The organism is Thermococcus radiotolerans (assembly GCF_002214565.1).
Lineage (GTDB): Archaea > Methanobacteriota_B > Thermococci > Thermococcales > Thermococcaceae > Thermococcus > Thermococcus radiotolerans.
In genome coordinates, this window is sequence record NZ_CP015106.1 from 1 (window position 1) to 440379 (window position 440379).

At 55.7% G+C, this 440379-nt stretch carries 481 protein-coding genes, 5 tRNA genes, 1 pseudogene, 1 CRISPR repeat array and 1 riboswitch (1 of these 489 only partly in view); of the genes and pseudogenes, 249 read left to right on the top strand and 238 right to left on the bottom strand.

The features are described from left to right. Window positions 1-86: 86 nt before the first annotated feature. Window positions 87-749, top strand: a complete 663-nt coding sequence (locus tag A3L10_RS00005; protein WP_088865825.1) for a protein-L-isoaspartate(D-aspartate) O-methyltransferase — start codon at window positions 87-89, stop codon at window positions 747-749. 39 nt (window positions 750-788) lie between these two features. Continuing rightward, window positions 789-1421: an HAD-IB family phosphatase gene (locus A3L10_RS00010; RefSeq protein ID WP_088865826.1), complete on the top strand. Its 633-nt coding sequence runs from the start codon at window positions 789-791 to the stop codon at window positions 1419-1421. A 140-nt stretch (window positions 1422-1561) separates the two neighbouring features. On the opposite strand, the gene A3L10_RS00015 is transcribed toward A3L10_RS00010, so the two are convergent. Continuing rightward, window positions 1562-2782, bottom strand: a complete 1221-nt coding sequence (locus A3L10_RS00015; RefSeq protein ID WP_088865827.1) for an A24 family peptidase C-terminal domain-containing protein — start codon at window positions 2780-2782, stop codon at window positions 1562-1564. Window positions 2783-2791: 9 nt separating this feature from the next. After that, entirely contained in the window at window positions 2792-2956 is a 165-nt protein-coding gene (locus A3L10_RS00020) for a class III signal peptide-containing protein (protein ID WP_088180842.1), read from the bottom strand. A 93-nt stretch (window positions 2957-3049) separates the two neighbouring features. On the opposite strand from A3L10_RS00020, the gene A3L10_RS00025 reads away from it, so the two are divergent. Next, window positions 3050-3388 (top strand): ASCH domain-containing protein, encoded by a 339-nt coding sequence (locus A3L10_RS00025; RefSeq protein WP_088865828.1) that lies wholly within the window; start codon window positions 3050-3052, stop codon window positions 3386-3388. Then, window positions 3385-3954 (top strand): ASCH domain-containing protein, encoded by a 570-nt coding sequence (locus A3L10_RS00030; RefSeq protein WP_088865829.1) that lies wholly within the window; start codon window positions 3385-3387, stop codon window positions 3952-3954. The genes A3L10_RS00025 and A3L10_RS00030 overlap by 4 nt, the downstream gene beginning before the upstream one ends. On the opposite strand, the gene A3L10_RS00035 is transcribed toward A3L10_RS00030, so the two are convergent. Continuing rightward, window positions 3935-4201, bottom strand: a complete 267-nt coding sequence (locus tag A3L10_RS00035) for a hypothetical protein (RefSeq protein ID WP_088180839.1) — start codon at window positions 4199-4201, stop codon at window positions 3935-3937. The two genes, A3L10_RS00030 and A3L10_RS00035, sit on opposite strands and share 20 nt — an antisense overlap. Window positions 4202-4350: 149 nt before the next feature. Here A3L10_RS00035 and A3L10_RS00040 point away from each other — a divergent pair, with 149 nt between their 5' ends. After that, entirely contained in the window at window positions 4351-5058 is a 708-nt protein-coding gene (locus A3L10_RS00040) for a TIGR02253 family HAD-type hydrolase (protein ID WP_088865830.1), read from the top strand. 74 nt (window positions 5059-5132) lie between these two features. Here the strand turns inward: A3L10_RS00040 and pgsA are convergent, their stop codons facing one another. The 3 genes from pgsA to A3L10_RS00055 are packed head-to-tail and all read right to left on the bottom strand — an operon-like array spanning window position 5133 to window position 7847. Continuing rightward, entirely contained in the window at window positions 5133-5696 is a 564-nt protein-coding gene (gene pgsA / locus A3L10_RS00045) for an archaetidylinositol phosphate synthase (protein ID WP_088865831.1), read from the bottom strand. Window positions 5697-5706: 10 nt separating this feature from the next. Further along, window positions 5707-6243, bottom strand: a complete 537-nt coding sequence (locus A3L10_RS00050) for a tRNA (cytidine(56)-2'-O)-methyltransferase (RefSeq protein WP_088865832.1) — start codon at window positions 6241-6243, stop codon at window positions 5707-5709. Next, on the bottom strand, window positions 6243-7847 hold the full coding sequence (locus A3L10_RS00055) for a transglutaminase-like domain-containing protein (RefSeq protein WP_088865833.1): 1605 nt from the start codon (window positions 7845-7847) through the stop codon (window positions 6243-6245). The genes A3L10_RS00050 and A3L10_RS00055 overlap by 1 nt, the downstream gene beginning before the upstream one ends. Window positions 7848-7897: 50 nt before the next feature. Here A3L10_RS00055 and A3L10_RS00060 point away from each other — a divergent pair, with 50 nt between their 5' ends. The 5 genes from A3L10_RS00060 to A3L10_RS00080 all read left to right on the top strand — a co-directional run bounded on the left by A3L10_RS00060 (window position 7898) and on the right by A3L10_RS00080 (window position 10971). Then, window positions 7898-8671 (top strand): SAM hydrolase/SAM-dependent halogenase family protein, encoded by a 774-nt coding sequence (locus A3L10_RS00060; RefSeq protein ID WP_088865834.1) that lies wholly within the window; start codon window positions 7898-7900, stop codon window positions 8669-8671. Between the two features lie 43 nt (window positions 8672-8714). Next, entirely contained in the window at window positions 8715-9254 is a 540-nt protein-coding gene (locus A3L10_RS00065; protein WP_232460985.1) for a nucleotidyltransferase domain-containing protein, read from the top strand. Next, window positions 9244-9675 (top strand): HEPN domain-containing protein, encoded by a 432-nt coding sequence (locus A3L10_RS00070; protein WP_232460986.1) that lies wholly within the window; start codon window positions 9244-9246, stop codon window positions 9673-9675. The genes A3L10_RS00065 and A3L10_RS00070 overlap by 11 nt, the downstream gene beginning before the upstream one ends. Next, window positions 9676-10242 carry a nicotinamide-nucleotide adenylyltransferase gene (locus tag A3L10_RS00075; RefSeq protein WP_088865836.1) on the top strand — a complete coding sequence of 189 codons (567 nt, stop codon included), beginning with the start codon at window positions 9676-9678 and terminating at the stop codon, window positions 10240-10242. Window positions 10243-10323: 81 nt separating this feature from the next. Continuing rightward, window positions 10324-10971 carry a nuclease-related domain-containing protein gene (locus A3L10_RS00080; RefSeq protein ID WP_232460987.1) on the top strand — a complete coding sequence of 216 codons (648 nt, stop codon included), beginning with the start codon at window positions 10324-10326 and terminating at the stop codon, window positions 10969-10971. A 4-nt stretch (window positions 10972-10975) separates the two neighbouring features. On the opposite strand, the gene A3L10_RS00085 is transcribed toward A3L10_RS00080, so the two are convergent. After that, window positions 10976-12148, bottom strand: coding sequence for an MFS transporter (locus A3L10_RS00085; RefSeq protein WP_088865838.1), 1173 nt, complete (start codon window positions 12146-12148; stop codon window positions 10976-10978). Window positions 12149-12310: 162 nt separating this feature from the next. Here A3L10_RS00085 and A3L10_RS00090 point away from each other — a divergent pair, with 162 nt between their 5' ends. Then, window positions 12311-13429, top strand: a complete 1119-nt coding sequence (locus A3L10_RS00090) for a beta-galactosidase (RefSeq protein ID WP_088865839.1) — start codon at window positions 12311-12313, stop codon at window positions 13427-13429. 32 nt (window positions 13430-13461) lie between these two features. Here the strand turns inward: A3L10_RS00090 and A3L10_RS00095 are convergent, their stop codons facing one another. Continuing rightward, window positions 13462-14271: a GNAT family N-acetyltransferase gene (locus A3L10_RS00095; protein WP_088865840.1), complete on the bottom strand. Its 810-nt coding sequence runs from the start codon at window positions 14269-14271 to the stop codon at window positions 13462-13464. Between the two features lie 59 nt (window positions 14272-14330). Here A3L10_RS00095 and A3L10_RS00100 point away from each other — a divergent pair, with 59 nt between their 5' ends. Beyond that, window positions 14331-14837: a hypothetical protein gene (locus tag A3L10_RS00100; protein ID WP_232461033.1), complete on the top strand. Its 507-nt coding sequence runs from the start codon at window positions 14331-14333 to the stop codon at window positions 14835-14837. Between the two features lie 53 nt (window positions 14838-14890). On the opposite strand, the gene A3L10_RS00105 is transcribed toward A3L10_RS00100, so the two are convergent. Then, on the bottom strand, window positions 14891-15751 hold the full coding sequence (locus A3L10_RS00105) for a hypothetical protein (protein WP_088865842.1): 861 nt from the start codon (window positions 15749-15751) through the stop codon (window positions 14891-14893). Window positions 15752-15808: 57 nt separating this feature from the next. After that, entirely contained in the window at window positions 15809-16978 is a 1170-nt protein-coding gene (locus tag A3L10_RS00110) for an MFS transporter (protein WP_088865843.1), read from the bottom strand. 102 nt (window positions 16979-17080) lie between these two features. On the opposite strand from A3L10_RS00110, the gene A3L10_RS00115 reads away from it, so the two are divergent. The 4 genes from A3L10_RS00115 to A3L10_RS00130 all read left to right on the top strand — a co-directional run bounded on the left by A3L10_RS00115 (window position 17081) and on the right by A3L10_RS00130 (window position 18895). Further along, on the top strand, window positions 17081-17521 hold the full coding sequence (locus A3L10_RS00115; RefSeq protein ID WP_088865844.1) for a winged helix-turn-helix domain-containing protein: 441 nt from the start codon (window positions 17081-17083) through the stop codon (window positions 17519-17521). Window positions 17522-17531: 10 nt separating this feature from the next. Continuing rightward, window positions 17532-18011 (top strand): hypothetical protein, encoded by a 480-nt coding sequence (locus A3L10_RS00120; protein ID WP_088865845.1) that lies wholly within the window; start codon window positions 17532-17534, stop codon window positions 18009-18011. A 2-nt stretch (window positions 18012-18013) separates the two neighbouring features. Next, a complete protein-coding gene (locus A3L10_RS00125) occupies window positions 18014-18226 on the top strand; it encodes a hypothetical protein (protein WP_394335102.1) in 213 nt (70 codons plus the stop codon). 195 nt (window positions 18227-18421) lie between these two features. Next, complete coding sequence (locus tag A3L10_RS00130; protein ID WP_088865847.1) at window positions 18422-18895, top strand: nucleotidyltransferase domain-containing protein; 474 nt, start codon at window positions 18422-18424, stop codon at window positions 18893-18895. A 9-nt stretch (window positions 18896-18904) separates the two neighbouring features. On the opposite strand, the gene A3L10_RS00135 is transcribed toward A3L10_RS00130, so the two are convergent. Continuing rightward, window positions 18905-19825, bottom strand: a complete 921-nt coding sequence (locus A3L10_RS00135) for a GNAT family N-acetyltransferase (RefSeq protein ID WP_088865848.1) — start codon at window positions 19823-19825, stop codon at window positions 18905-18907. Window positions 19826-19894: 69 nt separating this feature from the next. Beyond that, window positions 19895-20422, bottom strand: a complete 528-nt coding sequence (locus tag A3L10_RS00140; protein ID WP_088865849.1) for a GNAT family N-acetyltransferase — start codon at window positions 20420-20422, stop codon at window positions 19895-19897. Window positions 20423-20492: 70 nt separating this feature from the next. Here A3L10_RS00140 and A3L10_RS00145 point away from each other — a divergent pair, with 70 nt between their 5' ends. Beyond that, on the top strand, window positions 20493-21170 hold the full coding sequence (locus tag A3L10_RS00145; protein WP_088865850.1) for a CPBP family intramembrane glutamic endopeptidase: 678 nt from the start codon (window positions 20493-20495) through the stop codon (window positions 21168-21170). A 5-nt stretch (window positions 21171-21175) separates the two neighbouring features. Then, a pseudogene (locus A3L10_RS00150) lies at window positions 21176-21775 on the top strand (CPBP family intramembrane glutamic endopeptidase); the annotation flags it as partial. Between the two features lie 84 nt (window positions 21776-21859). Here the strand turns inward: A3L10_RS00150 and A3L10_RS00155 are convergent. Next, on the bottom strand, window positions 21860-22927 hold the full coding sequence (locus tag A3L10_RS00155) for a hypothetical protein (protein WP_232460988.1): 1068 nt from the start codon (window positions 22925-22927) through the stop codon (window positions 21860-21862). A 116-nt stretch (window positions 22928-23043) separates the two neighbouring features. On the opposite strand from A3L10_RS00155, the gene A3L10_RS00160 reads away from it, so the two are divergent. From A3L10_RS00160 to A3L10_RS00175, 4 genes are read left to right on the top strand one after another with little or no spacing between them, the layout of a single operon-like run. After that, window positions 23044-23760, top strand: coding sequence for a carotenoid biosynthesis protein (locus A3L10_RS00160; RefSeq protein ID WP_088865852.1), 717 nt, complete (start codon window positions 23044-23046; stop codon window positions 23758-23760). Next, window positions 23729-24394, top strand: coding sequence for a carbon-nitrogen hydrolase family protein (locus A3L10_RS00165; RefSeq protein WP_088865853.1), 666 nt, complete (start codon window positions 23729-23731; stop codon window positions 24392-24394). Before A3L10_RS00160 ends, A3L10_RS00165 begins: the two co-directional genes overlap by 32 nt. A gap of 49 nt (window positions 24395-24443) precedes the next feature. Next, on the top strand, window positions 24444-24773 hold the full coding sequence (locus tag A3L10_RS00170) for a methionine--tRNA ligase subunit beta (RefSeq protein WP_088865854.1): 330 nt from the start codon (window positions 24444-24446) through the stop codon (window positions 24771-24773). A gap of 1 nt (window position 24774) precedes the next feature. Beyond that, window positions 24775-25227, top strand: a complete 453-nt coding sequence (locus A3L10_RS00175; RefSeq protein WP_088865855.1) for a protein-tyrosine phosphatase family protein — start codon at window positions 24775-24777, stop codon at window positions 25225-25227. On the opposite strand, the gene A3L10_RS00180 is transcribed toward A3L10_RS00175, so the two are convergent. After that, window positions 25214-25777 (bottom strand): nitroreductase family protein, encoded by a 564-nt coding sequence (locus A3L10_RS00180; protein WP_088865856.1) that lies wholly within the window; start codon window positions 25775-25777, stop codon window positions 25214-25216. The genes A3L10_RS00175 and A3L10_RS00180 overlap by 14 nt on opposite strands. 41 nt (window positions 25778-25818) lie before the next feature. After that, entirely contained in the window at window positions 25819-26568 is a 750-nt protein-coding gene (locus A3L10_RS00185; RefSeq protein WP_088865857.1) for an MBL fold metallo-hydrolase, read from the bottom strand. A gap of 64 nt (window positions 26569-26632) precedes the next feature. On the opposite strand from A3L10_RS00185, the gene A3L10_RS00190 reads away from it, so the two are divergent. After that, window positions 26633-27097, top strand: coding sequence for a Mut7-C RNAse domain-containing protein (locus tag A3L10_RS00190; protein ID WP_088865858.1), 465 nt, complete (start codon window positions 26633-26635; stop codon window positions 27095-27097). Here A3L10_RS00190 and A3L10_RS00195 read toward each other — a convergent pair. Genes A3L10_RS00195 through A3L10_RS00215 form a run of 5 tightly spaced genes read right to left on the bottom strand, consistent with a single transcriptional unit; the run spans window position 27094 to window position 32537 of the window. Continuing rightward, window positions 27094-28083: an ABC transporter ATP-binding protein gene (locus A3L10_RS00195; RefSeq protein ID WP_088865859.1), complete on the bottom strand. Its 990-nt coding sequence runs from the start codon at window positions 28081-28083 to the stop codon at window positions 27094-27096. The two genes, A3L10_RS00190 and A3L10_RS00195, sit on opposite strands and share 4 nt — an antisense overlap. Beyond that, window positions 28080-29051 carry an ABC transporter ATP-binding protein gene (locus A3L10_RS00200; RefSeq protein ID WP_088865860.1) on the bottom strand — a complete coding sequence of 324 codons (972 nt, stop codon included), beginning with the start codon at window positions 29049-29051 and terminating at the stop codon, window positions 28080-28082. The genes A3L10_RS00195 and A3L10_RS00200 overlap by 4 nt, the downstream gene beginning before the upstream one ends. A gap of 5 nt (window positions 29052-29056) precedes the next feature. Further along, window positions 29057-29905 (bottom strand): ABC transporter permease, encoded by an 849-nt coding sequence (locus A3L10_RS00205; protein WP_088865861.1) that lies wholly within the window; start codon window positions 29903-29905, stop codon window positions 29057-29059. Window positions 29906-29915: 10 nt separating this feature from the next. Beyond that, window positions 29916-30935, bottom strand: a complete 1020-nt coding sequence (locus A3L10_RS00210; RefSeq protein WP_198362075.1) for an ABC transporter permease — start codon at window positions 30933-30935, stop codon at window positions 29916-29918. A gap of 48 nt (window positions 30936-30983) precedes the next feature. After that, window positions 30984-32537 carry an ABC transporter substrate-binding protein gene (locus tag A3L10_RS00215; RefSeq protein WP_088865862.1) on the bottom strand — a complete coding sequence of 518 codons (1554 nt, stop codon included), beginning with the start codon at window positions 32535-32537 and terminating at the stop codon, window positions 30984-30986. 129 nt (window positions 32538-32666) lie between these two features. Between A3L10_RS00215 and A3L10_RS00220 the strand changes: the two genes are divergently transcribed. Continuing rightward, the gene (locus A3L10_RS00220) at window positions 32667-33368 is read left to right on the top strand and encodes a 6-hydroxymethylpterin diphosphokinase MptE-like protein (protein WP_088865863.1); all 702 of its coding nucleotides are present in this window, start codon (window positions 32667-32669) and stop codon (window positions 33366-33368) included. Between the two features lie 15 nt (window positions 33369-33383). Here the strand turns inward: A3L10_RS00220 and A3L10_RS00225 are convergent, their stop codons facing one another. After that, window positions 33384-34691: an ATP-binding protein gene (locus A3L10_RS00225; RefSeq protein WP_088865864.1), complete on the bottom strand. Its 1308-nt coding sequence runs from the start codon at window positions 34689-34691 to the stop codon at window positions 33384-33386. Window positions 34692-34797: 106 nt separating this feature from the next. Continuing rightward, a complete protein-coding gene (locus A3L10_RS00230; RefSeq protein ID WP_088865865.1) occupies window positions 34798-35625 on the bottom strand; it encodes a hypothetical protein in 828 nt (275 codons plus the stop codon). A gap of 62 nt (window positions 35626-35687) precedes the next feature. Here A3L10_RS00230 and A3L10_RS00235 point away from each other — a divergent pair, with 62 nt between their 5' ends. Both A3L10_RS00235 and mobB read left to right on the top strand, forming a co-directional pair. Further along, the gene (locus A3L10_RS00235) at window positions 35688-35903 is read left to right on the top strand and encodes an LSm family protein (RefSeq protein ID WP_088180804.1); all 216 of its coding nucleotides are present in this window, start codon (window positions 35688-35690) and stop codon (window positions 35901-35903) included. Between the two features lie 9 nt (window positions 35904-35912). Further along, window positions 35913-36647, top strand: a complete 735-nt coding sequence (gene mobB / locus A3L10_RS00240) for a molybdopterin-guanine dinucleotide biosynthesis protein B (RefSeq protein WP_088865866.1) — start codon at window positions 35913-35915, stop codon at window positions 36645-36647. A gap of 2 nt (window positions 36648-36649) precedes the next feature. Here mobB and A3L10_RS00245 read toward each other — a convergent pair whose 3' ends face one another. Continuing rightward, window positions 36650-37048, bottom strand: a complete 399-nt coding sequence (locus tag A3L10_RS00245; RefSeq protein WP_088865867.1) for a M67 family metallopeptidase — start codon at window positions 37046-37048, stop codon at window positions 36650-36652. Between the two features lie 64 nt (window positions 37049-37112). Here A3L10_RS00245 and A3L10_RS10310 point away from each other — a divergent pair, with 64 nt between their 5' ends. Beyond that, a complete protein-coding gene (locus tag A3L10_RS10310) occupies window positions 37113-37262 on the top strand; it encodes a hypothetical protein (RefSeq protein WP_014013562.1) in 150 nt (49 codons plus the stop codon). Window positions 37263-37435: 173 nt separating this feature from the next. After that, the gene (locus tag A3L10_RS10260; protein ID WP_157726841.1) at window positions 37436-37606 is read left to right on the top strand and encodes a hypothetical protein; all 171 of its coding nucleotides are present in this window, start codon (window positions 37436-37438) and stop codon (window positions 37604-37606) included. A 1-nt stretch (window position 37607) separates the two neighbouring features. Here A3L10_RS10260 and A3L10_RS00250 read toward each other — a convergent pair whose 3' ends face one another. The 5 genes from A3L10_RS00250 to A3L10_RS00270 form a co-directional block, all read right to left on the bottom strand. Then, the gene (locus tag A3L10_RS00250) at window positions 37608-38105 is read right to left on the bottom strand and encodes a transposase (RefSeq protein WP_088865868.1); all 498 of its coding nucleotides are present in this window, start codon (window positions 38103-38105) and stop codon (window positions 37608-37610) included. Between the two features lie 86 nt (window positions 38106-38191). Further along, window positions 38192-40582 (bottom strand): CDC48 family AAA ATPase, encoded by a 2391-nt coding sequence (locus A3L10_RS00255; RefSeq protein WP_088865869.1) that lies wholly within the window; start codon window positions 40580-40582, stop codon window positions 38192-38194. A 102-nt stretch (window positions 40583-40684) separates the two neighbouring features. After that, the gene (locus A3L10_RS00260) at window positions 40685-41170 is read right to left on the bottom strand and encodes an Hsp20/alpha crystallin family protein (RefSeq protein WP_088865870.1); all 486 of its coding nucleotides are present in this window, start codon (window positions 41168-41170) and stop codon (window positions 40685-40687) included. Between the two features lie 111 nt (window positions 41171-41281). Further along, complete coding sequence (locus A3L10_RS10265) at window positions 41282-41437, bottom strand: hypothetical protein (protein WP_157726843.1); 156 nt, start codon at window positions 41435-41437, stop codon at window positions 41282-41284. A 378-nt stretch (window positions 41438-41815) separates the two neighbouring features. Further along, window positions 41816-42694: an MBL fold metallo-hydrolase gene (locus A3L10_RS00270; RefSeq protein ID WP_088865872.1), complete on the bottom strand. Its 879-nt coding sequence runs from the start codon at window positions 42692-42694 to the stop codon at window positions 41816-41818. Window positions 42695-42758: 64 nt separating this feature from the next. Between A3L10_RS00270 and A3L10_RS00275 the strand changes: the two genes are divergently transcribed. The 8 genes from A3L10_RS00275 to rpl18a all read left to right on the top strand — a co-directional run bounded on the left by A3L10_RS00275 (window position 42759) and on the right by rpl18a (window position 49788). Next, window positions 42759-43697: an ABC transporter ATP-binding protein gene (locus A3L10_RS00275; RefSeq protein ID WP_088865873.1), complete on the top strand. Its 939-nt coding sequence runs from the start codon at window positions 42759-42761 to the stop codon at window positions 43695-43697. Next, the gene (locus A3L10_RS00280) at window positions 43694-44509 is read left to right on the top strand and encodes an ABC transporter permease (RefSeq protein ID WP_088865874.1); all 816 of its coding nucleotides are present in this window, start codon (window positions 43694-43696) and stop codon (window positions 44507-44509) included. The genes A3L10_RS00275 and A3L10_RS00280 overlap by 4 nt, the downstream gene beginning before the upstream one ends. A gap of 87 nt (window positions 44510-44596) precedes the next feature. Beyond that, window positions 44597-46285: an acyl-CoA mutase large subunit family protein gene (locus A3L10_RS00285; protein ID WP_088865875.1), complete on the top strand. Its 1689-nt coding sequence runs from the start codon at window positions 44597-44599 to the stop codon at window positions 46283-46285. 70 nt (window positions 46286-46355) lie between these two features. Next, the gene (locus tag A3L10_RS00290; RefSeq protein ID WP_088865876.1) at window positions 46356-48296 is read left to right on the top strand and encodes a CGP-CTERM sorting domain-containing protein; all 1941 of its coding nucleotides are present in this window, start codon (window positions 46356-46358) and stop codon (window positions 48294-48296) included. Between the two features lie 94 nt (window positions 48297-48390). Further along, window positions 48391-48546, top strand: coding sequence for a 50S ribosomal protein L39e (locus A3L10_RS00295; RefSeq protein WP_088180793.1), 156 nt, complete (start codon window positions 48391-48393; stop codon window positions 48544-48546). Window positions 48547-48556: 10 nt separating this feature from the next. Beyond that, entirely contained in the window at window positions 48557-48826 is a 270-nt protein-coding gene (locus A3L10_RS00300) for a 50S ribosomal protein L31e (protein ID WP_088180792.1), read from the top strand. A gap of 27 nt (window positions 48827-48853) precedes the next feature. After that, window positions 48854-49540 carry a translation initiation factor IF-6 gene (locus A3L10_RS00305; protein ID WP_088180791.1) on the top strand — a complete coding sequence of 229 codons (687 nt, stop codon included), beginning with the start codon at window positions 48854-48856 and terminating at the stop codon, window positions 49538-49540. A gap of 17 nt (window positions 49541-49557) precedes the next feature. Further along, a complete protein-coding gene (gene rpl18a, locus A3L10_RS00310; protein ID WP_014013577.1) occupies window positions 49558-49788 on the top strand; it encodes a 50S ribosomal protein L18Ae in 231 nt (76 codons plus the stop codon). Window positions 49789-49797: 9 nt separating this feature from the next. On the opposite strand, the gene A3L10_RS00315 is transcribed toward rpl18a, so the two are convergent. After that, on the bottom strand, window positions 49798-50565 hold the full coding sequence (locus A3L10_RS00315) for a hypothetical protein (protein WP_088865877.1): 768 nt from the start codon (window positions 50563-50565) through the stop codon (window positions 49798-49800). A gap of 32 nt (window positions 50566-50597) precedes the next feature. Next, the gene (locus A3L10_RS00320) at window positions 50598-51203 is read right to left on the bottom strand and encodes a DUF7411 family protein (RefSeq protein ID WP_088865878.1); all 606 of its coding nucleotides are present in this window, start codon (window positions 51201-51203) and stop codon (window positions 50598-50600) included. 94 nt (window positions 51204-51297) lie between these two features. On the opposite strand from A3L10_RS00320, the gene A3L10_RS00325 reads away from it, so the two are divergent. From A3L10_RS00325 to A3L10_RS00345, 5 genes are all read left to right on the top strand, one after another. After that, window positions 51298-51714 carry a YhbY family RNA-binding protein gene (locus tag A3L10_RS00325; protein WP_088865879.1) on the top strand — a complete coding sequence of 139 codons (417 nt, stop codon included), beginning with the start codon at window positions 51298-51300 and terminating at the stop codon, window positions 51712-51714. A 2-nt stretch (window positions 51715-51716) separates the two neighbouring features. After that, window positions 51717-52169: a 30S ribosomal protein S19e gene (locus A3L10_RS00330; protein ID WP_088865880.1), complete on the top strand. Its 453-nt coding sequence runs from the start codon at window positions 51717-51719 to the stop codon at window positions 52167-52169. A gap of 107 nt (window positions 52170-52276) precedes the next feature. Beyond that, on the top strand, window positions 52277-52615 hold the full coding sequence (locus A3L10_RS00335) for a DNA-binding protein (protein WP_088180786.1): 339 nt from the start codon (window positions 52277-52279) through the stop codon (window positions 52613-52615). A gap of 15 nt (window positions 52616-52630) precedes the next feature. Next, window positions 52631-52909: a hypothetical protein gene (locus tag A3L10_RS00340; RefSeq protein ID WP_088180785.1), complete on the top strand. Its 279-nt coding sequence runs from the start codon at window positions 52631-52633 to the stop codon at window positions 52907-52909. A 38-nt stretch (window positions 52910-52947) separates the two neighbouring features. Further along, on the top strand, window positions 52948-53847 hold the full coding sequence (locus A3L10_RS00345; protein WP_088865881.1) for a transcription initiation factor IIB: 900 nt from the start codon (window positions 52948-52950) through the stop codon (window positions 53845-53847). A gap of 14 nt (window positions 53848-53861) precedes the next feature. On the opposite strand, the gene fen is transcribed toward A3L10_RS00345, so the two are convergent. Both fen and A3L10_RS00355 read right to left on the bottom strand, forming a co-directional pair. Continuing rightward, complete coding sequence (fen, locus tag A3L10_RS00350; RefSeq protein WP_088865882.1) at window positions 53862-54887, bottom strand: flap endonuclease-1; 1026 nt, start codon at window positions 54885-54887, stop codon at window positions 53862-53864. Window positions 54888-54946: 59 nt separating this feature from the next. Next, complete coding sequence (locus A3L10_RS00355) at window positions 54947-55414, bottom strand: phosphate-starvation-inducible PsiE family protein (RefSeq protein WP_088865883.1); 468 nt, start codon at window positions 55412-55414, stop codon at window positions 54947-54949. A 199-nt stretch (window positions 55415-55613) separates the two neighbouring features. Here A3L10_RS00355 and acs point away from each other — a divergent pair, with 199 nt between their 5' ends. From acs to A3L10_RS00370, 3 genes are all read left to right on the top strand, one after another. Beyond that, window positions 55614-57008, top strand: a complete 1395-nt coding sequence (gene acs / locus A3L10_RS00360; RefSeq protein WP_088865884.1) for an acetate--CoA ligase alpha subunit — start codon at window positions 55614-55616, stop codon at window positions 57006-57008. Window positions 57009-57076: 68 nt separating this feature from the next. After that, the gene (locus tag A3L10_RS00365) at window positions 57077-57952 is read left to right on the top strand and encodes a hypothetical protein (protein ID WP_157726845.1); all 876 of its coding nucleotides are present in this window, start codon (window positions 57077-57079) and stop codon (window positions 57950-57952) included. A gap of 41 nt (window positions 57953-57993) precedes the next feature. After that, window positions 57994-58701, top strand: a complete 708-nt coding sequence (locus A3L10_RS00370) for a metallophosphoesterase family protein (protein ID WP_088865886.1) — start codon at window positions 57994-57996, stop codon at window positions 58699-58701. Between the two features lie 9 nt (window positions 58702-58710). Here A3L10_RS00370 and A3L10_RS00375 read toward each other — a convergent pair whose 3' ends face one another. The 3 genes from A3L10_RS00375 to A3L10_RS00385 form a co-directional block, all read right to left on the bottom strand. Continuing rightward, the gene (locus A3L10_RS00375) at window positions 58711-59037 is read right to left on the bottom strand and encodes a PRC-barrel domain-containing protein (protein ID WP_088865887.1); all 327 of its coding nucleotides are present in this window, start codon (window positions 59035-59037) and stop codon (window positions 58711-58713) included. A gap of 75 nt (window positions 59038-59112) precedes the next feature. Beyond that, complete coding sequence (locus A3L10_RS00380; protein ID WP_088865888.1) at window positions 59113-61626, bottom strand: CDC48 family AAA ATPase; 2514 nt, start codon at window positions 61624-61626, stop codon at window positions 59113-59115. Next, window positions 61623-62384: a hypothetical protein gene (locus A3L10_RS00385; RefSeq protein ID WP_088865889.1), complete on the bottom strand. Its 762-nt coding sequence runs from the start codon at window positions 62382-62384 to the stop codon at window positions 61623-61625. Before A3L10_RS00385 ends, A3L10_RS00380 begins: the two co-directional genes overlap by 4 nt. A 130-nt stretch (window positions 62385-62514) precedes the next feature. Between A3L10_RS00385 and A3L10_RS10315 the strand changes: the two genes are divergently transcribed. The 4 genes from A3L10_RS10315 (at window position 62515) to A3L10_RS00400 (ending at window position 66729) form a co-directional block, all read left to right on the top strand. Further along, window positions 62515-62667: a hypothetical protein gene (locus tag A3L10_RS10315; RefSeq protein ID WP_198362076.1), complete on the top strand. Its 153-nt coding sequence runs from the start codon at window positions 62515-62517 to the stop codon at window positions 62665-62667. A gap of 64 nt (window positions 62668-62731) precedes the next feature. Further along, complete coding sequence (locus tag A3L10_RS00390) at window positions 62732-63934, top strand: molybdenum cofactor synthesis domain-containing protein (RefSeq protein ID WP_088865890.1); 1203 nt, start codon at window positions 62732-62734, stop codon at window positions 63932-63934. A gap of 73 nt (window positions 63935-64007) precedes the next feature. Continuing rightward, window positions 64008-65375 (top strand): serine--tRNA ligase, encoded by a 1368-nt coding sequence (gene serS / locus A3L10_RS00395; RefSeq protein ID WP_088865891.1) that lies wholly within the window; start codon window positions 64008-64010, stop codon window positions 65373-65375. Window positions 65376-65472: 97 nt separating this feature from the next. Next, the gene (locus A3L10_RS00400) at window positions 65473-66729 is read left to right on the top strand and encodes an ATP-binding protein (protein WP_088865892.1); all 1257 of its coding nucleotides are present in this window, start codon (window positions 65473-65475) and stop codon (window positions 66727-66729) included. On the opposite strand, the gene A3L10_RS00405 is transcribed toward A3L10_RS00400, so the two are convergent. Beyond that, entirely contained in the window at window positions 66726-67430 is a 705-nt protein-coding gene (locus A3L10_RS00405; RefSeq protein ID WP_088865893.1) for a nucleotidyltransferase domain-containing protein, read from the bottom strand. The two genes, A3L10_RS00400 and A3L10_RS00405, sit on opposite strands and share 4 nt — an antisense overlap. Before the next feature lie 81 nt (window positions 67431-67511). On the opposite strand from A3L10_RS00405, the gene A3L10_RS00410 reads away from it, so the two are divergent. Beyond that, complete coding sequence (locus A3L10_RS00410; protein WP_088180771.1) at window positions 67512-67940, top strand: hypothetical protein; 429 nt, start codon at window positions 67512-67514, stop codon at window positions 67938-67940. Between the two features lie 17 nt (window positions 67941-67957). Here A3L10_RS00410 and A3L10_RS00415 read toward each other — a convergent pair whose 3' ends face one another. The 7 genes from A3L10_RS00415 to minD (A3L10_RS00445) all read right to left on the bottom strand — a co-directional run bounded on the left by A3L10_RS00415 (window position 67958) and on the right by minD (A3L10_RS00445) (window position 75728). Next, a complete protein-coding gene (locus tag A3L10_RS00415; protein WP_394335103.1) occupies window positions 67958-69145 on the bottom strand; it encodes a hypothetical protein in 1188 nt (395 codons plus the stop codon). A 64-nt stretch (window positions 69146-69209) separates the two neighbouring features. Continuing rightward, window positions 69210-70229 (bottom strand): L-threonylcarbamoyladenylate synthase, encoded by a 1020-nt coding sequence (locus tag A3L10_RS00420; RefSeq protein WP_088865895.1) that lies wholly within the window; start codon window positions 70227-70229, stop codon window positions 69210-69212. 41 nt (window positions 70230-70270) lie between these two features. Then, window positions 70271-71299 carry a glycosyltransferase family 4 protein gene (locus A3L10_RS00425; protein ID WP_088865896.1) on the bottom strand — a complete coding sequence of 343 codons (1029 nt, stop codon included), beginning with the start codon at window positions 71297-71299 and terminating at the stop codon, window positions 70271-70273. 38 nt (window positions 71300-71337) lie between these two features. Continuing rightward, window positions 71338-72543 carry a cell wall-binding repeat-containing protein gene (locus tag A3L10_RS00430; protein ID WP_088865897.1) on the bottom strand — a complete coding sequence of 402 codons (1206 nt, stop codon included), beginning with the start codon at window positions 72541-72543 and terminating at the stop codon, window positions 71338-71340. A gap of 143 nt (window positions 72544-72686) precedes the next feature. Next, the gene (locus tag A3L10_RS00435) at window positions 72687-74129 is read right to left on the bottom strand and encodes a DUF7411 family protein (protein WP_088865898.1); all 1443 of its coding nucleotides are present in this window, start codon (window positions 74127-74129) and stop codon (window positions 72687-72689) included. Window positions 74130-74250: 121 nt separating this feature from the next. After that, window positions 74251-74994, bottom strand: a complete 744-nt coding sequence (locus tag A3L10_RS00440; RefSeq protein ID WP_088865899.1) for an ATP/GTP-binding protein — start codon at window positions 74992-74994, stop codon at window positions 74251-74253. Beyond that, window positions 74991-75728: a cell division ATPase MinD gene (minD, locus tag A3L10_RS00445; RefSeq protein WP_088180764.1), complete on the bottom strand. Its 738-nt coding sequence runs from the start codon at window positions 75726-75728 to the stop codon at window positions 74991-74993. The genes A3L10_RS00440 and minD (A3L10_RS00445) overlap by 4 nt, the downstream gene beginning before the upstream one ends. 108 nt (window positions 75729-75836) lie before the next feature. Here minD (A3L10_RS00445) and A3L10_RS00450 point away from each other — a divergent pair, with 108 nt between their 5' ends. The 7 genes from A3L10_RS00450 (at window position 75837) to A3L10_RS00480 (ending at window position 79450) form a co-directional block, all read left to right on the top strand. Next, on the top strand, window positions 75837-77645 hold the full coding sequence (locus A3L10_RS00450) for a PINc/VapC family ATPase (RefSeq protein ID WP_088865900.1): 1809 nt from the start codon (window positions 75837-75839) through the stop codon (window positions 77643-77645). 46 nt (window positions 77646-77691) lie between these two features. Beyond that, a complete protein-coding gene (locus A3L10_RS00455) occupies window positions 77692-77925 on the top strand; it encodes a hypothetical protein (protein WP_088865901.1) in 234 nt (77 codons plus the stop codon). Beyond that, window positions 77915-78148: a hypothetical protein gene (locus A3L10_RS00460; protein ID WP_088865902.1), complete on the top strand. Its 234-nt coding sequence runs from the start codon at window positions 77915-77917 to the stop codon at window positions 78146-78148. The genes A3L10_RS00455 and A3L10_RS00460 overlap by 11 nt, the downstream gene beginning before the upstream one ends. After that, window positions 78141-78365 (top strand): hypothetical protein, encoded by a 225-nt coding sequence (locus tag A3L10_RS00465; protein WP_088865903.1) that lies wholly within the window; start codon window positions 78141-78143, stop codon window positions 78363-78365. Before A3L10_RS00460 ends, A3L10_RS00465 begins: the two co-directional genes overlap by 8 nt. 1 nt (window position 78366) lies before the next feature. After that, window positions 78367-78612 (top strand): hypothetical protein, encoded by a 246-nt coding sequence (locus A3L10_RS00470; protein WP_088865904.1) that lies wholly within the window; start codon window positions 78367-78369, stop codon window positions 78610-78612. Beyond that, window positions 78584-78790: a hypothetical protein gene (locus A3L10_RS00475; RefSeq protein WP_232460989.1), complete on the top strand. Its 207-nt coding sequence runs from the start codon at window positions 78584-78586 to the stop codon at window positions 78788-78790. Before A3L10_RS00470 ends, A3L10_RS00475 begins: the two co-directional genes overlap by 29 nt. A 105-nt stretch (window positions 78791-78895) precedes the next feature. After that, complete coding sequence (locus tag A3L10_RS00480) at window positions 78896-79450, top strand: Maf-like protein (RefSeq protein WP_088865906.1); 555 nt, start codon at window positions 78896-78898, stop codon at window positions 79448-79450. Window positions 79451-79485: 35 nt separating this feature from the next. On the opposite strand, the gene A3L10_RS00485 is transcribed toward A3L10_RS00480, so the two are convergent. Next, the gene (locus tag A3L10_RS00485; protein WP_088865907.1) at window positions 79486-80142 is read right to left on the bottom strand and encodes a PHP domain-containing protein; all 657 of its coding nucleotides are present in this window, start codon (window positions 80140-80142) and stop codon (window positions 79486-79488) included. Window positions 80143-80262: 120 nt separating this feature from the next. Here A3L10_RS00485 and A3L10_RS00490 point away from each other — a divergent pair, with 120 nt between their 5' ends. The 8 genes from A3L10_RS00490 to A3L10_RS00525 all read left to right on the top strand — a co-directional run bounded on the left by A3L10_RS00490 (window position 80263) and on the right by A3L10_RS00525 (window position 87808). Beyond that, on the top strand, window positions 80263-80694 hold the full coding sequence (locus A3L10_RS00490; RefSeq protein ID WP_088865908.1) for a cobalamin B12-binding domain-containing protein: 432 nt from the start codon (window positions 80263-80265) through the stop codon (window positions 80692-80694). Between the two features lie 48 nt (window positions 80695-80742). Then, window positions 80743-81702 (top strand): methylmalonyl Co-A mutase-associated GTPase MeaB, encoded by a 960-nt coding sequence (gene meaB / locus A3L10_RS00495; RefSeq protein WP_088865909.1) that lies wholly within the window; start codon window positions 80743-80745, stop codon window positions 81700-81702. Continuing rightward, window positions 81699-82100, top strand: coding sequence for a methylmalonyl-CoA epimerase (gene mce, locus A3L10_RS00500; RefSeq protein WP_088865910.1), 402 nt, complete (start codon window positions 81699-81701; stop codon window positions 82098-82100). The genes meaB and mce overlap by 4 nt, the downstream gene beginning before the upstream one ends. Window positions 82101-82275: 175 nt before the next feature. Beyond that, window positions 82276-82701, top strand: coding sequence for a DUF835 domain-containing protein (locus A3L10_RS00505; protein WP_088865911.1), 426 nt, complete (start codon window positions 82276-82278; stop codon window positions 82699-82701). A 59-nt stretch (window positions 82702-82760) separates the two neighbouring features. After that, window positions 82761-86327: a chromosome segregation protein SMC gene (gene smc, locus A3L10_RS00510; protein WP_088865912.1), complete on the top strand. Its 3567-nt coding sequence runs from the start codon at window positions 82761-82763 to the stop codon at window positions 86325-86327. Window positions 86328-86332: 5 nt separating this feature from the next. Then, entirely contained in the window at window positions 86333-86737 is a 405-nt protein-coding gene (locus tag A3L10_RS00515) for a HEPN domain-containing protein (RefSeq protein ID WP_088865913.1), read from the top strand. Beyond that, window positions 86724-87143 (top strand): nucleotidyltransferase domain-containing protein, encoded by a 420-nt coding sequence (locus A3L10_RS00520; protein ID WP_088865914.1) that lies wholly within the window; start codon window positions 86724-86726, stop codon window positions 87141-87143. The genes A3L10_RS00515 and A3L10_RS00520 overlap by 14 nt, the downstream gene beginning before the upstream one ends. Before the next feature lie 5 nt (window positions 87144-87148). Then, on the top strand, window positions 87149-87808 hold the full coding sequence (locus A3L10_RS00525) for a segregation and condensation protein A (protein WP_088865915.1): 660 nt from the start codon (window positions 87149-87151) through the stop codon (window positions 87806-87808). On the opposite strand, the gene A3L10_RS00530 is transcribed toward A3L10_RS00525, so the two are convergent. After that, on the bottom strand, window positions 87757-88227 hold the full coding sequence (locus A3L10_RS00530; protein ID WP_088865916.1) for a hypothetical protein: 471 nt from the start codon (window positions 88225-88227) through the stop codon (window positions 87757-87759). The genes A3L10_RS00525 and A3L10_RS00530 overlap by 52 nt on opposite strands. Window positions 88228-88276: 49 nt before the next feature. Here A3L10_RS00530 and A3L10_RS00535 point away from each other — a divergent pair, with 49 nt between their 5' ends. Continuing rightward, window positions 88277-90649, top strand: a complete 2373-nt coding sequence (locus A3L10_RS00535) for a DEAD/DEAH box helicase (protein WP_088865917.1) — start codon at window positions 88277-88279, stop codon at window positions 90647-90649. Between the two features lie 101 nt (window positions 90650-90750). Here the strand turns inward: A3L10_RS00535 and A3L10_RS00540 are convergent, their stop codons facing one another. Continuing rightward, on the bottom strand, window positions 90751-91593 hold the full coding sequence (locus A3L10_RS00540) for a M55 family metallopeptidase (RefSeq protein ID WP_088865918.1): 843 nt from the start codon (window positions 91591-91593) through the stop codon (window positions 90751-90753). A gap of 151 nt (window positions 91594-91744) precedes the next feature. On the opposite strand from A3L10_RS00540, the gene A3L10_RS00545 reads away from it, so the two are divergent. After that, a complete protein-coding gene (locus tag A3L10_RS00545; protein WP_088180747.1) occupies window positions 91745-91984 on the top strand; it encodes a hypothetical protein in 240 nt (79 codons plus the stop codon). Here A3L10_RS00545 and A3L10_RS00550 read toward each other — a convergent pair. Together A3L10_RS00550 and A3L10_RS00555 are read right to left on the bottom strand one after the other, a co-directional pair. Continuing rightward, window positions 91981-92742: a geranylgeranylglyceryl/heptaprenylglyceryl phosphate synthase gene (locus tag A3L10_RS00550; protein ID WP_088865919.1), complete on the bottom strand. Its 762-nt coding sequence runs from the start codon at window positions 92740-92742 to the stop codon at window positions 91981-91983. The genes A3L10_RS00545 and A3L10_RS00550 overlap by 4 nt on opposite strands. Further along, window positions 92717-93181, bottom strand: coding sequence for a GIY-YIG nuclease family protein (locus tag A3L10_RS00555; RefSeq protein ID WP_088865920.1), 465 nt, complete (start codon window positions 93179-93181; stop codon window positions 92717-92719). The genes A3L10_RS00550 and A3L10_RS00555 overlap by 26 nt, the downstream gene beginning before the upstream one ends. 61 nt (window positions 93182-93242) lie before the next feature. Between A3L10_RS00555 and A3L10_RS00560 the strand changes: the two genes are divergently transcribed. After that, complete coding sequence (locus A3L10_RS00560) at window positions 93243-93629, top strand: DUF2095 family protein (protein ID WP_088180744.1); 387 nt, start codon at window positions 93243-93245, stop codon at window positions 93627-93629. Window position 93630: 1 nt separating this feature from the next. On the opposite strand, the gene A3L10_RS00565 is transcribed toward A3L10_RS00560, so the two are convergent. From A3L10_RS00565 to A3L10_RS00590, 6 genes are all read right to left on the bottom strand, one after another. Continuing rightward, entirely contained in the window at window positions 93631-95142 is a 1512-nt protein-coding gene (locus A3L10_RS00565; protein ID WP_088180743.1) for an AMP phosphorylase, read from the bottom strand. A 126-nt stretch (window positions 95143-95268) separates the two neighbouring features. Next, window positions 95269-95517, bottom strand: coding sequence for a hypothetical protein (locus A3L10_RS00570; RefSeq protein WP_088180742.1), 249 nt, complete (start codon window positions 95515-95517; stop codon window positions 95269-95271). Window positions 95518-95607: 90 nt separating this feature from the next. Continuing rightward, entirely contained in the window at window positions 95608-95856 is a 249-nt protein-coding gene (locus A3L10_RS00575) for a hypothetical protein (protein ID WP_088864951.1), read from the bottom strand. Then, window positions 95856-96635 (bottom strand): cell division ATPase MinD, encoded by a 780-nt coding sequence (gene minD, locus A3L10_RS00580; protein ID WP_088180740.1) that lies wholly within the window; start codon window positions 96633-96635, stop codon window positions 95856-95858. The genes A3L10_RS00575 and minD (A3L10_RS00580) overlap by 1 nt, the downstream gene beginning before the upstream one ends. Window positions 96636-96809: 174 nt before the next feature. Then, complete coding sequence (locus A3L10_RS00585) at window positions 96810-97664, bottom strand: slipin family protein (RefSeq protein ID WP_232460990.1); 855 nt, start codon at window positions 97662-97664, stop codon at window positions 96810-96812. After that, complete coding sequence (locus A3L10_RS00590; protein WP_088865921.1) at window positions 97661-98998, bottom strand: NfeD family protein; 1338 nt, start codon at window positions 98996-98998, stop codon at window positions 97661-97663. The genes A3L10_RS00585 and A3L10_RS00590 overlap by 4 nt, the downstream gene beginning before the upstream one ends. Window positions 98999-99089: 91 nt before the next feature. On the opposite strand from A3L10_RS00590, the gene A3L10_RS00595 reads away from it, so the two are divergent. From A3L10_RS00595 to A3L10_RS00610, 4 genes are read left to right on the top strand one after another with little or no spacing between them, the layout of a single operon-like run. Beyond that, complete coding sequence (locus tag A3L10_RS00595; RefSeq protein WP_088865922.1) at window positions 99090-99389, top strand: hypothetical protein; 300 nt, start codon at window positions 99090-99092, stop codon at window positions 99387-99389. Beyond that, the gene (locus tag A3L10_RS00600; RefSeq protein WP_088865923.1) at window positions 99371-100201 is read left to right on the top strand and encodes a DNA-3-methyladenine glycosylase family protein; all 831 of its coding nucleotides are present in this window, start codon (window positions 99371-99373) and stop codon (window positions 100199-100201) included. Before A3L10_RS00595 ends, A3L10_RS00600 begins: the two co-directional genes overlap by 19 nt. Next, window positions 100198-100530, top strand: coding sequence for a hypothetical protein (locus tag A3L10_RS00605; RefSeq protein ID WP_088865924.1), 333 nt, complete (start codon window positions 100198-100200; stop codon window positions 100528-100530). Before A3L10_RS00600 ends, A3L10_RS00605 begins: the two co-directional genes overlap by 4 nt. Window positions 100531-100557: 27 nt before the next feature. After that, window positions 100558-100956: a hypothetical protein gene (locus tag A3L10_RS00610; RefSeq protein ID WP_088865925.1), complete on the top strand. Its 399-nt coding sequence runs from the start codon at window positions 100558-100560 to the stop codon at window positions 100954-100956. A 119-nt stretch (window positions 100957-101075) separates the two neighbouring features. Here the strand turns inward: A3L10_RS00610 and A3L10_RS00615 are convergent, their stop codons facing one another. Then, window positions 101076-101582: a type II toxin-antitoxin system VapC family toxin gene (locus A3L10_RS00615; RefSeq protein WP_088865926.1), complete on the bottom strand. Its 507-nt coding sequence runs from the start codon at window positions 101580-101582 to the stop codon at window positions 101076-101078. Between the two features lie 59 nt (window positions 101583-101641). Here A3L10_RS00615 and A3L10_RS00620 point away from each other — a divergent pair, with 59 nt between their 5' ends. The 3 genes from A3L10_RS00620 to A3L10_RS00630 are packed head-to-tail and all read left to right on the top strand — an operon-like array spanning window position 101642 to window position 104107. Further along, entirely contained in the window at window positions 101642-102409 is a 768-nt protein-coding gene (locus A3L10_RS00620; RefSeq protein ID WP_088865927.1) for a LamB/YcsF family protein, read from the top strand. 4 nt (window positions 102410-102413) lie between these two features. Beyond that, window positions 102414-103106, top strand: a complete 693-nt coding sequence (gene pxpB, locus A3L10_RS00625; protein WP_088865928.1) for a 5-oxoprolinase subunit PxpB — start codon at window positions 102414-102416, stop codon at window positions 103104-103106. Continuing rightward, window positions 103103-104107, top strand: a complete 1005-nt coding sequence (locus A3L10_RS00630; protein WP_088865929.1) for a 5-oxoprolinase subunit C family protein — start codon at window positions 103103-103105, stop codon at window positions 104105-104107. Before pxpB ends, A3L10_RS00630 begins: the two co-directional genes overlap by 4 nt. Here the strand turns inward: A3L10_RS00630 and A3L10_RS00635 are convergent. Together A3L10_RS00635 and A3L10_RS00640 are read right to left on the bottom strand one after the other, a co-directional pair. Beyond that, a complete protein-coding gene (locus A3L10_RS00635) occupies window positions 104104-104538 on the bottom strand; it encodes a UPF0179 family protein (RefSeq protein ID WP_088865930.1) in 435 nt (144 codons plus the stop codon). The genes A3L10_RS00630 and A3L10_RS00635 overlap by 4 nt on opposite strands. A gap of 33 nt (window positions 104539-104571) precedes the next feature. Then, a complete protein-coding gene (locus tag A3L10_RS00640; protein ID WP_088865931.1) occupies window positions 104572-105612 on the bottom strand; it encodes an NAD(P)-dependent glycerol-1-phosphate dehydrogenase in 1041 nt (346 codons plus the stop codon). Between the two features lie 73 nt (window positions 105613-105685). Here A3L10_RS00640 and A3L10_RS00645 point away from each other — a divergent pair, with 73 nt between their 5' ends. The 3 genes from A3L10_RS00645 to A3L10_RS00655 are packed head-to-tail and all read left to right on the top strand — an operon-like array spanning window position 105686 to window position 107874. Continuing rightward, window positions 105686-106498, top strand: a complete 813-nt coding sequence (locus A3L10_RS00645; protein ID WP_088865932.1) for a DUF63 family protein — start codon at window positions 105686-105688, stop codon at window positions 106496-106498. A 1-nt stretch (window position 106499) separates the two neighbouring features. Beyond that, window positions 106500-107270: a bifunctional fructose-bisphosphatase/inositol-phosphate phosphatase gene (locus A3L10_RS00650; RefSeq protein WP_088865933.1), complete on the top strand. Its 771-nt coding sequence runs from the start codon at window positions 106500-106502 to the stop codon at window positions 107268-107270. Beyond that, on the top strand, window positions 107260-107874 hold the full coding sequence (locus A3L10_RS00655) for a rhomboid family intramembrane serine protease (protein WP_088865934.1): 615 nt from the start codon (window positions 107260-107262) through the stop codon (window positions 107872-107874). Before A3L10_RS00650 ends, A3L10_RS00655 begins: the two co-directional genes overlap by 11 nt. Before the next feature lie 18 nt (window positions 107875-107892). Here the strand turns inward: A3L10_RS00655 and A3L10_RS00660 are convergent, their stop codons facing one another. Continuing rightward, on the bottom strand, window positions 107893-108786 hold the full coding sequence (locus A3L10_RS00660; protein WP_088865935.1) for a hypothetical protein: 894 nt from the start codon (window positions 108784-108786) through the stop codon (window positions 107893-107895). Window positions 108787-109429: 643 nt separating this feature from the next. Between A3L10_RS00660 and A3L10_RS00670 the strand changes: the two genes are divergently transcribed. After that, complete coding sequence (locus tag A3L10_RS00670) at window positions 109430-110599, top strand: transglutaminase-like domain-containing protein (protein ID WP_232460991.1); 1170 nt, start codon at window positions 109430-109432, stop codon at window positions 110597-110599. On the opposite strand, the gene A3L10_RS00675 is transcribed toward A3L10_RS00670, so the two are convergent. Both A3L10_RS00675 and A3L10_RS00680 read right to left on the bottom strand, forming a co-directional pair. Next, the gene (locus tag A3L10_RS00675; RefSeq protein WP_088865936.1) at window positions 110574-111809 is read right to left on the bottom strand and encodes a DEAD/DEAH box helicase; all 1236 of its coding nucleotides are present in this window, start codon (window positions 111807-111809) and stop codon (window positions 110574-110576) included. The genes A3L10_RS00670 and A3L10_RS00675 overlap by 26 nt on opposite strands. A 69-nt stretch (window positions 111810-111878) precedes the next feature. Further along, window positions 111879-111956: transfer RNA gene (locus tag A3L10_RS00680), tRNA-Lys, on the bottom strand. Window positions 111957-112066: 110 nt separating this feature from the next. On the opposite strand from A3L10_RS00680, the gene A3L10_RS00685 reads away from it, so the two are divergent. Next, window positions 112067-112154, top strand: a tRNA-Leu gene (locus A3L10_RS00685). Between the two features lie 263 nt (window positions 112155-112417). Here the strand turns inward: A3L10_RS00685 and A3L10_RS00690 are convergent. Beyond that, window positions 112418-114340: a helicase C-terminal domain-containing protein gene (locus tag A3L10_RS00690; protein ID WP_088865937.1), complete on the bottom strand. Its 1923-nt coding sequence runs from the start codon at window positions 114338-114340 to the stop codon at window positions 112418-112420. A 40-nt stretch (window positions 114341-114380) separates the two neighbouring features. On the opposite strand from A3L10_RS00690, the gene A3L10_RS10320 reads away from it, so the two are divergent. After that, a complete protein-coding gene (locus A3L10_RS10320; protein ID WP_198362077.1) occupies window positions 114381-114779 on the top strand; it encodes a hypothetical protein in 399 nt (132 codons plus the stop codon). Here A3L10_RS10320 and A3L10_RS00700 read toward each other — a convergent pair. Both A3L10_RS00700 and A3L10_RS00705 read right to left on the bottom strand, forming a co-directional pair. Beyond that, entirely contained in the window at window positions 114742-115776 is a 1035-nt protein-coding gene (locus tag A3L10_RS00700) for a M42 family metallopeptidase (RefSeq protein ID WP_088865938.1), read from the bottom strand. The genes A3L10_RS10320 and A3L10_RS00700 overlap by 38 nt on opposite strands. A gap of 87 nt (window positions 115777-115863) precedes the next feature. Next, entirely contained in the window at window positions 115864-116460 is a 597-nt protein-coding gene (locus A3L10_RS00705; protein ID WP_088865939.1) for a hypothetical protein, read from the bottom strand. 67 nt (window positions 116461-116527) lie between these two features. On the opposite strand from A3L10_RS00705, the gene sfsA reads away from it, so the two are divergent. After that, window positions 116528-117235: a DNA/RNA nuclease SfsA gene (sfsA, locus tag A3L10_RS00710; RefSeq protein ID WP_088865940.1), complete on the top strand. Its 708-nt coding sequence runs from the start codon at window positions 116528-116530 to the stop codon at window positions 117233-117235. Here sfsA and A3L10_RS00715 read toward each other — a convergent pair. Then, window positions 117232-118482: a glycosyltransferase gene (locus tag A3L10_RS00715; protein WP_232460992.1), complete on the bottom strand. Its 1251-nt coding sequence runs from the start codon at window positions 118480-118482 to the stop codon at window positions 117232-117234. The genes sfsA and A3L10_RS00715 overlap by 4 nt on opposite strands. 86 nt (window positions 118483-118568) lie before the next feature. On the opposite strand from A3L10_RS00715, the gene A3L10_RS00720 reads away from it, so the two are divergent. Both A3L10_RS00720 and xerA read left to right on the top strand, forming a co-directional pair. Then, entirely contained in the window at window positions 118569-119468 is a 900-nt protein-coding gene (locus tag A3L10_RS00720) for a toprim domain-containing protein (RefSeq protein WP_088180718.1), read from the top strand. 1 nt (window position 119469) lies between these two features. Continuing rightward, entirely contained in the window at window positions 119470-120312 is an 843-nt protein-coding gene (gene xerA, locus A3L10_RS00725; protein ID WP_088865942.1) for a site-specific tyrosine recombinase/integron integrase, read from the top strand. Here the strand turns inward: xerA and A3L10_RS00730 are convergent. The 3 genes from A3L10_RS00730 to A3L10_RS00740 all read right to left on the bottom strand — a co-directional run bounded on the left by A3L10_RS00730 (window position 120263) and on the right by A3L10_RS00740 (window position 123827). Continuing rightward, window positions 120263-121579, bottom strand: a complete 1317-nt coding sequence (locus A3L10_RS00730; protein WP_232460993.1) for an ATP-binding protein — start codon at window positions 121577-121579, stop codon at window positions 120263-120265. The two genes, xerA and A3L10_RS00730, sit on opposite strands and share 50 nt — an antisense overlap. A 65-nt stretch (window positions 121580-121644) precedes the next feature. Next, window positions 121645-123024, bottom strand: coding sequence for an ADP-specific phosphofructokinase (gene pfkC / locus A3L10_RS00735; RefSeq protein ID WP_198362078.1), 1380 nt, complete (start codon window positions 123022-123024; stop codon window positions 121645-121647). A gap of 89 nt (window positions 123025-123113) precedes the next feature. Then, window positions 123114-123827 carry a maleate cis-trans isomerase family protein gene (locus tag A3L10_RS00740; RefSeq protein WP_088865943.1) on the bottom strand — a complete coding sequence of 238 codons (714 nt, stop codon included), beginning with the start codon at window positions 123825-123827 and terminating at the stop codon, window positions 123114-123116. A 95-nt stretch (window positions 123828-123922) separates the two neighbouring features. Between A3L10_RS00740 and A3L10_RS00745 the strand changes: the two genes are divergently transcribed. From A3L10_RS00745 to A3L10_RS00775, 7 genes are read left to right on the top strand one after another with little or no spacing between them, the layout of a single operon-like run. Next, window positions 123923-124531 (top strand): nitroreductase family protein, encoded by a 609-nt coding sequence (locus A3L10_RS00745; RefSeq protein WP_088865944.1) that lies wholly within the window; start codon window positions 123923-123925, stop codon window positions 124529-124531. A gap of 41 nt (window positions 124532-124572) precedes the next feature. Then, a complete protein-coding gene (locus tag A3L10_RS00750; protein WP_088180714.1) occupies window positions 124573-124899 on the top strand; it encodes a hypothetical protein in 327 nt (108 codons plus the stop codon). Window positions 124900-124903: 4 nt separating this feature from the next. Next, a complete protein-coding gene (thiI, locus tag A3L10_RS00755; RefSeq protein WP_088865945.1) occupies window positions 124904-126046 on the top strand; it encodes a tRNA uracil 4-sulfurtransferase ThiI in 1143 nt (380 codons plus the stop codon). Between the two features lie 9 nt (window positions 126047-126055). Beyond that, window positions 126056-126625: a DUF998 domain-containing protein gene (locus tag A3L10_RS00760; RefSeq protein ID WP_088865946.1), complete on the top strand. Its 570-nt coding sequence runs from the start codon at window positions 126056-126058 to the stop codon at window positions 126623-126625. A 30-nt stretch (window positions 126626-126655) separates the two neighbouring features. Then, on the top strand, window positions 126656-127000 hold the full coding sequence (locus tag A3L10_RS00765; protein WP_232460994.1) for a hypothetical protein: 345 nt from the start codon (window positions 126656-126658) through the stop codon (window positions 126998-127000). Continuing rightward, the gene (locus A3L10_RS00770) at window positions 126966-127616 is read left to right on the top strand and encodes a nucleotidyltransferase (RefSeq protein ID WP_088865948.1); all 651 of its coding nucleotides are present in this window, start codon (window positions 126966-126968) and stop codon (window positions 127614-127616) included. Before A3L10_RS00765 ends, A3L10_RS00770 begins: the two co-directional genes overlap by 35 nt. A gap of 42 nt (window positions 127617-127658) precedes the next feature. Beyond that, the gene (locus A3L10_RS00775; RefSeq protein ID WP_088865949.1) at window positions 127659-128249 is read left to right on the top strand and encodes an adenine nucleotide alpha hydrolase family protein; all 591 of its coding nucleotides are present in this window, start codon (window positions 127659-127661) and stop codon (window positions 128247-128249) included. Between the two features lie 42 nt (window positions 128250-128291). Here A3L10_RS00775 and A3L10_RS00780 read toward each other — a convergent pair whose 3' ends face one another. Continuing rightward, window positions 128292-129023, bottom strand: coding sequence for a hypothetical protein (locus A3L10_RS00780; protein ID WP_157726847.1), 732 nt, complete (start codon window positions 129021-129023; stop codon window positions 128292-128294). A gap of 200 nt (window positions 129024-129223) precedes the next feature. On the opposite strand from A3L10_RS00780, the gene A3L10_RS00785 reads away from it, so the two are divergent. From A3L10_RS00785 to A3L10_RS00805, 5 genes are all read left to right on the top strand, one after another. Next, entirely contained in the window at window positions 129224-129745 is a 522-nt protein-coding gene (locus A3L10_RS00785) for a pyridoxal-phosphate dependent enzyme (protein ID WP_088865951.1), read from the top strand. Further along, entirely contained in the window at window positions 129742-130086 is a 345-nt protein-coding gene (locus A3L10_RS00790; RefSeq protein WP_088180706.1) for a hypothetical protein, read from the top strand. Before A3L10_RS00785 ends, A3L10_RS00790 begins: the two co-directional genes overlap by 4 nt. Before the next feature lie 96 nt (window positions 130087-130182). Continuing rightward, window positions 130183-130881: a DUF257 family protein gene (locus tag A3L10_RS00795; RefSeq protein WP_232461035.1), complete on the top strand. Its 699-nt coding sequence runs from the start codon at window positions 130183-130185 to the stop codon at window positions 130879-130881. Continuing rightward, window positions 130868-131554: a DUF257 family protein gene (locus A3L10_RS00800; RefSeq protein WP_157726851.1), complete on the top strand. Its 687-nt coding sequence runs from the start codon at window positions 130868-130870 to the stop codon at window positions 131552-131554. Before A3L10_RS00795 ends, A3L10_RS00800 begins: the two co-directional genes overlap by 14 nt. Window positions 131555-131571: 17 nt before the next feature. Continuing rightward, window positions 131572-132690, top strand: a complete 1119-nt coding sequence (locus A3L10_RS00805; RefSeq protein ID WP_088865954.1) for an MFS transporter — start codon at window positions 131572-131574, stop codon at window positions 132688-132690. 11 nt (window positions 132691-132701) lie between these two features. On the opposite strand, the gene A3L10_RS00810 is transcribed toward A3L10_RS00805, so the two are convergent. The 5 genes from A3L10_RS00810 to A3L10_RS00830 form a co-directional block, all read right to left on the bottom strand. After that, window positions 132702-133463, bottom strand: coding sequence for an acetate--CoA ligase family protein (locus A3L10_RS00810; protein ID WP_088865955.1), 762 nt, complete (start codon window positions 133461-133463; stop codon window positions 132702-132704). Between the two features lie 26 nt (window positions 133464-133489). Further along, complete coding sequence (locus tag A3L10_RS00815; RefSeq protein WP_088865956.1) at window positions 133490-134908, bottom strand: acetate--CoA ligase family protein; 1419 nt, start codon at window positions 134906-134908, stop codon at window positions 133490-133492. Between the two features lie 103 nt (window positions 134909-135011). Beyond that, window positions 135012-135779 (bottom strand): sugar phosphate isomerase/epimerase family protein, encoded by a 768-nt coding sequence (locus A3L10_RS00820; protein ID WP_088865957.1) that lies wholly within the window; start codon window positions 135777-135779, stop codon window positions 135012-135014. Further along, the gene (locus tag A3L10_RS00825) at window positions 135780-136964 is read right to left on the bottom strand and encodes a magnesium transporter (RefSeq protein WP_088865958.1); all 1185 of its coding nucleotides are present in this window, start codon (window positions 136962-136964) and stop codon (window positions 135780-135782) included. A 45-nt stretch (window positions 136965-137009) separates the two neighbouring features. Then, a complete protein-coding gene (locus A3L10_RS00830) occupies window positions 137010-138203 on the bottom strand; it encodes a magnesium transporter (protein WP_088865959.1) in 1194 nt (397 codons plus the stop codon). A gap of 105 nt (window positions 138204-138308) precedes the next feature. Here A3L10_RS00830 and A3L10_RS00835 point away from each other — a divergent pair, with 105 nt between their 5' ends. From A3L10_RS00835 to A3L10_RS00845, 3 genes are read left to right on the top strand one after another with little or no spacing between them, the layout of a single operon-like run. Next, the gene (locus A3L10_RS00835) at window positions 138309-138917 is read left to right on the top strand and encodes a potassium channel family protein (RefSeq protein ID WP_088865960.1); all 609 of its coding nucleotides are present in this window, start codon (window positions 138309-138311) and stop codon (window positions 138915-138917) included. Next, entirely contained in the window at window positions 138910-139488 is a 579-nt protein-coding gene (locus tag A3L10_RS00840; protein ID WP_088865961.1) for a potassium channel family protein, read from the top strand. The genes A3L10_RS00835 and A3L10_RS00840 overlap by 8 nt, the downstream gene beginning before the upstream one ends. A gap of 48 nt (window positions 139489-139536) precedes the next feature. Further along, window positions 139537-140271 (top strand): hypothetical protein, encoded by a 735-nt coding sequence (locus A3L10_RS00845; protein ID WP_157726853.1) that lies wholly within the window; start codon window positions 139537-139539, stop codon window positions 140269-140271. On the opposite strand, the gene A3L10_RS00850 is transcribed toward A3L10_RS00845, so the two are convergent. Beyond that, window positions 140253-140993: an endonuclease III domain-containing protein gene (locus tag A3L10_RS00850; protein ID WP_088865963.1), complete on the bottom strand. Its 741-nt coding sequence runs from the start codon at window positions 140991-140993 to the stop codon at window positions 140253-140255. The two genes, A3L10_RS00845 and A3L10_RS00850, sit on opposite strands and share 19 nt — an antisense overlap. Further along, a complete protein-coding gene (locus tag A3L10_RS00855) occupies window positions 140959-141390 on the bottom strand; it encodes a DUF6849 domain-containing protein (RefSeq protein ID WP_088865964.1) in 432 nt (143 codons plus the stop codon). Before A3L10_RS00855 ends, A3L10_RS00850 begins: the two co-directional genes overlap by 35 nt. A gap of 95 nt (window positions 141391-141485) precedes the next feature. On the opposite strand from A3L10_RS00855, the gene A3L10_RS00860 reads away from it, so the two are divergent. From A3L10_RS00860 to A3L10_RS00885, 6 genes are read left to right on the top strand one after another with little or no spacing between them, the layout of a single operon-like run. Further along, complete coding sequence (locus tag A3L10_RS00860) at window positions 141486-141950, top strand: PadR family transcriptional regulator (protein ID WP_088865965.1); 465 nt, start codon at window positions 141486-141488, stop codon at window positions 141948-141950. Continuing rightward, complete coding sequence (locus A3L10_RS00865; RefSeq protein ID WP_088865966.1) at window positions 141937-142923, top strand: ATP-binding cassette domain-containing protein; 987 nt, start codon at window positions 141937-141939, stop codon at window positions 142921-142923. The genes A3L10_RS00860 and A3L10_RS00865 overlap by 14 nt, the downstream gene beginning before the upstream one ends. Window positions 142924-142927: 4 nt before the next feature. Continuing rightward, window positions 142928-143692, top strand: coding sequence for an ABC transporter permease (locus tag A3L10_RS00870; protein ID WP_088865967.1), 765 nt, complete (start codon window positions 142928-142930; stop codon window positions 143690-143692). 11 nt (window positions 143693-143703) lie between these two features. After that, window positions 143704-144012, top strand: a complete 309-nt coding sequence (locus A3L10_RS00875) for a hypothetical protein (protein WP_088865968.1) — start codon at window positions 143704-143706, stop codon at window positions 144010-144012. Between the two features lie 60 nt (window positions 144013-144072). Beyond that, window positions 144073-144615 (top strand): hypothetical protein, encoded by a 543-nt coding sequence (locus A3L10_RS00880; protein WP_088865969.1) that lies wholly within the window; start codon window positions 144073-144075, stop codon window positions 144613-144615. A gap of 48 nt (window positions 144616-144663) precedes the next feature. Further along, complete coding sequence (locus A3L10_RS00885) at window positions 144664-145185, top strand: hypothetical protein (RefSeq protein WP_088865970.1); 522 nt, start codon at window positions 144664-144666, stop codon at window positions 145183-145185. Here A3L10_RS00885 and A3L10_RS00890 read toward each other — a convergent pair. Continuing rightward, entirely contained in the window at window positions 145163-146398 is a 1236-nt protein-coding gene (locus A3L10_RS00890; protein WP_088865971.1) for a phosphoglycerate kinase, read from the bottom strand. The genes A3L10_RS00885 and A3L10_RS00890 overlap by 23 nt on opposite strands. A gap of 146 nt (window positions 146399-146544) precedes the next feature. Between A3L10_RS00890 and A3L10_RS00895 the strand changes: the two genes are divergently transcribed. Then, entirely contained in the window at window positions 146545-148683 is a 2139-nt protein-coding gene (locus A3L10_RS00895) for a restriction endonuclease (RefSeq protein WP_088865972.1), read from the top strand. Here A3L10_RS00895 and A3L10_RS00900 read toward each other — a convergent pair whose 3' ends face one another. The 7 genes from A3L10_RS00900 to A3L10_RS00930 all read right to left on the bottom strand — a co-directional run bounded on the left by A3L10_RS00900 (window position 148684) and on the right by A3L10_RS00930 (window position 157708). After that, entirely contained in the window at window positions 148684-149307 is a 624-nt protein-coding gene (locus tag A3L10_RS00900) for a hypothetical protein (RefSeq protein ID WP_088180685.1), read from the bottom strand. It abuts the gene before it with no gap. Between the two features lie 81 nt (window positions 149308-149388). Continuing rightward, window positions 149389-151368 carry a metallophosphoesterase gene (locus A3L10_RS00905; protein WP_088865973.1) on the bottom strand — a complete coding sequence of 660 codons (1980 nt, stop codon included), beginning with the start codon at window positions 151366-151368 and terminating at the stop codon, window positions 149389-149391. A gap of 65 nt (window positions 151369-151433) precedes the next feature. Then, window positions 151434-152033, bottom strand: a complete 600-nt coding sequence (locus tag A3L10_RS00910; RefSeq protein WP_088865974.1) for a DUF447 domain-containing protein — start codon at window positions 152031-152033, stop codon at window positions 151434-151436. A 33-nt stretch (window positions 152034-152066) separates the two neighbouring features. Further along, window positions 152067-153131, bottom strand: coding sequence for an ABC transporter ATP-binding protein (locus tag A3L10_RS00915; RefSeq protein ID WP_088865975.1), 1065 nt, complete (start codon window positions 153129-153131; stop codon window positions 152067-152069). A gap of 10 nt (window positions 153132-153141) precedes the next feature. Then, on the bottom strand, window positions 153142-154983 hold the full coding sequence (locus tag A3L10_RS00920) for an ABC transporter permease (protein WP_088865976.1): 1842 nt from the start codon (window positions 154981-154983) through the stop codon (window positions 153142-153144). Between the two features lie 146 nt (window positions 154984-155129). Next, entirely contained in the window at window positions 155130-156569 is a 1440-nt protein-coding gene (locus tag A3L10_RS00925; RefSeq protein WP_088865977.1) for an ABC transporter substrate-binding protein, read from the bottom strand. An 89-nt stretch (window positions 156570-156658) separates the two neighbouring features. Then, window positions 156659-157708: a DUF4350 domain-containing protein gene (locus A3L10_RS00930; RefSeq protein WP_088865978.1), complete on the bottom strand. Its 1050-nt coding sequence runs from the start codon at window positions 157706-157708 to the stop codon at window positions 156659-156661. Between the two features lie 122 nt (window positions 157709-157830). Between A3L10_RS00930 and A3L10_RS00935 the strand changes: the two genes are divergently transcribed. Genes A3L10_RS00935 through A3L10_RS00945 form a run of 3 tightly spaced genes read left to right on the top strand, consistent with a single transcriptional unit; the run spans window position 157831 to window position 162099 of the window. Further along, complete coding sequence (locus A3L10_RS00935; protein WP_088865979.1) at window positions 157831-158958, top strand: tyrosine--tRNA ligase; 1128 nt, start codon at window positions 157831-157833, stop codon at window positions 158956-158958. Window positions 158959-158988: 30 nt separating this feature from the next. Beyond that, complete coding sequence (locus A3L10_RS00940) at window positions 158989-159462, top strand: Lrp/AsnC family transcriptional regulator (RefSeq protein WP_088180677.1); 474 nt, start codon at window positions 158989-158991, stop codon at window positions 159460-159462. Between the two features lie 21 nt (window positions 159463-159483). After that, entirely contained in the window at window positions 159484-162099 is a 2616-nt protein-coding gene (locus A3L10_RS00945) for a DUF5814 domain-containing protein (protein WP_088865980.1), read from the top strand. A gap of 3 nt (window positions 162100-162102) precedes the next feature. Here the strand turns inward: A3L10_RS00945 and A3L10_RS00950 are convergent, their stop codons facing one another. After that, on the bottom strand, window positions 162103-162909 hold the full coding sequence (locus A3L10_RS00950) for a DUF63 family protein (protein WP_088865981.1): 807 nt from the start codon (window positions 162907-162909) through the stop codon (window positions 162103-162105). A gap of 103 nt (window positions 162910-163012) precedes the next feature. Between A3L10_RS00950 and A3L10_RS00955 the strand changes: the two genes are divergently transcribed. Both A3L10_RS00955 and A3L10_RS00960 read left to right on the top strand, forming a co-directional pair. Continuing rightward, entirely contained in the window at window positions 163013-163399 is a 387-nt protein-coding gene (locus tag A3L10_RS00955) for a hypothetical protein (protein WP_088865982.1), read from the top strand. A 52-nt stretch (window positions 163400-163451) separates the two neighbouring features. Next, entirely contained in the window at window positions 163452-164087 is a 636-nt protein-coding gene (locus tag A3L10_RS00960; RefSeq protein ID WP_232460995.1) for a hypothetical protein, read from the top strand. Here A3L10_RS00960 and A3L10_RS00965 read toward each other — a convergent pair. After that, window positions 164084-164845 (bottom strand): energy-coupling factor transporter transmembrane component T family protein, encoded by a 762-nt coding sequence (locus A3L10_RS00965; RefSeq protein ID WP_088865984.1) that lies wholly within the window; start codon window positions 164843-164845, stop codon window positions 164084-164086. The genes A3L10_RS00960 and A3L10_RS00965 overlap by 4 nt on opposite strands. Continuing rightward, entirely contained in the window at window positions 164842-165633 is a 792-nt protein-coding gene (locus tag A3L10_RS00970; protein ID WP_088865985.1) for an energy-coupling factor ABC transporter ATP-binding protein, read from the bottom strand. The genes A3L10_RS00965 and A3L10_RS00970 overlap by 4 nt, the downstream gene beginning before the upstream one ends. A gap of 48 nt (window positions 165634-165681) precedes the next feature. Here A3L10_RS00970 and A3L10_RS00975 point away from each other — a divergent pair, with 48 nt between their 5' ends. Continuing rightward, window positions 165682-166200 (top strand): biotin transporter BioY, encoded by a 519-nt coding sequence (locus A3L10_RS00975; protein ID WP_088865986.1) that lies wholly within the window; start codon window positions 165682-165684, stop codon window positions 166198-166200. Between the two features lie 6 nt (window positions 166201-166206). On the opposite strand, the gene A3L10_RS00980 is transcribed toward A3L10_RS00975, so the two are convergent. Further along, window positions 166207-167202: a pyrolysin gene (locus A3L10_RS00980; RefSeq protein WP_232460996.1), complete on the bottom strand. Its 996-nt coding sequence runs from the start codon at window positions 167200-167202 to the stop codon at window positions 166207-166209. A 160-nt stretch (window positions 167203-167362) separates the two neighbouring features. Further along, on the bottom strand, window positions 167363-167956 hold the full coding sequence (gene mobA, locus A3L10_RS00985; RefSeq protein WP_088865988.1) for a molybdenum cofactor guanylyltransferase: 594 nt from the start codon (window positions 167954-167956) through the stop codon (window positions 167363-167365). Window positions 167957-168070: 114 nt separating this feature from the next. Between mobA and ppcA the strand changes: the two genes are divergently transcribed. Continuing rightward, on the top strand, window positions 168071-169495 hold the full coding sequence (gene ppcA / locus A3L10_RS00990; protein WP_088865989.1) for a phosphoenolpyruvate carboxylase: 1425 nt from the start codon (window positions 168071-168073) through the stop codon (window positions 169493-169495). Between the two features lie 25 nt (window positions 169496-169520). Here the strand turns inward: ppcA and A3L10_RS00995 are convergent, their stop codons facing one another. From A3L10_RS00995 to A3L10_RS01005, 3 genes are read right to left on the bottom strand one after another with little or no spacing between them, the layout of a single operon-like run. Next, window positions 169521-169847, bottom strand: coding sequence for a PIN domain-containing protein (locus A3L10_RS00995; protein ID WP_088865990.1), 327 nt, complete (start codon window positions 169845-169847; stop codon window positions 169521-169523). Next, window positions 169814-170086 carry a hypothetical protein gene (locus tag A3L10_RS01000; RefSeq protein WP_088180666.1) on the bottom strand — a complete coding sequence of 91 codons (273 nt, stop codon included), beginning with the start codon at window positions 170084-170086 and terminating at the stop codon, window positions 169814-169816. The genes A3L10_RS00995 and A3L10_RS01000 overlap by 34 nt, the downstream gene beginning before the upstream one ends. A 60-nt stretch (window positions 170087-170146) precedes the next feature. Next, on the bottom strand, window positions 170147-172045 hold the full coding sequence (locus A3L10_RS01005; RefSeq protein ID WP_088865991.1) for a dipeptidyl-peptidase 5: 1899 nt from the start codon (window positions 172043-172045) through the stop codon (window positions 170147-170149). A 128-nt stretch (window positions 172046-172173) separates the two neighbouring features. On the opposite strand from A3L10_RS01005, the gene A3L10_RS01010 reads away from it, so the two are divergent. The 7 genes from A3L10_RS01010 to A3L10_RS10325 all read left to right on the top strand — a co-directional run bounded on the left by A3L10_RS01010 (window position 172174) and on the right by A3L10_RS10325 (window position 179286). Further along, window positions 172174-174609 carry a tRNA(Met) cytidine acetyltransferase TmcA gene (locus A3L10_RS01010; RefSeq protein ID WP_088865992.1) on the top strand — a complete coding sequence of 812 codons (2436 nt, stop codon included), beginning with the start codon at window positions 172174-172176 and terminating at the stop codon, window positions 174607-174609. Window positions 174610-174688: 79 nt separating this feature from the next. Beyond that, a complete protein-coding gene (locus A3L10_RS01015; RefSeq protein WP_088180663.1) occupies window positions 174689-175198 on the top strand; it encodes a TIGR00288 family NYN domain-containing protein in 510 nt (169 codons plus the stop codon). Beyond that, window positions 175195-175716, top strand: a complete 522-nt coding sequence (locus A3L10_RS01020) for a TIGR00288 family NYN domain-containing protein (protein WP_088865993.1) — start codon at window positions 175195-175197, stop codon at window positions 175714-175716. Before A3L10_RS01015 ends, A3L10_RS01020 begins: the two co-directional genes overlap by 4 nt. Before the next feature lie 40 nt (window positions 175717-175756). Next, the gene (locus A3L10_RS01025; protein ID WP_088865994.1) at window positions 175757-176698 is read left to right on the top strand and encodes a calcium/sodium antiporter; all 942 of its coding nucleotides are present in this window, start codon (window positions 175757-175759) and stop codon (window positions 176696-176698) included. A gap of 113 nt (window positions 176699-176811) precedes the next feature. Continuing rightward, window positions 176812-177948 (top strand): thiamine ABC transporter substrate-binding protein, encoded by a 1137-nt coding sequence (locus tag A3L10_RS01030; RefSeq protein ID WP_088865995.1) that lies wholly within the window; start codon window positions 176812-176814, stop codon window positions 177946-177948. 60 nt (window positions 177949-178008) lie between these two features. Further along, a tRNA-Arg gene (locus A3L10_RS01035) sits at window positions 178009-178085 on the top strand. Between the two features lie 499 nt (window positions 178086-178584). Further along, window positions 178585-179286, top strand: coding sequence for a hypothetical protein (locus tag A3L10_RS10325; RefSeq protein ID WP_088865996.1), 702 nt, complete (start codon window positions 178585-178587; stop codon window positions 179284-179286). A gap of 76 nt (window positions 179287-179362) precedes the next feature. On the opposite strand, the gene asnS is transcribed toward A3L10_RS10325, so the two are convergent. Then, a complete protein-coding gene (gene asnS / locus A3L10_RS01045; protein WP_088865997.1) occupies window positions 179363-180655 on the bottom strand; it encodes an asparagine--tRNA ligase in 1293 nt (430 codons plus the stop codon). A gap of 457 nt (window positions 180656-181112) precedes the next feature. Between asnS and A3L10_RS01050 the strand changes: the two genes are divergently transcribed. The 12 genes from A3L10_RS01050 to A3L10_RS01105 all read left to right on the top strand — a co-directional run bounded on the left by A3L10_RS01050 (window position 181113) and on the right by A3L10_RS01105 (window position 192966). Further along, complete coding sequence (locus tag A3L10_RS01050) at window positions 181113-181433, top strand: helix-turn-helix domain-containing protein (RefSeq protein ID WP_088180656.1); 321 nt, start codon at window positions 181113-181115, stop codon at window positions 181431-181433. A 10-nt stretch (window positions 181434-181443) separates the two neighbouring features. After that, window positions 181444-182406 (top strand): class I SAM-dependent methyltransferase, encoded by a 963-nt coding sequence (locus A3L10_RS01055; protein WP_088865998.1) that lies wholly within the window; start codon window positions 181444-181446, stop codon window positions 182404-182406. 182 nt (window positions 182407-182588) lie between these two features. Continuing rightward, the gene (locus tag A3L10_RS01060; protein ID WP_088865999.1) at window positions 182589-183245 is read left to right on the top strand and encodes a flagellin; all 657 of its coding nucleotides are present in this window, start codon (window positions 182589-182591) and stop codon (window positions 183243-183245) included. Between the two features lie 51 nt (window positions 183246-183296). After that, on the top strand, window positions 183297-183800 hold the full coding sequence (locus tag A3L10_RS01065) for a flagella accessory protein C (protein ID WP_088866000.1): 504 nt from the start codon (window positions 183297-183299) through the stop codon (window positions 183798-183800). Then, complete coding sequence (locus tag A3L10_RS01070) at window positions 183797-184699, top strand: FlaD/FlaE family flagellar protein (RefSeq protein ID WP_088866001.1); 903 nt, start codon at window positions 183797-183799, stop codon at window positions 184697-184699. Before A3L10_RS01065 ends, A3L10_RS01070 begins: the two co-directional genes overlap by 4 nt. A 9-nt stretch (window positions 184700-184708) precedes the next feature. Continuing rightward, a complete protein-coding gene (locus A3L10_RS01075) occupies window positions 184709-185212 on the top strand; it encodes a hypothetical protein (RefSeq protein WP_088866002.1) in 504 nt (167 codons plus the stop codon). Window positions 185213-185214: 2 nt separating this feature from the next. Then, on the top strand, window positions 185215-185661 hold the full coding sequence (locus tag A3L10_RS01080) for a flagellar protein G (RefSeq protein ID WP_088866003.1): 447 nt from the start codon (window positions 185215-185217) through the stop codon (window positions 185659-185661). A 5-nt stretch (window positions 185662-185666) separates the two neighbouring features. Next, window positions 185667-186362, top strand: a complete 696-nt coding sequence (locus A3L10_RS01085) for an ATPase domain-containing protein (protein WP_088181552.1) — start codon at window positions 185667-185669, stop codon at window positions 186360-186362. 1 nt (window position 186363) lies between these two features. Then, entirely contained in the window at window positions 186364-187992 is a 1629-nt protein-coding gene (locus A3L10_RS01090; RefSeq protein ID WP_088866004.1) for a type II/IV secretion system ATPase subunit, read from the top strand. Between the two features lie 9 nt (window positions 187993-188001). Continuing rightward, window positions 188002-189720: an archaellar assembly protein FlaJ gene (flaJ, locus tag A3L10_RS01095; RefSeq protein ID WP_088866005.1), complete on the top strand. Its 1719-nt coding sequence runs from the start codon at window positions 188002-188004 to the stop codon at window positions 189718-189720. Beyond that, window positions 189717-191663: a COG1361 family protein gene (locus tag A3L10_RS01100; protein ID WP_088866006.1), complete on the top strand. Its 1947-nt coding sequence runs from the start codon at window positions 189717-189719 to the stop codon at window positions 191661-191663. The genes flaJ and A3L10_RS01100 overlap by 4 nt, the downstream gene beginning before the upstream one ends. Before the next feature lie 46 nt (window positions 191664-191709). After that, entirely contained in the window at window positions 191710-192966 is a 1257-nt protein-coding gene (locus A3L10_RS01105) for an amidohydrolase (protein WP_088866007.1), read from the top strand. A 64-nt stretch (window positions 192967-193030) separates the two neighbouring features. On the opposite strand, the gene A3L10_RS10410 is transcribed toward A3L10_RS01105, so the two are convergent. Then, a complete protein-coding gene (locus A3L10_RS10410) occupies window positions 193031-193201 on the bottom strand; it encodes a hypothetical protein (protein ID WP_394335104.1) in 171 nt (56 codons plus the stop codon). A 332-nt stretch (window positions 193202-193533) separates the two neighbouring features. Between A3L10_RS10410 and A3L10_RS01115 the strand changes: the two genes are divergently transcribed. From A3L10_RS01115 to ndk, 8 genes are all read left to right on the top strand, one after another. Next, complete coding sequence (locus A3L10_RS01115) at window positions 193534-194742, top strand: ATP-binding protein (RefSeq protein ID WP_088866008.1); 1209 nt, start codon at window positions 193534-193536, stop codon at window positions 194740-194742. Between the two features lie 86 nt (window positions 194743-194828). Continuing rightward, on the top strand, window positions 194829-196721 hold the full coding sequence (locus A3L10_RS01120) for a phosphoadenosine phosphosulfate reductase domain-containing protein (RefSeq protein WP_088866009.1): 1893 nt from the start codon (window positions 194829-194831) through the stop codon (window positions 196719-196721). Continuing rightward, window positions 196673-197623, top strand: coding sequence for a helix-turn-helix transcriptional regulator (locus A3L10_RS01125; protein WP_088866010.1), 951 nt, complete (start codon window positions 196673-196675; stop codon window positions 197621-197623). Before A3L10_RS01120 ends, A3L10_RS01125 begins: the two co-directional genes overlap by 49 nt. Window positions 197624-197668: 45 nt before the next feature. Beyond that, a complete protein-coding gene (locus tag A3L10_RS01130) occupies window positions 197669-198283 on the top strand; it encodes an HVO_0476 family zinc finger protein (protein ID WP_088866011.1) in 615 nt (204 codons plus the stop codon). A 153-nt stretch (window positions 198284-198436) separates the two neighbouring features. Next, a complete protein-coding gene (gene rpl7ae, locus A3L10_RS01135) occupies window positions 198437-198808 on the top strand; it encodes a 50S ribosomal protein L7Ae (RefSeq protein WP_088180640.1) in 372 nt (123 codons plus the stop codon). A 79-nt stretch (window positions 198809-198887) separates the two neighbouring features. Continuing rightward, window positions 198888-199100 (top strand): 30S ribosomal protein S28e, encoded by a 213-nt coding sequence (locus A3L10_RS01140; RefSeq protein ID WP_088180639.1) that lies wholly within the window; start codon window positions 198888-198890, stop codon window positions 199098-199100. Window positions 199101-199105: 5 nt separating this feature from the next. Then, a complete protein-coding gene (locus A3L10_RS01145) occupies window positions 199106-199312 on the top strand; it encodes a 50S ribosomal protein L24e (protein WP_088866012.1) in 207 nt (68 codons plus the stop codon). A gap of 101 nt (window positions 199313-199413) precedes the next feature. Continuing rightward, window positions 199414-199938: a nucleoside-diphosphate kinase gene (gene ndk / locus A3L10_RS01150; protein WP_088180636.1), complete on the top strand. Its 525-nt coding sequence runs from the start codon at window positions 199414-199416 to the stop codon at window positions 199936-199938. Here ndk and A3L10_RS01155 read toward each other — a convergent pair. Beyond that, the gene (locus tag A3L10_RS01155; protein ID WP_088866013.1) at window positions 199935-200897 is read right to left on the bottom strand and encodes a hypothetical protein; all 963 of its coding nucleotides are present in this window, start codon (window positions 200895-200897) and stop codon (window positions 199935-199937) included. The two genes, ndk and A3L10_RS01155, sit on opposite strands and share 4 nt — an antisense overlap. A 98-nt stretch (window positions 200898-200995) precedes the next feature. Between A3L10_RS01155 and infB the strand changes: the two genes are divergently transcribed. Beyond that, window positions 200996-202789: a translation initiation factor IF-2 gene (gene infB / locus A3L10_RS01160; protein ID WP_088866014.1), complete on the top strand. Its 1794-nt coding sequence runs from the start codon at window positions 200996-200998 to the stop codon at window positions 202787-202789. A 22-nt stretch (window positions 202790-202811) separates the two neighbouring features. Here the strand turns inward: infB and rlmD are convergent, their stop codons facing one another. Next, window positions 202812-204074, bottom strand: a complete 1263-nt coding sequence (gene rlmD, locus A3L10_RS01165; RefSeq protein ID WP_088866015.1) for a 23S rRNA (uracil(1939)-C(5))-methyltransferase RlmD — start codon at window positions 204072-204074, stop codon at window positions 202812-202814. 62 nt (window positions 204075-204136) lie between these two features. Between rlmD and gyaR the strand changes: the two genes are divergently transcribed. Further along, window positions 204137-205138 carry a glyoxylate reductase gene (gene gyaR, locus A3L10_RS01170; RefSeq protein WP_088866016.1) on the top strand — a complete coding sequence of 334 codons (1002 nt, stop codon included), beginning with the start codon at window positions 204137-204139 and terminating at the stop codon, window positions 205136-205138. A gap of 17 nt (window positions 205139-205155) precedes the next feature. Here the strand turns inward: gyaR and A3L10_RS01175 are convergent, their stop codons facing one another. Beyond that, entirely contained in the window at window positions 205156-205869 is a 714-nt protein-coding gene (locus A3L10_RS01175; RefSeq protein WP_088866017.1) for a DUF72 domain-containing protein, read from the bottom strand. Between the two features lie 61 nt (window positions 205870-205930). Here A3L10_RS01175 and A3L10_RS01180 point away from each other — a divergent pair, with 61 nt between their 5' ends. Further along, window positions 205931-207472: a dihydropteroate synthase-like protein gene (locus A3L10_RS01180; RefSeq protein WP_088866018.1), complete on the top strand. Its 1542-nt coding sequence runs from the start codon at window positions 205931-205933 to the stop codon at window positions 207470-207472. Window positions 207473-207480: 8 nt separating this feature from the next. Here A3L10_RS01180 and A3L10_RS01185 read toward each other — a convergent pair whose 3' ends face one another. From A3L10_RS01185 to A3L10_RS01200, 4 genes are all read right to left on the bottom strand, one after another. Then, entirely contained in the window at window positions 207481-208287 is an 807-nt protein-coding gene (locus A3L10_RS01185) for a CGP-CTERM sorting domain-containing protein (protein WP_088866019.1), read from the bottom strand. Continuing rightward, on the bottom strand, window positions 208284-220388 hold the full coding sequence (locus tag A3L10_RS01190) for a right-handed parallel beta-helix repeat-containing protein (protein ID WP_088866020.1): 12105 nt from the start codon (window positions 220386-220388) through the stop codon (window positions 208284-208286). The genes A3L10_RS01185 and A3L10_RS01190 overlap by 4 nt, the downstream gene beginning before the upstream one ends. A gap of 230 nt (window positions 220389-220618) precedes the next feature. After that, window positions 220619-220915 carry a DUF3216 domain-containing protein gene (locus tag A3L10_RS01195; RefSeq protein ID WP_088866021.1) on the bottom strand — a complete coding sequence of 99 codons (297 nt, stop codon included), beginning with the start codon at window positions 220913-220915 and terminating at the stop codon, window positions 220619-220621. A gap of 11 nt (window positions 220916-220926) precedes the next feature. Then, window positions 220927-221685 carry a YchF/TatD family DNA exonuclease gene (locus tag A3L10_RS01200; protein WP_088866022.1) on the bottom strand — a complete coding sequence of 253 codons (759 nt, stop codon included), beginning with the start codon at window positions 221683-221685 and terminating at the stop codon, window positions 220927-220929. Window positions 221686-221758: 73 nt separating this feature from the next. Here A3L10_RS01200 and A3L10_RS01205 point away from each other — a divergent pair, with 73 nt between their 5' ends. Next, the gene (locus A3L10_RS01205) at window positions 221759-222733 is read left to right on the top strand and encodes a DUF835 domain-containing protein (RefSeq protein WP_088866023.1); all 975 of its coding nucleotides are present in this window, start codon (window positions 221759-221761) and stop codon (window positions 222731-222733) included. Here the strand turns inward: A3L10_RS01205 and A3L10_RS01210 are convergent, their stop codons facing one another. Then, window positions 222734-222979, bottom strand: coding sequence for a DUF504 domain-containing protein (locus A3L10_RS01210; protein WP_014011649.1), 246 nt, complete (start codon window positions 222977-222979; stop codon window positions 222734-222736). After that, window positions 222979-223698 carry an MBL fold metallo-hydrolase gene (locus A3L10_RS01215; RefSeq protein ID WP_088866024.1) on the bottom strand — a complete coding sequence of 240 codons (720 nt, stop codon included), beginning with the start codon at window positions 223696-223698 and terminating at the stop codon, window positions 222979-222981. Before A3L10_RS01215 ends, A3L10_RS01210 begins: the two co-directional genes overlap by 1 nt. A gap of 149 nt (window positions 223699-223847) precedes the next feature. Between A3L10_RS01215 and A3L10_RS01220 the strand changes: the two genes are divergently transcribed. Further along, window positions 223848-224903, top strand: a complete 1056-nt coding sequence (locus tag A3L10_RS01220) for a M20/M25/M40 family metallo-hydrolase (protein WP_088866025.1) — start codon at window positions 223848-223850, stop codon at window positions 224901-224903. A gap of 66 nt (window positions 224904-224969) precedes the next feature. Here A3L10_RS01220 and A3L10_RS01225 read toward each other — a convergent pair whose 3' ends face one another. Next, a complete protein-coding gene (locus tag A3L10_RS01225) occupies window positions 224970-227738 on the bottom strand; it encodes a DEAD/DEAH box helicase (protein ID WP_088866026.1) in 2769 nt (922 codons plus the stop codon). 85 nt (window positions 227739-227823) lie between these two features. Between A3L10_RS01225 and A3L10_RS01230 the strand changes: the two genes are divergently transcribed. Next, entirely contained in the window at window positions 227824-229302 is a 1479-nt protein-coding gene (locus A3L10_RS01230; protein ID WP_088866027.1) for an MFS transporter, read from the top strand. 18 nt (window positions 229303-229320) lie between these two features. Here A3L10_RS01230 and A3L10_RS01235 read toward each other — a convergent pair whose 3' ends face one another. Beyond that, window positions 229321-230457, bottom strand: coding sequence for an iron-containing alcohol dehydrogenase (locus A3L10_RS01235; protein WP_088866028.1), 1137 nt, complete (start codon window positions 230455-230457; stop codon window positions 229321-229323). 119 nt (window positions 230458-230576) lie between these two features. On the opposite strand from A3L10_RS01235, the gene A3L10_RS01240 reads away from it, so the two are divergent. The 3 genes from A3L10_RS01240 to A3L10_RS01245 are packed head-to-tail and all read left to right on the top strand — an operon-like array spanning window position 230577 to window position 231469. After that, window positions 230577-230852, top strand: a complete 276-nt coding sequence (locus tag A3L10_RS01240) for a hypothetical protein (RefSeq protein ID WP_088866029.1) — start codon at window positions 230577-230579, stop codon at window positions 230850-230852. A gap of 45 nt (window positions 230853-230897) precedes the next feature. Then, window positions 230898-231062: a hypothetical protein gene (locus tag A3L10_RS10270; RefSeq protein WP_157726855.1), complete on the top strand. Its 165-nt coding sequence runs from the start codon at window positions 230898-230900 to the stop codon at window positions 231060-231062. After that, the gene (locus A3L10_RS01245) at window positions 231053-231469 is read left to right on the top strand and encodes a type II toxin-antitoxin system VapC family toxin (RefSeq protein WP_088866030.1); all 417 of its coding nucleotides are present in this window, start codon (window positions 231053-231055) and stop codon (window positions 231467-231469) included. Before A3L10_RS10270 ends, A3L10_RS01245 begins: the two co-directional genes overlap by 10 nt. On the opposite strand, the gene mtnA is transcribed toward A3L10_RS01245, so the two are convergent. Beyond that, window positions 231453-232526 (bottom strand): S-methyl-5-thioribose-1-phosphate isomerase, encoded by a 1074-nt coding sequence (gene mtnA, locus A3L10_RS01250; protein ID WP_088866031.1) that lies wholly within the window; start codon window positions 232524-232526, stop codon window positions 231453-231455. The genes A3L10_RS01245 and mtnA overlap by 17 nt on opposite strands. A gap of 55 nt (window positions 232527-232581) precedes the next feature. On the opposite strand from mtnA, the gene A3L10_RS01255 reads away from it, so the two are divergent. Next, window positions 232582-233124 carry an NTPase gene (locus A3L10_RS01255; RefSeq protein WP_088866032.1) on the top strand — a complete coding sequence of 181 codons (543 nt, stop codon included), beginning with the start codon at window positions 232582-232584 and terminating at the stop codon, window positions 233122-233124. On the opposite strand, the gene A3L10_RS01260 is transcribed toward A3L10_RS01255, so the two are convergent. The 3 genes from A3L10_RS01260 to albA all read right to left on the bottom strand — a co-directional run bounded on the left by A3L10_RS01260 (window position 233114) and on the right by albA (window position 234738). Continuing rightward, complete coding sequence (locus A3L10_RS01260; protein WP_088180615.1) at window positions 233114-233644, bottom strand: CBS domain-containing protein; 531 nt, start codon at window positions 233642-233644, stop codon at window positions 233114-233116. The genes A3L10_RS01255 and A3L10_RS01260 overlap by 11 nt on opposite strands. Before the next feature lie 50 nt (window positions 233645-233694). Continuing rightward, window positions 233695-234351, bottom strand: coding sequence for an ArsR/SmtB family transcription factor (locus A3L10_RS01265; RefSeq protein WP_088866033.1), 657 nt, complete (start codon window positions 234349-234351; stop codon window positions 233695-233697). 111 nt (window positions 234352-234462) lie between these two features. Further along, entirely contained in the window at window positions 234463-234738 is a 276-nt protein-coding gene (gene albA / locus A3L10_RS01270; protein ID WP_048165212.1) for a DNA-binding protein Alba, read from the bottom strand. 192 nt (window positions 234739-234930) lie between these two features. On the opposite strand from albA, the gene purB reads away from it, so the two are divergent. After that, a complete protein-coding gene (purB, locus tag A3L10_RS01275) occupies window positions 234931-236286 on the top strand; it encodes an adenylosuccinate lyase (RefSeq protein ID WP_088866034.1) in 1356 nt (451 codons plus the stop codon). Window positions 236287-237884: 1598 nt separating this feature from the next. On the opposite strand, the gene A3L10_RS01280 is transcribed toward purB, so the two are convergent. Continuing rightward, a complete protein-coding gene (locus A3L10_RS01280) occupies window positions 237885-238241 on the bottom strand; it encodes a DUF134 domain-containing protein (RefSeq protein WP_014011664.1) in 357 nt (118 codons plus the stop codon). Between the two features lie 96 nt (window positions 238242-238337). Between A3L10_RS01280 and A3L10_RS01285 the strand changes: the two genes are divergently transcribed. Together A3L10_RS01285 and A3L10_RS01290 are read left to right on the top strand one after the other, a co-directional pair. Next, window positions 238338-238796 (top strand): 6-pyruvoyl trahydropterin synthase family protein, encoded by a 459-nt coding sequence (locus tag A3L10_RS01285; RefSeq protein WP_088866035.1) that lies wholly within the window; start codon window positions 238338-238340, stop codon window positions 238794-238796. Window positions 238797-238893: 97 nt separating this feature from the next. After that, window positions 238894-239325 carry a chromate resistance protein ChrB domain-containing protein gene (locus A3L10_RS01290; RefSeq protein WP_088866036.1) on the top strand — a complete coding sequence of 144 codons (432 nt, stop codon included), beginning with the start codon at window positions 238894-238896 and terminating at the stop codon, window positions 239323-239325. On the opposite strand, the gene A3L10_RS01295 is transcribed toward A3L10_RS01290, so the two are convergent. Beyond that, the gene (locus A3L10_RS01295; protein ID WP_088866037.1) at window positions 239322-239894 is read right to left on the bottom strand and encodes a hypothetical protein; all 573 of its coding nucleotides are present in this window, start codon (window positions 239892-239894) and stop codon (window positions 239322-239324) included. The genes A3L10_RS01290 and A3L10_RS01295 overlap by 4 nt on opposite strands. A 57-nt stretch (window positions 239895-239951) precedes the next feature. Between A3L10_RS01295 and A3L10_RS01300 the strand changes: the two genes are divergently transcribed. Then, a complete protein-coding gene (locus A3L10_RS01300) occupies window positions 239952-240374 on the top strand; it encodes a PPC domain-containing DNA-binding protein (RefSeq protein ID WP_088866038.1) in 423 nt (140 codons plus the stop codon). 5 nt (window positions 240375-240379) lie between these two features. Here A3L10_RS01300 and A3L10_RS01305 read toward each other — a convergent pair whose 3' ends face one another. The 6 genes from A3L10_RS01305 to A3L10_RS01330 all read right to left on the bottom strand — a co-directional run bounded on the left by A3L10_RS01305 (window position 240380) and on the right by A3L10_RS01330 (window position 243864). Further along, window positions 240380-240949 carry a DUF998 domain-containing protein gene (locus tag A3L10_RS01305; RefSeq protein WP_088866039.1) on the bottom strand — a complete coding sequence of 190 codons (570 nt, stop codon included), beginning with the start codon at window positions 240947-240949 and terminating at the stop codon, window positions 240380-240382. 126 nt (window positions 240950-241075) lie between these two features. After that, the gene (locus A3L10_RS01310) at window positions 241076-242044 is read right to left on the bottom strand and encodes a hypothetical protein (RefSeq protein ID WP_232460997.1); all 969 of its coding nucleotides are present in this window, start codon (window positions 242042-242044) and stop codon (window positions 241076-241078) included. Window positions 242045-242108: 64 nt separating this feature from the next. After that, entirely contained in the window at window positions 242109-242297 is a 189-nt protein-coding gene (locus A3L10_RS01315) for a hypothetical protein (protein WP_088866041.1), read from the bottom strand. A 118-nt stretch (window positions 242298-242415) separates the two neighbouring features. Then, a complete protein-coding gene (locus A3L10_RS01320; RefSeq protein ID WP_088866042.1) occupies window positions 242416-242904 on the bottom strand; it encodes a NifB/NifX family molybdenum-iron cluster-binding protein in 489 nt (162 codons plus the stop codon). A 55-nt stretch (window positions 242905-242959) separates the two neighbouring features. Then, complete coding sequence (locus A3L10_RS01325) at window positions 242960-243181, bottom strand: hypothetical protein (RefSeq protein ID WP_088866043.1); 222 nt, start codon at window positions 243179-243181, stop codon at window positions 242960-242962. A 56-nt stretch (window positions 243182-243237) separates the two neighbouring features. Next, window positions 243238-243864 carry a NifB/NifX family molybdenum-iron cluster-binding protein gene (locus A3L10_RS01330; protein ID WP_088866044.1) on the bottom strand — a complete coding sequence of 209 codons (627 nt, stop codon included), beginning with the start codon at window positions 243862-243864 and terminating at the stop codon, window positions 243238-243240. 138 nt (window positions 243865-244002) lie between these two features. Between A3L10_RS01330 and A3L10_RS01335 the strand changes: the two genes are divergently transcribed. Next, window positions 244003-244812 (top strand): hypothetical protein, encoded by an 810-nt coding sequence (locus A3L10_RS01335; protein WP_088866045.1) that lies wholly within the window; start codon window positions 244003-244005, stop codon window positions 244810-244812. A 35-nt stretch (window positions 244813-244847) separates the two neighbouring features. Here the strand turns inward: A3L10_RS01335 and A3L10_RS01340 are convergent, their stop codons facing one another. After that, window positions 244848-245294: a CGGC domain-containing protein gene (locus A3L10_RS01340; protein WP_088866046.1), complete on the bottom strand. Its 447-nt coding sequence runs from the start codon at window positions 245292-245294 to the stop codon at window positions 244848-244850. Between the two features lie 96 nt (window positions 245295-245390). Further along, window positions 245391-245876 (bottom strand): tRNA (N6-threonylcarbamoyladenosine(37)-N6)-methyltransferase TrmO, encoded by a 486-nt coding sequence (gene tsaA, locus A3L10_RS01345; protein ID WP_088866047.1) that lies wholly within the window; start codon window positions 245874-245876, stop codon window positions 245391-245393. Window positions 245877-245964: 88 nt separating this feature from the next. Between tsaA and A3L10_RS01350 the strand changes: the two genes are divergently transcribed. Then, on the top strand, window positions 245965-246627 hold the full coding sequence (locus A3L10_RS01350; RefSeq protein ID WP_088866048.1) for an MBL fold metallo-hydrolase: 663 nt from the start codon (window positions 245965-245967) through the stop codon (window positions 246625-246627). On the opposite strand, the gene A3L10_RS01355 is transcribed toward A3L10_RS01350, so the two are convergent. From A3L10_RS01355 to A3L10_RS01365, 3 genes are read right to left on the bottom strand one after another with little or no spacing between them, the layout of a single operon-like run. Continuing rightward, window positions 246624-247157, bottom strand: a complete 534-nt coding sequence (locus A3L10_RS01355) for a DUF2250 domain-containing protein (protein WP_088866049.1) — start codon at window positions 247155-247157, stop codon at window positions 246624-246626. The two genes, A3L10_RS01350 and A3L10_RS01355, sit on opposite strands and share 4 nt — an antisense overlap. Next, window positions 247105-247536 (bottom strand): methyltransferase family protein, encoded by a 432-nt coding sequence (locus tag A3L10_RS01360; RefSeq protein WP_088866050.1) that lies wholly within the window; start codon window positions 247534-247536, stop codon window positions 247105-247107. The genes A3L10_RS01355 and A3L10_RS01360 overlap by 53 nt, the downstream gene beginning before the upstream one ends. Window positions 247537-247539: 3 nt before the next feature. Continuing rightward, the gene (locus A3L10_RS01365) at window positions 247540-247947 is read right to left on the bottom strand and encodes a NifB/NifX family molybdenum-iron cluster-binding protein (RefSeq protein WP_088866051.1); all 408 of its coding nucleotides are present in this window, start codon (window positions 247945-247947) and stop codon (window positions 247540-247542) included. 73 nt (window positions 247948-248020) lie between these two features. On the opposite strand from A3L10_RS01365, the gene A3L10_RS01370 reads away from it, so the two are divergent. Further along, the gene (locus tag A3L10_RS01370) at window positions 248021-248890 is read left to right on the top strand and encodes a nucleotide-binding protein (RefSeq protein WP_088866052.1); all 870 of its coding nucleotides are present in this window, start codon (window positions 248021-248023) and stop codon (window positions 248888-248890) included. Beyond that, window positions 248890-249777, top strand: a complete 888-nt coding sequence (locus A3L10_RS01375) for a nucleotide-binding protein (protein ID WP_088866053.1) — start codon at window positions 248890-248892, stop codon at window positions 249775-249777. Before A3L10_RS01370 ends, A3L10_RS01375 begins: the two co-directional genes overlap by 1 nt. Before the next feature lie 3 nt (window positions 249778-249780). On the opposite strand, the gene A3L10_RS01380 is transcribed toward A3L10_RS01375, so the two are convergent. Continuing rightward, window positions 249781-250617, bottom strand: a complete 837-nt coding sequence (locus A3L10_RS01380) for a hypothetical protein (RefSeq protein ID WP_157726857.1) — start codon at window positions 250615-250617, stop codon at window positions 249781-249783. 100 nt (window positions 250618-250717) lie between these two features. Between A3L10_RS01380 and pfdA the strand changes: the two genes are divergently transcribed. From pfdA to A3L10_RS10275, 3 genes are all read left to right on the top strand, one after another. Further along, window positions 250718-251161 carry a prefoldin subunit alpha gene (gene pfdA / locus A3L10_RS01385; protein WP_088866055.1) on the top strand — a complete coding sequence of 148 codons (444 nt, stop codon included), beginning with the start codon at window positions 250718-250720 and terminating at the stop codon, window positions 251159-251161. Window positions 251162-251681: 520 nt separating this feature from the next. Then, window positions 251682-252692 (top strand): DUF2341 domain-containing protein, encoded by a 1011-nt coding sequence (locus tag A3L10_RS01390; protein WP_157726859.1) that lies wholly within the window; start codon window positions 251682-251684, stop codon window positions 252690-252692. A gap of 87 nt (window positions 252693-252779) precedes the next feature. Then, the gene (locus A3L10_RS10275) at window positions 252780-253670 is read left to right on the top strand and encodes a hypothetical protein (RefSeq protein WP_157726861.1); all 891 of its coding nucleotides are present in this window, start codon (window positions 252780-252782) and stop codon (window positions 253668-253670) included. Here A3L10_RS10275 and A3L10_RS01395 read toward each other — a convergent pair. Further along, entirely contained in the window at window positions 253582-254508 is a 927-nt protein-coding gene (locus A3L10_RS01395) for an SDR family oxidoreductase (protein WP_088866057.1), read from the bottom strand. The genes A3L10_RS10275 and A3L10_RS01395 overlap by 89 nt on opposite strands. 132 nt (window positions 254509-254640) lie before the next feature. Between A3L10_RS01395 and A3L10_RS01400 the strand changes: the two genes are divergently transcribed. Then, complete coding sequence (locus A3L10_RS01400) at window positions 254641-255660, top strand: adenylosuccinate synthetase (protein WP_088866058.1); 1020 nt, start codon at window positions 254641-254643, stop codon at window positions 255658-255660. 5 nt (window positions 255661-255665) lie between these two features. Here the strand turns inward: A3L10_RS01400 and A3L10_RS01405 are convergent, their stop codons facing one another. From A3L10_RS01405 to fba, 10 genes are all read right to left on the bottom strand, one after another. Beyond that, window positions 255666-256580 carry a hypothetical protein gene (locus tag A3L10_RS01405; RefSeq protein WP_157726863.1) on the bottom strand — a complete coding sequence of 305 codons (915 nt, stop codon included), beginning with the start codon at window positions 256578-256580 and terminating at the stop codon, window positions 255666-255668. Next, entirely contained in the window at window positions 256567-257391 is an 825-nt protein-coding gene (locus tag A3L10_RS01410; protein ID WP_088866060.1) for an alpha/beta hydrolase, read from the bottom strand. Before A3L10_RS01410 ends, A3L10_RS01405 begins: the two co-directional genes overlap by 14 nt. Before the next feature lie 66 nt (window positions 257392-257457). Continuing rightward, entirely contained in the window at window positions 257458-258114 is a 657-nt protein-coding gene (locus A3L10_RS01415; RefSeq protein WP_088866061.1) for a hypothetical protein, read from the bottom strand. 3 nt (window positions 258115-258117) lie between these two features. After that, window positions 258118-258426, bottom strand: coding sequence for an iron-sulfur cluster assembly protein (locus tag A3L10_RS01420; protein ID WP_088866062.1), 309 nt, complete (start codon window positions 258424-258426; stop codon window positions 258118-258120). Then, window positions 258416-259408 (bottom strand): ArsA family ATPase, encoded by a 993-nt coding sequence (locus tag A3L10_RS01425; RefSeq protein ID WP_088866063.1) that lies wholly within the window; start codon window positions 259406-259408, stop codon window positions 258416-258418. The genes A3L10_RS01420 and A3L10_RS01425 overlap by 11 nt, the downstream gene beginning before the upstream one ends. 10 nt (window positions 259409-259418) lie before the next feature. Next, on the bottom strand, window positions 259419-259700 hold the full coding sequence (locus A3L10_RS01430) for a hypothetical protein (RefSeq protein WP_088866064.1): 282 nt from the start codon (window positions 259698-259700) through the stop codon (window positions 259419-259421). 9 nt (window positions 259701-259709) lie between these two features. Then, window positions 259710-259991 (bottom strand): hypothetical protein, encoded by a 282-nt coding sequence (locus tag A3L10_RS01435; RefSeq protein WP_088866065.1) that lies wholly within the window; start codon window positions 259989-259991, stop codon window positions 259710-259712. Between the two features lie 37 nt (window positions 259992-260028). Beyond that, window positions 260029-261762 (bottom strand): carbon starvation CstA family protein, encoded by a 1734-nt coding sequence (locus tag A3L10_RS01440; protein WP_088866066.1) that lies wholly within the window; start codon window positions 261760-261762, stop codon window positions 260029-260031. A gap of 176 nt (window positions 261763-261938) precedes the next feature. Beyond that, window positions 261939-263735, bottom strand: a complete 1797-nt coding sequence (locus A3L10_RS01445) for a pyruvate/oxaloacetate carboxyltransferase (RefSeq protein WP_088866067.1) — start codon at window positions 263733-263735, stop codon at window positions 261939-261941. Window positions 263736-263852: 117 nt separating this feature from the next. After that, window positions 263853-264698: a class I fructose-bisphosphate aldolase gene (gene fba / locus A3L10_RS01450; protein WP_088866068.1), complete on the bottom strand. Its 846-nt coding sequence runs from the start codon at window positions 264696-264698 to the stop codon at window positions 263853-263855. A gap of 96 nt (window positions 264699-264794) precedes the next feature. Between fba and A3L10_RS01455 the strand changes: the two genes are divergently transcribed. From A3L10_RS01455 to A3L10_RS01470, 4 genes are all read left to right on the top strand, one after another. Continuing rightward, a complete protein-coding gene (locus tag A3L10_RS01455; RefSeq protein ID WP_232460998.1) occupies window positions 264795-265517 on the top strand; it encodes a biotin--[acetyl-CoA-carboxylase] ligase in 723 nt (240 codons plus the stop codon). A 100-nt stretch (window positions 265518-265617) separates the two neighbouring features. Then, window positions 265618-266904, top strand: a complete 1287-nt coding sequence (locus A3L10_RS01460; RefSeq protein WP_088866069.1) for a dicarboxylate/amino acid:cation symporter — start codon at window positions 265618-265620, stop codon at window positions 266902-266904. A 124-nt stretch (window positions 266905-267028) separates the two neighbouring features. After that, the gene (locus A3L10_RS01465; RefSeq protein ID WP_088866070.1) at window positions 267029-268498 is read left to right on the top strand and encodes an exodeoxyribonuclease VII small subunit; all 1470 of its coding nucleotides are present in this window, start codon (window positions 267029-267031) and stop codon (window positions 268496-268498) included. Window positions 268499-268560: 62 nt separating this feature from the next. Further along, window positions 268561-269202, top strand: coding sequence for an alanyl-tRNA editing protein (locus tag A3L10_RS01470; protein ID WP_088866071.1), 642 nt, complete (start codon window positions 268561-268563; stop codon window positions 269200-269202). Window positions 269203-269205: 3 nt separating this feature from the next. On the opposite strand, the gene A3L10_RS01475 is transcribed toward A3L10_RS01470, so the two are convergent. The 23 genes from A3L10_RS01475 to A3L10_RS01575 form a co-directional block, all read right to left on the bottom strand. Next, window positions 269206-269877 carry a DUF257 family protein gene (locus A3L10_RS01475; protein ID WP_088866072.1) on the bottom strand — a complete coding sequence of 224 codons (672 nt, stop codon included), beginning with the start codon at window positions 269875-269877 and terminating at the stop codon, window positions 269206-269208. Window positions 269878-270076: 199 nt separating this feature from the next. Further along, a complete protein-coding gene (locus A3L10_RS10280) occupies window positions 270077-270244 on the bottom strand; it encodes a hypothetical protein (protein ID WP_157726865.1) in 168 nt (55 codons plus the stop codon). Window positions 270245-271450: 1206 nt separating this feature from the next. Continuing rightward, window positions 271451-271705 (bottom strand): CRISPR-associated endonuclease Cas2, encoded by a 255-nt coding sequence (gene cas2, locus A3L10_RS01480; RefSeq protein ID WP_088866073.1) that lies wholly within the window; start codon window positions 271703-271705, stop codon window positions 271451-271453. Further along, the gene (gene cas1b / locus A3L10_RS01485; RefSeq protein ID WP_088866074.1) at window positions 271705-272658 is read right to left on the bottom strand and encodes a type I-B CRISPR-associated endonuclease Cas1b; all 954 of its coding nucleotides are present in this window, start codon (window positions 272656-272658) and stop codon (window positions 271705-271707) included. The genes cas2 and cas1b overlap by 1 nt, the downstream gene beginning before the upstream one ends. Then, the gene (locus tag A3L10_RS10390; RefSeq protein ID WP_257789364.1) at window positions 272655-272786 is read right to left on the bottom strand and encodes a hypothetical protein; all 132 of its coding nucleotides are present in this window, start codon (window positions 272784-272786) and stop codon (window positions 272655-272657) included. The genes cas1b and A3L10_RS10390 overlap by 4 nt, the downstream gene beginning before the upstream one ends. Before the next feature lie 27 nt (window positions 272787-272813). Then, window positions 272814-273627: a CRISPR direct-repeat array (repeat unit 23 nt; unit sequence ACACAATACTGTTCTACGGAAAC). Between the two features lie 493 nt (window positions 273628-274120). After that, window positions 274121-275401 (bottom strand): CRISPR-associated CARF protein Csx1, encoded by a 1281-nt coding sequence (gene csx1 / locus A3L10_RS01490; RefSeq protein WP_088866075.1) that lies wholly within the window; start codon window positions 275399-275401, stop codon window positions 274121-274123. Next, window positions 275398-276618 (bottom strand): type III-A CRISPR-associated RAMP protein Csm5, encoded by a 1221-nt coding sequence (gene csm5 / locus A3L10_RS01495; RefSeq protein WP_232460999.1) that lies wholly within the window; start codon window positions 276616-276618, stop codon window positions 275398-275400. The genes csx1 and csm5 overlap by 4 nt, the downstream gene beginning before the upstream one ends. Beyond that, on the bottom strand, window positions 276615-277460 hold the full coding sequence (csm4, locus tag A3L10_RS01500) for a type III-A CRISPR-associated RAMP protein Csm4 (protein ID WP_088866076.1): 846 nt from the start codon (window positions 277458-277460) through the stop codon (window positions 276615-276617). Before csm4 ends, csm5 begins: the two co-directional genes overlap by 4 nt. Further along, window positions 277460-278296 (bottom strand): type III-A CRISPR-associated RAMP protein Csm3, encoded by an 837-nt coding sequence (csm3, locus tag A3L10_RS01505; RefSeq protein WP_088867520.1) that lies wholly within the window; start codon window positions 278294-278296, stop codon window positions 277460-277462. The genes csm4 and csm3 overlap by 1 nt, the downstream gene beginning before the upstream one ends. After that, the gene (gene csm2, locus A3L10_RS01510; RefSeq protein WP_088866077.1) at window positions 278296-278910 is read right to left on the bottom strand and encodes a type III-A CRISPR-associated protein Csm2; all 615 of its coding nucleotides are present in this window, start codon (window positions 278908-278910) and stop codon (window positions 278296-278298) included. The genes csm3 and csm2 overlap by 1 nt, the downstream gene beginning before the upstream one ends. Beyond that, the gene (gene cas10 / locus A3L10_RS01515; RefSeq protein ID WP_088866078.1) at window positions 278907-281255 is read right to left on the bottom strand and encodes a type III-A CRISPR-associated protein Cas10/Csm1; all 2349 of its coding nucleotides are present in this window, start codon (window positions 281253-281255) and stop codon (window positions 278907-278909) included. Before cas10 ends, csm2 begins: the two co-directional genes overlap by 4 nt. 4 nt (window positions 281256-281259) lie before the next feature. Continuing rightward, window positions 281260-281973 (bottom strand): CRISPR-associated endoribonuclease Cas6, encoded by a 714-nt coding sequence (gene cas6 / locus A3L10_RS01520; protein ID WP_088866079.1) that lies wholly within the window; start codon window positions 281971-281973, stop codon window positions 281260-281262. Window positions 281974-283045: 1072 nt separating this feature from the next. Further along, on the bottom strand, window positions 283046-284044 hold the full coding sequence (locus tag A3L10_RS01525) for a TIGR01177 family methyltransferase (protein ID WP_088866080.1): 999 nt from the start codon (window positions 284042-284044) through the stop codon (window positions 283046-283048). 24 nt (window positions 284045-284068) lie between these two features. Continuing rightward, on the bottom strand, window positions 284069-284800 hold the full coding sequence (locus tag A3L10_RS01530; protein ID WP_088866081.1) for an HAD family hydrolase: 732 nt from the start codon (window positions 284798-284800) through the stop codon (window positions 284069-284071). Further along, a complete protein-coding gene (gene hisC / locus A3L10_RS01535; protein WP_088866082.1) occupies window positions 284791-285807 on the bottom strand; it encodes a histidinol-phosphate transaminase in 1017 nt (338 codons plus the stop codon). The genes A3L10_RS01530 and hisC overlap by 10 nt, the downstream gene beginning before the upstream one ends. Beyond that, window positions 285804-286427 carry a bifunctional phosphoribosyl-AMP cyclohydrolase/phosphoribosyl-ATP diphosphatase HisIE gene (gene hisIE, locus A3L10_RS01540; protein ID WP_088866083.1) on the bottom strand — a complete coding sequence of 208 codons (624 nt, stop codon included), beginning with the start codon at window positions 286425-286427 and terminating at the stop codon, window positions 285804-285806. Before hisIE ends, hisC begins: the two co-directional genes overlap by 4 nt. A gap of 9 nt (window positions 286428-286436) precedes the next feature. Next, complete coding sequence (gene hisF, locus A3L10_RS01545; protein ID WP_088866084.1) at window positions 286437-287195, bottom strand: imidazole glycerol phosphate synthase subunit HisF; 759 nt, start codon at window positions 287193-287195, stop codon at window positions 286437-286439. Then, entirely contained in the window at window positions 287177-287875 is a 699-nt protein-coding gene (gene hisA / locus A3L10_RS01550; RefSeq protein WP_088866085.1) for a 1-(5-phosphoribosyl)-5-((5-phosphoribosylamino)methylideneamino)imidazole-4-carboxamide isomerase, read from the bottom strand. The genes hisF and hisA overlap by 19 nt, the downstream gene beginning before the upstream one ends. Before the next feature lies 1 nt (window position 287876). After that, window positions 287877-288467: an imidazole glycerol phosphate synthase subunit HisH gene (gene hisH, locus A3L10_RS01555; RefSeq protein ID WP_394335105.1), complete on the bottom strand. Its 591-nt coding sequence runs from the start codon at window positions 288465-288467 to the stop codon at window positions 287877-287879. Window positions 288468-288469: 2 nt separating this feature from the next. Then, window positions 288470-289006, bottom strand: coding sequence for an imidazoleglycerol-phosphate dehydratase HisB (gene hisB, locus A3L10_RS01560; RefSeq protein WP_088866087.1), 537 nt, complete (start codon window positions 289004-289006; stop codon window positions 288470-288472). Further along, the gene (gene hisD, locus A3L10_RS01565) at window positions 289003-290136 is read right to left on the bottom strand and encodes a histidinol dehydrogenase (protein ID WP_088866088.1); all 1134 of its coding nucleotides are present in this window, start codon (window positions 290134-290136) and stop codon (window positions 289003-289005) included. Before hisD ends, hisB begins: the two co-directional genes overlap by 4 nt. Beyond that, window positions 290126-290767, bottom strand: coding sequence for an ATP phosphoribosyltransferase (gene hisG / locus A3L10_RS01570; protein WP_088866089.1), 642 nt, complete (start codon window positions 290765-290767; stop codon window positions 290126-290128). Before hisG ends, hisD begins: the two co-directional genes overlap by 11 nt. After that, window positions 290768-291658 carry an ATP phosphoribosyltransferase regulatory subunit gene (locus A3L10_RS01575; RefSeq protein WP_088866090.1) on the bottom strand — a complete coding sequence of 297 codons (891 nt, stop codon included), beginning with the start codon at window positions 291656-291658 and terminating at the stop codon, window positions 290768-290770. Between the two features lie 363 nt (window positions 291659-292021). Here A3L10_RS01575 and A3L10_RS01580 point away from each other — a divergent pair, with 363 nt between their 5' ends. Beyond that, entirely contained in the window at window positions 292022-292546 is a 525-nt protein-coding gene (locus tag A3L10_RS01580; RefSeq protein WP_088866091.1) for a ferritin-like domain-containing protein, read from the top strand. Here the strand turns inward: A3L10_RS01580 and A3L10_RS01585 are convergent. Then, window positions 292536-293075, bottom strand: a complete 540-nt coding sequence (locus tag A3L10_RS01585) for a GNAT family N-acetyltransferase (protein WP_088866092.1) — start codon at window positions 293073-293075, stop codon at window positions 292536-292538. The genes A3L10_RS01580 and A3L10_RS01585 overlap by 11 nt on opposite strands. Window positions 293076-293129: 54 nt before the next feature. Here A3L10_RS01585 and A3L10_RS01590 point away from each other — a divergent pair, with 54 nt between their 5' ends. Further along, window positions 293130-293609: a ferritin family protein gene (locus tag A3L10_RS01590; RefSeq protein WP_088866093.1), complete on the top strand. Its 480-nt coding sequence runs from the start codon at window positions 293130-293132 to the stop codon at window positions 293607-293609. 99 nt (window positions 293610-293708) lie between these two features. Here the strand turns inward: A3L10_RS01590 and A3L10_RS01595 are convergent, their stop codons facing one another. Beyond that, window positions 293709-294353, bottom strand: coding sequence for a hypothetical protein (locus A3L10_RS01595; protein ID WP_088866094.1), 645 nt, complete (start codon window positions 294351-294353; stop codon window positions 293709-293711). Between the two features lie 117 nt (window positions 294354-294470). Beyond that, on the bottom strand, window positions 294471-294848 hold the full coding sequence (locus A3L10_RS01600) for a Fur family transcriptional regulator (protein WP_088866095.1): 378 nt from the start codon (window positions 294846-294848) through the stop codon (window positions 294471-294473). Between the two features lie 103 nt (window positions 294849-294951). Here A3L10_RS01600 and dps point away from each other — a divergent pair, with 103 nt between their 5' ends. From dps to A3L10_RS01615, 3 genes are all read left to right on the top strand, one after another. Further along, a complete protein-coding gene (dps, locus tag A3L10_RS01605) occupies window positions 294952-295503 on the top strand; it encodes a DNA protection during starvation protein (RefSeq protein WP_088180558.1) in 552 nt (183 codons plus the stop codon). Between the two features lie 43 nt (window positions 295504-295546). Further along, window positions 295547-295849: a ferritin family protein gene (locus A3L10_RS01610; protein ID WP_088180557.1), complete on the top strand. Its 303-nt coding sequence runs from the start codon at window positions 295547-295549 to the stop codon at window positions 295847-295849. Between the two features lie 120 nt (window positions 295850-295969). Further along, on the top strand, window positions 295970-296419 hold the full coding sequence (locus A3L10_RS01615) for a ferritin family protein (protein ID WP_232461000.1): 450 nt from the start codon (window positions 295970-295972) through the stop codon (window positions 296417-296419). A gap of 5 nt (window positions 296420-296424) precedes the next feature. Here A3L10_RS01615 and A3L10_RS01620 read toward each other — a convergent pair whose 3' ends face one another. From A3L10_RS01620 to A3L10_RS01660, 9 genes are all read right to left on the bottom strand, one after another. Next, on the bottom strand, window positions 296425-297474 hold the full coding sequence (locus A3L10_RS01620; RefSeq protein WP_088866097.1) for a DUF835 domain-containing protein: 1050 nt from the start codon (window positions 297472-297474) through the stop codon (window positions 296425-296427). Window positions 297475-297604: 130 nt separating this feature from the next. Beyond that, window positions 297605-298129 carry a ferritin family protein gene (locus A3L10_RS01625; RefSeq protein WP_088866098.1) on the bottom strand — a complete coding sequence of 175 codons (525 nt, stop codon included), beginning with the start codon at window positions 298127-298129 and terminating at the stop codon, window positions 297605-297607. 3 nt (window positions 298130-298132) lie between these two features. Continuing rightward, window positions 298133-298483 (bottom strand): iron-sulfur cluster assembly protein, encoded by a 351-nt coding sequence (locus tag A3L10_RS01630; RefSeq protein ID WP_088866099.1) that lies wholly within the window; start codon window positions 298481-298483, stop codon window positions 298133-298135. Window positions 298484-298486: 3 nt separating this feature from the next. Beyond that, on the bottom strand, window positions 298487-298846 hold the full coding sequence (locus A3L10_RS01635; protein ID WP_088866100.1) for an iron-sulfur cluster assembly protein: 360 nt from the start codon (window positions 298844-298846) through the stop codon (window positions 298487-298489). Between the two features lie 32 nt (window positions 298847-298878). Continuing rightward, window positions 298879-299550, bottom strand: a complete 672-nt coding sequence (locus A3L10_RS01640; RefSeq protein WP_088866101.1) for a hypothetical protein — start codon at window positions 299548-299550, stop codon at window positions 298879-298881. A gap of 82 nt (window positions 299551-299632) precedes the next feature. Then, complete coding sequence (locus A3L10_RS01645; RefSeq protein ID WP_088866102.1) at window positions 299633-299980, bottom strand: class II SORL domain-containing protein; 348 nt, start codon at window positions 299978-299980, stop codon at window positions 299633-299635. A 10-nt stretch (window positions 299981-299990) separates the two neighbouring features. Further along, on the bottom strand, window positions 299991-300152 hold the full coding sequence (rd, locus tag A3L10_RS01650; protein ID WP_088866103.1) for a rubredoxin: 162 nt from the start codon (window positions 300150-300152) through the stop codon (window positions 299991-299993). A gap of 79 nt (window positions 300153-300231) precedes the next feature. Next, window positions 300232-300747: a rubrerythrin family protein gene (locus A3L10_RS01655; protein ID WP_088866104.1), complete on the bottom strand. Its 516-nt coding sequence runs from the start codon at window positions 300745-300747 to the stop codon at window positions 300232-300234. A 103-nt stretch (window positions 300748-300850) separates the two neighbouring features. After that, the gene (locus A3L10_RS01660; RefSeq protein WP_088866105.1) at window positions 300851-302080 is read right to left on the bottom strand and encodes an FprA family A-type flavoprotein; all 1230 of its coding nucleotides are present in this window, start codon (window positions 302078-302080) and stop codon (window positions 300851-300853) included. Between the two features lie 200 nt (window positions 302081-302280). Here A3L10_RS01660 and A3L10_RS01665 point away from each other — a divergent pair, with 200 nt between their 5' ends. From A3L10_RS01665 to A3L10_RS01690, 6 genes are all read left to right on the top strand, one after another. Next, window positions 302281-302838 (top strand): DUF998 domain-containing protein, encoded by a 558-nt coding sequence (locus A3L10_RS01665; protein WP_088866106.1) that lies wholly within the window; start codon window positions 302281-302283, stop codon window positions 302836-302838. A 50-nt stretch (window positions 302839-302888) separates the two neighbouring features. Next, complete coding sequence (locus tag A3L10_RS01670) at window positions 302889-303875, top strand: alpha/beta hydrolase family esterase (protein ID WP_088866107.1); 987 nt, start codon at window positions 302889-302891, stop codon at window positions 303873-303875. A gap of 71 nt (window positions 303876-303946) precedes the next feature. Next, on the top strand, window positions 303947-304423 hold the full coding sequence (locus A3L10_RS01675; protein ID WP_088866108.1) for a hypothetical protein: 477 nt from the start codon (window positions 303947-303949) through the stop codon (window positions 304421-304423). Continuing rightward, window positions 304362-305501 carry an SLC13 family permease gene (locus A3L10_RS01680; RefSeq protein ID WP_232461001.1) on the top strand — a complete coding sequence of 380 codons (1140 nt, stop codon included), beginning with the start codon at window positions 304362-304364 and terminating at the stop codon, window positions 305499-305501. The genes A3L10_RS01675 and A3L10_RS01680 overlap by 62 nt, the downstream gene beginning before the upstream one ends. 73 nt (window positions 305502-305574) lie before the next feature. Next, window positions 305575-305931, top strand: a complete 357-nt coding sequence (locus A3L10_RS01685) for an ArsR/SmtB family transcription factor (RefSeq protein ID WP_014011732.1) — start codon at window positions 305575-305577, stop codon at window positions 305929-305931. Beyond that, entirely contained in the window at window positions 305931-307997 is a 2067-nt protein-coding gene (locus A3L10_RS01690; RefSeq protein WP_088866110.1) for a heavy metal translocating P-type ATPase, read from the top strand. Before A3L10_RS01685 ends, A3L10_RS01690 begins: the two co-directional genes overlap by 1 nt. On the opposite strand, the gene A3L10_RS01695 is transcribed toward A3L10_RS01690, so the two are convergent. Continuing rightward, window positions 307972-308622, bottom strand: a complete 651-nt coding sequence (locus A3L10_RS01695; protein WP_088866111.1) for a GNAT family N-acetyltransferase — start codon at window positions 308620-308622, stop codon at window positions 307972-307974. The genes A3L10_RS01690 and A3L10_RS01695 overlap by 26 nt on opposite strands. 244 nt (window positions 308623-308866) lie before the next feature. Between A3L10_RS01695 and A3L10_RS01700 the strand changes: the two genes are divergently transcribed. Together A3L10_RS01700 and A3L10_RS01705 are read left to right on the top strand one after the other, a co-directional pair. After that, window positions 308867-310849, top strand: coding sequence for a heavy metal translocating P-type ATPase (locus tag A3L10_RS01700; protein ID WP_198362079.1), 1983 nt, complete (start codon window positions 308867-308869; stop codon window positions 310847-310849). Between the two features lie 106 nt (window positions 310850-310955). Then, complete coding sequence (locus A3L10_RS01705; protein WP_088866113.1) at window positions 310956-311258, top strand: SHOCT domain-containing protein; 303 nt, start codon at window positions 310956-310958, stop codon at window positions 311256-311258. A gap of 7 nt (window positions 311259-311265) precedes the next feature. On the opposite strand, the gene A3L10_RS01710 is transcribed toward A3L10_RS01705, so the two are convergent. After that, window positions 311266-311844 carry a TRASH domain-containing protein gene (locus A3L10_RS01710; RefSeq protein ID WP_088866114.1) on the bottom strand — a complete coding sequence of 193 codons (579 nt, stop codon included), beginning with the start codon at window positions 311842-311844 and terminating at the stop codon, window positions 311266-311268. A gap of 178 nt (window positions 311845-312022) precedes the next feature. On the opposite strand from A3L10_RS01710, the gene A3L10_RS01715 reads away from it, so the two are divergent. From A3L10_RS01715 to A3L10_RS01735, 5 genes are all read left to right on the top strand, one after another. Next, complete coding sequence (locus tag A3L10_RS01715) at window positions 312023-312673, top strand: helix-turn-helix domain-containing protein (protein ID WP_088866115.1); 651 nt, start codon at window positions 312023-312025, stop codon at window positions 312671-312673. A gap of 12 nt (window positions 312674-312685) precedes the next feature. Next, window positions 312686-313420 (top strand): class I SAM-dependent methyltransferase, encoded by a 735-nt coding sequence (locus tag A3L10_RS01720; RefSeq protein ID WP_088866116.1) that lies wholly within the window; start codon window positions 312686-312688, stop codon window positions 313418-313420. Between the two features lie 65 nt (window positions 313421-313485). Further along, complete coding sequence (locus A3L10_RS01725) at window positions 313486-314337, top strand: ABC transporter ATP-binding protein (protein ID WP_088866117.1); 852 nt, start codon at window positions 313486-313488, stop codon at window positions 314335-314337. Then, window positions 314334-315032 (top strand): fluoroquinolone export ABC transporter permease subunit, encoded by a 699-nt coding sequence (locus tag A3L10_RS01730; RefSeq protein ID WP_088866118.1) that lies wholly within the window; start codon window positions 314334-314336, stop codon window positions 315030-315032. The genes A3L10_RS01725 and A3L10_RS01730 overlap by 4 nt, the downstream gene beginning before the upstream one ends. After that, window positions 315029-315733 carry an ABC transporter permease gene (locus tag A3L10_RS01735; protein ID WP_088866119.1) on the top strand — a complete coding sequence of 235 codons (705 nt, stop codon included), beginning with the start codon at window positions 315029-315031 and terminating at the stop codon, window positions 315731-315733. Before A3L10_RS01730 ends, A3L10_RS01735 begins: the two co-directional genes overlap by 4 nt. A gap of 51 nt (window positions 315734-315784) precedes the next feature. On the opposite strand, the gene A3L10_RS01740 is transcribed toward A3L10_RS01735, so the two are convergent. From A3L10_RS01740 to A3L10_RS01785, 11 genes are all read right to left on the bottom strand, one after another. Next, on the bottom strand, window positions 315785-316435 hold the full coding sequence (locus tag A3L10_RS01740; protein WP_088180518.1) for a peroxiredoxin: 651 nt from the start codon (window positions 316433-316435) through the stop codon (window positions 315785-315787). A 222-nt stretch (window positions 316436-316657) separates the two neighbouring features. Beyond that, window positions 316658-318568 carry a molybdopterin-dependent oxidoreductase gene (locus A3L10_RS01745; protein ID WP_088866120.1) on the bottom strand — a complete coding sequence of 637 codons (1911 nt, stop codon included), beginning with the start codon at window positions 318566-318568 and terminating at the stop codon, window positions 316658-316660. Between the two features lie 5 nt (window positions 318569-318573). After that, window positions 318574-319143, bottom strand: a complete 570-nt coding sequence (locus A3L10_RS01750) for a DNA replication complex subunit Gins51 (RefSeq protein WP_088866121.1) — start codon at window positions 319141-319143, stop codon at window positions 318574-318576. A 38-nt stretch (window positions 319144-319181) separates the two neighbouring features. After that, window positions 319182-319931 (bottom strand): DNA polymerase sliding clamp, encoded by a 750-nt coding sequence (locus tag A3L10_RS01755; protein WP_088866122.1) that lies wholly within the window; start codon window positions 319929-319931, stop codon window positions 319182-319184. 2 nt (window positions 319932-319933) lie between these two features. Then, the gene (locus tag A3L10_RS10330; protein WP_167892235.1) at window positions 319934-320098 is read right to left on the bottom strand and encodes a hypothetical protein; all 165 of its coding nucleotides are present in this window, start codon (window positions 320096-320098) and stop codon (window positions 319934-319936) included. Continuing rightward, window positions 320095-320427, bottom strand: coding sequence for a transcription factor S (locus tag A3L10_RS01760; RefSeq protein WP_088866123.1), 333 nt, complete (start codon window positions 320425-320427; stop codon window positions 320095-320097). Before A3L10_RS01760 ends, A3L10_RS10330 begins: the two co-directional genes overlap by 4 nt. Window positions 320428-320489: 62 nt before the next feature. Then, entirely contained in the window at window positions 320490-320924 is a 435-nt protein-coding gene (locus A3L10_RS01765; RefSeq protein ID WP_088866124.1) for an immunoglobulin-like domain-containing protein, read from the bottom strand. After that, the gene (locus tag A3L10_RS01770; protein ID WP_088866125.1) at window positions 320921-321397 is read right to left on the bottom strand and encodes an immunoglobulin-like domain-containing protein; all 477 of its coding nucleotides are present in this window, start codon (window positions 321395-321397) and stop codon (window positions 320921-320923) included. Before A3L10_RS01770 ends, A3L10_RS01765 begins: the two co-directional genes overlap by 4 nt. A gap of 13 nt (window positions 321398-321410) precedes the next feature. Further along, on the bottom strand, window positions 321411-321923 hold the full coding sequence (locus tag A3L10_RS01775) for an immunoglobulin-like domain-containing protein (RefSeq protein ID WP_088866126.1): 513 nt from the start codon (window positions 321921-321923) through the stop codon (window positions 321411-321413). Window positions 321924-322005: 82 nt separating this feature from the next. Further along, window positions 322006-323295, bottom strand: a complete 1290-nt coding sequence (gene glyA, locus A3L10_RS01780; RefSeq protein WP_088866127.1) for a serine hydroxymethyltransferase — start codon at window positions 323293-323295, stop codon at window positions 322006-322008. A 70-nt stretch (window positions 323296-323365) separates the two neighbouring features. Further along, window positions 323366-324562 (bottom strand): aromatic amino acid transport family protein, encoded by a 1197-nt coding sequence (locus A3L10_RS01785; protein WP_088866128.1) that lies wholly within the window; start codon window positions 324560-324562, stop codon window positions 323366-323368. Window positions 324563-324714: 152 nt separating this feature from the next. Between A3L10_RS01785 and cobB the strand changes: the two genes are divergently transcribed. From cobB to A3L10_RS01815, 6 genes are read left to right on the top strand one after another with little or no spacing between them, the layout of a single operon-like run. After that, on the top strand, window positions 324715-325470 hold the full coding sequence (gene cobB, locus A3L10_RS01790; RefSeq protein ID WP_088866129.1) for an NAD-dependent protein deacetylase: 756 nt from the start codon (window positions 324715-324717) through the stop codon (window positions 325468-325470). Then, window positions 325467-325877, top strand: coding sequence for a DUF3783 domain-containing protein (locus A3L10_RS01795; RefSeq protein ID WP_088866130.1), 411 nt, complete (start codon window positions 325467-325469; stop codon window positions 325875-325877). Before cobB ends, A3L10_RS01795 begins: the two co-directional genes overlap by 4 nt. A 35-nt stretch (window positions 325878-325912) precedes the next feature. After that, window positions 325913-326644 carry a TIGR02253 family HAD-type hydrolase gene (locus A3L10_RS01800; RefSeq protein WP_088866131.1) on the top strand — a complete coding sequence of 244 codons (732 nt, stop codon included), beginning with the start codon at window positions 325913-325915 and terminating at the stop codon, window positions 326642-326644. Continuing rightward, a complete protein-coding gene (locus tag A3L10_RS01805; protein WP_088867521.1) occupies window positions 326634-327182 on the top strand; it encodes an ASCH domain-containing protein in 549 nt (182 codons plus the stop codon). The genes A3L10_RS01800 and A3L10_RS01805 overlap by 11 nt, the downstream gene beginning before the upstream one ends. Window positions 327183-327230: 48 nt before the next feature. Further along, a complete protein-coding gene (locus A3L10_RS01810; protein WP_088866132.1) occupies window positions 327231-327797 on the top strand; it encodes a phosphatase PAP2 family protein in 567 nt (188 codons plus the stop codon). Beyond that, window positions 327794-328255, top strand: coding sequence for a COG2426 family protein (locus A3L10_RS01815; protein WP_088866133.1), 462 nt, complete (start codon window positions 327794-327796; stop codon window positions 328253-328255). Before A3L10_RS01810 ends, A3L10_RS01815 begins: the two co-directional genes overlap by 4 nt. Before the next feature lie 11 nt (window positions 328256-328266). Here the strand turns inward: A3L10_RS01815 and A3L10_RS01820 are convergent, their stop codons facing one another. The 11 genes from A3L10_RS01820 to crcB form a co-directional block, all read right to left on the bottom strand. After that, the gene (locus A3L10_RS01820; RefSeq protein ID WP_088866134.1) at window positions 328267-329547 is read right to left on the bottom strand and encodes an MFS transporter; all 1281 of its coding nucleotides are present in this window, start codon (window positions 329545-329547) and stop codon (window positions 328267-328269) included. Between the two features lie 156 nt (window positions 329548-329703). Beyond that, window positions 329704-330780, bottom strand: a complete 1077-nt coding sequence (locus tag A3L10_RS01825) for a DUF835 domain-containing protein (protein WP_088866135.1) — start codon at window positions 330778-330780, stop codon at window positions 329704-329706. A gap of 121 nt (window positions 330781-330901) precedes the next feature. Further along, the gene (locus A3L10_RS01830; protein ID WP_088866136.1) at window positions 330902-332224 is read right to left on the bottom strand and encodes a TldD/PmbA family protein; all 1323 of its coding nucleotides are present in this window, start codon (window positions 332222-332224) and stop codon (window positions 330902-330904) included. A gap of 10 nt (window positions 332225-332234) precedes the next feature. Continuing rightward, window positions 332235-333656, bottom strand: coding sequence for a TldD/PmbA family protein (locus A3L10_RS01835; protein ID WP_088866137.1), 1422 nt, complete (start codon window positions 333654-333656; stop codon window positions 332235-332237). Between the two features lie 176 nt (window positions 333657-333832). Continuing rightward, window positions 333833-334126, bottom strand: a complete 294-nt coding sequence (locus A3L10_RS01840) for a MazG nucleotide pyrophosphohydrolase domain-containing protein (RefSeq protein WP_014011770.1) — start codon at window positions 334124-334126, stop codon at window positions 333833-333835. 39 nt (window positions 334127-334165) lie between these two features. Further along, window positions 334166-334846: an aspartate/glutamate racemase family protein gene (locus A3L10_RS01845; protein ID WP_088866138.1), complete on the bottom strand. Its 681-nt coding sequence runs from the start codon at window positions 334844-334846 to the stop codon at window positions 334166-334168. Window positions 334847-334897: 51 nt separating this feature from the next. Beyond that, a complete protein-coding gene (locus tag A3L10_RS01850; protein WP_088866139.1) occupies window positions 334898-335620 on the bottom strand; it encodes a MinD/ParA family ATP-binding protein in 723 nt (240 codons plus the stop codon). 93 nt (window positions 335621-335713) lie between these two features. Further along, window positions 335714-336526 carry a mechanosensitive ion channel family protein gene (locus tag A3L10_RS01855; protein ID WP_088866140.1) on the bottom strand — a complete coding sequence of 271 codons (813 nt, stop codon included), beginning with the start codon at window positions 336524-336526 and terminating at the stop codon, window positions 335714-335716. A 57-nt stretch (window positions 336527-336583) separates the two neighbouring features. Beyond that, complete coding sequence (gene coaBC, locus A3L10_RS01860; protein ID WP_088866141.1) at window positions 336584-337801, bottom strand: bifunctional phosphopantothenoylcysteine decarboxylase/phosphopantothenate--cysteine ligase CoaBC; 1218 nt, start codon at window positions 337799-337801, stop codon at window positions 336584-336586. A 54-nt stretch (window positions 337802-337855) separates the two neighbouring features. Continuing rightward, on the bottom strand, window positions 337856-338236 hold the full coding sequence (locus A3L10_RS01865) for a DUF190 domain-containing protein (protein ID WP_088866142.1): 381 nt from the start codon (window positions 338234-338236) through the stop codon (window positions 337856-337858). Window positions 338237-338240: 4 nt separating this feature from the next. Further along, complete coding sequence (gene crcB, locus A3L10_RS01870) at window positions 338241-338612, bottom strand: fluoride efflux transporter CrcB (RefSeq protein WP_088866143.1); 372 nt, start codon at window positions 338610-338612, stop codon at window positions 338241-338243. Window positions 338613-338766: 154 nt separating this feature from the next. Between crcB and A3L10_RS01875 the strand changes: the two genes are divergently transcribed. Then, on the top strand, window positions 338767-340047 hold the full coding sequence (locus A3L10_RS01875; protein WP_088866144.1) for a cation:proton antiporter: 1281 nt from the start codon (window positions 338767-338769) through the stop codon (window positions 340045-340047). Here the strand turns inward: A3L10_RS01875 and A3L10_RS01880 are convergent. From A3L10_RS01880 to A3L10_RS01890, 3 genes are read right to left on the bottom strand one after another with little or no spacing between them, the layout of a single operon-like run. Further along, window positions 340044-340466: a hypothetical protein gene (locus A3L10_RS01880; protein WP_088866145.1), complete on the bottom strand. Its 423-nt coding sequence runs from the start codon at window positions 340464-340466 to the stop codon at window positions 340044-340046. The genes A3L10_RS01875 and A3L10_RS01880 overlap by 4 nt on opposite strands. After that, window positions 340463-340765 (bottom strand): hypothetical protein, encoded by a 303-nt coding sequence (locus A3L10_RS01885; protein WP_088866146.1) that lies wholly within the window; start codon window positions 340763-340765, stop codon window positions 340463-340465. Before A3L10_RS01885 ends, A3L10_RS01880 begins: the two co-directional genes overlap by 4 nt. An 18-nt stretch (window positions 340766-340783) precedes the next feature. Beyond that, on the bottom strand, window positions 340784-341650 hold the full coding sequence (locus A3L10_RS01890; protein WP_088866147.1) for a prenyltransferase/squalene oxidase repeat-containing protein: 867 nt from the start codon (window positions 341648-341650) through the stop codon (window positions 340784-340786). 24 nt (window positions 341651-341674) lie between these two features. Further along, window positions 341675-341749: riboswitch (Fluoride riboswitch) on the bottom strand. A gap of 93 nt (window positions 341750-341842) precedes the next feature. Between A3L10_RS01890 and A3L10_RS01895 the strand changes: the two genes are divergently transcribed. Together A3L10_RS01895 and A3L10_RS01900 are read left to right on the top strand one after the other, a co-directional pair. After that, window positions 341843-342532 carry a zinc metalloprotease gene (locus A3L10_RS01895; protein WP_088180489.1) on the top strand — a complete coding sequence of 230 codons (690 nt, stop codon included), beginning with the start codon at window positions 341843-341845 and terminating at the stop codon, window positions 342530-342532. 44 nt (window positions 342533-342576) lie between these two features. After that, the gene (locus A3L10_RS01900; RefSeq protein WP_088866148.1) at window positions 342577-343623 is read left to right on the top strand and encodes a radical SAM protein; all 1047 of its coding nucleotides are present in this window, start codon (window positions 342577-342579) and stop codon (window positions 343621-343623) included. Here the strand turns inward: A3L10_RS01900 and A3L10_RS01905 are convergent. Continuing rightward, window positions 343620-343820 (bottom strand): TIGR04140 family protein, encoded by a 201-nt coding sequence (locus tag A3L10_RS01905; protein WP_088866149.1) that lies wholly within the window; start codon window positions 343818-343820, stop codon window positions 343620-343622. The genes A3L10_RS01900 and A3L10_RS01905 overlap by 4 nt on opposite strands. 106 nt (window positions 343821-343926) lie before the next feature. Between A3L10_RS01905 and A3L10_RS01910 the strand changes: the two genes are divergently transcribed. Next, on the top strand, window positions 343927-344385 hold the full coding sequence (locus A3L10_RS01910) for a hypothetical protein (RefSeq protein ID WP_088866150.1): 459 nt from the start codon (window positions 343927-343929) through the stop codon (window positions 344383-344385). A gap of 51 nt (window positions 344386-344436) precedes the next feature. On the opposite strand, the gene A3L10_RS01915 is transcribed toward A3L10_RS01910, so the two are convergent. Further along, complete coding sequence (locus tag A3L10_RS01915) at window positions 344437-344898, bottom strand: peroxiredoxin (protein ID WP_088866151.1); 462 nt, start codon at window positions 344896-344898, stop codon at window positions 344437-344439. A 98-nt stretch (window positions 344899-344996) separates the two neighbouring features. Here A3L10_RS01915 and pyk point away from each other — a divergent pair, with 98 nt between their 5' ends. Next, the gene (gene pyk, locus A3L10_RS01920) at window positions 344997-346433 is read left to right on the top strand and encodes a pyruvate kinase (RefSeq protein WP_088866152.1); all 1437 of its coding nucleotides are present in this window, start codon (window positions 344997-344999) and stop codon (window positions 346431-346433) included. Window positions 346434-346458: 25 nt separating this feature from the next. After that, the gene (gene trmY, locus A3L10_RS01925) at window positions 346459-347070 is read left to right on the top strand and encodes a tRNA (pseudouridine(54)-N(1))-methyltransferase TrmY (protein ID WP_088866153.1); all 612 of its coding nucleotides are present in this window, start codon (window positions 346459-346461) and stop codon (window positions 347068-347070) included. Here the strand turns inward: trmY and A3L10_RS01930 are convergent. Further along, window positions 347054-347500 (bottom strand): single- stranded DNA-binding family protein, encoded by a 447-nt coding sequence (locus A3L10_RS01930; protein ID WP_088866154.1) that lies wholly within the window; start codon window positions 347498-347500, stop codon window positions 347054-347056. The two genes, trmY and A3L10_RS01930, sit on opposite strands and share 17 nt — an antisense overlap. Before the next feature lie 56 nt (window positions 347501-347556). On the opposite strand from A3L10_RS01930, the gene A3L10_RS01935 reads away from it, so the two are divergent. Then, window positions 347557-348240, top strand: coding sequence for an adenylate kinase (locus A3L10_RS01935; protein WP_088866155.1), 684 nt, complete (start codon window positions 347557-347559; stop codon window positions 348238-348240). Here A3L10_RS01935 and A3L10_RS01940 read toward each other — a convergent pair. Then, entirely contained in the window at window positions 348194-348949 is a 756-nt protein-coding gene (locus A3L10_RS01940) for a hypothetical protein (RefSeq protein ID WP_157726869.1), read from the bottom strand. The genes A3L10_RS01935 and A3L10_RS01940 overlap by 47 nt on opposite strands. Before the next feature lie 66 nt (window positions 348950-349015). Between A3L10_RS01940 and A3L10_RS01945 the strand changes: the two genes are divergently transcribed. Genes A3L10_RS01945 through A3L10_RS01960 form a run of 4 tightly spaced genes read left to right on the top strand, consistent with a single transcriptional unit; the run spans window position 349016 to window position 350652 of the window. Beyond that, entirely contained in the window at window positions 349016-349297 is a 282-nt protein-coding gene (locus A3L10_RS01945) for a ubiquitin-like small modifier protein 1 (protein ID WP_088866157.1), read from the top strand. Continuing rightward, window positions 349297-349578, top strand: a complete 282-nt coding sequence (locus tag A3L10_RS01950) for an MTH1187 family thiamine-binding protein (protein WP_088866158.1) — start codon at window positions 349297-349299, stop codon at window positions 349576-349578. The genes A3L10_RS01945 and A3L10_RS01950 overlap by 1 nt, the downstream gene beginning before the upstream one ends. 1 nt (window position 349579) lies before the next feature. Next, window positions 349580-350251, top strand: a complete 672-nt coding sequence (locus tag A3L10_RS01955; RefSeq protein WP_088866159.1) for a class I SAM-dependent methyltransferase — start codon at window positions 349580-349582, stop codon at window positions 350249-350251. Then, window positions 350248-350652, top strand: coding sequence for a ParB/RepB/Spo0J family partition protein (locus A3L10_RS01960; protein ID WP_232461002.1), 405 nt, complete (start codon window positions 350248-350250; stop codon window positions 350650-350652). The genes A3L10_RS01955 and A3L10_RS01960 overlap by 4 nt, the downstream gene beginning before the upstream one ends. On the opposite strand, the gene A3L10_RS01965 is transcribed toward A3L10_RS01960, so the two are convergent. Both A3L10_RS01965 and glmS read right to left on the bottom strand, forming a co-directional pair. After that, window positions 350649-353513: a peptide transporter gene (locus A3L10_RS01965; RefSeq protein WP_088866160.1), complete on the bottom strand. Its 2865-nt coding sequence runs from the start codon at window positions 353511-353513 to the stop codon at window positions 350649-350651. The genes A3L10_RS01960 and A3L10_RS01965 overlap by 4 nt on opposite strands. A gap of 10 nt (window positions 353514-353523) precedes the next feature. Beyond that, a complete protein-coding gene (gene glmS, locus A3L10_RS01970) occupies window positions 353524-355332 on the bottom strand; it encodes a glutamine--fructose-6-phosphate transaminase (isomerizing) (RefSeq protein WP_088866161.1) in 1809 nt (602 codons plus the stop codon). 161 nt (window positions 355333-355493) lie between these two features. On the opposite strand from glmS, the gene A3L10_RS01975 reads away from it, so the two are divergent. Then, window positions 355494-355697 carry a PCNA-inhibitor gene (locus tag A3L10_RS01975; protein WP_088180473.1) on the top strand — a complete coding sequence of 68 codons (204 nt, stop codon included), beginning with the start codon at window positions 355494-355496 and terminating at the stop codon, window positions 355695-355697. On the opposite strand, the gene A3L10_RS01980 is transcribed toward A3L10_RS01975, so the two are convergent. Then, complete coding sequence (locus A3L10_RS01980) at window positions 355692-356834, bottom strand: methyltransferase domain-containing protein (RefSeq protein ID WP_394335106.1); 1143 nt, start codon at window positions 356832-356834, stop codon at window positions 355692-355694. The two genes, A3L10_RS01975 and A3L10_RS01980, sit on opposite strands and share 6 nt — an antisense overlap. A 61-nt stretch (window positions 356835-356895) precedes the next feature. On the opposite strand from A3L10_RS01980, the gene A3L10_RS01985 reads away from it, so the two are divergent. Further along, on the top strand, window positions 356896-358281 hold the full coding sequence (locus A3L10_RS01985) for a dolichyl-phosphate-mannose--protein mannosyltransferase (RefSeq protein WP_088866163.1): 1386 nt from the start codon (window positions 356896-356898) through the stop codon (window positions 358279-358281). Here A3L10_RS01985 and rnhB read toward each other — a convergent pair whose 3' ends face one another. Genes rnhB through A3L10_RS02000 form a run of 3 tightly spaced genes read right to left on the bottom strand, consistent with a single transcriptional unit; the run spans window position 358282 to window position 360597 of the window. Then, window positions 358282-358980 (bottom strand): ribonuclease HII, encoded by a 699-nt coding sequence (gene rnhB / locus A3L10_RS01990; RefSeq protein ID WP_088866164.1) that lies wholly within the window; start codon window positions 358978-358980, stop codon window positions 358282-358284. Window positions 358981-358984: 4 nt separating this feature from the next. Further along, window positions 358985-359806: a metal ABC transporter permease gene (locus tag A3L10_RS01995; RefSeq protein ID WP_088866165.1), complete on the bottom strand. Its 822-nt coding sequence runs from the start codon at window positions 359804-359806 to the stop codon at window positions 358985-358987. Then, entirely contained in the window at window positions 359803-360597 is a 795-nt protein-coding gene (locus A3L10_RS02000; RefSeq protein WP_088866166.1) for a metal ABC transporter ATP-binding protein, read from the bottom strand. The genes A3L10_RS01995 and A3L10_RS02000 overlap by 4 nt, the downstream gene beginning before the upstream one ends. Before the next feature lie 188 nt (window positions 360598-360785). On the opposite strand from A3L10_RS02000, the gene eif1A reads away from it, so the two are divergent. From eif1A to A3L10_RS02070, 14 genes are all read left to right on the top strand, one after another. Continuing rightward, window positions 360786-361151, top strand: coding sequence for a translation initiation factor eIF-1A (gene eif1A, locus A3L10_RS02005; protein WP_088866167.1), 366 nt, complete (start codon window positions 360786-360788; stop codon window positions 361149-361151). Between the two features lie 21 nt (window positions 361152-361172). Continuing rightward, complete coding sequence (locus A3L10_RS02010) at window positions 361173-361949, top strand: serine protein kinase RIO (RefSeq protein WP_088866168.1); 777 nt, start codon at window positions 361173-361175, stop codon at window positions 361947-361949. 11 nt (window positions 361950-361960) lie between these two features. After that, on the top strand, window positions 361961-362659 hold the full coding sequence (locus tag A3L10_RS02015; protein ID WP_088866169.1) for a KH domain-containing protein: 699 nt from the start codon (window positions 361961-361963) through the stop codon (window positions 362657-362659). A gap of 2 nt (window positions 362660-362661) precedes the next feature. Beyond that, the gene (gene top6B / locus A3L10_RS02020; protein ID WP_088866170.1) at window positions 362662-364356 is read left to right on the top strand and encodes a DNA topoisomerase VI subunit B; all 1695 of its coding nucleotides are present in this window, start codon (window positions 362662-362664) and stop codon (window positions 364354-364356) included. Beyond that, window positions 364349-365506 (top strand): DNA topoisomerase IV subunit A, encoded by a 1158-nt coding sequence (locus A3L10_RS02025; RefSeq protein WP_088866171.1) that lies wholly within the window; start codon window positions 364349-364351, stop codon window positions 365504-365506. The genes top6B and A3L10_RS02025 overlap by 8 nt, the downstream gene beginning before the upstream one ends. Next, window positions 365503-366750, top strand: a complete 1248-nt coding sequence (locus A3L10_RS02030) for a DUF530 family protein (protein ID WP_088866172.1) — start codon at window positions 365503-365505, stop codon at window positions 366748-366750. Before A3L10_RS02025 ends, A3L10_RS02030 begins: the two co-directional genes overlap by 4 nt. Before the next feature lie 4 nt (window positions 366751-366754). Beyond that, the gene (locus A3L10_RS02035; RefSeq protein ID WP_088866173.1) at window positions 366755-367165 is read left to right on the top strand and encodes a DUF1699 family protein; all 411 of its coding nucleotides are present in this window, start codon (window positions 366755-366757) and stop codon (window positions 367163-367165) included. Continuing rightward, complete coding sequence (locus A3L10_RS02040) at window positions 367153-367923, top strand: DUF4129 domain-containing protein (RefSeq protein WP_088866174.1); 771 nt, start codon at window positions 367153-367155, stop codon at window positions 367921-367923. Before A3L10_RS02035 ends, A3L10_RS02040 begins: the two co-directional genes overlap by 13 nt. A 55-nt stretch (window positions 367924-367978) precedes the next feature. Then, on the top strand, window positions 367979-368782 hold the full coding sequence (locus tag A3L10_RS02045; RefSeq protein WP_088180459.1) for a GTP cyclohydrolase IV: 804 nt from the start codon (window positions 367979-367981) through the stop codon (window positions 368780-368782). A 26-nt stretch (window positions 368783-368808) separates the two neighbouring features. After that, window positions 368809-369885 (top strand): HD domain-containing protein, encoded by a 1077-nt coding sequence (locus A3L10_RS02050; protein WP_088866175.1) that lies wholly within the window; start codon window positions 368809-368811, stop codon window positions 369883-369885. Between the two features lie 139 nt (window positions 369886-370024). Continuing rightward, window positions 370025-372223: an elongation factor EF-2 gene (locus tag A3L10_RS02055; RefSeq protein WP_088866176.1), complete on the top strand. Its 2199-nt coding sequence runs from the start codon at window positions 370025-370027 to the stop codon at window positions 372221-372223. 343 nt (window positions 372224-372566) lie between these two features. After that, on the top strand, window positions 372567-373853 hold the full coding sequence (tuf, locus tag A3L10_RS02060; RefSeq protein WP_088867523.1) for a translation elongation factor EF-1 subunit alpha: 1287 nt from the start codon (window positions 372567-372569) through the stop codon (window positions 373851-373853). Window positions 373854-373905: 52 nt separating this feature from the next. Next, entirely contained in the window at window positions 373906-374214 is a 309-nt protein-coding gene (gene rpsJ, locus A3L10_RS02065) for a 30S ribosomal protein S10 (protein ID WP_055429342.1), read from the top strand. 16 nt (window positions 374215-374230) lie between these two features. Beyond that, window positions 374231-374317 (top strand) — tRNA-Ser (locus A3L10_RS02070). A gap of 256 nt (window positions 374318-374573) precedes the next feature. Here A3L10_RS02070 and A3L10_RS02075 read toward each other — a convergent pair. Continuing rightward, window positions 374574-376475, bottom strand: coding sequence for an aldehyde ferredoxin oxidoreductase family protein (locus A3L10_RS02075; protein WP_088866177.1), 1902 nt, complete (start codon window positions 376473-376475; stop codon window positions 374574-374576). 161 nt (window positions 376476-376636) lie between these two features. Between A3L10_RS02075 and A3L10_RS10335 the strand changes: the two genes are divergently transcribed. Further along, window positions 376637-376792 (top strand): hypothetical protein, encoded by a 156-nt coding sequence (locus A3L10_RS10335; protein ID WP_198362080.1) that lies wholly within the window; start codon window positions 376637-376639, stop codon window positions 376790-376792. 1 nt (window position 376793) lies between these two features. On the opposite strand, the gene taw2 is transcribed toward A3L10_RS10335, so the two are convergent. Further along, the gene (gene taw2, locus A3L10_RS02080; RefSeq protein ID WP_088866178.1) at window positions 376794-377633 is read right to left on the bottom strand and encodes a tRNA(Phe) (4-demethylwyosine(37)-C(7)) aminocarboxypropyltransferase Taw2; all 840 of its coding nucleotides are present in this window, start codon (window positions 377631-377633) and stop codon (window positions 376794-376796) included. 127 nt (window positions 377634-377760) lie between these two features. Between taw2 and A3L10_RS02085 the strand changes: the two genes are divergently transcribed. Together A3L10_RS02085 and cas4 are read left to right on the top strand one after the other, a co-directional pair. Continuing rightward, on the top strand, window positions 377761-378096 hold the full coding sequence (locus A3L10_RS02085) for a PIN domain-containing protein (protein WP_088181541.1): 336 nt from the start codon (window positions 377761-377763) through the stop codon (window positions 378094-378096). A gap of 151 nt (window positions 378097-378247) precedes the next feature. Beyond that, window positions 378248-378919 (top strand): CRISPR-associated protein Cas4, encoded by a 672-nt coding sequence (gene cas4 / locus A3L10_RS02090; RefSeq protein ID WP_394335107.1) that lies wholly within the window; start codon window positions 378248-378250, stop codon window positions 378917-378919. Between the two features lies 1 nt (window position 378920). Here cas4 and A3L10_RS02095 read toward each other — a convergent pair whose 3' ends face one another. Together A3L10_RS02095 and A3L10_RS02100 are read right to left on the bottom strand one after the other, a co-directional pair. Further along, window positions 378921-379799: an MBL fold metallo-hydrolase gene (locus A3L10_RS02095; RefSeq protein WP_088866180.1), complete on the bottom strand. Its 879-nt coding sequence runs from the start codon at window positions 379797-379799 to the stop codon at window positions 378921-378923. A gap of 75 nt (window positions 379800-379874) precedes the next feature. Then, window positions 379875-380054, bottom strand: coding sequence for a hypothetical protein (locus A3L10_RS02100; RefSeq protein WP_055429436.1), 180 nt, complete (start codon window positions 380052-380054; stop codon window positions 379875-379877). 186 nt (window positions 380055-380240) lie between these two features. On the opposite strand from A3L10_RS02100, the gene A3L10_RS02105 reads away from it, so the two are divergent. Together A3L10_RS02105 and A3L10_RS02110 are read left to right on the top strand one after the other, a co-directional pair. After that, entirely contained in the window at window positions 380241-381548 is a 1308-nt protein-coding gene (locus tag A3L10_RS02105) for a 2,3-diphosphoglycerate synthetase (protein WP_088866181.1), read from the top strand. After that, window positions 381545-382435, top strand: a complete 891-nt coding sequence (locus A3L10_RS02110; RefSeq protein ID WP_088866182.1) for a 2-phosphoglycerate kinase — start codon at window positions 381545-381547, stop codon at window positions 382433-382435. The genes A3L10_RS02105 and A3L10_RS02110 overlap by 4 nt, the downstream gene beginning before the upstream one ends. On the opposite strand, the gene A3L10_RS02115 is transcribed toward A3L10_RS02110, so the two are convergent. From A3L10_RS02115 to A3L10_RS02125, 3 genes are read right to left on the bottom strand one after another with little or no spacing between them, the layout of a single operon-like run. After that, window positions 382401-383936: a metallophosphoesterase family protein gene (locus tag A3L10_RS02115; RefSeq protein ID WP_198362089.1), complete on the bottom strand. Its 1536-nt coding sequence runs from the start codon at window positions 383934-383936 to the stop codon at window positions 382401-382403. The two genes, A3L10_RS02110 and A3L10_RS02115, sit on opposite strands and share 35 nt — an antisense overlap. Window positions 383937-383941: 5 nt before the next feature. Beyond that, a complete protein-coding gene (locus A3L10_RS02120; RefSeq protein ID WP_088866183.1) occupies window positions 383942-384349 on the bottom strand; it encodes a CBS domain-containing protein in 408 nt (135 codons plus the stop codon). 44 nt (window positions 384350-384393) lie between these two features. Beyond that, window positions 384394-385185: a class II glutamine amidotransferase gene (locus tag A3L10_RS02125; RefSeq protein WP_088866184.1), complete on the bottom strand. Its 792-nt coding sequence runs from the start codon at window positions 385183-385185 to the stop codon at window positions 384394-384396. A gap of 85 nt (window positions 385186-385270) precedes the next feature. Between A3L10_RS02125 and A3L10_RS02130 the strand changes: the two genes are divergently transcribed. Beyond that, window positions 385271-386143, top strand: coding sequence for a type I restriction endonuclease (locus A3L10_RS02130; protein ID WP_088866185.1), 873 nt, complete (start codon window positions 385271-385273; stop codon window positions 386141-386143). Here A3L10_RS02130 and A3L10_RS02135 read toward each other — a convergent pair. The 5 genes from A3L10_RS02135 to A3L10_RS02155 form a co-directional block, all read right to left on the bottom strand. After that, entirely contained in the window at window positions 386140-387132 is a 993-nt protein-coding gene (locus A3L10_RS02135; RefSeq protein WP_088866186.1) for an AIR synthase family protein, read from the bottom strand. The two genes, A3L10_RS02130 and A3L10_RS02135, sit on opposite strands and share 4 nt — an antisense overlap. A gap of 1 nt (window position 387133) precedes the next feature. Continuing rightward, window positions 387134-387331, bottom strand: coding sequence for a hypothetical protein (locus tag A3L10_RS02140; protein ID WP_088867525.1), 198 nt, complete (start codon window positions 387329-387331; stop codon window positions 387134-387136). A 2-nt stretch (window positions 387332-387333) separates the two neighbouring features. Then, the gene (locus tag A3L10_RS02145) at window positions 387334-387630 is read right to left on the bottom strand and encodes an ArsR/SmtB family transcription factor (protein WP_088180444.1); all 297 of its coding nucleotides are present in this window, start codon (window positions 387628-387630) and stop codon (window positions 387334-387336) included. Window positions 387631-387821: 191 nt separating this feature from the next. Further along, entirely contained in the window at window positions 387822-389003 is a 1182-nt protein-coding gene (locus A3L10_RS02150; protein WP_088866187.1) for a cell wall-binding repeat-containing protein, read from the bottom strand. A gap of 222 nt (window positions 389004-389225) precedes the next feature. Further along, a complete protein-coding gene (locus tag A3L10_RS02155) occupies window positions 389226-391001 on the bottom strand; it encodes a ribosome biogenesis/translation initiation ATPase RLI (RefSeq protein WP_088866188.1) in 1776 nt (591 codons plus the stop codon). A gap of 247 nt (window positions 391002-391248) precedes the next feature. Here A3L10_RS02155 and A3L10_RS02160 point away from each other — a divergent pair, with 247 nt between their 5' ends. Further along, window positions 391249-392127, top strand: a complete 879-nt coding sequence (locus tag A3L10_RS02160) for a cell wall-binding repeat-containing protein (RefSeq protein ID WP_088866189.1) — start codon at window positions 391249-391251, stop codon at window positions 392125-392127. A gap of 39 nt (window positions 392128-392166) precedes the next feature. Further along, on the top strand, window positions 392167-394866 hold the full coding sequence (locus tag A3L10_RS02165; RefSeq protein ID WP_088866190.1) for a DEAD/DEAH box helicase: 2700 nt from the start codon (window positions 392167-392169) through the stop codon (window positions 394864-394866). Here A3L10_RS02165 and A3L10_RS02170 read toward each other — a convergent pair. From A3L10_RS02170 to A3L10_RS02180, 3 genes are read right to left on the bottom strand one after another with little or no spacing between them, the layout of a single operon-like run. Beyond that, window positions 394853-395983, bottom strand: a complete 1131-nt coding sequence (locus A3L10_RS02170; protein ID WP_088866191.1) for an AAA family ATPase — start codon at window positions 395981-395983, stop codon at window positions 394853-394855. The two genes, A3L10_RS02165 and A3L10_RS02170, sit on opposite strands and share 14 nt — an antisense overlap. A 38-nt stretch (window positions 395984-396021) precedes the next feature. Beyond that, entirely contained in the window at window positions 396022-396651 is a 630-nt protein-coding gene (locus A3L10_RS02175) for a YigZ family protein (RefSeq protein ID WP_088866192.1), read from the bottom strand. 3 nt (window positions 396652-396654) lie between these two features. Continuing rightward, window positions 396655-397101 (bottom strand): HAD family hydrolase, encoded by a 447-nt coding sequence (locus A3L10_RS02180; RefSeq protein WP_088866193.1) that lies wholly within the window; start codon window positions 397099-397101, stop codon window positions 396655-396657. Window positions 397102-397210: 109 nt separating this feature from the next. Between A3L10_RS02180 and A3L10_RS02185 the strand changes: the two genes are divergently transcribed. Both A3L10_RS02185 and A3L10_RS02190 read left to right on the top strand, forming a co-directional pair. Next, window positions 397211-398026: a phosphatase PAP2 family protein gene (locus tag A3L10_RS02185; RefSeq protein WP_088866194.1), complete on the top strand. Its 816-nt coding sequence runs from the start codon at window positions 397211-397213 to the stop codon at window positions 398024-398026. A 39-nt stretch (window positions 398027-398065) separates the two neighbouring features. Then, a tRNA-Thr gene (locus A3L10_RS02190) sits at window positions 398066-398142 on the top strand. Between the two features lie 367 nt (window positions 398143-398509). On the opposite strand, the gene A3L10_RS02195 is transcribed toward A3L10_RS02190, so the two are convergent. Continuing rightward, window positions 398510-398941 (bottom strand): hypothetical protein, encoded by a 432-nt coding sequence (locus A3L10_RS02195; protein WP_232461003.1) that lies wholly within the window; start codon window positions 398939-398941, stop codon window positions 398510-398512. Window positions 398942-399172: 231 nt separating this feature from the next. On the opposite strand from A3L10_RS02195, the gene A3L10_RS02200 reads away from it, so the two are divergent. After that, on the top strand, window positions 399173-400015 hold the full coding sequence (locus A3L10_RS02200) for a DMT family transporter (RefSeq protein ID WP_088866195.1): 843 nt from the start codon (window positions 399173-399175) through the stop codon (window positions 400013-400015). On the opposite strand, the gene A3L10_RS02205 is transcribed toward A3L10_RS02200, so the two are convergent. Together A3L10_RS02205 and panB are read right to left on the bottom strand one after the other, a co-directional pair. Then, entirely contained in the window at window positions 400005-400673 is a 669-nt protein-coding gene (locus tag A3L10_RS02205) for a glycosyltransferase family 2 protein (protein ID WP_088866196.1), read from the bottom strand. The genes A3L10_RS02200 and A3L10_RS02205 overlap by 11 nt on opposite strands. Beyond that, window positions 400674-401531, bottom strand: coding sequence for a 3-methyl-2-oxobutanoate hydroxymethyltransferase (gene panB / locus A3L10_RS02210; RefSeq protein WP_088866197.1), 858 nt, complete (start codon window positions 401529-401531; stop codon window positions 400674-400676). A gap of 58 nt (window positions 401532-401589) precedes the next feature. Between panB and A3L10_RS02215 the strand changes: the two genes are divergently transcribed. The 4 genes from A3L10_RS02215 (at window position 401590) to A3L10_RS02230 (ending at window position 404900) form a co-directional block, all read left to right on the top strand. Next, the gene (locus A3L10_RS02215; RefSeq protein ID WP_088866198.1) at window positions 401590-402018 is read left to right on the top strand and encodes an archease; all 429 of its coding nucleotides are present in this window, start codon (window positions 401590-401592) and stop codon (window positions 402016-402018) included. 9 nt (window positions 402019-402027) lie between these two features. Further along, window positions 402028-402963 (top strand): tRNA (cytosine(49)-C(5))-methyltransferase, encoded by a 936-nt coding sequence (locus A3L10_RS02220; protein WP_088866199.1) that lies wholly within the window; start codon window positions 402028-402030, stop codon window positions 402961-402963. Then, the gene (locus A3L10_RS02225) at window positions 402960-403424 is read left to right on the top strand and encodes a methyltransferase RsmF C-terminal domain-like protein (protein WP_088866200.1); all 465 of its coding nucleotides are present in this window, start codon (window positions 402960-402962) and stop codon (window positions 403422-403424) included. Before A3L10_RS02220 ends, A3L10_RS02225 begins: the two co-directional genes overlap by 4 nt. A gap of 144 nt (window positions 403425-403568) precedes the next feature. Further along, window positions 403569-404900, top strand: coding sequence for an RtcB family protein (locus A3L10_RS02230; RefSeq protein ID WP_449353732.1), 1332 nt, complete (start codon window positions 403569-403571; stop codon window positions 404898-404900). Window positions 404901-404948: 48 nt separating this feature from the next. Here the strand turns inward: A3L10_RS02230 and A3L10_RS02235 are convergent, their stop codons facing one another. The 3 genes from A3L10_RS02235 to A3L10_RS02245 are packed head-to-tail and all read right to left on the bottom strand — an operon-like array spanning window position 404949 to window position 408927. Beyond that, window positions 404949-405902: an ABC transporter permease gene (locus A3L10_RS02235; protein WP_232461004.1), complete on the bottom strand. Its 954-nt coding sequence runs from the start codon at window positions 405900-405902 to the stop codon at window positions 404949-404951. Beyond that, window positions 405872-408001 (bottom strand): COG1470 family protein, encoded by a 2130-nt coding sequence (locus tag A3L10_RS02240; protein ID WP_088866203.1) that lies wholly within the window; start codon window positions 407999-408001, stop codon window positions 405872-405874. Before A3L10_RS02240 ends, A3L10_RS02235 begins: the two co-directional genes overlap by 31 nt. After that, on the bottom strand, window positions 407998-408927 hold the full coding sequence (locus A3L10_RS02245) for an ABC transporter ATP-binding protein (protein WP_088866204.1): 930 nt from the start codon (window positions 408925-408927) through the stop codon (window positions 407998-408000). Before A3L10_RS02245 ends, A3L10_RS02240 begins: the two co-directional genes overlap by 4 nt. Before the next feature lie 97 nt (window positions 408928-409024). Between A3L10_RS02245 and moaC the strand changes: the two genes are divergently transcribed. Then, window positions 409025-409504, top strand: a complete 480-nt coding sequence (gene moaC, locus A3L10_RS02250; protein ID WP_088866205.1) for a cyclic pyranopterin monophosphate synthase MoaC — start codon at window positions 409025-409027, stop codon at window positions 409502-409504. Here the strand turns inward: moaC and A3L10_RS02255 are convergent. Beyond that, complete coding sequence (locus A3L10_RS02255; RefSeq protein ID WP_088866206.1) at window positions 409489-410001, bottom strand: hypothetical protein; 513 nt, start codon at window positions 409999-410001, stop codon at window positions 409489-409491. The genes moaC and A3L10_RS02255 overlap by 16 nt on opposite strands. A 106-nt stretch (window positions 410002-410107) precedes the next feature. Here A3L10_RS02255 and A3L10_RS02260 point away from each other — a divergent pair, with 106 nt between their 5' ends. Then, the gene (locus tag A3L10_RS02260) at window positions 410108-411838 is read left to right on the top strand and encodes a P-loop NTPase family protein (RefSeq protein ID WP_088866207.1); all 1731 of its coding nucleotides are present in this window, start codon (window positions 410108-410110) and stop codon (window positions 411836-411838) included. A 15-nt stretch (window positions 411839-411853) separates the two neighbouring features. Here A3L10_RS02260 and A3L10_RS02265 read toward each other — a convergent pair whose 3' ends face one another. Both A3L10_RS02265 and A3L10_RS02270 read right to left on the bottom strand, forming a co-directional pair. Next, window positions 411854-412522, bottom strand: a complete 669-nt coding sequence (locus tag A3L10_RS02265) for a Kae1-associated kinase Bud32 (RefSeq protein WP_088866208.1) — start codon at window positions 412520-412522, stop codon at window positions 411854-411856. A 4-nt stretch (window positions 412523-412526) separates the two neighbouring features. Further along, the gene (locus tag A3L10_RS02270) at window positions 412527-412838 is read right to left on the bottom strand and encodes a hypothetical protein (RefSeq protein WP_088866209.1); all 312 of its coding nucleotides are present in this window, start codon (window positions 412836-412838) and stop codon (window positions 412527-412529) included. 177 nt (window positions 412839-413015) lie between these two features. Here A3L10_RS02270 and thsB point away from each other — a divergent pair, with 177 nt between their 5' ends. The 4 genes from thsB (at window position 413016) to A3L10_RS02290 (ending at window position 417886) form a co-directional block, all read left to right on the top strand. Then, complete coding sequence (gene thsB, locus A3L10_RS02275; protein WP_088180421.1) at window positions 413016-414668, top strand: thermosome subunit beta; 1653 nt, start codon at window positions 413016-413018, stop codon at window positions 414666-414668. A gap of 101 nt (window positions 414669-414769) precedes the next feature. Beyond that, entirely contained in the window at window positions 414770-415648 is an 879-nt protein-coding gene (locus A3L10_RS02280) for a zinc metalloprotease HtpX (RefSeq protein ID WP_088866210.1), read from the top strand. Between the two features lie 80 nt (window positions 415649-415728). Next, window positions 415729-416628, top strand: coding sequence for a M48 family metalloprotease (locus tag A3L10_RS02285; RefSeq protein WP_394335108.1), 900 nt, complete (start codon window positions 415729-415731; stop codon window positions 416626-416628). Between the two features lie 115 nt (window positions 416629-416743). After that, the gene (locus A3L10_RS02290; protein WP_088866212.1) at window positions 416744-417886 is read left to right on the top strand and encodes an amidohydrolase; all 1143 of its coding nucleotides are present in this window, start codon (window positions 416744-416746) and stop codon (window positions 417884-417886) included. 44 nt (window positions 417887-417930) lie between these two features. Here the strand turns inward: A3L10_RS02290 and A3L10_RS02295 are convergent, their stop codons facing one another. After that, entirely contained in the window at window positions 417931-418737 is an 807-nt protein-coding gene (locus A3L10_RS02295) for an SDR family oxidoreductase (protein ID WP_088867527.1), read from the bottom strand. 71 nt (window positions 418738-418808) lie between these two features. On the opposite strand from A3L10_RS02295, the gene A3L10_RS02300 reads away from it, so the two are divergent. From A3L10_RS02300 to A3L10_RS02330, 7 genes are all read left to right on the top strand, one after another. Continuing rightward, window positions 418809-419819, top strand: coding sequence for a deoxyhypusine synthase (locus A3L10_RS02300; RefSeq protein ID WP_088866213.1), 1011 nt, complete (start codon window positions 418809-418811; stop codon window positions 419817-419819). Window positions 419820-419931: 112 nt separating this feature from the next. Next, a complete protein-coding gene (locus A3L10_RS02305) occupies window positions 419932-421362 on the top strand; it encodes an FAD-binding oxidoreductase (protein ID WP_088866214.1) in 1431 nt (476 codons plus the stop codon). Then, complete coding sequence (locus tag A3L10_RS02310; protein ID WP_088866215.1) at window positions 421363-422499, top strand: (Fe-S)-binding protein; 1137 nt, start codon at window positions 421363-421365, stop codon at window positions 422497-422499. Beyond that, complete coding sequence (locus tag A3L10_RS02315) at window positions 422496-424259, top strand: FAD-dependent oxidoreductase (protein WP_088866216.1); 1764 nt, start codon at window positions 422496-422498, stop codon at window positions 424257-424259. Before A3L10_RS02310 ends, A3L10_RS02315 begins: the two co-directional genes overlap by 4 nt. Then, window positions 424256-425500 (top strand): NAD(P)/FAD-dependent oxidoreductase, encoded by a 1245-nt coding sequence (locus A3L10_RS02320; protein WP_088866217.1) that lies wholly within the window; start codon window positions 424256-424258, stop codon window positions 425498-425500. Before A3L10_RS02315 ends, A3L10_RS02320 begins: the two co-directional genes overlap by 4 nt. Then, entirely contained in the window at window positions 425484-425852 is a 369-nt protein-coding gene (locus tag A3L10_RS02325) for a DUF1667 domain-containing protein (protein WP_088866218.1), read from the top strand. Before A3L10_RS02320 ends, A3L10_RS02325 begins: the two co-directional genes overlap by 17 nt. After that, window positions 425849-427345: an FGGY family carbohydrate kinase gene (locus A3L10_RS02330; protein ID WP_088866219.1), complete on the top strand. Its 1497-nt coding sequence runs from the start codon at window positions 425849-425851 to the stop codon at window positions 427343-427345. Before A3L10_RS02325 ends, A3L10_RS02330 begins: the two co-directional genes overlap by 4 nt. Window positions 427346-427361: 16 nt before the next feature. On the opposite strand, the gene A3L10_RS02335 is transcribed toward A3L10_RS02330, so the two are convergent. From A3L10_RS02335 to A3L10_RS02345, 3 genes are read right to left on the bottom strand one after another with little or no spacing between them, the layout of a single operon-like run. Then, on the bottom strand, window positions 427362-428705 hold the full coding sequence (locus A3L10_RS02335) for an ATP-binding protein (protein ID WP_088866220.1): 1344 nt from the start codon (window positions 428703-428705) through the stop codon (window positions 427362-427364). Between the two features lie 31 nt (window positions 428706-428736). Then, complete coding sequence (tiaS, locus tag A3L10_RS02340) at window positions 428737-430029, bottom strand: tRNA(Ile2) 2-agmatinylcytidine synthetase TiaS (protein ID WP_088866221.1); 1293 nt, start codon at window positions 430027-430029, stop codon at window positions 428737-428739. A gap of 31 nt (window positions 430030-430060) precedes the next feature. Then, on the bottom strand, window positions 430061-430591 hold the full coding sequence (locus A3L10_RS02345) for a GNAT family N-acetyltransferase (protein WP_088866222.1): 531 nt from the start codon (window positions 430589-430591) through the stop codon (window positions 430061-430063). A 44-nt stretch (window positions 430592-430635) separates the two neighbouring features. Between A3L10_RS02345 and A3L10_RS02350 the strand changes: the two genes are divergently transcribed. After that, window positions 430636-431592, top strand: coding sequence for a transcriptional regulator (locus A3L10_RS02350; protein WP_088181536.1), 957 nt, complete (start codon window positions 430636-430638; stop codon window positions 431590-431592). On the opposite strand, the gene A3L10_RS02355 is transcribed toward A3L10_RS02350, so the two are convergent. Both A3L10_RS02355 and A3L10_RS02360 read right to left on the bottom strand, forming a co-directional pair. Further along, on the bottom strand, window positions 431585-432835 hold the full coding sequence (locus A3L10_RS02355) for an HD domain-containing protein (protein ID WP_088866223.1): 1251 nt from the start codon (window positions 432833-432835) through the stop codon (window positions 431585-431587). The two genes, A3L10_RS02350 and A3L10_RS02355, sit on opposite strands and share 8 nt — an antisense overlap. An 83-nt stretch (window positions 432836-432918) precedes the next feature. Then, a complete protein-coding gene (locus A3L10_RS02360; RefSeq protein WP_088866224.1) occupies window positions 432919-434202 on the bottom strand; it encodes a phenylacetate--CoA ligase family protein in 1284 nt (427 codons plus the stop codon). A 119-nt stretch (window positions 434203-434321) separates the two neighbouring features. Here A3L10_RS02360 and A3L10_RS02365 point away from each other — a divergent pair, with 119 nt between their 5' ends. From A3L10_RS02365 to A3L10_RS02375, 3 genes are all read left to right on the top strand, one after another. After that, the gene (locus A3L10_RS02365; protein ID WP_088866225.1) at window positions 434322-435380 is read left to right on the top strand and encodes a hypothetical protein; all 1059 of its coding nucleotides are present in this window, start codon (window positions 434322-434324) and stop codon (window positions 435378-435380) included. Between the two features lie 3 nt (window positions 435381-435383). After that, entirely contained in the window at window positions 435384-436481 is a 1098-nt protein-coding gene (locus A3L10_RS02370; protein WP_232461005.1) for a DUF835 domain-containing protein, read from the top strand. Window positions 436482-436820: 339 nt separating this feature from the next. Further along, window positions 436821-437036, top strand: coding sequence for a hypothetical protein (locus A3L10_RS02375; protein WP_088866227.1), 216 nt, complete (start codon window positions 436821-436823; stop codon window positions 437034-437036). On the opposite strand, the gene A3L10_RS02380 is transcribed toward A3L10_RS02375, so the two are convergent. Together A3L10_RS02380 and A3L10_RS02385 are read right to left on the bottom strand one after the other, a co-directional pair. Next, window positions 437037-438227 (bottom strand): molybdopterin molybdotransferase MoeA, encoded by a 1191-nt coding sequence (locus A3L10_RS02380; protein WP_088866228.1) that lies wholly within the window; start codon window positions 438225-438227, stop codon window positions 437037-437039. It lies immediately after the preceding gene. A 1-nt stretch (window position 438228) separates the two neighbouring features. After that, window positions 438229-438744, bottom strand: coding sequence for a MogA/MoaB family molybdenum cofactor biosynthesis protein (locus A3L10_RS02385; RefSeq protein WP_088866229.1), 516 nt, complete (start codon window positions 438742-438744; stop codon window positions 438229-438231). Window positions 438745-438845: 101 nt separating this feature from the next. On the opposite strand from A3L10_RS02385, the gene A3L10_RS02390 reads away from it, so the two are divergent. Further along, a complete protein-coding gene (locus A3L10_RS02390) occupies window positions 438846-439430 on the top strand; it encodes an adenosylcobinamide amidohydrolase (protein ID WP_088866230.1) in 585 nt (194 codons plus the stop codon). Between the two features lies 1 nt (window position 439431). Here the strand turns inward: A3L10_RS02390 and cobT are convergent, their stop codons facing one another. Next, window positions 439432-440379 carry the 3' portion of a nicotinate mononucleotide-dependent phosphoribosyltransferase CobT gene (gene cobT / locus A3L10_RS02395; RefSeq protein WP_088866231.1) on the bottom strand. The gene runs 66 nt beyond the window's last position, so the window shows 948 of its 1014 coding nt (coding positions 67-1014); its start codon lies beyond the right edge, outside the window — the gene reads right to left on this strand; its stop codon occupies window positions 439432-439434.

The window sequence follows — 440379 nt, forward strand, 5'->3', positions numbered from 1 at the left end:
CGGGGACGCCGCCGGCCACTATCCTTCTGACACACTTCTCGCAAGTCTTAAATCCTTTGGGCACGTATTTCTTTCCGATGAGTTCGATGGTTTCCGAGGACGAACTTCGGAGAAGATGGGAGAGAACTGTTGAGCGGCTTTTTCGGGAGAGGATCATCCGAAGCGAGGCCGTTAGAAAGGCTTTTCTTAAGTATCCGCGCTACCTCTTCGTTCAGAAGCGGTACTGGGACTACGCCCACGTTGATGAGCCCCTCCCCATTCCCGCGGGGCAGACGATAAGTGCCCCTCACATGGTGGCGATAATGCTCGAGCTGGCCGAGCTGAGGCCCGGGATGAAGGTCCTTGAGGTGGGAACCGGCAGCGGATGGAACGCAGCCCTGATAGCTGAGCTCGTAAAGACCGACGTTTACACAATAGAACGGATTCCCGAGCTTGTCGAATTCGCGAGGAGGAACCTCGGGCGAGCTGGGGTGGAAAACGTCCACGTGATTCCCGGGGACGGCACGAAGGGCTTTCCGCCAAAGGCACCCTACGACAGGATAATCGTCACCGCCGGGGCGCCAAAGGTTCCCGACCCCCTTGTGGAGCAGCTAAAACCCGGAGGAAAACTGCTGATACCCGTTGGGAGCTACCACCTGTGGCAGGACCTCCTGGAGGTCCTCAAGCTCCCCGACGGTTCAACTGAGACCAGGAACCATGGGGGTGTTGCCTTCGTGCCGCTCATTGGGGAGCACGGCTGGAGGGGGTAGGCTTTTAAGTTTCCCCTCGCTCTCTTTTCAGGTGGTACGATGGTCAAGCTCATAGCCTTCGATCTCGAGGGGACGCTGGTCAAGTCGGTCTCCAGCTGGGTGGAGCTTCACAAGAGGTTTGGAACCTGGGAGAAGGGAAAGGAATACGCCGAGCTCTTCTTTGCGGGAAAGATAGACTACGTGGAGTGGGCCGATCTCGATGCCTCCCTGTGGAAGGGCCACACCAGGGATGAGATTATGGAATGGGCGAACTCGGTCGAGTACATGGATGGAGCAAAGGAGCTCATCGAGTTTCTGAGGAGGAACGGCTTCAAGATAGCGATACTCAGCAGCGGCCTCATGTGCCTCGCCGGAAGGATAGCGAAGGAGCTCGAGGTTGACTACGTCTTCGCAAACGAGCTGGTCTTTGAAAACGGCGTCGTTACCGGGAAGGTCAACCCCCTCGTTGACTTCAAGAGCAAGGGAACCATACTCCGGGAGCTGAAGGAGGAGCTGGAGCCGGAGCTTACTGTGGCCGTCGGCGACGGCTTCAACGACCTGAGCATGTTCAAGGAAGCCGACGTCAGCATAGCGATAAATCCCCACGAGGGCGTGGAGGGCGACCACAACGTTGAGAGCCTCTACGAGGTCATGGAGATCGTCAAGGGACTCATAGAAGAGCGGGGTCAGTGAAGGGCGTGTTCATCACCGCTCGGCAAAGCAAAAGCTCGTCATCCCCCTGTTGGCCCGACCGGAATCCCCACCTCACTCCTCCGTGGGGTGGGCGGACGCCGGGCCGGATAAAGGTTCGACGACGGTTTTAAATCCTTTTCTCACAGTCCGGCTATCTTGAGCTGAATCCACCAGAATATGTCGCCCCAGAAGTAGCTTATCAGGAAGCCGAGGAAGAGAGCCGGAGCGAAGGGCATCGACTTCTTTCTCAGAAAGCTGTTTTCAAGCCTTCCCTCCTCAACGAGCCGCTTGAGTTCCTCGATCTGCTCCCTGCTCAGGCCCTCCGCACTGGAGGAGGCTATAACCTTGCCGTAATCAGGATGGAGTGCACCCAAGTCGGCACTGAGGAGGGCGTTCTTTATCCTCGTGAAGGTGTCCGTTCTGTCCCTGAGTATTTCTCCGTCCTTCTCAAATACAGTCTCGCCCAGGATGTCCCACTCCCTGAGCTTCTCCACCGCCACCTCTTCCATCAGAACCTCGGTGCGCATGAACTTCACAAGGGATAGGAACACCTTAAACAGGTACAGCACGGCGAGGAGCTTTAGAAACGCCCCCACGGCGGTTGATGGTTCCTGATAAATCAGGTAGGCCAGGACGCCGATTCCTATAGCATCTCCAACCTTCCTGAACTTTCCGAGGACGTATATCACGCCGATTGTGAATACCCACGACCACAGCCCGACGATTGAGACCCCCGTGGTCTCGTAGATTATCAGCCTGAGGCCGAGGGCGGCCATTATCCAGAGGGATAGCTCAAGGGTAAGCTTTGCCCTCTCGGTGAATATGGCCCTCAGCTCGGCGAACTTCCTTCTGGCGATGAGCACCCCGAAGGCGTAGACGAAGATGAAGGGGAATATCGCTATGATGCTGTTTAGAAGTATCGTCAGGGGGTAGAGGGGGTACTCAACGGTGTAGGGGGCGACGATAGAGGCTGTTGCCGGTGCGTAGGGCAGGAGCGCCGAGAAGCCGGCGAGTATCACCGCGTCACCGCTCGCCCAGGCCCCGAGATAGTAGAGGAGCAAACCGAGGACGAAGCCCAACACAAGCCCAACGAAGCCCGATGCGGCTAGGAGCGCATCTCCCTGACTGATTCCAAGGTAGAGGTAGTAGATTATCCCGACCTCGACGGCAGGTATTATCAGCCTGGGAATCCACCCTGGAAGACTTTCTTCCCCTTCCTCCCCCTCCTCCCATCCGAGGAGCTTTCCTATCAGGGTGAGCGTCGGAAAAATGTGGTTGTCAAAAATGAATCCCGTCTTTGCATCGGTGTACGAAGTAACGACTCCCATAACCAGCCCCAGAATCAGGGGAACGTAATCCATGATTCCACCTCATAGATCTTCGAGAATCTGCTTCCTTACCTGGGTTGTGTAGTTTGATATTGCCTCGTTGAGGTTCCTCGTGCCGTTGAGAACCACTCTGGCAGCTATGGTCACCAGAACCAGAACCGCCGCCAGCATGAACAGGTACTCAAGGGCTCCCTGGGCTCGTCTCATCTCTCACACCTAAACCTTCTTCGGCGCTAAAGGATTTAAAAGTTTCCATCGGCTAAGCTTTTAAGGGAAAAGTTAAGGCGGAATGTGGTGAAAATGAGGGTCTATCACCTGAGGGTTCGAGAGGAGTACCTGGACTACATAAAGTCCGGGGAGAAGCGGATAGAGGTTAGGGTTGCCTATCCGGGGCTGAGGGGAATACAACCCGGGGACAAGCTCATATTCAACGATTCGATTCCTGCTGTAGTCACCGGAGTCAAGCGCTACGAGACCTTCCGGCAGGTTCTGAGGGAGGAGCCGATAAAGAAAATCTTTCCAGACGAGCCGAGCTTCGAGAGGGCGGTGAAGAGGTTCCACGGCATGTATCCGAAGTGGAAGGAGAACCGCTACGGGGTCATCGCCATAAGGTTCAAGCTCCTCGGTGAGGGGAGATGAGGCACTTAGAGTTCGATGGGCGCTACGCAGAGGCCATACTGAGCGGAAGGAAGAGGGCGACGGTGAGGCTTGGAAGAAAGCCGAATCTCAAACCCTGCGACGAGGTTCTCATTCATTCGGGCGGCTACGCGATAGGGAAGGCGGTTATCGAGAGAGTCGAGAGCAAAACCGTTGGCGAGCTCACCGACGAGGACGCTTTTCTGGACGGTTTTTCGAGCAGGGAGGAGCTGATAAGGGCCCTCAAAAGCCACTACAAGTACGTTAACGACGATTCCACCGCCCACGTTATAGTCTTCCGTCTCGTGGAGCGCTTCGAGAAGCCGGTCATGAGCTCGGACTACGCCTACGAGGGCAATTTGCCGGTGGAGATAGCCGAGAAGGCCCTTGAGCACCTCGACCTCTCCGAGGAGGACAGAAAGCTCCTCGAACTTTTCCTCCGGGCGGGAAGTCTGAGAAAGGCCGCCCACAGGCTTGGGGGCATGGACAAGAGGTACCTGATTAGGGACGCCCTCAGGAGGGCCTACGAGGAGCTGAAAAAGAGGGGCATCATGGGGCCGAAGGTTTGAGCCCCTCGAGGACGTTCGTTTCTCCGCCGTTCTTAACGGCCGAAATCACAACCGGAATGAGCTTGAAGGTTCCGCCGTGGATTACACGCTTGAGGTCTCTCATGAACGTCTCCATCTCGAACTCGTCCCGGAATTCCAGCTTGGCTATGAAGTCGTACTCCCCGTAGAGCCAGTACCCTTCGACGGGGAGTTTTTCCAGAACCTCGTCCCGGACGCCCCAGACGAGGAGTATCGCCTCGATTTCCATCACCTCTGCTTCGTCCCCGGGAGCGGATAAAAGTCTTTCTAACGTTTTTCCGTCATAGGTGCAACTTTCTGAAAGATTTTAGGGCCCGACTTGTCGTTCTGCCGGGCAAGGGTTTTAACGTCCGCACCCAACCCTCTCAGGTGATCCTGATGAAAGCAGTCTTCTTCGATTTCGTGGGCACGCTCATAACGAAGGAAGGCGAAAACGTTACCCATCAGAACATCGTGAGGGAGGTTCTCAGAAAGGCCGGGAGGGAAGATCTCGACTACGTGATGCTCTGGGAGGAATACGAGACCGAAAGCTCTGCGATGTTCAAGGAACTGGCCGGCAAGCCCTACGTCAAAATCCGGGACGTCGACACAGAGGCCATGCGGAAGGTGGCCGAGCGCTACGGTTTTACAGTTCCCGATGACTTCTGGGAGATAAGCATCACTATGCACGAGCGTTACGGCCAGCTCTTCCCGGATGCCGTTGAGACAATTAAGGCCCTCAAAGACCTCGGCCTCCACGTCGGAATCATAACCGACTCGGACAACGACTACATCGAGGCCCACCTCAAGGCCCTCGGAATCTACGACCTGTTTGACTCCATAACGACCAGCGAGGATGCCGGCTTCTACAAGCCCCACGAGGGGCCCTTCAGGCTCGCCCTCGAAAGGGCCGGCGTTGAAGCGGGCGAAGCCCTCTACGTCGGCGACAACCCGGCCAAAGACTGCGTTGGGGCCAAGAAAGCCGGCATGATGAGCGTCCTCCTTGACCCGAATGGTACGAAGAGGGAACTGTGGGGGAACTGCGACTTCGTGGTTTCAAAACTGGGCGAGGTCGTTGAAATCGTGAAGGGTCTGATGGAAAAATGAGGGGTCGGCAACGGCAGGGCTCTTCATCGCCCCAGGGGCTCGCCTAGCGAAATTCTCGTCATTCCCCCTCTTCTTCACTCCTTGAGCCTCTGGTAAGCCGCGTAAAGCCTCTGGAGAACGGTTATCCAGGCCAGAACCGCAACCGCATAGACACCGTACTCAACGTAGCCGAAGAGCGCGGTGATGATTATTATCAGCAGCCTCTCGGCCCTCTCGGCTATCCCAACGGCCAGCCTTCCGGAACCGGCCAGTTCAGCCCTGCACCGCTCGTAGCTCACCAGGTAACTCCCCATGAAAGCTATGAACGCAACGCGCCAGTCCACGAGGTTTCCGAGGGCTATCCCGAAAAGAACCGCTCCGTCGCTTATCCTGTCGAAGGTGGAGTCGAGGAAGGCCCCAAAGCGGCTCGTCTTTCCGGTGAGCCTCGCGAGCGTTCCGTCGAGGGCATCTATAAGCGAGCCGAAGAGCAGAACGAGGGCTGCTATGGCCTGCTCGCCGCGGTAGAAGAAGTAAGCGCCGGCGAGGCTTATCAGCAGACCGAGGACCGTTATCTGGTTCGGTGTAACGCCGGCCTTCGCGAGTGGTCTGACGATGGCCTCGAGGTAGCCCTTCACGTTCTCGCGGTACCTGTTGAGCAACGCCCTCACCTCATTCCAGCTCGATTACCCTCTTGCCCCTCTCCTGCGGGATTATCTTGAGCTTTGCGTTCTCAAAGCTTTTCCTCAGGCCTTCCCCCTTCAGGAGCCTGTCCAGGAAGACTGCCAAGGCGGCGACCTCGCTGTGGGGCTGGTTCCCAACTCCGACGTTGTAGTCGGCCATCTCGTAGACCTCCCTGGGCACCTTCTCGGCGCCGACGACGACGAGAACGTCCCGGCCTTCCTCCAGCTCTTTTCGGATCCGGGGCATCGCGTCGTCTATGTGAATTCCGTACATCGTGAGGTGGACTATCGCTCCCCCGCGTTCCTTCCACTCGCGCATGAACTTCCTCCAGCCCGGGTCGAAGGATATCTCGAAGGGCCCTCCCCATCTCCGGACAACGTCCTCGACGCTCTCCCTCACGTGCTCGTCTTCTTCAGCCGCGATGATTATTTTATCCGCCCCGAAGGCCCTCGCCGTCAAAGCGACGTGGGTCGTTATCCTCTTGTCCCTCTCGGGTCTGTGTCCGAGCCTTAGAACTACTATCATCATACCTCCCCCGCGAATATCTTCCAGTATCTGGTGAAGTCGTCCCTCCAGGTCATGTTCTTGTAGAACTCGTACATGGTTTTTACGTCTTGCTCTATTTTGCCCGTGCCGTACTCGCTCAGCACCCTGTTCAGGTCCTCCTCGTTGGGCGCCGAGGCGAAGAGGAACAGGGCGTACAGCCTCTCGTTCTCGTCGAGGTTGTTCATGACGAGCATGAGCTTTGACCTCAGCTCCGGCTTCAGTCTCTCGGTTACCTTCTTCAGGAGCCTGTCCTCAAGGTTCGCGAGGAAATCGCCTGTGACGTCAACGTGCTCGTGCCCCTGAAGGGTCGCCGGTGCCTGGGCGACTATCCTGAAGCCGTCGCGCGTTACGAGCTGGTACACCTTGGGGAAGTACGGGCTGGCGAGGTAGTCGTCAACGGAACCAACGAAGCCGTGCTTTACGTCCACGATGTACCACCCGTCGGCGGTGTAGAACTCGGTCATGGGTCTCATCGTGCAGTCCGTGCCGTTGGAGAGTGTTATGATTCTGGCGGGGATATCAACCGAACGCAGCATCGCCGTGATGAGTATCTGGGCCTCCGCGTAGCTTACCCTGTCCTGGGGAAGTATCCTGTCTGGCTCAAGGGTCGAGGTGGTGTCTCCCAGGGAGTATGTCCTCATCATCCAGCTGTATATTGCCTCCACGGCCTGCGGCTCCGACTCGGCGCTCCGGATTATTCTGAGCGTCGTGTTCCTGAACTCTGTTCTGTTGAACTCCGACGTCGAGTTGTAGCGCTCCATCCAGTAGCCGTCGACTATGTACTCATCGGTTACCCAGTGGTACTTCAGGCCGTAGGCCTCCTTTAGAACCTCGGTGCTCTGGTTCCACGGCTCCCACACCACCTTCAGCGGGAAGCTCTTGACTGTGCTGCCCTCGGCGCCGCTTATCGCGTACTTGAGGATGGCCGATATGTAGCCCTCGCGGTACGCGTACGGTGCCCTCACGGTGTACCTGACCCTCACCTCATCCTTTCCATCGACGGACGCTGGAAGCGTCCCCGCGCTCACAACCTTCATGCCGTTGAAGAGGTTGAAGCTGAGGTCGCGGAGTTCTATCGGGACGTCCAGCTGGTTCTTAATTACCACGGTTATATCTGCGGTTTCCCCGCCCTCGATAACCTCCGGTGCCTCGACGTTCACCTCGACCTCGTCTGAAGGACCGGCCTCGCTTGACACCGTTATCCTGAACTGCCCGTAGAAGCCCGTCCACGAGCGCTTGAGCTCGTCGGTAAGCTCGAGGGACAGCTTCAGGTTGTAGACACCCGGTTTTAGGGGCGCCCTTAGAATCCAGACCAGCTGCACCGCATCGCCGACCGGAAGTATCTCCGGAAACTTCGGCTCCTGGAGTATCTGGAAGCTGTCGTCTCCGAGAACGAGCGTCGCACCGGTGAGTCCGACCTTCCCGGTGTTGTTGACGAGTATCATGACGTGAATCGTCCCGCCCGGTCGAACGAGGGTCTTGTCAATCGAGAAGTTAACCTCTGCCGGAGGCTTGAAGAGGCAGCCTGAAACCACCACGATGAGAATCAGCAGCAGGACGGGGATTAACTTCCTCATGACCATCTTCCAAACCCTTTAAAGCCCCAACCGTTAATAAGCTTTAGGTGGTGCGGATGATAACCCTGACGACTGACTTTGGCCTTAGGGGCCCCTACGTGGGGGAGATGAAGGCTGCCATGTTGAGGCTCAACCCGGAGGCGGTAATCGTCGATGTCAGCCATTCAATAACCCGGCATTCCGTTCTTGAGGGATCGTTTGTGATGGAGCAGGTGGTCAAGTACTCGCCCGAGGGGACGGTTCACGTTGGCGTGATAGACCCAGGCGTTGGAACCGAGAGGCGGGCGGTTATAATCGAGGGCGAGCAGTTCCTCGTCGTCCCGGACAACGGTCTGGCCATGCTTCCCCTCAAGCACATCAAGGCGAAGAAGGCATGGGAGATAGACTTCGAGAGGGTGAAGCGCTTCACCAAGTGGGAGATAAGCTCGACCTTCCATGGAAGGGACGTTTTTGGACCGGTTGGGGCCCTGCTGGACGCGTGGGTCGAGCCGGAGAAGCTCGGAAGCGAGATTCCACTGGAAAGCTTAATTAGGCTGGACGTCGAACCGAGGAGGGAGGATGACCTCTGGCTGCTCAAAGTGTTATACATCGATGACTTTGGCAACGTCATCCTGAACCTTGAGGGCTACGAAAGGCCGGAGAGGGTTGAACTGCCCGACCGTGGTCTCAAGATACCCTACCTAGACACCTACGGTCAGGTAAAGCCCGGCGAACTGCTTGCACTCCCCGGAAGCCACGACTACCTCGAGATAGCCGTCAACCGGGGGAGCGCGGCAGAAAGGCTCGGCCTGAAGATCGGGGATGAGGTTAGGGTGAGGTTAGTTCAGTAGAACTGAACGAAACGTTCAAAAATATTGAACGAGAGTTATGACCATGCTCAGCAAACTCTTCACGACTGAAAGAAGGGTGAGAATTCTCAGCAGTTTACTGGAGAAGGACACGTTTGGAGTCGAAGAGGTAGCTAGGGAATTAAAGGTGAGTAAGGGTACAGTTTCCTCATACCTCAAAGAGCTCATTGAGGGGGGATTAGTGAGGAAAGAAGGGCGAAGGTTCAGATGGGTAGATGAAAACGCACGGAGAGAACTTAAACGTGAGGTGAACTACTGGAGACTTCGTGAAAAGCTCATTCCTTTGAAGAGTGACTGGATAAAAGCTCTTGGAGTCTACGGGAGTTTTGCAAGGGGTGATAATAAAAGGGACAGTGACGTTGATGTCTGGATTTTGGTTGAAGAAGAAGATCCTCTCAAAGTTGCTGAACTTCATGAAAACCTTGAACTATTAACCGGAAGGAAGGTTGACCTAATGGTTCTTACCAAGGAACGGCTCAATCGCCTTAAAGTTGAAAATCCCTATCTTTACTGGAACCTTAAGTTGGTGTCTTTAACAATATGGGGGACTCTGAATGAAGTTTGAGGTGTGCATAGAGAGAGGTTACCTCGAGCAAATTGAGCCCTCTATGGAACTAGCCAAGTTAAGCATTAAAAGAGCCAAAGAAACTCTTCTCTCGGCAGCTAAGAACGTTGAGATTGGCGTCTACGACGGTGCGCTTTTACTGGCCTATTTGGCGATGTTCCATGCCGCAAGGGCAATTCTGTACCGTGATGGTTGGCGAGAAAAGAGCCACGCCTGTGTCTCAGCGTACTTGCGCGAATTCTATGCCGAACGGGGGAGGTTGGATCTTAAATGGGTTAGATACCTTGATTACGTTCGTAATCTCCGTCATCAGAGCCAGTATGATGTTGGGTTTTCTCCCGAGTCTACTCTCGTTGTGGAAATCATGAAAATTGCAAAGAGTTTTGTGGAGGAGATGTCAAAATTGGTTGGGGGTGATTGAATGGTCAAGCGCGGTCTATTCGTCGGCCGGTTTCAGCCGGTCCACAACGGCCATATAAAGGCGCTCGAATTCGTTTTTTCACAGGTTGATGAGGTAATCATAGGAATCGGAAGCGCCCAAGCTAGCCATACGCTGAAGAACCCCTTCACGACGAGCGAGAGGATGGAGATGCTCATCAGGGCGTTGAACGAGGCAGATCTCAACGACAAGCGCTACTACTTGATCCCGCTCCCGGACATAAACTTCAACGCCATCTGGGCGACCTACGTCGTCAGCATGGTTCCGCGCTTCGACGTCGTCTTCACAGGAAACTCGCTCGTCGCCCAGCTCTTCCGCGAGAAGGGCTACGAGGTCATCGTCCAGCCGATGTTCAGGAAGGACATCCTCTCGGCGACCGAGATAAGGAAGCGCATGGTCGAAGGACAGCCCTGGGAGGAGCTCGTGCCCAAGAGCGTGGCCGAGTTCATCAGGGAGATAAAGGGCTGCGAAAGGATAAAGATGCTCGCGACGAACCTTGAGAAGAATGAGAAGGAGCTCCAGGCGCCGATAAGGATTCCGGAGTTCTGACTATTGGGACAACGGCAGGGGATACCCGGGCTATACACGCGGGAACGTGCCCTTGCTCACAGGAGTAGGTCTAAACGAATCATGTTGATTGCGTTGGGGTTATTTCTTGCTGGGCTTGTTTTTCCTCCACTGCTATTGGGAGCGTTTGTAGCGTTCTTGATAGGCCTTAGGGAATACAACGCTTACAAAACGTGGCAAAAAGGGTTCATGGGAGAATTCCGTGTTATTGATGAACTGTATATCCCCAGTAGCGTCCTTCTCTCTGACATTCATTTGCCTGGCAGGAAGGGCAACGTTGACCATGTTCTGGTTAGTCCCAAGGGCATTTTTGTTCTCGAGACCAAAAACTATTCTGGGGAATACTGGGTCAACGGGGAGGTTTGGAAGACTAGGGGATACATGGGCAGAAGACGAGTGAAAGTCAAAATACGGAGCCCTGCAGTGGAGGTTCAAAAAGAAGTCAAGGCAGTATCGTCATTTCTCAAAAGGAAGGTTGGAAAGGACTACCAACTCTACCCTCTCATTGTCCTTACGGGAGATGCCAATGTTCATGGAATCAAGACCTCTGAAATTCCGATACTTCATTTAGAGGACGTACCCAAGTATATCGACAATTTTCCCACCGTACTGACTCAGGAGGATGTCTCTGAAGTGTCTCAGGCCTTAGGCGGATACGCGGCCCACGTAAAAGACATGCGTGGGGACTCTGAAGTGGGCAACTTTAACTAGCTTCTTACTCTTGAATAAATCCCCTCTTCGCCAGCCTCCAAAACATCGCTCCAGCCATCAAAAATAGTCCCAAGCTAGCCGCGTACGGCAGCGTCGCGTGGACGCTCGCCAAAGCGCCGGCTATGAAGGGAGTACCTAGACCGATAAGCCTGTTGTAACTCGATATCGCTGCGTGGAACTCACTCGCGCGCTCCTTCGGAATAAGCGAGAACTGCCAGGAGCGGTAGAATGGGAACCAGAGGGTGTTCCCAAAGTCGCCGAGGGCGTACACCGCCAGCGCCAGCCAGAAGGGCGGCGAGAGGGCCATGACCAGAGCATAGAAGGCGTTGATGAACATCCCGAGGCCGATGACTTGGAAGCCCCTTCCCTTCGGAACCCTCTCGCTGGCGTAGGTTCCTATTATCGAAGCGAGGCTGCTCGCACAGGCTATCAGCGTTACCTCGAAGACCGTTTTGTGGAGCACGAATACCACGTAGTTTATGAGTACCAGCTCAGGGGCTAGAGCCCAAGCGAGCGTTAGTAATGCCTCAAAGGCTAGGAGAACCTTAAACTCACCGACCTTAAAAGTGAAGCCCTCCGGCGTTATTCTCTCCTCTCTGCCCACCGAAGGGAGGAATCGCCAGATGTATGCCACCGTGACGGCCGAGAAGAGGCCGAAAAATATGAACGCCCAGCGGTAGCTCTCCGCTCCGGGATAGAGGTAGCCGAAGATGTAGCCGAGGATCGGGAAGGTTATCAGCCTCGCTATCTCCGGCAGGCGGAGATGCCAGGCGAATATCTCCTCGTACTTGTCTTCGGGGTAAATTATCTGCTCGTATGCGCGGTAGAGGGGATAGAGAATCGTCGAGAGCTTCTCCACGGTCCTTCCGACGAAGAGCACGAGCGGGGCCATGGCGCCTCTGGCAAGACCATAGAGGACGTAGGCGATGCCGTCGAGTATGTCTATCGCGATGAGCCCCTTCTTGATGTCCCAGCGGTTGAAAAGCCGGCCGAAGAGATACGTTAGGGGAATCGCAACGATGTTGACGGCTGTGAAGAACGCCCCGACCTCGAGGACGGAGTAGCCGACCTTCATCATGTAGAGCGGGAAGAGTATCCAGACTATCAACCCGGGAGCGATGAGCGTGTGGTAGAGCATGTATGCCCTGGCTTCCCTCGGAATCTCACTCCAGCGCATCTGAAGCCCCGTTCATATTACAACTGAGATTTTTAAACGTTTCTCAGACACTTGGCGTAAACCAGCACCGGCTCACCCTACTCATGAAGACTGCGGGCTTGCTAAACGCACTCACCGGCTTAATTTTTCAAGAAGCTTTAAATGGAGTTCCCCCAAGTTCGGATGGCGGTCAGCGTGCTGAGGAGATTGATTCCACTCACGGCGTTTTTCATCGTCCTTCTGGTTATCCTCGGGCTGCTGTTCGTCAACCAAACCCCTAACCTTCCGCCCTGCGAGGGCAACACCACCTACACCCCCGCTCCCGGGGTCAACGGCTCCCTCGGCGTCCTGATAGTCTACATGGATCCGGGCATAAGCCACGAGAGGGCGGAGGCCGTTTTTGACGCGGCTAAGAAGGCGGGTGCGAAGTGGGTGAGGATAGGCCTCATCTGGGCGCTGGCCGAGCCCTCACCAGGGGAATACAACTTCACCGAGTTTGACTGGATAATCAACGCCGCACTCCAGAGAAACCTCTCCGTGCTTCCCGTCGTGATGTTCACGCCTAAATGGGCCTCAGGAAAACCGGACGCGAAGGACTACTACCTCTATCCGCCGGCGAAGGGCGAATACCTCCGCGATTTCGGGAGGGCTCTTGCCATACACTACCGGGGGAAAATAACCCACTGGGAGCTCTGGAACGAGCCCGATATGAGGGGATTCCTCAAAGATCCAGATGGAGACGGCTCGACCGCCGATGATTACGCGGAGATGCTGGCCCACTTCTACGGCGGCATAAGGGCCGGAGACCCGGATGCAAAGGTCGTCCTCGGCGGGCTTGCCAATTCGAAGGTCGAGCCCTCCTGCGAGAAGGGCTACCTCCGGAAGCTCCTGAGCGACCCTGACTTTCCAGCCGGGAGGAACTTCGATGTGGCGAACATCCACACGAACTTCCGGAGTCCTGAGGATATAATTCAGGAAATCCGGGAGACCCGGGAGATCCTACGTGAATTCGGCCTCGAAAAGCCCCTCTGGATAACGGAAACAAGCTACACCCCCGTCAAAAGGTTCCAGATTCTGCCGTGCTATCGGGGAGAGGTCGGTTTTGAGCGTTATATTCACGACGCGCTCGTGGTCGAGCTGAACGAAGGCGCCGAGGTGGTCTTCTGGGCGGCCCTCCACGACTACGGGAACGACCGGCCGGAGAGCGACCCCTACAAGTACTCCGGGCTCTACACCTACGATCTGAAGCCCAAAAAGGCGGTGGAAGTGTTTAGAGAGTTGAGCGAGGAGCTGGGCGGTTAGGGCGCTTCAAATCGCCCTTGCCTAACCACCCCTCAGATCAACTTCTTCCGGAACACCAGCACGTTAGGCTCCTCAGTCTCCTCCCAGAGGAAGAGACCGAGCCTCTTCAGTCCCGGCAGGAGGGGCTTAACACCGCTCGGGAGCATTACCTCGAACTCCTCCCATCCCCTCTCGCGAGCAACCCAAGCCATTCCCGGGAGCGTGGCCTTAAGCGTTGCCAGCCCAACGTCGAGGGGCGTGAACGTTGCCTCCCCCTTCGGAACGAGGAAGCGGAAGCCGTTGATGTCGTAGAGCTCGGCCTTCGCCTTCAGCCATTCGAGGCTCTCATGACTCCTGCGGAGAAACTTCAATCCGGCGGGAATTACGCCGAGGGTCAGGTCTTCCAGGCTGGGCTCTATCATCGCTGGCTCCTCGGGCTCGAAGGCGGAAACTTTCGCCCCCAGGTTGAAGAACTTCGCGGTTATCGAGAAGCCGTCTCTCTTTGCCATGGCTATGCTCTCGCGGCTGAGGAAGTAGGTCGCGAACTCAAGGGCCTCAATCCTTCCCTCGCGGGCGAGTCTCTCGCCCAGTCCGAGCATGAAGTTGTGGAGCTTCCTCCCGTAGCCCCTGCCCCTGTAGTCCGGGTGAACCCTCAGCCCCTCAAGCCAGCCAACCTTTCCCGGCAAAAGCGTCATCTTAGCCGTGCCGATGACCTTTCCGTCCAGCTCAAGCACGTAGAAGTTATCGCCGAGCCACTCGTCGAAGACCCTCGCTAAGTAATCCTCGCCGCCCCACGTCAGCCTCGCTATTTCCTCGATGAAGGGTTTATCTTCCGGCCTTGCCTCGCGGATGAGCGGTTCCATGGTATCACCAGGAAGAGTTGGGGAAACCTTTTAAGGTTCTTTCGTTATTACGATTGGTGATGTTAATGAATCGTCTCCTCGCGATTGCCGTCGTATTGCTCATCATTTCGGCTTCCCTTGGATACGCCTACCACGAGAAGGAGGCGGAGGTTGAGGATGCCAAGGCCGGCCTGTTCGCGGTTTCAAACACCGCGCTATACTGCATGACGGACATGTATGCGCTCAAAACAATGCTCGAAAACAACGCGAGCGAGGAACTCATAAGGGAGCGGACTGGAAGGTACGCCCACTGCGCGCAGATGCTCGCGGAGGCCACAGTATCGCTCTACGATATCAATGGGGAGGAGAAGTACTGGAACCTCCACGTCGCGGCTGCAACTCTCGCGGTCTACTTCAGTCACGCTACAGGCAGCGAGGATCCGCGAGAAGTCGCGGCCGAGAATTTGGACGTCCTCCTGAGTATTGAGGACGAGATTTCGAGAATATATCGGGCGTGGGGCATGGGCAACGTCACTGAAGACATGACATCCAATCTCTTCAATTTGACCCAAGAGCTCTCGTGGTGAGGGCAAAGAGTTTGATGCGATAAAGTTTTCCAAACTTACTGGTTTCATTCAGGCTACGGGCTCGGGAACGTCAGGTTGAACATCAGCCCACCGGTCATGTTGAGGATGCTCTGTTTTATTTCCTGGGCCGTGGCATTGAACGGGGCCACCTTTTCGATGATGTCAAGCGTTCTCAGCTCGTCCTCTTCTTCACAGCCCCCCTTGAATGGCTTTGTAACTTCAAGCCGCTTTAGCATTCCAGTTTTCTCATCAACCTCGCCGATGATGAACCAGCACAGGGAGATGTTTTCAGACGAGGCGCACTCGATCTCAAAGTCAAACCAGCTCCCGTTTTCAGGCAGAATAGCCACATAATTACCACAAGCTCTGGGGGTGTTGTTTGAGGGTATCCCCAGGAGGGCCGTTAAATTTCGGTATAGCCGATAGTAAGCCCTCATGACGGTCATCTGCGCAGTCTCAGAAGAGACACCAATTACTTCTCCAGTGGTATGATTGACCCGGTACCGTATCCACGGAAAGTCCCTAACGCGGGTGCTGTTAGGATAGTACGCAGTGATCTGAACATAGACGATATCACGCTCGGCCCATCCGTGGATGTCACGCCACACCCAGAAAACGCCTTCCCTGGGATCGTAGCTCGCCTCAAAGCTCCAAGTAGAGATGCTCTCCACAGTTAGGGAGGCGTTTCCAAGCTCTTTCATTATGTCGGGCCGAGTTTTTTGGAGGTATCCAATTGCCGCTCCAATGTCCCGCCCGTACTCGCTCCAGATGATGAGGCTGCATTGCTCCTGCTGTTTCTTGAGTCTCTCGACGTCTTTTTTTAGCCCATCGATTTCGAGGTTTAAGTGAACTAGCTGGACGATCAAGATGAGGATTATGATGACTGGAATGACTGTTTTTAGCTCGTCATTCATGCGGCATCCAGTACTAATAACGTTTCAAGGTTTATAAATTTACCTTTGAATGTAGTGTCATGCCCGGGCTTCCGGAGAATTAAACAGCGTAAACGCGAGTAGCATCGATGATAGAAATGCAATAAATGCCGCGAAAAGTGAAGCATTCAAAACGTTCGAACCCTTCTCAATCAGCCACGCGAAGGTCAGCTGCGAAAGCGGGATCACCAGCGTCACGAGGGCGTCAAAAACGCCTCTGACAGTTCCAAGGCTCCGCAGAGGGATGAACTTCTGCATCAGACTGTCGAATGAAACGTTGAGGAGCTCCCCGCCGAAGCCAAGGAGGAAAACCGCCGGGAACAGCGCTACCACCGCCGGAACGCCGACGATGAGGAGCGCGATGCTCTGGAGGAGCATTCCGGCAATGAGGGGGCGTCTTAAACCCGCCAGCCTCTTCCGGGCTAAGTATGTCAGCCCCGCAACGGCGACGAGGCTTCCAACCGTCGTGAGACCCTGAAGGAGACCGTAGAGGACCTTACCTTTTGCGAGTTCCCTCAGGGAGGCGAAGACGAATATCCTGAAGGAACCGAGAGCGAAGTTGAAGAGCAGCACCGAGGCGAGTACTCCAACCACGAGCCGACGGCTGATTTGTAGCCGTTTCTCTTCCCTTGCCTTCTCTGTCCCTTCGCGCTTCACCTCGACGTTCAGGTAGGGAAGGAGCGTGAGTGCCCCGAGGAGAAGGAGAACCGCGTCGAGGAGCATTGTCCTTATTCCGAAGCGATACGCCAAGAACCCCGCCAGCGGAAACGCCACGAGTGAGACATCGTTCCCTACAGTTGCCAGTGCCGCGTTCAGCCCCTGAAGCTCAGACTCGTCGAGGGTCATTGAGGCTACCAACGAGAAGCCATAGTAGCGGTGGAGTATGTCCAAGGCGGAGATGCCCGAGACTATGAGGTAGAAGGCCGGGACGTTCGAGGAGAGCGGTACTATGAGAACCGCCAGCAGGGCCTGGAGGATGAGCGCCAGAAAGGCCAGCCTCACCTTTTTGACCGTTCTATCGAGAGTTCTCCCGAGGATTGGGGGGAGGATGACCCACGGTAGGTGTGTGAAGAGCGCAAAACCGCCGATGCTCAGTAGCGAGCCGGTTGTGTCTAGCAGACTCCAGGGTAGGGCGACGCTCTCGATGGCATCTCCGACGATTCTGAGGGATGACGTGAGCATGTGAAGGCGGTAGAGGGTTCGCTTCATAAATGCACCTCGACGGTTTCTGCCTTAAGCTTTATCCAGCGGAGTTTAAACTGCTCACCCCTGACCGGAAAGGCTAAAGGAGTGACCACCCTATGCACAACCATGGCCGACGAGGAGCTTGTCAGGGAAGTTCAGGAGCTCAGGAAGGCACTTGAAGAGCTCAGGGAGAGCTTTGCAGTTGTCTCCCAGATGGCGCAGGCTTACCTCCGGCTCATCAACATCTACGCCCAGTACGGCGGGCTCAGTGTGGACCTCGTCGTTCCTGAGGTCAGAAGCGACCCGATAGCGCGTGAAATCGTCCGGATTCTCTTCGACCTGAAGAGGGCAAATGTGAGTCAGATAGCGCGGGAGCTGAAGGGGAGGCGGGGAAAGGCCTCACGGAACACCGTTAGGGCTAAGCTGGCCGAGCTGAAGGAGATGGGAATCGTTGTCGAGGCCCACGGCGAGAGGGGAAAGGTTTACGCCCTCTCCCCCGAAGTGGTCAAAAAGTGGCTCGAAATGATCGGAATGCCGATTAGGCTTGACCAGACTAATGATTATTGAGGTGGTTGATATGGTGGATGAAAAGGTAGGAGTCCCGAAGAAGCTCGAGGAGCTCCTCGACGAGCTGGTCGAGGGGATAAGGAACGCCCAGAGCATGGAGGAGGTCGAACTCCTCAAGAAGAAGGCCGAGATTGTAGAAGACCTCATCCAGACCTACGAGGGCGACAAAGACCTCGAAAAGATACCGGCCATCATGGATAAGGTCGGTGACATGATGGAGGACATCCTCAAGCCGCTCAAGGAGCTCCTCAACGAGCTGTACAGCCCGGAAAGGGTCCAGGCGATGGGGAGAAGCGTGGCCGAGTTCTACAAGAACCTGGCCGAGGCTGGGATGGACAAAGATGCCGCCCTTGAGCTGACGAAGGAGTACATGGACGCGATAAACCCCGGAAAGAAGCTCATGGAGATGCTCAGTGGGATGATAAGGGGCGGAGGACACAGTCAGTGGATTCCCAAGATTTCCAAGGAATCCGGCGATGGGGAGGAGTGAATTTGAGATCCCTCTTCCACTTTTTTCTTCGACTGCCCGTGATAGCGTTCAGGATGGCTGGCATAGTTAGAGTAGCAAATCGGGCGAAGCGGCGGTTCCGGAGGGAGCTTGTAGAGAGCGGCCTTCCCGAGGAAGTTGTTGATGTTCTTGTCGAAGAGTTCGACCCCGGGAAACCCCTGAGAAAACTTTTCCAGAAGTCCGCCTATCGTCCTTGATGGTGTCCCTCTTTTGACAGAGGTTATAACCTCTGATGAGCACCTTACAGCATGCTCCTTACATCCTTCACCTTGGGCCGGGCTATTTCCTCAATGAAAGGCCTGTCTTCGGGTTTGGTCTCCCGGATAAGTGGTTCCATTCCCCTCACTAACTTTTTTATGTCCAGGGTTTATTGAACCGTTGAGGTGCCGAGTATGATACCTCAAACCTACCTTAAAGTTCTCCGCAGGCTGTATGAGCGCTTGGAAGATGCCGGCGTCAACTGGGTCGTCACTGGAAGCCTCGGCTTTGCGCTCCAGGGGATTCCGGTCGAGCCTCATGATATCGATATTCAAACGGACAGGGATGGTGCCTACGAAATTGAGAGCCTGTTCTCGGAATTCGTGGTGAAGCCTGTGGAATTCCGCGAGAGCGAGGCGATTCGCTCGCACTTCGGTGTGCTGATGATAGACGGCGTTAGAGTTGAGATAATGGGGAACATCCAGAAAAAAGTGGGCGGTGAATGGGAGCCACCGGTAGATATACTCAGGTACAAGCGCTTTGTGGAGATCGAGGGCATGAAAATCCCGGTGCTCGACCTTGAGTACGAGTATGGTGCATATCTCAAGCTTGGCCGTGTTGAGAAGGCGGAAATGCTGAGGAAATTTTTGGAAGGGAGCGGGAGATAGCGGTGCCAGCTACCTGTTCTCCCTCCCCAAGGAAATCACAAAGTTTCCGTTTATCCTGAACGAGGCGACGATCGTCCTGAACGAGAGGTAGTCGAGGGGGGCATCAAAGCTCTCCGTCGGTTGAAAACCTACCCTTACCCTTCTCTCTTGGCCCCTTGGAACCCGGAGAACCTGGCTCTCGACGGAGGCTTCCAGGCCTTTCTGGGCTATGGGTGTGATTCTGAAGGTTGAATCTTTTCCCCGGTTGAGGATTCCGATCTCGGACGAACCCTCATAGGCGACCGCGTCGAAGGCATCTTCCCCGCTCTCAAAGGATATCCCCGCTATCCGGGGCATGGTCGCGCCCTGTCCGGGCTGTCCTCTAAAGTAGACCCTCAGATAACCGTCGCCCTGGATGTCGGTGAAGGCAACGCCGTAGAGCCTCTCACCGTGGAAGTCGACCCTCCTCCTGAAAACTCTGAACTCTGAGAGGGAGTGTTCGCTTAGGAACTCTTCTACGAAAGTGCCCTTTCCGAACCTGAACAGCCAGAGCTGCTTCCTCTTGGAAGGTATCACCGGGTAAAAACCGAGCTTCCGGTAGAGGTTGAGTGCCGGGAGGTTGTCATGCTCCGTCATTAAAAACTGGACGTTGTGTCCTATACTTTCGGATATCCTGATACATTCCTCCACCAGCGCCCGCCCGATTCCCCTTCCTTGATATCTCGGATGCACGACAAGGTTAACTATCTCCGCGTAGGGAGGAAAGACGGTATCCAGAGTAACTTTTCCGACGACTCTGCCATCTAGTAGCGCCACCAGAACCCGAGAGTAGTTCTTCATGCTCCCCCATATTCCCACGAGCCTTGGGCTGAACTTCCAGCCGAGATGCTCGTAGAGTTCGGCGACACCGTCGGCGAATTCTTCTCTGAACTCGATAACCCTGAGGTTCATAGGAATTATCCCCGGATTTCTTTTCACAACTCTCTGAATATTCCCTTAAAGAGGTTCTGTTCTGCGGTTTCAGCTCCTGAACCTCTCGTAAATCAGCTCGTCGAGGTATCTCCCGTCGCTCCAGACATGCTCTCTGAACCGTCCACTCAAAGAGAACCCATTCTTTTCAAGGACGCGTATGGAGGGTAGATTGTCCTCATGAACCTTCGCCCAGACCTTGTGCAGGTTGAGGTGTCTGAACGCGTACTCGCAGAGGAGCTTCACCGTCTCCGTTCCGTAGCCCTTTCCCCGCTCCTCCGGCGAGAGGTAGTACAATATCTCACCCCATCTCGCGCTCCAGTTAATCCCGTTGAAGCCCGCTACACCCACGAGCGTTCCCTCTTTGTTCTCAACGACCGCAAAGATAGGCGCTTTGTCTTTGTTCTTCTTCAGCTCCTCATAAAACTCCTCCTCTTCCTCCGGAAGGGTGAAGTGAGCGGAGTTGAAGAGGTGTCTGACGGTGCTCCTGTTGTTGAACCACTCCCAGCTCTTTTGGAGGTCTTCCCTGAGGAGAATCGCCAGAGAGACCTTTTTGCCCTTCAAAATTATCGGTCTCATCTTCCTCCCCCATATTACAACACGAAAGCGTTTTAAAGGTTTTACTGTGAAGTTGTCTCAAGTGGTACCGATGGAACGGTGGGTGAGGGGTACCGTACTGACGGCCGCGCTAACTGGGATGATTCTCTCCAATCTCTTCATTGACCTTGGATACGCACAGAGATGGCTCGATCTCGCCGAGTTAATTTTCCTTGTCGTTGCTGTCGTTAGGTTCTCGGGATACAGCAGAGAAGAACTGGGCCTTGGCGGGGAATTCAGCCTTCTCAAGCACGTTCTGTTTCCCCTTGCATTCTTCATCCTGCCACTAGTCCCGGTCCTCTTCGTGCCCCACCGGAGTGTTTCTCCTAAGATTTTTGCCCTCTATTTTCTCAACTATCTCCTCATCGCTGGTCTGCCCGAGGAGCTTCTCTTCAGGGCACTTCTCTTTGCCTCCTTTGAGGAGCGCTTCAGCGGGATAACTGCCCTAGTTGGGAACTCTGTAATTCACTGGCTCATTCACTTTGGGGTTGGTTTGAACATGTCCCAGCTGATGGCGGCGTTGGTACTTTCCTCCTACCGTCTGACGTTCCGACGGATTGAACCCCTGATTATTGCCCACGCCCTTTGGGATGCCGTTTTTATCGCGCTGAAGCCCAGTTTTGTTGGTTCATGGAGCCTCGTTATCATGGCACCTTTCGCTGGAGCGTTTCTCTCGATTTTAATTTACCTTGCTGGCCGTAGCCAGCAAATAGAACTTAGTGTAGGGTGAGTTCCATGAACCCGGTCATAGTCTTTGTCGTTTCATTCCTCCTGTGGGCCTCTAAGGGAATCTACATTGGTACGTTAGTGGAGCGTTTCAAGGGCAGATTCAACGAGATAACCGCTTACTGGCTGATCACATCTTTGTTCAACGTTCTTTTGGCAGTCCTTGTAACCCTCCTCTGTCCCGACGTTTACTTTGTCAGCTGGAGCTTTCCGGTTAGAGAGTTCCTTATCTTCTTCGCCCTTTCGGTCCTCGCCGTCATCCCTGGCTTAAAGGAACTCTGGCGCTTCATCGAGCCGAAAACTGGGGAAGAACAGAAAGCCGCAGAGCCTTTCAGGAATTTGGGCCTTATCGAGGCTTCGGTTCTCCGGATCATAAGCTCCGCTCTCCCAGAGGAACTCGTCTTTCGTTACATCTTCCTGGGCCTTCTCTCGCTCTGGGACCCATTTGCGGGTCTAATCGCTGTGTCCATGTTCTTTGGCCTCGGCCACAGGTTCTCCCACAGGGAGCGTGGATTGGGTCTTCTCATCTCCAACGTTCTGTCAGGTATAGTCTTCGGCCTGGCCTACCTCTATACCGGGAGCCTTTTGGTGGTCATGGTCATCCACTGGCTCGGTAATATGATCCCTTGGGCCATGATGAAGTACCCTGGGGTGAGAAATGTTATCGCCGCAGCAACGGCCTTCCCCCTGGCATCACTTTTCGTTTTCCGGAGCGAAGTGCGGAGAATCCTCGAATACTTTGCGGGAATTTACACAGTCTCGGGACTGTTCTGGGGGCTGATAATTGGACTCGCGATGCTCGGGGTAATTTACGCTGGCATTAAAATTTTGAGTGCTAAAAACGGTGAATAACGGTTTCCATAGTTTTCCCTCCACCTTCACACCGAGCGCAACGTTCTCCTTCAGCACCTCGACCCAGCCGTTCTCCCAGAGCTCCCTTACCTTCGGCTCCCCTTCCCCGGGAATCTCGACCACAACGGCCTTTTCATCGAGCTCGCCCCCAACGAGGAGTCTATCACCGGCGGGCAACAGCGAGGTGGCGCTTCCCTCGCCAAGCTCGATTCTCCGCTCACCGGCCTGGATCCAGAAGTTTTTCCCCTGGTAGCCCGCCAGCACGAGCTTTCCGTTCCAGTGGCAGGCGGTTAAAGCGATTCCCTCTGCGAGGATTTCCTCATGGGAGGGCTCACCCTCTTTACCGAACTCGAAGGCCCTGACCGTCCAGCTTCCCTCTTTGACGCTCCCGATGAGCTTTAGACCGTTCTTGGATTGGATCAGGGCGGTGAAAACCCCATCCTCCCAGCTCCCGAAGTCCCTCAGCCAAAGGAGCTCCCCCTCGGGGGAAACCTTTCCGATGAGGAATCCCTTGTCGCCTGGCCTTCCAGTTTCTCCTGCAATGAAGAACCCATCCCCTGCGGGGAGGATTGAATAGACCGCCCCGTTGTTTCTAACGTTGAGCTTCAGCTCCCAGAGGACGTTTAGCCCCTCGTCAAGCCTCGCTAAATAGGCCTTCCAGCCCTCGCCGCCATCGGGCGTTGCAACCCCTTCAACCGCTCCGCCGATGATGTAGCCATCGTCGAGTTCCGCTATACTGTGGCCTTCCCAGTCGTTCTTTCCCGCCAGGAAGTGAATCTCAACGATGTCCTCCCCATCAATCCTCGCAAGCATGATCCTGTAGTTCTTTCCATCGTGGGCGCTTCCAACAACCAGGTCCCTAGTTATGGCAACTGGAACAGTCTCAACGCCGAAGGAGTGGGTTCTCATTGGTGCCACCCTAAACTCTTATGTTCTCCATTCTTTGGTTGACACCTTCTTTTAAAGAGTTGGTTTCGGAGGACACGCTTCCAAAACCTTATAATTCCGTGGGGGAATCCACCTTCATGAACAATCGCCTGAAGGCCGCCTTCCTGCTTGTACTCCTTGCCAACGTCCTGAAGAAATCGCCGGTTTACCTCCTACTGTACTTCTTGGCGTTTGCCCTCTTCTCGCGGAGGGAATGGAAGAGCCTGCCCGTGCTCGTGGGGCTTGCTATCTCCCTCGGATTTCTCGCTGAACTCATTGGAACGCGGCTCTGCCTTCCCTTCGGCTGCTACGAGTACGTAAACCTCCAGCCCCAGCTCTTCGGTGTCGCCCTCTTCGTGCCCCTAGCCTGGGCGATTTTTGGCTCCGTCGCCTATCTGGCGGCGAGTTTCTTATTTCCTGGTAAGGTCAGCCGGCTTCTATTCGCCTCCCTACTCATGATGGTCTTTGACCTCGCCATAGACCCGTTGATGACGTCTTGGAACGCCTGGGTGTGGAAGACCTCAACGTCCATAAACTGGTTCGGAATTCCCTGGACGAACTACCTCGGCTGGTTTCTCGTCTCGCTCCTCATATTCTACCTCTACGAGCGGCTTTCAAGCCCTTCAATATGCTCGTGCCTCAAGAGGTTCGGGCCAGCTATATACCTCCTCGAAACTTTCACCTTTGCCCTGTACGCTCCGGCGAGCGTGAAAACGCCCACGCTAATTGCGCTGGCACTGTCGTTCCTTTTGCTCGTTCCACTGACGGTAGGGAGGCTGAGGAATGAGGGTCGCTTTGGTTCCAATGGGGGTTGAGGTGGGGAACTTCGAGGCCAACTGGAGGGAATTCGAGCGGAGGTTCAGTGAGGCCATGGATCATGGCCCGGACTTCGTTGCCTTCCCGGAATACTGCCTGACGGGTTTCGCCGAATGGGACTTCAGCGGAGCGGAGCTTTACGGCGAAATTGTGGAGAGGGTGAGCGGGCTTGCTAGGAAGGCGGGCGTTTACATCGTATTCGGCCTTTTGGAGCCCTACAAGAACTGTGTCTACAACTCCGCCCTGCTGATCGGTCGGAACGGTGAGGTTCTGCTGAAGCACCGCAAGTTCCAAGAGCCGATGAGGTTCTGCACCGGCAACACCGTGAAGACGGCAAGAACCGAGTTCGGGAAGGTTGCGATAATCATATGCGGCGACCTGTACAACAAGAGGATAGCGAAGTGGATTCGGAGGAAAAGACCGGACTTCATCTTCGTACCAATGGAGTACTCCCCGGATTACGGAGAGCCCAGCGAAGAAGACATCGCGGCGATGGCAGAGCGAGTACGGCTCCTCGGCGCTAAAACCTTCGTCGTAAACAGCCACCCGCCCGGCGGAGCGTGGTTCTTCGACTCCGATGGGAAGCTTCTGGCGTCATCGGAGGGGAAGGAGATTCTGGTTGTAGAGGTCTGAGCTCCGAAACCCTTAAGCCCAGCCCTACCAAAGATTATCCGGTGGTTCCATGGAGCTCTACGATGTTTCCGAATTCTGGAAGTTTGACCTCCGCGTCGGCCTCGTGAGAAAGGCCGGGAAGCTTAGGCGCACTAAAAAGCTGATAAAGCTCGACGTTGACTTTGGAACCGAGCGGAGGACGATAATAACGGGCATAGCCGACCAGTACAGTCCGGAAGAGCTCGAAGGGAGAAAGTTCATCTTCGTCCTCAACCTGAAGCCGAAGGAGTTCTCCGGTGTGAAGAGCGAGGGCATGCTTATAGTGGCGGAAATCGAGGACGGGAGGGTTTACCTCCTGCCCGTTCCGGAGGAGGTTCCAGCGGGGACGAAGGTGTGGTAGCATGTGGCGCTCGGCCAAGTTCATAGACGATAACGTTGCCTTCTCGAGGATGCCGGCGAGGAGTGAAATAGACGAAGCTGCCGAAACGTTCGATGCGGTGGTTGTGCTCGTTGAGGAGTTTGAGCTTCCCTACAGCCTAAGCGAATGGCAGAAACGGGGCGTTGAGGTCCTTCACAGTCCCATTCGGGATTTTTCGGCCCCTGCTCTTGATCAGCTCCTCAAAATCCTCCGCTGGATTGAGGCGAGGGTTGCAGAGGGCAAGAAGGTTCTGATTCACTGCATGGGCGGCCTCGGGAGGAGCGGAACGGTTGCCGTTGCCTGGGTGATGTACTCCAAGGGTCTTCCTCTCAGGGAAGCCCTGAGAAGGGTTCGCAGGGTACGGCCCGGTGCGGTTGAGGTGGAGGAGCAGATGGGTGTTCTGAAGGAGCTGGAAAGACTCCTCAGAAGCCGTTGAAGCTCACCACCTCTTCGAGCCTTCTCCTCTCGTACTTCGGTTTGGGGTCTGCTGGATAACCGACGGGCAGAATCGTCTGGAGCTTGTAGTCCTTTGGTGCGTTTAACAGCTCCTCGATCGGTTTCGGATTCGGAGGGGTGTAGGTTACCGTTCCGAGGCCGAGCTCCTCAAGTGCAAGGAGAAGGTAGCCGACCGCTATCCACGTTGATTGGAGCCAGTACGGGGCCTTTGTGTGTCCAAACACGAGGATCAGATACGGGGCCTCGCTGAGGAAGGGCTTCTCGGGCTTAAAGCCCCTGGCGTTCAGCCACGCCATCAGGTCACCCTTGGTTCTGGAGTAGAACTTCTCCTCTTCGCCCTCGCAGAGCTCCCTTATCTTCCCCTTCAGCCAGTCGTCGTCGATGATTACGAACTTCCAGGGCTGGGCGTTCATACCGCTCGGCGCTTCCTTTGCTGCCTTGATGGCCTTCATTAAATCTTCCTTTGGCGGTCTCTCCGGGAGAAACCCCCTCACGGTCTTTCTCCGCTTCGCCAGCTCAAGAACGCGCATGGCATCACCGGTTCCCTTTGGGCGGAAACGGATAAAAACGTTTAGACGTAGAACACCATGCCGTCGTAGGCTACCAGGACTTTGTTTCTCCACCGTCTCCTCACGTACTCCGTCAGCTTTAGGAAGGGCAGGTTCTTATGGGAGATGTGGCTGAGGACGGTCCTCTCAGCGAGCTCGAGTCCAATCTCCGCAGCCTCATCGACGTTGTTGTGATAGGGGTCGTCCGTCCCCGGTGGATATGTCGCGTCAACTATCGCCAGCCTGAGGGGTGAGTTCCTCCTCAGGAAGTCCTCCGTTGATTCCGGCAGGCCCTTGGTGTCGTAGATGAGTGCCACTCTCTTTCCGTCCTCCTCGATGAGATATCCGAGGGTCTCGACCTGGTGGTTTAGCCGGAAGGCGGTGATTTTAAGGGTGTCGAGTTCAACGGTGTCCCCGGGTTTTATCGTTCTCGGCTGAAGGTTCTTGGGCTCGCGGAGAATTAGAGCATCGGCGTGTCCCTCCGGCGCGTAGAGCGGCGTTTCTAAGGCCATCCATCTGAGCTTGTAGAGGCCGTAGATGTGGTCGTGGTGCCAGTGGGTGAGGAAAATTGCCTCCAGCGGAACGTTCAGGAAGTCCCTTATGTCGGTTCCAACGTCGAAGAGAACGGCTTTTCCAGTTTCGGTTATGATGGCCAGCGTTGAAGGCCTCCTCTGGGCGAAGCCGAACTTCCTCGCCTCGCTGCATGTCGGGCAGGTGCAGAGGTGCGCCGGAATTCCCTCGCTCCCACCGGTGCCGATGAAGTAGACTATCAAACCCACCACCTATTTCATGGCTGTGAAATAGTTCCCTTATAAGGATTGCCACCAACTCCTGAACATGAAGTTCATAGCGGACATGATGCTCGGCCGACTCGCGAGGTGGCTCCGGCTGTACGGCTACGACACGCTCTACGGCATTGAAGATGACGATGAGATACTCCGGGTTGCCCTGGCTGAGAACCGGGTTCTCCTGACCAGGGACTCGGGCCTTGCGAAGAGGGCGGAGAAGTTCGGGGTTGAATCAATCCTGCTGAACTCGAACTCCCTTGAGGGGCAGGTCGAGGAACTCAGGCGTTTTGGTGTGGAATTCAGGGAGCTTTTTCCGGCGAACGCCCGCTGTCCCAAGTGCAACGGCCCAATAAGGCGTGCCTCAAAAGAGGAAGTCAGGGGGAAGGTTCCCGAGAGCGTCTATAAAAAATACGATGAGTTCTACGTCTGCGAGAACTGCGGTCAAATCTACTGGCCGGGAAGGCAGTGGAGGGAGATGCTGAAAATAGACCGGAAATTAAGAAAAGAAGGCTAGTGAAGCGGATGGTGGCAGGCAACGAAGTGGTTGTGGCCTATCTCCACCAGCTCCGGCTCGTGGGCTATGCAGACCTCGCTCGAGAACGGACATCTTGGATGGAAGCGGCATCCCTTCGGCGGGTTGGCGGCGTTGGGTACTTCTCCGGTTATCTTGAGCTTCTTCTCCTTCTTCCTACGCGCTATCGATGGAACCGCCTGGATGAGGGCCATCGTGTACGGGTGGGCGGGGTTCTTCAGGACCTCCTCGGTCGGGCCGATCTCGACTATCTTGCCGAGGTACATCACCGCTATCCTGTCCGCTATGAGCTTGCCGACCGCTATGTCATGGGTTATGAAGAGCTGGCTGAGGTTGTACTCCTCCCTGAAGGACTCGAGAAGTTCGAGGATCGAGGCGCGCATGGAGACGTCTATCATCGAGACCGCTTCGTCCGCCACCACGAACTCCGGCTTCAGGACCATCGCCCTGGCTATCACGACGCGCTGCCTCTGACCGCCGCTCAGATGGTGGGGATAGCGGTCGTAGAACTCATCTTCCGGGGTCAGGCCGACGCGCTTCAGCATTCTGAGGGCTATCTCCTTCGCCTCCTCCTTCTCGGCTATTCCGTGGACGAGGAGCGGATGGGCTATCGCATCGCCGATCTTCATCCTGGGGCTTAGGCTGGCGTAGGGGTCCTGGAAGATTATCTGCATCCTCCGCCTGAAGGGCCTCATCTCCTCGCGGGAGAGCTCCGTTATATCCGTCCCGTCGAAGATTATCTTGCCGTCCGTGGGCTCTATGAGCCTCAAAACGGTCCTTCCGGCGGTCGTTTTACCGCAGCCGCTCTCGCCGATGAGCGCCAGAACCTCCCCCCTGTCTATCTCGAAACTGATGCCGTCGACGGCCTTGACGTAGCGCGGCGGCTCCTTCCTGAGAACCTCCAGGATGTTTCGCCTGACCGGGAAGTACTTCTTCAGGTTCTCAACGCGAAGCAGTGGTTCGCTCATTTCCCTGCACCCCCGTAGAGATGGCAGGCCACGAAGTGACCCTTCTCGTACTCTATCATCTCGGGCTCGACCGCGTCGCAGAGGTCCTTAAGCGTCGAGCGCTCCTTGAAAACCGGGCACCTCGGGTGGAACCGGCAGCCCGGAGGCGGGCTCCTCAGGTCGGGTGGGTATCCAGGAATCGCCCTGACCTCGCTCTCCTTCCAGAGGTCCGGAACCGCCTCGATGAGCGCCTTCGTGTACGGATGGAGCGGGTTCTCGACTATCTGCTCAACGGTTCCGAACTCGACGAGCTTCCCCGCGTACATGACGGCTATCTTGTCGCTCCTCTCGGCTGCAAGTGAGATGTCGTGGGTAACAAAGTAGATGCTCGTTCCCTCGGCCTTGAGGGCGTCTATGAGGTCCATTATGGAGTCCTGTACGATAACGTCCAGAGCGGTCGTCGGTTCGTCCGCTATGAGGAGCTTCGGGTTGAAGGCCATCGCCATCGCTATGCTTATCCTCTGCCTCTGGCCGCCGCTGAGCTGGTGGGGGTAGTAGTCGAGCCTGTCGGGCGGGAGGTTGACCTTCTCGAGGAGCTCCTTCGCCCTCTCCCTTGCCTCATCCTCCGGGACGCCGTGGACGGTCATGACCTCGACCATCTGGTCGCCGACTTTCCTGAGGGGGTCGAGGCTGGTCATTGGGTCCTGGAATATCATGCTGATGTCCTTTCCGCGGATCTTCCTAAGTTCCTCCTTGCCTATCTTCAGCAGATCCTTTCCCTCGAAGATGACCTCGCCCGAGACTATCTTCCCCGGCGACGGGACGATGTTCATTATCGCGTGAGCGACCGTGGATTTTCCGCTTCCGCTCTCCCCAACGAAGGTGACCCACTCTCCCCTGTCAATGTTGAACGTCACGTTCTCGGCCCCTTTGACGACCCCAGCGAGGGTGTAGTAGTAGATGCTAAGGTTTTTGACTTCCAGCAGCATTCACATCACCTCGTTCCAAGGGAGAGCCTCTCGCTGAGGGCCTCTCCTATCAGCGCGAAGGCCATGGCCAGGAGCATTATCATTATTCCCGGGAAGAAGACCAGCCACCAGTAGCCGTCGAGCAGGAACGGCTGGCCGACGCGCAGGTCGTATCCCCAGTCGGGCGTCGGCGGCGTTACAGACAGTCCCAGGAAGCTCAGGCCGGCCTCCGTTAGTATGGCATCCGCGACGCTGAGGGTGAAGACTACCAGTATGGTTGGTGCGAGGTTGGGCAGGATGTACTTGAACATGACCTCCTTGTCCCTCGCGCCTATCGCGTGGGCCGCCTCAACGAAGAGCTGGCCGGTGAAGCTGAGGGTCTGCCCGCGAACCATCCTGAAGTAGGTCGGCACGTAGACGAAGCTTATCGCTATGGCCGTGTTTATCGGACTCGGGCCCAGAACCACCGCGATGACCATCGCGAGGATCAGAGCGGGGAACGCGTAGATGCTGTCCATTATCACGCTCAGCGTTCTGTCGATTTTTCCACCGTGGTAGCCGGAGAGCAGTCCGAGGGGAATTCCTATCGCCATCGAGAGCAGCGTCGCTATGAATACGACGTAGAGGACGACCCTTGAGCCCCAGACTATCCTCGAGAACATGTCCTGGCCGAGCCTGTTGGTCCCCATGAGGTGGTCCGGGCTCGGTGGGGCGAAGACGTCGTCGCTACTCTGAGTCGGGTCGTAGGGCGCTATCCAGGGGGCGAAGATCGCCATTATGACCACGATGAGGACGATGATTATGCCGAAGATGAGCATGCCCCTACCGGGCTTCTTCCCGAAGACGAACTCGGTAAGTTTTCCTGCTATCTCCATCTTGACCACCTCAGTACTTCACCCTCGGGTCGAGCAGTGCGTAGACTATGTCCACTATGAGGCTGATGATGCCGACGAAGAAGGCGAAGAATATCACCGCACCCTGGATGGCGTTGTAGTCGCGGTAGTCTATCCTGTCCACAAGGAACGTTCCCATTCCCGGCCAGCTGAAGGTCGTCTCGGTAAGAACCGCACCGCCGAGGAGTATGGCGAACTGGAGTCCCATGAGGGTAACGACGGGTATGAAGGCGTTCTTCAGCGCGTACCACATAACCTTTCTGTTGGCAACACCCCTGGCGTAGTAGGCCCTTATGAAGTCCTGGCTGAGGACGTCAACCATGTTGTTCCTCACCAGCCTCGTGTACGCCCCGCTGAGGACGATTCCGAGGGTGAGCGCCGGCAGAATCAGATGCCTCACCGAGCTCACCAGCGCGTCCCAGTTTCCGGTGATGATGCTGTCCAGGACGTAGAGGCCGGTTACCGTGTGGAGGTTGACCCCCGGGTCGAGCCTGCCCGAGGTGGGCAGCCAGTGGAGGTGGATGCCGAAGAGGTACTGGAGCATCATGCCGAACCAGGGTATGAAGAGCGTGTAGGCGATTATGCTGTAGACCCTCATGGCAGTGTCGGTCTTCGTCCCCTTCCTGGTGGCCCCTATCACCCCGGTAAGGAGGCCCAAGAGCACGCTGACGGTAAAGGCCCAGAGGGCGAGCTCAAGCGTCGCCGGGAAGCGCTGGGCTATGTAGTCCCACACGGGCTTCCCCATTGGAAAAGCCAGCGTAACCCCGAAATCACCGTGGAGGACGCCCTTGAGGTAGTCGAAGTACTGGACGTAGAGGGGCTTGTCGAGCCCGGCCATCTGCATGAGGTGCTCCAGCTGCTCCGGGGGAATGTTCTTCGTCCCCACGACTGCCATAACGGGGTTTCCGGGGAGGATTCTCAGGAAGAAGAACACGAGGGTGTAGAGAATGAGAATCGTCGGAATTATCATGAGCGCCCTGATTATTATGTACTGACCGAGTCCCCTGGCCACGTTATCACCCCTTCGTTAATTGAGACAAAAAGGAGTAAAAGAAGGAAATCACTCCTTGTAGAGGGTCGAGTAGCGGAATATCATGTCCGGCCCTATGGTTACTCCCTTGACGTTCTTCTGGGTCACCACGAAGAGCTTGCCCTGTATCAGCGGGATGTAGGGAACGTCCTGGGCGAGTATGTCCTGGACCTGCTCGTAGAGCTTCGTCCTCTCGTTCTGGTCGCTGAGCCTCTGGGCCTGGCTCAGGAGGTCGTCCATCGTCGGGTTGGAGTAGCCGGTTCCGGCCCAGCTGTTGGCGGTGCTCTTGAGGAACGGGGTGGTGTAGTCGTCCGGGTCAAGGTAGTCCGGGTACCAGCCGAGCAGGTAGACCTGCATCTGGCCGTTCCTGGCGTAGTCGGTGTAGGTTCCCCATTCGGCGCTCTTGATGGTGACCTTTATCATTCCGGTCTTCTCCCACTGCTCCTTGAGTATCTGGGCAAGGTCAGCCTCGGTGTCGCCGTAGTGGGTCGGCGTGTACCAGAGCTGTATCTCCAGCGGGTTGCTCTCGGAGTAACCGGCCTCGCTGAGGAGGGCCTTGGCCTTCTCTATGTTGCCGTCGCCGTAGGCGGTCTTGAAGACGTCCTTGTGGCTCCACATTCCGTTCGGAACCAGGCTGTAGAGGGGCTCTACCGTCCCCATGAAGACCTTCTGGGCTATCTCCGGCCTGTCAACGGCCGCCGCGAGCGCCTGCCTGACCTTGACGTTGCTCGTCGGGTCGTTCTTGGTGTTGAGGCAGATGTAGCGGATGAATCCGCCCGGAACCTCTATGACGTTGAAGTTTCCGTCCTTCTTCAGGCTGTCTATGTCGCTGGGCCTGAGCGTCCTCCAGGCGATGTCTATCTCGCCGTTCTGGAGGGCGAGGCGCATTGTCGAGGCGTCGCGGTAGAACTTGATGATTATCTTCTCGGTCTTGGGCTTCTCGCCGTAGTAGTTCGGGTTGGCCTCGAGGACGAGCTCCTCATCCCGCACCCACTTGGTTATCTTGTATGGGCCCGCACCGCCGGCGGTCTGGTCGCTCTGTATCTGGTCTGGGGCGTAGTCGGGGTGGACCGGGAAGTACGGCGGGGTCGTGAGGAGGGCCAGGAAGTATGCGGTTGGCTGCTTGAGGTAGAAGACAACCGTGTAGTCGTCCTTCGCTTCAACCTTGTCCACGAAGTCAGTGACGAGCCAGGACGGGTCGCCCTGGATAGTCATTACCCTCTCGATGCTCCTGACGACGTCCTTCGCGGTTAAGGGAGTTCCGTCCGCGAATTTAAGGTCCTTCCTGAGGTAGAAGGTCCAAACGGTCGAATCCTCGTTGACCTCCCAGTTCTCGGCTAAAGCTGGCTCGATTTCCAGCGTTCCCGGCTTGTACTTCACCAGACCCTCCATGACGTTGTTGAGAACCTCCCAGGTGTAGAAGTCGTAGGCGTTCGCCGGGTCGAGGTCCGTTACCTTGTCAGTGACTCCAATAACTATCGTCGTTGGTTTTTCTTCGCCGCCACCGCCGCTTATACAGCCGCTGGCCACGACCGAAAAAACAACCAAAAACACCAGAGCCAATGTCGCGTACTGCCGTCGCATAAGGTGTCACCGATGGATATTTACGGGCATCTATGGATTTAAACCTTTCGTAGTGCTCATTATCGAACCGACGGAGTTCGAACTTGATGGGAGGCAAAAGTTGATATATGCCCTACCCGATCTTCCTCCATGGACTGGGAAGAATGGAAGCCCTTCTATCTCCGCATCGTTCGGGACATGGGGTACTCGATTGAGGCTGATAGAAGGGCCGCTAGAATCCTCAGGGCGCTCCTCCTCGAGGGGGACGAGTACATCCTGCGGGACGAGCTGGCGACCGTCGTCGGGAGAAAGGCATACGTCTTCGGCTGCGGGCCCAGCCTGGAGGATGCCCTCCGGAAGTTTGATTTCTCAGATGGGACGTTGATAGCCGCCGATGGGGCAACCTCCGCACTCCTGGAACACGATATGGTGCCGGACATCATCGTCTCCGACCTTGACGGTAGGATTCCCGACCTGAAGCTGGCGAACGACCGGGGAGCGTTTATGGCAGTTCACGCCCATGGGGACAACGTGGATAAACTGACCGCCTACGTGCCTCTCTTCTCGAGGGTCCTGGGGACGACCCAGACGGAACCGCTGGACATCGTCTACAACTTCGGCGGCTTTACCGACGGCGACAGGGCCGCTTTTCTGGCCGAGGAACTGGGCGCGAGGGAGATAGTTCTGGTCGGCTTCGACTTCGGTGAGACCGTGGGGAGGTGGAGCAAGCCTGGCTTAAGGGAGCACGCCCCGATATGGGAGAGCAAGAGGAAGAAGTTCGAGTTCGCGAAGGAACTGCTGGAATGGCTGGAGAAGAATGGAGAGGCGAGGATTGATTATCTGACCCTTTGAAACGGCAACTATCGGTCAGAACCCTGCCACAAAGACCTTCCAGGGGTAAAACGCCACCCTTTCGCTTATCTCGTATCTCTCACCCAGCACGATTCCCCTCTCTGCCCCCAGGCGTTCCATGCTTCTCTCCACCTGGTCCTTCCGAAGCTTGCCGAGACCGACCTCGACGACAACCCTTTCCCCGTTCAGCTCAAGGACGAAGTCCGCTCCGCCCCTGCCGGGCTCGTAGCACAGCCTGCCGTTTCCCGATTTTGAGAGGAGGAACAGGTAGAATGCCACGACGTCTTCGAGCAGAGAAGCGAAGACCTCCTTTCTGTTGAGGTTGAAGCCCGAGCTGAAGAGCAGGGCCGACTTGATCGGAACCGCGAGGAACTTGATTTTGGGGCTTTTCCGGATGGCCTTCGCGGGAGAACCGCAGGGTGGAATCCTCTGCACGAGGCCGGCCTTCTCCAAAGCATCGACCAGCTTCATAACGGTCCCCTTGGCCAGCCCGAGGGTTTTTGACAGCCTCTCGTAGCTGAAGCGCTCACCCTTCGGGGTCGCGAGAAGGTGGAGCAGGTCGAAGGCTCGGTCGAGCGTTTCGGCGTCGAACTCGTGAACCTCCCGCAGGTCGCGGTAGACAACGCGGTCGAGCATCGCCGTCAATCGTTCGTAAACCTCCCATTCTTCCATTTCGAGGGCGAGCGGCATCGCGCCGGTCCTGACGTAGGTCTCGACGTCCGCCATCACAGGGGGCATCGGGATTTCTTCCCCTCTCATGATTCTCCCCATGAGTTCCGGCAGTTCCCGGCCCGTTTTGAGGTGGTGGTACTCCTGGAAGGTCATCGGAAAGAGCTCCCTGTGAAGGGCCCTCCTCGCGAGATCCGGGCTTTCCCTGAGCTTTATCGCTGAAGAGCCTGTTGCTATTATGAAGAACCTACGTTCGTCGTGGAGGAGCTTGATCTTCAAATCCCAATCCTTCTCGTACTGAACCTCGTCGAGGAGGAGCACCGCCTTCTCGGGCCTTACCAGTCGCTTGTACGCCTCAACCACCTCCAGCAGCTCTAGGCCGAGGGCCCTCAGCCGGTCGAGGGAGAGGTAGAGAACCCCGTTGGGGTCGACCTTTTTCAAGGCTTCAAAGTACAGCTGGGCGAGCAGGGTCGTTTTTCCAACTCCCCTGATTCCGAGCAGGAGGATTGTGTCGGGGTTTCCACCCTTCAGGTACCTCCCAACCTTCGAGGACAGCCAGCCATAGAGGTGTCTCTTATGGGGCTTGTTGTATGGAGTGAGAAGGGAGGGAGTGTTCGTTAGGTGCTCCACGATTAGGTCATCTGGTTGAACCATAACACCACCACTTTAGTCATTATATTGAACCAACTTATAAACGTTTGTTCCCACAGGTGGGCGATTATCGAGAATTCAAAAGTAGAACATAGAAAGCGGAAGTTTATTAGACTAGGTCCTTGAGCTTCTTGACCTTTCCGGCTTTTATCTCGACGTAGCCGGCCCTCTTGAGGAAGCGGAGGACCTCCTCGACGGCCTTTGGAGAGTAGTTGATGACCAGGGTTCCCTTCTCGGTGGGTATTGAGATGGGTGAGGCCCTCACGAATCCCTTGACCAGCTCCTCCTCCGGAACCTTCTCGTTGCCGAGGGACTTGAGTATCTCCCCTGAGAGAATCGAGCGGCCTATCAGTGCGAAGTAGACCTTGAGGAGGTAGTCCTCGGGGAAGTAGCGCGATGCGATTTTTCCGAGGGTGTTTATCTTGGCTATGTCCAGCTCGAGTATCTCGAACTCGTACTCCATGGTGAGGTCTGCGAAGGCGAACTGCTTGGCTATTCTCTCGGCGCTCTCGGGGCTGTGGACGAGGTTGAAGGGGAACTTGAACTCGAAGCGGAGCTTCGTGACGTCAACGCCTTCCCTCAGCTTGATGACGCCGTCGCTGTAGTCTATGGCGCCGTTCCTCGTGAGCTGGTCGAGGAGTTCAGCCACCCATGGGCCCTCCTGGAGGAGGGTCTCGAACCTCTCGCCGACCTTGATGTGCTCCAGTATGTGGTTGAGGCTCTCCTTGAACGAAACGAAGCCCTCCCTGAGGGCCTCCCTGTCGGCCCCCTCTATGACGTCTATCTGCGCGCTTATCTCCTCAAGGGTTCCCTCGAGCAGGTACCCAACGAACGCCTCGTATCCGAGTCTCTCATGAAGCTCGAACTTGATGCCTTCCCTTCTCAGGTCTTCGAAAAACGATTTCTTTACGGATTCACTCTTCGTGACGAACCTCATTCTATCACCGAACCGGAAACGGTTAAAAGCCTTATAGGTTTTTGGTTTCTGGAGGTGAGCGCATGGGCGAGAAGCAGTACCTGCTCGACAAGACCCTTGAGACCTGGAAGGGGAAGAGGGTTGCGATAGCGGTTAGCAACGAGCACTCCTTCACCGGAATCCTGGAGGATTTCGATGAGGAGGTCATACTCCTGAGGGACGTTGTGGACATAGCCGGGAACAAGGCCAAGGCCCTAGTGGTGAAGATAGACGACCTCAACTGGATAATGCTCCTGTGAGGGATCGGAATGAGGGGCATCGCCTTCGTTGGCTTCAAGAAGAGCGGGAAAACGACGACTGTTGAGGCCGTCGCGAGGGTCCTCAAGGAGAGAGGCTACCGCGTTGCGGTGGCCAAGAGCATGCACGCCGACTTCGACAGGGAAGGGAGCGATACGTGGCGCTTCTCAAAGGTCGCCGATGCCGTCCTGGTAAGGGCGAACGATACAGATGCCCTCCTCTTCAACGCCAAGGACATCAACGCGCTGTTCTCGATGGTTTCCGCCGATTTCCTCCTGCTCGAGGGATTCAAATCGATTCAGCACGTTCCCAAGGTAATATGCGCGAGGAACGAGGAGGACGTGAGGGAGCTCAACGACGGCCTTGCCATAGCGGTGAGCGGCGTTATAGCCTCTGCCGGCGGGGATGAGGTTGAGGGCCTTCCCGTCATAGACGCCACCAAGGAGCCGGAGAGGCTCGCGGATTTGGTGGAGAAGAGGGCATTCATGCTCCCCAACATAGACTGCGGCCTCTGCGGCTTTGAGTGCGCCGAGATGGCGAGGATGATAGTGAGGGGCGAGAAGACGACCAAGGACTGTGTGGTTCTCAGTCAGAAGCCGAAGGTGGCCGTTAGAATAGACGGCCAGGTTCTTCCTATGAAGGACTGGGTGCAGGAGCTGGTTGAGAAGACGATAAAGGGAATGCTCTCGGCGATGAAGGGCTACCGCGAGGGGAGAAGGATAGAGATCGTGATTAGGGACGATTGAAGTCAGACGACCTCAACCCCTACCTCCCGAATTTTGTCCTTTTCCAGCACAAAGGCCCCGTAGTTTCCCTTCTCGTCGACTACCAGCCAGACGACCGGCCAGAGCCTCATGCCCTTCAAGTCCCCGCCGCTCGGCCTCGGCGGGCACTTCAGGTGGGAATGGAAGATGCCGACAACCTCAAGGCCCCGTTCCTCGGCTAGGTCTATGGCCTCCACCATCTCGACCGGCTCCATCTCGAAGGCGGTGGCTGAGTTCAGCCTGTTGGGGACGAAGCGGACTTCCTCGACTTCAATCCGCTCCCCGTTCCTGCGGCCGAAGAGCATGCTGCATATTTCAATCCGCGAATTTTCCGCCGCTTTGATAATCCGCTTTAAATCTTCCCGGCGAATAACCATCATCATGTCAAGAAATTTCCCGTTAACCTTATAAGTTTTGGAGCGCCGAGAGGTCTTTGCCGGTGATACAATGAAATGGGCCCTTACACTCCACGGTGGGGAAAACCACGGCGAAACCATGATCCTTCACGCCGACAGCGCTGATGAAGCTAGGAGGATGGCGATAAGGGAAATGAAGCGGAAGGACGCAAGGGTCTTCGAGCTGGAGAAGATCGAGTGATTCTTCTTCCCCAAATTATTCTTTCCGGCACTCCCTGCGGCGGAGCGACACTTGTGGCTATCGCGACGATGATGCACACCAACGTATATTTTAGTCTGGACTGCTATGTGCGTTAATGTCGAAATCTGTGCAACAATGTTTTTAAATCCTTCCAATTTTTTCTATCACTCGCAGTGATATACTGGGGTGATGGCATGCTCGTGAGAATCGTCTACTACATGAACAACACCCTCCCCAGGGAGAGGATAGTCGTCACCAACGACATAAAGAAGGCTGAGAGGATAGCGCGGGAAGAAATGGAAAAGCTCCGCGCGAGGGGCTACGAGCTCGAGTGGGTGGCCTGAGCTACGCCCTCCCAATATTGGGCGGACCGACCGTCTGCTCAAGCCCGTAGATTATCAGGATGAGACCCATCCACGTCGCCGCGAAGTACGCGGTTATCGTGGCGAAGTGGAGCGGTATGGCGACCAGGAGCATGAGCCCGCCCGTCTTCAGCATCTCCGCCCCGGTGTTGTCGGACATCCGTGAGAGGGCGCGATAGAGGAAGTAGAGGCTCAAGAACTGCAGGACAAGAAAGACCACGTGGACGGTGTTCAGCACCGCGGGGCTCGCTTCCACTGGGGTTATTCCAAGGGTTTTGCTCCATCCGGAGATTCCAAGGGGCACCTTCGCCCCGTAGAGGAGGAGTGACGCGATGAAAACGATGAGCGACCTTTTGATGGCCTCCCTGTACTCCGGGAGCTCCCCCATGAGGAGCCAGAGGCCTACGACAGCCAGCGGATAGATGTACATCATCAGAATCAGCGTGAGTGCGAAAAGAACCTCAAGCCTTCTAACGTTCATGGGACCACCGTAGAAGAGTCGGCTTCAAAGTTAAAAGATTGGGGGAAGTTCATCCCCTCGCCCCGCGCGAACATTCGTTCGCTGGATCATGCTCCGCGGGACTGCTTGAACTGCTCCTGAATCTTCCTGTAGTACTCCATGGTCTCCTCGCCCACGCTCGGGCCTATCTTCTTCATGGCCTCCTCGAAGTCCTTCATCGTTACCTTGACCTTCTGCCTTATCTCGTCGGCCTTCATGCCGGGCCTGATGATGCCCTCCTGCAGTCCCCTGCGCATGGCCAGCATCGCGGCCTCCCTGACCACCGCCTCGATGTCCGCTCCGGTGTATCCTTCCGTCTTCTTCGCCAGCTCTTCGAGCTCGACGTCCTCCGCGAGCGGCACGTTCCTGGTGTGCACCTTGAATATCTCCAGTCTGGCCTTCTCGTCCGGCGCCGGAACTAGTATGAGTCTGTCGAACCTGCCCGGTCTAAGCAGGGCCGGGTCTATGATGTCCGGCCTGTTCGTTGCGGCAATGACGACCACTCCGCTGTTCTCCTGGATTCCGTCCATCTCCGTGAGCAGCTGGTTGATGAGTCTGTCGGTTACGCGGTTGACGTCGGTTCCCCTGCGCGGGGCGATTGCATCAATCTCGTCTATGAATATCACCGTCGGAGCCGCCTGCCTAGCCTTCCTGAATATCTCCCTGATGTTCTTCTCGCTCTCGCCGACCCACTTGCTGAGTACCTCGGGTCCCTTGATGGCTATGAAGTTCGCCTCGCTCTCGTTCGCCACGGCCTTGGCCAGGAGAGTCTTACCCGTTCCGGGCGGACCGTAGAGGAGTATTCCCTTCGGCGGGGTAATTCCGAGTCCCATGAAGGCCTCCGGGTACTTGAGCGGCCACTCGACGGCCTCGCGGAGTTCCTCCTTCACGTTCTCAAGGCCACCTATGTCCTCCCAGTGGACGTTCGGAACCTCCAGGAGCACCTCTCTGAGGGCTGACGGCTCGACCATCTTGAGGGCCTCGTAGAAGTCCTTCCTGGTGACCTTGAGCTCCTCAAGGACTTCCTTGGGTATGTGCTCTGCCTCGAAGTCTATCTTGCCCTCCTTGATGAGCCTCCTCAGGGCGGCCATGGCTGCCTCTCTCGCGAGTGCGGCTAAGTCGGCACCGACGAATCCGTGGGTGACCTCGGCCAGCTCCTCGAGGAGTCCATCGATAAGCCTGGCCTTGACCTCGTCGTAGAGCTTCTCGTCTATGCTCCTGAGTATCTCCGGAATCTCCTCATCATTCGCGTTCTTAACCTTCATCAGGGCCCTCTCGGCGCTCTCGCGGTAGGCGTCGTTCCTCTCCAGCTCCTCGAGTATCTCGATGACCCTGCCCCTCCTGAACTCGGGCTCGATGGGCATTCCCCTGGTGTGTATCTGAAGTATCTCCTTCCTGCCCTTCTTGTCGGGAACGCCGACCTCGAGCTCGCGGTCGAACCTTCCTGGCCTCCTGAGGGCCGGGTCTATGGCGTCCGGTCTGTTGGTTGCGCCTATGACTATGACCTTTCCGCGGCTCTTGAGGCCGTCCATCAGCGTGAGCAGCTGGCTGACTACGCGCTTCTCGACCTCGCCGTGGGTCTCCTCCCTCTTCGGGGCGATGGCGTCGATCTCGTCGATGAAGATTATCGCCGGCGCGTTCTCTTCAGCTTCTTTGAAGACCTCCCTGAGACGCTCCTCGCTCTCGCCGTAGTACTTGCTCATTATCTCGGGGCCGTTTATCGCAATGAAGTGAGCGTTCGCCTCGTTCGCTACTGCCTTTGCGAGGAGTGTCTTACCCGTTCCGGGCGGACCGTAGAGCAGGACACCCTTAGGCGGCTCGATGCCGAGCTTCTCGAATATCTCCGGGTGCTTGAGCGGGAGCTCAATCATCTCCCTGACCTTCTGGATGACATCCTTGAGGCCGCCGATGTCCTCATAGGTCACTCCTAGCGCGGCAGTCTTGGAGACCTCCTTGACTGGCTTCTCGCTGACCATGAACTCGGTGAACTCGGTTATCTGGACTATTCCAGCCGGGGTCGTCGCGGTGACCACAAAGGTGAGCTCCTGGCCGAGGATGCCGACCTTGATGTAGTCTCCCCTGACGACGGGCCTTCCGACGAGCCTGCTGTGGAACCACTCAACGAAGTCGTGGCCGAAGCGTATGGGTTCGGTCGGGGCCACTATGACCTTCTTCGCCTCCTTGACCTCGGCCTTTCTCACCGTAACCTCGTCACCGAGGCCGACACCGGAGTTTTTCCTTATGGTTCCGTCCATTCTGATGATGCCCAGCCCTTCGTCCTCCGGATAAGCCGGCCAGACAACGGCAGCGGTGTTCTTGGTTCCGATTATCTCGATGATATCACCGCTCTGGACTCCAATATCGCGCATTGACTTGCGGTCTATTCTTACTATTCCCCTCCCAACGTCCCTCTGGTAGGCAGAGGCGACCTTGAGCTTAACTTCCCTCTTTTCGGTCATCTTTCATCACCTCCAAACTTTTCATGACCGATGATCGTGAGATTCAATGTTTTTATTTTACCTGGGGTAGGAGGGCGGAGCAAAATGGGAAACAACGAAAGGTCACTCAATCTTGACTTCGAAGCCCTCTCCCTCCTCCTTCCTGGGGGCCTTCTTGGGTATCTCTATCTCGAGGACGCCGTTGTTGTAGCGGGCCTTGGTCTTCTCCGGGATGACCTCCTCGGGGAGCCTGATGACCCTCCTGTAACCGCTGTAGTAGCGCTCGATCTTTATCGCTCCCTCGGTCTCAAGCTCCTTCTCGCGCTTCACCTGGGCCTCGAGGTAGACGGTGTCCTCGGTAACGCGGAGCTTGATGTCCTCCTTGCGTACTCCAGGCAGTTCAACCGTTATGACGAACCTGTCACCGCGGTCGAAGATGTCCACGAAGGGCTCGCGCCAGGTCTCACCCACGAACTCGTAGCGCTCTGGCTCTCTGGTGCTCCAAAGCCTCGGTCCGCGCATGATGTCCCTGAAGATGGCGTCGATCTCCTCCTGAATCTCCCTCATCAGGTCGAAGGGGTCCCAGTAGCGGTCCCTCCTCCAGACCATGCTCTCACCCCCTCAACCTTTTGGTTACCACTAGTAACTAAAAGCTCAAGGTTTATAAAGTTTTTCGTCTTTTAATGTGCATCGGTGACTAAAATCGGAGAATGGGAAAGATCAAAGGTTGCTCAGCATGCGGACGAGCGGGTAGTAAACATCATCAAAGCTCTCGTTTCCCCGGAGGGGGTACACGAACGTCACTTCCTTTCCTTCAACCCTGATCTCCACTTCCCTGGACTCGTTCACCAAGACTAGCTCCGTAACCTCGAGCATATCGCTGACTATCCGACCCCTCCCGAGAAGAGAACCCCTGCTGATTCCGTTATTCAAAACCTCCTCAAGCCGGGGTCTCAGTCCGGCTACCCATTTCGGACGAAACCTTCGTCTGGTTAAAGTCTCCATCCGCTCACCCCCGGAGGTGAAAGAAGGGGAAAGGGCGCTTGGCTACCACCCCCTCTGGCTTGTTGGCACATCCGACCTGTTTTTCGGGGCGGGATTCGGGCACTGCCGCGTGATGCTATCGTTGGATAACGGGTTCCACCATGGCTATGGGACTTTGAAAAATATTAGTTTTTCGCCCGAATTTTTGGAAGATTCGTTCAGTTTTCATGTTTCTACACGAAAAAGTTTGAGTTTTTGCTCCCGTCGGAATCAGGTTTTTGTCATCATGCCCGCCGGCTCCAGGACGGAATTCTGAGATACTGCCCGAGCATCGTAGCCGAGTCCCCGGAGAATCCTTGCGAACTCCTCGGCGAAGCCGTAAACCGTGAAAACCCTCTCCGGCTTTATCCTCTCCACGATCCTCATCAGCTCCCAGAAGTCGGCGTGGTTGCTGAGTTTAAGCCTTCCAAAACCGGAAACCGTCAGCTCCCAGGGCGAGAGGGAGTTCTCAGCCCGGGGCGAGCGGTAGGAACGCAGGACGACCTCGCCATCGGTCGAGATGTTGCCGAAGGAGAGGCCGAACTTCGAATAAACGCGCGCCACCTTGACCATCTTCCTCGATGCTTTGACGGTGTAGCCGTGAAGGTCGAGTATCTTCATGACCTCCTGGGCTTTCCCCATCTGGTTGACGTAGAGAACAGGCCTCTTGCCCCTCTCCAGCGCCTCCTCGACGAAGGCGATTAGCTTTTTCTCGGCCTCCCTCGGTGTGGGAAACGTGAAGTGCGGAACGCCGAAGGTGGCCTCGATGACCAGGAAGTCCGCCCTCGGGAAGCGGCTCTTCTCGGCTGTTCTGAGCTTGAACCACTTGGTGTCGCCGGTGTAGAACAGCGTCCCGTTTTCGAGCCACAGCTTTATCCCTGCCGAGCCGAGCATGTGGCCGGCCGGGTAGAGCTTCGCCTTGAAATCGCCGAGGTAGAAGGTCTTTCCGAACTCGATTTCCCTGTAGAAGCCGCCCTTTCGGAGGTGGCTGAGGAACTTGGTTGCCCTGGTGGAGTGGATAACCTCGCCGCTGACGAAGTGGTCGGTGTGGGCGTGGCTCTGGAAGGCGAAGCGAGCCGAGCTGTCGAGGCCGACGTTATCTATTATCATTACTTGAATATAAGCCCCCGAAACCCTTATTTAGCTTCGTTTCGATATTCCTCTGGGTGTTGAGATGTCCACTTACATCATCGAGACCGAGAAGCTCACCAAGTTCTTCGGCAGGATGAACGTTGTGTATCATCTCAACCTTAAGGTTCCCAAAGGGGCAGTCTACGGTTTTCTCGGCCCCAACGGCGCCGGGAAGACCACCACGATAAAGATGCTTACAGGGGCTCTGAAGCCGACCTACGGCGAGATAAGGATTTTTGGCCTCGATATGCCTGGTGAAAGGGTTGAAATAATGCGGAAGGTCGGCTACATGCCTGAAAAGCCCCTTGCCTATGAGGACATGACTATCTTCGAGTTCCTGACCTATATGGGCCGCCTCATGGGCCTTCCCAAGGAAGAGGCAATAAAGCAGGCGAGGGAGCTGATGGCCTACACAGGAGTTGGAAAGCTGGCCTTCAACAGGATAAGGGAGCTCTCAAGCGGCCAGAGGCAGAGAGTTACCTTTGCCATGGCCCTCCTCGGAAACCCCGAGCTTCTGATCCTCGACGAGCCTACGAGCAACCTCGACCCCCTCGGGAGAATGGAGTTCATCGGCAAGGTTCTGGAGCTGGCCAGGGCCGGAAAGACCATCTTCATAAGCTCGCACATAGTCAGCGAGATAGAGAGGATGTGCAACCACGTTGGTCTGATCAAGGACGGCCAGCTCATCGAACAGGGGCGCGTTAGGGATCTGGTGAACGTGGAAGGAACGGATTACGACATCCTTGTCTCAGACAACGCAAAGCTCCTGGAGTTTCTGAAGGATAAGGTCTACGTCAGGGAAGCCTGGGAAGAGGAGGGAATCCTCAGGGTGAAGCTCGACGAGAGGTTCGCGGAGCGGTTCTTCGTTGAGCTGCCCGCCTTTCTGGCCGAGGAGGGACTTGCCCTCAAGCTCTTCAAGTCCCATACGAGCCCGCTGGAGAGAATCCTGATGAAGCGCTTCAACGTGGGGTGGAAGGAATGAGCGATGAAGGCGTGAAGCCCTTCCAGAGCGCACTCTGGGTGGTCTTTGAGAGCGAGTTCCGGAGGTTGGTTCGCTCAAGGAAGCTCAAGGTTCTCTTCCTCGTCACGTTCTTTCCCGCGTTCATCTACCTCCTCAGCCCGAATGCCTCAGGAACCGGTGTTGATGCCATGCTCAAGGCGTTTCAGGCTCTCATGCTCGACCTGGTCCCCAACTACTGGCTCGGCATAATCGGCCAGCTCATCGCGATAATCCTCATGAGCGACCTCCTCGCGGGCGAGATAGACAAGGGAACTATAAGGGTGCTGCTTGCGAGGCCGGTGAGACTCAGCGTGGTTGTCGCAGCCAAGTTCCTCGCGGGACTCGGTGCCCTCGCGGTTCTCTTTGGGGTTCCCTACACCGTCATCTGGCTCTACAACCCGGTCGTTTACGGCACCGGCGCGGACGGTCTCTGGAAGGGCCTGCCCGACTTTCTCCTTGCACTGGGGGCAACGCTCCTAGTTCTGGCCGCCCTCGGGGCACTGGCCATGGTGATTTCAGTCATCATAACGCGCCCGCTCTACGCCTCGCTGGCTACCTTCGGGATAGTCTTTCTCCTCCAGTTCCTCCTGCCCCAGATTCCCTATGTTAAAAACCCGGAGCGCTACACCCTCGGCTATCAGACGGTGGTTCTGCTGAAGGCCGGGTTCGATAAGGTTGACCTGAGTGCCTTCGTCGGGAACTCCGCCTACACCGCCGTCTTCTTCGGCGTCGTTGGGGCTCTCTTCCTGGCCGCTGCCTGGGCGGTTCTAGTAAGCCGCGACTTCCCCGATTGATGGATAATTTATCCAACGTCAAGCTCTACCTTTAGGTATGTAAAAGCTTTTTATAGGCCGACGCCCAAATAGGGGCAGGTGGTAGGCATGACTTTCGATAAGGAGAAGCTCGCGAAGATTAGGGAGGAGGAAAAGCGCTGGGACGAAACGACCGTTAAAAAGTTCATCGAGAAGAGGCCCGAGAGAAAGGAAAAGTTCATGACCGATGACGGTTTTGAGATAAAGCGCGTTTACACCCCCGCCGACCTAGGCGAGGAATGGGATTACCTCGAAAAGCTCGGCTTCCCCGGTGAGTACCCGTTCACCCGCGGCGTCTACGCCACCATGTACCGCGGCCGCTTCTGGACCATGAGGCAGTACGCCGGTTTCGGAACCGCTGAAGAATCCAACAGGCGCTACAAGTACCTCCTCGAGCAGGGACAGACCGGTCTGAGCGTCGCCTTCGACCTGCCGACCCAGATAGGCTACGACTCCGACCACCCGATGAGCGAGGGTGAAGTTGGAAAGGTCGGTGTCGCCATCGACTCCCTCTGGGACATGCGCGTCCTCTTCGACGGAATCCCGCTCGACAAGGTTTCGACGAGCATGACCATCAACTCGACCGCCGCTAATCTCCTCGCCATGTATATCCTCGTTGCCGAGGAGCAGGGCGTTGCCCAGAACCAGCTCCGCGGAACGGTTCAGAACGACATTCTGAAGGAGTACATAGCCAGGGGAACCTACATCTTCCCGCCGCAGCCGAGCATGAGGCTCACGACCGACATCATCATGTACTGTGCCGAGAACGTCCCCAAGTGGAACCCGATCTCGATAAGCGGCTATCACATCCGCGAGGCCGGAGCCAACGCGGTCCAGGAGGTCGCGTTCACCCTCGCCGACGGTATAGAGTACGTCAAGGCTGTCATAGACAGGGGCATGGACGTTGACAAGTTCGCTGGAAGGCTGAGCTTCTTCTTCAACGCCCACAACAACTTCCTTGAGGAGATAGCCAAGTTCAGGGCCGCCAGAAGGCTCTGGGCCTACATAATGAAGGAGTGGTTCAACGCCAAGAACCCGCGCTCGATGCTCCTGCGCTTCCACACTCAGACCGCTGGCTCAACGCTCACTGCCCAGCAGCCTGAGAACAACATAGTCCGCGTTGCAATTCAGGCCCTCGCGGCCGTCCTCGGTGGAACCCAGAGCCTGCACACCAACTCCTACGATGAGGCTCTGAGCCTTCCGACGGAGAAGAGCGTCAGAATTGCCCTCAGGACCCAGCAGATAATCGCCTACGAGAGCGGCGTCGTTGACACGATAGACCCGCTTGGAGGCAGCTACTACATCGAATGGCTCACCGACCACATCTACGAGGAGGCCCTCAAGTACATCGAGAAGATTCAGAAGATGGGCGGCATGATGAGGGCCATCGAGAGGGGCTACATCCAGAAGGAGATAGCGGAGTCAGCCTATAAGTACCAGAGGGAAGTCGAGGAGAAGAAGCGCATCATCGTCGGCGTCAACGAGTTCGTGGTTGATGAGCCGCTCGACGTCGAGATACTCAAGGTCGACCCGAGCATCCGGGAGAAGCAGATTGAGAGGCTCAAGAAGCTCCGCTCTGAGAGGGACAGCAAGAAGGTCGAGGAGGCCCTCGATAAGCTCAGGAAGGCGGCAGAAACCGAGGACGAGAACCTCATGCCCTACATCATCGAGGCCCACAGACACCTCGCGACCCTCGGAGAGGTCACCGACGTTCTCCGCGAGGTCTGGGGCGAGTACAGGGCCCCCCTGATATTCTGACGCATCGTTTCATTTCCTCTCTATTTCCAAAACGTTTTTAATTCCATGCCGTAGTTAAACCGGTGGTGGCATGAGAATCCCTCGTTTCCTTGTCATTCTGCTCCTCATCGGTGCCGTTCTCACCCAGCATGTTATTGCCGAACCTGCACCGGAATATCGGTTTCCGGGCCATCCGGTCATGATGCGCCTCAGCGTCGCCAGCAACGGAAGTTTTGCCCTCATTGGAGTCACGGTGTCGGAGTACGGAAAACTGCCTGGCCATATGTGTCCAATAGACTCCCCCGACACTTACATCGGCTGCCGCGAGCTCTCCGGAAGGGAATACTTCCTCTTCGAAGTCCGTGACGGAGTGAGGTACGTTAACCTCACGGACTCGCTGGCAGGGTTCAACTTCACCGCCCTTTCAGTTGCTCCCATCTGGAGGAAGTGGTTCCTCATCGGTACCCGCCACATTTCTCCCTGCGAGTTCGACGTCTGCACCAACGTAAGCTACACCGTCATGGAGTACCTCCCGGATGAGGAACGGATTGGGAGGCCCGTTCGTCTTTCTCAAATTAACTCGGACGTTCTCTTCAACCTGCCCGGTGCCATGGCTGTGGGCGGAACAATCTCCAATGGCTCATTGGTCTTCTCCTTCCCCTACGCCAACGAAACTTACTCCGTTCCGGTTGAGGCATTTGAGAAGTACCTCCGCCTTCTGAACTTCAGCGACTCCAGCGGCCTGAATGCGGAGAGCCTGCTGAAGCTCTTCCGGGCGGTTCCATTTCGCGGGGGAATCATCCTCTACCTTCCAAGCTACGGGCTTGAGGCATACACTCCTGAGCTATACTTCCTCAGGGAATACTTTCTTATCGGGAATGAATCCAGCGTTTACTTCCCCCACATGTGGGTTGGGCACTCCGGTTTCGTCTGTTCCCCCAATAACGCCAGTGCGACGCCCTTGACGGGACAGCTCTTCCCGCCTTTGCTGTACTACCACAACGGAAAGCTCAGCCCCCTTCTGAACCTCTCGGCTGAGACCTATGTCCGGACCTCCGACGGTTCAGGTGGGGCGTTTACCTGTGCCCAGCCAGTTCTGAAGCTTCCAAACGGAACCCTCGCCCGGGTTGGGGGAAACTCTTCCGTTCCCGAGCTGGAACTTTCCCCCGGTGAAGGCAGGGTCTATATCTCCATCGTCCGCACCGTACCCCATTACTCCCCCGGGAACTTCACTTTCGTGAACCTCTGCGTTAACAGAGAGGAAATCCTTCATGCCAGGCTTGGCGAGTCATCGGTGTCCTTCCTCCAGACACCGTTCCCGGGGCTGTTCCTCAACGTCAACGGCTCGTGGGTGTACGGGAGGCTGAGCGATAGAGGATTTAGAAACTTCTGCGTCTATTACTGGGGACCAGCTTTCAACGAAACCTTCGTCTATGACCCCGTTGGGAGAATGCTCCATCCCGTTGAAGTGAGCACGTTGGGGCGTGATTCCTCCAATGAGTTCCATGCGTGGAAGGCCAACCGGAGCGCCGTTAGTTTCATAACGCCCTCCCTCGACATCTTCAGTATCCCTCTGGAAAACCTCTCCCGGTGTGTTCCCTCTTCAAAAACTGCGTCAATGCTCCACGGGGTTAAAGTGGGGGAGGGGATACTCTTTTATTACCCATTCTACGTTACGGGAATCGCGCTTGAAGGGCACGGCTGGGCAACCGTCTGGGGCGACTACTCCTCAAACGCCCCCACCACACTCGACGGTACCTGCCTGGCATTCTACTACTCAGACGGCAGAATAACCTCCGCTCTGAAGGCTGAAACTGCCGTTGTAACGGTGCCAGTCGGGAACTGGAGCGTTAAACTCGTCGTTCCGTATATTGATACGGGCAACGCCCTCAACGTCTCCATGGAGCCCCCGGAGGAAAGCACGCCCGCTCAGACCACGCCGGGGGGAGAGGGTTCGGGCGTTTGCGGTCCGGCCGCGATAATCGGGTTCTCGGTAATCCCCCTCATCCTGAGGAGAAAACGCCGGGGATAGCTCCGGGTGGAAAACCTTAAAACCCCACGAAAAAGCTTAAAAAAGGATAGCCAAAGCATCAACAGGCATCATGATAATCCCGGGAGGTGTAGTTATGGCGAGAAACAAGCCGCTTGCGAAGAAGCTCAGACTTGCCAAGGCCGCCAAGCAGAACAGGCGCATTCCGGTCTGGGTCATAGTCAAGACCAACAGGGAGGTCATGACCCACCCGAAGAGAAGGATGTGGAGAAGGACCAAGCTCAAGGAGTGAGGTGATTTAGATGATTAAGCCCGGAGAGGAAGTCATATTCGTCGTTCCCATCAAGAAGATAAAGAAGCGCGTTCCGCGCTGGAAGAGGGCCCCCAGAGCGGCTCGCTTCGTCCGCGAGTGGATAGCTAGGCACGCCAAGGCCGACGAGGTAGTCATCGGCACCGACGTCAACGAGAAGCTCTGGGAGAGGGGCGCCGAGAAGCCGCCCAACAAGCTCCGCGTTAAGGTCGTTGTCGAAGAGGAAGAGGGCAAGAGGATTGCCAAGGTCTCCCTCGCCTGATTACTTTTAATTTAACGAGGTGACGAGATGCACATAGAAAGGCTCGATTTTGAGAACTCTCCATACCTGGGCGTTTACGGCACCGCCACCGACAGGTTAGCCCTTATCAGGGAGGGCCTCGGCGAGAAGAAGCTCGAGGTTCTCAGGGAGGTTCTCAAGGTTCCGCTCATTGAAACGAGCATAATGAAGTCGCGCATAGTGGGTATATTCGCGGCCGGGAACTCCAACGCGATAGTCGTCCCCTGGTACGTCTGGGACGCCGAGCTGGAGAGGATAAACGGTCAGCTGGAGGAGCACGGGATTGACACCGAGATAGTCCCGTTCCAGAGCACCCTCACGGCCTTCGGCAACCTCATCCTCGCCAACGACAGGGCGGCGCTGATAAGCGCCAAGTTCACCCGCGAGGAGGCCAAGAGGCTCGAGGAGATACTCGGCGTCGAGGTCGAGAGGGGCATGATAGGTGACTTCCACGCGGTTGGAAGCGTTGGAGTGGTCACCAACAGGGGCGGACTCGTCCACCCCGAGGCAACCGACGAGGAGCTCGAGTGGCTCCGCGACCTGTTCAAGGTTGATATCTACGTCGGAACCGCCAACATGGGCGTTCCCTTCGTTGGTTCCTGCATGCTGGCGAACTCTCACGGTGTCGTCGTTGGGCACCTGACCACCGGACCCGAGATAGTGAAGATTGAAGAAGCCTTGGGCTTCCTTGACTGATGATGGAGGTGTGAGCTATGGAGGTTAAGGTCTTCCGCGTTAAGGGCGTTTTCGAGAGGAACGGAAAGAGGGAGAGGTTCACCAGGGAATACCGCGGCCTCAAGGCCGAGGACGTCGTTGAGATACTCTACTCCGAGGTCGGCAGCAAGCACCGCGTTCCGAGGAACAAGATATGGATCGAGAGCGTCGAGGAGATAAAGCCCGAAGAGGCCGAGAACCCGATAGTCAGAAAGCTCAGCGGGCTCTGATTTCCTTTTCTATTCTACCCCCAGCCCGACGGAGAACTCCATTTCTTCCCTCGCCTTTCCAACGCTGAGTCTGAGCGTGAATTTTCCGTGTCCGCTCACCGTGGAGAGGCCGTTCATGGCCTTCTGGAGCTTCGGTGGGTCAAGGATTTTCTCATGGGACACCATGAGAATCGGCTCGCTTAAGAACTCGTAGGTGAACCTCCCAGGTTCGTCGCCGAAGAAGACGATGTCCTCGACCATCTTACCCAAGAGGGCGAGGTCAACGTAATCGGCCTTCTGGAGGTTCATGCTGACCTCACCTTCGAAGCCATTCTCGGACGGTTTGAGCGATACCTGGGCGTAGTCCTCCAGGTCTCCTGCCGTCATGACGTCGCTGGGGAACGTAAACCTGTAGCTCGGCGTGATGTAGAGAAGCAGAACCCCGTTTTTGAGCCTGTATCCGGGCAGCTCAATCCTTCCGGAGCCGGGGACGTCGAGCTCGAGCCTGTATTCGGCCGGGGTTAATGGGAGCTCGCTGGAGAGGACGCTCTTCTCTGGCACGAACTTTCTCGATGTATCAAAGAGCCAGCCCGATGTGTAGTACTTGGAACCCCTCCCTCCTATTCTGGGGCCTATCAGAACGGAACTTGCCGCGTTGAACCTTCCGTATTCGGCCTCGACGCTCTCAGGGAACAGGATTGCATTCTCAAGAACCTCGATCCTCCCGGAGATTTCCTCCACCAGTCTTCGGGATTTGCCTGAAATGAACCTGCCACCTGAAACAGTGAGGATTTTCATCCGAGGTCCCCGAGATGAGTGGGAAGGAAAATTTAAATCCCTTTCTCCCTCCAGCCGAGAACCCTCGACTGGTAGTGCCTCTTCGGGAAGATACTGAGCGGGTCAACTCCCCTCTCGCGGAGTAGGTGCCTCAGCTCGACCTCGTAGTCCGCCTTCTGGAGCTCCTCACTCTCCTTGATTTCAACGACGAAGAGCTTCTCCGTCAGCTCGCGTATCGTCTTGTAGCCGAGGCCGAGTAGGGGTCGTATGTAAGCGACGTTGAAGCGGTCCTCCAGGGAGCGGGCCTTCGGCAGGTCTAGGAAAGGCACCCTGTCGTCCCTTCTCGTTCCGTCGCTCACGCGCTCGACTTCGGGCATTGAGGCCACAGCCTCGAGGGCCATCTCGTGGATGAACTGAATGGCGTTGTTAGGGTGGCCGTCGCTGAGTGCCATATCCGCAGCCTTCTCCAGGATTTCCCTCGGCAGATAGACGACTTGGTGCTCGAAGCCCAGCCTTTCGGCGGTCTCTCTGGCGAAGCTCCAGTTGTCGAGGAGGCCGAAGCTGACGGTTACCAATCTCACCTCGTAGCCGACCCTGGTTAGAATCCACGCGGCTAAACTTGAGTCCTTGCCGCCGGAGTAGAGATGATGGACGAGCATAGCCTCACCCCGTTTCATCGATGATTGTTGCCAACACCTTTAAAAGGCCAACCTTTTTAAAGTGCTTGACCGCGAGAGCTAAGAGGTGAGAGAGATGGAGAAACGCTTACCCGGAAAGGTGAGACGCGCCATAAGGGCGAGATACTACGACATCCCTCCGAGAGCCTGGATAGGTAAGAGAGGGCTGGATGAGGGTGTCATAGAGGAGATAAACACCCAGCTTGAGAAGGACGGGATACTGAAGGTTGAGATAAGGAAGGGGGCGCTCATAAGCACCGAGCTTGACAGGCGCCAGCTTGCCGAGAAGGTAGCGGAAATGACGGACAGCGAACTCATCGATGTTCGCGGCAAAAGGTTTATATTGTTCAAACCGAGGGAAGGTTGGGAAAAGTATTTAAGGAAGCTCCAGAGAAAGGAGCTTTCGAAGGAAAAGCGGGAGGAGAAGCCCGTTAAGAAAGTCAGGCTCGATATCGCTCAATTCAGGAGGAAATTCAAGAAGGGGAGGGATTGAAAGTGGCGACAGTTTATGACGTTCCCGGTGATTTGCTCGTTGAGAGGACTGCGCAGAAGCTCAAGGAGATCGAGGCCATAAAGCCGCCCGAGTGGGCCCCGTTCGTCAAGACCGGAAGACACAAGGAGCGCATCCCCGAGCAGGATGACTGGTGGTACTACCGCGTTGCCAGCATCTTCAGGAAGATATACATCGATGGCCCGGTCGGCATCGAGAGGCTCCGCACCTGGTACGGTGGCAGGAAGAACCGCGGGCACGCTCCGGAGCACTTCTACAAGGCCGGAGGGAGCATCATAAGGAAGGCCCTCCAGCAGCTTGAGGCTGCCGGCTTCGTCCAGAAGGTTCCGGGCGAGGGCAGGATCGTCACCCCGCAGGGACAGAGCTTCCTCGACAAGATCGCCACCGAGCTCAAGAAGGAGCTTGAGGAGCAGATTCCGGAGCTCAAGAAGTACTGAGGGCCTTGGCCCTTTTCCCCTTGTTAGTTTCTGGCGATACCTTTCCCAGGTTATTAAACCCAATACCTTTTTAACCGGAGGTCCAACCCTATGGTGGGGGTGAGAGGATGGCCGAGGACATAGAGGAGATCAGAAAGCGCAAGCTCATGGAACTGCAGAAGAAGTACCTCGAGCAGCAGAAGGCCCAGGAAGAGGCTTTGAGGCAGGAGATGGAGCTTGAGGCCCAGCTTGATGCCATAATGAGGAGAATTCTCACGCAGGATGCCAGGGAGAGGCTCGGTAGGGTGAAGCTGGTTCGCCCCGAACTGGCGAGACAGGTTGAGCTGGTTCTCGTTCAGCTTTACCAGGCCGGACAGATAAGGGAGCCGATAGACGACGCCAAGCTGAAGAAGATACTCGCGCAGATAGACGCCAGAACGAGGCGGGACTTCAAGATCAAGTGGTAGCCAGAAGGTGCTCCCATGGACGCCAGGGAGATAATAAAAATACTCGACGAAAAGGGAGAGGTCAGTCTCGAAACCTGGAAGGCCGTCTCGGTTAAGAAGAACAAGGATGGAACCGTTGACGTTCTCTACAAGAACCTCCACGTTGGGACGGACGAGGACCCTGTCTTCCTCTGGATCTACGCCAACATAGTTGAGGACGACTGGGACGTCCGCGTTCTGGAGCGGATAACCTTCAAGCGCGAGGACCTCGCCTGGTTACTCCGCTACGTTGTGAAAAAAGGAGAAGGTTTATAAGGGCTTTATAAAATAGCCGGCCGGTTGGGGGTGTTTGAGTGAGCAAGCGTAGGGTCTGCCCGGTTTGTGGCTCAACGGAGTTCATCTACGACCCGGGTAGGGGAGAGGTCGTCTGTAAGGTTTGCGGTTACGTTATCGAGGAGAACGTCATAGATATGGGTCCCGAGTGGCGCGCCTTTGACGCGAGCCAGAGGGAGAAGAGGGCGAGGGTTGGTGCCCCCGAGAGCATTCTCCTTCACGATAAGGGTCTCTCAACGGATATTGGAATCGACAGGAACCTTTCCGGTTTGATGCGTGAGAAGATGTACCGCCTGAGGAAGTGGCAGAGCCGCCTCCGCGTGAGCGATGCCGCCGAGCGTAACCTGGCCTTTGCCCTGAGCGAGCTGGACAGGATTGCTTCCCAGCTCAAGCTTCCCAGGCACGTCGAGGAGGAAGCTGCCCGTCTGTACCGTGAGGCCGTGAGGAAGGGCCTCATAAGGGGACGCTCGATCGAGAGCGTTATAGCAGCGTGCGTCTACGCCGCCTGCAGGCTCCTCAAGGTTCCGAGGACCCTCGACGAGATAGCAGACATATCCCGCGTTGACAAGAAGGAGATAGGCAGGAGCTTCCGCTTCATAGCGAGAAACCTCAACCTCACACCGAAGAAGCTCTTCGTCAAGCCAACCGACTACGTCAACAAGTTCGCCGACGAGCTCGGACTCAGCGAGAAGGTCAGGAGAAGGGCCGTGGCGATTCTCGACGAGGCCTACGAAAAGGGCCTCACGAGCGGGAAGAGCCCCGCAGGCTTGGTCGCGGCCGCGCTCTACATAGCCGGCCTTCTCGAGGACGAGAAGAGAACCCAGAGGGAAGTCGCAGAGGTCGCGCGCGTCACCGAGGTCACCGTGAGGAACAGGTACAAGGAACTCGTCGAGAAGCTCAACCTGAAGATTCCGGTTTGAGGAAAAGAAAAGGGTCAGCGCTTCCCAAACCAGCTTTCCAGCGTGGCCTGCTTTCCTGCTTTCACGGCTTTTTTCAGCCTCTCAAGGCCGTTCTTCACCCTCTCCTCGCTGAAGTCGTGCTCGTCGCAGAGGAACTTTAGAATTCCCTCCTCGTCCGGCTCGCGCCACTTGAGCTCGTATTCGTCGGTGACTGGGGGATTCAGGAAGAACTCCTTTATCGCGTAGAGGTCAACTTCGCTGTCCTTGTTGTACTTCTTCAGCGGGTCTTTGCTGCGCTTGACGATGGTGAGGGCCTTCTTCGGTCCGATTCCCTTTATTCCGCCGGGGTTGTAGTCCGTGCCGACCAGTATGGCCATCTCTATGAGCTTCTCCCTGTCTATGCCGAGTTCCTTAAGAACTTCCTCCAGAACTATCAGCTCCGGCCTGACCTCAACGTAGACGTTTTTTCCCGGGAGCTTTCTCCTGCCGGTTATCGTGACGTTCCTCACAAGCTTGGGCGCGCCAAAGAGGAGCGAATCGTAGTCCTGGCTGGCGGAGGCGTAGACCTTCTTTCTGGCGGCCATGTATGCCGCCTGGGCCTCACCCTCGCTCGGGGCCTGAATCACGGGGATTCCCATCAGCTCAAGGAGCCTCTTGGCATCGTTTATCAGCTGCTCATTTACCTTGGTCGCACGCATCGCGTACTTCTTGGCCTCCTCGAGGTCGCCGCGCTCCAAAGCCTCGTACCACTTCTCCTCGGCCTCTTCCCTCGCCTCGCGGCGCTTCTCTATCTCCTTCTTCTTGAACTCCGGGGGCTTCCCGTCGAAAACGTACGCTGGCTTTATTCCGGCCTCCATGAGGTTGATGTTCCTGTAGAAGAGGCCGCTGAGGTGGGAGGTTATCCTCCCGCGGGAGTCCATGAGCGGCGTCCCGTCGCGCTGTCTTATGGTCGAGAGGAACTGGTATATCGCATTGAACGCGTCGATTGCAACCTTTCTCCCGTAGAGGTTCTCCAGCTCTATCTCCTTCCTTGGAACGAGCTCGCCTATCTGTACTCCCATACTCACCACCTGAAGAAAAGGTTGGATAATGAAATATTTAGCCTTTGCCTTGGGTCTTCTCAGTCCTCCACGCTCTCCTCTCCCGTTTTAATTCCATGCTCTATGAGGAAGTGCTCGTGGGCATCTTCGCGCCGCCTCTCCCTCGTGTAGACCCAGCCCATCGCGGCTATCAGAACGGCGATGGCCATGAGCATCTGCCATCCGAGTTCGGTCAGGTCTAAAGTCACGAGGAGCTCCTTCACGAGCGCCAGCACGCCTATCTCCACGACGTTCTTCATCGGAACATGGTGGTATACTATGTACATTGAGATTATCTCGAAGATCTCCAGGAATATGAGGACCAGCACTATGCTGTGCAGGGCATCCTCGGGGGTAAGACCGTTTCTGATGGACTCGATGCCAAAACTCCACAGCATCTTTATGACATAGAGCATGGTCAGCGCACCGAGGATTATGACGACGAGATCGAAAAGGGTGCTCAGCCACCTCAGAATTTTTCGCTCAATCTTAGTCGGGTTTTCCCTCATCCCACCACCTGGCTAAGAACTTGGGTCTAGGAGACTAAAAGGGTTTCGACGTTTCAATGTTCGTTCTAAATCAACGGTGTCCAACCTTCGGTTCTTTTAACGTCCGTCGAGTTTTTCATCGTCAAAACGAGAAGGGAAAAGTTATAACTCGTTTTACGGACGTGAAATTGTGACTTTCATTACGGATGAGGTGATTGAGATGGATGGAAACCTGGAGGCTCTCTTCAGACCCAAGAGCATCGCCGTCATCGGCGCTTCTGAGAAACCGGGCAAGATAGGATACGCTGTTATGAGAAACCTCGTTGAGTACGGCTACGATGGCAAAATCTACCCAGTCAACGTCAAGGGTGTTGAGATCGAGATAAACGGAAGGAAGTTCCAGTCATACAAGAGCATCCTCGACGTTCCGGACGAGGTTGACATGGCCGTTATCGTCGTTCCGGCCAAGTTCGTTCCGCAGGTTATAGAGGAGTGCGGGCAGAAGGGTGTTAAGGTCCTCCCGATCATAACCTCGGGCTTCGGCGAGCTCGGCGAGGAGGGCAAGAAGGTCGAGAGGCAGATAGTCGAGACCGCCCACAAGTACGGCATGAGAATCCTCGGCCCGAACATCTTCGGTGTCGTCTACACACCCGCCAAGATGAACGCCACCTTCGGCCCGACCGACGTCATGCCGGGCAACCTGGCCCTCATCAGCCAGAGCGGCGCGCTGGGAATAGCCCTCATGGGCTGGACGATCCTCGAGAAGGTCGGTCTCTCAGCCGTCGTTAGCATCGGAAACAAGAGCGACATCGACGACGCCGACCTGCTCGAGTTCTTCAAGACCGACGACAACACCAAGGCAATCCTCATATACATGGAGGGCGTCAAGGACGGAAGGCGCTTCATGGACGTCGCGAGGGAGGTCAGCAGGGAGAAGCCGATTATCATCATCAAGGCGGGAAGGAGCGAGCGCGGTGCCAAGGCTGCGGCTTCGCATACCGGTTCCCTCGCCGGCGCCGACAAGATATACGAGGCCGCCTTCAAGCAGAGCGGTGTTCTCCGCGCCCTCACCATAGGCGAGGCCTTCGACTGGGCCAGGACCCTGAGCAACCTTCCGGAGCCCGAGGGAGAGAACGTCGTCATACTCACCAACGGTGGTGGAATCGGAGTTATGGCCACCGATGCGGCCGAAGAGGAGGGACTGCACCTCTACGACAACCTCGAGGACCTCAAGGTCTTCGCCAACCACATGCCGCCCTTCGGTTCCTACAAGAACCCGGTTGACCTCACCGGTATGGCGGGCGCCGAGGCCTACGAGGGTGCCGTTCGCGACGCACTCGCCAACCCGAACATGCACGCCATAGCGGTGCTCTACTGCCAGACCGCTGTGCTCGACCCGCGCGACCTGGCCAAGATAGTCATCCGCGAGTACAACGAGAGCGGCAGGAAGAAGCCCCTCGTCGTTGCCATCGTCGGCGGCATAGAGGCCAAGGAAGCCATCGACATGCTCAATGAGGAAGGAATCCCGGCCTATCCGGAGCCGGAGAGGGCCATAAAGGCTCTGGCAGCGCTCTACCGCTGGAGCAACTGGAAGGCCAGGCAGAAGAAGGAGTGATTTCCTTTCTCTCTTTGTTCAGTCTTTACGACAAAAAGTTTTTAGAAAGTTTGCCCAATTCTGTGACGGTGGGTCTTGTGAAGCGCCCCATCTTAATACTGGGCGTCATCTTTGTGCTCATTGGGAGTCTCCTGACTGTGTGGGACTACAACTCACGCCCGGCGTGCACCTGTGCCTCAACCCTCTCCAATGAATCCGTGCATGAGCTGAGGATATTCAACATAACAAACGGGGGCATTGTGAACGGAACCGTCCTTGCGGTAAGGGTTCCCCTCATGGGACAAAACCTGACGGTCAGGGATCCCGAAAGGGACGTTTATGTAGTCTTCAATCGGCGGGGGGAGCTGTATCTCCCGAAAACTCCGATATTTTTCAGAAGGATTCAGGTTGATGGGCTCGGGAACGAAAAAGTAGAAGTCTATGCCAATTTGGCCGGTGGTTACGTATTTGATGTTAAACCCGGGATGTTTGTTGTCCCGGAATCTGTTGACGCCATCCAGTTTCCCCTCACCAGGTACGGTGCGGAGCTTGGATTCCTGAATCCTCGGGGGCGCATCGTGATAGTCGATCAGAACAGGACGGAAATAATCCTGGGAGATTCCATCAAGATTCCGCGGCTGAATATAACCCTCCATGGGAAACCACGGGTTCTGAAGGCCGTTTATAGCCCCACAACCCCAAAAAAGGTCTGGATAGACGGTTACGTCGATCTTGGAAATGGGAGGATTACGTACTACACCTACGGGATTGATATTAATCCCATTGATGAGACCCTTCCAGCTTTGGTGAGCGTTGAGAGGGGCTCATCGTTCACAGCCTTCAACTATTCACATTTTCGTCTCATCGAAGGGGAATGTCCGGTTGAGAAAATTGGTCCCGAAGGTCCGCTCTCCCTTTCCCTTGGCCTGCTGATGATTTTTGCCGGTCTTCTCTGGAGGACCTAACCTTTTTCTATTTCCTCACCGTCTATTCATCAGGTGATTCCATGCTCATCGCCCTCATCTCCGACATCCACTCGAACCTTGAAGCTTTAAAGGCGGTCTGGCGGGAGGTAAAGAGCGCCGACGCCGTTCTCTGTATGGGAGACCTGGTCGGCTACGGGGCGAGCCCAAACGAGGTCGTTGACTTCGTCCGGAAGCAGATGGAGAAAAGAACCTTCCTCTGCGTCCGCGGCAACCACGACAACGCGATAGCCTTTGGGGCGGAGTGGGGCTTCAATCCGTACGCGAGGCAGGCGGTGAGGTGGCACCAGCGGGTGATGACGATCGAGAACCTTGAGTTCCTCAGGAGGCTTCCGATAAGGCAGCTCTTCACCGACGATGCCGGCAGGAGCTATCTCCTCATCCACGGCTCGCCGAGAGCCCCCATAGACGAGTACCTCTTTCCCTGGTTTTCTGACGAGGAGTTCAGGGCGGTTCTGAGCTATGTCAGGCAGGACGACCTCCTCGTCGGCCACACCCACGTGCCCATGCTGAGGGTGATAGACGGCAGGAGGATCATCAACCCCGGCGGCGTGGGCCAGCCCAGGGACGGAGACTGGAGGGCAGCCTACGCGCTTATCGACACCGAAAAAGAGCCCCCAGACAACGTTGAGTTTTACAGGGTGGAGTACGATGTCGATTCTGCCGCGGAGAAGATAATAGAAGCGGGACTTCCGAGGTTCCTGGCCATGAGACTCTACGAGGGGTATTAAAATAGGGGATCACTCCCCAAGGGTTCTCGACTCTTCCTCCGTGAGTTTCCTCTTTATCGTGCCGACCCTTCTGAGCTTGGACTTGACCGCGAGCTTGCCCGAGTCTATTATGATTACCTCTCCGATGCTCTTAACTGCGCTCACAGGGATGAGGAGAAGACCCTCGTGATCGGTGACAAACTCGCTCGTATCGAGGTCCTCATCGGGCTCGGCAACTATCACAAGAATATCGCCGGTTTCCTCATCGAAGCTGAGGTCGTAGACCCAGCCGAGCCTTATACCCGTGTCGGTTATCAGCTCCACGTCCCTAAGCTTGGAGGCTATTATCTTGACCATTTTCGCCACCCCTCGGTTTAATCGTGTAAGTTCTTGGGCACCAACGTATAAAACTTTTTCCAAAGGGAAAAGAAATCAGAAGGTGTAGTAGTCGGGCCCTCCCCTCTTCTCGACCCTCGACTTTCTGCTCTCCTCGAAGTTCCTGTAGTACTCGACCATGTAGGGCGTTATGCTCGGCTTGACCTTCTTGAGGGCCTCCTCGAAGTCCCTCCTTGAAACCCTGAGTTTCTCAAGGAACTCCTCGCTCTCCTCCTCGACCAGCTCCGCCGGGAGTTCGGCCATTATCCTGCGCATCGCCAGCAGCGCTGCCTCCCTCACGAGGGCCTCTATGTCTGCTCCGGAGTAGCCTTCCGTCTTCTTCGCTAGCTCGCGGAGGTTCACATCGCTCGCCAGTGGGACGCGCTTCGTGTGAACCCTGAGTATCTCCAGTCTGGCCTTCTCGTCCGGTGCCGGAACTAGTATGAGCCTGTCAAAGCGTCCGGGCCTCAGCAGAGCTGGATCAAGGATGTCCGGCCTGTTTGTTGCGGCTATGACGACCACACCGCTGTTGCGCTCTATGCCGTCCATCTCAGTCAACAGTTGGTTGATGAGCCTGTCGGTGACCCTGCTCATGTCGCTTCCCCTGGCGGGGGCTATCGCGTCAATCTCGTCGATGAATATCACCGTCGGAGCCGCCTGGCGGGCCTTGCGGAATATCTCCCTCACGCGTTTCTCGCTCTCGCCCACCCACTTGCTGAGCACCTCCGGCCCGCGGATGCCGATGAAGTTCGCCTCGCTCTCGGTTGCGACCGCCTTAGCGAGGAGGGTCTTGCCCGTTCCGGGCGGACCGTAGAGGAGAACTCCCCTCGGCGGCTCTATTCCGAGCCTCTGGAAGGCCTTCGGGTACTTGAGGGGCCACTCAACGGCTTCCTTGAGTTCCTGCTTCACCTCCTCGAGCCCGCCGACGTCCTCCCAGCGGACGTTGGGCATCTCGATGAGGACTTCCCTCAAAGCGGAAGGCTCGACCATCTTGAGGGCCTCGTAGAAGTCCGCCTTCCTAACGCGAAGCTCCTGGAGAACCTCCGGAGGAATCCTCTCCTGCTCGGGGCTTATCTTGCCCTCGTTGATGAGCCTCCTGAGGACCACCATGGCGGCCTCCCTGGCTAGTGCGGCCAGGTCGGCTCCAACGAAGCCGTGCGTCTTCTCGGCTATCTCCTCTAGCATTCTGTCTATCAGCCTGCTCCTGACCTCGGGATAGACCTCGCTCTCGCTCTTGAGGGCCTCCTTAACCTCCTCGTCACTCTTTGCGGCCTCGACCCTCTCGATGAGCCTCTCCAGCTTGGCCCTCTCGAAGGTCTCCCTCTTCAGGAGCTCTTTGAGAACCTTGAGGACGGTGGCCTTGTCGTAGTCCGGCTCAAGGGGCATTCCCCTGGTGTGTATCTGGAGTATCTCCTTCCTGCCCTTCTTGTCGGGAACCCCTACCTCGATCTCCCTGTCGAACCTGCCCGGTCTTCTCAATGCCGGGTCAAGGGCGTCTGGTCTGTTGGTGGCGGCGATGACTATGACCTTGCCCCTGCCCTTCAGGCCGTCCATCAGCGTGAGCAGCTGGCTGACAACGCGCTTCTCAACCTCCCCGACGACCTCCTCCCTCTTCGGAGCGATGGCGTCAATTTCATCGATGAATATGATGCTCGGTGCGTTCTCCTCGGCGTCCTTGAATATCTCCCTGAGACGCTCCTCGCTCTCACCGTAGAACTTGCTCATTATCTCCGGCCCGTTGATGGCGATGAAGTGCGCGTTGGCCTCGTTTGCAACAGCCTTTGCGAGGAGCGTTTTGCCCGTTCCAGGGGGGCCGTATAGGAGAACTCCCTTCGGCGGTTCAATGCCGAGCCTCTCGAAGAGCTCCGGGTGCTTGAGCGGCAGCTCGACCATCTCGCGTATCTTCTGAATCGCATCGCTCAGACCGCCGATGTCCTCGTAGGTGACCTCCGGGATGGCTTCCTCGCGTATCTCCACCGCCTGCGGAAGAACCTCGACCTCGGTGTTGTAGGTTATCTGAACTATGCCCCTCGGGACGGTGTTCACGACGACGAACTTGAGCTCTCCAAAGCCGATGGGCATGGTCTCGAAGAGACCCCTGAGCAGCTCGTCGAAGGGTGAGCCGCCGTAGTAGCCGCCTTCACTTCTGCTGCTTGCCACGATGAGGTCTCCCTTCAGAACGGGCCTCCCCAGGAGGTTCTGCTTGACCATATCGCCGGGTATCTGGATGAAAACTCCCTTCTGGGCCGGCGCCAGCACGACCTTCTTCGCCTCCTGCACCTCGGCCTTGGCGACGGTGACGTAATCGCCGATGCTCACCCCGGCGTTCCTCCTGATGTAGCCGTCCATCCTGGCGATGTCCAGTCCACGGTCGTCGGGATGGGGATTCGCGACTATCGCGGCGGTAGTCCTCTCTCCAATCAGCTCGACAATGTCGCCGGGCTCGACGCCGAGCTGCTTCTGATACTTCCGGTCGAAGCGGACTATTCCCCTTCCAACGTCTCTCTTCAAAGCCTCCGCAACGCGGAGCTTTATCTTCTCGTACCTCTCCTCGTCTTTACCAAAAATCATCTTGACCGCCTCCTCTGCTTTTCGATAGCCTCCTCAAGCGTCAGATTGCCCAGGGCCACCTCACGGGCGAGCTTTGAGGATATCGTGATGTTACCGCTCAGCTCGCGGCTGCGTCTCTTTATGTCATCGATCTCACGCTTGGTGGGCTCCTTGGCCTCTACGAGCTCTCCGATGGGGACCTCCCTCCCCTCGCGCAGGCCTATGTTTATGGCCGCCACGATGTCCTGAACCTGGGAGACGTCTATCCCCCCAACCTTGGGGGTCGTTCTCGACTCGTTGACGACGGTGATTGGATAATCGTATCCCAGCAGGTCGGCGAGGGCTTTCAGCATGAGAACCCTCTGCCTCTTGGCCCCGTGTCCTATCTTGATTTTAGCACCGGGATACTTCTCCAGCAGGTCGAGGATTATTTCAACGTCGCGCGGGCTCTTCAGGTGGTGAACCTCAAGCACGCGGTTATCGGCGACGACGCTCAGGCCGGGCCTCTCACCGGGGTCAATGGCTATGTATACCCTTTTAAACCTCTCCCTCCCTTCGAGCTTGGCGAGCAGTTCGTCTATGAAGTTCTCGTTCCTCACGACCACCTTGACCGGGAAATCTACTCTGTCGTAGTCCGCCTCGCTCGTCAGGACGACCTCGACGTCGAAGGGTATTTTATCCCCTACCCTAAGGCTATGGAATGGTATGCGGTACTCCTTCAGCACCTTTGTCGCCAGGTAGTAAACCCTGGCGTCACTTGTTACGATGGCTACCCTCATGGTTTCTGATACGTCTCCACAATTAAAAACCTTTCTAACCGTTCTAATCAAAAATTTTGGCCACGAAAGGCTTCGATTCTGTGGAAAAAAGTTTATAAGCCATTATTGGCAAGTAGAAAGGGGGATACGGATGCAGCCTCCTAAGAAAAAGAAGAAGGTCGAGGAGTTTGAGGAGGAGCTCTTCGAGGAAGAGGAGGAGTGGGAACTCGAAGAGGACTGGGAGGATGAGGATTGGGAAGAGGAGTGGGAGGAGGAAGACTGGGAAGAGGAGGAAGAGTGGTGAGTTAAACGTTTTCTTTTACGCAACCCATTTATAGAACGGAGTTCTCTTTTCTCCCGGTGATAGAATGGCGTTCCTGAAGGTCGTTTCCCTGGAGAAAGCTCTCCAAGTCATAAACTCATTTCCCTTGGAGCCAGAAATCGAAAGCGTTCCTCTGAGCGAGGCCCTGGGCAGGGTTTTAGCCGAGGACGTGACATCACCGATAAACGTCCCGCCCTTCGACCGCGCCACGGTCGACGGCTACGCCGTAAGGGCTGAAGACACCTTCATGGCGAGCGAGAGTGAGCCGATTAGACTGAAGGTCGTTGGGGAGATAAACGCTGGGGACACTCCAGCGATAGAGCTCAAGCCCGGCGAGAGCGTTTACATCTCCACGGGCGCGCCCCTGCCCAGGAATGCCGATGCGGTTATACAATTCGAGGACGTGAACAGGGATGGAGAGGAGGTCGTCATCTACAAGCCGGCCTACCCGGGTCTCGGCGTCATGAAGGCCGGAACTGACATCCCGAGGGGGAAGACCATTCTCAAACGCGGAACGAGGCTGACCTTCAAGGACACCGCGCTTCTCTCGGCGGTCGGTTTCTCGGAAGTCAAAGTCTTCAGGAAGCCCAAGGTTGCCGTGATAAGCACCGGAAACGAAGTGGTTCTTCCCGGGACTGAGCTGAGGTACGGGCAGATATACGACATAAACGGCCGCGCCATAGTGGACGCGGTCAGGGAGCTCGGTGGCGAGGCTCTCTTCCTCGGCATAGCCAGGGACGACCGTGAGAGCCTCAAGGCGCTCATCGAGAAGGGAATCGAGTGCTGCGACATGGTAATCCTCAGCGGTGGTGCGAGCGGTGGAATAAGGGACCTGACCAGCTCAATAATCGAGGAGCTCGGCGAGATAAAGATTCACGGCATAGCGATTCAGCCGGGTAAGCCGACGATAATCGGCCTGATCAACGGAAAGCCGGTCTTTGGTCTGCCTGGATATCCAACCAGCTGTCTGACCAACTTCACCCTGCTCGTTGCGCCGCTCCTAAGAAAGCTTCTCGGAAGGGAGAGCGAGATCAGAAAGGTCAGGAAGAAGCTCGCCCACAAGGTCTTCTCCGTCAAGGGCAGGCGTCAGTTCCTGCCGGTCAGGATAGAGGGCGAAAAAGCCCTACCCATACTCAAGGGCAGCGGCGCGGTCACGAGCTTCGTGGATGCCGACGGTTTCATCGAGGTTCCAGAGAACGTTGAAATACTTCCGGCGGGGGAGGAAGTAGAAGTTACGTTCTTTGGATGAGTTGGCAGCGCGCCAACCGACGCATCAAAACCTTTTTTAAACTCCTTCACCTTCTTTCCCCAGGTGAAAGGCTATGCTGGACATAAAGCTCATCCGTGAAAATCCCGACCTCGTTAAGGGCGACCTCATAAAGCGCGGCGAGCTTGAGAAGCTCAAGTGGATAGACGAGATTCTGGAGCTCGACAGGAAGTGGCGCGAGAACCTGAAGAGGATAAACGCCCTCAGGAAGGAGCGCAACCAGCTTGCCGTCCAGATAGGCAAGCGCAAGAAGGCGGGAGAGCCGATAGACGATTTGCTGGCTAAAAGCAACGAGATAGTCAAGCAGATCGAGGAACTTGAGAAAGAGGTTGAAGAGCTGAGGAAGCAGATAGACTACTACCTCTGGCGCCTGCCGAACATCACCCACGAGAGCGTTCCCATAGGTAAGGACGACAGCGAGAACGTTCCAATAAGGTTCTGGGGTAAGGCCCGCGTTTGGGAGGGCTTCCTTGAGAGCTTTAAGGAGCAGAGCCTCGGAAAGATGGAGTACGAAGTCCTCGACTGGAGGCCGAGGCTCCACGTTGACATGCTTGAACTCCTGCGCGGTGCCGACCTTGAGAGGGCCGCCAAGGTCAGTGGTGCAAGGTTCTACTACCTCATGAACGAGCTGGTTATCCTCGACTTAGCATTGCTCCGCTTCGCCCTCGACAAGCTCATCGAGAAGGGCTTCGTCCCAGTCATACCGCCCTATATGGTCAGGCGCTTTGTTGAGGAAGGCGTCACGAGCTTCGGGGACTTCGAGGACGTTATCTACAAGGTCGAGGGTGAGGACCTCTACCTCATCCCGACGGCCGAGCACCCGCTTGCCGGCCTTCACGCCAACGAGATAATCGAGGGGAAGGACTTGCCCCTCCTCTACGTCGGCGTTAGCCCCTGCTTCAGGAAGGAGGCCGGAACGGCAGGAAAGGACACGAAGGGAATCTTCCGCGTTCACCAGTTCCACAAGGTCGAGCAGTTCGTCTATGCGAAGCCCGAGGAGAGCTGGGAGTGGCACGAGAAGCTCATCCAGAATGCGGAGGAAATATTCCAGGAGCTTGGGATTCCCTACCGCGTTGTGAACATCTGCACCGGCGATCTGGGATACGTTGCGGCAAAGAAGTACGACATCGAGGCCTGGATGGCCGGCCAGGGCAAGTTCAGGGAGGTTGTCAGCGCGAGCAACTGCACCGAGTGGCAGGCGAGAAGGCTGAACATCCGCTACCGCGACAAGACCCACGAGAAGCCCAAGTTCCTCCACACTCTCAACTCGACTGCCATAGCGACGTCGAGGGCGATAGTGGCGATACTCGAGAACTTCCAGACGGAAGAGGGCGTCGTGAAGCTCCCGAGGGCGATCTGGAAGTACACGGGCTTCAAGGAGATACTGCCGGCCCACATGAAGGAACGCTGCTGCCAGGATTGATGCGTTCTTTTTCATCTCTTATCTTCTTGCACTCGTTGGACGGTATGCAGTACAAGGGTTTATAAAGGATTGTACTGTATATAGTCCACGATGAGTCATGATTGAGAGAGAAACCTGGGCCGAGATCGTTCTCGACTACCGTTCGCTTCCTTTCGAGGGGATAGAGAGGGAAATAGAGGTAAAAGTTCCCAACACCCAGATGGCTGTGGCAATAATCGGGCCGAGGAGAGTTGGCAAGACTTACCTCATGCGCCAGATTATTGAGGAACTTAGATCGGAGGGTGTCCCTGAGGAGAGCATCGCCTACGTAAACCTCGAAGATCCCAGGCTCGTTGGAGCTTCCCTTGAGGATTTGATGACCCTGCTCGAAGTCCTAAGGGAGATGGGCGGGGAAAAGCTCCACATCTTTCTCGACGAGGTCCAGGTAGCTGAGGGCTGGGAGCGCTTCGTCCGCTACCTCCTCGACACCGGTCATATGGTCTTTATTTCCGGCTCTTCTTCAAAGCTCCTCTCGAAGGAGATAGCGACCCAACTTAGAGGACGCTCCATAGCGGTTCGCGTTTTTCCCTTCTCGTTTCGGGAGGTTTTGAGGGCAAAGAGATTCCCGCTTAAGCGTTATCTTTCGAGTAGCGAGAAGGCGAGACTCAGGGTGCTCCTCGGGGAGTATCTCGAATGGGGAGGCTACCCCGAAGTCGTGCTGAACCCCCAAGTGAAAATTGAAGTCCTAAAGGGAATCCTTGACCTCGCAATATACCGCGACATCGTGGAGCGCTGGGAAGTCAGAAACGTCTCCGCTTTACGGCTGCTCCTGAAAGTCCTCGCCCGCTCAAGCCACATTACGCTCACCAAGGCCTACTCAACTATGAAAAGCCTCGGAATATCGATAGGCAAGGGGACTCTCTCTGATTACTTCGAATACTTGGGTGATGCTTTCATACTGCATCGCCTTCCTCCCTATGTGAAATCCTACAAGAAGGCCGAACTACTTGGCTTCAAGCCCTACCTTATTGATAACGGCCTCCTTCGTATTATGGGGGTCAAGGACAGAGGGAGGTTGCTCGAAAACCTTGTCATGGTCGAGCTTTTGAGGAGGGGCTTTGAGCCGGGAGAAGATCTGTTCTACGTCCCTGGAGATGGATGGGAGGTCGATTTCCTGGCTGGAGACGAGCTAATTCAAGTTAGCTATGAGCTCCATTCGCTCAACAGGGAGCGCGAGCTTGGGACACTCCGGAAGGCTGAGAAGAAAATTGACGCTGAAAAGCTCACAGTCATAACTTTCACGGATAAAGAGAGCATTAAGCTGAACGAAAAGAGAATTGAGGTCATCCCGCTCCACGAGTGGCTCCTTCGCTAAACCCCTCCGTGCTCCCTCACTTTTTTCCTGACGTTCGGGTCGCGGTCGGCTATCACCTTTAGGGCCTCCTCAAAGCTCATCCAGTCGGGAACTTCCTCGTTGATGTAGATTCCGGTTCTCCCGATGCTGTCCCTCCTCGTCAGGACGTGGACGCGCTCGGTAACGATGTCGATGCTCACGCCGAGGATTTTTGCAACCTCACTCTCCCTTCCCACGACTTCCCTCTCGATGTGCCCCCTTTCGGTGGGGACTATGAGTATCAGCTTCTTGTTCACCCCGGGGACGCGCTGCCTGGTCTTCACGCCCCATGTGTCTATCATCCCGCCCCATCTGTAAAACTCAAGCTCCCTGTTCGTGGGCTCGATCAACGGGAAGGTGACCGTCGTTTCCTCGTCTATCTCGATGACGCCCTTGATGAGGTGCCACGGGGTTGCCATGACTATCTTCCTTCTGCTCACGAGTCCCTCAAGGGCGAGCTCGATGAGGTAGCTCGGCACCCGGTAGGGGATGAAGATGTCTATGTCGCTGTCCCGTCTGACGTCTCCCCTGGCGACACTACCGTAGAGCTGGGGGTCGAACTGGCCCAGTCTTTCCATTATTCCCAGCGCTTTCTCCCGCTTCTCCCAGAGGTAGCGCCACCTCTTCGGTGAATAGACAACCTCCCTCTCGTCCCAAACGCGAACAACCTTTTCCCTCGGCATCGAGCTAAGCTCGACCGGAACGTTTAAAGCCCTACCGATAGCGTTTTATATAGCTGGAACCAGTTTTGGGTGGTGAAAGAAATGCCAGTGCTGGGATTCAACGTAACCAAAATAGAGCTCGAGAGGGTTACCCTCGCGGTGCCCCAGGGCCAGATAGAGGTCAGGCTCTCCCCCAAGGTTAAAGAGATGCGCCTCGGGGAGATACGCACTCCCACGGGGAAGATGAACGGAATAGAGATACTCTTCAGGTACGAGATTGATTACAACCCTAGGATCGCCCAGGGTGCGATTGAGGGTGTGATACTCTACGTTCCGCCCCAGAAGGATAAAATGGACGAGATACTGAACCTCTGGGAAGATGAGAAAAAGATAGACTCCCTGACCTTCGCGGAGGTCGTCAACTTCATAACCAAGGAGATTTCCCCGATCCTCATGCTGATGGCCAAGGAGATGCGCCTGCCCTACCACATACCCCTTCCGAGGGTTGAGGTCAAGCCTCAGCCCCAGTGATCCTTTCCCTTCTTCCTTTAATGATATATTCCCTCAGCCTCGTGGATTCTGTTCGCGGCCTCTTTGAGACCCTCCCTCATCATGGCGTTCTCGGCCAGCTCCAGCGCCCGCAGGTAGGCCTTCTTGTTGAAGTAGTACTCAACGGTCTCTATATCCGCCAGAACTTCCTCCGATCCTGTGGATGCCGCGAACTGCTTGAGCGCGGCTATGCGGACCCTGACGCGGAACCTGAGGTCGCTCTTGGTCTCCAGAACGCTCTTGTAAGCCTCCATGGCCTCGTTGAGCTTGCCCATCCCGATGAGGGCTTCAGTTAGCTCGGTGAGCTTCTCAGCGGCCATCTCATCGTCTCCCTTGGCCCTGTAGGAGCTCACTATCTGGTAGAGCATCCTCGCGGTGTTGAGTCCGATGAGCTTGGCCCGGCTGAAGTTCTTCGCGAGCAGATAGGCGTACTGAGCCTTCACGAGGCAGCTAGTCGTCCCGTCGAGGTCTCCGCGGGAGTAGGCTATCTTGCTCGCCTTCTCGAAGTTCTTGGCGGCGGTGTCCATCATCTCGATGAAGTGGATGTCGTAGCCGAATATTGCCCGGATAAAGCCTGCGAGCCGGTAGAACGCCTCCGCTGCGCCCTTGGCGTCGCCCTTCTCCAGCCTGCCCTCGGCAATCTGACCGTAGAGGGTTATCAGGGTCTCGGCGAGCCTTCTGTAGGACTCAACGTCGTTTATGGTCCTGTAGTAACGGTAGGCCGCCTCGTACGCCCTTATGGCCATCGGTATGTCATCGTTGTCCTGGTAGGAGTTACCCAGGTCCTCGTAGATGGCCGCGAACTCCTCTGCGTACTTCATCAGGTTCTTCTCATCGTTAAGCGTCATGAAAATCTCAAGGACGTTTGAGCAGTACTCATCGAGAATATCGAGGTCAACCTCGGCCCGGGAGATTTCCTCCTCTATGAGGTCGATATACAGGTAAGCACTCTTCAGGAGGGAGGGACGGGCCTTCTCAATGGCCTTCGTCTTTTTGAGAAGAACGTATCCCAGGTACTTGTAAAGCCTCGCGGCGTCCTCCGTTTTACCTTCTTCCTCATAGCCTTTAGCGGCGCGAAGGACCAATTTGAGCCCATCCTTGATTCTTCCCTCATTGAGCCTCTTGAAGGCGAGCTGTTCTAGCTCTTCTGGTCCCTCTAGCCCGACGTTCGCTGGCAAATTTCTCACCCCACATGATTCAAGTCCAGGGCTTGCTGGCTAAATTTAAGGGCTCGGGATATTTAAGCGTTGTCTATGCCCAGACTATTCTGTACCCTGCTGCCTTTCTCAGGCGGTTCATAACCGCGAATCCAAGGCCCCTCTCCTCGATGCCCTCGGCGATTATCACGTCAACGCCCCTCTTATCGAGCTCCCTGAGCGCCCTGAAGAGGTTTCTCGCAACTTCCTCCTCGGTTTTCCCCAGGTGGAAGAACTCGTCCGCCTCGTACTTCTCCGTTGCCATGACCCCAACGCGCAGGCCCTTGGAACGATACTCCTCCACCAGCTCGGCTATCTTTCTCCTCACGTTTTCGCGCTTCCCCTCGACAACTATCACCTGCGCGCTGGGCGAGTAGTGCCTGTACTTCATGCCCGGCGAACGGGCGACGTCGACCAGCTTGCCCCTGACGGCGGGATGTATCTCGACCTCCCCTATGACCTTCTCTATCTCCTCAAGGGGCAGGCCGCCGGGCCTCAGCAGGGTCGGTCTCTCCGAGCTGAGGTCTATAACCGTTGACTCGACCCCAATCTTCGTTTCGCCGCCGTCGATTATGCACTCGATTCTCCCGTAGAAGTCGTCTATCACGTGCTCCGCCAGCGTTGGGCTCGGCTTTCCGCTTATGTTTGCCGACGGCGCCGCAATCGGGGTGCTGGCCTTTATGAGGGCGAGTGCTATGGGGTGCGCCGGCATCCTCACCGCGACGGTATCGAGGCCGCCGGTGGTAACGTACGGAACCTCCTCCCTCTTCGGCAGGACCATCGTCAGGGGCCCCGGCCAGAACCTCTCGGCGAGCAGCTTTGCCTCCCCTGGAATTTCTCCCGCGAGCTTTTTTAGGTCATCGAATTCTGCGATGTGAACTATGAGTGGATTGTCGGCCGGCCGTCCCTTGGCCTCAAAGATTCTCCTCACGGCGTTTTCGTTGAGCGCATCCGCCCCGAGACCGTATACCGTCTCGGTGGGAAATGCGACGAGCTTTCCCTCCAGTATGAACCTCGCGGCTATCCTTATCCCTCTCTCGTCAAGCCCATCTCGCATGTTGATTACTACCGTCATTCTCTCACCAAGGATTCACCGAGAAGAGGCCGTTAAAAATGTTACCCAGCGACTTCCTCGTAGACCCTCTCGACCTCTCGGGCGACGGCACTCCACGTGTACAAGCCGGCTATCTTCCTTCCAAGGGCTCCCGCCCTGGCGTTGAACTTGGGTTCGAGGAGTCTTTTCACGGCATTGACCAGCTCCTCGAAGCTCTCAAAGGTGAGACCGTTCTTCCCCTCGCGTATAAGCTCCGGGATCGCGCTCACGCGCCTTCCCACCGCGGGGACGCCTAGGCTGTTGGCCTCCAGCACTACCAGACCGAAGCCCTCCCTCCTGGACGGCAGAACCAGAAGCCTGCTCCTGGACAGTACTGCGCCAACGTCGTGGCGATAACCGGCGAACTCAACGTTCGGAGGTGCGGTCGCTTGGAGCCTTCTCCTGAGGGGACCGTCGCCGACGACCAGAAACTTTTCGTTCGGAAAGACGCGTGCCAGCTCTATGAATGTCTCCGGGCTCTTGTAGTCCCTGAGCGCACCGATGAACGTGATGTACTCCCTCCTCCCCTCCGCCGGCTGGAGAGGTTTCACCCCGTTGGGCACGACCCTGACCCTTCCCGCACCCAGGGAGGCGGCCTTTCCCGCTAGCCAGTGGCTGACGGCTATGACTGCATCGGCATTGGCCAGCGTTCTCTTGACGTAGAACCGCCCCAGGGTTAGCTTCGCCGTGTGCTCCAGATCGCTGCCGTGGGCAGTGACCACCAGGGACAGTCCGGTTCTTTCTTTCGCGAGGACCGCGGCGTAGCTGGTCGTTCCCACAAAGTGGGCGTGAATCAAATCGAAGTCAAATTCCCGGTGGAGTCTGCATATTTTCTTTGCCCCCAGCAGGGCAAAGGTCGTCCCTCTGATCCCGTATACAGGAGGAACGGTGACTTGATGCACGAACTCAGCCTCGAAGCTCCTCGGCTCTACTGGCCCGTAGGTGAGAACGTGAACCTCGTGGCGCTTCCTTAGCTCCCTCACGAGGTTGTCCAGGTGGTTCGCAACGCCTCCGCCATGGGGTGGGTAGTGTCCTACCATCAGAATCCGCATTTTGACCGGAGAAAATGGAGAAGAGACGTTAAAAAGGCTTATGGTCTCCCGTGGTTCTTTCTGCCAGGCGTTCCGGGCGAGGGTCTCTTGGTCGTCAGTTTGGCTAGGGTGTCCTTTATCTCGGGGATTAGCTCGTTGAGGAGGAGGGAGTATTTGCCCTGCTTAAGGGCCTCCTTCGCCTGGCTGATGAGGGACTCCAGTTCACTCACGTCGTAGCCCTTCCTCTTGAGGACCTTGGCCATAATCTCGAACTGCTGAATCTCCATCTGCAGCTGCATGTTTGGCAGACCCTGGTACACAGTTCTCATCTCGCGGTACGCCCGCGATATGACGAAGTCCGCGTTGAAGCTCGCCATCATGGCAAGCTGGTATGCCCTGGAATATTCACCGGAGTTGTACGCGTCCCATGCAGCGTTCAGGGCAGTCTTCGCCTCTTCGAGTTTCTTCCTTGCGGCGGGTATCTGGAGTCCATCAAGGAGCCCCTCGGCGCGGCCCGTCTTGTTCTGGACGTTGATGAGCAGGGAGTAGACCTCCTCCCTCGTGGGGGACTGGACGAGGTTGTCTTCGTTGTAGGCGGCGAAGTGGCTCTTCATCCAGGCGTCTATCTTCTCACGGTTCAGCGGGAACATCGGCTTCTCCCGACCAGAATAAGTCGCCGCGTATTTGACCTCGGATACGTGCATAAAGCGCTCCAGGGCGGTTATCGTCACGTTTTCCCTGCCCTCGTCAGTCAGTACGAGAATCGGCTTTCCTTTGAACTCGTACGGCATAAGTTTCATGGCCCTCAGGTAGCCCTCAATAGCAAGGGCATCACGGCCGTTGGCTATGACGACGGTTCCTATCTCGTCGAAGGCCTCCGGGAACTCCTCCTTGAGCGCCTGGATTACTACGAGGTTCGTCTCGTATCTGGTTTCGCCGTACCAGCGCTCGTACGGGATTCCAAACTCATCAAAATCCTTTGTGTACTCCTCAGGTATCGCCACAGGGCCGCCTACGATTATCACCCTCTCGGGCTCGACGCTGAGTATCTCGGCGCTCACCGCGGGGTCGTAGGTGCCCCAGGGGCTGACTATAAGGTGCGCCCCCAGGAGGTCGGCCACGTTCTGGGCTATCGCCCAGTCGGCCTCGTTGTCGCTGACCAGGATGACCAGCCGGGTCTCCTCCGCGGACGCGCGGGGAAGGGGCACGGCACCCAGGATGAAGATAAAGCTGATGAAGATTACAAGGCCTTTTTTACCTATCACGTCTTCTCACCTGCTTCTACCTTGGGAAAAGGCTTATTTAAGCCTTTTTCACGCAATCGTTTGCCCCCGTTCGAGGGTGGGGAGAATAGAGGGATGGAAATCCTCCCTCGGCGGCCGGAATATTAACGGACGTTCAGAAACGTTTACTCGCGTTTAAAAACCTCTCTGAAGGCTTTTTGGGCGTATCCGCTCAGGGTCAGGTTTTCTCTCTTCGCCAGCTTTTCGAGGAGTTTTTGAGCGTGGCTTCCGTACTGGGCGGCCTTCTTCTCGCGCTCGACTATCTCCCTCGGCAGACCGAGCTCGCCGGCCGTCTTTCTGAGAATGGCCTTCCTGACGCCGTTCTCAATCTTTGCACTTACCGGTGTTCCCAGAGCGACGGACACGACCGCCAGGTCAAGGAATGGCACGCGCCCCTCAACGGAGTTGAGCATGGCTATCTTGTCGTCCCTGGCCAGGTTCCTCTCCCCCATCTCGAGGAGGTCCCTCTCCATCAGCGCCGGGTCCCTGAGGTACTTCGCATAGCCGCCGAACAGCTCATCCGCCCCCTGCCCGCTCAGGAGGAGCCTGCAGCCCTCTCCACCCGCGAGCCTCGTGGCGAAGTACAGGGGGATGCCTATCGCGAGATTCATTGCGTTCGGCTCCTCTATTGCGAAGATCACTCTAGGAACGGCCTCACGGACGTCATCCAAGTCAAAAACGTACTCCCGGAGGGGAAGTCCGAGAAGCTCGCTGGCTTTTCTGGCCCACTCTAGGTCCGGACTGCCCTCGGCGCCGGCGGTGTACAGGACGACATCGGAGTAGCGGGACGCCAGAAGGGCGATTAGCGCGCTGTCCAGCCCCCCTGAGAACAGGACTCCGGTTCTCTTTCCGACCCGGACCCTCACGGCGTGCTCCAGAACGTTCAAAAGTGCGCGCTTTGCCCCTTCCGGCGTTAGGGTTGCCCTCCTCAGCTCCGTGAGCGTGAAAACCTTCCTTCTCTCCACACCCCGCCGGGAGATTACAACGAGCTCACCGGGCTCCACGGGAATCGCTTCCTCGCCTATAGCCCAGAGAACCTTTCTCTCCGATGCGAAGAAACCTCTTGGGGAATAGTAGAGAGGCCTTATCCCCACGGGATCGCGGAAGAGGTATATCCTCTCCCCGTCGCTGAAAGCCACCGCGTAGTCGCCCTCAAGCATGAGCATGGCTTTTCTTACGGCCGCCTCCACGGACAGTCCTTCCCCAAGCAGGTGCTCGATGAGCCTGAGGATTACCTCGCTGTCGACGTCCGTCTCGAAGGATGCGCCTTTTTCCTCCAGGTACTCCCTCAGATGGGGGTGGTTGTAGATCTCCCCGTTGTGGACGAGGGCGAGGTCGTTGTAGAAGGGCTGAGTGTATCCCAAGGAGCCGGTCATCGCCAGCCTGCACTGAATGAGGCCAACCCTCCCGTCCGGGATCTCGGCAACGCGCGAGAAGTCTTCCGATTTGAACACTCCTGTGTCGGTCCACACACCGAAGGAGTCCTCTCCCCTGTGCTTTCCGGCGAGTATCATCCTCACGAACCTGTCTCTCAAACCTTCACCGATTCCTCCGGCTATCAGACACATGCTCCCACCGTACGGATTTGAACATACGATGCCAAAAGGCTTCTTCCTTATCCCTTGAAAAAGTTTTCACAATCCGTCCAACTAACTGAAAGTCCGCTCAAAAACTGCGTATTCGAATGAACTAAGTCAGGTCGCCGCAGGTGCAGCGGTGCTCGTAGGCCAGGGTCTCAAGGTCATCGAATCCCTCTCCCGTCTGGGTGGAGATGTAGAGAACCCTCGTCGGGGGAGCCAGTTCCGGAAGGGTCGAGCACATCCTGTAGGCGAGGAGCCCTTGCGTGGACGGCTCCAGTCTGAGCCTGGCGGTGAGGTACTCAACGTCGTCGAGGTACCGTCTGTACTCCTCGAGGTTCTCCACGGTGTCAACCTTGCTCATCGCTGGAACGGTGGTTGTTCCGAGGCGTAGCTCTATCATCAGGCCGAAGAACCTGGCGAAGCAGAAGTCCGCAGGTTTCCTCAGTATGTCCGGGCTGAAGAGATAAACCGTGAGCGGCTCAGGGAGGCCCTCCATCAGCCTGACGCCGAAGTCGTGGAAGAGAAACGTCTCCATCTGGCCGGGAGTGTCGAGGAGCACGTAGTTGTTCTCCCCGTCCAGTTCCATGATCGAAGAAACGTACTCAGAAACCCGCGGGAGAAGCCTATCGTAGCTCTCCACTATGGCTCCGTTGGGACCGTAGCCCTCTTCCATGATCTCCCAGGCGGTCACCTCGACCCTAACGTCGAGGTCCGGCCTGTAGGGCAGTTTCTTCACGCCAGTGTCCAGGTTCACGTACGAGACTCTGTAATCGTTTTCTTCCAGGTATTTTCCAAACGCCCGGGTTAGGGTGGTCTTTCCGCTTCCGGCAGTCCCCACAAAGGTTAGTATCATCTCATCACCCTGGCTTTGAAGCCGGATATCCTCGCTATCCTCTCGGCCAGCTCCATGTATGCCTTTGCGCCCTCCGATTCGGGTTTGTACTCCACTACTGGAACGCCCTCAAGGGTCGCCTCCCTCACGGCGGGGTCTTCAGGGATGACGGCGAGAAGGGGCAGTTCCATTACCTCCTCCGCCACCTCGGGCGGAATTTCGGTCTCGCTGCGTCCGTAACGGTTCAGGACGAAGCCCAGAATGGCCAGACCCGCCTTCCTCAGAACCATCCCTACCTTCATGGTGTCGGTAACGCACGAGATTTCGGGGTTTGTGACGAGAAGAACCTCCTCTCCGCTCAGCATGGCGTTCATGGCGTCCATCTGAAGGCCGGCTGGAGAGTCTATGACAACAAAATCGAACTTATCCTTCAGCCGCTTTATCGTCTCGGGGAGCTTCCTGGGGTCGGCCCGTATAACGTGCTCCCAGTCTATCGACGCGGGAACGAGGTGAACGTTCTCATAGGCTGTGGCGTATATGGCGTCGCTTATGGTTGCCCTACCGGCCAGAACATCGTGAAGGGTAGTGTAAGCGTCGTCTATTCCCATGACGAGGCTCAGGTTGGCCATTGTGAGGTCTGCATCAACGGCACAGACGTGATAGTTCATCTTCCCGAGGGCGATGGCGAGGTTAGCCGTCGTTGTGGTCTTTCCCGTGCCTCCCTTGCCGGAGGCTATGGATATCAGCCTACCCATTGTCCCACCCATTTATTTTTCGGCTAAACCTTTATGAACCTTTAGCTGTAGCACCCCTTGGAAGTAACATAATCGAAGGAGAGTTTCGAATCTTCTGAGGTGAGAGAGATGAGAATGTTTGTTGCTGATACGAGCGTGATCGTTGACGGCAGACTTACACAGTTCCTTGCGGGCGTTGAAGGGAAGGTCAAGGTCGTCATACCAGAGGCTGTCGTTGCTGAGATAGAGCACCAGGCCAACGAGGGGAAGGCGATAGGTCACGTTGGACTTGAGGAGCTTAAAAAGCTCCGCGAAATGGCAAACGAGGGCAGGATTATCCTGGAGTTCCATGGAGAAAGACCAGAGCTCTGGCAGATAAAGAGGGCCAAATCAGGGGAGATAGACAACATGGTCAGGGAGATAGCCAGGGAGCTCGGCGCCACCCTGATAACCGGAGACCAAGTGCAGAGGGACATCGCGATAGCCAAGGGCATAGACGTGATTTACCTGACCGCCAGGAAGGAGGTCAAGCACCGCCTCGAGGACTTCTTCGACGAGACGACGATGAGCGTTCACCTGAAGGCGGGATTGAGGCCCCTCGCGAAGAAGGGAAGGCCGGGCGAGTGGAGGCTCGTTCCGACTGGCGAGGATGTTTTGACCGACGAGGAGCTTGAGGAGATAGCCGACGACATAGTCGAGAGGGCGAAGCGCGACCCCGAGAGCTTCATAGAGCTCGACGAGCCCGGAGCGACGGTTGTTCAGCTCAGGAACTACCGTATAGTCATAGCCAAACCGCCCTTCGCGGACAGGATAGAGATAACCGCCGTCAGACCGGTCAAGAAGCTCAGCATTGAGGATTACGAGCTGAGCGAGAAGCTCATGGAGCGCCTCAGGGAGAAGGCCGAGGGAATACTCATCGCCGGAGCGCCAGGTGAGGGGAAGACAACCTTCGCTCAGGCTCTGGCCGAGTGGTACGCCGGAATGGGCAGGATAGTTAAGACGATGGAGAAGCCGCGCGACCTGCAGGTCGGTGAAGAGATCACCCAGTATACTGCCTTGAGCGGCAGGATGGAGAAGACCGGCGACATACTCCTCCTGGTGAGGCCGGACTACACGATATTCGACGAGATGAGGAAGACGAGCGACTTCAAGATATACGCCGACCTGAGGCTCGCGGGAGTCGGTATGGTCGGAGTCGTGCACGCAACGAAGCCTATAGATGCCGTCCAACGCTTCATCGGCAGGGTCGAGCTTGGAATGATACCGCAGATAGTCGATACCGTCATCTTCATCAAGGCCGGAAGGGTCGCCAAGGTCCTGACGCTGGAATACCTTGTCAAGGTGCCGAGCGGCATGAGGGAAGAGGACCTAGCCAGGCCGGTGATAGAGGTCCGCGATTTTGAGACCGGCGAGCTGGAGTACGAGATATACACCTACGGCGAGGAGATAAGCGTCGTGCCCGTCAAGAGGGAGGAAAAGGCTCCCGCCCTCAAACTCGCGGAGAAGAGGCTCAAGCAGGAGATAAAGAAGTTCCTGCCTGATGTCTACACCGAGGTCGAGATAGTCAGCCCGCACAAGGCGATAATCTACGCCGACGAGTTCGACATCCCGGCGATAATCGGCAAGAAGGGCAAGCGCATCACCGAGCTGGAGAAGAGGATAGGCATAAGCATCGACGTCAAGAGCTTCACCGAGAGGGAAGAAACAAAGCCGAAGGAGAGGATACCCGTCGAGATCGAGGAGAAGAAGAAAACGATAGTTCTCCGCGTTTCGCCCGACTACGCTAAGAGGCCTCTGAAGTTCTACGGCGGGGAGCAGTACGTCTTCACGGCGACGCCCAGCAAGAAGGGTCTTGTAAAGGTGAGCAAGAGCACGCCGATAGGCAAGGAACTCAAGAGGCTCATCGAGGCGGGGATACCCATCTGGGCAACCGCCTGAGAAAACTTTTTATAGTTTGCTTTCTTCTTTTCTATGGTGGTAAGGAGTGGGAGCGGCGGATGCGCTGGCAATCATAGGAGGGGCTTTCTTTCTTATCCTAATCCTCACCCCCTTCCTTCCAACGGGCCTGAGCTTCCTAGGAACCCTCCTTCTAGTGTTTCCAATGGTGATCCTGATACTTCTGCTGGTTAAGGTCTATGATATCGAGGATAGGCTTGCAGAACTGAAAAAGGACGTTGAAGAGCTGAAAAAACCGGGGGCACGGAGAGATGAAATATGACTACGACTCCCTTGAGGCTGTAGGGGCGATAGTGACGGGTGTTGCCCTGGTGATACTGCTCACCGCCGGAGAAGCTGGACTGCTCTTTGGTCCTCTGCTACTTGCTATGGGACTCATCATCTGGAAGATGGGTGAGATGAGGAGGGAATTCACCGAGAAGCTCGAATCCCTAATGCAGGAGATAGATTCCCTCAAAGGCTCTGGAGGCACCGCCGATGGTTGATGTCTCCACCAAAGGATTCATGATAATCGTTTTTTCCATACTCATCGTGATTTATCCTGTGGGGTGGTTCTTTGTCTTTATGACTGCTCTGCTCTTTGCCGCGGTTGGCTGGACGGTTATTGGAATAGCAAATGAAATCGATGGCCTTAGGTCGGAGATGTGGAAGCTTCGCCATGAGATAAAGGCGCTTAGGAAAGAACTCAGGACGGTGGAGTGAGATGAAGCTCGTGAGGGACCTCACCGTGCTCTTTGCACTTCTTGTATCCATCTCCCTGCTCCTATGGGCCCAGCCCGAGAGCAGAGGTTCGGTGGATTTCTATCTTGGCATTGCCCTTGTTGTTCTGGTTTTCCTGCTCATTGCCATCTGGATGGAGCTGGAGCGCCTGGAGGATAGAATCCTCGAACTGGAATTCATCCTCGGTGAGTCGAGGGGGGATGAGAACGATGCGGGGAATATGGAATGATAAGGTTTTCTGGGGTATCTCTGGAATTGCCCTGCTTCTCTATACCTATGGCATATTCGTGAAGCCTAGCACTCTGGCACTGGTCATTGGAAGCGTTTTCTGGGCTGCGGCGTTCCTGTATCTCCTGTGGGGAAGCTTTAGGAAGAAGATTCGGAAGATCATTGGGAGTGCGGGATAAGGGCTCAGCTGCGAGGGTACTCATCACGCATCAGCTAGCGAAATTGTCTTCATCGCCGGGTTAATTTCTCGCAAGATTTTTTAACCCTTTTCCGGAGGAGAGACCATGCTGGTTTTGGCCTCTGCCTCACCGAGGAGGCGGGAGATACTCGCTATGTTCATACGGGAGTTCGAGGTTATTCCGAGCAGGGCGAGCGAGGAATGCGGCCTGGAAGATCCCGCCGAGTACGCCCTGGAGCTGGCCCGGAGGAAGGCAAGGGAGGTCTATGGACGCGTTGGTGGAACCGTCATCGGCGCCGATACAGTGGTCAGCATAGACGGTCGCATCCTCGGAAAGCCGGGGAGCAAGGAGGAGGCCTTTGAGATGCTCAGACTTCTCAGCGGGAAGGTGCACAGGGTCACGACGGGCTACTGCATAATCCATGGGGGGATGGAGATCTCGGGAGTTGTCATCACTGAGGTCAAGTTCCGGGAGCTTGACGATGATATAATCGAGGCGTACATCGAGACCGGCGAGCCTATGGACAAGGCAGGTGCATACGGCGTACAGGGAAAGGCCGGCCTCTTCGTCGAGTGGATAAGGGGCGACTACTACAACGTCGTCGGCTTCCCGCTGGAGATAGTCTGGAAGCTGAGGGAGCTTGGATTTGAGGTTATGTGAGGTTATCACGATTTCTCCGCGTTTCGGTGAAAAAACTACAAAAACTCCCCGAACAGCAGGTCTTCCTTCGTGCCTCCCGCCTTCTTGAAGACCCTCTCGCTCCAGGAGACGCTCCCAACGTCCCGAGGTCTGTGGGCGTCGCTCGCGAAGACCAACTTTACGCCGCGCCTTATGCATTCCCTTATGAAGCTGATATCGGGGACGCGGTAGCGGGAGCTTATCTCGAAGGCCTTTCCGCTCGCCTCCGCCAGCTCTATGAGCTCCCTCAGGCTCTCTTCATCGGGATAGCCTATGTGCGGAAAACTCGCCCCGAAGTGCCCGATTATGTCAACACTCTCGTCGAGGAGTGCGCCCTTCACGAGCTCAACGTATTCCTCCGGGTCATCCAGCCAGAGATGGACGCTGGCTATGACGTAATCCAACTTTTCCACCATTCCCGCGGCAACGTCAACGCCGTTGTGGGTTATATTGGCCTCGATCCCAGCCAGAACCGTTATCCCGCTCTCCTCTCTCCAACGGCGGACCTCCCGGATATAGCGGTTGAAGGCCCTGCCCGTGAGGTAGTGGCTGTGGTCGCTTATCCCGAGCAGCCTCAAACCCCTGACCTCTGCGGCCGCAACGTTGTCTCCTATTCCGCCAACGCCGTCGGAGTATGCTGAGTGCGTGTGTATATCGTGGGGAAAGTCGAGCATGTTAGAAACTCCGTGGGGAGATTAAAAAGCCTTCTGGACAAAATATCCAAAGTAAAGTCCAACCTTTAGTTTTGACAACCTTTAAATACCGTCTGAAACAAAACTCACCCGGTGGTGAAAATGGTCGAGCGCTCCAAGGTTAGGGTTCTCGTTGCAAAACCGGGACTTGACGGTCACGACAGGGGAGCCAAGGTCGTTGCGAGGGCCTTGCGCGATGCAGGTTTTGAGGTCATCTACACGGGCATAAGGCAGACTCCGGAGCAGATAGTGGAGAGCGTCATTCAGGAGGACGTTGACGTCCTTGGAATAAGCATCCTCTCCGGTGCGCACATGGTTCTGATTCCCAAGATACTCAGGCTCCTTGAAGAGCGCGGTATAAAGCCAAACGAGGACGTTCTTGTGATAGCCGGCGGAATAATTCCGCCCGACGATGCCGAGCAGCTTGAGAATACCGGCGTCGCCAGGGTTTTCGGCCCGGGAAGCCCGATAGGCGACATCATAAGCTTCATAGACGAGAACGTTCCGAAGCTCAAGAAGTTCAGGTCGGCCTGAACCCAACCTTTATAATTTCTTGCTGGATAATTTGTCCGAGTGGTGACGATGATAGACGACCTTATAGAACGCATGCTCCAGGGGGACAGGCGCGCCACGGCGAGGCTCATAACCCTCGTTGAAAACGATGAGGAGAAGGCCAGGGAAATAATACGGAAGATACATCCCCACACCGGAAACGCCTACATCGTTGGCATAACCGGGCCGCCCGGAGCCGGGAAATCGACACTTCTCGACAAGCTCATCAGGGTTGCCAGGGAAGAGGGGAAAATCGTCGGCGTCATAGCCATAGACCCCACCTCCCCCTTCACGGGTGGAGCGTTGCTCGGCGACAGGATAAGGATGCAGAGGCACTCGACCGACCCCGGAGTTTTCATCAGGAGCATGGCGACGCGCGGCTCCCTCGGCGGACTCGCCAAGGCCACGAACGACGCCATAAAGGTTCTCGACGCCTACGGCTGCGACGTCATCTTCGTCGAAACGGTTGGGGTTGGCCAGATCGAGATTGACATCGTTAAGACGGCCGATACCGTGGTTCTCGTAACCGTGCCAGGCCTGGGAGACGACGTGCAGGCAATAAAGGCGGGCCTTATGGAGATAGCAGACGTCTTCGTAATCAACAAGGCCGACAAGGAAGGGGCGGATGCAACGTACTTCGAGCTCAACCTCATGCTCGACCTTGAGAAAGAGCGCTGGGAGAAGCGCGGCTGGAGGCCGCCAATAGTTGAGACCGTGGCAACGACGATGAAGGGAATCAGGGAGCTCTGGTCGGCCATAAAGGAGCACCATAACTTCCTTGAGCGTAGCGGTGAGATAGAGCGGAAGAGGAAGTTCCGGGCCGAGGAGGAGGTCAAGACCATAGTCTCCGGAAGGATAGCAAAGGCGATAAGCGAGAGACTCGCTGAGGAAGAGGTGGCGGCCCTGATAGAGAAGATTGTGATGCGTGAAATCGACCCTTACTCTGCCGCGGATCTGGTACTTGAAAAAGCCCTGGGGGTGAAGGTATGATAAAGAAGATAGACCACGTTGGTATAGCCGTTAAGAACCTCGACGAGGCCATAAAAGTCTGGGAGGGCCTCGGCCTCAAGGTCGAGGAGATTGAAGAGGTCCCGGACCAGGAGGTAAGGACCGCGATAATCCACGTTGGGGAGAGCAGGATTGAGCTCCTGGAGCCCACCGCTGAGGACTCCCCGATAGCCAAGTTCATAGCCAAGCGCGGTGAGGGCATACACCACATAGCCCTCGGCGTTGAGGACATCGAGGGGCACCTCGAGAAGCTCAAGGAGGAGGGCTACAGGCTCATAGATGAAAAGCCGCGCATAGGTGCGGGCGGTGCGAGGATAGCTTTCGTTCACCCGAAGGCCGTAACAGGTGTGCTTCTCGAACTATGTGAGAGGGAGGAGTGATACCTCAAAAGGAGTGGCGTTTGGTGCCGTCTCTCTCTTTTATATTTAACTGAACGGTCCGAGCGGTTGCTTGCGCAGATTCATACCGTAACGTTTATTAAGCATGTTTGCAAACCTACTGTGGCCGTGGTGCGGTAAGAATAATACTTGAGTAATGTGTACGAAGTGATGACTTATGATGTTTAGGGGGCGACCCCTGAGGAAGGAGTCACGAATACTGGACTACCGCCGTCTCAACGATATTCTGGTGAGGAACCCAAACAGGGGAAAGATTCTCATAACCCGAAGGTCTCCTTTCGAGGTTAACGCTCCGAACGTTTACCAGATATGGATCACCAAGGTTACCCACCCCAACGCCGTCCATCCCTCCAAGCTTCACGTCATCGAGCAGATTGTGTGGGACAGACTTCAGGATAAGAAATCCGACGTTGTTCTGGACGCCGTCGAGTACCTGATGATAGAGAACGGGGTCGAACCCACGCTTCGCTTCGTGGGCAAGATACGGGACATGGCCGTCATGAAGAACTCGGACTTCTATGTCACGGTTAGCGACGGTCTGGATAACAGGCTACTCAACGTCCTCCGCAGAATAGTCGAGTGAACGCGCGGCAGGTAAAGTTATATAACCTACTTCATCATTCTCCAATTTAGGTGTAGGGCATGCCGTACATCGAGAAGATTGAAATGAAAGGTTTCAAATCCTACGGTAACCGAAAAGTAGTCGTTCCGCTTTCTAAGGGGTTTACAGCGATCGTTGGTGCCAACGGTTCTGGAAAGAGCAACATTGGTGACGCCGTTCTCTTCGTTCTCGGTGGACTGTCCGCCAAAGCCATGCGCGCAACCAGGATAAGCGACCTTATATTCGCGGGCACAAAAACAGAGGCGCCGGCAAAGTACGCCGAGGTAGCGATGTACTTCAACAACGAGGACAGGGGCTTTCCACTAGATGAGGACGAGGTTGTGATAAAGCGCCGCGTTTATCCCGACGGCAGGAGCACCTACTGGCTTAACGGCAAGAGAACCAGCAGGAGCGACATTCTGGACGTTCTCAGCGCGGCGATGATTTCGCCGGAGGGCTACAACCTCGTTCTCCAGGGTGACATCACCAAGTTCATCAAGATGAGCCCGACCGAGAGGAGGATGCTCATAGACGAAATCTCTGGAATAGCGGAGTACGATGCAAAGAAGGAGAAGGCACTGAAGGAGCTGAAGCAGGCGGAGGAGAATCTGGCGCGCGTTGATCTGCTCATCCGCGAGGTCAAGACCCAGCTCGATAAACTCGAAAAGGAGCGCAACGATGCCCTTCGCTACCTCGACCTGAAGGAGCGCGTTGAAAGGGCTAAAGTAACGCTTCTCCTGGGTGAGATAAGGAAGCTGAAGTCCCTGATTGAGGAGAACAATCTCCGCGACAAGGAGATAGAGGCCGAGATAGCCGCCATAGAGGAGCGCCTCAAGGACATAGCCAAGGAGATAGTCGCCAAGGAGAAGGAGCTGAACGCCATCGAGAAGGAGCTTGAGGAGAAGAGCGAGGACGGCATCCTTGAGGTTACCCGGAAGATCAGCGAGGTTCAGTCGAAGATCGAGATGGCAAGGAAGAACATCGAGCTGGCTCAGAAGGAGATAGAGGACAGCCAGCACAGACTCGCCAAGACCAAGGAGGAGCTGAAGAAGGTATCCGAGGAGATAGAGAAGAGCAGAAACGCCATTCAGCGCTGGACGAAGAGGCGCGAGAAGCTCAAGGCGGAGATAAAGGAGAAAGAGGTCGTCAAGAACGAGCTGGTCATCAAGCTCGGCGAGATAGACAGGGACTTCGCCATAGCCAAGCAGGACTTCGACAAGGTCGTTGACGAACTTGAGGAGGCCAAGAAGGAGCTCTACATGAAGGAGAGCGATATCAGAAAGTTCGAGGAGGAGATAGAGCGCCTTAAGGGTAAGATCGCCCAGGAGGGCACCAAGAGGACGGCTCTCAAGTCCAAAATCGAGGAGGCCAAGAAGTCCCTTGAGGCCAAGCGCTCCGAGCTCGGGGAGATAGACGGAAAGATGTCCAAGGCCGAGACGAGGCTTAGAAAAGCTGAAAAGGAGCTTGAGGATAAGACCAAAGCTCTCAGAAAGGTCGAAGGGGAGCTTTCCAAGGCCAGGGAAGAGCTCATCAAGGCCGAGGCCCAGAGGGAAGTTCGTGGAAACCGCGCGGTCGAGTTCCTCAAGAGCCAGAACATCCCCGGCCTCTACGGCCCCCTGGGGGAACTGATAACAGTCGCGGACAAGGACTACGCTCTGGCAGTGGAGGTCGCCCTCGGCGGGAACTACGACAACGTTGTGGTCGAGGATGACAAGGTCGCTGAAAAGGCAATCAAGCTCCTCAAGGAGAAAAAGCTCGGAAGGCTGACCTTTCTCCCGCTCAACAAGATAAAGCCCCGCTCGATGCGCGAGAAGCCCTCCCTCGGAATCCCCGCGATGGACGTTGTCCAGTACGACCCGCGCTTTAAGAACGCCGTGGCGTATGCCCTAGGTGATACGCTCATTGTAAATGACATGGACGAAGCCAGAATCGTAGGGATCGGAAAGGTTCGCATGGTAACCCTAGGCGGTGAGCTCCTTGAGAGAAGCGGAGCGATAACCGGCGGTCACTACAGGCCGAGGGGTAAGCTCGGGGTAAACGTCGACGAGATAAGGAAGAGGGTCGAGAAGCTCGAACGCGAGAAAGAAGCTTTGGAATCGGCAGTTAACGCGCTCAAGATCGAGGTTAAGGGTCTCCAGAACGAGCTTTTTGAGCTCCGCATGAGGAAGAGCGACCTGAGCAAGGACCTGCAGGTAGTCCAGAGGGAGATGGAGCGTCTTCTCGCTGAGGACAAGGCCCTCAAGGAGGGTATCGAAGAGAGCGAGAAGCTCATTGAAGTCCTCGAGAAGAGGATTCACGGTACGAAGGGTGAGATGGCGAAGCTCCGCGGAAGGATAGAGCGGCTTGAGAAGAAGAAGGAGAAGCTCAAGAAGGCCCTGGAGAACCCCGAAGCGAGGGAATTGAACCAGAAGATCAGGGAAGTGGAGCACGAGATAAGCAAGCTCAGGGAGGAGCTGAGCAAGGTCGAGAGCAAGCTTGAGAACCTTGAGATAAGGATAAACGAGGAGCTCCTTCCGAGGAAGGCCGACCTTGAGGAGGAGATAGAGGGCCTCGTGAACAGGATAAACGCCCTCAAGGCCAACATCACCGAGAACGAGAACGCGATAAAGGAGTTCGAGAAGCAGCTTGAGGAGCTCAGGAAGGCGGAGGAGAGCGTTAAGGACGAGCTCAAGGAGCTCCGCGAGAGGCGCGAGAAGGTCAAGAACGAGATAATAGACCTCCGCTCGGAGAAGGATGAGCTCAACTCCAAGCTCCAAGAGCTGCGCATCGAGGCCAACACCCTCAAGATAAAGCTCGCCCAGTACGAGGCAACGCTGAAGGAGAAGCAGGACGAGCTGAAGCACCATGATACAAAGCTCATAAGGAGCATTAAGGAAGTCCCGCTGGAGCTTGAGGCCCTCCGCGAGCAGATAGAGAAGATGGAGGAGGAGATACGCTCCCTTGAGCCCGTCAACATGAAGGCCATAGAGGACTTTGAGGTCGTTGAGCGTCGCTACCTTGAGCTGAAGAGCAAGCGCGAGCAGGTCGTTGCCGAGAAGGAGAGCATAGAGGAGTTCATCGAGGAGATAGAGGGGCAGAAGAGGAACGTCTTCATGCAGACCCTCAGCGAGATAGCCAAGAACTTCTCGGAGCTCTTCGCGAAGCTCTCCCCGGGAGGAAGCGCCAGGCTCATCCTTGAGAACCCAGAGGATCCCTTCGCGGGCGGTCTTGAGATAGAAGCCAAGCCGGCAGGAAAGGACGTCAAGAGAATAGAGGCAATGAGCGGCGGTGAGAAGGCTTTAACTGCCCTCGCCTTCGTCTTCGCGATACAGCGCTACAAGCCTGCCCCGTTCTACCTCTTCGACGAGATCGATGCACACCTCGACGATGCCAACGTCAAGCGCGTCGCTGACCTCATCAAGGAGGCCTCCCAGAACAGCCAGTTCATCGTGATAACTCTGAGGGACGTCATGATGGCCAACGCGGACAAGATAATCGGCGTCAGCATGAGGGCCGGTGTCTCGCGTGTCGTTGCACTCAGCCTCGAGAAGGCCATGAAGATACTCGAGGAGGCAAGGAAGAGGAGCGAGGCCGAGCACGCGGAGATGTTCGGCCACCTGAGCGGGTGAGGTTGATGTTTGACCGGGAGGAGTTCGAGAGGTGGCTGTCTCAGGCTGAGTACACACTGAGAAGCGCTGAAAATGACTTGAACTCTAAATTTTACTCGTGGGCGTGCTTCAAAGCCCAACAGGCGGCGGAGTACGCCGTCAAAGCTCTACTTTTTGGGTTAGGAGTTATGGCTTATGGCCATTCAATAAAAAGGCTGCTTGATGTACTTTCCAAGGAGATCGAAGTTCCTGAGGAACTCTTTGACAACGCCCGGTTACTCGACAGGCACTACATTCCTCCGAGGTATCCTGACACATACATAGAAGGCGCCCCTTACGAGTACTATGGGGAGAAGGATGCCCTTGAAGCAATTGATTCGGCACGTAAGATAATCGCCTTCGTCAGGGGGATCGCCGATGGACTTCAGTGAACTACCGTATTGGAGGGACATTCAGGAGTACGTGGAGACCCTCAAAGAGGCTCTTCGACCAAAACTTGTGCTGCTCTATGGGTCGGTAGCAAAGGGAACCTTTGGTCTTGGGAGTGACGTGGACATACTTGTGATAGCGGAGAATCTTCCCACGAATCCAAACGAGCGCCTTAAACTTCTCTACGAGCTCGACAGAACCCGGGCCCCAATAGACGCCAAAGCATACACTCCAGAGGAAGTAAAAAAGATGCTCCTCAAGGGACACCCCCTCATAATGGATGCTCTCTCCGACGGGAAGGTTCTTTACGCAGATGAAGAATACCTCACGAAGCTCATGAAGATGTTTAAAGCTGCTAAGAGAAAATTCCGCCGTTTTGAGAGGGGATGGATTAGAATTGAGAGGTGAAACCGATGGAATCGCGCCGTGAGGAGGAGATAACGCCTGTCGACATTCTCCTCCAGCTCGTCACCATGGGCAAGGTCGACCCATGGAACATAGACATCGTCGACCTGACCGAGAAGTACATCGAGAGGCTCAGGGAGATGAAGGAGCTCGACCTCCGCGTTTCGGCGAGGGCTATCCTGGCGGCGTCAATCCTCGTCAGGATGAAGAGCGAGGCCCTGCTCCACGCCGACGAGGAGGAAGAGGAGGAGCACCACGAGGAGCGCATAAGGGTCGAGGTTGAGCCTTTGGCTCCCCCGCTAAGGAGGGTAGAGCGCTACTACACCTTCGACGACCTGCTCGATGCGCTCATGGACGCCCTCGAGGAGGCCGAGAAGAGGAAGCCGAGGAAGAGGAAGAAGGTCGAGATAGAGGAGGAGGTCTTCGTAGTCGACGACTTCCGCGTTGACATCGAGAAGCACGTCTACAGGCTCCACGAGATAGTCGTGGAGATGTACAGGGAGAGCAGGGAGCCGATAAACTTCTGGGACCTCGTCTTCGACCCAACGCCGAAGATAGTCGCCAGAACCTTCCTCTACCTCCTGTTCCTCTCCAATATGGGCAAGGTTGACCTCATTCAGGAGGAGCCCTTCGGGGACATACTCGTCGTGCCCGTGGAGGAGGCCTGATTTCTTTCCTCCCTCTTTGCAGGCCTTATCGTTATGACCAGCAGGGGTTCCTCGCTTCCTATGTAGAGGCTCTTCTTTTCCCGGTTTATGTAGAAGCAGTACCTCCCGTTCGGAAGGCCTTTAACGAATTTTCGGGGGAGTGTATGCCTTGCAGTTCTACCATCGAAGAAGACGCAGTCGTAGGCCTCGGAAATCTCGGAAACCCTCCTCCTGATTTCCTCCAGGGATAGCATCTCGCATTCGAGCCTGGCACAGACCAGGCTCTTTTTCCCGTCCGTGAGGATTACCACTTTCTCGTTCACATCGATCTTCCGCGAGCGGTCGAGAAAGTCCCACAGCTCGGCGTATATTCGTTCAAGCCTCCGCTTCTTCGCCAGCCTTTTGACGAGCCTCTCCTTGGCGTGCCTCGTGAGGAGCATGCCCTAACTTCGTCCGAGAATTTATAAACTTCGCCGAGGATATAGGCACATGTATCTTCGCCGCGATCTAATCGAGCCCCGCGTTTATCAGGAGGTAATCTACGCCCGCTGCAAGGAAACCAACTGCCTCGTTGTCCTGCCAACGGGGTTAGGAAAGACGCTTATAGCCATGCTCATAGCCGATTACAGGCTCTCGAAGTACGGCGGCAAGGTTCTCATGCTCGCCCCGACGAAGCCTTTAGCAGTCCAGCACGCCGAGAGCTTCAGGCGGCTCTTCGACCTTCCCCCCGAGAGGATCAACGTCCTCACCGGCGAACTCTCCCCCAAACAGAGGGCCGAATTGTGGGTGAGGAGCACGGTAATAACCGCCACGCCCCAGACCGTTGAAAACGACATCCTTACCGGAAAAATCTCTCTGGAGGACGTTGTTCTGCTCGTTTTTGACGAGGCTCACAGGGCGGTGGGAAACTACTCCTACGTCTTCATAGCCAAGGAGTACCTCAGGACTGCCAAGCACCCGCTCGTGCTCGGCCTTACGGCATCCCCCGGAAGCGACGAGGAGAGGATACGGGAGATAGTCAGGAACCTCGGGATAGAGCGCATCGAGATAAGAACCGAGAGCTCCCCTGACGTCAAACCCTACGTTCAGAGGATGAGCTTCGAGTGGGTGAAGGTCGAGCTCCCCGGCATCTACAAGGAGGTGCGCTCCCTTCTGAGGGAGATGCTCAAGGAGAGCCTCAAACCCCTCGCCCAGTTCAAGCTGGTGAGCACGTACTCGCCGGACATCTCAAAGAGGGAGGTTCTCCAGGCGGGTTCAAAGATAAACCAGGAGGTCGCGAGGGGCAACTACGAGCTCGGCCGGCTTAGGATGTACCAGGCCAAGGCGGTAAAGTTGCAGCACGCGATAGAGCTGCTTGAGACGCAGGGGCTAACTGCGCTGAGGGCGTACCTCAAGAAGCTCAGGGAGGACAAGAGGACGAAATCCAGCAGGCAGCTCATGGAAGACCCGCGCATGAGGAAGGTGATATACCTCCTCGTTCAGGCGAAGGAGCTTGGCCTTGACCATCCAAAGATGGAGAGCATGTTGAGTCTGGTTAAGGAGCAGCTGAAGAAAAAGCCGAACTCAAAAATCATAGTCTTCACGAACTACCGCGACACCGGGAGGAAGATCGTCGAGGTTCTCCGCGGTGAGGGAATAACGGCCGAGCGCTTCATCGGGCAGGCGAGCAGGAGCAACGACAGGGGGATGAGCCAGAAAGAGCAGAAGGAGACCCTTGAGAGGTTCTCGCGCGGCGAGTTCAACGTTTTGGTGGCCACGAGCGTCGGTGAGGAAGGCCTCGACGTGCCCGAAGTTGATCTCGTCATCTTCTACGAGCCAGTGCCCTCGGCCATAAGGAGCATCCAGAGGCGCGGAAGAACCGGGAGGCACAGACCGGGAAGGGTCGTTATACTGATGGCCAAGGGGACGCGTGATGAAGCCTACTACTGGAGCTCCCGGAGGAAGGAAAAGGGCATGTTCGAGGCTATAAGGAAGATAGCGCGTGAACTTGAAAAAGCTCATCCACGCCGGGCTGAAATAAGGGAAAAGGTTCCGGAGCGTGTTGAGATGCCCTCAAAGGGAAAAATAGCTTCCCTCGATGAGTTCCTGAAGCCAAAGAAAAAGCCCGAAAAGGCTGAGAAGGTGGAGAAGGCCGAGAAAGCCGGGCCTTCCAAGGAGGAGGTCTATGAAAAGCTCCCGATAAAGCCTGTCTTTGTGAAGAAGCCCAGGGGGATAGTCGTTTACGTTGACAACCGCGAGCTTAGGAGCGGCGTTCCAAAGCACCTGAAGGAGCTCGGAGCGGAGATAGAGGTCAGAACCCTCGACGTTGCCGACTACGTTGTGAGCGAGGAGATTGGGATAGAGAGGAAGAGCGCCAACGACTTCATACAGTCCATCATCGACGGCAGGCTCTTCGACCAGGTTGAGAGGCTGAAGAGGGCCTACGAGAAGCCGGTGATAATCCTAGAGGGCGAACTCTATGGCATACGGAACGTTCATCCCAACGCCATCAGGGGCGCCATAGCCGCCGTAACACTCGACTGGGGGGTTCCGATACTGTTCTCCTCCGGAACCGAGGAGACGGCACAGTTCATCTACCTCATGGCCAAGCGCGAGCAGGAGGAGAGGAAGAAGGAGGTTCGCCTCAGGAGCGAGAAGAAGGCCTTAACCCTCGCCGAGAGGCAGAGGCTCATCGTTGAGGGCCTCCCCTACGTCTCGTCCACACTTGCGAAGAGGCTCCTCAGGCACTTCGGAAACGTTGAGCGCGTTTTCACCGCTACGGAGGAGGAGCTCCAGGAAGTCGAGGGAATAGGCAAAAAGAAGGCGAGGGAGATAAGGAAGGTGATAACCGCCCCCTACGTTGAGGACGAGGACAAAGCTTAAGTCAGGATTTGGGGAAATTCCATTGCCCCCGGGAAACCGCGGGGGATGAGCGCCTCGGCGAGCCGTGATTCCCCTTCGCTCCCCGGGGGCACACTTCTCGGTTACCTTGTGACGATGGCGTTCACCCCGGCCGCCGCTAGGGTAAGCAGCTCGAAGACCTTGTAGGCTTCCTCCACCGTTTTGGTCTCGAACTCGACCGTCTTTCCATCTATGCGCTTCACGAAGGGCAGCAGTTCAGCCGTGTCCGCCATGTCGCTTCTGAGGAAGCGAACCCTAACGTGAACGGGCTCCTTCATCACGAGCGCCTTCGCTTCTCCCCTCTTCAGCCTCTCGACGGCCTCTCTAACGCCTTCCCTCAGCATGGTCTTTATCCTGCGCATTCCGGGACTCTTGGCGGCGTAGCGCGAGGGGGACTCCTTGAAGGGGACGCCGACGACCCAGGGGGTGAAGGCCTTAACGTCGGTCTCTATCAGCCTCCTGTCCCCGCCGACCAGAATTACCGGAATTCCCCAGCTCCCTAGAAGGTATGTGTTGAGCAGGAACTCGCTCACCTCAACGCCGTTTATTTCAAGCCGGTCTATACTCGCCCCGCTGTAGGTGTGGTCGAAGGTCGCTCTATCGGTTCCAGCCTTGGCATGGTACCCGAGGAAAAGCGCGGCATCGCTCCCCTTTGCGAAGGCCACCATGCTGAGCGGCCTCGGAAAGCCCCTAACTAGTTCCACATAATCGGGCGTGTCCTCGGGCAGGATGTTGACCATCGGCCCGTGGCTGTCGGCTATGATGATCTCATCAAAACCGTTTTCATGAAGCGTCTCGGCCGTGACCTTTGCTATCTCGGTTGCTATCCTTCTAGCCTCGCCGTACAGGGCACCCTTCACGAAGAGATGCTCCCTGCTGACGATATAGGGCAGGCCCTCAAGGTCGAGGGATATGAAGGCACGCATCGGCATCACCACGATAAAAATCGAAGCGATAAAAGATAAGTCTTGTGGTAGGCGCCATAACTGCGGGGAATATACGGCACGAAATTCAATAATTCCCGCTCATGAAAAAGGTTATATAGGGCTTCTTTCATAGAATAGAGTGGTGATTGGTATGCAAATCGTTGAACTCGACATTAAATTGCCCTACGAAGGAAGGGGGAAGATTCTGAGCCGTCTTTATGAAAAGGTTAGGGGCAAGATTCGGGACATACACTTCTTCCCGCCAACCCTGGAGGGCATTAGCGAAATCAGGATGGAGATAGTCGAAGATGACGCTCCAAAGCTTCTCTCCGAGCTCAAAAGGATAATCAAAAACGGAAAGGTAACCTTCAAGGTCCTCTCTGAGGCCTAACCCTTTATCCCCTTATTGAGTTCTTCCAGCTTTTCTCTGGCCTTCTCAAGCGAATCCGCCTTCTCTATCGCCGTTCCTGTGACGATGATGTCGGCCCCGGCCTCGACGGCCATTCTTGCCTGTTCCCCGGTTCTTATGCCACCTCCGACGATGAGCGGTACCTCTATAACCCTCCGGACGAGGGAGATCATCTCCGGCGGAACGGGCTCCCTCGCCCCGCTTCCTGCTTCGAGATAGACGAGGCGCATTCCCAGGTACTGTCCAGCCAGGGCGTAGGCCGCCGCAATCTTCGGCTTGTGCCTAGGGATTGGCTTGGCGTCGCCAATCCAGCCGACGGTTTCCCCGGGCTCGATGATGAGGTAGGCCATCGGAATAGGTTCTATTCCGTAGCGTTTGACAGTGAAGGCGCCAAGGGCCTGGGAACCGGTTATGAAAAACGGGTTGGTCGAGTTGAGCAGGCTCATGAAGAATATCGCGTCGGCGTGCCTGCTTATCCCCCCGTGGGAACCGGGAAATAGTATCGTTGGAAGGCTCGAGTTCTCCTTTATTGCCCTCACGACACCATTCAGAACGTCCCCCTCGGCCCCGGTGGAGCCGCCTATCATCACCGCATCAGCGCCGACTTCTTCACTCATCCTCGCTATCTCTCCGGCGATATCTGGGGTAACGTCGTCGGGATCGATGAGAACGAAGTGGAGCTTCTCTCTCTTGAGCTTTTCATGAATGTAGGACTCAACTCTCCCCAGTTCGAGCTTCATTTTCCTCACCGAATTCTATAGCTTCCCTCTCGCTTTTAACCCTTTTCCATTTCAGACCCAGTCCTTCGAGGATTCTGATAAGGAGGGCGTCCGGTTCTTCGTCGAATCTGTAGAGGTTCGTCTCCACCCTAACGTCACCAGCTCCGAAACCCTCCACCGGCTCCCCATGCCTGGAGACCTCCACTGAGAGCTTCTCCTCAAGCCTCTCCTCGCTCGGAATCATGTACGCCCTCAGGAGCTCCGCATCCTTCAGGAGGAAGTCTATGTGCCAGTGAAGCTTTTTGTGCCTCCTGAAGTGCCTGGCGACCCTTTTCTCGAGGGAGTTCATGGCGGAGCCGACGTAGACGTAGTATCCGCCCTTTAAGGGGAACCTGCGTCCCTTCGTGGTTATTTCGCTCTCCTTGGGCAGATGGATAACCAGGAAGTACGCGCCCTTCATGGAAGTGACTCCCACTCAGAGTTTATAAACCCTCAAGCCTAATTCCCCATAGGTGTGGAGAATGGACGAAAAGAAAAAGAAGCGCCCCGTTGACGAGTTTGCCTGGCAGGAGTATGACAAAGAGGAGTTTGAGGAGCGTTTCCCTGCCCTAGCGAAGGAACTCGAGGAGGAAGGGGTTCCGATAGACGCTTACAGAACCGACGAGAAGAAGGCCATCGACGAGGAGGCGAGGGATTTCTCCGGCTACAATCCAACCGTCATAGACTTTCTCAGGAGATGCGAGACCGATGACGAGGCGCTTGAGATAATCAACTGGATGGAGGAGCGTGGGGAGATAACCCACGAGATGGCCAAGGAGCTGCGCATAACCCTAGTCCAGAAGGGTGTGAGGGCTTTCGGCTCCAAAAAAGAGTGGGGATGGTACGAGAGACACAGAAAGAGGGAATAATTCAGATGTTCCCTATCCTCTGCAGGACCATTCCCTCTATCCTTATCGGCTCCGTTCTCCTGGCGAGGACTATCGCCTGGTCGAGCCTTGCTTCGCTCTCGGCGCGTATCGTGAATAGAGGATCGCCTTCCTTGACCTTTTCTCCGACCTTGACGTAGAGTTCTATCCCGGCTCCCTTGTCCTCCGGGGCACCGGCGGCCCTCGCTATCCCCGTTATTGCCTTGTTGTCTATCCCGGTTATGTAGCCGCTGATGGGGGCCGTGAAGGTGTAGGTCTTATCGCCTATCGGTATCTCCTCCGGCTTGATGTCGGGGTTTCCGCCCTGCTCCTCTATAATTTCCCTCATCTTCTCGTAGGCCTTTCCGCTCTCCAGGATTTCCCTCGCCATCTTCTTGCCCATCCCTGTCGGCGCCACTCCTCCCATCTCAAGGAGAATGCCCGCCAGCCCAGTGGCCTTCTCTATCAGGCTTCCGGGGCCCTTCCCCGTCATGAGCGCCGATAGGGCCTCCCTGGCCTCAAGCGCCGGACCGACGGTGTGACCTATCGGCTGACCGCCGTAGGTTATGGCCACCTCCACGTACTGGCCGAGCCTTCTGCCCAGCTCTATGAAGTCCCTGGAGAGGGCCCTGGCCTGATCGACCGTCTCCACCTTGACGCCCTTGCCCGTTGGGATGTCGATGAGGACGTACTGGCTTCCCATCGCGTACTTCTTTGACATTATGCTGGCGAGCATGAGGCCGGTCGGGTCGATGCTCAGCGCGCGTTCGGACTTTATCGTGATGTCGTCGGCCGGGGCGAGGTTCAGAGCGCCGCCCCAGACCATACAGGCGCCTATCTTCTCCACGATGCGCTTTATCTCGTCGAGGGAGAAGCTTACGTCAGCGAAAACCTCGACCACGTCGGCGGTGCCTGCGGCGCTTGTGATTGCCCTCGAGCTGGTCTTGGGTATCGTCAAACCGGCGGCGGCGACGATGGGCACGACGAGTATGTTGGTCTTGTTTCCGGGGACGCCTCCGATGCTGTGGACGTCCATGATCGGCTTTCTGTCTATATCAAGCATGTCTCCGGTCTCGGCCATCGCTATCGTCAGCGCGGCAATCTCGTCCATGTCGAGGCCGTTTATCTCAAGTGAGGTGACGAAGGAGCTTATCTCGATGTCGCGGAGCTTCCTGTCCACGATGTCTTTGATTATCGCCTCTATCTCGACCTTCCTGAGCTTCCCTCCGTGCATCTTCTTCTTTATGTAGCGGACGCTCTCGGGGGTGCCGCTTGGTATAACGGTGACGACCTCACCCTCGGAGAAGCTGTGGAGCCCGAGTATGTCCCTGCTTATCCCAATCTCTCCCTCCTTCACGAGGTTGCTCACGACAACGCTTCCGTAGACGGTTTTCTTTCCGGCCTCGATCTTCACGAGGTCATCCGGGTGGAGTTTGGCCTTCTTGGCTTCCTTCTCGTTGATGAAGACCGAATACCTCCCGCTGTACATGTCGAGTATCCTAATCTTGGCCTTCATGATCATCCCTCCCTTTCACACACGAGTTCACAGTATTGGACAGAAGAGTACTTAAATGTTTTCAACTGATTGACCGTCAAAATGAGCACAGCCGTTCATAAAGCTTGGCAGAGAAATGTAAAAAGATCAGCCGCTGAGACCCTGGCCGTACTCGGCCACCGGAACCACGCTGTTCTGGAGCTCGCCGGTGCTGAGGAGAACCCTCACGACGTCGGGGACTATCTCCCTCACCGCCGGCGGCAGAAGTCCCTCTCCCCTGAGATAGTAGCCAACGACCTCGCTCAGTGGGGCGCTTACGAGCCTGCCCTTAAAAACACGGACCACCTTATCCTCCACCTCGACTATCCTGTCTGGATAGCCGAGCCTAACCTTCATAGCGCCCCACCCCCAGAATGGAATTAATACTGAAGGGCTTTTAAAATTTAACGCCACAGAAATGTTTAATAACAAAAGGAACAGAAAAGCTCAGAGGTTCCTGACTTCTTCGTCTATGGACTCTTCAAGGGTCTTCTCCCACTCCTCGACGTCGAAGTCAACGAGCTCGCTCTCAAGGTCCTCCTTGAGGCTGGTGACGCGCCTCTTGAGGGCACTCTTGGTCTCTTCGTCGTAAACGACGTAGTACGGGTTGCTCTTGGCTGAGTAGTAGAGCATCAAGAGGACTATGTTGAGCACGATGAGGATGATCACTATTCCGTAGAGCAGTGCCTCGGCCATTACCTCTTCCCTCCAAACAGTGCTTTGAACACCCTCTTTATCGGACTCTCTGGCTCAGGTGCCTGCCACTTGATTCCCGCGAGCTTGGCCGCGAGCTGCTTGATGGCTATGGCCGCCGGACTGGTCGGGTTCTTGATGACGAGTGGCACACCGTAGGCGGAGGCACGCTTGACCTCCGGGTCCTCGGGTATCATAGCGAGGACCGGTACCTCAAGGATGGCCTCTATCTCCTCCTGGGTCAGTTCGGTCTTCTCGTTGGTGACCCTGTTGAGTATCGCACCGAGCGGAAGGGTTCCGAGTTTCTCGGCGATCAGCTTTGTTTTGAGCGAATCGGTGATGGCGGAGATTTCAGGGTTTGTAACGATTATAAGCTCCTTTCCAATGAGGAGCGCGGTAACGGACGTCATCTCAAGGCCCGCTGGGGCATCGATAAGGACAAAATCCGCCATCTGGCCGATTTCTCTGATCAGCTGCCTGAGCCTCTCGGGTTTGGCCTTCTTTATCTTCTCGAGGCTCAATCCACCGGGGATGACCTTAACCCCGGCCGGGCCCTCGTAGATTGCATCCCTGAGATCGGCCTCTCCTGCCAGAACATCGTGGAGCGTTATTGGAATGTCCTCCATACCAAGAACAAGGCTGAGATTTGCCATGGTTATATCAGCATCCAGCAGGATGACCTCCTTTCCAAACTGGGCAAGGGCAACACCCAGATTGGCAACAGTCGTTGTTTTACCCGTTCCACCCTTTCCCGATGCAAAAACAATTGAACGACCTTCCAAAGTTAACACCCCCGGTATGAGCGGTGACCGCCCTTTCCCATAAAGCGTTCCTGAAGTTCTTCAATTTTATACGGAGTAGTGTCTCTGTGTGTATGAAGTATGCAGGCAATGCTTTTATTTTTTGCGGTTCATCCAGGATGGAAAAGAAAAGATGGAAGAAAAGCCATTCACACCTTACTCTTGCTCAGCCTTCGCCTCGGCTTCCTTTTCAGCTTCCTCGCGGACCTCTTTCTCAAGCTTTATCTTTGCCACTTCGGCCGTCTCACCAAGGCTCCTGAAGAGCTTCAGCATCTCCATCGGCAGGGTGAGTACGATGACGTTGCTCTTGTCGCCAGCCACGTCGCTTATGGTCTGGAGCGTCCTGAGCTGGAGTGCCATCGGGTGCTCCGAGATTATCTCAGCGGCCTCACGGAGCTTCTCGGCGGCCTGGCGCTCGGCCTCAGCAAGAAGTATCCTCGCACGCCTCTCACGCTCGGCCTCTGCCTGTCTTGCCATCGCCCTCTGCATTCCGCTCGGAAGCTCAACGTCCTTTATCTCGACCGTGCTGACCTTTATTCCCCATGGGTCGGTGGCCTCGTCGATTATCTTCTGGAGCTGGAGGTTAAGCTTCTCCCTCTCGCTGAGCAGCTCGTCGAGGTGTGCCTGACCGATGACGCTTCTCAGTGTCGTCTGGGCGATCTGGCTGGTGGCCATGATGTAGTTGCTGACCTGGGTTACGGCCTTGACTGGCTCTATGACGCGGAAGTAAACGACCGCGTTGACCCTGACGGGGACGTTGTCCTTGGTTATGGTCTCCTGAACCGGAACGTCGAGAACCCGGGTACGGAGGTCGACTATCACTGCCTTCTCGAATATCGGGATTATGAAGAACAGTCCTGGCCCTCTGGCCCCGACTATCCTTCCGAGACGGAATATCACTGCCCTCTCGTACTCCTTGACTATCTTTATGGCGCTTGCCAGTATAATCAACACAAACAACAAAACAATGGCCAACACAACATTTCCGGCGCTTACAAGGGCCATGCTCATTCCTCCCTCCTTTCCTCAATTCTTTCAACGATAAGGGTGAGCCCTTTGACTTCAGCAACCCTAATTTTTTCTCCAACGGGTATACTCTTTCCATCCTTGCTCTCCGCCTTCCAGAGTTCGCCGTGGAGCTTGACGACTCCCTCCGGGTCGAGGTCCTCGACAACCTTACCGACTTCTCCCACAAGCTCCTCCCTTCCGGCCTCTGGCTTCTTCCTGTGTGCCTTGACCACTGTCGCCGCACCGAAGAGGAAGAACAGTCCAAGGAGTATCGCCATGACGATGATGGCTATTCTGAGTATCGAGTACGTTTCACCGGTCACCAGGTATTCACCCCCGTTTCCGCTGAAGAGCATGATTCCACCCAGAATGAAGGTTATGACGCCCGCCACGGTGAACAGGCCGAAGGTCGGCGTCAGCGCCTCGGCTATGAAGAATATCATGGCAAGCACGATGAGTATTAATGCCGCGCTGCTGTAACCGAAGTATCCCAGACCTATGAGGCCGAGAACGAGCATTATGGCACCGACGGTCTCCGGAACGTGCCAGCCGGGCGTGAGGAAGCCGAATATGAGGCCGATGAATCCGAGGTTGAGGAGGAGGTACGCTATCGTCGGGTCGGTTATGTACTTGACGACCGTGTCCCTGAAGGACGGTTCGATGTAGACGAGTCTTGCGTTCTTGAGGTGCAGGGTTACCTTCCCCTTTCCGGCCACGGGTATCTTTGTCTCCATCCCGTCGGCCTTCTGGAGGAGTTCATCAACGTTCGTCGCGATGACCTCGATGACACCGTACTTCAGGGCCTCCTCCGGTGTCACACTCCTGTCTTCCGTTATGAACTCCTCGGCGAGTGTCTCGTTTCTCCCGCTCATCTTCGCGAGCTCACGGATGTACGCCACGTAGAAGTTGGTTACCTTGGGCGGCGCCTCGACGATGCTCCCATTCTGGCCGTAGCCGAGTATCGGCCTGCAGGCTCCTATGACCGTGCCAGGTGTCATCGCTATCAGGTGAGACCCTAAGGCTATGTACGTCCCCGCGGAGGCCGCCATCCCTCCGGAGGGGTGAACGTAGATTATGACCGGAACCTTTGCGTTCTGGATTCTCGTGACGATGGCCTGCATTGCATCGGCGCGGCCACCTGGGGTGTTGAGTTCGATTATTATCGCCTCTGCGTTGTTCCTCTCGGCCTCGCTGATGTATCTGTCGAACTGGTCAACGGTGTATCCCGTTATCATGCCGTCAACTTTGGCCACGTAAACCACGTTGCTCTGGGCATGAACGCTCGGAAGGAGCATGAGGAGCATCAGCAGGGCAATCAGGACAAACCTCGGCCTCATCTGTACCGCCTGATAATAATACCACTGGATGGTTTAAATCTTTTGCCTGTCCTCCAAAAGTGATTTATATATTGGACGCCAATCTTCTAATATGAGTTTGAAGACCCTCGCCAAGCTCTACCGTGTTGCCCGGGGCGATGAGAAGGTTGAACGAGCTTGGAAGCTCGTGAGGGAGGCGGCTAGATATTCCAACCGCGAGCCGTACTGGGATTTCCTCAAGCGGAACTTCGATGTCCGTGCCGAGGACGTTAAAGACGCCCTTCGCTTTCTTGAAGAGAAAGGTGAGCTTCAAATCAAGCGTTCCGTTGACGGTAAAAGGCTCTACGTCTCGACCCTAAAGGATATAAGGGAGAACCCCGTTAGGCTCGACCGATGGCTGGGATTGACCTGAGAAAGACTACCCATGAGATGATACGCAACGGCACTTGGAAGTTCGAAGACGGTGTTTTCTACCAGGCTTTTGAGAGCGGTGTCGCCGGCTACGATGGGGAGAACTTCATTTTTCCCGACTCGTGGGACAGAAGGGAAAGGAAGTCCGCGAAGGAAAAGCTGAAGTTCATTCTTGACCTCGATGCCGATCTGGATTCCTTCTACGCCGAGATAAGCGATTCCCCCTTTGCATTCCTCATCGACGAGTTCTACGGCCTTACCGCCCCAAGGGCACCGAGCCAGTACCAAGCACTGATTGAAGTCATTGCCCAGCAGCAGGTCAGCTTCGAATTCGCCCAGAGAACTATCGCGAACCTCGTGAAGCTCGCGGGCAGGCCGGTAGGAGACTTACACGCATTCCCCACCCCTGAGAGGATAGCGTCTCTGAGCGAAGAGGAGCTGAAAAAGGCCAAGCTCGGCTATAGGGCGGGCTACATAAAGTCCCTGACGGAGCTTTATTTGGCCAAAAAGCTCGACCTCGAACTCTGGGACTGGGGCGTTGAGGAGGCCATCAAGTACCTCACAAAGTTTCGGGGCATAGGAAAGTGGAGTGCGGAGCTTTTCCTTGCGTATGGCCTCAGGAAGAACGTCTACCCAGCCGGAGACCTCGGGCTCAGGAGGGGAATAGCAAAGATTTTTGGAAAGCGGGTTAAGGAAGTACGGGAGAAAGACGTGAGGGAGATAATAGAACCCTACGGGAAGTGGAAGGGGCTTCTGGCGTTTTACATCACCTGCTACGACAGGAAGACCGAGATGGAGAGGAAGAGAAAATGAGCGAGATTAAGATTATTCTGGAAAAGGAGAAATTCAAGTCCCTAAAGGGACGCGACATCAATGCCCTCCTTCGTGAGAATCTTCCCCGGGTGGAGGATACCCTGAGGGCCGAGCGCGAGGAGATTCTCCTTGAAAAGGTCGCAAAACTTGAGGAAAAACTTCGGGAGATGGAAGGTGAGATAGAGGAGCTCAGAGAGTTCTACGAGAGGGCTTTGAGGGACAAGGAGTTCATGATGACCGAACGGGAGAGGCTGAGGAGGGAAAACGAGGAGCTCAGGAAGAAGGTCGAGGAGAAAAGGAGAGAGCTTGAGAAAGTTCACGGATCGTGAACGAGTCGTTCATGGAGTGTGAACGGGATGAAGCTCATCATCAAGCCGAACAAGGGCTTCGGGAAAATCGAAGTCGAGATAAACGAAGAGCTGTGGGGCGAGATAGAGCGTCTCGGCGAGAGGTATGGCGTTTCTCCCGAGAGGATCATTAAGATCGCCCTCACCGGGGAGTTCAAGGAGCCCACGGGCGACCTTGAGGGGCTTGAGGAGAAGGTGAGAGAGCTTGAGGAAAGAACGTGGGAGCTTGAGAAGGAGTACGCCCCACTCCGCTTCAAGGCCTACGGGTTAAGCGAGGACAACAAGATACTCGCCATCGAGCTCTCGGGCCTGCTTGCCGAGAACGGCGGGCTTAAGAGGTTTCTCCGCATGAAGCCCGAGCGCAACGTCGAGCTGAGAAAGCTTATATCCTACTACCTCCAAGGTTGAACCGCGGATGATGACAGCGAATTGCGCGGATCGGTGAAGAGCAACGCTATCTGACGCCGTCCCGGGCGGGCAGTGACGATTCCAAGACGGGCTGAACCGCTCTGCGGTTGTGACGTACCCTATGAGCGCCGAGCCCGTCCGGGGCGCTTTCTCCGGCGCTTCTTCTTCGGTATCAGTCTCACCGGGCTGCCGCAATCCGGGCAGATTCCCTCCGGCGGCATCTCTGAGAAACGCTTCCCGCAGCCGATGCAGACGTAGTTCCAGCGGATGACTCGCTTTATCCCGCGCTTCAGGGTTCTGAACTCTATCCTGAGGGTCTTCGCTATGTTCTGGAGGTTATAATCGTCGGTGAAGAGGACTCCCCCAAGCTCGTACGCTAGGGCGAGAATCTCGACGTCTGCCTCGCTGAGCTCGTTTAACTCGCCCGTTTTTCTCGCCGCTTCCCTTACCGCCTCAACGCTCTCCCGGGATGGGGACAGAACCCTCACCTTTCCGGCGCTTATCAGCCCCTCCAGAAAAAGCTTCGACTCCGGGTCTTTCACTTCATCGACGACCTTCGGCGTCGTAACCCCTTCCACATCGAACCCCTGAATGAAGACAGCCGCATCTATGACCTGAACCTTCATGGCCTAAACTCGGAGAAACCCTTTTTTAGATTTCCGTCGAAATGAAGCCGGTGGTGTGGATGAAGGTTGACCTGAACTCTGACCTCGGCGAGAGCTTTGGCCGCTACAAACTCGGCCTCGACGAGGAGGTTATGAACTACATCACGAGCGCCAACGTTGCAACAGGCTGGCACGCCGGTGACCCTATAGTCATGAGGAAAACGGTAAGGCTCGCGAAGGAGAAGGGCATTGCCGTCGGGGCGCACCCCGGCTACCCGGACCTTCTCGGCTTCGGCAGGAGGTACATGAAGCTCTCGCCAGAGGAGGCGAGGAACTACATCCTCTATCAGATCGGCGCCCTCTACGCCTTCACAAGGGCGGAGGGAATCGAGCTCCAGCACGTCAAGCCGCATGGGGCGCTCTACAACGCCCTCGTTAAAGAGGAGGAGCTCGCGAGGGCCGTGATAGAGGGAATAGCGGACTTCGATAGGAACCTGATATTCGTGGCCCTCTCCGGCTCAAAGCCGGCCGAGATAGCGGAGGAAATGGGCGTTAAGGTTGCCCATGAGGTCTTCGCTGACAGGGCCTACAACGCCGACGGAACCCTCGTTCCACGTTCGAAGCCCGGAGCGGTCATACACGAGGAGAAAGAGATAGCCGAGCGCGTGGTCTCGATGGTCAAGGACGGTGGAGTCAGGGCGATAAACGGCGAGTGGGTTGAACTTAGAGCAGATACAATCTGCGTCCACGGTGACAACCCAAGGGCGGTTCAAATCGCGGCGAGGATAAGGAGGGTCCTTGAGGAAGAGGGCGTTAGGGTAGTGCCGATGAGGGAGATCGTGCGGTGAGACCATGCAACCAACGATAAAACCCGCCGGCGATTCGGCGCTGCTCGTATCCTTCGGTGAGGTCATCGACGAAGAGGTAAACGCCAGAGTCCATGCCATTGCCGACGCTGTGGAGAGGGCTGACTTTGAATGGCTCGTTGAGGCCGTGCCGGCTTACTCGACGGCCTACGTCTTCTACGACCCCATCAAGGCGAGCTTCAGCGAGGTGAAGGCGGCCATTGAGCCCCTCCTCCAAGTTTCGCCGGAATCCTTCAAGGGGAGGCTCGTGGAAATTCCCGTCGTTTACGGCGGCCAGTACGGCCCGGATATCGGCTTTGTGGCGAAACACAACGGCCTGGCCGTCGATGACGTGATCGAGATACATTCCAAGCCGACCTACCGCGTCTACTTCCTCGGCTTTCTGCCGGGCTTCGCATACCTCGGAGGCATGGACGAGAGGATAGCCGTGCCGAGACTCGAAAAACCGCGCTTAAAGGTCCCGGCCGGAAGCGTTGGGATAGCAGGAAAGCAGACTGGCATCTATCCCCTCGAAAGCCCCGGGGGCTGGAGGCTCATCGGGAGGACTCCGCTCAGACTGTTCAATCCAGGGAGGGAACCCCCGACCCTCCTAAGGCCCGGCGACATGGTGAGGTTCGTTCCCATCGACGAGTCGGAGTTCCTGGAGCTCTACGAGGCCGAATGGGGGGGAGGGAGATGATTGAGCTTCTCAACGTTCCCTCACTTCTCACCGTCCAGGACTCCGGCAGGAGAGGCTACCGAAAGCTCGGTGTCCCCGTTTCCGGCTTCATGGACGATTACTCCGCGAGGATAGCTAACTACCTCGTCGGAAACCCCGGTAACGCACCTCTCCTTGAGTTCCTCCTCGCCGGCCCAACGCTCAGGTTCAACGCCTCCTGCGTCTTTGCTGTTGCTGGGGACGTTGAGGTGAGACTCAACGGCACCCCCGTAGAACCTTGGATGAGTCACTGGGCAAAGAGAGGGGATATCCTTGAGGTTGGCGCCTTGAAGAGCGGACTCTATGGCTACATAGCCTTCGCCGGCGGAATAAAGTGTGAGCCGCTCCTCGGGAGCTGCTCGGCCTATCCCAAGGCCGGCCTTGGAAGGCCGCTGAAGGCCGGGGATATTCTGAACCTCGGCTACGCGGTACTAACCAGGAAGGATGGGAGATACCTTCCCCCGGGGCTGAGGCCGGACTATTCAGCGAAGGAAAAGACCGTCCGCGTCGTTCTCGGCCCCAACCTCGACCACTTCACCGGGGAGGGGATAGGGACCTTCCTGAGCGAGGCCTATACCGTAACTCCCGAGTCCGACAGAATGGGTTACCGCCTCGATGGAAAGGCCATAGAGCACTCGGAGAAGGGCGCGGGGATAGTGACGGACGCCATACCGACCGGCTCTGTTCAGGTTCCGGCCAACGGAAAGCCTATAGTGATGCTCCGCGACGCCCAGACGACCGGCGGCTACGCGAAGATAGCCGTCGTTGCAACGGCAGACCTCCCCATCGTTGCACAGAGCCGGCCTGGGGAGAGGCTGAGGTTTGAGGCGGTGAGCGTCGATGAAGCCCGGGAGCTTCTGATCAGGCGCGAGAAAACCCTGAGGGCAATCAAGGGCTTCCTTGACGGGAAGATGCGCGCCTACAGGATAAGAACGGGGGAAGAAGAGCTGATCGCGTTCACAAAAGTGGAAAGAAGGGATTAGTCCTTCTTGCGCATGACCTTGACGACCTTGTAGGTCTTGCCGTTGCACTCGACGTCGTCGAGGATTTCTATTATTTTCACGTGGTCGCCCTCGAAGAGACCTTCCGGCCTGAACAGGTCCGCCTTTTCCTTGTCGCTGCAATCCGCGAAGTGGAGCTTTATAACAGAGCCCGCTATGGCCAGCCTCGGCTCTATCGCGACCTCGATGCTCGGCTCGACGACTTCAACAACCCTAACCTTGCCCTCGTGGAGCGGGCAGGAGTGTGAGGGCATGCTCCTTACCCGGAGGATTTTATACCTCCTGCCGGGTTCCAGGTTTCCGACGCAGACTCCCGCTAGCTTGCACGTCTTGCACGGTTCTGCCGGGCCGTAATATATGAATTCAACCCCTGGTCTTGCCAGCTTTTCCCCAACTAACGTGATTATTGCCATTCCAAACACCTCCGTTTTGTGAAGCGGTGATCTTCAGATGACTCCGGTGATTTTAGCGGCCTTCTCGGCTGCCTCTCGCGTGAGACCGTCCTTCCCGAGGATCGTATACCTCTCGGGCCTTATCGTGTGGGCAATCGTGAGGGCCTCGATTATGTACTCCGGGTCGATCCCAAGCTCGTATGCGTTAGTTGGCGCCCCGACCTTCTTTAAGGTTTCCCTAATCCTCTCCCACTTGAGCCCGTGGAGGTAGGCCATTATTATCGTCCCAACGCCGACCTGCTCGCCGTGCAGGGCCGGTTTCGGCGCTATGGCATCGAGAGCGTGGCTGAAGAGGTGCTCCGCGCCGCTTGCAGGTCTCGAAGAGCCCGCTATGCTCATGGCCACGCCGCAGGAGATGAGACCCTTAACAACCTTCCTCACGCTCTCCTCGTTGCCGAGGCGTATTATATCCGCATTCTTTATCACCATCTTGGCGCTCATCAGGCTCAGCGAGGCCGCGTACTCGCTGTAGTACTCGCCCTTTATCCTGTGGGCCAGCTGCCAGTCCTTCACCGCCGTCAGATTGCTTATCATGTCCCCCACTCCGGCGGCTAGGTAGCGGTAGGGGGCGGTCTTGATGACCCCGACGTCGGCTATCACCGCCACCGGCGGCACGGCCTTGACCGATGTCTTGGTTCCGAGGTCTTTGATGGATGCATTTGCACTCGCTATGCCGTCGTGGGAAGCGGTCGTTGGGAAGCTGATGAAAGGAACTCCGGCTTTAAACGAGGCGAGCTTGGCGACGTCGATTATACTTCCGCCGCCAACGGCTATGAGCCAGTCAGAGTTATCGTCCCTAATTTTAGTCAGGGTCTTCTCGACCTCCTCCATGCTGGCCTCCCTGATTACCAGCGCGCTCACATCAAACGACTCCCTGAGGCTCTTCTCGATGTCCTTTCCGGCTATCTCCTTTGTCTTCGGTCCGTAGAGCACTAGAGCCTTCTCGCCCAGACCAAGTCTCTTCGCGACGTTAACGGCCTCTCCCTTCAGATTTTCGCCCAGCAGCACCTCTCTGGGCAGCTGCATCAGATGCATCTCAACCACCGTCCTAATAACTATGGGTGGGAAAAGCTTTAAGGCTATCGGAACAACGGTCTATGGTGGTCGAATGGGGCTCTACGAGTTCTTTTACGAGTACTTCATCAAACCGATACAGGAGAACCAGGGTTACAACCCCGTGAACACGGTTGTCTACGCTATAATCCTGGGTGTGGCTGTGATACTCCTCTACAAGATGCTCAAGCGGATGGGGATAAAGGTTGACGACCGCTTCTTCAAGGCGCTCATTCCGTACATAATCCTCGGCCCATTGATGAGGAGCGTGACGGACGTCGGTATTCTGCCGAGAACCTACCTAACCGTCAGCCCCGGCGGCTACTTCGTCATAGCGGCCTTTGCGATAGCCTCTCTCTACGTCGTCTGGAGGCACGTCGGGCCTGGAGAGAAGCTCTATCCCCTCTACCGGGACTTCGGCTGGGTTCTGCTCGGTGGGCTCGTCTTCGTCCTGATAATAAACCGGGGGAAGGTTAACTTCAACCCGGAGGTCTTCAAGTACTTCATCCCGGCGCTGATAATAGCCGAGGGCTTTGTATGGCTCGTCTCGAAGAAGCTCGCCCTCATTAGGGACAACTCGCTCCTCTTCTACACCCACTTCTACGACGCCACAACGACGTTCGTTGGAATCCAGTTCCTCGGATTCTGGGAGCAGCACGTCCTCGCGAGGTGGCTGATGGATACCTTCGGGACGCCAGCGGTTATATACGCCGAGAAGTTTCTTATACTGCTGCCTATCGTGTGGATACTGGACCGGGCCATGGCGGACGAGGACCCGGATTTAATAAACTTCGTGAAGCTCACGATGTTCATCCTCGGTTTTGGGCCGGGAACGAGAAACCTGCTGATAATGCTGATGGGTGGTTGATATGGAGATTCCATGGAACGAGATTGCCCTCGAAATCGCGAGGGAGGTTGAGAAGGAAGTGATGCCCCTCTTTGGCACTCCGAGGGCAGGGGAGACGATAGGGGAAAACGTCAGCGGAGACGTTACCAAGTACGTTGACAAAGTGGCTGAGGACGTTGTTCTGGGCAGGCTCCAGCCCCTCGGGGTCAACATCGTCAGCGAGGAGATAGGCTTCATAGACAACGGGAGCGACTACACGGTTATCGTTGACCCAATAGACGGCTCCTACAACTTCGCCGCGGGGATACCGATATTCGCCTTCAGCTTTGCCGTCTTCAGGAGAAATGAACCCGTTTACGGTGCGATATACGAGTTCGTCAGGAGGACGTTTTACGAGGCCCTTCCAGGAGAAGGTGCCTACATGGACGGAAGGCCTATAAGGGTCAGGAAACCCGAGCGCGGAAAGGAGGCACTGAGCTTCTACACGCGCGGCAGGTGTCTGGGCTTAATAAAGAGGGTCAAGCGGGTTCGGGTCCTTGGTGCCATAGCTGTCGAGCTGACGTACCTCGCCAAGGGCGCCCTCGACGGAGTCTTGGACATAAGGAACTACGTGAGGACGACGGACATAGCCGCGGGGGTGCTCATAGCCAAGGAAGCCGGGGCGATAGTCACCGACGAGACCGGAAGGGAGCTGGAGCTGAGGCTCGACGCAACCACCAAGACAAACGTAATAGCCGTCAACGACCGCTATCTGCTCGACATGATCCTGGAGGAGCTGAAAAATGAGCCTTGAGGGCTATTTCCACCGCTACGGGAAGGCTACCTTCACCCTCTTCCTGATAAACGTCTCGGTCTACATCTTAGAGTCAATACTCAGCGGAAACCCCTTCAGCATAAGCATCGAAGTCTTGGCAAGGCTCGGCCAGTGGAACTACGCCGTCCTCAACTACGGCTGGTGGTGGCAGCTCATCAGCGCGATGTTCGTGCACGTGGGCATACTCCACATAGGCTTCAACATGTACTTCCTCCTGATGATGGGCAGGCAGCTCGAGGGAATCCTCGGGCCTAAACGGCTCGTTATGGTCTACCTCGTCTCGGGCCTGGCAGGAAACCTGCTGACACTCTTCCTGCTGCCGGCCAACTCGGTCAGCGCCGGCGCGAGCGGCTCGCTTTTCGGCATAGTCGGGGCGCTGATACTCATAACCGGCGTCGTCGGCGGGAACATGCAGGCCGCACTGATAAACGCCTTCGTGCTCTTCCTGATAAACAGCCTGCTGCCGAGCGTCAACATCTACGCCCATCTCGGCGGGCTGCTCGTTGGGATGGCCATAGGCTACTACTACGGCAGGCGGATCAAGCGGCACCTGATTGCGAGGATGTACGGCTACGGGTGGTGACGTCTCGTTTTTTCAATTTTAGGGATGTCTAAGGGTTAAGATTCGGTGCACTTCCAGCCCCTTGGTCGTTTGGAGATACACCACATCCCCACGAAGCTTTACTTCCAGGGGTCTATCATCTGCTTTGAGTTCTCTGCATGAGATTTTTCTAAAGATGTTCCGTTTAAACACGCACAAACCGTTTTTCTCTGCCCCACTGATTCCCCTGAGGTAATATGCCACCGCTACGTACTCTTCACTAACATCGAGAATCGCTCTGGCCCCTAACAAATGCTCGTCCATTTTCACAATTAGAGCCTTCTCCCTTTTACCGTCTTTGACCCTGTAAATGTGCACCTGAGAATTCATGGTAAAGACGCTGTAGTGAACGACCGTGAAGTATGTTTCATCGCCCAGAATCTTCACATCGTGGACTTGTGCTCTGGCTACACCGGGACATATCTCTCTGCTCAAATCCCCGGTTGATGCGTTCACGAAGTATATGCACGAACTCGTTAAAAGAAGCTCACCATTGTGATACTTCACCGGAAAAGCTTGGAAGTGCCTTTTCCACACTATATTAAGGCTGTAATCCACAAGTGCGGCATTGATTCCTGCCCAGTCACCGGGATAATAGGTGTAAAGGACAATACCCTCTGGAATGCACACGTGCTCCTCTATAACACCCTCCAGGGAGAACTCCAGGCTTGAGGAGCTGTTAGTCGAGATAGTGAAGTTGACGAAGTACCGGGAATGGTTTTCATAGTACTGGGACGTTATTTTGATGCTTGACGGACAGGACCGAAAGCCCGAATCGTCGCCGAAGTATATCCTCTCGGCTTCCACAGGAATCAAAATTCCACGAAAGAACAGGAACAGGCCCAAGGATAGAACCACAACAAGTACCAACCCAGCAATAGCTTTCTTTTTCATAACCCTCCGACCTCGGGCCATCTTACCTTCAGGGAATGTTGGAATCCGTTCTATATAATGCTTTCTTGCGTACTCAGTGCTCGGTTTAGTCAGGTAAATGGCCTGTCTTTCGTCAGTGCTGAAGCTTTTGGAACAAGCTTCTCCAAAGAAACTTTGTTGGGCAAAGCTTCATCAAAGTTCGTGATTCCTTTATGAACGCTTTTTTTGCACGTGTTTGAACTTTCAAAGGGCCCATTACGCTCTGGAATTCCCGGATTTAGGGACAGTTATCGGGGGTTTACTCTTCCCCGCGCTCCAAAGGAGCGCTCCTTAGAAAAACCCATTCCCAACAACCTCTTTGAAGAGAATTCCCTTTTGTAAAACCCCTCAAAAGTGCAAACTTTCCAAAATCGAACTTTGAAAGAGAATCACAAACCTTGATCAAACTTCGCGCAGGCGAAGTTTGAATGGTGCCGGGGCGGGGCTTTGAACCCCGGACCTCTCGGTTTCTCAGGCTCCCCCGAAGGGGAGCGGCCCTATGAGCCGAGCGCTCTGACCAGGCTAAGCTACCTTCAGGAGGGCATTTTTAAATCTTTCGATGGACACAAACTCGATGTTTCTCCGCTGGGGAGCTGTTTATAAGCTCATCCCGCAAGTTAGTTCCATGATGAGAAGGTCCCTCGCGGCACTTATCATCGCGTTCATGGTCATCATCGCGGGTTGCCTCTCGGTCACTCCGGAGACCGGAACGCCCGGAGGCACGGCATACCCATCCACGACTTCAACTACTCCTCCCTCGACCCCAACGCCCGGTTCATCCCCGGCAACCTGGACGAATCCCCTCGTTAAATGGGAGAACGCAACGGTCTCCTTGCCGAGCCAGGACGCCGAGCTCAACTGTCCGGGAATCCTCTGGCGCTACATTCTCAGGGACGCACTCCCCTGTATGCTGAGTAGGGAAGAGCTTGAAGTCATATCGCCCCTCGCGGAGGAGCTCAAGGGTGAAGACCTCACCCAAAGCGCCTGGAACGTCCTCGCCTGGGAAGGGGAGTGGCTGAGCTACGACTGGGAGAAGGCCAAGCAGCCCTTCGCCAAGGTCATAATATATCCCGACGGGCGGCAGGAGGTCGTTGAGGGGCAGAACAACACGATTCAGACCCCCTACGAGACGATAATGAAGAGAACCGGGGTATGCACCGACTACACCGTTCTCACGGATGCCCTGCTCTTGGCCATGAACTACTCGCCCCTCTACGCGATGGCCATAAACCTCACTGATTTGGGGCACGCAACGGCCTTGGTAAAAATAAACGGCTGGTACTTTGCCCTCGACCAGCACCTTCCGCCCATGGATCTGGGTGCCTACTACCGCTACTGGGAGCGGCAGGGGAGCAGGATAATCAACGCCACGCTCTACGAAATAACGCCGGGCGAAGAGAAGGCCACCGTCAAGGTTCTCGGCGTCGTTACCGGCGAGGAGTTCCTCAACCAGGATTACACCATGGGCGATGCCGACGCGAGGAATTTAGCCGTCTCGATGATGAACTCTCTGTATAGCCGGTTCGGCCTGAAGGCCGATGAATCCCTGAAAAGCCTCTCCGACGGAAAGCTCCCGAAGGGATACAAGGCCGGCTGGACGTGGGGGGTTACCTATTACAACCTGGCCGACTACTACCACCCGTTTTTCCACGAACAGTACACCGAGTGGCTGGTCTCTCAGATGCTTTCAGACACGGAGTTCGCAGGCTACGTTCAGAAGAGCGACGCGGTCTGGATAGAGGTTAGAGTAGAGGGCGAGGATTTGATCCTCACCATCTACCTCGGGAGTTCTTAGAATAGCCCCGGGAGTTCCTGGGGTAGCGAGAGTTTCTTCTTCCGTTTCTTCTGTAGCCATCCGAAGGGCCGCGCTCGTACCTCTCCCGGTACTCCTTCGGGATATCCTCGCTGAGCTCGGATTTCCTTATCTCCACACCAGCTACCTGGGCAATGTAGCGCAGCCTCTTGAACTCGCCGGGCATTATGAAGGTTATCGCCCTTCCCCGCTTGCCCATCCTGCCGGTTCTCCCTATCCGGTGGACGTAGTCCTCGGCCGTCATGGGCAGGGAGTAGTTGACGATGTGGCTTATGTCCTGGACGTCCAAGCCGCGCGCGGCAACATCGGTTGCCACGAGAATCCTCGTTCGCTTAGTCTTGAAGCGCCAGAAGGTTCTCTCACGGGCGGCCTGGCTCATGTCGCCGTTTAAAGCCTCGGCGCTGTAGCCCCCCCTCCTGAGCTTCTCGCTCAGCTCTCTGGTTTCCCTCTTGGTGGCGCAGAAGACTATGCCGTAAAAGTCGTCGCTGAGGATCTTCTTCAGCACCGTGAACTTTCTCGCGGGAACGACCTCTATGTACTCCTGATCCACCATCTCGGGCACGAGCTCGTCGCTGCTGACGCTTATAACCTCGTAGTTCCCCATGTAGCGCCTCGCGAGCCTTCTAATCTCGGGGGGCATCGTTGCGGAGAACATCAGCACCCTCTTCCTCCTCGGGGTCTCCCTGAAAATCGCCTCTATGTCGTCTATAAAACCCATGTCGAGCATTCTGTCGGCCTCATCGAGGATGAAGAACTTCACGGAGCTCAGATCGAGGGTCCTGCGCCTTATGTGGTCGAGAACCCTGCCGGGGGTTCCAACTACAACGTGGGTTCCCCGCTCAAGCGCCCTGATCTGCGGCCCTATCGGCTGGCCGCCGTAGATGGCGTAGACGTAAACCCTCTTCCTCCCGCGGAGGCTCTTGATTTCATCCGCCACCTGGAGGGCGAGCTCCCTCGTGGGGGTCAATATTATCGCCTGAACGGCCTTTATCTTCGGGTCAATCGCCTCGATTATGGGGAGTGCAAAGGCAGCGGTCTTTCCCGTCCCGGTCTGGGACTGGCCGATTATATCGACGTCGCCCGATAGAAGACGTGGAATGACTTCCCTCTGAATGTCCGTTGGGGTCTCAAAACCCTTCTCTCTAACCGCCACTAACGTGGCCCTGGATAAGCCTAAGCTTTCAAAACTCATTTTCCTAACTCCTTACGTTACTCAAACGCATCCCTTCTCAAACGGAACGCGTCGAGAAGAAACGCGGTCTGGCGGGCCGGGGGGGATTCGAACCCCCGACCACGGGATTAAGAGTCCCGCGCTCTAACCATGCTGAGCTACCGGCCCTCAACCCGAAGTCATAGACGGGAGGTTGCTTTATAAATTTTTTGGTCAGAGGCCGAAAAGGGGGCAGGGAAAACTTTATAAAGCCTCTCCGAGCGTTATACTTTGGCAACGCGGGGGTTGCCGAGCCTGGTCAAAGGCGCGGGATTGAGGGTCCCGTCCCGTAGGGGTTCCGGGGTTCAAATCCCCGCCCCCGCACCACAGAAACTTCGCGAAGGCGAAGTTTGATCAAGGTTCGTAGCTCCTTCTTGAGTGCCAATTTTTAAGTGGTTTCTCATTATCGGAACGTTTAACACGGAGAACAACCCAAAAATGCAATCTCACACTGGGTTTGCTTTCTTTCGACGCCCTGCGGGCGTCTTTCGTGTAAAACCCTCGCCAAAATGATTCCCGAAGTTGTTCTCTCAAATCCCTTCACTCCGCTGAACAACATTGGGGGTCTCCCTATGTTACATGGGGCCCTCTCAGCCCCAGAACCTCCTCAAATACAGCCTCATCCTCGGCAAATCGACGGGCCTCATGCTCTCGCGCATCCAGTCCGGCAGGTCCTTCTTTATCGAACTCCAGAGGAGGCGGTAGTCTAGGACTATTATGGACCCCTTCTCCTCGGCTGAGCGGTGAACCCTTCCAGCCGCCTGGACGAGCTTCCTGTGGGCCGGCAGATAATAGCCGTAGTAGCGGCCCTTCCCCGGGAACTTGCGCTCGAAGTACCTTATCTGGGCCTGAACCCTCGGAGTTGGCCTCGCGTAGGGTATCCCAACGAGCACAACCCCGTTCATCTCGTCGCCGCTGTAGTCCTGCCCTTCGCTGTTCCTGCCCCCCATGACTCCCAGTAACACCGCTCCCCTGCCCTTGGCGTGGGCCTTGAAGCTCGCTATCATCGCATCGTTCTCTGCTGAGCTGACGCCCTGCTTTTCAATGAATATCGCCTTTCCAGTCTCCTCAAGACGAACCTGGAGGTTTGCCGAGAGAAGTCCCTGAAGGACCTCGTAGGAAGCCGTGAAGACTCCGACGTTCTTCGGTATGAGCTTGGCCACCTCGACGATGTACTCCACCATGCGCCTGTAAACCTGGAGCGAGCGCTCGTCGCCCCTCGTCGAGACGTCTTTGGCGACTAAAACCTGCGCGTTTTCCCGCTTTACCATCCTCGGGAACTTTTTCATCCGGACGTTTTCGATGCCCATGACGTCGCGGAAGGCCTCCATCGGGGTGAGGGTTCCGGACATGAAAACCGCGCTCTGGACGTTTCTGATGAAGCCCAGGGCTTTCGAGGGATCCAGCGCCACGAGCTCAAGGCTCAATCCCCTGTCCCTGCTCATGAGGAAGAGGTAGTCCTCTCGTCCAATGAGCGAGAGCCAGAAGAGGAGGAACTCGCCGACGCGGCCGATGTAGGAGCGGGGCGGCTTGCCCTTCTCTATCCTGTCCTCCCTTATGGCGTCGCCAACCGCCACCATGTCGTTGAGTATTCTAACGAGCCTCCTGGTGTCAAGGCTCAGGATGTCAATGACGTGTGCAAAAACGAGCTCCGGCTGGATGGGGGTTTCGTGCACGTCCCTGTCCTTGAGCTTCTCGTCGTAGAGTATCTCCAGTCCGCGGCCGAAGATGCTGAGGAAGTTGGCTATCTCATGTTCGTTGTACTCGTCGGCCTCCTTTATCGCCCTGTTTACCGTGTGTATGCTTATCCGGTCGCTTAAGGCCGAGATAGCTTGATCAGGCAGGTTGTGGGCCTCGTCAAAAACCACTATCAGGTCGGAGTAGTCAACGTCAAGGGAGCTTATGAAGTTCTCCCGGATGGTGGGGCTGAGGAGGTAGAGGTAGCTGGCCACTATGACGTCAGCCTTCTCCGCTATCCTCTTGGTTAAATCGTAGGGGCACAGCTCTAAGGTCTCGGCGTAGCTCAGAATCTCGGCCGGATGGCTCGGCTCGCTCAGAAAGAACTTCACCAGCTCGTCGAATTCCGTCTTTTTCTTCTTCTCGTTCTCGTAGAACTCGCACTTCTTGAGCTTCTTGAGGTTCTTGCAAACGACCATGGCGGTGTAGGCATCGCTCGTGAACTGGGTGAGGTAAGTGTGAAGGCAGAGGTCCTTTCTGCTCCTCAGTTCGACGCCGGAAACCGGGTTCTTCCTGTTTATCGCCTTCAGCTCCTCTATAACCCTGTCCATCTGTCTGTGGGTTCTGGCTAGATAGAGAACCTTGTAGCCCATTTCCTTGGCGTAAGGCAGGATCCCCGCCAGAACGCTCACGGTCTTTCCAAAGCCGGTAGGGGCCTCTATTATGGCGTTCTCGCCGTTTTTAACTGCCTCCGCAACGAGGTCTATGAATTCCCGCTGGTGTGGTCTGAGTTCTTCGTAGGGAAAGTACTCGAACCCTTCGCCCGTTTCGCTCATGGGAAAGAGTTTTAACGGCTCGCTTTTAACTTTTCCCCAGGTGAAGGGTGTGGACGAGAAGGAGCAGAGACTGGTTGAATACTCCATTGAGGCAGTTATAATAGCCTGGCTCGCGTACCTGTTCTTCTATCAGAATTACCTGCTCCACGGCTGGCACCGGGGATTGCCACTTCCCTCAAAACTGCCCTTCCTGGTGGCTGGAATCATTGTTGCGGCGCTGTTCTTCTGGTACGAGTGGACCAGATTCGAGCGCGAGCTCGAGGGAAGGAAGAAGGTGCCCCTGAAATCGGTTCTGCCAGTTGCCCTCAAGGAGGAGAACCTCTCCGACTCAGACTCGAACGAAACCGAGAACGGCGGCGAGACTACGGGCGATGAGGCTCAGAAAGAAGAATGGGAAGAGGTCAGAGCTTCAGCTCCGGAATCTCCTCAAGAACCTTGACGGTCAGCTTAACGGCTGCATCGACGTCGCGCTCGTCAACGACCTCCGTGTTGGAGTGGATGTAGCGCGCTGGAATGCTTATTCCGCCGCTCGGGACGCCGGCCTTGTTGAGGTGTATCGCTCCCGCGTCGGTTCCACCGCCGGTGAGGATGTCCCACTGGTAGGGAATCTCGTGCTTCTTGGCTATCTCCTCCATCCAGCGGACGATTGTCGGGTGGCAGATGACGGAGCGGTCCATTATCTTAATCGCGACGCCCTTTCCGAGCTGGCTTATCTGCTTGTGCTCCGGCGTTCCGGGAACGTCTGCCGCTATGGTGACGTCGAGTGCGAAGCCGTAGTCGGGGTCTATGCCGAAGGACGAGACCTTCGCACCGCGGAGGCCGACCTCCTCCTGGACGGTGGCGACGAAGTAGACATCTGCATCAGTCTCGGCCAGCTGTCTCGCGGCCTCGACGAGGATGTAAACCGCTATCCTGTCGTCGTGGGCTATGCTGACGAGGCGGTGCTTTCCGAGCCTCTCGAGCCTGCCGTCCCAGGTGATGACGGCGCCCATTTCCTCGGCCTCTTCCTTGCTCTCGGCGCCTATGTCTATGAAGACCTGGTCCCAGGTCGGGGCCTTGTTCCTCTGCTCCGGCTTCTGGATGTGCGGCGGAACGCTTCCACCGACGCCGTAGACGAACTCGTTCGGGCCGATCCAGACCTTGAAGCGCTGGGCGATGAGAGTCCTTGGGTCAACACCGCCAACCGGTGCAACGCGGAGGAATCCGTTCTTCTCGATGTGGGTCACCATGAGGCCAATCTGGTCCATGTGTCCGGCGAGCATGACCTTCGGACCCTTACCCTTCTTGTGGGCGATAACGTTGCCGAGCTTGTCGACGGTTATCTCGTCGACGTAGGGCTTAAAGGCCTCGATAACAACGTCCCTGACGCCGAGGAACTCGTATCCGGAAACGCCCGGTGCCTCTATAATCCTTTTGAGAAGTTCGTAGTCAACCATCACAACCACCCCTTTCGTTTAGATTTCCATCTAAATGCTCATGTCCGGGATATTTAAGGTTTTAGGTGGGGTTCACACCCAGTTGACTCATGGGTAAATCTTAACCCCCATTTTATCCTCGCCGTTGTCGTATATCTCGCGGATCCTGAAGAGATACGCCGGCGTTCTGCTCCAGTCCCGTGGCTTTTTTGGCCTGTGGAAGATGTCGTGGAGGGCGTTGGTGTACTCCCACACGGGGCCATCCTCATGTATCTCCACGTCGCATCTGACCTCGTAGGATGTGCTCGGCGGGGTGAAGAAGAGCACCGTTGCCTCCTTCCTTCCCTCGGTTAGGTTTTTCCAGGTGTGCTTTCTGGCGAGCTCGAGGGACACCAGTTTCGTGAAGTCTATCCTTTCCCTCACGTAGATTTCCTCCAGGAGAAACCTGCCCGCGTTTAGTGGGCTGTATGGCCTTCTGAGTTCCTCCCTCATCTTTTCGATGGTCTCGGCGAGAAGTTCCTCCCTGTGTATGAAGCCCACGCCTTTAATGGAACCGTTCACCCCCGCGGGTCCGCAGGTGATTATCGCCGCGTTGTGCCGTGTGAAGCTTATCAGAACCTCCGGGTCAAACTTTCCGTTCAGGAGGCGCTTTATTCCCTCGACCCTTTCCTCGAACGCATATCTGATGAACTCCTCTGGGAGCATGTTCCCACCGTATCCAATACGGCGCTATCGTTAAAAGCCCTCCCCCGGAGAACCTTCGGGATTGAAAATGACGACCCTGCTGAAGCTCGATGCCGTTCCCTGCATCTTCCGCAAAAGGCTCAACCGCTTCGTGGCGCTGGTCGAGGTTGAGGGGGAGGAGAGGAAAGCCCTGGTGACCAACACGGGCCGCTTGGAGGAGTTCATGGTTCCCGGGAGGAGAGCGTTCTGCACGCCCAAGACCGGCGGAAAGACGGACTTCGTCCTGGTTGCCTTCGAGGACCTGGGCGGAAAAGGGGCGGTGATAGACACCCGAACCCAGGCCAAAGCCTTCGAGCGGGCGGTGGAGCTTGGTTTGGTACCATGGCTGAGGGGTTGCCGGATAAAGCGGAAGGAGATCACGGTCGGCAAATCGCGCCTCGATTACCTCTTCGAATGCCCCAAGGGCGAGGTCTACGCCGAGATGAAGAGCGCCGTCCTGCGAGGGGGTGAAAAGGGAGAGTACGCGATGTATCCTGACTGTCCGAGCGTCAGAGGGCAGAAGCACATCAGGGAGCTTATAGAGCTCTCAAAAGCCGGGAAGAAATCCATAATCTTCTTCATCGGCGCGATGCCGGGCGTTGAGAGGTTCCGGCCCTACGAGAGGGGCGACCCGGAGATAGCGAGGCTCCTTAAAGAGGCGGACAAGGTAGGCGTTGAAATCCACGCGCTGGGCATCTCCCTTCTGCCCGATGGAAGGGTCGTTCTTGAGAGGCCGAGCCTTGAAATCGAGCTCTAAACCGCCGTCCGCGGGGTCTTGTACCACACCTTCTTGGCCTTTCCCGCCTCCCACAGGCCGGCCAGCGAAATGAATATCCATATCTGGGAGTATGTGTAGTACATGAGCGGCGCGAGGAGCCAGCAGCCAATGCTCCTTATCTTCCCGTCGTAGAGGCCGGCGAATATCTCCAGCAGGAACGCGACATAAACGAAGCTTAAGATGAGCCCCGTGAACCACGTGACGTTTCCGAAGGTTACCAGGAGTGCTACGAAGGCCACATCCGCCACTATGACGGCTATCGCCAGGAGGTAGTACACCATAAGCGTGAGGAGCAGGTCAAAGCGCAGGCCCCAGCCTGGAATCTCGCGGAACCTCTTTATGTGCTCCTTCACCGTGTAGACGTTTCCGGCCGCCCAGCGCGTCCGCTGCCTGAACCACACGCGCCAGCTCTCGGGTTCCTGCTCCCAGGTAACGGCGAGTGGATTGTAGGCTATCCTCTTGCCCATGGCTATTATCCTGAAGGACATCTCCAGGTCCTCGGCGAGGGCCTCTTCGTCCCAGCCTCCGAGCTCTTCGAGCAGGTCCTTTTTGATTACAAAGTTCGTCCCGGGGAGCACCGCGGTTTTGTAGAGTTTGCTCTTTCCGCTCTGGCCCGCCAGCTGGAAGTAGAGGTACTCCATGCATATGAACCTCGTGAGGATGTTCCCCTTCCAGTTTATCGTCCGAACCTTTCCAGTCACCGCCGGCGTCTCGTCGCTCAGCATCGCCACCAGGCCCTTGAGCGCCCCGGGCTCGGGTCTGTTGTCCGCGTCGTAGACCGCTATGACCTCCCCCCTGGCTAGCCTTAGGCCGTAGTTCAGGACGTAGCTCTTCCCCCTGCCGCCGCCCTCAACGCGGACTACCCTGATGAAAGGGTATTCCTTGGCGACCTCCTCGGCTATCCTCACCGTGTCGTCCGTGGAGCCGTCGTCCAGGAGGAGAACCTCCAGTTTATCCTTGGGATAGTCGAGGTTTGCCATCGCCAGGAGCGTGTCCCTTATCACCACGGCCTCGTTCCTAGCGGGGATGAGGATGGTGATGGAGGGGAGCTCGCTCGGAATCGCGGGTTCCTTGAACTTTGAGTTGTACCTTAAACCTGCTATCGTCAGGACTATGTAGTAGAAGAACACGGGGTAGATAACCGCGGCCGAAAACAGCCAGATGAAGTGGAGGACTGCAACTACGATGTTCACGGCCCCGGTTAGTGGCCCCATACCCCCCTCCATGTTTTTATGTCCTTTGGCCTTATAAGCATGACTTCCACGCGGAAGCGTTTTAAACCCGGAGTGGGAGAGAGAATTAGGTGGTGTGAATGGCTATAGTCGATGTTAGAATTCTGGTTGAGGGTGCGAGCGACGTGGAGGTCGTAAGCAAAGCCCTTCAGGGTCTCGCTTTGGGAAGCGAGTACAACATAACGATATCCTCGATAATCCCGACGACGAACGTCGAGATAGCTAAGAGCGCAGCCGCCGGGGCGGACCTTCTCATCATAGCGACCGATGCCGACCGGGTCGGGAGGGACCTTGCGGAGAGGCTCTTCAGCGAGCTGGGGGAGATGGTCGGGCACGTTGAAAGGATGAAGCTCCCCCTCGGCCACGATTTGGAGCACGTTGACGTTGAGCTCGTCAGGAAGGAGCTCAAGAACACTCTCGTCCGCGCCGGCCTCAAGAGCCTTCAGATACTCCCGGAGTACATGGCACTCAGGAACCAGCTCCTCGACCTCAAGGGCCGCTACGACGGCCTGGGCGAGGAGTACAGGAAGCTCAGGGAGGAGTATGAAGCCATCACAAAGGCCTTTGAGGAGCTGAAGGAGGAGAACGCGAGGCTCAAGGAGGAGAACGAAGGGCTTAAGGCACTCCTTGAGAGCGCCAAGAACATTTACCGCGTTGACGAGGCATGGAAGTCCCTCTTCCCCGCCGAGCCGGTTCCGGACGAGGCATACATTGGAAAGGCCGTTGAGAAGCTAGGTCTGGCGGGTAAGGTGATAGTCGGGCAGGGATACATCTTCGCCGAGGACAAGGGACTTGTGGACGAGCTCCTCAGGACGGTTTACCTCAGCCTGAGCATAAAGGAGGAGCCCCCTAAGCCGCCCAAGCCGCCGGTTGAGGAGCCGCCGAAGCCCCAGGAGCCCGAACCCCGGAGCGAGCCGGCGGTCGTTGAGAACGCCGAGGTAAAGCCCGACGACATCGAGGGACTCCTGAAGGGGCTGTGATATGGAACTCAAAGAGACGCTGGAGGAGTACGAGACCTACCTCGACCTCGAGGGGAAGAGCCCGAACACGATTAGGATGTACTCCTACTACGTGGGGCGCTACCTCGAGTGGGGCGGAAAGCTCAACTCCCGCTCCGCCCTCCGTTTTCTCGCGAAATTGCGCCGGCAGGGTTACTCCAACAAGAGCCTCAACCTCGTGGTCCAGGCGCTGCGCTCCTACTTCCGCTTCGAGGGCTACGACGAGGAGGCTGAGAAGCTCAAGCCCCCGAAGGTTCCCAGGAGCCTGCCGAAGGCCCTAACCCGCGAGGAAGTTAGAAAGCTGCTCTCGGTGATACCACCAACGAGAAGGCGCGACAGGCTGATATTTCTCCTCCTCTACGGTGCAGGTCTTCGGGTAAGCGAGCTGTGCAACCTGAAGAAATCCGACGTTGACTTCGAGCGCTCGCTGATAGTCGTCCGCGGCGGTAAAGGGGCCAAGGACCGCGTCGTGCCCATTCCAGGATTCCTTCTGGAGGAGATCAAGTCCTACCTTGAGACGAGAACGGACTCCAGCGAGTACCTCATCGTCGAGGAGGGGCGCAGAGAAAAGGACAGGATATCGCCCAAGACCGTCTGGTATCTCCTCAAGAAATACGGGGAACGTGCGGGGGTCAAGGTTACACCCCACATGCTCCGCCACAGCTTTGCCACTCACATGCTCGAAAACGGCGTTGACATAAGGGCCATCCAGGAACTCCTCGGCCACTCGAACCTCTCAACGACGCAGATCTACACCAAGGTCACCGTCGAGCACCTCAGGAAGGCCCAGGAGAAGGCGAGGCTGATAGAGGGGCTGATGGAGTGAGCCCGAGCAGGAACTTCCAGAGAGGAATGGCATTTATTCTGCGGCCGTTCATTTCAATGGTTTCCTCTTCCTCGAGTGTCACAACCGTGAGATTCTCGCAGCCGAGATTTTTGCCCGCTCTAATGATGGCAGATAGCTCCCGCTCTCGTGCGTCCTTGAGGCTCAGAGTCACCTGAATCAGTTCTACAACCCTTCCTGACTCCGAGACGACGAAATCAACTTCCTTTTCACCGGAGCCGCCGTAGTAGTGAACGTTGAGAAGCGGGTTTAGATAGTGCTTCCTTCTGAGAAGCTCAAGGAACACGGCGTTTTCAATATCCCTTGCGGGGTCCTTCTTTGAGAAGAGGGCCAGGCCGGTATCGACGAGATAAACCTTCTTGGGGGCTCTGAGAGACTCTTTTTCGGAGCGGGCAAACTTTGGAAGGAAGAAGACGAAGAACGAATCCTCAAGTGCTCTGAGGTACTCAAGGACTGTCGTTTTTGATGTTCCAAACTCGGACTTAAGGAAGCGATGGATTGAGCTGTACGAGGTGTACTTTGCGTAGTTCGAAAGCAGAAGCTTGACAAGGGCCTCAATCAGGGCCACGTTCCTTATCCCGTGCCTCTCTACGACGTCCTTCGTGATCATAACCGAGAGGTACTCTTCAAGTATCCTGACCTTATCGCCGAGCAGGGCCACCTCGGGGAAGGCGCCGTATTTTAGGTACTCATCCAAGAGCTTTCTTATTATATGCATCTTTCTGCCGTAAAGGTCGCGCTTTTTAAAGTCCATCCCCTTGAATCGAAGGAACTCCCTGAACGAGAGGGGAAGGAGGGTATATGAAATTCCGCGTCCCCTCAGCTGGGTCGCAACCTCTCTTGAGAGCAACCGCGAGGACGAACCCGTAACCGCAACCATGAAACCCTCGTCAAGCAAATATCTTACGCCGATTTCCCAGTTGGGAACGCTCTGAATCTCGTCGAGAAGGAAGAAGACCTCGTCCCCAACGTTCTCAGGATAGAGGTCAAAGTATGCATCAACAACTCCCGGAAAGTCCCGTCCAGTTATCCCGAACAGGAGCGGGTTCTCAAAGTTCAGGTAAACGTAGCGTTCCCTCTCATCTCCAACTAGTGAATAGAGGAGATACGTCTTCCCGGAGCGCCTTGGCCCAATTATAACCGTCGCCTTTCCAGGGTTCAGGGAAAGCTTTAGCTCTCTCTCCACAATATTTGGTAAATCCCTCTCGTGGAAGAGGCGGATGTATCTTTTGATGTCGTCAGGCTCCATGGTACAGTATACAATACCAATATTTATAAAGGTTTGGTACGCCATACTGTACCAAAATTGGATATTCAAAGCTCCCCCTTCTTCCTCAGCATCGCGAGGTAGCTCGTGAATGCTCCTGCGGAGATGGTGTCCCCCAGGCCGACGGTTGAGACGGGATTTCTGACGAGCCTCGTCGGGATTATAACGACCTTGTACTCCCTGGTCCTCAGGCGCCTCTTCGCCTCCTCAAAGCGAAGCTTCACGAACTCGCCGTACTCGTTGTATGGGACCTTCATGCCGACTTTTACCTCCTCCGGGCTCTTTATGTCCCCGAGGGAAGCCCTCGCCGCGGCCAGTGTTGTTGCGAGCTCAAGACTGCTCCTCAGCTCATCCTCGCTCAGCGGATTGTCCGAGTGGGTGATGTACATGATGTAGTAAATCGTGTGTATCTGGAGCACCTCGAGGTTCATCTCGTCAACGAGGATTTTGCCGCCCAACACGGTGTCCTCTATGCGGTTGTAGGTGAATATCCTCTCCGCGAGCTTGGAGTAGCCGAGGGCGTTGAGGACGTGGGCTATCTCTGCCTCGTCCATGCCGACGCTGTCCACCAGCGGAAAGAGGTTGTAGATGACCTTCTTTCTGAGCTCGCGATTCTGTATCGAGGCGAACTCCAGATGAACCCTAACGTCCTTCTCCCGCTTGAGCAGGAGTATGTCCTTTTTGGCCTCCCTTAGGTAGTGGTTCGCGTCCTTGCCGTCCGAATAGCGGAGCTTTATCCCCTGATAGCCTGACAGAATGGCCCCATCAACCTGGAGGCCTATCTCAGGTAAGAACCTCTTCAGCTCGGGCTCGGTGTGGATCCTTATGCTCTCGAAGCGAGCTGAGACGATGAACCTGCCCGAGAATGGAACCCGTATCGTCTCGTCACCAAGCCTGAAGGTCGTTCCGGCGCGGAACTCGAAGATGCGGTTCACCTTTATCGGGTCGCCCTCCCTGTAGGCCCCGCGTGGGTGTTTGAAGGCCAGCCTGCCATCCTCGATGACCGGATAGAAGAGGTTGGGCTTTTCCACGAACATCTCGGCCTGCTTCCTAGCGAGGTGGGGGGTGTAGACTATCACCCGCCTGAAATCAAGGTTCGCGAGTAGGTTGGCTATGATTCCGGCCTGGCCGCCCATCCTCTCAACGTCGTATTTGAAGTGAGAATCGAACCATGTGTGAAGCTCCTCGTTGACGAGGGGGACTGCCATGGGCTTCCCGGTTTTGAGGGCGTGAACCAGCCTCGCGACGAAGTCGAGGGGCTCGTTTATCTCCCTAGGGTAATCGTCCATCCTTTTCCTGACCGTTTCGGCCCCAAATTCTTCTATGAGTGCCTGCACAATCTCCCCGTTGAGAAAGGTTATCGCATCGACGTTCGTGTTGTAGGCGGTGTAGATCGAAAGTCCCATGGCCTCCTCGAGGAGCCCCATTTGTATCACCCTCAGTGACTAACGTCTAAGAAATTCGGGTGAATTCTTAAAAGGGTTTCGGAAGCGGTGGATGGAAAAATGTTGAAGGCTCAGAACTCGGTGAAAAGCCTTCCAAGCCAGGGGATTCTCTCCATGACGTCCATCTCTCTCAAAGCGAGCCACAGCGATGCCTGGTTGCTCGTGACGACCGGAATGCCGAGGTCTTCCTCGAGGGGCTCGATTATCTCGAATGTCCGCAGGTTCGTGCAGCTGATGAAGATCGCGTCGGCCTCGTCCATGAAGCTCGCCTTGGCCAAGCGGTATGCCTCGTAGGGTTCGAGCTTTCCGATCTTGGTGTTGTCCTCTATTCCAAGCCCCCTTATGTCGAGTACGTTGAACTCGTTCGCCTCCAGGAACTCCCTCTCGCGGGCGTTTATCTCGTCCGTGTAGGGGGTTATGACCAGCACATCCCTCGCATCGAGCATCTTGAGGGCCTCGACGACGGCCGTGCTCGTGCTAACAACGGGGACGTTTACTTCTTCCTCTATTTGGGACTCAAGCTCCTTCTCGTAATCCTTCCCGCCGATGAACGACCCGCTGGTGCAGCCGTATAGAATCATCTCCACGCCGGCATCGCGCAGAAGCCTTGCCGCCTCGACGGCGAGGGTGTTCATCTTGACGAGCTCCTCCTCGGTGACGTTTCTCAGCGGAACCCTCGCGGTGTGGAGCGAGACCCCATCGGGAAGGGCCTCGTGAAGCTCCATCTCCATGGTGGTGTTTGATGAGGGAACTATAAGCCCGAGCCTACCTCTCCATCCGTACATGCTTTCACCTCTGCGGTGTTACGCTAGGATTCTCTTAAACCTTTGGTTTTGGAAAGGCTGATTAAGGCCGGCGAGAAAGCTCCATGGGTGGTAACGTGGAGCTTGATGACGTGATATTGAAGAGAACCTCCGTGCGGTATTTCGAGGAGAGGGACGTTTCTGAGGAGGACGTGAGGGCGCTGATCGAGGCGGCGATAAGGGCACCTACCGCGAGTGGCCTGGAGAACTGGAAGTTCGTGGTCTTCAGGAGTGGAGACGCGAGGGAGAAGCTCTACAACCTCATAGCGGAGGGCATGATTCGATACTACCGCGCGGTGAACCTGGCGGAGGGGAAGATAGAGAAGCTCAGAAAGCGCATGTACGAGCAGGGTATGTACCGTGCACCTATCTACGTGGCGGTCTTCATCGACAGGCGCGTTCGATTCCTCCCGGGTGAGGAATTCGATGAGCCCGAGTTCATCTGGAGCGTCGAGAGCGCGGCGATGGCGATTCAGAACCTCATGCTCAAGGCCGTCGAGCTCGGCCTCGGAACGGTTTACATCGGTGTTACGAATTTTCCGGGGATAGACGAGGAGGTTCGGGAGCTTGCTGGCCTCGACGAGAACCACTACCTCGTTGGAGTCATCCCGGTTGGCTATCCCAAGGGGGAAGTTAAGCCTAGGAAGAGGAGAAAGACCCTCGATGAGGTGCTGGTCTTCATCTAAACGTTTTTATTCCCTCCCTCTCAACTCCAACTGGTGGAAGGATGATAGAGTTCGTGATATTGCTCGGCGTCATCGGCGGCTGGATAATAGTGGCCTCGACGCTCTTCCTCATGCTGGCCCTGGGCAAGATGTGGGGCCTAGTCGGGGTTCTGCTCCTCGTCGTGGCGATTCAGATAAACCACTGGCTCAAGGGGAAGTACATGCACGCCATAGTCGATGCCACGCCGAGGGCCAAGGCCATAGCCGCGCACATATTCGAGATGAACGAGCTCATCCTTCTCTCGTCCTACCTGATATCGGTGGTTCTCTACGTCGTCATCCAGAAGTACGTGGAGATAGTCATCAAGTTCCCGCACGCACTGGGGTGAGAGCATGAACGTCGTCATAGTCAGATACGGAGAGATAGGAACGAAATCCAGGCAGACGAGGAGATGGTTCGAGAGCATACTCATGAACAACATCCGCGAGGCCCTGGTGAGCGAGGGGATTGAGTTCAAAAAGGTCGAGGCGAAGCACGGAAGGATTCTCGTGAAGACGAATAAAGCTGGAGAGGCCGTTGACGTTCTCAGGCGGGTCTTCGGCATAGTGTCGCTCTCCCCGGCGATGGAAATCGACGCCGAGCTGGATAAGATCAACAGAACGGCTCTAAAGCTCTTCAGGAGGAAGAAGAGGGAGCTTGGCCTCGAGAAGCCGAAGTTCCGAGTCACAGCGAGACGTATAACCAAGGAGTTCCCGCTGAAGAGCCCAGAGGTTCAGGCTAAGGTCGGCGAGTACATCCTTGAGAACGAGGAGAGCGAGGTTGACCTCCACAACTACAACATCGAGGTCGGCGTCGAGCTGATGGAGGGCAAAGCCTACGTCTTCGTTGACAAAATCTACGCCTGGGGCGGTCTTCCCATCGGCACCCAGGGCAAGGTGGTGGCACTGCTCAGCGGCGGCATAGATTCGCCGGTTGCCGCTTTCCTCATGATGAAGCGCGGCGTTGAGGTCATTCCCGTCCACATATACATGGGCGAGAAAACCCTTGAGAAGGTGCGCAAGATATGGAACCAGCTCAAACGGTACGGCTACGGCGGAAAAGGCGAGCTGATAGTCGTCAAGTCCAAAGAGCGTGAGATAATCCTTGAGAAGTTGCGCGAGATGAAGAAGGAGAAGTACACCTGCGTCTTCTGCAAGTACATGATGGTGAGGCACGCGGATAGGATAGCCCGGGAGTTCGGGGCGAAGGGTATCGTCATGGGTGATTCCCTCGGGCAGGTAGCTTCACAGACCCTTGAGAACATGTACATAGTCAGCCAGGCGACGGACCTGCCGATATACCGTCCGCTTATAGGCCTTGATAAGGAGGAAATAGTTAGAATCGCCAAGGAGATAGGAACCTTCGAGCTCTCAACGTTGCCGGAGGATGAGATTCCGTTCATACCGAAGCATCCCGTTATAAGGGGCTCCTGGGAGGAGTTCAGGAAGCTCTATCGGGCGGTTTTTGGAGAGGAGCCCAGGAAAAGGCAGTGCTGAGGTGCTCCCATGGACTTCTCCAAGATGTCCGCGTACATCAGCATTTCCCTTCCCATCCTCTTCATCGTGGGGCTGCTTATCGTCCTGAGCCGGAATCCCTGGTTCTCCTTCACGGGAAACGCCCTGAGCGACATGGGCTCAGTACGGAACCCGGTGAACTACTACTTCAACGGCTTCCTTATGGTCTTCGCTGTCATCGGCTTCATAGCCGCCATTGGCGCTCTGAGAAACGGTCTGTCCTACCTAATGCCCCTCGCGATGGTTTTCCTGTTCCTCGTGGGAGTTTTTCCCGAGGAGTACGCGCCGCACGCCCCGGTGGCGGTTTCCTTCTACGTCCTCGCCCTCGTTGATATAACGATCATCGGGCTGAAGCTCGGCAGGAATGGAATGTCGGCAGGCTACATCTGGAGCGTTCTGGCGGTTCTCGCCTTCGCCCTGATGCTCTATCTCGTTAAGGCGAGGGTTTTCAAGGGGCTCGCGATTCCGGAGCTGGTCGGTGCGGCCACGATACTGGCGTGGTTCGTCTACATCGGCCTGCTCCAGCTGGAGGTTCGTAGGAATTCCTACAGAAACCTTTAAATATCATGATGCTGTAGGAATGGCTACACGGTGAAGGACGTGCCCGTGAACCTTGATGACCTGAAGGAGAACATCCGGGAGTACATAGAAACTGGAGAAGACGCTTTCAAGAAGGGTAGGTATAACTCCGCGTCAATACTGTATTTCAAGGCTCTCGTTGGAATATGTGACTACGTCATCAAGCGGGATCTGAACCTGGAACCCAAGAATCACAGTGAGCGATTTGCGATTTTGAGGCTTCACTACCGTGATCTGTACCGTATCGTCAGCAAGTTCTTTGATTTCTACAGGGATGCATACGAGAGGAGGCTCACGAGGGACGAGGTGGGGGCGTTGAGGAATGAGGTTCTCAAACTTACCGATAGAATTAAGTGAACTGGAGCAGGCCGCGGAGGAATTTAGTAAGGAGCACGGAAGGGTCTTTGACGTGGTTCTCTACGGCTCTGTGACTCAGGGGAAAGAAGCCCCAAACGATTTCGACTTCATGGTACTTCTCACCGGGGCAGATGAGTCGGAGAGGTTTGAGCTTGCCTTCGAGTTCAGGGAGATGCTGATTGACATGGGGTTCCCGCATGAAAGACTGGACGTTAAGGCGATGAACCTCGAGCAAATGTGGGACCCAAACTACCTCGCCGTTCCAGGGCTGGTTATCACCGGCTATTCACTTATCAGGAGGCGTCCCCTTCATGAGCTGATGAACGGGGAGGGATATGCGCTGTTCATTCTCGATGTCAGGGGGATGACAAAAAACGAGAAGAACAAGTTCAGCTTCGCACTCCGGGGCAGGGACGGGAAAACCGGAGTGTTGAGAGACCTGGAGGGACGCTACCTTGCCCCATGGGTCGTTCTTCTTCCCGTGGAGGCCACTTACAGGTTCAAGGAGTTTCTAAAAATGTGGAAGGTGCCTTATGAACTCTATCTGATGTTCGGAACTCTCTACGAGTCAAAAGACTGGAGGATTGAGGAGGGCATCGTGAGGCCTCAACCTTAAGTTGAGGAAAGCTTCATATATTCTCCCCCGCTTTCCTCAATCATGAAGGCAGTGGCGCTCCTAAGCTCGGGCATTGACTCGCCGGTGGCAATCTACCTCATGCTTAGAAAGGGCTTTGAGGTAACTCCGGTTCACTTCAGGCAGAGCGGCACGAAGGAGTCCAAGGTTTTTGAGCTCTGCGAGGTTCTCGGAAGGTACGGAAGGCTGAACGAGCCGGTTATAGTGGATTCTTACGAGGAACAGGCGCCGGTTTTCTCGAGGCTGGCCGAGATTGGAAAGGGGAAGTGGACGTGCCTTTTCTGCAAGTGGACGATGCTGAGGAAGGCCTGTCGGATAGGGCATCGGATTGGGGCAAAGGCGATAATCACCGGCGACAGCCTCGGCCAGGTGGCAAGCCAGACCCTCGACAACCTGCTCATCATAAGCACCGCGAGCGACCTTCCGATTCTGCGGCCGCTCATAGGCCTTGACAAGGAGGAGATAGTCAGGATCGCAAAGGAGATAGGGACGTTCGAGATAAGCATCGAGCAGGAGGAGCCGTGCCCCTTCGTGCCGAGGTATCCCGTTGTTAGGGGCTCCCTCGGTGAGTTCGAGAGGATAAAGGAGAGGCTCGTGAGGGAAGGGGTGCTTTAAACATCCCGTTCAGTTCATGAGGGCATATCGAAACGTCACTGGTCACCACAGGCTGATTATCTTGTAGGCCTTCACCCCTTTGGTAGTCTGAACGTAAACGATGTCCCCTTCAAGTTTCACATTTACCGGTCGTTCCCACTCCTCGAATTCTTTGCAGGCGATTTTGATCAATCCACCCGAAGTAAAAACACAAACCCCATTCCTCTCATTTCCAATCTCATCGTGAAGATAGTACGCAACAGCCACGTATTTTTCGTTAATGTCAAGCGGCAATCTAACCCCAAGTGGATGGCCTTCAATATTGGCAACTTCTTTTCTCTTTACATCATCTCCACTTATGAGGTACAAAAATGCCTTCGTCTCTCCGGAGAAGGTTCCAACACTGTAATACCCTAGAGTGACGTATATCCTGTTATCGACGATCTGAAAGTGCCTCCACCATTTAAGGCTCAGATTGTAATCAAACAATGCCGCATTAATCCCCACTGCAGGGTCGCCAAGGTAATACGAATAAACAAAGATTCCTTCGGGAATACAAATATGCTTCCCCGAGACCCCTTCAAGGGTTATGTTCGCTCTCCCGCTTTCCTCATGGGCGAGTGTGAAATTAACAAAGTGATCTAGCTGGTATTGGTAGTATTCTGCTTTCACTTGAAGGTCTGGTGGACATGGAAAGAAATCTGAGGTGCCAAGGTCATTGGGGTTTATATCCGCCGGATCTATCTTAATGAGAACTCCCTTTGGGAGGATTAAGACGACCGCCAGTACGACCAAGGTTACAATGAGCACCTTTTTGGGTACCATTATGTTTGTCCTCCACGGTTTTCTGGGGAATATTTATTCCAATGTCGTATATGAAAATTTCGCTCTCGAGTTATTAAAGCCACTACCGTAGATTACCCAATTTTGTCCACAACTGTTCGTTTTAGGAAAGTTCTTAAGGCTCCCTCCTCACCCGTTTCCGGTGATGGCAAATGAACGTGTTTAAGGGCACCCTCGAACTGTTCGAGAAGTACAAGCCGACCCCCTGGTCAAACTCTCAGCAGAGAGGGGGGATGTCTTTTGCCAAGTTAGAGTTCTTTAACCCGTTCAGCAGGAGCATAAAGGAGGGGGCCGTTTTTAACATGCTTACGAAGGCCCTGGAGCGCGGGGACATCAACGGCACCGCTCTTTTCGAGGCCACATCCGGCAACGTCGGAATCGCCATGGCGGCGCTGGGCAACGTTTTCGGGGTGAAGTTCAAGGCATATCTGCCGAGACCAACGCCCAGAGCGACGCAGGTTCTCCTGAAGGTTCTGGGCGCGGAAGAGGCCATCGAAGGGGCAATCCGCGTTGCCAGGAGCGGCGGTCTTCTCGTAGGTCTCAGCTCCGGTGCCGTTTTCAGGGCCTATGAGAAGATCGCCGGAGAACTCGGCGAGAAAACCTACGTCCTCATCTTCCCGGACGATGGGTTTAAATACGTGGAGGTCTTTGAAAACCATTTGGGGATGACATGAAGCGTCTGAGGGTTGCCTCGTCTCTCCTTTTTCTCAGCGGTTTTCTGCTCCTCTACTACGCCTACTACCTAGCCTCACCGATCTACCTTACCTTCGCGATATTCAACATGGGGCTCGGATACGGCGTGGGGATTGAAAACAAGACCGCAATCAAGGTAGCCCTCGTATACGCCGGCGTGACGTTCTTTTTCTCCCTGCTGTTCCTGATAGCCGGCAACCCCATGGCCCTGGTTGAGGTGGCGATAAGCTTCTTCATAATCCACGATATCCTGAGCTACATCAAGGTGGTGGTGCAGGAAGAGGAGGCCGAAGAGGGCCCGGAGACAGGTACTGAGGAGTGAATGGGTCGTCTCTCGAACCGGTTTTGCGGTTCTTGGTGCGGTTTGCGGAACCGTTTTAAGAGTTCGATAAAAAACTTTATACTGGGGGTGGACACCATGGGAGAGAATCTTGAGAAAACCGTTTTTGGGTACGCCGAGACCATCAGACCCGGTGAACTGGTTCTCGTGGAGTACACATCCAAGGAACCAGTTTACCTGCTTCTCTACGAGGTTCTCAAATACGCGAGACACAATGGCCTTCCCTACGTAATAGTTGACGTGCTCGACGGGTTGCACGTCGTGAGGGCCCAGTTCAGGTTCGCGGGCCTCGATACGTCCCCAATCGATGGCGCTCCAGTGATAAAGATCGGCGGAAGGCTGGACACAGGCAGGGTCCTGGCAAAGATTGACGAGGTTACGGAGCTCCCGATACTGAAGAGGCGCTTCATGGAGCTCCTTGAGAGCATCGGTGAGGAGATGGGCAGGGAGTCTTTAATCAGGATTGTGATCGGGGCCACGGAGCTTCTCCAGCAGCTGGAGAGCGACCCGATGAGGCGCGAGGAATTCTTTGCCAGCATAATAAGGCCGATGGTTGGAAACCCCAGAAGTAGAGGCCTCGTCTTCATCAACAGGAAGCGCGTGGAAGGGCCGTGCATTAAGGAGGTGGAGGAGATTTCCACCCGTGTCCTAAGAACCCGGGTCGAGGACGGACGGTTCGTGGTGGAGGTCGTCAAGTCGATTTACTTCGATGAATACGGTACCGAAGTGGCGTTTGAGCCAGGCACCATGGGAGGCGGCCAGAATGACGGCGAATAAAGCCGTGGAAGAGGCCATTGAGAGCATCGGACTCCTTCAGCCGGGAGAGGTTGTGGTGGTGGAGTACGATTCCCTCGCCCCGGTTCATCTCGCGGCGTCCATAGCCCTCCTCGACCTCAGCGGGGAGAGGCATATTATAGTCAACGATATCTTCGACCAGCTCCACGTTATACGAGCCCATCTTTCGATAATAGGCGTTGACACTGGGTGGATGGACGAGATACCCGTGATTAAATTCGGGGGCGTTCTCCATACGGGCAACGTGATCAAAAGGATAAGCGTGCTCAAGGCAGCCTCGATATGGCACAGGGAGTACCTGGAAGCCCTCGAAGCCTCCCGCGGGCTGAAGTTCGTGGTGACGCTGGGACTCGAGAAGCTCATAACGGTTAAGACAGACATTCCCTCCGCCTCCATGTGCCGCATGTGCATGGCATCATCCATGGGCTCGGAGGACGTGATTATGATGGCGTTCGTCAACAGGGAGATGCTCCCCGAAAGTGCCCTAGAGGACATAAGAGAGCTGGCCAGCAGGGTTTTCGAGCTCAGCTTCAGGGACGGCAGGCTCGTGCTCCGCGTGGTTAAGTCGCCCGCCCTTGAGCGCTACGGCTCCGAGTTCTCGGTCAGCGCCAGTGAACTCGTGGAGTACCTCAAGGGGAGGAGTGGCGGTAAATAGTATCTCAGCTAACGGGGATGCGGGGATTGAGAACCGGCTCCAAGGCCCTCTACCTCATCCTTATCGCGGGATTCTTCGCGATCCTGGGCTCCACCATGAGCAAGTCCCCCACGCTTCCCCTCTACGCCCAGAGCATCGGGCTCGGAAAGGAGGAAATCGGCCTCGTTGCTGCCGCCTCGACGGTTACGGGCATCTTCATAAACTTCGCCTCGGGCCTTCTCAGCGACGTTTACGGGAGGAAGAGGCTCCTCAAGATGAGCGGCTTCGTTTTTCTCAGTGCACCATTGCTGTACTTTCTCGCGGGCGATGCGTTGAGCCTCGCCCTCGTCAGGGTTTACTACGGCGTTGCGACGGCCATCTTCGTCCCTGTGTCCTTCGCTCTGGTCAGCGATCTCTATCCTGGCAGGAAGGGCACTTTCATGGGGTTCCTGAGCTCATCAACCCTCGTCGGCCGCGCCCTTGCCCCTGTCCTCGCGGGAAGCATCATATACTTCCTCGGCTTCTCTGTGGTCTTCGTTCTCTGTTCGCTGACTGGCCTGGTGGTTTTTGCCCTCACTTTTAGGTTCCCCGACACGGGGGGCGAGCTCAAGAGGTTCGAGTTCACGTTCAGTGGAGAGCTCCTCCTGATCGGCCTTCTAGATGCGGCCGTGTACATGGCCTACCAGGGCATAGAAACCTTCCTGCCCCTCTTCTACTACCTCCAGGGCAAGGCCTGGCTCTCCGGGCTGATACTGACGGTGGAAATCGCCATAATGGCGGTCGTTAAGCCCTACGCGGGGTACCTCAGCGACAGGATTGGCAGAACGAAGCCGATAGTGGTTGGCATGACAATGGTTGGCCTGGCGATGTTTGCGTTTGCCCTCTCCGACTCCCTTCCGCTGGTGGTTCTGGGTGCGGTAGTCTTCTCGGTGGGCGCCTCGATAAGCGAGGCCTCGACGAAACCCCTGGCCACAGAAGTCTCAAAGCTCCGCGGAACCGCGCTGGGGTTCCTGGAGAGCATAAAGGACATAGGTCAGGCGCTGGGGCCGGTTTTGATAGGGTTCCTCGGCCTTAGAAGCGGTTTTACATTCATAGGAATATTCGGGATCCTGTCGCTGGGGCTGTTCCTCTTCATCCTCTCGAGGAAGAAAACTTGAAAAAAGAGGGGTCAAGCACACCTCTCCCTGTACTCGGTGATTATCTCCTCCTTCTTCTCGGTCGGCTCCTTGACGATTATCCTGGCGTCAACGACGACGGCACCCTTGCCCTTCTCGTAGACGAAGACCGGGTTGAGGTCCATCTCCTTGATGTAGTCGTCGAGGTCGTCCACGAGTTCGCTGACCTTGAGGAGAAGGTTGACTATGGCGTCTATATCAGCGGGCTCCTCTCCACGAGCTCCTGCGAGAATCGGGTAGCTCTTTATCTCCTGGATCATCTTCCTGGCGTCGCGCTCGGTTATTGGGATTATGCGGAAGGTGACGTCCTTGAGAACCTCGACGAAGATTCCACCGAGACCGAACATGAGTGCGTGTCCGAACTGCGGGTCTTCGGTGACGCCTATGATGATCTCCCTTCCGACCTTGAGCATCGGGGCTATGAGAACGCCCAGGATTTCAGCGTCCGGGCGGTATTTGCGCGCGTTCTCGTGGATGACTTCCCACTTCTCCTTCAGCTCCTCGGGGGTCTTGATGTTGAGAAGTACGACTTTCGCGTCGCTCTTGTGGAGAATCTGCGGGGACATCAGCTTCATGGCAACGGGATAGCCGATTTCCTCGGCGTACTTGAGTGCCTCGTCAAGGGTCTTGGCGAGCTTTTCCTCCGGAACCGGGAGGCCGTAGGCTTTGAGAACCTGCTTTGCCTCGTACTCAACGAGCGAAGTCCTTCCGGACTTCAAAACCTCTTCAATAACTTTAAGGGCTTCCTCCTTCATGATACCACCACCGGAAGATTGGGGGGTCAGGCCCCCCTCCTGAGGTATTCAGCGTACTTAACAAGGCCCGCCAGGGCGCGAACACCCCTCTCTGGGGTCGGGTAAACGGGAACTCCCTTGTCCTCGAGGATTCTGGCGTAGTGGTCGGTCTTCTTACCGCCCATGGCAACGGCAACGATCGGCTTGTTGCTCTTCTTCTGGTACTCGGCCAGGATGTCGATTATCTTCTCCTCCTCGAGGAGCGGGACCTGGAAGAGAACTATCACCACTATTGCGTCAACGTTGGGATCGTTCACGAAGCCCTCGATGGCGATTCTGTACCTCTCGGCATCGGTGTCGCCGACGACGTCGGTCGGGTTTCCTGCCACCGCGTGCGGCGGGAAGTTCTCCTTCAGATACTTGAGGGTCTCCTCGCTGAGGTCGGCCATCTTAAGGCCGAACTTGGCAACCGCATCGCTGGCCATAACGCCGGCTCCACCGCCGTCGGTGATTATTCCTATCCTGTCGCCCTTCGGGAGCTTGTCCTTAAGCGCGGCAAAGGCCTTCGCGAGGTCGAACATGTGCTCGAAGTCCTCGGCGCGGATGACACCGGTCTGCTTGAAGACGGCATCGTAAATCGTGTCGGCACCAGCGAGTGAACCGGTGTGGGAAGAGGCTGCCTTCGCTCCGTACTCGGTCCTTCCGCTCTTGAGGGCTATAACCGGCTTGACTTTCGTAATGCGCTTGGCGGCCTCTATGAACTTCCTGCCGTCCTTGACACCCTCTATGTAGAAGGTGACGACGTTTATGCCCTCGTCGTGGATGAAGTAGTCCATCAAATCGGCGTCGTCGACGTCGAGCTTGTTTCCGTAGCTGACCATCTTTCCAATGCCGATACCCGCTCCAGCAGCCCAGTCAAGCATTGCCGCCGCAAACGCGCCGCTCTGAGTTACGAACGCTATCGGTCCGCTCTTCGGCCTGTCCATCTTGCTCTCCGGCAGGAAAACGGTGTCAACGCCGGTGTCCGGGACGTAGACGCCGACACAGTTCGGGCCGATGACCCTTATCCCGTTGGCCTTGGCTATCTCGTATATCTCGCGCTCCAGCTTCTTTCCTTCCTCACCGAGCTCACCGAAGCCGCCGGTGATGATGATAACTGACTTTATTCCCTTCTCGGCTATGTCCTTCATCGTGGCGGGCACGAAGGGAGCTGGAATCGATATAACGGCCAAATCGGTGTCATCGGGGAGCTCCTTAACGCTCTTGTAGACCTTGTAACCCTCTATCTCGTCGAGCTTGGGGTTCACGGGGTATATGTTGCCCTTGAAGATTCCGCGCTCCTTGTTCATCTTGAAGTTCTCAAAAATGACGTTTCCAACTTTACCCTTCTTGTTTGTTGCGCCGATGATAGCGACCGCCTTCGGGTCGAAGAAGGGCCTCATTTCCTCAACTATCTTTTCCACCATTGGTATCCCTCCGCCAGAAACTGCTTCTCGCAAGAACTTCATTTTAAATGTATAAAAGAGTTGCGTTTTGTAAAAATTGGACGCCAATGAACTGAAACGTCCATCAATGCAGGCTTTTCAAAAATTCGAGGCTTCTCCTGGCAGATTCGATGTCGTTGACTTCGAGGGCCCACGTTACCCTCGGGAGCCTTGGCAGCACCCTGACCCAGGGAACCGTGCCGTCACCCAGGGCGAGGTGCTCATCCCTCTCGCCCCGGTTGTCGTGGAGGTGAACGTGAACTATCCTGTCCCCGAGGACCTCCAGGAAGCGCTCGAACTTTCCGGTTGTCGTGTTAAGGTGCCCAACGTCGAAGGTTACCCCTATCTCGACGTCCCCGAGTATCTCCCACAGCCTCTCGCACGTCTGGGCATCGAGGATTACGAAGCGCGGCATGTTCTCGACGCCGATCTTTATCCCGTACTCAAGCCCCCATTCGGAGATTTTCCTCAGGGATTCCCTGTGTATCTCCAGGTACTTCCTCCTGTTCTTCACGCTGATCGGCGAGCAGTGCCCGGGGTGTATCGTGACCGAGAGTGCATCGAGCTCGGCCGCCAGTTCGATGGCCTCCCGGATTACCTCCAGCGATGCCCTCCTCAGCCTGTCGTTGAAGGAGCCTATGTTGACGTCGCTGAATGGTGCATGGACTGTTCTCTTCATGCCCCAGCCGTCAAGAACCTCAGCGAAGAGGCGGTAGTTGTCCCTCGTCAGGTAGTGGGGCCATTCGCTCAGAATCTCGATGAAATCAAAGCCCAGCTTTCTCGTCCTCCGAACCCACCCCTCCAGCCCGGAGAGGTCCCTTCCGGAATAGGCCGTCATGGAGAGACCTATCATTCAACCACCCACCATCAGCTTAGCCATGAGCACGACGTAAATCGTGCCGAATATATCGCTGTTGTTGGATATAAGTGGTATCGCCACGTGGTCGGGGTCTATGTTCTTCTGGAAGAGGAAGTAGGAGACCGTGTAGGAGTAGAACATGATGAACAGGACCATGAACGGGTACGTGAGAACTATCATCCAGGCGGAGCTCGGAACCGTCATCCCGGTAGTTAGCTTCACAAGGGCGATGCCTATGAGGAGCTTCGTCGTTCCGATGACCGGCGCCGTCGTGAATAGCGCTAGGATGTCTGTGAGGGGCTTCCAGCAGATGAAGCTCTCTATCTCACCGAGGTGGAGCTTCGTCGAGGTTTTCGCGGCTATTATGGAGCCGTAGTTTCCGAAGCTGCTGAGGAGTGAGGGGTAGATGAAGCTCAGTATGACCGACGCCTGGATTATCCCGCTGAACTTGGCGAGTATTGAACCGGATATCGTCGAGAGGAGCGCTAGCCCGGTTATCGTTATGAAGACCTGCCTGAGCTCAACGAACTCCGCCTTCCGGACCCTGCTTATAGCCGCCACGACCGCAAAGAGGGCCAGCATCGCGTAGTTGAAGAGCCTGAATCCCTCCGGTGAGCGCTCTATGAGGAGGATGAACAGCACCAGCGAGGGAACCGTCAGGAAATCGCCCATTGAAGCGACCAGCGGTGCCGCAACGCTGTCCGGATCGGTGCCGCGCCTGAAGGAGAATATCGTGACGAATGAGGTGAAGTAGCCGAGGATAAAGGACACGAGTATCGTCGAGGTAACGACTATGAGGAGGACGTCGAGGGCGTTCTTCTTTACCCCCGTGGCAACGCTTATGGCCCACAGCATGACTATCGGGATGAGCGAGATGAGCATTCTGAGGACTATCTCCTTGAGGACCTTCCTATCGCGAAGGGAGGGCTCAAGATCACCGAGGTAGAGCATCGTGGAGAAGCGCGATGCCATGGAACCGAAGACGTTCCCGCGGAGGCCCATCATACCCGGCAGAACCACCAGAAGGCCGGGAAACTGAGTTCTTATCGTCTCGAAGTACTTACCCAGAAACGTACCGCCGAATAGGCCGAATATCTGCGAGGTGAACAGGGACGGCAGCGTAACCCTGTAGGCTTCTCCAATTTTATTCCGAAGTTCCAAAAGTATAGTCTCCCTCATTGGTTTTCTGACCTCTAAGATGATAGAGAAGTGAGCTATTAAAATTTATGCGAGAGTCCCCGCTAAGAGAACCACGTACAATGTTCCGAGAACATCGGAGATCGTTGTTACAGTAGGTATTGCAACATTATCTGGATCTATTGAGTGGGTGTACGCAATGTACGCCACGCCAATACCTATCAGGGCGTTAACGATGACTAGGAGAGGATAAGTTATCACGAATGCCCATATCACATCTCCATATAGCCCAACGAAATGGGAAACGTAAACGGCTATAAGATTGGTGAGGATGCCTATGACAGGTGAAAGCAGTAAAATCGTGCCAATATCTGCCACGAAATTCTTGTCCCTTAGCTCAGAGGGGCCAGCCAAGTTTAGGCGTGTGGATGTTGTTGCAGCAACTATCGAAGAAAAATTCCCCACACTGTCTAAGATTGAGGGATACATTATGCTGAGAATTATGACCCTAGATATGACCTTGCTGTAGTACTCCAGGGTGGAGCCTGAGAAGATTTCCATTATGGCGAGTAGTGTAAGTACCAGTGCTATTTCCCGAAAGGACTTCCGGTACTCTCCAGTAAACCTTGATCGAAGGATGAGTATCCCGAAGAGGGCGAGCATGAGTGCTGTGAACGTGTAAAACTCTCCTGGGTGTTTCTCGTAGAAAAATATCATGTACACCAGGCTTGGTATGGTTATCACATCGGCCACTGATGTTATCAATGGGGCCGCGATTGTATCGGGGTCAACTGAGTGCCTGTAGGGTATAACTGTAATAAATGCCGTCGAGTATCCGAGGAGAATGCCTATGAACAGGGCGGAGGATACAACAATCGCTAGGACAACAATCGCTGAATGGGAAAATCCCAGCTGAAGAACTCCCGCGACCCAGAGAATCATCAAAGGAATACTGGAGCTCGTTATTGCCAGTGTTATGTTTGTTGTCACCTCTGGGTCTCTGATCCCACGAACCTTTCCTAAGTATAGGGCCGTGGTAAGTCTTGACGCCATAGAACCAAAGACGTTTCCCCTGAGATCCATCATCCCTGGCAGAATCACGAGAAGGAGGGGATAGTGTGTTACTATCTTATCAAAGTTCTTTCCCAGAACTCCCCCACCCACAAAATCAAGAGCCAAGCACAGGAGAAGTGCCGGAAACGTGACGAGAAACGCTCCTCTCAGCCTTTCGCCCCAGTTGCTGTAGCCGGCGGTCCTGTTCTGGACTATCACTGCTATCACGCTCCATCACTGCCACCTCCGGACTTCAATTGATAGAACGCGTATAAAATTTTCGGCGAAAACTAAATAAGATTTCCCCCCCTTCCTCACATCGGTGAGAACCGGGTGGAAGAGTGGGACGAAATTGAGGTTCCAAGGAACGTTAAGGACATCTTCGTTGAAATGAAGAACACCGCGGAGCTGATGGTTGACCTGGCCTACTCCTCCATACTCTTCAACGAGGAGGAAATGGCCGAGGAGGTGCTTGAGCTTGAGGAGTACCTCGACCTGCTCAACTACCACCTGATGGTTCATGCGGTTCTGGCCGCGAGAAGCCCCAAGGAGGCGGAGCAGATAACGTCCATCCTCCACATGGCGCACGCCATAGACGACATGTCCAACGCCGCGGCCGACCTGGCGAAGATGGTCTTGGAGGGAGTCGAGCTCCATCCGGTCATAACCGAGGCGATACTGGGCAGCGAGGAGATAATCGGCAAGATTTTCGTCTCCGCCGAGTCCATACTCGTCGGAAAAACGCTGGAGGAGCTGGACCTCGCCACCAACACCGGGGTCTGGATAGTGGCCGTTAGAAGGGGCAAGCGCTGGATTTTTGACCCCGACGGGGACTTCAAGATATTCCCCGGGGATATACTCATCGGAAGGGGCACGAACACCTCCATAGACTACCTCAAGGAGATAGCCAGGGGCAACATCAAGGTGATGGGCAATGAATGAGCTTGAGGAGATTAGGAACTGCCTCATAGAGATGAAGGATCTGTCATCGCTCATGGTCGATCTGGCGTTCTCCTCGGTCATGTACAACAGCGAGGATATAGCTGAAGAAGTTTATCTCCTCGAGGAGCGCATGGACGAGCTGACCCTCAAGGTCAAGAAGCTGGCCCTCCTGCTGGCCAAGAGGGAGGACGATCCCCTCAAGCTCCTCAGCGTCATAGACATGGCAGACATAAACGAGCAGATAAGCGATGCCGCCTACAAGATTTCCGACCTCGTGTTGAGGGACGTCGAGCCACATCCGATAATCAGGAGGATAATGGAGGACACTGAGGAGGAACTCGGAAGGGTAACGGTTCACGAGGGCTCCGTTCTCCATGGAAGGACCCTCGCCCAGCTCAAGCTCCCCAGCAAGATAGGCACGAGGATACTCGCCATAAAGCGCGGGAGCAGGTACATCTACAACCCCGGAAGGGACGACGTCATCAGGGAGGGCGACGTTCTCATAGCGGTTGGCTCCGACCTCGACAAGCTGAGGAAGCTCGCCGGCGAGGAAGTGGAAGAGGAGGAATGACTTTCCTTATTCGAAAACTTTTTATCATCTTAGATGGTTTTAATTTCGATGCCGATGCAAAGGGACAAAGCGTTCCTGCTTGCACTGCTGGTACTTGTGTTGCTGGCGTATTCAACGTCCTGGCTCCATGGTAGGACAGTTTCCTCATCTGGCAGGATAAGCGACGCCACACTGGACACGTGGGGTTTTGACATCAACGCGAGCAACCTCTCCTGCATCCTGGGTCGAGAGAAGTTGGTGGGCTTCTACTCCTTCAAAAACTGGAGCGACATTTTCATAGAGCTTTCCTACTCCCCATCGGCTATGCGGAACGTGGGGTGCGACGATTTTCTGATATCCGGTGAGTTCGTCCTCCGTCTCAGGCCAATGAACGATTCGATAGCGATAAGGCGGGTTCTCTTCGTGGCGGAGAACGTGAGCAACGTCTCCGTTGACCCCATATTTCCCAAGCAGGTGGGGGTCATGTACTTCAAAACCCCGGACGGCAATTTCGAGGTAACCGAGGCTCACGTGCCCGGTCTTGAAATATGGCAGGCCATCAGGGCTGAGGCATTGAAACCAACGTGGGGCGAGCCCCTTGACCTAACACCGGTTATTCCTCTCGACATCAGGAAGGAGGAGGATGTGGGCACTATCGAGGCGAGGATGAGGTTCAGGATAGAAGTCGAGTACCTCGTGAGAACCGGCTTCTTTAAATCGGAGAAGAGAAAGATTGGGATAGAGATACCCGCCGTTTACCGTCTGTACGGACTTGAGAACTGTCCCTACGAGTGCGAACCCTGAGCCTTCCCCTTTATGTCCGCATCGGTCACCAGACCCTTCGCGTAGGGGCACAGCTCCCTCAGCGGACACTCGTTACACTTCGGCCTTATCGGGTTGCATATTCTCTTTCCGTGGTCCACCATCGCGTGGTTCACGTATATCCACTTCTCGTAGGGAATCAGCTCCGCGAGGTACTCCTCAACCTTCTCGGGCGGAACCCTGGGCGGAGCCAGGCCGAGGCGCTTGCTTATCCTGTTCACATGGGTGTCAACGGGTATCGCCTGCCTGCCGAAGCCGTAGGCCAGGACTATGTTGGCGCACTTCCTCCCGATTCCAGGGAGATTCATCAGCTCCCTAATGTCGTCTGGAACCCTTCCGCCGTACTTTTCGAGGATTATTTGCGACGCCCTCACGATCCACTCGCCCTTGGTCTTCCAGAGGCCGACCCCGTTCTTTTTCAGGAACTCCTGCATCTCCTCAACCGGCGTGTTGGCTATCCTGTGGATGTCTCCGTATCTCTCAAACAGCCTCTCCCAGACCTTGTAGGTTACCTCATCCCTCATGCGCTGCGAGATTATGCAGTGTATCAGCGTTCTGTAGGGGTCGCCGATGAGGAGCTTCTCCCTGGGGTGCGTCTCCATCAGAATCTTGACGATTCTCTCCGCACGCTTTCTCTTCTCCTCCCAGCTTTCATCGAAGGTGAACTTTTCAAGGCTTAACGAGCCTGATTTTGCTTCCGCCATGGATTATCACCACTGTCCCTTTGGAGACCCTAACTCTGTTAAGTTCCTCGAACTCATCGCTATAAATCTTTTGCCCATTGTGGTTCAGAATCAGAACCTTACTTGCAAGCACAACAACGAACCCCTTTTCAAAGGGGATTACATCCCTCACGGATTCATCGAACTCAAAATCAACGACTTCAACCTCGCCCTGCGAGAACTCTATCCTAGTACTCCTGTTCACCTTCAGCGGCGAGGGCTCCGCTAGGACGACCTTGAAGCGGAGGGACTTCCCGAGGAGCTCGACTTCGATTTCCTCTCCAGTTCTGAGTTCCTCCCCGATGAGCTTGCCCTTTATGACCTCGCTGAAATCCGCCGGCAGTTCGGCCTCGAAGAGGGGCTTTAGAACGGCCCTCATGGTATCACCACTGAATCCTCGAGGTGGTGGGTAATAAGCGTTCCCCACCGCAATCTTTTTAAGCAATATATCGTTCGATATATTGGGTGAGATAATTGGAGCGTCCGAGCTTCAAGGGTTATATGAAGATACTCGTGCTGGACCTCCTCAGGGAGCCAAAGCACGGGTACGGGATAATGTCCGAACTAGAGAACCTCTACGGGATAAAGCTGAGCGCAGGGACTGTGTATCCGATACTATCCTCACTGAGAAGGAGCGGCCTCATCGAAGTCGCCGGAACGGGGGCGAGGGACAGGAAAACCTACATAATAACCGAAAAGGGCCAGACGTACCTAGCGGAGCATGAGGAGGAACTCAGGGAGATAAAGGCGAGAATGCGCGCCTACAAGGCATTCCTCGAGCTGGGAGGCGACGAGCTGAGGGCGGCATTCAGGGAGCTCTTTGAGTCGATGGATGAACTGACGGACGAGCAGAGGGAGAGGATCAGGGAGCTATTCACAGGCTGCGCGAGGGAACTCCGGTTGATTCTACTTGGAGGTGGACGGTATGAACGCGATTGAGGTTGAGAACCTGGTGAAGAAGTACGGGGATTTTGAAGCCGTTAAAGGAATATCGTTCAACGTGAGACAGGGCGAGATATTTGCCTTTCTGGGCCCCAACGGGGCCGGGAAGACCACAACCGTCCACGTCCTCACCACGCTGTTGAAGCCGACCGCTGGAAGGGCCATAGTTGCTGGTCATGACGTCGTGAAGGAGTCGATAGCGGTTAGGAAGAAGATAGGCATAGTCTTTCAGGACCCGAGCGTTGATAGAGAGCTTACCGCATACGAGAACATGCTCATCCACGGCAAGATATACGGCCTGGGTGGAAATGAGCTGAAGGAGAAGATAGAGCGCCTCCTCAAGTTCGTCGAGCTCTGGGAGTTCAGAAACAGACCTGTCAAGACCTTCTCCGGCGGAATGCAGCGCAGGCTTGAGATAGCCCGCTCGCTGCTCCACGAGCCTGAGATCCTCTTCCTCGACGAGCCGACCATAGGCCTCGACCCGCAGACTAGGGCCCACATCTGGGACTACATAAGGGCCATGAAGGAGGAGCACAACATGACGATTTTCCTCACCACGCACTACATGGACGAGGCGGAGCAGCTGGCCGACAGGATAGCCATAATGGACCACGGAAAGATAATCGCAGAGGGAACGGCGGAGGAGCTGAAAAAACTCGTGGGCAACGACATAATCTACCTGAAGCTCCAGAGCCCGAAGGAGGAGCTCAAGTGCCTCAAGGCTGACTTCATCAAGGGCTGCAAGATGCTCCCGGACGGTAGGATACGGCTTGACGTGGACAACGCCGCCGAAGCCCTGCCAAAGCTCTTTGAGCTGGCGAAGGAAACAGACGTTAGGATTCTCGAGGTCACCTATCATCGGCCGACGCTCAACGACGTCTTCCTGCATCTGACGGGCAGGGAAATCAGGGACGAAGGCGGCGAGGGGAACGTGGCGAAGATGATAATGAAGGCGAGGATGAGGAGGTGATGGCATGCAGGTCTTTCTCACAATGATATACCGCGAGCTGAAGCGCTTTTCCCGCTCGCGGGCGAGGGTCATCGGGAGCATAATCAATCCTCTCATCTGGCTCATATTCTTCGGAAAGGGCTGGAGCGGCGTCTTCAACAATCCCATGGCGGCCCCGATATTTGGCGGCGTCGACTACATGACTTACCTGGTGCCGGGTATAATCGCCATGACGGTCTTCAACATGAGCTTCATGCAGGGTATAACCATCATCTGGGACAAGCAGTTCGGCTTTCTGAAGGAGATCCTCGTCGCCCCCGCGAGCAGAACGGAAGCGATACTCGGCAGAATCACCGGTGGCGCTTTGATGGCCATGATACAGGGCGTCATAATCCTGGCGCTCAGCTTTTTCCTAGCAGACCTCAAGGTGAGCGGAATCCTTCCGGCGCTGGGCCTCAGCTTCCTGGTGGGCCTCGCCATAGCGGGCATGGGGGTTGCAATAGCCCTCAAGATGAGCAGCATGGAAGGCTTCCAGATGATCGTCATGATGATAATGCTCCCCATGACGTTCCTCAGCGGGGCCTTCTATCCAGTAAAGACGATGCCGGAGTGGATGCAGTGGCTGGCCAAGGTGAACCCGCTGACGTACGCGGTGGACGGCTCGCGCTACTACCTCGCTGGAGTCGAGCCGACGTTTGGAATCGTTACGGACTGGGTCGTTCTCATCGGCCTGGCGGCGCTGTTTGCCGGAATCGCGGCACTGGGCTTCAGGAAGGCGACGATAGACTGAGGGGAGGGAAGATGAAGAAGCAGATGCTTACAATGCTCTGCGTGGCCCTTGCGGGCCTCATATTCATCCCCACCGTCTTTTTTAACCAGCCGCTCTTTGCCCTGGCGGGAGCGTTCTTTGACTGGCTCCCCCTCCCGACGGGCTGGATGAAACCCGGAGGGGAGATAAACAGAACCTTCCTCAAACTTCACGTGGCGGTGACGCTCGTAGCCTACGCGATATTCGTCGGGTGGCTCGTCACGGGAACTGCCACGGTGGGCTTCGCCTTCCTCGAGGTCTGGTGGGTGGCGGTAATCTTCGGCGTGCTGATGGGCTACTGAAGTTTTCATTTCCGGTCGAAATCTTTTTAACTTTTGGACGTTTTAATACTCCGGGGGAAAATGAACGGTGAGGTTCTTCCCGCCATAGCGCTCGCAGTTGGCGTCCCTTTCTTCGGCATCTACCCAGCCTACCTCTTCCGAAAGGGAGGGCTCTCGCTGGAATCCCTGCTGGTCTACCTGGCCTTCACGGCATGGGCCGTCATGGTGGCCCTCGGGGCAATCCTTGACAACGGCTTCCTCCTAATCGGTTCCTTCGTTGTCATGCTGCTCACCGCCGGACTCGCGATTGCGTTCCGACGGGAGATGCTGAGGGACGCCTACTCGGTGGAAGTTTCTCCAGGTGAACAGCTCAGACTCCGCTGGCTGGTGGCGCTTAATCCATCGTTTTGGATATGGCTCGCGTATCGCTACGGGGCAACGCTGGCGGCCATCCTCAACGTCCTCACGACCTATCTTATAGTCCTGGGAACCCTTGCCCTGCTGAATCACCTCATCGGCGGCACCTTCCCCCTGAAATCCTTCGCGGTGCTCTATGCGATTATCATGGTTTTTCAGTTCAGGTGTGTGTATAGGAGGCTCTACGAGAAAACCGGAATTGACTGAACTCGATAGCCTTAAATCCCGAAGCGCGTAGGAAAGGCCGTGGGTTCGATGGCGGAAGGGGCCGAAGCGGGTGGAGAAGTCTCTAAACGGGAGGAACTGGAGGAGCTCGAAGAGGCACTGAGCGTAGCCGACCACGTTCATAACATCTTCGTGATGGCGCTCATAGTCTCCACCATAACCTCGGGGGTTATATGGATCTACGAGAGGGCCTTTCATTCGAAGGCGGTTCCCATTCCCCTCGAGATACAGGCGATGGTGGTTTTCCTCGTGGCCTTCGCCGCGACCTTCTACATAACAAACGCGAGAAAGATGAGGCACGGCTACGCCATCACCGGGGCCGTTCTGCTGTTCCTGGCCCTCTGGGGCGTTGAAACTGTTCTCAGCAGGGTCGAATCGGCGGAGGAGAGGATACTGATAGTTTCATCCCTCATCCTTGGAATCATAGGGCACGTTCTCTACTCGAACAGAAAACTGATGGAAAGGGTCGAGTGGCTCCTGATGCTGCTCCTTGGGGGCATCCTAATCGCCGTGCTCCTCGTCTGGCTGTTCACCCTTCAAGCAGGCCCTTGAAGCGTTCGTAGCTCTCCTTGAATGCCTCCAGAACGGGGAGCTTTTCACCGGCGAAGAAGCTCAGCATCGCGCCGCCGCCTGTGGAGACGTGGCTTATGCCCGTTATGTTGTGCTGGTATATGCTCGCTATCGAGTGGCCTCCCCCGACTATGCTGAAGGCTGGACTCTCTCCTATCGCCCTGAAGACGCCGACGGTGCCCACCGCGAACTCCTCGCGCTCGAAGACGCCCATCGGGCCGTTTGCGACTATTATCTTCGCTCCCATAAGCACCTCGCGGTATTTCTCAATGGTTCTTGAACCTATGTCAAGTATGGGATACTCGTCGAACAGCCATTTCTCCTCGCTCAGCAGGTCAACTTCGACACGCTCCCCCTTGTAATCAACGGCGAAATCAACGGGAGTTCTCACGTAGGGATAGAACTCGTTGAGTATCTCCTCCGCCCAGTCCACCAGTTCGAGAAGGCTCCTCCTCTCCATGAACTCGAGGTTAGAGTCGCCGAGATGGAAGCCCTTGGCGAGGGTGAACACGTGACCCACCAGTCCCCCGGTGAGTATGACCTCGGCCCTGCCGTTCCTCAGCACGTTCTCCGCCACGCGGAGGGAGTCGTCAACCTTCGCACCGCCGAGCACGTAGACCCTCGGCTTCTCCTGGGTCTCGTAGGCTTTTGTGAGGGCCTGGACCTCCCTCTCCATGAGGAAGCCCATTATCATGGGCTTCAGCCTTGCGAACCCCACCAGGGAGGGCTGGCTCCTGTGGGCGGCGGCGAAGGCATCGTTCACGACGTAATCGATCAGGGGTGCGAGTTTTCTCACGAAAAACGTCTTCTCGCAATCCTCAATCGGCTTGTATTTGACCTCCTCCGCGGCAAAGCGGAGGTTCTCTAACATAAGGGCCTCGCCGGGCTTTAGGGCTTGTATCTTCTCGCGGGCGTATTTTCCAAAGATGTCCTCAACGTACTCCACTTCCTGGCCGAGCAACCCGCCCAGTATCTCGGCGTGCTGCTCCGTGGTGATGTAGTCCCCCTTGTATGGCTTGCTCTGGTGCGTCCCTATGACGAGTTTGGCCCCGTGCTCGAGGAGGTATATTATCGTCGGGAGAACCGCTCTAAACCTGGCGTCGCTGATTATCCTTCCGTCCTTGACGGGAGAGTTGAGATCGGCCCTCAGAAACACTGTCCTGTTGTGATAGCTGAAGTCCGTGAGCCTGAACATTCCATCACCACACCGGTGTTAAATTCCTCCCGTTAAAAACTTATTTTGAACACTTCGGGTGATAATGAATTTTCGGGGGAAAGAGATTTATAAAATGAGGTTCAAAAATATTCCAGTGTCTGATTTCGCTTTCATAGGTGAGAATGATGCCGTGGACTCAGGATATAATAATGCTGGCACCTGAGGACGTTCTCATTGAAAACGTAATCGAACTGCTCAAGAGAATGGGTTTCAGGGACTACGAAAAGGTCGCGAGCAAGAAGGACTGGGGAATAGACATCGTGGCCATAAGGGACGACCCAATAGCCGGTATGGAGAAGCTCGTCATAGCCGTTCACCGGAAGGGACTCGCTTCATCGCGCGACGTCAATGTCTTCGCCGGGCTCGTGGACAAGTATAAGGCGGACAAGGGGATACTCATCTCGACCGCTGGCTTCACCAAGGACGCCAAGGTTCTCATCTCACGGGAGCACCGGGGAAGGATAATCCCCTGGGATGGTGAGAAGCTCATCTCGCTCTTCCACAACTATTCGCTTGAGCCGCCGGAGGAGCTCCTCAAGATGGCCGAGAGCGCCAAGAAGGAATCCGAGAAAAAGAGCCCCCTGAACGAGTTCGAGCTCGATGCTCCCCTCCTCTACGAGTTCTCCGCCCAGGATGTGTTCAAGAAGGTCGCCTCCTTCGCCTCATCCAAGTACCCGATCAAGCCCTCCGAGATGAGCCTCCAGGCCCTCTCCGTGACGCTCTCCAGCGCCTACATATTCTCCTGGTCCGTTGAGGGAGGAGAGGAGAAGGACAAGGCGGTGGTGTTCTCGGGGGAGGACATAGTCCTTCGCGCAACCGAGGACAAGAGGCTCAGCGTCCCGGTGACCAAGGCCCTCCTCAACGATGCCTCCTCCATTCAGGCGACCGAGAGGTACATCGAGGTTCCGATAAGCCCGAGCGAGGCGGTTCTGATACTCAAGGAACGGGCCGCCAGGGAACTGGGCGTCGCCGAGGGAAAGGTCTCAATCCACGAGCGGAAGAAGGTCTACGTTCCGAAGCTTGCCAAGCTCGACCTCAAGGTTGGTGAGAACACCGCGAAGGCCACCGTTAACCTGGAGAGCGGCAAGGTCGAGTTCGAGATAAGCCCCCTCCCGGACGACTACTTCGTCGGAAAGACCGAGGAGATAGTCCTCAAGCAGACAGGTGAGGAAGTGCTAGAAAAGGAGCTGAAGAGGGACAAGGGCAAGGTGAAGATATCCGGTAGAACCAAGAGCTTCTCCTTTGAAATGACCTTCAACGAGTACACCGGGAAGTCCCTCAGCCTCGAGGCCCTGCTGAGCGACGAGGCGCTGGACGAACTCCTGAGGAAGGCATACCCGAGCGGGAAAGTTATGAACCTCGAGAAGGGCAAGAAGGTTGCCGTTGCCGACATCCTGCTCGACGACGGCATAGCAGTCCTCGAGGTTGACCTAACCACCGGAAAGCACTCCGAAGTTAGGAAGCTTCCGTCCCCGCAGGAGGCCTTCAAAAACGCCAAGGAGGTCATAGAGGGCAACTTCCCGCTCAGGGACCTTGAGATGAGCTCTTACCGCGTTCTGGAGCACAAGTACCTCGAACTGACCCTTGAGAGCCCCGATGGCAAGGCAGTAGTTAAGGTGGACGGCGCCACGGGCGACGTTCTGGACTACCTCGTCGAGATAACCCCCGAGCGTGCCAAGGAGCTGGTGGCCGAGAGGTATCCAGACTTTGAGATAACTTCCGTTGAAGGAAAGGAGGCGGAGTACGTACTCAAGGCCGAGAACGAAAGGCACGTGGTTACAATAAGGCTCAGCAAGGATGGCAAGCTCGTTGAGGAAGTTGACCGCGTCCTCAGGAAGGAGCTGGCAGAGAAGATAGCCCTGAAGCGCGCGAGGGAGATCGACGAGGAGGCCGGTATCGACTCAATCTCCCTGAACGAAAACTGGGAGGTCGAGTTCGCTGGCAAGACGAAGATTGGAACACTAGTTCTCGACAGGGCCACAGGGGAGGTTCTCGAGGAGAACGTGCGCTTCACGGAGATGGCGATAGAGGCCATGTACCACGAGCACCTGAGGATGGCCTTTGGAGAGAATGAGCTTAAGACCGAGAGGCTGACCCACTACAAGGATAAGGGATACATAACCATCAAGGTCTCCGGCGCCGAGAGGTTCTACTACGCGCGGATAGACACCAGAACGGGGAAAATAATAAGCGAGGACGCGGCCCCCATGAAGGGAATAACGGCGAAGCTGAAGCAGATTCAGCTGGAGAGCAAATACAAGTGACTAGGTCATCAGCATGTTCTCTATCATTTTTATGGCTTCCACTATCTTTCTCTCTGGCTTTTCCTCGTTCTTCGGTATCTCCAGGTTTATGACGAGCCTCTCCTCCTTGCTGTCCTCGAAGTCGTAGACCTCAAGCTCCTCGACCTCGACGTCCTCGAAGATGCTCTCTATCTCCGGGCTGATTATCTTCTTGTCATTGCCGTAAACCTCGACGCGCACAACGTCCTCCGTCGTCGAGGCTATGACTATTATCTCGTACGCACCGACCTTTTTGGTGAAGCGGAGGACACTTCCGTAGCCCTCGACCTCCTCCTTGAAGCCGAGCTGGTGCATGGTGCTCCTTATGGCCTCGGTCTTGCTCTTTATCCTGTTCAGAATCCTCTCGCGGAGCTTGTAGCTCTCCTGGAGGGCCTTCTTTATCCCCTCCCCGGCATCCTCGATCGTGCCCTCCCAGATGCCGATGACCTTGATGCCCGATGAGGTTGGTTTGAGCTCTATCTTGATTGAGTCTATATCGAAGTCTCGCAGGTCGTCTATTTTAAGCTCGCTCAGCGTGAGGATGTCGAATTCCATCCTCACGATGTTGCCGAAGGCCTTGCCCTTGAACTTCACCTTCATCACCATGGTGGGCTTATGGCGACGGTTTAAAAACTCTTCCATCTGGGTGATGCGCGACGTTACAAAAAATGGAGGGGAGGAGGGCTTTCACTTCCTTCTCCTGAGGAAGGCCGGGATAAGTGCTATGGCCACCAGGGCGGCCGGACCGCAGGTACTGCCCTCCGACGGGCTGCTGGTGGTAGTGGTTGTCGCGGATGCGTACTCGTAGGTGGTCTCGGCTGTGTTGCCGTAGAAGTCCTCAACGACCACCTTCAGGGTGAATTCCGAGGAGTTCACCGTGAACTGGCTGAAGTAGTTGCCCTTGACGTCCCACGGGTTGGTAGAGAATGCAGGATAAGTCGCAACGACTTTGCCGTCCACTATCACCTGAATCTCCGCGCTCTTTATTCCGACGTTGTCGTTGGCGTCGAAGAAGACCTTGATAAGCGTTCCCGGCTTCGGCTTCCTTGGTGAGATGTAGCCGAACTCGACGGTCGGCTTCTGGGTGTCCTTCTCCTTGACGACCGCCAGCTGACTCTCACCCTCAGGCACGGTGACGTTCAGCAGCATGTAGTAATTGCCGCCTATCTCCCTCTCCGCGATGACCTTGTAGGTTATGGTGGTCGCGTCGGGGTCAACCTTGGCGCCCTCGGGTATCTGAACCACGAGGGGACCGCTGACGGCTTTACCCAGGTCGTTGAAGAAGTGAACCGCGCTTCCATCCTCACCGTTCTGCCTGAGAACGACGAACTTCTGGGGAACCGGCAGGGAGCTTATCCCCGGGTGAAGGACGTCGTCCATCTCAGGGAATGCCACCGTTCCGTTGGGATAAACGTATATCACTTGGGAGCCGTACCAGGAGGGAACGTTGTAGTTGTGGGACAGATCGGCCTTGCTCGGGGGGTTGCTGGTCTTGTCCGGCGCTCCCGTGGTGGTCAGGGTGTAGAACCAGTGCTCGTTCCCGTCCTTGTCGATGTACAGTATCGGCTTGTCGTGGTGTATGTGGCCGGCGAGTATGAGCCTGACGTTGTACTTCTCGACGAGCTGGAGGAAGTACCTTGCTATGTCCTGGTACTGTCCGTCTTTGCCCGCCCAGTCCCAGCTGATGTACTTCATGAGGGCGTTCCAGTCGTTGTCGTCGAAGGCGGTGTAGCCCTTTATGGTGCCGTACTGTCCCTCGTCGGTCTTGTACCAGAACGGGTGGTGGACGAGGACTATGACCGTCTTGTTCGGGTGGGATTTGAGTACGTCCTCCATCCACTGGAGCTGCTCCATCTCGGGATGCCTCTCCTCGCCGCGGCTGTCAAGGCCAATGATGAGGAAGTTCCCGATGACCTCGTAGAAGTACCTGGGGCCGACGTACTTCGAGTAGTAGGTCGGCGGGTGGTCGTGGTTGCCCTTGATGCTTATGAAGGGCATTCCGGCGGCGGTTCCGTGGAGGATCGCCAGGTCGAAGAGCTGGTAGCCCCTCTTGTCGCCGTTGGTGTCAACATCATCGCCGGTGCTTATCATGACGTTTACCTCGCCGCTGTCCACCATGGCGTAGTACGTCATGAAGCTGTCCGTGGCGGTGTAGCTGTGCATCGGTATCGGATCGTCGCAGTACTTGAGTATCTCGGGGATGCTCTTCTGGAAGTACTCCCCGCAGACGAAGCCCATCTTCGAGCCGCTCGTCACGTGGAAATCGCTTCCATGGGCGATCTTGAGAACCGTCGGGGCCTCCTTCATGACCCAAACGCCGTTCGGAATAGTCACTTCTCCCTTGTCGCTCTTCACGACAAGGAAGTAAACGTCCGGGGCGGCGTCCTCGGGTATCTTTGCCTTAACGACTCCGTTTTCGGTTCCAAGTATCTGAAGGTCGTACGGGCCGTGGAGAATCGAGATTATCTGCAATCCCTGGATTGTAACTCCTTCGGCCGGCTGCACCTCTATCGTGTCTCCGGGAAGGCCGATTGCTGGAACGCCTGGAAGGGGCCTCAGGATGATGTCCCCCGGCGTCACTGTGGTTCCTGCCTTGACTGGGGCCGATAAAACCGCCACGACGGCGAGAAGGGCAACGATTATTGCAATGGCTCTTTTGATGGCCATGGTATCACCAAGAAGAGGTGGTACAACTCAATTATAAGCTTTCCTTCCTACACTGGAAGGCATTTTCATGGGACCCTCTCCAACAGCTCCCTTGCCCACGCCACGATTCTCTCCGCGATTTCCGAGCTTCCCCCGAAACGGAGGTAGAGGCCGTAGTTTTCCTCTATCCTGTCGCCCAGCTTCAGTGACAGTTCCCTTCTCCCCGCATCGGCGGCAACGATGAGCCGCGTCAGGTCAACGGCCATCTCTATCAGCATGCAGTCCGCCCTGCTGAGGGGCCTGTTCGGGAGGTTCCCGCTTATCTCGCCCTCGGGGGCCATGGAGCACACCAGAATCCTAGTCTCCCCAAGTTCGTCCTCGTAGGGCTCTTCGCGGGCATCAACCCTTCCGTAGAATCCGGGTAGTCCTTTGATCCATCTGAATCCATCCGCCCCTTCGAACTCAAGGCTCACCGGGAGGTTCAGGCCGAGTTTCACCAGGAGTTCGGCGTCGTTGGTTATCTGTATCGAGGCGTACGGGTGTTCCTTGAGCTCCTCCGCACTCTTCCCTCCGAAGAGCCTGAAGAACAGTCTGTTTCCTCTCCTCACAACGCCCACTGGGGTGACGTTTGACCTCGTGACCAGCAGAACCTCGTAGACCTGCCCCTCTCTAAAGAGCTCGAGCATGAAACCACCAAAGGGAGATAGAAAAAGGGGGATTTAAAGCTGCTGCTTCGGAAGGACGATTATGTCGTCCCTCTCGACGTAGAAGGTTACCTCCTGCAGGGGCCTGAGTCCCGCAACTTCCCTGTCGCTGATGGTTCTGGCGATTATCCTGGTGTCCCCGAAGAGGCCAACGACCTCGATGAAGAAGCCGTAGTACTCGACGAGGTCAACGGTTCCGGTGAATGAGACCGCGTTCTCGACGGGCTTGAGCTGTATCCTCTCGGGCCTGATGACGATGACGACGTCGTCACTTTCGTCGGTGTAGTAGAGGCCGTCGAGCCTTATGCCCTCGAACTCGACGGTAACCCTGTCGCCGTTCCTCTCCACGACCTTGGCCGGGATGACGTTGGTCTTGCCCATGAAGCTCGCCACGAACTCGGTCCTCGGGCTCTCGTATATCTCCTTCGGCGTTCCGACCTGCTCGACGGTTCCGACGTTCATAACTGCAATCCTGTCGCTTATCGCCATTGCCTCCTCCTGGTCGTGGGTGACGTAGATGACGGTAATGCCGAGCTCGCGCTGGATTCTCCTTATCTCCGAACGCATCTCAAGGCGGAGCTTTGCGTCGAGGTTGCTCAGCGGTTCATCGAGGAGAAGAACCTTCGGCTCGACGACGAGGGCTCTGGCTATTGCAACACGCTGCTGCTGACCACCGGAAAGCTGGGTTGGATAGCGGTCCTCGAAGCCCTTGAGCTTGACCAGCTCAAGCGCCCACTCAACCTTCTTCCTTACCTCTTCCTTGGAGAGCTTTTTGAGCTTTAGGCCGTAGGCAACGTTGTCGAATACGGTCATGTGCGGCCAGAGGGCATAGTTCTGGAAGACGAGCACCGCTCCGCGCTTGCTGGAGGGGAGGTAAGTGACCTCCTCGTCTCCGAAGTGTATGGTTCCACTGTCCGGGAAGTCCAGGCCGGCTATGATTCTCAGCGTCGTTGACTTTCCACAGCCGCTCGGTCCGAGCAGTGTGAAGAGCTCTCCGGCTTTTATATGAAGGTCTATCCCCTTAAGGGCAACGGTTTCTCCGAAAGTTTTAACGATGTTTTCAAGCTTGACGTCAACCATCCCAACCACCTCATGTGAGACCTATGAATGAGTACCTCTGCTTGGTTATCACGTTGGCGAGGACTATGGCTATGATCTGCACGGTCATGAGGAAGACACCGAGCGCGGCCGCTAGATTAGCGCTTCCGACGGCACTCGTCATCAGCTCGACCATTCTGGCGGTTATCGGGTAGTACTCCGGGTTTATTGAACCGAGCGTGATGCCGACGCTGGTCTCGCTCATACAGTAGACGAAGCTCAGCATCGCGCCGCCCAGGAGGTTCAGGAGTATCAGCGGCATGAGGATTCCTGTGAGTGCCTTCCACCTTCCGGCGCCGAGGTTGAGCGCCGCCTCCTCGAGGGACACGTGCACCTGCTGGATTCCGGCGGAGATGGAGCGCGCCGCGAAGGGCAGACGCCTTATGGAGTAGGCCAGCACCAAGACCATCGCCGGGTTGAAGCCGAGCAGGTTGGTGGGGTCGAGTGGCGTGTCCGGGAACACCTTGGCGAAGAAGAAGAAATAGCTCATGGCTATGACGATACCTGGAACCGCTATCGGGATGGTCGAGAGGCTGTCGAGGACCGGACCGAGCTTGCTCTTCTTGAACCTGCTGGAGGCGTAGGATGCCGTGAGCGAGAGCAGAAGGATGACGATTATCGCTGCCGTAGAATACATAACGCTGTTCATGATGACCCTCTCGATGTCCGGCTGCGTGATGATGCTCTGTATGTGTGCCGTCGTGAAGCCCTGTGGCCACGTTCCGGACCAGCTCTCACTGAAGGCGAGGAGAACCACACCCACCTGCGGGAATATTGAGATGAGGAGCATCGGGAGGACGACGAGGTATATGAGAACTGCCTGCCAGCCCTTGGGCTTGGCCACGCGGGGCTTCCACCTTCCACCCTTGCTGAGCATCGCGTACTGGCGCAGGCTGACGTACTTCCTGATTCCAAGGAACATCAGGATGGCGATGGTGAGCATTATGAGCGCGAGGGCGGCGAGCTGTGGACTGCCCACGTTGAAACCGCTGGTGAATGCGCTGTAAATCTGGAAGGACATGAGCTTTCTGGCAAGGGCGTTGCCCTGGAAGACTATCGGCGCGGCGAGGTCCTCAAGGCTGAAGATGCCGACGAGGGTTGCACCGGCCGCTATTCCCGGAAGGGCAAGCGGGAAGGTGACCGTTCTGAAGAGGTGAAAGCTGCTACTTCCGAGGTTCTCGGCCTGCTCCTCGAGGGTGGGGTCGATGTTGATAAAGCTAGCGTAGGCGTTGAGGTAGACTATCGGGTAGTAGGTCATGGTCTGGGCGACTATAACACCGACTAGGCCGTCGATGACGATCCTGTGCGGGAACAGGTGAAGCATGTCGAAGAACAGCCAGTTGATGAGGCCGTTGGGGAGGAACATCTTCTTGACGATGAAGACGTTGACGAAGGGTGTGACGAGGAGGGGAACGAAGAGCAGAATTCTAACGATGTTCTTGCCCGGAAAGTCGTAGCGGGCCATGACGAAGGCGAATATCGTTCCGAGAATCGTCGTCAGTATCATGACGCTTATTGAGACGAGCAGGGAATTCAAGATGACTCCAAAGTCGACGCCCTGCACGTAGTATATCTGCTCTCCGTTGGGCATCGTGATGAGTCTGTAGAATTCTCCCGTCGGTCTGAAGCTGATATAATAGTCCGACGTCAGGATACTGGTGAACCAGTGGAATGAGAAGTGGCCGTTGTACTCGAAGGCCACCGCCAGCATCGTCAGCACGGGGATTATCAGGAATGCCACCAGGTAGAGGAGTGGGAACATGAATGACGCTGTCACAACAGGGTCGAAGATTGGCGTCCCAAAGAGATTCTCGCTCCACTTGCTAACCTTCATCGAGCATCAACCTCCGTTGTTTTGAACTCCCAGTCACTCTGATTGGGTCGAGGTGGACTCTATTTAAATATTTCCAAAAATTTGTTGATTCGCCGGCATCTAAACGGAGGGAAAAAAGGGAAGGAATATCCAGGGAGATATCAAATTCAACCGGTCATGCTCTGAAGGTCCTGGAGGACCTTGTCGTACTTGTTGCCGGCGGCCTGGCGCCACTCCTGGACGAGCTGGTCCTGGAAGTTCCTGTCTTTGGTTATCTTGTCGTTTATCTTCTTGGCGTACTCCTCGGTGAAGGTGACCATCTGGCCGGTCTCGGGGTCCTTGAACTGTATCGGGGCGGTGAGCTCTTCCTTGAGCTGCTCGAACTGCTCCTTGGTTATCTTGCCGTCCTTGTACGCCTGCACTATGGCAACCCAGGCGTCGTGGAGCTTCTGGTTCGGGTCAACGAGGGTGGCCTTGAAGTAGTACTGGAGCGCGCTGACGGTCTCAAGGGCGCGCTTGTCATCGAACGGTATTCCTTCGGCGTTTATGGCGTCCTGGTAGGCCTTCTTGAGGGCGGGCCTGACCTGGCCGTAGGTCTCTCCCTCGTGCTGGCCCTTGAATATGACGTCGGCGTAGGTCTTGGTTATCTTCATATCGAAGATGTTCGGGTTGATCGGGAGTCTGTTGACGTCGGGGCTCATCCAGACTGCCTGGCCCTCGGTGAGGACCCAGTATATGAAGGCCTGGGCCGCCTCGGGGTGCTGGGCGTTCTTGAGGAGCGCTATCGGGTCGCCGTTGATGATGCTCTCTCCCTTCGGGACTATGTACTGGCAGTCGGGGTTCTGCTGCATGGCGGTGTAGCCGTAGAAGTCGATGGTGTTTCCTGCCGCTATCTCGCCGTTTATGACGGCATCCCTGACGGCGTCACTCTGCATGTATATCTTGGAGTTGGCCGCTATGAGGGTCATGATGCGCCAGCCCTGGTCCCAGCCGAAGGCCTGGACGATGATCTGGTAAATCCTCGTGTTGGACGTGCTCCTGGTCGGGTCGGCTATGCCGTACTGCGGCGGGTTGAGGGCCCACTGCTCGCTGGCGACGTCCTCCCACTTCTCGGGAACGGGGAGGTTCCACTTCTTGAGCTGTGCCTTGTTGATCGTGAATCCGAACGATGAGAGCGCGGCGGCTATCCAGTATACGTTGTCGCCTTCCTTCCTTATCATGGGCATTCCGGCGAGCTGGGTTGGAATCTGGTTGCCTACGAGACCGAGAACCTTCTCGTCCGTTATCGGTGCGAGGTAGCCGGCCTTGTAGAGGTCGTCGAATAGGGTCGGACCTCCGCCCCAGCCGACGTCGGCGCCCTTCTCGATGTAGCTTGGCCAGAGGCTCTCCGGAACCTTGATGAACTTGAGGTCCTCGATGTTGTACTGCTTCGCGATCTCGCTCTTGAGGAATGCCTGCTTGGCCATGTACTGTATGGTGGCATCGTGTCTGGTGACGATAACAAGGGTTATGCCGCTGCTTTCGCCACCGCCGCCACTGATGCAGCCGCTGGCCACAACACTGATGGCAAGAAGCAGGATAAGACCAAGGGAGGCCCATTTCTTCATGGTTTATCACCCAGTTATGTTCAATCAGTGGAAGTTCCTCAAACTCAATAAAAAATTAATGGTTCAAGGGGCTAAAAAAGAAGAAAGATTCACCTCTTCCTCCTGTAGAGGGCGAGCGGTATGAGGGCGAGTCCGACGAGAGCGGCCGGACCGCAGGTGCTTCCGCCTCCACCCTCTTCCTTGCCGAGGCTCTGCTGGAGGTCAATGGTCCAGTGGATGAAGTTGGTGACGAACTGCGGGCCGTCGAGGTCAACGCCGTGGTAGGTCGGGCTCCACATGGGCTCGTAGCCGCCGTAGGGGGTCTCACCGCTGACGATGAGGACGTTCTTCTTGTCCGGGAAGACCTCAACCGCCATGAGCGGGAACTGGCCGGTTGAACCGGCAGTGTAGGCCTGGGCGGCAGGGTCGGTGTTCTCAACTATCTGACCGTCGCCGCTGCTGGTGACGATGACGTAGACGTTCTCAATGCCCCCTCCAGCAGGGAGCGTCTTCCAGTTGCCCTCGTCGTCAACGTAGGCGACGACACCCGGGCCGTGGAAGAGAACCTTGCCACCGTTGGCGAGGTCCTTTGTGAGCATGTCCTTGTTCGGGGTGTTGGCCTCGGGGTTAACGAGTCCAACTACACGGTATCCAGCGCCAGCGTTGCTGGTGGCGTCCTCAACGGAAGCCTGGTCAACCCTGAGGTGAACTCCAAGGGCGTCGAGAACCGAGTCGGCGTAGTCAATCCTGTCCTTACCATCGCCGTAGTCGCTGTCGGCGGCGATCCAGAGAATCTTTCCCCCCTGGTTCCACCAGTCCTCCAGGGCCTTTATCTCGTCGTTGCTGAAGGGCTGGCTGGGCTGGCCGATGATAAGGAAGTCAACGTCCTTGAGGGCATCGGCGGTTATCTTCTCGCCGACGCTCTGTATTCCGAGCTGGTCCGCGAGAGCGGGGTCACCGATGTAAACCCAGTTGACATCCGTTATGGTCTTGATCATTCCTTCGGCGAGGACATTGCCCTCCTTGTCCGTCAGCACTGCCAGGCCCTTGTCGCTTTCACCATGGGAGAGGTCAACACCGATGGTGGTGGCACTGGCCATGGCAAATCCAAACACTCCAAAGAAAACAAACACCGCAAGTATTATTGCAGCCTTCCTCATGGTATCACCGGGTTATTTAAGGCTCAGGAAGTTATAAATCTTATGAATCCGAACTTTAACAGTCTCGAAAAAGTTCCGTAAAGTCCTTAAAGGCTTATACCGTTCTGGGCTTGGTGGTGAGTATGGACATTGAGAGAAGGATAGAGCTTATCAAGAGAAAGCCCACGGAGGAGCTCCTGACGGAGGAAAACCTCAGGCACCTGCTCGAAGTTGGAGTTCCAATGCAGCACTACATCGGATTTGAGATAAGCGGTTACATTCATCTGGGAACCGGTTTGATGGCCGGAGCGAAGATAGCCGACCTTCAGAAGGCTGGAATCAAGACGAGAATCTTCCTCGCCGACTGGCACAGCTGGATAAACGACAAGCTCGGCGGGGATTTGGAGGTCATCCAGAAGGTCGCGCTGAGCTACTTCAAGGAGGGCATGAAGCAGAGCGTAAAGGTCATGGGCGGCGACCCGGATAAGGTCGAGTTCGTTCTGGCCAGCGAGATACTGGAGAAAGGTGATTACTGGCAGACGGTCATAGACATCTCCAAGAACGTGACTTTGGCGAGGATGATGCGCTCCATAACCATCATGGGCCGCCAGATGGGGGAGGGCATAGACTTCGCGAAGCTCATCTACCCCGCCATGCAGGTTGCCGACATCTACTACCAAGGCGTCACGATAGCCCACGCGGGAATGGACCAGAGAAAGGCCCATGTTATAGCTATCGAAGTGGCCCAGAAGCTCAAGTACCACGCCCTCGAATGGAAGGGTGAGAAGCTCAAGCCGGTTGCTCTGCACCACCACCTCCTGCTCGGCCTCCAGGAACCGCCGGTGTGGCCCATTGAGAGCGAGGAGCAGTTCAAAGAGCTGAAGACCCAGATGAAGATGAGCAAGAGCAAGCCCTACTCCGCGGTCTTCATACACGACAGCCCGGAGGAGATACGGCAGAAGCTCAGAAAGGCTTTCTGTCCGGCGAAAGAGGTCAAGTACAACCCGGTCCTCGACTGGGCCGAGTACATAATCTTCCGCGAGGAGCCGACGGAGTTCACAATCCACCGCCCGGCCAAGTTCGGCGGCGACGTAACCTACACCACCATCGAGGAGCTCAAGAGGGACTTCGCCGAGGGCAAGCTCCACCCGCTCGACCTCAAGAACGCTGTCGCCGAATACCTCATCGAACTCCTCAAGCCGGTCAGGGACTACTTCGAGAGGAACCCGGAGCCGCTTGAGCTGATGCGGGAGATAAAGATAACCCGCTGATTTTTCCTTCCCTTTTAGCTGGTGGAGCCGATGCCGGGAATAGACGAGAAGGACAGGGAGATACTCCGAATCCTTCGGAAGGAGGGCAGAATAACCCTAACCGAGCTCGGGAAGAGGGTTGGCCTATCCCCGGCGAGCGTGAAGAACAGGGTCGAAAAGCTGGAGAAGCTCGGGGCCATTAAGGGCTACTCCGCCATCGTTGACCCGGCTTTCCTCGATGAATACGTCCAAGCGTTCTTTGAGTTGCGCCTGGCCATAGACGACCACACGATCGACCAGATTCTGATGAAGATTGCTCGCATGGAGGAGGTTCAGAGCCTCTACCGGCGCAGCGGTGAGAGGCAGATACTCGTGAGGGCGAGCTTCCACGACACGGATGAGGTCAAGGCCTTCGCGGGAAGGCTCAAACGGTTCTTCGGCAAAAACCTCGAGCGGGTGGAGGTTACGCTCATAATAGACACCTTCAAGGAGAACTGGGTGTCTGGGGAGATTGAGAGGCGCTGATTGCTTGGTGAGGCGGTGGGGATGCTCTTCGTCGTGAGACCAGGGAGAAAGAAGAACGAGCTTGAGGCATTCTTCATCGAGAACGAGCCCGAAAAGCTCACCGCCATGAAGAACCTGAAGGCCGACAGGATATACCGCTTCATAATGCGCGAGGGGAGGCTCTTCAAGGTTCTCGAGGGAAGTCAGTATCGCAATCCTAAGGAGATCGAGAAGCTCCTCCGCGGTGCCAGAATCGTCCTTGTGAACGCCGACGAGTGGGAGGACTACTTCAAGAGGAGGCTCCAGAACAAGATGGTTGAACGCGCCGAGCTCTGTCGCCTCTGCCTCCTCGACGGCAGGATAACCGTCCTCACCGAGGGCAACCGCATTAAATACCACGGCGAGTACATCTGCGAGCGCTGTGCCGAGGACGAGCTGAAGAGGGAGCTCCGCTTCAGGTTCAAGAGCGTTGCCATGTTCGACCAGGCGAAGAAGCTCCTCGACAGGTTTAGAGACCTCGACAAGGTTCTCTACGCCTTCGACCCCCGCTTTGACCCGACGAGGCATCCGGAGATAACCAAGTGGGATGAACTGAAGGCCAAGCACGTGCGCGTTGAGAAAATACACCTCGACGAGCTCCCGCTTCCCGAGAAGTTTAAATCCGTTCTCAAAGCTGAAGGCGTTAACGAGCTCCTCCCGGTCCAGAGCTTGGCGGTAAAGGGCGGCCTCCTCGAGGGTGAGAGCCTCCTAGTGGTTTCGGCAACTGCGAGCGGCAAAACCCTCATCGGCGAGCTGGCCGGTGTCCCGAAGGCCATGAAAGGCCAGAAGATGCTCTTCCTAGTCCCCCTCGTCGCGCTGGCCAACCAGAAGTACGAGGACTTCAAGAGGAGGTATTCAAAGCTCGGTCTCCGCGTGGCCATCCGCGTCGGAATGAGCCGCATAAAGACCCGGGACGAGCTTGTGGTCGTTGACACGGGCATCGATGCCGACATCATAGTGGGAACCTACGAGGGCATAGACTACCTCCTCCGTGCCGGCAGGAAGATCGGCAACGTTGGAACCATCGTGATAGACGAGATACACACCCTCGACGACGAGGAGCGCGGGCCGAGGCTTGACGGACTAATTGCGAGGCTGAGGAAGCTCTATCCGAGCGCGCAGTTCATCGGTCTCTCCGCAACCGTTGGAAACGCCGGTGAACTGGCGAAGGAGCTTGGCCTGAAGCTGGTGCTCTACGACGAGAGACCGGTGGATCTTGAGAGGCACATAATCATAGCGAGAAACGAGTCCGAGAAGTGGCGCCACATAGCGGTTCTCTGCCGGGCGGAGGCAATGAGGAAATCCCGGCAGGGCTACAAGGGGCAGACGATAGTCTTCACCTTCTCGCGCAAGAGGACGCACGAGCTTGCGGCTTATCTCACGAGCAAAGGCCTGAAAGCCAAGCCTTACCACTCCGGCCTGCCCTACAAACAGAGGAAGCTCACCGAGATGGAGTTCCTGGCCCAACGGTTGGATGTGGTCGTTACAACAGCGGCTTTGGGAGCCGGTGTTGACTTTCCCGCTTCTCAGGTCATCTTCGAGAGCCTCGCAATGGGCAACAAGTGGCTGAGTGTAAGGGAGTTCCACCAGATGCTCGGTCGTGCCGGAAGGCCGCTCTACCACGAAAAGGGCAGGGTCTACCTCATCGTTGAGCCGGGGAGGAAGTACTCGGCCCAGATGGAGAGCTCCGAGGACGAGATCGCGTTCAAGCTGCTCACCGCACCGATTGAACCCGTCCTCGTCGAGTGGGGCGACGAGCTTGAGCAGGACAACGTTTTGGCCCATTCCTGCGTCTTCAATAGGCTCGACGTCATCGAGGATGTCCAATCCAAATGCCTCGGCGCCAACCAGAGTGCGGAAAAGGTTCTCGAAAAGCTTGAGGAGTTCGGCTTCGTCCGGCTTAAGGGCTCCCTCGTCGACGTCACCCCCTACGGAAGAGCAGTGAGTATGAGCTTTCTCCTGCCCAAGGAGGCTTCATTCATAAAGAACAGCCTGGGGAAGAAGCCCGCTCAGTGGATAGCCGTCAAGCTCTTGCCCTTCGAGAACCTCTACCTGAGCGGAACGCTCCAGAGGGAGCTTGAGAGTGCAGTGAGGGGGAGGCTGAGCGCCAACGTATTCTCGCCGAGCTTTGCTTCCATCCTTGAGGAGCTCGACAAGGTCATCCCGGAGCTCAGCCCTAACGCCGCCGAGAGGCTCTTCACGCTCTACCAAGAGTTCTTCATGTGTCCCGAGGAGGACTGCACGGACTATGCCATGGAGCGCGTTAGCAACATGATAATCGAGCTGAGGAGGAACGGTAAGCACCCCACGCAGATAGCGGAGCACTTCAGGAAGGTCTACGGGCTGATAGTCTATCCTGGAGACGTCTTCACGTGGCTTGACGGCATCGTGAGGAAGCTTGAGGCGGTGGAGAGGATCGCGAGGGTCTTCCGCGTGAGAAGTGCCGAGGAGGAGGCGAAGGTTCTGAAGAGGGAAATCGAGGAGGGCAGAACGATACGCAGGGACCGCGGGGAGGAGAGAAGTTACCAGAGGCCTTCAAGCCGTGGATACCACGGGAAACCGGGGAATAGGACCCAGACCCGAAAAGGGCTGGACGGTAGGAGGAAAAGGGCAGGCTGAGGCTCAGCCCCCTATCTGGAGCACCAGCTGGGCCGGGTCCCTTATGGCCGGCCCCAGGCCGAGAACGTAGACCATGAGATACCACAGGCGCCTCTCTTCTTCGTCTGGAACCAGCTTCTGGAGGCCGTAGTAGACAGCAACGAGGATGATGGTTATCCAGGGGTAGTAGAAGTACGCCCCGAAGTGCTGAACTAGGATGTTCTCCAGCCAGTGAACCTCGCGGTAGCCGTAGAAGTGTATGGCAACGACCGTTGAGCCCATGTCGTAGAGGTGCGCTAAAACCGCGTAGAGGTAGAGCCTGTCGAAGGGCCTGTACTTGTATACCAGTAGCGCCGGAACCCACGATACAAAGGTGTGAAGGAGCGTCAGCCCGTAGGGCTCCCAGCTCTTGGCGTGGGTCACGAGGAGGTAGTTGGCCCAGAGGGCGAGCACGGCTCCCCATCCAAGGGTTAGCTTTGGATACGTCTTCAGCTTTGCGTCTATCACTATCGCGGGGAGCATTATGAAGAACGTCGTGAAGAAGATTCCGGGGGTAAGTATCAGGGGATTCTGGGGGAGTATGCCCCCATCGACGAGGGCCCTCACCGTGGAGCCGAAGACAACCATCAGGGTGACCGCGATGAAGAGCGTCCTGTCGATTTTTATCTTGAGGGGTTTCAGTATATACCTATATGTATATATGGCTCCGAAGCCGAGCATGAACGCGTACACGAGGGTGTTTATTGGGTTGTAGCCGCTCCTGGTGAACATCGGCTCCCAGAAGTACTTGTAGATGAAACCCCAGACCTCGTTCCACAGTGATTCCAGCATCTCTTTCCCCCTGCCTGAGTCGCCCTCCCGGTTTAAAGGTCTTTTGGAGCGAAAACGGGAACTTTAATAAATCCGTGCCCGAATGATGGTTGGAGGTGAGAGGATGGCGCACGGACCCGCGATGGTCTTTGGAATAGGCGCTGCGGCGATACTCGGGTTCCTGCTGGCGCTGTTCATAGCGGCCCTGTTCCTGTGGATGGCCGCGAAGCTCATCGGAATCAAAAACGCCTCTATAGGGAAGGCCATGATCGCGATACTCGGTGGCGGAATATTGGGTGCCCTGATCAGTGCTATCGTCGGGGCGATATTCCAGCCTCTCGGCCCGATACTTGGTTTCCTGGCCAACCTCTGGGTGATAAAGGCGGTCTTTGACACCGACTGGCTCAGGGCCTTCCTCGCGTGGATACTCTCGGCCGTGATAGCGGCTATAGTCATGGGAATCCTGATCCTCCTAGGGGTATTCACAATCGGCGCCCTCGCGGCGCTCTGAGTTTCTCTTTTTTGGGTAAGGTATAAATATCCCCAGCGCTCTAAGCTATGTGATGCCTATGTTTTTCAAACCGGCCGAGCTCCAATCCAGGGAGGTGAAGCCCTTCGAAGGGTTCCCCTTCGGTCTCAGCGAGGGGAGCCTAGCGGGTGTAATCTCAACCGACGAGCTGGCCGAGACGGCTTTTCTGTACCACCTCGTCGCGAACGCCCTTAAGGATGGCCCCGTCTATCATATAGGCCCTGGAGCATCGTTTTCAGTCAAGGTTCTGAAGCGCCTCACCGAGGACGTTTCCAACCTGTACGCCGGCAACGTCTACTCGGTTGAGGAACTCCTCCAAGCGCTTAACGTCGTTGAGGATGGCTCCCTTGTGGTGGTCTCGCTCTTCCCGGCGCTTCTCAACCGCTCCGCCGAGGGGGTAGTCGAGGTTCGGAAGCTGGTGGACAGAAAAGGGCTCATCCTGGTTCTGGGGCACACCACCATAGAGCTCAACGAGCTCGACCTTCCGGGAGAATTCAGGCGCCTCTACGACCTGCCGGAGATATTCGAGGCGCTGGCCGTTCTGAGAACCAGCTCCTACCGCGGCCATTACCGCCTCAACATGACCGTTCTCAAGGCACCCCCTGACTACGTCTCCGCCGTTGGTGACCACTCGATACCCATAGACTCCTTGATAAAGCCCCTTCTCTAGCCGTATATGCTAACGTGGCCGAGTCCCAGGCCGTAGCGAACGTAGAGCGCCAGTCCAAAGAGGATCAGGATGACCACCATGGCCGCGTAATCCCTGCCCTTCATCTCGATATCGTAGAGAAACGTCCTCTTCTTGGTGGCGCCGAGGGCGCGGCTCTCGAGGGCTATGCTCAGCTCGTGGGCGGTCTTCAGGGACGCCACGAGAAGGGGGATTAGGACTGCGCTCATCCTCTTCATCCTGAGGAGGAAATTCCCCTTCTCGACTTCCCAGCCGCGGCTCTTCTGGGCGTCCATGATGTTGCTCGTAAGTATGTAGAGCGTTGGGATGTAGCGGAGCGCTATGGAGATCGTCAGACCGAACTCGTAGGGCATGCCGAGCCTGACGAAGCCGAGGATGAGGTCGCGTTGGGTCGTCGTCATCAGCAGCATGAACGTCAACAGGGCGAAGGTCAGCAGGCGCATCGAGAAGGAGAGGCCAAAGAGAAGCCCCTGAAGCCTCGGCTTGTATATCAGGGGCCATATTATGAGCGTTATAATGACTATGGGGATGAGGGGCTTCAGGAGGCGGAGCCCTTCCCGGATTTCAATCTTTCCGAGCACCCTCATGGCGATGAGCGTCATGAAGAACAACGGAATCAGGAAAATCGGGTCGTTGTAGAGCATTATCGCCGCTATTCCGGCTATGGTCCCGATTATCTTGACCCTCGGGTCGAGGCAGTGGAGGATGGAGTCCTTCTCGAAGTAGAACGGGTATATCATCGCGAACCACCCGCCAGGGCGTTTATAACCTCTGAGGCACTCCTAACAAACCCTATTCCGAGCCTCTCGCTTATTCTGAGGAGCTCCGGCTTTTCAAGTCCGTAGTCGTGGAGTTCGAGCGAGAAGAACTCCCTTACGGAACCGTCGAAAACCTTCCTCCCCTCATGGAGGAGCAAAACCCTCTCGGCCAGCTCCAGAACCAGGTCCATGTCGTGGGTTATGAGCAGTATCCCGTGACCGTCCCTCCTGAGCTCGCGTATCGTCTCGACGACTCCCGCGGCGCTCCTGGCGTCCAATCCGGTCGTTGGTTCGTCGAGTATCAGGTACTTCGGCTTCATCGCCAGAACGCAGGCTATCGCCAGTCTCTGCTTCTCACCGCCGCTCAGGGAGTAGGGGGTTCTCCTCTCGTAGCCGTCTAGATGAACAACCTTCAGCGCCCACCGAACGCGCTCCTCGACCTCTTCCTCGCTCAGGCCGAGGTTCTTCGGCCCGAAGGCCACCTCCTTGAAGACGTCCTCCTCGAAGAACATGTGTTCCGGGTTCTGAAAGACGTAGCCGACGACGCGCGAGAGCTCGGCGACGGTGTGCTCCCTCGTGTCCATTCCGTCAATCACGACCTCTCCCCTGGTGGGCTTCAGAAGGCCGTTCAGATGCTTCGCTAGCGTTGTCTTTCCGCTCCCGTTCTGCCCCACCAGCGCCACTATCTCCTCGCCCATCTCAAAGTCTACGCCCCTCAGGGCCTCCTTGCCATTCTCGTAGACGTGCCAAAGATTTTTAACCCGGATCATCGTGAACCTTTCAAGTTTTAAGTTTAAAAACTTTGCAAGGTGGATGAAATGAGGGGCAGGGATGTAGCATTCGCGGCGCTCTTTGCGGCCCTAACCGCCGTTGGCGCTCAAATAAGCATTCCGATAGGGCCCGTCCCGATAACGCTTCAGGTTCTGGTCGTTCTCCTGAGCGGGCTAATTCTCGGGGCGAGGCTCGGCTTTCTGAGCCAGCTTGTTTACGTGGCTATGGGCGCGGTGGGACTCCCCGTGTTCGCCAACCTTCAGGGCGGGTTTGCGGTGCTCTACGGACCGACCGGGGGATACATAGTCGCCTTCCCGATAGCGGCGTTCATAGCTGGATACATGGCCGAAAAGACTGGAGGAAAAACTGGCATGATTGGAGGCTCCCTGGTGGGAATTGCCGTGATATACCTCCTCGGCTGGCTGAGGCTCGGCCTCTTCCTCGGAGGGGACTTCCACAAGGCACTCCTCATCGGGGTGCTACCGTTCGTTCCACTGGATATTGGTAAGGCTGCCCTGGCGGCTCTGATAGCCGACAGGGTGAAAAAAGCAACGGATTTGGGATGATGGCCTTCACCAGTCGGCCATTCCCTCTTCAAGTATTCCCACTGCCTGCTTCTGGTGAAGCGCTGCCTTTCTCAGGTCTATGAAGATGTAGATCCTCGGGAAGTTCGCAACAACCGGTCCGTACTGGCTCGCGTTGGCGTAGTAGTCAGCCGCGGTGTCGTTCTGTACGGTCGCCAGCCCGAGGGTTTCGTTGTCCATTCCGCCGTCGACGGCCTCTCCGTAGAGGGTGTTGTATTTGTCGAGGTTCCTGTGGTACTGGATGTAGTAGTAGAAGTTGAAGAGCATCACGTTTATTCCCTTTTGAACCGGCGCCTCAGGGGTGGGTATCATCGATGAGTAACCGAGGTTGTTCATAATAATCTCCTTGTAGAACGCTTCCCATTCGGGTCCCTTCCTTGCGACGCTGTACTCAATGGTCAGGCCGGTAACGAAGACCTTGCCGCTTCCCAGGGTGTATATCGCGGTGCTTGGCTTGGTGTTGTCGGGGGTCCCACTGGGTGCCTGGACTGTGATTATCTCGGCGTTCGCCGGAAGACCAGTGAAGTAACCGTGGCTTGCGTAGCTGCTGATGAGCGTCGTGTTGTTGGCTATTACGTAGTCGCGGGTTGAGTAGCTCCTCTGTATCTCCGCTCCTCCGGGCAAGGGGTTTAACCAGCGGCCTCCGCTCCAGCCCCAGTTGGCGGCGTGGATTTCGAGAACCTTCCCGGCCTTCACGTACTCCTCCAGTTTGCCCATCTGCGGGTCTATCTCGTTGTAGAACTGCTGCCTCTGGTCGCTGACGATGATAATCATGTCGTAGGTGCCTATGAGGTCCTGAGCCGTTTTGTTCTGGAGCTCAGTGCTCGTCATGACGTCGTAGGGTATACTCATGTTTGTGAGGGTTTTTTCAACGCTGGGCGAGCCCCATGCGTCAGAGTTCTTTAGAATCAGTACGTTGTAACTCGTTAGGGGCTTTGCGGAAACCGACGGGGGTCCCAGCACCGCCACCAAACTGAACAGCATGAGCAGCGATAAAGCTGCGCTTAAAACTTTTTTCATACAAATCTCTCCTTTTTGGTCCGAACCGAGCAGAAGAACTTTTAGGGACTCCTACCCTTAGCCTATTGTAGGCTTTACACTATTTAAGTCTTCTTACACAATTTTGAAGGATCTCCAATCAAATTTACCCCTGCAGATTTCTGAGGGTCTCGGCCGCGAACCTAACGTCGAAGGAGTTCCTTACCCTGAAGAAGCTCAGCGTCACCTTGGGGTTCCTCTTCGCAAGCTCCTCAATGGACAGCGGTTCGTAGTCGAGGAACTCAATTATTCTGCTCAGGCTCCGGTAACCCTCGGCCAGAGCCGCGTTTATCGCGTCTTCCAGGGCGTCGGGCTCATAGACCGCATGTGTAACCTCGGCCGTGCCGTCCTTCCAGACCGGTACCAGTGCCTCGGGCTCGTTCTCGTAGAAGAGCCCGGTCATGTAGTTCACGAGGAAGGGCATTATCAGCGGCATGTTGCCCTCGGCCAGGAAGAACGGCTCCCCTGGGAGGGCTTTCAGGAGGGCCTCCATCCTGCTCCTCGCGGCAACGGGAAGGGGATTCGAGACGTGGAGGGAATAGGTTCTGAGCTTGTCCTTCCTGACCACCGTGATGACCTCATCTATCCTCTTGCTCGCGAGGAGCCTCCTCTCCGTGAGCCTGACGACGGGTTCATCCGCAACGGGAAGGGTGTAGTTCTCCCACCGCTTCTCCGGAAACGCCAAGATGTACGCCCTCATGGGCCGAACTAGGGCGGGTCGTTTAAAAACCTTTTTCCATCCTCCTGTCATTTGTACGAATTTTTCTCCAAAAATCTTAAATCATGCCAGTTCTTTGCCATTTTGGTGGGATAAATGATACCAAGAACGATGAGCACTCAGCATCCTGACAACGTATTCATTCCCTTTTTCGCGGGCAGTCCGACGATGGGCGGTGAGGACGAGGTCGTCGAGGCTTTCTACGCCTTCAGCGTTCTGGGGATAGACGAGCAGATGTGGGACTTCGAGGGCAAAGAAGTGGACGAGTTCGTCGTCAAGAAGCTATTCGAGCGCTATGGCTATTTCTTCAAGCGCAAAAAGCTCGGGGAAGAACTCAGACTGACGCCGCGCGTCCCCAACCCCAGCGTCGAAAAGGCCGAGGCGAAACTCCTCCTTGAGACCCTGGAGGCGATACCCCGCTCGGCGGACTACGCGAGGCTGTTCTACGGTGAAGAGCTTCCTCCGATATTTGAGGTCATCCTCCCTATGACAACCTCCTCCCAGGAACTGAACAGGGTTTACGAGCTCTACAGGCACTACATAGCCGGAAAGCAGTACAAGCGGGTCCACGACATCAAGCTCCACGAGTGGATAGGGGAGTTCTACCCCTCAGAGATAGGCGTCATCCCGCTCTTCGAGAGCAGGGAGGCGATACTGGGCGCGGCGGACATCGTGCGGGAGTACCTCGGCGGGAAGGAGGTCGAATATCAGCGCGTTTTCCTTGCCAGGAGCGACCCCGCGATGAACTACGGCCTCATAAGCGCGGTGCTCTACGACAAGCTGGCGCTCTTCGAACTTCAGGGACTCGAGGAGGAACTCGGGATTCCAATCTATCCGATAATCGGCGTCGGCGGTGCGCCGTTCAGGGGGCACTTCACCCCTGAGAACGTCGAGGGGGTTCTGGCCGAATACCCGAGCGTCCAGACCTTCACTATACAGAGCTCGTTCAAGTACGACAGGACGCCGAAGGACGTCATAAGGGCCGTTGAGCGGATCAGGGAATCGAAGAGGGGAAAAGCCCTGCCCGTTCCGGAGGAGGCGTTTGAGATCCTCAAGAAGTACGGGGCCAGATACTCAGAGGAGCTCAGGGCGCTCGCTCCCTTCATCAGGGAGGTCGCAAAGTTCGTCCCGTCGAGGAGACGGAGGAAGCTCCACATCGGTCTCTTCGGCTACTCGCGCGAGGTGAACGGCTCGGCGCTGCCGAGGGCAATAAAGTTCACGGCCTCGCTCTACTCCCTCGGAATCCCGCCAGAGCTCCTCGGCCTGAGTGCATTGAGCGAGAAGGAGCTCGAATTCCTCGGCGACTACTACCTGGGCCTTTATCGGGACTTCGAGTTCGCCTTCCGTTACTTCAACCCCGAGGCTTCCGAAAGGTTCCCGTTCCTCAAACCCCTCGCGGAGATGGCCAGAAACTACGAGCGTGACGAAAGGCACAGCGAGATAACCTCAAGGATACTGGTCGGAGAGCTGAACAGCGAGCTGATAGTTGAGGCGGCTGGAATAAGGGGTTTTTTGGGATAAAGCTGCAAAAAACGGGAAGGTTTCATTATATGCTCTGGAGCCTCAGCTCCTTGAATTCTTCATTTATCCACTCAAAGTGTTTGTCCTTCGTGACGAGCGTTAGCTCCCGATTCATTGCAACCGCTGCGACGATGGCATCAACCGCGGGAACGGGCGTTCCTTTCCTGACCATCGCCTGAGATATCTTGATTGCGAGCAGGTAGTCTTCGAGGCTCGGCGTTATCACCGTTAGTCCAAGCTCGAGCGCCCTCGGAAACTCCACGACGTTGAGGACCGTGGTGTATCCGTTGAGGGGTTTTCCGGATTTTGCCGCGTCTATCAGGACGTTGGTGTCGTAGAGAGCCTTTTCCATTCCGCATCCCTCGTTTTCTTGAGCGCCTTCTCGTACTTTTCAACGGGCGTGCTCTCAAGCTCTTTCCTGAAGTCCTCGCCGAGAAGAGATAGCAGTTCGTCCGAACTGAGTTCTTCGGCCTCGATTTTGGCTAAATACTCCGCTATGGCCTTTCTCGCCACCTCACTCCACTTTATTTCGGGATGCTTCTTCATTCTCCTGTAGAGGTCGGGCGGGACGGAGAGGGTTATGTTCGGCATGCCATCACCGCACAGAATTATGTGAGTTCACATATTTAAGGGTTGTGGAAAGAAAAGAAATCAGTCCTTCAGCCACCTCTCCATCCACCCGACGATCAGCCCAAGCCTCTTGACCCGGTGCTTCGGCTTTCCGCCCCTGCTGAGATCGTGGTTCTCGCCGGGGAAGAGAGCGAGCTCAACGGTCTTGCCGAGGTATTTGAGCGCCGTGTAGAACTGCAACGCCTCCGGTAGCCAGCAGCGGTAGTCTTCCATCGAGTGGATTATGAGGAGAGGAGTTTCGACGTTCGGCGCGTACTTCAGCGGGCTCTTCTCCCAGTAGCCGTCGGTGTTGCTCCACGGGTCACCGCCTATCTGGTCGGGCGCGAAGAAGTAGCCTATATCGGTCGTCCCGAAGAAGCTCACCCAGTTAGAGATTGAGCGCTGGGTTACCGCCGCTTTAAAGCGCTTCGTGTGGCCGACTATCCAGTTGGTCATGAAGCCGCCGTAGGAACCGCCGGTGATGCCGAGCCTCTCCCCGTCGATGAAGTCGAAGCGCTTCAGTGCTTCATCAACGACCTCCATGAGGTCCTGATAATCCCTCTCCCCGTAGTGCTCCCTTATATCGGCGAACTCCTCACCGTAGCCGTCGCTGCCGCGCGGGTTGGAGAATATCACGACGAAGCCTTTGGCGGTTAAAACATGGAACTCATGCATGAAGGAGTAGCCGTAGGCGGTCTTCGGCCCTCCATGAATCTCCAGAACGGCGGGATACTTCCTTCCGGGATCAAAGTCAACGGGCTTCATAATCCAGGCGTCGATTTCCACTCCATCGCTGGCCTTGACCTTGAAGTGCTCCGGCTTAGAGAGGGTGTACTCCTTTATCCAGCCGTTGAAGTTCGTGAGCTTTTTCTCCTTCCCATCCCTGAGAACGTAGAGCTCCGTCGGAGTGACCGCGTCCTGGGCGGTGAAGGCTATGTAGTCGCCGATTGCGAAGCTCTCGACGCTCCTATCGCCGCCGATGACGCGCTCTATCTTCCCCTCAAGGTTCACCCTGAAGAGGTTCGCCCTCGGGCCGTCGGTTGCTATGTAATAAACCCAGCCGTCCTTGAAAACCAGTTCTGCCCTCTGGCTCCCCCTGACGTCGCAGTTCAGGGAGTTGTATGCAGCCCTGTCGAGTTCCGCGGTGAGCTTCCTCATCTCGCCCGTCTCGGGGTTGTAGTGGTAGATGTGGGTGTTCGTCGGAATCCCGCGCTCGCGGGTGTTGGCCTTGAGGATGAACGTGCCGTCGTCGAGGGGTATGAAGTCCTGAACGCTCCACTCCCCTGGGGTTAGTCTCTTCGCCTTCCTGCCCTCAAGGACGTAGAGGTCGCTCACCATCGGCTTCCTCTCGCGGTCCTCCTGGGCCGTGAAGTAGAGCTTTCCTTCATGGAACCTGATCTGCGAGACGTCGAGGTTCTTCGGCGTTACGCGCCTCTTCCTGCCCGTCTCAATGTCAACGAGGTAGACGACGCTCCTCTTTCCATAGACCCAGCCGACGCCGTTGAACCAGAAGGGAATCTCCTTGATGATGTGGACGTCGTCCTTCGGTTTCTTCTCGACGTCTATCGGCGTAACGACCGCTATGCTCTTCCCGTCCTCCGTGAAGCGGATGTTTTTGATCCCGTACTTGAACTTCGTCAGAAGCCTCGCCTCGCCGCCGTCGGTCGGAATAACGTACAGCTCGGCTTCCTTGCTCTCCTTATCGCGCTTCGAGGTGAAGGTTATCAGCTTCCCGTCCGGGGAGAAGCGCGGGTTTCCGTCCTTCTTTCCGGAGGTGAAATGTTTAACCTTTCTGCCGTCGTAGAGGTAGAGCCTCGAGAAGTAGTCGTCCTTCTCAACGCTTATCTCCGTTACCTGGAAAACGAGCCTTCTCCTGAAGGCGTCGATATTTCCAACGAGCTTGAACTTTCCGAGGTCTTTCTCGCTCAGGCCTTTCGCCATAGAAACCACCGAACTAACATCGGCCTTTTCGTATAAAAACTTAGCGTTTCGATGATTATCGAGAAGCTTTCAAAACCGCCTAACCTTTTTAAATCCCCCTTCTCCCTTTTATCCGGGAGGTGGCGGCCGTGACCGTCAAGGTCCGCTTTGACAAGGAAGTGAGAGAGTACGCGAAAGGCGAGAATGTTAAGGACTCGGTTCTCAAGCTCACGGAGACCGCTCTGGCTCAGGCGCTTGAGAAATTCCACAGGAGAATGATAATCATAGAGGGAGATACGGTAAGAAAGGCCGAACTGGCCGGAATCCTAGCCGGCGCATCGGCCAGAACCCTGGGGGAGATTCTCGACGACCTCCGCGAGAAACGGTTGAGGGACGAGAGCGAGGACAGAATCGAACTCCTCTACGCAACCGATGCACTCGGCGAGGAGACCTTCGGGAGGAAGCGCTACGAGGCCTTCAGAAAGCACTTCGACGTTCTGGCAGGCTCGGCCGCCGAGGTTAAGGCGGTTACGTTCAAGCACACCCGCGACATACTGGGCAGGACCTTCGACATTCTCGTCCTGGACATGAGCTACGACTACTCGCCGAACGACCTCGGAAGGATAATCGAGACCGTCCGCGGCGGCGGACTCATCTTCATACTCGCCCACCCGTTCGAGAAGTGGAAAAACATGTGGACGGGCTTCCACAAGAGCCTCGTCACGCCGCCCTACACGATAGACGACGTTAAGAAGCGCTTCAACAGGCGGCTCATCAGGAAGTTCACGGAGCACGACGGCATCTACATCATCACCGAGAACGGCAAGCTCAAGAAGAAGCCGAAGAGGAACAAGAGCCAGGCGAAGATTAAATCGAGGAAAGGGGTTCCGATTCCCGAGGAGACCCTTTTCCCGCGCGAGCTGTACGAGATGGCCCTCACCGAGGGGCAGGTTGAGGTTCTGAAGGCCTTCGAGGGGCTGGTTGAGGAGGAGGGCATGCTCGTTCTCACCGCGGACAGGGGTCGCGGAAAGAGCGTCTCCGTTGGAATAGCTGCGATAGGTCTGGCCCTGGCCCTCGGAAAGCGCACGCGTGTAGTCGTGACGGCCCCCGAGCCGGAGAACGTTCAGGCTCTGTTCCGCTTCGCCAAACGTGCCCTTCAGAGGCTCGGCTTCAAGCCCCACGTCGTCGAGGAGAAGGGGCTGATCAAGGAGCTCTACGCCAGGAAGATCGGTCTGAGGTATTATCCGCCGGCCGAAGGCTACAAGAAGACGGCCGACCTGTACATCCTCGACGAGGCGGCCGGAATCCACGTGCCTATACTCCACAAGTACCTCAACAAGCCCCGCGTTGTGTACTCCTCTACCATTCATGGCTACGAGGGTGCCGGAAGGGGCTTCTCCGTCAAGTTCCTGAAGAAGGCGAGGGAGAAGCGCTCTTTTAAGGAGCTTCACATGGAGGAGCCCATCCGCTACGCCGAGAACGACCCCATCGAGAAGTGGCTCTTTGACGTCCTCCTGCTCGATGCCGAGCCGGTTGAGCTCACGGAGGATGACTATGGGCTTATAAAGAACAAGGAGGTCTACTTTGAGGAGCCCGACCTCGACGACTGGTTCGAGAAGGACAGAGAAGACCTGAGGAACTTCGTCGGTATCTACATCCTCGCCCACTACCGCAACAGGCCGAGTGACGTTGCCCTGCTCGCCGACGCGCCTCACCACAGGGCCCGCGTCCTTCGCCTCAAGAACGGCAAGATAGTGACCGGAGTTCAGATAGCGGAGGAGGGCAACATACCCAAGAAGGTCATCGAGAAGATGGCAAAGGGCTACAAGCCGCGCGGCAACATAATCCCGGACATGATGGTCAAGCACCACATGGCGAAGGAGTTCGCGAAGCTGAAGGGCTACCGCATAGTGAGGATAGCGACCCATCCGGACGCGATGGACATGGGGCTGGGCAGCAAGGCGCTGGAGCTCCTCGAAAAGGAGGCCAGGGAGAAAGGCCTTGACTGGATAGGTTCCGGCTTCGGTGCCAGCGAGGAGCTCGTCCGCTTCTGGGTCAGGAACGGCTTTGCCGTCGTCCACCTGAGCCCCGCGAGAAACCCTGTGAGCGGTGAGTTCACCGCCATAGTTCTCAAGCCGATAAGCGAGAGGGCGAAGAAGCTCATCAGGAAGGCCAACGACGAGTTCAGGATAAGGCTCACGGAGTGGCTGGGTGATACCCACCGCGAGATCGAGCCCGAGATAGTCAGGTGGCTCTTCGAGACGCCGTTCGGTGAGGCGGTGGATTATCCGATTCACCTCACAGAGGTTCAGAGAAAGCGCCTCGATGCCTTCACGGGCAAGGTTCTGACCTACGACACTGTGGTTGACGCCGTTAAGCCCATCGTGAAGCTATACTTCCTCGACGGCTGGATGAAGCCCTATCTCGACGAGAGGCAGATAAAGCTGCTCATCTACCGCGTGCTCCAGGCCCACAGCTGGGAGGAGACGGCGAGGCTCATTGACAGAACCGAAACCTTCACCATGATAGAGGTGCGCGATATCATAAGGGGACTCTGGTACTATTACAAGAGGGTCATTTCCTGACCCTAAACTAACTTTTTATAGGATTGGCGCGTAGTTCCCTCGGTATGTCATTGGTGTATCCATTCCAACGGTGACTCCTATGCCGGGCGGCAACTGGGAGAAGATAATTTCGATAACGAAGGATGGCATGAGGAGCATAGGAACGATGAGACGAAAGATAAGCAGGGGTAAGAGGATAGCACTTCTCATCGACGGCCCCAACATCCTCAGGAAGGAGTTCGGCGTCAAGCTGGAGGACATAGTTGAGGCCCTGGAGGGACTGGGCGACCTCAGGGTCTCCAAGGTGATACTGAACCAGTACGCCCCCCAGGGGCTCATAGAGGCGGTATCGAACCAGGGCTTTGAGGCAATCGTCGTCTCGGGCGAGACGGGTGTGAAGCTCGCCGTCGAGGCGATGAGGGAGATATACAACCCGAACATCGACGTTATCGCCCTGGCCACCAGAAACGCGGAGTTCCTGCCTGTGATTCTCAAGGCCAAGGAGCGCGGCAAGGAAACCATCGTCATCGGAATCGAGCCGGGCTTCTCGGCGGCGCTGAAGCATGCCGCCGACTACACCATAATCCTCGAGGGCGGTGAGGAGAAATGAAGGAGCGCTTTTTCAGGGTTCTGAGGCGCGGGGAGAAGGAGGTCAAGGAGGTCAGCGAGGAGACGCCCAAGCCGAAGAAGAAGAGAAGCATAGGCCTCATCATCGACGGTCCCAACATTCTCAGAAAGGAGTTCGGGATAAAGCTGGAGGACATCATAGACGCCCTCGAGCGGATTGGAAAGCTCAGGGTGGCCAAGGTAGTTCTCAACCAGTACGCTCCCCAGGGGCTCATAGAGGCCGTCGTGAACCAGGGGCTTGAGCCGATAATAGTGGCCGGCGACACCGACGTGAGGATAGCCATCGAGGCCATGGAGCTCATCTACAACTCCGACGTCGACGTTATCGCTCTGGCCACCAGGGACGCGGACTTCCTCCCGATAGTCAACGAGGCGAAGCGCAGGGGTAAGGAGACGATAGTCATAGGGGTGGAGCCGGGCTTCTCGGTCGCGCTCCAGAACGCAGCGGACTACGTCATCAAGATGGAGGGCAAAGGTATCGACGCTCACGAGGCCAAATAGCTTTTAAGCTTTCTTTCCAGCCCTATTCTGGTGGGAGAAAGTGATAGTTGAAATCATCCTCTTCGCGCTCGGCCTCATCCTGCTCATCAAGGGGAGCGACTATTTTGTAGAAGCCGCCTCGCGCGTTGCGAAGGGCTTTGGCGTCAGCGAGTTCATCATAGCGCTCGTCCTGGCGAGCATAGCCACCACCCTTCCGGAGGTCACAGTCTCCGCCATCTCGTCCTACCAGGGAAAGCCCGACATAGCCCTCGGTAACGCGATAGGAAGTGCCCTCGCGAACATCGCCCTCATTCTCGGCGTTTCCGCCCTGCTCCGTCCGCTGAAGGTCGAGAAAACCGCCTGGAAGAATGCCCTCTTCATGATAGGCGTTACTGCCTACGCCGGCCTGCTCATGTACGATGGCACGATAAGCCGGCTCGACGGCGCCAGCCTGATACTCATCTACTTCGGGTTCCTCTACTACCTCTACCGCAAGCACATGACCTTGGAGGAGCTCCCCGAAGGCGGACGCGGGAACCCTAGAAGGGACGCCCTCATAATGTTCGGGAGCGGCATACTCGTCGTGACCGGTGCCAAGCTCGTGGTCGACAGCGCGGTCACGATAGCCAGAGCCTTTGGAGTTCCCGAGGTCGTCATAGGCCTCACGATGGTCTCGATCGGGACTTCCCTGCCCGAGTTCACCAACTCCCTCATGGCGACCATCAAGAGGCTCCCGAACATCAGCGTGGGCAACATAATCGGCGCGAACATCCTCGACGTCCTCATGGTCATCGGCATAGCGGCCCTCATAAACCCGATCAGGGTGGACGCGACGATATACACCTTCACCCTGCCCCTGACGCTCCTCGTCATGGGCATACTCACCGCCGTTCTCCGTCTCACCGGCAGGATAGACAGGCTCACCGGCGGAGTGCTGCTGGCGATTTACTCGTACTTCATCTACGTCTACCTCACCGGTGGCGTCCACCTGCCGCAGGGCTGACCCGTTTCCCTCTTTTACGCTATTTTCAGTCCACAATTCTGGGGCGCAAAGCTTTTTAATCCGCCCTATTACTCCCTTATGAAAACCAAAAACCTGTTCATGGGGGTGAAAGAATGAGGAAGCTCGCCACGCTGCTGCTCACCCTCCTGCTCCTCGGTGCCATCGGGGCTTCGAGGCCCGTTAAAGCCCAGGAGCAGCTGACGGTTTACTCCTACGACAGCATAGAGTGGTGGATGAAGGAGATAGTTCCGATTTTCGAGCAGAAATACGGCGTCAAGGTGAACCTCGTCCTCATCGGCGACGCCGGTGAGGTTCTCAACAGGCTCATCCTTGAGAAGGACAACCCGCAGGCGGACGTTGTGGTGGGCATAGACAACAGCTACCTGGCCAAAGCCATTGACGCCGGCGTGCTGGAACCCTACAAGCCGGCCAACGCCGACGTGATTCCGGGCTGGATCGTTGAGAAGTTCGACCCGAGTTATCACCTCACGCCCTACGACTACGGCTTCATAGCCATCAACTACCGCAAGGATATGGTTCAGAACCCGCCAACCAGCCTCGAAGACCTCACCAAGCCGGAGTGGAAGGGTAAGCTGATAATCGAAGACCCGCGCACCAGCTCACCGGGAATGGCCTTTCTCCTCTGGACGATAGCGGTCTACGGCGACGACTGGCTCTACTACTGGGAGAAGCTGAAGGAGAACGACGTCCAGATAGTCGAGGGCTGGAGCGCAGCCTGGAACGCCTTCACCAAAGGTGAATACCCGCTGGTCCTCAGCTACGCCACCTCGCCGGCTGCAACCGTCTACTACGACAACAACACCAACGTCGGTGCCGTGGCGTTCAAGGAGGGCAACTACCTCCAGATAGAGGGCGCGGGAATCGTCAAGGGCGCCAAGCACCCTGAGCTGGCCAAGAAGTTCATCGAGTTTCTCATCAGCGAGGAGGCACAGGAGAAGCTCCCGCTCAACCAGTGGATGTATCCCGTCAACAAAAACGTTCAGACCCCGGAGGTCTTCAAGTACGCGGTGAAGATAGACAAACCGGTGACCGTCGACCCCAAGGAGATCGAGAACAACTACGACCTCTGGCTCAAGCAGTGGACCCAGCTCATGATAGAGGGCAAGAGCCCGGACGAGATACTCGGGAAGACGACCACGACGACCCCTGAGGAGAACGGGGGAATCTGCGGTCCTGCACTGATAGTTGGCCTGGCCCTGATACCGCTCCTCCTCAGGAGGAGGCGGTGAGGTTTCTCCCTTTTTCCTCACCGCAACTTTTATAAGAGCGCCCCGGCACCTTAGGAGCGAGGGCCCGTAGCCTAGCAGGATAGGGCGCCGGCCTTCTAAGCCGGAGGTCGCGGGTTCGAATCCCGCCGGGCCCGCCACAGAAACTTTGCCTTCGCAAAGTTTCATCAAAGTTGGTGATTGCTTTTCAAAGTGTCTTCTTTTAGAGTGCACGTTATTAAAAGGCTGGTTCTAGTTGGATTTCCTTGTTTTTAATTAAGCTTTCACCGAGTCCCTTAAATATGACGCCCTACGGGCGTCAAAAAGAAAAATGGACTCAAAGGTTAACGGCAAATTTCAAGTGAAATTACTATCTAAATGCTAAATTTGAATGTGCACCGTTTAAACGGCTAATTCAAATGGCAATCACAAACTTTGGTCAAGCCTTGCAAGAGCAAAGTTTCCTGTACTCTCAAACCCCCGGAGTGGGACTTTACCACTTAATATATTCTGAAGTTAGTGTGCTATCTACCTATAAGAGCGCTTTTGCCAAGCAGGGGCTTGAGAGCTTTTAGGTTCATGACTCTCTGAATCAACTCTGTTGGAAGTAATTACCTAGAAGAAAATTATTTAAATTTTGCCTTAAAAAGGACATATGTTATGAGTTATGTAGAGTGGTTTATCGTTGGGTTGTTTGTAATATCGGGATTGGCAAGCCTAGTTATATTTAGAAAGTTGTTATGTATCTTTTTCTGGTATTACTCCCCAAGTTCAATGCTTCCTCCAGGATGTAAGAGATATAAAAGAAACGAACTTCTGAAGAATCGAGTGTGGGAGAGAGCCTTTCAAATTAATAGACAATTTGGGACTATTATCGAGATATCAATCTTGCTTGTCTGTTATTATACTCCTTTTGTGATTTTGTATTTTTTGATGTTACTGCTTCTCCAGTTTGGAGTTTCCATGGGAATTCAGGCTTTAGATGCAATAGTCGCTCCTCTATTGGGTATGTTTTGTGGACTTGTCTTTTCATGGACTATTTTATTGCTTTTCGCGTGGTATCAAAGAGAGTTCTCGAGGAGTATCAAACAGGGACTTCTGTCTCCGTTGATTACTACGTTCCTCTTAATATTGCCAGTGATTATTGAGATTATAGGCCCAGAGCAAATTCGGAATTATCTCTCGCGGATAGTGCATCAGGATTTAACGTTTTCGATGTTGTTCAAAATTTCGCTGACTCCTAAATTCTTAGTAGAAAGCATTGTAGAAATAGTTCAAATCTTGTTTTTCTTGAATTTAGTTCTTGTGCTTGTGGTAGGCTACAGAGTTGGAAAAATTAGAAATGAAATACTACCCAGATAATGTTGAACTCTTGTGAGCATGTTTGATCTTCCTAAATCAAGCAATATTAAAAGAAACAGAATATGCTTTGAAGACCTTAAGGATACAACCTACTGGGCGTCCTCGGGAAGAGCGTGGCCCAGCGGACGTGGTCGAGCTTCAGCACCCAGGCAACGAGCCTCTCAAGGCCGAGGCCGAAGCCGCTGTGCGGGACGCTGCCGTACTTCCTGAGGTCGAGGTACCACTCGTAGTCCTTCGGGTCCATGCCCTCGTCGAGAATCCTCTGCACGAGCTTGTCGTAGTCGTCCTCACGCTGTGAACCACCGATGACCTCGCCGTATCCCTCCGGCGCGAGCATGTCCGCCGCGAGAACCTTTCTCGGATCCTCCGGGTCCTCCTTCATGTAGAATGCCTTGATGTGCTTCGGATAGCCGTAGACGAAGAACGGGGCCTCGAACTCCTGGGTGAGGATCCTCTCCTCGTCGGCGCCCATGTCCTCGCCCCACTCTATCCCGACGCCCTTGCTCTGGAGGATGTCTATGGCCTCGTCGTAGCTTATCCTCGGGAAGGGCGGAACGGTGTTCTTGAGTGTGGTGAAGTCCTTCCTGAAGGTCTCGATGTCGCCCTTCCTGAGCTCAAGCGTTCTCTGCACCATGTAGCTCACAAGCTCCTCCTCGACCTTCATTATGTCCCAGAGGTCCATCCAGGCACCCTCAAGCTCAAGGTGCCAGAACTCGGTGAGGTGCCTTCTCGTCCTGCTCTTCTCCGCTCTAAAGCTCGGCGTGAGCGACCAGACCTTTTCGAGGCCAAAGATGGCGGCCTCAAGGTAGAGTTGGGCCGACTGGCTGAGGTAAGCCGTCTTGTCGAAGTACTTGAGCTTGAAGAGCGTCGCACCGCCCTCAACGGCTCCGGTGACGAGTATCGGCGGAAAGACCTCGTACCAGCCGTCCTGGAGGAGCCACTCTCTAGCTGCCTGCATCATCGTTGCCTTGACCTTCATTATTGAGGCGACCTTCGGCGAGTGCAGGTGCAAGTGCCTCACATCCAGCAGGAACTCGTCGCTCGCGTCCTTGGTTATCGGGAAGAAGTCAACGTTCTGGACAATCTGAATCCTGTCCGCCTGAATCTCGATCCCAGTGGGGGCGCGGGGGTCGGCTTTAACGGTACCCTCGACTATCACGCTGGACTCTATTCCGGCTTTCTTTGCCTCGGCGTAGGCCTCATCGCTCAGCTCCTTCTTGAATATGGTCTGGACTATTCCGCTTGAGTCGCGGAGGACTATGAACACCTTCTTTCCAACTTCTCTCTTCCTATAAACCCATCCGGCGAGTTTAACGCGCTTGCCTTCCATATCGGGCCGAACGTCGGCGCAATAAACCTTATCAATCATCGTTACCACCTCCAGAGGCTTTGAAGGGGACTTTATAACGGTAGCGATTGGGCTACCAGAAGAGCGTCAATTTATCCAAAGGGGAAATGCCCCTATTCTATGTTCCACGACTATCATCAGCGGCATGGGTGTAGGTTTGAAAACCATAATTTAAATTCTTTGTCCCCTCGATTGTCATTTCATCATGAAGTATGGAAATTCTCCCAAAATATGACGATACCCAGTGTTGGGCACCCTCGAAGGAGTTGGGAGTCATCCAATCCTTGGATAATTTTTATCCAAACTGGATAAACCTTCAACAATGGAATATCTATTGGGATAATAATTACATTTTGACAAGTTGAAAAGGGTTATTAGTTCACAAATGGTAACATTTATATAGTATCGTGCTCAACATATTTTGGTGAGAATTGGAGAGTCTTTAATTATTGCGGGGTAGTGGTGGGGGGATGTTCAAATGTTCATTGATCCCTTTGTAATCCGCTCTATCAACCGCAGCGAACTGAGGAAGCGGATACTCTTCTATCTCGATGAAATATATCCCACCCCCACCTACCTCTCTGAAATCGCGCGGGTGGTCAAATCAGACCCCTCAAATGTGAAGGGTGCTCTTATCGGCCTTGGGAACCGATACAACGGCCACAGCTCCCTCGTGAGCCTCGGACTCGTGGAGGTCGTTACCGAGAAGGGCTTCAAGTACTACCGGCTCACTGAGTACGGGAAGCAGGTCGTCAAGCTCCTGAAGTCCTACCACTCATACTATTCGAGGTACACCTGAGGTGACGGCAATGAACCCACTGGCGGAGATACTCGACAGGAACCTTGAGGCGATCGTCGACTTATCCCTTGGGCATCTCCTCAGGCTCGGGTTAAAGTACGGCATATTCCGCAGGCTCGCGAGTGGAATGCCCCGTGAAGAATTGCTGTCAGTGATCCCGGTCTCCAACAAGGCGTACCTGGGAAGGCTCATAGATACCTACGTCTCCCTTGGCTTCGTGGAGGAGTCCGACGGCATCCTTAAGATGCCGGGTTTCTCCTACGAGTTCAACTTAAGCGCGGAAGACGCAGGAAAGCTCCTCTCCGACTGGGTCCAGATAGTTGAGGAGCTTTACAAGATGGCGGATTACGCCTTCATCTCCGCGGAGCACCCGAAGATACTCATGGACTTCGACAAGGGCGCCGACTTCTGGGACATGCGCCTACTGATGGAGCTCAACAGGACCTACCGGCAGCTTGCAGCGAGTCTCCTCGGCCTCGAGGATGGCATGCGCATCCTCGACCTCGGTTGCGGCTCCGTCTCCCCCGTGGAACTTGGGGAAGCCGTTGGTCCAAACGGGAAGTACGTTGGCGTTGACTTTTCTCCGGGACTGCTGAGCATAGCCAAGGTCCGCGTTAGGAACGCCCGCATGGACTGGGTGGTTCTACGGGAGATGGACATAAGGAAACTTGTGGTCAAGAACACCTACGATGCCGTGGTGATGAGCTTCGTCTTGGAGTACTTGGAGAACCCCGGAGCGGCCGTCAAGAGGGCAATTGGAACCCTGGAGCCTGGCGGGAAGCTCGTTATAATCGAACCCTTCAGGGACAACTACCCACGGATCGCCGCCCTGGAGTTCTTTGAGAGCCTGACCAGGGAATTCACCCGCTTCCCGAGCTCTGAAGATATAATCGCTGCCGTCGAGGAGAGTCCATACGACGTGAAGGTTGAGCCCGTCGGTAAATCCGCCCTGCTGGTGACGCGCTTGATGTAACGTTTCTTCACATTCTACCCGTTATCTTCGTTGTAGAATCTGCCATCCTGTATTTATCTCTTGAAGTAGTATCAACCTACATATGTAGGTACACTAGTTTCTACATAATTACCAACAAAAAATCGATTTATATGCAAAGCTCCTAGAATATATTGCAAAATCCCTAAGGGAGGTGCCAGGAGATGAGGTTGCTGAAGAAGAAGAGGGGTGCCGTCGGTATCGGTACCCTGATAGTGTTCATAGCCATGGTTCTAGTGGCCGCAGTAGCCGCCGCCGTTCTCATCAACACCAGCGGCTACCTCCAGCAGAGGGCCGAGGCCACGGGCAGGCAGACCACCCAGGAGGTTTCAACGGGCATAAAGATCGACGCAGTGACTGGTTACGCGCCCTCTTCCAACAACATGACCTTGATGACGATACAGGTCTCTCTTAACGCTGGAAGCAGCCCCATTGACCTCAACCAGACCAAGATCTACCTTGACAATGGTGAGAAACAGGTTGTTCTCTCCTACGGTGGCGCTAAGGGTACCATAAGCGGCAGTATGTTTGACACCAACTCCGCTCCTTGGAACGCAACTGGCATAAACTGGAGCCATGAGTTTGGAATCCTCATCGTCCAGGACGCTGACCGCTCCCTCAGCGGCACCATTCCGACCCTTACCACCGGAGACATAGCCCTGCTCACCGTCAACCTCACCGCCGTCTTCGGCGGTGTTGAGCCGAGGACTCCAATAACCATCAGGGTCGTTCCTGAGTTCGGTGCTCCTGGCTACACTAAGGTCATCACCCCGACCGCCTACGGTCTCAGCGACACCGACAAGATAGTCGACCTCAAGTGAAGCCATATACCCTCTTTCCTTTTTCCACAACTTTCCTCGCGGGTGATCGGAATGTCGTTTTCGTACCTGAAGAACAAGTTCAAGAAGAAAAAGGAGGGGGAGGAGAAGGCGGAAGACAACAGGGAGATAATCAAGCTTGATGAGCTGGAGCAGGAAGCCGCGGAAGAGATGGCTCAGAAGAAAAAGGAGGAAGAGGAGCTCATAACCCAGGTCATGACGAGAATAAACGAGATCGAGAACGACATTCCCCGCATAAAGGTGAGTATAGACACCCTCAAGACCCAGATAAACGAGCTCCGTGAGGAGATAGATCGCCTGGATAAGGTGATAAAGGACGTTATGGTCCTCTATGAGATAGTTTCGCAGCAGATTAATCCGTTTAAGGATGTTGATTCCGCTAATCCCTTACTTAGCGAGATTCAGGAGTTGAGCGAGGAGATTGAGAGCCTGAAAGCTGAGATAGCGCAGATAAAATCTGACTTGAGGCTCCTTGTAATCGACGGTATGGACCTCGATGATCTGATATACGAAGCCATATCGGAGGGAGGGGTATGATTACCGAAACCGAGATTGAGGAGAGGCTCAAGCGCCTCAGGGGCAAGGTCCCGAACTTCCTTATCGACGACCTCAAAGACCGCCTCATGAAGAAGCGCGACATACTGACTCCGGAGCAGGTTGACAGGATAGTTGACAAGGTGCTCCGCACCTACGCCGGGCAGATCGAGAAGCTCTCCCGGCTCGACAGCCGCGTGGACGAGATCGGCAGGTACCTGGAGGAGATACGCAATCACCTCATGAACCTCTCGCAGGCGGCTCAGGCTAATCAGTCACTGTGGGGCGAGGCCCAGAATCAACCAATGGGAGGGGCCCAGGTCGTGGAGTACGGTGAACTCATGGGTGCTGGAAACAGCGGAGGTTTCGGTGAGGGGTCCCTCGCCAGTGAAACCCATGTGGAGGAAGCACCGGCTCCTGAGTCTCCCGCCCAAAACCCGACGGAGGTAGAGCCCATGGAGAAGGAGTTTGAGCTTTCCAAGGGGTTTGAAATCCCCTCTGAAATTAGGGACGTCCTGATCAGTCCTCCACGCACCAAGGCAAGGCTCGAGCACATACCGAACGACATGGTCTCGACCATGATGGCGCTGAAGTGGCTTGGCTTCCTCATAGACAGGGTCGGCATGCAGAACCTCGAGGATGTGCTTGAGTTCTACTACCAGATCGGCTGGATTTCTGAGGACGTGCTGAATACTTTGCTCAGGTACGCTGAGGGCATAAGGCCTCACCACCGGGAGCCCGACTGGAGGCCGGACGAGAAGCTCACGATACAGGATCACCTCGTTTCGCTGCTCTTCATAGAGCGCCTTAGGGGAGCCAGGATAACCAGGGAACTGCTGGACGCCATAGAGAGGGAAATGCGGGTGATCGGCAGGGTGCTGGAAGACGTGTACGGAGTTTAGGGGATTCCCATGGGGGTCAGTGTACCAGCAGCCTTCGCTGTGCTGCTGATAGCAACGCTGGTTTCCTTCGGGATGCTCTACGTCTCGAGTGAGAACGCATACTCCATGGTGCATCAGGCGACGGAAGACTACAACCAGATGGCCCTGAAGGCAAAGACATCGGAGCTCGAGCTCACAGGGTACAACTACACGGTCGTAACAGGGTTTTACGACATCACCTTCAACATAACAAACGAGGGAAGCACCCTGTCGCCGGCGAAGTGGACGTACATATACAACGGAGACCTGACGACATCGAAGGTCCTGACCTCCGGCAGGGAATACCTCCTGCCCGGCGAATGGATGGAGCTGACCGTTCAAAACCTCCGAATGAATCAAACTTTGGTTAATTCCCTCGTGATAAGCACCGAGGTTGGCTGTGGGCTGAAGATAAAATGGAAGTGGGTCGGTAACGCGACCAACGGATCCCCGCAGGTGATTAGCAGTGCCTGGTACTGCCCTGTGGAGGGGTAATAATGGCGAGTTCAGTGGTGTCGGAGCTTGTACTATTCATCGTCTCACTACTGGTAGCGGGTATGGTAGCCGGGGGTCTGTACGTGGTTACCCAGGATATTTCGGGCGGTATCCTCACAAAAGGCCAGGATGTGGCCGAGAGTCTGCGTACTAATTTTGAGATAATTAACGATCCCGAGAACATTCCCGTTTCTGGCTCTTCGTACGTCTTCTACATCCGCAACATCGGTAAAGACTCCTTCTCCTTCGACCCCAACTCCGTCGTCGTTATGATAGACGGCTCGATGATACCCCCCGCGAACCTTACCTTCGAGCCCTCGGGCGCACTCGCCCCGTATGAGGTTGGTAAAATCTACGTTCCCACGGCCTTCATATCATCGGGTTATCACAAGATCACGGTCGTCATCGAGACAGGGAAGAGAAAATCGCTCGTGTTCGAGGTGGGGTGATGACCATGGGGAGCCTCCTTAAGATTCAGATACCCAACGACGAGCTTCACCGGCGCCTTGGAGGGGGCATCCCGGCCGGGAGTATAGTTCTGATCGAGGGAGACAGGGGTACCGGTAAGTCCATATTCTCCCAGAGGCTCCTTTACGGGCTCCTGAGGAACGATTACACCGCCACCTATGTTTCCAGTCAGTATACCACCCCCGAGTTCATAAATCAGATGGATTCGCTGGGGTACAGCATAATCCAGGATCTGATAAAGAGGCGCCTCATGTTCGTCTCCCTCTATCCCCTGCTCGTCGGAGTCTCCGACAGGCGGAAGTTCCTCTCGAGGTTCGTTGGTGAGCCGAGGCTGTGGAAAACCGACGTCATGATAATCGATTCCCTTTCCGCCCTGCTTCCATCCGAACTCGACAGGGAGGAGATAAGGGCATTCTCGCTTCATCTGAAGAGGCTGAGCTCCCTGGGAAAGGTCACGATAATGACGGTGAACCCAGCAGACATAGACCCGGAGTTCCTCAAGATACTCGAAGAGGCATCCAGCCTGCTCATACGGCTGAGCGTGAAGACGTTCGGCGGCGACCTGAAGAACTCCGCCACCATAGTCAAGTACAACAACGCCATGGGCATCTTCCAGAAGATAATCCCGTTCAGGGTGGAGCCGAGGGTTGGATTCATAGTCGAGATAGCCGCGGTGGTGTGATATGCCGGTCAGGAGGGACGTCAGCGACAACATCGAGGTTGCAATGGCGCGGAATCCCCATCTGCGGAGGTACGTGGAGGAATTCGTCAAGAAGACCGGCAAGTTTCCGGAGTTCTACGCCCAGCTCAGCAGGGACATGAAGGACATCAAGTACCCGAACATACTCTACCCCGTCGGCGACCCGATATTCATCCACATCTACGGCGACCTGAACACCGAGAAGAGGTACATAGTCATTGAGCCCAGGATAACCCGCCCGGAGGAGGAGCGGAAGTACGAACTCCTGAAGGACAAGATACTCGAGCTTGCACCGGAGAAGAAGATTCCCGAGGACAGCGAGGAGTTCGAGCGCTTTCTGGACGACCTGATGGACGAGGCTCTGAGCAAGATTGGAGGGGGACTGTTCAACCGCAGGCGGGTCTCGTTCACGGCCGAGGAAGTTGCTAAATTTCGCTATCTCCTCAAGAGGGACATCGTCGGAATCGGCCCCCTCGAGCCCCTCATGCGCGACCCCTACATCGAGGATATCCACATAATAGGCGCCAACTACGTCTCCCTCATCCACAAGATATTCGATGCAATGGAGACCAACATAACCTTCGGCGATAACCTCCGCCTGGCGGACTACTTCAAGAACCTCAGCGAGAGGATGGGGAGGCCTGTCAGCGACAAGAACCCGATCGTTGACGGAACCCTGCCGGATGGCTCGCGTATCAACATCATCTACTCGCCCGACGTCAGCATCCAGGGCCCGAGCGCAACTATCCGTAAGTTCTCGGCGACGCCACTGAGCGTCGTCCAGCTCGTTAAGTGGAACACCTTCTCGGCAGAGGTCGCTGCCTACCTCTGGCTGGCCCTCGAGTACGGTATGAGCGTCTTCGTCTGCGGTGAGACGGCGAGCGGAAAGACCACGACGCTCAATTCAATCATCCCGTTCATCAAGCCAGACGCTAAAGTCTACACCGCTGAGGATACACCAGAGGTCGTCGTTCCGCACAAGAACTGGCAGAGGCTCACCACCAGGGAGCGCGGCCCAGAGGAGAGCAGGGTTACGCTCTTCGACCTCCTGAAGGCAGCCCTACGTTCGAGGCCGAACTACATCATAGTCGGTGAGATCCGTGGAGCCGAGGGTGCCATAGCCTTCCAAGCAATGCAGACGGGCCACCCGGTTATGGCGACGTTCCACGCGGGCGACGTCAGGAAGATGATACAGCGTTTCACCGGTTCGCCGATAAACATCCCGGTCACGTTCATAGACAACCTAAACATAGCCCTCTTCCAGCAGGCGGTCTACGTCCGCGGCAGGTTCCTGAGGAGGGTTCTGAGCGTCGTCGAGATAGAGGGCTACTACGAGGAACTCGGCGGCGTTGCGACGAGGAACGTCTTCGAGTGGGACTCGGTGACGGACAGGCACATCTTCCGTGGAATGAACAACTCGTATATCCTAGAGAGGAAGATAGCCGAAGTTGCCGGCTACGAGGACCCGAAGGAGATATACAACGAGCTCTTCCTGAGGGCGAGGATAATCAAGAGGATGGCAGAGCTTGGCATAACGGACTACTACGCCGTTCACCGTGAGATCAAGGCCTTCTACGAGAAGGGAATCGAGGGACTGAGCTTCAGGCTGTGAGGTGGTAAGATGGCCGGAGAGAAGGCGGGAGTGCTGGCGCAGTCGGGCATCACCATGCATGAGTACTTCAGGAAGATTCTACTGCCCAGCCTAGTGGGTGCCATGGCGCTCTTCGCCGCGGTCTCAGTTCTCAAGAGGTTTGTCGCCCTCTCCAGCGTGATAACCCTCGCTCTCTACGCGATCCCGCTCCTCCCCCTCATCTACGCCGTCGGCTATCCCTACGCCAGAATAAGCAACAAGAGGGTTCAGATAAACTCCAAGATTCCGTTCTTCGCCACGTACTTCGCGGTTCTCTCGACGAGCGACGTGAGCAGAAGCGAGCTCATCTGGAACCTGGCCACCGAGAAGATTCTGGAGCCGATAGCGAGCGACATGAAGAAGGTTTACTACCTAATAGCCAAGCTCCACAGGGGAATGCCGGAGGCCCTGAGGTTCCTGGCGAGGAGAACGCCCAGCAAGGTCTTCGCGGACTTCCTCGACAGGCTCGCCTATTCCCTCGACAGCGGTGTCGAGCTCAGGGACTACCTCCTCCAGGAGCAGAAGACGGTTATGGACGACTACGAGACCTTCTACGAGGGAACCCTTTACGACCTGGACGTCTTTAAGGAGGTGTACTCCTCCCTGATAATTTCTGTCGTCTTCATGGTGACTTTCATAATCATCGGCCCGATACTGACCGGCCAGGACATCGTCAGCCTGAGCGCCTTCATGTTCGTGCTCGTCCTTGCCACCGAGATTGGAATAATGCTCGTTATAAAGTACAGGATGCCGGAGGACAAGATATGGGCCGACTATGCCATGACCTCCGAGAGGAAGGCCAAGTTCATCAAGGCCGCGCTCGTCTCCGTTGCTGGCATCGTCGTGGCGGCGGTTCTGGTGGCGCTCGTGGTGAGGCCGAGGTTCGACCTCCCACTCCTCGTGCAGGTCGCGATAGTGCTCACCCCGCTCATGTACCTGGGCAAGGTGCTTGAGAAGGAGGAGAAGGCCATCCTCGTGAAGGACGAGAACTTCCCCGCCTTCATGAGGAGCCTCAGCTCATCGCTTGCGGCCAGCGGCGCCGCCCTTCCCCTAGTGCTCAAGTACCTCAGCGCCCATGACTTCGGAGTCCTCACCCAGGACATAAGGAACCTCTACCGCAGGGTCTCGATGAGGATAGACAACAGCAAATCCTGGCGCTACTTCACGATAGACACGGGGAGCTGGCTCATAGGCATCTTCTCCGAGATATTCAACAAGAGCATAAACCTCGGTGCTGAGCCGGACTACGTTGGAATGGTCATATCGAGGAACTTCGAGCGTCTGGTGAGGCTCAGGAGGAAGCGCGCCCAGACTGTGGCGAGCTTCAGGGGCGTTATCTACGGCATAACCGGGGCTTTCGCCTTCTCCGTTGCGGCCGCGTTTCAGGTTTCAGTTTACATGAATAAGCTCTTCTCAAACCTGACCATCCAGGGGGACTTCCTCCAGAACATAATCTTCGTTCCGTCGAAGAGCGGCCTGGAGATGACTGACTACATCCTCATGGTCATCCTCATCATCCACTGCCTCCTTTCCGCCCTTTCGATAAAGTTCGCCGATGGCGGACACATCGGGATCACGGTCTACTACTTCGTGGTTCTCGTGTGGCTGGCGGCGCTCGGCCAGTACTTGGGAACCGTCGTGATGGGCAAGATGATGACGTTCTCCTCGCTGACGGGGGTGGTTATAGGCTCCCTGGGGGTGATACCGTGAAGAGGTTACTCGTTTTGGTCCTGGCGTTCATGCTGCTGCCCGGCGTGGCAGCCAGCTCCTCGATAACCGGCTGGCTTCCGTTCCCGGCCAGGGTTGGGATTGATGGGGGCGACGTTCTCGTCAAGGACATCTCCCTTAGCGACGGCTCGGTCCTCGTTTATCCCAACGGCATGGGCATGAGGGTGGTTCCGGTTGGAGGAAGCATCCTGTGGAACGGCTATTCGTTCTCCTTCCATAACGCCCTGTACTCCTCGGAGATGTCGTATCTGAACCTCTCGTACACCTTCCCTTACCTTCTCGAAGGCGAGAAGCTATTCGTTGGGAATTACGAGGTTCTGCTGAAGTCCGTGGGCGAGAAGGGCGGCACGTTGGTAGTATCCGGCGGAGAGACCTCTAAGGAAATCTACTGTGCGGCCGGGAAGGAGGTCTCCTACGGGAACCTGGGGATATCCCTGATGCCGATGCCGGTTCTCTTCGACGGCTACCTGAAGAGGAACAAAAACGTATCGGTGGGAGAATGGAGCGTCGTGTTCTACAATTACACGGTCTCTTCGGAGAACGGGGGACTGACGGAGATAGTGGACATCCGCGTAAGCGGCAAGCAGTACCTAGCGGAACCCGGTGAGACGATAGATGCCGGGGGTCTGCTAATTTCCGTCGGCGAACTGGTGGGTTCGGACTACCTGAAGGCCAGCATCCGGCTGAAAGGCGCGTACATCCGCGTGAAGGTTCATCCCTCCTTCGAGGGATGGCTCCGCGAGGGCAAGACAGAGAAGCTCGGCCCGTACCTGGTCAGGGTGGACAAAATCTTCAACGACAGCGCCTATGTCTCTATAATGAACCCCTGTGGCAGGGTCATCAGGTCGGGGTTCATAACGATCGGCAACTTCTCCTCCGGAATCTACTACGGTGGCCTCCTCCTGGGTGCAACTGCCTCCAGGAAGCGCGATGGAGCGATGGAGGTCCACGTGGTGGCGTTCATAGACGAGGAGAAGGTTCCCAAGGTGAGCGATGTTGCGCTCCTCAACGTCTCCTTCCTCGCTCCCGGAAACGCCACCCAGTTCGTTCCCTTCGAGGCGAGGATCATCATAAAGAACGAGGGGCCGAGCGACCTGAAGTACGTGGAGGTGAACCTCAACCTCTCCGACGGGTTCAAGGTTCTCGGCGACTACCCGAGCTATTTTGAGGAGATTCCGAAGGGCAAGAGCGTAGAGATTCCGCTGAGGCTGCTCCCGGAGAAGGCCGGCAATCTCTCACTTGGCAACGTGGTCGTCACTGGTCACGCGCCCTACGCCCTCTCCTGCTACGGCGTTGAGGAGGTGAGCTTCAGCTCAGAGAACAGGGCCATCGACGTCGCCCCAGTGGAGATTGGCTATCGTGTGGAGGTCTCTGCCTCAAACGGCAGCGTTGGAAAGGAGATACCCCTCAACGTGACCGTGGTGAACACGGGGAACGTGGAGCTTCCCTTCACACTCACCGTTGCCCTTCCGAAGGGCTTCGCTTCCATAGCCGAGAACTTCACCGCCTACGGAAAATGGCTGACGAGGACTGACACGCTCGCCCCGAACGGGAGCAGGACTTATTTCCTCACAGTCATCCCGCTGGCCCCCGGGGAGTACGAGATAAGCGTGGGTGTTGAAAGCCACGGCAAGGTGTTCTACAACTCCACGACGATCAAAGTTACCGGTGAGACCAGCAACGTCCTCGAAAACTCCTCAATCGAAATCTCCAACGAGAGCACCAATTCCACGTGCGAGCCGAAGGTCGTGACGGAGGTCATCAAGGTGCCAGTTCCGTGCAACGAAAGCAACGTGACTGCAACGAGTTCTGAAGGGGGCATGTTACTGAAGGAGAAGCTCATCTACATCGGGGGCTCCTTCGTGGGCGGCATCGTCTTCATCCTGCTCCTCGCGTGGATAGCCGCCAGGATGGAGGAGAGGTGACCCAAAGGTTTAACTGAAAGCCCAACTAACTCCAATCGGTGAGTCCATGAAGGCTCTGGTTGGAACCGTCGTTGACTGGGAGGGCTTCAGGGAGAATGCCGCGGTAGTAATAGACGGATCTGTAATCAGAGACGTCGTTCCCGCCGATGGTATTCGCCAGTACGACGTCGATGAGGTCTACGGCGGTAAGGGTTACCTGATTCTCCCGGGACTGGTCAACGCCCACACCCACGTGGCGATGGCGAAGTTCAGGGGTCTGGGCGAAGACGTTCCGATCGAAAGATGGCTGAGCGATGTCATCTGGCCCGCCGAGCTCGAATGGACGCGCGAGGAAATCCGCAGGTGGGCGCTCATCGGCATGGCCGAGGCGCTTTCAAACGGCTCAACGACGGTAAACGACCACTACTTTTTCGCCGATGAGATAGCCAAGACCGCCAGTGAACTCGGAATCAGGGCGTTTGTTGGTCAGACGGTGATGGACCTCGTTGACTTCCCGATAGCCGAGCCCGCAGAGGGGTTCCGCTTCTTCAAACGCTGGGAGGGAAGGGACGAGCTCGTAACGCCCATCCTAGCTCCCCACGCAACCAACACTGTGTCCCTTGAGCTGATGCGTGAAATCGGGGAGTTCGGCCGTGAGAGAAACGCACTCGTTCACGTCCACCTCTCCCAGAGCAGGAGCGAAGTGCGGGAGGTCAAACAACGCTACGGGCTTTCTCCCGTTGAGTACCTCCAGAGGGCAGGGGTGCTGCACGAAAACCTCATAGGCGTTCACGGGATTTACCTTGACGATTCTGAGGTTTCTACATACGCCAAGAGCGGCGCGACGCTCGTCCACTGCTCCATGAGCATGGCGAAACTTGAGGGAAGGATAGCGCCAATAATAGAACTCCTCGAGAACGGAACGAACATCGCCCTCGGCAACGATTCACCCAACCCCGTCGGACTGATGGACATGTTCACCGAGATGCGCTTTGCCGCGGTTCTCAACAAAGCCTGGAGGAAGAGGACGGATGTAGCTTCGGCAAGGGACGTTTTCCGCTGGGCGACCCTGGGCGGCGCGATGGCCCTCAAGCTGAAGGCCGGCCTCATAAAACCGGGCTATCTGGCTGACCTCGTTTTGCTCAACGCTCGGAAACCCCAGTTCCTGCCGGGTGAGAACCCCTACTCGCACATCGTCTACTCCGCCAGGGGAAGCGACGTCGAAATGGTCATGGTGAACGGAGAGGTCGTCTACAAAAACGGAATACTGCTGAAGCTGGGAAAAACGCTGGAGGAGCTGTGGGAGGAGGTCAGGCTTTCCTGACTATGAGCTTGACACCACTAAAGATGCCATCACGTTCATGTAGTTATACTCCAAACTTCTCTGCCTATTCCTCATACTTCTTGATTTCTTTACGTGTAAGGGGGCTTTTTATCTTCTTGAAAGCAGCTTCAAAGTCCTTCATCTCGAGAGGTCTGATTTTGAGCTCCAATTTCTTTAGATCAATTTCAGAGAGGACGTTAAGATCGGTGAGTTCCGGGTTTTTCTCCTCAAGCATGTGATGAATAGCCAAATTGCAGAGGTTGGCTATCTCCCTGCCCGAGTACAGTCGTCTGACGCTCTCCTCGGCTATTGTATCGATGTCAAGTTTGCTTGTGTCTAACTCCCTATGTAGGCATTTTCGGGCTTCTTCCGGTTTCGGGGCTTCGTGGTTATATCCTCCAAGTATTATACCCGTTAGGTATAAAATGAAAACACTCCCATCGCTTGCCGATCACCAACCGGCCAGTCTTTATAAACCCTTGTCGATTGCTATTCGGCAAGTGTTTATAAAGTCTTGCCGAACGACGTTCCGCAAGGTATATAAAGGAAGGCGCCCATCAAAATACCATGTTCGATCTTGAGGAGTATAACCTGTGGTGGGTTCACGAGGAAGACCCGGACGTCGAGGAGTGGAAGGACTTAGAGTACCGCTACGTCCCCTCGTGGATAAACGAGCTCTCGCTCGAACCCTTCTCGGTGAACTTCCTCGTCGGACCGAGGAGGGTCGGCAAAACCCTCGGAGTGAAGCTCCTCATAAACGAACTCCTCAGGGGAAGAGAGAACCCCTACGAGATCTTCTACTACGACTGCACGATGCTCGACGACCAGAACGACCTCTCCGCTGTTCTCAAGACTTATCTGAAGCTCAGGGAGACCAAAGGTATAAAAAGCTCCCTCATCTTCCTCGACGAAGTTACCTCCGTCAGGAACTGGTGGAAGGTCATCATCGACCTCATAAACCGGAAGAGGCTTAAGAACGACGTGGTCACGGTGATGGGCTCCGTCTCGGTCAACCTCGACAGGGCCGTTGGATACTTCTCCGGGAGGAAGGGCAACGGGAAAGTTCTTGAAATAATGCCCCTCGGCTTCAGGGACTACTACCGCCTTCTGACAGGCGTTGAGGACTACTTCGACGGAAAGGGCCAGGACGCATTCGAAAGCTACCTCAAAACCGGCGGCTACGCGGCTTACCTGAACAGAAGGATACGGAAGAGCGACATAGTGGGCGCACTGAAGGCCGACCTCAGGAGCCTAGAGAGAGAAAAGGATCCGGAAATCGCGAGGGAGATATTGGGTGCGATCATATCCAAGGCACCCAGTCCCCTCTCGTACCGCGAGCTCGGTGAGGAGGCCGGCGTCAACAGGGACACCGTGAGGAGCTACGTATCGGTTCTCTCCGAGCTTAAGGTACTCCTGGAAATACCCTTCTCCCGGTGGGGGAAGGAAGTCGTTCCAAAGAAAAACAGGAAGTTCGCCATCAGAGACCCGTTGATGGCGAGGGCGTTCGCCGAGTGGAGTCAGGTTAAGATTGAGGAGTCGGTTCTCTATGAGTGGGCCGTCCAGGAGCACCTTTACCGGAAGTTCAGGAAGGTGTATTACTTCCGGAGTGACAACTACGAGATAGATGCCGTTGTGCCGGGCATGAGAGTTGAGGTGAAGTCCGGAAAAGGTGGAGGCAGATATCCGAGAGATGTCATCCTGCTCGGTGGAAATGAAGTCCCACGGTTCCTCTATGGAATAGAGTACAGCCACGTCGTTGAGTACGGTGAGATCTAATCACGGAGTTTTCTCTTTGCCCAACTCAATCCCGACCAATCGCCTTTATAAACCCCCGCTCCCTTCTCGCTCCAGGTGAGAGAAAAATGGGAAGGCCGGTCTTCCTCGGTAAGGCTTACATAAACTGGTGCGAGAAGTGCAACGTCCCGCTCATCGGCGATAGCTGTGCCGTTCACGGAAAGGAGAGCGTATTCCGCCTCAACATCACTCCCCCCGGCGACTTGAGGTTCGCCTTTGGGAAGGACATCGAGTTCATACGCTCGGTGTTTAAGGAGCACTACGGTGTCGACCTCGGCGAACTCTTCGACGGAAAGGTGATTCTTCTAAACAAGACTCCCGGAGAGGATGATTCCTACGAGATAATACTCGACGGCTACGTCTTCGGCTGGATACGCTTCGACCCGCTGGAGCTTCGCTGGAAGCCCGGCCTGAAGGTCGAGGGTGCCATCGCCCTCTGGAAGCACTTTGGTAAGTCTATGAAGAAGTGGATAATCGTCGATGAAGGCGCAATAGAGCCCATCCTCAACGGCTCCAACCTCCTGCCCGTCGGCATACTCGAGGCCGAACCGAGCATAAGGCGGAACGACGACGTTATCCTCATCTCTGAGAGCGGCGAGGTCATCGCGACCGGCATAGCGAAGAAGGACTACGAGGGACTTGCCAACAAGGAGCGCGGAACCGGAGTCAAGGTCAGGCGGCAGAAGAGCGTGAACTACCGCGAGGGGAGAAAGGCCACGATGGAAGACGTGCTGAGGGCAAACTCCATCGAGCTTGAGAGGAAGGTTATGGAAGCGAGGCGCTTCATGAGGAAAATCGCCACCCGCTACTCCGACCTTCCGATAGCCGTTGCGTTCTCCGGTGGGAAGGACAGCCTGGCCGTCCTTGGTCTGGCCCTGGAGGAGTTCGGCGACGAGGGCTTCACAATCTTCTTCAACAACACCGGCATAGAGTTCCCGGAAACCCTCGAATACGTCGAGGAGCTGAGGAAGGAGCTCGAGCCGAAGGGCATTAGGTTCATCGTTGCCGATGCCGGCGACGCCTTCTGGCGCGCCCTTCACGTCTTCTCCCCGCCGGGCAGGGACTACCGCTGGTGCTGCAAGGTTACGAAGCTCGGCCCGATAACGATGGCGATAAAGGAGAACTACCCCACAGGAGTGCTCATGTTCGTCGGCCAGAGGAAGTACGAGAGCATAAAGAGGTTTAAACAACCCCGCGTTTGGAAGAACCCCTGGGTGCCGAACGAGACCGGCGCATCGCCCATATTCCACTGGCGCGCGCTGGAGGTTTGGCTCTACATCTTCAGCAGGAAGCTCAAGTACAACCCGCTCTACGAGGAGAGGCTCGACAGGATAGGCTGCTTCCTCTGTCCGAGCGCGTCCCTGGCGGAGATCTACACCCTGAAGGAGGAGAGGCCCGAGCTGTGGGCCAAGTGGGAGAACGAGCTCAAGCGCTGGGGAAAACGCTTCAACATGCCTGACGAGTGGATAACTTACGGCTTCTGGCGCTGGAAGAAGCTGAGTAAGGGAGAGAAGGCGATAGCGAGGGAGCTCGGCGTTGAAGTTCCGGAGGAGCGTTCCTGGGAACCGGTGAGGTACACGATAGAGGAGACCAAGGAGGGCTTCGTGACCCGCTTCAACACCGTTGTGAACCTGGAGAGGATTAAGGAAGTTGCTCCAATCCTCGGGGAGGTTGAGGAAGGCGAAAACTACATAAGGGCGGGCGATATTACATTTAGACCAGACGGTGCCTACACGGGCGAGTTCGACGAGGCCCTGCAAGCTTACTACCTCGTCAAGAGGGCCTACGAGTGTGTCGGCTGCGGTGTCTGCGTCGGAAAGTGTCCCGAGGAGGCGCTCAGCATAGATCCGAGGAGCAAGAAAATCGTCGTTAATTACGACCTGTGCACCCACTGCCGGGAGTGTATGGACGTATGCCCGCTGTTAAAAATCAAAAACCCCGAGGAAGGGAGCCAGCTCTAATTGGGTTATTCCTGATTCTGTCCCTCATTTTCCTCCCGCTGGTAGGTGCACAGGAGTATGACTACGAGATAAACGCCTACGCGGTCTACTTTGAGGTGATAGACCAGAACAACATCCGCGAGACCGTCGAGATAGACCTTACACCGCACACGAACCTCAGCCAGTACGTCATCTACACCGCCTACCCGGTTGAGAACGCGAGCGCCGTGCTCGACCTTGGGAACAGGGTGGAGAGGATAAACGTAACCGTGAGGGAAGTTCTTGGCGGAACCAACGCCATCTACATGACTTTTCCCACCCTTGAGGTGGGGCAGAGCGCCAGGATAGGGCTTACCTTCACGACGAGGGGCATGGTAAGCGAGAACGGCGGAAACGAGCAGTTCACGTACTACATCAAATTCAGTCAGCCGGTTGGCGTCTTCCACATGCAGCTCCTTGTCCCGAGGGGCTACGCAATCCTCTCGCCGATAATCCCCTCGCCGGACAGGGTCGAGAGTTCAACCGACCGGCTTCTTCTGGAATGGAAGCGCAGCAACGTCCGGCCCGGAGACGAGTTTTACTTCATAGTGGGCTTTTCGGGGGAGATAACCGTTCCAAAGCCGCCCTCGCCGTGGCTTTATCTCGGCGTCTTTATAATCGGCCTCCTACTCGGCGGCGGTTCGGTTTACGGCTACATTCTCTACCGGGAGAGGAAGCGCGAGGAGGAGCTCACCCACCTGAGGAGCGACGAGGAGAAGCTACTCGCCATGCTGAAGGAGGGTCCTGTTCTCCAGAGTGAACTCGCTGAAAAACTCGGTGTTTCGAAGGCCAAGGTCAGCATAATCCTCCGCGAGATGGAGGAGAAGGGATTGATAACCCGCACCAAGGAAGGGAGAACCTACCGGGTTTTTCTGAAGGAGTGAGTACCTTTATAAACGCCTCCCCTCTTCTTCTCACTGGTGAGAGACATGGAGGAGTATTTCATCTGTCCAGAGTGCGGTAGCGATGACGTTGAGGTCATCAAGGAGAGGGGAAGGGAGCTCACCCTCCGCTGCAACGAGTGCGGCAACGTGTGGCACGTCACGCTTCCAAAGCTCATCAAGGTTCCGCTCATAGTGAGCAAGCACGAGAGAAGTTTCAGAACCTTCGTCGAACTGCCCGAGGGTGAAGAAATCCGGGTGGGCGACATAGTCGAAACCGAAGATGACGAGGTAAGGATAACCGGCATAGAGCTTGAGGGAGACAGGCGCGTTGAGAGGGCCGAGATAGGCGAGATCAAGACCCTCTGGGGCGAGAGCCTAACCTACCCGAAGGTCATCAAGGTCTCCATATATCTGCCGAAGGGCCTTACCCAGGCCTTCAAGGTGAAGGTGCCGAGGAACGAGGAGTTCGTCGTCGGAGAGGTTCTCGAGGTCGGCGGCTACACCTTCCGGGTTGAGAAGATAAAGACCGAGACCAAGATGCTCCACCACGGGAAGGCAAAGGCCGATAAGATAGTCGCCCTCATGGGTCACAGCATTCCCCGCGCGAGGGCGAGGAGGAGCCTTGAGATATACAGGGGCTACGACAGGGAATCTTCGTGAAAGAGCCGGTCGTGATGAGCCTTTCTTTCTCCTTTCCGACCCCTTCGGGGAATGAGGAGCTTGGCCGCTGCTGACATCGAAATCCTTTTAAAGCCTCCTCCGGAATTGAGCACGCAAAACTCGATGAACGATGAGGTTTCGGAGGGATGAAAGATGGCGAAGCCAAGCTACGTCAAGTTTGAGGTTCCGGCAGAGCTTGCCGAGAAGGCCCTTGAGGCCGTCGAGCTCGCTCGCGACACCGGAAGGATAAGGAAGGGTACCAACGAGACCACCAAGGCCGTTGAGAGGGGCCAGGCCAAGCTCGTTGTCATCGCTGAGGACGTTGACCCTGAGGAGATAGTTGCCCACCTCCCGCCGCTGTGTGAGGAGAAGGAGATTCCGTACATTTACGTTCCGAGCAAGAAGGAGCTCGGTGCTGCCGCTGGTATTGAGGTTCCCTCTGCCAGCGTCGCCATCGTCGAGCCCGGCAAGGGCCGCGAGCTCGTTGAGGACATCGCAATGAAGGTTAGGGAGCTCATGAAGTGAGCTCCTTTTCCTTCCTTCACCGCAAGGAAAGGTTTAAGTTCATCCGTGCGAGGGATTTTTAGGTTAAGGGGTGTGAGAAATGAGCGACGAAGGATACCCGGCTGAGGTTATTGAGATCGTTGCCAGAACCGGCGTCACCGGTGGCGTTACTCAGGTCAAGGTTAGGGTTTTGGAAGGCCGCGACAAGGGCAGGGTCATCAGAAGGAACATCAAGGGGCCGGTTCGCGTCGGCGACATAGTCATCCTCAGGGAGACCGAGCGTGAAGCTAGGGAGATCAGGACCAGGAGGTAATCGCGATGGCCAGGTGGAACGTCTGCTCCTACTGCGGAAAGGAGTTCGAGCCGGGAACGGGCAAGATGTACGTCAGGAACGACGGCAGAGTCCTGTTCTTCTGCTCCAACAAGTGCGAGAAGTACTACTTCATGGGCAGGAACCCGAGGAAGCTCAAGTGGACCAAGGCCTTCCAGGAAGCGAGGCTTCAGAGGGCCAAGAGGAGGAAGTGATTTCTTTCTTTTCCTTCCCGTTTCTGACTTCGACGTTTCTTACGTGTTAACAGTTCCAAAAAACCTATTAACCACCCGGCCAATTAACTTCGGTGTTGCCAATGGCCGAGAGGAAGATAGAGAGGACGCTCGTTATACTCAAGCCCGACGCAGTCGTCCGCGGACTGATGGGCGAAATAATCTCCCGCTTTGAGAAGAGGGGTCTCAAAATCGTCGGGATGAAGATGATATGGATCGACCGCGAGCTGGCGGAGAAGCACTACGAGGAGCACAGGGGAAAGCCCTTCTTTGAGCCACTACTCGACTACATCACCAAGGCCCCGAGCGTTGTCATGGTGGTTGAGGGACGCTACGCCATAAGCGTCGTCAGGAAGATGTGCGGCGCCACCGACCCAAAGGACGCGGAGCCCGGAAGCATAAGGGGCGACTACGGCCTCGACATCGGAGACTCGATATACAACATAATCCACGCCTCGGACAGCCCTGAGAGCGCCGAGAGGGAGATAAACCTCTACTTCAAGCCGGAGGAGATATTCGAGTATTGTAAAGCAGCGGACTGGTTCTACCACACTCACGCGAGGGGAAAGAAGGAGTACCTCGACAGCATGAACTGCCTCGAGCGCTAGACCTTTTTCATTCTCTTCTCCACGTCTGTGAGCGTTGTGAACTCGTCCCGTTCCTTGTTCTTCTTCGCCAGCTCAGTCACCTTCTTCAGCGTCCTCTGGAGCGTTTCCTTTCCGAGCTCCCCGGCCACGAACTGATCCGTGGCCGTGCGTACCTGGATTATGTAAGCCAAATCAACCCCCCAGGAGAGGAGCGTTAGAAAGGCCGCGCCGGCAAGCTTGAGGTTCCAATCGTCGATGTCCGCGACCACCATTCCGGATATGAGGAACACTATCAGGCCGAGGATGAGCTGCCTGACAGCTATTCCCCTGCTCTCAACGTAGGCCGCCTCAAGTACCATCACCTTTGTCTCGTCGGGTTCAAAATCCAGGAGCCTCTCGCCGATGAAGAGCCGTCTTCCAGTCAGCAGAGCCGTGAAGCAGTCCTTTACGCCGCAGACCTCCTCAACCTCGATGCCGTACTTCCTCAGGAAACCCTTCACCCAGCCGAGGTCGAGCCTTTCAGCGTTTGTCACGTTTCTTATGTATTCCTCGCGGTTTTTGAGGAGCCAGACTCCGATCACCAGGTAGAGAATCGCGTAAACGCCGAGGAGCCTGGGATAGAGGCCCACGGAGACCAAGGAGAAGAACAGGGTAATCTTGCCGATGTTGTTCTCCCACGAGGCCGCCCTGGGCAGCGTCAGACCGGCGTTCCTCACGAGGAGGTAAGCGATGAGGTAATCGAGGTACACCGCGAACAGTAGGGCCAGGCCGATTTCCCTGCCGGGGGCGGTCTCACCGGCGATCATCTCCCCGCGGAGGGAATTGAGGGTCGCGAAGTAGAGCATCCAGACGGAGGCGAGTGACAGCGAGAACAGCATGCCGTAAACCGAGGCTCTGTATCTGTTTTTCCTCCAGAGCAGAAGAGCGATTCCAAACCCCACGACCGTTGAAATCAGCACGATGGCAAAGCCGGCCAGCATTTTACCACCCCTCCAAGATTACCACTCCAGCTTTTAATCCTTCCGGCCGGACGAACCTTTAAAAGGCCACGCCGGAGTTAGGCTTAGAGGTGAGGGAGATGAAAAAGATTAGACAGCCCATCATAGCGGTTCTCGGTCACGTTGACCATGGAAAAACAACCCTGCTCGACAGGATCAGGCGCACGAACGTCGCCGGCAAAGAGGCCGGCGGAATAACTCAGCACATAGGCGCTACGGAGGTGCCGATCGAGACCGTCAAGCAGCTGGCCGGTCCGCTCATCAAGCTCTGGAAGGGTGAGATAAAGCTCCCGGGACTGCTCTTCATAGACACTCCCGGTCACGAGGCCTTTACCAGCCTCCGCGCTAGGGGTGGGAGCCTGGCAGACCTCGCGGTTCTGATAGTTGACGTGAACGAGGGCTTCCAGCCCCAGACGATAGAGAGCATCGAGATACTCAGGAAGAACAGGACCCCCTTCATCGTGGCCGCCAACAAGATAGACAGGATTAAGGGCTGGAAGGTTGAGGAGGACGAGCCGTTCCTAGTCAACATCAAGAAGCAGGACCAGAGGGCCCAGCAGGAGCTTGAAACCAAGCTCTGGGAACTCATCGGAAAGTTCTACGAGATGGGCTTCAACGCCAACCGCTTCGACAGGGTTCAGGACTTCACGCGCGAGCTTGCCATAATCCCGATTTCAGCCAAGTACGGTATAGGCGTTCCGGAACTTCTCGTCCTTATCGCGGGTCTCAGCCAGAAGTACCTCGAGGAGAAGCTCAAGATCGAGGTCGAGGGCCCGGCGCGCGGCACGATCCTCGAAGTGCGCGAAGAGCTTGGCCTCGGAACCACCATAGACGTCATAATCTACGACGGAACTCTGAGGAAGGACGACACGATAGTCGTTGGAGGCAAAGACAAAGCGATAGTGACGAAAATCCGCGCCCTGCTCAAGCCGAAGCCCCTCGATGAGATACGTGACCCGAGGTTCCGCTTCGACCAGGTCGACGAGGTCGCCGCCGCCGCGGGTATAAAGATAGCCGCACCCGGTCTTGAGGAAGCCCTAGCCGGCTCGCCGGTCATAGCGGCCCGCTCGGAGGAAGAGGTCGAGAGGGCCAAGGCGGAGATACTCGGCCAGATACAGAGCGTCGTCATAAGCACCGGCAAGGTGGGGGTCATAGTCAAGGCCGACACCCTCGGAAGCCTCGAGGCCCTCAGCAAGGAGCTCCAGGAGAAGAGCATACCGATAAGGAAGGCCGACGTCGGGAACATCAGCAAGACCGACGTGATGGAGGCCCTGAGCGTCAAGGACGAGGAGCCCAAGTACGGCGTCGTCCTCGGCTTCAACGTCAAGGTGAACGAGGACGCTGCGGAGGTCGCCAAGGCCAAGGGGGTGCCGATATTCACCGGTAACATCATCTACAAGCTCATCGAGGACTACGAGGCCTGGGTCAAGGCGGAGGAGGAGAAGAAGAAGCGTGAGCTGCTCAGCAAGGTCACCTTCCCGGGCGTCATAAGGCTCTACCCGGACGAGCGCTACGTATTCAGGCGCAGCCACCCGGCCATAGTCGGCATCGAGGTGGTTGAGGGCAGGATAAAGCCTGGAGTGACGCTCATCAAACAGAACGGCCAGAAGGTCGGCGTCATCAAGTCGATCAAGAACAAGAACGACTTTGTCCAGGAGGCCAAGAAGGGCGACGCCGTTGCGATAGCCATCGAGGGCGCGATGGTCGGCAGGCACATCCACCCCGGCGAGACTCTCTACGTTGACCTGAGCAAGAACGACGTCATAATCCTTGCCAAGCAGCTCAAGAACGAGCTGGACGAGACCGACATAAGGGCCCTCAAGATGACGGCGAAGGTCAAGGTCCAGCAGGACCCGTTCTGGAAGGCGGTTTGAGTCCCGTTACCCTTCTTTTCTTTCAAGTTCTTTCCAGCCATATCACCGCCTCAACGTGCGGCGTGTGAGGGAACATGTCGATTAAAATGGCGTTCTCAACCCTGTAAGCCTCTCTCAAGTGGTTCTCGTAGTCGAGCCGAAACGCCTTTGGGTTGCAGGAGACGTAAAGGACTCTCTCAACGCCGCTTTTTACCAGAAGCTCGGTCGCCTCCCTCAGTCCCTTCCTCGGCGGGTCAAGTATCACCGTGTCGTAGTCACCGATTGGCGTTTCCTCTGCCCGGCCGACCCTGAATACGGCATGGGCCCCGTTCAGTTCAGCGTTTCTTCTGGCCATCTCCACCGCGAAGGGGTTCAGCTCCACTCCCTCGACGGAAAAGCCCCTCTTCGCCAGCCAGACGCCGAAGGTTCCGACGCCGGAGTAGAGGTCGAGGACTTTCCCGCCATCTGTAAAGCCCTCGACGGCCTTAAGGAGCAGTTCCAGGGCGTAGCTGTTGGTCTGGAAGAATGAATTGGGGTGGATGAGGTAAGTCACATCCCCGATCCTCTCGCGTATGAAAGGTTCGCCGTCCAGAAGCTCAGGCTCTCCCCTCGGGTCGTCCCTTCCGTCCGTCTTGCGGCTCCAGTAGAGGGAATCCGCGAAGGAGAAGTAGTCCTTGAAGACCTCAGCAACTTCCTCCGATGGTTTCGTATGGGCTACGAGGTTCACCATGACCTCACCCGTGAACTTGCCCTCCCTGACCTGGAGGTAGTGAACGTCGCCGGCTTTTCTCTTCAAGTTCCAAGGTTCAAGGCCAGTCTCGCTCAAAAAAGCCCGAAGGGCGCGCAGGTATTCGGACGTCCTCTTCGAGAAAACCGGACACTCGGAAAGATTAACCACGCCGAGGGGATTCTCGTATTCCTTGAATCCTATCCCTTCGGTGGTCACGATAAAGTTGCTGATGTTGCGAAACCCCCAGATTTTGGGCGAGCCTTTGATGGGGGCGCTTATTCCGGTTATCCGCTCAAAGAGTTCGGCTTTGAATCCCAACTGTTCTCCATATTTCAGACCCTGCCAGAGGCAGCCCCCGCAGGTTCCGAAGTGGGGACATCTCGGGGGCTGCCTGAGCGGTGAAGGTTTGAGGAGCTCGAAATCCGTGGCTATCCTCCTACCGAAGCGCCTCCGCGTTTTCTTCACACTCACCACGTCGCCGGGATAGACGAAGGGCACGTAAATGGCCTTATTATCCTTTTCCAGCACGCCGAGGCCCTCGTCGCTCAGGGCTTTTATCTCTCCCTTCAGGGGCATGCTTGGGAGTCACCCTCAGGGTTTTTATATCCCTCGCATACTCTCGGGCGGAGGTGGCGGCAATGCCGAAGGTATTCGTCACGCGCGCGATTCCCGAGAACGGTATCAAGATGCTGAGGGAGCACTTCGAGGTTGAGGTCTGGGAGGACGAGCACGAGATTCCGAGGGAAGTCTTGCTAGAAAAGGTTCGCGACGTTGATGCCCTCGTCACCATGCTCAGCGAGAGGATTAACGCGGAAATCTTCGATGCCGCTCCTAGGCTTAGAATCGTGGCTAACTACGCCGTCGGCTACGACAACATAGACGTTGAGGAAGCGACCAGGAGAGGAATCTACGTCACAAATACCCCCGACGTTCTCACCAACGCCACCGCTGACTTCGCCTGGACTCTCCTCCTTGCCACCGCGAGGAGGCTCGTTGAGGCCGATAAGTTCGTCCGCTCCGGTGAGTGGAAGAAGCGCGACGTTGCCTGGCACCCGCTGATGTTTCTCGGTTACGACGTCTACGGCAAGACCATAGGAATAGTCGGCTTCGGAAGGATTGGCCAGGCGATAGCGAGACGCGCCAAGGGCTTCGGAATGAAAATCCTCTATAACTCGCGCACGAGAAAGCCGGAAGCTGAGAAGGAGCTCGGCGCCGAGTTCAAGCCCCTCGAAGAGCTCCTGCGCGAGAGCGACTTCGTGGTCTTAGCCGTTCCGCTGACGAAGGAAACCCATCACTTGATAAACGAGGAGAGACTTAAGCTGATGAAGCCCACCGCGATACTCGTCAACATAGCTCGCGGAAAGGTCGTTGACACGGAGGCGCTCGTGAGGGCGCTCAAAGATGGCTGGATCGCCGGAGCCGGCCTGGATGTCTTCGAGGAGGAGCCTTACTATCACGAGGAGCTCTTCAGTCTGGACAACGTGGTTCTGGCCCCGCACATAGGTAGCGCAACCCATGGAGCAAGGGAGGGCATGGCCGAACTCGTTGCGAGGAACCTGATAGCCTTCAAGAACGGCGAAGTCCCGCCGACGCTGGTCAACAGGGAGGTCTTAAAGGTCAGGAAGCCGGGATTTGAGTGAACCATGTATAAGAGGAGCTAGAGAATTGCCTTGAACCTCTTCGCGTCCCTACACATGTCCGAGTTGTTGAAGAAGACGAAGCTTTCAGAGATGTTCCAGCCGAGAACCCTTTCCCTTATCTTTTTCAGCTCCTCGTCGCTGTAGGAATGCTTGTAGATTATCCGCCCGTTCTCGTAGCGGCCGTGAAGCCTGTAGTAGTTCGTCTCCCCCTTATGGAGTGGAATCCTCACGAGGGGATCGGTGACATCTATAACTCCGAACTCCCTCACGAAGCGTTTTACCCCCTCCTCGCTCCAGCCCCTCAGCTCGACCGCTATCTCGAAGTCCCCCCGCTCCGCCATCTCAAAGAAGCGCTCCGCGTTGGTGAAGCTCTCCTCGCTCTCCCTGAAGCTCCTCGGCAGCTGGATCAGAACGAAGCGCGCTCCCAGAATCTCCGCTTCCCTCAGCGTCAAACGCCAGAAGTGAAGCACCTCGCTGTTCGGCCTTAACAGGCCTACATCCTTCCCAGGCTTTACGTTGCTCCTGCGCCACGTCGGGCTGTTCGGCGGGTGCGTCACACCCTGAAAGGCCTTTATGGCGAAGGTGAAGTCCTGCGGAGCTTCCTTCCTCCAGCGTTCGAGGGTCTTTTCTTGCAGAATCCGGTAGAATGTCTGCTGCACCTCTATCGCATCGAAGTCGCGGTAGTACTTCGCGTGGCTCTCGCAGAAGCCACATGTCCCGACGTGAATCACTCCCACCACCACTGGTCATTTCTTCCAAAAGCCTAAATACTTTCGGGGTCAATTCCAACCCATGAAGCCATCTGGAAGAATCCTCCTCGTCACCGGAAAACTCGCGGAGCCCCTCGTGAGGAAGTACGGAGAAGGCTGCGACGTCTTCGTTACTCCGGTCAGCGTTGCCGCCTTCCTTACCCCGGAGATGATAGTCCGCTACCTAAAAAAGGCCGGCATAAAGAGTGAGGATTACGACCTGATCCTCATCCCCGGTCTTGTCCGCGGTTCTGCAGGGCTCATTGAGGATGAGATAGGGATTCCAACGTTCAAGGGGCCGAGGAACGCGATGGACATCCCCCAGACGCTTAAAGCCCTGAGTGAAGGCTTCAAGCTCAGCAAGGAGCTCCCTGCCGACGAGCTCTTCTCCTTCGATGCCCTCAAAAGGGTCGAGGACATCAGGAATAAGGCCAAAAACCGGCGCTACATCGAGAATGCCCTCAAAAAGCCGTGGAACGTCCTCATCGGCAACCTTCCCGCGGGAAGGGACTTCCCGGCGAGAATTCTGGGGGAAGTGGTTGATGCCCCGAGGCTAGGGGTTGAAAAGACCGTCGAGAAGGCCCTCTACTACCTCCGCGAGGGGGCTGATATAATTGACGTCGGCATGGTCGCCGGCGAGACTAACCTCGATTTCATCGAGCTGATTCCCGAAATCCGCGAGAGGCTCAGGGGAGAGGGCCTCGAAGTCCCGATAAGTTTTGATTCCCTCAACACGGCGGAAATTGAGAGGGCCCTCGACTACGCGGACCTCTTCCTGAGCGTTGACGAGGGCAACCTTGAGGAGCTCGTGACGGAAAAGCCCGTCGTTTTAATCCCGACGAACCAGAAGAAGGGCTTCTTCCCAATCAGCCCGGTGGAGAGGGTCGAGTTCCTTGAAAACCTCAAGGGAAGGGCCCGCGATTTGGGCTACAAAACTATAATCCCCGACCTAATCCTCGAACACGTACCGCATCTGGCGCGCTCAATAACTGCCTTCCAGCTCTACCGCGAGAGGAATCCTGACGACGTTCTTTTGGCCGGCGTTGGCAACGTGGTCGAACTCTACGACGCGGACAGCGTCGGGATGAACGCCCTCTTGGCTGGAATCGCAAAGGAGCTTTCAATAAACCTCCTCCTCACGACCGAGACGAGCGCCAAGGCGAGAGGTTCGGTGAGGGAGCTGAGAAGAGCAATAGACATAAACCTCTTCGAGATGCCAAAGGATCTGGGCTTCAATTTGCTCTTCCTGAAGGAGAAGAGGGCCGCGGACTGGCAGTTTGAACCGGCGAAAAAAATAATCAAGGCCGAAGAAAAACCGGTCAAGCTCGAACCAGTCTACTTCCGGGTCTGGGTTGAGGGAGGCAAAATCTGGGTCAACGCCCACCAGGGGGCCGAAGCGGTTCTAACAATCGTTGGCGACGAACCGAATGCGATAATCGACACAATCCTCGAGCGCTTTGAGATAAGCCCGAGACACGCCTTCTACCTCGGCAGGGAGCTTGAGAGGGCTAAAACGGCGCTGAAGCTGAGGAGGAGCTACGTCCAGGAGGTCGAGCTCTTCCCGGATTTTTACATAAAAGATTGAAAAGGGAATTAGCGTCTTCTAATTGCGGCGAGAATAACTAGGAGGGCCATTATGCCGGGCCCGCAGGTTTTTCCTGAGCTGGTGCTGGCGGTGGACGATGTCTTCTCTGGACTCGAAGTTTCGATTGGGGACTGGGTCTCGGTTTCCGTAGGGGTGAACTCGTAGGAGACCCCAACCTGGCTGAAGTACATGTGGGATTTCAACGGGCTGTCGTCCCATCCCCCTATGAGGAGCTGGAAATGGGTGGCGTCTCCAAACTCCCCTGTTGAGGCATTTTTGATCAGCTCCCCCGATTCCCAGAACTCTACGTGGTCCTTGTATAGGACGATTTTGAAGGATTTGTACTCCCTGGGAATCCTCCGGGCCTCACTGAGCGCTCCGCCGGGTAAATCGTAGGCTATCTTGTCCGAGGGCCAGCTTATGTAGCGCATCCCCAGGTACTTTCTGGAGTCAAGGTCATAGACCCGGAACCACATCTCGGCCGTTCCTGGGTCCGTGAACTTCCACACCCCGGAGAACGTTATGGAATCCCAGTTCTCGATCGTTATCACATTGCTTCTGAGGAAGACATGCTCCTTGCGATAGTCCTTGAGCCTGAGGCCGTAGGTTTCGAAAACCGCCGCACCGTCCTCCTCGCTGAACCTGTTACCGTTTCCCGCGATATCGAGGGTCCATTTTCCCTCTATGCTTCCCGAACTGAAGTCGTCGTAGAAGGCCACATTTCCTGTGGAGTTTCCCGCAGTCAGGCCCGAAAAGGCCAGAAGGCCTGAAAGAAACAGGAAAAAGAGCAAAAAAGGACCTTTTCTCACTTTCATCTCCTCCTGTATGTGTAAACCCCAATCAGCGCCAGGATCACAAGCGCCGCAAGGATGTAGTAGGCGGTGTTTCCTCCTTTCGGTGCCGGTGTTGACGTCGTTTCGGGCGTACTTTCGGCGTGGACCGGTGTTTCCGTGGGTGTCTCATGCTCTTCCGCCTTGGCCTTCCCTGCAACGGCGAAGACCGAGAGGGATGGAACACTGGCGTGATATTGGAGATATTCACCGTCCCTGTACTCCAGAACCGGCCGGTACTTCACCCAGTCACCCTCGCGGTGGAGGAGAACCAGTTCCTCCGGACTGATGTTATTCTCCTCAAACCACTTCCTCGGCACCCTGAAGTACAGGGTAACGTTCTCCACGCTCCAGTTCTTCGGATGGGTGACGTTGAAGGTCGAGTACACGAGATAGCCATCCACAGTCCCGCCTGGATTCTGTGACACAGCCACGACGCCCTTCAGCTCCCCCGGAGCGACGAGGGAGATCATCTGGAGGTCGGTTCCGAACTCAAGTACGATGAATCCCGAGCCTTCAACGAGGGCCCCCGAGGTTTTTCTCACGATGACCTGCGGTTGGGCTATTGCAACGGTGAAGTTCCTCGACGCACTGAGGTTTCCAATGAGGCAGGTAACCTCGAGCGTGTGGTTCCCGGGTTCGGCCCCGTCCGTTGGGACGAAGATGCCCTGCCCTACTTCCCCGTCGAACCTCCATTCAACGGCGCATTCTGCAGGGACAGTTATGGTTATCCGCTCCCCCTGTGGAAGGGTCAGCGGTGTCGCGTCGATTTCTGGAATCTCAACCCTGCCCCTGACGACGGTGATGACGTCCTCCGAAACCCCCACCGAAGCGTTTCCGGTTACGTTGACATCGGTTGAGTTCAGGGGGACAAAGGAGGGTCTTATCTCGATGACGTTTCCGTAGCGACCGATCCGGGTCACGTTGGCGAGGGTCACGCTTGTGTTCGTGAAGATGTCGATGCTCGTTTCCTCCTCGTACGGCTGGGCGTTCAGGATTCCAGAGGCTGTGATGATGACCGTGCCCCCGTCCATGGAAACGTCCCAGAGGGGTTTTTCGGCGAAGTATCCCCCGAGGAGTGTCTCCACCATATCGCCATCCCGAAACGCTGCCAGGAGGTGGTTTGCACTTTCGGCCGTTGGCCTCATGGTTATCGTCACGTTCCCGAGCATCTCCCCGTTTCTCCTGCCCTCCACGCTGGTCCTCATCCAGAGCAGGGTTCCGTTGAAGAGGGTAGCTATAGGCAGGCTCTCGGTCGAGGCGACGTAGGTGGCCCGGTAAACGTCCACATCTCCCAATGAGAGCGAAACGCTGCCCCTGCCAACTCCAACGGCCCCTCCACCCAGCACCGTCACGTTGGACTCTTCCGAGTGCACAGTGAAGTTGCTAGGGGGATCGAGAACGTATATCGTTCTGGTTCCGGGGACGGGGGCAAGGACCACGTAGGTGACGAACTGGGACATGTCAAAGGCGTAAGCCACCACCGCTCCAACGCCCTTACCGACCTTCTTCTTGTACACCTTCTGCTCCTCTGGGGTCAGTTCCTTGTAGTAGCTCGTCTTCTTCACTTCCTCAAGCACGGCCTCCTTGGCGGCCTCCTTCAAAGCCTTCTTCAGCGCGGCCGTGCCTATCGCGCCGCCGGCGCCGATTATCTCTCCCTGGTCCCCGCTGTACACGCCCTTCGCTATCTTGGCTAGGTTGTAGTAGAGGTTCATGTCGCTTACCTCTATTATCGTCTCCAGAAGGAGTATCTGAAGGTCCTCGTCCAGCACTATGGCCTTGGTAAATTTTCCAACCATCTCTGCCTGTTGCGCCGCGGGCAGTTCGTCCAGGTTCTTCAGGCTGTTGTAGTACCCCCGGTCCATGCCGTAGTTCTTCTCCAGCCTGGCGAAGGTGTCTATGCCCACTGGTGCTATCACAGTCTCGTTGCTGGCCATGATGGCGGCGTCCACGTCGCTGCTACGGGCACTGGAGTTTATCGACTCGAAGCTCTCTGATTCCGTCTGGAAGTCCACTGTTTCGGCCAGGTTCACGATCTTCACCGCGGTATGGGCGAGGGCCAGGGTTATTGTGTCCGCAGGGACGTCCACTCCAAGCACCCCAAGGAGGGCGTTCAGCGTGGATGCAAACCACTTAAGTATGTTCCCCGTCATCGAGGGCATGGCCCCGACTATGATCCTGTAGTGAGGTATTGTCCTGTTGGGCTCAAGGCTGTCCTCTGCTATCGCCTTCATCGTGAAGTCCGGCGGTATGAAGTGGTACCACCGGTAGCCCTCACCTGGTCCGTAGGTGCCCTGGACGAAGTAGTCGTAGTACACGTTCCCATTGGTGTTGTGAAGGGTGACGTAAGTCTTTCCATCCTTGACGGCCACCACCTTGACATCTATTGGGTTCATCCTCACGGTCTGGACAACGAACGTTTTGTTCAGAGCCTTCACTGGTCTCTTTTTGTAGTTCAGGCTTGGGGTGTAGTAGTTTCTCCCGTCCTCGGTGCTGTAGTAGAACATGGCATTGGTGAGATATTGTCCGCTGAAATTAACTGGGGGTATCATCACGGGCGGTACGTCGTTCCACCACTCGATGAAGAGGTCCTTCCCCTGCTTCTCCCCACCAACCGGGGCGCTTCCAAGGAGATCAAAGGAACCAGGGGTGGTGTCGATTAGCGCCGATGAGTCGGAGAATATATACGCGCTCTGCCCGCGGAGAATCTTTTCCCCCGGATACCTCTCTGGTATATGGTCAGTGAGGTCTATTATGCGCACTTCAGCGTCTTCGTCCCCGACGTTCTCATAGCTCAGGTCGAAGTGGTGACTCTCTGCCGCCTCAACCGTATCATCGCCGTCCCCGTCGTAAGGCGGGTTGTTGTGGCAGAAGTCTGGATAGCTCTCGCAGTACGCCCTGGAGTACGGGTACATGGTATAACCGGTTATCTTGAAAACCGGCCCGAGGGTGAAGCCAATCCTTACTGGTATCTCCTCCCTCAGTACGTTGTCCGTGTCGTAGAGCTTAACCCTCGCCGTAAACCTCCCCAAGCTAGGGAGTTCGTCGGGCAGGACATCCCAGGTCAGAGTCCCCCAGTCATACTCGACTACGGGTATCGAAAACTCCAGAACCAGCGAGCCGTTGGGCGGCAAATAGGCGAGACCCTCGACATTTCCTGTGTGCCTCTCAACGTACCCTGGTAGGTCAAGCACAACCCTTGCGGTTCCGTTTATCAGTCCGGTGTTCCTCAACATCACCGTGACGTTGGCGAACCTCCCGTAGTTTTGGGTGAAGTTCCAGGGTATCTCGTTGCCGGCATCGTCGGTTAGGTATTCGACGTTGTACAGACTGTAGATGTTGGTGGCGTTATCGACGCTTACATTTTCTATCACGATCTCTGCGTTGGCGAAATACACGCTTACTGCGCTCGTGAGGTTTTTGCCAGTGGAATCGACCGCTGTGAACCTCAGCATCCCTTGGCCGGTCAGGTTCATTCCGAGCGTGTCGAGGAGCACGTAGTCATCGTAGGTCTCGGAGCCAACGCTCACCTCTGCGAGGGTCTCCACGCTTCCGTTCCGCTCCAGGGAATAGACGACCTTCGAGAGGCCATCTCTCGATACGGCCCTCCCTGCGAGGGTTACAACGCCCTTGACTGAGCCGTTTTCGAGGGGGTACACCCTCAGGAACGCGGAGAGCAGGCTGGAGCCCCAGTCCTCCCCGGTTTCCGTGGAGTTGAGGAGGATGACGGGCTTCCAGTTCTTGGCGAGGATGTCGTAGTCATCCCTGACTTCACCGTCACACGTGTACATGAACCCCTCGGGGTAGCTGGGCACCATTACCGGTTCTGTCCCTCCCCAGTCTATGTCCCGGAGTGTCGGGGAGAAGCGACTCTCTATCAGCACGTCCCTGTAGTTCACCAGCGAGTCGAAGCGCACCTCCGGCGTCAGCGTGGAGTTGAGGAGCAGGCCGAGGTCGTTGTTCTGTATCAGACTCTCGGTGACGCTCACGTAGCCGGACCCGTAGCTTCCATCGAAGCGAATTCCAAGCGAGTTCCCTACTATAGTGTCGTGCGTTATGGAGAGCCCGTTTCCACTCGTGTAGATATCCTCGCCGGTGTTCAACGCTATCCCGACGGTGTTTCCGTAAATCACGTTGTTCTCTATATGCCCCGTGACGTTGTGGGTCTCTATGCCAACACCGTTGTCCCTGACGTACGAGTCCTTAACGAGAATCTTCGCGCTCCGCAGGTGGATTCCGACGTCGTTGTCGTAGATTTCGCTTTCCGTCACGTTTACCTCGCTCGCTCCCATTATCCCGTACCCGAAGCCGTGTATCATGGAGTTCTCGACTAGGATCACTCCGTAGTCGGTCCTCTTAAGTCCCGTTCCGCTTCCGTTGCCTATCAGCTCGCTGTTGACCAGCTCGATCCTGCCGACTACGTCCACCGTGCCATGAACCCTTGAGTCGGAGATGGTGACCCATGAAACGTAGCCGAAGCTCAGCTTGGCGTGAACCTCGTCCCTGGCGAGGACTGCCCTTGTGCCGTACCCGCTGACCTCTCCGCTCAAAACGCTGTCGGTTATCGCCGAGAGGCCGCTTTTGAGAGTTAGGGAGGCCCTGAAGGCCCCGAGATGCTGGTAGGGATAGGTTGATGGGAGCTCCACGCGAACCGCTATCAGGTTCCTGCCGGGCAGGAGGTACGGGGCAACGTCAGCGCTCCCGGAGTGCGGCACCCCGTGGAGCCTCATTCCGCTGAACGACATCCCGCCAACCTTATTGTCATCAACGACCTTCCGTCCGTTCACGTAGATTTCCACCCTCCCCACGGCGGAGTAGCTGAGAACCGCCTCGGTCGGAAGCTCCTCCACGGTGAAGGTTTTCTTCAGATAGAGGGTGGCAAACTCTCCGAGGGCCGTTCCCGAGCCCCACCCGCTTGGTGCCGTGTAGGCCTGGACGAAGAACGGGGCATCGCTTTCGGTCATGCCCGTCGTATCTTGGGAGTAGTACCAGTTTTCGGAAAGCGGTCCTGTGGTGTGGTACCAGTTTGTCATCGAGCTGAATGCCGGCGTTTCGCTGAGACCTCCGCTCAGGGATTCATCGCCCGTGTTGAGGCTAATCTTGCCGTTGACCACGCTCCCGCGTATCAGGAGCCATTTGGAATCCGTTACGATGGTTGTGTTCTCAAGCCTCGAGTTGAGGACGACGAGGTGGGCCTCCTCTTCCGTAGACATCTCCTGGATCCTCATGTTTCTTAGAACACTGGCGTCCCCGTCCGAGGGCTTGGTCGCGGGAATTCCGTCCGTGTCCTCCACCCGGAGCGTTCCGCCCGCGCCCACCGTCACATCTCCCCCATCGAGCGTGTAGTCAACAAGGGACAGAACACCTCTGACGTCGCCGTGGATGTTCTCCGCCGCGCCCCCTCTGAGGGACGCCCTTGTCTCTGGACTCACCAGAACCTCAAAGTAGCCTAGGTCTCCCGTGACGTCCCCAGTTAGGTTGCTGTCCATGAGCGAGAGGGTTGCGAGCTTTCTGACCAGGATTCCCTTTCCGCCCACGCTGGAGTTCTTAAACGTCAATACCCTTCCGGCCGCGTCCGCCAGCACGGCGTAGCCGTCCCCCTGCTCTATCCTTGAGCGGTTGAAGGTTGCACTCCCACCGTTTATTATCACCTCTCCCCCGATCACCGTCAGGTTTGTGAAAACCCCCTCTCCAAACCAGTAGCCTGGGAGGAGGTCCATGAAGAGGCCCGCCTCGCGCGGGTTCTCAACTAGGATGTTTCTGAAGGTCACGTCCTTTCCGTTGTCGTTTATGAGGTGAATGCCGTAGGCGCAGTCCCGAACAGTGACGTTCTCGATGGTGCCCTCGTTCGAGCCGGCGAGGGTGATTCCGCTTCCGCCAGTGACTACGTTGTTGGTGATACCAACGGTCCCGAGGACCGTGATGCCTCCGTTGATCCTGCTGGAATCAACCTCAAGCTCCGTGAATTCGAACGTGAACTCGCCGGAAAGCACGGCGTTTTTGACTATCGCTGTTCCCTCATCGAAGCTTCCAGCCCCCCTGTTCTCGACGGTCGAGTCCTTCACGTCCAGCTTTCCGAACTCCCCGGAGAACTCACTCGCGTTTCCTATCAGCGAGCCGTCGAGGACCCCCAGCGCACCGTTCAGCTGAACGCCGCCGTTGAGGTGGACTTTACAGCCCCGCAGTGTCAGGTTCCCGGTTTCCTGTATGACAAGCCCTCCGTTGACGCTGAACTCGTGCCCGAGGCATGCCTCGGTGTCGTTTACAATCCAGTCTCCCTCGCTCGGCGGTCCGAGGAAGACTTTTACGGTCTCTCCCGTCCACAGTCCGCATTCGCTTACCGCCCTGACAGATACGAAGTTCTCACCTGGCCTCAGCAGGCCCGTTAGGTTCGCGGTTCCGTTGAACTCCGCCCACGGACCACCGTTGATGGAGTAGTGGAATTCCCTGACCTGCACCCCGTTGGTTGCCTCTGCCGACATTACGACGTCTTCGTCCCGGTAATAGAAGTCTTCCATGTTTATCGAAAGGGCGGGTTTCTCCGGGTTTTTGCAGACTGTCACTTCTCCCTCTGCTGTAATTTGTTTTCCGCAGTCATCCGTGGCTGTTATCTCCAGGCTCACCGGCTTTCCTTCCTCAGCCCCCTTCAGAACCGCGTCCTGGATTCCCCAGAGGTCCGCGACGAAATGGCCCCTGACAACGTAGAGCCTTTTCACCTTCCCTTCGAAGGGTCCTTCGACGTCATTCTTAACATCCTTAAAGCCCACGACCTCGATGTCGGGCTCAAAGGCGCCCTCGATGCTCACCCCCAGGACAGAGGCGCGGTAGGTGTAGGCCTTTGCGAGGCTGTTTGTTACGAACGTGAAGTTCACCGGGAAGCTGAGGGAGTCCGCCTCGTCCGGCAGGTTCAGTTCGAGACTGCCGCCTTCAACAAAACACATCCTCCCTACCGAGAACGTTCTGACCTCCGTCCCGGTCCTGCGCCAGTAGACGTCCACCGCGGAAACCGAGAAGTTGTATTCCCCGCCGGGGATGACGTTGAGCCTTGCCCTGCAGGTATTTTGAGTTGCCCCCATCGCCAGCGGTACACCGTTCCACGTGATCCAGCACTCCATCAGGGACACGCTGGAAACCACCGTCACGGTAACCTCTTGGACTTCGCCCGGAAGGACCGTTCCGTTCTCAGGTGTTGGCTCGACGTAGTAGAGCACGAACCTAGGCAGGGGTACCGTGAAGCTGACACTCACGGGTTCCCCGCCGTTCCCGTATCTGTCGAAGGTTCTCGCGTACAGGACATGCGCCCCGTGGCTGAGGTTCATCGAGAATCTCATCTCCTCACCCGGTTCGCCGCTCAGGTTGGCGATGCGGGAGGAGTTCCAGTCGATTATCCTCTCTCCCTTTTCGTCTTCCCTCTCCTTGGGGTCGAGGTACAGTTCAACCCTCTCGAAGTCGTCGTTATCGGGATTCCTCCAGGTTGCCGTGAACCCGGAACTGTTCGTGCTGACTTCCAAGTTCTCAACTGGGCCCGGTGCCGCTGTGTCCACAACGCGGACGAGGAGGGTGAGCTCTGCATGGTTTAGAGCGGCATCGTAGATAACCACCCGATAAACGTCGGTTCTTACATCATCTGTTCTGACCGGGAATCCAAATGGGACACCGCTCCAGTAGCGCTCCCTCCGCGCAGGAAGCTCCAGATGGCCGGGCTCGGGATTGAGGTAGACCTCGTAGCTCAGCGGGTGCTCGTCGGTAACGTTTATCTCGAAGGACGCGTTTGAGAGCATCTCTGCGGTGAAGATTCCCATTTCGGAGCGGGTCATGTTGTTGGCGTGAACCCACAGGATGACCGGTGGCGTTGAGTCCACCTCGACGGTTCTGGTCTCGCTCACCCCGGTGTTGTTCCCGAGGTCGGTTCCGTAAACCCTGAAGGAGTGCTGGCCGTCGGAGGAGCAGAGTTCGCCGGTAAGGCTCCAGACACTGCCCGAGCCCTCCATCGTGAAGTTGGTTCCCTCGAACTCGAGAACCGCTTTGCTCAGCTCCTCGCTTGCGTTCACCGCGATGGTCAGGGTGCAGGAACCCAGGAGGGAACCGTTCTCCGGTGTCGGCGGGATGAACCAGATTTCGGGGGGCTCGTTTTCAGACGGATTCACACGCATCAGCCACCAGTGCCTTGCAACGCCGTTCCCGTTCTCGGCCCTCACGCTGACGTTCCAGAGGCCGATGACGAGGCTGGAGTTGGTGTATGTCGAGCTGTTTCCTTCTTCCTCCAGAACGACCGTCCCGTTGACGGCCCACGTAACGTTCGCCACTTGGTTGAGCGCTATGGAGAAAACCGCCGTTTCGTTTTCCCTGACGGTGACTTCCTCTCCCTCTGGCGAAAACGAGACTATCCTCAGCCCTTCCTCAACGCGGAAGCAGAGCTTCGGCGTTTCGTTCTCGTTCCCGAAGGTGTCGTTCGCCTTTATGTACCAGCAGAAAACCTTTCCGGCAAAGTTTTCGTCGGTGTTTATCGTCCCGTTGCTCCAGCCGTCGGTGATTTGGAGCGGCACCTCGCTCCATACGAAGGTCCCATCAACGAAGGTCGCGTTCGTGACCAGGACCGCCCCTTCTAGATGGGCATCGTCCCACCTCGCGAAGACCTCAACGTCGTCGCCAGCGGTCACTGCGTCCCTGCTCTGGCCGTACTCGAGAAACCCTGGGGCCGTCGCGTCTATCTCCGCCGTTCTCTCTTCCGTGGCGTTGTTCATTCCCTCGGCCGAGCCGTAAACACGGAAGGTGTAGGTTCCGTCCGCAAGGTTTTCCTTGATAACCCACCAGCTCCTTCCAGAACCGCTCATGCTCTCGTTGACGCCGTTCCACTCGAGGGTGGCGTTGTCGAGGTCGAGCGAGGAGCTGATGTTGATGATAATCTCCCTCACGTTGAGCATCGCCCCGTCTTCGGGCGTCGGATCGGTGAAGCTGATGCTAAACCCATGCTTTGGATAGACGTACCATGCCCAGAACTGGCTCGCCGAGCCGTTTGGGTTCTCGACGACGGCCCTGACGCTGTGCTCTCCCTCTCCCACATCAGAGTTCGTGTAGGTGGATGCTCCAACGTTCTCCTCCGTCTTCACGATGCTCCCGTCGAGGTACCAGGTGATGTTTACGGTCTGGTCAGCGGTTACCGAGAATTCGACGGTATCGCCGACGTAGCTCTCGACGGGGCTCTCCGGCGAGTACGAGACTATTTTCGGGGGTGCGTAAACGGTAAAGCACCCCATCGGCGTCGTGTTCACATGGTCGAGGCTGTCCGCTCCGGCTATCTGCCAGCAGTAGAGGCCCGGCTCGAGGCCGTCCGTTGAGATCGTGAAGTTGCTCCAGCCCTCGCTTCCCTCAAAGAAGGTCTGGTCTATCCATTCCCAGGCCGCACCCTCTGTGGCGTTGGTCCTGAGCCTCGCCGAGCTCAGATGGGGGTCGCTCCAGAAGGCGTGGACGTGAACCTCTCCGCCCGGCGGGATGCCTTCCGCATCCTGGCCGACGTTTGAATACTCCGGGGCCTTCGTGTCAACTTCAAATTCCCTCTCCTCGCTCGTCCCGTTGTTACCGGCTAAGTCCTGGCCGTAAACCCTGAAGGTATGGGTTCCATCAGCAACGTTCATTGCGTAGTGCCAGTTCTTCCCTGAGCCGAGCATCGTGTAGTTTGCCCCGTCGAACTCAAGGGTCGCCAGGTCGAGGTTCTCGTTCGAGGTGACGTTTATCACCACGCTTGAGTCGCCGATCAGGGAACCGTCCTTTGGCGTCGGCTCAACGAAGGTGAGGACAGGTGGGGTGATGTCGTTCTCCTCCTGGGCGAGCGGTGCGAAGATGCCCAATCCCGTCAGGTTGGCCTCGACGAGGTTCTTGTTCGTGTCCAGATGGTGCCCGCTCGTCCCATCGAGCGTCCAGCCCTCGGTGAAGTGCCATATCTGGAGGCTGTCCTCATTAAGGCCCTCAAGGGCAGAATCGTCGTAATAGAGGCCCAGATGGAGCCAGCTGTCCACGTCTATTTCGATATATTCCCCAACGTCGCCGTAGTCCTCCGGCGGTGCCGGCCGGTTCTTCGGAGAAACTCCCCTCACGAGACAGTTTCCGGGACAGGTTACCTCCGTTGGAATCCCGTTTATCGTATTCCCGCTCAGCGAGCCGTAGAACTCCGCGATGACGGTTATTGCCCAGGCTTTCGGCTCGGAGAGGTTAGTCGTCAGTTCGTTGTTGTCTATAAACGAATCCCCCGCGAGGTAGAGGTAGAGGGCATAGCCGGCGTTCTCGCTCACTCCCCCGATCGAGACAGTGTTATCGTAAACCCACGCCGAGGTGTAGAAGACCTCTATCCCGTCGGCGCTGTCTCCCCTAACCGTGACCGTGTTGTCGTGGACATCGCTGGCTCCTCCCTCTTCCTCGTAGACGTAAATTCCGACACCCTGAAAACCTGAAACGCTCACGTCGTTGTTACTAACAACGTTGTCCCCGCCGTAGCTGAGATAGATTCCGTAGCGCTCGCTATCCTCGGTTTCGGTTATCGTAATAGTGTTGTCCTCAATCGTACAGTTCTCGACGCCATCCACCCAAACCCCGATGTTCGAGACCGACGAGGCTATAACAAAGCCGTTCAGCGTAACATTGTCGGAGCTCACGTAGAAGACTGGCTTTCTTCCGTTCGCCCACTCGGAGCCGTCGCCGGTGATGCGGGCGTTCTCGCTCGTTTCCACGGTGAGGGGTTTGTCTATCTCCACGCTCTCCGGATACGTTCCGGAGAGGACTACGACCGTCCCTCCATCGACGGAACCGTCTATTCCGTCCTGGAGCGGCGTCTCGCTGGGGTTGAGGCTCCTGCCCTCGTACCACCAGCCGCTCTCGTTTACATAAACCGTCTCTGCAGGGGTGAGCGTCGTTGCGGTGTCGTTCACCCACGTGGTGTTGATGTTCCCGGAGTAATCCCTCGTGAGGATTCCAATCGTATGCGTCTCGCCGGGTGAGAGCTCGTCGAGCCACCACTCACCCTCGTCCGTTTCGTCCTCGAATTTTCCGTCCACATAGATCAGCGCCGTTTCGAAGTCCTCATCCTCCGGGTTGTCCCATGTCCAGTGGATGTAGTCCGCCCCAACTTCGTGGGCCAGGTTTCTAACGGTCCCCGGCGGCGTCTCGTCTTCCTCACTCACGTCCACGTAGAAGTTTACCTGGGCCATCCCGGTCTCGTCGCCGGCGAGGGCGTACACCACGAGGAGGTTCTCGCCATCCTGGCCGGTTATCGTGGTGTTCGGCTCGAACGTGACGTTCTCCCCGCCGTTGAGGGAGTAGCGCCACTCGTCAACCGGCTTGTTGGCAGTGACGTTCAGGTCTATCGTTGCAGTGTTGTATATCTTCTCCTCCGGGGAGAGGATGGTTACCTGAAGCTCCTCGCCCACCTGCTCCTCCGTGTAGCTGACGGCAGCGTTGTCGAAGTCCATATGCGACTCGAGGGAGGAGGCGTCCCATCCCCCCATAACGAACTGGAACCTCGTGGTTCCCGCCATGCTGGTGGTGTAGATGGTCTTCACGAGAACGCCGCTTTCCCAGAACTCAAAGCGGTCCTTGTAGATCACGACCTTGAACGGGACGTAACTGGTCGGAATTTCGCGGTATTCCATCTGAGACGTGCCATCGTACCGGTACGATATTTTTGGGCCCTGCCAACTTATGTAGTGCACTCCAATGTATTTTCCAGTATCCAGATCAACGACGTGGACGAGCATCTCTGCCGTGTACGGGTCGAGGAACTCCCACTCGGCCTCGAAACTCACGGAACTCCAGTTGCTGACGTCAATTTCCCGGCTCTTCAATAGTGCGTGTCCGGAGTCCCATCCGCCGTGGCCGTAGGTAACCACCTGAATTTCCTCATTGGATTCAGTAACGCTGTTCCCGTCGCCCACTACCTCGGTGCTCCACTTCGTCACATCGAGGCTGTTGTCGTTGAAGTCGTCCTGAAAAACGTACGTCCCCTGGGCCTGGACAACGTGGGAAACACCGACAAAGCCCACGTTTAGGTATGAGCTAATTAAAAGGTAGACAAGAAAGAGTGTGCTTTTTTTCATACTTGGCACCTCCAACACAAGAAGAGCCGGGCTGCGTTGAGCTTGGACCAAGTGATTAAAACAACGGCGTTATTTGAGCCTGCAGTCCGAGGCTCTCCTTACATCATGGTATCATAGGCCCAACTACGCTTCCAAAGTATAATAAGCTTTTGGTAAATCTCCAAAATGTTGAAAAAGCTACAATAGGCGTTTCCTCCCCAGCACTGGCCAGTAATGTGTACTTTAATGTGTCACATTTCTTCGAAAATCGGCGGCCTCGGTTTTCTGAAGGCGGCATCAAGCTCCGCCCTTCTCCTGCTGACCTTTTCGAGGAGGTTCCTCACCCTCTCGTCATCGGGATACTTCCTCATCAGGCTCACGAGGATGCCCTCGGCGAAACCGAGGATGGAGACCTCTATGAACTCCTTCCCCTTCTTGCTCTCAAGCCCCTCGTTGAGAGCCACGAATGAGTCTATCCTCCCGACAAGGCGTGTTTCTCCGAGTTTCTCGCACAGCTCCCTCAGTTCTCCAATCTCAGGAACGTCCACATCAACACCCCCTAGAGCTTCAAACCGAAGAACCTCACGGCGTTTTTTTCGGTTGCCCTCTCAACTTCCTCGAACTTCAAGCCCTTAAGCTTTGCCACCTCAGCAATGGCAACGCGGACGTTGCATGGAGTGTTCCTCTGTCCCTTTACTGGACTCATGTAGGGCGCGTCCGTCTCCACCAGTATATTTTCAACCTCAAGTGCCTCCGCCGCGGCCTTCACCTCTGGGATGAACACTATCCCCGTGTTTATTCCGACGGGGTGTCCGTTCTCGGCTATTTCCCTCGCCAGCTCAACGCTTCCAGAGAACGAGTGGAAGTACGCCCTAACTCCAACTCTCTGGACGAGTTCGAAGGCCTCCCTTTCGGCCTCTCTAGCGTGGATGACGACGGGGAGGTTGAGTTCAGCGGCGAGCCCCAGGAAATTCAGGAAAATTTTCCTCTGGTTCTCCCTCTGAGTTTCGTTTTCCGCATAGTGGTAGTCCAGCCCTATCTCGCCTATCGCCACTATCTCGTCCCTGTGGGTCAGGATGAACTCCTCAACCTTCTTCACCTTCTCCCAGTTGCCCCTCCTCGCTTCGTTGGGGTGGTATCCGAGGGTGGGGAAGATGAATCCGAAGTAGGGTTTTAACATTTCCCAGCTCTTCCAGACGTGGGCTTTGCGGTACTCGGTTATGGAGTCCACAACGGCCTTCAGCTCCCCTCTGCACTCTTCTATCATACGCGGTGCGTCCTTTTTGTAGAACTCGAAATGGGCGTGGGCATCAAGCATGTTTCTCGCTTCATGGATGGATAGAAAAGCTTTTCCGTTGTTTGGGTGATTATTCACCGGAGGTCAAAGTACCATGGAAAACGAGGAGGGTTCCACAATCAGTATGGACGAGATAGTGGAGGCGCTTAGGGATAAGTCTCCGAAGGAGCTTTTAAGCTACGCCATCTTCAATGAGGAAGAGGAGGCGAAGTACTACGCCAAACTCGCCGACAAGGCCAAGAGGGCCAGCATCAAGGCGCTGTTCATCAAGATGAGCGAGGACAGCAAGGGTCATCACGACTGGCTGTACGGGCTCTTCAAGAAAATGTACCCCGACGAGGAGCCGGTGAAGGTTGAGGCTCCCCCCGTTGAGGTGGCCCCGTTCTATCCTGAGTTCGAGAGCGTCGAGGACTACATCTCGGCCCTCAAGTACTGCATGGAAAGCGAGCTGTTCGCTAAGAAGACCTACGAGCTTCTGGCCAGGGTTGCCAAGGACGAAGATACGAGGGCATTCGCGCTCAACCTGGCCGCGATGGAGGAGGATCACTACAATTCAATCAGGAAGATGTACGAGCTCATACTCTCCCTTGAGGAGAAGGAGATAACCCCCGAAAAGCTTGAGCCCGGGGGATACCTCTTCACCGATGAGCTGAAGGCAAAGTACTTCCTCATAGACCTTCTGGAAAGTGGCGTTGGGCTGTCGGTGGCCATACGGGAAAAGCCCGAGAAGTTCCTCGAAATGCTAGATAGCACTAAGGTCAGCGTGGTGTGGATAACCAAAACCGAGGTCGAGGATTCAATACGTCCCGACGAGATACCCCTGCTCAAGAGGAGGTTCTGCGAATTTCTGGGCAAGAGGTCCAAAGGTGACAAAAAGGGTGCGGTTTTCCTTCAGAACCTCAGCTACCTCGCGCTTGAGCTCGGCTTCAAGAGCATGATGGACGTCGTACTTTACCTGAAGGACTGCGCACTCCTCTACGACGGCTACATCCTGGCCACGGCAGTTAAGGACGCGTTCAGCCCCCGCGAGTGGGCGCTCCTCACCTCGGAGCTCAGGGAGGTCTCCTGATCAGAGCTTTCTGGTCTCCCATATTACCTTCCCATCCTTTCTGACGACCTTCAGGATGCGGTGATACGGTATCTGGGCGTCCCCGACGAAGAAGTAGCCGTGACCGAGCTCTATCATCTCGACGGGGATTTTCTTGACATCGCCGTAGGCACCGCGGTGCTCTATGATGACATAGTAATCACCCTCGTCCTCTCTGGGGTCGTACTTGAGCTTCGCCAGAACCTCCTTCACGGAGCCCTTCCGCATCAGAGCCACCCCAAGATTTCGTCGATGTTCTCTCTCCAGTCCTTTATGACCCAGCCATGCCCCGGAAGGCCGAAGTCAACGTCGTAATCCCTGAGCCTTTCGAGGCTCTCCTGGAGCTTCCATCCGTTTCCGGTCGGCAAATCCGTCCTGCCAACCGTGCCGTTAAAGACTGTATCCCCTGTGAACATGATCCGGGTTTCACCATCGTCGAGGTAGAGGCACGAACTCCCCGCCGTGTGGCCGGGCGTGTGGATCAGCTCAAGCTCCAGGGAGCCGACTTTGAGCGAATCGCCCTCCATCATGTGGAGATCAACCTTCTGTGGTTCGAACCTCCTTCCGTAAGAATAGGCCAGAATCACGTAGTCGTTTCCATTCTCCAGTATTTTCGCTGTGATTTCGTGGGCGGCGAAGAGAACCTCTATGCCCTTCCCCTTCAGCCAGTTCGCCAGGGCCATGTTCCCGCCCACGTGGTCGAAGTGCTCGTGGGTGTTGAATATCGTGACCCTCTCGACGCCGTTGAGGAGGCCTTCCCTCTCCCAGATCTCGGCGTAGACGTGCCAGTTAACGCCAGTGCCGGTGTCCACTACGAGGGCCTCCCTCCCGTCCCTCACAAGGTAGACGTTCGAGTCCCAGCCTATGCCCCTCAGCATCATGGTGTGGGGAGGAATCTCGACGGGCACCAGCTCCCTCGGGAACTCCTCGATGGAGCTTATCCTCACGCTTTCACCTCCAAAAGGGGCTCGAGGGGGGACCGCCTCCTCATACGGGGAGCAAACCCCGTCGGGAGGGGTTAAACTCTTCATCGCCCTATCTGTTTACGCGGGGATGTTTATAAACTCAACCGCGAAGGTTGAATTAGGTGACCCAAATGAAAACCGAGCGCGCGAAGGAGATACTCCTTCAGCTTTTGAAGATACCCTCCCCATCGGGAGAGGAAGACAGGATAATGCTCCACATCATGGAGTTTCTGCACAAACTGGACTACGACGTCCACATCGAGAGCGACGGGCAGATAATAGACCTCGTCGTTAACCCCGAGGCCGAGCTCTTCTACGAGGTTCACATCGACACGATACCGATCCGCGCGAAGCCCTTCGTGAGGGGCAACATAGTCTATGGAACCGGCTCGAGCGACATAAAGGGCGGTGCCGCTGCCATACTCCTCATGCTCGAGAATCTCCGCAAGGAAGGGAAGGAACTCAACGTCGGCATCGTCTTCGTCAGCGATGAGGAGCTTGGGGGCAGGGGGAGCGCCCTCTTCATGGAGAGGTATAAGCCGAAGATGGCCGTCGTCTTAGAGCCGACCGATTTGGAAGTCCACATCGCCCACGCCGGCAACATCGAGGCCTACTTTGAAGTTGACGGCAAAGAAGCCCACGGTGCCTGTCCAGAGAGCGGCATCAACGCTATAGAGGAGACCTACAAGATGCTCGAGGAGATGAAGAAGCTCGAGCCCTTCAAGGCCAAGGGCAAGTACTTCGACCCGCACATAGGCATCCAGGAGCTCGTCTGCGAGAACCCCGTCTACCTCATCCCCGCCCTCTGCCGCGGCCGGCTTGAGGCGAGGCTCCTGCCCGATCAGGAAGTCGAGGACATACTCGACCTGCTCGACCCCATATTCGACGAGTACACGCTGAAGTACGAGTACACCGAGATATGGGACGGCTACGAGCTTGAGCCAGATGAGGAAATCGTCCAGCTTGCCAAAAAGGCCATGAAAGTCACGGACATAGACGAGTTCGGCGGAATGAGAAGTTGGACAGACGCCATAAACTTCATGTACAACGGCACCAAGACGATAGTCTTCGGGCCCGGCAACCTCGACATCTCACACACAAAGAACGAGCACATCGACGTCAGGGACGTGGTAACTGCCAGCGAGTTTTTGAAGGCTCTCAACGAGATTTACGGGAAGGGCGAGTGAGCATTTCTTTTTCCCTTTTTGACCCAACCTTTTTAAGCAGGACCCCCCACCAGTAACTGGTGGGGGTTACTCCTCTCCTTCCTTCTCCTCCTTCCTATCCACCCAGAAGCGCCTCGTCCTTATGAACTGCCGCTCCCTCTCCATGAGGGCGACGAGCAGGGCGTCCCCTTTGTACTGGGCCAGAATCCTCGCCGCCGTGTCAGGACCGGTGCCGTAGCTGGCCAGAGCCAAAACCGCCTCGAACCCGTAGGAATCTACGAGGTCTGCAGCCTTCAGCAGCTTTCTGTAGGTTCTCTCCTCCTTCCGCTCCAGCGGCTTCCCGTGGCGAACCTTCTCCAGAACGGGAAGAAACTCTTCCGCGTCAATCGGATGGGCAACGGCAAGCATCTTCGAGCCGCAGCGCGGACACTGCCTCAGCTTTACGTTTTGGAGCCTTGCGACCTTTGTTTTCGAGTGCCAGCCGCAGTTGGTGCAGACCAAGACGACTTCGTGGTCGAGCAGTCTCTTCCTGAACAGCTCCAGTATCTCGTCCCTCTCCAGGACGCCGGAGAGCAGGAACTCACCGCCAACGGTCATGTTGAGCCTGGCCAGCGTTGACGGCTCCCTCCTAAGCTCGGTTTTCACCCTCATCGTGCCCCTCTTGAGCATCTCAAGAACCAGCCCCCCCTTCCTAACGTCCACCTTGTCGTGGTACAGCTCGCTGAGGGTTTCCCTCTCCACCACGGTGCCCTCGAAGAGCCTCTCGATTCTCCTTATCCTGGCGTCCCTCCTCAAAGCCCCGAACCGTTTCGCCACGTTCAGCATTCTCCACCGGTAGGCGTGTGAATCCCTCATGGCGCGGGAAACGATGAACTCCAGGCTCTCTGGTTCTTGGTAGAGGTAGCCCTTTACCTCCTCCGGGTTCAGCTGGAACGGCGTCTTGAATACTATCGCGTGGGCCTGGGAACGGACGGAGAAAACCCTCCCGTAGCGCAGGATCAGGAACGAGTGAACCAGCCGTCCGAGGGCCTCGTTGGCCCTGTTCCCAAAATCGGCGTGTATGACGAGCGCCTTGGGCGTGCTCTCGACGACGATATCGCGGTCGGTTGAGAAGGGTTCGTCCTTGATTTCCTCGAAGGCCCTCCCCAGTTCCTCCTCGCTGAACTCGATCCCCTCCAAAAGCCCTTTTGCCTTCTCGAAGTCGAAACTTAGCTCCCTCTTCAGCCTGCCGACGTCGAGGGCAACGCTGAACGGAACGGGGATCATCTCACCCCCCCAGCTCGGTATCGCGCTCTCAAGGCTCTTGCTCTCCCTGACCTTCAAGAGTCTCGCCTCGTCATCTATTTTGAGCACAATCCAGCTCCGTCCGTTCATTACGAAGTCCATGCCTTCCTCCAAATCCATGACGAAGCTCTCGTCGAGCCTGCCTATGACGTGGCCGCTCCCCGCGTCGAAGACCCGCCAGGAGACCTCGTCCGGAATCGTTGAGAGGTTCTCGTAGTAGTACTGGAATGCCCCGCGCCTCAGGTAGAGAAGGCCGCTCTCCTCGTCGTAGCCTATCAGCCTGGCATCCTCCAAAACGCGGAGAACGTCGAGGTAATCGCTCCAGCTCAAATCACGGTAAATGTAGGCCCTCTTTGCTATCTCGTAGGGCCTCTCGCGAGACAGTCTTTTATACTCGATGAGAAGGCCGACGACGAAATGGGCTAAAACGTCCAGCCCTCCCATCGGCTCGACCGCCTCAAAGCGGCCTTCGAGGGCGTGCTTCGCTATGACGAGGCTCTGAAGGTAATCCTCGACGTTGGAGGTTATGACGTAGCCCTCGCTCACCTCGCCTATCCTGTGCCTTGCCCTTCCAACGCGCTGGACGAGCCTGTTCACCTGCCTCGGGCTCATGTACTGAATCACAACATCAACGTCGCCTATGTCTATGCCCAGCTCCATTGAGGAAGTACATATCAGGGCCTTGATTTTACCTTCCTTCAGCGCCCTCTCCGCTTTAACGCGCGCCTCCCTCGAAAGCGAGCCGTGGTGAACCTCGACCGGCTTCCCCCAGGCCTTGAGGCGATGTGCCAAAATCTCCGCGAACTGGCGCGTATTGGTGAATATGAGGGCCTTTCCGTGCTTCTCAACTATCTCCCAGAGGAGCCTAAGCCTCGCCGCTATCTCGGGTGAGAGGCTCAGCTCTTTAGCTAACTCCATGTCCCTCTCACCGGGCTTCGGATAGAGGACGTGGAAGTGGTAGTTCTTCCTCCAGCTCGGCTTCACTATGACGTCCGCCTTCAGCCACTCCCTCACCTCTTCCTCGTTGCCCACCGTCGCCGTCATGCCTATTCTCTTGAAGTCCGCAATCTCGGCCAGGCGCTCAAGGCCGAGGAGGAGCTGCGCACCGCGCTTGTTGTCCACCAGCTCGGCTATCTCATCGACGATGACGAACCTCACGTTCTCAAGGTGTTCCCTGAGGGACTTGACAGTCAGAATCACCCCGAGGGTTTCGGGGGTTATGATGAGCATCTGCGGAGGGTTCTTCGTCTGCTTCGCCTTCCTGTAGGCCGAGGTGTCGCCGTGTCTGACCTCAACGGTTATTCCGAGCTTCTGACCCCACCATTCGAGTCTCTCAAGCAGGTCTCTGTTGAGGGCCTTGAGAGGTGCGATGTAGAGTGCAGAAATAGGTTTAAGTCCATCCTCAAGGATTTCGTTGAAGACGGGCAGAACGGCCGCTTCGGTTTTCCCCGAGCCGGTGGGGGCGATGATCAGGACGCTCCTCCCCGAACTAACCTCGCGGAATGCCCCCATCTGAACCTCGTTGAGCCTTCCGAAGCGCTCCCTGATGGCCTTTCTCAGGAGGAGATGCATGATGGAAAATGAGCAGGGTGGTTTATAAGCCCAACCACCGTTAGATTTATAAACGATATATCGTTCGATACATCGGTGATAGAAGATGGAGGTCACGAAGAACAACGGAACCTACGACATGGCCTACGCCAAGCGGGCGATGCTGGTGGTGGTCATTCTCCCACTGCTTGTCATGTACACCGAGGCGATGCTCACTCCAGCACTGCCGACGATACAGAAGGAGTTCGGAATAAACCCCAACGACGTCAGCTGGGTGCTGACCATCTACCTCCTCGTCGGAACGGTAAGTGCCGCCATACTCGGCAAGCTCGGCGACATGTACGGCAAGAAGAGGATGTTTCTGGTCGCCCTGGGCTTCTACACGCTCGGAGTTATCCTCAACGGCTTCGCACCGAGCTTTCAGTGGCTCCTCGTGTCGCGCGGAATTCAGGGCCTTGGGATGGCCATATTCCCGTTAGCGTTCAGCCTCGTCCGTGAGGAATTCCCGCCCGAGATGGTGCCGCAGGTTCAGGGGATGATAAGCGCCATGTTTGGAGTTGGTATGGTTATCGCGCTTCCCCTTGGAGCTTACGTAACCCAGAACTTCGGATGGCGCTGGACGTACCACTCGGCGGCACCTTTCGCGGTTCTCATGTTCATCCTCGCATGGAGGGTTCTCCGCGAGAGCCGCTACGTGAACCCCGGAAAGCTCGACTGGCCCGGGGCGCTCTTCCTGGTCTGGGCCGTCGTGCCGGCCCTGGTAGCGGTGACTAGGGCACCCACCGTCGGCTGGAGGGCGGAGCAGACGCTCGTGCTCTTCGGAGTGTCCATCGTTGGAGTCATCGCGCTCTACCTCTGGGAGAAGAGAGCCGACAACCCGCTGATCCCGCTCGACATAATATCCTCCAGAAACCCTGCCATAGTGAACCTCGGCATAATGTTCGCGGCCTTCGGAATATCCATGATGAGCCAAGCGAACACCTACATCTTCCAGATGAAGCCGCCCTACGGCTTTGGCAAGACGATACTCGAAAGCGGCCTGCTCATGACCCCGATGGCCGGCGTCATGCTGGTCGTGGCTCCCCTGGCAGGCAAACTGATGCCCAAGATAGGTGCGAAGCCCCTGGCCATAACCGGTGCCCTAACGGCGAGTGCCGGCCTGGCCCTGCTCTCCCAGTACGCCACCCAGCTCTCCCTCACCCAGTTCGTGGCCCTCATAACGGTCGTCGGGGCCGGAATAACCCTCATGAACGTCTCCTTCATCAACGTGCTGGTGTTCTCGGTTCCGCCGAGGGTCATGGGAGTTGCCACCGGAGCGAACGGCCTGTTCAGAAACTTCGGCTCGACCTGGGGACCGGCCATAGCGGGAACAGTCATGAGCACCTACTACATACTCGTTCACATCCCCCAGATTCCGGTGCCCATCAAGATACCGACGGAGAAGGCCTACGAGGTGCTCTTCGGCACTTCGGCCCTCGTCTACCTATTCCTCGCCCTGCTCAGCCTGGCCATCGTGGAGGTCATGAAGGGTGGAAAGATACACGAGGTCGAGAACGAGGGAGAAAAGGAAATAACTGTCGGCTGATTTCTCTTTTATCCCCTTTTATTCTCCCCTGTATGCCCTCAGATACAGCTCCCTTATTTCCTCGGGCTTCGGTTCGACGGGATTGAAAGCCACAAGCCCGTCGCGGTAGGCTTTTTCGGCCATCTCTTCGACCCTCTCGACGAAGATCTCCTCGTCGACCAGCTCCCTCAGCCCTGGAACACCAAGCATCTCGTTGAGCTCCCTCACGACTTCAATAAGGTCCTTCGCCGTCTGGAAGCCAAGTTCCCTCGCTATCTCAGCGTAGCGCCTCCTCGCGTAGTCGCTCCTCTCAGCGTTGAACTCCATCACGTAGGGCAGGAATATCGCGTTGAGGAGCCCATGCGGGCCAATCCACGCCGCCTTATGGCTCATCGCGTGGCATAGGCCGAGGCGCGCGTTGAGGAAGGCTATTCCCGCCATCGTCGCCGCGTAGTGAACCCTCTCCCTGGCATCCTCGTCGCCCCTAACGGAGAGCGGAAGCCACTTGTAAACGGTCTTTATCGCCTTAATCGCCATGGCATCGCTGAAGGGGTTGGCAACCTTGGTTGTGTAGGCCTCTATCCCGTGGACGAGGACGTCAAGGCCAGAGTTCCGGGCCACCTCGGCTGGCATCGTCCTCGGCAGCCGGGGGTCGAGGATGGCCACGTCGGGCGCTATCTCAGGCGTAACGATATTGTATTTGACGCCGCCCTTCTTCAGCACGCTCGCTCCCGAAACCTCGCTTCCCGCTCCGCTCGTCGAGGGTATCGCTATTAACCTCGTCCTCAGCTTAGGAACCGGCTTCGGCTTTGAAAACCTGTCTATGAAGGCTATCTCCTCAAAGTTCAGCTCGGGGGCATCGTAGAAGACCTTCAACGCCTTGGTCGTATCGATGACGCTTCCTCCACCAAGAGCAACCAGAATGTCGGGCTCGAACTCCCTCACCTTGGGCAGGAACTCCTCTATGACCTCGACGCTTGGCTCAGCCGGAAGACCCGCTATCGAGAAGACCTCCGCACCGGCCTCCTTCACGTAGTCCTCGGCCTCGCTCAGGAAACCGTGCCTCTTCATCGAACGGGAAGCCAAGATAAGAACACGCTCGTAGCCCCTGGCTTCATTTGAGAGCTTTTCTAGGGAGCCCTCACCCTCAATGAGTTTCGTCTTCAGCCAGAACATCTCCACCACCGGTGAAGATTGGGTGGATGGGCTTTTAACGTTCTCGGCCGGATTAACTTCAAGTTCGAAACCTTTCGGTAGAGAAACTCTTTAATCCTTGCCTTTTTAGCCTATATTCGATGCTTGTGAGGGGCAAGGTTATCGGCGAGAAGGTTACTGCACCCTTTGAGATTCTGAAGACTAAGGAAGGCATCTTCCTCAGGGTCGAACTTCCGGGCGAACCCTTTGAGTACTCGACGGACTGCTCCTGCCTGGAACCCCTTGAGCTCCTCGGCCTTCTCCTGCCGGCCATAGAAGAGGAAATCGGGGAGATAAAGGGAGTCTTCGTGGAAGAGACGGTTGAGGAAAAGAGCTCCCCCTTGGGACGGCTCAGGAGAATACTCCGAGGAAAATGAGGAAAACGTTTTATTGGTTGATATCCAAATTTAAACGGTGATGCTATGCCCCTCTCAGCGAGACGCGTTCAGCTCATGATAACATATCCTCATCTCAAAAGATTCCTCAAAAAAGCCCCCCCTATTGAGGAGGTCAGACGTATCTTGAAGGACATTGACGGCGAGCTTAGCGATGACATCCTTAAGGAGAGGGATGAGGAGTGGAGGTAGCGTTTTTTGATACCAGTGCACTTGTGAAACATTATCACATTGAAAGGGGCAGTTCTATCGTCAACGAGCTCATGGAAAATTACGTCGTTGCGATCTCTGAGCTGGCCATACTTGAGATGACATCTGCACTGAATAGGCGATTTCTCAGTGGAGAACTCACAAAACGCAAGCTCGAATGGGTTCTTGAGAGGTTCTACTCTGATCTTGAAAACTACGTAGTCGTCACCATCTCAAGCGAAACCGTTAGCCTTGCAACGTCCCTTGTTCTCAAACACGGGCTTAAAACTCTGGATTCCCTACAACTCGCCTCTGCCCTGAGAATTAAAGACGAGGCCTCGATTTTTGTCACCTTTGATGAAAGATTGAAAAACGCCGCAGAAAAAGAAGGCTTCACAGTTCTTCCTTGAACAACCTCTTCAAATTCCTCTCGAAGGGCGGGTAAACGACGCCCTTGTCGGTTATTATGCCGGTTAGATACTTGTGCGGTGTGACGTCGAAGGCCGGATTGTAGACATCCACATCTGGAGCGATTCTGCAACCGCCACAGGTGAGGACTTCCTCCGGCTTCCTCTCCTCTATGGGTATCTCCTTTCCGCTCTTCAGGTTCATGTCTATCGTCGAGAGCGGCGCGACGGTGAAGAACGGTATCCCGTGCTCCTTGGCGAGAACAGCCAAAGTATAGGTGCCTATCTTGTTGGCGAAGTCGCCGTTAGCCACTATCCTGTCGGCACCAACTATAATCGCGTCAACCTTCCCCTGCTGCATCACAAAGCCGGCCATGTTGTCGGTTATTAACTTGAGCGGAATGCCGTCGTAGTGGTACTCCCACGCGCTAAGGCGGGCACCCTGAAGAACTGGTCTCGTCTCGTCCACCCAGAGGAGCTTGAGGCTGCCGTCACGGTGCATGACCCTCAGAACCGCCCCAACGGTTCCGAGCTGGACGGTGGCAAGGCTCCCCGCGTTGCAGTGGGTAAGAACGTTTCCCTCCGGCAGGGCTTCGGCTCCGTAGTGTCCCATCCTGAGGTTGGCCTCGACGTCTTCGTCCGCTATCCTCTGCGCCTCAGCGACGATGAGCTTTTTAATCTCCTCAAGGGGACTCTCAAGGTTCTCCTCAACGAGCCTCTTAATCCTGTTGAGAGCCCAGAAGAGGTTTACAGCGGTTGGCCTCGTGTTCTTCAGCCTGTCGTATGCGCTGTAAAAGCCGTCCATGAACTCGTCCCTAGTTTTGGCCTTCGTCGTGTCCGCGTAGAGGGCCAGGCCAAACGCGGCGGCGGCACCTATCGCCGGAGCACCGCGAACCTTCATCGTCACTATCGCCTCTGCGACCTCATCAACGGTCGGCAGCTCTATCGTCTTGAACTCCCCGGGCAGGAGTCTCTGGTCGATCATGATGACCTTTCCGGTTTCATAGGTCACGCTTCTCGGAAGCCTCGTGAGTTCCTCCGGTCTGTACCTTATCTCCATAACCACCACCCCAAAGGGTTTAAGGAAGGAACTTAAATCTCCTTCGGTGGTTGAAATGACGCTGAGAATATTCGTTACTGGTCCGGCGGGAGTAGGGAAGACAACGCTCGTGGAGAGGGTCGCTAAAGAAGCCGACCGCTGGGGTTATCTCGTCGGAGGAATGATCACGAGGGAAGTGCGGAGAGGAGGAAGGCGCGTGGGATTCAGGATTACTGCCCTCGACACTGGGGAGGAGGGAACCCTGGCCAGCGTTAGGGGCACCTCGCACCTCCCGGGCGTTCCCTTTGGGAAGTACGTTGTCCACGTCGATGAAATAAACCGCGTCGGCGTTTCAGCGATAAAACGGGCTCTGATTGAGGCCGACCTGATAGTTATAGACGAAATCGGCCCGATGGAATACAAGAGCGACGAGTTCATCCGCGTTGTGGGGGAAGTCCTGAAATCGGAAAAGCCCCTCTTAGCGGTTGTCCACAGAAGGATGGCCGATAAGTTCCGTCCCCTTGGGAAACTCTACACGCTGAGCGTCGAGAACAGAAACAGAGCCTTCGCTGAGGTAATGGACGAAGTTATGAAAGAACTGAAGGGAGTCAGAGATTGAGGCTGTCCTTGCAGCTCTCACATATCCACTTCTCGCCGCCCTCGATGTAGACCTTGTATAGTGGGCCGTACTGTCCGCAGAGCTCGCAGATGCCGTAGACCTCGGTCTCTTCACTTACCTCCTCCGCCTCACTGCTGTACGTGTTAAGCGCAGCGAGAAGGTCCGCCGCGGTGACGAAGCCTATTGGCCTTCCGAGCCTGGTAACTAGGAGTCTCCTAATGCCCTTGTCCATCATCTTGTCGATCGCGTCCTGGACCTCGTAGTCGTCCTCGATGGTTATCGGATTCTCAGTCATGACCTCCTTGACCTTGACGGTCTTGGGGTCCCTTCCCTTCGCGACGACCTTGTCCAGTATATCGCGGTCGGTTATTATTCCAACGATCTCGTCGTCTTTAACCACGACGGCACTCCCTACCTTGTTCTTCGAGAGAATCTTGGCGACCCTGTGGACGGTGTCGTCCGGCTTGACGATGACTGCCTTCCTTTTAACCACTTGTCCCACGGCTATCCTAGGTGCCATTTTATCACCTCGCCAACCGGGGGTTGGGAGAGAAACTTAAAAAGCTTTCTTCAAGCACGGCGCCTCAGGAGATACGAGACGAGGAGAAACGTTAAGATGAACGCCGCAACGGCAAGAATTACCGGAAGGCTCGAACTTCCCGTGGCCGGAGCCGTGGGCGACGTTACGGATGTTGTCGTCTGAAGTGCCGCCCTGGTACTCGTGTTAGTCGCCATAGGCACCAGGGCCTTCTCCGGTGTCGACATCGCCGTGACGTTGTTGACCTCGTAGGCAACGCTTGGCCCGGCACCGCCCGTTGGAGTCAACAGGCTGTGGGATACTGCATACACCCCCGCCGAGATCAACCCGGCTATGCCGAGGCTGATAACGTGAAGCCTCTCAAAGCCGAGCACTGCCTTCTTCTTGACCTTGGCGACGCTCTTCCTCGGGACGAGGAGAATGGGCCTGTTGGAGGCTCGGTAGAGCTTAACCTCCTGGAGCCTCTTCCCGTACTTCTTCCCGGCCACCTCGATGAGGCCGACCTTGAGCATCTTGTCTATGTGGTACGAGACGGTAGAAATTGGAAGGTCAAGCTCGCGCGATATCTCACTTATCGAGAGCGCCCGATCTTCCACGAGATGAAGGATGGCTATCGCTTTTTCGTTCATCAGAATCTGAGCAAGCTCCTTCGCCCTCTCATCGTGGATGTCTATGGTCTCATAGTCCAAGCGGCGCCACCTGGGAAGAATAGGGCACGGACGTATTAAAGCTTTTCACAGCTTCAAGCTGGCTTGAAGTCATCAGAAGGGCACGAGAGTAAAAGGAAAGGAAGCTCAAATTCACGGCTTCTCCATGACGATCTCAATGGTCGAGGTGTTGGCGGTCCTGCCGTCGGCAGTCGGGAGCTCCTCGGTGCCGATCTTGATCTCCTTGACCCTGACCTCTGGGAGGAACCTGTTCCTGACGATCTCAGCGACGTCGACAGCCCTGCTGATGGCCCTACCGCGAGCCTTGACGCTGACCTCCTTAGCGCCCTCGTTGAACTGGGTTATCACGGCGAGGACGTAGTTCATAACCGGCTTCTTTCCGATGTAGACGACATGCTCCTCTGCCATCTTTGGCACCTCCGGGAATTTTGTCGTTAACCAGTCGTGGGATTTTGGTTAAATACTTTTCGGTATTTTCCCAGCTTTATTGGACAATCCTGTGGCTTTAACGGATTAATCGAATGTTCACCCATGCTCCTGCAAATTCGTGTCAAGCGAAAGGTTTTAAGGCTTAAAAATTGCCATAGATTTGGTGATAATATGGCCGTTCATCCGATTGATTACCGCTACGGGAGCGAGGAAATGAGGCGCATCTGGGATGAAGAGAATAAACTCCAAAAACTTCTCGATGTTGAGGCTGCGCTCGCGAGGGCCCACGCAAAGGTAGGCAACATCCCCGAGGAGAGCGCCCGTGTTATCTCTGAGCGGGCCAACACGAAGTGGGTGAAACTCGAGCGCGTCAAGGAGATAGAGGCAGAGATACACCATGACATAATGGCCGTCGTCAAGGCCCTGAGCGAGGTGTGCGGCGAGCACGGCAAGTACGTCCACCTTGGCGCTACCTCCAACGATATAATAGACACTGCCAACGCCCTCCTCATAAAGGAGAGCCTGGAGATAGTGGAGAACGACCTCAGGGAGATACGCTCGATTCTCAAGAACCTCGCCAGAGAGCACAAGTACACGGTCTGCATAGGAAGAACCCACGGCCAGCACGCGGTTCCAACGACCTACGGTATGAAGTTCGCGATATGGCTCGACGAGATACAGAGGCACTTGGACAGGATAGAAGAGCTGAAGGAAAGGGTTTTAATCGGCCAGATGAGCGGCGCCGTTGGGACGATGGCAAGCTTCGGAGACAAGGGGCTCGAGATACAGCGCTTGGTTATGGAGGATCTCGGGCTAAAACCTGCCAGGATAAGCAACCAGATAATCCAGCGCGACGTCTATGCGGAGCTCATGGCGGTTCTCGCTCTCATCGCCTCGACCCTTGACAAGATTGCCCTGGAGATAAGGAACCTTCAGAGGACGGAGATACTTGAGATCAGCGAGCCCTTTGGGAAAAAGCAGGTGGGCTCTTCGACCATGCCCCACAAGAGGAACCCCATCAGGAGCGAGAAGGTAAGCGGCCTGGCGAGGGTCTTGTACTCGAACGTCTTCCCGGCCCTGCTCAACAATCCCCTTTGGCACGAGAGAGACCTCACAAACTCCTCCGTTGAGAGGGTTATCCTTCCCGAGAGCTTTGTCCTGCTTGACGAGATGCTCAAGAGCATTAAGAAAGTCCTCTCGGGACTGGAGTTCTTCCCCGAGAATATCAAGAGGAACCTGTACCTGACGCACAACCTCATCATGGCCGAGCCGCTGATGCTGAAGCTAACTGAGAAGGGCATGGGGAGGCAGGAGGCGCATGAACTCATCAGGGGGCTAGCCATGAAGGTGTTTAGGGAAAACAGAGACCTGATTGAGGTTGCCACGGAAAACGAAGATGTGAGAAAGTTCTTAACTGAGGACGATTTTGAGAGCCTGAAGCCGGAGAACTACGTAGGAATGGCACCTCAGATAGTCGACAATGTAATCGCGTGGATAGAGGAGAAAGAGCGAAAAGAAGGGCTTTAATCCCTTTTTCCTTGATTTAACGCCATAACCATCTTTTTTGGATTTTTGGTCTGGTGATATCAAATGACTCTCAAATTTTTTGATAAGTTTCTACTTTTTAATTTAGTTGTAATTTTAAAATTTTAATCTATAATTTTTGTTCTTAATTCTAAAATCATTTTTCTTTTTAATTTATTTGTTCTAAAATTACTACTTAAAAAATTAAATCTTGACGATTTTTAACTACAATTAAACGTAAAATCTGACCAAATGTGCGGTATTGTTCATGGCAATTCCGAGACTGGCGGGGTAAAGGGGAGGCCGGTTATAGCATCGCTTGTTGTTGGCTCCTTATCCCTTGCCGCTTCGGTGATTCTGGAGCTGATGATCCAAGATACCTTCTCGAGGAGCACATTATGTCAATGTTCTCAGATTCTCAAAAGTTAACTTCTAAGATCGGGCTTTCATGGGGCAAAATTTGGTTACAATTAAAGGTGGTATAAATTTGGGGCACGGGGTCTCTGTGATAGAGGTGTCTTCTATTGCAGTGGATGGCTAAAAAGTCGATGATCGCTTCGGAAGCGTTGTTGGACATGGAGATTTTTGACTGGCTACTCCCCCTAATGCCATGGAAACGCACATTACTCGGGCTGATGTGCATGCCGAAACGGCAATATTCGGGTGTATTGGCTCCGATCACTGGGAACGCGCGAAATCTCAAGCGATATGCGACTCCATTGTATGAACAACATTGTGCCTTAGTTTTAGATATAAGGTACATTATATCTAAAATTTACGTACATTAACATACATTATCAAGCGCGTGCGAGCTTCGATTTACAGGTGATGCCTCGCTGTGTAATAGCGTTTTCTGTTAGACCTTGCGTGATATTTAACTCGCTTATACCTGATAGCGCCGCGTTTGCTCCAATCTCACACTTCCATATCTGCTCAAACAAAAGATTCGTTAGATGAATCGTTGCAGGCGTTAGGGCCTTAAAGAAAGGGGGTGCCTACCCTGATGAAGTATAATTGCCTTAAACGAATGAGCGGCTAAGAGAAAATACAGCTACAATGACGTAGCAGCGAGAGAGTTCTAGGAGCCTGGTGGGGAATGATGCCCCTCGCAGACCCGTCTCTCGAGCTTGTTTAATAACAGCAATAACGCTCGAGGCTGATGAGAAAATAGCACCCCTTGCAGGTGTTCATAGCCTAACTGCAGCAGAACTTCCTCATGTGCTTATTATAGACTTCCCTTTCGTTTTTAATGGGTTCACTGCACTTGTCATGTCCAGATATGTCCATTTTATTAATCTTTCCGAATAGATATCGTAAATTTTTTGGATTTTTTACTATGACAAGTTTATTTTTAAACCTTTTATTTAATGTTATTTATTAATACATTTATTTCTATGCTCTCTAATCTTTTGATTTTAGTAATACTAATGAAACATCCAAAACTTCTAGTATTGACTTTTTATTAAAGTAAAAATTCACCAGAAATTTTGAGAGATAAAATGATGCCATAGATTAGGTTAACCTAAAACCCTAAATCGGCAGGAGAACAGCCGGATTGGTAAATATTCGGCAATAAGAAGTGTTTTTAAGGAGATAACCGATTATAGCTCTTCCTCACCAGGAGTTTTTGGGACCTCGTTCCCCTGGGGTAAAATTATGAGTTCTCTTCCCTCCACCAGCATCTGGGCAACTTTTTTCCGGGCCGAGCTCAGGGCCCTCCACACGGTGCCGCGGGAGACTCCCATTCTCTTTCCGGCTTCTTCCTGCGTCAGCCCTTCGTGATCCACCAGCCTGAGAGCTTCGAATTCTTCGTATGTCATGAAAATTGGGGGCTTGGGCTGGCCCATAGGGGGTAATGCGGGATAGAAATGTCTAACCTCCGGAACGAATCCTATCATCCTCAGCTTCCTTCTCCTCCCCCTTCCGCGGCCCCAGCCGGGTCCCATTCCCATCGGCATGGCTATCAAAGACCTTTGAGCTTTGGGGTTTATAGGCTTTCCCCCGCCCAGTAAGGGTTATAACTCCCTCCCGCGAACCCCTTGGTGGTGAGAGATATGGGATTCCACGTGACCGAGAGGAAGATAGGATGGCACAAGGACTTTGACAGCTCACATTTTCTTGCCCTGCCCTACGAGAGCAAGTGCCTCAGAATACACGGGCACACTTACAACGTGGACGTCGAGATATGGGGTGACCTCAACGAGAATGGTATGATATTCGACTTCAACCACCTCAGCAGGCTTATCAAGCTCCTCGACCACAGGATCATCGTGAGCGAGAGCTGGGTTGTGGAGAGGAAAGGGGATGGTATCATTATTGAGAAGAATGGAAAACGCCTGGAGCTGCCCCCGGATGAGGCTGTAATCCTCAACAAACCGAACGTTACCGCCGAGTACATAGCGGAGTGGTTCGCGGAGAGAATAGCAGAGAAAGCAGGAGACAACGTAAAGAAGATTCGTGTGAAAATCTGGGAGGATCCGCGGAGCTACGCGGAGGTAACCCTTGAGAGATGACTCTTAACGTCCTTTTTGTCGTTTTGTCTCTATTTTGAACCGGGCAGAGAGGAAACCCGTAAATAGAAAGACGTCAATTTTTCTTCGAGGCGATTTTATGAAGTGGGTGACCCGTGAACACGTCCATGTTGATCGCGTGGCGTGCCCCTGGCTTATAAAGCGTTTTATCGACCCTGATGCGGAGTTTATCTTCGTGCCCCGCGATACTGACCCCGCAACAATCACCGAGGGAATACCCTTTGATTTTAAGGGGGTTGAGCTTGGTCATCACGATGGGAAATGCTCCTTCGACGCTTTCGTTGAGAAGTACAACATAACCGACCCCGCCGTTCTGAAGATTGCCGGGATAGTTCGGGAGGCCGATACTCACGTCGAGAACCCCCAGCCTCTGGCGGTTGCCCTCGATATACTCGCGAGGGGGTACAGGATGATATGCAAGGATGACTATGAAACCCTCGAGAAGGAGTTCTACCTCTACGATGCCATGTACGCCTACTTTAAGAAGCAGATTGAGGAAGGAAAGGCCTAACAGCCCCTCTCCCTTTTTTCAGGAGGAGCCTCATCGATTCCACAGTTCTTGTAGACCTTTGCAAGCATTTCTCTAGCCTTCTTTTTGAGCTCGCTGAAATACTCCTCTCCGAAGGTTTCCTCTGCTTCGATCGTTAGCAGGTAGGCGGTTTTCATGTATGCTGGACCCAGCTCGCAGTCGGATTTTTCCGCAATTTTCTCCGCTATATCCACGAGGTAGCCGACGAACGAATGCATGAGCCGCCTGTAATCGTTTTCGAAGCCGTTTTCGTTGAGCCAGCCCTTGAGGGTCAGAAAAACCTTAAACGCCGGCACTTCGACCTTTTCGTCCCCGTAGCGCCGGTATCTGATGAGGAGGTACTGGAATATTGAGATGAGGAACTTTCCAACATCGGCCTTCGTTCCGCCGTTTTCCTCAACGAACTCCTCGAATTCCCTTAAACCGGTTTTCCCGCTCTCGAGGAAGGCCATCAGCACCGCCACGTAGGGTGTTGAGTACTGGGAGAAGTCAACCTCACCAAATTCCGGAATCTCTGGAAAGATACGCATTATCGCCCCTTTGACGTTCATTCCTTTCACCCAAAACCGTTAAATCCGGGGAGGCTTATTAGCTTTGAGGTGAGTACCGTGAGGTTCTCGAGGGGCAGGAATTTCCTGTTCAGGGTTCCCGAGGGGGAGGAGCTCCTGAAGTTCATAAACGAATTTGCAAAGAAGAACAACGTCTTGATTGGGACGGTCAGCGCCATCGGGAGTTTGAAGAATCCAAAGATAGGTTACTTCGATGAGGATGCGGGGGAGTACAAGGTCATCGAGCTGACCGGTACCTATGAGCTGGTCTCCCTCGCGGGCAACATAAGTGTCAAGGACGGTGAGCCGTTCGCCCACATCCACGTTGCCCTGGGCGACTCCGACGGCATGCTCTACGGCGGTCATCTTGTTGAGGGCGAGGTCTTCGTGGCCGAGGTTTTCATGCAGGAACTCCTCGGCGAGCTGCTTGAAAGAAAGCCGCAGGAGAATGGATTGGCGCTGTGGGACGAGATCAGCCTTTAGGCTCTCTAACTCTTTTCGGCGAAGAATTTCTCCCACAGCAGCGCGTAGTGCCAGATTATCATGGCGAAAACTCCGGTGAATTCGGCGATGGCAACGCCATTGAAGGTCTTAAACGCCCACCTAGCGAGGAGCACCTCTGCGATGAAGAGCAGAACGGTGAAGGCTCCGAATTTTCTCTGACCTTCGAGCCAGAGGCCGGTTCCGGCTATCAGATATCCAACGCCCCCGGCCAGAAAGAAGCCCCAGCTGACGTGGTAGTGCGGTTCAGTTCCTTCCGGAAAGACCGCTATTCCCGCCAGGAAAGCCAGCCCAAGGATAAAAACTCCGATTCCGAGCTTGGAAATGGGGTTCTTAAGTTCTCTAAAGAGACCTTCCGCGTAGTAGATGGCAAGAACCGCAGATATGAACAGGGGGACGTTCATCACCCAGTTGTAAGGCAACCCAACCTTTCCAAGGTCGCTTATCGCGTTGTCCGTGAGCCGCCACCAGGAGCGGTTTATGATGATTGCTGCACCTATCCCACCGAGGGCGATTGGGGGAGAAAGGATGCCAGCCCATAGCGGGCTCTTTTTCATTCACAGTCACCCCTCGTAGAAGATCTGGTAGTGCTAGACGTACTTCTCCTTCTCCACCAGGAAGACTGCCACTAAAACCACCTCGGCATTATTCTCGATGGCATCCTATAAAAACCTCCCGCGGTATTACTGGGTAAACGTCCATCTAACGCTCATCACAAGACTCACGACCGCGATAACGCTCGCAAAGGCCCAGAGAACCAGGATGATGGCAACGCCGAGCTCTGGAAGCACGAACGTCTTGATTGAGGTAAATATTGTTGCAGAGATTACGAAAACCCCCGCAAGTCCGGCGAGCCTTCTAAGCCCGGGCCTGCATTCCGTGATTTCAACCTCTCCATGCTCTCGGGACTTCTTCAGGGCACGGTACAGAAGGAAAAACGTGAGGGCGTAGAGAAGCCAGATTGGAATCTGGGCAGAGAAGCCGGGGAGTGCTTCTCTCCTGAGTAGGGAGCCGAAGATTATGTAGTACGCAATGAGCGCCAGAATCAGAGGCTTGAGCTCCCTCCTGTTTGGCAGGAGCTCCATCATGTCGTGGTTCCTGCCGTTGAAACGCTCCAGCCAGAGATATATCATGAGAATTAGAAACGCCGAGGAGGAGAACGTCGATAGAAATGAGTGGAGGGGAGACGGAGCATTCGAGGATTCGACTATGCCAAGAAGCAGGACAGTGAGGTAGGGGTGTTTGAGAACGAAACCCGGGAGCACCCTTCTTCCCGAAGTCAGGAGCTCCGCGACTCCAACTGGGATTATGAGCGACATGAACGGGTGCCAGAAGAGCACCACGACGAGAACCTCGAAGATTCCGACGCCGCCGATCTTGAGGAAGGAGTCCCACTCCGGATTCCACACCACTTTGGTTATGTACGCCTCGTAGAGGCCGAAGAGTATCCCCGCGGGGTAAAGGGTCTCGAACCTGGGCTTCCCAAAGCGGTAGACGATTCCCGCGAGAACCAGTGTGTGGAGGCCGTAGAGCGGGAGAAGGGAGATTATTCCCCAGGGTGTGAAGTACGGATAGAGGTATGAAGCCACCGTCACCTCGGCAAAGAAGACTGACAGCGAGGCGAGGAGAAACCAGAAGAAGTACCCCTGCATCCCCCGCTCGCCCGTTGTGTGTTTCATACGGGTGTTTACCGGGCGCATGGTCTACGAACTACGCTTACAGATAGTTTTTCAGGATGAAAACTGCAAACCCCAGGGCCAATACTGCGAGTATTATGACCACGGCGGTTTCCATGGCCGAGTACTCTCGGAGTTCTCCCCTCTCGCGTTGGAACCTTTCGGTTCTTTCGCGGGCAAGGGGGTCGGACCTCTTGATGGTGACTTGGTCTGGGAACGGACCGCGCATAGACTCACCGTTGTTTTCTTCGCTCTAGAATATTTTAACATTTCGTCGGCCGTATGTTAGAACTTTAACTTTTGATGGGAGTGTGCTCACAAAAAATGTTGGAAGAAGGGACTCAGGTTCACCAACCGCCACCGCGGCCGTATCCACCGCCTCTGCCGCGGCCGCCGCCCATTCCACGGCCCATGCCTCTGCCTCTTCCCATGCCGCGTCCCATTCCTCCTCCGTAGCCCCCGCCGGGTCCGACTCCACCGCCCTCGGGGCCGAAAACGGCCTGGGTGAGCTCGCCCCTCAGGAAGGCTTCGACCGCTTCTCTGACGGTCATCGTGGCCGGGGCCGAGACCATCCTTATGCCGGCGGCCTGGAGTACTCCGGAGGAGTTGGGTCCGAAGCTTCCCGCAATGACAACGTTGGCCCCCTGGTCTATGCAGAACTGCGCCGCTGTAACTCCGGCTCCCCTCGGCTGGCTGTAGCCAGGGTTCTGAACGACCTGGGCGTTGGTTATTTCCCCGTTTTCGACGTCAACTATCGTGAAAGTGGGAGTTCTTCCAAATGCCGGGTTCACCCTGTCATCGAGCCCACCGGTTACAGTTGAGACTATGATCCTCATTCACATCACCTCCGGGAGAATTAGGAAAACCGAACTTAAAAAAGTTTGCATACGCTCAAAACGGCCTCCCCCATCCCCAGAAACGGGGCCTCAGAAACGACCTGAGGATCAGGAGTACCACTAGGCCCAGAGCGTATGGAAACGCCACAACGAAGAGCTTGAACAGGAAATACAGGATCCCTATGAGGAATAGCAGGTCGATTAGGCCGTACGCTCCGCCGAATGGATAAAATCCGTACCCTGACCTGCCGTATCCCCTTCCCATTCCCCTTGGCATTCTCCTTCCTCCGATACGTTCTCAAAGCTTGTGCTCATAATGTAAAAAGAGAGGGTTCACCACCAGCCGTAGAGCCAGCGGAGGGTTCTCCTGCTGGGTTGGCCGGTCCAGGGGCAGTAGCCAAGCCTTGCTCCCCAGCCTCTTCCTCCTCTGCCCCATCCACGGCCGAAGCCTCTGCCTCTTCCCCAGCCGCCACCGCGGCCCCAGCCTCTGCCCGGGCCAAAGCCGTAGCCGTAAGCGGGGTAGGCCGGGTAGGCAGGATAGGTGGGAGTCGCCGGGTACGGGCCGTAGGCGGGGGCCGGCGTTGTTGGGGTTGCTGGGACTGGGGGCACTGGGGCCGTGAACTGGCCAACGCTTCCGCTGACGACGGCCTTTATGGCCTCCTCAACCGGGGTTCCAGGTGCGACCTGGTAGAGCCTTATTCCTGCGGCTTGTATGGCTCCAAGGGCGTTGGGGCCGACCTGTGGTGCTATTACAGCTTCAACGCCCTCGTTGATGAGGGTCTGGACTGCCATCGGCCCGGCTCCACCGCCGGCCATGGCGGCACCGTTCTGGATGACCTTGCTGTTGGTGATGTTGCCGTTTTCGTCAACGTCCGCTATGAGGAATGCGGGTGCCCTGGCAAAGACCGGGGCAACTGTGTCTTCAAGCCCCCCTCCATTGGTGGGTATCGCGATTCTCATCTCAACCACCTCACTTTCATTCTATTATTTTGTGCATATGCACAGCATTTAAAGTTTTCGGTTACCCTAATCCTCCTGAGTCCTGCAATTCGCACAACGTTCATATATTGGCTTGTGTAGAGACTTGAACGGTGACCCATGAGGATAGCCATTGTTGAGGGATTCCCTCTCGATGTGCCGGAGAATGCGTGGTGGAGCTTCTACAATAGCCCCTATCCAGCCCACAGGCTCGGGACTGCCGTTGATGTGTATTTTCCCGACGAGGCGCTCTTTCCCTTTGAAGAGGGCAGGGTGGTGGCTATCAGGAGGGTGATGACGCCGAGGCATGTGCCCGTGCGGGAGGATTACCTCACGATCGTGAAGGTTGGCGGTTTCTGTCTCAAGGTGCTCCATGTGAAACCCGCTGTGGGGGAGGGTGAACACCTTACTCTCGGTGACCCCCTGGGAGAAATGGTGGTCTCGGGCTTCTTCAGTCCTTGGAGCGACAGGCACGCACACTTTGAGCTCAGGCCGTGCCACGACGCCTACCGGGCGCGGGGGGCGTTTCTAATGAGTCCCATTCTCCTTGAGCTGGTGCCCTCTTTGAGGGGGGATGAGCTTGAGGTCGTGGAATGCATGGAAAACTATTGCTGGGCACGACCGTTGAAAACCGAAGGACGTTCCCTCACACCCCTAACATCTGAGGGCTTTCCCATCGAGGGTGGTCTCCCGCACTACCGCTACGGGGCGCTCTTTGGTGGGGTAGACAACGTAAAGCTCTTTGGCCTGGAGCTTTCGGTTGGGGAGAGATTATCAAACGGCGTCTCGATTTTTGACGCGAACTTTAGGGTGCTGGCCAATGGAAAGGAAATAAGAGGGGTTGGGGTTTACTGCAACAATTCCCTTTTCAAGCTCGTGGGCAGGTTTGAGGAGGGTGAAGCTGTGAAGCTGACCTTTGTGCGGCCGTGAGGTCTTAGCGTTGGCTTTGGGAGTTGATTCAACCATTAGTCGTATTTCTTTCTCGTTTCTTCATCGCAGATGACGTACTTCAGTTTTTCCTCCCACTCTGGCGAGTCCCACGTGCCCAAAGCTTTGTGGGTCGTGTAGTATTTCTGCGGAATGGGATGGGTTCCAAGGACAACCTTGAGGCCGTATTTCTCCTCTATGAACCGCTTGAAGTAGTCTATCCAGGGACAGGGAGGATAGCCCACCAGAAAGCCCGTTGCGAGGTGTATCACCTCGGCGCCGTTCTTTTTCATTTCCGCTGGGGCGTATTCAATGTTCCCTCCGGGGCAGCCTCCGCAGGTGGTGTATCCGACAACCTCGACTTCTTGGTTTTTGTATATGCTGAAGGCTCCCTCGCGTTCCCTCAGCGCCCTGAAGCACTTACCGCCCGCGCAGGTGCGGTAGCGGTCGCAAATTATAATTCCAATCTTTACCATTTTCGGCATCTCCCTAAATGTTCAGACAGATATCTTAACAAAAAAGTTGGCTTAAAGCTTTTGTATGATGTCCTCTGTTCAGCTGTGAATCCAGGGGATAGCGTACTATTCCTTCGCAAACCTGCCGTCGTCCCTGGCCTCTGGGAGCTTGTGAACGTTTCGCTCCAGCCAGCCCGTTCTCTCGACGGTTCTGATGTCAAACTCCGGCACGTATGGCTTTATGTCGAGCAGAGGTGTTCCGTCAACTATGTCAACGTCTTCGATGTGGAGCACGTTTCCCTCAATGCCGATGAGTCTCACTATCGAGAGGCCTATCGGGTTCGGCCTGCCCGGTGCACGGGTGGCGAAGACTCCGTGCTCCTCGTTGTCCATGTAGGGCTTAACGAGGAGCTTTCCTGGCTCTGCACGGTGGAAGTGGTAGATTAGTATGATATGTGAGAACCCTTCGATGTCCTTCAGTCCTGGCGAGTATTCCTGGAAGACCTCGACGGTCCCCCTAACCCCTTTAGCCGCAGAGGGCTGTATCGGAACGCCCTTCGGCTCCTTGAATGGGCTGTGGATGACTCCGATGAAGCGGTAGGTTACTTCCATCACTTTCTCCCTCCACGTGTGTTTGGCGGGAGAAGTTTAAAACCCTTCCAGCGATACGTTGCATTGAGGGTGTCAAGGGGGGAAGAGTATGCGCCTCCTCGTCCTTAACGACAACGCCCCTTCGAAGGGCTTCCTCAACGACTGGGGGTGGAGCCTTCTCGTTGAGGGAAGAACCCGCTTCCTCTTCGATGCCGACACGAGGGGAGAAATACTGCTCCACAACTCTGAAGTTCTCGGCGTTTCCTTAAAGAGCCTTGGCTTTGCCGTTCTCAGCCACTGGCACTACGACCACTACGGGGGCCTCTCCCTCGTCGGTGAGCTGAATCCGGGAATTCCTCTCTATGCCCCGCCGGGAAACAGAATGCGGGGAATGCATTGGGGATTTCAGGTTAGGGAGGTCACAAGGGCAGGTGAGATTGAAGCCGGAGTTTGGACTTCGGGACCATTAAGTGGATTCGAGCAGGCGGTTGGAGTGGAAACGCCCTCTGGCCTCGTCGTCATCGTTGGTTGTTCTCATCCGGGCGTTGATAGGCTCACCAGGGCAGTCCTTGAGGCTTCTGGGTATGAGAAAGCCCATCTCGTAATCGGTGGTTTTCATTATCCTTCGGCTAGGACTCTTGATAGGTTGTCGGAGTTGACTGAGTTCATAGCACCGGCGCACTGTTCTGGAGATGAGGCGAAGGCGTACGTGCGGAAGAAATATCCCGAGAAGTTCGTGGGAGTGAGAACGGGGAGCGTCATCGAGCTTTAAACCCCGAGGAATTCCCACAGTCTCTTGAAGAACTCCGTCTTTCTGCCCTTCTCAGTTACGAGGCGGAGAACTCTGAGTTCATCAAGGGTCTCACCGTCAATGCTTACCTTTCTGCCCGCTTCATTTAGGTCCCTGCTTTCAGCGAGTGCCCTGGCGACCTTCCACCCGTTTGGGAGGAGCGCGTTAAAATACTCTTCCACCCACTTCTTATCAATCGAACGGACGAAGAGCTCGCCCTCTCTGGAGAGGCGGTAGTAGGTGTGGTGCTTGTGAACCTCAAAGGCCTTCTTGAAGCGTGCTTTGCTTCGCTTTACCGCGCTCCCCGGGTCGCGTTCTATCAGGCCGATTTCAAGGAGGTCGTCAATTGCATCCGTTATGAGCTCAAGCGGAAGGCCGCCCATCTTCCCCATCATCTTCGCGTAATCAACGCCCGCCCTTTTCAGGTGGATCAGGACGTAGAGATGAACAGGGAGGAGCTCAAATCCCCGGTAGGAACCCCTCCGTTCTTTTCGTGTATTCTCGCCATTCATCGCCGAACCTCTCCGCTAAGGCCTTCTCTTCTTCCCCTATAAATTTCACTAATGCGAGCCAGTAAACCAAAGGCAGGCCGAGCATGAAGCCTCCGATGGCGAGTGAGAAGCCTGGCACTATAAGAAAGCCCCAGATTGAATAGATTGGGTGTCTGACTCTGGAGTAGCAGCCCGTTGTGAGCAGCTCGCCCCTTCGGTAGGCCTTCGAAATCTGCCGGTAGCAGAGAAGCCAGAAGACTACGCCGGCTGTGAGAAGGGCAAACCCCAAGGCCGGAAACCTGGGAAAAGAGATGTTGAGCCTCGAATTTAAGTAGAATGCCAAAACCGCGTAGGGAACCGTGAAAAGGGAAACCTTGGGAACTATCCCAAGGAACCCCATCGCTCACTCCTCTATCGGGGGTTTTTCGGCCTTCTTCGCCTGAACCTGGCTGTAGAGGTCGTCGAAGTTCTCGATGAACCTCTGCAGGGCGAGGTTTAAGTCCCTCGTTCTCGTGAAGAAGGCCACCTTGTTGGTCTTGTCGCGGATTCTCAGGAAGTTCGGCCCCATTCTGAACGCTGCCAGAACATCAACGTCGAGGAGCTGGCTCACGACGGCCTTGAACTTCCTTGGATCGCCGTGTCCCTCGTCCTCTTCCTCGAAGTCTTTGGCTTTGTTGTGTCTTTTTTCGAGGAGCTTAACGCTCCCGTCCTCGCAGATCTCGTATATCGCGAAGAACTCTGAATCCCCGTAGTGGGCATCTATGAGCGTCTCGTCGTTCTCCATTCCAAACGCGACCTTCAGGCACCTCATGAGCATCACCGTTTTGAGCGTATGCACAAAGCTTAAAAGCTTTTAGGTTAGCCTAATTCCTGGAGGTGAGAGCTTGCAGATAGCGGTGAGTGGTGGAAAAGGTGGCACCGGGAAGTCCACGATCGCGATTAACCTGGCGATAGCGCTCAGGGAGCACTACGACCTCGTCCTAGCGGATCTCGACGTTGAAGCTCCCAACGACCACCTGCTCCTCGGCGTGGAGCTGGCCAACGAGGAGCCAGTTGAACTGTTCATGCCGCGCTTCGACTATCAGAAGTGCACCCGCTGCAGGAAGTGCGCCGAAGTCTGTGAGGAGCACGCGATAATAACCATGCGCGACGGGACGCCCTTCCTGATGCCGAACCTCTGCTCCGGCTGCGCCGCCTGTGAGATAGTCTGCCCGGTTCCGGGGGCGATTCTGCCGGGCAAGAAGCTGATGGGGCACACCTACCTTACTGAAACTCCCTATGGCTTCCCGCTTGTCACGGGAAGGCTCCTTGAGGGTGAGGAGAGGGCGATGCCGATAGTTTCCAGGGCCAAGAAGCGCGCCCAGGGGCTTGAGAAGGAGCTTTTGATGGTTGACACCGCCGCGGGAACGAGCAACACCGTCTCGAAGGCCCTTGAGGACTCGAGGCTCATCATAGCCGTCACCGAGCCAACTCCCCTCGGAATTCACGACGGCGAGTTGATTCTCAGGCTGGCGAAGCTGATGGAGGTTCCCGCGATGGTCGTTGTGAACCGCTCGGACCTCGGCGACGTGGCCAAGGTGCGCGAGATTGCCGAGAAGTACGGTGCGGAGGTAATCGCAGAGATTCCCTACAGCGAGAACATCATAAGGAGCTACGTTGAGGGGAAGCCCATAGTCCTGACGGATTATCCCGAGGCGGGGCTCTTCAGGGAGATTGCTTCCAGGGTCGTTGAGTTCCTCGGAGGTGGTGAGTGATGCAGCTGGTCATAGCGAGCGGCAAGGGAGGCGTTGGAAAGAGCACGGTTACTGCCTCGCTCCTCTACCTGCTGAAGGACGAGTACCGGTTCGTTGCCGTTGATGCTGACGCTGACGCGCCGAACCTCGATCTGCTCCTCGGTGTGGAGCGCTGGGAGGAGGAGAGGGAGCTGGTAGGGGCGAAGGTGGCGAGGATAAACACGGAGAGCTGCATAAGGTGCGGCATCTGCCAGGAGCGCTGCCCCTACGACTGTATCAAGGTCATAGACGGCGACTACGTTGTCAGCGAGCTGACCTGTGAGGGCTGCAACGTCTGCGGCCTCGTTTGTCCGGTTCCGGGGACGATAAGTCTCGACGAGGTTCGCTCTGGAGTCGTCAGGAAGACCACTACCCGCTACGGCTTCCCGCTGATTTCGGCCCAGCTCGACGTTGGCAGGCCCAACAGCGGAAAGCTCGTCACCGAGGAGAAGGAGTGGGCGAAGAAGCTCATGGGCGAGCTCGGCCTGAAGCACATGGTGGTTGACAGCGCCGCAGGAATCGGCTGTCAGGTTATAGCGAGCATAGGCGGGGCTGATCTGACGATACTCGTGGCGGAGCCTACGCCTGCTTCCCTCAGCGACGTGCAGAGGGCATACAAGGTCGTCCAGCACTTCAGGCAGCCGGCTTACCTCATCATCAACAAGGCCGACTTCAACCCGGGCTTCACGGCTCTGAGGGAGTGGGCCGAGGCCGAGGGAATCCCGATACTCGGCGAGATACCCTACGACAGGGCCATTCCGAGGAGCATGAGCATGCTCAAACCCTTTGTCGAGGCCTTCCCCGACTCGAAGGCGGCCGATGCGATGAGGGAGATAGCGGAGCGGATAAGAGAGGAAATCCTGAAATGATTACTACGGATTTCCGAGGGGAAGGTTTATCCCTTCCCCGTTCACCACCACTGCAATCCTCATGGAGATGGGGAGGTTTTCTTCGTCCTTCACTGTTTCGTTGAGGATTATCACAAAGGAACCGTAGTGTCCTTTTGCCCAGATTCCAACCGAGTTTTTGTCGTCGATTACCATAGGTATGAACGTCTCCGTTCCGTCTCCCTCGCAGGAGCCTACCTCTGCCCCATTCTCGGTGTAGTGCCAGCATCTCCAGGCTATCTCGCCGGTAGTCTCGACTATGCTGAGGTTCTTTGGATAGAAGAGCGAGATGCCCTCGACTCTTTCAACCGTCGCGGGATTTGACAGATAATACAGGAACACAACTCCTTTTCCGTCCATCTCGGTGTATATCATGCCGTAGAGGATGTCAAACTCCTTGGTGTCGGGGGTTATCTCTCTGATCGGAGGCACGGCCAGATAACGTTCTTCCATATCCCAACCCGAGGAGGCGCTGACGATCTTGGAACAGTTGGCGAAGGAATAGGCGTACCTCTGATAGACCCTTTCTACCTTTCCCTCCTCGACCAGTTTTTTCACAAGGGTAATGGGGTAATTAGGGTCGAGCGAAGCGTTGAATGACTTCATCAGAACAGCCACGAGGCTTTCAGGGCCGCTCACTTCCTTGGCCCATTCTTTAACGTACGCTGGATTCACGAAGGGGCATACCGTGTACGAGACGTGATTCGGTGGCTGGACGTTTTCACGGGGATTCCGGAGGTCTGAGAAGGATACGATGAGCCCGGCTGCGATGACAATGATCATTCCAACAACCAGCAACTTCCCGAAGCTCATGGCGATCACATAATTTCGTCTTGCACACGGTAAATAACTTTTTCGCCTGCTTGGTAACCCGGACCCAAACCTTAAAAGCCTCCCCGCGTAGTCTCCCCGGTGGTGTGAAATGGCCGAGATGAACGAGCAGCTTGAAAGGCTCGCTTACGAGTACCAGCTCCTTCAGGCGCAGGCGCAGCTCCTGGCCCAGAACCTCGAACTGCTCACCCTTGGAAGGAACGAGTTCCAAGCTGTGAAGGAGACGCTGGAGGAACTCAAGAAGGTCGAGGAGGAGAAGCCGGAGATACTGGTGCCGATTGGAGCCGGCTCCTTCCTGAAGGCGCACATAGACGACAAGGAGAACGCGATAGTCAGCATCGGCGCCGGCTACGCCATAGAGAAGAACCTCGACGACGCAATAACTTATCTGGACGCGCGCATAAAGGAGTACGATGAGGCGATAGCCAAGACCCAGGAGGCGCTCAGAAAGCTGGAGGGGCAGCTGGGAGAGCTCGCCCAGAAGGCGCAGGAGCTCCAGCAGAGGCAGGCCATGGGTTTCAGCGTGAAGAAGTGACGGCGATTCTTTCTTCCTCCTTTTCGGGGCGGAAAGCGAAGCCGAGGGGATAAGATTTTAAACTTTTCTCGCGAATCAATTGTTTAATATGAGGCGGCTGAGAATAACCCTCCTCTCACTTGCGCTCTTGCTGCTGGTGTTGACCGTTGGGTTAGCCGTTCCCAGCATCAATGTCAACGTCCAGGAACTCGGTGCTGGAAGCCAGAGGGTTGTGAGTCCCACCGGGGAGGGAGGGTTTTACGTTACAACGTATTTATTTGGCCTCCTGGTGTACGATGTCCATGTGATATTCCCCACCAAACTTGAAGCGGGTACAGTAGTCAACGTTTCCCTCTACAGTTCGAATGGCCGTCTTTTGGGCTCCAGGGGTGTCAGGCTCACGGACGACCAGCCCGCCAACACGCCGCTCGTCTTTGATTTTTCCTCGGATCTCATATGGAGCAGTAGTGTCGATCTTAGTAAGACCACCGTAAACATTGTCGATGGCTATTACAGCGAGGCCGGTACTGGGAGCATTGAGGTGATAACGCAGAAGATTGGGGTAGGTAAACCGGAGGATTATCCTGAATACGTGAATCCCATCAATATCACGTATTCCGGCTCGACGACGCTCACCGACTGGCCCGTGAAGGTCGTTCTCTCTGGCAGTGATGTTGCATGGAGCGTTCTGGATAGCAATCCCGAGAGCCTCTACTTCATGGACCCGGATGGAAACCCGCTCCACTACTGGGTAGAGATCCTCGACACCACCAACGACTACGCAGTCGTGTGGGTGAACGTCCCCAGGATTTCTCCCGGAGGCACCGTGGTCTGGATGTACTACGGTAACGGCGACTACTCCTCATACAACGACGGAAGCAGGGTTTTCCCGTTCTTTGACGACTTTGAGGGCTACGGCAGCATAACGGACGGTGGGTGGGAGTGGTACAATCCCAACAATCCGGGTGTGCGGATGGGTTCCGATAATTTTGAATACGGCGGCTCCCAGTCTGCGGAGAAGTACCAGTACTTTGACAGGCAGGATGGGGTTCTGAAGGCTCTGGGCTTCACGGTGGACAGGGCCTCCCAGAGTGTTGTCCTTGAATACTGGGACAAGAGAGTGAACGTCACGAGGGGGTCGCTGGATAGGGTTGGGCTGGTGGACGCATCGGGCAACGGATTTGGGGCCGTTCTCGATGTTCCGGGCGATGATATCCGCATCGACACCAGGACCAGCTATCTTGGGACAACCCACGCTAGGGTGAACAACCTGGGCCTTAGCACAGGCACGTGGTATCTGGTGCACCTTGAAATCCTGAGCAATGGAACCGTTAGGCTGCTCGTCTACGATGAGTCGGGATACCTTACGGACAGCCCCCTGGGGAGCACTGAATACGATGATGATGCAAACTTTCTGTTCAATCGCGTGTACATCAAGGGAGGGAGCACCTACCGTGTGGATGCCCTCAGGGTAAGGCCGTACACCCCGAATGAACCCCAGGCTCAGGTGGATGAGTGGTACTATCATCTCGTGTTTCATCCGCGGCCGTGATCTCTAGGCGGGACTGATTCTCGTTACCACGTTTCTGTGATCCCGCGGGAGTAAGGTTTTAATCCCTACTCGTCCTAGTATGCAGTAATGAAATCCAGAATGCGAATGCTGGCGGTCTCGGTTATCGGCGTCATGCTCTTCGCGGCCATAGGGTTAGCGGTGCCTAGTATCAACGTCAACGTTCAGGGAGTCGGTGGCGGACTGGGTGGCATCTTCAGTCCAGTCGCCAGCGGTTCCGTGTGCATACCCTACGCCATATACGTGCTCACGTTTCCTTTTCCGCAGATTGTACCCCTCAACGTGACCTGGGTTTATCCTGGAAACTTCACCGATGACCTTTACGCCGGTACTAATCTCTCCGTTTCTGTTTACTACTCCTCCTCGCAGATTTCCTCAGGGGGGATAACGCTCAACAGCACCCTTCCGGCGGGAGGATGGACGTCCGTTGAGATATCACCTTCGATAACTGCCTCGCAGGTCCTTGGGGGCGAGTTCCATGTGGTTGTTCAGGCTCCAGAATACGTGCAGTCCTCATCGGGTCTTATTTCCGTTTTGACCCAGGAGCTGGGCGTAGGACTCCCGAACGGTAACTACAACGATTATGCTTTCTTGGTCAGCACGTCCCCTCTGGCGTTCCTGCTGGTTAGGTGTTACGACGTGACGTTTACACCCCCTGTATTCTCCGGAAACGGTGTGGCGATCGTTGCTCCGCTCATCGCGGAGAACGTTCTCTGGGCAGAGAGTTCCATCCCCGTTGGGCATCGGGGGGTTAGAGTTATCCGGCCAGAAAGATGTCACCGTTTGAGGGGCCTGTACGTTCTCTTGATGAATTCACCGTACGTTAAGGAGATCCTCCCGAAGATACTGGAAGAATTGGGAAATGAAAGCGTTAGCTCTCTGTTTGGGACGAATACCACTCCACCGTTTTCTTCAGCCCTTCCTCCAGGCTCCACTCCGGCTCGAAGCCAAGCCCCTTGATCTCGCTTATATCCGCGAGGCTGTGCCTTATGTCTCCCGGTCTGGGCTTGTCGAAGAGTACCGAACTGTTGGCGCCGGTTATCTCGATTACCTTCATCGCCAGCTCCAGGATGGTCGTCTGCCTTCCGGTTGCGACGTTGAAAACCTTTCCGTTGCTCCTACGGCTCTCTGCGGCCAGTATGTTCGCCTTAACGACATCCTTCACGTAGATGAAGTCCCTCGTCTGCTTGCCGTCCCCGTAGATGACGAGCGGCTCGTTCTTCAGGGCGCGGTTGATGAATATGCTTATGACCCCCGCGTACTGATTGGCGCTCTGCCTCGGGCCAAAGACGTTGAAGTAGCGCAGCGCGACGGTTGGAACCCCGTAGAGCTCGTTGAAGACCCGCAGATACTCTTCGGCGGTTGCTTTGGTCACACCGTACGGTGAGAGCGGTCTCGGCCTCTCAGTCTCCCTCAGGGGCAGGTTTGGGTTGTCTCCGTAGACCGCCGCGGAGGATGCAAAAATCAGCTTTCCCTGGCCTTCCAGAAGGGCTTTCAGAATGTTGAGCGTGCCGATGACGTTGACTTCCTCGGTGAAAATCGGGTCCCTGACGCTCTCGACGACGCTGACTTGAGCAGCTTCGTGGAAAACGTAATCCGCGTGACTTATCAGCTCGGCTATTGATTCGTAGTCCCTTATATCCGCCCTCACGAGCTTCGCTCCCGGTGGAACGTTCTCCTCCTTTCCGGTGTAGAAGTTGTCTATTATCACAACATCGTTGTCCTTGACAAGCTCCCAGGCGATGTGGGAGCCTATGAATCCCGCTCCCCCGGTGACGACTATCAGCTTGTTCCTCATCGCTACCCCCACAGGTAGTGTTTGCCACGGGTTTTAACCTTTTGCCGGCCCGCGGCCCAATCTTTTAACAAATTCATGTTGAATTCGAAACCGTTATAAGTCCCCTATTGACTTAAACCTGGGTAAGGAGCCATGCCGAGCTATATCGTTGTTGGTGGTCAGTGGGGAGACGAGGGCAAGGGCTCTGTTATCGCCTACCTTGCCCTGAAGGACGAGCCTGAAATCATAGCTCGCGGTGGAGTTGGAACGAACGCGGGCCACAGCGTTTTTATCAACGGTAAGAAGTACGCGGTCAGGCAGCTTCCGACGGCGTTCATCCAGAGAAAGGCCAGGCTTCTCGTGGGTGCAGGCGTTCTCGTTGACCCGGAGGTATTCTTCCACGAGCTTGAGCACCTCAAGGACTTCAACGTCGCCGAGAGGGTTGGCATCGACTACCGCTGTTCCATAATTGAGGAGGAGCACAAGAAGCTCGACAGGAGCAACAGCCACCTTCACGACAAGATAGGAACCACCGGAAGCGGCTGTGGGCCGGCAAACGCCGACAGGGTTATGAGACGGGCGAGGCTGGCGAGGGATATTCCCGAGCTTGAGCCCTACCTGACGGATGTGGCCGCAGAAGTGAACGACGCCTTGGACGAAGGGAAGCTCGTACTCGTCGAGGGGACGCAGGGCTTCGGCCTGAGCCTCTATTATGGAACCTACCCCTACGTGACCTCGAAGGACACGACCGCTTCGGCCATAGCGAGCGACGTTGGAATAGGCCCGACGAGGGTTGATGACGTCATAGTCGTCTTCAAGAGCTTCCCGACGAGGGTCGGGGCCGGACCGTTCCCGACGGAGATGAGCCAGGAGGAGGCTGAGAAGCTCGGCCTCGTTGAGTACGGGACCGTCACGGGAAGGCGGAGGAGGGTCGGCTGGTTCGACTTCGAGTTCGCCCGCTACTCTGCAAAGCTCAACGGCGCGACGATGATAGCCCTTACGATGCTGGACAAGTACGACAAGGATGCCTTCGGCGTCACGGACTACGACAGGCTTCCGAGGAAGGCCAGGGAGTTCGTTGAGGAAATCGAGGAGCGCGTCGGCGTTCCCGTTGGGCTCATCAAGACAGGGCCCGAGCTGGAGCACATAATCGACAGAAGAGACGTGGTATAAGTTCTTCAAAACTCCCAGTTTTCTTCTTCCTTCAGGCTGACTTCGATGGGATACTCGAGTATTTCCCTAGCCATGGGTTTCGGCGACCGCAGCCTTATCAGAAACTGCCCGTGTCCCATGACCGCACCCGTGCGACCGAGGCTTCTGAGGATGTTGTCCACGTCGAGATTGCCGTAGGGACAGAACATGACGGTGCTCTCTTCCGGGAGTAGGGGATATTCAAACTCCTGCATCGAAGAATCGGCTATCCTGACGTTGACTTCGGGGCTTTCGGGGGCGCTCATGGTCACTTCAAATCTGCCCCTCCCTCCTGGTGGTGTGTAGAACCTGCCGATCAGCCTCCCGCCGCGTCCCTCAATCTCTACGTCAACGTGCCCCTCCGTAAGGGTGGCCGTGAGGAGCTTTTTACCGCTGACCACCCCCCTGCTGGTCATGAAGAGTATCACTGTCCTCTCGTAAGGTTTGCTGAGCACCCTTACCGCCGGAAAGCTGGCGAATCCTCTGCCGATGACGGCTGAGAGCTTGAATTCCTCCGGGGGAAATTCTATGGAGGAGGACTTCTCTCTTTTCAGAACCTGGAAATTCCTCGCCGAACGCCTTTTTTCCGGATGGCTGAGAAGGGTTACCCTTCCGTACTCGAACTCAAGCTCGAGGGGGAACGTTAGGCGGTTTTCTTCGGGGGTGCAGTTCCTCGCAAGCGTGGCGGCCTTCCTGGGTCCCTCTTTCATCTTTTTCAGGCAGAACAGCATGAGGCCTATCACGATCAGGGCAAAGGTTAGGTACATGGAGATTCCTATGAACGCCTCCCTGGAGGCGCCACCACCCACGAGGGTCAGAAGGATGAGGATAATGACTGAAACGAAGAGAACCACAAAGGCCGTGATCAGCTGAGTGAGGAATCTGGTCTCATATGCCTCCATCACCACAATCCTCATCGCCATCATCTTCATTCGCTTTGGTGGAATGTTCCACAAACCACCTCACTATCACCTCGTGGAGTTCATCCGCCCACTCCGGGTCCTCGAATATTTCGTGGTAGGCCCCTTCGAACTCTTTAATCGCCTTGTCCTCAACTGCCAGCTCTTCCAGGAGCCTTCTTGAGCCCTCTGGAGGGGTTATTATGTCCCCCGTACCGACGATGAGAAGCGTTGGAACCCTTATCCTTCCAGCCTCTTCGTGCGCCAGTTCCATGTTCTCGAAGATGCTCCTTCCGAGCTTTGCGGAAATCCTGTCGTGAACGAGTGGGTCTTCGACGTAGCGCTTCACTGCCTCGGGGTTCCTAGACAGCAGTTCAGGCTTCAGTCCGTTGGAGAGCGTTACGCTTGGGGCGATCCTTCCGAGGAACTTTGCCAGGGCCACCATGAAGTCCGGCGTTTCCGGGCTCTTGGCGAGAGCGGGTGAGGACGCTACCACTCCCCTTATTCTATCTGGCCGGGTTTCGGCGTAGCGGATTACTGTCAGACCGCCGAGGCTGTGGCCGAAGAGGAAGGGTTTTTCGCCGATTTCATCTATAATGCCGTCTATTATCTCCATCGCCTCTTCAACGCTCGTATGCCCCCTCTTGCCCGGGCTCTTTCCGTGGCCAGGCCAGTCGAAGGTATAGACGGCGAAGCCGGCATCGTTGAGCTCTCTTATTAATCTCTCGTACCTTCCGCTGTGTTCCCCTAGGCCGTGGACGAGAACCACCCAGCCGAGCCTCGGTTCACCGAAGCTGACTTTGTAGACATCCATAACATCCACCGCCCTAGAAAATGAATGGAAGGGGCATTTAACGTTTTCCCTGGAGGTAAAAAGGGTTCATGAGGAGAATGGGCTCTCCTTAAGCTTCTCGTTGACGAAGCGCACTATCCTCTCGATGTCATCTTCGATAGTGTCCGGTTCGGGTTTCATAAGGACATAGAATACGTTGGTCTTTGGAGTCAGCGAAACGTGCTTTACGTTGTGGGGTTTGGAGAGGCCCCCAACGAGCTCCCTAAGCTTTTCGACGTCCCTTTTCTTCTCGTAGAGGGCCTCATATTTCTTTCCCGCTATCTCGATCGTCTCTTTCTGGAGGAGGGGCTCGTTCTCGATGTCCGGCTTGAGCCGGTAGTAGCCCTTCTGGATGAGGTGTGCCTCACGCTTTATCTGGGCAAAGGGCTTCACCACGAAGTAGAGCTTGTCATGCCTGCTTGTAAGCAACGCTATTGGGAAGTACAGAAGGCTGTGCCTCGGAAGGAGGGTCAGGGTGTACTCAAACTTCCTGATGTTGTCGCGGTTGATCTTGTAGCTGGCTCTGAACCCTATGTAGCCACCGAGCCACACGTAGTCCTTATCCTCAGGTTTAACGACTTCCTCGATCTTCCGCAGGTAGAAGTCCATGAGTTGAAGGTTCAGCTTTCTCCCTTTGTAAAACTGAATCGATGTCAAAGCAGCTAACACCATTATGGCGAGCAGGATTCCAGACGTAAGTTCCATCCCTTATACCTCCAGATCATCTTCCAAAGGATAATATCGTTGCAGAGTGGTGTCATCGACTATCTCAAGGTATCCCACCTTATCCTCTAAAACCTTTACCATTTCCCTCACGATCTTTGCCTGGAGGGGCCAGTTCACGGCCATGGTGAAGGGATGTGCCGGGGTGTTCCTCGCGAAGGCAACGTATACCCTAACCCTGTTCTCCACCTCGTCTATTTCGACCTTCGTTACCAATCCTTCCGTCACGATATCCATGTTGGTGAAGGGATTCTCCACCTTTCGTAGCTCCTTAAGTATGTCCTCACTCTTCAAGGACCATACCTCCGAGCTTCTCCAGCCATTCGAGACCCCGCGGTTCTTCGGCGAACATGGGTATTTTCACTATCTCAACTCCTGAGAAGGTCTTGCCGATCTCCTCCAGCACCTTTCTCTGGGCCTCCAGCTTTACTTTTATCTCGGGAATCTCCCGTCCCACGGTTATAACCTTGTTGATGAGAATCATATTGAAGGGGACTTTGAACTTCTTCAGGCTCTCGTAGGCCCTCTTTGTTTCATATAGCGGGAGCATCTCGGGGTTCATAACCGTGACGACGCTCGTTTTCTTGGGGTCGGTTATAACATCTTCGACGAATTTTACCTCGGAGCGGTAGGCCTTCAGCTCCTTCATAACCGGATCCTCTTCTTCCTCCTTCGGGAGAACGAATTCCTGTCCATCAACTTGGAACTTCTGGTCTCCGTGGATCTTCACTATCATCCTCCGTCTCTCCAGTATCTTCCTGCGGATTTCGATCAGCTTGTCTGCCCATATGAGGGAAATCCTCGGTAAGGCTAAAACGCGTAGCGTAAGTCCCGTGGGTGGGGTATCAAACACTATCACGTCCCACTCCTCACCCTGAAGGAGGATGTTTCTAATCGCTTCGAGGGTGGCGTACTCCTCTATTCCGGGGGAGAAGCTTAGAACCTCGAAGTACTTCTCTAAGTTGATCACCGTGAGGTAGCGGTACATATGCTTCAGGTTTTCCTCCAAGTGCTTGAGGTACGACTTTATCAGCTTCTCCATGTCGAGCTCACTTGCGTAGAGGTTATCGGCCAGTTCTTTGGGCTTATCCTCCAGCTTAACCATGAAGACGTCCCCGAGGTTATGGGCCGGATCGAGCGATACTATGAGCGTTTTGTATCCCTTCTTTGAGAGGGCCGTCGCAAGGGCGGCGCTGGTGGTAGTTTTTCCAACGCCCCCTTTGCCTATCACGAACACAACCCTAAAATCCTCCTTGGGAATGAGGAATTCCCTCATCTCTACCACCTCAGTCAATATCGAACATTCCGGCTATCTCCCCAAAGATGTCGTCCATGTCTATTGCCCTCCTCTGCATGACGTGCATCTCCCTTACCATGTGGGGCATGAGCCTTATGACGAGGGTCGTTGGGGGAGAGGGTATTCCCACGAAGGAGCCCATCAGTATTAGGGCGAAAACGTTCTCCAGCTCCCTCTCCTCGAACTCTATATACTCCGTTGATTGATGTTTGAAAGCCCCCCCAAATCCTCTCAGGAAAGCCCTTATGTCCTCAATTACTTTCTTCACCATTTTCTCACCTCAGACTCCTATCCAGCCGGTTTTGAGGGAAACCTCCTTCAGGCTCTTTTCCTGCATCACGTAAAGCTCCCTGAGGACGTGGGGCAGCAGGCGGTAGGTTAGCTCCGTTGGGGGGTGGGGAAGGCCTATGTAATCTCCAAACAGTATGAGCGCGAAGATGTTTTCGAGCTCCTCTTCCTCCCATTTAACCCCCTGGAGGTAATACAGCTGAAACCCCTTGTGGAACTCCCACAGGATTCTGATGGGTATTGAAATCCAGTAGAGAAGTTTTCTTATGCTCATCAGTCTTCCTCCAAAAAGAAATAAAAGGGAAGGCTCCTCAGGCCTTTGCCGCTTCGTATTCCTCTGCCGGCTTCTTCCACGCTGCCCAGAAGTCTATGGCCAGTAGGAAGTTCAGGAGCAGACCGACGAGGGTTATCAGTCCGACCGAGTACTTGGTGAAGGCATCGCCTATTCCTGGAACCACTACCACAAGGAACCAAGCAAGGGCGAGGGTCACGGTGATCCATAGGAACAGTGCGGGTATGAGAACGGCCCAGCTCCACTTTCCGGCCTGCTGGATCTTTGTAACCCACAGTGCGCCGGTCATCATTGCAATGCTTGCGAGCATCTGGTTCATACCGCTGAAGGCCGGCCAGAGGATGAGCCACTGGTTGCCCCAAGCAAGGAGAACGCCGAGGGCAGCGATTATCGCTGACGCCACCCACCTGTTGGTGACCGCCTTCCAGATTCCCTCGCTGGTGTCAACCACCATTCCAAAGACTTCCTGCCAGGCAAAGCGGCCGAGCCTCGTGGCGGTGTCGAGGGACGTGAGGGCAAATGCTGAAACCCACAGGCTCGCGAAGACGACGCCAAACTTGTAGTCAATTCCAAAGGCGTTTGTGAGGCCGTAGGCGTAGCTCTTGGAGAAGATTCCTACCTTGCCTATCTCATTGGCAACCTTGGGAGCATAGATTGCGGCCCAGTTGGAGGCGTTTATGTCGATTCCAGCATCGGCGAAGACCTTGATTCCGTAGACGGCTATTGAGGCTATGACTATGGTTGAGAGGAAGCCCTCGGTGAACATTCCACCGTAGCCGACGAGTAAGCCGTGTATCTCGTTGTCAAGCTGTTTTGACGACGTTCCCGAACCGACGATGGAGTGGAATCCGCTCAACGCTCCACACGCGATGACCAGCGGTATTGTGGGCCAGAAGGGAGAGGGCTTTCCGCCGACGACGTTGGCCGACCAGGTGGTGTAAGCTGGAGCCGTGAACGTTCCCTTGCTCCCTATTAAGATGAACGCAAGGCCACCGAGGATGAGACCGAACCACAGGACGTATGCGTTGAGGTAGTCCCTGGGCTGCAGTAGTACCCATACTGGAAGTGATGCGGCTATGATAATGTAGACGAGGAGGAAAAGGGCCCACTGGTGGTAGGTGGCGTGAATCGGGAACTTGAAGCCGAGCCATACGGAAAGGGCGACGAGTATCAGGCCCACCACAGTTGCTCCCGCGAAGTGCAGGCTGGTCTTGTACATCAGGTACCCCACGATAACGGCCGAGACCAGGAAGAGGATTGATGCAGTGGCTGCCTCGGGAGTGCCGGTGTAAATGCCCGCTATAACGGACGTAAAGGCCGCCACAACGAGCAGCAGGGCAAACCATATGTACAGCTCGAAGGCGATTCCCGTCCTCTTGCTCATCAGCTTTCCTGCAATCCACTGGACGGATTTACCATCGTAGCGAACTGATGACATCAATGCCAGGTAGTCATGGACGGCACCAATGAAGACGTTTCCGAACCAGACCCAGATGAGTCCCGGAAGCCATCCCCAGGCCATTGCAACGGCCGGACCAACTATTGGTCCCGCGCCGGCAATACTCGCGAAGTGGTGGCCGTAGAGCACCAGCGGGTGTGCTGGAACGTAGTCAACGCCGTCGTAGAGCTTGTGCGCTGGAGTTGGCCTGTTGGGGTCGGCCCTCACGACCTTGTTCTGGAGGCTCTTTCCGTATGTGAAGTACATGGCCACGTATATAACGGCGGCCACCAAAATTACCACAGCGGAGTTCATTTCCACACCCCCATGAACGTTTTCGTACTAATGTAACAGTATGTCCATATAAATGCCTTTCGGCAAAAAACCGAAACTTTTTCGTTTTTAAACTGAATGTTTGAAACTCCGTTGCGCTCCAGTGAGAAGACTTTTTGTGCAGGGAGTTAAAAGAAAGAAGGGCGGAGAAGGCGGTTTTACTCCAGCTCCATCAGTGTTTGTCCGGTGTCGACGGTGTCGCCTTCTTTTACGAGGATTTTCTTCACTACTCCGTCTTTTGGTGCTGGGATTTCGTTCTCCATTTTCATTGCTTCGAGGATTAGGAGTCCTTGGCCGGTTTTGACTTCATCGCCCTCCTTGACTAGTATTCTCAGAATCTTGCCCGGCATTGGGGCTGTAACTGCACCCTCCCCAGCTGGAGCTGGAGTTGGCGCTGCTGGCGCAACCGGGGCCGGAGCTGGGGCAGCAACGGGCGCAGGCGAAGGAACAGGGGCAGTGCCAGTTTTTGGAGCACTGGGCGGGGCCAAAGTCCCGACTATCTGGGGCAGGTACCTGAGGGCGCTCAGGTCGACGCCCTCAACGCCGACCTCGAACTCGACGCCGTTAACGTAGAGCTTGAACCTCTGAACCGCCGGCGGTACCTCGGGCTTTCTCCTGCCCTCCTTCCTTGCCCTGAAGAACTCCAGCGCCACCTGTGGGAAGAGGCAGTAGGTCAGAACGTCCTCCTCCTTCTCCAGATAGCCCAGTTCCTCGAGCTCCTTTCTGCATTTCTCCAGCGCGGGTTCGAGCAGTTCTCCTGGCCTTACGGTTATGGGTTCCTCATCCCCAAGGACCTTTGCACGCAGCTGGGGGTTTATCTCCCCCGGCGGCCTTCCGTAGAGTCCCTTGATGTAGTTCTTAACCTCCTCGGTTATCCTCTCGTACCTCCCGAAGAGGACGTTGAGAACCGCCTGCGTCCCGACTATCTGGCTGGTCGGCGTCACCAGCGGCGGCCATCCAAGGTCTTCCCTGACGCGCGGAATCTCCTCCAGAACCTCCTGGAGCCGGTCGAGGGCTTTCATCTCCTTCAACTGGCTTATGAGGTTGGAGTACATCCCGCCTGGAACCTGGTACTTCAGAACGTAGGGGTTCACCATGAGGGCCTCCTTGTGCAGCATCCCCGAGTACTTCTCGTCGAGGAGCCGCTTGAGGTAGCGTGAGACCTCGTGGATGAGCTCCCTGTCGAGGTGGCTCCCGACGGCTTCAGGTAGGGCGTGCCAGATGGTCTGTATTCCCGGCTGGGCGGTTCCAAAGGCGAGCGGGCTTATGGCAGTGTCTATGTAGTCCGCCCCGGCCTCGACGGCCTTGAGGTACGTTGCGACGGCCATTCCCGTTGTGGAGTGTGTGTGAACGTTGACTGGGACGCCGTAGCTCTCCTTTATCTCGCTCACCAGCTCGTAGGCCTTCCAGGGCGTCAGCAGGGCCGCCATGTCCTTGATCGTGATGACATCAACGTCCAGCGCGAGCAGCTCTTCCACTTTCTTCATGTAGTACTCGAGCGTGAACACCTTGCCCGTCGTGTAGGCTATCGCACCCTGAACCTCGGCACCGATTTCCTTCGCCTTCCTTATCGCCACCTCCATGTTCCTGACGTCGTTGAGGGCGTCGAAGACGCGGAAGATGTCTATTCCGTTCCTGTGGGCCAGCTCGACGAAGCTTTCAACCACGTCGTCGGGGTAGTGGCGGTAGCCGACAACGTTCTGCCCGCGCAGGAGCATCTGGAGTTTGGTTTTGGTGATGTTCTCCCTCAGGAGCCTCAGTCTCTCCCAGGGGTCCTCGCGGAGGTAGCGGATGCAGACGTCGAACGTTGCTCCTCCCCAGACCTCCATTGAGTAGAAGCCGATTCTATCCATCTTCTCAGCTATTGCCAGCATGTCTTCCGTTGTGAGTCGCGTCGCTATGAGGGACTGGTGAGCGTCGCGGAAGGTCGTGTCAATTATCTCAACGCGCGCCATTCTCTCACCTCCATTTCGGGGCTAATTCATGTACATTTAAAAGTCTAACGACGTTCGATGGATAAGAATTCGACAATCGCCTAAGGAAAGCGGTAAAGGGGTAAAGAAACGCAGGGGTCAGAGAAGTCCCTCTGCCTTTGCCGCCTCCTCTGGCTCCTCGTTGCGGTGTATGATCCTTATGAGTGCCTTTATGAGGGGCTCCGGGTTCTCGCGCTGGAAGATGTTCCTTCCCACGACGGCTCCGGCTCCGCCAGCCTCAACGACATCGTAGACCACTTTCAGGAAGTCAACCGGGTTTTCGGTCTTTGCCCCACCGCTCAGGAGAACCGGAACGCCGGCGGCGGCATCAACGACCTTGGCGAAGGTCTCCCTCGAGCCGGTCCAGTAGGTCTTTATCATGTCCGCGCCGCTCTCGACCGCGGCCCTGGCACCGTACATGACGACGCGGTAGTCCTCCTTTTTCCCGTACTTCTCGTTTATGTACGGCCCGCGCGGGTAGGCGAACTGGACGACAGGGAAGCCAAGGTCGTGGGCGTAGCTCGCTATTTCAGCGAACTGGCGCATCATAACGTCTTCCTGCGGGCTGCCCCAGTAGACGGTCGCGGCTATGGCATCGGCGCCGAGCTTTATCGCGTCCTCGACGTAGCCGAGCTGGCTCTGGAGGAGCTGGTCGTCCTTCGGGCGGAGGTTGGTCTTGCTGGTGAGCTTTATCATCAAACCCCTGTCGGGCTTCACGTCGTTCCCGGCTATTCTTGCTAAACCGGGGAGCATCATAACGCCGTCAATTCCGGCCCTCATAACTTTCTTTATGATTATCCTGGGGTTAACGTGCTTCCAGTGCTCCTCGAAGTCCGTCGGCCCGTGCTCGAAGCCGTGATCCATGGCGAAGATGAGCGCCCTTCCGTCCCTTCGGAAAAACCTTCTGAGGCGCCTCTTAATGCCAACGTTCTGGTATGCATCCATACTAATCACCGGGAGTGATATATGACTTGGAGGATTTAAGGTTTTCCTTGACGGAAAGGTGTTTAAGGCTGAGGTCGAGTTTTTGGTGGTGGTTCGATGGATGAGGGCAGGGAAACCATGATAGGCATCAGGGTCATCAAGCTTGACGAGACGGATTCCACGAACGAGTACGCGAAGAGAATAGCCCCGGAGGTTCCGGAGGGCACGGTCGTCATCGCGAAGAGGCAAACTGCTGGGAAAGGTAGAAAGGGCCGCTCCTGGGCGTCCCCGGAGGGCGGTCTCTGGATGAGCGTCATTCTGAAGCCCCAGAAGGTGGACCCCAGGCTCGTCTTCGTCGGAGCTCTGGCCGTCGCGGATACGCTCTCTGATTTTGGCCTCGCCCCGGGGATAAAGTGGCCGAACGACATCTGGGTTGCGGGCAAGAAAATAGCCGGCATTCTGGCGGAGGGAAAGGCGGACGAATACACGGTTCTGGGAATCGGGCTGAACGTTAACAACCCCATTCCCCCCGAGCTTCAGAGGGATGCGATTTCCATGATGGAACTGATCGGAACCCCGTTGCCCATGGACAGGGTTCTTGAGAGGCTGCTGTTCCATCTAAACGCCTGGTACCGGATTTTCAAGGAGCGTCCGGATATCATGATGGCCAAAGTTCGCGAGAGGACCTTCATCCTCGGGAGAACCGTGAGGATTGTTGAGGATGATAATGTCCTAATAGGTCGTGCAGTGGACGTTTTAGATGACGGATCTCTTCTGCTCGACATTGACGGACAGTTAAGGAGAATTTTATACGGAGATGTTTCGTTAAGGATTCCCTAATTTTTCTGACGTTTTGACACACATTCGCCCGGAAAGTTAATATACTTACAGCCTGTAGCCTTATACTGCTGTCGTTCGAAATCCGGAGGAGGTGCTCCAGATGGGGCTCCTGAGAAAGTACTTGGACTACCCGGTTCTGTGGAAGATACTGTGGGGTTTAATTCTCGGTGCAGTTTTTGGTTTGATAATGGGTTATCTAGGCTACGCAGAGTTCGTCAAGACCTACATCAAGCCACTCGGTGACCTCTTTGTCCGCCTGTTGAAGATGTTAGTGATGCCGATAGTTCTGGCATCGCTTGTCGTCGGTGCCGCCAGTATCAGTCCAGCAAGGCTCGGAAGGGTCGGTGTGAAGATAGTGGTCTATTACCTCCTCACGTCGGCCTTCGCAGTGTTCTTCGGCCTGCTGATGGGCAACCTCTTCAGGGTCGGAACGGGCATAAGCCTTGGGACCGGCGAAGGAAAGGCAATCGAGGCGCAGCCACCCTCCCTCGTAAAGACCCTCCTCAACATAGTGCCCACGAACCCGTTCGCCTCCCTGTCCAACGGTGAGGTGCTGCCGGTGATATTCTTCGCCATAATCCTGGGCATAGCCCTGACGTACCTCATAAACAAGGAGGACGAGAGGCTCAAGAATGCGGGAACGACCCTCCTCAGGGCATTCGACGGCCTGGCCGAGGCGATGTATCTCATAGTCGCGGGTGTCATGCAGTACGCTCCGATAGGTGTCTTCGCCCTCATAGCCTACGTCATGGCCTCACAGGGAGTCAAAGTCGTCGGTCCGCTCGCCAAGGTCGTCGTCGCGGTTTACGTCGGCCTCACGGTGCAGATACTGCTGGTGTACTTCGTCCTGCTCAAGGTCTTCGGCATCGACCCGGTCAAGTTCATCAAGAAGGCCAAGGACGCCATGCTCACGGCATTCGTCACGAGGAGTTCAAGCGGAACCCTGCCGGTTACGATGCGCGTCGCCGAGGAGGCAATGGGAATTGACAGGGGAATATTCTCCTTCACCCTCCCGCTGGGGGCAACGATAAACATGGATGGAACGGCGCTCTACCAGGGTGTCACGGTTCTCTTCGTCGCCAACGCCATCGGCCATCCGCTCACGCCTAGCCAGCAGCTCATCGTAGTTCTAACCGCCGTCCTGGCCTCGATTGGAACCGCAGGTGTTCCGGGGGCGGGAGCGATAATGCTCGCCATGGTCCTCCAGAGCGTTGGCCTCGACCTCACCGCGGGAAGCCCTGTTGCCTTGGCCTACGCCATGATATTGGGCATTGACGCCATCCTCGACATGGGCAGGACTATGGTCAACGTCACCGGCGACCTTGCGGGAACGACCATAGTGGCCAAGACGGAGGGAGAGATAGACTTCTCCAAGTGGGAGCAGTAATTTTTGATTCTTTCTGCTCTTTTCTTGCCTTTTGCCAGGTTTTTCTTTCCCTACTTCTGGGATAAAGTTAAATACTCCGATGCGGCGCTAGTTACCAGTACAGATGGAATGGAGGTAGTGTGTAATGAAGAGATTGCTTGCGGTGCTTTTCGCCGCGATTCTCCTGACACCTCTCATCGGCTCGAGCCTGGGCCTTGCGGAGGATTTTCAACCGAAAACGTACAAACAGGACTTCGTTTTTACAATAGTGATTATGCCCAACGGGAACGCCAATATAACCATGAAGACCGTCTGGCTTGAACCGAAGGACGAGATTCAGAAGCAGATAGAGCAGATCCTCAACGAGACCCAGAACGGCAACATGACCCTTGAGGAGGCCATAGCGAAGTTCGAGGAGGAGCAGCTCCAGCGTTACATCCAGAGCCTGAGCCAGTCCGGCATGAACCTCACCAACGAGAGCATAAAATCCTACGGCATCGAGGAGGGCAACAACATAACCCTCGTCTTCAACGCCATAGCCCTCAACTTCTCCAAGTACTACTCCTACGGTGATTACTGGGAGGTTCACCTCGACCCGACCAGGGGGTACGCGACGATAAACGTCCCCGACACGGGCCTCCCGTTCGCGGTTGACATAAACAACACTTTCATCATAAAGCTCCCCGAGAACGCAACCCTGATTGAGTACCCGAAGGCATTCGCCCAGCAGTACAACACGAGCAAGTTCTTCGTAACCTCGCAGGTCGAGGGCGACACCGTGATAGTGAAGTCGTACATTTACCTCGAGCCCTTCCTGCCCCCCGACGGGTACAACGCGCTCTTCGGCAGCTACAAGGACTACTACATCCGCTACAAGGCGCCCTACAAGGGTGAGGAGCACTACCAGAGCAGCGTCATGAACGAGTACGTCACCCTGGACATATACAACAACGGAAGCGTCAGGCTCCACATGAGGGACGAGTACGTGGAGCCCAAGTCGGAGGTCGAGGCCAGGAAGGCCGAGATAATCTCCTACGGTGTCGAAAATGTTACGGAGTACATCCTTAGAACCTACTCGATAGCGCTCGGCTACAGGGGCGCCATCGTTGACGACGGTAAGGTCAGGATACTCGGTCTCAACGAGACCGACTCGCCGCTGATAATAGATGCCGAGTACATGCTCAGAAACTTCACGACCTTCGAGAACGGCTCCTACGTCTACCAGTTCGACCCGACGCTCGGTCTCAGCAACGGGCTCACCGACAGGCTGGAGTACGCGGTTAACCACACGCTGTACATAACGATAAACCTCCCAGATGGTGGAGAGTTCCTCGAGGTGCCGGACAACATAAGCGAGACCCTTAACGGCAACGAGTTCAAAATGACCGTCGTGAAGGAAGGCAACAGCCTGAAGATAACATCCCACGTCTTCATACGCTACGGTGCCACGGCGGAGGACGTCACCAAGATGCTCTCCAACCACACGACGGCGACGATAAGGTACACGATTCCGGGCGAGAAGAGCGGGGGCCTGACTGGAACACAGCAGATGGCGGCTGTGGTAATTGCGGTCCTCATCATAGCCTTCGCGGTGTTCTTCTGGAAGAGGCGCTGAGCCCTTCCTCTTTTTCGATATTCATTTAAATGTCAAAGCCCAACACTTCTGAGGTGGTAAATGTGACGCGCAAGCTCTACTACGAGGATGCATACCTCAGGGAGGCGAAGGCTAAGGTTCTTGAAGTCAAGGAAAACGCCCTCCTCCTCGACCAGACTGTATTCTACCCTACCGGTGGGGGCCAGCCCCACGACAAAGGCTGGATAAACGGCGTCGAGGTTCTGGACGTCTACAAGGACGAGGAAGGAAACATCTGGCACGTGGTTGCCGAGCCAGAGAAGTTCAAGCCCGGCGACGAGGTCGAGCTTAAACTCGACTGGGACTACCGCTACAAGCTCATGAGGATTCACAGTGCGATGCACCTCCTAGAGCACGTGCTGAACGAGGTTCTCCCCGGTGAGTGGGAGCTCTACGGCAGCGGCATGAGCGTCCAGAAGGGCCGCTACGACATAACCTACCCTGAGAACGTGAACCAGTGGAAGGGGCAGATAATCGAGCTCTTCAACAGGCTCGTTGATGAGGGCGGCGAGATGAAGATATGGTGGGAGGGAGAGACCCGCTACACCCAGATAAGGGACTTCGAGGTAATTCCATGCGGCGGAACCCACGTGAGGGACATAAAGGAGATAGGCCACCTGAAGAAGTTCAAGCGCTCCAGCCTCGGAAAAGGAAAGCAGAGGCTTGAGATTTGGCTGGAGGACTGAGGGTTAAACGCAGTCTTCTATCTTGGTCTCCATTTCTTTCCCGTACTCGGCAACGTTCGGGGACTTGATGACTTTAAGAACAACGGCGTTCTCCTCGAACCTGACTCTGAAGACTCTGCTGGCGTGCTCCCTGAGCTCCTTTAGGGTTCTCTCGGTGAAGAGCTCGGTATTTATGAAGTAGACCGTCGTCCTCCTCTCGTCACCCAGGTACGGCCTGATCATGTAACCAAACAGGGATTCCAAATCTTTTCTGTCCACCTCGTGCATCGCCAGGACCTTGTCGAAGCCGAGAACGATTCTGACCGTGTAGTCCGCGTCCACTTTCTTCAGCGCTTCCTCGTAGTGCTTCTTCCTTATCGGGAACTCCTTGCTGAGGTCAACCCTGCCGAGGACTTTTCCGGTCTTGAGCAGTCCGCCTATTTTTATGACGTTGGCGGTGTCTATGAGTTCGGTGTCAACGCCGGCCAGCTTGAGCTGCGTCCTGAAGACGTGGAGCTGGTCCAGTTGATCCACTATTATAACGGGAACCCCGTTCTCCCGCAGGCACCTCAGGAGGAGGTGAAAGAACATATGAACAGGTTCCCCGGAGGTGTATTCGATTAGAACGTCCTCCCCCGGCTTGATACTCCGGAAGTATTCAACCAGCGGCTCATCACCAGCGCTCGTCATGGCCATCCCCGTTTTAAAAAGAAAGATTCAATGTAAAAAGGTTTTGTTAACCAGCACTGCAAAAACCATTCCAAAAATGAAAGTTCTGACGCTCATGTTCTAACGCCGGATGTGGGAGTCTCGTTGGGCGAGAATCTTTCATTTCTGGAAAGATACTCTTGAAAATTGGTGCAGGGAGGCGTCATCCCTCCTGCTCTGCTCAAGTTCACTCCTCCAAGCTTCCGAGCTTACTTGCAAGCCCGCCGATGAAACCCGCCACCAGAATTATCACTAAGAAAATTCCCACAATTATGAAAAAATCCAGTATCAACAGCAGACCCACGTACAGTGCAGGGTGCATAGACCCCTCCCACCCTATGCGTTTGAAGGCCATGCCCATAAACCTTTCTAACGGGGAAGGTTTTGAGTGTTCTTACCTTCCTCCCCCGAAGAGAGCGAGGTCGGCGGAGAGTGCAAACTCTCGCCGATTTAACTTAAACTTTTGCCTGATTGTGCTCTGTGTGTTCTGTGTGCTCGTGCGTACTCACACTATTTTGAGGCTATGAATATATAGCCCTATCAAGCCGCATGAAAGTTTCACGCGGCTTGACGGGTTGACACCGAATGCAGTGCTCATAGTGGGCGGGTACACACCGAGAGAGTGTCACCAGCACGTATTTTCGCTATGCTGGTGCATACCAGATGTGGGCGCATCATGCTGAAAGGGCGTTAGTGCTAGAGAAAGTACGAACAAAGAGGGAAAACGGGGTGAAAGTTTTGACAATGCGCCCGGTATAACCATGTTATAAGTGGAACCCTTTGACAAGCTCTTCGTGCAAAATCTTTCCGTTTATGCCAGTTCTTACACAACTATGTTCTACTGAAACAGGTCTTGTGACATTTCGACAAGTGCTTTTGTAGTGTCCATGACCATGTTTCCACACAACTATGTTCTACTGAAACATTCTTAGGGCTGTGATTGAGGAGAACGGGCTGGACATCGAGTTTCCACACAACTATGTTCTGCTGAAACGTGACGATATGATAAACATTGACAAGGTATTGTTCATAGAGTACAGGCCGTTTCCACACAACTATGTTCTACTGAAACTCGCGTGCCGCGGAACAGGGTTCTGCGCTTGGTGAAGTGGTACGCGTTTCCACACAATTATGTTCTACCGAAACTTTCCGGTTTCTTGTCCTGTTTCGTTATATCTCTTCTTTCCTTGCTCTATTTAAGCATTTCTTCATGAAACCCGTGTTACTGGCTTTTCTTTATAAATACGTGCTGGAGTTGAACTCCGTTTTAGGATCTCTTTTGGCTAGAATTTCATTACATCATCTCTCAACTAGTCTTTTAGAGTGAACATAGTTTTGTTGTAGTTAAAAGGGGCTGTGGTGTGAGTAATGGTCTCTCATCATGAAAGAAGCTTTGAGTGAGGGATCACGTTGTCACTCATTTTTGGACAACAAATCGGAATCCCCCCAAACTGTACGTTAGTTCCTCCAAAACGGCCTGTATCATCATTTTGGCCTTGAACAGTCTTTTGTTCTTTCTGGAGTTTTCTCTCAAGGCATTTTGGTTTGCTGGTGTTACAGGTTATATTATGTTCTCCTGAGGGTTTCTTTCGTGGCCTATGACGTGAACTTTGAATTTTCCGGAGAGTTCATATATTAAAACTGAGTCGTCACTGTCTATCAGTTTTGAGAGGCCCTTTTTAACCTCCTCCAGTTGTCTATAATCTATTTCTCCTTCAAAGACACTATTCTGTCGCCAGCACAGGTATCTTGCTAGAAAGTCGTGAACTTTGACAACCCTCTTCTTGTCCACGTCGTAAACGACGATGACGTGCATTACCACCACGCTCTGAGGGACTTGTACTTTCTTTTCCCCGTTATATGGTTTCTAAAGGAGTATAGCTCTAACCTCATTATGTACCTCACGGAGGTGTACCTTTTGAGTTGGGGATGTCGAACTTTTCTCTCTAACTCCCTGTTGAACCCTTCGACGAGGAGTCTCTTGCCCTCATCAGTCAGATAAACGCCGTTCCCCCTTTTGAAATGTTCCTCCTGTATTTCCCGCCTGTTCGTCATCCGGGATGTCACTCGAAACACGGTGATTGGTTTGAAGATGTCAGCTATGTCGAAGACGAGGGAGTTCCTCCCGTCTCTTGGCTCGTGAAGGTAGCTCACAGTGGGGTTTAAACAGGTTTTGTGAATCTCTGAGAGAATCACGCCGTAAAGAACTGCGTTCCCGTAACTTATCATCGCGTTCACTTCGTCGCCTGGTGGCCGCCTCTTCCTACCATCAAACCTGAAGTGCTTGAGGGATAGGCCAAAGAGCCGGTAGAACTCTCTCCACAATTGGCTCTCTAAGCCCAAAAGCTCATTCGGCGTTTCGGCTTTTATCTCCACCACTTCAATCTCTCTGGTGTCTATCCCTAGAGAACGGAGGAGGGATAACATCGAAGCCTTTATTCCCTCGATGAACTGGGTCGCTATGTAGCACCGCTTCTCCGCATCAAGATAGTGATCAACTTGGGCGATGAGTGTTGAACCGCAAGGATTCGAGTCGGCTGGAATGAAAGATCCCCGGTAGTTTCCCCTTGTGCTGTAGCAGTGAACGGGAATTCCTTCTCGGGACAACAGCCTCAATGCCCCGCTCGTTAGTGTCACAGGAGCAAGACAAAAGACCTCACTCGTGGCCTTTACGGGAATAGTCCTCTTAATACCCTCCCCCTCGAACCTGAGCGTACCCTTAAAGCACCTGAGGATCCCTGGTTTAGTTATGTACAGGGGCCTTTTCACCTTAATCTCCCCGTGAGGTCGTTGATCAACCGGTCTAGCCCCTCCATCATGCCCCTAAAAATCGCCCAGATAACCCAGAGGATAATCAACCAGACGATAAGTCCGATGAGTAAGTCCAGCATTTCCATCAGGCCTTCTGTGGTTCCCACTAAGCGATACAACAGTGTTCTGCGGAAACCGGGAATTGACTACGGGAAGGACAGCCCAGTCAGAGTGCTCATGTTTCCACACAATTCTGTTCTACGGAAACAAGCGGAGGACGAGGATCCAGGTTCCCCTCACATGCAGGCGGTAGTTTCCACACAATACTGTTCTACGGAAACTCAAGGAAATGTATGAACATTTAGCAGAGAAGATTTGGCAGGATACTTTCTACACAATACTGTTCTACGGAAACCGTGTTCCAAGTCGAAAATTACCCGCTCGCAAGCCTAGAAAAGTTTCCACACAATACTGTTCTACGGAAACATTAGTGAAGACCTACCGGAAAGTAACCGGTAGGCGTGAAGTTTCCACACAATACTGTTCTACGGAAACTTCATTCCCGCCGGCAAATACCGGTACCCGAGGAATCTCCTCAAGTTTCCACACAATACTGTTCTACGGAAACCATCTCCAAACCTCCTTTTCGTTTTATAAAAGGAAAGAAACAAGTTTCCACACAATACTGTTCTACGGAAACCACGCCCCGATACCGAGCCGGAATACCGAGGAGAACCCGGAGTTTCCACACAATACTGTTCTACGGAAACTTAAGGGTTTGGTCAGAATGGATAATTTGGCCGAAGTTGTTATTCAAGTTTCCACACAATACTGTTCTACGGAAACAGGGCTCTGAGGAGGCTGGTTTCTTGTGGCGTGCGGTGTTTGTTTCCACACAATACTGTTCTACGGAAACTTTGGGAGGAGATACAAGAAAGGAGGTACATGTGATGAGGAGGTTTCCACACAATACTGTTCTACGGAAACTTTCAGGATTTTCAGTTCTTTTGGTGTGTAATATTATTTTCTTCCTTCTATTTAATTGTTTCTTGGGAAATCGGTAGCACCGGCACTCATTTATAAAGGGGTGCCAGGATAACGGAGATTGCTCTTCACTGGGATTTCGTAGCTGCCCTGTTATAATCCTTTGTGGGGAAATTCCAACTCGAACAGTGACATCACGGCTGATTAAGCGTGCTATCGTGATTTTTAATCTCTAAAACCTGTGTTCTCCATCCGGGTAGGCTTTTCTGGGATGGGAGATTTTCTATTCCACATAAGGGCGTTTTTCCGGGCTTTAATTTTCTTGGAACTCACCCCCTCTTCGGTTCCGAAGGACTCATCCCTGAGAATCTAGCTCCCTTTTCAGCATTTTTAGAAGAAAGAAACACCTGAATAGTACTCCTTAAGGAGAAATAGGGAAGAACGGTCTTAATTTGTCCCGGACAGGCTCGTTCTCCCTTTTCCTTTCTTACCGGTGCTACCCTTCGAGGGTTCTCGTCAGGATTGTTTCAATGACCTTCCACGGCTCTTTCATCGCCCCGCCGTATTTCACGTTCTCTTTTGTGTATCTAACGTACAGCTCGCCCTCGCGCTTCACCTCTATTAGGTTGGCCTCAAGGCCGGCGTGGGCCAGGAAGTTCCTGTCATCGACCTGCGAGTTTGGGTTCTTGCCCAGCAACCTCAGGAGTTCGGAATACCTGATCCATCCGTTGGTGTCCAGCTTTACGGACTTCGCGAGCCTGTCAAGTTCAGTCTTTGTTGATGCCAGGACCCTTCCCCGGAAGATGCGCTCCGATATCTCCACCAGCTCCTCCATGGAAAGCTCTTCCTTTGGAAGTCTATCCATTTCAAGAACCTTTGCCTGGAATGAGAGCTTCACTAGGGCCCCGAAGCCCCTCCCGAGGGAGAGCTTCCGCTCGACACTCCCCGGCGAAACCTCCACCGCGCGGGTATAGACGTCGGCCAGCTCTTCAACTGCCCCGGAAACTATCTCCATCTCCGGAAATGCAGAGGTGAAGACGAGGGGGAGACCGTTTACGACCGATGAAATCCAGGCGTTGAGCCTGCCGCGCTGGTCTCGTATCTCCCGAAGCTTCTTGAGTGACTGGAGCACGTTTCCGTAATCCTCCCCTTGAAGGGAGAAGTTGCCGAGGTAATCCTTCGTGTTCGGTGGTAGCGGTTCGAAGAGAGGGAGGGGTTTCACCTCTCCAGCCTCGATAACGTTTATCGTCAGCTCCTTCGTGATGTCCGGTACGAGAGGGTCCGAATTGTACGCCGTGAAGGTTACTTTGTTAGTTATTGCCGCTATTCCAAGGAGCTCCTTCAGCGCCCTGTACGCTAGGAGTGTGATGTAGTTGAGCCCGTGGGTCGAGTCGAAGTGAACGTCGAGGTCTCCCTTAGGGGGGAGTATCTGGCTTATCCCGTGGAGCAGATAGTAGTATGTGTCCATGGCACCCCCTTTGAACGTGCCGTGTGCAAAGTGGCCTATCCCTGGGACGATCAGGACGTCAACTTCCCTCCCCGCACCGATCCTTTCGAGGAAGTCCATTACCCTGCTCTTCACGTCTTCCCTAAGGGCTTCAATGGAGGAGAAGTCCCTCCCGAGGGTGTCTGAGAGCACTATAACCGTCCAGTCCGGCTTTATTGCCTTTTGGAGTATGGGGAGCGTTGATGGGCCGACGGAGCTTTCTTCACCGAAGCGGTACTTGGTCTCCCGCCACCTCTCGAAGTCCCCCCATGAAATGACGAGGAGCTTCATTCGAGCACCACCCAGCCCATCGGCATTCCTTTGGCGAGCCTTCTCGTCTTGGGGAAGTCCCTTGAGAGCCCCCTCCCTCCGGGCTTCTGGCCGAGGCCCAGCTGCCTTCTAACGCCCTCCCACCGTCGGTTTTCCTTGAGGAGGACACCGATTGTCATGGCCAGCCAGCCACTCCCCCAGCCGATGCGTAGAACGTGTCCTCCGTGGCCCTCCAGTGAGGAGTAGAACCTCTTAACCTCCGCTGCCTTAGTTCCGAACTTCCTGGCTTCGGCCGTCTCGGCTTTCCTGACGGCCGTATAGAACTCTTCCACAGCCTCCCAGAGGAAGGTCTCAAAGGCTTCCCAGGGCCGTCCCCAGTCCCTCAGGCACTCCCACAGGACCCCGTTGAAGTAATCCGAGTTCAGCCGGAGGAGTTCGGTATCGACCTTCACCTCTATCTCGGCGGTGGTTCCGGGTTCCAGGGCCTCGACCCAGATGGGTATCGGCTGAACGTTTCCGATGACGTCAACGTGATAGACGGCGAGGCGCTTCTTCCCTATCGCCCCGCTGTCCCTCACGATCAACGCCCTCATGGGGTCGCGCTTCGGTTCGTACTTAACCCCGGAGCGCCTGTCCGATTCCATCCCGAACACGATGGCCTCAAGCAGGTCGTCGGCGTGCTTTCCATCCGTTCTCTCCTGCGGGAGCTTTGCCAGATAAAAGTCCACGAGGCTCTCGCTCCAGCCTATTTCTCTGGCCAGTTCCGCGGTTTTTCTCTCTACCTGTCCCCTTTTGTTTTTTATCCCTGAAACAACGTTCATAGCCGTGCCAGAGTCGCCGCACTCCTTCAGAGCCTTGTAGAGAACCGCCGTTCTCAGCGCTCCTTTAACGCTTGAACCTGGGATGTAAGGCCTCCCGTTCAGCTTTATGAACTCCTTTATCTGCATGCTCCTCCGTCCGGGCTCTCCGTGGATCCTTAGGGCGTAGAGTGCATAATCCGAGGGGTTCAGGTGGAGTTCATCTATGTACCCCTTCCAGACGTAGGCGTCGCCAGGCGGGTTCTTGAGCAGGTGTAGTATCTCTTCGAGGCTTATTCCCATATTAATAAGATCTGCGGTGAGCTTTCCGGTATCGAGGACGTAAACGACGCCATCGCCGGGATATATGTCGAGGGGAGTTAACTCTCTGCCGTTGCCGATGTGGAGGGGGGAGAGCACCTTCAGAGTCATCCCTGTCATTCCAGACCCTCCGGGAGAAGCGTTGGAATTTGGAATGTTAAGCCGTAGACCTGAACCTTGAAGAGAAGGCCGAGGTCGAGGCTCTCAAACCTTCCTGGGTCTCCCTTCACAACCGAACCCTCCGCTATGAACGTCATCTTGGGCTTCCTTCGTCCGAAGCTCCAGCCGCCCTTTCTCAGGATTTTCCAGAGAACGGGTGTTTTTGTCGGCAGGGCATTGGAGATGGTGACGGAGTACTGGCTCTCGGGGGCTTTTATCTCGATTGAGTCAAAGGAGGGATTGAACAATCCTGAGCCCCAGGTGGACTTTCCGCCGATTCCGGTATCCGCAAGGAACCTCACCGCAGGCTCTATAAAATCCCTGAAGGTGTCTTCAGGCCCTGAGTAGAGGAAGTAGAATCCCGCATTCTCCTTGAACCGCACTTCCTCCCAGAAGTATATCGCCGAATCTTGGGTCACCCTGTCAAGGACGACCTTGGGAACGTCTACGATGGCGTGGGTATCCCTCTCTGGAACCTCGAACGGTTCCAGCTTCAGGGCTCTCTCAAAGTTTTCAAGGTCAAGATATGCCGCCCGTTTTATCCTCTTGGCCTTGGCCGTGTCGTTTCCGAAATCCATCAGTTCAACGGTCAAGGGTTTTGGGAGGTAGTAAGTGTTCCCAAGATACGGAAAGGCCGAGCTTATCCTCGCTCCCCCCTTGAATGCCTCCAGCAGTTCCTCAACTGCCATCTGTCCATAGAGGAGAGAGACGGCATTGGCTATGGCCCCGAAGAGCGTGTCGGAATGTGGAATTTCCCGTAAAGCCCCCTTGGGCTTCAGCCGCACCACTCTGAACTTCGCCATCACCCGGCCTCCAGCCTGCTCTTCACCCCCGAGAAGAGCTCCTCAAAGTTCTTCAGAATTTCTGAAACTGGCTTTCCTTTGGCCCCATCTATCTTCACCTTCTGCCCCTCGTCCCCGGTTCTGTAGTACTCCGGGGTCTTGAACTCGACGGATTCAAACTCGAACTTCACCTTTCCATAGCCTCTAGAACCCGAACCGCCGAGGTAGCTGTCCTCGAGCAGGGCCATGGCCGTGAGGATGTTTCTCACATCGTCTTCCCACTGGTCGAGCCTCTCGACGTTGTAGATTATCTCGAACTCAAACTCTGTTCCGGCAACAACACGTTCAAACTGTCTTAGATTTGTTTTGGAAGTAATTCTGTCTATTGAAACCTCGGGCTTCACCTCAGTTAACTCATCCAGGGGCCTGCCTTTCCACTCTGGTGTGAGATGGAGGTCTCGCACTATCACTCTGGATGGAAAATTGCTCTTATCACCGCTGGCTCCAAAGAGCCTGCACACTGGACAGTTGAGGGCAGACTCATAATCGGGGCAGACATGGATGTTAATGGGGTTTTCCTTAGTTCCGATATTCTTGTTGAAAAAGTTCTCTGTGGTGTTGATGTTGTATTTTTCTCTGTTTGAGTTAACATAGATTTCAAATAGGCTCCTGAGACGTCCCTTGAGAGAGGAACCTGGAATGTAGGGGTAGTGCGTTAGAGGGTCTCTTATTACTGGAGAGTCAACACCCCCAATCTCTGCAACGTTTCTACCGGCCCCTATTTTGAGGCCAGTCTCTGCTTTGAGTTTTCCCGTAAATATGATCTTTCCATAAAATCCGCGGTCTCTACCCTCCATCATTCTCTACCTCCAAAGTAGCGGTGATAAGCAACAATGGCTTCAAAGAACATGTACACCTTCTCAAAATTCTCAGGGCTTGCATTTTGATCTAAGGACAGCCAGTTCAAAATTGGCTCTAATACCTCCTGGATGGGAAGGACACTTTTGTTTTTTCCTGCATAGTATGCCATTAACATGTTCATTCTTACGGCTTCTTTTTTGATTTTCTGAGTAACGGCTGTCATGTCCTTTTTAGTAGTTACCTCAGTATGAAGACTCTTTGCCATTTCAATTATTTTGCGTATCTGAGTTGTCCTTAAATCGTTAACAACGGCATATGCGGCCACTATAGCGGCGTTTTTGAGGACTTCAATCTCGTCCCAATTTTTAAAGCCTTTCCCGTTTTCTTCTCTTGCCTTGCTTTTCACTTCTTGATACAGACTTTTGAGTGCATCACGCACCTCAGACTTCCGAAGGCTAGTCCGAACTTCCGAAAAATTGCCCTCCTCAAAAGCCTTCTTAATGCCTCTTATGGTCTCAGGGTCTTGCCTCGGATGTTGGTGCCTACGCTCCTGTCTTTGGGGGGAATGCCTCCCCTTACCATATCCACCTTGGTAACCCACAACCTTCACCTCCTAACCGCCATAAGCAGGATTTTCAAAACACCATCAATCCAGTAAATTGGCTGGGGCTCGTTCTTTTCGACTGCAGTCGCGTCAATCCCGACGAGCTTCGGGAAGAAACCCGAAAGCCCGTGCCTACCGAGAAGGTAAGCCGTTAGGTACGCCCAGCGGACGTCGTTGGGATCCCTCACGTACAGCTCCCTCAGCTCAAGAAGTCGCATCAGCAGGCTCTTCTTTGAGTCGAAGGGTTTTCTGAGCCTCCCGTTCCCGGCGTATATTTTTGAGGTGTACTCCCTCCAAAGCTCCTTATATTCGTCCCAAGTGTACGCTGCCGGGTGTCTCCCATCCTCTGGGTGGCTTCTTTCAATTACCACTATCCTGTCCCGCCCCTCGTCCTTGGCAGTTTCAAGTCTCCCGCTGACAACCTCCGCCATCCTGTATATAGGGGTCTTCGTGTCGAAGTACCCAAGGCCCGCGGAGAGGGTAAGTCCCTCACCAGTGTACGCCCTGAACGTTTCCCTTATCCTGAAGGCCAGCTCGAACGTCTGATCCCACGCCCCAACGATGAAGAAGTCATCGCCACCGGCGTAGACCACGACGATGTCCGGGACCTTGGGCCATTCCCTCAATGAGGGAACCGTTCCTATTACGTATCCGGATTTCCCCTCGATAACGGCCCTCATGTATCCCTTGAAGAAGTAGTCCATGAAGCGTGAAGCCGTCGCAAGCTTCGATGGACTGTCCATTGAACCGAAGAACTCCCCGAGCCTGTCAACGTCCCCCTTGAGAACCCCTATCCTTCTCGCGCCCGTTGAAGCCTCCGCGAGCTCCTCGAAGTCCGCCATGTGGCCTTTTTCAGACTCCCTGAAGTAGTCGGCCACGAAGTATGGGACGAACTCCATTGACTCCGGAATCTCGGGCGGGTTCAGCGTATTCTTGAGCAGGAAGAACTCTCCCCTCGGAATCGGCCCTCCCGCGTAGGGGATTAGATTCCTGAATGGTCCCCGTGTCACGCCCTCCTCTTCCCATGCTTTCCTGTCTAAAATGAAGCCCTTAACCTTTGGAAGCCTCGCCCCAAGTTTGGCGAGCTCGTTGCACGTCCTGCAGACCTTGACCTCTTGGTCGAGAATGAAGGGTTCAAGATTCCTCTCTGGGACTTCCTTCCCACAGACTGGACACTCCACCAGCCTTTCCGCCTTTGGTGCCGTGAACAAGCCCTCAACTTCACCGAAGCGCCTGAGCTTCCTTACGTTCAGCTTCCTCCTAAGCCGCTTTCTTGCCTCTTCAAAGAGGTTTCTGTCCCCCTTCCGTCCGAACTCCTCGCCGCTTATCGGCTCCCATTCAATGGCCAGATACAGGCTTCCCTCAAACTCCCTGTAAAGCCACTCGGAGATGACTTTTCTAATGCTCACGAGCTCCTCAACGGCCCTATCCGTGTTGGGGGCTATCACTAGGAAGTGACCGCCGGCGTTGAAAACCACGTTGGCCCTCGTTAGGCCAAGCCTCCCGAGGATTTCAAGTACAACGTCCCAGTTCATCAGCTCTAGGTAGGCACTCCTGGCGCGCAGGTATTTGAGCGTTCCTTTTCCCCTCACGCTATAGATGAAATCCTGTATGCCCGAGAAATCGCCCTCAACCAGCAGGAAACGCTTCTCCCTCCTGCATGCGCCGGACTTAACATCCTCCGCCTTGCACCCAGAGAGAAGCATTGTGAGGGCGATTGCGGAAGTCATCCTCATGTGGTCGTAGAGTGAGATGGTGTTCCCTGAGAGCGTTACCGAGCTTACAAAGGTTAAGTACTTTTCAAGAACCGGCATCACTCTGTCGATTTTCAGAGGGGTCTCCAAGAGCTCCGTGGCCATGGCTTTCACGAGGTTTCTGTAGTGCTCTCCCGATACACGAACGTCCTTGACGGGCATTGGAAGGTCCGGAGACCCATCGAATTTTAATGTCCCCAGAGGATACTCCAAGTCTCTCCCGAAAACCGAGGTTAATGGCCTGAAAACGTAGAACTCCCCACCGCTTCCTTCCCGTTCAGCGGAGGAGAGATTGTCTGCCTCATAGACTATCCACAGCGCTTTTAGAACGTCTTCCTCGGTCAGTCCAAACCTCTCAGGGGAAACCTCTCGAATCTTGGCTCTCATGTTCTCCTCGTTTTTCATGTGCTCGTAGTGGTGGAACTCTGAGAAGAGCGCCAGAAGCTCGTACTCCGCCCTCCCAGTGCTCCTTGCTAACTCCCTGAGAAAGAGGGCACCCTGTGCAGAATGGTCGCCGGAGTAAAGGCCCGCCCTCTGAACGGGCTTCCCTATGTCGTGCAAAAGCCCGCCGAGAGCCACCAGTTCATGAATTTCCACTTCCTCACCTCCTAACAGGGTTTAAGAATCCAAACCCAAGACTGTTCTTCTCCCCGAGACCCGCTTCCATGATAAATGCGTAGAACCTCTTCTCCTCGGCTCCAATTCTGTCCTTTTCCAGAAGCTCCCAGTTGGAGCCTATGACCGGGAAGGGTTGCCCAGCCTTCACGACCTTCACGTAAACGTCGAGCTTTCCGTTCTTCCTGAACTTGGGCACCATACGGTCAAATATCGGCCCATCGAGATGGAAATCGTCGTCGTAGAACGCGTTGTACTTCTTCTCCGCGTTCTCCTTGAGCCTGTTCAGGAAAAAGTTCAAGTCCCTGTGGGCATGGAGTTTGAAGTACTCGTTCTCCCGCGAGTTCCTGTAGATGACAATGGGAGAGCCCGTTTGGAAGCGCTTTCTTAGGGGCAACTTGAACTTCTTTACCTCTGCAATCACGAGCTCCTCGGTGCCAAGATAGACCCTGACTCTATCCTTCAGGTTAGAGTGGAGGGCGTTGATGAAACCCTCGTCCGGGGAGGATATTATGAACGTCGGCCTGCCGTCGCGATCGAGGAAGAAGTCTGAAAACGTGAAAAACTTGAACTTGGCCTCATCGTGCCTATCACCGTAATTGGTACCCTTCAGCATGTTGTAGATGAAACCCTGGACAGCGTGTTTGTTCGGTCTGAAGTTGCCGTTCCCATTTGGATAAAAAGACAGTTTGAGTCTCATCCGGGTCACCGGAAGATTTGAACGGTATAACTTTTTGGGTTATGAAGTTTATAACCCTTTCGAGGTAATCAGTGTTCACAATGCAGGGGGTGCCCAGAAACTGCCGATTGAAGCTGTTATCTCTCCGGAACGTGCCGTCTTGTTGGGATACAATCCTGTGACTGCAGAAACTTCTCGATTAACTTGATTAAGCAGGCGAGGAATTCAAACCAACTCCCATACAATCGTGTTCTACGGAAAACCCATGTTTGCGGCGTTGATAATCCTGAAGGGCGCCGTCCCGGTTGAGTTTTCACACAATCATGTTCTACCGAAACTGGGAGGAGCTTAAGGGGAGAGAAGGCAAGAAAGACCCGTTTCCACACAATATTGTTCTGCGGAAATCTGGTGGCTGTATGAAGGGCCTTGTTTCATACCATGAAGCGTTTTCACACAATATCGTTCTACGGAAACCCTGACATAGTAATAGGCTGGCGTTACGGCTGGGGGGAACTTTAGTTTCCACACAACACTGTTCTACGAGAACTAGCTTTTCAGAGCGGGACCCTCAGCGGCGGCTACATCGCAATCGAGTTTCCATACAACTATGTTCTGCGGAAACTGGGTGGTATCCGAGATGGATAAAGTCCAACCTTTGGGTGTTTCCACACAACTATGTTCTACTGAAACAGGTTGCGCACTTGGCAAAACTCATCAATAGTTACATGGGGTTTCCACACAATACTGTTCTACGGAAACGCTACAAGGTCGAGGTAGAAACTGCAAGCAACATTTTAGAGGCTGAGCGCCTGGCGTTTCCACACAATTCTGTTCTACGGAAACCTCGGAGAAATGGTCGTAATCCACACGACCACCGGAGACTTCTAGTTTCCACACAATACTGTTCTACGGAAACCTTGAGGAGTGCCTTGGAACCTCAACCAAATAGACATAAGGAGGAGGAAGGAAGGATACACCGTCTTTTAGTTTCCACACAATCCTGTACCCCGGAAACAATCAGCCTTCTTGGTGCTGTCCAGAAGGAGGTAACACGCCTGAAATATTTAAATTTTCTGAAAGTCTTGTTTGAGTGTTAAGGCTTCTCAAACACGTAGAAGTACCTCTCCAGGCTCTTGTGCACGCGCTGATAGTACTTTCCTACCAGTTTGAAGCCCACCTTTTCAGCCTCCGCCTCTCCATCAAAGCTCGCCGGAAAGGCTATCGCCAGCCTGCTGCCCTCCTCAAGAACCCCGTAGATGCTCTCCAGCACCTTCTCGTACAGCTCGTCCCTCTTTCTTCCCGCGAGCGTCGCTGAGGTTCCATAGGGCGGGTCTGTGGCCACGGCCTCGAACTTCTTCCCCGGAAACAGCTCCTCCAGCTTTGTCGCATCGCCAAGTTTGAGCTCGTAATCCCTTATCCCGTAGTGCCTGAGGTTCATCTCGGCCCCCTCAACCATCTCCGGCCGTATGTCCACCCCGTAGACCTTCAGGCCGAGAAGGCCCGCCTCCATAAGGATTCCACCGGCACCCATCATGGGATCGAGAATTTCTCTCTTGGCTTTCGTGAGGTTCACGAGCGCGCGTGAAACTCTCGGGTGGAGGGAAATCGGCCTGAAAAACGGTCTGTGGTGGGCTTTTCTGCTCTCGAAGTCCTTGGGGTCGAAGAAGCGGAGCCTTATCCCGGCGTAGAGCTTCTCGCCGCAGTAAACCCTGACGAGGGTGTCCGGCTTCGAGAGGTTCACCCTGAAACCCTTGGCGTGAATAACCGCGCCGAGCTTCCTGGGGAGGTCGAGAACGTCGTGTCTGCAGTTGGCCATGGTTTCGGTGTCGACCTTAAAGGTCCCTTTAATCGGCCAGTCCACATCTCTCGCCTTCTGGAGGAGCTCCTCGATGGAGTTCGCCTCCACTAGCAGCATCCCGTACTCGTGGGCTAGGCCGAGGCGGTTTAAGTATGGGAATGCCCCCTCATCGGCGTCTATCTTGAGGAAGAGGTAATCCTGGCCGGCTATCCTTCCACCGGCCAGCTCCAGCATGGCCTTTGCCTCATCCCTCGCCATCTCAGGCAGGTTTCCGAGTATCTCAATGTAGAGCATGGTTGGAGCTTTTCGGGGAGGTTTTTAAGTTTGTTCCCCGACCAGCAGTTCCACCAGGAACTCGTTAACGTCCCTCACATCGCGCCCCACCATGACGAAGTCGAACTCTTTTCCGTATCTCCTCCGGTAATTCTCGATGAAAATGCCGTCGTTGATTGTATCGCCGACGTAGATTCCAGGTTCGCCCCTTACGAGCTCCCATAACGCCCTGGGGTCCGGCTTGAGGTAGGCCTCCCTCGTGACGGCGTTTTCGAATTTGAACCCGATTATCCTCTCCGCGAGCTCCATCTCGAGGACGCTCCTCCCGGTAACGACCCCAATCCTGAAGCGCTCGGACGCTTCCTCCAGCAGTTTTCTCCTGACGATGGGCGTCTCCCTTTTCCACAGCCCAGGGAAGTCAAAGAGCCTCTCCGGGTACTCCCTTCCCAGGTAGAACGTGTTGAAGACCCTCTCTATGCTCCCTCCGTAGACCTGAAAGCCAAACTTCTCGCGAACCCACTCTATGGTTTCCCCCTCCGGAAACTCCTCGATGAGGCCGTCAACGTTTCCCGCGAGGGTGAAGAGTATCAGCGCCTCGCTGACCTTGAAATCATCGCCGAAGGAGCCCTTTCTCCTGAGCTCCCTGGCCCACTCGGGCTTTATCTCCCTCTCGATTCCAAAGAGTCTGAGGAAGTACTCCGCGGTGAGCTTCGTGGCGGTGTCGTAGCTCTCCCGCACGTCTATGAGCACGCCGTCAACGTCGAATACTATCCACATCCCCTTACCTCCAAGAATTCTCTGAGGGCCTCTATCAGCTCCCTGTTCTCCCACTTCCTCCCCACGGTCACCCTGATGTGGCCATCGAGCCTTCCCGAGAGCTTTCTTACGACTATGCCCTTCTCTAAGAGGAACTCATAGGCGTTCAGCCGCATCAGGAGGAAGTTCGCGTCGCTCGGATAGGTGAACTCCCGGAAGGCCTTCCTTATCCGTTCCCTCTCCTCGATTATCTTCGCCACGCGCCTCTCCACAAGCTCGTGATGCCTGAGCACGACCTTCACCGCCGCCATCGTCATGACTCCAACGCTGAACGGGGACTTCACCCGGTAGAGCGCATCGACAACCTCCTCATTCGCCAGGAGGTAGCCCGTTCTGACGCCTGCCAGGCTGAACGCCTTGGAAAAAGTCCTCAGCACGATGAGGTTGGGGTACTCCTCTATGAGCCTCCAGAGGCTCTTCCCCGCGAATTCGGCGTAGGCCTCGTCGAGAACGACGGGCCTTCCGGTTTCTAGGACTTTGATTATTTCCTCCTCTGGCTGAAGGTTGCCGGTCGGGTTGTTGGGCGAGGCTATGAAGATCACCCTCGCGTTTTTGGACCTCTCCGCTATGGCGTGGCCGTCTATCGTGAAATCCTCCAGCAGGGGCACTTCAACCACTGGAATTCCGTTCAGCTTCGCGTAGAAGTTGTACATGCCGAAGGAAGGTGGTGTCGTGACTACTTGCTCCCCCTCGAAGAGCCAGACCAGGTAGCTTATCAGCTCGTCCCCCCCGTTTCCAACGGCAACGTTCTCCGGGGACAGGCCGTAGAAGTCGGCTATGGCCTCCCTGACCGGCATCGAAGTTATGTGCGGATAGCGGTTGAAGCTCAGGTCCTTGAGCTCCTCAAATATCTCCTCCTTCACCCACCCGGGCAGGTCGTAGGGATTCTCGTTCTTATCGAGCCATATCCGATAGTTCCCCTCCACAACTTTATACGGCTGGAACGACTTCACAAACTCCCTGATCATCCCCTCCGCCTCCTCAGCTCAGCCATAACTTCGCCGAGGGTAACGTCGTTGTAGACCAACAAAACGAGCAGATGGTAGAGCATGTCGGCCGTTTCGTAGATTAAACCTTCTCTAGTTTCAGCAACGAGAACTTCTATCGCTTCCTCGCCGAACTTCTTGTATATCCTTTCCCGGCCTTCACGGAACAGCCTTGAGGTGTACGAGCCCTCGACGGGCTTCTCCTTCCTCGTCCTTATCAGCTCCTCAAGCTCCCGAAGGATGGTCAGCGAGTAGTCCATCGGCAGAACCCTCTCCGGCTCGCCCAGCTTCCTGTAGAAACAGGAGTAGTTTCCCGTGTGGCAGGCTGGGCCCTTCTGCTCGACGATGAAGAGCAGCGCATCGCTGTCGCAGTCTATCCTAACCTCCCTAACGCGCTGAACGTTTCCACTCACCTCTCCCTTCATCCTCACCCTTCTCCCGGAGCGGGAGTAGTAGTGGGCGTAGCCGGTTTGGAGGGTCCTCTTCAGGGCTTCCCTGTCAATGTAGGCGAGCGTCAGCACCTCACCCTTCGTGTCCTGGACGATAACGGGAACGATTCCGCCGTTCTTTTCCCAGCCAACCTTCTCGATGAGTTCCTCCATGCTATCACCTCAGTAGTCCAGCCTGACGGGGATTCCTCTCTCGGCCAGGAATCCCTTCAGCTCGCCGACGGTGTATTCGCCATAGTGGAAGATTGAAGCCGCCAGTGCTGCCTCCGCCCCAGCTTTGAAGGCCTCGTAGAAGTGTTCCGGCTCCCCCGCTCCCCCCGAGGCTATGACCGGTATATCCACAGCCTCCGCAACGGTCCTCGTCAAAGGTATGTCGAAGCCCTCCTTCGTTCCGTCCGTGTCCATGCTCGTGAGCAGTATCTCGCCGGCGCCGAGTTCTTCCACTCTCTTCGCCCACTCAACTGCATCAATCCCCCTCGCCTTCCTTCCCCCGTGGGTGTAGACCTCCCAGAAGGAGCCGTTCCACTTGGCGTCTATCGCCACCACGAGGTTTGCACTGCCTACGAGTTCAGCTATCTCCCTCACCAGCTCCGGCCTCTCAACGGCGGCGGTGTTGATGAAAACCTTATCGGCACCGCGCTTGATTATCTCTCTAGCCTCTTCAACCGTCCTTATGCCGCCCCCGACGGTAAAGGGGACGTATATCCCCCCGGCTATTCTCTCGACGAGTTCCAGCAGGATTCCCCTCTTCTCATAGGACGCCGTTATGTCGAGGAAGACTATCTCGTCTATCCCCTCACTCTCATAGCGCTTTGCCAGCTCAACCGGGTCGCCCGCATCGCGAATGTTCCTGAACCTAATTCCCTTGACGACCCTCCCGTCCTTTATATCCAGCGCCGCGATTATTCTTTTGGCAAGCATTCCGCCACCTCCAGCAGTTCCTCAAGGGCCACGCGGCCTTCATACAGGGCCTTCCCGACTATGGTCCCAGAAAAGCCCGCTTTCGCGAGCTTTCTAAGGTCGGCAACGCTCGAAACTCCCCCCGCGTAGATGAACTCCTCGCTTTCCCAAAACCTCTCTATCTCCTCTATCCCAGTCAGCGTCCCGTCTCTCTCGACTGAGGTGTAAACGAACCTGTCCACGTAGTTCCTCAGCAGTTCGTAGGCCTCTTTGACTTCCATCCCGCTCTCAAGCCAGCCCCTCAGGGCCACCCTTCCATCCTTCGCGTCGAGGCTCGCTGTTATGCCCTCAAACTCGGAGGTAACTTTTTCAAGAAACTCCAGGTCAAAGGCCTTGGTTCCGATTATCACGTTTTCCACACCGATTTCGTACGCCCTCGCAACGGCCCCGTAGCTTCTGAAGCCGCCCCCGAGCTGGACCCTTAGACCGGTCTTCTTGATGATCCTTGCGACCACGCCGAGGTTCCTTGGGAAACCCTCGAAGGCACCGTCGAGGTCAACGATGTGGATTTTGTCAACCAGCTCTGCAAAACGCTCCGCTATCTTCACCGGATCGCCGTAGACCTTAACATCCTCTCTCCTCCCCTTGTAGAGCCTCACCGCCTTCCCGCCCATGAGGTCTATGGCCGGATAAACCTCCATCTCAGAGCCCCCTGAAGTTTCTCATAACGGCCAGCCCGTTCCTCCCGCTCTTCTCCGGGTGGAACTGCACAGCGTAGACGTTATCCCTGCAGACCGCTGACGTGAAGACTATCTCCTTCCCCTTCGACCCGTAGTCGGTAACGCCCGCGATTATCTCCTCCTCGCTCGGCCGGGCATAATAGGAGTGGACGAAGTAGAAGTACGCCCCATTCCTGATTCCCTCGAAGAGCGGGCAGTCCTTCTTCTTCCACAACTGGTTCCAGCCGATGTGCGGAGTCCTAACTCCCTGGAACCTGACCACATCTCCTCTGAAAACCCCAAGGCCGGGCTTTCCGGGGCTCTCCTCGCTTCCCTCGAAGAGGAGCTGGAGGCCCAGGCATATCCCGAGGAAGGGCTTTCCGTCGTTTATCGCGTCGAGTATGACTCCCCTCAGCGGTTCGAGCCTCTCCATGACCGCCCCGAAGTTACCAACGCCTGGAAGAACGAGTTTCTCTGCTTTTTCAATCTCGTAGGGGTCGCTCGTGATGACTCCCCCCAAAGCCTTCCTCACGTTGGCGAGGTTTCCTATTCCGAGGTCGACTATCGCTATCACCCTCACACCTCCAGCAGGCCCTTCGTGCTCTCCAGCTTCCCACTCTCCCCGATGGCCTTGCCGAGGGCGGCGCCGAGTCCCTTGAATGCTGCCTCGATAACGTGGTGCGCGTTAACCCCGCTCAGCGTTTTCACGTGGATCGTTGCCTTCAGAGAACGCGCCAGCCCCCAGAGGAACTCCCTCACTAAGGCCTTCTCGAAGCCTTCTTCACCCTCCTCAAAGGAGAGCTCAACGCTCGCGTAGGGCCTTCCTGAAATATCAACCGCCACCAGCACGAACGCATCGTCCATCGGCATTATTGCGCTTCCGAAGCGGGCGAACCTCTCCGGGAGCTTGGAGCGCAGCTCCTCGCCGAGGGTTATTCCGACGTCCTCCCACAGGTGGTGCCTGAGGTCGTAGCTGGCCCTAACCTTCGCCTCCCGACCCATGTAGAAAAAGAGGGCCGTGAGGAGGTGGTCGAGGACTTTGTCGCCAGTCAATATCCCTCCGGCCGCGTCGAGCTCCACGGTTACGTCCGTCTCCCTCGTTTTCCTGTTCATTTCCTCACCTCCATGCTCCTCCCGTGGAAGGCCATTCCCTCTATCTCTGCCAGCCTCAGTCCAAGCTCCCTCTCGGCGAGGAACTCCTCCCTGCTCACCTGGGCGATGCTTATCGGCTTGAGAAAGTCCCTAACCGTCAGAACACCGCTGAATCTCGCCGCTCCCCCCGTCGGCAGGACGTGGTTGACGCCGAGGAAGTAATCTGCTGCCGGAACGGGCGTGTACGGGCCGAGATAGATTGCACCGGCGTTCTCGATTAAGTCAACGAGCTCCATCAGCCGAGCGGTGATTATCTCGAGGTGCTCCGGCGCTATCTCGTTGGCCTTCTCGGTGCACTCCTCAAGGCTCCCGCAGAGTACGACTTCTATTCCCTCGCGCGAGCAGTATTCGGCAAGTTCCTTTGAAGTGGTCAAGAGCCACGCCCTGCTGTCTTTTCCGTGCTCAAGCTGGCTGAGGAGGTCGGCCAGAACGTAGTCTTTCTCCGCCGTCCCGTCCGCTATCACCGCTATCTCCGACGGCCCGGCGAGGCTGTCTATGCCGACAACTCCAAAGACCTGCCTCTTGGCCTCATTGACGAACTTGTTTCCGGGGCCGAATATCTTGTCCACCTTCTTCATGCCGATGCCGTACGCCATCGCTCCTATCGCCTGAACGCCGCCCAGCTTGTAGACCTCATCGATGCCGAGCAGCTTGGCCACGTAGAGCACATAGGGGTTCACTCTGCCCTCCTTCGGCGGAATCGCCACCGCTATCTCCTTAACTCCCGCTATCTTCGCCGGTACCGCCACCATCATCAGCGTTGATGGCAGCGGCTTCCCGCCAGGAACGTAGATTCCTATCCTCCTTATCGGGCGGTATATCAGTCCGTATAGGGAGCCTTTTTTGAGGAACAGCCTCTCCTTCTCCATCTGCCTCTCGTGATACTCCCACAGGCGCTCGATAGTGCGGAGGATTATCTCGCGGTCTCTCTCGGGAATCGCTTCCAGCGCCTCGTTGAACTCCTCATCGGTTACACGGAAAGGACCATCATACCCATCGAACTTGAGGGAATACTCCCTGACGGCCTCGATTCCCCTCTCCTTGATGTCCCTCAGCATTCCGGCAACGTAGCCCTCAAGCTCAAAATCCATCCCTAATCACCTCCTTTATCGCAAAGACGAGACCGTTTATCTCCTCGAACTTCGTTTTCTGGGCTATCCTGTTCACGAGGAGCAGGGCGGAGACGTCCATCACCTTCTCCACTTCAACGAGCCCGTTGGCGCGGAGTGTGTTCCCGGTCTCTACGATATCCACTATCGCGTCGGCTATCCCTATCTTCGGCGCCAGCTCAATGCTCCCGTGGAGCTTCAGGATTTCCACTTCAACGTCAAGCCCCGCAAAGAAGCGCCTCGTTATCCTCGGGTACTTGGTAGCTATTCTGTAGCCGTCCATATCCTCGGGCTCGACTGTGTCCTCAGCGGGCATGGCCAGACTCAGCCGGCACTTTCCAAATGGAAGCTCAAGGGGTATGAGAACGTCGCTCCCGCGCTCCTCAACCACATCGCTCCCGGAGATTCCGACATCGATTCCATACTCGACGTAAACCGGAACGTCAAACGCCCTCGCCAGGAGGACCTCGTAGTTACCCACACTCTCGATGAGCCTCCGCTCGGCCGGAACCCTCAGCTCGATTCCAGCTTTTTTCAGGACTTCCAGAGAACCCTGGAGAAGCCGCCCCTTGGGGAGAACGAACCTTACCGGAGAGCCGTTGGAACGCTTCATTCACTCCACCTCCACAGGGATGCCCATCCTCACGAGCCTCTTGGCCTCAGCAAAGACCTCCCCCGGCTTCCCGCTCAGCTTCTTCCGGTTCCTGTCTCCTTTTTTCTTGAAGAGCTTCGAGAGTGCCCCCATATCGAAGGCAAAGCCGAAAGCTGGTTTCCCCTTGAACGTGTACTCCCCGCCACCGCCGAGGGGCTTCCCGAGTTCTGGCGAGTAAACCTCGAAGAGTACGTCGCGGTAGTAGGGTAGTGGCCTAACGGTGCCGAAGTCAATGAACAGCCTTTCGTCGTTAACCGCCTCGACTATTCTGTCCAGCTTCCGGTAGCCGCTCTCCTTCCCCCAGAAGTTGAAGAGCTCCCAGAGCTCCTCCTTCTTCTCCCCGCTTATCGGGAGGCGCTCGATTATCTCAAAGTTCCTCCTCACGAGTGCCCTGTAGACCTCCCCTCTGAACTCTGCTATTTCTTCAGTGGCCTCCTCCCAGACCCTCAGACTTCCGACGTCTACGTAGAACTCCTCTATCCCAAGGGCTTCGAGGGCGGTTACGGCGGTTAGGATGACCTCGGCGGCCATCTTCGTAACGTCCCCTCCAATGTACTCCACCCCTGCCTGCCATTGCCCCCTAACTCCCCCGTCAAGAACCTCGCTGATGTAGTAGAGCTTGAGCCTCTCAGGGGGCTCCTTGATGTTCTCCAATATCTGAGACGTTATGTCGGGTTTTATAACGTAGAATCCGTTGTTGTAGGCGAATCTCGTGCCCTTCCTCAGATTCTCGCTGTACTCCTCAATGGCGGGCAGGAAAATCTCGCGATAGCCCCACAGCTCGAAGGTTCTCCGCAGGTACCTGCCCACCTCAGACAGGTTCTCTGACTCCACTAGCAATCCCTTCCTCATACTAACCCCTCCAGATTCGCTATCAAAACAGCCCTCACAGGGGTTCTAACAAAGGCATCAGAACAGACGATGATGACAGTAATCCACCGGAAGGGGCACTACATCGGTGCTCGACAGGACAATCTTTCGAATTTCTTTCGGATTCTCTGCGGTCATTCTTGCCACCTCCACCGATGCCCGCTTCTGGTTGAACGTTTAAAACGTTATTCGAAAATTTTCTGTCTAAATTCATCGTGATTGGTATTTATTTGACGTATGTTCAAAGGGTATGGTTGGATATGGCCGATATATGCCGAAATGATAACGTTGACCTTCCGCAACGTTAATATCCCCTTCCGTCGATGTTCTATCGGGTGATTCTTTATGGAGATAACTGACAAGGAAGTTTTTGAGATTGCCATAAACGCCGAGATTAGGGCCAAGGAGGCCTATGAGAAGCTGGCCTCGCTCGTCAAGAGCGACATCATACGCGACGAACTCATCTTCCTGGCGAGAGAGGAGGACAAGCACCGCGAGATAATATCGAAGATGGCCGAGAAGTTCGAGGGTGAAAGAACGGAGGCGAAGACGATAGACATCGACTTCATGGGCGAGTTCAAGGTCATCGCCGAGAAGATGGGAGAGGTCATCAAGAAGCCAGACGTCAACATAGACGAGATCTACGAGATATCCATGCAGGCAGAGCTCGTCAGTGAGAAGCTTTACAAGGAGCTCGCCGGCTACGCGGCGACCGACACTACGAGGCTGATCCTAGAGATGCTCGCCGACATGGAGAGGAACCACTACAACATCCTCCGCAAGCAGTACGACTACATAACCCGCTATCCAGACATATACAAGGAGGAGTTCTACGACCAGCTGATGAAGGACATAAACTTCAACTTCTGACCTCTTTCCATTTCAGGACCACGAACTCCTTATAGTCCATCACCTTGACGAAGCCCTTTCCCATATAATATGAATAAGCCTCAAGCTCGGGGAAGGTTATCACGTAGGGCACCTTGCCGAGTTCACGAAGTCTCTCAATCGCAAACTCCAGCAGCCGGGAGCCGTACCCCCTGCCCTTGTACGAGGGGTCAACCATGAGGAACTCTATGAGTCCCGTCTTCGCGTCATTGATTTCATCCGGCACCCACCAAACGTCCTTGCCTTCAAGGTTGTAAACCAGCGCCACGGTGCCGATTATCCTCCCGTCACTATCGCGCAGGACGTAGAGCTCGTCGAACTCCTTCCCCAGGCGGAACTCGAGGAACGGCTCGTAGACCTCCCTGAATCCATCAAAGTCATCCGTGCCCGGCTTGTTCTCCACCCACTCCAGCGCGGGATACGCTCCGTTCGTGCCCTGATAAACCCTGAAAACGAAGAGAACCAGCTCATCCTTCAGTGAGAGCGGCTCCTCGACCCTTTCAATACTCATCTCTGTCCACCAAAGGTTATTAGGACCCGAAACCTAAAACGTTTTGGTGATAACATGAACGAACTCCAAGCTTTGGCCCTGGCCCTCGAAGTCGAGAAGGCTGAGTTGAAGTTCTACATAAGGCTGGCGAAAAAGGCCAGCGACGAACGGGCTAGGAGAATGTTTCTGTTTCTGGCAAACGAAGAGGCAGGCCACTGGGAGCTGTTCGAGGAAAAGTTCGTCGAAAAGCTCATAGAGAAATGCGAACTCCCCGCGGTCGACAGGGCTGCCCTTGAGAGCCTCTTGGTGGAGGCCGACGAAAAGAAGCTGAGCGAGGTGGACGCCGTAAAGATAGGAATGGATCAGGAAAAGAAGACTTGGGAGTTCTACGAGATGGCCGCGAGGGAAGCTGAACACGAGGACGTCAAGCGCGTGTTTGAGGAGCTGGCAAAGGTTGAGAAAGGTCACTACGAGCTTCTGAAGGCTCAGTACGATTCGGTGATGAAGACCGGCATTTGGATGGACTACCAGGACTTCAGCCTCGAGGTGGACTGAATTCCACCGTGATAAAGAATCACAGGAGGAATTGAGAGCGCTGGGACTCTCGGTTCCTGCTTTTTAACCCTTCATTGCTGGGGGTGTGGGGCGTCAGGATCATATGATATCGGGCAAAACTTCGGGTGCTTCCAATAATTGAACATCATACCTTTTACGAAGCTCCTTACGCAACCAGTACGAATGCTCCGCTCCAACCAAGACCAGCATTTTGCCGTCCCTCTTTCCTTCATTCGCCTTGAGGATCTGTTCCAGAAAATGCTGGTTCCATTTTTCCCATGCTATACTCTCCTTGTCCCCGAATAACGAGTTCTGGTATTTGCGCTTGATCTCAAAATGGTGGTCCGTCTCGTAGGAATTGACGTCAAGAACTGAACTCCACCACTGGAAAAGCACCTCGTACAAAGCCTCCACGTAGAGCTTGAAATGCTCCAGAGCCTCTGGATTGTTTTTCTGGAGGTTCTCCATTGATTCCCTCGCTATCTGCAGCAGTTCAGAATACTTCGGTTCGGGCGGTTCGAGTGGGATGACTTCGCACTTCAGTTTGTCAATCAGGGGATAAACGCTTTTCTGGTACTCCTGCTTTATCTTCTGTGGCACCCTGCCTTCAACGTCGGAAGGCCTCAGTTCAACGGCAAGAACGTCCGGTGAAAAACTCAAAATTATATGCGCGAGGTCTTCATAGGTGTAGTAATCCACGTGGCCGTGGAACTGGTGCAAGGTGGAGAGAACCAGAACTTTCATAATATCACGTCCTTTATAGTGTTAGAGAAACGGTACTATAAAAGACTTTTCTAGAGAACTATCTCTACCGCCTCTAAGAAAGGGAAAGATGACTAATGTGGCCCTTTGTATTTGTCTTCATTCCACCAAAACGTTGACGAGCTTAACGTTCCGACCGGTTTTCTCCCTTATCCTTTCGATTATCTCCGGGTCGTTGAAGTCGATAACCTTGCCACCGCTTATCAGGTTGATGTGCGGCTCCGTGTTGAGCTCCACCCTTGTTTCCCCGTCCAGGGAGAAGAGTTCGAGCAGGCCAAGCTCTCTCAGCGTTAGGACGTTGGAGTAGAGTGTGGAAAAGCTCATGGTCGGGAATTCCGCTTTGATTTCATTGAGGATATCCTTGAGCGAGGGATGTTCGTCCCCGATTCTATCGAGTATCTCCACCAGTTTGAGCCTCTGGGGCGTGAGCTTGTATCCGCTCTCCTTGAGCCGTTCGATGGCTTTTTCCTTCCACATGGTTTAACCTACACAGCCAGGCTTATAAGTCTTTCTAATTAGAAATTACTTCTAAATAGAAAGTTTTATTAAGTAGGAACGCTAACAGTCTATGGTGAAAACTATGTCTGAACACAACCGAAGACTTGTTGAGAAAGCAGGAATAGACGTGGAAAAACTCCTGGACATGCTCCTTAGGGCCGCGGCCGCGGAGTTTACGACCTATTACTACTACACGGTTCTGAGGAACCATGCGGCAGGTATGGAAGGCGAAACGATAAAGGAGATAGTCGAGGACGCCCGTCTCGAGGACAGGAACCACTTCGAGGCCCTCGTTCCGAGGATATACGAGCTGGGGGGTGAGCTCCCCAGGGACATCGTTGACTTCTCCAAGATGGCCTGGTGCCGCGACGCATACCTGCCGGAGGAGCCGACCGTTGAGAACATCCTCAAGGTTCTCCTGGAGGCGGAGCGCTGTGCGGTCGGTGTTTACACCGAGATATGCAAATACACCTTCGGAAAAGACCCGAGGACTTACGACTTGGCTTTAGCCATACTCCACGAGGAGATCGAGCACGAGGCCTGGTTCGAGGAGCTTCTCACGGGCAAGCCGAGCGGCCACTTCAGGAGAACCAAACCCGGAGAGAGCCCCTTCGTTTCGAAATTCCTGAGGTGAAAAGGGTTATTAACGTCGGGACGTATTATGCCGTGGTGATACCATGCTAGCCGAAAAACCCTACCTTCTCGGGAGGGAGAAGCCCCTCTCAAAGAAGGAAATAGCCCAGGCCCTACGCTGGGCCATCGAGGCCGAGCTCGATGCCATAAGCTTCTACGAGCAGTTGGCCGAGCTTATAGAAGACGAGAGGATAAAGCACATCTTCTACGACGTTGCCAACGAGGAGAAGGAGCACGTTGGGGAGTTTTTGGCGGCCCTCCTCGAAGTTGACCCTGAGCTCCTCAGGTACATGAGGGAGGGCTTCGACGAGGTTGAGGAAGAGACCGGCATAAAGGTCGAACTGTGACCTTTTCCTTCCCCTTTTCCATTCCTTTCCTTCGATTCTCGTGCACTAGGCAGTGGGTTAATGTACCGTTGCACTCAATGAAAAACGTTATTAAGGTTCGATGTTCATATAGTTCTGGTGATGTGCATGGTTGAACCCCTTGTTAAGAGGGCGTACGAAACTGAAAAGAAGGCTGCCGCGAGCTATACCGATGGTCTTGCCCTCGTGAGAGGCCAGGGACTCAGGTACACGAAGGTTGAGGAACTCGTTGGAAGGATAGCCGTTGACACGATAATCCACAAACACCTGATGAAGGCCATCCTCGATGCCCAGAAGGAGCTGGAGAAGCTCGCCGGCGAGGGACCGGTATCCGAAGTCAAGGATGTCGAACTCGCACCGGAGCAGAAGGCCTTGGTTAAGCGCTTCGCGGAGATGCACCTCGACATCGAGAAGGACATGATCGAGACCTACCAGAAGATGGCCGAGAAGATGACGCACCCGCTGTTCAAGGGCCTCGCGGAGGCGCTGGTTGAGAACGAGAAGGAGCACCACAGGATTCTGGCGGAGCTCATAGCGAAATATAAAGAGTGAGCCTGTTACCGGAGTGTCCTGATTAATAGGGTCCACTCCTCTTTTTTCCAGACGTCTTTCTCCGTGACGATGATCAGCGTGCCATTGAACAGGACCGCCATGTCCCTGAGTGCTGAGAGCATCTTCAGAACGCCCCTGAAATCATTGTACAGCCTGAGAAATTCTGGGGCCTCAACTATTACGATTCCCTGCTTCTCCACTGTCTTCATCTCATGGAAATACTGGGAGACGAGTTGGGTTATTTTGTAGAGAGACGTTGGGGGGACGGTGTTATGTCCTTCGATGGTCCTTATCCAGTAGGTTATCCACCCATTCTTTGGCTCGATACTCCTTAGAAATGCTAGTGCAGGGAACCCCTCGAGTCTGGGACTAATCTCTTGGAGATCCTTAGATGATAATATATGTACTCCCGCGGGGATATCAACACTCGATAAGCTATCCTCTGACCGGATTTTTTCCACAGCTAAGAACCGTTTGCTGTATATAACCTCGTAGTATGCGTAGGCTGTCAGGAGAGCCAAGGAAGCTGCCAAGTACACGACTACATCGTCCGAAATAAAGCCGTTGAAATAGGCCAACGGATACATCATGCTTGCTATCCCCGACAGAAGAATGGCCATACCAAAAAGCTTGGCCTTTCCGTGGTAGTATCTAGAGAGGAACTCTATGAGAACCCCTCCCCCTATCAGGAGCAGGACTCCGGAGACTACATAGGTGCCGGAGCAGCTTCGAGTCATTAGGGCTTCAAGGACGCCGTATGCGGAAGGGATTACGGGAAGGGTCACATGCATAGCGAGGGGAGATTTCCTTCCAGTTTCCTCTTCCACCAAGAATAGTATGCCCAAAAGGGTGAAGGATGTGGATATGCCAATCAAAACTGACTCCATGTGTATTCCATGAAAGCCCGGAACCCCCGCAGGTAGTGTGGCGCTTGCCATCCATCCAAGGGAGAGAAGAAGGGCGGATTTTCGTTGGCTCTTAATAAACGCTCTCAGAAATATAAGGGTCATGGCGAGTTTAATAGAAACTATGAAGAGTTCGAGGTTCACTGTCATTTAAATCCCTCGCTTTTTACTGCCATTGTGTGGCGCGTTTATAAGCTTTCCGTCCGGAGTATTTCATTCCATCCGTGTAGTGGAAACATGAAGGCATTCAAAATCAAGACAAAAAAGAGGGGAAGAACACTCACGGTCCAACGTGCATCATCTGGCTGTACATCTCCCAGTCGAGGAGAAGCTCGTACTCGGCCCTTAGGGTGTAGTAGTGGCCCTTCTCCATGTCGCTGAGGTAGCGCATGAGCCTCTTTCTGTCCTCGCTGTCAACCATTTTCTCGATCTCCTCGTAGAAGTGGGCGGCGATTTCCTCCGCTCTCATGGCCCAGCGTATGAGGTCCACGATGTCCTGAACGCCCTGAAGTTCGCGGGCAACGGGCTTGAGCTCCGGCCCTATGTGCTCCGCGGGATATACGATCTCCTTTCCGGGAAACATTGACGCGTACATCTTCCTGAGCAGGGCCTCGTGCCTCGACTCCTCGCCGGCGAGCCACTCTATCTTCTCTTTCAGGGTTTCAATCTCTATCCTCTCGGCAAGGCTTTCGTAGAACTTCCTCGCCCCTATCTCGGACTTTATGGCCATGCCAAGAAGCTCCTCAAGGGAGAAGTCCTTGACCCTCTCGATGGAGAGTCCCTCATCAAGTTCAGGTGGAACCATAAATCATCCCTCCGCTAGTAACAGTCCAATTTCATTGTAAACCTTTATCTTATTAAACCCTTCCTGCTTCAGAACGGAAACTATGTCGTTCAAAATCTTGCTTTGAACGTTCACGGCAAGCATCTGACAGGCGTGACACTCCGGCGTTGAGCGGGCCATTAGGAGAAAAACCTCAACGTTCCCTTCCTTTACAGTCAAGCCGTAGAGCAGGCCCTCCTCCACGATGTTCAGCTCGGTTTCGGGGTCCTTTACCCTCTCCAGGTTTTTGACGACCTCGGAGACTTCCGGGGGAAGATCCTCCCTGGGGCGTCGTTTTGGCGTTTTTCGATGTTTGAGAAAGTTAAGGAGGTCCAAATCTTAGACCCTCTCGGTGCTGATGTCCTCTATGGTGTAGCCCCTCTTGTTCTCGAAAACTCCCACGGGATTGTTTTTGAGGTCGTAGACGTAGACGTTCTGGAACTTTACGAGGGCGAAGCGCTCGATTATGTCCCCGATTATCTTTGAATAGGCTATGGCACTCGCACCTGTTATGTTGTACTCCGCGTGACTCTCGAAGTTGAGCCAGACCTTGAGTGTGTCCTCACCAACCTCCAGGCCTGCAACGACTCCAGAGTCCAGGATGTCCCCTCCGGTGACTGGGTCAGTTATGTTCGCCAGTTCCTCAAGTACCGCCCTGTAGTGCTCCGGCCATTCCCTGCCCGGCATGTAAACCTTCATTTTTCTCACCAAGTGGCCTTTTTCATGTCCGGTTATAAGCCTTCCTGGCCACTTCTGGGTAGGGGAAGGTAGTCCGGGGAGACCGAGAGGTACATTGAGATCAGCACCATCACCCACACGATGACTGAGATGGAGTACGGGGCAACGATGAGCGCCTTGAGCACTCCCGAGGTTTCGTCCAGCAAGTAGCGTGTCCACGAGAACAGCACCATCATCCAGGAGGCCAGCACCAAGAGCCGCCTTCTGTTCCCCTCTGTCACTATTATCTGGGCGTTCATCAGAAGCAGAACCGCCAGGAACGGCCCCACGTACGCTATGTCAACAGTCACAGTGGAGTAATGCCCCGCGCCCAGAAGGCTGAGCAGCAGAACCGCACTCTGGAGGAGCAGCCTCACGCTCACACCCTGGAATCCCATGTCGTAGAGGGCGTAGCCTATCATGGCGGGACCAACGAGTATCAGCGTGAGCATGGTCTGGCTCATGTTCCGTCCGTTTAGCACACTGAGGGAGAACCCCAGCGACGTGAGTAGCCCTCCGATAAGCAGTAGGGCGGACGACGTCCGCGATTCACCAGTAACGCGCTCTATCTTCCTGCGTATCATCCATGTAAGGACAATGCCAACGAGAATCAGAGCACCACTAATGCTCATTATTAAATCGTACCAAAGTTCCCTCATCTTTCCGGCATCCAACCATTGATACATCTAAAGTCATCTTCAACCTAGATAAACCTTCCGGATGTTACTCAGGCGGGATATCAAAAAAGAGGGGGTTGGGGCAGAGAAATCACTCAAGCGTGACCTCGTTCTCCCAGAGGCCGTGGATGTTGCAGTAGCTGAGGGCGTATAGCTTGCCCTTCTTTTCGGTCCTGAAGAAGAACACAGCCCTCGGCTCGGTCAGCGGGTCGCTGTGGTTTGTGAAGGCAACCCTGCCGACGAGGATCGGGAAGTTCTCCCCCTCGGGGTGGAAGTAGAGCTCAATCCAGGCTATGTGGTGCTCAGGCGTGTTCGGGTGCGGTATCTCCTTGCCGACGCTGACCTCGACCTTGACGAGGTCGCCCTCCTTCTCGTACTCTATAACGGGGACGTGCTTCTCCCCCTTCCAGTCTCCACTCTTTACCGTTCCGCTCAACATCTCAACCACCTCACTCTATCTTTTCAAACATGTCCTTGGGCGCACCGCAGAGCGGGCAGACCCAGTCCTCGGGGAGGTCTTCAAACTTGGTTCCCGAGGCTATCCCGGCGTCCTCGTCACCCTCATCCTCATCGTAGATGTAGCCACAGACTATACACTTCCATTTCGCCATTTCTTTCACCACCCTAATGTTATTAGTCCGTCCTTATAAGGTTTGCGCCTCAAACTTGAGAAACGGAAAAGCGAAAGGTTCACTCAAAGACCACGAACTTGTCCCTGGGGGCACCGCATACTGGACAGTACTCGGGCGCCTCGTCAACTGTGGTATAGCCGCAGACCGGGCAGATGTAGACCTTCTTCACCTCGATATCCGTTCCGCTCTCGGCCTTCTCCTTGGCGGCTTTGTAGAGCTCCGCGTGTATCTTCTCGGCCTCGAGGGCGTAGTGCGTCGTTCTCACGGCGTCCTTCTCGCCCTGGAACTCGGCGGTGTTCTTGAAGACGGGGTACATCTCCCCGACCTCGTAGGTCTCTCCGTCTATGCCCGCCTGCAGGTTCTCGGGAGTCTTCCCGAGGTGCCCGAGCGCTATGAAGTGGTTCTTCGCGTGAATGAACTCCGCGTGGGCGATAGCCCTGAAGAGCTTGGCTATGTTCGGGAAACCCTCCTTCTCGGCCTGTTCGGCAAAAATCAGGTACTTCATGTGGGCCATGCTCTCGCCGGCGAAGGCATCCTCCAGAAACTTCCGGGTCATTGCTCTCTTAACTGGCATGGGATACACCATAAAAAGGAGGAAACGAAACTATATAACGGTTTTCTGAACCTTTGGTTTGCCCTTCCGCTTACTTCCATTGGAAGACAGTTCGCGGCTGGTTCTATGAGATCCAGCTAATGAGTTTCCTGACTGCCTCCCTCAACCGCTCCTCGTCCTCCTTTCTGAGCATTCCCCTGCCCTCAACGGTGTCGACGTGATCAAACTTGCTCCTCGCTATGAGTGTCTCGATCTTCCTTCCAGCAACGCCGCCCCAGCCGTAGGCACCGACGATGAGGACGGGCTTCTCGTAGTTGGCCTTGTCGAGGAGCTCAAAGAGTGTGTATCTTATTCTGGGATGGATATCGGCCTCAAAGGTCGAGGCGCCGATGATTATCGCCTCGCTGTCCGGGACCTCACCCAGTATATCGCTCACCGCGGGGGCCTCCTTGTCCGTGAACCGGTAAACGACCGGGTTCAGTCCGTTCTTCCTCAGCTCGTCGAGGACTATCTCCATCCTCCTCTCAACGAAGCCGTACATGGAGTCGTAGAGCACCAGAACCTTGCCCTTCGTGGCCTTTCCAGCTCCGACTGCCTCGTAGTGCTCGAATATCCTGGCCGGGTTCTTCCTCCATATGAGTCCGTGGCCGGGAAGTATCATTCTGGCATCATCAATTATTCCTAGGTTTCTCAGCTTCTTGATGTTCTGGACGATGTACTTGTGGTAGTGGCCTATGATGGTCACTATGTACTTGGTCACGTGGGGCAGGTAGCGCTGAACGACCTCCTCGTCGCTGTCGTCTATCCTTTCCGGAATCCCGTAGCCTCCCCCGGCGTCGCAGCTGAATATGAGCCCCTCCTCAACTACGTAGGTTATCATAGTGTCCGGCCAGTGGAGCCAGGGAACGGTTATGAAGCGGAACGTCTTGCCCCCTATGCTCATCTCCTCGCCGTCTTTGATCGTGTGGAAGTTTTCAACGACTTTCTCGCCGTAGAAGCCCTCCAGGAAGCGCTTCGCGAAGCTCGTGCCTATGAGTTTAGCTTTGTAGCCGTTGGCCTCAAGGAAGGCCGGCAGGGCCCCGGTGTGGTCGGGCTCGGTGTGGTGGATTACGACATGGGTTATCTCCTTTGGATCAACCAGCTTTCCAAGGGCTTCCATGAAGAGGTCTGTGTATTCCCGCTTGCTCAGGTCGAAGAGAACCGTCGCACCATCGAGCTTCATCAGGTAAGCGTTGTAGGTTATCCCCTCGGGAATGCTCCAGGTGGCCTCGAAGTACCTTATCCTATCATCATCGACCCGGATTATGTAGAGCTCCGGATCGTCGCGAATCTTTTCAACTTTCACATCGGGCATTTCTATCACCGAACCTATTTGGTGCGGAAGAATAAAAAGCCTTTCTTGATCAAAAAGTTAGGAAATGAATTGGTAGCGTCAAAAGTTGAAAGGGACCCTACCTCGCGAGAGTTGGGCATGTGCCCATATCGCCTACGAGCGGCTCTTCGAACAAACCCCGTAACCAGAAAATTTATCGCACCAACCGCAAATTATGAACCATGCTACGGTATCTGAGGTATTCCGGAATAGCCGGCGGGGTGGTCTACTGGCTCTTCGTTGCCTGGAGCATAAGCCGAAATCCCTGGTTCTCGTTCTTTGAAAACGCCCTCAGCGACCTCGGGGCCGAAGGGGCAACCTCTCCGTGGATATACAACTACGGGCTGATAATCACCGCGGTGTTTGTGTTCGCGTTCTCGCTCTGCCTGATCTTCGCTGCCGGGAACAAGCTCGGGACGGTGGGTGGGGCATACGTCAGCATCTCCGCGATATTCCTTGCACTCATCGGTGTTTTCCCCGGCGGAACGAGGCCGCACGGATTCGTCTCAACGTACTTCTTCGTCCAGTTCTTTCTGGGAGTGCTGGTCTACGGGGCGGGTTCAAAGGATAGGGTTATCCGCTACGGTTCCGGGCTTCTCTTCGCCCTGGCTGTGGTTGGAACGTTTCTCCACTGGCCGTCCGTGGCCCTGATAGAGACCTATGAGATAGCGCTGATAATGGCCTTCACCGTCATCGTCTCGGTTAGGAAGCGGGATTGCGCACCCGGGCTTGGCCAGTGATCCGATGGGAAAAGAAAAGCCTCATATATCCCGAGGTTCAACGTTTAGTGATGAGCCGTATGCTGAATCACAGGAGGAGCGTTCTGGTCATTGCGGTGGGCCTTCTTCTGCTGATTGGAGTTGCCGGATACCTCTCTTTTCTTGAGAGTCACAGGCCGTACCCCAGCGATGTGAGGGGCTCCATCCGAGTTGGCGGGCTGGAGAGGACGTACATAGTACACTTTCCTCCGAATTTTTCTAAGGATGAGCATCCACCCCTTCTGATAGCCCTCCATGGAGGCGGTGGGGCCGGTTTCGACATGGAGCGCCTCACACGGGGCGGCCTTAACACCCTGGCCGACCGGGAGCGCTTTGTCGTGGTCTACCCGGACGGCATAGAGAGGCACTGGAACGATGGCCGGAACCTATCGCGCTATCGCGCGCAGAGGGAGAACATAGACGACGTTGCGTTCATATCGGCGCTCATCGACCTGTTCGTGACGAAATACGGTGTGAACGGGAGCAGGATTTACGTTACCGGGATGTCGAACGGCGGGCTGATGACCTACCGGCTCGCCTGCGAGATTCCCGAGAGGCTGGCGGCGGTGGCTATCGTTGGCGTCTCCATGTCCGAGAACCTCTACAACGACTGCCCCTCCGATAGCCCCCTCCCGATTCTGATGATACTTGGGACTGACGACCCCCTAGTCCCCTGGAACGGCGGTGAGCTCCACTTCGGGCCGATTGAGCTTGGGCGGGTCGTTTCCATCGAGAAAACCGTTGGGTACTGGGCGGTCAGAAACGGCTGCACCGTGAGGCACGAGAGAGAATACCTTCCGGACATCGACCCCGAAGACGGAACGCGCGTCTGGGTCGAGAGGTACTCGAACTGCACCGATGAGGCTGAGCTCGTTCTATACGGTATCGAGGGCGGAGGTCACACGTGGCCGGGTGGCTACCAGTACCTCCCCCAGAGCATCATCGGGAGGACGAGCAGGGACATGGACGCCAACGAAATCATCTGGGAGTTCCTCAGTGGCCACCGGAGGAACGGCTGAGCTCCCAAAAAGTTATACGGCCTTTTTCCACACCCGGTATGTAGGCAGGTGTTCATTGAGGAGGTCTCGCCATGTCTCCTGTGCCGCCACCGATAAGAGGAAGACCCGACCGCTGGAGGGAGCTCACGCCGGAGCTTGCCGAGAGGGCGATAGAGACCGTGAAAAACGCCCTTCCCTTTTTCACCGCTGGAACGCCGATCGTCCATCACGCACCCCATGGCATTCACGTGGATGTCCCGGTCATGTACCTGAGCTTTGCCGTGGACAGGATTCACTACAACCCTGAGACGAAAACCCCGGCTCCAAAGGGCCTGCCGCCGGAGTCTATGGTAGCCGAAGTCAATCCGGAAGAGGTTAGGGAGCGGGTTCAGGCGCTATTGAGCGAACTCAGCGTTCTCAGTGGGGCCGAGTTCCGTGCAGAGGATTGTTGGGTCGTGCCGGTTGCGTGGAAAAGCTTTATAATCCTGCACGTCCGCGTCTCGGCTGATGGCAAGGAGCTCATCCCGGATTACGGCCTTACAGAGGAGGTTAGGAGACACGGCGTTTGAGAGGCTGAAGGGCTTCGTAAGACGTGAGTGGTTCCTCACGGTGCTCCTGGTGCTTTACCTAGTCCTGGTTCTCAACGACCCCTCCCTCCCAGATAGAACGCCCAACCTGGTGGACTGGAGGAGCCTGGCCCTGATAACGTCGCTCATACTCGTCTCAAAGGGTCTTGAGCTGTCGGGAATCTTCACTCGCCTTTCCATTGGGCTCATATCGCTCTCCGGCGGCTCCGAGCGGAAACTGATGCTTCTCCTAATTCCCATCATAGCCCTCTCCTCAGCGGTGATAATGAACGACACCGCGATGCTCGTCTTCATCCCTCTGGTCGTCATCACCGCTCGGCTCGCCGGGATAAACACCGCCCGCGCCGTCACGCTCTCGGCAATAGCGGCGAACGTCGGCTCGGCGCTGACTCCGATCGGAAACCCCCAGAATATCATAATCTGGAACACGTACGGCCTTTCCTTTCTGGGGTTCGTGGGGGCGATGCTGCTCCCCGTGACCCTGTGGCTCGTCCTCATCGTCCTTTTCACGCTCACGATACGGGAAAGGCCAATATCCATCGAGAGGCTGCCCCCAGTGGCGATTAAAACGAGGCTCTTTGCCGCATCGCTCTTCCTTCTGATCGGGGACATACTCCTCACCGAAACCGGGAGGCCGCTCTGGACCCTTCCGCTGACCCTGCTGGTTCTGCTCATCCTCGGCAGGGAGGCTTTGCTGGGCTTCGACTGGGCGCTGGTTTTGACCTTTGCCTTCATCTTCGTGGACTTCGGTGAGGTTGCCCGCCTGATTTCCGGCTCTTCCTGGCTTCCCTCGGGGGGACTAGTTCTCCTCCTCGCCTCTGCCGGTCTGAGCCAGCTCATCAGCAACGTTCCCGCGACGGTGGTCTTCATAGGCTCGCGGCCGGAGTGGTTTCCCCTCGCCCTCGGCGTGAACCTGGGCGGAACGGGGATAATAATCGGCTCCCTCGCGAACCTCATAGCCCTCCGCATCTCTGGAATCGGCATTAGGGACTTCCACAGGTTTTCGATTCCGTACTTTCTGGTGGCCTTGGTGGTTTCGATTCTGATATTCCTGCTCTGACCCTCTGAGGGTTTCGAAATGGGAAGGTTTATAAGAACATTTGCACAACTGCTCAAATGTAGTGGTGAAGAAAATGACCGAGGTCTGCAAGGTGTACGAAGAGCATCTGGACAGAATCCTGGAGGCCCAGGCGAAGCTGCCCGAGGAGGAGAGTATACTCGAGGCGGCGGACTTCTTCGACGCCCTTGGGAACCCCACCAGGCTTAAAATCCTGCTCGCGCTCATGGAGGCCGGGGAACTCTGCACCTGCGACCTCTCTGCGATAACCAAGCTTTCCGTCTCGGCCATCTCTCACCAGCTCCGCATCCTCAAGGACAGGAAGATAGTCGCCTACCGCAAGGATGGCAAGAACGTCTTCTACCGCCTGGACGACGAGCACATCAGGAAACTCCTGAGGACCGCCCTCGAGCATCTCTCGGAGGCAAAGTGATGCCGCAGAAGCTCGTCCTTGAGGGACTCGACTGCGCGAGCTGTGCATATGAGATAGAGGAGGCCCTCAAAAAGGAGGGCTTTGAGTTCGCGCTCGTGAACTTCACAACTAAGGAGCTGGTTATAGAGGGCAACGTCGAGAAGGCCAAGGAGATAGTGAAGAGGGTCGAGCCCGACGTTGAGGTTCTCGAAAAGGATGAGCATGACCACGTCCACAATCACGGTGAGACTGACTGGGGGACGGTTTACTCCATAGGCCTCTCGCTGGTTCTCTTTGCCGTTGGAATCGTGATGCGCTACCACTACGGCATTGACGACTGGGTGGTCTTTGGCATCTTCCTCGCGAGCTACCTGATGGCCGGCTGGCGTGTGCTGAGGAGTGCGGTGATCAACTCCCTCCACGGCAACGTCTTCGACGAGAACTTCCTCATAGCGGTCGCCACGCTGGGAGCCTTCGCCATTCGGGAGTATCCTGAAGGGGTCGCCGTCATGCTGTTCTACGTTGTCGGCGAGTTCTTCCAGGACCTAGCGGTGAACAGGTCGCGGCGCTCCATAAAGGCACTGCTTGCACTCAAGGCCGAGTATGCGAACCTGCTCGGGGACGGCGAGGTCATCAGGGTGAAGCCGGAGGAGCTGAAGGCCGGCGACGTGATCCTCGTGAAGCCCGGCGAGAAGGTTTCCGTTGATGGCGTCGTTATGGAGGGCGAATCCACCGTGGATGCGTCCGCACTGACTGGCGAGAGCGTTCCAAGGGCCGTGCGGGAAGGAGAGGAAATCCTCTCGGGCATGGTCAACCTCTCCGGCCTCCTCAAGGTTCGCGTGACCAGAGAGCTTAGCGAGTCCACCATATCCAAAATCCTTGAGCTGGTGGAGAACGCTAGTGCCAGAAAGGCCAAGACCGAGAAGTTCATAACTCGCTTTGCCCACTACTACACGCCCGCCGTTGTGGGGATAGCCGCCCTAATAGCAACTGTTCCTCCGCTGATAACCGGAGACCCCTTCACTCCCTGGATTTACAGGGCTTTAGTCATACTAGTGATCTCATGCCCCTGTGCCCTGGTTCTCTCCATACCCCTCGGCTACTTCGGCGGCATCGGAAGGGCGGCCAGGGAGGGAATACTCGTCAAGGGTTCCAACTACCTCGACACCCTCAAGGAAGCTAGCATCGTGGCCTTCGATAAGACCGGTACGCTGACAAAGGGCGTTTTCAAGGTCACGAAGGTTAAAACGAGGAACGGATTCAGCGAGGAAGAGATCATCGGGTTCGCAGCTTTGGCAGAGGCCCACTCGAACCACCCGATAGCGAAGGCCATACGCGAGGCTTACGGCGAGGACATCAACGAGGCAGAGATAGTCGAGTACGAGGAGATAGCCGGCCACGGTGTCAGGGCTAGGATAGACGGCGTCGAGGTCATGGTCGGAAACGACAGGCTCCTCCACAGGTTCAAGGTCGAGCACGACACCTGCCACGTTAGGGGAACCGTTGCACACGTCGTCATCAACGGAAAATATGCGGGCTACATAATTATCTCCGACGAGATAAAGGACGACGCCCCGCTCGCTGTGAAGGAGCTCAAGCGCCTCGGGGTCAAAAAGGTCGTGATGGTGACCGGTGACAGCAGGGACGTTGCCGAGGAGATAGCGGAGCAGCTTGGCCTCGACGGGTTCTACGCTGAGCTCTTGCCGGGGGACAAGGTGAGGGTCATAGAGGAGCTTGAAGCGGAAGCCGAGGGGAAGGTTGTCTTCGTTGGTGACGGCATAAACGACGCACCGGTGCTGGCCAGGGCCGATGTGGGCGTTGCGATGGGGGCCCTTGGAAGCGACGCGGCAATAGAAACGGCCGACGTCGTCATAATGGACGACAAACCGTCCAAGCTGCCCACGGGAATCAGGATAGCGAGGACAACCCAGAGGATAGTGTGGCAGAACATAATCTTCGCCCTCGGCGTTAAGCTCGCCTTCATAAGCCTTGGAATCCTCGGGGAGGCGACCATGTGGGAGGCGGTCTTTGCCGATGTAGGGGTTGCCCTCATAGCGGTCTTCAACGCGATGAGGATTCTGAGGTGAGGCTGCCTTTGCTTTCCCCTTTCAGCTCCTTCACCATTCTATAGAACTCGTAAGTCTTCCCTTCAAGCTCTAAGGAGTGCTCCCTCTCAACGGAGTAGCCGAGCTTTTTGTATATGGCTATCGCCCTCTCATTGTCCCTCTCAACGTCTAGGACTATTCTCTCTGCCCCGCTCTCCTTGGCGAGCCTTTCCGCTTCCAGCATGAGGGCCTTTCCGATTCCCTTTCCGCGGAATTCCGGGTAAACGGCGACGTTGCTGACGTAGTAGTCTCCCTTTTCCAGTCTCCCAGAACCCGATGTGGAGCTTATGAACCCTGGAAGCTTCCTCAGAAAATCAAAGCCGAGGCTCTTCATCATCAACCAGCCCGTTCTCTTCTCTTCCCTCTCCTTGACCTTCCAGTCGTAGCTCAGGAGCATTCCGGCTATCTGTCCTCTGTAAATCGCAAAGACGACGTGCTCGTGGCTGAAAAGGTTTTGCTTTTCGAGGAAGAGCCTTCTGAAAAGCTCGGAGAACCTCGGCCCGAGCAGGGCTGGGAAGTACTCGGGCGCGGAAATTTCCATGAGCCTAGCGAAGTGCTCGGCCTCGGTTTTCTTCCCCTCTCCAGCCTTTAGAACTACCCCTACCATGATTACGTTTTGTGGGTCAATGTTTATAACCCTGCTCCAGCCCTTCTGGTTTCCCGGATCTATCTGCTTGGTGGGTCAGGACTCCTATTTTAAAAGTTCAGACGGCTTTGGTTTACATTCTGGTAATAATAAGCCTATTAGGGTCTTAGATCAAATGTTGTGATAGGTGAGTAGGGTGAAGAAAGAAGCCGGCGGCCATGATGGTCATGATATGGGTGCAAATGAACATGAGGGTCACAAAGGCATGAAACACGAGAAACACGAACATGAAGGTCATTCTCATGCAAAGCACCACGAGATGATGATGGAGGACTTCAAGAAGCGCTTTATGGTCTCAGTGATACTGACGGTTCCGATTCTGATTCTGTCCCCGCTGATACAGGACTTCTTCGGCTTCGAGCTGGCCTTCCCGGGAGACCGCTACGTTCTCTTTGGACTTTCCGCGGTGGTGTACTTCTACGGCGGCTGGCCGTTCCTGAAGGGCATGAGGGACGAGCTGAAGAAAAAGTTGCCAGGAATGATGACGCTGATAGCGCTGGCAATCACGGTTGCCTTCTTCTACAGCGCCGCGGTAACCTTCGGCCTGTCTGGAAAAACCTTCTACTGGGAACTGGCAACGCTTATTGACATCATGCTTATCGGACATTACATAGAGATGCGCTCCGTCCTCGGAGCTTCAAGGGCACTTGAGGAGCTTATAAAGCTCATGCCAACCGAGGCTCACCTCGTAACGCCCGAAGGGGTGAAGGATGTCCCCGTCAGTGAGCTGAAGAAGGGTGACGTGGTTCTGGTCAAGCCCGGCGAGAAGATACCCTCCGACGGCATCGTTGTCGGGGGGGAAACGAGCGTCAACGAGGCGATGCTCACCGGCGAATCGAAGCCCGTCTACAGAAAGCCTGGGGACGGTGTCATAGGCGGTTCCATAAACCTCGAGGGCGCGATAAAGGTCAGGATAGAGAAGACTGGAAAGGACACCTACCTGATGCAGGTCGTTGAGCTCGTCAGGCAGGCGCAGGAGACGAGGTCAAAAACGCAGGATCTGGCGAACAGGGCGGCTTTCTACCTCACGCTCATAGCCATAACAGCTGGAACTGTGACCCTCGGGACGTGGCTCTACATCGGCAAGCCCTTCGTCTTCGCCCTTGAGAGGATGGTCACAGTAATGGTCATAACCTGCCCCCACGCCCTCGGCCTGGCCGTCCCGCTGGTCGTCTCTGTCTCGACCTCGCTGTCGGCGAAGAAGGGAATCCTCATCAGGAACAGAGAGGCCTTTGAGAGGGCGAAGGATGTGAAGGTGGTTGTCTTTGACAAGACCGGAACGCTGACAGAAGGGAAGTTTGAGGTGACCGAGGTAATAGCGCTGGACGAGCTCGGCGAGGAGGAGATCCTGAAGTACGCTGCTGCCCTCGAGTCCCACTCAAGCCACCCGATAGCCCAGGGAATAGTCGAAAAGGCCAAGGAGCTCGGCCTTGAGCCCTACGAGGTCAGTGAGTCGAAGGTTCTTCCGGGCAAAGGTGTCCAGGGCGTTATCAACGGCAAAGAAGTCCTCGTTGTGAGCCCCGGCTTCCTGAAGGAGAACGACCTGTGGAGGGAGGACGAGCGCGTTAAGGAGGTCCTAGAGCAGGGTAAGACGGTGGTCTTCCTTGTAATCGACGGCAAGCTCGTTGGCGCTTTGGCACTGGCGGATAGGATAAGGCCCGAATCGAGGGAGGCCGTGAAGAGGCTCCACGAGATGGGTATAAAGGCCTACATGCTCACCGGCGACAACGCCAAGGTTGCAAAGTGGGTTGCTGAGGAGCTCGGCCTTGACGGCTTCTTCGCCGAAGTCCTGCCCCATCAGAAGTCAGAAAAGATAGTGGAGCTTCAGAAGCAGGGATTGGTCGTTGCGATGGTCGGTGACGGAATAAACGACGCCCCAGCCTTGATTCAGGCAGATGTCGGGATAGCCATTGGAGCGGGAACCGACGTGGCGATAGAGAGCGCTGATATAATCCTCGTCAAGAACGACCCGAGGGACGTCATAACCGGGGTACACCTCGCCAAGGCAACCTACAGGAAGATGGTGCAGAACCTTGCCTGGGCGACGGGATACAACACCTTTGCGATTCCCCTGGCGGCAGGTGTGCTATACAGCTACGGAATCCTTCTCAGCCCCGCCCTCGGTGCCCTGCTGATGAGCATGAGCACCGTGATAGTGGCAATAAACGCGAGGTTCCTGAAGGTTTGAGGCCCTTTTACTTTATTTTTTGTGAAAATTTTTGTTCGTTTCTTTTCGTTTTGCTAATGATAAGCCCTATAGGCTTTACCACTGAGTAGTGTTCGAGGAGATCAAAATGATGCTTGAAAACGTTAATCCGGACTTTCTGGTCCACATGGAAGAGGGAGAATGGGGGTGGCACGAGATGATGGGATTCGGCTGGTTTGGAATCTTTGGGGCGATATTCATGTTCCTGTTCTGGATTTTGATAATCGTTGGAGTGGTCTGGTTCATCAAATGGCTGGTGGAACAGGGCTCGGGCGGAAGCACCGGGGCTTCAAAGAAGAGCGCCATTGAGATACTCGATGAGAAGTACGCGCGGGGCGAAATAGACGACGAGGAGTACGAGAAGAGAAGGAGAAAGCTGCTTGAGGCATGACGGACCGTCAGCCACTTTTCTGTTTTTTGGAGGCCCTTTCCAGGTTCTCCCGCGTTTTCTTAAACTCCCTGAGGCAGGTGGGACAGCAGAAGAAGTAGACCCTGTTGTGGTACTTGTACACTATCGGCTCGTCCACAATCTCCTTGCCGCAGTAGTCGCATTTGAAGGGGACCTTTACCTTCGGCGGGTTCGCTCGCTCAAAGCTCTCCAGGATTGGCATTATCTCGATGACCTCAAAGCCGGCCCCCTCGATGACCCTTTTCAGTTCCCCCATGCTCTCGATGGCGATTTTTATGAGGTACTTTCTGCTCGTGAAGCGGTTTATCTCGATTATCTCCTGGAACTCCTCCATTCTCTCGGGCTCGTCCGTTTTGACGATGAGCGCAACGATGTTGTGGCCCCTTATCAGCTGGGGGTTGAGCTTGATGGTGTATCCCTGTATAACCCCCTCTTTCTCAAGCTTTTCAAGCCTAGATTTGACTGTCGGCCTGCTGACGCCGAGCCTCTCGGCAAGCTCCGAGACACTCAACCTGGAGTTGTCCATTAGGAGGTAGATGAGCTTCAGGTCGAGGGCATCGAGTTTCATGTATTTCACCAACCTAACTAAGCTTCCAAACTATAAAAATCCTCTGTTTTGGCCGGATGTCTATAACAACTTGCTAGTATACAACAGGGTATTGAAACTATTCGCAACCAACGATTTGTGATGGACATGACCTTTGCTCCTCCGATAAATCAATAAGGGGAGAAGTCGTTCTAGTGTTATGAAGCGCCTGAAAATCGCAATACCCTACGAAGGGGAGCTCTTCGCTGGCCTTGAATGGTTCCTCGAAGCGATAGAATGGGCCTATGGGGACACGTACTTCACCATAGACACCGACGTCGTTAAGTTGGTGGAGATCAAGTTCAAAGATGGCGTGAACCCGGAGGAGATACTTGAAAGGCTGAGGGTTCTTCCCCATGTGAAGGACGTTAGGGCCTTTCCCCGGAATGGGGGGTATCTGCTCTACATTCGCGCTTCCTTTGAAGCCCAAAGAGAGCAGGCCGGTAGGCTCTTCGAACTCCAGAAGAAGGGCCTCGTTATTTTTGAGGGTGGAACTTTCGTCGGGAGCGAGAGCGTCCTCTCGGTCCTCTGCGAGGAGGGACTCGTTGGGAAAGTGACAAGGACATTCCGGGAAACCTACGGCGCAAGAGTTATCAGCGTTGAGGAAGCGGAAGCGGAGAAAAACCCCCTCTCAAAGCTTACGAAGAGACAGGCCGAGGTTCTTCTTCTCGCCTACAAGAGCGGCTACTTTGACGAGCCTCGGAAGGTCACCCTGCGCGAGCTGGCGGAGATGATGAACCTAAGTCCCTCGACCGTGAGGGAGCACCTGAGAAAGGGGTTGAAGGCAATGCTCGGTGAATTGCTGGAGTAATGGGGTGAAAGCATGAAAAAGAACGTCATGGAAGAATTTTTCAACGTGGAGGCTCCGCACTACCTGAACGAGCCGTTTACGAAGAACACAGAGGAGGAAGTGAACTTCATACTGAGCGAGCTCAAACTTCCGAAGGGCTCGAGGATTCTGGACATTGGGTGCGGTGTCGGCAGGCACTCCATAGAGCTCGCGAAGAGGGGATACCGGGTCACGGGAATAGACATTTCGGAGGGAATGCTCGCGGAGGGCCGAAAGAGGGCCGAGAAGGAGGGGGTAAACGTCGAGTTCATCAGGGCGGACGCCACGAAATTCCAGCGTAGAAGGGAGTTCGACGCGGCCATCTGCCTCTGTGAAGGTGCTTTTTCAATTCTCAGCCACGGGGATAACCCGATAGAGCACGACCTCGCCATACTGAGGAACGTCTACGAGTCCCTGAAGCCGGGTGGAAGATTCATATTAACGGCCCTCAGCGCCCTCAGGAGGCTCAAGAACGCCACGGACAAGGACATAGAGAGCGGGCTCTTCGATCCGGACTCGATGACGTTCCTTGAGGAACTAACCGCACCGAACGGGGAGCGGTTCACAATACGAGAGCGCGTCTACACCCCAACCGAGCTCAAACTGATGCTCATGATGCTCGGCTTTGAAGTCGAGGCAGTCTGGGGAGGCACGGCCGGAAGGTGGGGCAAGAGGAAGGTGGACTTTGAGGATATCGAGATAATGGTCATCACAAGAAAGCCGGGATGACTGACCCGCACATGTGCGGGGTTACCTATAACTATTCCGAATGCCTATCTTTAGCCGGTGAAAACATGCCCGTCATAGAGGTTGCGAACGTTAAGAAGTATTATGGCGATGTTAGGGGCGTGGAGAATTTAACCTTCGAAGTCAAGGAAGGAGAAATCTACGGCTTCCTCGGGCCGAACGGGGCTGGCAAGACCACGACGGTCAAAATCCTGGTGAAAATCCTGAGGGACTACGAAGGGACCGTAAAAATCCTAGGAAAAGACCTCAGGGAATGGGGGAAGGATTATTACAACAAAATCGGCGTCTCCTTCGAGTTTCCGGCCGTTTATTCAAGGCTCACCGCCTTAGAAAACCTCCAGTTCTTCGCGAGCTTCTACAAAAAGCACCTCGACCCCACCGAGGTGCTCAAGATGGTCGGCCTGGAGGAGAAGGCGGACGAACTCGTTAGTGGCTTTTCGAAGGGCATGAAGAAGAAGCTCGACCTCGCGAGGGCTCTGCTCCCTGACCCGGAAATACTCTTCCTTGACGAGCCGCTCGAAGGCCTCGACCCGGCGAGCGCGAGGAGGATAAAGGACCTGCTCCTGGAGATGCGCGAGAGTGGAAAGACGGTCTTCCTGACCACCCACAACATGTACGTGGCCGACGAGCTCTGCGACAGAGTAGCTTTCATCGTGGACGGCTCCATAAGGCTGGTGGACAATCCCGGCGAGCTGAAGGTGAAGATGGGCAAGCGGCTCGTTAAGGTGGAATACGTCGCCAACGGCAGTGTTGCCGTGAAGGAGTTCCCGCTCGAAGGAATAGGCCAGAACGAGGAGTTCCTCAGAATCATCAGGGAGCACGAGGTGAGGAGGATAAACACAGAGGAGCCCACCCTGGAGGAGATATTCCTAAAGGTGACGGGGAGGAGGCTCGTATGAGGAATATCGTCAGAACGAACATTGTTCTCGGGGTGAGGAGCTACGTCTACCCTATATACCTGCTCGTGGCCTTAGCTTATGGCCTCATGCTCCTTGCCTTCCCGAAGCGCTACCTCCCGACGATGGTGCCGCTCTTCCTCCTCTTCGAGCCGGGGCTCGTTGGCTTCATGTTCGTCGGCACGGAGATATTCGCCGAAAAGAAGGACGGCGCGATAGGCGCTTTGGCGGTCACGCCGATAGACTGGAGGAGCTACATCCTGGCCAAAACACTCCTCCTGAGCCTGCTCTCAGTCATCGGGGCAGTGCTCATAATGGCAATGGGCACCCGCTCCCTCAACGGGCTTCCGTATGTGGTTGTTGGGACCTTTCTCGTCTCCATAGTTTACACGCTCCTTGGAATAGCGGTCTCGGCCAAATACCGCGACCTCGACGACTACTTTATCCCGATACTGGGGGTTATGGTGGTCTCGCTCCTGCCCTTCGCGCACTACCATGGCTATCTGACGGGTGAAGTCTGGAAGGTCCTCTATGCAGTCCCAAGCTATCCGGTGATATACTTCTTTAAGGCCCCCTTCGAGGAGATAGCGGCGGGAACGCTGGTCTATTCAGCGGCAGCCCTGCTCGCCTGGTCTGGAATAGCCTATCAGCTCGCTAAAATCCGCTTTTACAGGTATGCTGTGGAGGGATTGAGATGAGCTTTGTGAGGAAGTTCCTTTCAATCTACGAGACCGACCTTAAGCTCCTCCGTAGGGACCCCATGCTTGTCTATTCCGTGGCAATGACCCTCGTGCTCCTCCTTATCGTCCGGTACTTCAAAGACCGTATTGGAGTTTACTACCCGCTGCTCGCCCTGCTGATGATGCTGTTCATCCCCATGATATTCGGCATGGTGCCCGGTTTCATGATGGCGGACGAGAAGGAGGACAAGACCATACAGGCCCTTCAGGTGATTCCTATCTCAAGCGAGGCCTTCCTCGCCTACAGGCTTACGTGGGCCTCTGTGGTTACGGTGGTAATGACCGGCCTCGCACCCACAATCCTCGACATTGAAATCTCGCGGAACGGCCTGCTGGCGCTCATGGCGCTCTTCGTGCTCGAGGTCTGGATTTACGGACTGCTCATCACGGTGTTCTCGGAGTCGAGGATGCAGGCGCTGACGGTATCAAAAGTCCTCGGATGGCTCCTCTTCCTGCCGCCGCTGATAAAGCTGATCGTGGAGTGGAGGGACCTCTCAACCGACTGGAGCAAGTTCACAGCTTTCCTCCCCACCTACTGGCTCTACAGGGTCTTCGAGGGGATAACCCTCAACGATTACGGCGACTTTCCGACCGCTGTGGTTGTGCATCTGGCCTGGCTCGTTCCGCTGGTGGTGCTGTTTAGAAGGAGGGTGCTTTAGTCTGTTTTACTTTTGAGAACATGAAAAGAATGGCTAAGAAAGGAAAGAAGCTCACTCAAGCTTCTTGTGGCAGAACCACCAGTCGTAGCACTCAATCTCTCCGCGGGCCTTGGCCTCCTCGCGCTCCTTGATGGCGTCGACGGTGCCGGCCGGCGGAACGATGGCGCGGTCGCCGATGAGCTCGTTGTTGGGCCACTTGTGCGGCAGGGCAACGCCCTTCTCGGTGCTGGTCTTGAGGGCCTTGACGAGCCTGAGTATCTCGTCCCAGTCCCTGCCGACCTCGGCTGGGTAGTAGACTATCGCGCGAATGACGCCCTTGTCGTCGACGATGAAGACCGCCCTGGCGGTTATCGTGGCACCGCTCGGGATCATGCCGAGGGTCTCGGCGAGGTCACCGCGGTCGTCGGCGATGACCGGGAAGGTTATCTCCTCACCGAGGTTCTCCTTTATCCACTCCATCCACTTCAGGTGGCTGAAGACCTGGTCAACGCTCAGCCCGATCGGCTCAACGCCGAGCTTCCTGAACTCCTCGGCGCGCTTCTGCATCGCGTAGAACTCGGTCGTACAGACCGGGGTGAAGTCGGCCGGGTGGCTGAAGAGAACGAACCACTTGCCCTTCTCAGTGAAGTAGTCGGGCAGCTTTATCCTGCCGTGGGTGGTGTTGACCTCAACTTCCGGGAACTTTTCTCCTATCACTACCATTTTCCATCACCTCATTTTTCTATGTTTTCTTCACTATAAACCTCATTGGTTCGGATATATAAACCTTTCGGTTCGTCTAACGGTATTAACTTTGTCGAATATCCAAGAATTTTAAGAGGTTTAAGGATAGGCGTGCAAAGAATGCCCATCATTGGTTGTCACAGTGAGAGATTGAAGGGGAAGGCATTGTCGAAAAGCTTGAAGAAAAAGCCCATTTTTGCCTCAAACTTTCTTAACTTCGACCCATGTTGAATGGTATGCAGAGCCGTTCCCATACTTTTCGGCGGTTTCATCTCCCGTCAGAAAGTTCGCGTTCCAGCCGAGGAGTCTAGCCCAGAATGCCTTGTAAAGCACCACGATCCCCCGCGGAACGTCCTCCGTGAGCCTGGCCTCCGTTCTGATGCTCCCGTTGTCGTTGAAGACCTTGACGGTATCTCCGTCTTCAATGTCTCTCTCTTTGGCATCAGAGGGGTTGATGTAGAGGTTCGGGTCGATCATTCCATGTGTGTTATGGTACTGGCTCGTTATCGTCATCCGGTAGGTCGGCGTGAGGAGCCGGAGTGGATACTTCCCCTCGAACTTTCTGTACTCGGGAACCGGGCTTAGGCCCCTTCCAACAGCCCGCTGGGAGTAGAACTCGATCTTTCCGCTCGGCGTTTCCCACGTTCTCGGCTTTTTCGGGGCTTTGATGAAGCCTCTGGCCTTTAACTCTTCCCAGCTCAACCCGTTGAGTTCGAGGATTTTCCTTATCACTTCCTCGTCGCTCTCGTAGAGGTAGGGGTTGTCAATCCCGAGTGCCCTCGCGAGGAGCCGCGTAACTTCGCTGTTGCTCTTTCCGTGAAGCCTCGCGACCGGCTTGTTTAGAGCTATGTAACGGTGGTAATAGCTGTCTGCTATGTCAAGGCGCTCGAAAAAGGTGTTCGCCGGGAGGACAACGTCCGAGTACAGAGCCGTGTCGGTGAGGAAGATATCATGTGTGACCACGAAAACGTCGCTCTCCCTCAAAGCCTTCCTCAACCGGTTCTGGTTCGGCAGGCTCGCGAGGGGATTGGAGTTGTAGACGTAGAGGAACTTTATCTCGCCCCGCTCGATGTATTCGGCAAGCTTTATCTGGGGGATTCTTCTGGCCGGCCTGGTCCGTAGGAAGGCTCCCTCGGCGTAGCTTTTGTCTATGGTTTTCATGTCGTAGATGAAGCCGAAGCGGTGACCTATTAGGGCCGGAAGGATGGCTATTGCCCTCACGGCCTCACCGCCCGCCAGGGAGCGCTGAAAGCCGTAGCCTATGTGGATTACTCCCCCCTTCTCGGCGAACTTCCTCGCGAACTCCTCAATCGTCTCGCGCTTCACTCCGGTCTCGCGCTCCACGAGGTCGAAGTCCAGTTTAATTACATAATTCTTGAATTCTTCAAAACCATAAACGTTCTCGCGGACGAAAGCTTCCTCATAGAGCCCTTCCTCGATTATAACCTTCGCAACTCCAAGGGCAAAGAGAACGTCGGTGTCGGACCTTATCTGGAAGAACCTGTCGGAGCGCTTGGCCGTTTCGGTTCTGACGACGTCAACCGTCCAGATTTCAAGACCGTATTTCCTCGCCAGCATGAAACCGTGCAGGTTCGTCCAGAAGGCGTTTATTCCCCAGTAAACTATCAACTGCTGGTTTTTGAGCTCCTCGGGATTCATTCCGACTGCCGTTCCGTAGACGTCCCTCAAAGCCTCCTGGCCGGCCCTGTCGCAGATGCCATGGTCGAGCATCGATGTGTTCAGGTAGTGAAAGAGCCTCAGCGGAAAGGCGTAATTCACAACGCCCCTGTCACCGGCGTATTGATAGACCAGGACGCTTTCGCTTCCGTGTTCTTCAATCGTCTTCCTCAGTTTCCTGGCAACGAGTTCAATGGCTTCCTCCCAGTTTGTCTCCCTGAAGCTCCCGCTTCCCCTCTCCCCCGTCCTAACGAGCGGCCTTTTGAGCCTATCCTCAGCGTGGAACCATCGGGGGAGAAGTGCGCCCTTCGGGCAGAGAAAGCCGGCCGTTACGGGGTGCTCCGGATTGCCGCGAACGCTTAGTTTCCCGTTTTTAAGCTCGCTCACCATCGAGCATGTGTCGTAGCAGTCGCGGGTGCAGACTGAGAAAGGCATGGGCATCACGGGGCGATCCTTATCCTCTCGGCCGCGTCCCTCTCGACGAGAACCTTCCCGAGGCTCCGGGGGATGACGACGAGGTCGCCCGCCCTGAACGGCCCGTATTCCCTCAGCTCGGGGTCGAGTATCTTCGGCAGGTCAACCTTGATTATGTAGGCCTCCCGCGGAACCCTCTTTTTTGGGGCCTCCCTCTCTGGAACCTCCTCACTCACCTCGACGGTCTCCTCGGGAACCTCGACTGGAATCTCCTCACGCTCTATGAACGCCCTGAGTATCGTGAAAATCCGCCTCTCCTCTGAGGTCAGGCCGTAGGGGACGCCCTCAACGGCGAGGTCAACGATTTTATGGAGCCTGATTTTGATTATCTCACGCATGAGCTTTTCCGCTATGCCCAGCTGGGCGAGGTAAAGGCGCTCCTCAACGTCCTCGCCCCTCTCACGAGAGCTCTCTGCACTGAGCTTAAGTGCTTTAATGAGGCTGTCGAACTCCTCGTAGAATTCTTCATCTAGTTCCGTCAGTTCCGGCGAGGAAAGCTCCGCCTCAAGCAGTTCCCTGAGCTTGACGATGTCCACGCTCCCACCAGCCTAGATGAAATCGAGAGAAAAAGAAATCAGTCCTCGACGCGCGGAGCGAGGAGGAATATCAGCTTGCCCTCGTCCCTTATCGGGTACTCCATCTGGAGGGGCATCTCGTTGCCGAAGCGGATTATCACTTCGTCGGCCTTGCCGATGCCCTTTATCATGTCCGCGAGGTAGCTGATTCCGTAGGCGCTCTTGGTGTCCTCCTCAACCTCGAGGTCGAGAAGTCCCTCATCCTCAAGGGTGAGCTTTATCTCGACCTCGTTCGTTTCGCCCTCGGCGCGCATTATGAACTCGTTCTCGCTGGCTATGAACTTGAGGGCGTCGCTGACGAGGGAAGCATCTTTAACGGCCTCCTTGAGGACCTCGCCGAGGACGACGACCTTGGCAGTGAACGGGAGCTCCGGAAGGTCGAGCTCGAGCTCCTCCACCTCGATGAGCGGGAGCTTGAAGGTTCTCTTGGCGGTGCCCTCGAAGATGACCTCAAGGAAGTTCTCGTCACCCTTCTTGAGGATGAGCGTGTCCTTGTTCTTGCCACGCTTGAGTATCTTCTTGAAGTGGTCCATGTTGATTCCGATGGTTTCCTCTTCCTCCACCTCGTACTTGGAGAAGATGCTCTCCGGGAGATTGAGGTCGATGAGAACGACCCTGCTCGGGTCCATAGCACGCATCCCAATTCCTTCCTCGGTTATCTTGAAGGCGGCCTCGTCTATGAGGTTGCTTGCGGTGGCTATAAGATCGGCGAAATCCTTGGCACCATCAAAAACTATCTCGAACGGCATCTTTACCCCTCCTTTAATATATCGAGCATCAGCCTAACCCTTTCTTTGCCGCGGAATAAATAAGCTTTTCCGTTGTCGGTGTCGGGTATCCTCCTGTAGGCTTCCTCAAGCTCCTTCAGGGCCTTCTCCGCGAGCTTTCTGAGGGTTTCACGTTCCAGTTCGTTCACTCGTACGACCTCCAGACATAGCCGCACTTGGTGCACTTGTAGAATATCGTGCTCGGCTCATCGCCGGCCCTCGTCTGGAGCTCCCACCAGTAGGCCGTGTCGTTGCCGCACTTCGGACAGGTGATCTTCGTCGTCGGCAGGGTCTTGACGTCCTGCTCAACGACGATGATTCCCTCGTCCGGCTTGTGTTCGACCTTCTGCTTTATGACTGTCTTCTCCCTGTCCTTCTGCTCGTCGAAGGGCTCCTCGTAACCACATGAGCGGCAGACCCAGACCTTCCGTTTCCTGTCCGGAAGCATGAGGTTACCGCACTTTGGACAGAACTTCATCTTTCTCACCCCTTTAGCCGAGGGTTCGGTATGTGGGAGGAGAATAAAAAGTTTTGCCAAGCTCAGCCGGTTATCTCAAACTCTACGCTCGCGTTCCTGCAGCCGAGGGGCAGGCCGCAGATTCTCTTTACGAGCCTGTATCTCCCTGGAGGAAGGTCCGGATAGGGGTAGGGAATGGGCTCTCCAGGGGATTCGTTTTCCGGCAGGTATTTCAGGGCAACACTCTGCCTCCAGGAATGGAATGGCGGCAGGTCGTAGAGTATGTCAAAAAAGATAAACGGGGTTCTTACTCCAACCCAGCTCCCGTTCTCCCACCGGTAGAGGAGGTAGCCCTGGCCGAAGTAGATGGGCGTTAAACCGACGTTACTTATCGTCAGTTCCGGCTCTTCCCCGGCTGAATACGTGCGCTTATCGAGGCTTATCATGAAGTGCGGCCCGGTCAGGTTCCAGAGGAGGAGTATCAGGAGGACGATTCCGGCGTTCCTCTTCCACCTCATCCAACCACCTCAAACTCGGCTGAGAGCCTTATCTCGTCACTCCTGCCCCCGCAGCGCCCTCTGTCGATGATGACGGTTTTCTCTATCCGGTACTTCCCTGGAGGGATGGGCTCGAGGGTTCCAAAGGCACTCTTTCCCTTCACGAGGATAACCAGCGGTATCCTCTGAGTCCAGTTGCCGCCGGGCGGTATAGTGTAACCGATCATCGTGAACGTGAAGCCCGGAGAGATTTCCTCCCACTTGTCATCCTCGAGCCGGTAGAGCCTGTACGAGGCACCCACGAGTAAGGTCTCGCTCCCGGTGTTGATTATCGTGAGGGTGAGGTCCTCACCCACGCGATATGTACCTTTGTCGAGCCTCATGAGGGCGGTTCCGGCATCGGAATGTGTGTTTTTGGCTGTCTCACGTGTTCCAACATAAAGAATTCCAAGAAGGAGAACGAAGACGGCGAAAACGACCAGGGTCCGATTCACCGGCCCACCCCCATCAGCCCCTCACGTCGAACTCGGTCCACGCTTCAATCCCCATGCTCATCTTGTTCACCGGGTCGGTAACCACTACGGTTTTCTCTATCCTGTAGTGGCCCGGCTTGAGGTTGAGGTGGGCCAGGTTCACCCGTTGCTCCCAGCTCTTCCCGGGCTCGATTACGACCGCAACCTCAATGAAAGCCAGATTAACGGGAACCTCCTTCCACGTCCCGTTCTCCAGCCTGTAGAGCTTGAAATGGTAGCCCGTCGTGAAGTTGGCGTTTCCGTTGTTGGTTATCGAAATGACCATTGTGTCGGTTGGGGAGTAGACGGTCTTGTCGAGCTTCATGAAGTCGTTCATCGGCCGGCATTCCGGTGTGGAGTTCTCGATTATCGGGCAGCCTCCGGTAGGAGCGTGAGTGATGTTCTTCCCGTCGGAGGAGCCGTTGGATGAGCCGCCCCAGTATGAAGTGATGTAATAGCCGGCAGGGATCAGCAGGATTAGCAGCAGAACGGGAATACTCTTCCTCATCCCACACCCCTAACTGGGAGTGTGCAAAAATCCTTTTAATCCTTCCCAACGCTTCAAAAGGGGTTGAAATGAAGAAAAGAAATCACTCCCTGAGCGGGAGTCCGTAGTCGAAGGAGTAGTAGACCTTCTGGAAGTTCTGCCTGAAGTAGAAGACGTCGCGCTCGACCTTCTTCGGGTCCTCCTTGTCTATGAGGACGCGCCTGATGAAGTGGGCGATCTCCTTCATGTCGTCCTCCATCATTCCAACGCGGGTCATCTCCTGGACGCCTATGCGAAGGCCGCTCGGCTCGTTGACCTTCTCAAGCGGGTCCCAGGGCAGGAGGTTCTTGTTGAGGATTATGCCGGCCTCCTCGAGGAGGGGAGCCGCCCAACCGCCGGCCGCTGGATGAAGGTCGCTGACGTCGACGATGACCTGGTGGCTCTCGGTGTAGCCCTTGTCCTCACCGATGACCTTGAAGCCCTCCTCGGCCATAGCCTCGGCCAGGGCCTTGGCGTTCTTGACGATCTGGGCAGCGTACTTCTCACCGTACTCAAGCATCTCCGCGGCGGTGACCACCTTTCCTGCCATGTGGTGGAGGTGGTGGTTGCTCAGAACACCCGGGAAGATGGCCCACTGGAGCCTGGCTATCTCCTCGGTCTCTCCGAACCTCTTGTAGATTATGACACCACCCTGGGGTCCGGGGAAGGTCTTGTGGGTCGAGGAGGTGATTATGTCTGCCCCCTCGCGGAGCGGGTCCTGGAACTGCTTTCCGGCGATGAGGCCGAGAACGTGTGCTGCATCGTACATTACGTAGGCGCCAACTTCCTTGGCGACCGGGGCGAGCTCCTTGACCGGGTGCGGGAACGGGAAGAGCGAGCCGCCGAAGACGACTATCTTGGGCTCGAGCTCGCGGATGAGCTGGGCGGCCTTGTCAACGTCGATGTTGAACTCTTCGTTGTCGAAGGGCCAGGTGTGGACGTCAAGGCCCCTCATTCCGGCGGCACCGAAGGACATGTGGCTTATGTGGCCGCCGTGGCTGGTGTGGAGAACGATGGCCTTGTCGCCAGCGTTGGTGAGTCCGAAGAAAGCGGCCTGGTTGGCGTTGGTTCCGGAAATCGGTCTGAGGTCAGCAAAATCACTCTGGAAGAGCTTGGTGAACAGCTCGACACCGATGAGCTCAACCTCGTCAACGTACTTGCAGCCCTGGTAGTAGCGCTGCCTCGGCCAGCCCTCGGCGTACTTATGCATGAACCCGCTCGCAACGGCGCGGGTGACACTTGGGGAAGTTATGTTCTCACTTGCGATGAGGTTTATGGTGTGGCTCCTCCACTTTTCGTGCTCCTCAACAAAATTCAGAACCCTGTCGCGATAGTCTTTGTATCCATCAGCCATGGGAAACACCTCGATGGGGATTTGAACGCGGGGAATATAAACCTTACCGAAGGAGGGGAAAATCGGAGGGTCAGCGGCGGAGCTTCGCCGCTAGCCACATCAGGATTGGGAGCACTATGAAGGCCAGCATGTCTCCAGTGTCGCCCGCGAACGCCAGCACATCGGCGAAGTTCCTGATGCCCGCGAAGTATAGAGCCGCCGGTGGAACCACTGTGAGCGCCCAGGCGACCTTCCTGTCAAGCCTCACGAACTCCTCGCTGTTGCTCTGCTGTGCAAGCGCGATGCCTATGTAGCTCGTGGTTATTGCCAGGAGCGGGATGAGGTTGCCGACGATTCTGCCGAGGTGGCCGTAGAGCAGTTCGAGCCCCTGCGTGGCTATCTCAGGCGTTCCCCTTCCGAAGACGAGCAGGAACGCCGCCATGAAGACCGCGTAGATGACCGTCGGGATGAGGAAGGCAAGCACGATGACCTTCTTGGTCTCCTCGTAGCTTCCAAGCCCCTTGTAGACGTCGGGGATTATGGTGTGGCAGCCGAGAGCGAAGATGGCGACGCCGGTTATGCTCAGTATTCCGCCCAGCTCCGTGTAGAGGCCGTTGCTGAGTTTCGCGTGGGGAACGAGCATCAGGGTGACACCGATGAAGAGGGCCAGCATGACGTAGCTCATTATCAGTTCGGTCTTTCCGCTCGCCTCAAGCCCACGGTAGACGACGAAGGAAGCCAGTACCCAGAATATCGCCGCCCCCACTGTATCGCTGACGCCGAAGAGGCTCGCGAAGACGCTTCCCATTCCGGCTATGTACGCTAGAAGCGCCCCAAAGCTCATTATGAATATGCTCAGGTACATCAGCCAGCCGCCGGCCTTTCCGAGGGTCCTGTTGGCGATGGTGCTCATCTGCGCCCCGCCCATCTCCGCGGAGAACTTCAGCACTATGAACGCCGTCGTGAGCATGAGGAGCATGACCCCGAAGAGAACCGCCATTGCCGGAACCAGGCCAACTTTGCTAGCCGCGTACGGCAGGCCCAGTACTCCGGCGCCGATCTGGGTTCCCACCAGTATTGCCAGCGCCTCGTTCTTCGAGATGTGGGCCTTTTCAACCCGTATCATGCTCGTCCTTATCGCCGCGACGCCCTTTCGCTTCCTCATGAGCTGAATCAGCGCGGCTTTCCTTCTGAGCTTCTTCCTCCTCGCGAGTGCCACCCTCTCGGCGTAATAACGCCCGTGTGAAGTGGTGACCTTTCTCCTCGGTGTTCCATCGGTCACTGGCATTCTCTCACCCCCTGTTTCCGCGGATGTGTTCATGGATACAATTTAAACCCTCGCACGGAAACATGAAGGGTATTTCAAAGATTATTCGGACGGCGGCGGGAGGGCCCTAAACGGTGGGGAGAATTTTTAAGGATACCCGAGTAGGTTGGAACATGATAGAGGAGGCAGCCAAACTGCTGGCCCGGTCAAGGTTTGCGATTGCTTTTACGGGTGCTGGAATAAGCGCCGAGAGCGGCGTTCCTACGTTCAGAGGATTTAACGGGCTGTGGAAGAAGCACCGACCCGAGGAGCTTGCGACGCCCGAAGCCTTCCGGAGGGACCCCCGCCTCGTCTGGGAGTTCTACAAGTGGCGCATGGACCTGATATGGAAGGCTAGGCCAAACAGGGCGCATTACGCGCTGGCAGAGCTTGAGGAGATGGGTATCTTGAAGGCCGTCATCACCCAGAACGTTGACGACCTCCACCGGGAGGCTGGAACGAGGAACCTCGTCGAGCTTCACGGCAACATCTTCAGGGTCAGGTGCACCTCGTGCGGTTACGGTGAGTACCTCAAGGAGAGCGGAAGGCTGGAGGAGTTTCTCCGGGAGAAGGACCTCCCCAAGTGTCCGGACTGCGGCTCCCTCCTGCGGCCGGACGTCGTGTGGTTTGGGGAACCCCTTCCGAGGAGCGCCCTCGACGAGGCCTTCAGGCTCGCCGAGAGGGCCGACCTCGTTCTGGTCATAGGTACCAGCGGCGTCGTCTATCCGGCCGCGTACGTTCCGCAGATAGTCAAGGAAACTGGCGGAAAGGTTATTGAAATCAACCCGGAGGAGAGCGGGATAACACCCATAGCCGACGTTTTCCTGCGCTGTCCTGCAGGAGAGGCCATGGGGAAGCTGATGACTAGGGTTAAGGGGCTGATAGGATGAGCAGAAAGGTTCTGCTGGTGGGATTCCTGCCCGATGAAGTCGAGAGACTGCGGGAGGTACTTTCGGTTCCGGTTTTTGAGGTTCCCGGGTACTGCAGGGACTGGGTCGTGAGCGAGGTGGTTGATAAGGCGGAGGGGCTGAGCGGCTCGAGCTACTGGCACCTCAGGAAGTTCGTGATAATGCACGACGTTGGCAACGAGACGCTGAAGGAGGTAATCCGCTCCGTCAAATCCCTCAACCTGGGCAGGGTTATCTTCGCCACGACCACCGAGACCTCGCTGACCTGGAAGCTTGAGGACCTGCTCAACGAGCTGATGGCCGAGGACGAGTACTTCAAGGCCGCGCGCTGGGCTCGTGAGGAGGCGGAAAAGAGGAAGGGCCCTTTCCTCGACATCGGGAAGGGTTAAATATCTTGAACGAGTAGACTGCGGTGGGTGAAGGGATGATAAAGGTCGTGTTCTTTGACCTGGACGACACGCTCGTGGACACGAGCAGGCTGGCGGAGATGGCGAGAAAGAACGCGATAGAGAACATGATACGGCACGGTCTCCCCGTTGACTTTGATACCGCCTACCACGAGCTCCTTGAGCTGATAAACGAGTACGGGAGCAACTTCGGCAGGCACTTCGACTACCTGCTCAGGCGCCTCGACCTGCCCAGCAACCCCAAATGGATAGCCGCCGGCGTCATAGCGTACCACAACACGAAGTTCGCCTACCTGAAGAGCGTCCGCGGTGCCAGGCGGCTCCTGCTTGAGCTGAAGAAGTCGGGCTATAAGCTCGGCATAATCACCGACGGCGACCCGATAAAGCAGTGGGAGAAGATAATCCGCCTTGAACTGGACGACTACTTCGACGGCGTCTTCATCTCCGACTACCTCGGCGTCAAGAAGCCCCACCCGAAGATATTCGAAAAAGCACTGCGCAAGATGGGGGTCGAGCCTGGAGAGGCGCTGATGGTGGGCGACAGGCTGTACTCCGACATCTACGGTGCCAAGCAGGTTGGCATGAAGACCGCCTGGTTCAAATACGGCAAGTACGCCAACAGGGAGCTCGAGTACCTCGAGTACGCTGACTTCACTGTGGGCTCTCTGGAGGAGATTCTGGATATAGTCAGGGGGTTGAACCTTGAGGAGAGGGAAGAGCGTCCAGATAAGGAAGTTCATGCTGATTGACTCCTCATACAAGTCAAGGATTCTCAGGGGCGACAAGGTCACCACGATACGCTACGGCGACTACGAGGCCAAGCCGGGGAGCGAGGTTTACCTCGTCATAACGCCGAGTGACACGGCCATAGCGAAGGTCAGGATAACCCGCGTTGAGAAGAAGAAGGTAAGGGCGCTTACCAACCAGGATGCAAAACTCGACGGCTTCTCCGACGTCAGAGAGCTTCTCAGAGAGCTGAATAAAATCTACGGCGAGCTCTACGGTGATGACGAGGTCACGATAATCGGCTTCGAGGTTCTCAAGAGATTCGACGACGGGATTCCGCTCAAGTGGCTTAAAGGCCTGAATTACCGCGAGCCGACGGAGATAGCGCGCCTCTACCTCGAGAACCAGGAAAAACTGAACCTCAACCGCGAGACGGACTTTATAATGCGGCGCATCTACAACGAGGGGCTCGGAAGGGCCGTGAGAACCTTCGGGCCGAAGAAGGTTCAGGGAGCTCTCCTCAAGACCTACCACGCCCTCTACGCGGCGGGGGTAATCTGAGTCCGGGAGAGAAAAGCTTTTTTACGGCTTCGTCTTTCTTTAAACGCCATGGATGAGGTTAAGTTCGACGCCAAATTCACCGCGCTCACGGCCGGAGTTTTCATCGTTCTGATTCTCCAGGCTACAGGTTTAATCTACGGAATAAACGAGTGGGTTAATTCGCAGCTTCCCCTCGTGGATACACCCCTGATGAACCTTCTCACGCGGCTTGGTGGCGACATATTTCTCGCGCTGTTTGGGGCATTTGCCGTAATAGCCGACTGGAGGGAGAAGGGTAGGGTCTCCCGGAACACGCTGCTTTTCATTCTCGCCGTCGCGATTGGTCTCGCTGCCGTTGGGGCACTCAAGCTCATCTTTGCAGAACCTAGGCCGAGGCCGGGCTACGGAACCTACGCCTTCCCCTCGGGCCACACCTTCCGTGCTGCGGTGATAGCGGCCTACGGCGCGGACAGGTGGGAAAAGTATGCCCCAGCCTTCTGGGCGTACGCCGTTGGAATAGCCCTCACGAGGCTCCTCCTCCACGTTCACTGGTTCGGCGACGTGCTCTTCAGCCTTTTCTTTGCCCCCTGGCTCTACTTACTGCTCAAATCACTCCTCGGAGGGAAGTTTGAATGAACGGCTTCCTTGAGGTGTTCCTCCTCTCGCTGATTCCAACCTTTGAGGGGCGCTATGCGATAGTTTATGGCATCGGCATGGGCTACCCCCTGTGGGAGACGCTTTTGGCCGCTTCCCTTGGTGTCCTGCTCCTCTCGCTGGTTCTTCCGGCGGCCCTTCCCTACATAGACAGGCTGATGCTCTGGCTTGAGGGGACCTTTTTGAGAAAGGTGGCCCACCTCTACCTCTACTACGTCGAGCGCGTGAGGAAGAAGGCCCACCCCTACGTGGAGAAGTGGGGCTTCATCGGGCTGACGATATTCGTGGCGATACCGCTCCCCGGGACGGGCGTCTGGACCGGAGCTCTGGCGGCATACCTGCTCGCCATCGAGAAGAGGCAGACGGTCCCGGCTTTAATCCTCGGCGGGCTTTTGAGCATGGCGATAACGCTGCTGCCGGCTCTGGGGCTGTTTGGATAAAAAGGAGAAGCTCAGGTAAGGCTTTTCCCCATCGTTTCTTCTCCCAGCGCCAGGACGTCCAGCGCACCGATTATCGCCACCACCGCAATCACAAGTACCGCCAAGGCGCCCCCGCTCAGCTCCATTATCCTGCCGGCCAGGATCGGTGCGATTCCCCCACCTATCCTCGCCATGGCTCCGGCCCAGCCGGTCCCCGTGCCCCTGACGGCCGTCGGGTAGAGCTCCGGCGTGTAGGCATATATCGCTCCCCAGGCACCGAGGTTGAAGAAGCTGAAGGCTATCGCACTCGCGATGATCGCCGCCTCGTTCCCCGAGCTGGCCGCGAAGTAGAAGCCGACTCCGGCTATTCCAGAAAGCAGGAGGTAGTAGGAGAGGGTCTTCTTTCGACCGATTCTCTCAAGCAGATAGGCGGCGCTCCAGTAGCCGGGCAGCTGGGCTATGGCGGTGATGATGAAGTACTGGAAGCTCCTGAAGACGGTGATTCCCAGCGTTGCCGAGAGGAACTTCGGAAGCCAGATGAAGAAGCCGTAGTAGGCAAAGGCTATGCTGAACCAGGCTATCGTGAGCATAAGTGTAACCCTTCCGTACTTTCTCCAGAGGTCCATGACAGAGGCTTTCTTCGTCTCCTTTGGAATCTCAAGCTTAACACTTACTCCGAGGGCCCTCCTTATGGTCTCCTCGGCCTCCTTAACGCGCCCCCTGATGAGCAGGTAGCGGGGTGATTCGGGGAGCGTGAGGAGTAGCGGGAGGATGAGTATTATCGCGCCGCCGAAGAGCAGTATGCTCCTCCAGTCGGCCTTCACGAGGATAGCGACCACTCCTATGATTATCGTTCCTATCGCCCAGAAGCTCTCGAGGATTGAAATCATCGCACCCCTTATCGAGCGGGGCATGAACTCGGCGAAGTAGGAGCTTGCGACGGGCAATGAGCCGCCGAGGCCGAGGCCGACGATGAAGCGCAGGGCTATGAGGGTGTCGAGATTTCCGGCGAAGGAGCTGACTATCGAACCGATGGAAAAGGTGGCAACCGCGAGGGTGAGTGTTTTCTTCCGTCCAATCCTGTCGGCTAGATAGCCAAAGAGCCACGCGCCGAAGAGCATACCGAAGAGCGCCGCCGAGCCGAGAGAGCCGAGCTTTGTCAGGCTCCCCTGGAAGGCCGGGTCGTTCTTGAGCAGGGCTATGACGAATCCGGCCGAGATGGTGTTCACGGCTATGAACGCCCATACGGTTCCAAGGATGGCTAAAAGCGTGTAGTGGAACTTATTCAACCGGGAGTTTTCGATGGCCTCCACCTTTCACCACCCGATTTCATTTGCATGAAGAAGTTTTAAGTGTTTTTCACGTATTGCGCGGCTTGATTCGGCCCGCTCTCTTTGTTCCGTTCCAAATTCAAGGTTCACGGATTGAGATATTGCGGAGGTGCCCCTAATGGCTTGTGGGGGTTGACGTTAGAATTCCAACTTATTCAGTTCCCTCTTCATGATTTTCCACTGCTTTTCTGAGTACGCGGAGGGATCCGTGGCCACTATGAGGGTGCCCCCAAACTTAATAACGTGGTCTTTCAGTGAGAGTAGGAATTTGAAGGCTTTTTCGAAGCCGTTTTCCAAGGCAAGGTATTCAAAGCAATCGAGAACAACGATGGAGTGCCCCTTCTCAAGATGCTTTTTCACCAGATCTACAAGAATCCCTATGTCAGTCGGCCGTATCGTTAAGACGTCTTTCCAAGACGAAGTTGGGGAGAGTGTAGTAATCCAGAAGACTGGAAATGCAGGCACTTTCCTGTCAGGAAGGCTCCTTGTTATGAGGATACCGTTTCCTGCGGAGTTCATCTTCTGGAGAATCACCTCGAGATTCCTTTTCTCCTCCACGTAAAACGCGCCGTGAGGTATGTCCACACTCGGGGCTTTGGGGTGTGTGATCTGGAAAAGTGCATATTTTGCCATCCCTACGAACATCATGACCCTAAACACTGCCCCTGCACCGTAGAGATACGAGGCAAGTTCGGTTGTTATGGTCACGGGGTAGGTAAGGTTAATGACTCCAAGGAGAAATGCACCAATGGGGAAGAGTGTGGCGGTACTTTTTACTCCCACTTCCCTTTTGATAAGGGTGTATCCTGTAACCATGAGGGACAGCCCTAAGAAAGGCAGAGGGAACGCCATGAGGAGCAGAAGGGACGTGTTGAAGAGTGTTGCGAGCAGAACGTACGCCGAGCCCCCAACTGCCGTGAGGATGATTAAAAGCTGACCTCTCATTGTCTTGAGGCGTCCATGAAGGTAAAGGGACGTGGCCAGTAGGAGTATCCCTTCAATCACTGCGAACAGGGCGAGAAGGGGCGTCAGGACCTTCGGCTCTGGATGAACTCCGAGGTCTTCAAGTATCGGCTTTTGGGTGAGGGCTGCGAGGGAATCTATCCACAGTGCCAGACTCAGAAAGAGAAGGAATTCCTCGCATTTTCGTGTCCACCTGTAGAGGGCGAATCCCCACGTGGAGAACCTCATAATTACATTCAGGATTTCCAACACGCACCTCACCCATCGCTTTAGAATTCTGTGCAATAACTATTAAAACTTTAGTTCATTTAACGTTGTTCCACAGGACACTTCGATAGAATTTGAAAAATTATTGAAAAGATAAGAGAAGGGGCTACTTCGTCGCCCTCGTTATTCCAACGTCCTCCACGAGAACGTAGGGCGTTGAAACCGGCGTGCTGACCTCCCACCAGTGGATGTGGTAGCTCTCCTTTCCGAGCGCCTTGATTCCCTCGAGGATCCTCTGGAAGTTGTCGCTGACGCGGATGTTCCTTATCTGCCTCAGCTCGCCGTTCTCGACGAGGAATATTCCGTCCCTCGGGATGGTCGAGAAGTCCCCTGCAACGTAGTTCTGGAAGCGGGTGTACCAGACGTTGGTGATGTAGATTCCCCTCTTGACCTCGCTGAACAGCTCCTCCCTGGAGTAGTCGCCCGGTTCGAGGACGATGTTCCACGCGTGGGGCATTATGAGGCCCGCGTTGGCCGTTGTCTCGGTTCCATATTTCTTCGCCATGCTCGTGTTGAGCAGGAACGTCTTGAAGGTTCCATTCTCGATTATCGTTGTTTCCCTCGTGGGCACCCCTTCGTCGTCGAACTTCCTCGTTCCGTAGCCGTTGGGCATGTTGCCGACGTCCTTTATCGTGACGATTTCGTTGGCAACCTTCTGGCCGAGCTTGTTCACCAGGAAGGAGAAGCCCGCCTCTGCCGCGTAAGCCGAGGTCATGAAGCTCATGTAGCTCAGCAGGTTCGCAAACGCTAACGGGTCGAAGATTACGTCGAACTTCCCCTCTGGCCCCTGCTCAGGGTTCTGCGCCATCTTAGCTATCTCACCGGCCTTCCTTCCGGCGCTTTCGGGGTCGAACTTCTTGAGAACCCTCACGGAGTTCGTTCCGTGGCCGCTCTCAAGGTCTCCGATGAAGGCCCTAACGCTTATCTCTATCCCACTGCCCTCGTCAAAGGCCTCAACGCCGTTGCTCGTGGTCAGGTAAAGCCTATTGTGGTCGGTGTAGAGAACACCTGCTACCCTCTTAGCTCCCTCTTCAAGGGCGGCGTTGATGGCCCTTTCCACGTACTCGTTCGGCTCGTCGAGTTCGACTATGGCTTTATCGAAGGTTTCCGGAATATCCCTGTACTGGAACGGGCCTTCAGCGATTCCGTAGTAGTCCTCCTTCGGCGCCATGCCCTTCATGTTGCTCAGGAGGGTTTTCAGAGTCCTCTCGATGTTCTCCTCGCTCAGCTCGGTGATGCTCGTTCCGGCAACGCGTTTCTCAAGCTCGACGAACAGCTCCACCTTCCTCTCGTGCCAGTTCTTGGCGACGGTTATCTCGTTGTTGGCGAAGCGAACCTGGCGCCTGTCCATCTCGTAGCCCAGAACGACGACGTCGCCAAATCCAAGCTCCTTGGCCTTCTTCAGGATGAACTCGTTAACGTCGAACATCTCCACCACCTCACGGCCTCCTCAGCGGTATATCCCTGAGCCTCGCGTGGGCTCCGCCCATCCAGACGGGGACGCCCTGTCCAGGTTCGCCCTTCCCGCAGGTTCCAGGGAACATCTCGACATCCGTTCCAACGGCATCGACGCTGCTCCACAACGCTCTGGTGGTTATCTCAAGGATAGGCCTCTTGACTGGGTGCTTTATCTCACCGTTCTCGATGAGGTAGGCCTCCCTGCCGATGTATCTCTGCTGATAGCGCCTGTCGTCGATGTTCCACTCGTTGAACGAGACCATGTAAACACCGAGCTTGATGTCCTCAATCAGCTCCTCGAATGAGTAATCCCCGGGTGCTAGGTAGGTGTTGGCCATCCTGACTATCGGTTCGCGGTTGTAGTTTATCGCCCTCGCGGCCGCGTTGGAGCGCTGGCCGAGCTTATAGGCATACTCCCTGTTGGTGAGGAACTCGGTGATTATTCCGTCCTTGATAAGGTAGCGCGGCCTCGCTTTGACGCCCTCGTCGTCGTAGAGGTAGAAGCCCCAGCTGTTCGGCAGGGTCGGGTCCTCTATGACGGTGACGGCTTCACTTCCGATTCTCTCGCCGAGCATGTCTGGCTTGACGAAGCTCTCTCCGGCCTGCGCCGCTTCCCTGCCGAAAATCCTGTCCGACTCGTAGGGGTGCCCGACGCTCTCGTGAACGGCTATGCCTGCCACCTCAGGGCTTATGACCAAGTCAACCTTGCCTTCGGGAGCCTTCTGACCTTCATAAATCAGCTTCTTGAGGGCCTGGACGTCCTTAACCGCCCAATTCCACGGCTCGTCCTTTTCGATGAGCTCCAATCCGCCGGAGAACGCCCTCTGGACGAAGGGAGCCTGCTCCATCTGGCCGTTCTCAAAAACGACGAGGTTGTACATCACCGAGACCCTCGGTATGACGCTCTCGATGAAGGCCCCGTCGCTGTTGGATATTATCTTGTGCCACACCTGATCGGAGTAGCCGAGGTAGCGCATGGGCACGTTTACCCCGGTTGCATTTACCTCCTCCTCGACCTTCCTGAGGAGCTCCATCTTCTCCTCCGGGGAGACGTCCCTGAAGTCCTTGCGCATCTTGACCTCGTAATAAACCTCGTGGAAGTCCTCATCGCTGAACCTTATGGGCTCGTTTCTCACCTTGGAGGCCGCTCTGGCTAGTTTGACGGCCTTCTTGACGGCCTCGCTCACGCTCTCCTTCGTGAGGACGTTGGTGCTTGCGAAGCCCATTCCTCCATCGACCAGAACCCTTATCCCCATTCCCCTGTCGGCGAGTATCTCAAGGCCTTCGGGATTGCCGTTCTTCATAGCCAGAGAAGTGCCGTTCTTCTCCTCAAAGCGGGCCTCGGCATAGCTTGCCCCCAGTTCGAGGGCCTTCTCAACCGCGAACTCTACGAGTTCATGCATGCACATCACCTCGGTTTACTGCATAGAATAGTGCGTCCGGAAGTATAAAAGTCTTTCCGTTAAGATGGCGGTCGAAAAGAGGGCACCTAAACTTTTAGACAAGTTGAAATCAACGGACAAGAGGCTCAAAATTAAACCCTATTGGAAGAAGAGGAGAACTGGAACCTCCAGAAGTTTTAAAACTTCTCCTCGCATTCACACGGCTTCTTTCCGCAGTAGGGGCAGACGCCGGGATATTTCTTCTTCGCCGCTTCCTCAATATCGATATCGAGTAGGTTGGCCAAGCTGGCGAGCCACGCTAAAACGTCGGCGAACTCCTCCTCCATGGCCTCGCGGTCGTTTTTCCTTATCGCCTCGCTCAGCTCGCCAACTTCCTCTACGAACCAGAGAAAGGTTCTCTCCACTCCCCTCTTCGAGTCCTTGTGGAAGTAGATCTCCCTAATCATCTCCTGAAACTCACGTATCTCCATGTTCTCACCTGAGGAAAGGGGAAGAAAAGGGCTTAAAAATCACTCGCTAGCTACCTCGATGAGCTTCCTCATGTGGATCTCAACGGTGTCAAAGACCTCGGCCTCAACGTCCCCCTGCTTCACTATCAGCGGGAGCTCGGTGCAACCGAGGATGACGCCTTCGATTCCTTCCTTCTCTATGTAGCGGTTGATGAGGTCGATCACCCAGTCCCTGCTGGCGAAGTTCTCGAACATAAGCTCCTCGGTGATGATTCTGTTCAACTCGTCCATCTCCCCCTCGTTCGGCGTGATGACATCGAAACCGGCCTCGCGGAGGGCGTTCTTGTAGAAGTCGGCGGTCATGGTTGTCTTCGTCCCAAGGAGGAGAACCCGCCTAACGCCTCTCCTCTTCATTTCCTCGATGAGCGCGTCGATTATGCTCACCATCGGGACGCTCACGGCTTCCTGAACGTCCGGGAAGACGATGTGCGGCGTGTTGGCCGAGAGCGATATTATCTCCGCTCCAGCATTCTCAAGGGCCTTGGCGGCCTTTATGAGTATCTCCTTCCTCCCCTCCCAGCCGTTCGGGTTGTGGATGAACTCCTTGAAGTTTATCGAGTAGATTATCAGCTCGGGAAAGACGTAGGGCTCGAACTTTTCGCGGCTTATCTCCAGGTATTTCTTGTAGTAATAACACGTCGCCTCAGGGCTGGTTCCGCCTATTATTCCTATCTTCCTCATGAGAATCACCAAGAAACGGGACATCCCAGGGTTTATGAGCCTTTTGGAGCATTAGAAGAAAATTTCTTCAAACGTGTAAGAAAGCTTGGTTATCACACCCAGCTCGTCATTCCACGCGCAAAGCGGTGTGCCGTTGTAGGTTCCCTCCAGTATCAGCGGGTCGTACGGTACCGTGCCGAGAAGGGGAACCTCCAGTTCCTCGGAGACGAACTTTTCAAGGGCCTCCAGATTCTTTTCTGGTATGAGCGGCTTGTTGAGAATCACCCAGAAGTCCTCGATTCCCAGGTGGAGGAACTTCCTGATCGCCGAGTCCACCCAGTCGTGAAGGTTCCTCAGGGGCACGGTGCTGGGGTCTATGACGAGCACCTGATAATCGAGCTCCGGGATGAGTGGATGGGCGTCTATCGGAAGGCCCGAGGGAAAATCTATGAGAACGGCGCCGTATGCAGGTTTGAAGTACTCGATAAGAGTCGTGAGGTTTTTGAAGGATAGTCTGTGCCGTATTGGGGCGTTGGGGTCACCCAGGAGGAGGTGCAGGTTCTTTATCTCCATGTACGGATACGTTAACCACTCCAGGTCCATCCTTGGGTTCTCTAGGTAGGCGTGAATCGTGTATTTGGGTGCAATCCCGAACTGGAACGCCAGGTTGGGGAAGTACAGGTCGGCGTCGACGAGAAGGGTTCTGATGCCTCTCATGGCTAGGCAGGCCCCTATGTTCGCAGTTAGGGCGGTCTTACCGCTGCCTTCAAAGCCGGTTATTCCTATGACCACCATCCCTGCTCACTTTGTAATGGCTTCTGACAATAATAAAACTGGGCGGCAAGGTTCAAAAATCTTTTCTTGAAAGTTAAAAAGAGGGAAGAGGCATCACTTGGGCATCTCCCTGACGTGAACATCGAGCTGCGGGAACGGTATCTCTATGCCCTCCTTTGTGTAGAGCTCGTAGATGCCCTTCGTCAGGTCCCCCTTGACTGCCCAGTAGTCCTCGGTCTTGGTCCAAGCGCGAAGTTGTAGGTTGATGGAGGAATCCGCGAGTGCCGTTATAGCAACGGCCGGCTCTGGGTCGCTCAAAACCTTTGGATGGCTCTGGATCAGATCCATGGCAAGCTTTATGGCCCTGTCGAGGTCCGTGCCGTAGGCGACGCCTATGTCAACATTAACCCTTCTCGTTGGCATGCGGGTGTAGTTCACGATTATGCTTCCCCACACGAGCTTGTTGGGTATCGTGATTACCTTGTTGTCGGGGGTTTTGAGCTCGGTGCTCATAAGTCCGATGCCGCTGACGCTTCCTGTCTGACCCGAGACCTCAACGACCTCCCCTAGGTCTATGGGCCTAAGGGCGGTGATCCAGACGCCCGCGGCGAGGTTGGTGAGCGTATCCTGCAGACCAAAGCCCAAGATCAAGCCTATGACGGCCGATAGGCCGAGGATGAGCGGGGACACGGAGATACCGACTGCCCCCAACGCCACTATTATGATGACGACGTAGAGCAGTACCGCCAGAAACCTCCCCAGGAACTCAACGACCAGAGGGGGGAGCTTCGTCTTCCTCATACTCTTCTTGAAGAGCGCGACCAGAATCTTTGCCACAATGTAGCCCACTATCAGGATTATCAGTGCCGATACTAGCTGGAACGGCGTAGCCCCTATGTAGGGCAGGGGCTCATCGAAGGCTACCATACTATCACCTCGAATGGTTTTAGAAGAATTGGTTAAGAAGGTAAAAAAGTTTTCCCTTCATCGACCGAGAATCGAAGTTATTTCGTCCCAGAGCCTTTCGGCGAGTTCTCTTTTACTCATCCTCGGAATCTTTCGTACCGACTTCTCCGTCACTAGCAGAACCTCGTTCTCCTCACTACCGAAGGCCTTTAGCGTGTTTGCCACGACGAGATCGCTCCCTGCCCTTTTGATCTGCTTTCTCGCCGCTTCGATGAGCTCCTCCTCGCTGAGGCCGGTTTCGGCTTTGAAACCGACGAGGAAGGTATCGGGCTGAAGTTCCTTAACCCTGTCTATTATCTTCGGCGTTGGCTCAAGCTCAAGCGTTAAGGCCTTTCCGCTCTTTATCTTTACGCTGGCCTTCTCCTTAACGCGGAAGTCGCTCACCGCGGCGGCGAGGATGACAATGTCATATTTCTTGGCCTTTAACTCGTTCTCTATCGCCCGGAGCATTTCTTCAACGGTTTCGACCTCAACCTGGTTCTCTACGAAGCTGGGAACGCTCCCCCTCGTCCTGATGAGCGTGACCTCCGCTCCCCTGAATTCCGCCTCCTCCGCTATGGCGATCCCCATCCTGCCGCTGCTCGCGTTGGTTATGTACCTTATCGGGTCGATGTACTCCCTCGTGGCACCGGCCGTTACGAGAACGCGCTTTCCTTCGAGGGTCTTTGGATGGAGCTTTTTAATGACGCGGTAGACTATCTCGTCTATCGAGGCGACCTTCGCCTTGCCCTCCTCGAATCTTGGGCCTATGAACTCGACGCCGAGCCTCTTGAGTTTCTCGATGTTCTCGACGACTATCGGATGCTCGTACATGGTGGAGTGCATCGCAGGGGCAATCATTATCGGTGTGTGGGCGAAGGCCGTCGTCACAACGGTTGTAACGGGTGTGTCGTCTATACCGCAGGCGATTTTCCCTATCGTGTTTGCAGTTGCCGGGCAGACGAGGATCAGGTCGGCCTTGTTCTCGTGCTCTCCAGCTAACTCGACGTGCTCTATGAAGCCGGTGATTTCCGTCACGACCGGATTTCCGGTGGCGAACTCCATCGCGTAGGGATGGATGATCTTTTGAGCATTCTCGCTCATGACGGCGTGGACTTCCGCGCCGTGTCGAATAAGCTCCCTGGCAAGTTTTACACACTCAACCGCCGCTATGCTGCCGGGGATTGCAAGAACGATTTTCTTCCCTAGAAGCTTCCGGCTCTTGGTGGCGTGAATAAGCTTAACGTGGTGAAGCATGATGACACCTCCAGAAGGGGTTGCACTAACTCATATATAATACTTAGGAGGGACTCAGAGTTCCCTCACGGCGTCGTCTTCGAACTTGCTAACCTCTTCCTTGGTGCCCACCCATACGACTATGGTCGGCTCCACGGTTATCATCCCGTCCTGTATCATGGGCTTGATTTCGCATATCGCTTTTTCTATCTTAAAGCCCCTGTCCACGACCTCTATCACGATGGGTAGGTCCGTTGAGAGCCTCATAACGTCGGCGGAGTGAACGCGGCTCTTCTTCCCAAAGCCGTAGATGCCGCGGTACACCGTTGCCCCGGCGATGCCCATCTCGCGGAGTCTCTCCACTATCGCCTTGTAGAGGGGCTTTCCATCAAAGCGGTCGTTCTCGCCTATGTAGATGCGAAGGCGAAGCGTGTTCCAGTGTTCCACCTCAACCACAAAATCACCTCCTTGCAAGGACGAACCCGAGGAATACTAGGCCTAGTGTGATTATAACGTTTGCCGAGACGTTCAGGATAGCCACGAGGTACTCCCTCTCGCGCAGGAGCGAAAAAGTCTCGTAGGAGAACGTTGAGAACGTGCTCAACGCCCCGCAGAAGCCCGTTCCGAAGAAGAGCCTCCACTCGGTTGAGACCCCGATGCCCCAGAAGAGCAGGCCGTAGAGGTAGCCGAGGATCAAGCTGGCTATGCTGTTCACGAGGAGCGTTCCAACCGGAAAGTCCCTGTAAACCGGCAGTATTCCCGAGATGTAGAACCTCGCAAGCGCACCGAGGGCGCCGCCGAGCATTATTGCGGTCATTATTCTGAAGTTCATCTTCCCACCCCTGGATTCGCGGCCTTCTGCCTTCTCCCAGCATGCATCCCGAGATCCCTACTTAAGATTTTGGGAGGCTTCTCATCGGAGGATTCCCCTGGATGGTGACAATACCCTTAAATAATTCCCCGCCGCCCTATGTGATGTGGCTACTATGCCTGGCATCCCGAGCTTTGAGTTTGGAATAGAGACAATCGCCCTCGCCTCGCTGATGGTTCTCCTCTCGGGCATACTGGCGATGCTCATCAGCCGGAAGACGAAGTTTCCATACACACCTCTCCTCGTTCTCCTCGGTGTTCTCGTGGGCCCTGTTCTGACCCTGATACTTCCCCAGACCGCCAGGATGCTCTTCTACTACGTCCGCGCCTTTGGACTCTTCTTGGTTCTCTTCGCGGCGGGGTTCAGCCTCAGACTCGCTGTTCTCAAGGAGCACAAGCTCGTCATAACTCTGCTCGACACGATTGGCCTTCTGGGAACTGCCATCTTAGCCGGCTGGTTCTTCTCGTGGGCCTTCGGCGTTCCCTTCCCTGTTGGCTTCCTCTTCGGGGCGGTGGTTTCTGGCACCGACCCCGCGACGCTGATACCGCTCTTTCAGGAGCACAAGGTCCCGGAGGACGTCGAGACGGTAATCATCACCGAAGCCATATTCAACGGTCCCCTCGCGATAATTCTCACGATGGTGGCCCTGTTCCTCATAATCCCGGAGATTCCCGGCTACGCCCCGGTCGAACCGGTCTTGGAGGGTGCCGGCCTCTACGTTGCAGCTATCGTCTACTTCCTCTACCAGATATTCGTCTCTGCCATCATTGGGGCAGTTATAGCCTACATAGCATACCAGGCCATAGTGCGGCTCGGCCTCTACAGAAGCCCTTACACACAGATACTCGGCCTGGCGATGGCCTTCGGGGGCTACGTTGTTGGAGAGTTCGTCGGTGCCTCGGGATTCCTCGTCGTTACAATAATCGGCCTCATCCTCGGAAACCACCGCGATTTCTTCAAGAGGAAAAGCAGTAAGGTGGACGATGCCGTGGAGAGAAACATGGAGTTCAACGACGTCCTCTCGACCTTCTCGGTTATATTCATCTTCGTGCTCCTCGGCGCGAGCCTTGATCTCACGGACCTGCAGTGGGGGACGATAGCCACATCGCTCATGGTGGCGCTGTTCGTGATATTCGTCGCCAGACCGCTGGCCTCCCTCGTTGTCCTGCCCTTCACTGGCTTCAAGCGGTTCCTCTTCATCTCCCTTGAGGGGCCGAAGGGTGCCGTTGCCGCGAGCATGGCGATACTGCCTGTCGTCCTTGGCAGGGCCTACAACAGTCCCGAGATGATCGCGTGGGGAGAGCTGATACTGAGCGCCGGGCTTATGACGGTTCTGCTCTCGATGCTGCTGGAGTCGGCGTGGGTTTCGCTTCTCAGGGAGAGGCTCCTGGATTAGTCTGTCCCGAAGTTCAGGTAGTAGTGTATCTTCTCCTCAACTTCACCGTAGTCCCTCTTCGGAAGTCCCAGCCGCTCTCGGAGCCTCTTGTTCTCGGCTATCATTGCCGAAAGCTGTATGGCGAGGTTCTGGTTGTCCATGGCGATGTAGTAGGAGCGGAACTTCAGGGGAGACCACTTGCCCTCCAGCTCGTAGAGTTCCTTTTCAAGCCGGGATATCTCTTCCTTGAGTCTTTCGAACGTTTCCTCGTTGGCTTCTGGGTCGTCGTCGAGGTAGCCGTGAAGAAAGATTATCCTGATTGCCTCCTCCACCCGGAAGTCGTAGCGTTCGCAGAGCTCCCTAATTCTCTCCATAGTTTCGTCCGGAATCTTGAATGTTACCCTCCGCCAGCCCCTCTTTGGTCTCACGGTAAGCTTCATCTCCTCCTGGCCTCCAGCTCCGCCCTAAGCTTCTTGTTTTCCTCGCTGAGCTCTTTTCGAAACGCCATCAGGAACTCCTTGTCGCGCTTTGCAGTCTCCTCGAATTCGGTTAGTTCTATATAACTCGCCTTCATCTCGATGAACCTCTTCTCGACCCTCTCCCTCTGCTCGATGAGGAAACGCAGCTTTAGAACCCTCAAAGTCCTCTCAAGCCCCTCCAAATCCCGAAATCTCTCCGTTATCTCGCGTTTGTTCTTCCTTATCCTGGCCAGTTCGTCGTTCGTGACCTCTATCTCCACGGGAAGCCCCTCCGAACTTCAGAGGAACCGCTCCATGAAATCCAGCACTGCCAGGGCCCTGTACGTGTTCTGGAAGTTCGAGATGCCCAGCTCCAGAGAGCGTCTGAAGCCGCCGTTGGGATTCTGTAGCTGGCGTATGAACCAGACGTGCCGCCTTGGGCAGCTTGGGGCCTCGCCCTGAAGTTCCAGCCCCCTGGCCGCGTAGAAGGTCGGCTCAAGGTACGGGGGTAGGCTGTAGGGAACCTCGGTGAAGCCGCCCCAGTCGCCGCAGAGCTCGCAGTTCTCGAAGTGCGGACTCCTTGGTGGCCTGTAGCCCAGGGTGCGGAGCGTGTAGAGTGCTTGGTAGGTCATCGTCGTCGTGGGGCTCTTGACGCCGTAACCGTTGCCGTTTCTGAACTTCATAACGAAGGCCCTTATAGATTCCTTTTCGTCGGTGCTGAACTCATAGCCTATGGCTTTGAACGCCTTGACCACCCAGTAGGTTGCCTCCAGTGGCGTCGCCGTTCCAAACTCCTCGCTCCCACCTAGGCCGACGGCGAATTTGTCCTCCAGCGGATTGTACTTGGTGAAAACGATGTCGCTTTTCTCCCTCGCAAGGTCCCTGGCCTCAAGCAGGGCAAGGCCCTCGAGGACCATCGCTATCGCCACCACCGCCGTCTGGGGCTGTACTGCCTTCTCCAGGAATTCGATGGTCTTTTCCCTCTCCGGAATCTCGAGCCCGAGGAGGTCGTGAATCTTGACCGCGTAGTAAGTATCGTTGACGTTGGTATCGTTGAGGACGCTGACGAAGCAGTAGCCACCGTCCTCGTGGCGTCTCTCCTCGATGTACCTGATGAGCGAATCAGCGTTAATGAATCGTCCAATTTCATAAAGCTTCGAGCCCATTCTACCGCCTCCTTAAGGTTTTGACGGAGAACAGGCGTCATCAGCCCTCGACGGGCGGTTCGGCTCGAAGCCCGGGCGGACGCCATCGCCCGAAAGACCATCTGAACGGCGTTTAAAAACGTTTGTGGTGCAATTACCTAATAACCTAAAAATTTAATAAGCATAAAACGGCCTTTCATTTGTGATGAAATCATGGAATTCATAGCCTTCACATACGTCGGGAACTTCGTGAAGGAGGAGGTCATAAGGGAGGTCGTGTTCAACGTATTTGACGAGGCCAATCATTTCTTCGAGGAGAGCGATATCCCCCTGCGGTTTCTGTACATCGGGAAGCTTAAGCTTGAGCCCGGGTACCTGATAAGCCTGAACACCCCCGAAGGCAAGGTCAGGGTTTATCCCCTCGAGGCTCTGGTCGACGTCCTCCACGCCAAGCTTCTCAACGAGATAGAGGAGCGGCCAGACATCAAGATGAACAAGATATTCGCCCTGACGACCTTCCCGCTAGTCTCTCGCAATCCCTACTTCGATTTCTTCGAAAAGTTTCTTGGGATACACGAAACGCGGATCGGCCTCAGGATTATGGTGCTCTCGATGAGGCCATTTGAACCCCCTGAGCTCTCAGAACTCCTGAAGAAGCCCGGAGAGAATGGAGATAGAGAGCTTCTGAGGTCCAAGCTTGAGCTCTTCAAGAACCGCCTCCTCAAGGGGGTTCTCCACGAGGTCGGCCACAGCTTTGGCCTCGACCACTGCACCAACAACTGCGTCATGAACTCGCCATCGAGCATGGAGGAATGGGACTCCAGGATGCTCGGCTACTGCGATTCCTGCTTCATCAGCCTCAAGAGGGCCGTTGAATGGTCCGACCTCAACCTCAGGGATTGAGCGATGAGGCAAACGTTTTAGGGGTTTGAACGTACAGCATCGTGATGTGGCGCAGGAGATTTTACAGGTACGGACCCGAGGGCGCGAGGAGGGCCCTACCCCGCTACTTCTCGATCCTCGATGGGGAGGCCGAGCCGGTATTTTTCAATGCAAGAAAGGTTGCGGTGAGCTTTAGCGAGGATGTCCCTCTCGACGAGCTCTGGAACGAGCACGCCGATGGTATGGACAGACTGAGGGACAACGACCTCACCGAGGCCCCGGGGAAGAGCCTTCTCGACCTCAAGGCGCTCATCGCCAACAGGATTCTGGAATCGTGCACCCTCTGCGAGATAAAGTGTCGCGTTGACAGGAGGAAGAGCATCGGATACTGCCGCGTTCGAGAGAGTCTCGTTGCGAGCGACTTCCTCCACTATGGGGAGGAACCCGAGCTGGTGCCGTCTTACACCGTCTTCTTCTCCGGCTGCAACTTCCGGTGCGTTTTCTGCCAGAACTGGGACATCAGCCAGTATCGCGTTGGGGTGGAACACGTTCCCGAGTTCATGGCACTGAAAATTGGGGAGGCGTTCAAACGGGGCGCCAGGAACGTTAACTTCGTCGGCGGCGAGCCGACGCCCAACCTGCCATTCATTCTGGAAACCCTGAGGCACGTGACCGTTCCGATTCCCATCGTCTGGAACTCCAACATGTACATGAGCGAGGAGGCCATGAGACTCCTCGATGGCGTGGTTGACGTTTATCTCGCAGATTTTAAGTGGGGAAACAACGTCTGCGCCAGGAAGTACTCGAGGGTTCCGAGGTACTGGGAGATCGTGACGAGGAATTTCCTCCTCGCTAGGAAGCACCTTGGGGCGGAGTTCCTCATACGGCATCTGGTCGTTCCGGGACACCTCGAATGCTGCACGAGACCTGTGCTCGAGTGGATATCCAAGAACCTCGGGCGTGACGTGCGCCTCAATGTGATGTTTCAGTACCGGCCGGAATACAGGGCGGATGAGCATCCTGAGATCAACAGGGGGCTTAACGCGGATGAAATGCAGAAAGCCGCCGAGATGGTTGAGAAGTTCGGCTTCAGAAACGCCCTAGTGGGCTAACCCCCTGCCCTAGCGAGTCTGAGAGTCTCCATGAAGCGCTCCACTTCGTCCTCGGTTCCCTCAACGGTCACGTTCCATCGGGGCATACCGTGGAATGGCTCTGCGTCTTTTACCGTGATGGAAACCCCCGCCCCGGATTTTTTGAGTATCTCCTCCAGCTCGTGAGGTGGTATCGCGGTCGTTATCTGCAGTCTCATGGTGGTCATGCTCGACGCGGAGGGTTTTATCGTTTCCGGAACCGTAAAGTTTATAAAGAATCTCACATATGCAATATTACAATTACACATGGAGAGGTGAAGTGACATGAAGAAGTTGCTGGCTGGATTTATGGCTTTGGCCGTCTTCGGCCTCGTGTTTGGGGCCGTTGCGGCCTATCAGGGCACTCCAGGACCGAACCCGGAAGTTGAGAGAAGCACGGCTATGGCCTACGCCAAGGGCATGGGACACGGAAACGGCGGCATGATGGCCGGAGAGGGGACTCCCTACATGGGCCTCGGTGTGAAGTCGGCCAACCTAACCGAGGTGAGCGTTGACCCTGCCGAGGTAACCGACTATCTTGCCCAGGTCTCGGTTGAGGAGTTCACGAACAACCGCGGCATAACCGTCCAGAAACTCGTCTACGAGGGCGATCACGTCGGGAAGGTCGTTGGCGATTACGACCTCACCCAGCTGAGCGTTTACGCCGCCTACGAAACCTCCAACGGCGTTAAGGTTTTCCTAGCCTACGACGGGGACATAGTGGGCTTCGTTTTCATGAGGTGAGCCCACTGCCTCCTTCACTTTTTTTGATTTTTAAGCCAGAGAACGTCCGTTCTATGGGCTTTCCACAAGCTTTCTCGCTTCCTCGAGAACCTTCGCCGCGTGGCCCTTCGCCCGGACGTTGAGTTTCTTCCAGACGATTTCGCCGTTCGGGTCGAATATGAACGTGCTCCTTATCACTCCCTCGTACTCTTTCCCGTAGCGCTTCTTCTTGCCCCACGCTCCGAGGGCCTTTATCAGCTTTACCTCTGGGTCGCTGAGTAGCCTGACTTTCAGCCCGTGCTTCTCCTTGAATTTCATGTGGCTCTTCACGGAGTCCTTTGAGACGCCTATAACCTGAAAGCCGAGCCGTTCAAATTCGGGGAGAAGCTCCGTGAACTCCTTCGCCTCGGTGGTGCAGCCCGGTGTGTTGTCCTTGGGATAGACGTAGAGAACGGTCCATTTGCCACCCAGAACTTCGAGGAGTGAAACTTCCTTCCCCTCTTCATCAAAAACCATGACTTCCAGTGGGTTCATTCCATCACCCTCCCCAATTAGGAGATCCTAACTCATAAACGTTTTGCGTGGGATAAGATTATTTAGGAATGGATTGAATTGTTCCATTAGGTGGGAACATGAAGCTTCCGTCTCACAAAACTAAGATAGTTGCCACGATAGGCCCTGCCTCGATGAACAGGAAGACCATCGAGGCCATGATAAGGGCCGGGTTGAGCGTCGCGAGGATAAACTTCGCCCACGGTGACCTTGAGCAGCATGCTAAGACGATCGAGACCGTGAGGGAAGCCTCTGAGAGGCTCAACCGTCCGGTGGCGATCCTCGGAGACCTCCCCGGGGTCAAAATCCGAGTTGGGGAGATACTCAACGGTTCCGTAACGCTGAGACGATGGCAGACGGTGGTTCTGACGACGAGGGACGTCGCCGGAACCGAGGGCGAGATACCAGTGGAGTTCAAGGAGTTTCCAAAAATGGTGTCCAAGGGGGACGTCATATACCTGAGTGACGGATTCATAGCTTTGCGCGTTGAGGACGTTCGCGGTCCGGATGTTGTCTGCAAGGTTCTCGTGGGAGGGACCCTCTTCTCCCACAAGGGCATCAACGTGCCGAAGGCGAGGATGGCGATAGATGCCGTGACCGACAGGGATTTGGAGTTCATAGAATTCGCGATTGAACACGGCATTGACGCCGTAGGTATAAGCTTCGTCGGCTCGGCCTACGATGTTCTCAAGGTCCGGAGATTCGTGGAGGAGCGGAAGGGGAGTCTCTTCATAATCGCGAAGATAGAAAGGCCGGACGCCGTGAAGAACTTCGACGACATACTCTGCGCCGCCGATGGAATAATGATAGCCAGGGGCGACCTCGGTGTTGAAATGCCCATCGAGAAGCTCCCCGTCCTTCAGAAGAAGCTCATACACAAGGCCAACGTTGCCGGAAAACCCGTGATAACCGCCACGCAGATGCTGGAGAGCATGACCGAGGAGAAGTTGCCCACTAGGGCGGAGGTCACGGATGTGGCGAACGCTATCTTGGACGGCACCGACGCGGTTATGCTCTCTGAAGAAACTGCCGTTGGGAAGTATCCCGTCGATGCGGTTAGAATGATGGCGAGGATAGCCAAGACGATAGAGGCATACAGGGACTCCCAGTGGTCCGCGCGCATCATCGAATGGAAGATGACCCGCTGGAGTGAGAAGGGCCCGAAGAAGGGCACGATAAAGGACACGATAGCCAGGAGCATCATAGAGGCGCTTAACTCGATGGACATCAAGTACATACTCACCCCAACGAGAACTGGAGAGACGGCAAGGCTCATATCGCGCTTCAAGCCGAAGCAGTGGGTTCTGGCATTCGCCACCGACGAGCACGTTGCCAGGAGTCTGATGTTCTCGTACGGTGTCTACCCATTCGTCGTCACCGAGACCAGCGAGGAGGAGATACTGCGTCTCATACGGGGGCTGGGACTGGTCAAAGAGAACGACCCGGTTCTCCTGACCAAGGGGACGCCGATAGGAAAGACGGTCGGCACGAACACCATCCGGATATTCACGGTTTGATGTTTTTTATTTTCAGGTGATTGGAGTGAGGACGTTCATAGTCAAGGCCAACAAAGCTCACACCGCCCCGGATTTCAAACTCAAGGACCTCCCGGGCACAAGCGGCAGAATAGACCTTCTGTGTAGGTTCTTAAACTCCGCTTTTCTCCTGTCCCACGGCTTCAGAAAAAACGTCAGGGTGTGGCTGAGTCTCTACGGTCCGCCAAACCCGCCGAAGGCGATAAGGTTCGAGGGCCAGGAGATGAAGCCAAAGACCCTCAACCCAGATGAGCTCAGCACCGCTAAGCTTATAATCCGCGCCCTTAAGGCCGCCGAAGGCTTGAAGGGACCGAGCAAAGAGGTCGAGGTTCTACCGGGCATCTACGTGAGCAACATGACCTTTGAGGATATCGTTAGGAGAGCCCTCAGGGGCTCCACCCTCTACTACCTCCACGAGGAGGGGAGGCCGATAACCGACGTGAGTTTCCCCCAGAACGTGGCCTTCGTTCTCGGCGACCATGAAGGGTTAAGAAAAGAAGACGAGGCCTTTCTAGCGGGAATAGCGCAAAAAATAAGCGTTGGGAGGAAGAGTTACCTTGCATCCCACGTGGTCGCCTACGTGAACATATTCCTTGACTCCCTCACTCCTCCGCCCTGAGCTTCAGCGAGGTGTGCTCCTGCTTGAGCTCCTCCAGCTTCTCCAGTATCTTTTCGCTGGTCTCCCTGAGCTGCAGTGCCAGCTCCTCGAGCTCCTTTATCTGCTCCTCGAGGGCCTTCTCGCGCTCCTCGATTTCCTCCATGGCCATCGCGAGCTTCTCTTCCTCGTTCTTTCTGTAAACCTCGATGTTCAGTCCCTCGTAGTCCCATTTGATGGTCCCATCTTCAATACTGAACGGCACTGTTATCCTGACGACGTCGCTCTTCTCAACGCCGAGCTCCTGGAGCTTCTCGAAGATTTTCTGGTTCAGCTCTCCCGCCGCCCTGACGACCTCTCTTGGATCGACTTTCTTCCGCGTCAGTGCGAAGAGAACGCGTCTCACCTTGTAGGCGTAGCCAGAGGCACGAACGAATCCCGTACTCAGCCTCATGGTCACCACCATAAGTGTTTTATCCCTTGGGAAATAAATAACTAACGGTGAGAAAAATGAACATCCTCATATTCGGCCCTCCGGGAAGCGGCAAGTCCACCCACTCAAGGACCATAACCGAGCGCTATGACCTGACGTACGTCTCCTCCGGCGATATGATACGTGCCGAGATAGAGCGCGGAAGCTCCCTCGGCAGGGAGCTACAGAAGTACCTTGCGCGCGGGGAGCTGATACCGGACACCGTTGTGAACACACTGATAATCTCTCGGCTGAGGCGCGACAGGAGGAACTTCATCATAGACGGCTACCCAAGAACCGCGGAGCAGGTTCTGGCCCTGGAGAACTACCTCTACGACCACGGCATGAGCATAGACGTCGCCATAGAGATATCCATATCCAGGGAGGAAAGCATCGAGAGAATCTCCGGAAGGAGGATATGCTCGAAGTGCGGTGCCGTGTACCACCTGAGGTATAGGCCCCCTAAAATTCCCGGAAAATGCGACATCTGCGGTGGAAAACTGGTGCAGAGGGAGGACGACCGGCCGGAGATAGTTGGAAGGCGCTACGACCTCTACGTGCGGAACATGGAGCCGATCATCAAGTTCTACAAAAAGCAGGGCGTGTACGTTAGAATAGACGGGCACGGTGGAATAAACGAGGTCTGGGAGAGGATAAGACCCCTCCTGGACTACATCAGGAACCGGGAGTCTCCTTCCCCAGGAGGCTCATCAGCTCCCTGACCTCATCGCTTTCTGCCAGCTCCTCGGCTTCCTTCTCGATCTCGACCTTTCTCTTTAGGATCGACGCGAGGGTTTTATCCTCCGGGTCGAGTATCTTGACCTCAACGGGGATGACCCTCTTTGTCAGGGTTTTGAGGTAGGTCCTCGTCTTGTGCCTCAGCTTCTTTTCCAGCCCTCCCTTCTCCTCAGGAGGAACGGGGTGTTCCATCTTAAGGACTATCGTGAGGATGTGGGGCTCCTCAATGGGCACAGTCACCGCGAGGGCAGAGAAGCGCACGTTCCACTCACGCAGGGTTATCATGAGGCCCTTTCCGAGGCGTTCTAGAACGTCCCTCATCTCATCCGGGCCGTTGACTACGAGCTTGGCGGCCCTCTCCGGGTGCTCCTCCCTGGGATGTTCGTCCACTACCTTGAAGCCAGATATCGCAAACCTGACCCCGTAGACCTTCCCGAAGGTTTCCGTGGCGTCGGAGGCAAGTTTCTCAAGGAGGCCGTAGACGAAGGGGTCCACCTCCATGGAGAGGAACCTCTGGAGCCCCCGGACCTTCAGGAAGAATATGAGGTTCAGAATCCTATCCTCCGGCTGGACGAAGACGGTGAGCTCCTCCAGCGATGCCCCAAAGGCCTCAACTGCTTCCCTAATCCTTCCCGCGAATAGTTTGTCAATGATTGGGTAGTACTCTGGTGGTTTAACGGTCAGCAATTCCAACACTCCGTTACTAAATACGACGAAATCACTTTAAGGGTTTTCCATACAGAGATACTTGGTGGTTCCATGCGGATTAAATTCTACGCCACGTTTAGAGAGCTGGTCGGGAGGAAGGAGGTGGAGGTTCACGGTGTAAAAACCGTGCGCGAGCTCATTGAGTATCTCTCGGAACACTACAGCCCTGAGATTAAAAAACAGCTCATTGAAACGGAGCGCATTAACGAGGACAAGCCGGTTGATGGGATGATACTCGTCAACGGTCACAACGTTCTTCACCTGAACGGGCTCGACACCGAACTTAAAGAAGATGATGAGGTTCACATATTCCCGCCGGCGGGGGGAGGATGATGGCGGTTGCCGAGCTGTGCCTGTTCCCACTGGGGACGGAAACGCCGAGCGTGGGAAAGTACCTGGAGCCCGTACTGGAGGTCATCAGGGCGAGCGGCCTCAAGTACAAGCTCTGTCCGATGGGTACGGTCGTTGAAGGCTCGGTGGAGGAAATCCTCGACCTTGTGAAGGCCTGCCATGAGGCCATCTTCAGGGCAGGGGCCGAGAGGGTCGTCATAAGCCTGAGGATAGACGACAGGATTGATAAACCCCTGACGATAGAGGGCAAGATGAGGGTGTGATATGGCCGAGTACTTCGACAGGATAGCGGACAGGTACGACGAATGGTATCGGACGAAGACGGGCAGCTACGTTGACAGAATCGAGAAGTGGCTCGTCTTCTCAATGCTGCGGTCGAAGTCCGGAAAGGCGCTTGATCTCGGCTGTGGGACGGGCAACTATACCCTTGAGCTGAAGAAGAGGGGCTTCGACGTGGTTGGGCTGGACGCCAGCGAAGGTATGCTAGAGGTGGCGCGGAAGAAAGGTCTGGAATGCATAAAAGGAGACGCCTACAGCCTGCCGTTTCCAGAGGGGAGCTTTGATTTGGTTTTGAGCGTCACGATGTTCGAGTTCCTCCATGAGCCTGAGAAAGTAGTGGCCGAGATAAACCGCGTCCTGAAGCCCGGCGGCGAGGTTCTCATAGCCACGATGAACGGACGGAGCGCGTGGTTCTTCTTCAAAATGCTGAAGAGCCTGTTCGTGGAGACCGCTTACAGATACGCCCGCTTTTACACTCCTGCCGAGCTTGAGGGCCTGCTCAGGGACGCGGGATTCGTTGAGGTGGAGAGCGCTGGGGTGATATACTTCCCTTCATTCTGGCCCTTCCTCGGCCTGGCCGAGGGGGTTGACAGGAAGTTTCACAGGCGCTGCAAGGGCTTGGCCGCCTTCATAGCCGTCCGGGGAGTGAAGCCTTGAGAAGGATAAGGCTGATAACCCGTGAGGAGGCATGGAAACGGGCCGAGAGGATAAAACGGGAGTACGAGGCTATGCACGGCATTGAATTCGAACTTGAGTCGGCGTTTATCCCCCTGGATGACGTCGTACCGACCCAGGCGGCACTGAGCGAGGTCAAGCTCTTGGTCGTTCTCCAGGAGATAAAGCACGGCTACGACGCGCCGATCATAGTCATACCTCATAAGGACAAGTACTACCTCCTAGATGGCCATCACAGGGCCTTTGCCCTGAAGAAGCTGGGATTTGAGAGCGTTGAGGCGATTATAATCCGACCCAGGGGCAGTTTTGTGCCGGGCGTTATCAAAACGACGGAAAAAGAGGGGCTAAAAAGGCTCGAAGATGTGAAAATAGTGAGGGATTAACCCTCCCACACCACGTACTCCTTCTTCGTGATGAAGATTGGCTCCACCCTCTTCCTGACCACGACGACTTTGTCCTCACCGTACTTCTGGTAGAGCTTCTGGATGTAGCCCTCAAAGACGCCGTCGGGCATTGATGCCTGGGCAGGTATATCATTGTCCCCCGCGGTGACGCTTATTCCTTCTTTGACCGGCACATAGGTTATGATGTCCTGGTGGGGTTCGAGGTAGAACTTCTCCTGGTAGATGTCCTTGCCGTTGGGTGCAACGTAATAGACGATGCTCGCCCTGAGGTACAGGTCAACCGTACGCTCCTCCCTGAACGCGGCGGTGAGTTTAAGCTCTCCGCTCTGTCCTTCACCGAGAACGTAGCTCGGGTTGACCTCCTTTCCATTGACGTAAACCGGTCCGTCGAGGACTCCGACCGGACCGTCCTGAACCAGAACGAAGCGGTACTTGGTGGCGTTGGGTATCGTCAGGTTCACCTCGAGCGGGGTCTCGTTGAGGTGGTCCATGTTGATGTTCTCTGCCAATACCTCCCTCTTCACGAGCACGCTGCCGTTGTAGGCCTCGAAGATGAGAGTGGCGTCCTTGGCGTCCCTTCCGAAGGCAGATATCCAGAGCCGCAGCTTCTGATCCCCGAGCGGGAGCTTTCCACCACCGAGCGTGCTGTAGAAGGCCTTCCACGTACCGTTCTCGAATTTGTCGATCCTGTAAACCGCGAAGGGCCTGAACTCATAGGTCGAAACGCCACCGTCCCTGTGAACGGGCTTGAAGTTGGCGAAGAGCATCTGGGCGTCCCACGGTTCGAAGGAGAAGGGTATCTGGAACGCCAGCCTCACGAAGTTGCTGAAGGCTATCTTCTGGTACGCCAGAAGTCCGTAGCCCTGGAAGACGTAGAGGACGTAGGGTATGTCACCCCTTCCCTGTATGACCATTCCCTTGGTGAGGTCTATGGTGAAAACCGGCTGGTAGGAGTACTTTCCAGTGTTGATGTACACCACGGTCTTTCCGCTCTCGTTGACGTACTGTATGTACTGCATTGGAATGACCTGGAACATCGGGCTCTTCCTGTATTCACCGTAGGTTATCGCACCACCGAGGTAGCTTATGGCGTTGAACTTATAGATGTCCTGCTGCCAGACGATGAGGTAGTTCAGCTCCCAGGCTTCGAAATCTTGCTCGCTCTCGTTTCCGTAGTGGGAGAAGAAGTCCGCCACGATGTAACGCCTGTCGTAGGCGTGACCACCGTCCGTGGCGGAGCGTCTGTGGCTGAGCAGGCTGGACTCAATCCAGTAGCCGTAGTCCCACCAGCTCGTGGCGCTGTCGAGGGGATTGCTGTTCTCCTTGAGCCAGGTGAGGGAGTTGACCCAGTCCGCCGGAACTGAGCCCTGGCTCTTCGCGGTGTTGGTGGCTATGCTGTTCATATACTGGGCTCCGATGACGGGTAACGGCAGGAATAGGAGCATCAGAAGAACGGCGTAGAGTGCCTTGGTAGTCATGCTCTCCTTCATCTCTTCGACGAAGAGGAAGATCTCCCCTATGGCAACGCCGGCCAGCAGGAGTATGGCTCCCGAGGCCTGGAACACAAAACGAACCGCCAGGAGAAGCAGATAGAGAGAGCCGATGTAGTAAGTGACGAGGAATATCTCCTTGTGGCCGGTCAGGTCGTTCCTGGCGAGCTTCCTAACGAACCTCGCGGCGACTATGAGGAACCCCACGGCGGAGAGGATGAATATTATCGCGTCCTTGGTTTTGACACTGTAGTAGGCCTTTATGGTGTCCCAGTCCGTCTTTGCGAGCTCCGCAACCGTCTGGTAGAGGGGGTTTGACTGTGTGGCGCTTCCAAGGAACTTGAGGAGGTCCCTACCAAAGTAGCCGTAGAATGCTAGAATTCCGAGAACTGCAATAACTGCGACGGTGCCAAATCTGTGCTTCTTGTCCGAATAGTTGAGTCCTGTCCGTTCTCCATAGAGCATTATTCCTGCAAGAATACTCAGGGCGATAAGTCCCTCTATTGAGAAGATTATGAAGCTTCTTATCCCGATGAGTCCTGTGTGGGAGAACGCTAGTCCAAGAACGAGTGAGAGACCGTAAATTGGATAGAAGTCCCTCACGAACCTCTTTAGAGGGTCCATCATCCCAAAGATGAAGAACACGACTGTGGTAACACCTGCAAAGAGGAGCAGGATTCCAAGACCAAATTGGCTTCCGGTCCACGCGGCCATGTACAGGACGCTCATCAGAAGGAACAGGCTCCCCGAGAGGATTTTCCTCCAGTTCCACTCTTTCTCATCGAGGTACACCATGAGAAGGAACACAGCGTAGAGGAAGAACATCATGAACGGGCCTTCTCCACGGTTGTTGCCGGAGTATGTCTTGCTGAAGTTGGCGTAGGAGAACATCATGAACGCTGCCGTCCAGAGGCCGGCCCAGTTGGAGTGGAGCTTCCTTCCGAGGAGATACGCCGCTATGATGGTCATTGCTCCAACGAATGGTGGCCAGAGCTTGAACGCTCCCAGCGTATCGTAGCCGAAGACCGAGACGATTTTATAGAATACCGCTTGGATTGTGTAGAGGCCCAAATAGCCACCCGCCTTTATTCCCGTTGGGGGATCCGCGTAGGCGAAGTACTTGGGAATCCATTCGTGAATGGCTATCCTGTACATCTCGTAGTGGAAGAAGGTGTCCGGGTCAAGGAAGGTCTTGTAGTTGGAAGTGATGTTCCTTATCCTGAAGCCAACGTAGGCCAGTATGAGGACTATCAGGGGGATTCCATAGGCCTTGAACTTCTGATAGTACTCAGGGAGGGAGGTTTTCTCTCCCTTCTTCTTTCGTTTTTCCTTAACTTTCGTTTTTACCATCCAAACCACCTCATTCAACGGTGACTGACTTGGCCAGATTTCTCGGCTTGTCGGGGTCGTTGCCCCTCAAGACCGCCAGGTGATACGCGAGTATCTGAAGGGGAACAACGTAAACTATTGGAGTGAGGAGTTCGTCCATCCGGGGCATCTCAAGGAAAACGTCCGAGACCCTCATCAGCTCGGCCCGGTCCCCAACGCTTATTATGTACGCCCCCCTCGCTTTGGACTCCTCGATGTTTGAGACGACCTTGTCGAATGTCTTTCCGCTCGGGGCTATGGCCACAACTGGAACACCGTCCTCGAGGAGTGCCAGGGGGCCATGCTTCAGTTCGCCGGCGCTCAGACCTTCCGCGTGGATGTAGCTTATCTCCTTGAGCTTGAGTGCCCCCTCAAGGGCCGTTGGAACGCTTATGCCCCTGCCGATGTAGAAGAAGTCCCTCTTTTCCTTGAGCCCCTCGGCCAGCTCTCTCAGTGACTCATCATGCTTGAGAACGTCCTCTACAAGTTCTGGGACAGTGTTGAGTTCCTTCTCCAGTCTCTTAAGGTACTCATCTTCAGCGGTTCCGAGGACCCTCGCCAGCTCGAGGGCGAGCATCGTGAGAACCGTCAGCTGGGTCGTGTAGGTTTTGGTGGCAGCGACGCCTATCTCGGGCCCGGCGTGGGTGTAGAGTGTGAAGTCGGCTATTCTGGTCGCCATGCTCCCCACAACGTTGACTATCGCGAGAACCTTCGCTCCCTTCCTCTTGGCCAGCTTCATGGCGGCTAAGGTATCGGCGGTTTCCCCGCTCTGTGTTATCGCTATGACGAGGGTGTTTTCATCTATAACATCCTCAAGCTCGTAGCGGAACTCGCTCGCGTCCTCAACTATGGGAACCCTCTTAGCCAGTCTCTGGAAGAGGTACTTGCCGACCAGGCCCGCGTGGTATGAGGTTCCCATCGCCACGATGAATATCCTGTCGTACTTGGCTATCTCTTCCGCCACCGAGTGAATTATCTCTGCATTTCCATGGAGGGCGTCCCTTATGGCCTTTGGCTGTTCGTGTATCTCTTTGAGCATGAAGTGGGGATAGCCAGCCTTTTCTGCCATCTCAAGGCTCCACTCTATCTCGTGGACGGGCTTTTCGATCCTCTCCCCGGTGTCGAGGTTCTTGACGGTCCACGAGTCCTTTGTGAGGACGGCGTATTCCCTGTCGTCCAGAAACACGACGCGGTTCGTGTACTCAAGGAAGGCCGGGACGTCGCTGGCGGCGAAGTTCTCCCCCTCCCCGATTCCAAGGACGAGGGGACTCTCGTTTCTCACGAAGTACAGCCTGTCCGGTTCTTCGGTGTATATTATGCCGAGCGCGAATGAGCCTTTGAGCCTGAGGAGTGCCCTCCTCATTGCCTCCTCAAAGCTCCCCCCTGATTTGAGCTCCTCCTCGATGAGATGGGCTATAACCTCGGTGTCAGTATCGCTATCGAAGCGATGACCCCGTTTGAGGAGCTCCTCACGGAGCTCGCGGTAGTTCTCGATTATACCGTTGTGGACGAGGGCGATCTTGCCGGTGCAGTCGGTCTGGGGATGGGCGTTGATATCGTTCGGAATCCCGTGGGTGGCCCAGCGGGTGTGTCCGATTCCCCTCTCGCCGGGCATTTCGAGAAAGCCGAGCTTCTCAGCGAGTTCGTCTATTCTCCCGGCGCCCTTCTTTATGTGAAGCCGTCCGCCCTCGGCCGTGACGATTCCGGCCGAATCGTACCCGCGGTATTCGAGTCTTTTCAGACCTTTAACAATGACTTTGCAGGCCTGCCTGTCTCCGATGTAGCCGATTATACCGCACATTACCTTCCACCCGCCTCGCTTACTCTTTCCCTAAATAAATGCCGGAAGTTAAAAGCGTTTCTCAACGGTGGTTTTCTGGTGGGTTCATATGGCCTTTGGTTCAACCCTCGATGGGAGGAAAAGCCTTTATACCCTGCGGTCTATCCAATCTGGGTGTGCCGATGAACAGGAAGCTCGACGAGTTCCTTGAGGCGGTCTCACCGAAGACCACAGCGGACACGGAGGACGGCGGGGGGAGGAGAAAGAAGAAACGCCTGAAATCAACCAGTCTGGAGTCTTTTCTCCCTGAGGAGCACGTGAATTACTTCAAGCGGCTCCGCATAGGGTCAAAGAAGATAAGGAACGCTAAAATAGAGGAGCTATAGCCCCTCCGCTATTATCGCCTTCTTTCCGAACTGGAAGACGAATGCCCTTCTATCGCCCTTTAGGTTCGCCTCTATCCTTCTCCTGACCTTCCAGTACTCCCCCTCCGGCACGCTTATCCTGAGGGTTGCTCTTCCAAAGCCTTCCTTCCTGAGAAAGTCGTTTATCCTGACCGGATGGAAAGGTAGGACACCCACAACGACGTACGTCCTCTTGAGGTATGAGCTCTTGATTTCCTCCTCTCCGGTTGCTAAAACGCGCCTTTTCTCGCGGAGGAGCATCTTGACATCTGCGTTTAAGGCATGGAACAGCTCATTTATTAAATCGGCGTAGTCAACGCTCTGGGGGATCTCGTAGAGGTATTGGCAGGGCCTTTCTGTCCACTCGACTACCTTCTCCAGATTGGGGTCACTCTCAAGCCTTGCCCCCGCCGGCAGGATGACGGCGCTCCTCTCGACCCTCGCCAGGGGCTCGGTGTAAAAGGTCAGCCTGTTGAGTGCGCCGAAGAGGTCTATGTATTCGAACTCTCCCCTCCAAGGAACCCTCTCGCGCCTCATCTGGGGCGGCAGGTCGAAGATGAACGCGTCCGTTTTGGATTTGTATGCTTCATGCACCTCCAGGGGGCTTGGCAGAAGGTCTTCCAGCCTCCTCTCGGGCATTTCGGGCGGCCGAGCTGGGTCTGAGAATATTACCTCAGCGTCTATCCTCTCGATGGTATCCCTGCTGAGTGAATCGGCGTTTATGAACTCGATGTTGTGGACGCCATAGCGTTCGGCGTTCCTCCGCGCGAACTCGACTTTTAGGGGGTCGATGTCGATTCCATAGGCCCTCTCGACCTTCATCGCGTAGAAGATCAGCTGGATGCCGATCCCGCAGGAGACGTCTGCTATGCTCTTGATTCCAAGCTCCCTCAAGCGTTCGGCACGGTATTTAGCTACGACCTCGTGGGTGGCGTAGCGGAGGCCCTCCAGATCCATCCAGAGGTCGTTCCGGGAGAACTTGTCCTTTGCCCGTATTCTGGCCCTCGCTATCTCGGCTATGAGCTCCCACTCCTCACCGAGCTTGGCGCGGAGCTTCCTCTCGTCGAGGCCCCTGCGTATCATCTCCACCGCGAGTTGAACCTGCTCCTCGGTTATCATCATGTTCGAACCTTGGGGAGAGGCTTAAAAACGTTGCCGCGCTAATCTACCCGGTGGTAAAATGGACTGGAAGAGGGTCCTCTTCATTGCGATTTCGGCCGTTATACTGATCGGTTCATTCTGGTATCTCTACGATTTCGCCTCCCGTTCCGATCTCAGGGATTACATCGGGGACGAGGTCTGGTACGTTCCCGCCAGCAGAAACGTTCTCTACAGGCTTGGGGTTAATCTTCACTACGTGAACGAAACGACGAACTCGGCTGGAATAAACGTCATCTTCTCAAACACGAGCGTTCGGATAAAATACCAGTACGACGTCGAGAAGATTGCCCTCCGATACAATGCAACCTACGAGATGGAGTACCTCAAGTTTCCGGGCGTTTACTTCGAGATACCCGTGGACAACGTGGAAGACTTTCTCAACGCCCTGTCCGCAGAAATACCGGCGGATGCCTACTACGTAGTCCCGGGCTACAGGTATCCCGACAAGGAGAACATCCAGAACTACCTCAACACCGAGCACCCCTTCTTAGGAAAGGACCTCATAATGCTCGGCATGCTCGCCGAGGACAAGCCCATAAACTGGCGCCTGCCCGGAATAATTGCCTTCGTTCTGATAGGCGTCCTGGTTGTTCTCGCAACGTACAGGATAAGCGGCAGCTACCTCGCGGCGCTTATAGCTCTCATCTTTGCCGTCGCAGACCCAACCCTAGAAGCCACCGCCGTAACTGCCATGCTGGACATCCACGTGGCACTCTTCGTGGCGCTGTTCACGATGCTGCTGGTCTACGAGCGGAGGAAGTCTTCCGCCTTTGCAGTAGGCCTCGCTGCCGCCGCCAAGCTCAGTGGAGCGTTCGGCTACCCCGTGCTCCTCATAAGGGCTTTTAAGGGCGAACGGAAGCTGACGAGCTTTCTGCTTACCATAGCAATCCTTCCTGCACTGGGATTTCTCATCCCCAACCTGGTGGCTATAAGGGCGGTGGGCTTCGAGCAGTGGGTGGACGACATACTGGGCAGCTTCCGCTGGCACCTCTCGAACAAGGGCGGCCATCCCGCGGCTTCGCCGGTTTGGGAGTGGTTCATAAACAAGAAGGCCTTTCCCTTCCACTACAACCCCAACATATTCGCCCAGACAGACCCGTTCCTGCTCCTCAGCATGGTTCTGTTCATACTCGCCCTTCCCTGGCTGTACCGGAGAAAGGGGAAGCTTCTGATACCGTACGGTGTGTTCTGGAGCACGGTTGGGTTCTTCGTCCTCCAGTACCTCCTCGGGGGAACGACCCAGTTCAGCTTCTACGCGACCGTCCTTATCCCGCCGGCCGCCATCGTCATGGGAGTTGCGTTGAAGGAGCTCCTGCGGTGGGAGGCCTTCACGGATTCCCTGTGGCTGTACCTGGAGTGGCTGTTCGAGATAAGGGACAGAATAAGGCTGAGGCTGGGGAGGTAGCTATCTCAGAAACTCGTCCAGGCTGACCTGTCCTTTCCTCTTCGGTTTTTCGGCCTCTCCCTCTGCCCTCAGCTTCTCCTCTATCTTCCTCAGCGTCTTCCAGCTCCGCCTGACTATCGGTGGGAACTCGCCGTGCCCCTTGTAATACTCCTCGAGGAACTTCCTTGTCCTCGGATCGCTAGGATAGCCGCTCCCGATCTCGCCGTACTCCTCCTTCAGCTTCTCTATTGCCCTGTCGCGGGCCACCTTCGCTAGGATTGAGGCCGCCGAGACCGGCACGAACTTGTCGTCGGCCTTGTGCTCCGCCACTATCTCGGCCTCAAAGTTCAGCTTTGCCTTTATCTCCTCGCCGAAGCGGGCCTCCTTCACGTCGGCGGCGTCAATGTATATCACGTCAGGCGTCACTTTGAGCGAGTTGAGGGCCTTAACGAAGTTCTCCACCTCGAACTCGTTTAAAGTTCCCTCGCGGGAGTCTATCTCCTCTGGCGGGAGCTCCAGAATCACGTAGTCGTCCAGAAGCGCGATTATTTCGTCGAAGAGCTTCCCACGCCTCTTTGGAGTCAGCTTTTTTGAGTCCTTGACTCCCATCTCTCCGAGCCTGGGAACGTTTTTCTCATCCACCACAACGGCCGCTATCGCCATAGGGCCTATCACTGGCCCTCTTCCAGCCTCGTCGATTCCAGCAAGCTTTCTGCCCAAGGTTTCACCTCCTGAAGAGAAGGACGCCGTAGATGACTCCGAGCATTATCGTTGCCAGACCGCTCGGTGGTATGTCCGTGAAGTACGCGAGGATTACGGAGGATAGCTGTATCCCCAGGGTCAGGAAGAGGCTGACGCCTATGACCTTCCGGAGGTCGCTCCTCACCATAAGGGCTATCGCTCCCGGAAGGACGGCGACCACCTGGAGCGTTATCAGGCCAACGGTCTGGACTATCAGCGCTCCAATCGCGCCGACGAGGACGTAGAGGATCATCAGGTACGCACGGGTGTTGCCGCCGTAGCTCTCCAGCCCATCGGGGTCGAAGCTCAGGTAGAGGAAGTCGCGGTAGAGGAAGAGCATGACGAAGAAGAGAAGCGCTCCCCCGAACACGAGGACGGTGAGGTCGTTGAGGGTTATCAGAAATATCTCGCCGGTGAGGTACGATACTATGCTCTGGCTGAGCGGGAAGTAGGGCTTTCCGGCCATGACCTTGTACAGAACGCCGAATCCCAGAACGGTGAGTCCCGCCACAAAGCTTGCCACTATTCCAACGGCGGAATCTGAGGAGAAGCCGAGCTTCTCGAGGTGGGCTATAATGAGTACCACGGCGACCGTGACGACGAGGGCGACGAGCATCACCAGGGAGAGGTTGTCGAGCAGGAGGCCGAATATCATCCCCAGAACCGCACCGAGGAGGAGGGCGTGGAAAATGGCATGAGTCAGAAACGCCAGTCCCTTGGTGTTGATGAGTGGACTGAGCATTCCGAGGAGGACGCTGACCATGACGCTGGCCAGGAGGGCCCGTATTAGGTACTCCGGAATCATCTGCCCCCACCCCCGTGCCTGTGGAGGTGAGTGTCGCCGGTTATGCAGAACAGCTTATCCTCAACCGGCACGACCCTCGCCAGGGGGCCGTAGACGGACTTGATTACGCTGTCCCTCAGGACTTCTTCGGGTTTTCCAAAGGCAACCAGCTTTTTGTTGAGGAGCATCACCTTGTCCCCGACCTCGAGCAGGGGGTTTATGTCGTGGGTGGTTATCACCATGGTTATGCCCCGCTCCCTCTTTATCTTGCCTAGAACAGCCGCCACCTCTGCTCTGGCACTGGGGTCGAGGGCGGATAATGGTTCGTCCAGGATGAGAATCTCCGGATCGCTGATGAGCGCCCGGGCGAGCAGAACGCGCTGCTTCTGGCCGCCACTGAGCTCGCGGAAGAGCCTGCCGGATAAACCTGCGAGACCAACGAAGTTGAGGACCTCCTCGGCTTTCTCGAGGATTTCGGGGGCTATCTTGAAGTGAACGAAGCCCCTCCTGTAGACCCCGCCCATGGCGACGACCTCGAGGGCAGTCAGCGGAACCCTCTCGTTCAGGTTGTGGCTCTGGGGTACGTAGCCTATAAGCTCCCTCGCCTCGCAGGGCGGTCTGTCAAAAACCCTGAGCTCCCCGGAGTACTCCCTGTGGAAGCAGGCTATCGTCTTGATGAGGGTCGTCTTTCCCGCACCGTTGGGGCCGAGCAGGAGTAGAGTCTCACCCCTCTCTATCTCGAACGTGACCCCCTCTACAGCGGGTACTCCATCGTAGGTTATGGTGAGGTTCTCGGCGGTTATCGCTGCCATGGGCATCTCCGAACTTCAATTTAAGCGGTGCGTTTTTAAACTTTCATGTGCCCATACTGGACAGAGATGGGTAGCCGCGTGGGTGGCAGTGCAAAAATTTTAAAAGCACAGACCTGTACTCTCATTAGAAAATTTTTGCAAGGCTCAGGTTTATAAGGGCCGGAGCCTACTCGCTGGAGGTGATTATCATGGCGTACCACAGAGGTGGAAGAAGTGGAAAGAAAAAGAACCGTCAGGTTCAGGGTGACGAGGTCATTAGGGTTCCCCTTCCAAGGAACGGGCAGCTCTTCGGAGTGATAGAACAGGCCCTCGGCTCGGGATGGATGGACGTCCGCTGCGAGGACGGCAAGCTCAGGAGATGCAGAATCCCGGGCAAGCTGAAGAGGCGCATGTGGATGCGCGTTGGCGATGTGGTCATCGTTCAGCCCTGGCCGGTTCAGACCGACGAGAGGGGCGATATCGTCTACCGCTACACCAGAACCCAGGTTGACTGGCTCCTCAGGAAGGGCAAGATAAGCCAGGACTTCCTCACCGGCGGAGATATGCTCTTCTGAGCGTAATCCCGAGTGATAGCGATGCGCGAGGAGTTCATCGAGCGAGAGATCGAGGACATGCTCGGCCTCAGGGAGAGGCGCGAGAAGGACAGCGAACTCTACAAGATAGTCAACGAGGTCTTTGACAGGACGACGAAGGAAACCCTCGCCTATCTGCACAGGAGAGGTAAAATAGAGGCCCTGTACGGTGTAATAAGCACGGGAAAGGAGGCCAACGTCTTCGCCGGCGTGGACGCCGAGGGAAAGAGGGTGGCCGTTAAGATATACCGCACATACACCACTGAATTCCGCAGGATATGGGAGTACCTTGCCGCCGATCCTAGAATCGGCTACCTGCCCAAGGATATGCGCAAGCTCGTCTTCGTGTGGACGAGAAGGGAGTTCAAGAACCTCCAGCGGGCGATTAAGTACGCGGTTCGGGTCCCCGAGCCGGTAATCTTCCGAAACAACATCCTGGTGATGGAGTTCGTGGGCGATGAAATGCCCGCCCCGAGGCTCAAGGACGTGGAGCGCGAACTTGAGCTCAGCGATTTCGAGGAACTCTACGACTTCACGATGCGGGTCATTGAGAGGCTCTGGAAACGCGGCGACATGGTTCACGGTGACCTCAGCGAGTACAACATACTGCTCCACGACGGGCCGGTGGTTATAGACTGGTCTCAGGCGACCGTGAAGAGAAACCGTATGAGCCTGGAGCTGCTCAAGCGTGACCTGCGCAACGTCATCAATTACTTCGGTAGGAAAGGCGTCGATGTTGATGATTTCGATGATAAGTTCCGTGAGTTGGTTGGGGTTTAGAGGGTGAGATTATGGACGAGTTCGAGAGGCTCCTTAAGAAGTACGAGCGCCTTGACAAGGACGGTCGGCCGCTGAGGGAGGAGCACGAGGAGGAGATAACCTACGCGGCCGAGGGTGAGCAGGAGGAGTTCGTAAGGATTCCCAAGGAGAGGGTGGCGGTCGTCATAGGAAAGAAAGGGCAGACCAAGAGGGAAATCGAGAGGAGAACCAAGACCAAGATAGAGATAGACAGCGAAACTGGGGAGGTCTTCATCGCCGCCACGAAGGAGACCGACGATCCGCTTGCCGTTTGGAAGGCGAGGGACGTTGTCATGGCAATCGGAAGGGGTTTCTCGCCCGAGAGGGCCTTCCGGCTCTTCAACGAGGGCGAGGTCCTTGAGGTCGTCAACCTCACCGACGTCCTCATCGGCAACGACAAGAACGCCCTTCCGCGCGTTAGGGGAAGGATAATAGGCAGGAAGGGTAGAACCCGCGAGATAATCGAGGAGATGAGCGGGGCAGACGTGAGCGTCTACGGTAAGACCGTCGCGATAATCGGCAACCCGATTCAGGTCGAGGTTGCCAAGACCGCCATAGAGAAGCTCGCCAAGGGCTCCCCGCACGGTGTTGTCTACAAGTACCTTGAGCGCAGGAAGAAGGACCTCGAGCTGGAGAGCATGAGCTATTACGAGGCCCTTGGCGAAGAAGTTGAGAAGAACGAGGAGGAATGAAGATGGCCGAAGCAAGTCAGCTGTTTAAGGAATTCAAGATTCAGAGCGTCAGTGAGTTCTTCAGACGAAACGCGGCCATGCTTGGCTACACGGGCAAGATACGCTCCCTCACCACAGTCGTTCACGAAGCAGTTACGAACTCCCTAGATGCCTGCGAGGAGGCTGGGATAGCGCCGTACATCCGCGTCGAGATAGAGGAGCTCGGAAGGGAGCACTACAAGGTAATCGTTGAGGACAACGGTCCGGGAATACCCGAGAAGTACATAACCCACGTTTTCGGCAAGATGCTCGCCGGTACCAAGGCCCACAGGAACATACAGAGCCGCGGTCAGCAGGGTATCGGTATAAGCGGTGCCGTCATGTTCGCTCAGATAACTAGCGGAAAGGCAACGCGCGTCATAACTTCAACCGGCGGCGATAAAACCATCGAGGCCTGGGTTAAGATAGACGTTGACAAGAACGAGGGTAAAATCGTCAAGAAGGAGAAGCACCCCAATCCCAAGGGCTGGCGTGGGACGAGGATAGAGCTTGAGGTGAAAAACGTCCGTTACATACGCTCAAAGCAGGGCGTCTACTGGTATCTAAAGCTCACCGCTATAGCGAACCCGCACGCCCACATCGAGCTCATAGAGCCGGACGGGAAGCTCATAGTCTTCCCGAGGTCGAGCGAAGAGGTGCCAAAGCCGCCGGTTGAGATGAAGCCCCACCCGAGGGGGGTTCTCACCGACGACGTTTACAGGATGGCCAAGAAGACCCGGAGGAACACGGTGAAGCGCTTCCTCGTCGGCGAGTTCTCGAGGATAAGCGACAAGAAGATAGACGAGCTGATAGAGTACATCGCGGCGCTGAGGCTGATAAAGACGGAGGAGGACAAGAACGTTCAGGAGCAGCTCTACGAGAGACTCATGAAGGGAGAGGTTAAGGCCGTCCTCCGCTCCTTCAGGGGATACACCAAGGTGGTCAAGCAGGTTGCAAAGCTCATGGAGAAGCCGCCCGAGAAGCTCACCTGGCACGAGGCGGAGGAGATAGTCGAGGCCTTCAAGTACATGAAGTTTCTGGCCCCGCCGACCCACGGCCTCAGGCCGATAGGCGAGGAGAACATCGAGAAGGGCCTCAGGGGAATCCTCAAGCCGGAATTCGTGACGGCCGTGACGAGACCGCCGAAGGTCTACTCCGGTGGTATTCCCTTCCAGGTTGAAGTCGGCCTCGCCTACGGCGGTGAGATTCCCGCAGGCTTTGAGCTTCTCCGCTACGCCAACAGAGTTCCGCTCCTCTTCGACGCCGGTTCCTGTGTGACGACCCTCGCTGCGCGCTCCATAGACTGGAAGCGCTACAAGGTTGACGACCTCGACCGCGCGCCGGTGGTGCTCATGATAAACGTCATCAGCGTCCACGTGCCCTACACCGGCACCGGAAAGCAGAGCATCGCCAACGTTGAGGAGATTCAGAACGAGATAAGGCTGGCCATAATGGACGCCGCCAGGAGGCTTCAGACCTACCTGAGCGGCAAGCACAGGAAGCTCTATCAGGTTAAGAGGAAGAAGACCTTCGAGAAGTACGTACCGGAGATAGCGAAGGCCCTGAGCGTTCTGACCGGAGAGGAGGAGGACGCGGTCAAGACCTACTTCCTGACCTTCATAGAGAGCCACTTTAAGGCCAAAGAGAGTGAGCTTAGCGAGGTGAGCGAGAATGCCTAAATCCAAGGTGAAGAGGGAGAAACCCAGGGAGCGCTTTTCCTACGACCCGACCAGGGTGCTCACCAAGCTTGAGGAGTACGGAAAGCGCGTCCTCGAGGACATAAAGAGCGGAAAGAACCCCTACTTCGACATCCCCATGCGCGGGCTCAACAACGTCTACTTCGATGAAAAGAGGCGCGTCATCAGGATGGGCGACAAGCTCTCAAGGCGCTACTTCCTCAACGTGGCTCATGCCAGAAAGTTCATGCAGACTCTCCTCATCATGGCCTACGTGAAGCGCCTGGTGAGCGAGGGCAAGCACGCGAGCCTTCGTGAAGCCTACTACGCCAACAAGCACACCATTCCGGGAACGAAGGAGAACACCTTCGAGGACCAGCGCGAGAGCGACCCGATCATCGAAGACCTCGAGAGAATGCTCGGCGTTCTGCGTGAGGAGATGCACCTCACTGCCGACAGGCGCGGCTACATCTACGGCGACATAGTCATACGCGACGGCGAGGACGAGTTCAACACGAGCAAGCTCGGTATGGGTGGCTGGGCAGTTCCAGGAACGGTTGAGCACCTGCACTTCGTGGAGGTCAACGTTGACTACGCTCTGGTCGTCGAGACCGCCGCTATGGCCGACAGGCTGATTGAGGAAAAATTCCCGAAGAAGGAGAAGGCCCTCATCATAGCGACGCAGGGTCAGGCGTCCCGTGGCGTAAGGAGGCTCATCCACAGGCTCCACTACGAGGAGGGGCTGCCGATAATAGTCTTCACGGATGGCGACCCCTACGGTTGGTACATATACTCCACCATAAAGCAGGGTTCCATCAACCTCGCCTACCTCAGCGACAAGCTGGCGACGCCGGAGGCGAAGTTCGTGGGAATGACCATGGACGACATAAAGCGCTACGGTCTCGAGAACGTCACTGAAAAGCTCAAGGGAATCCCGCCCAACAAGAAGGGCGGCCCAACCGGCGATTACAAGAGAATCCTGGAGGAGATGGAGTATCCCTGGTTCCAGAACAAGGAGTGGCAGAGGCAGCTCAAGATGGCCGTTAAGATGGGAGTCAGGATAGAGCAGCAGGCCCTCGCCAACAAGAGCCTTGAGTTCGTGGCCAAGAGGTACCTTCCGGAAAAGATAAACAGCGGTGATCTGCTGCCATGACGACCACCGAGGAACTGGTGGCCCAGGTAAACAAGATACTGGACGACATTGGGATAGACATGGACGGGTTATTCGAGACTTTCGACATCCCGTCCATCTCCTATCGCCTCAGAGAGAACCTCTCCCTCCTGCAGGAGCTTGAAGAGGACCTCTCGAGGCGCGTGGGTGAAACGACCCCCGCGGTGCGGGGTATGGGCAAGCGCGACCGCGATCCCCACATTCAGTGGATTTACAAGAAGAAGCGCAACAGGGTTCTCGCCCTCGAAAGGCTCCGCGCGGCGATAACCGCTCACAAGATGGCCCTTGCCCTCATCTCCGCCAACTACACCTTCTTCCTTGGAAAGAAGCCGGTAACCCTCAAGGAGCTCACGAGGGAGAACGTCGAGGACGTTGAGGCCGTTCCGAGGAACGTTCAGATAGGCAGGGTTGAGGTGCTGCCGTACATGGCCTACTCCGGCGACGTTCTGAGGCTCCTTGCCAGGGAGAGTATAGCCGTCAGGGAGTCGTTCAAGTTCATAAAGGGCAAGCTCCGCGAGAAAGGAACCGTAAGAACTCGCGGCCTGCGCATAGAGGTCGAGTACTGGGAGAACAACCGCCTGAAGAAGTCCAGGCTGGACCTCCCCGCGGACTCAGACATAGAGGGCGAGCTGAGAAAGCGCTACGGAAGGCGCTTCCGCTGGCGCGTGCTGAGCTTTGTCAAGACCAAGGGAGTGCTCATAAACAACCACTACACCGTTGATAACCTCTCTCTTGCATACTCCGTTCTCGACCCTGAGAAGGGCGCTGAAAAACTCGGCCTCGACCTCTTCCGCTACTACTTCCTCACCTCCGAGAACGAGAGAGAGGGGCTCGGTCTCTACCCGGACATAAAGCTCTGCATAGACTGCCACTACTCGATATTCGACCTTCCCTTCCGAAACGAGCCGGGCTTCAGAACCGGTCACGGGAGTATGCTCATCATAAGGAAGTGCGAGATGGAGAGCGCCCTCGTGGGGAAGAGGAAGGATATAACTAACGTTCCCAACTACCTGCTCGGCGCGGTTCTCCTCTACGGGATGAGTGAGTACAGCGAGGATAAAGTCGCCGAGCTCCTCGGCGTTCCAAGGGACGAGCTTGAGGAGGCCATCCGGAAGTTCGTGATTTCCGGTCTCCACAAGACCCTTTTCGCCGACACGAAGAAGTTTGAGAAGTTCATGCCTAAGAGCGATAAGGCCAAGCAGTTTTTGGCCCTCCTCCAGGGGTGAGTTTATGAGGGTGGAGGTTAAGGCGCGGAACAATTCCGAGCTCATAAGGAAGCTCAGCGAGGTTCTGAACGACGAGGTTACGGAGGTCTACATAAACCTCCGCCCGACGAAGGAAATACTCGTGAGAATCCTTGAGCGCGCCCCCAACGTCAGGCGCATAAGCTGTCCCCCGAGCCTCTACCCGAAGGTCTCCAAAAAGGCCATCAACGCCCTCGCCCAGATGGGCATAGAACTCGTTCCCGAGGGTTACCCCCGCGGAAGGCCGCGGAAATACGATGAGAGCACCATACGGGAGGTTCAGGACCTCCTGATGAACGGCGTTCCCCCCAAGGAGATAAGCGCCAGGATGGGCATCCCGCTCCGGACGGTTTACTACATGATCGAGCAGCTGGGTGTCCGGTCATGGAGAGAATAAAGAGCCTGTACTGGGCTCTCTTCGCCTCTTTCATCATCGTCTCCATGCTCTTGGGTAGGACGGCCGTCCATGGCGGGACGACGGTCTTCAACTTCGAGTGGGTGTTCTTCTTCGCGAACCTCTTCCTCTTCGCGGCCGCGGGCTACGTTCTGAAGATGCTCCTCGAGGGGAAGTTTGAGAGGGGAATGCGTAGAACCAAGAGGGGCAACGTTCTTGCCGGCGCGATAACGCTCCTGGCGATTTTCGTCGCCCTCAAACTGCTCTTCGAGAAGAAGCCGGAGAGCCTCGTGAACGGGGGCAAGGTGGGGGAAACCCTCTCCGGGGTTTGGTACAACGTCACCTCAGGCAACTTCGTCGTCACCCTCCGCGAGCTCCCGGGGATATTCTATTTCATCCCCTTCATTGTCTTCGTTCTGTTCCTCCTCACGGTGAAGAGGCGGAAGAGAGGCGTTACGCCCTTTGAGGTCAGGTTCGAGCCGGAGATGACCTACGATTCCATAGAGGGCACTCCCGCGGAGAGGGTCATAAAGATGTACAAAAACGTTGTCGCAGGCCTCGTGATGAAGGGCTATCCATATCAGAAGAGCTGGACCCACTGGGAGCACGAGGCGAAGCTGCGGGAGATATTTCCCGACTTGGAAGACCTCGACGTCCTCACGAGGATATTCGAGAAGGCCAAGTACGCGGAGAGGCTCAGAGAGGATGACGTTAAACTCGCACGGGAGAGCTATGAGAGGCTTATGACGTTTCTGAGGTAGGTTTAAAAAGCGGTCGAATTAGAAGCCCCTAAACACAAGATGAAAGGTGATGCTCATGCTCGTTGAGACCCAGGAAGAGACCCCTGAGATAAGGGAGCGCCTTCACCGCGTCGGAATCACCAACCTGCGCACCGTGGCGAGAATAAACTGGAAGGGGAGGGTGTACACCTTCCTGCCCGTCTTCGAGATAACCATCGACGTCCCCGAGGAGAAGAAGGGAATACACATGAGCAGGCTCGTGGAGAGCATAACCGAGGCCATGAGCGAGGCGGTCGAGGAGGAGGTCATGCAGGCCCACACCTCCCTTGAGGAGCTCGGCAGGTGTGTTATACGCCGCCTTGAGGGCAAGCATCCGCACAGGCGTGCCGAGGTCTGGATAAAGACCCACCTCATAATACCTCGCCAGACCCCCGCGAGCGGAAAGACGACCTACGAGCCCTACGACGTCGAGGTGGGCGTGATAAAAAACGAGGACGGCTCCTTTGGAAAGGTTCTCCGCGTCAAGGTGATAGGCAACACGGCCTGCCCGCACGCGATGGCGAACAACGATGGGAAGACCCACATCCAGAGGGCGATAGGCGAGCTTGAGGTAAGGACGGCCTTCGACGAGGAGATAGCCCTTGAGGACATGATAGACGTCGTCGAGAGCTCCTTCAGCCACCCGACCTACACGCTGCTCAAGACCATAGACGAGAACGCCGTCGTCCAGGGGATGCACCGCAACCCGAAGTTCGTTGAGGATGTGGCGCGCGAGATATTCGCCAAGGCCAAGGAGCGCTTTAACGGCAAAATCCACGTGCGCGTAATCAGCAACGAGAGCATCCACAAGCACGACGTCATAGCGGAGACGTGGAGCTGATTTTCCACAACTTTTTGGTGGCGGAGATGAAGCTCGTCCACGACCCCATACACGGCCACATCGAGCTCGATGACTTCGCCCTCAGGCTCGTGGACACGCCCGAGTTTCAGAGACTCAGGAGGATAACCCAGCTGGGCCTGGCTTTTCTCGCATATCCCTCTGCTAAGCACACGCGCTTCGAGCACTCCCTCGGAACTTTCTATCTGGCGAAGAGAATAGCTGGATACAACCCCGGAATTGAGGAGGGTGCCGTTTACGCGGCTCTGCTTCACGACCTCGGTCACTATCCCTTCAGCCACACGCTTGAGGTTCTCTACCAAAGGCACGAGGAAAACACGAAGTGGTTCATAAAGCACGGTGAAATCGGGGACGTTATACGGGAGCGCTACTCCCTCGGAGAGTTCCTCAGACTTCTCAAACACCCCCTCGTGAGCGGCGACATAGACGCGGACAGGATGGATTACCTCGTGCGCGATGCGTACTATACGGGCGCCGCCTACGGTCTCGTTGACCTTGACAGGCTCGTGAGGAACCTACACTACGATGGTGAGAGGTTGATAATCGGGGAGAAGGGTGTAATGGCCGCACAGAGCCTCCTCCTCGCGAGGAGCATGATGTATCCCACCGTTTACCAGCACCACGTTTCGAAAATAGCCAGCTCGATGCTCGTAAAGGCGGTTGAGCTAGAGGGAATTCCGCTCGAGGAGATTCGCCTCATGGACGAGGTCGACCTGATCGCCCGGCTTAGGAGGAGCGAGAATGGCGAAGTTCGCGAACTCATTGCGGCCATAGACGACAGGAGGCTCTACAAGCGTGTTCTGTACAGCGGCGATGACCCGGGCGAGAAGGTCATCTTCGAACTCAAGAATGAGCTGGAAGGCGAGTTTGGCCATCTGGCTACGGTTGATTACCCTCCGAAGCCCAAGTTCGAGGAGAAGAACGCCTTCGTGGCCGTGGGCGATGGGCTTAAACGGCTGAGTGATGTCTCCCCGCTGGTTCGCTCCCTCGTCGAGCTGAAGGACACCCACTGGCGCTGGGGTGTCTACGCTAGGGAGGACGTGATGGAGCGGATTGAAAGGTTCCTGAGGACTTTCCTCGGTTGAGGGCGATGGCCTTTCCCCTCCAAAAACCTTAAGTAGTTTGAACGTCTGAAGCCCCGGGCATTTCTCCACTGGGAAAGATTTATAACCGGCCTTCTTAAGTGAGTGGTGAACAAGCTCATCAGGTTAGAAGGTGGTGTAAATGGGAAGAAGGGAAGAGATGGTTGCGAAGATCAAAGAGCTCATGACCCAGCCCGAGAGGATCAGGAACATGGGTATTGCCGCTCATATTGACCACGGTAAGACGACGCTGAGCGACAACCTGCTCGCCGGCGCTGGAATGATTAGCGAGGAGCTCGCCGGAAAGCAGCTCGTCCTCGACTTCGACGAGCAGGAGCAGGCGAGAGGTATCACCATCAACGCGGCCAACGTTTCGATGGTTCACAACTACGAGGGCCAGGACTACCTCATCAACCTCATCGACACCCCGGGTCACGTTGACTTCGGTGGTGACGTCACGAGAGCCATGCGTGCCATAGACGGTGCGATCATCGTCGTTGACGCCGTTGAGGGAGTCATGCCCCAGACCGAGACCGTTCTCAGGCAGGCCCTGAGGGAGTACGTCAAGCCGGTTCTCTTCATCAACAAGGTTGACAGGCTCATCAAGGAGCTCAAGCTCGGCCCGAACGAGATACTCCAGAGGTTCGCCAAGATAATCACCGACGTCAACAGGCTCATCAAGAAGTACGCCCCGGACGAGTTTAAGAGCCAGTGGATGGTCAAGGTCGAGGACGGTAGCGTCGCCTTCGGTTCAGCTTACTACAACTGGGCCCTCAGCGTTCCGTACATGAAGAAGACCGGCGTTTCCTTCAAGGACATCGTCGAGCTCACCAACAGCGGGGACCTTAAGACCCTCAGGCAGAAAGCCCCGCTCCACGTCGTCGTTCTCGATATGGTCGTCAAGCACCTGCCGAACCCGCTCGAGGCCCAGAAGTACAGGATCCCGCACCTCTGGAGGGGTGAGGTCGAGAGCGACATCGGCCAGGCCATGATGCGCTGCGACCCGAAGGGCAAGATGGTCATGGTCGTTACCAAGATCATCCTCGACAAGCACGCCGGTGAGGTTTCAACCGGCCGTGTCTGGAGCGGTACCGTGAAGACCGGCCAGGAGGTCTACCTCATCAACGCCAAGAGGAAGGCCAGGATCCAGCAGGTCGGTATCTACATGGGTCCCGAGAGGGTCAACATGGAGGCCGTTCCGGCCGGTAACATCGTCGCCGTCACCGGACTGCGCGATGCCATGGCCGGTGAGACCGTCTCCCAGGAGCAGATCGAGCCGTTCGAGGCCCTCCACTACACCAGCGAGCCGGTCGTTACCGTTGCCATTGAGGCCAAGAACGTTAAGGACCTTCCGAAGCTCATCGAGGCTCTCCGCCAGCTCGCCAAGGAGGACCCGACGCTCCACGTCAAGATCGACGAGGAAACCGGCCAGCACCTCCTCAGCGGTATGGGTGAGCTCCACCTCGAGGTCAAGCTCGTCAAGCTCAAGGAAGACTGGAAGCTCGACGTCGACGTTTCCCCGCCGATCGTCGTCTACCGCGAGAGCGTCAGCAAGATGAGCCCGATAGTCGAAGGAAAGAGCCCGAACAAGCACAACAGGTTCTACATCACCGTGGAGCCGCTTCCGGACGAGATATACCAGGCCATCCGCGAGGGCCTCATCCCCGAGGGCAGGCCCAAGAACCCGAAGGAGGTCGCCAAGAAGCTCGCCGAGCTCGGCATGGACTACGAGGTCGCCAAGGGCATCGTCGACATCTACCAGGGCAACATGTTCCTCGACAACACCAAGGGTATCCAGTACCTCAACGAGGTCATGGACCTCCTCGTCGACGGATTCCACCAGGCCATGGACGAGGGCCCGCTCGCCAGGGAGCCCGTCATGAAGGTCATGGTTCGCCTGCACGACGCCAAGATCCACGAGGACAACGTCCACCGCGGTCCGGCCCAGATCTACCCGGCCATCAGGGGCGCCATCCAGTGCGCCATGATGAAGGCCCAGCCGATCCTCTACGAGCCGTACCAGAAGGTCATCATCAACGTGCCCTACGAGTACATGGGTGCCGTCAGCAGGGAGATCAACCAGAGGCGCGGCCAGCTCATCGACATGCGCCAGGAGGGCGAGGTCATGATCATCATCGCCGAGGCCCCGGTTGCGGAGATGTTCGGATTCGCCGGAGCCATCCGTGGTGCCACCAGCGGAAGGGCCCTCTGGAGCACCGAGCACGCGGGCTTCAAGCGCGTTCCGGGAGAGCTCGCTGTGAACATCATCAGGCAGATCAGGCAGAGGAAGGGCCTCGACCCGAACCCGCCGAAGGAGCAGGACGTCTGCCCGCAGCAGTGAGGGCTTTCCGCCCTCCGAGCTTTTCTATTCTAGCTTTATCCTTTCACCCGTTCATTCTCGCCGGAGAAAGGCTTTGTAAGTTGACACGAGGCACTGGCGATGTGGTCTCTGAGGGGCGGATATTGACCATGAAGGCTGAACCTGCGAGTTTGCCCTGAAAATTGACAGATTCCTGCCAACTCCAATTAGTTAACTTTTTAAACCCGCTTCGTAACTTAGGGACGGAACTCATGAGGCCTCCCCGAGAAAAGGCGGGTTTCCCGCCCGAGGGGGCCGAGGTTCGAAAGATTTAAAAAGCCATCCTAGTCAACGAGACTAGACCAAAATATGGAGGTGTATGAAAATGGCTAAGGAGAAGCCGCACGTTAACATCGTCTTTATAGGCCACGTCGACCACGGAAAGAGCACCACCATCGGAAGGCTGCTCTTCGACACCGCCAACATACCGGAGAACATCATCAAGAAGTTCGAGGAGATGGGTGAGAAGGGTAAGTCCTTCAAGTTCGCTTGGGTCATGGACAGGCTCAAGGAGGAGCGCGAGAGGGGTATCACCATTGACGTCGCCCACACCAAGTTCGAGACCCCGCACAAGTACATCACCATCATCGACGCTCCGGGCCACAGAGACTTCGTTAAGAACATGATCACCGGTGCCAGCCAGGCCGACGCCGCCGTTCTCGTCGTCGCCGCCACCGACGGTGTCATGCCGCAGACCAAGGAGCACGCCTTCCTTGCCAGGACCCTTGGTATCAACCACATCATCGTCGCCATCAACAAGATGGACATGGTCAACTACGACGAGAAGAAGTTCAAGGCCGTCGCTGACCAGGTCAAGAAGCTCCTCATGATGCTCGGCTACAAGGACTTCCCGATCATCCCGATCAGCGCTTGGGAGGGCGACAACGTCGTTAAGAAGAGCGACAACATGCCCTGGTACAACGGCCCGACCCTCATCGACGCTCTCGACCAGATACCCGAGCCGCCGAAGCCCACCGACAAGCCGCTCCGCATCCCGATCCAGGACGTCTACTCCATCAAGGGTGTCGGTACCGTCCCGGTCGGCCGTGTCGAGACCGGTGTCCTCCGCGTCGGCGACGTCGTCATCTTCGAGCCGGCCAGCACCATCTTCCACAAGGCCATCCAGGGTGAGGTCAAGAGCATCGAGATGCACCACGAGGCCATGCAGGAGGCCCTTCCGGGTGACAACATCGGATTCAACGTCCGTGGCGTTGGTAAGAACGACATAAAGCGCGGTGACGTTGCTGGTCACACCACCAACCCGCCGACCGTTGTCAGGCCGAAGGACACCTTCAAGGCCCAGATCATCGTCCTCAACCACCCGACCGCCATCACCGTCGGCTACACCCCGGTCCTCCACGCGCACACCCTCCAGGTCGCCGTCAGGTTCGAGCAGCTCCTCGCCAAGCTCGACCCAAGGACCGGTAACATCGTCGAGGAGAACCCACAGTTCATCAAGACCGGTGACTCGGCCATCGTCGTCCTCAGGCCGACCAAGCCGATGGTCATCGAGCCGGTCAAGGAGATACCGCAGATGGGCAGGTTCGCCATCCGTGACATGGGCCAGACCGTCGCTGCCGGTATGGTTATCTCCATCCAGAAGGCCGAGTGAAGGCCTTCTCTGACCTTTCCTTTACTTCCTTGAACTCTTAGGAGGGACTGAAATGCAGAAGGCAAGGATTAAGCTCGCAAGCACCAACATTAAGGCCCTCAACGAGGTCACCGACCAGATCAAGCAGATAGCCGAGAGGACCGGCGTCAGGATGAGCGGACCCATACCGCTTCCGACCAAGAGGATAAGGATCACCACCAGGAAGAGCCCGGACGGCGAGGGCACCGCAACCTTCGACAAGTTTGAGCTCCGCGTTCACAAGAGGCTCGTCGACATCGAGGCCGACGAAAGGGCCATGCGCCAGATCATGCGCATCCGCGTCCCCGAGGACGTCACCATCGAGATCGAGCTCATCTCATGATTCTCCTCCTTTTTACGCCGGGGTAGCCTAGCCTGGGAAGGCGCGGGCCTGGAGAGTCCGTGGGCGTTTGCCCGCCAGGGTTCAAATCCCTGCCCCGGCGCCAAACAACCCTTTCTGACGAAAGCGTTGACCGTTCAATATCCTGTTTTAAAGCCAAACCCTCATCGCAGGCAAATTTCAGAGCGCACGCTTTATTCTCCGCCAGTTCAGCAGGAAAGGAACTTCTTTTGGTGAAGCTAACGCCCCCACGCCCCCTTATATTCTGGTGTTAGAGTGCATACCAACATTTCTCAGCCGTTCATGGAAAAGAACGCTTCTTTTGGTCAATTGTGCATAAACAGAAAAGTGAGAGGAGGGCTTCAAATACCAGCCCCGATGTCCTCGGCGATGTCCGGGAGGTCGAGGGCGATGAGTTTGACCTTGGTCGGGATTCCGTCCCTGCTCCAGCCCCTCGCCTGGTAGTACTCGTCGAGCATCCTGTCGAGCTCCCACGGCGGGACGTGGAGGCCCTTGCTGACTCCCTCCGGAATCGGCTCCCACATGACCCTGTACGGCAGGGTATCGTCCTTCCTGCTGAAGCCCTCGCGGACGTTGAAGGCCCTGGCGATGTTCATTATCCTCTCGCCGATGACCATCAGCTCGGCTTCGCCGATGTTCATGCCGGTGACGGCCTCGACGAGCGGCGGGAAGCCCTCGAGGAAGTACATGTGCCTCGAGAACTTACAGACGCCGGTGGCGTCGTAGACCGCCATGAGGTTCTCGTGGAAGGCAATCTCGAATCCCTTGTTCTCACCCTTGGTCCTGTCGACGCCGTCGAACTTCCACCACCTGCCGACCAGCTCGGTTCCGTAGGCGCCGCTGGTCAGGTGATCCGCACCGCGAACGCTGACCGCGAACGCTAAGGCCATTCCCTTTATGCCACGGACGTCATACGCTGGAGGCTCCATACCTTTGACGTGCATTGCGAACTTCCAGCTCTCCTTTCCTAGGCGCTCGCTGGCCCTCTTGACACCGTCAGCGAGGAGCTTTCCGAGGTTGCCCTCGCGGTAGGCCATCTTCTTGAGGGTCTCAACGGCAGCTTCGCCGTTGCCGAAGGTGAGCTCGAGGCCGTCGGCGTCTTCCTTCGTGAGAAGTCCACGTTCGTAGGCCTCCATAGCCCAGGCGATGGTGACACCGGCGGAGATGGTGTCGAGTCCGAGTTCATCTGCGAGGTAGTTGAGGTAGGCAACGGTCTCGAAGTCGTCGAGCTCAAGGACGCCACCGAAGGAGTAGAGGGTCTCGTACTCGGGACCGTCCACCATGAAGGTGCCCCACTTCTCGCTCTCCACCCTGACGTACTGGCTGCACGGCTTGTTACACATCGGGCACGGCTTCCTTCCCGCGCGGTACTTCGGTGCCCAGAAGTACGGGTCGATTCCGATGTGCTCCCTGCCCTCCTCCTTGGCCTTCTCGTAGGCCTTCTTGAAGAAGCCCATCTGCCAGTTCCTGGTCGGGAAGGTGCCACGCTCGCGGTTCATCCAGTCAAGGAACTCACCGCTTCCGTAGTCCATGTCCGCCTTGGTGGCCGGGTGGTCCTTAAAGACGAGCGCCCACTCCTTGATGAGCTCGCGGAGCTTTTCGGGCTCTGCTATGGGTATCTTCTTGGTTCCCCTGACGAGGATTCCCTTGAGCTTCTTGCTTCCAAGGACGGCTCCGGGTCCTCCACGGGCGGCCTGCCTATCATCGGTCTCGATCGTTGAGATGAGGTTGAGTCTCTCGCCCGCGGGTCCGATGAAAGCGGTGGAGAATCCGGGGTACTCCTCCTTCGCCTTCTTCCTGGCCTCGCCGGTGGTGAGGCCCCAGTAGCCCTCTGCCGGGACGAGCTTGACCTCATCGTCCTCTATGACTAGGAGAACCGGCTTCTCGCTCTGGCCCTCGATTATCAGAACATCGTAGCCGGCCTTCTTGAGCTCCTCACCCATCTTGGCACCGGCCATCGAGCGGCCGTAACCGCCGGTGAGCGGGCTCTTGAAGTTGAACGCCGTCTTTGAACCGGTTCCGATTCCCGTGGCAACGAACAGGCCGGGGGTGATTATCATCTTGTTCTCCGGTCCGAGGGGGTCCGCCCCGGCTGGAACCTCATCGTAGAGAAGCCTGGTACCGAAGCCAACGCCGCCGAGGTACTTCCTTGGGAACTCCTCAGGCAGGGGCTCCACCTTGACCTCGTGGGTCGTCAGGTTGACCCTCAGAATCTTGCCCCAGTAACCACCTTTCGCCTCCATATCAGAATCACCTCGAAAGATTTTCGGGTTGGAGGATATAAGGCCTTCGCAAAAGGAAGCGTTTCACTAGTCATCTTAAGTTAAGTTCATCTGTTAACTGAAGGCGGCCCGAGTGCCCAAAGGTTTATGTGGTGGCGCGAAAACCTTCATCGGTGAACTGAATGGATGACCGGCTCAAGTCCTGCAGGAACTGCCGCTGGTTCGGCGCCATAGATTCCTACTTTCCAACGCAGGGGATATGCAGGAGGCACATGAAGACCGTCCACATGAACTTCGTATGCGACGACTGGGAGCCCCTGTGGGGTGTAGAAGAATAGCTCACTTCTTGAAAACCCTCACGTCAACGACGACGTGCCAGACGCCAGGGGCGTAGCGCTTGATTACCAGCTCGTTGAGCTTCTCGGCCTCGTAGCCGTGCTCCCTTGCGATTCTCTGGAACGTCCTGAAGGGCTCCCCCGGCATCAGCCTCTCGGGCACGGTGTTGTGGTAGTGGATTACCGCCTCATCCTTCGCTATGCTCAGCGCCTTTGGTATGAACTCGTGGGTCGTTACGACATAGCCCATGATGACCCTGTCGGCTATGTTCTCCCCCGGAAAATCCCTGTTGTCGATGTTGTAGGCCGTCATCCTGTCCTGAACCCGGTTCAGCTCGATGTTCTCAACGAGGAACCTGAACGTGTAAGGACTCTTCTCTATGGCTATCACCCGGGCCTTTCCGTGGACGGCCATGGGGAGGCTGAGGTGCCCGATTCCAGCGAACATGTCCACGATCAGCTCGCCTGGTTTGGCGACCTTCGCCATCCTTACGCGCTCCTTGACGTTGGCCGGCGAGAACATCACCTTTGCCACGTCCAGCTTGTACCTTATCCCGTTCTCGACGTGAACCGTCACCGTGTCGCTTCCGTAGAGAACCTCGTAGTTCGTCTCGCGGAACTCGCCGCCTATGCGGCCCTTCCTCAGGACTGTCTTGACGCCGAGGACTTCCGCGTAGACCTCGGCTATTCTGCCCTTGTAGGATTCGAGTTCGGGCCTAATCGGTAGAATCAGAACGTCGCCTATCCGAACCCAGTGCTTCGGGAGCATTTCAACTAGCTCCCCGGGGAGCTCCTTCGAGAGTATCTCCCTGATGCGCGGCTTTATCAGTTGCGTCTTTCCCATCGGCCTTACTCAGCCCGGAAACTTTAAAAAGCCTTCTCCCGTCATTTCGGCAAAAAGCGAGGAGAAAGCCTTAAAAACCTGAAGAACGAATTTACAGCGAGAAATCCTCCGGAGGTCGATGAGGAGTATGGATGATGAGCCTTCAAGTAGTTGGTTTTCCCGTCTGTTTAAGTCACGTGAAAAACCCGCCCTTCTTGAGCAGAAACTGAGTCGTGAGGCGTACGAGGACTACAGGCAGCTTTTAATGAAGGCCCGTCCAGAGGTGAACGGCTCGAAGCTCACCCTCAGGCTCTCGAACGGAACCGTCGAGCTTGAGGACGGAGTCCTGCGCGTCAGGGCGAAGAACAGGAAAGCCGCGGAGAAAATACTCCGCAACCTGCACCACTACGAGCAGCCGCCGAGCCTCTGGCCCGCGTACGGCCTCAGCTACTCGCTCAAGAGGAAGAAGGGCACCATACTCTGATTTTATTCCCCTTTTAATTCCGGTATTCTTTCCCCAAAGATTTAAATGGTGGGTTAGACTTAACTCTCCAAGCGGATGACGACCCTTGCCCAGTCTGATGGGTGATGACGTCGGTATTAGCTGACGCAGGGGCGGCGAGGTTCGCGGGCCGATGACCCGCCCCGTCTCTGGAGGGAAGACGATGAGCAACAACGGTCACGATGAAGGTGATGAACTCATAGAGTTTTACGCCAGCGAGGCTCTAACCTGTCCCAGGAGGATATACTTCCGGCTCAAGGGCTATCCCGAGAGGTGGCCGGAGTTCGTTAAGGTGAGGCTTAACCAGGGAATAAACACCCATAACGTCCTTGGAGAGATTCTACAGAAACGTTTCGGCTTTGAGCTTGAGAAGCGCATGATCCTGCGCTCCTCCCGCCTGGGCTTCGAGATACACGGGAGGGTGGATGCCATAAGGGATTTCCCCATCGAAATCAAGGGGAAGACGAGCCTTCCGCGGAACCCCTACGACTACCACCTTGCCCAACTCAACGTGTACCTTCGCTGGGCCGAGGCAGAGTACGGCTATCTCTACTACATCAAGCTCCACGAGGAGCCGATGAAGGTCATCAACAAGATAGACTTCTCCCGCTTTCCCATAGTTAAGGGGCCGAACTTCAGGGCCTTCGAGGTTCCCTACGACGGCAAGCTTTTCCGCGAGACGCTGAGGCACTTCTACTCCGTTAAGCGTGCGTACGAGAAAGGAAAGCCCCCTAAGGGCTGGAACGACTTCACCTGCAGGTTCTGCCCCTACCGGTACCTCTGCTATCCCGATGGGGACGAGTAGTTCAGTCCCCTCTAATCTTCCATTTCAGCCCCTTGTCAACCGCTGCCTCGATCCTCCCCTCGTTGTACAGCGTCGCTATGAAGGCCCTCAGCGGGACGAGGTTGAGGGCGAGTTTTTGAGGTGTCACCTCGACCCCGTAATGCCCCATGATTCTGAAGGCCAGCTCGTCGAGTCCCATGGGGTTTTTGAGGAGTTCTATGATGAGGTTCTCCATCTCCTCGACGCGGTTGAGATTGAAGTCGAGCAGTTCGAGTGCTTCCTCATCCTTCACGGCCTTTCCGTGGGAGGGTATGAGCAGGAAGCCCTTTTCTGCATAATTCTGCAATTCTTTAATTGAAGCTTTAAATAGTTCCGGATCGACCAGGTAGGGCAGTCCAACCGCTTCTATTACCCTCTCCCCAAAGAAAGCATCCCCTGCGTAGATGATGCCGTTCTCCTCGTCCAGAAAGCCAGTCATTCCCGGAGAATGGCCGTTCAGCTTGACCGCCTTCAGGCCGAAGGGTTCGTCACCCCACTCGAAGACCGCATGAACTTTAACCTCCTCCGGGAACTGGAAGACGAGGAACCCCTCAGGTGCCTTCGAGCCGAAGGTGAGAAGCTCCCTGTTGAGCGGGCTCTCGGCAATCGAGAACTCGAACCGGTGCATGAAGAGGGGCGCGTCTATCCTGGGCGCTACCGCGATGTGGTCCGCGTGACCGTGCGTTGCGAGCTGGGCTTTTATCTCGAGCCCAAGCTTTCTGACCTCTCTCCTGAGGTCTTTGTGCCTCCCGCTCCCGTGACCGGGGTCAACGATGACAGCGCCCCCTTCGACCACCCTAATGAGGGTTGAGGGGCTTCCGGGGTAGAGGTAGGCCGAATCGCCTAGTTTCCTTAGTGCCATAATACCACCGTAGGGATTAGGCGGGGGAGAATAAAAGGGCATCGGCGTCAACACAAGGAAAAAGAAGGGGAGAAATCAGACGTGCCTCGGGTAGAGGGTCTTCTTGCCCTCGTCCTTGGCCCTCTTGACGGCCTTCTCGATGAGAGCCTTGATCTCGGCCTCAAGGGCCTCGTAGAACTCTGGGTTAACCCTCATCTCGGGTTCTATGGCCTTGACGGCCTCCTTAACCTTGGACTTAACTATCAGCTCAGCCATTTCCACACACCTCCATCTCAGGCACCGCCCTCAGGCGGTTGCCATTTATTTTACCCCTCCGGGGTTTATAACCCTTCCTACGGTTCCTTGGGCGATGTGCGTCCTACCCCTAATCCAGTGGTGTCCATTCCGGAGTCTCGGCAAAAGGTTAAATCCACCTAGGGTTTAGATGTTAACGGTGGTGTTATGGGAAAGGGAAGGCTCGTCCTGATTGACGGCGAGCATTACCCCGATGTCACCGCTTGGGCGGTGGGAAAGCTGGGTGATGTCTGCTGTGCGGTTTTTCTCGGCGGGAGTGAGAAGATTGGGGACATTGGTGAGATAGAGCGGAAGCTCGGCGTTGTTGTGTACCGCGGTAGCGATTACCTCTCATCCCTCAGAAGGGCCCTCGAGGAGAACGAGATAACCGAGGTTGTTGATTTAAGCGATGAGCCGGTGTTAGATTACGAGGACAGGTTCAGGATAGCCTCGCTCTGCATGCTCTACGGCGTCCCTTACAGGGGAGCAGATTTTTACTTCACACCGCGCCGGCTCAAGAGGACGCGGAAGCCAAGCGTGGCGGTCATCGGGACTGGAAAGAGGGTCGGAAAGACCGCCGTGAGCGGATTCATAGCGAGGACCCTCAAGGAGATAGCGAGGCCTGTGATAGTGACGATGGGACGCGGGGGTCCGGCCGAACCGGAGCTGATAGAGGGGGACAAGTTCGAGATAACCCCGGAGTTTCTCCTCAGGCTCGCCGAAAGCGGGAAGCACGCCGCATCGGATCACTTCGAGGACGCCCTAACCTCGCGCGTGACGACCATAGGCTGCCGCCGCTGCGGGGGAGGCATGGCGGGATTTTCGTTCTTCGACGTGATAGACGAGGGGATAATGTTAGCCGAGAGCCTTCCCAACGACCTCATAATTCTCGAGGGCAGCGGAGCGACATTCCCAGCCTACCGCGCCGACGGGTACATCCTGATAACCAGCGCGAAGGGGAAGTTGGACTTCATAAGGGGCTACTTCGGCCCCTTCAGGGTGAGCCTCGCGGACATAGTCGTCGTCACCATGGCCGACTCCGTGAGCGAGGGGCGCCTCAGGGCGCTGAGGAACGCGATAGGGTCCATCAATCCCGATGCGGACGTTCATTTCACGACCCTGCGCTCGAGGCCCTTAGGAAACGTTTCGGGGAAGAGGCTCGGCCTCGTCATGACCTCCAGTGATGCCCTCCCAAGGGCAGGAGAATGGCTCGAAAAGCTGGGAGCGGAGATAGTGTGCGCCTCGGCCAACCTCTCCAAGAGGGGCCCGCTCATGAGGGACCTGGAAGCCTTCAGTGGGATAGATGCGGTTGCGGTTGAGCTCAAAGCTGCCGCCGTTGACGTCGTTACGAGATGGGCGTTGGAGAGGGGGATAGAGGTCATCTATCTGGACAACGAGCCGGTCAACGTGGACGGCAAAGACCTGCGGGAGGCTGTTCTAAGGCTGGGACGCTCGATTCTGGAGGGAGGGGGATGATAATCGTCACCGACCCCGAGAGAAAGATACGCCTGCCCTTTTCAAGGGGCATCCTGACGCGCTCCATAACCCTCGCCGGCGTTGAGGTGGGTATAGCCTACATCATCGCGACAGAGGTTCAGAAGGAGCTCAACGAGGAGAGGCGCAAGCTGGTAACCACGGAGGAGATAAGGGCGCTGACGTACAGAAAGCTCATCGAGCACGGACTGGGTGAGGCCGCGAAGCGCTACCTCTTCTGGCGCCAGCTCCGGAGGCTCAAGATTCCCATAACCATACTCCTCGGCGGCGCGACCGGCGTCGGAAAGTCGACGATAGCCACCGAGCTGGCCTTCCGCCTCGGCATAAGGAGCGTCATAGGCACAGACACGATAAGGGAGGTCATGAGGAAGATAATCGCGCCGGAGCTCCTTCCGGACATACACACCTCGTCGTTCATGGCCTGGAAGGCGGTGCCGCAGGGCAGGGGGGAGGAATCCCCCCTCATAAAGGGCTTCAAAAACCAGGTCGAGCATGTCTCTGTTGGCATCGCGGCCGTTCTCGACAGGGCCTACAAGGAGGGATTTAACGCGATAATCGAGGGCATTCATCTCGTTCCCGGCTATGTAGAGCTCAAGGAGAACAGCTTCATGTACGTGATAACGGTCAGCGGGAGGAAGGACCTGGAGGCAAGGTTCTACGAGAGGGCGAGATACAGCAAGAGGCCGGCCGACTACTACCTGGAGCACCTCGATGCGATAATGGAGATACAGGAGTTCATCGTTGAGAGGGCAAAGGAACACGGAATTCCCGTTATAAACAACGTCGAGCTTGAGAAAACGGTCAACGCGATAATGGAAGACATAATGGAGAGGCTCATGGAGAGGATGGAAGCGAAGGTGAGGGAATGAAGGGGGCCTTTATCTTCCATATCCCGACGAGCCTTCCGGAGCCCCACGTTGCCTGAACCTCGAAGACGACTACCATGTCCCGGTAGACGTCTATCACGTTGAAGCTGTTTCCGTAGGGGTTGCGGTGGAGTTCCCAGCTTACGGAGCCCGCGTTGACGATGGGCGTTTTCTCGACTTTGATTCCGAAGGAGTTGCCGCCATGGCCGGTCAGAACGAGGTTCGCTTCCCGCCTAGTGATGACGCGGAGAACGTCGCCCGCATCCTCCAGGAAGCCGACCTCCCTGCTTCTGGGTATTGGGACTATGTTGTGGTGCATTACGACAACGGTGAAGGTCTCCCGGTACTCTTCGAGGCGCACGGCGAGTTTTCTCTGACCTATCCTCCCTACAACGCCTATGGGCGTCTCGTACTGGGCACTTATGACCGGGATGAACGTGAAGCCCCCCAGTTCCTTTATCTCCGGCTCGCCGAAGTACTCCAGGAACAGGTCGTAGCCCAGGTAGGTTATGTCGTTGTGGCCCGGGACGACCAGCTTTTCCGCCTTTATCCTCTCGTAGAACTCGTATGCTCTCTCGTAGTAGCGCTCTATGCCCATATCCACGACGTCGCCGCAGTGGATCACTATGTCCGGCTTGAGCTTCTCGTTTATGGTCCTGAGGGCGTTCTCCAGAACCTTGCGCCTGAAGTACATCCTGTCCGAGACGTTGCTCTCGCTCATCTGAACTATCCTGAGGAGCCTTTTACCCCTCGGGACGAAGAGCTTTGGCTTCACCGGCCGGTGCTCCTTGATTATTTGCTCCCCGGTAACGCGCTTTATCCTTACCTCTATCCTTCCGTCATCGTGGAGGGTTATGACGTTGTAGCTGTTGACGTCGCCCTTGCGGGTTTTTCTGCACGAGGTGCAGCCTGCGTTGTCCACCACCATGTCCTCGATGCGGTAGACGTTGGGTACGTGCTTGTGGCCGCAGGTGTAGAGGTTGACCTCGTGCCTGAGGAGAAGGTCGAGGACATCGCCTGCATTAAAGAGCACGTTCCTTTCCCGTCCCGTGTCCGGGAGCGGCACGAGGTGGTGGTGGGCGGCGACTATCTTGAATTTCCTGTCAGAGTACTCCTCAAGCTTTTTCTTCAGCCATCTGAACTTGTGGCCGCCAACGCGGCCATCGCTTAAGTCCGGAATCGTGGAATCCACCCATATCACGACGCCGTCGTTGAACTCAAAGACGCCGTTCAGCGGCCCGATAAACCGCTCAAAGAGCGTATAGCCGACGTTTCTGACGTCGTGGTTGCCCGGAATAACAACCAGAGGCTTCTGGATTTTCCTGAGTTCGTAGGCGGCCCTCTCGTATTCCTCGCGCAATCCCTGGTTGGTCACGTCGCCCGTATGGATGACGAAGTCGAAGTCTCCCCTGTTTATTTCGTTGACTATGAGGTCGTAGGCGTACCCCTTGTAGGCGCTCTCGCCCGTTATGTGGGTGTCGCTTATGTGGGCTATCCTTATCATGGCCATCACTCAGCCGCTATGGCTGTCTCAAGTCTTCTCCTGCTGGCGGTGAGGAGGTCGCTCAGGCTGAATATCCCGACTATCTCACCTTCCTCCTCGATGAGCATGTGCTTGATGCCCTTCTTCGCCATCAGGTCCAGGACTTCCCTGAGAGGGGTGCTTGAGTCGACCTTTATCAGCTCCCCGCTCATTATCTCCCTCACGGGTGTTGTGTTCGGAAGTCCCGGAATGACGACGCGCCTTATTATGTCGCTCTTCGTGAAGAAGCCGACGACCTTGCCCTTCTCAACGACGACGAGAGAACCGATGTCAAACTCCACCATGACCTCGCAGGCCCGCTTTATGGTATCGTCCGGCTCAACGCCGATGAGCTTTCTCGTCATGTAAACCTTAATCGGGGCGTTCGTGTCCATCCCACCACCCAAAATAAAAATGGGGAGACATCGTATATAACATTTCACAGGTGGACGGTCTCAACCTCAAAGGCGTCCTCACGAATGCGCACGAAGAACGCGGTTTCGTTCGGCGCCACCTCGTATTCCGCAGGATGATAGAGCTCTAGGGTCGATGAGACGACCGCGAAGAGTTTCTCCTTCTTCAGAACCAGGAGCTTGCCGTAGTCGTAGTTCAGGGGGTTCTCCATGTATTCGTCGCTCATCCTCGCAGTGACGAAGGCCATGAAGTCCCCGGTCGAGCGGTGGAAGAGGGTCACCGTGTTGAAGAGGGACTTCGTAGTCTCCTCGATGGTTCTGTAGTGGACGAGCAGGTTGCTGAGGCTCGGGTTCTGAAGCTTTCTGCACAGGTAGGTTGCGAAGGCGTAGGTGTCGGAGGCGTTCTCCAGCTCCTTCTCGTCCAGGTCTGCCAGCTCTATAATTCTGGACTTGTCGAGGTCGCCGTTGTGGATGAGCCAGAAGGTGAAGCCATGCCTTGAGGAGAACGCGAAGGGCTGGACGTTGAACAGGCTCTTGACACCCTGGGATGCCGCCCTGGCGTGCACCATGAGCGTTACGAATCCCTCCAGCTCACCTCTGAGGGACTCCACCGCCTCGGTGTCCTCAAAGACGGGTTTCATTGACCTGTAGTGTCTCACGCTTCCGTCCTTTAGCAGCACGTAGCCCCAGCCGTCGCGATGCTGTTTTCCCCTTCCGCGCTTTTCCTTGTAAGGATCGTTTTCGGACGCCTTGACCAGTGCATCCAGGAGGGGGGCGACGTCCCTGCCATCCCCAGCCGCGAAGAGTATTCGACACATGTTTTCCACCGGGCGATACTACTCGACCAACCCCAAAAGCTTTTAGGTTGCCCGGAGCAGAACCTACGTGCTGGGGGGTATGTGCATGGATGAACTCAGGGAAGCGGTGGTCAACGTTCTCAGGAAGGTGCGCGCTCACAGGGGCCTCTACACCAAAAACGAGGAGGCTGTGAAGCAGCATCTCATCGGCGAGATATTTCGGGCCCTCGGCTGGGACTGGAACAACCCGGAGGAGGTTCGACCAGAGGCCAGGACCGAAGATGGAAGGGCGGACTACGCCCTTATGCTGGACGGGAAGGTCTTCGCCTACGTCGAGGCAAAGAACATGGGTGTGAACATCCTGAAAAAGGACGAACCACTGCGCCAGCTGGCGCGGTACTGCTTCAACTCCGGCGTGAGGTACGGGATTCTTACGAACGGCACCGTCTGGATAGCGGTTAAGGCCTTTGAAGAAGGCTCCCGCCTCTGGGACAGGGTTTTAATAGCCGCCAACATCGAGGAGGAGCCCCTTGAAAGGGTCGTTCTCAAGCTTTCCATCCTCTCTAAGTCCAGGATACGGGACGTCGAGAGGCTTGCCTCCCTGCTTAAGGCACTTGAGCTGAGCTTCGAGGGGCTGAAGAGGGAGGGCTATTCCGAAAAAACCCTCGTCGAGTATCTGACTTCCCGCGAGGGCTCCACGACGCTACCCGTTGCCGAACTCCGGGGAGACGAAACCCCCAAGGCAGCTTACGTCTATGATGGCGGCTGGAAGCTCCTGCCTTTACCCGAGAAGAGCATCAAGGGAGTTCTCCTCGCGGTTCTGCTGTACATGGAGAAGACATCTTCGGGCTATCAGAGGGAGGAGATAAGAAAGGCTTATGAGCACCTCAGAACGGTTCAGCTGGACCCCAAAACGGCTCTTGAGATACTCCGGAAGCTTGAGGAAGAGGAAAGGCTGAGAATAGCCGTGGAGCTTTAGACGACCTTCCAGAGCTCGTCGCTTTTGGGCCTCTCCAAGGGCCTCTCACTTCCGTTCTCAACGATCACCTTCACGCCCGGGTCTTCCACGAACTCGCCTATGACTGAGGCGTTTATGCCCTTCCTTCTCAGGGCTTCAACGACCGCATCAACCCGCTCCTTGGGTGCGGCTATCATCAGAGTCCCGGAGCTTATCAGTGCCAGCGGATCTAGGTTGTAGAACCCGCATATCCTCAGCGTCTCTTTCCTTATGGGGATTCTCTCCCGATAAACGCGGAAGCCCAAGCCTGCTGCATCCGCCATCTCGTGGAGGCCGTTGGCTATGCCCCCTTCCGTTGGGTCGTGCATGGCATGGACGCCAACCTCGTTGGCAGTGAGTGCATCCTCCACGACGCTTATCATCTCGATGAAAGACATAGCCTTTTCCACGAACTCCCTTCCGAAGGCCTTCTCCAGCTCTTCGCTTCTCTCACTGGCTATTATCGACGTCCCCTCGAGGCCGGCCCACTTGGTGACGATAATCGCATCCCCCGGCATGGCCCCGTTGGAGGTTACGAGCTTCTCCCTCTCAACCTCACCGAGCATCGTCCCGACGACTATGGGCTTCTCCAGCCCAGGGGTCACCTCGGTGTGGCCGCCGACTATGGCGACCCCGAGCTTTGATGCGCTCTCGTGGAGCTCGCGCATTATCTCGGTGAGGAGCCTCTCATCGGCGCTCTCCGGGAGGAGTATGCTCACAAGAAACCACTTCGGCCTTGCGCCAAAGGTCGCAACGTCGTTGGCGTTGACATGAACCGCATAGAAACCTATCCCCTTTTCGGCCCCGGTTATCGGGTCCGTTGATGCCACGAGAACGGAAGAACCAAAATCGATTGCAGCGGCGTCTATGCCGAGGTCAGCGCCGATTATAACCCTCTCTCCCCTAGCCCCGAGGTGGTTAAAGACCAGCTCCCTGAGCTTCTCCGGGGGGATTTTACCTGGAGGCAGCATTTCAGACTTCCTCAAGCTTTTTCTTGACTTCCTCGGTGTGCCTCTTGGTCTCTTCAAGTGTGTTCCTCAGCTGGGCGAGCTCAAGCTTGAGCTCCCCTAGGGTCCTGTTCATCTGGTAGAAGGCGAAGACCATTATCGCTATCAGTATGAGCCCGAGGACTATGCTTATCCACCCGCTCGGGGTCGATGCGTAGGGCATCATCACACCTCCTTAAGGTTCTTTATGGTCTCATTATCAACGACGAACTTAAAGGGCTTTGCCCGGTAGTACTTCTTTGCCCTGGGGTCGTTGGGCTCCAGGCGGAGCTCGCTCTCGACGAGGTTGGCCTTCTCGAGCTTCTTGAGGTGGAGATAGAGCAGCTGGCGGGAGATGCCGAGGGCCTTGGCCAGCTCGTAGACGTACCACTCCTTTTCGCAGAGCATTTTGAGTATCCTCACCCTCACGGGGGAACTCAGGGCCTCTGCAACCACTGTTATCTCCTGTATGCTCTCGACCATCTCACATCACTCTTGAGCTTCCATAGGGCAGCGGACTCTTACATAAGTTGGTGGGGAGAAATAAAAAGCTTTCGAATCAGCTCCTCAGGAAGGCGTAAAGCAGGGTTCCAAGGAGCGAGAAGGGCGATAGAAGGGCAACGCGGGTGAAAGATGGTAAAGCAGTGATAAAAAAAGAAAATTCAAAAGCGGGTTCACGGCCTTGCGTGGCCGCCGTGCACTGGGAGTACCATACGCTCCCTGAACTTGCCCCTTCCGTTGGCGTATAGCTCAAGCAACTCGCGCCGTATCTGCTCCATGAGGGAGTCGATGGCATCGTAGTCCTTGTTTTCGATGGCTACTTTCAATTGTCCCACAAGTTCCTCCAGCTCCGTGACGTTGATTCCCGCCCGCTCCATGACATTGAGCTGTATCTCAACGCGGTGAACGAATATCTCTGCCCTCATGGCAGGTTCAAAACGCACTTTGACCTCCCACTCGTCGGAGGCCACCCGTATCACGAACTCCGCGTGGGCCTTGGCCGCTATTGCCTGACCGTAGGCCCTTCCGTACTTGCCCATGTCGTAGGCGTCCTTGGCGTTCTCCAGCTCCTTCTCCGCGAGAGCCAGCATCTTGGTTACGAGCATCTCCTCCTGCGGGTCCAGGGTTACGTTCTGGAGCATCTCTCTCGCGGTCGCTATCCTTTCCTCGCTCGCGTTGATGGCCGTGAGTGCCATCTCAGGGGTCACGTTCACCTCAATCTCCGTGATGTTGGCGTGGGTTCTCATCCTCTCCCTGACCCTCTCGGCAACGTGCATCATTACGTGGCTGTGGATTATCGTGATGTTCTTGGGCATTATCTGGAACTTCGCCATTATCCTGATGAGGTCTGTGGTATCGTTGGCGAATATTATGATGCCGTGAACCTTGACGGCCTTCCTGAGAGCCTCCTTTATCGCCCCGGTGTCGTTGCCGGGGACAACTATCACGCTGTTTTCAAACTTTATCCTGAGCTTGACTGTTGCGTTCCAGATGACCGCCACGTTGGTCTCGTATCTGTTCTGGCCCCACCAGCGTTCGACGGTGATGTTGAGATCCTGGAGGTCACTGACGTACTGTTCCACCACGGCATCAGGACCACCGATTATTATCACCTCGTCCGGGGCGTAGCTCATGATCTCCGCCGTAACGTTCGGGTCGTAGGCACCCCACCCTGTGGTTACCACGATGGCCCCGGTAACGTTTGCCAGGTATTCGGCCAGGGCGCAGTCTGCTTCGTTGTCGCTTACCAGAATCACGGTCACTGATGTATCCGCGGCGGCAACCCTTCCGAAGGACAGCGTGGTTGCTACAAGCATCAAACCAAAGAGCAATGCAATGCCTTTTTTCCACATCATACCGCTTCACCTCGATGTTCTCTATGAAATAAGACGTATTTAAGCTTTTTTCACGAAATCGTCCGTTTAGATTCACGTTCGTTTATTGAAGCGGTTCCTTCTCTCTTTTTTCGATTTTTATCGTTAAACAACGTTACCCATCGTTTATTTGCGTTTACAGAAATATGAGAGTAGTTGGTTTTTGTTGAATTGGTGGTATGCGGACATAAACAAGAAAAGGAGTCATGCAGAGACGTAGTAGTACTCGCCCCTCTCCTTCTGCTCCCTGTCCTTAACGCTTCCTTCCTTGTTGGCCCTTGGCCTTCCGGTGTCCGGGTCTCTCCTGAAGGTTATACCGACCGAGGCCAGGAAGCGGTTCATGCCTTCCCTCATTCCCATGGGCTGGAGCGCCCTTCCGCTCTTTCCGGGCTCGCCCTCGAAGACTATGAGCCTGTCGCTGAGGTAGTCGACCATCATGACGTCGTGCTCGACTATCAATGCCGTCTTCTCGTTCTTGGCCATGAGGGAGCGTATGGCCTTTGAGACGGCCAGTCTCTGCTCGACGTCGAGGTGTGCGGAAGGCTCGTCGAGGAGGTACAGGTCAGCGTCGCGGATCAGGCAGGCGGTTATCGCAACCCTCTGGAGTTCTCCACCGCTCAGCTCGTTCACCTTTTTGTCGTAGAGGTCCGGGATGCCGAGCGGGTTCAGGAGTTCGGTCTTGTAGAAGCTGTTCATCAGCTTTCCTGCGTTTATCTTGCTCAGCAGGTCGAAGACCGTTCCCTCGTAGTCCACCTTGATGTACTGCGGCTTGTAGCTTACGGTGAGCGTCCAGTCAACCTCGCCCTCGGTTGGTTTCTCAACACCGGCTAGCATCTTGACGAAGGTGGTCTTGCCTATTCCGTTGGGGCCCACTATGCCGACCACTTCGCCGACGTAGAGCGTTCCGCCCTCCGCCTCGAGCCTGAAGGCCCCGTAGTCCTTCACCAGCCTCGGGTACTCGACCAGTATCTCGCCCTCCTGGCTCTTCCTCTCGCTCTTCTTGGTGAAGCTGACCTCATACGGTCTGAAGCGAACGTTCTCGTCGCGGAGATAGCCGCGCAGGAACTCGTTTATGCCGTTGCGCGTTGACTTCGGCTGGGAGAATATACCGTACGCTCCAGGCTTGCCGTAGACGACGTGGATTATGTCGCTCATGTAGTCGAGAATCGCCAGGTCGTGCTCGACCGTCAGAACGGCCTTTCCGGAGTCGGCAAGCTTGCGGATGATCCTTGCCACCCTGAGGCGCTGCCTTATGTCGAGGTAGCTCGAGGGCTCGTCAAAGAAGTAGAAGTGGGCCTCCCTAAGCATCGCGGCCGCTATGGCCACGCGCTGGAGCTCACCGCCGGACAGCTGCTTTATCTCCCTGTCGAGGATGTTCTCGAGTTCAAGCTCCTTAACAACCTCATCGAACTTGCCCGCCTCGTCGGCCTTCTTCAGCAGGTCCCTAACTTTGCCCCTGACCGCCTTGGGTATCAGATCAACGTACTGCGGCTTGACGACTGGCCTTATCTCGCCCCTCTTCAGCCTCTCGAAGTAGTTCTGGAGCTCGTTGCCGCGGAATGCCCTGATAACGTTGTCCCAGTCCTCGTTGTCGCCGCAGAGATTTGGAACGATTTGCCCGGACAGGGCCTTAACGGCCGTCGTCTTACCCGTTCCGTTCGGTCCGAGAATACCGACTACCATACCGTCCTTGACCACCGGGAGCCTGTAGAGGACGAAGGCGTTTATCCCATAGCGGTGCACACAGCCTTCCTCGAGCTCCTCGGGAAGGTTTACTATGGTTATCGCGTTGAAGGGGCACTTGTGGACACAGATTCCGCAGCCGGTACAGCTTGCCTCCTGGATCACCGGGCGGTAGTTCTCCTCGTCTATGATTATCGCCTCTCCGCCCATTCGATTGACCGGGCAGACGCGCTCGCACAGGAAGTTGCCGCACTTGTCTGGATTACACCTGTCGTAATCGATGACCGCTATCCTCATCACTCACCACCGGGTTAGGCTGAGGGAGAGGGTTTTAAAGGGTTGCGGGATGAATGGTCTCTTATCTTGATTATCTATGCATGAACATCCTTACTGCCCTGACGTCTCACATTTTGCTGGTTAATGTTTTTCAGCTCTTGGATAGTTTACTTGGCTCCAGGGGAGTGCTGACATTCTATGACAATTTTTTCACTGGAAACCTTATTATATCCAAGGAATCAAATGTCCCTATTTAGGACGTGGTACTATGGTCTGGAAAAAGTTCTCCATCCTCCTCGGCTTCCTTCTCTTGGGCTCCCTTTTCTTTGTTCCGGGCTCCACGGCAACCTCCACCTATGTCATTGTGGTGAGTGATAACCCCTCCGACTACGCCGCTGCAAAAGTCGCCTCCTCTGCAATGGGCGCCCCCATAGTGACGACTCCCTGGGGCAGGTTCGACGGTGATGCCTTGGAGAAGCTGCTCTCCCTGGGCCCGGGGGAAGTTCTGATAATCGGCGGCAGGATTGCCGTGCCAGAGAAATACTCTGAAACCCTGGAGGAAAAGGGCATAAAGGTTACGAGGATTTCGGGAGAAGACCGTGCCGAGACCTCTGAGAAGGTTATGAACTGGATACTAGACAACGACTACAAGCTGAGAGGTGACGTCTACCTCGTAGACGGCTGGGACGAGGGCTCGATACTCTACATTCTGGAGAACGAGGAGAACCCGATAATCCTCGCGCTTCCCCATCACGACCTCGTCAACGCGATCCACGAGAAGTCAGGACTCACTGACAAGATGGCGTCGGCAGGCACATATGGTCGGTCGGTGTACGTTTATCCGACGCTCGTGGACAGAGACAACGAGAATTCCAGTCCCTGTCCCAACTGCCACTTGATGGAGGCAGACGAGGCCAAGGCGATTTCTCTCTCTGTGAGCAGGCTCAGGGGACTCTCCGGGACAATCCCCACAGGGGAGGTTAAATCGGCCGTTCTCGAAAAGGCCTCCCTCGCGGAGGAACTCGCTGCCAAGGGCGAGTTTGAGAAGGCCAGAGAAGTCCTGCTGGAGGGTTTTGGACTCACCTACTCAAGCATAGCCGCCGGAAACCCCGGGCCGGCGGATACGAGCTCAGGTAGCAATGGATGAGACCGCTACTTTTTTAGCCGTTCTTTCTAATTTATCTCCATGTCCCTCTTTGAGACACTCAAGCCCCTCAAGTCCGAGATAGCGAGGGTCCACGTTTTTCCTCCTAAGGAAGGCGAGTTCGGCAACTTCCGCTTCGACAATCCCGAAATAAACGCCCTCCTCGAAGAGCTCGGCTTTACCCTCTACCGCCATCAGGTTGAGGCCCTCGAGAGGCTCTACTCGGGAAAAAACATCGTCGTCACCACGCCAACGGCCAGCGGCAAGAGCGAGATATTCCGGCTGGCCATCTTCGACTCCTATCTCTCAAACCCCCGCGCGACTTACCTGCTCATATATCCCACGAGGGCCCTCATAAACAACCAGCTTGAGAAGTTCTCGCTTCAGAACCTCGTCTTCTACCGCCTCACCGGAAAGCACGTGAGCGCGAGGATCCTGACCGGAGACGTCCCGTGGGAGGAGAGGAAAACCTTAATTCGCGAGAAGCCGAGGGTTATCTTCACCACCCCGGACATGCTCCACTACAACATTCTGCGCCGCTGGAGGGACTACGAGTGGCTCCTAAGGAACCTCCGCTATCTGGTCGTTGACGAGCTCCACGTTTACAGGGGCGTCTTCGGGAGCAATGCGGCCTACCTCTTTCGCCGCCTCGACTTCAGGCTAAGGCGCCTTGGGGCGAAGCCCCAGATCATAGCGCTCTCGGCAACGCTCAGGAACCCGAAGGAGTTCGCGGAGAAGCTCTTCAGGAAGGAATTCGAGCCGGTAAGCGGTGCCACCAACCCCTTTCCAAGGAGGTACTTGGTCCTCTTCGAGCCGAAGAACCTTGACGAGAGGCAGCTCCTCCGGGCGGCCGTTGAGAGGCTCGCTGGGGGGGAGGTTAAGACGCTGGTCTTCTTCGACAGCAGGAAGGGGACGGAAAAGCTCCTCCGTTTCCTCCTCAGCTCGCCGGTCTTTCACAGAACGAGTACCTACAAGGGGACCCTGCCGAAGAACGTCCGCTGGGAGATAGAGCGGGACTTCAAGGAGGGCAAACTGCTCGTTCTCCTAACGACCAACGCCCTCGAGCTCGGCATAGACATCGGCGACCTCGATGCAGTCATCAACTACGGCATCCCTCCCGACGGCCTTTTCTCCCTCATTCAGCGCTTCGGAAGGGCCGGAAGGAAGGCCGACAGGGAGGCCCTCAACGCCATAGTCCTCAGAAAGAACGGTCTCGACTACTATTACAGGGATCACTTCGACGAGCTCGTCGATAGGCTGGAGCGGGGAATAATCGAGTACATGCCGGTCAACCTGGAGAACGAGCGCATAGCCAAGAAGCACCTTCACTACCTCCTCACCGAGCTGGGGATAGTCGACTGGGACGAGCTTGACGAGTTTGAGAGGAAGATAGCAGAGAGGCTCGTCATCGAGAGGAAGGCAGACCTGAAGAAAAATCCGCTCACGGGAAGGCTTGAAGTCCGCCTGAGGAAGCCGGCCTTCAGCTACTCGTCACTGAGAACCGCGAGCGACGAGACGTTCTTCCTCGTCAAGGACGAGCCGTGGATAAGGGGCAAGCTGATGGAGAAGTCCTCGCTCAGGGAGTTGCTCAACTTCATCAACTGGCTCAAGCTCAAGGGTTACATCATCGAGGAGGTCGATTCCGACGAGTACCACCGCTCGCTCCTCCCGGGAATGGCCTACTTCTCGCGGGGAGAGCTCTACATGGCCGGAGACAGGCTTTCCCTCGGAAAGTTCCACTTCGTCTTCGCAAGGCAACTTAACCGCTTCTGGGACGTGGAAACCTTCGTGGCCAAGAGGGAGGAAGTGGAGATACTGAAGAGCAGGGAGGAGAAAACCTACCGGGGAGTCGAGATACACCTCGGCCGGCTGAGGGTCAGGCACGTCTACACTGGATTCGCCGTCAAAGGGGCCGACACCGGGAACTACGTCGGTGAGCTGATCAGGTTGAAGGAGGACGGCATCCTACGTGGCGAGATACATTCCCCGATGACTGGCGAGAGAATCGAGGTCGGGGAGGACTTCTCGATCCTCAACTGGGAGAAGTTTGCGAAGGTCGAGTTTGAGGAACCCTACATCAGGGAGTTTGAGACCGATGGAATATGGCTCGTTTTCCCAGATTCGATAAGGGAAGTCACGAGCGAGGAGTTCAGGGAGTTCTTCGATGTGGCCGCCGAGAAGGGCTTTGAAGACCCTGCCTTTACCCTTTACACCAACCTCGACAGGAGGAAGCTCTTCCCGCTCTACCTCGGGACTACCACCCACGTCATAAGGAAGGCCATCGGTGACGCCCTCCAGAGGCTCGGAATCAGCGATGAAGAGCTGGCCTTTGCGATAAAGAAGATGATCGACAGCAAGGACGGAATCGGCTCGGCGCTTCACGCGATAGAGCACAACATGATAAAAATCGCCCCCATCTTCACCTACGTGGATTCGAGGGAGCTCGGCGGCTACAGCTACGCGAGCTTCCCGGGCTTACCCCACGTCGGAAGGCCGGTCGTGTTCATCTACGACGGCAACGAAGGGGGAGCGGGCCTCGCACCGATAATCTACGAGAACGTCGAGATGCTGATGGAGAAGAGCCTTGAGCACCTCCGCTCCTGCCCCTGCCAGGACGGCTGTCCCGTTTGCACGCTCTCCCCGAAGTGCGGCACCTTCAACGAGTTCCTGGACAAGTGGGCCGCGATAAGGGTCTGGGAGAGGGTTCTGGAAAATAAAGTGGAGAGCCTCAATGGGAACTGAATTTTCCAACGGCCTCCCTGAGGAGCGGGTCTTCAACCCAATACCTTTTTTCCGATGAACGAACGAAGCCCGCCTTTTCCAGCGTTTCAAGGTATTTGTAGACGTGCTGTACCTTGGTAGGGGCGAGGCCGATGGATTGAAGCCTCCGGTAGATTTCGGCTCCCCTGAGGGCGCTGGGATAAGCCTCGGCCAGGACTCTGAGGACTCCTATGTAAACCTCACTGTTGTAGACGTTCAGAAAAGCCTCTATGTCCTTCCGCCATTCCTCAAGCGCATACCTCCTGCTTTCCTCAAGGGCCATCGGGAGCGCTTCTTCAGGGCTTTTTCCATCCCTCACGAAGTTGACGACCGTGATGCCGTAGTGGGAGATGAATCCAGGGACTCCCCCCAGCTCTTCAACGGCCCTTGAGAGCTCCAGTTCGTTCGCCACATTTATCCCGTAGCTCCTGAACCCCTCCATGAGGTAGCCCCTTCCTTCTTCGGTGCTCCATCTCGGAAGGGTGAAGATTTCCGCCGAGCGCATGAAGTTGGGCCTTTCGGCTCCTGGGTTTAGATACTCAACCAGCATACCCGGCATTGAACCCGTGAAAACGAGGGAGATGTTCAGATAGCTGTCGGTTATCTCCTGCAGGAGACCCCTGAAGTCGAGGTTCTTCAGCCTCGCCAGAACCTGGGCTTCATCGAATATCAAAACGCCCAGCCTGGCATTCTGGGAGAGGACTCTAACCAGTGTTGAAAAGTCCCTGCTGAACTCTTCGATGCTCGTTTTTCTCACCTCAACACTGAGGCCCCTGAAGGATATTGTATAGCTCTTGCTCGTCGTTATCATCTTCAATGACGTTCTCTTTGGTTCTATATCTGATATTGAAATTGCCCTTGAGCCCATGAAGCGAGAGAAGTTGAAATAGACGTAGTGGTGTCCCCTCTTTCTCCGCAGCTTTTCCGCCATCACGCTGACCACGCTCGTTTTCCCCACCCTTCTCGGGCCGAGGAGAACCGCGGTGTTACCGCGAAGGACTGCACTGAGGAGGTCTTCAACGGCCTTTCTGTGACCCTCCCCCCAGAGACACTCCTCTTCCATCACTGGCCTCGTCCGGAAGAAGTTTTTACATGCCATGTAATTTACACCCCATGTAAATTACATACCATGTAAATTTAAAGGTTCCCCTCAAACGAACTCATGAAGAGCCTCCTGAGCCGGATTCTCCCCCTCGTCCTCTCCGTCAAGAGCCCCATCAGCCCCTCAGCTTCGCCTTTCCTCGTTTCGACGATGAACGTCACCAGCTCGCCGTAGTCCTCTCCAACGACTTTTCCTCCGGAATTCTCAACGGTCTCCCTGACGAGGTGGAAGAGACTGTAGGGGAAGGTGACTTGGAAGCGCTCTGTCTCGTAGACCTCAACGATGCCCGCGTTTTCGATGGCTAAGCTGGCGGCATCGCTGTAGGCTTTGACCAGACCGCCGTAGCCGAGCTTTATGCCGCCGAAGTAGCGGGTAACAACGACGACAACGTTGCTCAACCCTTTGTTCTGGATAACCTTGAGGACGGGCTTTCCCGCACTGCCCTTCGGCTCGCCGTCGTCATCGTACCTGATTGAGAAGTTCTTTCCGTCGTTGATGAGGTAGGCGGAAACGTTGTGCGTCGCGTCGCTGTGGTGGGCCTTGATTTTTGCGATGAACTCCCTCGCTTCGTCCTCCGTCTCCGCGGGCGATGCGTAACCTATGAAAACTGACTTCTTAACCACGAGCTCGGCAGTGCCGACTCCCCTCAGCGTTCTGTAGTCCATAGCTCACCCTCTGAGCGTAGCTATGAGCTTTCTCTCGTCGAGGAGCATGCCTATGGCGTCCTTAACGTCCCTCACAACCACATCGCTAGCGAGAAGGGCGTCGGTTGTCGCTCCCTCAGGTCCTATCACGCAGAAGGCTAACTCCGCGCCTTCCAGCATGGCCACGTCGTTGTTCCCGTTGCCAACGGCTATGTAGGGTTCGTAACCCTTCGCGATTTCTGCCTTCTCGGCACCGCTCGAAACCCTTTCTATCCTCACGGGAAGTTCCCTGAACTCCTCCTCCAGCGTTCCAAAGGTGTCCGCGCTCAGAACGACGACCGTGTACTTGTCCGCAAGCCTTTCGAGGAGATGCTTTACCTCCTCCTCGACTTTTCCGCTTTCTCCAAGTGTGCCGTTGAGGTCGAAAAGGATGCTCTGAGCCCTTATTTCCCCATAGTTCGGTATTTGCATGTTCTCACCACCCCTTATTCAAGTGTAAGGTTTTTAAGGGTTGGAGTCGAAGGCGATAGTGTGTTTAAGAGCGGAGAATTAAAGGTTTGACTACTCGGGGGTAAAAGTTATGAACCTGCTCCAGCGTCGCCTTCAGGACCCGGAGGTGCTCGTACGGCTTAACGCGTTCTTTCTCAGCTACTTTGGATGGATAGCCTTCGGGGTGCTGTACGGAGTTATCGGCCGCTGGAGTGTTGACGTGACCTCTGAGTTCCTGAGGCTTCCTCTAACCTCAAGGGAATTCGTGGTTGGGCTCGTGGAATTTACAAAGAGTATTCCGCCCCTGTATTCGCTCTTTACGGTTGTTTATTACCTGGGCTTTTCGGGCTCGATAGCCCTAATAGTAGCGTATCTCCTCATTTACAAAAAAGACCTTAAGGCCTCGGACGAACTGTTCATCCGCTATCTGATGGCCTACGCCGTGGCGGGGGCTATATACCTCGCCTTCCACATCTACGCGCCCCATATAGTCTACAATCTGCCGGGATACAACTCGTCGAACACGCTCCTGACGAGGCAGGAGTTCGTCCTCCCGTCCCTCCACAACACCATCATAACGATAAACATCGTTACCCTCTGGAGATACAGAAAAGAGCTCGGCGGCAAGCTCCTTATACTGGTGAACACCCTCATACCCTTTGCCACGGTCTTCCTGGGCCATCACTGGGTCTACGACGTTCTGGCGGGCATAGCACTCGGCGCCCTCATAGCCAAAGTCACTGACGGGAGAACGACCCGGATTCCGGAGACCATTTACAACCTGGAGATCGCCTCCCTTCGGAAGGTAACGGTGGTGAACTTCCTCCTCGCGGTTCTCGTCCTTATAGTCGCCGCCAATCCAGACAGGTGGCTGGAGATTATAAACGGGCTCCTTCCAGGCCCCTGAGAAAAACTTATAAACTTCCCGTTAACCTTAACATCGGGTGCCGGGGTAGCCTAGCTCGGCAGGGCGGCGGACTCGTAATCCGCAGGTCGCGGGTTCAAATCCCGCTCCCGGCTCCACAACAAACTTTTGCATGGCAAAAGTTTGATCAAAAAGTTGGTGATTCCTTTTGAAAAGTGTGTGCTGGAGTGGATTTCTTTGAAAATCCCTTTTTGGGCAGAACAAGGATTCATTCAACGGGAGTGTTTAAGTGAGGGTTCAAGAGTCTTTAGCGCTCCTTTGGAGCGCGGTTCAAGTATCACGGACAAGTTTTAGAGCGCACGCTCTATCTTATAGCTGTTTAAAGGGAACTTTTGGTTAAGCTTGGCCGATCAGAGACTGCACTGCCATCCTCAACCTTGCCGGCAAAAGTTTAATCAAGAGGTGATGATTTTTGGGCGCTCCTTTGAGGAGGTTGCCTTGTTGAATGGTCTTTAATGAAGAATTTCACCACAGAACCAGCCCGCCCTTCACGCGGAGGGAGACTGAAACGGGGTCGCCGTTTGAGTCGGGGATTATCACTAGGTACATCGGACCGTTCTTGGGAAACCGCCAGATTTTGTCAACCTTGGTGGCGCCGTCGACCTTGAACAGACACAATGCTCCATCGCCGGACTTCAGGATTCTGAAGCCCACTTCGTCCGTGATGCATATAGTCACCGGTTCGTTGGACTTCACGGAGAACTGTATCACGCTCCATTCGTATCCATCCAGCTTGTATGCGTAGTATTCCCCAGTGGGTATCACGACGTTCTCTTGGAACTTGTACGAGACTCCCCCCAGGGTGGCGGCTAGGAGGATAGCTCCGACGATTAGAATCGTGAATCCGAACGCCTCTATCCTCTTCATCGTGAGGGGCCCCACAGTTATCGCCGCCACCCCGATCCCTCATTATAATCTTGTTATCGCTGTATTTAAACCTTGTGACTTTAAGTTTTAGTTTTATTCTTTTTTGTTACGTATGTCCCCACAATCTGGAGCCTGCCCACCATCTTGGACAAAATCCAAGATATGGAGGGGCATTACTCGGGCTTTCCTCGACCGTAGGAGTTTGTAGAAGTCTCCACAATTTTCCGAGGATTTTTTAAGATGAAGCGCTGAGAGGGAAGTATGAGGCAGGAAACCCTCGGCGCGCTCTTCGCAATCGTTGGAATGTTTATTTATGGCCTTGAGCCGGTTGTGATAAAGTCCAACCCATCCAATCCCATAAGCTTTGCCGCCTTTTCAGCACTCGTGGCATCGGCCTTTCTGTGGGTCAAACTCATCGTTTCCGGGGGACTGGAAGAAATCCGGGAGAATCCGAGGAATCTAAAGAGGGCCTTCCTCGTGGGTCTTTTCGGCACGGCCCTTGCCTACCTTGCGTATTCCTTCGGGGCGCGAATGAGCACGGCGATAAACGCAGCACTGATAACGCGGAGCGAGGTGCTCTTCTCGTTCTTCCTCTCGTGGCTCTTCCTCGGCGAGAGAATAACGCGGAGGCTGGTTGGCTACTCCGCCGCCATACTGGTCGGACTGATCGTCGTCATACTCCAGGGGCGCTCGATGGAGCTACACCTCGGCGATTTCCTTCTCCTCCTAGTTCCGCTCTTCTGGCAGCTGGGCCACGTGATAGCCAAGAGACTGCCGTACAGTCCGCCCACGATAGCGGCTCTGAGGAACACCTTCGGATTTCTGCTGCTCTTTCCACTCGCCATCGCCACCGGCCTGGAGTTCTCCCGCTTTGTTATCGCGGAGGGCCTGGTGATAGCCGTCGGTCAGCTGGTCTGGTACAGGTCGATAAAGCTCATCAACCTCTCCAAGGCTACTGCCATCATAACGCCAGCGCCGGCCGTTGCAATCGGACTGGGCGTCCTGCTGGGCGAGAGCTTTACGATTTACCATGCGGTTGGCTTTCTCCTCATAACCCTGGGAACCCTGGGCGCGGTGAGGGTGGAAAGCGAGCTCAGAACCTGAACAGCGCCCTGACGAAGCGAAAAACGTCCCTCGGGCCGAAACGTCCCTCCCGGGAGGGATCGTATATCATGCTCACGGGCACCTCCTTTATCCTCGCCCCCCTCTTGGCGGCCTTTATCAGCATCTCTGTTTCGACCTCGTAGCGGTCGCTCTCTATCTCCGGGAGGAACTCCCGGCTGAACGCCCGAAAGCCGCTCTGGGTATCGTAGACGTACTGCCGCAGCTTGAGGCGGATGAGGCGCGTCGTTATTATGTTGCTGAGCCTTCTGTGGAGCGGTCTCTTTCCGGCTTCTTCGACCTTCCTCGCTCCTATCACCAGATCCGCCTCGCCGGCGACTATAGGCTCCACGAGGTTCCTTATCTCCTCGGCCCTGTGCTGGCCGTCGGCGTCCATGAAGACCACGACGTCTCCACTGGAGTGCTTGATTCCCTCCCGCATCGCACAGCCCTTGCCACAGTTCTTCTCAAGTCGGATGGCATTTATCCTGCCGTCCTTCTCGGAAAACGCCTTGGCTACCTCGTACGTCCCGTCGCTTGAGCCATCGTCAACTACTATGACCTCATCAACAAAGTCTGGAATCCCCTCAAGAACCTTCGGGAGTCTCGTCTCCTCGTTGTAAGCGGGTATGATGACGGTGATCCTTCTGCCCTTCAGCATCTAGTCATCCTCTCCGAGCCTTTCGAGGGCTCTTTGGGCTTTTCTCCGGAAGTCGTCCTTATCGAGGAACTCCCAGTAGTGTTCCCTCGCCGGAAACTCGCCGCTCTTTACCTCCTCGCGGTAGTTCTCAAGGGCAAGTCTTATCATGCCGCCGATGTCGGCGTATTTCTTGACGAAGGGAGGTGTATTTTCGTAGATTCCCAGGAGGTCGTGCCAGACGAGAACCTGTCCGTCAACGTAGGGGCCGGCACCGATTCCGATGGTGGGGATCGAGACCTCTTCGGTTACGAGCTTCGCAACGTCCGCCAGCGTGAACTCTAGAACTATGGCGAAGGCACCGGCCTTCTCAAGTGCCCTAGCATCGCGGAGGATTTCCTCGATTTCATCATCCGTTTCGCCCATCAGCCGATAGCCGCCGAGGCGGAGATAGCGCTGTGGCGTAAGCCCCGTGTGCCCCATCACCGGAATTCCCATGCGAACCAGCTTCCTCACGAGCTTTCGGTGGTCGTAACCGCCCTCAATCTTCACCGCGTCCGCCCCGGCCTGTATGAGCCTAACCGCGTTTCTGACGCCATCCTCGGTGTCCACCTCATAGCTACCGAAGGGCATATCGGCCAGGACGAGCGCCCTCTTGACGGCCCTTGCGACCGCTTTGGTGTGGAACACCATCTGCTCCATCGTGACGTTCAGCGTGTTTTCCTCACCGTAGACAACCATTCCCAGGGAATCGCCGATGAAGATTATGTCCATCCCCGCCTTATCGGCTATGAGAGCCGAGGGGTAATCGTAAGCGGTTATCATGGCTATCTTTTCCTTCCCCTTCATCTCGATTATTTTCCGAGGCGTTATCTCCCTCATTTTCCCACCCGTAGGCTAATAAACCTCCGTCCCTATAAGCCTTCTGGGGGTGAAGGGCATGAGGAAGTGGGAGCACTACGAGCACACGGCTGATGTTGGAATCAGGGGGTACGGTGAGAGCCTTGAGGAAGCCTTCGAGGCCGTTGCGCTCGCCCTCTTTGATGTGATGGTTGACGTGAGGAAGGTGGAGAGCAAAGAATGCCGCGAGGTTAAGGTTGAGGGCGAAGATCTGATGGCGCTCCTCTACAACTTCCTTGAGGAGCTTCTCGTGCTCCACGACATGGAGGAACTGGTCTTTGGAGACGTTGACGTCGAGATAGAGAGAACCGGGGAAGGCTACCGGCTCAGGGCGAAGGCCTGCGGTGAGGTTCTCGACTACGAGAAGCACGAGCCAAAGGAAGAGGTGAAGGCGATAACCTATCACGAGATGAAGATAGAGCAATTGCCGGACGGGAGATGGATGGCGCAGCTGGTGCCGGACATCTGAGGTGGTTCCATGAGCGCGAGGGACAGGATTAAAGAAACCAACCCTGCCTTTTACAAGCGCTATTCGAGGCTCGAAGATACCGACGAGTTCTGGGAGTTCATAATCCGACCGCTCAGGCAGAGCATAAGGGTGAACACCCTCAAGGCGCCGCTCGAAGTGGTGGTTGAGAGGCTTAAGGAGGAGTTCGAGCTTGAACCGGTTCCCTGGGTTCGCGAGGGCTTCTTCATCAACGTTGACAACCTCGCGAAGGTCCCGGAGCACAGTCTTGGCTTAATCTTCGGCCAGGAAGCGAGCTCCATGATACCTCCGGTCGTCCTCGACCCGAAGCCCGGCGAGCTGGTTCTCGACATGGCGGCAGCCCCTGGCTCAAAAACCGGGCAAATGGCCCAGTACATGAAGAACGAAGGATGCATAGTGGCAAACGACCCGAAGCTCAGCAGGGCCAACGTCCTCATAGCGAACCTCAACAGGATGGGCGTCCTCATAGCGAGGGTGACAACGAAGGACGGGGCTTACTTCGGTCGTTTTGAGAATACCTTTGACAGAATCCTCCTCGACGCACCGTGCTCTTCCGTGGGGATGATAAGGAAGAGGTGGAAGTTTCTGGAGAGCTGGCGCCTGAGGGGCGTCATCAAATACATGAACATCCAGAAGAGATTAATCTTAGCCGCCTATCGGGCACTCAAGCCGGGCGGAACTCTGGTTTATTCGACCTGCACGATAGACCCCCTTGAAAACGAGGAGGTCGTGGACTATCTCCTCAGAAAGACCGACACGAGGCTGGGGAAGATAGACCTTCCCGTGAAGACCAGCGAGCCAGTCCTTGAGTGGGAGGGACGAACCTACTCTGAGGAGCTGAAGAAAGCCCTCCGCATACACCCCAACGACAACGACACCGAGGCCTTCTTCATCGCGAAGATGGTCAAGCCGGAGGGAGGGGCATGAGTGACAACCCGAGGGCTGAGATAGGGCAGACGAATGACACCGAACTCGTCAAAAGGCTTCTCATTGAGAACTACGGATATGCGCCGGAGCTGGTATACGAGATACGCGGGAGGTATCACAAGGTCTACGCCTGGAAGCCCTGCTCCTTCGAAATCAGAGGGCCCGACAGGAACGGGGTGTACTTCGGGAGAATAGAGAGCGACGGGATAAGGCTGAGTATCGAAGGCTCATTCCTCGTTGGACCGAAAGCCACGAAGAACGTCGTCGAGCTGGACGACGAGAGGGCGAGGCGGTATTTATCCGGCGAGAGCGTTGAGATCGACGATAAGGACCTTCACGGATGGGTGATAGTTAAATGGCGCTCATACTACCTCGGCTCGGCTAAGGCCAAGGAGGGTAGGCTCATAAACTACGTGCCGAAGGAGAGAAGGCTGAAGCTCGAAGACCCCGCGAAAGCTTAAAATAACGTTAGGGTAATCTAAAACGGAGGTGGGAGGATGGTGCCGCTGAAGAGGATAGATAAAATACGCTGGGAGATACCGAAGTACGACAAGAGAATGCGCGTTCCGGGCAGAGTTTACGCTGACGACCAGCTGATAGAGAAGATGAGGGGAGACAGAACCCTTGAGCAGGCCGCCAACGTTGCGATGCTCCCCGGCATCTACAAGTACTCCATCGTCATGCCCGACGGTCATCAGGGCTACGGCTTCCCGATCGGTGGTGTTGCAGCCTTCGACGTGAAGGAAGGCGTCATAAGCCCCGGAGGAGTGGGTTACGACATCAACTGCGGTGTCAGGCTTATAAGGACGAACCTCACCGAGAAGGAAGTGAGACCGAAGATAAAGGAGCTCGTTGACACTCTCTTCAGGAACGTGCCGAGCGGTCTGGGAAGCAAGGGAAGAGTAAGGCTCCACTGGACGCAGCTCGACGATGTTCTGGCGGACGGTGCCAAGTGGGCCGTCGATAACGGCTACGGCTGGAAGGAGGACCTCGAGCACCTTGAGGAAGGCGGAAGGATGGAAGGGGCGAATCCAGGAGCAGTTAGTCAGAAGGCGAAGCAGAGGGGAGCGCCGCAGCTCGGTTCCCTCGGCTCCGGAAACCACTTCCTCGAGGTTCAGGTCGTTGACAAAATCTTCGACGAAAAGATAGCTAAAGCGTATGGCCTCTTTGAGGGGCAGGTCGTTGTCATGGTTCACACCGGAAGCAGGGGTCTCGGCCACCAAGTGGCGAGCGACTACCTCAGGATAATGGAGAAGGCCAACAGGAAGTACGGTGTGCCTTGGCCCGATCGCGAGCTTGTCAGCGTTCCCTTCCAGACCGAGGAAGGGCAGAGGTACTTCAGCGCGATGAAGGCCGCCGCCAACTTTGCCTGGGCCAACAGGCAGATGATAACCCACTGGGTCAGGGAGTCCTTTGAAGAGGTCTTCAAGAGGAAAGCGGAAGACATGGAGATGAGCATCGTTTACGATGTGGCGCACAACATAGCCAAGGTTGAGGAGCACGAGGTCGACGGAAGGAAGGTCAAGGTCGTGGTTCACAGGAAGGGAGCGACGAGGGCATTCCCTGCCGGACACCCCGACGTGCCGAGGGCCTACCGTGACGTCGGTCAGCCGGTTCTGATTCCAGGCTCGATGGGAACGGCGAGCTACGTCCTTGCCGGTGCGGAGGGTTCCATGAGGGAGACCTTCGGTTCAACGTGCCACGGAGCCGGAAGGCTGATGAGCAGGCATGCCGCAACCAGGCAGTACCGCGGCGACAGGCTGAGGAGCGAGCTCCTCCAGAGGGGAATCTACGTCCGCGCGGCTTCGCTGAGGGTAGTTGCAGAGGAGGCCCCTGGAGCCTACAAGAGCGTCGACAACGTTGTGAACGTCGTCCATCAGGCAGGCATAGCGAACCTCGTGGCGAGAATGCGCCCGATGGGAGTTGCCAAGGGCTGATTTCGATTTTTCACTCCCCTTCTTTTCTAAAATAAGAAAGGCGGAGAGTCAGTTGATGTCGCTGGTCATGAACCGGACGTAGGCGAAGGCGAAGGGCAGGAAGAGCATGACCAGCAGCATCGCCAGGTTGTTGAAGCCGTAGGTGAAGGAGTCACCCAGGGGGAGGTAGTAGTTAAGGAATTTGTCGCCTCCGAAGATGTACTGAACGAGTTGGGCGTAGTGGTGTGCGGGATTCAGGAAGTGGAGCCTCGTCATCCATGCGTTCACGGTTTCCCGCCAGATCTCGTGGGCACTCGTTCCCCACGGCGGCTCGGGCCCCGCGAGCTTGGGCGCCACGATCTCCACCACGATGCCGTAGAAGACCGTGAGGAAAATCGCCAGACCGACTGCGGCGAGCATTGAGGTCTCCGGCTTTTTAAAGAGCGTTGAGAACAGCACTCCCAGCGAGAGGAAGACCAGAGTGTACAGCATCGTCGCCAGAATCGCTAGGAAACCCCTGAAGAGCGAGTCACTGTCCATCGGAATTCCCAGTATGAGCATCACGGCGACTATGGCAACGTAGACCACGATGTTGGTCAGAACTATCAGAACTCCCATCCCAAGGAACTTTCCGTTGATGACCTCGTCCCTGTAAACGGGGTGACCTAGGAGAACCTTGGCAGTTCCGGTTTCGATCTCTCGGTTTATGGCATCCGATCCGAGGGCGGCCCCGAGAACGGCGCCGATGATGGTGATTATCATCATGTTTATCATGAAGAGCATCGCCAGCGGCGTCATGTAGACCTCACCGCTGGTCCCCCACAGGCCGAACTCGTTTGATTCAACGTCCGGAACGCCCATCTGAATCAGGTAGTCCTTGATGCCGTAGACCGCGAGGCCAAAAATGAGGAGGTAGAGGCCCATGATGACAATGAACCTCTTGCTCTTCACAGAGGTGTAGAGTTCCTTGAGGGCTATGTTCCAGGCCGGGTTCATCTTCTGCCGACCCTCCTCATGAGCCATATCACGATGCCGAATACGACCACGAGCAAAACGATGCCGATGTAAGCGCTGCTCGAGCCCTGCGTAACCCTGACGGTTATCACGGTCTCTGCTTTGGCCTGGTCGCCCGTGGCGGTTATGGTTATGGTGTAAGTCCCTGCGGGGGCTGACTTGGGGACCTTGATCCTCAGCTCCACCCTCTTGGGTCCCCCGATGGTCGCTACGTTTCCCTGCCTGGTGAGTCCGAGGCGGGGTATGCTGCTGGGGACCGCCTCAACCTCCCATCCGCTGGGCGCCTGGGTGGTTATCTTGATGTTGGTGACCGTGGTTCCCATGCTGTCAACCCATATCGTGGTGGCAGTCGAACCTCCCGCCTTGACCGTAAGCGTTGGATAATCCACGTTAAGGGAGAGGGTCGCGGGGTTCTCGACTTTGATCGTGACGGGGTTCTCGACCTTGGTGCCCTTCCCGGTGATGACGAGTTTGGCGTTTATTTCCCCCGACACTACGTTGAACGGGGCTATGACTACGAGGTACGCGCTGGCACTCTCGCCGGGGTCGGCTTTTAGTGTTCCAATCGGGGTGGCGCCGTTGGGGTCTTGGCTGATCACGTAGCTCCATCCGGGCTCAAGGCCCTCGAGAGTGACCCGGTATTCATCCCCGTTGGAGCCAAGGTTGGTGACCGTTATCTCAGTGCTGGCACTCCCTCCCGCGGTCACGGTAAGAACGTCGTTTTGGAGCTTGGCCTCGAAGTAATAAGGGGCCCTTGTGAGGGTTATCCGGAGGGTCTTCTCCTCGCCGTCTCCCAGCTTCACAGTTTCCTCCTTTGGAACGGCTCCGGGGGCACCGGCGGTGATTCTGTACTCACCCGCTGAGAGCTCAACAGTCACGCTGCCCACAGCAGACGTCGTAACGTTCTTTCCGCCGATGCTTACCCATCCCTTCACGGGGTTCCCACTCTCGTCGGTCAGGATCACCGTCAGTTTCGCCGGCTGTCCGAGGTAGGTCTTGTATACGTGAACCGTCAGACTGTATTCCCTTCCGTTTACGATGAACCTCAGCCTGTGGTCACCAAGGGTCGCGTTCCTCGGTATCTCGATGAGCAGGGTGGCGCTGAAGGTTCCTGAAACGGTAAAGCTCCTGAGTCTGTACTGGCCGTCCGTCAGATACATCGTCCACCCTGCCGGGAGGTCCATCGGCTGGAACTCCACGGTACCGCTCCCTGTGAATGTTATCGGAATCGTGAGTTTCTGCCCCGCCTCCACGTCCAGGCTCAGATACGGAATCGAGACGTCAACGGCGGCGGTCTCTATCTGGACGCTTCCAGGGAAATCTCCAATGGAGAATCTGAGGGTTCCACTGCCTGCAGGCTCGATGTGCAGGCTGATGGTTACCGAGCCCTTCGGGGGAAGCGTTATCTCCTCGATCTCGACTCCCCCGTACAGGAAGCTCGCCCTCCATCCTTCCGGCATCGAGGTAACTTGGAGGCTCAGGCTGAGCTCCGAGTTTGAGGCGCTGGTTATCGTTATCGGTACGTCAACGGGCCCGGAGACCCTTATCTTCCCGTAGGGGTAGAACACCGAGTATTCCATGCTGACCGTTTCCGAGGCGGGTTCCGCGGCGTACACCTTTATCTCCTTCCCGTCGTACTCAAGGGCTATAAGGTCAACGATGGCGCTTCCGTTCACCTCCAATGTTCTCGCAACGCCGTTCACGGAGACATCGATGGTCTTGTTGCCCACCGCGGTAACGCGAACAACGTTTCCATCGAAAACCGCCTTGGCACCGACTTCAGGTTTTAGGGACGTAACGAACTCGGGCTTCACGGACACAACTATAAAGCCGCCCTGCGCGGTGTAGCTCCCGATGAGTATCTTGAGACCGTCGCGCTCTATCTCAGTTCCGAATGCGAAGGGCTTCAGCTCCAGTATTCTGCTTCCGTTTCTGAGCATCAGATAGTAGCTTCCATCGGCGGCCTGAACTACAGTTATCGTGTAGTTCCCAACGGCGACCGTCTGCCCAGTGGAAACTCTACCCTCAAACACCGTCACGTAAGGCTGAGCAGCGACGAGCGACGACAGAATAACCAGCGAGAGGAAAACCGCCAAAAGCTTCCTCATTCCCCATCCCTCCCGTAGATGGTCCGGAGGAAAACGTCCTCCAGGCTGGGTTCTTCTATATCAAGCCTCAGTATCGTGAGGCCTTTTTCGGAGAGGTATCTGGAGAGGTCTTCTCTTATGTCGGTTCTAGCGAATATTATCGCCCTGTTCGGCTGAATCACCTCAACCCTTGTTATCTCGGGATGCTCTATCTCCGGCAGCGGTTCCTTGGTCTCAACCTTTATCTCGTAGCCCTCAAGCTCCATAAACTGCCTCTTTATCTCCCCGAGGGTTCCAACGGCCTTCAGCTTCCCCTTCACGATTATGCCCACCCTGTCGCTGAGCTCCTCGACCTCGCTGAGCACGTGGGATGAAAAGAAGACGGTCCTGCCCTCGGCCTTTGCCTCCCTGATGAGCCTCTTGACGAGGTGAGCCCCCTCCGGGTCGAGGCCGCTCGTCGGCTCGTCGAGGATGAGCAGCTCGGGGTCGTTTATGAAGGTCTGGGCTATCAGGAGTCTCTGTTTCATTCCCTTGGAGAATGTCTTCGCCTTCCGGTAGCGAACCTCCCAAAGGCCGACCATCTTCAGGAGCTCGGTTATCCGCCTCTCCTTCTCAGCGTTCGACATCCTGTAAAAGTTGGCAAAGAACTCGAGGTTTTTCCATGCTGTCAGCTCGCCGTATATCGTGGCATTTTCCGGGAGGTATCCAAGCCGTTCCTTTATCCGAATCGGCTCCTTTGTCACGTCCATTCCGAGAAGCTCCACCCTTCCTTCGTCAGGTATGACCAGATTGAGCATGCTGAGGATGGTGGTGGTTTTACCCGCGCCGTTTGGACCCAGAAAACCGAAGATCTCCCCCTCGTTGACCTCCAGAGTGAGGGAATCAACCGCCCTCAGGGTCCCGTACGATTTGGTGAGGTTCTCGATGAGTATGGCGGGTGATGGCATGAGCTACCACCTCTAGCGATAGTAAGGGGGACATAACTTAAAAGGATTACGGGCAGGGTTTTAAAAGGGGAGCGACTTATATAGCCGGGGGAGAGTCATGAAGGAGTTCACTCACTTCGATGAAAGGGGCGTTAAGATGGTCGAGGTTGGGCACAAGAGGGAGGTTTTCAGAAGGGCCGTGGCGAAGGGCAGGATAAGGCTCAGGCCGGAAACGATAGAGTTGATAAAGTCCGGGAAGACGAAGAAGGGCAACGTTATAGCCACTGCTCAGATAGCGGGCATCCTGGCCGTCAAGAAGACGCCGGAGCTGGTTCCCCTCTGCCACCCGATACCACTCACGGGTGTTGACATCTCATTCGAGTTCGGCGAGGACTACATAGAGGCGACCTGCGAGGTTCGCGCCTATTACAAGACTGGTGTCGAAATGGAGGCCTTAACCGGCGTTACGGTTGCCCTGCTGACGATATGGGACATGGTCAAGGCCGTTGAGAAGGACGAGAAAGGTCAGTACCCCTTCACGAGGATCGAGGGCATTCACGTGGTTGAGAAGGTGAAGGAGGTCTACTCTTCACAGTAGCCGATCAGGGCGTATTCAACTAGTTTCGCTAAATCGTTCAGTATGAAACCAAAGAATACCAGAAAGAGGCTTCCGCCGGGATTGTCTCTGAAGGCCCTGTTTATTATCCCTAGAAACACGGCCCCCCATATCACAAGGGGAGGCAGCTCTGTAAGAAGCCTCTCCCTTAGGGAGGTTCTGGACACGATGAAGCGCTTTAGCCCGTTCTCGTCCCTCGCCATGAACCTCTTTGGGGTCGGCCATGAATCTTCTTTGATGGGTTCCGTGCTCCTGGCGAGGAACTTCCTGCCCTCCCCGAAGTCGATTATGTACACATACCCTCCGTAGCTTGAGGCGAGAAAAGACTCCACCGCGAGCTCCGCGTCGAGGTCACGAGTAAGTTCAAAAACGTAGATTCCCTTTCCTCTGAGTCCTTTCACCACCTCATTGGGCTCGAATTTTCTGAGTTCCAGAACCCTGATGCGATAGCTTGGCTTCAGAAGCCTCTCGACTATCATCCATCTCACCCGAGGCTATTGTTTAGATGTTACTTCACGGGCTTATAAGACTTGCCGTTTCTGGGCTTCAGGTAACTTTTTTAGCCCTTTGGACATTCCTTCAACGATGGCGCTCAAGCTGAACCCCGAGGCTAAAGCGATATACCGCTCAATCCGGGAGGAGATAAAGAGACGGTTAGTCCTTCCAGGGAGTTCGACATTTCTTGAGCGATTCGAGCCTGTCTCTGAAGAGAAGGAGATTCTCCGCAGGCAGGACTATTTCCGGGAAAACCTCCCCAAAATCCGGCCCGAGCTGAGGGAGCAGATAGCCAAAGTCAAGCCGATAAAGTTCCGCCGCGATTACCTCCACGACAGGATTCTCATAGTTGACGAAAGCGAGCTCGAAAGGGCCCAGGGCCTGGGGCTCTGCGAGGTTTCGACGGGTTTGGAAGACAGCGAGGGCTATCATTTAGTGCTCAGCACCGTCGGCTACGGGATTGACGTCGAGCTAACACCGTCCCAGATAGCCCCGGAACTCTACATCATGCCCCTCTGGGAGAACCGGGAAACGCTTGAGGCCTTGGCCAAGATCGGCGAGCTAACCGGCGAGGGCAGCGTCGCCTTGGAGATACTCCGTGAGTTGAACGAACTTGGGGAGGTTATGGAAAAGCGGAAGCTCCTCGACGGTCTTGAGGAGCTGGTTGCGGAGAAAGAGCGCGAGCTTAACGAGGAAATAGCTGAGAAGCTAGAGAAGTTCAGCCTGACGCTGAGCGGGAAAGAGTTGCTCGACTTCCTCGGGGAGCTCAAGGCCGGGAACTACGAGGCTATATTCAGGCACTTCGGCGAGGTCGAGGGGGAAATCCTTGATCTGATAAACGCGGCCGAGAACGAGCTGAGCGAAAAGCTTGGCATCACCGTTGAGCTCTTCTCCCGGGAGGAGCTGTACCCGGTGACAGTTCCCCCGGACAGGATAGAGATGCTCCGCGAGGAGCTCGAAAGGGAGCTCAAGGTCGAGCTGTACCTCAGGAGCAGGGAAGTGCTTGAGAGAATCATGCCCCTCCTCCCCGAGCTCAAGGAGGAACTTGGCCGCGTCCACGAGCTGGACTTCCTGCTGGCCGTGAGGGACTTCACCGAGGGCTTTTCCTTCCCGGAGCTCTGGAAGGGTGGAATAGCGTTCGTCAACGGGCGGCATCTCTTCATTGAAAACCCCCAGCCGGTCAGCTATGCAGTCGGGAAAAGGCCCGATGGGTTCCCAGTCCCGGGAGCCGAAGATATACACGGCGAGAGGGTGGTCATCCTCACCGGTGCCAACAGCGGTGGAAAGACCAGCCTCTTGGAGCTGATGACGCAGATAACCGTTCTCGCCCACATGGGATTCCCGGTTCCGGCGGAGAGGGCCTGGGTCGAGCCTCTCGATGAGCTGTTCTTCTTCAGGCGGAAGAGGAGCGCCTACGGTGCCGGTGCCTTTGAGACGGCCCTGCGCTCCTTTGTTAGAGCCCTTCGCGGAGAGGGCAGAAAGCTCATCCTCATAGACGAGTTCGAGGCCATAACCGAGCCCGGCGCGGCTGTCAAGATAATCGGCGAACTTTTGAAGATAGCCCACGAGAAGGGCTTCTACGTTGTCATAGTGTCGCACCTGGGGGAAGACCTCATGAAGGAGCTTCCCTTCGCCAGGGTCGACGGAATAGAGGCCAAAGGCCTGGATGAGAAGCTCAACCTCATCGTCGACCGGCAGCCCATCTTTGGAAAGCTCGGAAGGAGCACGCCGGAGCTCATCGTTGAAAGCCTTGCTAGAAAGAAACGTGGGAAGGAGCGGGAAATTTTCGAGAGGGTTCTAAGGGCATTCAGGCAGGATTAGTTCTGCACTTTGTCCCTACCCGACCCAGCTCCGCTCCCTGTACCTCCCCCTGCTCTCGATTTCTTCTATCTTCGCCCTGATCTCCTCTGCCTTCTCCCCGCCCCTGACCTCGGCGTAGCCCTTAAGAACCTCCTCAAACCCTCTCTCGAACCAGGTATAGTGGGTGCTCTCCATGGCGCGCTTGAGGAGGTGCAGGTCAACGCCCCTCGCCTCCAATGTGGGGTCAAAGTCAGCTAAACCAAAGTCTATCAGGTAAACCCTTCCGTCCCTGAGTATCATGTTGCTGGTGGTTAGGTCGCCGTGCACTATGCCCACCTCATGGAGCCTTCCAATCTGTCTCCCAATCTCGCGGCAGAGGGGAAGCCTTTCCTCCATCGGCAGCCTCTCCAGAAGCTCCTTCAGGCGCTCACCGTCTATGAACTCCATGGCTATCTTCATCTCCCTCATATCAACCTCGTAGACGTAGGGGCAGTTCACACCGAATTCCTTCGCCCTGTGGAGAACCCTCGCCTCTCTAACCGTCCTCTCCTTTCTCAGCCGTTCGTCTATCTCCTTTATCCGGTAGCGCTTTGGAATTCTGTGTTTGATGATTATTCTCTCGCCTGGAAGGAGCTCCGCACCAAAGTACTCTCCGAACTCCGCCAGGTATATCTTGGCCTCCGCGCCCTGCTTTATCAGCTTCATGAAATCACCCCTGGTTAAGTGCGAACTCCTCAATCAGCCTTGAGTAGTCCCGAACGGTGACCCTTATTTCAACGACGTTCTCCATTTTGATGACCAGAATCCCCGTATCATCTCGTACAACTAAAACGGCCTTATCAACGTTTCCATCGTCGAGAATTCTGCGGGCGTAGTGGAGCTTTTCGGCATTAGAGTCTAGCATATCATCTAGAATTGATGCGGCGTTGTCAACGTCCACACTCACGACGCCGTAGTTCTCTATGACGTCAAGAATGCTCAGGGCTTTCTCTGGGGCCAGCTGGTATATCATGGGTTCCATCGCTCCCACCAGCGGTGCCTTGGTCCTCAAGGTTTTAGCCCTTTCCCCCAGTTTCGACATTGGTTTCTGTCATTTATTCAAGTATATCGGTATTTTTTGAAATTTTTGACCCAAAAATTTATATGCAACGCTGACGAAGCGTTTCTGCAAAAAGGAATCTGATAGGAGGAATGTCAAATGGCACAGCTTAGCGGACAGCCGGTTGTTATTCTGCCTGAGGGGACCCAGAGGTACGTTGGAAGGGATGCCCAGAGGCTTAACATTCTGGCTGCTAGGATTATTGCTGAAACCGTTAGGACCACCCTCGGTCCAAAGGGTATGGATAAAATGCTCGTCGACAGCCTTGGTGACGTCGTTGTCACCAACGATGGAGCCACGATTCTCGACAGGATAGACCTCCAGCACCCCGCTGCCAAGATGATGGTTGAGGTTGCTAAGACTCAGGACAAGGAGGCTGGCGATGGAACCACTACCGCCGTCGTCATCGCTGGCGAACTCCTGAGGAAGGCCGAGGAGCTTCTCGACCAGAACATCCACCCGAGCATCATCGTCAAGGGCTACACCATGGCCGCTGAGAAGGCCCAGGAGATACTTCAGGAGATCGCCATCGAGGTTACCCCGGATGACGAGGAGACCCTCATGAAGATAGCCATGACCTCAATCACCGGCAAGAACGCCGAGAGCCACAAGGAGCTCTTTGCGAAGCTCGCCGTTGACGCTGTTAGGCAGGTCGCCGAGAAGAAGGATGGAAAGTACGTCGTGGACATCGACAACATCAAGATAGAGAAGAAGGCCGGTGAGAGCGTCGAGGAGAGCGAGCTCATCCGCGGAGTTGTTATCGACAAGGAGCGCGTCCACCCGAGGATGCCGACCAGGATTGAGGGCGCCAAGATCGCGCTCATCAACGAGGCCCTCGAGGTCAAGAAGACCGAGACCGATGCCAAGATAAACATCACCAGCCCGGACCAGCTCTTCCAGTTCATCGAGCAGGAGGAGAAGATGCTCAAGGAGATGGTCGACCAGATCGCCGCCACCGGTGCGAACGTTCTCTTCGTCCAGAAGGGTATTGATGACCTTGCCCAGCACTATCTGGCCAAGTACGGCATCCTCGCTGTGAGGAGAGTTAAGAAGAGCGACATGGAGAAGCTCGCCAAGGCCACTGGAGCTAAGGTCGTTACCAACGTTAAGGACCTCACCCCGGAGGACCTCGGCCACGCCGACCTCGTTGAGGAGCGCAAGATCGCCGGCGAGAGCATGATCTTCGTTGAGGGCTGCAAGAACCCGAAGGCGGTCACCATCCTCATCCGCGGTGGCACCGAGCACGTCATCGACGAGGTTGAGAGGGCCCTTGAGGACGCCATCAAGGTCGTCAAGGACGTCATGGAGGACGGCTACGTTCTTCCGGCCGGAGGTGCCGGCGAGATAGAGCTCAGCATCAAGCTCGACGAGTACGCCAAGCAGGTCGGCGGCAAGGAGGCTCTGGCCATCGAGAACTTCGCCGACGCTCTCAAGATAATCCCGAAGACCCTCGCTGAGAACGCCGGTCTCGACACCGTCGAGATGCTCGTCAAGGTCATCAGCGAGCACAAGAACAAGGGCAGGGCCATAGGCATCGACGTCTTCGAGGGCGAGCCGGCCGACATGCTCGCCAAGGGTATCATCGAGCCGCTCCGCGTCAAGAAGCAGGCCATCAAGAGCGCCAGCGAGGCCGCCATAATGATCCTCAGGATCGACGACGTCATCGCCGCCAAGATAAGTAAGCCCGAGGGCGGCCAGGGCGGCGGAATGCCTGGTATGGGCGGAATGGGCGGCATGGACATGGGCATGTGATGCCCTCTATTCTCTTTCCTTATACTCAACCTTGTACCAAAAGGTTTTATTTGTAGATTCGCCTCTCCTTATGGGAGTGAGAGTTCGCTGGAGGTGAGATCATGGGGCTTGGTCTGTGGCTCAGAACGGGTCTGCTGATGGCCGTACTGACCGGGTTACTGATGGCCATCGGCTACGTCTTTGGAGGCCCCAGCGTGGCTTTCCTGATGTTCCTGTTCTCGATGGTCTTCAACTTCATAACCTACTGGTACAGCGATAGAATCGTCCTGAGTTGGTACCGCGCGAGGATAGTTGACGAGTTCGAGGCCCCTGAGCTCTACGCGATAGTCAGAAAGCTCGCCGAGAACGCAGGCCTGCCGATGCCGAGGGTGGCCATAATTCCCAGCGAGACGCCAAACGCGTTCGCCACGGGGAGAGACCCGAAGCACGCGGTCGTTGCAGTCACAACCGGCCTGCTCAGAATCCTCGACAGGGACGAGCTCGAGGGAGTGATAGGCCATGAGCTTACTCATATAAAAAATAGAGACATGCTCATCGGAACCTTCGCGGCGGCCTTGGCCGGTGCCATCGTCCAGCTCGCCTACTGGGCCCGGTGGATAGCCATCTTCGGCGGTTTCGGAAGGGATGAAGACGATGCCGGCAACGTGCTTGCGGCCATACTGATAGCGGTTCTGGCTCCAATAGCGGCGATGCTCATCCAGGCCGCCGTGAGCCGCTCGAGGGAGTTTTTAGCGGATGAAGGCGGGGCAAAGATAAGCGGCAAACCTTGGGCGCTCGCGAGTGCGCTGATGAAGATAGAGCGCGCCGTCAGCTACCGCCCGATGAGGGAAGGAAACCCAGCAACGGCTCACATGTTCATAGTGAACCCGTTCAAGGGAACCAGCCTGGCGAGTCTGTTCTCAACTCACCCGCCCACCGAGGCGAGGATTGAGAGGCTTAGGAAGATAGCGGAAGAAATGGGCTACGCCCCCACCTTCTGACTTCCCATTTCTGCCCACTTTTGGAGTGAACGAAAGGTTTGTAAAGGCGGTTTGAAAGGTAAACCAAAGAGGTGATGGATGTGAAACTCTGGTTGTTCCTCAGGACAACGTTCATGATAGCCCTTCTAACCGGTCTTCTGATGGCCATGGGCTACCTTCTCGGCGGCGCTAGATGGATGACCTACATGTTCTGGTTCGCCGTTGGCATGAGCTTCCTCTCCCTCTGGTACAGCGACCAGCTCGTTCTCAAGATGATGAAAGCCAAGATAGTGAGCAGGGAGGAGGCACCCGAGCTCTACGAGATAGTGGAAAAGCTCAGCAAAAGGGCCGGCCTTCCGATGCCTAGGATAGCGATAATCGACGACCCAACGCCGAACGCATTCGCCACGGGCAGAAACGCGAAGCACGCCCTCGTCACGGTCACGACCAGGATACTGGAGCTCCTCGATAGGGACGAGCTTGAGGGCGTTCTCGGCCACGAGCTGACCCACGTGAAGAACCACGACATCCTCGTGGGGACGATAGCGGGTGCCCTGGCCGGAGCTGTGGTTTACATAGCGTACATAACCAAGTACCTGGCCTTCTTCAAGGTCATCTTCGGGGGCCTCAGCCTCGACCGCTTCATCTACGCCCTCCTCATCGCCATAACCGCCCCGATAGCGGCCATAATAATCCGCTCGGCTATAAGCAGACGGAGGGAGTTTGCGGCCGACGAGGGCGGGGCAAGACTCAGCGGGAAGCCTTGGGCCCTCGCGAGCGCTCTCCTCAAACTCGACGAGGCGGTTAAGAAACTTAAGGAGGAGGCTGCGGCCAAGAAGAAAAAGCCCCTCGGCAACCCTGGGCTGGCCCATCTCTTCATAGTGAATCACTTCGAGGGCGACAGGGTTTCCCAGCTCCTCGCAACCCATCCACCGACCAGGGAGCGCATAGCTCACCTCCGCGAGATAGCGAAGGACATGGGTGTCGAGTTCCCCTACTGAGCCTTTTCCGTTCTTACACCTTTTCCGACTGTATAATTATCGAATTGTGTAATTCTTCAATTCGGGAATCGACAAGCATTTAAACGTTAGTGCACATTTCTTAACGGTGATGAACGTGAAAGCTGTCAAGGCTAATCTTCTCTACGACGGTCTGGGCAACGTTTTGAGGGACGTCTACGTCGTTTTTGATAGAAACATCGTGGGCGTAACGAAGGAGAAGCCAAAGGAAGCCGAGGTGATAGCGGAGGGCGTTGTGACCCCTGCCTTCATAGATGGCCACAGTCATATAGGAATGGATCGCTACGGCGAGCCCTATCAGGAGGGAGAGGCCAACGAGCAGATGGACGCGGTTCTTCCCCTGGTGGATGCCCTCTACTCCATCTACATGGACGACAAGGCCTTCCAACACTCCATTGAGTTCGGTGTGCTGTATTCATCGGTTCTGCCGGGGAGTGGAAACATCATCGGCGGAAAGGCCGTCTTCATCAAGAACTATGGACGCGACATAGAGGATACCTTCATCCAGTACGCCGGCGTTAAAGCGGCCTTCGGCTACAACCCGCGCTCGACAAAGGAGTGGAAAGGGACGAGGCCTAGCACGAGGATGGGTGCGATAGGGATTCTCCTCAACTGGCTGATAAAAACCAAAAACACCATAGCGCTCCTTGAGAAGGGCAAGAAGGAGCCGGAGGAGGTCGAGCCTACCGTTGAGGCCCTGATTCCTGTCCTGAAGGGAGAAGTTCCGCTCCGCGTCCACGTCCACAAGGAAGATGACATCGCGGCGCTCCTCATGATAAAGCGGAAGTTCGGGCTCAAGATAACCATCGAGCACGCCGGCGACGTCCACAGCAGGGAGACCTTTGAGAAGATTAAGGCAGAGGGCGTTCCTGTAATCTACGGCCCCTTCGACTCCCATCCCTATAAGGTCGAGCTGAAGCACGAGGACTGGAAGAACGCGAAGTATTTACTTGAGGTCAAGCCCCTCTTCGGACTCATGAGCGACCACCCAGTTACGCTCCAGGCCAACCTTTACCTCCAGCTCAGGCACTTCATAAGGCTCGGCATGAGCAAGGCGGAGGCGATAAAGGTTATCACTCACAACAACGCGAAAATACTCGGCGTTGACGACAGACTCGGAAGCATAGAGAAGGGCAAGTGGGCCTCGCTGGTGGTCTGGAACGGCGATCCGTTCCACATGGAGAACTACCCGACGCACGTCTTTGCGGAGGGAGAGCTGATTCACGAGGCGGACTGGTGATTTGAAGGTTTTCCAGTTTTTGTTTTTACTGGTTTATTGTTCTTTCAGAGGTCAACACTCCTCGTCATCGCGCCGTCTATGACCACCGTCGAGCCGAGCATGTACTCTGCCTCCTCGCTCAGGAGAAAGGCCACCAGCGAACCTAACTCGTCCCATCTGCCGGTTCTGTGGAGGGGCGTTCTTCCAAGCACTTCCCGCTCCCAGGTCTCATCAAAGGGCTCTCCCCTCGACTCGGCGACTGCCCTAAGGTTCTCCCTCGCGCCGGGTGTATCGAAGCTTCCGAGCAGAACGCTGTGGGCCCTTATTCCGTGCTTTCCGTAGGTTCTCGAAACGCTCTTCGCCAGCTGAACCAGGCCGGCCCTCGTAACGTCCGCCAGAACCAGCGGCGGCATTGGCTCCTTTATCGAGACGGAGTTGAGGTAAACGAGGATGCCTTTCTTCCCGTTCTCAATCCATTTCCTGATGAGAAGTATCGTTAGATAACCTGGAGCGATCGAGTGAAGCTTCGCCGCCTCCAGCCAGTCCGCATAGTCAGCTTCATGGACTAAACATGGCTCGCAGGAGACGTTGGGGGCATTCCAGACGAGGGCGTCAACACCGTCTAGGGCATCCCAGGCCTTTGATACCAGATTTTCCAGATCTTCCTTTTCCCCGACGTCCGCAATCACGCCGTAGACCTCTCCGTATTCCGAGAGCTTCTCCAGAGCTTTTTTCAGGTTCTCCTCATTCCGTGAGCTTACCACGACGCGTGCGTTCCTCTTCAACAGTTCCCTTGCAACGTTGAAGCCTATACCGCGCGATGAGGCCGTGACGATGACCCCAAGGCCGTCCAGATTTATCTCCACCGGCATGGAGAAAAGTTGGGGAAGGGGAATAAAACGCTTTCCCAAAACTTTATACGTCCACCTTCGAACCCGAAACCATGACCGAGCCGAAGGATATAGTCCTCAAGGAGAGCGAAGAGGTTGAGGGGCTGCCTATAGAAGGGCCCTGGCCCGACGATGTTTCCAGTCTTGAGGAGGTTCTGGACTATTACGAGCGCATAGGCTTTCAAGCGACACACCTCGGAAAGGCAATAGGGATATGGAAGAAGGTGGAGGAAAAGCGTGCGAATGGTGACGAGGTCAGGGTTTTCCTCGGCTACACCTCCAACATAATTTCCTCCGGTCTGCGCGAGCTGGTTGCGTGGCTCGTGAAGGAGGGCAAGGTTGACGTCATAGTGACGACCGCCGGTGGAATCGAGGAGGACTTCATAAAGGCCCTGAAGCCCTTCATCCTCGGCGACTGGCAGGTGAACGACGCTTTAATGCGCGAGAAGGGCATAAACAGGATTGGCAACATCTTCGTGCCCAACGACCGCTACATTGAGTTCGAGAAGTACATGATTCCCTTCTTCGAGCAGGTTCTTGAGATGGAGCGCGAGAGGGGCAAACCGCTGACGGCGAGCGAGTTCATATACGAGATGGGCCGCTTCATGGACGAGAAGCTCGGGAAGGAGAAGGAGAAGAGCGTGATTTACTGGGCCTACAAGCGGAACGTCCCGATTTTCTGCCCGGCCATCACCGACGGCTCGATAGGTGACATGCTCTACTTCTTCAAGGAGGAGCGCGGAGATAGAGATCTGGTAATAGACATCGCCAACGACATCGTGAGGCTCAACAATCTAGCTGTTACCGCCAAGGAGACCGCCTCGATAATTCTCGGCGGCTCCCTTCCGAAGCACGCGATAATAAACGCCAACCTCTTCAGAGGAGGAACGGATTACGCGATATACATCACCACTGCCATCCCCTGGGACGGCTCGCTCAGCGGTGCACCTCCGAGTGAAGGCGTAAGCTGGGGCAAGATACGAGCGAAGGCTGATTACGTCGAGATATGGGCCGACGCGACGCTGGTCTTCCCCCTGCTGGTGTGGAAGGTGATGAGGGGCTGACGCTCTTTTCTTTCCAATCTCCCTGACCTTCCTTCTTGTCGGTACTGTGGTTCCCGGGGCACTGCAAAATGCTTTTATTTGTGCATGCAGTATGTGCATCAGGGGTGGAATCTTGACGCTGACGTTTGATGAAGTCCTTAAGCGCCCCAAAAGGGGCAGCGTTGATGAAGCCATCGCCGAACTCAAAAATCTTCTCGGGGACAAGGTTTCGACCAAGCCTGCTGACCTCTTTTCGTACAGCCACGACTACTGGCTCATAACCTTCCACTGGCTGCTGAAGGGTAAAGTTCCAGCGCTTCCCGATGCGGCGGTGTTTCCGGAGAGCGAGGAAGACGTTGTGAAAGCAGTTAAGGTGGCTCACGAAAAAGGCGTTCCTCTCTATCCCTACGGCGGCGGCTCTGGAGTTTTGGGAGCAACAGTGCCTGAGTACGGGGGCATAGTGGTTGACCTGAAGCGTCTTAGGGACCTGAGACTTTACGAGGATGACCTTATGGTCGAGGCCGGTGCTGGAGTCAACGGCTATTACATCGAGGAGTACCTCAACAGAAGGGGCTACACACTCGGCCACTTTCCGCAGTCGCTCTACCCCTCAACGGTGGGCGGCTGGGTTGCCACCAAGGCTATAGGCCAGTTCTCGACCAGATACGGCGGCATCGAGGATATGGTGCTTGGCATAAGGGCGGTAATTCCGCCCGGGAAGCTCATCGAGCTCAAACCACACCCAAGGACGGCAACGGGTCCCGACCTGCGGAAGCTCTTCGTTGGGAGCGAGGGAATATTCGGCATCATGACTAGAGTATGGCTCAAAGTCCGCCCCTACCCGGAGGAGCGCTTTTTGCTCTCCTTTGCATCGGAGAGCCTTGAGGAGGCCCTGGACTCCGTCAGGCGGATACTCCACCGAGGCGCGAGGCCGGCGGTGGTGAGGATATACGACCGGGTCGAAACGAAGAGGCACTTCTACAAATTCGAAGAGCTGTACGGAAAGATAGGGACGGTCATCATAGTCGAGGGAGACTCTAGGCTGGCAAGGGCCGAGAAGGAAATCGTTGAGGGGGAATTCAAGGGGGTGCCTGCCGGAGAGGAACCCGTGAGGCACTGGCTCAAGACGAGGTTCAACGTGAAGGAGATATCCGAGTTCGCGCCGATCGGAGTGGTCATAGACACGATAGAGGTTGCGGTAAACTGGAGCAGGGCTGCGGAACTTTATGGGAACGTCATCAGGGCCATGAAGTCTGTGAAGGGTACGCTGATGGCTTCCGCCCATGCTTCGCACTTTTACGACCAGGGTGTCTGCTTCTACTTCACCTTTGCAGGCGTTCCCCCGAAGGGCAGAAGCGCGGAGGAGTTCTACAACGCGGTCTGGGATGCCGCAATGAGGGCCACGCTCGATAGTGGAGGCACGATAAGCCACCATCACGGAATAGGCCGTCACAGGCGGGGATGGCTCGCGGAGGAGCTGGGAGATGCCTACGAGGTGCTGAGGAAGATTAAGCTCGCGATAGATGAGAAGGATGTTATGAACCCTGGCAATATGGTGATGTGAATGCCCGGGAAGTGGGACTGGCTCAAGGACGAAATCGGCTTCTCGAACCTTCTTACAGGCGGAAGGATGATCTTCAAGGTCGTTCAGGGAAAGCTCTCGGCGGATGACCTGACCAAGTGCGCCCTCTGTCCCAACATGTGCCGCCATGCTTGTCCAGTTTCGATAGTTGAAGGGCGCGAAACGACCTCCCCTGCAGGGAAGGCGCGGGTCGCGCTCATGATACGCGAGGGACGGCTCGAACTGAACCTCGACAACCTGGAGCCTCTGTACACCTGCCTCGGCTGCGACCTGTGCACCCTCTACTGTCCGTTTGAGTTCTCGGTCGCCGACCTCATCCAGCCGGTGAAGGAAGAGGCCGTGAATATGGGCGTGGTGTTCGAAGAGTTCAGGAAAGTTTTTGAAAACCTTGAAACGTCGGGGGACGTCTACGGGAACGCTGATTCGGGTACGGACGGTTCGGGGAAAGTCCTCTACTTCAAGGGCTGTACCGTGAGGAACGAGAGGCCGGAACTGGCCGAAAAGACCCTGGTCCTCCTTGAGAAGCTCGGCTATGAAGCCTTCACCATAAGCGAGACCTGTTGCGGCCTCCCGGCGTACAACCTTGGCAATACGGAGCTGTTTAAGAAGGTCGCCAAGAGAACCGCGGAGAGGCTCAACGCAACCGGTGCAGAGCTGATAGTCACCTCGTGCCCCTCTTGTGCCTACACCTTCCACGTCCTCTACCCCAAATACGGGATAAAGCTCAAACCTCAGGTTCTGCACATAACGGAGCTCCTTGGCGAGGTCATCGGCGGTCTGAAGCTGAAGGGGGCTGGAACGGTGACCTACCACAATCCCTGCAAGCTCGCGCTGCATCTCGGGCGGAGGGGGCTCCTCAAGAGTCTGCTGGAGAATGTGGAAGGGCTTGAAATCAGGGAGCCGCGCAGGGAGCTCTTCTGCTGCGGTCACGGTGGGAGTGCCGTCTCAAGGCTGAAGCCGGAGCTTGCCGAGGAAATTGCCGCGGAGAGGAGGAAGCAGCTCAGGGACGGCGCAGCCAGAGTCGTGACGGCCTGCCCGAGCTGTGAACTGGCACTCAACGGTGATGGTCTGGAGGTTCTCGATATAGTCGAGTTCCTGCTGGAGAGGATGGAAGAATGAGCCTCGAATCAAAGGTTCGGAAGGTCCTTGGGAGGTTTCCTTACAGAATCACCTTCGAGATCAGGGACGGCGTGGTCTTCCTCGACGGGGAAGTGGAGGCTTACGAGGAATGGGTCGAGATTGGGCTTGCAATAGGGAGCATCAAGGGCGTTGAGGGCGTGGTGAACAGGATAAAATGGAAGGACTACCCCGAGGAGGAGTTCAGGCGTAAGGAAGAGCGGAGGAGGGAGCTCTACGAGGAAAACAAGGATAGAATCATCGGCGAGTACGACGTCCTCATAATCGGGGGCGGTGTTACCGGGACGGCGATAGCGAGGGAGCTCTCAAAGTACCGGCTGAAGGTCGCCCTCCTCGAAAAAGCCACCGACGTTTCTGTGGGAGCATCGAAGGCGAACAACGGGATGATACACCCTGGCGTGGCCCCGAAGCGCGGCACGCTGAAGGCCAAACTCAACGTCAGGGGAAACGCGATGTATGATGAGCTTGCCAGGGATTTGGGGGTCAAGTTCAAGCGCGTCGGAAGCCTCTGGCTGATAACCCCACGGACACTCCAGAAGTACAGGAGATACCTGCCGGGCCCGTTCTACAAATTCGTCTCGGCCTACATTCTTCCGTACATCGTGAAGCTCAAGGGCATGCTGAACGGCGTTAAGGGGATACGCATAATCAGAGGCGAGGGAATATGGAAACTGGAACCTAAGGCCACGAGGGGAGCCTGGGCCGCGGTTTACGTGCCGTCAACGGGAATACTTGACCCCTACGACCTCGTCGTTGCCCTGGCGGAAAACGCGATTGCCAACGGGGTTGAAATACACCTCGAGACAGAAGTGGTGGGCTTCATCCGGGAAGGGGAGACCATTAAGGGCGTCGTTACGAACAGGGGGACTTTTCTGGCGAGGTACGTCGTGAACGCCGCCGGCGTTTTCGCTGATGAGATAGCCGAGCTCGCCGGCTCGAGGGAGTACACCATACACCCGAGGAAGGGCGTGATCCTTCTCTTCGACAAAGAGCTTGAGGGATGGGTGAACCACTGCGTCACCGAGCTCAGGTTTCCTGCGCCGGCCCACACCAAGGGCGGTGGCATAAACCCCACCGTTCACGGAAACATCCTCTGGGGGCCGACTGCAGTGGAGGTGCCGGATAAAACCGACACGTCAGTCCATCCCGAGGAGATCGAAGAGATACTCGAGCGCTACAAGGAGGTATACCCGGACTTTCCGAAGCACAGGATAATCCGCTACTTTGCCGGGGTCAGGGCGCCGACCTTCACGGAGGACTTCATAATAAGGCCCGCCAAGTGGGTGAAGAACCTCCTCCACGTCGCAGGGATACAGTCTCCCGGGCTCGCGTCAGCACCTGCGATAGCGGAGTACGCCGTCGAGCAGCTGCACTCGATGGGACTCACTCTAGAGCCGAAGCCCGACTTCAACCCGCACAGGGAACCGATTCCTCGTGCGAGCGAGATGAGCCTTGAGGAACTCGATAGGAGGATAAAGGAAGACCCGCGCTGGGGCAACATCGTGTGCACCTGCGAGATGGTCTCGGAGGCTGAAATAGTGGAGGCGATACGCCGGGGCGCGAGAACCCTTGACGCCATCAAGAGACGTACGAGGCTCGGAATGGGAACGTGCCAGGGCGGTTACTGCACGCTGAGAGCGGCGGAGATACTGTCAAGGGAGCTGGGAGTTCCGATTTCCCAGGTCGTCAAGGAGAACGGTGGAAGGCTCTTCAACGGCACCGTTAGGGGTGAGGAACCGTGAAGGACGTCGTTGTGATCGGCGGAGGGCCGAGCGGGATGGCCGCGGCGGTTAAGCTCGCCGGTAAGGGCTACGATGTCGCGCTCATCGAACGAAAGGAAGAACTTGGAGGTATCCTCGACCAGTGCATCCACGACGGCTTCGGGACCAAAATATTCGGAAAGGCCCTCTCCGGGCCGGAGTTTGCGGGCCACTTTATGGATGAGGTTAGCAAACTCGGCCTTGATGTGCACCTGAACACGTACGTCAAATCCGTAAACGCCGGGGGAGACGTCAAGGAGCTTGTGACGGTGAGCCCGCGAGGTGTCGAGCGCATAAAGGCCCGCTCGATAGTGTACGCCATAGGCTGCAGGGAGAGGCACCCCTTCGAGATAAAGGTCGGTGGGACAAGGCCGGCAGGTGTTTACACGGCCGGAATGGTGCAGAGACTTGTGAACCTCTACGGGATCCTGCCCGGGAAGAGGGTCCTCATAGTCGGCGGCGGGGACGTTGGCATGATCGTCGCCAGGCATCTTTACCTGGAGGGGGTTGAGTCTATAACCGTCGTCTTTCCGGAGGAGTTCTTCGTTGGGCTCCCGAGGAACGTCCAGCAGTGCATCCTCGACTTCAACATACCTTTCAGGCCCAGGACTGTGGTGAAGGAGATAGTGGGGAAGGAGCGCGTTGAGGGAGCGATCCTTGTGAAGGTGGACGAGAACTGGAGGCCCATACCCGGCACCGAGGAGTTCTACCCCTGCGACACGGTGATATTCTCCGTTGGCCTCGTGCCCTATGCCAAGAAGTTGAGGGCAATTGGGGCCGAGATAGACCCGAGGACCAGGGGACCGGTCGTGAACGAGTTCTTTGAGAGCACGGTGCGGGGAGTTTTTGCCGCCGGCAACCTCGTCCAGATATTCGACTACGTTGACGACGCCGTTGAGAGCGCTTACATCGCGGCAGACGGCGTTGAGAAGTACCTGGCGGGCGAGGAACGGCTTGATAATCCAGTACCTTTCAAGCCCGGGAGCAACGTCCGGACGCTGACACCCCACCGGCTGGAATGGAAGGACGAGAGACCGGTGGTTGCTTTTCTCAGGCCTGCCGTCGAAGGTCGCGCGTGGATAATCGTCAGGGGCGGGAATGGAGAGATCCTGAAGAAGGAGTTCAGGCAGTACGTGAGGCCCTCGACGCTTGAGCGGATTGAGATCCTCCGGGAAGCTATCAGCGGGGCGGAAGAGGTGTATGTGGATGTCGCGAGAGTATGAGGTTCTCTGCATTCGGTGCCCCAAGGGGTGCAGGCTGAGGATCACGGTCGAGGGGAACGCGGTTCATGTCGTTGGCTTTGCCTGCCTTGAGGGCAAGAGATTTGGGGAGGAGGAAGTGCAGAACCCGAGACGGGTTGTCACGACGACCGTGAGGATACTCAACGCCCGCTATCCGCGCCTTCCGGTGAGAACGGCAGAACCCGTACCCAAGGACAGGATTCGAGACGTTATAGATGCCCTCAAAGGGCTCGTTGTGGAGGCCCCGGTCAGGCGCGGTCAGGTTATCGTGAAGGATGTTGCTGGAACCGGTGTTGATGTGATTGCGGAGCGCGATATGGAGGCGGTTGGATGAGTTACTACCTCATCCTGGACGTTGGGACTACGAACGTCAAGGCCTACGCTTTTTCCGAGGAGGGGGAAAAGCTCCTGGAGAAGAGCATGAGAACACGGCCCGTTTATCCGGAGCCTGGCTGGGCCGAACTCGACCCCGAAGAGCTCATTGAAACGGTCAGGCGACTCATAGACGAGGTTACCTCTTCCCTTGGGATGCCAAAGGGAATGGCCATCACCAACCAGCGGAGCTCCACCGTCGTGTGGGACGACGAAGGAGCGCTCCACAACATGATAACCTGGCAGGACACGAGGACCAAAGATATCGTGGAGGCCTTTTCCCGCAACTTCCTCGTTCGCTTTGGTAGGGCTCTCGGAAAGGTCTTCTACGGACTCTCCCGCCTCGTTCCCGGAATAGCCAGCCTACCAAAGGGAGCCTATATAATCACCCTGGCCCACGTGGGCTTCGGCACTTCCCACTCCTCGATGCACCTACGCTGGCTAATGGACAACGTGCCAGAAGTCAGGAAGGCCGTCGAGGAGGGAACTGCGAAGTTCGGCACGATGGACAGCTGGATAGCGTGGAACCTGACGGGGAAGCATGTGACGGACTACACGAACGCATCCGCGACGGGCCTCTTTGACCCGTTCTACCTCAAGTGGAGCGACAACATCATGGGCATCGTGGGAATTCCCAAGAAAATCCTTCCTGCCCTCCAGCCGAACGACCTCCCAGTGGGGGAAACGGACTACGGTGTGCCCCTCCTCACGATGGTGGCGGATCAGCAGGCGGCCCTTTACCGTGCGGGTGTTGAGCCGGGGAGCGCGAAGATGACCCACGGAACAGGGACCTTCGTCGATCTGAACGTTGGAGAGAAACCCAAACCCGCATCGCCAGGCCTCTACCCGATGGTCGCCCTTAAAACCAGGAAAAAGACGCTCTACCTCCTCGAGGGAATAATAAACGCCTCCGGCTCGGCCGTTGACTGGCTGCTGAAAGTGGGGCTCGTCGAGGACTACTCCGAGATCAGCGCTGCGTTTAAAGATCCCACCCTTCCAAGGGTGCTCTTCATACCCGCCTTCGCCGGCCTCTCGACGCCCTATCTGAGGCCTGACTTCAGGGGAGCGCTCCTCAACCTGTCGTTCAGCGTCGGAAGGGATGACGTCATCAAGGCGCTCATAGCGGGGATAGCGATGAGGGTCGCGGAGGTTATAGCCGCCATGGAATCGGGAACCAGGGTTGAGATTGGCTCCCTGACCTCCGACGGGGGCGCTTCGCAGATCGACCCGCTCCTGCAGCTGATAGCCGACTTCAGCGGGAAGAGAATAGTCCGGCCGGTGGAGCTCAACGGCTCCGCGCAGGGAACCTTCATGATAGCACGCGCGGTTGCGGAGGGGAGGGACGTTCTGAGCGCGTGGGAAGAGCCTAGGGTGGAGAGGGTTTTCGAGCCGAGCGGGGAGAAGCACGAGGACTTCAGAAAGCTGTGGGAGGAGTTCATGGAGAGGCTGCTTTAAGAAGCGAAATGATCACTCAAGCGGGCCTTTCGAAGTCCCCCAAGTCCCATACAAGCCGACCCCCTTCCCTCAGCTCTTCCTTCCCTTCAACACCCTTAGCCACCAGCCCATAGCTCTTCTCCCAATCGTCAAGCCTCACAAGCTCGGCCTTCCTCTCCAAGTCCTTCAAGATTCCTCTTGCTTCCCTTTCACTCAGCTCCTTCCATTTGACTTCAACAAATAGGACTTTTTTCTCCCTCTCGTTCAAAGTCACCAAGTCAATCTCCTCGTTCTTGTACCACCACTTTCCAATCCTCGTGAATCTGAAGGGAAGTTCCCGTGCCTTGTTCAGCTCGATTAAAAACTGCTCGGCAATCTTCTCAAACACCGGGCCGAGATAGTGGTTGTAGTCCCTTTCAATCTCCTCGACGTCAAAGATTCCCTCCTCGATGGCCGAGAGGTTCGGATAGATGAAGCGGAACCAGAAGGCGAGGAAGTTGTCGGCCACGTAGTAGCGGCCCCTTTTCGAGTTCGGTTTTTCGGTTATGGGAACCTCCCTAACAACGAGGCCAGTTTCGATTAAGTTCCTCAAGTAGGGTGTTACATCTGAGTGTCTCATTCCGATGAAGTCCCTTATCTCCTTTGGTGTCGTTTTGCCGAGGGCTATCGCCTCAAGGATTCTTCTGTACGTCCTTGTCTCCGTGAATTCGTACCTCAGCAGGAAATCTACTTCGTCGCGGAAGAAGCTTACAGGGTTTCTCAACTCCCTATCAAGCCACTCCCAGAAGGGCAACCGGACCTGCGTTATGTAGAACGGAATCCCATCGGTCATGCCGTAGACTTCCACGAGCTCCTCCCAGCTTGAGCGGGGATAGAACTCCCGCAGGTGAAAGAACTTTAGGGGTTTGAGCTTCATTGAGCCCGTCCTCCTCCCGTAGAGGGGACTCTTGTAGCTGAGCACCTTCTCCGTCATCATGCCCACCGAAGAGCCAAGGAGAATTAGCTTCGTGTTTGAATTCGAAAGATCTGTGTCAATAACTCTCTGAAACTCGCTTAGAACTCTCGGATCTTCTTTTATCAAGTTCGGAAACTCGTCAATGACGATGACCTTCCCTCTTAGGGTGTGGAGGAGGGCCTCCCAGCTTCCACGGGCGTATCTCGCCTCTGGAAAAACCCTCTCGGCGGTCTCCCGAAAGTGCCTCAGGTTATCTCCTTCAATGGCCAAGTAGTAAACGTGGGGAACGTCTTTCACTGCTTCGAGGACGAGACGGGTCTTCCCAACGCGCCTTCTCCCATAGATGACGATTAGCTCGAAATTCTCGCTTGAGAGCCGTTCTCTCAGTGCCTTAAGCTCCTCATTCCTATTTACGAACTTGACCATGTGATAATCACCGTTATGATAATGGTGATTATCACTTTAAGCCTTTCGCTTGCAGGAGTTCTAAAACCCTCTCCTCTCCACCCGGCAGAACCAGCGGCCTCGACAGGTGCTTCCTCGCGTCTGGCGGCACTTCGTAGATTTTCCTCTCCAGCTCGCGCGGGACTTCAACCGGAATGAGCTTCTTTGGCATCTTATGGCCACAGCGCTTGCACTTGAGGTAATCACCCTTGCTCTTCATCGTCCCGCCGCACTTCGGGCACTTCGGCTTCTGGTACTCGATCCTCGGAACGAGCTTCACCGGATAGAACTTCTCGAGGTTGAGGGTTAGCACTCCTTCGTGCTCCTTAACGCCACCAGCGGCGATTATCTCGTCTCCAGGGAGGAGCTTCCTCACGTAGTTCCTGAACTTCTTGGTCGGCTCGAAGGCAGCAACGCGAATCCTTCCCGTTTCATCCTCCAGCTCGAAGAAAACGTGCCTCCCGCGCTCCCAGTAGGGCTTAACCACCGTTCCCCTAACCACCGCGCTGTCGTATAGCTTGAGCTCGCCGATTTTCTTGTATGTAAGGTGGTCGTCGGTGTTCTGGTTCGTTTTGAATAACTGGTAGAAGGCGACGGGCTCCTTAAACTTAACTCGCTCGAAGGTCTGGATGACCCTTCCTCTGTCGATTCCCCTGATGCCGACCAGAACGGGATCCTTGCCGTGGGGCGTTATGAGGACGCTCCTCTTGTAGGGGTCAAGGTTGTCGTAGGTGAAGGGATAGCTCCAGCTATCGGCCAGAAAGACACTCTCCTTGTCCACTCTCCTCTGCGTTCCCCAGTTGTCCGGCTCCCTGTAAGCCAGTAGTTCGTAGGTGAAGCGTTCAAGGGGATAGCCTATCGCCGCGAGGGAGCCTATTATACCCCTCCCGACCTTGAACTTGAAGTACTCTGCCTCAACTTCCCTCGCGATTCTTTCAGCCTCCTCGATCGTAACGTGCTCCCTTAAAGCCCTCAAAGAGAACTCGCGGAGCTCTTCTGGAGTGTTCCCTTCGAAGAAGACAACACCGGGGTTAGTGTTCTCGTGAGTGAAGTCGGAAAGCTGGTTTACGTAGAAAAGGACGGTGTCTTTGATTTCCGGGATGGTCTCCTCATCGACCTCAAAGGTCATCGCGACCGCTCCGTTGCCGCGGGTCTTGTACGGGATATTTGGGTTAAGCCTAATCAAGCGGGGAAGGTCTATGGGCTCCGCTAGGCGGGAAAGCTCGCGGTACAGGAGGGCACCGAGGTAGGTGGTGCACATGCCGTTTGGTGAGTCGGTGTCGTCGATTCCGATGTGAAGCCTCATCGTTGAGAGAAAAGGGAGGGGGTTTAAAAAGCTAAGCTCTGAACCTCTCGTACATCAGCACGTCAACGAAGCCCTCCCCTGGCACGTACTGGTGCTTCCTCCAGCGGCCGGCGAGTTTGAAGCCGTTCTTCTCCAGCACCCGGATGGAGGCGATGTTGGTTTCGAAGACGTGGGCGTAGACCTTCCGCAGGTTGAGCCAGTCGAAGGCATACTCAAGGGCGAGCTTTACGGCCTCGCTCGCGTAGCCGTGGCCCCAGTACTCCTTGGCCAGGAAATAACCCAGTTCGGCGCGTCCGTTGTGGTAGTCTATCCTGTGCAGGCCTATGAGGCCAACGAGGGAGCGCGAGGAGTTTTCTATGATTGCAAAAACTTTTTCGTGCTTCTTCTCCCGCCTCAGGGCCTCGTACCACTCCAGCTCGTCCTCGTAGAAGAATATCTCCTCCGAGAATGAGAGGTAGCGCCTGACGTCGCGGTCGTTGTACCAAACCCAGGCGTGCTTCAGGTCCTCCCGGATGAGCACGCCCAGGGAAACCAGATTGCCCTTAACGATTATCGGCCTCATGCGAACACCTTAACTTTATTAAGCCCTACGCGTATTTAAAAATGATGGACAGGGAGAGGCTCATAAGAACCGTCGAGGCGATACTCAGGGGCACGGGGTACAAGACGGCACGGATGGACTTCAAGGGCTCGTGCTTCGACATAGTGGCGAGCAGGTTACTCCTTCTGCTCTTCGTCAAGGTGGCCACCAACATAGACACCGTCACCGAGGAGCAGGCCGAGGATCTCAAGCGGCTCTCCAAGTTCTTTAAGGCCTCACCCCTGATAGTGGGGCTGAAGACGAAGAACGCCGAGCTTGAGGAGGGCGTCGTTTATGAGAGGTTTGGAATCTACGCCCTCCGGCCGGAGACCCTCTACGACGTCCTCGTCGAGAACGAGTTGCCGGCGATATTCGCCGAACGCGGTGGCTTCTACGTAAGGATAAACGGCGGACTTCTGAAGCGGCTGAGGGAGAAGTACGGCTACTCCGTGAACGAGCTGGCGCAACTCTTGGGAGTCTCACGCAAGAGCCTGATAAACTACGAACGCGGGGAGCAGGCGGTGTCTCTCGAGGTTGCGATAAGGCTTGAGGAACTGTTCGACGAACCCCTCGCAGAGCCGATTGACATACTCCATTCAACGGTCGAGGCCAACCTCAACGTGACCCCGGAGAGTCCTCTCGAGAGGGAGATTTTTGAGCGCCTCAAGGGGCTGGGCCTTGGAGTCGTGAAGGTCAAGAAGGCACCTTTCAACGCGGTGTCCAAGGAGGACGAGTTCAACATCCTCACTGGGATAGACGAGACGAAAACCCGTTCAACGGTGAAGCGGGCCGAAATGGTAACGGAGGTCAGCAAGATAATCAACAGCGACGGAGTTTTCATCCTGGAAAAGACCAGAACCGAGGTTGTCGGTGAGGTCCCGCTGATACCGAAGGAAAGCCTCGAGGAAGTCAGGGACGCCGACGAACTCATAGAGATGATAGAGGAGCTCAAGAAGGAGATAAAGAAGCAGCTCTTCAGCTGAAGATGACTTTTCTCCAGACCTCCCTTACCTTCGGGACGTATTCCTTCGGTGCCGCTATGAGGACTGCCCAGCGCGGCGTCTGGCGTCTCTTGAGGGCGTTGGCGAGCGGCGTCACCTTCGTCAACGGTTGAAGCTCCCCGTTGCCCAGGAGGACGTTTATCTCCGTTGCCTTGAGCCTCGGCTCGCTGAGCATGAGGTCTGCTATGCTGAACTCAAGGATGACCTCGCCCTCCCTCGCGCCGACCATGTCCGCGAGGGTTCTCTCTATCTCCTGCCTCCGCTTCACGTTCCGGTATGCCGTCAGCAGTTCCCTCTTCTCCTCACTCGTCAGTTCGTCCGCGCTTGCAAGAACCGCGGCCTTGTAAAGCTCGCGGTACCTTATGCGCCTCACCATCTCGGCCGGGAAGCCCTCAAGGTCCTCCAGCTCGACCAGAACCCTGCAGTCGGTCATGCGCCAGAAGTCCCAGAGGTAGCCCTCCTCCAGGGCGAACTCCAAAGCTCTAGTCAGCATGCCCTCGGCTATCTTGACCGTGTGGTGGAAGTAGACGCGCGAGTACATAAGCGAGCGGGCCACCATCATGCCCTCGACGGCCTCTATACCCTTCTCGTCAACGACGAGTTCACCCTCATGAATCCGGAGAACCTTCAGCAGCCTCTCAAGGTCTATTATACCGTGGGCGACGCCGGTGTAGTGGGCGTCCCTCACGAGGTAGTCGAGCTGGTCAACGTCAACGTCGCCGTGCAGCATGTGACCGAGGTAATGCTTTTCGTGCTTCCCGCGTATGAGGTCGGCAACGTCCTTGGGCGTGAAGTCGTAATCGTAGCCCTCGATTATCTCCGGGATCCTTCCTCCGTTCTCGCTCTCCGTTATGTTCACCTTTCCCAGCACCATATCTTGGCCAAGGTGCATGTGGTCGTGCTCCTTGACGTAGTGCTTGTATATGCTCTCGAAGGTGTGGCTGAAGGGCCCGTGGCCGATGTCGTGGAGGAGCGCTCCCACCTGCAGGAGCATGCTCTCGTTCTCATCCAGTCCGACCTCCTGCGAGAGCCTCTTGGCGAGGTGCCACGCGCCGAGGGAGTGCTCGAACCTGCTGTGGTTGGCACCGGGATAGACGAGGTAGGCCAAACCGAGCTGTCTTATGTTTCTGAGCCTCTGAAACTCGGGGGTCTTGACGAGGTCAAGGATAATGCCGGTGAGCTTCATGCTACCGTGAACCCCATCGTGAATAATCTTTCCATCCATCGACACCACCGCTGGAAGTTTGAGAAGAGCCTTATATAAATTTTCGGCATTGTGACAAAATTGGAAGGAAAAGGACGGCAGAATCAGAGGTCCTTGCCGACGATGTATATCCTCTTGGTCTTTCCGAGCCTCTTCGGAAGGTCGGCCCTGAGCTTCTCAAGGGGAACCGCCTCGATGACCAGCTCTGCCTGCTTGGACTCCTCCACCTCGTAGCGAACCGGGTTGTTCGCCTCGTAGATGAGCTCCCTGACTTCGTCCTCTATTCCTGCCGGCTTTTCTCCGCTGTAGGCGACGCGGAGTATGGCCTTCGGCTTGGGGTTCTCGGGTGAGAGCGGGTGGTAGATTATCACGAAGTCAAGGAGGTCCGGATGGTCGTAGACTATCTCCATCACCTGGTCGATGTGGAGCTTGGCTCCAGCGAGCGTTACGACGTCCTTGATGCGGATTATATTCCTGACCTCGCCGTTCTCGATCCTTGCGAGGTCGCCGATGTCGTAGTTGAAGAGGGGCAGACCTGTAAGTTCGCCCTCCCTCATGACCTTGGTTATGTAGATGCGCTTGTAGTCGTCGTAGCCGTCGCCGTTGTCCTTGAGGACTACTATGGACTCCTCGAAGTTGAACTTCGTTGCCTTCTTCCTCGTGATGACTCGGTATCCGGTTATGGCGTCCTCCGTCGATCCGAAGTTGTCTATTATCACGGCGTTTTCAAACAGCTCGAGGGTCGCCCTCGCGAGCTCTGGGGTCAGGGTTTCTCCTCCGACCACTATTGTCTGGATGTCCTTCTTTATGGACTCGGGGAGAACGAGGCCAAGGTTGTAGGCAGTTGCCGTCAGGCAGAACAGGGCAGTTGGTTTTATGTCCTGAAGCTCCCTGAGGAGCATCTCCTTGTCGAGGAGGTATTGAATTGGTATCTGGTAATAGGCGGACTTCGCGTTGAGCGCTTCAAAGCTTCCGAAGGCAAACATGCCCGACGAAGATGGCAGCGGTGGGAAGAACGAGGCAATTCTGTCTCCTTTGTCCATGTACTCCCTGATCCAGGGCCTCACCTGTCGGGCCGTTCTGAAACGGTCGTCCCGGGAGTACGCAATCCGTTTGGGTTTCCCGGTCGTGCCGCTCGTCCTCATCACGGTGTAAAATATCCGCGCCTCCTGGATGTAGTCGGGCCATACCTTATCGATGGCATAGAGGTCGTGGGGGGTTATCTTTACGGTATCGACGAGATTGGCGAGGTCCTCGAGGGACAGTCCATCGGGGTCAACGCTTGAGAACTTCTCCTGCCAGAATCGTGTCGTCTCCAGGGCTTTTCCAAGGGTGTACCTGAAGTCATCAAACCCCTCCCCATCAACCCTTCCAACAATCAAAGTCATGTACACTCACCGGAACAATACATCGCGCTAATGGTATATAACCGTTGGGGTTTGTCCAACCAACTACGGATGAATTCCAACAAGAAAGGTTTTTATATGGTTCCTGTTAAATCATCTCCATGAACTATCGAGAAATATTGGATAACCTCTATAAGGATCCGCTGAAAATCGATGACTCAGATATAAAGGAGTATCTCAGAGAGGTTTTTGAGTTTCATTTTCAAACTACCCCTTACTGGAGAAGAGTCTCCGCAGAGCTTCGGCTGGATTTGGATTCGATATTCCAAGGAACTCTGGAGGAGATTTTCGAGAATATTTTTAATTCCGGCCTCATCGTGGAGGAGGAATACCTCCGGCACAACTGGGTGGAGTTCGTTCCCGACGGGTACACCGGGAGGATCAGGTTCTATCAATCCTCCGGAACCACCAGGGAACGGGCCATCGGCCACTGGGATAGAGAGTACCTTATCGCGGTCCGCAGGTATCTGAGGACCTCTCTCGATGAGATTTACGCCCTCGATAAAACTTACGATGAGAGCCACCGGATGAGAACGATCGCTCACGGTCCCTACGGATGGTTTCAGGAGGAGATCAGCGAGCTGGTGTGGAGCTACGGGGGTTTGCTATACTTCATAGGCATGGAAACCGATGGGCTGAAAAAAGTCTACGAAACCCAGGGATTGCCTGCGGTTTTGAAGATACTGGATCCGCTGGTCAGGTACACGAACCGCATCATGGAGCGGGACTCCATAAACACCGTACGCTCGGCGCCTCCGCTGATGACTCTCTTTGAACCGTACAGCGAGGACATCGAGACGGCGATAATCAGCGGTGTAGGTGTGAACCACGAATTCTTCGAGGCCCTGGGTGAGAAATTCGAGGGCGCAAAGCTTATACCCCTCTACGGCTATTATCTCATTGGCGATCTGATGGGCATACACAAGGGCAGGGAGTTCTGGTACTATCCCAACTACCCGTTCACGATAGTCTTCCCAATGAAGAGGGAGGGGGATGGGTACAGGATAGTGAAGCACCACGAACGCGGAAGGGTGGCCATGCTGATAGCCAGACCCGAAGTCCTGGTTGTTAAATTTGAGGACGAAACGGCGCTCAGAACCCCTCCGTATGGGCCGTTTAAATGGGACGGATTCGGAGACCCCGAAAGGAAAGTGGGGTGAGATGTGTTGGATGGCATTCATGCGTTGGTGCTTACCGAGGCCGCAATGGTCCTGATAGCGGACCTAATGGCCGCAGGATGGATATTCCGCATATACCTTCGTAATCGGAGAAGATCAGCCCTGGCCTTCTCGTTGGCGTGGATATTTGATTTCCTGGCTATTCTCTCCACAACCCTTACAAACCCCACAATTCAGATGATCGGTATACTCCTGCTGCCGGCGTTCTCTGCCTTACTCTTCTACGGTGCTGTGAGGTTCCTTGAGGAGGAGTCCATCACCGTCAGGTACAGAACTCTGGCCGTACTGGCGGTAATGCCAGTGGCGTTTATGGTATACATGGTTGGGGTGTATCTCTACACCGGAGACGCTGTGTGGACCATAACGAGCGCCGCCACCCTTGGAATAACGGGCGTGTTCGTCATAGCGGGAGGGCTCCTGTTGAGGGAGACCGAGGAGATTTACAAGAGCGCCGTTAAATACCTCTACATCAGCATAATTCTCTTTGGGCTGCACCTGATTCCCGCCGCGCTCTTTGGAATCGAGGAGTGGTACAAGGCCGTTGGTTTCACGCTCTCCACGATACTGATAGTGAGCATGGTAGTGGCCATGGTAAAGCTCACATCCTCGGAGTCATTCACGCCGCGGAGGGAAAGGGTTACTGCTCCCGTCGATCTGAAGCCGGGAGTCGTTATAGTCAACGGAAAGGAATATCAGAAGCTCAAGGAGAAGCTCAAGGACAGGCCGGTTCTGGCCTTCGTCAGGGACGTTACCCAGGTTCCGGATGGCTGGCAGTACTACTTCGTCACGACGATACCGTTCCAGGGGAGGTTCAAGAACACCATAAACCCGACAAACCTCGCCAGAATGACCGAGCTGTCGTACAAGTATCTGGAGGAGTTCGCCAGAATGGGCGACCACGGAATAATAGTCATCGACTGCCTCGAGTACCTCACCGTCTACAACTCCTGGGAGAGCCTCATGAAGTTCCTGTCGAAGCTCAGGGACTTTGTGATAATCAACAGGGGCACCTTGATACTCGTCATCGAGAAGGAGAGCCTTGAGAGCAGGCTCTACGCCCAGCTCAGGAAGCTCATGGAGTGAGACAGCTTTATATACCTCTTCTTTTAACTTTAAAATGCCCCTGCGCGAGGACCCCGGGGAGAATGAACCGGGGGGCGATGCGGGGGCTACAGCTCGGCCTCAGCGAGGTCCCCGCGGGAGGGCCTTCCGCGTTACGGAGCACGATGGCCGCGGGAAACCCAGGCCGAGCACAGTCCAGGCCCGCCTGGGTTAACCCGCCTGAGTTCGCCGTTAGGCACCGATGGGGGCGGGTGTTACGGGCGGGCCATAGACGCTTCGCCGAAACATTTTCAACGATGCCCTCTGGTGTGTTGAAAAAGTTTATTAAGTGCTAGATGAAAGAGTCACACGGAGGAGACCATGAGGATTGCGGGCAAAAACAAGTGGGAGATTCTTCTGAAGTACTATCCCCCCTGGCAGGGATACCCACCCAAGAAGAGAAGAGAGAGGAAAACGACGGAAGTCATTGAGGTATTTGAGATGTTGGGCGACCCACGGAAGCTCAGGGACATACCCGAGGACGTCCGCGCCATCCTGAAGTTCATCAGGCTGGAGTCTTTTCTCCAGGAGGCTTAGTTAGTAGAGTACGACCTCGACGGTCTCTCCTTCGAGGTACCCCTCGCTGTCCTCTGGGATTTCTATGTACCCGTTGCTCTCCACGAGCGAGCTTATTATCCCGCTGCCCTTCTTCTTGATCGGTCTGGCTTCCCCGTTCTCGTACCACACCTTCACGAACTCGTGCCTTCCGAGCTGGCTCGAAACGCGCTCGGTGAGCCTTGCCCGAACCCTGACCTCGTAGTTCCTAGCCCCCACCAGCTTCGCAAGGACGTGCTTGACGTAAAGGTGGAACTGGGCGAAGACGGCTACCGGATAACCGCTCATGATGAAGACTCTCTCGCCGTAGCCTACCGGCCTTCCGGGCTTTATCGTCGTGCCGTGGAAGAGGAGTTTGACGAAGCGGTGGGCGAAGTCCTTATCGCCGAAGGCGGAGCCGCCGGTGACGAGAACTAGGTCGCATTCTTTCTTTGCCCGCCCTATCGCAGATCTGGTGGCGTCTTCATCATCTGGAATGACGCCGTAGAAAACCGGCTCACCGAAGTACTGCCGAACCAGCCCAGTGAGCATGATCGAGTTGCTCTCCATGATTTTTCCAGACCTCAGTGCGTCCTCATCGAACTCCTCGATGAGCTCGTCGCCCGTGATTATTATCCCGACGCGGGGCTTCCTCTTGACCTTCACGCTCCTGAAGCCGATGCTCTTGAGGAGCGCCAGGTCCTGGGACCTTAAAACCTGCCCCTTTCGGAGGACAACCTCTCCCTTCCTCACATCCTCGCCGGCGAAGGCCACGTTCTGACCCGGGGCGACCGGCCTGAGAACCCTTATGACGTTCCCATCGCGCTCGGCCATCTCCTGCATAAGAACTGCGTTTGCTCCTTCTGGTATCTTTGACCCCGTGGTTAGCTTTACGGCAGTCCCTGGCTCAACCTTCACCCTGCTCTCATCGCCGGCGACTATCTCATCAATAACTTTAAGCTCAACGGGACTGTACTCCCTCGCCTGGAATGTGTCCTCGGCGCGCAAAGCATAGCCGTCCACTGCAGAGCGGTCGAAGGGCGGGCTGTCTATAGGGGAAACGACGTCTTCAGCCAGAACCCGTCCGAGGGCCTCTGAGAGGGGAACCTTCTCGACCTCCTCAAGCTCGCTAACGTCCTTCAGCACCATCTCAAGGGCCGCTCTATACGGGGTCAGCCGTTTGAACTCCCTCACGTCACTCCCTCCCGTGCTTGAGTACGTGGCCGGCCTCTTTGAGGATGATTTTGATCCCAGTCCTTGCCGCGCCGAGACTGCCGGGCAGGCAGAAGACGGCCATGGTTCTGCCGGAGCTCCTAATTATTCCGGCGGTTGCCCTCGTCATGACCACGGCTGTGCCTATCTCCTCGTAGCTGAGGAGTCTGAAAACCTCGCCGAAGCCAGTCAGTTCCTTATCGAGAAGGGGCCTGATGCTCTCTATCGTCACATCCCTGCTGGCTATCCCCGTTCCGCCGGAGGTTACCAGGACCTCCGCCCCCGCTCTGAAGGCCTCGACAACAGCACCGATTATCGCGATCTTCTCGTCGGGAACGACCGCGTAGTAAACCCTCTCATGTCCGGCCTTCTCCAGCTCTTCAATGAGAAACTTCCCGCTCTTATCCTCCTTCTCCCCCCTGCTCGCGGTGTCGCTGACAGTTATGACCGCGAACTTAAACTTCTTTGGAGCCTTTCTCTTGTGTTCCTCTGCCCCCATATTACCACCCGATTAAGCTTGTTCCCGAACTTAATAACCTTTCAGCAAACGGAAGCGTTTAACGGCGCAAGCGTTATATCCCCCGGAGCGGACCGTTATTCATGAGGTTCGATCACTTCATCGAGCGCTTCAACGGCCCGCTACTGGCACTGAGCAACGCCCCGTACAGAGGAGGCCTCACGAAAGCAAACGGTTTCTTCTTCATGATGGTGCACAAGAATTACGCCGGGGATTACAAGGCCGACTGCCGCGCCTTTGAGCTGGACCACAGGCTGAAGAACTTCGTGGGCTTTATGACTGCCGCAGAGGTGGGCAAGGTTCTCTCGATTGCAAGGAGCGGAAGCGTTACCGCCTACGTCACGGCCGGGATAACGAACCCCGCTGTGGCCGGTGATGTGCCACCCCCCTGGGCACCGGGGACGATAAACATCGCCCTCGTGGTTGATGAGGGTCTGACCGTCGGGGCCATGGCGAACGTCATCATGACGGCTACCGAGGCGAAGACGTACACCCTCCTCAGGCTCGGCTACAATGCCACAGGGACGACGAGCGATGGAATAGGTGTTTTTGCTCCTGAAGGAGAGGTAGAATGGGCGGGGACGGCGACGGAACTTGGAGTGAGCATAGGGAGAGCCGTAAGGAATGCCCTCAAGGAGAGCATTGAAAAATGGGAGAGGACGAGATGAGCTATCCTCCTGCCGCTTGAAGCGTCATCAACTGACTGTACAGCTCCTCCACTTTGGCCGATACGTCCTTCGGGGAGAATCCGGCTTTAACGGCGAGCCAGGTTGCTCCCCCCGCACCAACACCTTCCTTTACGTAGCCCCTCTCGTAGTCCCTCAATCCCTTGAACTCGCTCTTCGAGAAGTCCAGGTCCGCGGCGTAGGTGATCACCCCGATTTCCCTTGCCGTCTTGAGGAACGTGGCGCTTTTGTCGTTTACGACCCATTTGGTCGTTGCTATCATGAACCTCTCCATATCCTCGTTGAGGGCCCTCAAGAGGGCGGCCACCGCTAGCATCTGGGTGCCTCCTGCTAGGACGACGTTCTTTCTGAATCCCAGGGAGATTCCAACTACCACGGCAATCATGGGGTCGCCGAACTGTCTGAGGGCTTCAAGCGGCCTCTCCGCTAGGTCTCCTGCCTCAATCCCGGCCCGCCGAAAGCCTTCCGCAATGACCCTCTCCTTGAGGTCGATCGGATTGCTGGGAGCTGCAGAGGAAGTTCGCGCGTCATAGCCAAGGGCCCGTAAGACCGCCTGGGCCGTGGTGGTCCCTCCGGGTGTGGATTCGCCGATAACAATCTCTTCAAAGTTGGTTTTATTGAGCTCCTCGCCGAAGAGCTTGGCAAGGCGAACGATTTCCCCGAACTCCGGAAGGGCTGGTTCCTTCCTGAAATCCCTGCCAACGTGCCCGCTGATGTGGACGTGGGGTACCAGTGGGGCCAGATACGTGCCGGCGCGCACCACTATTATAGGAAAGCCGGCCAGTTCCCTAGCTGCCTTGGTTATGATCGCCGGCGTTGGATGCTCCTCCGGGGTGACGGGTATCGCGTCAATAATCCTAGGCCTCTCGTAAAAGAGGTATTCCGCATCCGCCGGAGGGGTGAGCTTTGTCAGTTCGGGCGTCGCTCCCGC

Excerpts from the sequence above, each read along its gene's own strand:
- A3L10_RS00615 (WP_088865926.1), bottom strand. The coding sequence starts at position 101,582 with ATGAAGGTTCAGGTCATAGATGCGGCTGTCTTCATTCAGGGGTTCGAT.
- hisB (WP_088866087.1), bottom strand. The coding sequence starts at position 289,006 with ATGAACAGGAAAACGAGGGAGACGGACGTAACCGTGGAGCTCGACGCG.
- rpl18a (WP_014013577.1), top strand. The coding sequence starts at position 49,558 with ATGGAGGTTAAGGTCTTCCGCGTTAAGGGCGTTTTCGAGAGGAACGGA.
- A3L10_RS00175 (WP_088865855.1), top strand. The coding sequence starts at position 24,775 with ATGTGGCGCTCGGCCAAGTTCATAGACGATAACGTTGCCTTCTCGAGG.
- A3L10_RS01065 (WP_088866000.1), top strand. The coding sequence starts at position 183,297 with ATGTCGTTTTCGTACCTGAAGAACAAGTTCAAGAAGAAAAAGGAGGGG.
- A3L10_RS02220 (WP_088866199.1), top strand. The coding sequence starts at position 402,028 with ATGAGCGCGAGGGACAGGATTAAAGAAACCAACCCTGCCTTTTACAAG.
- glyA (WP_088866127.1), bottom strand. The coding sequence starts at position 323,295 with ATGGCTGATGGATACAAAGACTATCGCGACAGGGTTCTGAATTTTGTT.
- A3L10_RS00750 (WP_088180714.1), top strand. The coding sequence starts at position 124,573 with ATGATAGAGTTCGTGATATTGCTCGGCGTCATCGGCGGCTGGATAATA.
- A3L10_RS00225 (WP_088865864.1), bottom strand. The coding sequence starts at position 34,691 with ATGGTTCAACCAGATGACCTAATCGTGGAGCACCTAACGAACACTCCC.
- A3L10_RS01180 (WP_088866018.1), top strand. The coding sequence starts at position 205,931 with ATGAAGCCATCTGGAAGAATCCTCCTCGTCACCGGAAAACTCGCGGAG.
- A3L10_RS00975 (WP_088865986.1), top strand. The coding sequence starts at position 165,682 with ATGAGGGGCAGGGATGTAGCATTCGCGGCGCTCTTTGCGGCCCTAACC.
- rpl7ae (WP_088180640.1), top strand. The coding sequence starts at position 198,437 with ATGGCGAAGCCAAGCTACGTCAAGTTTGAGGTTCCGGCAGAGCTTGCC.
- A3L10_RS00010 (WP_088865826.1), top strand. The coding sequence starts at position 789 with ATGGTCAAGCTCATAGCCTTCGATCTCGAGGGGACGCTGGTCAAGTCG.
- A3L10_RS00410 (WP_088180771.1), top strand. The coding sequence starts at position 67,512 with ATGCCAGTGCTGGGATTCAACGTAACCAAAATAGAGCTCGAGAGGGTT.
- A3L10_RS01635 (WP_088866100.1), bottom strand. The coding sequence starts at position 298,846 with ATGAAGGTTTACATGCCGGGCAGGGAATGGCCGGAGCACTACAGGGCG.
- A3L10_RS00460 (WP_088865902.1), top strand. The coding sequence starts at position 77,915 with ATGAAATATGACTACGACTCCCTTGAGGCTGTAGGGGCGATAGTGACG.
- A3L10_RS00270 (WP_088865872.1), bottom strand. The coding sequence starts at position 42,694 with ATGATAATAGATAACGTCGGCCTCGACAGCTCGGCTCGCTTCGCCTTC.
- A3L10_RS00400 (WP_088865892.1), top strand. The coding sequence starts at position 65,473 with ATGATTGAGAGAGAAACCTGGGCCGAGATCGTTCTCGACTACCGTTCG.
- A3L10_RS01200 (WP_088866022.1), bottom strand. The coding sequence starts at position 221,685 with ATGCTTGATGCCCACGCCCATTTCGAGTTCTACAAAAAGGACGCACCG.
- crcB (WP_088866143.1), bottom strand. The coding sequence starts at position 338,612 with ATGAACTTCAGAATAATGACCGCAATAATGCTCGGCGGCGCCCTCGGT.
- csx1 (WP_088866075.1), bottom strand. The coding sequence starts at position 275,401 with ATGAAGCTCCTCGTCATTTCATGGGGGGACTTCGAGAGGTGGCGGGAG.
- A3L10_RS00885 (WP_088865970.1), top strand. The coding sequence starts at position 144,664 with ATGGCGGAAGGGGCCGAAGCGGGTGGAGAAGTCTCTAAACGGGAGGAA.
- A3L10_RS00935 (WP_088865979.1), top strand. The coding sequence starts at position 157,831 with ATGGACATTGAGAGAAGGATAGAGCTTATCAAGAGAAAGCCCACGGAG.
- A3L10_RS00490 (WP_088865908.1), top strand. The coding sequence starts at position 80,263 with ATGGTCGAGCGCTCCAAGGTTAGGGTTCTCGTTGCAAAACCGGGACTT.
- A3L10_RS00690 (WP_088865937.1), bottom strand. The coding sequence starts at position 114,340 with ATGAGCGAAACGGGCGAAGGGTTCGAGTACTTTCCCTACGAAGAACTC.
- A3L10_RS00630 (WP_088865929.1), top strand. The coding sequence starts at position 103,103 with ATGATTGAGCTTCTCAACGTTCCCTCACTTCTCACCGTCCAGGACTCC.
- A3L10_RS01845 (WP_088866138.1), bottom strand. The coding sequence starts at position 334,846 with ATGAGGAAGATAGGAATAATAGGCGGAACCAGCCCTGAGGCGACGTGT.
- tuf (WP_088867523.1), top strand. The coding sequence starts at position 372,567 with ATGGCTAAGGAGAAGCCGCACGTTAACATCGTCTTTATAGGCCACGTC.
- A3L10_RS00405 (WP_088865893.1), bottom strand. The coding sequence starts at position 67,430 with ATGCCGAGGGAAAAGGTTGTTCGCGTTTGGGACGAGAGGGAGGTTGTC.
- A3L10_RS00955 (WP_088865982.1), top strand. The coding sequence starts at position 163,013 with ATGGCGCACGGACCCGCGATGGTCTTTGGAATAGGCGCTGCGGCGATA.
- A3L10_RS01775 (WP_088866126.1), bottom strand. The coding sequence starts at position 321,923 with ATGAGGAAGAGTATTCCCGTTCTGCTGCTAATCCTGCTGATCCCTGCC.
- A3L10_RS00060 (WP_088865834.1), top strand. The coding sequence starts at position 7,898 with ATGATAACCCTGACGACTGACTTTGGCCTTAGGGGCCCCTACGTGGGG.
- A3L10_RS01185 (WP_088866019.1), bottom strand. The coding sequence starts at position 208,287 with ATGAAAGTGAGAAAAGGTCCTTTTTTGCTCTTTTTCCTGTTTCTTTCA.
- A3L10_RS01620 (WP_088866097.1), bottom strand. The coding sequence starts at position 297,474 with ATGACAGTGAACCTCGAACTCTTCATAGTTTCTATTAAACTCGCCATG.
- A3L10_RS01335 (WP_088866045.1), top strand. The coding sequence starts at position 244,003 with ATGAGGATAGCCATTGTTGAGGGATTCCCTCTCGATGTGCCGGAGAAT.
- A3L10_RS00960 (WP_232460995.1), top strand. The coding sequence starts at position 163,452 with ATGCCTATGTTTTTCAAACCGGCCGAGCTCCAATCCAGGGAGGTGAAG.
- A3L10_RS02330 (WP_088866219.1), top strand. The coding sequence starts at position 425,849 with ATGAGTTACTACCTCATCCTGGACGTTGGGACTACGAACGTCAAGGCC.
- A3L10_RS00525 (WP_088865915.1), top strand. The coding sequence starts at position 87,149 with ATGGAATCGCGCCGTGAGGAGGAGATAACGCCTGTCGACATTCTCCTC.
- A3L10_RS01760 (WP_088866123.1), bottom strand. The coding sequence starts at position 320,427 with ATGAAGTTCTGTCCAAAGTGCGGTAACCTCATGCTTCCGGACAGGAAA.
- csm4 (WP_088866076.1), bottom strand. The coding sequence starts at position 277,460 with ATGGCGAAGTTCAGAGTGGTGCGGCTGAAGCCCAAGGGGGCTTTACGG.
- A3L10_RS01705 (WP_088866113.1), top strand. The coding sequence starts at position 310,956 with ATGATGCTTGAAAACGTTAATCCGGACTTTCTGGTCCACATGGAAGAG.
- A3L10_RS00870 (WP_088865967.1), top strand. The coding sequence starts at position 142,928 with ATGCAGGTCTTTCTCACAATGATATACCGCGAGCTGAAGCGCTTTTCC.
- A3L10_RS00390 (WP_088865890.1), top strand. The coding sequence starts at position 62,732 with ATGGCGTTCCTGAAGGTCGTTTCCCTGGAGAAAGCTCTCCAAGTCATA.
- pxpB (WP_088865928.1), top strand. The coding sequence starts at position 102,414 with ATGCAACCAACGATAAAACCCGCCGGCGATTCGGCGCTGCTCGTATCC.
- A3L10_RS02325 (WP_088866218.1), top strand. The coding sequence starts at position 425,484 with ATGTCGCGAGAGTATGAGGTTCTCTGCATTCGGTGCCCCAAGGGGTGC.
- A3L10_RS01745 (WP_088866120.1), bottom strand. The coding sequence starts at position 318,568 with ATGCCTTTCTCAGTCTGCACCCGCGACTGCTACGACACATGCTCGATG.
- A3L10_RS02300 (WP_088866213.1), top strand. The coding sequence starts at position 418,809 with ATGACCGAGCCGAAGGATATAGTCCTCAAGGAGAGCGAAGAGGTTGAG.
- A3L10_RS00570 (WP_088180742.1), bottom strand. The coding sequence starts at position 95,517 with ATGAAGGTTAGGCTCGGCTATCCAGACAGGATAGTCGAGGTGGAGGAT.
- A3L10_RS00670 (WP_232460991.1), top strand. The coding sequence starts at position 109,430 with ATGATGAGAAGGTCCCTCGCGGCACTTATCATCGCGTTCATGGTCATC.
- A3L10_RS00795 (WP_232461035.1), top strand. The coding sequence starts at position 130,183 with ATGGGAGAGAATCTTGAGAAAACCGTTTTTGGGTACGCCGAGACCATC.
- A3L10_RS00890 (WP_088865971.1), bottom strand. The coding sequence starts at position 146,398 with ATGTTCAGGCTCACGGACTTCAGCTATCACAACAGGACAGTGTTTCTG.
- smc (WP_088865912.1), top strand. The coding sequence starts at position 82,761 with ATGCCGTACATCGAGAAGATTGAAATGAAAGGTTTCAAATCCTACGGT.
- A3L10_RS00370 (WP_088865886.1), top strand. The coding sequence starts at position 57,994 with ATGCTCATCGCCCTCATCTCCGACATCCACTCGAACCTTGAAGCTTTA.
- A3L10_RS01645 (WP_088866102.1), bottom strand. The coding sequence starts at position 299,980 with ATGTTGAGCGGAACGGTAAAGAGTGGAGACTGGAAGGGGGAGAAGCAC.
- A3L10_RS02245 (WP_088866204.1), bottom strand. The coding sequence starts at position 408,927 with ATGCCATCACCCGCCATACTCATCGAGAACCTCACCAAATCGTACGGG.
- A3L10_RS00065 (WP_232460985.1), top strand. The coding sequence starts at position 8,715 with ATGCTCAGCAAACTCTTCACGACTGAAAGAAGGGTGAGAATTCTCAGC.
- A3L10_RS01850 (WP_088866139.1), bottom strand. The coding sequence starts at position 335,620 with ATGGTGGTCATAGGAATAACCGGCTTTGAAGGCAGCGGTAAGACCGCC.
- A3L10_RS00290 (WP_088865876.1), top strand. The coding sequence starts at position 46,356 with ATGAGAATCCCTCGTTTCCTTGTCATTCTGCTCCTCATCGGTGCCGTT.
- A3L10_RS01720 (WP_088866116.1), top strand. The coding sequence starts at position 312,686 with ATGAAAAAGAACGTCATGGAAGAATTTTTCAACGTGGAGGCTCCGCAC.
- A3L10_RS01155 (WP_088866013.1), bottom strand. The coding sequence starts at position 200,897 with ATGCTGGCCGGCTTTGCCATCGTGCTGATTTCAACGGTCGTGGGGTTT.
- flaJ (WP_088866005.1), top strand. The coding sequence starts at position 188,002 with ATGGCCGGAGAGAAGGCGGGAGTGCTGGCGCAGTCGGGCATCACCATG.
- A3L10_RS01855 (WP_088866140.1), bottom strand. The coding sequence starts at position 336,526 with ATGGTAGCCTTCGATGAGCCCCTGCCCTACATAGGGGCTACGCCGTTC.
- A3L10_RS01875 (WP_088866144.1), top strand. The coding sequence starts at position 338,767 with ATGCCTGGCATCCCGAGCTTTGAGTTTGGAATAGAGACAATCGCCCTC.
- A3L10_RS00605 (WP_088865924.1), top strand. The coding sequence starts at position 100,198 with ATGAGCGAGATTAAGATTATTCTGGAAAAGGAGAAATTCAAGTCCCTA.
- A3L10_RS02180 (WP_088866193.1), bottom strand. The coding sequence starts at position 397,101 with ATGCAAATACCGAACTATGGGGAAATAAGGGCTCAGAGCATCCTTTTC.
- A3L10_RS00215 (WP_088865862.1), bottom strand. The coding sequence starts at position 32,537 with ATGCGACGGCAGTACGCGACATTGGCTCTGGTGTTTTTGGTTGTTTTT.
- mobA (WP_088865988.1), bottom strand. The coding sequence starts at position 167,956 with ATGAGGGCGTACATCTTGGCGTTTCCGGAGAAGCGGTGGGAGAACTAC.
- A3L10_RS01080 (WP_088866003.1), top strand. The coding sequence starts at position 185,215 with ATGGCGAGTTCAGTGGTGTCGGAGCTTGTACTATTCATCGTCTCACTA.
- A3L10_RS00925 (WP_088865977.1), bottom strand. The coding sequence starts at position 156,569 with ATGAAGAAATGGGCCTCCCTTGGTCTTATCCTGCTTCTTGCCATCAGT.
- A3L10_RS10315 (WP_198362076.1), top strand. The coding sequence starts at position 62,515 with ATGCAGCCTCCTAAGAAAAAGAAGAAGGTCGAGGAGTTTGAGGAGGAG.
- A3L10_RS00440 (WP_088865899.1), bottom strand. The coding sequence starts at position 74,994 with ATGATACTAACCTTTGTGGGGACTGCCGGAAGCGGAAAGACCACCCTA.
- asnS (WP_088865997.1), bottom strand. The coding sequence starts at position 180,655 with ATGATTGATAAGGTTTATTGCGCCGACGTTCGGCCCGATATGGAAGGC.
- A3L10_RS00865 (WP_088865966.1), top strand. The coding sequence starts at position 141,937 with ATGAACGCGATTGAGGTTGAGAACCTGGTGAAGAAGTACGGGGATTTT.
- A3L10_RS01115 (WP_088866008.1), top strand. The coding sequence starts at position 193,534 with ATGTTCGATCTTGAGGAGTATAACCTGTGGTGGGTTCACGAGGAAGAC.
- A3L10_RS01890 (WP_088866147.1), bottom strand. The coding sequence starts at position 341,650 with ATGGGCTCGAAGCTTTATGAAATTGGACGATTCATTAACGCTGATTCG.
- A3L10_RS00815 (WP_088865956.1), bottom strand. The coding sequence starts at position 134,908 with ATGGTGGAAAAGATAGTTGAGGAAATGAGGCCCTTCTTCGACCCGAAG.
- A3L10_RS01690 (WP_088866110.1), top strand. The coding sequence starts at position 305,931 with ATGCCGCAGAAGCTCGTCCTTGAGGGACTCGACTGCGCGAGCTGTGCA.
- A3L10_RS00110 (WP_088865843.1), bottom strand. The coding sequence starts at position 16,978 with ATGAAGCGAACCCTCTACCGCCTTCACATGCTCACGTCATCCCTCAGA.
- A3L10_RS01930 (WP_088866154.1), bottom strand. The coding sequence starts at position 347,500 with ATGAGGCTGAGTACGGGATTCGTTCGTGCCTCTGGCTACGCCTACAAG.
- A3L10_RS00845 (WP_157726853.1), top strand. The coding sequence starts at position 139,537 with ATGCCGATGCAAAGGGACAAAGCGTTCCTGCTTGCACTGCTGGTACTT.
- A3L10_RS01410 (WP_088866060.1), bottom strand. The coding sequence starts at position 257,391 with ATGGATGTCTACAAAGTCAGCTTCGGTGAACCGAGGCTCGGCTGGGTG.
- A3L10_RS00655 (WP_088865934.1), top strand. The coding sequence starts at position 107,260 with ATGAGCCTTGAGGGCTATTTCCACCGCTACGGGAAGGCTACCTTCACC.
- panB (WP_088866197.1), bottom strand. The coding sequence starts at position 401,531 with ATGAGGGAGATAACGCCTCGGAAAATAATCGAGATGAAGGGGAAGGAA.
- A3L10_RS00520 (WP_088865914.1), top strand. The coding sequence starts at position 86,724 with ATGGACTTCAGTGAACTACCGTATTGGAGGGACATTCAGGAGTACGTG.
- A3L10_RS02040 (WP_088866174.1), top strand. The coding sequence starts at position 367,153 with ATGGAGAGAATAAAGAGCCTGTACTGGGCTCTCTTCGCCTCTTTCATC.
- A3L10_RS01585 (WP_088866092.1), bottom strand. The coding sequence starts at position 293,075 with ATGAGTATTGAAAGGGTCGAGGAGCCGCTCTCACTGAAGGATGAGCTG.
- A3L10_RS00560 (WP_088180744.1), top strand. The coding sequence starts at position 93,243 with ATGGACGAAAAGAAAAAGAAGCGCCCCGTTGACGAGTTTGCCTGGCAG.
- A3L10_RS00915 (WP_088865975.1), bottom strand. The coding sequence starts at position 153,131 with ATGGTTGACGTCAAGCTTGAAAACATCGTTAAAACTTTCGGAGAAACC.
- A3L10_RS00025 (WP_088865828.1), top strand. The coding sequence starts at position 3,050 with ATGAGGGTCTATCACCTGAGGGTTCGAGAGGAGTACCTGGACTACATA.
- gyaR (WP_088866016.1), top strand. The coding sequence starts at position 204,137 with ATGCCGAAGGTATTCGTCACGCGCGCGATTCCCGAGAACGGTATCAAG.
- A3L10_RS00115 (WP_088865844.1), top strand. The coding sequence starts at position 17,081 with ATGGCCGACGAGGAGCTTGTCAGGGAAGTTCAGGAGCTCAGGAAGGCA.
- A3L10_RS01440 (WP_088866066.1), bottom strand. The coding sequence starts at position 261,762 with ATGAACTCCGCTGTGGTAATTTTGGTGGCCGCCGTTATATACGTGGCC.
- A3L10_RS00205 (WP_088865861.1), bottom strand. The coding sequence starts at position 29,905 with ATGGAGATAGCAGGAAAACTTACCGAGTTCGTCTTCGGGAAGAAGCCC.
- A3L10_RS00295 (WP_088180793.1), top strand. The coding sequence starts at position 48,391 with ATGGCGAGAAACAAGCCGCTTGCGAAGAAGCTCAGACTTGCCAAGGCC.
- glmS (WP_088866161.1), bottom strand. The coding sequence starts at position 355,332 with ATGTGCGGTATAATCGGCTACATCGGAGACAGGCAGGCCTGCAAAGTC.
- A3L10_RS01015 (WP_088180663.1), top strand. The coding sequence starts at position 174,689 with ATGCCGGGCGGCAACTGGGAGAAGATAATTTCGATAACGAAGGATGGC.
- A3L10_RS00450 (WP_088865900.1), top strand. The coding sequence starts at position 75,837 with ATGAGAATGTTTGTTGCTGATACGAGCGTGATCGTTGACGGCAGACTT.
- A3L10_RS00565 (WP_088180743.1), bottom strand. The coding sequence starts at position 95,142 with ATGAAGGCCAAGATTAGGATACTCGACATGTACAGCGGGAGGTATTCG.
- A3L10_RS01320 (WP_088866042.1), bottom strand. The coding sequence starts at position 242,904 with ATGAGGATCATAGTCTCAACTGTAACCGGTGGGCTCGATGACAGGGTG.
- A3L10_RS00610 (WP_088865925.1), top strand. The coding sequence starts at position 100,558 with ATGAAGCTCATCATCAAGCCGAACAAGGGCTTCGGGAAAATCGAAGTC.
- A3L10_RS01125 (WP_088866010.1), top strand. The coding sequence starts at position 196,673 with ATGCCCGCTGTTAAAAATCAAAAACCCCGAGGAAGGGAGCCAGCTCTA.
- A3L10_RS00875 (WP_088865968.1), top strand. The coding sequence starts at position 143,704 with ATGAAGAAGCAGATGCTTACAATGCTCTGCGTGGCCCTTGCGGGCCTC.
- A3L10_RS00220 (WP_088865863.1), top strand. The coding sequence starts at position 32,667 with ATGGACTGGGAAGAATGGAAGCCCTTCTATCTCCGCATCGTTCGGGAC.
- A3L10_RS01735 (WP_088866119.1), top strand. The coding sequence starts at position 315,029 with ATGAGCTTTGTGAGGAAGTTCCTTTCAATCTACGAGACCGACCTTAAG.
- A3L10_RS01395 (WP_088866057.1), bottom strand. The coding sequence starts at position 254,508 with ATGAGGAACAAGCTGATAGTCGTCACCGGGGGAGCGGGATTCATAGGC.
- A3L10_RS00100 (WP_232461033.1), top strand. The coding sequence starts at position 14,331 with ATGTTAATGAATCGTCTCCTCGCGATTGCCGTCGTATTGCTCATCATT.
- A3L10_RS01685 (WP_014011732.1), top strand. The coding sequence starts at position 305,575 with ATGACCGAGGTCTGCAAGGTGTACGAAGAGCATCTGGACAGAATCCTG.
- A3L10_RS01980 (WP_394335106.1), bottom strand. The coding sequence starts at position 356,834 with ATGATAACCGAGGAGCAGGTTCAACTCGCGGTGGAGATGATACGCAGG.
- A3L10_RS00005 (WP_088865825.1), top strand. The coding sequence starts at position 87 with ATGGTTTCCGAGGACGAACTTCGGAGAAGATGGGAGAGAACTGTTGAG.
- A3L10_RS02375 (WP_088866227.1), top strand. The coding sequence starts at position 436,821 with ATGAGGATTGCGGGCAAAAACAAGTGGGAGATTCTTCTGAAGTACTAT.
- A3L10_RS00880 (WP_088865969.1), top strand. The coding sequence starts at position 144,073 with ATGAACGGTGAGGTTCTTCCCGCCATAGCGCTCGCAGTTGGCGTCCCT.
- A3L10_RS00590 (WP_088865921.1), bottom strand. The coding sequence starts at position 98,998 with ATGAGGCCGAGGTTTGTCCTGATTGCCCTGCTGATGCTCCTCATGCTC.
- A3L10_RS02120 (WP_088866183.1), bottom strand. The coding sequence starts at position 384,349 with ATGGACACGAACGCCCCGATTAAGGTTTACATGACGAGAAAGCTCATC.
- A3L10_RS00285 (WP_088865875.1), top strand. The coding sequence starts at position 44,597 with ATGACTTTCGATAAGGAGAAGCTCGCGAAGATTAGGGAGGAGGAAAAG.
- A3L10_RS01315 (WP_088866041.1), bottom strand. The coding sequence starts at position 242,297 with ATGCGCGGTCCGTTCCCAGACCAAGTCACCATCAAGAGGTCCGACCCC.
- fen (WP_088865882.1), bottom strand. The coding sequence starts at position 54,887 with ATGGGAGTACAGATAGGCGAGCTCGTTCCAAGGAAGGAGATAGAGCTG.
- A3L10_RS00820 (WP_088865957.1), bottom strand. The coding sequence starts at position 135,779 with ATGATAGGTCTCTCCATGACGGCCTATTCCGGAAGGGACCTCTCCGGG.
- A3L10_RS01795 (WP_088866130.1), top strand. The coding sequence starts at position 325,467 with ATGAGCAGAAAGGTTCTGCTGGTGGGATTCCTGCCCGATGAAGTCGAG.
- A3L10_RS01350 (WP_088866048.1), top strand. The coding sequence starts at position 245,965 with ATGCGCCTCCTCGTCCTTAACGACAACGCCCCTTCGAAGGGCTTCCTC.
- A3L10_RS02125 (WP_088866184.1), bottom strand. The coding sequence starts at position 385,185 with ATGTGTCGAATACTCTTCGCGGCTGGGGATGGCAGGGACGTCGCCCCC.
- A3L10_RS00420 (WP_088865895.1), bottom strand. The coding sequence starts at position 70,229 with ATGACGGTAGTAATCAACATGCGAGATGGGCTTGACGAGAGAGGGATA.
- purB (WP_088866034.1), top strand. The coding sequence starts at position 234,931 with ATGGCCGTTCATCCGATTGATTACCGCTACGGGAGCGAGGAAATGAGG.
- A3L10_RS02280 (WP_088866210.1), top strand. The coding sequence starts at position 414,770 with ATGGGGCTTGGTCTGTGGCTCAGAACGGGTCTGCTGATGGCCGTACTG.
- ppcA (WP_088865989.1), top strand. The coding sequence starts at position 168,071 with ATGATACCAAGAACGATGAGCACTCAGCATCCTGACAACGTATTCATT.
- A3L10_RS00165 (WP_088865853.1), top strand. The coding sequence starts at position 23,729 with ATGAGGGTCGCTTTGGTTCCAATGGGGGTTGAGGTGGGGAACTTCGAG.
- A3L10_RS00950 (WP_088865981.1), bottom strand. The coding sequence starts at position 162,909 with ATGCTGGAATCACTGTGGAACGAGGTCTGGGGTTTCATCTACAAGTAC.
- A3L10_RS00760 (WP_088865946.1), top strand. The coding sequence starts at position 126,056 with ATGGACTTCTCCAAGATGTCCGCGTACATCAGCATTTCCCTTCCCATC.
- A3L10_RS01445 (WP_088866067.1), bottom strand. The coding sequence starts at position 263,735 with ATGGCGCGCGTTGAGATAATTGACACGACCTTCCGCGACGCTCACCAG.
- A3L10_RS00895 (WP_088865972.1), top strand. The coding sequence starts at position 146,545 with ATGCCGTGGACTCAGGATATAATAATGCTGGCACCTGAGGACGTTCTC.
- minD (WP_088180764.1), bottom strand. The coding sequence starts at position 75,728 with ATGGGTAGGCTGATATCCATAGCCTCCGGCAAGGGAGGCACGGGAAAG.
- A3L10_RS00940 (WP_088180677.1), top strand. The coding sequence starts at position 158,989 with ATGCCGGGAATAGACGAGAAGGACAGGGAGATACTCCGAATCCTTCGG.
- A3L10_RS01475 (WP_088866072.1), bottom strand. The coding sequence starts at position 269,877 with ATGGCCATGACGAGCGCTGGTGATGAGCCGCTGGTTGAATACTTCCGG.
- A3L10_RS00055 (WP_088865833.1), bottom strand. The coding sequence starts at position 7,847 with ATGGTCATGAGGAAGTTAATCCCCGTCCTGCTGCTGATTCTCATCGTG.
- A3L10_RS00790 (WP_088180706.1), top strand. The coding sequence starts at position 129,742 with ATGAAGCGTCTGAGGGTTGCCTCGTCTCTCCTTTTTCTCAGCGGTTTT.
- A3L10_RS01140 (WP_088180639.1), top strand. The coding sequence starts at position 198,888 with ATGAGCGACGAAGGATACCCGGCTGAGGTTATTGAGATCGTTGCCAGA.
- A3L10_RS02150 (WP_088866187.1), bottom strand. The coding sequence starts at position 389,003 with ATGATGTGGAAAAAAGGCATTGCATTGCTCTTTGGTTTGATGCTTGTA.
- A3L10_RS01655 (WP_088866104.1), bottom strand. The coding sequence starts at position 300,747 with ATGCCAGTTAAGAGAGCAATGACCCGGAAGTTTCTGGAGGATGCCTTC.
- A3L10_RS01190 (WP_088866020.1), bottom strand. The coding sequence starts at position 220,388 with ATGAAAAAAAGCACACTCTTTCTTGTCTACCTTTTAATTAGCTCATAC.
- A3L10_RS02265 (WP_088866208.1), bottom strand. The coding sequence starts at position 412,522 with ATGAAGCTGATAAAGCAGGGCGCGGAGGCCAAGATATACCTGGCGGAG.
- A3L10_RS01060 (WP_088865999.1), top strand. The coding sequence starts at position 182,589 with ATGAGGTTGCTGAAGAAGAAGAGGGGTGCCGTCGGTATCGGTACCCTG.
- A3L10_RS02385 (WP_088866229.1), bottom strand. The coding sequence starts at position 438,744 with ATGGGGGCAGAGGAACACAAGAGAAAGGCTCCAAAGAAGTTTAAGTTC.
- A3L10_RS01430 (WP_088866064.1), bottom strand. The coding sequence starts at position 259,700 with ATGGTGAAGAAAGTAATTGAGGACATAAGGGCTTTCCTGAGAGGATTT.
- A3L10_RS01680 (WP_232461001.1), top strand. The coding sequence starts at position 304,362 with ATGGCAAGGAGCTCATCCCGGATTACGGCCTTACAGAGGAGGTTAGGA.
- hisC (WP_088866082.1), bottom strand. The coding sequence starts at position 285,807 with ATGATCAGGGAGTTTGTGAAGTCGTTCCAGCCGTATAAAGTTGTGGAG.
- A3L10_RS01575 (WP_088866090.1), bottom strand. The coding sequence starts at position 291,658 with ATGAGGAAGGGATTGCTAGTGGAGTCAGAGAACCTGTCTGAGGTGGGC.
- hisIE (WP_088866083.1), bottom strand. The coding sequence starts at position 286,427 with ATGGAGGAACTCATCGAGAAGGTTGGCTGGGAAAAGAACGGCGGAATC.
- A3L10_RS01765 (WP_088866124.1), bottom strand. The coding sequence starts at position 320,924 with ATGAGGTGGAAGAGGAACGCCGGAATCGTCCTCCTGATACTCCTCCTC.
- A3L10_RS00720 (WP_088180718.1), top strand. The coding sequence starts at position 118,569 with ATGGCTATAGTCGATGTTAGAATTCTGGTTGAGGGTGCGAGCGACGTG.
- pfkC (WP_198362078.1), bottom strand. The coding sequence starts at position 123,024 with ATGGGGCTCCTCGAGGAGGCCATGGGACTTTCGATCTACACCGCCTAC.
- A3L10_RS10390 (WP_257789364.1), bottom strand. The coding sequence starts at position 272,786 with ATGGAAATGCTGGACTTACTCATCGGACTTATCGTCTGGTTGATTATC.
- A3L10_RS00585 (WP_232460990.1), bottom strand. The coding sequence starts at position 97,664 with ATGAGCATGGCCCTTGTAAGCGCCGGAAATGTTGTGTTGGCCATTGTT.
- A3L10_RS02145 (WP_088180444.1), bottom strand. The coding sequence starts at position 387,630 with ATGGTCGAGAGCATACAGGAGATAACAGTGGTTGCAGAGGCCCTGAGT.
- A3L10_RS02255 (WP_088866206.1), bottom strand. The coding sequence starts at position 410,001 with ATGATAGTCGAGAGGCTTCTGAAGCCAAGCTATCGCATCAGGGTTCTG.
- A3L10_RS02015 (WP_088866169.1), top strand. The coding sequence starts at position 361,961 with ATGGACGAGTTCGAGAGGCTCCTTAAGAAGTACGAGCGCCTTGACAAG.
- A3L10_RS00840 (WP_088865961.1), top strand. The coding sequence starts at position 138,910 with ATGAATGAGCTTGAGGAGATTAGGAACTGCCTCATAGAGATGAAGGAT.
- A3L10_RS02085 (WP_088181541.1), top strand. The coding sequence starts at position 377,761 with ATGGATGATGAGCCTTCAAGTAGTTGGTTTTCCCGTCTGTTTAAGTCA.
- meaB (WP_088865909.1), top strand. The coding sequence starts at position 80,743 with ATGATAGACGACCTTATAGAACGCATGCTCCAGGGGGACAGGCGCGCC.
- A3L10_RS02000 (WP_088866166.1), bottom strand. The coding sequence starts at position 360,597 with ATGGCAGCGATAACCGCCGAGAACCTCACCATAACCTACGATGGAGTA.
- A3L10_RS01710 (WP_088866114.1), bottom strand. The coding sequence starts at position 311,844 with ATGAAACTCGATGCCCTCGACCTGAAGCTCATCTACCTCCTAATGGAC.
- A3L10_RS01615 (WP_232461000.1), top strand. The coding sequence starts at position 295,970 with ATGTGCATGGTTGAACCCCTTGTTAAGAGGGCGTACGAAACTGAAAAG.
- A3L10_RS00850 (WP_088865963.1), bottom strand. The coding sequence starts at position 140,993 with ATGGCGGAAGCAAAATCAGGCTCGTTAAGCCTTGAAAAGTTCACCTTC.
- A3L10_RS00435 (WP_088865898.1), bottom strand. The coding sequence starts at position 74,129 with ATGTGTCTGATAGCCGGAGGAATCGGTGAAGGTTTGAGAGACAGGTTC.
- rpsJ (WP_055429342.1), top strand. The coding sequence starts at position 373,906 with ATGCAGAAGGCAAGGATTAAGCTCGCAAGCACCAACATTAAGGCCCTC.
- A3L10_RS00020 (WP_088180842.1), bottom strand. The coding sequence starts at position 2,956 with ATGAGACGAGCCCAGGGAGCCCTTGAGTACCTGTTCATGCTGGCGGCG.
- A3L10_RS00505 (WP_088865911.1), top strand. The coding sequence starts at position 82,276 with ATGATGTTTAGGGGGCGACCCCTGAGGAAGGAGTCACGAATACTGGAC.
- A3L10_RS00730 (WP_232460993.1), bottom strand. The coding sequence starts at position 121,579 with ATGGAGCCTGACGACATCAAAAGATACATCCGCCTCTTCCACGAGAGG.
- A3L10_RS01290 (WP_088866036.1), top strand. The coding sequence starts at position 238,894 with ATGAAGTGGGTGACCCGTGAACACGTCCATGTTGATCGCGTGGCGTGC.
- A3L10_RS00075 (WP_088865836.1), top strand. The coding sequence starts at position 9,676 with ATGGTCAAGCGCGGTCTATTCGTCGGCCGGTTTCAGCCGGTCCACAAC.
- A3L10_RS01455 (WP_232460998.1), top strand. The coding sequence starts at position 264,795 with ATGGATGAGGGCAGGGAAACCATGATAGGCATCAGGGTCATCAAGCTT.
- A3L10_RS00160 (WP_088865852.1), top strand. The coding sequence starts at position 23,044 with ATGAACAATCGCCTGAAGGCCGCCTTCCTGCTTGTACTCCTTGCCAAC.
- A3L10_RS01835 (WP_088866137.1), bottom strand. The coding sequence starts at position 333,656 with ATGCATGAACTCGTAGAGTTCGCGGTTGAGAAGGCCCTCGAACTGGGG.
- moaC (WP_088866205.1), top strand. The coding sequence starts at position 409,025 with ATGAAGGAGTTCACTCACTTCGATGAAAGGGGCGTTAAGATGGTCGAG.
- A3L10_RS01260 (WP_088180615.1), bottom strand. The coding sequence starts at position 233,644 with ATGGCACCTAGGATAGCCGTGGGACAAGTGGTTAAAAGGAAGGCAGTC.
- A3L10_RS00700 (WP_088865938.1), bottom strand. The coding sequence starts at position 115,776 with ATGGTTGACTACGAACTTCTCAAAAGGATTATAGAGGCACCGGGCGTT.
- A3L10_RS00945 (WP_088865980.1), top strand. The coding sequence starts at position 159,484 with ATGCTCTTCGTCGTGAGACCAGGGAGAAAGAAGAACGAGCTTGAGGCA.
- A3L10_RS00675 (WP_088865936.1), bottom strand. The coding sequence starts at position 111,809 with ATGAGTTTTGAAAGCTTAGGCTTATCCAGGGCCACGTTAGTGGCGGTT.
- ndk (WP_088180636.1), top strand. The coding sequence starts at position 199,414 with ATGGCCGAGAGGAAGATAGAGAGGACGCTCGTTATACTCAAGCCCGAC.
- A3L10_RS01375 (WP_088866053.1), top strand. The coding sequence starts at position 248,890 with ATGCAGCTGGTCATAGCGAGCGGCAAGGGAGGCGTTGGAAAGAGCACG.
- A3L10_RS01235 (WP_088866028.1), bottom strand. The coding sequence starts at position 230,457 with ATGTTCTGGCTGAAGACGAAACTCATTGAGGGTGAGGGCTCCCTAGAA.
- A3L10_RS00080 (WP_232460987.1), top strand. The coding sequence starts at position 10,324 with ATGTTGATTGCGTTGGGGTTATTTCTTGCTGGGCTTGTTTTTCCTCCA.
- infB (WP_088866014.1), top strand. The coding sequence starts at position 200,996 with ATGAAAAAGATTAGACAGCCCATCATAGCGGTTCTCGGTCACGTTGAC.
- csm3 (WP_088867520.1), bottom strand. The coding sequence starts at position 278,296 with ATGGAGGGTAGAGACCGCGGATTTTATGGAAAGATCATATTTACGGGA.
- A3L10_RS00245 (WP_088865867.1), bottom strand. The coding sequence starts at position 37,048 with ATGATGATGGTTATTCGCCGGGAAGATTTAAAGCGGATTATCAAAGCG.
- A3L10_RS01105 (WP_088866007.1), top strand. The coding sequence starts at position 191,710 with ATGAAGGCTCTGGTTGGAACCGTCGTTGACTGGGAGGGCTTCAGGGAG.
- A3L10_RS00600 (WP_088865923.1), top strand. The coding sequence starts at position 99,371 with ATGGCTGGGATTGACCTGAGAAAGACTACCCATGAGATGATACGCAAC.
- A3L10_RS02175 (WP_088866192.1), bottom strand. The coding sequence starts at position 396,651 with ATGGACTACAGAACGCTGAGGGGAGTCGGCACTGCCGAGCTCGTGGTT.
- A3L10_RS01935 (WP_088866155.1), top strand. The coding sequence starts at position 347,557 with ATGAACATCCTCATATTCGGCCCTCCGGGAAGCGGCAAGTCCACCCAC.
- A3L10_RS02115 (WP_198362089.1), bottom strand. The coding sequence starts at position 383,936 with ATGATAAGGATAGCCCACATAAGCGACACCCACATAACGGGCGAGAGC.
- A3L10_RS00480 (WP_088865906.1), top strand. The coding sequence starts at position 78,896 with ATGCTGGTTTTGGCCTCTGCCTCACCGAGGAGGCGGGAGATACTCGCT.
- A3L10_RS01415 (WP_088866061.1), bottom strand. The coding sequence starts at position 258,114 with ATGGAACTTACGTCTGGAATCCTGCTCGCCATAATGGTGTTAGCTGCT.
- A3L10_RS01995 (WP_088866165.1), bottom strand. The coding sequence starts at position 359,806 with ATGATTCCGGAGTACCTAATACGGGCCCTCCTGGCCAGCGTCATGGTC.
- A3L10_RS01090 (WP_088866004.1), top strand. The coding sequence starts at position 186,364 with ATGCCGGTCAGGAGGGACGTCAGCGACAACATCGAGGTTGCAATGGCG.
- serS (WP_088865891.1), top strand. The coding sequence starts at position 64,008 with ATGCTGGACATAAAGCTCATCCGTGAAAATCCCGACCTCGTTAAGGGC.
- A3L10_RS00705 (WP_088865939.1), bottom strand. The coding sequence starts at position 116,460 with ATGCTCCCAGAGGAGTTCATCAGATATGCGTTCGAGGAAAGGGTCGAG.
- A3L10_RS00085 (WP_088865838.1), bottom strand. The coding sequence starts at position 12,148 with ATGCGCTGGAGTGAGATTCCGAGGGAAGCCAGGGCATACATGCTCTAC.
- A3L10_RS02260 (WP_088866207.1), top strand. The coding sequence starts at position 410,108 with ATGGCGCTCAAGCTGAACCCCGAGGCTAAAGCGATATACCGCTCAATC.
- A3L10_RS00380 (WP_088865888.1), bottom strand. The coding sequence starts at position 61,626 with ATGATTTTTGGTAAAGACGAGGAGAGGTACGAGAAGATAAAGCTCCGC.
- A3L10_RS00545 (WP_088180747.1), top strand. The coding sequence starts at position 91,745 with ATGCAAATCGTTGAACTCGACATTAAATTGCCCTACGAAGGAAGGGGG.
- A3L10_RS01815 (WP_088866133.1), top strand. The coding sequence starts at position 327,794 with ATGAACGGCTTCCTTGAGGTGTTCCTCCTCTCGCTGATTCCAACCTTT.
- thsB (WP_088180421.1), top strand. The coding sequence starts at position 413,016 with ATGGCACAGCTTAGCGGACAGCCGGTTGTTATTCTGCCTGAGGGGACC.
- A3L10_RS01465 (WP_088866070.1), top strand. The coding sequence starts at position 267,029 with ATGAAGAGATTGCTTGCGGTGCTTTTCGCCGCGATTCTCCTGACACCT.
- A3L10_RS00425 (WP_088865896.1), bottom strand. The coding sequence starts at position 71,299 with ATGCGGATTCTGATGGTAGGACACTACCCACCCCATGGCGGAGGCGTT.
- top6B (WP_088866170.1), top strand. The coding sequence starts at position 362,662 with ATGGCCGAAGCAAGTCAGCTGTTTAAGGAATTCAAGATTCAGAGCGTC.
- A3L10_RS02010 (WP_088866168.1), top strand. The coding sequence starts at position 361,173 with ATGCGCGAGGAGTTCATCGAGCGAGAGATCGAGGACATGCTCGGCCTC.
- A3L10_RS02055 (WP_088866176.1), top strand. The coding sequence starts at position 370,025 with ATGGGAAGAAGGGAAGAGATGGTTGCGAAGATCAAAGAGCTCATGACC.
- A3L10_RS01600 (WP_088866095.1), bottom strand. The coding sequence starts at position 294,848 with ATGTGGAAGGAAAAAGCCATCGAACGGCTCAAGGAGAGCGGATACAAG.
- A3L10_RS00620 (WP_088865927.1), top strand. The coding sequence starts at position 101,642 with ATGAAGGTTGACCTGAACTCTGACCTCGGCGAGAGCTTTGGCCGCTAC.
- A3L10_RS01945 (WP_088866157.1), top strand. The coding sequence starts at position 349,016 with ATGCGGATTAAATTCTACGCCACGTTTAGAGAGCTGGTCGGGAGGAAG.
- A3L10_RS00810 (WP_088865955.1), bottom strand. The coding sequence starts at position 133,463 with ATGAAGGAGGAAGCCCTTAAAGTTATTGAAGAGGTTTTGAAGTCCGGA.
- A3L10_RS02315 (WP_088866216.1), top strand. The coding sequence starts at position 422,496 with ATGAGCCTCGAATCAAAGGTTCGGAAGGTCCTTGGGAGGTTTCCTTAC.
- cas2 (WP_088866073.1), bottom strand. The coding sequence starts at position 271,705 with ATGCACGTCATCGTCGTTTACGACGTGGACAAGAAGAGGGTTGTCAAA.
- A3L10_RS01285 (WP_088866035.1), top strand. The coding sequence starts at position 238,338 with ATGGGATTCCACGTGACCGAGAGGAAGATAGGATGGCACAAGGACTTT.
- A3L10_RS01365 (WP_088866051.1), bottom strand. The coding sequence starts at position 247,947 with ATGAGGTGCCTGAAGGTCGCGTTTGGAATGGAGAACGACGAGACGCTC.
- A3L10_RS00595 (WP_088865922.1), top strand. The coding sequence starts at position 99,090 with ATGAGTTTGAAGACCCTCGCCAAGCTCTACCGTGTTGCCCGGGGCGAT.
- mobB (WP_088865866.1), top strand. The coding sequence starts at position 35,913 with ATGAGGGGCATCGCCTTCGTTGGCTTCAAGAAGAGCGGGAAAACGACG.
- hisA (WP_088866085.1), bottom strand. The coding sequence starts at position 287,875 with ATGGAGGTTTATCCGGCCATAGACCTCATGGGCGGGAAGGCGGTGAGG.
- A3L10_RS02360 (WP_088866224.1), bottom strand. The coding sequence starts at position 434,202 with ATGACTTTGATTGTTGGAAGGGTTGATGGGGAGGGGTTTGATGACTTC.
- A3L10_RS00900 (WP_088180685.1), bottom strand. The coding sequence starts at position 149,307 with ATGGTGATGAAGGTGAAGTTCAAGGGCAAGGCCTTCGGCAACATCGTG.
- A3L10_RS00385 (WP_088865889.1), bottom strand. The coding sequence starts at position 62,384 with ATGAGGGTAGCCATCGTAACAAGTGACGCCAGGGTTTACTACCTGGCG.
- A3L10_RS00190 (WP_088865858.1), top strand. The coding sequence starts at position 26,633 with ATGAAGTTCATAGCGGACATGATGCTCGGCCGACTCGCGAGGTGGCTC.
- A3L10_RS01800 (WP_088866131.1), top strand. The coding sequence starts at position 325,913 with ATGATAAAGGTCGTGTTCTTTGACCTGGACGACACGCTCGTGGACACG.
- A3L10_RS00040 (WP_088865830.1), top strand. The coding sequence starts at position 4,351 with ATGAAAGCAGTCTTCTTCGATTTCGTGGGCACGCTCATAACGAAGGAA.
- A3L10_RS02355 (WP_088866223.1), bottom strand. The coding sequence starts at position 432,835 with ATGGATGGAAAGATTATTCACGATGGGGTTCACGGTAGCATGAAGCTC.
- eif1A (WP_088866167.1), top strand. The coding sequence starts at position 360,786 with ATGGCGTACCACAGAGGTGGAAGAAGTGGAAAGAAAAAGAACCGTCAG.
- rlmD (WP_088866015.1), bottom strand. The coding sequence starts at position 204,074 with ATGCCCCTGAAGGGAGAGATAAAAGCCCTGAGCGACGAGGGCCTCGGC.
- A3L10_RS01330 (WP_088866044.1), bottom strand. The coding sequence starts at position 243,864 with ATGAGAATCGCGATACCCACCAATGGAGGGGGGCTTGAAGACACAGTT.
- A3L10_RS02160 (WP_088866189.1), top strand. The coding sequence starts at position 391,249 with ATGGTCTGGAAAAAGTTCTCCATCCTCCTCGGCTTCCTTCTCTTGGGC.
- cobB (WP_088866129.1), top strand. The coding sequence starts at position 324,715 with ATGATAGAGGAGGCAGCCAAACTGCTGGCCCGGTCAAGGTTTGCGATT.
- A3L10_RS01915 (WP_088866151.1), bottom strand. The coding sequence starts at position 344,898 with ATGAACCCACTGGAAGTCATGGTTTTTGATGAAGAGGGGAAGGAAGTT.
- A3L10_RS00910 (WP_088865974.1), bottom strand. The coding sequence starts at position 152,033 with ATGCTCGAGCTCTTTAGAGAGGGGCAGGTCTACGAGGTTCTGCTGGTC.
- A3L10_RS00930 (WP_088865978.1), bottom strand. The coding sequence starts at position 157,708 with ATGAGGAAGGCTGCAATAATACTTGCGGTGTTTGTTTTCTTTGGAGTG.
- A3L10_RS02225 (WP_088866200.1), top strand. The coding sequence starts at position 402,960 with ATGAGTGACAACCCGAGGGCTGAGATAGGGCAGACGAATGACACCGAA.
- sfsA (WP_088865940.1), top strand. The coding sequence starts at position 116,528 with ATGACGACCCTGCTGAAGCTCGATGCCGTTCCCTGCATCTTCCGCAAA.
- A3L10_RS00070 (WP_232460986.1), top strand. The coding sequence starts at position 9,244 with ATGAAGTTTGAGGTGTGCATAGAGAGAGGTTACCTCGAGCAAATTGAG.
- A3L10_RS00485 (WP_088865907.1), bottom strand. The coding sequence starts at position 80,142 with ATGCTCGACTTTCCCCACGATATACACACGCACTCAGCATACTCCGAC.
- A3L10_RS01400 (WP_088866058.1), top strand. The coding sequence starts at position 254,641 with ATGCCGAGCTATATCGTTGTTGGTGGTCAGTGGGGAGACGAGGGCAAG.
- A3L10_RS02365 (WP_088866225.1), top strand. The coding sequence starts at position 434,322 with ATGAACTATCGAGAAATATTGGATAACCTCTATAAGGATCCGCTGAAA.
- A3L10_RS01895 (WP_088180489.1), top strand. The coding sequence starts at position 341,843 with ATGGAATTCATAGCCTTCACATACGTCGGGAACTTCGTGAAGGAGGAG.
- A3L10_RS02045 (WP_088180459.1), top strand. The coding sequence starts at position 367,979 with ATGCTCGTTGAGACCCAGGAAGAGACCCCTGAGATAAGGGAGCGCCTT.
- A3L10_RS00340 (WP_088180785.1), top strand. The coding sequence starts at position 52,631 with ATGGACGCCAGGGAGATAATAAAAATACTCGACGAAAAGGGAGAGGTC.
- A3L10_RS00195 (WP_088865859.1), bottom strand. The coding sequence starts at position 28,083 with ATGAGCGAACCACTGCTTCGCGTTGAGAACCTGAAGAAGTACTTCCCG.
- A3L10_RS00995 (WP_088865990.1), bottom strand. The coding sequence starts at position 169,847 with ATGGAAAAGGCTCTCTACGACACCAACGTCCTGATAGACGCGGCAAAA.
- A3L10_RS01425 (WP_088866063.1), bottom strand. The coding sequence starts at position 259,408 with ATGAGGGAATTCCTCATTCCCAAGGAGGATTTTAGGGTTGTGTTCGTG.
- A3L10_RS10275 (WP_157726861.1), top strand. The coding sequence starts at position 252,780 with ATGAAATCCAGAATGCGAATGCTGGCGGTCTCGGTTATCGGCGTCATG.
- A3L10_RS01900 (WP_088866148.1), top strand. The coding sequence starts at position 342,577 with ATGTGGCGCAGGAGATTTTACAGGTACGGACCCGAGGGCGCGAGGAGG.
- A3L10_RS00200 (WP_088865860.1), bottom strand. The coding sequence starts at position 29,051 with ATGCTGCTGGAAGTCAAAAACCTTAGCATCTACTACTACACCCTCGCT.
- A3L10_RS00540 (WP_088865918.1), bottom strand. The coding sequence starts at position 91,593 with ATGCGTGCCTTCATATCCCTCGACCTTGAGGGCCTGCCCTATATCGTC.
- A3L10_RS01785 (WP_088866128.1), bottom strand. The coding sequence starts at position 324,562 with ATGCCAGTGACCGATGGAACACCGAGGAGAAAGGTCACCACTTCACAC.
- A3L10_RS00555 (WP_088865920.1), bottom strand. The coding sequence starts at position 93,181 with ATGAAGGGCGCGTACTTCCTGGTTATCCATCTGCCCAAGGAGAGCGAA.
- dps (WP_088180558.1), top strand. The coding sequence starts at position 294,952 with ATGTCTGAACACAACCGAAGACTTGTTGAGAAAGCAGGAATAGACGTG.
- A3L10_RS01730 (WP_088866118.1), top strand. The coding sequence starts at position 314,334 with ATGAGGAATATCGTCAGAACGAACATTGTTCTCGGGGTGAGGAGCTAC.
- A3L10_RS01005 (WP_088865991.1), bottom strand. The coding sequence starts at position 172,045 with ATGGCGAAAGGCCTGAGCGAGAAAGACCTCGGAAAGTTCAAGCTCGTT.
- A3L10_RS00280 (WP_088865874.1), top strand. The coding sequence starts at position 43,694 with ATGAGCGATGAAGGCGTGAAGCCCTTCCAGAGCGCACTCTGGGTGGTC.
- coaBC (WP_088866141.1), bottom strand. The coding sequence starts at position 337,801 with ATGCTTCACCACGTTAAGCTTATTCACGCCACCAAGAGCCGGAAGCTT.
- tsaA (WP_088866047.1), bottom strand. The coding sequence starts at position 245,876 with ATGGAAGTAACCTACCGCTTCATCGGAGTCATCCACAGCCCATTCAAG.
- A3L10_RS00035 (WP_088180839.1), bottom strand. The coding sequence starts at position 4,201 with ATGGAAATCGAGGCGATACTCCTCGTCTGGGGCGTCCGGGACGAGGTT.
- A3L10_RS01580 (WP_088866091.1), top strand. The coding sequence starts at position 292,022 with ATGGAGATAACTGACAAGGAAGTTTTTGAGATTGCCATAAACGCCGAG.
- A3L10_RS02200 (WP_088866195.1), top strand. The coding sequence starts at position 399,173 with ATGAGGCAGGAAACCCTCGGCGCGCTCTTCGCAATCGTTGGAATGTTT.
- A3L10_RS01530 (WP_088866081.1), bottom strand. The coding sequence starts at position 284,800 with ATGTGGATAGTATTCGACGTTGACGGCGTGCTCATAGACGTGCGGGAG.
- A3L10_RS00920 (WP_088865976.1), bottom strand. The coding sequence starts at position 154,983 with ATGAAGGTTAGCAAGTGGAGCGAGAATCTCTTTGGGACGCCAATCTTC.
- A3L10_RS01120 (WP_088866009.1), top strand. The coding sequence starts at position 194,829 with ATGGGAAGGCCGGTCTTCCTCGGTAAGGCTTACATAAACTGGTGCGAG.
- A3L10_RS01640 (WP_088866101.1), bottom strand. The coding sequence starts at position 299,550 with ATGTATCAATGGTTGGATGCCGGAAAGATGAGGGAACTTTGGTACGAT.
- A3L10_RS00305 (WP_088180791.1), top strand. The coding sequence starts at position 48,854 with ATGCACATAGAAAGGCTCGATTTTGAGAACTCTCCATACCTGGGCGTT.
- A3L10_RS02100 (WP_055429436.1), bottom strand. The coding sequence starts at position 380,054 with ATGGCTGAGCTGATAGTTAAGTCCAAGGTTAAGGAGGCCGTCAAGGCC.
- A3L10_RS01715 (WP_088866115.1), top strand. The coding sequence starts at position 312,023 with ATGAAGCGCCTGAAAATCGCAATACCCTACGAAGGGGAGCTCTTCGCT.
- A3L10_RS00775 (WP_088865949.1), top strand. The coding sequence starts at position 127,659 with ATGAAGGCAGTGGCGCTCCTAAGCTCGGGCATTGACTCGCCGGTGGCA.
- A3L10_RS02135 (WP_088866186.1), bottom strand. The coding sequence starts at position 387,132 with ATGCTGCCTCCAGGTAAAATCCCCCCGGAGAAGCTCAGGGAGCTGGTC.
- A3L10_RS02130 (WP_088866185.1), top strand. The coding sequence starts at position 385,271 with ATGGATGAACTCAGGGAAGCGGTGGTCAACGTTCTCAGGAAGGTGCGC.
- A3L10_RS01280 (WP_014011664.1), bottom strand. The coding sequence starts at position 238,241 with ATGCCGATGGGAATGGGACCCGGCTGGGGCCGCGGAAGGGGGAGGAGA.
- A3L10_RS02025 (WP_088866171.1), top strand. The coding sequence starts at position 364,349 with ATGCCTAAATCCAAGGTGAAGAGGGAGAAACCCAGGGAGCGCTTTTCC.
- cas6 (WP_088866079.1), bottom strand. The coding sequence starts at position 281,973 with ATGAGACTCAAACTGTCTTTTTATCCAAATGGGAACGGCAACTTCAGA.
- A3L10_RS01310 (WP_232460997.1), bottom strand. The coding sequence starts at position 242,044 with ATGCAGGGGTACTTCTTCTGGTTTCTCCTCGCCTCGCTGTCAGTCTTC.
- taw2 (WP_088866178.1), bottom strand. The coding sequence starts at position 377,633 with ATGGGAAAGACGCAACTGATAAAGCCGCGCATCAGGGAGATACTCTCG.
- A3L10_RS00275 (WP_088865873.1), top strand. The coding sequence starts at position 42,759 with ATGTCCACTTACATCATCGAGACCGAGAAGCTCACCAAGTTCTTCGGC.
- A3L10_RS01070 (WP_088866001.1), top strand. The coding sequence starts at position 183,797 with ATGATTACCGAAACCGAGATTGAGGAGAGGCTCAAGCGCCTCAGGGGC.
- A3L10_RS10325 (WP_088865996.1), top strand. The coding sequence starts at position 178,585 with ATGAGTTATGTAGAGTGGTTTATCGTTGGGTTGTTTGTAATATCGGGA.
- A3L10_RS00130 (WP_088865847.1), top strand. The coding sequence starts at position 18,422 with ATGATACCTCAAACCTACCTTAAAGTTCTCCGCAGGCTGTATGAGCGC.
- A3L10_RS01985 (WP_088866163.1), top strand. The coding sequence starts at position 356,896 with ATGGACTGGAAGAGGGTCCTCTTCATTGCGATTTCGGCCGTTATACTG.
- A3L10_RS00375 (WP_088865887.1), bottom strand. The coding sequence starts at position 59,037 with ATGGTCAAGATAATAGCCTCCAAGCTTAGGGACGTGGAGCTGATAACC.
- mce (WP_088865910.1), top strand. The coding sequence starts at position 81,699 with ATGATAAAGAAGATAGACCACGTTGGTATAGCCGTTAAGAACCTCGAC.
- A3L10_RS01755 (WP_088866122.1), bottom strand. The coding sequence starts at position 319,931 with ATGCCGTTCGAGATAGTTTTTGATGGTGCCAAGGATTTCGCCGATCTT.
- A3L10_RS00235 (WP_088180804.1), top strand. The coding sequence starts at position 35,688 with ATGGGCGAGAAGCAGTACCTGCTCGACAAGACCCTTGAGACCTGGAAG.
- A3L10_RS02155 (WP_088866188.1), bottom strand. The coding sequence starts at position 391,001 with ATGAGGATAGCGGTCATCGATTACGACAGGTGTAATCCAGACAAGTGC.
- A3L10_RS00640 (WP_088865931.1), bottom strand. The coding sequence starts at position 105,612 with ATGCATCTGATGCAGCTGCCCAGAGAGGTGCTGCTGGGCGAAAATCTG.
- A3L10_RS00155 (WP_232460988.1), bottom strand. The coding sequence starts at position 22,927 with ATGAGAACCCACTCCTTCGGCGTTGAGACTGTTCCAGTTGCCATAACT.
- A3L10_RS01670 (WP_088866107.1), top strand. The coding sequence starts at position 302,889 with ATGAGCCGTATGCTGAATCACAGGAGGAGCGTTCTGGTCATTGCGGTG.
- A3L10_RS00355 (WP_088865883.1), bottom strand. The coding sequence starts at position 55,414 with ATGAGGGAAAACCCGACTAAGATTGAGCGAAAAATTCTGAGGTGGCTG.
- A3L10_RS00030 (WP_088865829.1), top strand. The coding sequence starts at position 3,385 with ATGAGGCACTTAGAGTTCGATGGGCGCTACGCAGAGGCCATACTGAGC.
- A3L10_RS01220 (WP_088866025.1), top strand. The coding sequence starts at position 223,848 with ATGAAAACCGAGCGCGCGAAGGAGATACTCCTTCAGCTTTTGAAGATA.
- xerA (WP_088865942.1), top strand. The coding sequence starts at position 119,470 with ATGGAACTCAAAGAGACGCTGGAGGAGTACGAGACCTACCTCGACCTC.
- A3L10_RS01210 (WP_014011649.1), bottom strand. The coding sequence starts at position 222,979 with ATGCGGAAGGGCTCCGTGAAGGAGGTTCTGGCGAAGCTCAAGTACGAC.
- A3L10_RS00120 (WP_088865845.1), top strand. The coding sequence starts at position 17,532 with ATGGTGGATGAAAAGGTAGGAGTCCCGAAGAAGCTCGAGGAGCTCCTC.
- A3L10_RS02240 (WP_088866203.1), bottom strand. The coding sequence starts at position 408,001 with ATGAGGAAGCTTTTGGCGGTTTTCCTCTCGCTGGTTATTCTGTCGTCG.
- A3L10_RS01665 (WP_088866106.1), top strand. The coding sequence starts at position 302,281 with ATGCTACGGTATCTGAGGTATTCCGGAATAGCCGGCGGGGTGGTCTAC.
- hisG (WP_088866089.1), bottom strand. The coding sequence starts at position 290,767 with ATGAAGCGTTCCAACGGCTCTCCGGTAAGGTTCGTTCTCCCCAAGGGG.
- A3L10_RS00140 (WP_088865849.1), bottom strand. The coding sequence starts at position 20,422 with ATGAGACCGATAATTTTGAAGGGCAAAAAGGTCTCTCTGGCGATTCTC.
- A3L10_RS01205 (WP_088866023.1), top strand. The coding sequence starts at position 221,759 with ATGGAAAACGAGGAGGGTTCCACAATCAGTATGGACGAGATAGTGGAG.
- A3L10_RS01905 (WP_088866149.1), bottom strand. The coding sequence starts at position 343,820 with ATGAGACTGCAGATAACGACCGCGATACCACCTCACGAGCTGGAGGAG.
- A3L10_RS00180 (WP_088865856.1), bottom strand. The coding sequence starts at position 25,777 with ATGCGCGTTCTTGAGCTGGCGAAGCGGAGAAAGACCGTGAGGGGGTTT.
- A3L10_RS01325 (WP_088866043.1), bottom strand. The coding sequence starts at position 243,181 with ATGCCAAGGGGAATGGGAAGGGGATACGGCAGGTCAGGGTACGGATTT.
- A3L10_RS02345 (WP_088866222.1), bottom strand. The coding sequence starts at position 430,591 with ATGAGGCCGATAATCGTTAAGGGCAATCTGGTTTCCCTGGGCGTGCTC.
- A3L10_RS00530 (WP_088865916.1), bottom strand. The coding sequence starts at position 88,227 with ATGCTCCTCACGAGGCACGCCAAGGAGAGGCTCGTCAAAAGGCTGGCG.
- A3L10_RS00315 (WP_088865877.1), bottom strand. The coding sequence starts at position 50,565 with ATGAAAATCCTCACTGTTTCAGGTGGCAGGTTCATTTCAGGCAAATCC.
- A3L10_RS00740 (WP_088865943.1), bottom strand. The coding sequence starts at position 123,827 with ATGTACGGATGGAGAGGTAGGCTCGGGCTTATAGTTCCCTCATCAAAC.
- A3L10_RS01050 (WP_088180656.1), top strand. The coding sequence starts at position 181,113 with ATGTTCATTGATCCCTTTGTAATCCGCTCTATCAACCGCAGCGAACTG.
- A3L10_RS02095 (WP_088866180.1), bottom strand. The coding sequence starts at position 379,799 with ATGGCACTAAGGAAACTAGGCGATTCGGCCTACCTCTACCCCGGAAGC.
- rd (WP_088866103.1), bottom strand. The coding sequence starts at position 300,152 with ATGGCGAAATGGAAGTGTATAGTCTGTGGCTACATCTACGATGAGGAT.
- A3L10_RS10270 (WP_157726855.1), top strand. The coding sequence starts at position 230,898 with ATGCCCCTCTCAGCGAGACGCGTTCAGCTCATGATAACATATCCTCAT.
- A3L10_RS02230 (WP_449353732.1), top strand. The coding sequence starts at position 403,569 with ATGAGGGGAGACAGAACCCTTGAGCAGGCCGCCAACGTTGCGATGCTC.
- A3L10_RS00800 (WP_157726851.1), top strand. The coding sequence starts at position 130,868 with ATGACGGCGAATAAAGCCGTGGAAGAGGCCATTGAGAGCATCGGACTC.
- A3L10_RS10265 (WP_157726843.1), bottom strand. The coding sequence starts at position 41,437 with ATGCTCGAGGTTACGGAGCTAGTCTTGGTGAACGAGTCCAGGGAAGTG.
- A3L10_RS00470 (WP_088865904.1), top strand. The coding sequence starts at position 78,367 with ATGAAGCTCGTGAGGGACCTCACCGTGCTCTTTGCACTTCTTGTATCC.
- A3L10_RS01810 (WP_088866132.1), top strand. The coding sequence starts at position 327,231 with ATGGATGAGGTTAAGTTCGACGCCAAATTCACCGCGCTCACGGCCGGA.
- A3L10_RS00250 (WP_088865868.1), bottom strand. The coding sequence starts at position 38,105 with ATGAACGTTAGAAGGCTTGAGGTTCTTTTCGCACTCACGCTGATTCTG.
- A3L10_RS02390 (WP_088866230.1), top strand. The coding sequence starts at position 438,846 with ATGAGGTTCGATCACTTCATCGAGCGCTTCAACGGCCCGCTACTGGCA.
- A3L10_RS02035 (WP_088866173.1), top strand. The coding sequence starts at position 366,755 with ATGAGGGTGGAGGTTAAGGCGCGGAACAATTCCGAGCTCATAAGGAAG.
- A3L10_RS01340 (WP_088866046.1), bottom strand. The coding sequence starts at position 245,294 with ATGCCGAAAATGGTAAAGATTGGAATTATAATTTGCGACCGCTACCGC.
- A3L10_RS00325 (WP_088865879.1), top strand. The coding sequence starts at position 51,298 with ATGGAGAAACGCTTACCCGGAAAGGTGAGACGCGCCATAAGGGCGAGA.
- A3L10_RS01805 (WP_088867521.1), top strand. The coding sequence starts at position 326,634 with ATGCTGATTGACTCCTCATACAAGTCAAGGATTCTCAGGGGCGACAAG.
- A3L10_RS01435 (WP_088866065.1), bottom strand. The coding sequence starts at position 259,991 with ATGAGCATAAGAAAACTTCTCTACTGGATTTCAATACCCATCAGAATC.
- A3L10_RS01740 (WP_088180518.1), bottom strand. The coding sequence starts at position 316,435 with ATGGTAGTGATAGGAGAAAAGTTCCCGGAAGTTGAGGTCAACACCACC.
- A3L10_RS00145 (WP_088865850.1), top strand. The coding sequence starts at position 20,493 with ATGGAACGGTGGGTGAGGGGTACCGTACTGACGGCCGCGCTAACTGGG.
- A3L10_RS01130 (WP_088866011.1), top strand. The coding sequence starts at position 197,669 with ATGGAGGAGTATTTCATCTGTCCAGAGTGCGGTAGCGATGACGTTGAG.
- A3L10_RS02110 (WP_088866182.1), top strand. The coding sequence starts at position 381,545 with ATGATAATCGTCACCGACCCCGAGAGAAAGATACGCCTGCCCTTTTCA.
- A3L10_RS00475 (WP_232460989.1), top strand. The coding sequence starts at position 78,584 with ATGAGAACGATGCGGGGAATATGGAATGATAAGGTTTTCTGGGGTATC.
- A3L10_RS00255 (WP_088865869.1), bottom strand. The coding sequence starts at position 40,582 with ATGACCGAAAAGAGGGAAGTTAAGCTCAAGGTCGCCTCTGCCTACCAG.
- A3L10_RS01055 (WP_088865998.1), top strand. The coding sequence starts at position 181,444 with ATGAACCCACTGGCGGAGATACTCGACAGGAACCTTGAGGCGATCGTC.
- A3L10_RS02140 (WP_088867525.1), bottom strand. The coding sequence starts at position 387,331 with ATGCCCTACGCATCGACCCCGAGCGGGTGGATAAGCATAGTCCTCGGG.
- thiI (WP_088865945.1), top strand. The coding sequence starts at position 124,904 with ATGAACGTCGTCATAGTCAGATACGGAGAGATAGGAACGAAATCCAGG.
- A3L10_RS02205 (WP_088866196.1), bottom strand. The coding sequence starts at position 400,673 with ATGCTGAAGGGCAGAAGGATCACCGTCATCATACCCGCTTACAACGAG.
- A3L10_RS00105 (WP_088865842.1), bottom strand. The coding sequence starts at position 15,751 with ATGAATGACGAGCTAAAAACAGTCATTCCAGTCATCATAATCCTCATC.
- A3L10_RS01595 (WP_088866094.1), bottom strand. The coding sequence starts at position 294,353 with ATGAAAGTTCTGGTTCTCTCCACCTTGCACCAGTTCCACGGCCACGTG.
- A3L10_RS00770 (WP_088865948.1), top strand. The coding sequence starts at position 126,966 with ATGAGGTTCTCAAACTTACCGATAGAATTAAGTGAACTGGAGCAGGCC.
- A3L10_RS01295 (WP_088866037.1), bottom strand. The coding sequence starts at position 239,894 with ATGAACGTCAAAGGGGCGATAATGCGTATCTTTCCAGAGATTCCGGAA.
- fba (WP_088866068.1), bottom strand. The coding sequence starts at position 264,698 with ATGGATGCATACCAGAACGTTGGCATTAAGAGGCGCCTCAGAAGGTTT.
- A3L10_RS00465 (WP_088865903.1), top strand. The coding sequence starts at position 78,141 with ATGGTTGATGTCTCCACCAAAGGATTCATGATAATCGTTTTTTCCATA.
- A3L10_RS01695 (WP_088866111.1), bottom strand. The coding sequence starts at position 308,622 with ATGGTAGGGGTAGTTCTAAAGGCTGGAGAGGGGAAGAAAACCGAGGCC.
- A3L10_RS01305 (WP_088866039.1), bottom strand. The coding sequence starts at position 240,949 with ATGAAAAAGAGCCCGCTATGGGCTGGCATCCTTTCTCCCCCAATCGCC.
- A3L10_RS00805 (WP_088865954.1), top strand. The coding sequence starts at position 131,572 with ATGCGGGGATTGAGAACCGGCTCCAAGGCCCTCTACCTCATCCTTATC.
- A3L10_RS00230 (WP_088865865.1), bottom strand. The coding sequence starts at position 35,625 with ATGAGGTTCGTCACGAAGAGTGAATCCGTAAAGAAATCGTTTTTCGAA.
- A3L10_RS02105 (WP_088866181.1), top strand. The coding sequence starts at position 380,241 with ATGGGAAAGGGAAGGCTCGTCCTGATTGACGGCGAGCATTACCCCGAT.
- A3L10_RS01675 (WP_088866108.1), top strand. The coding sequence starts at position 303,947 with ATGTCTCCTGTGCCGCCACCGATAAGAGGAAGACCCGACCGCTGGAGG.
- acs (WP_088865884.1), top strand. The coding sequence starts at position 55,614 with ATGGATGGAAACCTGGAGGCTCTCTTCAGACCCAAGAGCATCGCCGTC.
- hisD (WP_088866088.1), bottom strand. The coding sequence starts at position 290,136 with ATGGATTTTGAGCTTGAGGGCTACGTTGCCGGAATGCTGAGGGACATC.
- A3L10_RS01955 (WP_088866159.1), top strand. The coding sequence starts at position 349,580 with ATGGCCGAGTACTTCGACAGGATAGCGGACAGGTACGACGAATGGTAT.
- hisF (WP_088866084.1), bottom strand. The coding sequence starts at position 287,195 with ATGCTTGCCAAAAGAATAATCGCGGCGCTGGATATAAAGGACGGGAGG.
- A3L10_RS10280 (WP_157726865.1), bottom strand. The coding sequence starts at position 270,244 with ATGGCCTTCAAACGCATAGGGTGGGAGGGGTCTATGCACCCTGCACTG.
- A3L10_RS01950 (WP_088866158.1), top strand. The coding sequence starts at position 349,297 with ATGGCGGTTGCCGAGCTGTGCCTGTTCCCACTGGGGACGGAAACGCCG.
- A3L10_RS10310 (WP_014013562.1), top strand. The coding sequence starts at position 37,113 with ATGAAATGGGCCCTTACACTCCACGGTGGGGAAAACCACGGCGAAACC.
- A3L10_RS02075 (WP_088866177.1), bottom strand. The coding sequence starts at position 376,475 with ATGGAGGCGAAAGGTGGTTACTGGGGCAAGATTCTGAGGGTCAACCTG.
- A3L10_RS02215 (WP_088866198.1), top strand. The coding sequence starts at position 401,590 with ATGAGGAAGTGGGAGCACTACGAGCACACGGCTGATGTTGGAATCAGG.
- A3L10_RS02350 (WP_088181536.1), top strand. The coding sequence starts at position 430,636 with ATGGACAGGGAGAGGCTCATAAGAACCGTCGAGGCGATACTCAGGGGC.
- A3L10_RS02335 (WP_088866220.1), bottom strand. The coding sequence starts at position 428,705 with ATGGTCAAGTTCGTAAATAGGAATGAGGAGCTTAAGGCACTGAGAGAA.
- cas4 (WP_394335107.1), top strand. The coding sequence starts at position 378,248 with ATGACCCGCCCCGTCTCTGGAGGGAAGACGATGAGCAACAACGGTCAC.
- A3L10_RS01725 (WP_088866117.1), top strand. The coding sequence starts at position 313,486 with ATGCCCGTCATAGAGGTTGCGAACGTTAAGAAGTATTATGGCGATGTT.
- A3L10_RS01355 (WP_088866049.1), bottom strand. The coding sequence starts at position 247,157 with ATGAATGGCGAGAATACACGAAAAGAACGGAGGGGTTCCTACCGGGGA.
- A3L10_RS10335 (WP_198362080.1), top strand. The coding sequence starts at position 376,637 with ATGGATGACCGGCTCAAGTCCTGCAGGAACTGCCGCTGGTTCGGCGCC.
- A3L10_RS01700 (WP_198362079.1), top strand. The coding sequence starts at position 308,867 with ATGAAACACGAGAAACACGAACATGAAGGTCATTCTCATGCAAAGCAC.
- A3L10_RS00515 (WP_088865913.1), top strand. The coding sequence starts at position 86,333 with ATGTTTGACCGGGAGGAGTTCGAGAGGTGGCTGTCTCAGGCTGAGTAC.
- A3L10_RS00855 (WP_088865964.1), bottom strand. The coding sequence starts at position 141,390 with ATGAGGGCCGTTCTAAAGCCCCTCTTCGAGGCCGAACTGCCGGCGGAT.
- A3L10_RS00980 (WP_232460996.1), bottom strand. The coding sequence starts at position 167,202 with ATGCTGTTCAGTTTGGTGGCGGTGCTGGGACCCCCGTCGGTTTCCGCA.
- A3L10_RS01085 (WP_088181552.1), top strand. The coding sequence starts at position 185,667 with ATGGGGAGCCTCCTTAAGATTCAGATACCCAACGACGAGCTTCACCGG.
- A3L10_RS00300 (WP_088180792.1), top strand. The coding sequence starts at position 48,557 with ATGATTAAGCCCGGAGAGGAAGTCATATTCGTCGTTCCCATCAAGAAG.
- A3L10_RS00550 (WP_088865919.1), bottom strand. The coding sequence starts at position 92,742 with ATGAAGCTCGAACTGGGGAGAGTTGAGTCCTACATTCATGAAAAGCTC.
- A3L10_RS01000 (WP_088180666.1), bottom strand. The coding sequence starts at position 170,086 with ATGCCGAACATAACCCTCTCCGTCCCGCCCGACCTCTACAGGAGAATG.
- A3L10_RS00050 (WP_088865832.1), bottom strand. The coding sequence starts at position 6,243 with ATGATAGTAGTTCTAAGGCTCGGACACAGACCCGAGAGGGACAAGAGG.
- A3L10_RS01145 (WP_088866012.1), top strand. The coding sequence starts at position 199,106 with ATGGCCAGGTGGAACGTCTGCTCCTACTGCGGAAAGGAGTTCGAGCCG.
- A3L10_RS01030 (WP_088865995.1), top strand. The coding sequence starts at position 176,812 with ATGAGGAAGCTCGCCACGCTGCTGCTCACCCTCCTGCTCCTCGGTGCC.
- A3L10_RS10410 (WP_394335104.1), bottom strand. The coding sequence starts at position 193,201 with ATGCTTGAGGAGAAAAACCCGGAACTCACCGATCTTAACGTCCTCTCT.
- A3L10_RS02235 (WP_232461004.1), bottom strand. The coding sequence starts at position 405,902 with ATGGCTCATGAGGAGGGTCGGCAGAAGATGAACCCGGCCTGGAACATA.
- A3L10_RS00535 (WP_088865917.1), top strand. The coding sequence starts at position 88,277 with ATGTATCTTCGCCGCGATCTAATCGAGCCCCGCGTTTATCAGGAGGTA.
- A3L10_RS01610 (WP_088180557.1), top strand. The coding sequence starts at position 295,547 with ATGCTAGCCGAAAAACCCTACCTTCTCGGGAGGGAGAAGCCCCTCTCA.
- A3L10_RS01075 (WP_088866002.1), top strand. The coding sequence starts at position 184,709 with ATGGGGGTCAGTGTACCAGCAGCCTTCGCTGTGCTGCTGATAGCAACG.
- A3L10_RS01840 (WP_014011770.1), bottom strand. The coding sequence starts at position 334,126 with ATGGAGATACGTGAGTTTCAGGAGATGATTAGGGAGATCTACTTCCAC.
- A3L10_RS00825 (WP_088865958.1), bottom strand. The coding sequence starts at position 136,964 with ATGAGGGAGACTATACTTTTGGAACTTCGGAATAAAATTGGAGAAGCC.
- A3L10_RS00260 (WP_088865870.1), bottom strand. The coding sequence starts at position 41,170 with ATGGTCTGGAGGAGGGACCGCTACTGGGACCCCTTCGACCTGATGAGG.
- A3L10_RS01230 (WP_088866027.1), top strand. The coding sequence starts at position 227,824 with ATGGAGGTCACGAAGAACAACGGAACCTACGACATGGCCTACGCCAAG.
- A3L10_RS00965 (WP_088865984.1), bottom strand. The coding sequence starts at position 164,845 with ATGATATACCCGTTCTACTTCGAGAAGGACTCCATCCTCCACTGCCTC.
- A3L10_RS01830 (WP_088866136.1), bottom strand. The coding sequence starts at position 332,224 with ATGTTCGACGTTAACGAGTTCATCCTGAAGAAGGCCAAGGAGCTTGGA.
- A3L10_RS00335 (WP_088180786.1), top strand. The coding sequence starts at position 52,277 with ATGGCCGAGGACATAGAGGAGATCAGAAAGCGCAAGCTCATGGAACTG.
- A3L10_RS00715 (WP_232460992.1), bottom strand. The coding sequence starts at position 118,482 with ATGGAGGGGGGTATGGGGCCACTAACCGGGGCCGTGAACATCGTAGTT.
- mtnA (WP_088866031.1), bottom strand. The coding sequence starts at position 232,526 with ATGGAGATAAGGTACAGACCGGAGGAACTCACGAGGCTTCCGAGAAGC.
- A3L10_RS01405 (WP_157726863.1), bottom strand. The coding sequence starts at position 256,580 with ATGGAGGCATATGAGACCAGATTCCTCACTCAGCTGATCACGGCCTTT.
- A3L10_RS02030 (WP_088866172.1), top strand. The coding sequence starts at position 365,503 with ATGACGACCACCGAGGAACTGGTGGCCCAGGTAAACAAGATACTGGAC.
- A3L10_RS02185 (WP_088866194.1), top strand. The coding sequence starts at position 397,211 with ATGAACCTGCTCCAGCGTCGCCTTCAGGACCCGGAGGTGCTCGTACGG.
- A3L10_RS00785 (WP_088865951.1), top strand. The coding sequence starts at position 129,224 with ATGAACGTGTTTAAGGGCACCCTCGAACTGTTCGAGAAGTACAAGCCG.
- A3L10_RS01975 (WP_088180473.1), top strand. The coding sequence starts at position 355,494 with ATGAACAGGAAGCTCGACGAGTTCCTTGAGGCGGTCTCACCGAAGACC.
- tiaS (WP_088866221.1), bottom strand. The coding sequence starts at position 430,029 with ATGAGGCTTCACATCGGAATCGACGACACCGACTCACCAAACGGCATG.
- A3L10_RS01525 (WP_088866080.1), bottom strand. The coding sequence starts at position 284,044 with ATGCTCTACATTGAGATACTCGGAAACCTGCCTGAGATGGCGAGGGAT.
- A3L10_RS01225 (WP_088866026.1), bottom strand. The coding sequence starts at position 227,738 with ATGCATCTCCTCCTGAGAAAGGCCATCAGGGAGCGCTTCGGAAGGCTC.
- A3L10_RS01625 (WP_088866098.1), bottom strand. The coding sequence starts at position 298,129 with ATGGTTCCACCTGAACTTGATGAGGGACTCTCCATCGAGAGGGTCAAG.
- A3L10_RS01255 (WP_088866032.1), top strand. The coding sequence starts at position 232,582 with ATGACGCTGAGAATATTCGTTACTGGTCCGGCGGGAGTAGGGAAGACA.
- A3L10_RS00575 (WP_088864951.1), bottom strand. The coding sequence starts at position 95,856 with ATGGCCGAGGCACTGCTCTACGGAATAGTGATCATCCTCATCGTGCTC.
- A3L10_RS00905 (WP_088865973.1), bottom strand. The coding sequence starts at position 151,368 with ATGGCCATCAAAAGAGCCATTGCAATAATCGTTGCCCTTCTCGCCGTC.
- A3L10_RS02170 (WP_088866191.1), bottom strand. The coding sequence starts at position 395,983 with ATGGCATGTAAAAACTTCTTCCGGACGAGGCCAGTGATGGAAGAGGAG.
- A3L10_RS01460 (WP_088866069.1), top strand. The coding sequence starts at position 265,618 with ATGGGGCTCCTGAGAAAGTACTTGGACTACCCGGTTCTGTGGAAGATA.
- A3L10_RS01020 (WP_088865993.1), top strand. The coding sequence starts at position 175,195 with ATGAAGGAGCGCTTTTTCAGGGTTCTGAGGCGCGGGGAGAAGGAGGTC.
- A3L10_RS00170 (WP_088865854.1), top strand. The coding sequence starts at position 24,444 with ATGGAGCTCTACGATGTTTCCGAATTCTGGAAGTTTGACCTCCGCGTC.
- A3L10_RS00135 (WP_088865848.1), bottom strand. The coding sequence starts at position 19,825 with ATGAACCTCAGGGTTATCGAGTTCAGAGAAGAATTCGCCGACGGTGTC.
- A3L10_RS00650 (WP_088865933.1), top strand. The coding sequence starts at position 106,500 with ATGGAGATTCCATGGAACGAGATTGCCCTCGAAATCGCGAGGGAGGTT.
- A3L10_RS01240 (WP_088866029.1), top strand. The coding sequence starts at position 230,577 with ATGCTTGTGAGGGGCAAGGTTATCGGCGAGAAGGTTACTGCACCCTTT.
- A3L10_RS01660 (WP_088866105.1), bottom strand. The coding sequence starts at position 302,080 with ATGCCCGATGTGAAAGTTGAAAAGATTCGCGACGATCCGGAGCTCTAC.
- A3L10_RS02295 (WP_088867527.1), bottom strand. The coding sequence starts at position 418,737 with ATGCCGGTGGAGATAAATCTGGACGGCCTTGGGGTCATCGTCACGGCC.
- A3L10_RS02310 (WP_088866215.1), top strand. The coding sequence starts at position 421,363 with ATGCCCGGGAAGTGGGACTGGCTCAAGGACGAAATCGGCTTCTCGAAC.
- A3L10_RS01590 (WP_088866093.1), top strand. The coding sequence starts at position 293,130 with ATGAACGAACTCCAAGCTTTGGCCCTGGCCCTCGAAGTCGAGAAGGCT.
- A3L10_RS00095 (WP_088865840.1), bottom strand. The coding sequence starts at position 14,271 with ATGGAACCGCTCATCCGCGAGGCAAGGCCGGAAGATAAACCCTTCATC.
- A3L10_RS00090 (WP_088865839.1), top strand. The coding sequence starts at position 12,311 with ATGGCGGTCAGCGTGCTGAGGAGATTGATTCCACTCACGGCGTTTTTC.
- A3L10_RS02165 (WP_088866190.1), top strand. The coding sequence starts at position 392,167 with ATGTCCCTCTTTGAGACACTCAAGCCCCTCAAGTCCGAGATAGCGAGG.
- A3L10_RS02050 (WP_088866175.1), top strand. The coding sequence starts at position 368,809 with ATGAAGCTCGTCCACGACCCCATACACGGCCACATCGAGCTCGATGAC.
- A3L10_RS00970 (WP_088865985.1), bottom strand. The coding sequence starts at position 165,633 with ATGATCCGGGTTAAAAATCTTTGGCACGTCTACGAGAATGGCAAGGAG.
- pfdA (WP_088866055.1), top strand. The coding sequence starts at position 250,718 with ATGGCCGAGATGAACGAGCAGCTTGAAAGGCTCGCTTACGAGTACCAG.
- A3L10_RS00635 (WP_088865930.1), bottom strand. The coding sequence starts at position 104,538 with ATGGCAATAATCACGTTAGTTGGGGAAAAGCTGGCAAGACCAGGGGTT.
- A3L10_RS01965 (WP_088866160.1), bottom strand. The coding sequence starts at position 353,513 with ATGGTAAAAACGAAAGTTAAGGAAAAACGAAAGAAGAAGGGAGAGAAA.
- pyk (WP_088866152.1), top strand. The coding sequence starts at position 344,997 with ATGAAGCTTCCGTCTCACAAAACTAAGATAGTTGCCACGATAGGCCCT.
- A3L10_RS01360 (WP_088866050.1), bottom strand. The coding sequence starts at position 247,536 with ATGGGGTTCCTTGGGATAGTTCCCAAGGTTTCCCTTTTCACGGTTCCC.
- A3L10_RS01910 (WP_088866150.1), top strand. The coding sequence starts at position 343,927 with ATGAAGAAGTTGCTGGCTGGATTTATGGCTTTGGCCGTCTTCGGCCTC.
- csm5 (WP_232460999.1), bottom strand. The coding sequence starts at position 276,618 with ATGACAGGGATGACTCTGAAGGTGCTCTCCCCCCTCCACATCGGCAAC.
- A3L10_RS01880 (WP_088866145.1), bottom strand. The coding sequence starts at position 340,466 with ATGAAGCTTACCGTGAGACCAAAGAGGGGCTGGCGGAGGGTAACATTC.
- A3L10_RS00645 (WP_088865932.1), top strand. The coding sequence starts at position 105,686 with ATGGGGCTCTACGAGTTCTTTTACGAGTACTTCATCAAACCGATACAG.
- albA (WP_048165212.1), bottom strand. The coding sequence starts at position 234,738 with ATGGCAGAGGAGCATGTCGTCTACATCGGAAAGAAGCCGGTTATGAAC.
- A3L10_RS00015 (WP_088865827.1), bottom strand. The coding sequence starts at position 2,782 with ATGGATTACGTTCCCCTGATTCTGGGGCTGGTTATGGGAGTCGTTACT.
- A3L10_RS00320 (WP_088865878.1), bottom strand. The coding sequence starts at position 51,203 with ATGCTCGTCCATCATCTCTACTCCGGCGGCAAGGACTCAAGTTTAGCC.
- A3L10_RS02270 (WP_088866209.1), bottom strand. The coding sequence starts at position 412,838 with ATGGAACCCATGATATACCAGCTGGCCCCAGAGAAAGCCCTGAGCATT.
- A3L10_RS00660 (WP_088865935.1), bottom strand. The coding sequence starts at position 108,786 with ATGAAAAAGAAAGCTATTGCTGGGTTGGTACTTGTTGTGGTTCTATCC.